Genomic DNA, 437512 nt, shown 5'->3' on the forward strand with positions numbered 1-437512 from the left:
CTCGGGCGGCGCCTCCGATTTCGACACGAAGACCACGAAGGACACGAAGTTCACGAAGAAGATCAACAAGCGGTCCCGGCTACTCGGCCCCTTTGCGCCCTTCGTGCCCTTCGTGTTCTTCGTGTTGAAAACCTTGCATCCGTTGCCCCTCCGGACGGGGGACCGCAGAGCCCAACCACCGCGGGATGGCCTTAGGCTTCGACCTTGGCCCGCTTTGCGGGGGCCTTCCTGGCCGGCGACTTCTTGGCTGCGGCCTTCTTCGGCTTGGCTTCGGCGGCGGCGGCCTTCGGAGCCGCCTTGGCTTTGCGGGCGGGCTTCTTCTTGCCGCCGCCCTTGGCTTCGCGTTCGGCGAGAAGCTTGACCGCCTCGTCCAGCGTCAGGGCCGTGGGATCGGCGCCCTTTGGCACGTTGGCGTTGGTGGAGCCGTGCTTCACGTAGGGGCCGAAGCGGCCGGAGAGGACGCGGACCGGCTCGCCGTCCACCGGGTGGGCGCCGAGCTCGGCCAGGGCCGCGGCCTGGGTCCGGCCGCCCTTGCCGCCGGCCCGCTTCTCGGCCAGCAGCGCGACGGCGCGGTTCAGCCCCACGTCGAACACCTCCTCGACCTCGGGCAGGTTGGCGTAGGTGCCGGCGTGCTCGACGAAGGGGCCGTAGCGGCCGATTCCGGCGGTGATCGGCTTGCCGTCGTCCGGGTGCTTGCCCACCTCGCGGGGCAGGCGCAGCAGCCGCAGCGCCTTGTCCAGGTCCATGGCGGCCGCCGACCAGCCCTTGGGCAGGCTGGAGCGCTTGGGCTTGTCGCCCTCGCCGAGCTGCACGTAGGGGCCGAAGCGGCCCGCCTTCAGGTAGACCGTCTCGCCGGTCACCGGGTCGATCCCCAGTTCCCGGTCGCCCGAGGCGCCCTCGTCCTCGCCGTCCGCCTGGGCGATCGGGCGGGTGAAGCGGCATTCGGGATAGTTGGAGCAGCCCACGAAGGCGCCGAACTTGCCGGTCTTCAGGGACAGCTGGCCGGAGGCGCAGGCCGGGCAGGCGCGGGGGTCCGAGCCGTCCGGCTTGGGCGGGAAGATCAGCGGGCCCAGGGCCTCGTTGAGCTTGTCCAGCACCTCCGTGACGCGCAGTTCGCCGATCTCGGCGACGGCGCCCTGGAAGTCTTTCCAGAAGTCGCGCAGCAGCACCTTCCAGTCGAGCTCGCCCGCCGAGACGAGGTCGAGCTTCTCCTCGAGGGCGGCGGTGAAGTCGTACTCGACGTAGCGGTTGAAGAACTGTTCCAGGAAGGCGGTGACCAGCCGGCCCTTGTCCTCGGGAACGAAGCGGTTCTTGTCCATCCGCACATAGGCGCGGTCGCGCAGCACCGACAGGATCGAGGCGTAGGTCGAGGGCCGGCCGATGCCGAGCTCCTCCATCTTCTTCACAAGGCTGGCTTCGGAGTAGCGCGGCGGCGGCTCGGTGAAGTGCTGGTCGGCGCGGGCGGCCTGGACGCGCGCCTCGGCGCCTTCGCGCACCTGGGGCAGGCGACCGCTCTCCTCGTCCTCCGGATCGTCGCGGCCCTCCTCGTAGACGGCGAGATAGCCGTCGAACAGCACCACCTGGCCGGTGGCGCGCAGGCCGGTCTTCCCGTCGGCGCTCTCCAGCTCGATGGTGGTCCGCTCGATGCGGGCGTTCTCCATCTGCGAGGCGATCATCCGCTTCCAGATCAGCTCGTAGAGGCGTGCGAGGTCGCCCTCCAGGCGCAGGGAGCCCGGGTTGCGGGCCAGCGAGGTCGGGCGGATCGCCTCGTGGGCCTCCTGGGCGTTCTTGGCCTTGGTGCGGTACTGGCGCGGCGCCTCGGGGACGTACTCCTTGCCGTAGAGGCCGCCGATCACCTGCCGCGCCTCGGTCAGCGCCTCCGGCGCGGCCTGCACGCCGTCGGTCCGCATGTAGGTGATGAGGCCGACCGTCTCGCCCCCGATGTCGACGCCCTCATAGAGCCGCTGGGCGGCCTGCATGGTGCGCTGGGCCGAGAAGCCGAGCTTGCGCGAGGCCTCCTGCTGCAGGGTGGAGGTGGTGAAGGGCGGCGGCGGGCTGCGCCGGGCCGGCTTCTTCTCCACCGAGGCGACCTTGAACTGGCCGGCCTGGACCGCGGCCTTGGCGGCCATCGCCGCGGCCTCGTTGGGCAGGTCGAACTTGGAAAGCCGCTTGCCCTCGTGCTTGACGAGGCGGGCGACGAAGGGATCGGCGCCGGCGGACACGTCCGCATCGACGGTCCAGTACTCCTGGGTCTTGAACTGCTCGATCTCGACCTCGCGGTCGACGATCAGGCGCAGGGCGACGGACTGCACCCGCCCGGCCGAGCGCGAGCCCGGCAGCTTGCGCCACAGCACCGGCGAGAGGGTGAAGCCGACCAGGTAGTCCAGCGCGCGGCGGGCCAGGTAGGCGTCGACCAGCTCCATGTCGAGGTCGCGTGGGTTGGCCATCGCCTCGGTCACCGCGCTCTTGGTGATGGCGTTGAACACCACCCGCTGGACCTTGGCGTCCTTCAGGGCCCGCTTCTTCTGCAGCACCTCCAGCACGTGCCAGGAGATGGCCTCGCCCTCGCGGTCGGGGTCGGTGGCCAGGATGATCTTGTCGGCGCCCTTGGCCGCCTCGGCGATCTCCGAGAGCCGCTTGGCCGCCTTGGCGTCCACGTCCCAGCTCATGGCGAAGTCCTCGTCGGGACGGACCGACCCGTCCTTGGCCGGCAGGTCGCGGACATGGCCGTACGAGGCCAGGACCTTGTAGTCCGAGCCCAGGTACTTGTTGATGGTCTTGGCCTTGGCCGGACTCTCGACGACGACGACGTTCATACTTTGGCTTTGTTCCGGGCCCTCGGGCCGAGCGCCCGTCAGAAGGGCGCGAAAGGTGGGGCTGCGTTTCGCGGCGTGTCAACCTGACAAGCCCGCACGGGACTGTGATGGGGTAAGTTGGGCGTGGCTTGGCGAGGAGCAAGAGGCGGTCAGAGGCGTCTGATCTCGCGCGGCGCTAGTTCAAGCTTCCCGCGCCCCTGCAGACGGCCGCTCTCTACCAGGGCCATGATCCGCGTCATACACCAGGAGTGGTCCACGCTGAGCACGCCTCGCTTCTCCATCTCCCACCAGAACTCCGTGACCACGAGCAGTGTGCGCTTGAAGGTCCTCCCAACAAACTGGAGCAACAAATCGTCATAGTGATCGAGGCCGACCGAAACGACCTCGCCCGCCTCAATCGTTCTGACCAGTGTGTTCTCGGCCTGGAGCCGCGCCCAAGTCGCCGCGCCATGTTCCCGTGTCTCCTGGTCGATCGGCCGTGCGAGCTCCAACAGGTGGTGGTTCACGATGGCGGCCGGTCCCATGTGGGAGATGGTGTTGGGCTTGATGGCAAGGGTTCCGTCCCGCAGCCTCAACGGGAGAAGCGTGTCCGTCATGTCGACGACCTCGGCGTCTCCTTCCATGCGACTGAGCCAGACCACGAAGCCGACGTACTCGTCCGGGCAACGGCGCGAGACCCAGGCGACCCGGCGAGGCGCGGGCGCAAGCGACCTTCGCCAGAAGGACCTCATCCGCGACGGGGTGTCGTCCTCGGCGAACGCCTCGGGTCTCGGCAGCTTGGGAGTGTCGAGCCAGTTGTAGAGGTTCTCGTGCATCCACCTGGAGCGCACGTCCGGATCGTCGGGCGCGATCGGGCCCAAGCTGTAGTCGTCGTACATCGCCACCACCCGGGCGTCGCGGCCGAGGATCTGCAGCGCCTCGATCAGCTGGCCCTGGGCCTGCACAGTGAAGACGATGTGGGTTTCCGGGCCGCTCACGCCGCGACCACCATCCCGCCCGGCAGGAGCTCGGCGCGGCCGGCGAGGCTGAGTTCGACGAGGGCGGCGAAGACGGCCGGGGCGGGGGCCGCCGCCGCGCGGACCAGCTCGTCGCGGGAGACCGGGGTGGGGGAGAGCAGGGCGGCGAGGCGGTCGCGAAGGGCCGCGCCTTCGGCCTCGGAAAGGCAGGGCGGCGGGGCGCGGTAGTGCGGCGCCTCGCGGGCGCGGAAGCCGCCGAAGGTCTCCAGCGCGCGCAGCACGTCGCCGGCGCCTTCGCACAGCGCCGCGCCCTGGCGGATCAGGTCGTTGGTCCCCTTGGCGCGCGGGTCGAGCGGGGAGCCGGGGACGGCGAGCACCTCCCGGCCCTGTTCGGCGGCGAGGCGGGCGGTGATCAACGAGCCGGAGCGCAGCTCGGCCTCGACGACCACGACGGCGCGGGAGAGGCCCGAGATGATCCGGTTGCGGCGGGGGAAGTCGCGGGCCTGGGCGGTGTAGCCGGGCGGACTTTCGGAGACGACGCAGCCGGCCTGCGCGATCGCCTCGTAGAGCTTGCGGTGCTCGGGCGGGTAGACGTCGTCGATCCCGCCGCCGAGCACGGCGACCGTGCCGGTTTCCAGAGCGCCCTCGTGCGCGGCGCCGTCGATGCCGCGGGCCAGGCCCGAGACGACGATCTGGCCGGCGTTCCCGAGCTCGGCGGCGAGGCCCCGGGCGAAGCGCTGGCCGGCGGCGGAGGCGACGCGCGCGCCGACGATGGCGACGGTCGGGCGGTCGAGCAGCTCGGGCTGGCCCAGCGTCCAGATCAGCGGCGGAGGCGGGTCGAGGGCGGCGAGCGCCTGCGGGAAGTCGGGCTCGCAGGCGCAGATCAGCCGCGCGCCGAGCCGCTCGCCGGCGGCGAGCTCGCCCTCCGCCTCGGCGGGGGAGGGAATCCGCATCGGGCCGGCCCGGCCGGCGCGGCGGGCGAGGTCGGGAAGGGCTTCGACGGCGGCGCGGGCGCTTCCGAAGCGGTTCAGCAGCTCGGCGAAGGTGACGGGTCCGACGCCGTCGGTGCGGGCCAGGCGTAGCCAGGCGAGCCGTTCGGCGTCGGAGGGGCCCTGCATCAGGCCTTCTTCGCCCCGATCCTGGGCTCCTGGCCCTTGGCGAGGCGGCGGATGTTGTCGAGGTGGCGGAAGTAGATCAGCACCGTCATGAAGCCGGCCAGCACCACCAGCGCCATCGGCCGGCCGGTGAACCAGACGTAGGCCGGGGCCAGCAGGGCTGCGACCAGCGCGGCCAGCGAGGAGATCCGGAACAGGAAGGCCATCAGCAGCCAGGTGGCGGCCGCGAGCAGGCCTGCGGGCCAGGCCGCCGCCAGCAGGGTCCCGAAGAAGGTCGCCACGCCCCGGCCGCCCTTGAAGCCCAGCCAGACTGGGAAGATGTGGCCCAGGAAGGCGGCGCCCCCGGCCAGGGCCGTGGCTTCGGCCTGGGTCAGCGGATCGGCCATGCGGGTGAGCCACCAGGCGATCCCCACCGCCAGCGCGCCCTTGCCGCCGTCGCCCAGCAGGGTGATCAGCGCCAGGTCCCGGCGGCCGGTGCGCAGGACGTTGGTCGCCCCGATGTTGCCCGAGCCGATCTGGCGCACGTCGCCGACGCCGGCCATTCGGGTGGCGATCACCCCGAAAGGAATGGAGCCCAGCAGGTAGCCGCCGACCAGGGCCACCGCGATCTGCACCGCGCTCAACATCCCGAACATGTCGCCTCCCCAGGCTCTTGCCGCCCGCCAGTGATGGCCGCCCGGCGCCGCCTTGTCGAGCCGCTAGAGGCTGGCCCCGTCGAACGGCTTCACCGCGAGCGAGCCCGGGTCCACGCCCTCAAGGCAGCGTGCGTTCACCGCCACCGTGCCCGGCCCCTCGACGAAGGGCGAGACCCCGCAGGTGGTGCAGAAGCGGTGGCGCAGGGCGTGCTTGTTGAAGGTGAACTCGCCGAGCTCGGCCGGCCGGCGGACCATCCGCACCTGCGCCTCTGGCACGAACCAGTGCAGATAGCCCTTCGGCTTGCAGACCGAGCAGTTGCAGTCGATCACCTCGCCGATCTCGCCCTCCACCTCGAAGGCGACCGCCCCGCACTTGCATCCGCCCTTGTAGAGCACTGTGAAATTCTCCCGTTTCGTCCGGGGCGAGACTAGCCCACGCAATCGGGAAGCACAAACCAAGAACATCTTCCTCCCCCGCGAAGCGGCGGGAGGGGGACCAGTCGCCGAGCGCAGCGAAGAGCGACTGGTGGAGGGGGCAGGCCGCAGACGCGGCGCTTTGGACTGCGGCGGGAGTCGCGGTGGAGAGGCGGCGCATGTGGCTCGCCCCCTCCACCCCCCGCTCTCCAGCCGGCGGGCGCCGGCTTCGGCGGGCGGTCCCCCTCCCACCGCTTCGCGGGGGAGGTAGGAGGATCAGCCCCGCCGGTACACGGCCCGCCCGTCGACCCAGGTGGTGATCACCTGGCCTTGCAGGCGGCGGCCGTCGAAGGGGGTGTTCTTGGACTTGGAGACGAGCTTGTCGGAGTCGATGACGACCGGGGCGTTCAGGTCGACGAGCACCAGGTCGGCCGGGGCGCCCTTGGCGATGCGGCCGGCCGGCAGGCCGAGGAGGTCGGCCGGGCGGGCGGTGACGGTGCGCAGCAGGTCGAGCAGCGGCAGGCCGCCGTCATGGTGCAGGTGGAGCAGGGCGGGGAGCAACACCTCCAGGCCCACGGCGCCGGGGGCGGCCTCGTCGTAGGGCAGGCGCTTGTCCTCGGCCGGAGCCGGCGCGTGGGCTGAGACGACGATGTCGATGAGGCCCGAGGCCAGGGCCTCGATCACCGCCTGGCGGTCGTCCTCGGAGCGCAGCGGCGGGTCCAGCTTGCAGAAGGTGCGGTAGTCGCCGATGTCGATCTCGTTGAACGACAGGTGGTTGATCGAGGTGGTGGCGGTGACCGGCAGGCCGCGCGCCTTGCCGCGTTCGAGCGCCTCGAGGCCCGCTGCGGTGGTGACTTGGTCGACCAGCAGCCGCGCTTCGGTCAGCTCGACGAGCGCCAGGTCCCGCTCCAGCATGATCTTCTCGGCGGCCGGCGGGACCGACGGCAGGCCCATGCGGCCGGCGAACTCGCCCTCGGTGGCCGCGGCGCCGGCGGAGAGCCAGGGGTCCTTCGGCCGGTGGGCGACCAGGACGTCGAAGCTCTTGGCGTAGGCCAGCACGCGGCGGAACACCTTGGAGTCGACGATCGGCCGGTCGGCGTCGGTCACGTAGACGCAGCCGGCCTCGCGCATCAGGCCGATCTCGGCCATCCGCTCGCCGCGCCCGCCCTTGGTGGCCGCGCCGGCCGGGTAGACGTGGACCAGCTCGATGTCGCGGGCCCGGCGGAGGATGAAATCGACCACCGAGGCCTCGTCGATCACGGGGTCGGTGTCGGGCTGGACGACGACGGTGGTCACGCCCCCGGCCGCGGCTGCGCGGGCGGCGGACTTCAGCGTCTCCTTGGTCTCGGCGCCCGGCTCGCCGGTCTTGACCCGCAGGTCCACGAGGCCGGGGATCAGCAGCTGGCCGCCGGCGTCGATCACCTCTACGTCCGGCGACAGCGAACCGAGGTCCTGGCCCTGGGCCACGTCGGCGATCACGCCTTCGGTGACGATCACCGCGCCGGGGCCGTCCCAGCCGCTGGCCGGGTCGATCAGGCGCAGGTTGGTGAGGGCGAAGGGCCGCTCGCTCATCGGTCGTTGTCCAGGCGGGCGGAGAGGGCGGTCAGCACGGCCATGCGGGCGGCGACGCCCATCTCGACCTGGTCCTGGATCAGGCTGACGGAGAGATCGTCGGCCACCTCGGAGTCGATCTCGACGCCGCGGTTCATCGGCCCCGGGTGCATCACCCGCACGCTTGGGGCCGCGTGGGCCAGCTTCTCGCGGTCCAGGCCGAAGAAGCGGAAGTATTCGCGCTGGGACGGCGCCAGCACCCCGTCCATCCGCTCCAGCTGCAGGCGCAGCATCATGACCACGTCGCAGCCGGCGATGCCGGCCTTCAGGTCGTGGAAGACATCGACCCCCCAGCGGTCGGCGGACGCCGGCATCAGGGTGGGCGGGCCCACCAGCCGCACGTTGGCGCCCAGCATCTGCAGCAGGGCGACGTTGGAGCGGGCGACTCGGCTGTGCAGCACGTCGCCGCAGATGGCGACCTTCAGGCCCGCGATGCGGCCGAAGGCGCGACGCATGGACAGGGCGTCGAGCAGGGCCTGGGTGGGGTGTTCGTGCTGGCCGTCGCCGGCGTTGATCACCGAGCAGGTGACCTTCTGGGACAGCAGCGAGGCCGCGCCCGACAAGGAATGGCGCACCACCAGCAGGTCCGGCTGCATCGCATTCAGCGTCACCGCCGTGTCGATCAGCGTCTCGCCCTTGGAGATCGACGAGGCCCGCGGGCTCATGTTGACCACATCGGCGCCGAGGCGCTTGCCGGCCAGTTCGAACGAGCTCTGGGTGCGGGTGGAGTTCTCGAAGAACAGGTTCATCAGCGTCCGACCCTTGAGCAGGTCGAGCTTCTTCGAGGTCTGGCGGTTGAGGGCGACGAATCCGTCGGCGAGGTCGAGGAGGGACGTCACCTCCACCTCGTTCAGGTCCAGAACGGAAAGGAAATGGCGCTTGGGGAAGGGGAAGGTCCGCCCCAGGACCGCATTCAGGCCGGCGTCCAGCGCTGTCATCGAGGCCGGGTCATAGGGGAGGCCGGGCCTCGCCACAAGCCACCCCGAACTAGGCGCTGCGCAATCGCTCCAGCGCGCCCTGGAGGATGTAGGCCGCGGCCATCTTGTCGACGAGGTCGGCCCGGCGGGCGCGGGTGGCGTCGGCCTCGGAGATCAGCATGCGGTTGATGGCCATGGTGCTCATCCGCTCGTCCCAGAAGGCGATGGGGACGTCCTTCAGGCGCAGGAGGTTGCGGGCGAAGGCTCTGGCGCTCTGCACGCGCGGGCCTTCCGAGCCGTCCATGTTGAGCGGCAGGCCGATGACGATCCCCTCGGCGCCGCGGCTCTCCATCAGCTGGAACAGGCGGGCGACGTCGTCGCTGAACTTGGTCTTGCGGATCAGCTCCAGCGGGCTGGCGACGGTGCGCGAGACGTCGGAGACCGCGACCCCGATGGTCTTCTCGCCCAGGTCCAGGCCGGCCAGCGGCGCGCGGGGGCCGATGGACTGCGGCAGTTCGGTGAGCTCGAGGACGGGCATGGCTTCCCCATACCCGTCATCCCGGCCGCAGCGAAGCGGAGAGCCGGGCCCCAGAGGCGCTGCCCGTGACGCGGGGTCCCGGATCGGCCTGCGGCCGTCCGGGATCATGTGGGGGGAGCTTGTCAAAGGGCGGGGCGCGCCCTAACCCGTCGCGCGACGTATTCAAGGAGGCCCCGATGGCCATCGATGCGGCGACCGTGAAGAAGGTCGCCAGGCTGGCGCGGATCGCCGAGCCCGACGACAAGCTGGAGCCGCTCGCCAGGGAGCTGACCGGCATCCTGAACTGGATCGAGCAGCTGAACGAAGTGGACACGACCGGCGTGGAGCCGATGACCTCGGCCGAGGCCGCCGTGCTGCCGATGCGCGAGGACGTGGTCACCGACGGCGGCGATCCGGCCAAGGTGCTGGCCAACGCGCCCAAGGCGGTGCGCGGGTTCTTCGTGGTGCCGAAGGTGGTGGAATGAGCGACCTCACCGGGCTCACCCTGAAGGACGCCCTCGACGGGCTCGCCTCCAAGCGCTTCTCGTCCGAGGAGCTGACCGTCGCGCACGTGCAGGCCGTCGAGGCCGCCCGGGCGCTCAACGCCTACGTGCTGGAGACGCCCGAGCGGGCCATCGAGATGGCCAAGGCGTCGGACGCCCGCCGGGCGAGCGGCCAGGCCGGGGCGCTGGAAGGCGCGCCGCTGGGTATCAAGGACCTGTTCTGCACCGAAGGGGTCCGCTCCACCGCCTGCTCGAAGATCCTCGGCGACTTCACCCCCACCTACGAGAGCACCGTCACCGCCAACCTGTGGCGCGACGGGGCGGTGATGCTGGGCAAGCTCAACATGGACGAGTTCGCCATGGGCTCGTCCAACGAGACCAGCGCCTTCGGGCCGGTGGTGAACCCCTGGCGCACCCAGGGCGGCAACGCCCAGCTGACCCCGGGCGGCTCGTCCGGGGGCTCGGCTTCAGCGGTGGCTGCTGAGCTGTGCCTGGGCGCGACGGCCACCGACACCGGCGGGTCGATCCGCCAGCCGGCGGCCTTCACCGGCACGGTCGGCATCAAGCCGACCTACGGGCGCTGCTCGCGCTGGGGCGTCGTCGCCTTCGCCTCCTCGCTGGACCAGGCCGGGCCGATCGCCCGCACGGTCGAAGACGCGGCCATCCTCCTGAAGTCGATGGCCGGGCACGACCCGAAGGACTCCACCAGCCTGCCGGTGGAGACGCCGGACTTCCCGGCCTTCTGCGGCAAGTCGGTGAAGGGGCTGCGGGTCGGGATCCCCAAGGAGTACCGGGTCGAGGGCATGCCGGCCGAGATCGAGGCGCTCTGGCAGCAGGGCATCGCCTGGCTGAAGGACGCCGGCTGCGAGATCGTCGAGGTCTCCCTGCCGCACACCAAGTACGCCCTGCCGGCCTACTATATCGTGGCCCCGGCCGAGGCCTCGTCGAACCTGGCCCGCTACGACGGCATGCGCTACGGCCTGCGGGTCGAGGGCGGCAACCTCACCGAGACCTACGAGAAGACCCGGGCCGAAGGCTTCGGGGCGGAAGTGAAGCGCCGGATCCTGATCGGCACCTATGTGCTCAGCGCCGGCTATTACGACGCCTACTATCTGAAGGCCCAGAAGGTGCGCCGGCGGATCGCCGACGACTTCGACCAGGCGTTCGAGAAGGTGGACGCGCTGCTGACGCCCACGGCCCCCAGCGCCGCCTTCGCCCTCGGCGAGAAGAGCGACGATCCGGTGGCGATGTACCTGAACGACATCTTCACCGTGACCGTGAACCTGGCCGGCCTGCCGGGGATGAGCATCCCCGCCGGCCTGGACGCAAACGGCCTGCCGCTGGGGCTTCAGCTGATCGGCAAGGCGCTGGACGAGGGGACGCTGTTCTCCCTCGGCTCCGCCATCGAGAAGGCCGCAGACTTCAAGGCCAAGCCGCAGAAGTGGTGGTGATCTGATCCTTCCTCCCCTGCGAAGCGGGGGAGGGGGACCACTCGCCGAAGCCGGCCAAGGCCGGCTGAAGAGCGAGGGGGGGAGGGGGCGAGCCGCCCGCACAATGGACGGAAAAGTGCAGATCGGCGCGATCCACAGCGCCGCGCCTGGGGCTTGCCCTTTCCACCATGCGCTCTTCGCTCCGCTCGGCGCATGGTCCCCCTTTCCCATGAATGGGAAAGGAACGAAAAAGGGCCGAAGCTTGGCTCCGGCCCCTCGATTCAACAGCTTACGCTGAAATCCTACTGGATCGCGTCGAAGTCGGCCTGGATCGCCTTCAGCTTGGCGTCGTCGATGGCGCCCTGGCTCATCGGGGCGACCTGGGCGAGCGTCATGCCGCTGATCTGGTCGTAGTAGGCGGTGATCTCGGGCAGCTGCTTTTCGAGCGCGGCCTTGGCCTTCTCGTTCTTCAGGATCTCGCCGATCGTGGTGGTTTCCACGGACAGCTTGGCGGACGCCTCGGCGGCGGGCGCGGAAGCCGGCGTCGCCTCCTGGGCGAGGGCGGGCGCAGCGAGGCCCAGCAGGGCGAGACCCGCGAGGGCGGCGGTGAGTTTCATAGGCAAGTTCCCCAACGACTTGTGGTGAGTGAACACTGTCCACTGAACCTTGCGTCAGGCAAGGCCATTTCCGCTTCCCCGCCGAGTGCGGCTGGCGTTAGAAGGCGCCCATGAGCGAGACCGCCAAACTCATTCAGGGCCGCACCGGCCCGTGGGAAATCGTCCTGGGCCTGGAAGTGCACGCCCAGGTCGCCTCCAACGCCAAGCTGTTCTCGGGCGCCGCCGTCGGCTTCGGGGCCGGGCCGAACGAGCAGGTCAGCCTGGTGGACGCGGCCATGCCCGGCATGCTGCCGGTGATCAACCGCCGCTGCGTCGAGCAGGCGGTCCGCACGGGCCTGGGGCTGAAGGCGCAGATCAACCTGAAGAGCCGCTTCGACCGGAAGAACTACTTCTATCCGGACCTGCCGCAGGGCTACCAGATCAGCCAGTTCGAGCAGCCGATCGTCGGCGAGGGCGAGGTTATCGTCGAGCGCGACGACGGCTCGACCTTCACCGTGCGCATCGAGCGGCTGCACCTGGAGCAGGACGCCGGCAAGAGCCTGCACGACCAGGACCCCAACTTCACCTACGTGGACCTCAACCGGTCCGGCACCGCGCTGATGGAGATCGTCTCCAAGCCGGACATGAGAAGTTCGGAAGAAGCCGCAGCTTACGTGAAGAAGCTGCGGACCATCCTGGTCTACCTCGGCACCTGCGACGGCGACATGGAGAAGGGCAACCTTCGGGCCGACGTGAACGTCTCGGTCTGCCGCCCGGGCGCCTACGAGAAGTATCGTGAGACCGGGGACTTCAGCCACCTGGGCACGCGCTGCGAGATCAAGAACGTCAACTCCTACCGCTTCATCCAGCAGGCGATCGAGTACGAGGCGCGCCGGCAGATCGAGATCCTCGAGGACGGCGGCAAAATCGACCAGGAGACCCGGCTGTTCGACCCCAACAAGGGGGAGACCCGGTCCATGCGCTCGAAGGAAGAGGCGCACGACTACCGCTACTTCCCCGACCCCGACCTCTTGCCGCTGGAACTCGACCCGGCGTGGGTGAAGGAGATCGAGGCCAGCCTGCCCGAGCTGCCGGACGCCAAGAAGGCGCGGCTGCAGAGCCAGTACGGCCTTTCGGCCTACGACGCCGGCGTGCTGGTGTCGGACGCGGCCAGGGCCGACTTCTTCGAGACCGCCGCCAAGGGCCGCGACGCCAAGCTGGTCGCCAACTGGGTGACCAATGAGCTCGCCGCCAAGCTCTCCGCCGGCGGCCTGGAGGTCGCCGAGAGCCCGCACGGGCCGGAGGCGGTCGCCGAACTCGTCGGCCTGATCGAAGAGGGCGTCATCTCCTCCAAGATCGCCAAGGACGTCTGGGAGCGGATGTGGGCCGGGGAGGGCACGCCGCGGCAGATCGTCGAGGCGCAGGGCCTGCAGCAGGTCTCCGACACCGGCGCCCTGGAGAAGATCATCGACGACCTGATCGCCGCCAACCCCGGCCAGGCCGAGTCGGTGAAGGCCAAGCCCCAGGCCATCGGCTGGTTCGTCGGCCAGGTGATGAAGGCGACCCAGGGCAAGGCGAACCCGGGCGCGGTCAATCAGCTGCTCAAGAGCAAGCTGGGCGTGGAGTGATAGATGCTCCCCCACAGGGGGAGCTGTCGCGAAGCGACTGAGGGGGTTCAAGCCCGCTGAGTTCGGAGCGGCGACAAGCGCACGCCGCGCGCGCGAACCCGCTCCACCGCCTTCGGCGGCCCCCTCCCCCTGCGGGGGAGGATCTCGAGGCCTAGTCCCGCACCACCTCGACCACCAGCCCGGAGACCATCTGGGTCAGCAGGAAGTCGTCGCCGACGCGGTACCAGGCGTAGCCGGACGGCGGCGGGCGCAGGCGGTGCCGGTCGAAGGCGTAGATGCGTTCGCCGCGATAGGCGGGGGGCAGGTAGGCGCCCCGGCGCCAGCCGGGCGGCGCCTCGTAGCGGCGGGGCGGCTCGCCGCGCAGGTTCCGGGGCGGGGGCAGACGGCGTTCGGTCCGGGGCTCCTGGCGCTGGTAGCGGCGTTCATCGCGCTCATAGCGGCGCTCGTACTGACGCGACTCGCGCTCGATGCGGCCGCGGCCATTGCCTCGGTCGGGCTTGGGGTCGGCCAGGGCTTCGCCCGCGGCGACCATCAGCGGTCCGGCCGCCACGAGGGCGGCGAGGGTCAACAGCAAGGATCTCAACGCAAACTCTTCCCTGAGGCGCGCCCGCACCAGTGGCGTAGCGCCCGTCCACGCTCGGAGGTTGCCGCTGCGAGCCTGAACTTGCGCTGAACGCCGTCTTGCGACGGAGCCCGGAAGCCCCAATTAAGCCAGACTGCGCCGAAACGTCGCCACCCGTAAGGAGCCGCATGCCCGCCCCCATCGAGATTCACTTCTGGCCGACTCCGAACGGCTACAAGATCGTCATCGCCTGCGAGGAGATGGGGCTGCCCTACGAGATCAAGCCGGTGAACATCGGGCGGGGCGACCAGTTCGAGCCGGGCTTCCAGGCGATCAGCCCGAACGGGCGGATGCCCGCCATCGTCGATCCCGAGGGGCCCGGCGGGGCGCCGATCTCGATCTTCGAGTCCGGGGCCATCCTGCAGTACCTGGGCCGCAAGACCAGCCAGTTCTACGGGGCCGACGAGCGCCAGCGGGTGCAGGTCGAGGAGTGGCTGTTCTGGCAGATGGCCGGCTTGGGCCCCATGGCTGGCCAGGCCCATCACTTCCGCGGCTATGCGCCCGCCATGCATGCGGACAGGCGGCTGACCGCCTACGGCGCGATCCGCTACACCAACGAGGTGCACCGGCTCTACGGGGTGCTGAACAAGCGGCTGGAAGGGCGCGAGTTCCTGGCCGGCGACTACTCCATCGCCGACATGGCCGCCTGGCCCTGGGTGCGGCCCTGGAAGATGCAGGGGATCATCCTCGACGAGTTCCCCAACGTGAAGGCCTGGTCGCAGCGGATCGGGGAGCGGGCGGCGGTGAAGCGGTCGATCGAGGTGGGCGAGGACCTGCGGCGCAGCATGGACCTGGCCGGCGCCGGCCGCGACGCCGAAGCCGCGCGGCGGATACTGTTCGGACAACGGGCCCGGTGAGGCCGGGAAAACACACGAAAACTACGCCGTCCCGGATCAAGACAGCAGCCGGCCGCGCTTAACCATATCTTCAGCTTGCGCCCACTTTCCTACTCGCCAGGGTAGACCGGTCCGTCCTCAGAACGACAGACGGCCGGTCAGGGATGAGGGGACGTTAGGATGTTGATGAGCGTGGAACAGGCTGAAGGCCTGCCGCTGCCAGGGCCGGAAGCCACCGGCGACGAGCTGTTCCGGCTGGGGCTGCTCTATTCCACCGGCCAGGGCGGGGCGCCGCTGGACTACGTGTCGGCCCACATGCTGTTCAACCTGGCGGCCATGCGCGGCTCGATCGAAGCGAAGGTCTACCGCAAGGAGCTGTCCCAGGAGATGGGCGCGGACGAGATCGCCGACGCCCAGCGCGCCGCCCGCGAGTGGCTGGCCCAGGGCTGATCTAGCCGGCGGCGACGCCGGCGAAGCCGCGGATGAACACGGCCTCCCAGCCGTTCTCGTAGCGCTCGCGCACGCGCGCCGCCTCGTCGCCCAGCGATTCCCACCCGGTGTGGGTGAGCACCACTTCGGTCCGGCCCGCGCCGGCCGGCGTGAAGGTCACCTCGATGTGCTGGCCCTCGGGCACGTTCCCGACCCGCCAGGTGAAGCCGACCCGCGCCGGCGGCTCCCAGACCTCCACATTTCCCCACACGAGCTCCTCGCCGTCCTCGGTGCGCTCGAAGAGCCGCCCGCCGAGCCGCGGCTCGAAGGCGCACGAGGTCGCCTTGCCCGAGCGGGAATGGGAGTGCAGCGGCCACCAGGATCCCAGCCCGTCGGTGAACCGGGCGAAGGCGCGGTCCTGGTCCAGCCCGACCGTCACCCGCTTGACGACCGGCGGGATGGGGAAGGGGGCGACCTCGGCCATCAGTCGTCTTCCTTGGCGGACTGCTCGTACTGGGCCAGCACGTCCTGCCACATCCGGTCGACGTAGCTGCGCAGCTCGCCCAGCTGCTCCGGGCGGGCGGAGTAGACGTGGCGGGCGCCCTCCTGGCGCAGGTCCACCAGGTCGGCCTCCTTGAGCACCTTCAGATGCTGCGAAACGGCCGGCCGCGAGACCGGCAGCTCGGCCGCGATCTCGCCCACCGTCCGGGGCCTCTGGGTCAGCAGCTCGAGCACCTTGCGCCGCGTCGGATCGGCGAGGACGGCGAGGGCGTTCGCGTAAGCCATGACTAACGCTGCGCTTCCGGCGTGGCGCGTGTCAAGGGCTGCTCATTCGATACGGCGCGCCTCCAGCGGCGGACGGCCGGCGCTGCGCAGGACGAATCCGGCCGGCCGGCCGTCAGGGCCGATCCGGAAGTCCACCTCGACCCCGACCTGCGGCTGGACGAAGGCGTCCGCGCCGGTGGGCGCGATCGGCATCAAGGGCGCGCCTGGGATCTGGAGCAGCAATCCCACGTCGGACGTGGAAACAACGAACACGGCGCCGGTGGGCGCCTGGTAGCGGCCGACGTATCGGCCGAGCGCTTCGGCGGGCAGGGTGGTGATCCGGTACGCTTTGGCGAGGGGATAATCCGGCCGCAGCAGGTGACGGGCGATGTCGGAGACGCCGATCGCCGTATTGGAGAGGACGACCACGCCTCGCCCCGCCGGCGGATCGCAGACGATGGCGGCGGTGAAGCCGTCGTCGGCGAGGCCGTCCTTGCTCAGGTAACCCGCCTCGCCCTGACCATGGACCTCCCAGCCGAGGGCCTGCTGCGCGCGCAGGCCAGGCGCCGGACGCGTGGCGGCCAACATCAGCGCCGCGGCCCGCGACAGGGGCGAGGCGGGATCGGTGAAGGCGCTCAGGAACCGAACCAGGTCCGCCGCGCAGGACCACAACCCGCCGCTGGGCGCCATGACCTCGAAGCGAGACGGTGGGAGCGGACGCAGGTCCTCGTCGTGTCCGGTGGCCAGCCGCGAGCGCATGGTCCGAGCCGGGACGACCGCCGTGGCCTGCAGACCCAGCGGGAACGCGATGCGCTCTCGGAGCAGGACGGTGTACCTCGCGCCGGCCCGCTGCGACAGCGCCTGGCCCAGCAATGCGTAGCCCACGTTCGAGTAGAGCCACTTCTGGCCGGGCGGCTCTTCGAGCGTCAGGCCGGCCAGGAAACGCTGCAGCTGCTCCAGCCGGTACGGCGGCGCGCCGGGGCCGACCGCCTGATCCGGGGCGCGAAACGGCAGGCCCGCAGTGTGGGTGGCCAGGTCGGCGAAGGTGATGGGGCGGCCCGGCGATGTCGGGAGCCGAAGCTCCGGCGGAAGGTGGTCGGACACCGGCTCGTCGAGACCGACCTCGCCGCGAGTCGCCATGTCCGCCAGGAGCAGGGCGGTGAAGAGCTTGGTCAGCGAGGCGATGCGAAAGACGGTCCGCCCGTTCGAGTGTCGCCCCCGCGCGCCGTAGGCGTCGAAGCTGACGCCCGCCGGCGTGAGCCGCCCGACGACGAGGCCGACGGCCTTCTTCTGCTCATCCACCCGCTCGCGCAGGATTGCGCCGATCCGCGCCTCGTCGGGCGCCGACCCGGGCTGCGCGGCCGCGGCCCCGCCGAGCCAGGCCGACAGTCCGGCCAGCTGGAACGCGCGTCTCGAGATGTCCATGGTCCCCCCTGCAGCTTGAGCGAATGGCGTTCGCTGAGAGGGAGGCGTGGGAACGCTCCGACGGATGCAGGCCCGATCGTGAACTCTTGGTAAGGCGCCGCTTCAGTTCACGCCCTGCTCGCCGAGGGCGTAGCTGAAGCCGAACTGGATGGGGGAGAGGTCGCGGAAGTACTGCTGGACGAACAGGCCCGCCTGGGCGACGCCGCTCCGGGGCACATAGACGATGTCGAAGCGGCGGAGGGGGACGAGGTCGGCGCCGTTGGTCTCGAGGCCCCGGCCCAGGTCGACGGTGCGGACCATCCCGCGGCCGTCCGGGCCCCGGCGGATGATGAACACCTTCCGGCGGTTCGCGCTGGGCTTGAAGTCGCCGGCCTGGATCACCGCGCGCAGGGCGTCGGAATCGCCGGCCATGTCGAGGATGCCGGGATTGCCGACCTCGCCGCCGACGAAGACCTTCAGCGGCGCGGCCTTGGCGGCGACGTTCACCTCCGGTCGGCGCAGCTGGCTCGAATAGGCGGCGGAAAGGTCGGCCTCCAGGTCGCCGATGGTGCGGTCGGCGGCCATCACCGGGCCGATCAGAGGCAGGGCGATTCGCCCATCCGGCTGGACGGTGACGGTCTTGGAGAGCTCCGGCGCGGTCGGCACCGTCACCTCGATCTCATCGCCCGGATAGAAGCGGTAAGGCGGCTCGTACTCGGTCCAGTCGGAATAGGTGATGTCGGGGAAGCGGTCGGAGGCGGCCGCCGCCTCGCCGACCGGCGCTGACGGCGTCGCGCAACCGGCCAGCAGGGCGGCCGAAACACCCGTGACGAGAAGGAATCTGCGACTGTGCCCCATGGCCCGGAAGGTTAAGGGAAATGGGTAACGAAGCCTTAAGCGCGGATCGCCAGGGTCCATGGGTGGGGCTACTCTCGTACCGATTCCATGGCTGACGCAGCGACCGCTTCGACGATGAGGCCGCGAGGGGCGTCTGCGCCCTCGTGGACCGCGCGGCCGCGCTATGCGCCGAGCGACATTCCGGTGCTGCTGTGGCGCGAGCGGTGGCTGATGGCGGGCGTGTTCGCGGCCATCTTCGTGCCGCTGCTGCTCATCGCGGCCCTGGCCCTGAAGCCCACCTATCCGGCCTACGCCAGCGTGCTGGTGCGCCTCGGCCAGGAATACGTCTACGAACCCCGCGCCGGCGACGCCGGCCGCGGCGCGGTGCCCGAGCCCGACCAGCTGATCCAGGCCGAGACCGAGATCCTCGGCAGCGAGGCGCTGAAGCGGCGGGTGATCGACAAGATCGGTGTGGCCAAGATCGACCCCAAGGCGGCCGCCAAGTACGAGAAGGCCGACGCCGCCGAGCGCCGGAAGATCATCGGCTCCGTCGTCCGCGGGTTCGAGCAGGACCTGTCCATCGAAACGGCCCCCGACACGCCGGTCATCCGCGTCGGCTTCGAGCACAAGAACCCCGAGCTGGCGGCCCTGATGCTGAACACCCTGCTCGAGGAATACCTGGTCTACCGCCGCAACGTGCTGATCGACCCGACCTCGCCGGTGATCGAGCAGCAGCGGATCATCTTCCAGCAGCGGCTGGCCGACGCCGACCAGGCCTACCAGGACTTCCTGGTCAACAACCGCATCGGCGACTTCGTGGCCGAGAAGGCGTCCCTGTCGCAGCTCCAGGCGCAGATCGAGCAGCAGAAGCTGCAGACCGAGGCGCAGCTGCAGGAGCGCACGGCCCGGCTGGCGGCGCTGCAGGCCCAACTGGGGCAGGTGGCGGCCGAGGTCGGCCTCTACCGCGACCTAAACACCGCCGCCTCGGACAAACTCGCCCAGCTGAAGGTCCAGCGCGAGGACCTGCTGTCCCGCTACAAGCCCGATGCGCGGCCCGTACAGGACCTGGACCTGCAGATCGCCCAGCTGGAGCAGGCGATGGCCCAGGGCCGCACCACCGCCGACGGCGCCCGCCGCTTCGGCGTCAACCCGGTTCGCCAGACGGTGGAGACCGACCGCATCCAGGCCGCCGCCGAGGTGGCCGCCCTGCAGCGGTCGCTGCAGACCCTGAACGAGCAGCTGCAGCAGGTGATGGACCGCCGGCTGCGGCTGGCGGCGCTGGAGCCGCGCTTCCAGGCCCTGTCGCTGGACCGCGACGTGCTGATGGCCAACGTCCGCGACTTCTCCGTCAAGGAGGAGCAGAGCCGGGCCGCCCAGGACATCGCCTCCCGCACCAACGACAACATACGGATCGTCCAACGGGCGGCGGTGCCGACCAAGGGCACGAGCCTGAAGCGGCCGCTGGCCGTGCTCGCCCTGCTGTTCGCCGGCTTCACCGCGCTTTGCGCCGGCCTGCTGCGGGGCTTCCTGCGGCCCGGCCTGCCGACCCCGCAGTCGGCCTCGCGCACCCTCGGCCTGCCGGTGCTGGGGGCTGCGTCGCTGAAGCCGGTTCGCTGAGCGGCGAGTCGGGCTAGCCTCCGCGTCGTCTGTAGGGTGGCGGATCGAGCATGGTGGACCTGAGCGCCGAGATGGCCGAGCTGTGGGCGTCGCTCGGCGCGCCGGCCGCCGGCGCCGGGCGCATCGTCCAGTTCATCGCCGCGCGGCGCGGGGAGGGGACCTCCACGGTCGCGCGCGAGCTCGCCCACTTCGCCGCCCGGCGGGCCGGCCGCAGCGTCTGGCTCGTCGACCTCGACCTGCTCCGCTCGCCCCAGCACGCGGCCATCGCCGCCGAGCCGGAGCGTTACGGGCCGCTGTCGAAGCCGGCGGGCGCGAGCCCCGACGGCTCGGCCTTCTTCACCATCCGCCCGCCCGGGGCCGACGCCGAGGGGCGGCCGATCCCCGACGCGGCCTGGCTCGCCGCCCACCAGGTGGGCGCGGGCCGCCTGTGGGTGACCCGTTTCCGCCGCGAGGCCCTGCAGGGCGGGCGCAGCGTGCACGTCCTGCCGACGCCGGGCTACTGGCGGGCGTTGCGGGCCCATGTGGACCTGATCATCGTCGATGCGCCCGCCGCCGACCGTTCGCGCGCCGGGCTGACGGTCGCGCCCCAGATGGACCAGACGGTGCTGGTGGTCGCCGCCGACCAGTCGGACGTCTCCGCGCCCGCCAAGCTCAAGGATGCGGTCCACGGCGCCGGCGGCCAGGTCTCGGGCCTGTTCTTCAACCGCGGCCAGGTGGAGGCGCCGGCCTTCCTGAAGGCCCTGCTGCCGTGACCGCCGTCCCGGCGCGGCCGGACGCGTTCGCCCCGCCGGCCGCCCTGGGCCTCGCCGCGCCGCTGGCCGTGGGCATGCTGCTGATCTACAGCGCCGCCTGGGTGCTGCCGCTGGCCGGCGACACGCCCGCCGCGGCGCAGGGCGGGCTGATCCGGGCGCTCTACATGCCGGCCTATGTGCTGGGTTTCGGGGTCTTCGCCCTGGCGCCGCTGCGCACCGTCCAGGCCGCCGTCCGCCAGCCGTTCCTGATCGCCTTGATGGGCGTGGCGGTGCTCTCGGTGTTCTGGTCGATCGCGCCGGACCAGAGCGCGCGGCGGGTGTTCGCCGTCGTCTGCACGACCGCGGGCGGACTGGTGATCGCCGCCCGGTTCGGCTGGGCGGCCCTCGCCGAGGTGGCGGCGGCGACCTTCGCCATCCTGGCCGCGGCGGCGCTGGTCGCTGCGGTGGCCGTGCCCTCGATCGGGGTGATGTCGGAGATCTTTCCCGGCGCCTGGCGCGGCCTGTGGCCGGAGAAGAACGCGCTTGGCGGCAACATGGCCCTGGGCTTCGTCTGCCTCTCGGCGGCGGCGGTGCTGAACCCAAGGCGCGCCTGGCTGTGGTGGGGCTTTGCGGCCCTGGCGCTGTTCCTGGTGCTGATGTCCACCTCTAAGACCTCGCTGGTCTCGCTGCTGCTGGGCGCGGCGATGCTGATGTTCGTCGGCCTGCTGCGGCGGGGGCCGGCGACCAAGGTGGCGATGGTCTGGCTGGCGGTGGTCGGGCTGATGATCGGGGCCGGGGCCCTGCTGTTCGCCGCCGACGCCATCTTCGAACTCCTGGGCAAGGACGCCACCCTGACCGGCCGGACGGAGATCTGGGACGCGGCCATGCGGCAGATCGAGAAGCGGCCCTGGACCGGTTACGGGTACGGGGTGGTCTGGGACGTGAAGGGCCCGTGGACGCCGTTCGCCTGGATCGAGCGCGAGGCCGGGTTCACGCCCCAGCACGCCCACAACGCCTGGATCGAGCAGTGGATCGGCCTCGGCATGCTGGGCCTGGGCGCGTTCGGCCTGTTCTACATCCAGACCATCGCTTTGACGCTGGTCGCGATGTTCCGCAGCGCCGGCGCCTACCTCGCCGCGCCGTTCGTCATCGTCTACAGCCTGATGAGCGTCACCGAGAGCGTGGCCTTCACCTACAACGACCTGCGCTGGGTGCTGTTCGTGGCCATCGCCGCGCGCTTGGCGCTGCCGGACCCGGCCGCCGACCATTGATTTCCGGGACGCCGAAGCCTAGCCTTCGGCCCAACATCAACCCGCGACGAGAGGAGAGGTCCAGATGACGCCCATTGCCAGCGGCCTTCGCCGCGTCGCCGGTTCGCGCCTCTAAGCTCCCCAGGAGAGAGGCCCCGTCCTTCGGCGGCGCGCGCTGAGAAGCGCCATTCCCCACACCGAAGGATATTCCATTGCTCATCACCTATGGCTGGAGCGATCAGCTCCAGCATGACTTCGCGCCGTTCGCGGCGCAGGGCCTCTCGCCTGCGCGGGTGGTCCTCCAGCAGCGGGGCCGCTACGGCCTCGTCACCGACGCCGGCGAGATCCTCGGCGCCCCGTCCGGCCGGCTGCAGCACGAGGCCGGGCCGGGCGCGCTGCCCGTGGCCGGCGACTGGGTGGCTGTCCAGCCGGCCCAGGGCGACGGCCTGGCGGTCGTCCGCCACGTCCTGCCCCGCCGCACGGAGTTCGTCCGCAAGGCGGCCGGCACCGGCGAGGCGCCCCAGGTCGTCGCCGCCAACATCGACCTGGCCTTCCTGGTCCTCGGCCTCGACGACGACTTCAACCTGCGCCGGTTGGAGCGCTACCTGGCCGCGGCCTGGGAGAGCGGCGCCCGGCCGGTGGTCGTGCTGACCAAGGCCGACGCCTGCGAGGACCTCGACGGCTTCGTCGAGGAGACCGAGCGCGTCGCCCTCGGCGTCGACGTGCTGCCGGTCTCCGCCGTCGCCGGCGAGGGGCTGGACGAGGTCCGGGCGCGTCTGGCGCCGGGCCTGACCGCCGTGCTGATCGGTATGTCCGGGGTGGGCAAGTCCACCCTGGTCAACGCCCTGCTGGGCGAGGACCGCCTGGCCACCGGGGCGGTGCGCGAGACCGACGGCCGCGGCAAGCACACCACCACCCACCGCGAGCTGGTGCTGCTGCCCGGCGGCGGCCTGATCCTCGACACGCCCGGGATGCGCGAGCTGGCCTTCTGGGACCCCGGCGGCGGGGTCTCCACGGCCTTCGCCGAGATCGAGGCGCTGGCCGAGCAGTGCCGGTTCCGAGACTGCCGCCACGAGACCGAGCCCGGCTGCGCGGTCCGCGCGGCGCGCGAGGCCGGCGAACTCGCCGAGGACCGCTGGCGCGGCTACGTGAAGCTCCAGCGCGAGCTCGACCACCTCGACCGCAAGGAGGACCCGGTGGCCCGGGAGGCCTGGCGCAGGCGATGGATCCACGTCGCCAAAGCGAATCGCAAGCGCTCGCGCGGGCGGGGCGTGGAGGCGGAGGAGTAGGGGGCGCCGAGTTCGGTGACTAGTTATCGTGTCCCTGCGCCGAGCTGCCGTCCGCGCCGTGGGACACGATTACCTGCCACCCTTCACAGGCGGCTGCGAGGGTGACAGGTAGCGTCGTCCCAATGAGTGGTCCAGATGATCGCGCCGGGACGCCGCAACCGGTCACCGGGGGCCATGACGGAAGAGAGGGGGGCGAGGGCGCCGCCGCGCTACCCCGCCAGCCGCCGCACGCCCTCGGCGACGGTGACCACCTCGAACCCGCCGTCCACGGCCGCGTCGATCAGGCCGGCGAGGGCCTTCGGCGTGCAGCCCCACTTCGACGGGCTGTCCTGGACGTCGTGGGTGTAGAGGATCAGCCAGGCCTTGCGGGCCCGGGCCTTGTCCAGCCAGCGGCGGGCGCTCGCCTCGCCGTCGGGGCCTTCGATGCCGACGGCCGGCGCCTGGTTGAGGTCGCAGCCCTTCTCAACCAGCCCCGGGTGCAGGGCGCGCAGCAGGCGGAAGCGGGCCGCCAGGATGGCCTTGGGGCCGGCGGCAACGTCGCCGTAGGGGTAGGCGAAGGTGGCGGGGAAGGGGATGTCCCAGGCTTCCAGCTGCTCGGCGTTGCGAACGGCCTCCGACAGGGCCGCGTGGCCCGCGGCCCTGCCGCAATCGAGGTGGGAGTAGGTGTGGCAGCCGATCTCGTGGCCGGCGCCGGCCAGGCGGCGGTAGTCGTCGGGCTCGGCATATCGGCCCATCGGCCCCTCGCTCCCGGCCAAGCCTGCGCTCACGTAGTAGGCGCCCTTGAGGCCGCGCGCCTCCAGCAGCTCGGCGCCCGTGCGGGCGGCGCTGGCGGGCGCATCGTCGAAGGTGAAGGAGACCATCGGACGCTCGGGGGCCGCGCCCAGCGGCCGGCGGTGGGCGCCGCGCACCAGCCGGCGGCGCAGCTTGCCCCCCAGGCTGGCGTCGGCCCGGTAGGCTTCCATCAGACGGCCTCCGCATAGAGGGCGGCGCGGTAGAGGCGCATGGCGAAGGCTCTCGCCTTCACCGGCGCGGCCGGCGCCAGGGCGTAGCGTTTCAGGAGCGGGCGCCAGACGGCTCTCAGCGGCGCGCGCTTGAGGATCTTGGCGGCGCGATAGCTGGGGTAGCCCGAGACCACCTCGCGGTGGGCCGCGACGACCCGGGCGAAGTTGGCGGCCGATTCCTCGTACTTGCGGGCGATGGTCGCGTCCGGCTCCAGGCCCAGGTGGGTGGCGGTGTTGTCGATGTGGACGATCGGCCAGCGGCGGGCGACGCGCATGGCCCACTCCACGTCCTCCCAGCCCCAGCCGGAGAAGGCCTCGTCGAAGGCCTCGGTCTCGAAGACGTCGCGGCGGACCAGCAGGTTGGAGGTGAACACCGACTTCTCGGGCGCGAGGCGCCGGCGGCTGGCGGGCAGACAGTCGCTGTGCAGGGCCATGGTCCGGTGCAGGGCGTGCTCGGGCGCGGCCTGCACCTGCTTCAGGGAGAAGCCGCCGAAGGCCACCGGCGGGTCGCCCGCGGCGATCAGCTCCAGCCAGGCGGCCAGGAAGTCCGGCTCGTCCGGCAGCATGTCGCTGTCCAGGAACAAGAGGTGGCTGGCCCGGGCGTGGCGCACCAGGCGGTTGCGGCCCTTGGAGCGGCCTTCGTTGCGCGTGAGGCGGATCAGGCGGGCGGGGAGGGGCAGGGCCTCCAGGGCGGCCTGTACCCTGGCCGTCAGCGCCTTGTCGCCCGTGCCGTCGTCCAGCAGCACCACCTCGGCCTCGACGCTCTCGCGGCCCAGGGCGGCGAGCAGCGGGGTGGGGTCGTCGCCCTTGAACGGGATCAGCACGGACAGCTGCGGCGCGGCGGCCGTCCAGCGCAGGTTGTCGAACAGGCTCTCGCGGGCGCGGGTCATGCGGCGGCTCCGGAGCTGAACCGGCGCAGCAGGGGCAGGGCGCGGCTGCGCAGGTTCCCCGCGTCCATGGCGAGCGCCAGGCCGAGGTAGACGGCCGCCCCCACCGAGGCCTTCAGGGCGAGCTCGGCCAGGCCCCCGGGCGCCGGGGTGAAGAACACGGCCACCGCCATCACTGCGCAGGCGAAGCCGGCCTGGGCCAGGCTCGTCCAGGGGATCGGCAGCGGCAGCACCCGCCGGCCGAGCGCGGCGGCGGCGGCGATGCCGATGGCGTAGCTGGCCAGCGTCGCCCACAGGGCGCCGTCCAGACCGTAGGCCGGGATCAGCAGCAGGTTGAGGACGAGGTTGGCCAGCGCCGGCGCGGCCATGGCGACGATCAGCAGGCCGGTGCGGCGGCCGAGCGTGAAGGCCTGGTTGAAGTAGTAGGTGGTCAGGCCCGAGAAGAGCGCGCTGGCGGCGATCCAGGGCGTCACGTGGGCCGCGCCGTCGCGCAGGTCTTCGCCGACCATCAGCTCGCAGAGGGGGCCGGCCACCAGCGCCAGGCCGACCACCGAAGGGGCGCCCAGCAGCAGCATCAGCGAGCCCTGTTGGCGGGCCTCGGACTCCAGGCCGGCGCGTCCGCCGCGCTCCAGGGCGGCGACCAGGGCCGGGCCGCCGGCCGCGCCCAGCCAGATGAACAGCACGTCGATCGTGCGCGAGGCCAGGCTGTAGCCGGCGTGGTAGAGGCCGACCGCCGCCTCGTCGAGGAAGGCGGCGAGCAGGAAGCGGTCGGTGGTGGTCAGCACCAGCGACAGGATCAGCGAGGCCGCCACCGGCGCGCCGTAGGCGGCGTAGCGGCGGGCCCGGGCGAGCTCAAAGCGGCCGCCGCGCCATGCCGCGCGCTCCTGAGGGATGGCCCAGACGATGGACAGGGCCGCCGCCGCGCCGAAGCCGATCAGCGGCGAGGCGCCGCCGAGGCCGGCGAAGGCGCAGACGGCGCCGATGGCGAAGCCGCCGAGGATCTGGACGAGGTCGATGGCCGCGGCCCCGCGCACGTCGCCGATGGCGCGCCGCCGCTCCTGGGCCAGCTTGGCGAAGGTGCGCGGCAGGATGGCGAGGAGGCCGCTCAGCACCGCCAGCTTCATCGGCCCGGACATCGGCCAGGCGAGGGCGGCGAGGCCGGCGATGGGCAGCACAAGCAGCAGGGCGAGCCAGGTGCGCTGGACCGTGGCGGCGTGGTCGGCGCCGGAGCCCCGGTCCTGCTCGGCCACCTGGAAGCGGGCGAGCGCCGCCTCGTTCCAGGTGAAGATCCCCGTGTGCAGCAGGGTCATCACCGAGAAGCCGAGCGCATAGTGGCCGAACTCGGCCGGCGAGAGCAGGCGGGTGAAGACGACGAGCGTCAGCAGGCCCACCACGCCCTGGGCGATGTTCACGGGCAGGTAGCCGAGGACGCCGCGCCAGAACATCGGGCTACCTGACCGCGGCCCTATCCCCGAGCAGGCAGGGGATGGTCATGGCCATGATGTAGAGGTCGAGCCAGAAGGACTGACGCTCGATGTAGGCGACGTCGAGCGCCACCCGACGACGGACCGCCTCGGGCGTGTCGACCGGCCCGCGCGAGCCGTGGATGGCGGCCCAGCCGGTCATGCCAGGCTTCATCCGGTGGCGGTGGGCGTACTCGGCGACCAGGCGGGCGGACTCCACGTCGCCGGTCTTCATGCCCACCGCGTGGGGACGGGGACCGACCAGCGACATCTCGCCGGCCAGCACGTTGAACAGCTGCGGCAGCTCGTCGAGGCTGGTGCGACGGATGAAGCGGCCGACGCGGGTGACCCGCTCGTCGCCGGCCATCACCTGCTGGGCGGCCTTGGGATCGGCCTTGTCGTGGCGCATGGAGCGGAACTTCCAGACCACGATCTCCTCGTTGTTGAAGCCGTGGCGCCGCTGGCGGAACATCACCGGCCCGGGGCTGTCGAGGCGGATGGCCAGGGCGATCAGCAGCATGAGGGGCGCGGCGAGGATCAGGGCGATCGCGCCGATCACCAGGTCCTGCGCCCGCTTGTTGAAGGCCCGCCAGGCGTCGCGGGGGATCCCCGAGATGGTGGCCAGCGGCACGTCGGCGATGCGGGCGAAATCGGCGGCCTCGCCGGCCGCGTCGCCGCCTTCTACGAGCAGGGCGATCTCGTTGGGCAGCACCCGCAGGCGGCCCATCAGCTGCCGCACCCGGTCGCGCGCGCCGGGCGGCACGGTGATCACGATGCGGTCCACATAGGGCATGATCCGGTGGCCGAGCATGGCCCGGGTGTCGCCCAGCACGCGCACGCCGCGGACGTCGCCGGGCGCGCGGGCCAGCCGGTCGTCGAAGACGCCCAGGACGTTCGCCTCGCGGCTCTTGAGCACCGCGGCGATGAGCCGGTCGGCGGCCTCGGTGGCGCCGACCACGACGATGTTGGGAGTCAGCCGGCCGTTGCGCCGCCAGCGGCGGATCGCGGCCCACCACAACCCGTGCAGGGCGAGCAGGGTCAGCGCCGTCCAGCCGGTCCAGGCCAGCACGAAACCGCCGGCCGCCGGGACGGGCATGAAGGGCACCAGGGCCAGCATGGTCGCGCAGCCGGCGAGCAGGATGCCGGTCGCGACGCGGGCCAGATGCAGCCGAAGCCCCTCGCGCCAGCCGAACTGGTAGGCCTTGAAGACGCCCAGTCCGACGACGCCGGCCAGGGCCGCCGTGGCGAAGGCCGGCGCCGACGCCTCCGCGCGCCAGCTCAGCGCAACGCCGAGGGTGACCAGCACCACGGCCATCGCGTCCAGACCCTGGAACACGGCGGCCACGGCGCGGCCCTGAAGGCGCAGGCGGCTTGGGGCCAGGCGGGTGGGACGGGAGGGGCCGCGCCGCTCTGGGACCGCAGGCTCGTTCAGGCCTTTGACGGCCTCGCGGGACGCAACGGCGGTAAGGGACATGGGGCCAGGATCACGCGACTTCTTCGACGGACTGGCGCCATCCTGCCGCAGCGGCGTGAGGTTCCCGTTAACGGCTCAGCCTGTTTCGGCCGGCCGACACTCGCCGGGCGCTTAGAACACCTCGTGGAGCTGTTCGCCGGCCAGCGCGGCGTAGATCACCGCCGGCGGGCAGAGCACGATGGCCGAGCCGAGGCCGCCGATCACCGCCATGACGATGGTGTTGGCGATCATCGCCGGGGTGAAGTAGGCGCCGATGGAGCTCATGTCGGGCCGCATCATCGCCTCCAGCGGCCCGTCGCCGCCGCTGATCGCCGCGCCGACCCCGAGGGAGATGGCCAGGCCCAGCATCGCCACCAGCAGGTAGAGGGCGAAGGCTGCGAGGTAGGTCAGGAAGACCTTGCCCGACCGCCCCTTGGTAAGCGCCCAGGAGCCGAACACGTCGACCCGTCCCCGCGCCAGGGTCATCGGGACCGCCAGCGAGAAGCGGGTCCAGAGCCACAGGATGCCCAGCATGACCAGCGGGATCATCACCAACATCAGGCCCGTGGCGCCCGCAGCGCCGCCGGCGCCGCCGGTCACGCCCATGACGATGGCGAGCACCAGGCCGCTGGCCACGCTGGCGCCCATGTAGGCGAAGAACAGGATGACCCCGACGACCACCAGGACCGCGAGGACCCGCAGCTCGTCGGCCCCGAAGCGGACATAGCCGAGGGTCTCGTCCTGCGGGTGCAGGACGGCCCGGCTCGCCGCCGCCGCCATCACGGCGCTGAACGCGAGCCAGATCAGCACGAAGAGCCCGTAGGCGGGCAGCAGCTGGTTGAACAGCGCCATGGTGGCGGCCGGGTCCTGCGCGGCGGTGCTCTCGGTGGTCGCCTGCAGAGTGTTCAGCGCCGGCCCGCCGATCCCCACCAGCACCAGCAGCGAGACGAAGCTGAACACCAGGTTCAGCCCGCACCACACGGCGATCGCCCGCGGCCGCTCCCGCGTCAGCCGAAAGCCCACCAGCCCGGCCTCACCGATCGAGAAGTCCCGCATGCGTACGCCCTTCATCGCCAAGGCCGCGTTCCGGCCAAGGAGTTTCCCCGCGGCGAGTTCCTGCCTGCCGCAGCGGCGGAGTCAAGGGAAGCGGGGGCGCGCCGCAGCCCCGGGCTCGAGGTCGAGACCATCGATGCCGCGAACGCTCCTCCGGCTCACCGTTGACGGCGGCCGATCCGACCCGCCAGAGACTCCTTCAACGAGGGCCTGGAAGCAGGTCAAGCTCCTCGACCCGAGGATCGCCGCCGGAGCTGCGCCATGACCCATGAACGCCGAGTCGTCCTGTCGCTGGCGATCGCACAGGCGCTGTTCCAGACTTCGTCGGTGCTGCTGGTCACCGTGGGCGGGCTGGCGGGCCAGATGCTGGCGCCCGACACCGCTCTGGCGACGCTGCCGATCGCCTGCGTGGCGCTGGGGACCGCGGTCGCGACGATCCCCGCCTCGCTGCTGATGGGGCGGGTGGGGCGGCGGCCCGGCTTCGTGCTGGGCGCGCTGCTCGGCGCCGGCGGCGGCGCTCTGGCGGCCTTCGCCATGCTGGCGGGAAGCTTTCCGCTGCTCTGCATCGCGACCGCCCTGGTCGGCGGCTATCAGGGGTTCGCCCAGTTCTATCGTTTCGCCGCCGCCGAGGCGGCAAGCGAGGCCTTCCGCAGCCGGGCGATCTCGCTGGTGCTGGCCGGCGGGGTGGTCGCCGCCCTGGCGGGGCCGCACCTCGGCGCAGCGACCAAGGACCTGATCGGCCCCGCCGCCTATGCCGGCTCGTTCCTCGCCGTGCTCGCCCTCGGCCTCGTCTCCGCCGTCGTCATCGCTGCGACGCCGCTGCCGACGACGCCGGCGAGCGGCGATGCGGCCGAGCCTTCGCGGCCGCTTCCCGTGATCATGCGCCAGCCCAAGTTCGTCGCCGCGGTGGTCGGCGCGGCGGTGGGCTACGCCGTCATGGTCCTGGTGATGACCGCGACGCCGCTCTCCATGGTGGGCCACCATCATGCGGTCTCGGACGCGGCCTTCGTCATCCAGTGGCACGTGCTCGGGATGTTCGTGCCCTCGTTCTTCACCGGCTGGCTGGTGAAGCGCTTCGGGCTGACGGCGATGATGCTGACGGGCGTCGGGCTGCTGCTGACCCATGTGGCCGTGGCGATGAGCGGGGTCGCGCTCGCCAACTTCCTCTCCGGCCTGGTGCTGCTGGGGGTCGGATGGAACTTCCTCTACGTCGGCGGGAGCACCCTGCTGACCGAGACCTACCGGCCGAGCGAGCGGGCGCGGGTGCAGGGCCTCAACGACTTCCTGATCGTCGGCGTGGCGGCGGCGGCCTCGTTTTCGGCCGGCGCCCTGGTGGACGCGTTCGGCTGGCGCGGGCTGAACCTGGCGGCGACGCCGTTCCTGGCGATCGCCGCCCTGGCGGTCGTGTTCGGCTCCGCCGGCGGCGCCCGCCGGGCCGTGGAGGCGGCGCCCCGATAGCCGGGCGAGAGAACGCGTTCACGCCGCGCCGCCGGTCGGCGGGGCGCCCGGCTAGGCCGTGGACGCCTCCTCCGCCGCGGCCATGTCGGCGGCGGCCTTGGCCATCATCTTCTGGAAGGCGCCGCTGCGGATCAACTCGCGCCGCTCCTCCAGGCCCCTGTGCAGCTCGACGAGCACCTTGGCGGCGGGATCCTGGTGCTGGATGGCCGCCCAGTAGGCCGCGACCTTCGGGTTCGCCGGGATCGGATCATCCAGCCCCACGGAGGGCAGCACGTTCTCCACCAGGAAGAGGGCGGGGACGAGGGCGCAGTCGGCCATCGTCAGGCGGCCGCAGCAGGCGAACCCATCGTCTCCGATCATCCTGTCGAGCGCCTTCAGGTTGCGCAGAACCTGGCCGCCGAGCAGGTCGACGACGCCCTGGTTGCGCGTGGCGGCGCGGGACTGGGGCGAGAGCATGAACATGTTGTTCATGATGTAGATGTCGCCGATGCGCGCGATCGTCCGGATATGCGCCGTCTCACGCGGCGTGGCGCCGAGCATCGAAGGCTCGGGATAGATCTCCTCCAGGTATTCGGCGATCACCTCCGACTCCGGAATGGCGTCGCCGTCGATCTCGAGCACCGGGATACGGCCGATCGGATGGTCCTGCCGGAACTGCGGGGTTCCGAACGTCGCCGGCCGCACGATCTCGATGTCCGTGAGGCCCTTGGCGTAGATCTGCATCCTGACGCGGGCGGAGTAGGGGCTCAGGTCCCCGGAATAGAGCTTCATCGCCATCTCGAGCCCTCCTGCGGCCGGCGCAATGGATCACGCTGCGCGCGGGCCGTCACCTGCCATGGCCTATCGGATGGCCTGGGCGGGCCGGGCGGCGGAAGCGACGAGCGCGCGCAGCTCCCAGCGCGGCAGGAGGCTTCCCCGCAACGTACTCCAAGCTTGACAATAACTTGTAGATAGAACCTACGTGGCCTGGGGGGACTAAAGTTGCGTAGATTCTTTATCGGCGCCGCCGCGGCCATGCTCGCGACCTCGAGCCATGCTCAGGCGCCCAGGCCGCCGGAAGAAATTGCGGCGCCGGCGGCGCAAGCCGCTCCGGTCGCGAGCCGGCCGACGCTGAAACGCAAGGTCGCAGTCGGCCGGTTCTCCAACAGTACGCGCTACGGCAAGGCGCTGCTCCTCGACACCGAGGCCGACCCGCTGGCCAACCAGGCGGCGGACATGCTCACGGCGCGGCTGGTCGACACCGGCCACTTCATGGTCTTCGAGCGCACCGACATGGACGCCGTGCTGCGCGAGCAGGGCTCGGGCGCGCCCGGCAAGCTGGTGGGCGTCGACACCCTGATCGTCGGCTCGGTCACCGAATTCGGCCGCAAGCTCGAGGGCAAGGCCGGCTTCCTGAATTCCAAGACGCGCCAGGTCGCCACGGCGACGGTTGAAGTCCGGCTCGTCGATGTCGCGACCGGGCAGGCCTTCTTCAGCACATCCGGGCGGGGCGAGGCCGCGGTCGAGGTGGGCGAGGTGGCGGGCTTCGGATCCCGCGCCGGCTACGACGCGACGCTGAACGACCGGGCGATCTCGGCGGCCGTCTCCGACCTGATGACGAACGTCGTGCAGAAGCTGCAGGAGCGGCGCTGGTTCACCGACATCCTGCAGGTCCGGGGCGACCAGGTGTACCTGACCGGCGGACCGTCTCAGGGGCTGAGCGCTGGCGACACGCTGGCGGTGGAACTGCTGGGCGAGACCCTGGTCAGCGGTCAGACCGGCCTGCCGATACGGCTCCCGGGCCGGGAAGTGGCCCGCGTGCAGATCGTCTCGTTCTTCGGGGAAGGGCCCGAGAGCGAGGGCGCCATCGCCCGCCTCGTGCAAGGCCAGATCCCGCCCGACAACCTGAAGGCCCTGCGCGTGATCGAGGTGCGTTGATGTTCCGCGTTCTGAAATGGGCCGCGCTCGCGGGCGCGCTGACGCTCGCCGCCTGCGGCAAATATCCGGTGAGCTCGTCGCTGCAGGGAGCGCCGGCGAGCGGCCTGTTCTTCCGTGCGCCGGCCGACGCCCAGGTTTGGGTCGACGGCGCGCCCGCGGGCCTGGCCGCCAGCTTCGACGGGAAGAAGACGATCCTGACTGTCGCTCCGGGCTCTCACAAGGTGACCGTGCGCTCCGGCGAGCGCACCCTGTACGACAAGACGGTCTACGTGGGCGCCGGCTCTCGCGTGGCGATCGAGGCGCAATAGCATGACCCGTCATTCCCGTGCGGCCGCAGGCCTGGCGGCCGTCGCCCTGATGCTCGGGGCCTGCGCCACGACCACCAGCCGCTTCGAGTGGGGCGGCTACGAGGCCGCCCTCTACGGCTACGCCAAGAAGCCCGAGTTGCGCCCGCAGTACCGCGAGGCGCTGGAGAAGGCGATCGACCGGGGGCGCCGGACGAACCGGATCGCGCCGGGGCTGTTGGCCGAGCTGGGCTTCATCTGCCTCGAAGACGGAGACGCAACGACCGCGCTGGCGCTGTTCGAGGAGGAGATGAGGCTCTTCCCGGAATCCCGCTCGTTCCTCCAGGGCGTGGCCGCGCGGGCCAAGGGTGGTTCCCAGAAGACTGAGGTGGCGTCTTGAAGCGTTTCGGCCGAGCCCTGGGAGCCGCGGCGGCTCTCGCCTTGAGCGCCGCCCTTGCGGGTTGCGCGACCGCGCCGGCGACCAAGGACTACTCGGCGTTCCGCGCCGAGAGCCCCCGCAGCATCCTCGTGGTGCCGGCGCTGAACAACACCCTCAACGTGCCGGCTCCCGACTTCTTCCTTTCGACGATCAGCCGGCCGTTCGCGGAGCGGGGCTACTACGTCTTCCCGGCGCACATGGTGAAGCGGCTGATGGAGGAGGACGGCCTGGCCGACGCGGGCCTCGTCCATAGCGCCGACGCCGCGCGGCTCGGGCGGCTGTTCGGCTGCGACTCGGTGCTCTACGTCACCATCCAGCAGTGGGACTCGAAGTACGTCGTGCTGGCCACCCAAACGACGGTGAAGTTCGACTACGCGCTGAAGAGCTGCAAGACCGGCGCGGTCCTCTGGGAAGACAGCCAGTCGATGGTCTACAGTCCGCAGGCCAGCAGCAGCGGCAATCCGCTCGCCGACCTGATCGCCCAGGCCGTGGTGGCCGCGCTGGAGAAGGGCGCGCCGAACTACATGCCGCTGACCATCCAGGCGAACACCCTGGCCGCCGGCACGCCCGGCCGGGGGATTCCCGCTGGCCCCTACCTGCCGGCCCACTACGGCAAAGACATCGCGGTCTACCCGTCCGCGGCGAACTAGGGCCGAGGGCGCCGCGGGATGGCCCGATGGCGCCCGCCGGGCTAATTCCACGACATGGCCCGCAGCAAGCAGAGCGCCGAGTACGAGATCGAGGTCGGCGGGGAGCCCTATGTGTGGCGGCTTCAACGAAAGCCCCACTGGTCCAGCGACCCCGCCGAGCGGCGGGGGATGGGGATCGCCGTGCGCCACAAGGAAGGACAGCGTGAGGCCGTGCTGGAGTTCCCGCCCGGCCCGCAGCCCAGGTTCGGCGCCCCTCAACTGCAGGCCTCTCAGATCGCTCCGGCGCTCGTCGCGAAAGCCATCGGCTCCGCCATCGCCGCGGGATGGGAGCCGCTGTCGCGCGGCAAGACGGTCACCTTCCTCGTGGACGAGACCGGCGGCTGACGACTGGAGCTGGAGGGCGCGGGCATCGGGCCGCGCCCGGTGCAAGGGGGCGAGAGATGATCGCCTTTGGCGGTGACGGAGGGATTCGAACCCTCGGTACGGCTTTACACCGTACAACGGTTTAGCAAACCGCCGCCTTCAGCCACTCGGCCACGTCACCCGGTCCAAAGGACGCCCTCCATAGCCCAAGCCGGGCCGCCGGAGCAACGCCTTGCGCGACAGGTCGCAGGCGAAGGCCCCACTAGGAGGCCGGGGCCGGCTCGCGCGCCGGGGCGGGCGTCTCCATCACGAAGGCCTGCGGGTCCGCCACGGTGCGCTGGAAGAAGCCGCTGATCATGGTCATCAGCATGGGGCGAAGCTTGGGATTGTTGCCGAACCCGTGGGGGAGCCCGGCGAAGATGTGCAGGTCGACCCGGCCGCCGGCGGCGCGCAGCGCCTCCTCGAAACGGCGCGAGGCGCTGACCGGCACGACCTTGTCGACGTCGCCGTGCAGCAGCATGGCGGGCGGGTAGGCGGCGCTCACATGGCGGATGGGGCTGGCCAGGTCGCAGGCCTCGTCGGAGACGTCGCAGCCGGGCAGGGCGCGGGCCGCGGTGCCGCCGGAGGGCCGGGTCTCGCCGCGGTACATCAGCACCGGCGGGTAGATGGCCGCGACCGCGGCGCAGGCGGCGGAGATGCTGGTGTCGGCGTCCGGCGGGTCGAGCCGGGGCTCGTTCGGCGTGCCGGCGGCGAGCAGGACGAGGTGGGCGCCGGCCGAGTGGCCCTGCAGGCAGAGCCGGTCGGGCTCGAAGCCGAGCGAGGGGGCCTGGCCGCGGGTCCAGCGGATCGCCCGTTTCACGTCGTGGATCTGGGCCGGCCAGGGGGCCTCCGGCGTCAGCCGGTACTCCGGGGCCAGGGCGACGAAGCCGTCGCGGGCGAGGTGTTTGGCGTGCTCGGCCAGCATGCCGCGGTCGCCCTTCGACCAGCCGCCGCCGTGCACCAAGATGACCGCCGAGCCGTTCGGCTGGGCCGGCCGGTAGAGGTCGAGGCGCAGGGGCCGGCCTTCCGCGGCCTCGCCATAGACCACGTCCTTGGTGACGCTCACCTCGCTCATGGCATCCTCCCGTCTCTGTCGTTGGGAAAGCCTACGCCCGGGAGAGCGGCTGGGCTAGCGTGACGCCTGAAGAGGGAGGGACGTGGATGAAGGCCTATGTGCTGACCCCGGACGGGCCGAAGCTGACGCAGACCGACCCGCCGAAGCCGCGGCCAGCCGAGGTGCTGGTCCGGGTGCGCGCGGCGGCGCTGAACCGGGTCGACCTGGCGATGACCCGCGGCCATGTGCACGGCGGGGCCGGCGGCGAAGGCGCGGTGCTGGGGCTTGAGTGGGCCGGCGAGGTGGTCGAGACCGGGCCCGAGGTGCAGGGCCTGGCGGTGGGGCAGCGGGTGATGGGCTCGGGGGCCGGCGCCTTCGGGGAGTTCACGACCGCGGACTACGGCGGCGTCTGGCCGATCCCGGACGCCGACATGAGCTTCGAGACGGCCGCGACCCTGCCGGTGGCGCTGCGGACCATGCACGATGCTGTGGTGACCAACGGGGCGCTGCAGCCCGGCCAGGCGGTGATGATCAACGGCGCCAGCTCCGGCGTCGGGCTGATGGGGCTGCAGATCGCCAGGGCGATGGGCGCGGGGCTGGTCGTGGGCTCCTCGACGAACCCGGAGCGGCGGGCGCGGCTGGCCGAGTTCGGCGCGGACCTGGCGGTCGATCCCAACGACGAGCGCTGGGTCGGCGAGGTGCTCGAGGCGACGGAGAAGCGCGGCGTCGACCTGGTCGTCGACCAGGTGTCCGGGCCGGGCCTGCGGCGGCTGATGCAGGCGACGCGGGTCACCGGCCGGATCGTCAACGTGGGACGGCTGGGTGGCGAGCGGGCGGAGTTCGACTTCGACCTGCACGCGATGCGGCGGATCGCCTATGTCGGCGTAACCTTCCGCACGCGCTCCCGCAGCGAGGTGCGCGAGATCGTCCGCAAGGCGCGGGAGGACCTCTGGGCCCACCTGGAGGCCGGCCGCCTGTCGCTGCCGATCGACCGGGTGTTCCCGCTGGACGAGGTCGAGCAGGCGCTGGCCCGCATGAAGGCCAACGCCCACTTCGGCAAGATCGTGCTGAGCATCCCCTAGGGCGGGAGGGGCGGGGCCTAGCTGCGGTCCTTCCCGTCCTTCCGCTCACGGTCGTTGTCGTTGTCGCGGGTGTCGCCGCGGGCTTCGCCGTCGGTCGCCTTCTGGACGGCCGGGGAGGCCTGGGCGAAGCCGACGTCGCCGCCGGACTGGCCGGCCTGGCCCTCCGAGCCGCCCTCGGACCTGCCGGCGGGCTCGGCCTCGTGGGCCCCCGAGGGCGCCGTCGCCTGACTGCCGCCGAAGCTGGTCTGCTTGGCCCCGAAGCTGGCCCCGCCGGTGACGCCGGGCGCGACGCCGGTGTCGGGCGTGCCCCGCGTCAGGTTGCTCCGCTGGCTGCGCCACTGGCTGAAGGTCTCGCCGAAGGCCTGGCGGCGTTCGCCGCGCCAGGCGCGGTAGTCCTCGTCGTATTGGCGGAGCTGCTGGGTGCGCCAGTTGCGGTACTCCTCGTCGTGGCGGCGCATCTGTTCGTCGCGCCAGTGGGTGTAGTGCGGCTCGAACTCCTCGTCGTGCGGGTGGAAGCCATAGTCGTGCGGCACGCCGAACTCGCGCATGCCGCGGTCCTGCCGGTCGAGGTGGCTGTCGCCGTAAGGAGCGCCGTCGTCGCGCCAAGTGACGTGGCCCGCCCCGCCGCGCGGCTCGCCGCGGAACGGAGGATCGCCGCGGTCGTCCTGTCCGAACCGCTCCTCGAGACGGCGGCCGCTGCCGCCCTCGCTGCTGCGCTGGACGATGGACGAGCCGCGGTCACGGTCGTCGTGGTGGGCCTCGATGCCGTATTCCTGGCCGCCGTAGCCGACTTCGTCCGGACGACGGTTGCGCCAGGGCTCACGCTCCTCGCGCATCGGGCGGGTGTCCTGCCGCCAGCGGTCCTCGCCGCGCCAGCCGTAGCGCGCCCGGTCCTGGTCGTAGCGGCTGCCGGCCCGCTCGGCGCGCCAGGCCTCGGCCTGGCCCATCTCGCCTGGGTAGTCGCCGAGCCGTCCCGGCTGGTTCTCGGCGCCGTAGCGCGCCTCGTCGCTGCTGAATCGGCCGCGGTCTTCGAACGAGCGGCGCTCGGCGCCGCCCATGCGGCGCTGCGGGTCGCGATCGAGTTCGCGGCGGCGGCGCTGATACTCCTCGTATTCGCGGTTGCTGCGGAAGTCGTCGCGGCCAGGCATCTCGCGGTCCCTTGTCTTTGGCGTTGGTCCTCGAGGGCTCAACCGCCGAAGCTGGGGCTTGTTCCGATCCAGGCGCGCTCGCCTGACAGGCGAATCTGCGCCGTATTGTCACCTGTTTGATTAACCCGGATCGCGTACAATTCTCGCGTAGGCTGTAGGATCCGCCATGACGCGTAATAAGATCGATCAGGCCAAGCTCGACGCGGTGTCGCAACACCTGCGCGAGATGTTCCAAGCCGTTGAATCCATGCCGATCCCTGACCGTCTGATGTCGGTGATCGACCAGCTGGACGACGGCGATGACGAGGCGGCTCCCGCCCCCCTGCGGATGGCGAATCGCCGAGCTACATCCGGTTAGCGACGGCGAAATCGGTCGCCATCACGTCGGTGGCGTCCTCGGCGTCCATGATCTTCAGAAGACGCGCCCGGGCCCGGTTCACCCGGCTCTTGATGGTGCCCAGCGCGCAGCCGCAGATCTCCGCGGCTTCCTCGTAGGACAAGCCTGCCGCGCCCACCAGGATCAGCGCCTCGCGATGCTCGTCCGGCAACTGGGCGAGAGCCGTCTGGAGGGTGCGCATGGCCACGCTCCAGTCCTGGGTGGCCGGGGCCTTCAGGCCGCTGGCGTATTCCCCGGTCTCGTCCCGAACCTCGCGCCGGCGTCGGATCACGTTGGTGTAGTAGGTGTTCCGCAGGATCGTGAAGAGCCAGGCCCGCAGGTTGGTGCCGGGCTCGAACTTGTCGCGGTTGGTCCAGGCCTTGATCAGGGTGTCCTGCACCAGGTCGTCGGCGTCGGATCCGTTGTGGCTGAGCGACCAGGCGAACGCGCGCAGGGCCGGGATCAGCGAAACCACCTCGTCGCGCCAGTTGGTTGGCGAGGTCATGGCGGCCCTCCGATTACTTCGCCCCGCTCCAAAGCGGCCCGCTCCGGCGGTCGTTGAACGTGCCGCCCTTCCTTACGTTCCGGCCGTTTCGCGGTGGAAAACCCACCTATTTCGGGAACTTCCCGGAAACCGTGGGCGTTGGGCGCCGACCGGCGTTAAGCTTCTCCTTGGATCGGCGACCGGCGTTCCCCAAGTAAGGGCCTCTGCGGCGAGGAGACGGCATGCCCCCATCCGACGACGCCGGCCTGACTCGCCCGGAGGGGCAGGCCGGAAACCAGGCCCTGGACCGCTTCCGCCAGGTACGGGCGCGGACCCTCGATCTGGCGCGGCCGCTCAGCGCCGAGGACCAGGCCGTCCAGTCGATGCCGGACGCCAGCCCCACCAAATGGCACCTGGCGCACACCACCTGGTTCTTCGAGACCTTCATCCTTAGGCCGCTTGCCCCCGGCTATCGGGTGTTCGACGAGCGCTACGGATACCTGTTCAACTCCTACTATGAGGCCGTCGGCGCGCGGCAGCCGAGGCCGTTGCGCGGGCTCATCACGCGGCCTGGCCTTGACGAGGTGCTGGCCTACCGGGCCCGCATCGACCAGCACATGGAGCTGCTGCTGGAGAGCGGCGAGACGCCGGAGCTGCTCGAGCTGGGCCTGGCCCACGAGGAGCAGCATCAGGAGCTCATCCTGATGGACATCCTGCACCTGTTCGCCCAGTCGGCGCTGAGCCCCGCCTACCGGCCCGCGCCGGCCGCGGCGGTCGGCGCGCCGCCGGGCGAGGCCGGCTGGGTCGAGTTCGCAGGCGGGCTGGTGGAGATCGGCCATGCCGGCTCAGGCTTCTGCTTCGACAACGAAGGGCCGCGGCACAAGGTCTGGCTGGAGCCCTACAGGCTCGCGGACCGGCTGGTCACCAACGGCGACTGGCTGGCCTTCATCGAAGACGGCGGCTACCGGCGCCCCGAGTTCTGGCTGTCCGAGGGCTGGGCCCAGGTCCAGGCGGAGGGCTGGGGCGCGCCGCTTTACTGGCGCGAGACCGAAGGCGGCTGGCGCGAGATGACGCTGCACGGGTTGCGGCCGGTCGACCCGGCGGCGCCGGTCGCTCACGTCAGCTACTTCGAGGCCGAGGCGTTCGCCGCCTGGGCGGGGCGACGTCTGCCGACCGAGGCGGAGTGGGAGCATGCGGCGCAAGGACCGGTTCAGGGCCGGTTCCTGGACGCCTCGCCGGCCGGCCGGCTGACCCCGGCGCCGGTGAGCGGCCGGGGGGCGGGGCTGCGGCAGATGTACGGCGAGCTCTGGCAGTGGACCCGCAGCGCCTATTCGCCGTATCCGGGCTTCCGGCCCGCGGCCGGCGCGGTCGGCGAGTACAACGGCAAGTTCATGGTCGGCCAGATGGTCCTGCGGGGCGGAGCGTGCGTGACGCCGCCCGGCCACCTGCGGGCCAGCTACCGCAACTTCTTCTACCCCCACCAGCGCTGGATGTTCTCCGGACTGCGACTGGCCGACGACGGCGCATCCAAGGCCGTCAGCGTCCGGCCGCGGCGCTCGAGCTTCGCCTCGGACGTCCTGCAGGGCCTGTCCAAGTCCGACAAGAGCATTCCGCCGAAGCACTTCTACGACGCCGAGGGCTCGCGACTGTTCGAGGCGATCTGCGAGCTGGCGGAATACTACCCGACCCGGACCGAGATCGCCCTGTTGACGCGGCACGCCGCGGAGATCGCCGCCGAGGCGCCGGATGGGGCGGTGCTGGTCGAGTTCGGCAGCGGGGCCAGCGTGAAGACCCGCATCCTGCTGGACGCCGCGCCGCGGTTGGCCGCGTACGCCCCGATCGACATCAGCCGCGAGGCGCTGGAGGCCGCGGCGGCGGCGATCCGGCGGGACTACCCGGCGCTCCGGGTCGAGCCGCTGGTCGACGATTTCACGGCGGCGCTGGAGCTGCCGGCGGCGGTGCAGGGCATGCCCCACTTCGGCTTCTTCCCGGGCTCGACCATCGGCAACTTCACGCCGGGCGAGGCGGGCGCCTTCCTGGCCAACGCCCGGCGGCTGCTGGGCGAGGGCGCGCGGCTGCTGGTGGGGATCGACCTGGTCAAGGACGAGGCGACGCTGGTCGCCGCCTACGACGATCCGCAGGGGGTGACCGCGGCGTTCAACAAGAACCTGCTGGCGCGCATCAACCGCGAGCTGGGCGGGGACTTCGACCTCGAGGCCTTCGATCACCGGGCGGTGTGGAACGCCGAGGAGAGCCGGATCGAGATGCACCTGGTCTCCCGCGCGGACCAGCAGGTCCGCGTGCTCGGGCGAAGGTTCGAATTCCGGGAGGGGGAGAGCCTGCACACCGAGAACTCCTACAAGTTCACGGTCGAGGGCTTCTCAAGACTGGCGGCCGAGGCGGGATGGCGCGTGGGGCGGAGCTTTGCGAACCCCGCCCCCGCGTTTGCGGCCGTATTGCTGCAAGCCTAGCGCTCGGCTTCGGCGCCGCGGCCGCCGCGGCCGCCGCCGCGCGAGGCTTCGCCGCCCTTGCGGCCGGCCGAGGCGGCGAGGTCGCGGTCCTTGGCGAAGCTGCGCTTTTCGCCGGGCACGCTGGCGCCGCCCTTGCGGGCGATCTCGCGGCGGCGTTCGGGGTTCATCGCGGCGAAACCCCGGCGGGCGCGCGGCTTGTTCTGATCCAGGTTGGCCATGAGCTACTCCTGATTTGGCGACGGGTGGGGGAGGGGCCGCGAGCGCCATTTCGGCGCCTCTCCGGGGCTCCGTCCGGCCGCACGCGCGTCGCGGGGGGTGGGGCGCGCGCCGACGGCCGGGGGGTGATGGACGGGGCCGAGGAGGGACATGGCGTCTCGCGTATGGTTGCGCTCAAGCAAACCAACGAAAGCGCGATGAGGTTGCGAGAAAAAACCCGTGAACTTCCCCGGGTTATTCCCGACGCAGCGCCTCGATTGGATCCAGCCTCGCCGCGCGCCAGGACGGGTAGGCGCCGAAAGCCAGGCCGACCAGCATGGAGAAGCCCAGCGCCAGCGGTCCGGCCCATGTCGGAACCGCCGCCGGCCAGTCGCCGACCCGCGCCATCGCCAGGGCGCCGAGCACCCCGATCGTCAGGCCGATGATCCCGCCGGCGAGCGACAGGGCGACCGATTCCAGGGCGAACTGGATCAGCACGTCCGAGCGCCGGGCGCCCACCGCCATGCGCAGGCCGATCTCCCGCGTCCGCTCGGTCACCGCCACCAGCATGATGTTCATGATGCCGACCCCGCCGACCACCAGCGAGACCGCCGCCACCGCCGCCAGCAGGATGGTGAAGGTCGCCACCGCCGCCTGGCTGGCCTGGAGGATCGAGGCCATGTTCTGGGTCGAGAAGTCGTCGTCTTCGCCGGGCCGGATCCGGTGCTGCTGGCGCAGGACGTTGGTGACGTCCTCCTGCACGCGGGTGAGCTCGTCCTCGCTCTCCGCCTTCACATAGATGGTCTGGACGACCTCGCCGCGCAGCCGCCGGCCGACCACGCGGGAGCGGACCGCCTGAAGCGGCCCCAGCACGACGTCGTCCTGGTCCTGGCCGAAGCTGGACTGGCCCTTGGACTCCAGCACGCCGACGACTTCGAACGGCACCGACCGGACCCGCACCCGCCGGCCGATGGGGTCCTGCTCGCCCCACAGCTCGCGGGCGACGGTCTGGCCGATGACCAGCACCTTCTTGCCCTGGCGGGCCTCGCGGTCGTCGAACATGCGGCCGGAGGCCAGGGTCAGGTCGCGGGCGATCAGGTAGTCGGGCGTGACGCCCTCGATGCGGGTGTTCCAGTTGGCGCCGTCGGCGGCGAGCTGGGCCTGGCCGCGGACCACCGGCGCGACTGCGATGGCGCCCTCGACGTCGCGGGCGATCACCTCGGCGTCGTCCTCGGTGAGCGACAGGCCGGTGCCGGCGCCGCCCATCACGAAGCCGCCGCCGCCGCCCCCGCCGCCGCCCCGGGCCGCGCCCGGCGAGACGATGATCAGGTTGGAGCCGAGGCTGGCGATGGTCGAGGTGACCCGCTGCTGCGCGCCCAGACCGATGGACGTCATCATCACCACGGCGGCGACGCCGATGACCACGCCGAGCGAGGTCAGGCCGCTGCGCAGCGGGTGGGCGATGATGGCGCCGGTGGCGAAGCGGAGGAGCTCGATGAACTTCATGCGGGCGCCAGGGACCGGTCGTCGGCCACCACCTGGCCGTCGCGGAAGGCGATGCGGCGCTTGGCGTGGTCGGCCACCTCGCTCTCGTGGGTGACGATCACCAGGGTCAGCCCGTCGCGGTTCAGCTCCTCGAACAGCGCCAGCACCTCCTGGGTGGTGTGGGTGTCGAGCGCGCCGGTGGGCTCGTCGGCGAGCAGCAGGTCGGGGCTGTTGGCCAGCGCCCGGGCGATGGCCACGCGCTGCTGCTGGCCGCCGGACATCTGGGTCGGCCGGTGGCCCATGCGCGAGGCAAGGCCCACCCGCTCCAGCATCTCGGCGGCGCGGGCGCGCCGCTGGGCCGGGGGCCAGCCGCCGTAGATCATCGGCAGCTCGACGTTCTGCAGGGCCGTCAGGCGCGGCAGCAGCTGGAAGGACTGGAAGCAGAAGCCGATGCGCTGGTTGCGGAAGTGGGCCAGCTCGTCGTCGTCGAAGCCGCTGACGTCCTCGCCGTCGAACAGGTAGGCGCCGCCGTCCGGACGGTCGAGGCCGCCCAGGATGTTCATCAGCGTCGACTTGCCCGAGCCCGAGGGGCCGATCACCGCGATGTGCTCGCCGCGGGCGATGCTCAGCGAGACGCCGTCCAGCGCGGCCACCCGCTCGTCGCCCATCTGGTAGACCTTGGTGAGGTTGCGGACTTCGATCATCCGCTCAGAGCCTCACGCGGGTCGCGCCACCCTGACCGCCGCCGCCGAGCGGCGAGCGGGCCTGCACCTTGGGCTTGGGCCCGCCGCCGGTGATCACCTGGTCGCCGGCCTTCAGCGGGCCGCGGACCTCGGTGAAGGCGCCGTCGGTCGCGCCGATCTGCACCGGCACGGCGGTCGGCTTGCCGTCGCGCAGCACGTAGACGACGCCCGAGGTGAAGCCGCCGGCCCCGCCGCGGCGGCCGCCGAAGGACGCCATCCGGGCGCGCAGCTCGGCGAGCTTGGTCTTCTGCTCGGGCTTCAGGATGGCCTCCAGCTTGGTGAAGGCCTCCTCGCGCGCCTTACGGGCGGCTTCCCGGTCTCCGGACCCCATCGCGGCGCGGGTCTTCTCGCGCATCTCGGCGAAGATCGGCTCGGCCTTCTTCTGCTGGCCGGCGTCGAGACCCAGCTGCTGGGCCATCGCCTGACCGCCCATCAGGCCGGCGCGCTGGCCCTGGCCGCCGCCGCCCTGGCGCATCCCGCCGGGCGGGCCGCCGAAGCCGCCGCCCATGCCGGGCGGGCCGATGCGCACCTGCTGCTGCTGCTGCGCGCCGTCCGGCGTCCAGCGCAGGGCCGCGGCGGGCACCTTCATGACCCCGCGGCGCTCCTCGAGGATGATGTCGGCGTTGGCGGTCATGCCGGGCAGCAGCCGGCCTTGCGGATTCTCGGCCACGGCCATGACGACGTAGGCGGTGACGTTGCTCTCGGTGACCGGCTGCTTGCGCACCTGGGTGACCACGCCGGTGAAGTTGTCGTCCGGGAAGGCGTCGACGGTGAAGCGGACCTGCTGGCCCTCGCGCACCTGGCCGATGTCGGCCTCGTCGACGCTGATCTTCACCTCCACCTTCGACAGGTCCTGGGCGATCTTGAACAGGATCGGGGCCTGCAGGCTGGCGGCCACTGTCTGGCCCGGCTCCACCTGGCGGTCGACCACGACGCCGTCGATCGGCGAGGTGATGGTGGTGCGGCCGAGGTCGACCTGCTGGGCGCGCAGGGCCGCCTGCGACTGGCCGATGCGGGCGCGCTGCTGGGCCACCTGGGCCTGGGCCGAGGCGACCCCGGCCTGGGCCTGCTTGTAGGCCGCTTCGGCCTGCTCGAGCACCGAGGGGGCGTAGATGTTCTGTTCGACCAGAGTGCGCTTGCGGTCGTAGTCGGCGCGCGCGACCTCCAGGCGGGCCTGGGCTTCACGCACCGCGGCCTGAGTGGTGGCCAGCGCCGCGGTCCCGGCGGCGATCTCGGCCTGGCCCTGGGCGACGCGGGACTCGTAGGTCTGCGGATCGATCTCGGCCAGCACCTGGCCGCGCCGGACCTGATCGTTGAAATCCACATGCACCTCGCGGATCAGGCCGGAGATCTGCGAACCGACGTCGACGGTGACCAGCGGCTCCAGCACGCCCGACGCCGAGACCGTGCGGGTGATCGCGCCGTGTTCCACCGCGGCGGTGCGATACGGGGTCTCGTCCCCCTTCGGCCGGAACTGCCAGCCCACGACGGCGAGCAGCGCCAGCACGACCACGGCGACGCCGATCAGCGCCGGCCGCGGCAGCTTCGGCCGGCGGAGGGCGCGGGCGCCGGTGGGTTTCATTCCGGGAGGCGTGTCTTGGGGGAGGGTACGGCCGTGCATGTCTCTCTTGGCCTTAGGGGAGGCTCGCTGAACCCGGCATGACCGCCGATTCTCCCGCCCCGTTCAGGCAGCGAGAGACCATGCCGAGGTTGCGTGGGCGTTTCATGGCCGCGCCGCTCTCTTACCGCACGGCAACAAAGGGTTTAGAGCGGCAGCTCCACTCGCGCCGTGAGCCCGCCGCCCGGCCGGTTGATCAGCGACACATCGCCGCCGTGCCCGCGCGCCACCGAGCGGACCACGGCCAGGCCCAGCCCCGCGCCGCCGGTCTTGCGGCTGCGCGAGGGCTCGCGCCGGTAGAAGGGCTCGAACACCCGCTCCGTCTCGGAGGCCGGGATGCCTGGCCCGTCGTCGTCGATCTCGACGATGGCCGCGGTGTCGGTCTTGAACACCCGGGCGCGGGCCCGGCCGCCGAACTTCACGGCGTTCTCGAACAGGTTGGTGACCAGCCGGCGCAGGGCGATCGGGTCGCCGTCCAGCACCACCTTCTCGGCCTGCTCGACCTCGGTCTTGGCGCCCGTCTCGGCCATCTCGTCGGCGACGCTTTCGACCAGCGACGAGAGCTCCAGCGCCGTCCGCTCGCCGTGACTGGAGGCGTCGCGCACGAAGGTCAGGGCGGCCGAGATCATCTCCTCCATCTGGTCAATGTCGGCGGCCATCTTGGCGCGGACGTCGTCGGGCGCGCTCTCGATGCGGAAACGCAGCCGGGTGAGGGGAGTGCGCAGGTCGTGGGCGATGGCCCCGACCATGGCGGTGCGGTCCTCGACGTAGCGGCGCAGCCGCTCCTGCATCTCGTTGAAGGCCCGCACGGCGACGGCGATCTCGGCCGAGCCCTTCAGAGACAGGGGCGGGGCCCGCGGGTCGCGGCCGAGCCGCTCGGCGGCGTCGGCGAACAGCCGGATCGGCGCCGACAGGCGACGGGCGAACAGATAGGCGATGGGCACCATCACCAGGGCGCTCAGCACGAACCACAGCACGACCCGCTGCTGCCACGGCGTCAGGCCCAGGCCCTTGCGCGGCCGTGCGACCTCCCACAGGCCGTCCGGCCGCTGCACGGCGACCTCGAACGGGGCGATCAGGAAGTGCTCCGCGCGCCAGACGCCCTGCCGCTCGATGCGGTCGCGGACGATGCGCAGCACGCGGCGGTCCTGGAAGGGCGTGCGCGAGCTGGAGGAGATGGCGATCCGGCTCTCCTCGATGCCGAAGGTCTGGGCGAGCTCGCGGCGGATGATCGGCACGTTGCGGCCCATCATCCGCGGACCGGGCCGCTTGTGCTCGACGGTGACCTCCAGCGGCCGGCGCTCGCCGAAGTCGAGCTCGGCGCCCTGGAAGGTGCGCACCACCTCGCTGACCCGGTAGATGTCGGGCACCGGCGGCGGCAGGCTGAAGATCAGCCAGACGTTGATCAGGTTGGCGGCGATCAGGCTGAGGGCGATCAGGGCCAGCAGCTGTCCGAACAGCGTGGCCGTGGGGCGCGCGGCCCCGGGCAGCTTCATGTCCGCTTCACCTTCGGGGTGAACATGTAGCCTTCGTTGCGGATCGTGCGGATCAGGTCCTGGCCGCCCTGGCCGTCGTCGAGCTTGCGCCGCAGGCGGCTGATCTGCACGTCGATAGCGCGGTCGAACGCGTCGGAGTCCGGCCCGCGGGCGAAGTCCAGCAGCTGATCGCGGGTCAGCACCCGCTGCGGCCGCTCGACGAAGGCGCGCAGCAGGGAGAACTCGCCGGACGAGAGGTTGACCACGACGTCCTGCGGCGAGCGCAGCTCGCGGCGCACCAGGTCCAGCCGCCAGCCGGCGAACTCGCAGCCGGCGCCCAGCTCGCCGGAGGTGTTGCGCTGCTCGGCCCGGCGCAGCACGGCGCGGACGCGGGCCAGCAGTTCGCGCGGATTGCACGGCTTGGCCAGGTAGTCGTCGGCGCCCAGCTCCAGGCCGACGATGCGGTCGGTGTCCTCGCCCATGGCCGAGAGCATGATGATCGGCGGCCCGTCGCCCACGGCGAGGCGCCGGCAGATGGCCAGTCCGTCCTCGCCCGGCAGCATGACGTCCAGCACGATCAGGTCGACCGGACCCTTCTCCAGGGCCTGCTCCATCTCGCGCGCGTCGGCGGCGCAGTCGACCGAATAGCCGTGCTTGCCCAGGAAATCGGAAACGACGTCGCAGATGCCGGGGTCGTCGTCGACCATCAGGATGCGCGCGCCGCCCTGGGTCTGCTCACTACGGGTGTCCATGCGCGCCATGATCGAGTCCCGGGGTAACCTGCGGATTACAAAACTGTAAGGGTTGGAAACGCGCCTACCGCGCCAGCACGGCGTCGGCGACGAAGGGGTTGGTCTTCCGCTCCTGGCCGAAGGTCGACATCGGCCCGTGGCCGGGCACGAAGGCGACGTCGTCGCCCAGCGGCCAGAGCTTCTGGGTGATGGAATCGATCAGGTCCTGGTGGTTGCCGCGCGGGAAGTCGGTGCGGCCGATGGAGCCCTGGAACAGCACGTCGCCGACCTGGGCGAAGCGGGCCTCGCGGTTGAAGAACACGACGTGGCCGGGCGTGTGGCCGGGGCAGTGGAACACCTCCCACTCGGTCTCGCCGAGGGTGACCTTGTCGCCGTCCTGCAGCCAGCGGTCGGGGGTGAAGCCGCGGGCCTCGGGCATGCCCCAGCGCGCGCCCGACTCCTCCATCCGGTCGATCCAGAAGGCGTCGTCCGGGTGCGGGCCCTCGATCGGCGCGCCGGTGGCCTCCTTCAGTGCCGCCGTGCCGCCGGCGTGGTCCATGTGGCCGTGGGTGATCCAGATCTTCTCGAGGGTCAGGCCGTACTGGGTCAGCGCATCGAGCAGGCGCGGGACCTCGCCGCCGGGGTCGATGATCGCGGCCCGGTTGGTCTTCGTGCACCAGACGATGGTGCAGTTCTGCGCCAGCGGAGTCACCGGCGCGATCGCGGCTTTGATGGGGAGCGACAAGCGGTTCCTCGTGGAGCGTTTTGCAGGTCTTCGGCAGTAGATCGGCGCCCAAAGACATGGATTGAAGGCGCCGTGACGAAAAGTCATGTCTTCGCCGGGCTGGTCAATCCTCGCGTCGTCCAGATAGGCTCAGCTTGAAGCGTGGGGGATTCGATGCCTGACCAACCGAGCGGCCTCGAAGGCTTCTACCAATGGGTCGCCAACGTCAGCGACTTCATCTGGGGCGGGAGCTGGGCGGGCCAGACGGTGCTGCCGCTGCCGCCGATGGTCGTGGTCCTGCTGGGCGTCGGCCTGTGGCTGATGATCGGCCTGCGGTTCTACCCGCTGCGCAAGCTGGGCGCGGCCTTCGCCGGCCTCTTCCAGAAGGACAAGGAGGCGCAGGGCGGCGAGATCTCTCCCTTCGCGGCGCTGTCGACGGCGCTCTCGGGCCAGGTGGGCACCGGCAACCTGGCCGGCGTCGCCACGGCCATCACCCTGGGCGGGCCCGGGGCGCTGTTCTGGATGTGGATCACGGCCCTGTTCGGCATGGCGCTGGCCTTCGCCGAGGGCGCGCTGGCGGTCCGCTATCGGGAGCAGCGGCCGGACGGCCGCTACCAGGGCGGGCCGATGTACTACATCCGCCACGGCCTCGGTAAGAAGTGGCGCTGGCTGAGCGTGCTGTTCTGCATCGGGGCGCTGCTGTCCTCGATCGCCACCGGCAACATGATCCAGGCCAACTCCTTCGCCGACTCGGTGAACGGACTGACCGGCTGGCCGGAGTGGGTGGCGGGCCTCATCGCGGCGGTGGGCGTGTTCGCGGTGATCATCGGCGGGATCAAGTCGATCGGCCGGGTGGCCGAGACCATCGTGCCGTTCATGGCCATCGCCTATGTGGTGATGGCGCTCCTGGCGCTGGCGCTGAACTTCTCCGAGGTGCCGGGCGCCTTCGCCGTGATCTTCGAGAGCGCCTTCAGCGGCCAGGCGGCGACGGGCGGTTTCCTGGGCGCCGGCATGATCATGGCCGTCCGGGCCGGGGTCGCCCGGGGCCTGTTCTCCAACGAGGCGGGCCAGGGCTCCACGCCCATCGCCCACGCCGTGGCCCGCACCGACGATCCCGCCCGCCAGGGGCGCTTTGCGATGATGGGCACCTTCATCGACACTCTGGTGATCTGCACCGCGACGGGCCTTGTGATGCTCACCGTGCAGGGCGCCTTCCCGCACACCGGCCCCGACGGCGTCCAGGTGATGCAGGAACACGTCTGGACCTCCGACCTGCGCGGCTTCGCCATGACGCAGGCGGCCTATTCGGCGGCCTTCCCGATGCAGGTGATGGGCGATGTGAGCATCGGCGCGCTGATCGCCTCCGTCGCCCTGCTGCTGTTCGTTTTCACCACCCTCATCACGTGGGGCTACTACGGCGAGCGGGCGACGACCTACCTGTTCGGCCAGAAGCTCGCGATCCCGTTCCGCCTGCTCTGGGTCGTGATGATCTTCGTCGGCTCGTTCCAGGAGATCGAGTTCGTCTGGCGGCTGGGCGACATCTTCAACGCGGCCATGGCGCTGCCCAACCTCGTGGCGCTGGCGGCGCTGTCGGGCGTCGTGTTCGCCCTGGCGAGGGGCGACAAGAAGGCCGGGCCGGACCACGAGTAGCCGACGGGCGCCGCTCGCCGGGCGTCCATTGCAGGCGCTGATTTCGCGTGCCTATTCTGCACCGTAGGGCCCTGAGTCTCGGGCGCCAGGGGGAAGGCCACCCGATGCACCTATTCGCCAAGAAGCCCATCGACGTCCTGCTGGCCCAGGCCAGCGAGGAGGGCGAGCACACCCTGAAGCGCGGCCTGGGGCCCATAGCGGTCGTCGCGCTCGGCGTGGGGGCGGTGATCGGTGCGGGGATCTTCGTCCTGACCGGCCAGCAGGCGGCGGTGAACGCCGGCCCGGCGATCGTCCTGTCCTTCGTGCTGGCGGGCCTGACCTGCGCGGCGGCGGCGCTCTGCTACGCCGAACTCGCCTCGATGATCCCGGTCTCCGGCTCGGCCTACACCTACAGCTACGCGACCATGGGCCAGTTCGTGGCCTGGATCATCGCCTGGGACCTGATCGTCGAATACCTGTTCGCAGCCGGCACGGTCGCCGCCGGATGGTCCGGCTACCTCAGGAACTTCGTCGAGGGCTTCGGCTACTCTCTGCCCACCGAGTGGGTGACCGCCCCCTACACCTTCACCGGCCACGAGCTAGTGGCCACCGGCGCGATCCTCAACCTGCCGGCCATGTTCATCGTCGGACTGACGGCCGTGATCCTCATCTCCGGCATCACCCAGAGCGCCCTGTTCAACAACCTGATCGTGGCGCTGAAGGTGCTGGTGGTGCTGGCGGTGATCGGCTTCGGCTTCGCCTATGTGACGCCGGAGTACTGGACCCCGTTCATTCCGGAGCGGACGGCGCCGATCGGCGACGAGCCGGGCCGCTACGGGGTCCAGGGCATAGTGACCGCGGCCGGGGTCATCTTCTTCGCCTACATCGGCTTCGAGGCGGTCTCGACCGCGGCGCAGGAGGCGCGCAATCCGCAGAAGACCATGCCGATCGGCATCCTCGGCTCGCTGGCGATCTGCACCGTGCTCTACATCCTGATGGCCCTAGTGATCACCGGGCTGGCCCACTACTCGACCCTCAACAGCCCGGCGCCCGTGGCGGTGGCCCTGCAGAACGTTCCGGCGCTGCACTGGCTGCGGCAGGTGGTGAACGCTGGCGTGGTGATCGGCCTGGGCTCGACCATCCTGACGCTGCTCTACGGCCAGTCGCGGATCTTCTACGCCATGGCCCGCGACGGGCTGCTGCCGGCGGCGTTCGGCAGGATCAATCCGAAGACCCGTACGCCGGCGGTGGGGACGGCGATCACCGCCGTGGCGGCCGGCCTGATGGGCGGCCTGTTCCCGATCGGCATCCTGGGCGAGCTGGTCTCGGTCGGGACGCTGCTGGCCTTCGCCGTCATCTGCGGCGGCGTCCTTTGGCTGCGCGTGCGGCATCCGGAGATGAAGCGCAGCTTCCGCACGCCGTTCGTCTGGTTCACCGCCCCCCTGGGCATCGCCGCCTGCCTCTACCTGGTCGCCAACCTCGGCTGGCCGACCCTGATGCGGCTGTTCATCTGGATGGCCATCGGCCTGGCGGTCTACTTCGGCTGGGCGTACTGGCACGCGCGCCGCTTCGAGGCGGCCCGGGCCGCGCCGGCGGAGTGACGGAGCGCCCGGGCCCCGCTAGATCGGCGCCATGCTGCCGATCCACGAGGTCATCGGTGATCTGAAGGCGGCGCTGGCGGACCACGCCAGCGCCGTTCTCGTTGCGCCGCCCGGGGCCGGCAAGACCACCGTCGTGCCGCTGGAGCTGCTGGCGGAGCCGTGGCTGGGCGGCGGGAAGATCATCCTCCTCGAGCCGCGGCGCCTGGCCGCCCGCGCCGCCGCCGAGCGGATGGCCCGCACGCTCGGCGAGCCGGTGGGCGAGACCGTCGGTTACCGGGTGCGGATGCAGTCCAAGGTCTCGGCCCGCACCCGCATCGAGGTGGTCACCGAGGGCGTCTTCACCCGCATGATCCTGGCCGACCCGGAGCTGCCCGGCGTCGGCTGCGTGGTCTTCGACGAGTTCCACGAGCGCAGCCTGGACGCCGACCTCGGCCTTGCCCTGGCCCGCGACGCCCAAGGCGTCCTGCGCGAGGACCTGAAGCTGCTGGTCATGTCCGCGACCCTCGACGGGGCGGCGGTGGCGGGCCTGCTGGGCGATGCGCCGGTGGTGGAGAGCCAGGGCCGGGCCTTCCCCGTCGAGACCCGCTACCTCGGCCGGGACGATCGCCTGCGCCTGGAGGACCAGCTCGCCCGCGCCGTCGAGCGCGCCCTGGCGGCCGAGACCGGCAGCCTGCTGGTCTTCCTGCCGGGGCAGGGGGAGATCCGCCGCACAGCGGAGCTGCTGGAAGAGCGGGTGCGTCGGCCGGGCCTCGCCATCGCGCCGCTCTACGGCGCCCTCGGTCCACGCGAGCAGGACGCAGCCATCTCGCCGGCCCCGGCGGGGGTGCGCAAGGTGGTGCTGGCCACCTCCATCGCCGAGACCAGCCTGACCATCGAGGGCGTGCGGGTGGTCATCGACTGCGGCCTGGCGCGCGTGCCGCGCTATGACCCCGCGAGCGGCCTGACCCGGCTGGCCACCGTCCGGGTCAGCCGGGCCGCCGCCGACCAGCGCCGAGGCCGGGCGGGGCGCACCGAGCCCGGCGTCTGCTACCGGCTCTGGGACGAGGCCGAGACCCGCGCCCTGCCGGCCTACGGCGAGCCGGAGATCCGGGCGGCCGATCTTTCGGGCCTGGCCCTGGACCTGGCCCGCTGGGGCGCGCGCGACCCCGCCGAGCTCGCCTTCCTCGATCCTCCGCCGGCCGCCGCCTACGGCGAGGCGGTCGCGCTGCTGAAGCGGCTGGAGGCGCTGAACGGGGAGGGGGTGCTGACCGACCACGGCAAGGCGCTCGGCGAGCTGCCGCTGCCGCCGAGGCTCGGCCACATGCTGCTCAAGGCCGCCGACAGCGGACAGGCCGACCGCGCCGCGCGCATCGCCGCCCTGCTGACCGAGCGCGGCCTCGGCGGGCGCGACCCGGACCTGACCCATCGGCTCGAGGGGCTGGAGCGCGACCGCTCGGCCCGGGGGCGCGACGCGCGCGCCCTGGCCGACCGATGGGCCCGGCTGGCCGGTCCGTCAGGGCGGGCCGACCGCGTGCCCGACGGGATACTGCTGGCCTACGCCTATCCGGAGCGGATCGCCCGCGCCCGCGGGCCCCTGGGCGAGTTCCAGCTGGTCAGCGGCCGCGGCGCGTTCCTGGAGCCGACCGAGGCGCTGGCGCGCGCCGAGTGGCTGGCGGTCGGAGAACTGGGCGGCGGCGAGCGGCGCGACCGCATCCTGCTGGCCGCCGCGGCCGAGGCCGGCGACATCCTCGCCGCCTTCCGGGACCAGCTGGCCGAGGAGGCGCGGCTGGAGGAGGGCCCCGGCGGCCTGCGCGTGAAACGGCTGACCCGCCTTGGCCGCATCGTCGTGCGCGAGGCGCTGGAGGCGTCTCCAGACCCGGCCCTGCTGACCGCGGCCCTGCTGGACCAGGTGCGCCGCGAGGGCCTGGGCGCGCTGCCGCTCGGCCGGGGCGTGGAGGCCCTGCGGGCCCGCGTGGCCTTCCTGCGCGCGGCGGGGGAGGCGGACCTGCCGGACCTCTCGGACGCCGCCCTGATCGAGCGGCTGGACGAATGGCTGGCGCCCTTGCTGGCGGGCCAGCGCAGCCTGAAGTCGGTCCCGCCAGACGCGCTGGACGGGGCGCTGCGCAGCCTCATCCCGTGGGACCTCCAACGGCGGATCGACGCCGCCGCGCCGACCCACTTCACGGCGCCGACCGGCTCGCGGATTCCCATCGACTACGCGGCCGAGGGCGGGCCGATGGTCGAGGTGCGGGTGCAGGAGGTGTTCGGCCTGGCCGAGCATCCGGCCATCGCCGGCGGGCGGGTCCCGCTGACCTTCGCGCTGCTCTCGCCCGCCCGCCGGCCCATTCAGCTGACCCGTGACCTGCCAGGGTTCTGGCGCGGCTCCTGGCGTGACGTGCGGGCCGAGATGCGCGGCCGCTATCCCAGGCATGTCTGGCCGGAGGACCCTGCCCAGGCCGAGGCGACGACGCGGGCCAAGCCGCGCGCCTGAGGCGGGCGTTAACTTTTTTCGCGCCCGGCCCGAACTTATTTAAACGAACGGGGTTCTCCGGCTCGACTCGCCACAGCTCCGCTTGGCGACACGACGGGGGACATCCTGATGCCGACTGAAAATCCTGCAGTTCTCGAGGCCTTGGCCCTGCTGGCGGCGCTTGGCTACACCGAAGAAGCCGCGCAGATGCTGGCGCTGCTCGTCTACGCCCAGGCCGCCCAGGGGCAGCTGACGCCCACGGACGGCGACGACAACCTGTCCGACTTCATCGGACTCGGCTTCCTCTACGGCGCGGGCGGCAACGACACGCTCACCGGCGGCGGCATTCCGCTGCTGGAAGACGGCGGCGACATCCTCCTCGGCGGAGACGGCGACGACCTCATGAACGGCGGCGGGTTCCTGGTCTTCGTGAGCGGGGACGACACCCTCATCGGCGGGGCCGGCAACGACACCGCCAACGGCGCCGACGGCAACGACTCGCTGCTTGGCGACCTGGGCGCCGACCTGCTCAACGGCGAGGCCGGCGACGACACCATCATGGGCGTGCTCGGCGACCACCGGATGAACGGCGGCTCCGGCGCCGACCTGGTGCTGGGCGGGCTGGGCAACGAGCAGGTGAACGGCGGCACGGGCGACGATTCGCTCAGCGGCGGCCTCGGCGACGACACGCTGAATGGCGGCAACACCGAGCTGATCTTCATCTCCGGCGGCGCCGACACCATCGACGGCGGCCTCGGGAACGACAGCATCGACGGCAACGTCGCCAACGATTCGCTGATCGGCGGCTGGGGCGACGACACCATCCTCGGCGGCGCCGGCAACGACACCGCCGAGGGCGGGATCGGCGACGACCGGCTCGACGGCGGCAACGACCACGACAGCCTCCGCGGCGAATCCGGGCTCGACACCCTGATCGGCGGGAACGGCAACGACAGCGTCGACGGCGGATCCGGCGCCGACTCCCTGGCCGGCGGCAACGGCAACGACAGCATGGTCGGCGGGAGCGGCGCCGACACCCTCACGGGCGGTCAGGGCAGCGACACCCTGGAGGGCGGCGACGGGGCGGACCTGTTCTCCCTGGCCGGCTTCAGCAACAACAGCACGGACCGCATCCTCGATTTCGATTTCGCTGAGGGCGACCGCATTTCGCTGGGTGGAACCGGGCCGTGGACGGAATCGGCGCACGCGGACGGAACCCAGTTCACCAGCAGTTCGGGCCGCGTTCTGATCCTCGTCGGGGTCAATCCCGACGACGTCGACGCCTCGATCTTCGTCCCCTGAGCGGGCGGGCCGGGCGGGGGGCTGGCCGCCTCCCGCCGCGGTCCGACAGGCGTTCCCCTCGATTTTTCACGAGAATCGTGAACAAGAGTCAGGAACCCGACATCCGAGCCGGGGGTTTGGCTGGCGATGAGTTCAGACCGCGTACCCCGCTACTCGCTCGAGGACGACCTCGAGGAAGCCGCCGAGCGTGTCAGCCGGGAACTTCCCCAGCAGATCGCCCGCGTGCGGGCGCACGTGCGCGAAGCCCGACGCCGGCTCCTCGTCGAGGAGGACGACAACTCGTCCAGCACCACCGGGACCGACGGCTGAGGTTCAGCCGACCGCGTAGATCATGATGCCGGTGGCGACCGACAGGTTCAGGCTGTCGGCCCGGCCGCGCATGGGGATCTTCACGTTCACGTCCGTCAGGGCCGCCATCTCCGGCGGCAGCCCCTGCTGCTCGTTGCCCATCAGGATCAGCGCCGGCCGCGCGTAATCGGCTTGGCGGTGGTCGACCTCGGCGGTCAGCAGCGTCCCGACGACGGAGCCCGGCCAGCCGCCGCGCCAGGCGGCGAACTCGGTCTCGCTCGCCCGCACGATGGGCACGGCGAAGATCGAGCCCATGGTCGCCCGCACCGCCTCCACCGAATAGGGATCGCAGCACTCGCCGACCAGGATCACCGCGCCGCAGCCGGCCGCGTCGGCGGTGCGCACGATGGTCCCCAGGTTGCCCGGATCGCGCACCCGGTGCAGGGCCACCCAGACGTCGGCGCTCGGCGGCTGCAGGGCGTCCAGGGCCGTGAAGCGCTGTTTGAAGACGCCGACGACCGCCTGCGGATTGTCGCGCCGGGAGACCTTGGCGAGGATGTCGTGGGTGACCTCGATGGCCTCGCCGCCGGCGGCCAGGGTCGCGGCGACGGCCCGGCGGGTGAGGGGATGCTCCGCCGCGTCCTTGCCGAACATCAGCACCTGCGGGGCATGCCCCAGTTCGACGCCCTCGGTGACGTTCTTCAGCCCCTCGGCGACGAACAGTCCGGTCTCGTCGCGTTCCTTGCGCAGGTGCAGGGCCCGGACGGCCTTGACCGTCGGATTCGTCAGCGAGGTGACGGCCTTGACGCTCACGCCGACCACCGGGCGAAGAAGGAGAGGCCCACCTGCCGTTCGCCGGAGGCTTCCACCAGCGCCAGTTCGCCCCAGTCGATCCGTCCGCCGCGGCCGGTCAGCCGCTCGGCCAGCAGGCTGGCGAGCGCGGCCCCGCTGATCCGCTCGGCGTAGGCGTTGAGCAGCAGGAACCTGGCGTTTTCCGAAAGAAGCTCAGCACACAGAGCCGAAAGCTCGGGCAGGTCCTCGAGCAGCCGCCAGACCTCGCCGCCCGGTCCGCGGCCGTACTTCGGCGGGTCCAGGATGATCCCGTCGTAGCGCGAGCCGCGGCGCACTTCACGCTGCACGTAGCGCTTGGCGTCCTCGGTGATCCAGCGGACCGGCGCCTGCTCGAGGCCCGAGAGGGCGGCGTTCTCCCGCGCCCAGCCGACGGCCTTCTTGGAGGCGTCGACGTGGGTGACCGCGGCGCCGGCCGCGGCGCAGACGAGGCTGGCGACGCCGGTGTAGCCGAACAGGTTCAGGACCTTCGGCTGGCCGCCCATGCCGCGCACGGTCTCGTCCAGCCAGGTCCAGTTGGCGGCCTGCTCGGGGAAGAAGGCCAGGTGGCGGAAGGCGGTGAAGCGGCCGTGGAACTTCACCTGGCCCCAGCCCAGCGGCCAGCTGTCCTTCGGCCGGCCCTTGAAGCGCCAGCGCCCGGCGTCCTCCTCGCCCTCGGGATCGAACACGGCGTCGGCGCGGGCCCAGTCGGCGTCCTGGCGCGGGCTCCACAGGCACTGCGGCTCGGGTCGGACGACAGTGTAGGGGCCGTAACGCTCCAGCTTCCTGCCGTCGCCGCTGTCCAGCAGGGCGTAGTCCGCCCAGCCGGTGGTGCGCATCACGCAGGGCGCGTCGGCGACGGCGGGGCGGGTCATCGCCTGCGCTTACCCATTTCGCAGCCCTCTCGTCCAGGGCCGGCGCGCGCCTTCCGGCGGCCGCAAGGGGCGTGTAGCGTTCGGATCATGCGCATGCCCTCGCAGTTTTCCAGCGCGCTGCAGGCCAGGTCCGGCGTCAGCGTCCTCGAGGCCGAGCTGCTCGCCGAGACGGCGGCTTCGCTCGGCCGAGCCGGCCGCGAGGTCGAACACAGCCTGGAGCGCCTGCGGGCGTTCGACTCCGGAGAGACGGCCGGCGCCGACCGGGCGCAGCTGGTGCGCGATGCGGCCAGGGCGGTCTGGGGCTACTGGGTCCAGCGCGAGGCTTGCGGCCTAGTCGACCACCGGCAGGTGATCCGTGAACAGCGGATCCCGCGCGAGGTGCTGAACCGGGTGGGCATGATCTAGTCAGGCCTGATCGGGTTTTGCGCTCGGACCATAAGTTGCCTACGGTAACCCACGGTGAGGTCGCCGCGGCGGGCCGTCCTGGGGGGTGGCGCCTGTCCGCGGTGCAGAGTGGGGAGCATGAGCTGGTGAGCGAAGTTGCGGTGATCACGCGCCGGTCGGCCCGCAAGGCCAAGGGGGACGGCCACCTGCGCCGGGCCGAGATCCTGGACGCCGCCGAGCGGATCTTCGTGGCCGAAGGTTACGAGGGCGCGACGATCCGCAAGATCGCCGACGAGGTGGGGGTTTCGTCCACGGCGCTCTACATGCACTTCAAGGACAAGAGCTGCATCCTGCACGAGATCTGCGAGCGGACGATGCAGCAGCTGCTCGACCGCAACACCGAGATCGCCGGCCGGAGCGCCGACGCGCGGGTGCGGCTGAGGGCCATGCTGGAGGCCTACATGCTGTGGGGCTTCGAGCATCCGAACGCTTATCTGCTTGTGTTCGGCGGCGGCCGTCCCGTATCGGCGGTGCAGCACATCGGGACCACCGGCCTGGGCGCGCAATGCTACGAGATATTCTGCCGCGTCGTGGGCGAGCTGGGCGAAGCCGGGCGCCTGAAGAAGGGCGACACCGAGGCGGTGGCCCAGGCCCTGTGGGCGGCCTGCCATGGGATGGTCGCCCTTGTCGTCTCGCGCCCGGAAGTGAAGTGGGCGCCCCGGGACGAGCTGCTCGCCCTGACCCTGGACGGCCTGCTGGACGGGCTCGCGCCGGCCTGATCGCCCTGGCGGCGGGGCTGGCGCTGGCCCGGCCGGCCGCCGCCGCGCCGCGCGTCTTCTCCCTAGACCAGTGCGCCGACCAGTATGTGCTGGCGCTCAGCCCCCGCGAGGCGATCGTGGGGCTGTCGACCCGCGCCGACGACGCCGATTCGCGCCTGCGCGAGCGCGCCCGCGGCCTGCCGCTGCGGCGCTCGACCTTGGAGTCGGTGCTCGCCGCCCGCCCGGACATCGTGGTGCGTCACTGGGGCGGCGACGCCAAGCTGCTGGCGGCCCTGCGTCGCCACGGCGTCACGGTCGTCGACGTGCCCGAGGCGCAGGACTTCGCAGAGGTGCGCGACGGACTCCGCAAGGTCGGCGTCGCGCTCGGCCGCCCCGGGCCGGCCGAGGCGCTGATCGGCGAGATGGACGCCCGCCTCGCCCGCGCCGCCGGCGCCTGGGAAGGCAAGCGGGCCCTCTACGTCACGCCGGGCGGCGCGACCGCGGGGGAGGGAACCCTGATCGGCGCGATGCTCAAGGCGGCCGGCCTGACCAGCGCCGCCGAGCGGCCGGGCTACTCCACCGTCTCCCTCGAGGCGCTGGCGATGCGGCCGCCGACGGCCGTCGTGCTGGGCTTCTTCGACTCCTTCATGCTTGCCAACACCTACTGGGGGCCGGGGCGGCACCAGGCGCTGCGCAGGGCGGCGCAGGGCCGGACCATCGCCTCGCTGCCCGGGGCGGTGCTGGGATGTCCCGGCTGGTTCGTGGCCGAGGCGGCCGAGACCCTGGCGCTGCGGGCGCCGAAGTGAGCGCGCTGCGGCTGAATGGGCCGTTGCTGGCCGGGCTCGTGCTGCTCGCCGTCCTGGGGCTGGCGCTCGGCGAGACGGCGCTCGACGCCGGCGGCTACCTGCGCGCCCTGCAGCCCGGCACGCCCGAGGCGCAGATCCTGTGGGACATCCGGGCGCCGCGCATCGCCGCCGCCGCCGCCGTCGGGGCGGCCCTGGGCCTGGCCGGGGCGGTGATGCAGGGACTGCTGCGCAACCCATTGGCCGATCCCGGCGTGCTCGGCGTCTCGGCCGGCGCAGGCCTGGGCGCCGCCCTGGCGATCTCGGCAGGACTGGCGGCGCTGCCGGGCGGCGTCGAGGCCGCGGCCCTGGCGGCGGCGCTGGCGACCGGGGCGTTGCTGACGGGGCTCGCCGCCCGGTTCCGCGAGCCCGAGACCCTGATCCTGTTCGGCGTGGCCCTGTCGGCCTTCGCCGGCGCGCTCACCAGCCTCATCTTCAACCTCTCGCCGTCTCCGATCGCGACCAGCGAGATCCTCGCCTGGCTGCTGGGCTCGGTGGCGAACCGCGACTGGGGCGACCTGGCGCGCGCGGCGCCGCCGATGCTGGCGGGGGCGGGGCTCTGCCTCTACGCGGCCCGCGGCCTGCTGATGCTGACGCTGGGCGAGGAGGCGGCGGCGCTGTCCGGCCTGCCGATGGCGCGGCTGCGGGCCGCGGCCGTGGCCGGAGCGGCGCTGCTGACCGGCGCGGCGGTGGCCATGGCCGGGATCATCGGCTTCGTGGGCCTGGCCGCCCCCCACCTGGTGCGCGCCGCGGCGGGGGCGGACCCGGCCCGGACGCTGACGCCCTCGGCCCTGGCCGGCGCGGCCCTGCTGGTCGGCGCGGACCTGGCCGGCCGGCTGATCCCCACCGACCAGGAGCTGAAACTGGGCGTCGTCACGGCCCTGTTCGGCGCGCCGCTGTTCGCCCTGATCGCCTGGCGCGCGGCCCGGAGCTGGCGCGGATGAGCCTGGCGCTCGAGGTGACCGGTGCGCGGGCGCGCCTCGGCCGGGTGGAGGCCCTCTCCGGCGCCTCGCTCGCCGTGCGACCCGGCGAGCTGGTCGGGCTGGTGGGCCCCAACGGCGCGGGCAAGACGACCCTGCTGCGCGCCGCCCTTGGCCTGGTTCGCCTGCAGGCGGGGGCGGCCCGACTCGGGGGGCGGGAGGTCTCGGCCCTCTCCGACCTCCAGCGCGCGTCGCTCGCCGGCTACCTGCCCCAGGAGCGGCGGGTGGGCTGGAACCTGCCGGCCTGGCGCATCGCCAGTCTCGGCGCGGCGGACCGTGCGCCGGCGCAGGCGCGGGAGGCGGCGATGCAGGCCCTCGCTCGGGTCGGCATGGCGGACCAGGCCGCTCGCGGCGTGCTCGACCTCTCGGGCGGGGAGCGCGCGAGGGTGCTGTTCGCCCGGCTGCTGGCCACGGCCGCCCCGCTGCTCGCCGCCGACGAGCCCGCCGCCGGCCTCGATCCGGACGCCCAGCTGCTGGCCCTCGAGCTGCTGCGGGAGGAGGCCGGCGCGGGCCGCGCAGTCGTCGCCACCCTGCACGACCTCGGCCTCGCCGCCCGCAGCTGCGACCGGATCGTGGTGATCGCCCGCGGCAGGACCGTCGCCGACGGACCTCCGCAGGAGGCGCTTTCGCCGGCCGTGCTCTCGCAGGTGTTCGGTCTGGACGGCGAGCTCGTCTCGACCGAGCGGGGTCCCGTGCTGGCCGCGAGACGGAGCCGGCGCTGAGACGCCTCAGGGCTGAGCCTGGAGCGCGCCGACCAGCTTCACGAGGGCGTCCTCGAAGACGGGCTGGGTCAGGTAGGGAGAGCCCTCCAGGACCGCGGCGCGGACGGCGCCGATCACGGCCCGCGACATCACGAAGGCGTCGACGGCCTCGGGGCCGCTCGGCCACAGCACGTCCGCGGATTCGCTCTCCAGCATCGCCTTCAGCACGGCGCGGCGGGTGGCCGGCCGGTCGGAAAGCGCGCGGACGTAGGCGCGAATCCGCGCCCGCCGCTCGCTGACGCCGGCCGCCATCAGCTCGGCGGCGATGCCGTCCATGCGGGCGTTCTCTCGCCGCCCGATGGCGACCAGGATCGCCTGCTTGTTCGGGTAGTACTGATAGAGCGTGCCGATGGAGACGCCGGCCCGTTCGGCGATGCGGTTGGTGGTCAGGGCCGGCTCGCCCAGCTCCTCCAGGATGCGAGTTGTCGCCTCGAGGATGGCCGCGCAGGTGGCCTGCGCCCGCGCCTGGCTCGGCGCACGTCTTTGATTCCGTTGCGCGGCGGCCAAGGCCGGGTTCCTCCGCCGAAAGCGAGTAGCGAAGCTGAGCAATGCTCAGAAAGCTTGCACGGTCAACGGACGGAGGCGCGGATGAGTTGGGCGAAGGATCGGCTGCAGGCCCTTGTGGAGCGGCGGGCGGAGCCGCCGGCGGTGGTGGCGCAGCTCCGGCTGGGGACGCTCGACGCCTGGGGCGAGGGCTGGGTGAGGAAGCGCTGGGAGCCGGCCGCGGACGTGCTGGGCGCCGACGGCTCGTTGTTCGGGGGCCACCTGGCGGCGCTGGCCGATCAGGTGCTGACCTTCGCGGCCATGACCTGCGTGCCCGAGGACTGCGTCTTCCGCACCGGCAGCCTGCAGGTGCAGTTCCTGCGGGTCGGCGCCGCGCGGACGGTGGACATCGAGGCTCGCGTGCTGGCGCACGGCCGCCGCGTCATCGCCGCCGAGGCCGAGTTCCGGCAGGAAGATCGACTGATCGCCAAGGCCTACGCCCAGCAGATCGTGCTGCCGGGGGCGTCGGCCTGAGCGCGCAATAAGCGGGGCCCGCTCATGCGGACGAAAGCGAGAGGTCAGGCGCGCGGGGGCGGCCCGGCTGTTCGGCGAGGCGGCGACACTCCTCGTGCAGCCATTCGCGGAACAGCATCAGGCCCGGTGTCGGCGCCTTGGACTTCAGCCAGGTGAGCCAGTAGCCCCCGAGCGGGGCCTCGACGCCGAAGGGCTGCACAAGGGCGCCGCGCGCGATGCGAGCGGAGAACATCGATGCGGGCGCCAGGGCGACGCCAAGCCCCATCTCGGCCGCCTCGACCATCGCCAGCGAGCTGTCGAAGACCGGCCCGCGGAGGGGTGGGATCGCGAGGCCCGCGCGGTCGAACCACCGCGCCCACTCGTCGGCCCGATAGGAGCGGAGCAGGGTCTCCGACAGCAGGTCATGCGGCTGCGACAGGCGGCGAGCGACGCCCGGGGCGCACAGGGGGCTCAGCGCCGCGTCCATGAGCCACTCGGCGTGGGTGGCGTGCCAGGAGCCGTCGCCGAAGCGGATGGCGCAGTCCAGTCCCTCGGCCGCGAGGTCGACGCGGTTGTTGTTGGTGAAGAGCCGCACCTCCAGATGCGGCGCGACGGCCGCCAGCGTGGAGATGCGCGGCAGCAGGCAGCCGGTCGCAAACGTGCCGACGACGCCCACATTGACGACTTCGCGCGGACGTCCCGCGCCCACGCGCTCGAGCGCATCGCCCAGGCGGTCCAGGCTCTCGGCGACGGCGGGGAGGAGGGCGAGCCCTTCGTCCGTAAGGGCCAGTCCGCGCGGCAACCTGCGGAACAGGCGCCGTCCCAGCCGCTCCTCGAGCCCTTTCACCTGCTGACTGATCGCCGCCTGCGTCACGCACAGCTCGATGGCCGCCCGGGTGAAGGACAGGTGCCGCGCCGCCGCCTCGAAGGCGCGCAGACCATTCAACGGAAGGTAGGGTCGCACCATGCGAGCCATCACTTTAGCTTATGGCTCGCACCAGGAAAGGTCCTTTGCGCCGCATCGCGCGGTCGCGTCATCAATGGAGGGCGAGGGGGGCGCCGGGCCTCCCCGACGAAGCGTGAGGAACCCGATGCGCACTCTCTTCCTGGCCCTCGCCCTGGCCGCCGCCGTGCCTTCTGTGTCGGCGGCGCAGGACGCTCATCAACGGGTGGAATGGAACCGTCCGGCCGCGCCCTTCAGGATCACCGGCGAGGTCTACTATGTCGGCACTGCGGGCCTAGCCGCCTACCTGATCGCAGATCCCAAGGGGCACGTGCTGATCGACGGCGGCCTGCCTGAGAGCGCGCCGCTGATCGCGAACAACATCGAACAGCTCGGCTTCAGGCTCAGCGACATCCGCTACCTGCTGATCAACCACTCCCATTTCGACCACTCGGGGGGCTTGGCCGAACTGAAGCAGCGCAGCGGCGCCAAGCTCGTGGCGAGCGCAGGGGACCGGGCCGACCTGGAGGCCGGCCGCTCGATCGGGCGTCCGGAGCTGGACGGCTTCCCTGCGGTGAAGGTGGATCGGGTGGTGAAGGATGGCGAGACGCTTCGCCTTGGCCGGACCGTCCTCACGGCTCACCTGACGCCTGGCCACACGCGCGGCTGTACGAGCTGGTCGCTGGCCGCGCCGACCGGCACGGTGCTGTTCGCCTGCAGCCTCACCGTCGCCGGCCAGAAGCTGACGGGCGATCCGGCCTACCCCGAGGCGGCCGCCGATTTCCGCCGCAGTTTCGCGAAGCTGCGCTCGTTGAGGGCGGACTACTTCCTCAACTTCCACCCGGAGTTCTTCGATTTGGAGGGCAAGCGGGCCCGGCTGTCCCAGGGCGCGGCCGACCCGTTCCGCGATCCGGCGGAGCTCCACCGGCAGGTCGAACGGGCCGAGCGGCTGTTCGAGAAGGAGCTGGCCGCGCAGACCGGCGGCTGACAGGCGTGGCCGACTGTAGCTGCGCTAGTCCGCCATCGCGGCCACGCGCGGACCGCCATAGCGGCCGCGGGCCAGATCCTGCGACAGGGTGATCCTGGTCGAACCGCCGGCGAGCTTGGCCTTGTAGACCTGCATGCCCTCCATCACCCGCATGACGTAGGTGCGGGTCTCGGTGAAGGGGATGCACTCGATGAAGTCGATCGGATCGGTCCCGGAGGTCCGCGGGTCGCCGCAGAAGGCGATCCACTGGGGCGGACGTCCCGGGCCGGCGTTGTAGGCGGCCGCGCCCAGCACGTAGGAGCCGCTGAACTGGTCCACCACCTGGCCCAGGTAGGACGAGCCCAGACGCATGTTGTAGTCCGGGTCGTGCAGGCGGCTGACCGAATAGTCGACGCCCATCTTGCGGGCGACGATCTGGGCGGTGGAGGGCAGCAGCTGCATCATCCCCCGCGCGTCGGCGGAGGAGCGGACCATCGGGTCGAAGCCGCTTTCCTGGCGGGTGATGCCCAGCACCAGGGCCGGCTCCGGCGCGCCGTGGACCTGCGGCGGCGTGCGCATCGGATAGCCCCGATCGGTCAGCACAAAGCCGCGTTGCGCGGCCCCGCGGGCGGCCTTCATCGAGGTGTCCTGGTCGCCGTAGCCGCGGATCAGGTCGATCAGCTGGGCCTGGTCGACGTCGCTTTCCAGGATGTCGTCCAGGTGCAGGGCGAAGACCTTGAAGGTGTCCTTCTGGCCGGACTGGAACAGCAGCCGCGTCGCCCTGACCACCTCGCGGCCCTCGAAGCGAGCCTTGTCCGAGGCGCCGATCTGCGGGTCCTTGGCCAGGGTGATGCGGCCGCCATCCACCTTCTCGCCGGCCAGCTGGCCGTAGAAGGCGGTGTTGTACTTGGCCGAGGCCGCGTAGTGCCGCTGGGCTTCGCCTCTGTTGCCCTGCGCCTCGGCCGCCCGGCCGAGCCAGTAGAGGGCCTTGGAGCGGGTGATCGGCGAGGAGCCGATCTTCTCCAGGTTGGCGAAGTGGACCTGCGCCTGGCGCGCGTTCTTCAGCTTCGTCAGGGCGATCCAGCCGGCGTAGAACTCCAGCTCCGCGGCCGGCACGCCGCTCGTCAGGCCGCTGTTCGCGGCCGCCGTGTAGGCGCCCCGGTAGTCGCGGGTCTTCAGGGCGTCGAGGATCAGCGGATAGCGCACCTCCCAGATGCGGTCGGCCGCATCCTCGTGCAGCGCCTCCTTGGGCCCGTTGGCGAGCTGGTTGCGCGCCATCACGGTCAGGCCCTTGCGGCGGTAGTAGCCGGCGCGTTCGAAGGCGAGGCCCGGGTGCGAGGCCAGGTTGGCGGGCACGGCGGAGGCCAGCTGCAGGGCGTCGGATCCGCCGTTGCGCAGGGCCATCCGCGCCTGCGCCAGCGCGCGGTGATCGGGCGGCAGCAGGGAGACCATGTCGCGCGTCGCCGGCCCGTGCGTGCCGTAGAGCAGGGTGTCGGCCCGGCGGACGTGGTCGTCCTGGCTCAGCACGTCGCCGAAGCGGGCCAGCATGGTGCGCTGGGCCGAGGCCTCGAAGACCTTGTTGCGCCAGAAGTTGCGGATGAGGTTGGTCGCCAGCTGCGGCTGGCCGCCGGCGCGGAAGGCCGAGGCCAGGGCCATGGCGCCCTCGGGCGTCACCGGGTCCTTGCCGCCGAACCAGGCGATGATCTGCTGCGGGCTCTGGCCGGAGGTCTCCAGCAGCTTCTCGGCCAGCTCCTGCCGCCGCGCGCCGCGCGGGAAGTCGGCCAGCTCGCGACGGGCGCGGTCGACCTCGGCGAAGCTCATCGTCTCGCCGTTGACGTCCACCAGCGCCCAGAGGGCGACCTTGCGGGCGACCGGGTCCTTGATGGCCGACATGGCGCTGCGGGCGCCGGCCACGTCGCGGCGGCGCGCGGCCTCCATCGCCTGGACCATCAGCTGGGAGTCGCCCATCGCCACCGGCGCGGCCGCGCGGTACGGCTGCGGCGCGGCGGGCAGGGCGGGCGCCGGCTCAGGGCTGGAGGCCTGCGGGCCCAGCGCCTGGGCGGCGGCGACGCCGGCCAGCAGCGCCACAGCGCTGAATCCATAGAGGGCTTTGCGGGCCGAGGAGGTCAATGACGGTCTCCAGGTCGCGCCGAAGGCGATGAATCGTTGCGGGTGGGGGATAGGGGGCCATATTGTCCCGCCAAATCCCAGTCGCAACTTTGTGCGACGCATTCACGGCAATTTGCACTCCCAATGGTTGAACCCTTGTTCCGCGGCGTTTTTCCGGCCCTCGTGACCCCGTTTCGCGACGGCGCCGTGGACGAGGACGCTTTTGTCGCACTGGTCGAGCGGCAGATCGCCGGGGGCGTGCACGGCCTTGTGCCGGTCGGCACGACCGGCGAGAGCACCACCCTGAGCCACGGGGAGCATCGCCGCGTCGTCGAGCTGTGCGTCCAGACCGCGCGCGGGCGCGTGCCGGTGATCGCCGGGGCCGGCTCAAACTCCACCGCCGAGGCGATCGAGCTCGTCCAGCACGCCAAGCAGGTGGGCGCCGATGCCGCGCTGGTCGTCGCGCCCTACTACAACCGGCCGAGCCAGGAGGGCATCTACGCCCACTACAAGGCGATCAACGACGCCGTGCAGCTGCCGATCCTGCTCTACAACGTGCCCGGGCGCACGGTCGTGGACATCAGCAACGAGACGGTCGCGCGGCTGGCCAAGCTGCCCAACATCGTCGGCATCAAGGACGCCACCGGCGACCTGGCGCGCGCCAGCATCCAGCGGCTGGAGTGCGGGGAGGGCTGGTGCCTCCTGTCGGGCAACGACGACACCGGCCTGGGCTATATCGCGCACGGCGGACACGGCTGCATTTCGGTGACCGCCAACGTCGCGCCGGAGGCCTGCGCCCAGATGTACAACGACGCCCTGGCCGGCCAGTGGAAGGGCGCCCTCTACGGCCAGGACCGGCTGATCCGCCTGCACAAGGCGCTGTTCGCCGACGCATCGCCCGCGCCGACCAAGTTCGCCCTGGCCCAGCTCGGGCTCTGCAGCGAGGAGCTCCGGCTGCCGATCACGCCCGCGTCCGAGGCCGCCCGCGCCCAGGTCCTGGCGGCGATGAAGGAAGCCGGCGTCCACTGATGGCCGGCAAGGTGATCGCCGAGAACCGGCGGGCGAGGTTCGACTACTTCCTCGAGGACTTCACCGAGGCGGGCATCGCGCTGACCGGGTCGGAGGTGAAGTCGCTGCGCGGCGGCAAGGCCAACATCGCCGAGAGCTATGCGGCGGTGGAGGGCGACGAGATCGTGCTCGTCAACGCCGACATCCCGCCCTACGCCGGCGCCAACCGCTTCAACCACGAGCCGCGGCGGCCCAGGAAGCTGCTGCTGCACCGCCGCCAGATCGACAAGCTGATCGGCGCCGTGCAGCGGGAAGGGCGCACCATCATCCCGGTGAAGCTCTACTGGAACGAGAAGGGCCTGGCGAAACTCGAGATCGCGCTCGCCAAGGGCAAGAAGATCCACGACAAGCGCCAGACCGAGGCCGACCGCGACTGGCAGCGCGACAAGGCCCGGCTGCTTCGGGACCGCGGGTGATCGACGCCGCCGACGTCGAGGCCATCGAGCGAGCGACCATCGCCGCCCTGCCGCCCGAGGCGGTGATCGAGATCGGCGGCTGGCTCGTCGCCCTGGGCGCCGGCGCGGCGCGCCGCTCGAAGAGCGCCGTGCCGCTCAGCCACGAACTGGCGGCCGACGCTGCGGCCCTCGACGCGATCGAGGCCGCCTACGCCGAGCGGGGCCTCACGCCCGGCTTCCGCATCTGCGACGGGCCGGGCCTGGACGGGGTCCGGGCGGCCCTCGCCGACCGCGGCTATCGCCCCGAGCAGCCGACGCTCGTCAAGGTCGGAGACGTCGCCGGCATGCGCCAAGTCTGCGGCGGCGAACCGGCGGAGGTGATCGCGAGCCCGGACGAGAGCTGGAAGGCGGTCTTCCTGGGGCCGGGGTTCGACCCGGCCGACGGCGCCAGCCGGATCGACCTCCTCACCCGTTCCGGAGAGAACCGTTTCGGCGCGGTGCGTGACGCCGCCGGCGCGGCCCTGGCCGTCGGCGTCGCCTCCTTCGGCGACGGCTGGGCCAGCGTGCACGGCATGCGCACCGCCGCCGCGCACCGGGGGCAGGGGCTGGCCGGCCGCGTCCTGGCGGGCCTGGCCCAGTCCGCCGAAGACCGCGGCCTCACCCGCGTCTTCCTGCAGGTGGAGGAGCCGAACGCGCCGGCCCGCAGCCTCTACCGCCGGGCAGGCTTTCGGCCGGCGTGGCGGTACTTCTACTGGTCGAAACCGCCGGGCCAGGGCGCCTAGAGCACCAGCCCAGCGCCCATCGGTTGGTGACCGCTCAGGATGACCACCATCTCCTGCCCGACGCCGTCGCCGTTGATGTCGAACTCCAGCCGGGTCTGGTTCATGCCGTAGTCGATCACCGGCCTGACCTGGCCGGCGGTCCCGGTGAAGGCGCCTACGAACTCAAACGCTTGATCGCCGGCTACGCCCGGATTGGCGTCCACGCCCGAGACGTCGACGAGGTCCCCCAGGCTCCAGTCGAAGTCCAGCACCCGGTCGGGCGCGGCGGCGGTCGAATGTGCAGCGTTTGCGATCACAAACCGATCGGCGCCGGCGCCGCCTAGCAGATCGTCGGCGCCGGCTCCGCCGTGCAGGTGGTCGGCCCCGCCGCCGCCGTCGAGGGTGTCGTTCCCGCCCAGGCCGTAGAGGTAGTTGTCGGCGCCGTTCCCGGCCCCGGAGTCGTCCCCCGAGCCCAGCACCAGCCCCTCGATCTCGGCGAACACGTCGCCGGCTGCGGCCCCGGTGTTGGCGCCGGGGTTGGCCAGAGAGGCGGTGAAGCCGCCGTAGGCCTGGTCGTCGTAGCGGGCGTAGTCGAAGCCGGCCCCGCCATGCAGGTAGTCGGCCCCGGCGCCGCCGAACAGGTTGTCGGCTCCGCCCATGCCGTAGAGGTAGTTGGCGCCGGCGTCGCCGTAGGCGACATCGTTGCCGCTTCCCAGCACCAGGCCTTCGATCTCCACCAGCACGTCGCCGGCCGCCGCTCCCGAATTGCGCGCCGGGGCGGCGAGCGAGACGGTGAAGCCGCTCGTCTCCGCATCGTAGCGGACGTAGTCGAAGCCCGCGCCCCCGTGCAGGTAGTCGGCCCCCGCGCCGCCGATCAGGTTGTCGTGGCCGGCCATGCCGTAGAGGTAGTTGGCGCCCGCGTCGCCGTAGGCCCAGTCGTTTCCGCTCCCGAGGATCAGGCCCTCGATCTCGACGAACACGTCGCCGGCGGCCGCGCCGGTGTTGTGCGCCGGGTCGGCCAGCGAGGCGGTGAAGCCGCTCGTCTCCGCATCGTAGCGGGCGTAGTCGAAGCCGGAGCCGCCGTGCAGGTAGTCCGCCCCGGCCCCGCCGTAGAGATTGTCGTGGCCGGCCATGCCGTAGAGGTAGTTGTCGCCGCCGTCGCCGTAGCCGACGTCGTTGCCGGTCCCCAGCACCAGGCCCTCGATGCCGATCAGCACGTCGCCCGCCGCTGCGCCGGTGTTCAGCGCCGGGTTGGAAAGCGAGACGATGAAGCCGGCGTAGGCCTGGTCGTCGTAGCGGACGTAGTCGAAGCCCGCCCCGCCATCCAGGGTGTCGGCCCCGCCGCCGCCGTAGAGAATGTCGTGCCCGGCCAGGCCGTCGAGCCGGTTCGCGCCGCCGTCGCCGACCAGCCGATCGTTCCGGTTCGTGCCCGACAGGTTCTCGATACCCAGCAGCACGTCCCGTCCGAGCCCCTCGCCGACGTCCTGGGGCCCGGCGACCAGCAGGCTGACCTGCACGCCGGTCGCGCCGGCGCTGTTCGCATAGGTCACTCGGTCGATCCCCGCCCCGCCGGAGAGCGTGTCGTCGCCCCGCCCACCCTCGAGCAGGTCATCGTCGTCGCCGCCCGCGAGGCTGTCGTCGCCGGAGCCGCCGAACAGGATGTCGCCGCCCGCCAGCCCGTCGATCGTGTCGTTGGCGAGCCCGCCCCGGACGTGGTCGGGACCGGACGTGATCGCGCCTTCGATGAAGCTGACGATCGTGGCGCCGTTGTTGAAACCGAAGCCCTCGATCCCGCTGATCGCATCCGTGCCGTCCGGGCTGCCTGTGCGCAGATCGCGGATCTGCCAGACGGTCGTGACGCCGCTGACGATCATGTAGTCGGACTGCGACCCGGACAGGATCAGCAGGTCGTCGCCGTCGCCGCCTTCGACGTGGTCGTTGCCGGCCCCGCCGGAGAGGGTGTCGTGGCCCGCGCCGGCATTCAGGCTGTCCGCGCCCGCGGCGCCGACGAGACTGTCGTCGCCCGCCGCGGACGAGATCGTGTCGGAGCCGTCGTTGCCCGTCAGCGTGTCTGCGCCGGATCCGCCGTTGATCAGCTGGTCCGCGGGCGAAGGCTCCAGGGCGTCCTCGATGGTCATCATCTGGGCGCCGCTGGAGAAGCCGATCCGCTCGACCTCCGACACTAGGTCGACGCCGTCGCTCCCTCCATTGAGATGCTCGATCCGGACGCCGCCGGCGGTCGCGGTGATCGAGTAGGCCGTGCGCGCGCCGGTCAGGATCACCACGTCGTCGCCGTCCCCGCCGGTGAGGGAGTCCTCGCCTCCGCGGCCGTGCAAGGTGTCGTCGCCCGCCCCGCCGACGAGCGCGTTGGCGGCGGCGTTCCCGGCGAGGCGGTCGGCGAACGCCCCGCCGACGACGCGCTCGATGCGGACCAGGACGTCGTTGTCTTGCCAGACCCAGCTGCGGGTCAGGTCGATGTCGAGCGCGCTGGCCGCCAGGCCGTAGTCGGCCACGTCGTAGCCGTCGCCGCCGTCCAGGAAGTCCCCGTCCTTCACCCCCACCAGCTTGTCGTCGCCGGCGCCGGCGACGATGCTGATGGACGGCACGCCGCCAGTGAGGGTGTCGGCGTAACCGCTGCCGAGCAGCCGCTCGATATTCGAGATCTTGTCCTGGCCCTGACCGCCCCCGACGGTCTGCGGTCCGGAGATCCTCATGTCGACGACGACGCCCGCGCCCGCCGCGGCGTAGGAGAGGGTGTCGTGGTTGGCTCCGCCGTCGATGGTGTCGTCGCCGGCCCCGCCGTGCAGCGTGTCGTCGCCGGCCGCACCGTCCAGGCTGTCGCCCCCCTCGCTGCCGAGGAGGCTGTCCGCGCCGTCGCCGCCGGACAGGGTGTCGTGGCCGGGACCGCCCCAAACGATGTCGGCGCCGCCGGCCCCGCCGAGGCTGTCGTCTCCGCCGGCGCCGAACAGGACGTCCCAGAGCGATGCGCCGAGGTGCGAGTCACCGCCGGGTGAGCCGGCGAAGCCCGGCACGACCGCCGTCGGGGCCGTGAGGAAGGGCTCGAAGTCGATCCTGTGGACCAGCCACTGCGGGTCGTCATTCGCGTCTCGGATCATCGCTCCGATCACCTGCGGATCGGTCGTGCCCCAGTAGTTGCCGACGGCGTTCATATCGCCCTGGCCCTCGTCCGTGGTGGAGAGGGTGGGGCGTCCCACGTTCAGGAAGCTGTTGCCCGTGACCTGGGGCATCTCCGTGAGCGACGCACCCGAGGACATGATCGTCAGCCCGGCGGAGGCCGGGTCGCTGGCGATGAAGACGTTGCCGCTGATGGTGATCGGCCCGTCGACGTAGGTCGTGATCCGGCCGCAGTCGATCAGCAGGTTTCCGTCGATCAGCACGCTGTCGGCGTAGGTGAGGTTCCAGCCGCCGACGCCGATCAGCGCGCTGTTGGTGATCGAGACATTCCAGGAGGAGCCGACGGCGGAACTGGCGAGGAACGATCCGCCGCGCCAAAGCGCGTGCGCGATGTCCACCGTTCCATCGTTCAGATACGGCCCCTCGGTGATGGTGATCGCCACGTCGTCCAGCGAGACGGCGTTGGCCGCCGTCCCCTGCACATGCAGGGCCCCGCGGACATCCAGCTTGAAGCCCCCGCCGACAACCTTCGCGCCGGCCTCGATTGTCAGCGACACGCCCTCGCCGACGACGGTGTCTTCGGACAGGACGTAGGTCTGACCCGCCTGCCAGACGGTGTCACTGGAAATGATCACGTTGCGCCCCGCCCTGAACTCAACCCATGGTCAAGCTTCAACAGCCGTTCCGTCGGGGCGAGTCAAGCCGGGTCGCGCGGCGAGCGAACGGTCCTAGAGCGCCAGCCCCGACGCGCTCGGGAACTGGCCGGTGAGGAGGATGAGCATCTCCTGGCCGACGCCGTCGCCGTTCAGGTCGAACTCCAGCCGGGTTTCGTTCCGGGCCGCGTCGACCACCGCCCGCACCTGGCCCACGGTGTTCGTGAACGAGGCGACGAAGGCGAAGGCCTGGTCGCCGGACTGTCCGGGGTCGGCGTCGAGGGCCGAGACGTCGATGACGTCGCCCTGGCCGGGATCGAAGTCGAGCACCCGGTCGGGTCCGCTGGCCCTCGAGTGGCTGGCGCTGGAGATGACGAACCGGTCGGCGCCGGCCCCGCCGTGCAGGTGGTCGGCCCCGCCGCCGCCATCGAGGGTGTCGTCGCCGGCCATGCCGTAGAGGTAGTTGTCGGCGGCGTCGCCGACGCCGGAGTCGTTCCCGCTTCCCAGCACCAGGCCCTCGATCTCGGCGTAGCGGTCGCCGGCCGCGGCCCCGGTGTTGGCACCGGGGCTGCCCAGCGAGGCGGTGAAGCCGGCGTAGGCCTGATCGTCGTAGCGGGCGTAGTCGAAGCCGGCGCCGCCATGCAGGTAGTCGGCGCCCGCGCCGCCGATCAGGTTGTCATGGCCGCCCATGCCGTAGAGGTAGTTGGCGCCCGCGTCGCCATATCCGAAGTCATTGCCGGAGCCGAGGATGAGCCCCTCGATCTCGGCGTAGCGGTCGCCGGCCGCCGCGCCGGTGTTGCGCGTTGGGTCGGCCAGCGAGGCGGTGAACCCGGGATAGGCGGCATCGTCGTAGCGGACGTAATCGAAGCCGGCCCCGCCGTGCAGGTGGTCCGCGCCGGCCCCGCCGATAAGGTTGTCGTGGCCGCCCATGCCGTAGAGGTAGTTGTCGGCGCCGTCGCCATAGCCCCAATCGTTGCCGCTGCCCAGCACCAGCCCCTCGATGGCGACGAACACGTCGCCGGCCGCCGCGCCGGTGTTGCGCGTCGGATCCGCCAGCGAGGCGGTGAAGCCGGCGTAGGCGGCATCGTCGTAGCGGGCGTAGTCGAAGCCCCAACCGCCATCGAGCGTGTCGGCCCCGCCGCCGCCGTAGAGGTGGTCGTGGCCGCCGCGGCCGAGGATGCGGTTCGCCCCGGCGTCGCCATAGCCGCGATCGGACCCCGGGCTCAGGACCAGGCCCTCGATCGAATCGTAGGTGTCGCCGGCCGCCGCCCCGGTGTTGCGGGCAGGGTCGGCGAGCGAGGCGGTCAGGCCCCCGAACCCGGCGTCGTCGTATCGCGCCTCGTCGAAGCCGAGGCCGCCGGCGTGGTGGTCGGCGCCGGCGCCGCCGAACAGCGCGTCGTCGCCGTCGCCGCCGTCGAGGGCGTCGTTCCCGGCGCCGCCGAACAGCCAGTCGTCGTCCCCCGCGCCGGCCAGGACGTCGTCGCCCGCGTCGCCGACCAGCACATTGGCCCCGCCGTCGCCGATCAGGGTGTCCGAAAGGGTGCTTCCCCACACGCCCTCGATCTCGAAGAGCCCGTCCGACCCCGACGTCGCGCCGACCGCCTGCGCGGCGCCCAGGTCCACCGACACGCCCCCGGCGTCGGTGAACACCGCCCAGTCGAAGCCGATTCCGCCGACCAGCCGGTCGTCGCCGGCGTCGCCGAACAGGGCGTCGTCGCCCGCATCGCCGGCCAGCGTGTCGGCGCCGTCGCCGCCGAACAGCGCATCGGACTCGTCGCCGCCCGCCAGCTGGTCGTCGCCCAGCCCGCCGGACAGGGCGTTCCGGCCCGCGTCGCCGCTGAGCGTGTCGCCGAAGTCCGATCCCCACAGCCCCTCGATGCTGACGAGGGTGTCCAGGCCCATGCCGCCGCCAACGTCCTGGGCGGTGGCCAGGGCCAGGCTGACGACCACGCCCGCGCTCGCCGCACGGTAGGTGACCGCGTCGTAGCCCGCGCCGCCGTCCAGCCGGTCGGCGCCTGCGCCCCCGTCCAGCCAGTCCCAGCCGCCGCCGCCGCTCAGCGAGTCGTCGCCGTCGTCGCCCGCCAGGTGGTCATGCCCCGCCCCGCCGTCCAGCACGTCGGCGTCGGCGCCGCCGGACAGCTGGTCATCGCCGTCGGCGCCGGCGAGGCTGTCGGACCCCGCCAGGCCCGATACGGTCTCGCCCGTGGAATCGCCCGCAAACGTGTCGTCGCCGACGGTCTCCGCCGGCCCCGGACTCCAAACTCCCAAATCGCCCTCCTATCGCCGGCGTCTATCCTGCGGCGACAGCGTGTCGGGCGGGTTAACCGCTTGGTTTTTCGTCGAAAACCGGGTGCGCGACAGTGTCGCAGGAGCGCCGCGGGCGCGCGGCGGGGGCCTAGAGCACCAGCCCCAGAGCGGTCGCGAACTGGCCGGTGAGCAGGATCACCATCTCCTGGCCGGCGCCGTCGCCATTGAGATCGAACTCCAGCCGGGTCTGGTTCAGGCCGGCGTCGACCACGGCGCGGACCTGGCCGGCGGTTCCGCTGAACGCGGCGACGAAGGCGAAGGCCTGGTCGCCGCCCTGGCCGGGGTCGGCGTCCACGGCCGAGACGTCGATCAGGTCGCCCTCGCCGGGGTTGAAGTCCAGCACCCGGTCGGGCGCGGCGGCGCTGGAGTGCGCGGCGCTGGAGACCACGAACCGGTCGCCGCCGGCTCCTCCGTGCAGGTGGTCGGCGCCGGCGCCCCCGTCGAGGGTGTCGTTCCCGCCCAGGCCGTAGAGGTAGTTGTCGGCGCCGTTCCCGGCCCCGGAGTCGTCCCCGCTCCCCAGCACCAGCCCCTCGATCTCGGCGAACACGTCGCCGGCTGCGGCCCCGGTGTTGGCGCCGGGGTTGGCCAGAGAGGCGGTGAACCCGCCGTAGGCCTGGTCGTCGTAGCGGGCGTAGTCGAAGCCGGCCCCGCCATGCAGGTAGTCGGCTCCGGCGCCGCCGAACAGGTTGTCGGCTCCGCCCATGCCGTAGAGGTAGTTGGCGCCGGCGTCGCCGTAGGCGACATCGTTGCCCCCGCCCAGCACCAGGCCTTCGATCTCCACCAGCACGTCGCCGGCCGCCGCTCCCGAATTGCGCGCCGGGGCGGCGAGCGAGACGGTGAAGCCGCTCGTCTCCGCATCGTAGCGGACGTAGTCGAAGCCCGCGCCGCCGTGCAGGTAGTCGGCGCCCGCGCCGCCGATCAGGTTGTCGTGGCCGGCCATGCCGTAGAGGTAGTTGGCGCCCGCGTCGCCGTAGGCCCAGTCGTTTCCGCTCCCGAGGATCAGGCCTTCGATCTCGACGAACACGTCGCCGGCGGCCGCGCCGGTGTTGTGCGCCGGAACCGCCAGCGAGGCGGTGAAGCCGCTCGTCTCCGCATCGTAGCGGGCGTAGTCGAAGCCCGAGCCGCCGTGCAGGTAGTCCGCCCCGGCCCCGCCGTAGAGATTGTCGTGGCCGGCCATGCCGTAGAGGTAGTTGTCGCCGCCGTCGCCGTAGCCGACGTCGTTGCCGGTCCCCAGCACCAGGCCCTCGATGCCGATCAGCACGTCGCCCGCCGCTGCGCCGGTGTTCAGCGCCGGGTTGGAAAGCGAGACGATGAAGCCGGCGTAGGCCTGGTCGTCGTAGCGGACGTAGTCGAAGCCCGCCCCGCCATCCAGGGTGTCGGCCCCGTGGCCGCCGAACAGGTGGTCGTGGCCTGAGCCGCCGGTCAGGCGGTCGTCGCCCGCCTCTCCGAACAGGAGGTCATCGCCGCCCGCGCCGTTCAGGAGGTCGCCGCCGTCCCAGCCGAACAGCGTCTCCGCCGCGGCGGAGCCGGCGATCGTGTCGGCGAACACGCCCCCTAAGACCCATTCGAAGCCGGAGAGCGTGTCCTCGCCGGACGAGAAGCCCCGGCCCGCGGCCAGGTCGACCTGAACCGCCATCGTCGCCGACTCGTACGAGAGGAGGTCGAAGCCTGCACCTCCGGCCAGCCAGTCTCCATCCCGGCCGCCCTCGATCCAATCGTCGCCGGCCCCACCGTCGATGCTGTCTGCGCCGAAGTCGCCGAATAGACCGTCCGAGAAGGCGCCGCCCAGGAGCGTGTCGGTCCCGTCCTCTCCGTAGACGTCGCCGCTGATCGCGCCAAGACGCCCGTCGTAGACATCGTTGCCCACCCCGAGGAAGACGAAGCCGTCGACAAGCCCTTCGTTCCGGAGCTCCCCGTGCCCGTGGCCAAGGTCGACGATTCCGCGCATCGTGCCGCTGTTGCGGAACAGAAGAAGGTTCTCGTCCGACACGTACGGCCACACGATCAGGGCGTACTCGCCTTCGATCGTGCCCGAGTTGTGGAAGATCTGCCCGGCTCCGAAGGTCGCATTCCAACGCACCGCGACGGAGAGGTAGTCCGGGTCGTTGTCGGTCGCCCGGATCAGGCCGGAGTTCTGCAGCTCGCCCCCGAACCCATTGATGATGACGGCCTGCGTTCCAGTTCCGCCGGAGACGACGATGTTCCCGGAGTTCAGGACGGCGCCGGCGTTCGATAACCGCACGCCGTGCGCGAATCCGCCTGAGGTGACGGTGAACTCGCCGCTGTTCCGGAAGGTCCACGGGCCGGCGTCCCAGGTGACGAGCCCTGTGGCCCAGGACGCCGCCTCAATGTCGAAGACCCCTTCGTTGATGAACTGGGGTGACCAGCTGCTCGCAGCGTAGCCCGTCAGTTCCCCGTACGGGTCGGTCAAGGTCGCGCGAACGGCGCCGCCCGCGCTGATGTGGACGACGCCGTCCTGCCAACCGTATCCGATGCCGATGACGAAGTGGTCTCCGCTGTTCGCCTGCATGAGGACTTCGCCGTCTATGTACAGCGAAGGTGACGGAGCGCCGTGGTCTTCGATCCAGAAGGCGGCTTCATTGGTGAAGCTCAGCGTCTCGCCCGGGTAGACCCTGAAGTCGGAATAAACGTGGATCGTCGCCACAGCCCCCTCCACCCCGCCTGACTTCGGGTTTCGGCTTACACCGATAGAATTGGTCCCGCGCAGCGACCTCTAGTCAAGCTTGTAGGCCGCGAGTTGAACGCCTCGCGCGTGTGATGGGGCAGCGCGCCGGTCATCGGGAGGCGACGCCTGATCAGTGGATGGCTGGTTGTAGTCGGGAGGGGGACCCGCGCGCGCCCTAGCTCTTCCCGCGGTCCACCGTCTCGACGCTGGGGTTCGCCCGCAGGGCGGCGGCGATGTGGGTGAGGTGACGGGCGTCCTTGACCTCGACTTCGAACTCGACGTCGAAGAAGTCCTGCTGGCGGTGTCGCATGCGCAGGTTGACGATGTTGCCGCCGGCTTCGCCGATCACCGTGCAGGTCTGGCCGAGCACGCCGGGCGCGTTGCGGATGGTGGCCATCAGCCGGGCCCGCGAGATGGTGTTGCGCTCGGCCTCGGGCGTCCACTGCAGGTCGCGCCACAGCTCCTCGCGGTCCTCGTAGGCCTCGAGCTGTTCGCAGTCGATGGTGTGGATGGTCAGGCCTTCACCCTCGGGCTCCACGATGCCGACGATGCGGTCGCCGGGCACCGGGCTGCAGCAGCGGGCGAAGTGCAGCGACACGCCCGGGGTCAGGCCGCCGCCGCGCACGTAGAGCCGGGCGCCCTTGCCGCCCTCGATCCGCCGCTGGGCGGTGGCCGCGTCGCGCTCGGAGATGTTGAGGCCGGGGAAGACGATGTCCAGCACCTGGGTCGGCGTGATCCGCCCGCGGCCGAGGGATTCGAAGAGGTCGTCCTCGGCGGTGAGGGCGAAGCGGTCCAGCGCCGGGCGAAGCGAGACGTCGCTGCGCGCCTTGCCGGCCCGCTCGAAGGTCTGGTCCAGGCTCGCCCGGCCGAGGCGGACGAACTCCTCCTTCTCGGTCTGGCGGATGTGGCGGCGGATGGCCGAGCGGGCCCGGCCGGTGACGGTCAGGCTGCGCCAGTCGGGCGGCACGACGGGCTTGCCGCCGCGGATCACCTCCACCACGTCGCCGTTCTGCAGCGGCGTGCGCAGGGGGCGCAGCTCGCCGTTGATCTTCACTCCGATGCAGGTGTCGCCGACGTCGGTGTGGACGGCGTAGGCGAAGTCCAGCGGCATCGCGCCCCTGGGCAGGCTGACCAGCTGGCCCTTGGGGGTGAAGACGAACACCTGGTCGAGGAACATCTCGAGCTTGGCGTGCTCGACCAGCTCCTCGGCGTCGCCGCCGTGCTCCAGCACCTGGACCAGGTGGCGCAGGTTGACCAGCGGGTCGCGGCCGCCGGCGGCGGCCTGGGCCTCGGCGTCGAAGCCGTAGGACTGGTCCTTGTAGCGCCAGTGGGCGGCCACGCCCTCTTCGGCCACGCGGTCCATCGCCTCGGTGCGGATCTGCATCTCGATGCGCATGCCGCGGGGACCGACGACGGTGGTGTGCAGCGAGCGGTAGTTGTTCCGCTTGGGCGTGGAGATGAAGTCCTTGAACCGCTCGGGCACGCTGGGCCAGGCGCGGTGGATGACGCCGAGCGCGCGGTAGCAGTCGTCCTCGGTGTCGACGATCACCCGGAAGGCGTAGATGTCGGAGAGCTGGGAGAAGCCGATCGACTTGCGCTGCAGCTTGCGCCAGATCGAGTAGGGGTGCTTCTCGCGGCCGAACACCCGGGCCGGGATGCCGGCCGTCTCAAGCTTGGCGGCGATCTCGCCCGAGACCAGGGCCACCGCGCCGCCCTGTTCGGTGCGCAGGGCCTCGAGCCGGCGGCGGATGGCGTCGCGGGCCACCGGATTGAGATGGGTGAAGGCCAGCTCCTCCAGCTCCGAACAGATCCGGTGGACGCCGATGGAGCGGGCGAGGGGGGCGTAGATGTCGAGCGTCTCGCGGGCGATCCGCTCGCGCTTGGCCGGACTCTTGATGTGCTCCAGCGTGCGCATGTTGTGCAGCCGGTCGGCCAGCTTGACCATCAGGACGCGCACGTCCTTGGAGATGGCCAGGATGAACTTGCGCAGGTTCTCCGCCTGGCGGGTGTGCTCGGCGGCGAGCTCCAGCTGCGAGAGCTTGGTCACCCCCTCGACCAGTTCGGCGATCTCCAGGCCGAACTTCTCCTCGATGTCCTGGCGCGAGGCGACCGTGTCCTCGATGACGTCGTGGAGCAGGGCGGTGACGATGGTCGCCGTGTCCAGCCGGTAGTCCGTCAGGATCCCGGCGACCTCGATGGGGTGGGCGAAGTAGGGGTCGCCCGAGGCCCGCTTCTGCGAGCCGTGCATGCGGATCGCGTAGACGTAGGCGCGGTTGAGCAGCGCCTCGTCGGCGGTCGGGTCGTACGACTTGACCTTCTCGATCAGCTCGTACTGACGCAGGTAGCGCGGCCGCTGGGCGGGCGCGACTTTGGGAAGGGCGGCGGCTCGCGCCGCCTTGAGAGGGAGCGGATCTGCGCCGGGCAGGCTCAGTACCGCTCCTCCTGACCGCCGTCGCGGTCGCTTTGCAGGGCGCGCACGAGCTCGAGCTCGCTCATCTGCATGTGGGTCGGATCGGCCAGCAGGGCCAGGGTTTCGGCCTCTTCCTCGGCCTCGGAGCGCTCGTCGACGCGCTGCAGGGTGCCGATCAGGCTCTCGCGCAGCTCTTCGGAATCCACCACGTCGTCGGCGATCTCGCGCAGGGCCACGACCGGGTTCTTGTCGTTGTCGCGATCGACCGCCAGCGGCGCGCCGGACGAGATGGCGCGGGCGCGATGGGCCGCGAGCAGCACGAGGCTGAAGCGGTTGGGGACCTTCTCGATGCAGTCTTCGACCGTGACGCGGGCCATGGAGTCTCTCTAGCGGGGAGGAAGAACCTGGAAAGATAGCGAGCGCTGACTGATTGTGCAATGCCGCATGACCCGGGAGGGGCCAATGAACAGCGTCGTCCTCGAGCCGGCCGGGGCCGACCGGATCGCGACCCTCGCCAACCTCTTCCAGCTCTACACCCACGACTTTTCGGAGCACTGGGCGGGAACGGACGAGGGCGAGCTGGAGGAGGACGGCCGATTCGCCCCGTACCCGTACCTCGAATCCTACTGGAGCGACGCTGATCGCGTACCGCTGCTTCTAAGGGCCGCAGGCCGGCTTGCGGGCTTCTGTCTGATCAACCGTCACCACCATGGCGCGAGGCCGGTGGACTGGAACGTGGCGGAGTTCTTCGTGGTCCGGAAACATCGCCGGGCCGGCGTCGGGGCGGCCGCCGCGACCGCCGTCTTCCAGGCCCGGCCGGGCGTCTGGGAGGTGGCGGTGGCGCGGCGGAACACGGGCGCGCTCGTCTTCTGGCGCGGCGTCATCGAGAGCCAGCCGGGACTTTCCGCCCTGCACGAACTCGACGACGCAAGCGACTGGGACGGCACGGTTTTCCGGTTCAGGATCGGGTGAGGGGGGCGGCGTCCCGGCCCACCGTCGCGGCCGCCGCCAGCTCGGCCGCCGTCTTGTCCAGCACGGGGTGGCGCCAGGTCGGCGCGACCTCGGCGAGGGGGCCCATCACGAACCGCCGCTCGTGCGCCCGGGGGTGGGGCAGGGTGAGGGCCGGATCGTCCCTGACCAGCCGCCCGTAGGCGATCAGATCGAGGTCCAGCGTGCGGGGCGCGTTCTTGCCCTCGCGCACCCGACGGAAGGCCGCTTCCACCTGAAATAGTGTGTTCATAAGGGCTTCCGGCCCCCGGTTCGCCTCGACAAGGACGACGCCATTGCGATACTCAGGGCCTGACGGGTCGGGCCAGGCGGCCGAACGCCACCAGCCGGACCGCGCCAGAACCGGCAATCCCGCCTCCACCAGCTTGGCCACGGCGGCCTCGAGAAGGGCTTCGGACGAGACGAAATTCCCGGCAAGGTTGCCGCCCAAGGCGACGACGACGATTTCGTCCAGATCCAAGACCCTAGAGCTCCCTCTGAAGCAGGACCCCCTCCAAGGATGACCTTCTATCCCACGGACAGGCTGGCCTTGTTCATTGACGGCGCGAACCTCTACTCGGCCGCCAAGGGGCTCGGGTTCGACATAGACTACCGCAAGCTCCTCGAGGAGTTCCGCAAGCGCGGCAAGCTGATCCGCGCCTACTATTACACCGCCCTGGTGGAGGATCAGGAGTATTCGCCGATCCGGCCGCTGGTGGACTGGCTCGACTACAACGGCTTCCGCCTGGTGACCAAGCCGGCGCGGGAATACACCGACGCCCAGGGGCGCAAGCGCTGGCGCGGCGACATGGACGTCGAGATCGCCGTCGACATGATGGAGATGGCCGGCCACGTCGACCATCTGGTGCTGTTCTCCGGCGACGGCGACTTCCGGGTGCTGGTGGAAGCCATCCAGCGCAAGGGCTGCCGGGTGACGGTGGTCTCCACGGTCAAATCCCAGCCGCCGATGGCCTCCGACGACCTGCGCCGCCAGGCGGACAACTTCGTCGACCTGGCGGACCTGGCCGAGATCATCGGCCGGCCGTCGCGCCTGCCGCGGATGATCCAGGAAGCCCGGGCCGAGCGCGAGGCGGAGGCGGATGCCGACGTCGACTAGCGCTTCGGCGCTGCCGCCGCCCAGTTCCGAACCGCTCCGCGACTGCCCCCTCTGCCCCCGGCTGGTGGCCTACCGGCGCGCGAACCAGGCCGAGCATCCCGACTGGTTCAACGGCCCGGCGCCGTCGTTCGGCGATCCCGAGGCGCGGCTGCTGGTCGTGGGCCTGGCGCCCGGCCGCATGGGCGCGAACCGGACCGGCCGGCCGTTCACCGGCGACTACGCCGGGGTGCTGCTCTACGAGACGCTCCTGAAGCTGGGCTTCGCCCGGGGCCGCTACGAGGCCCGGCCGGACGACGGCCTGCAGCTGGTCGACTGCATGATCACCAATGCGGTGCGCTGCGCGCCTCCGGGGAACAAGCCGGAGACCAGCGAAGAGACCAACTGCCGCCAGTTCCTGACCGGCACGATCGAGGCGCTGCCGAGGCTCAAGGTGATCGTCACCCTGGGCGACGTCTCGCGCCGCAACGTCCTGCGGGCCCTGGGCCTGAAGGCCTCGGCCGGCATCGCCGGCCACGGCTCGGAGTTCGCCGCCGGTCCCTACACGGTGCTCAACAGCTACCACTGCTCGCGGCTGAACACGAACACCGGCCGGCTGACCGCGCCGATGTTCGAGGCCGTGTTCGAGCGGGCGAAGGCGCTGCTGGACGGCTAGTTGCGCGGCTCGGGGTAGTCGTAGTCGGGCTCGGGATACTCGGGCTCGCGGTACTCCGGCTCGTAATCGTCGTAGGGCTCGGCGTAGCCCCGGCGATAGTAGCTCTCGCTGTGCCGGTAGTAGGCGCGCGGCCGCTCGTAGCAGCAGGGGTCGTATCCTCCGCGGCCGTAGTAGCGCGGCGGCGGCGGCGGCGGGGGCGGGCCATAGACGGCGGCGTAGTCGTACATCGGGCGCGGCGGCCCGTAGATGGCCACGCCCCGCGACGTCGATCCGTAGACCGGCAGGCCCGAGTAGCGCGCGGTGCCGCAGGCCGCGGACGCCGATCCGGCGGCCGCGCCGGTGACCGCGCCGACAAAGCCGCCCAGGGCCGCCCCCTCCGCGACGACGCCGGCCGCCGCGGCCGCGCCGCCGGCCAGACCGCCCAGAAGCAGTCCCGTCAGACCCCAACCCAGGGCCCGGTTGCCGGCCTCACGCCGGCAGGGATCGGCGGGGCCGTACCGATAGCCGTAGGCCGGTGGCGGGGGGGGATACCCGTAGCCGTAGCCGTATCCCACGGCCGGATAGGGATCGTAGTAGCCTTGCGCTTGTGCTGGGCCCGAAGCCGCCGCCAGGGCCGCCGCCGCCAGGGCCGCCGCCGGAAGGGTCCGCTTCATCGTCGCCTCCAAGTAACCGGTGGTGTGGGTACGCGTACCATCGACCGCGGAATACGGCAGACGAGCCCGCGGCGCGTCCCGAGTTGCGGCAGTCGCCCATCTTGGGCGCGGCGGCGGGGCTTGTGAAGCGCGCTCAGCCGGCGCGCGAGTAAGGCCTATCCAGCCGGTAGAAACAGTATTCCACCTGAGCCCCGCGCGACCGGGACCAGCGCACGCCATCGTAGGTGCGCCGGAACCCGAGCTTCTCGAGCACCCGGCCCGAGGCGGGGTTCTCGGCCAGACGGCCGGCTTCGAGCCGGCGCACATCGGTCCGGCTGAAGACGAAGTCCACCACCGCGGCGCCGGCCTCGGCGGCGTAGCCGCGGCCCCAGGCGGCCTCGTCGAACCAGTAGCCGATCTCACCCTTCTCGCCGTCGAAGTCGTCGGCGTCGGCGCAGCCGATCACCGCCCCGTCGGCAAGCACGGCGAAGCGGAAGGCCGAGCCGGCCGCCCATTCTTCGGCATGCGAGGCGACCCAGGCCGCCATGACCTCCGGATCGGGCGGCCAAGGGGCCAGGCGCAGCATCCGGGTGACGTTCCAGTTCGACTGGATCTCGAAGAAGCGCCGGGCGTCTTCCGGCGAGGTGGGACGGAGCGTCAGGCGCGGCGTGGTCAGCACGATGTCGCGGGGGATCGGCACCGCGGGATCTAAAGCGCCCGCGCGCCCCCGCGACAAGGCCGCCCGCTGCGGTGTATGGAGCGGGACATGAACACCGACGACGTCCTCGCCGAATTCCGCGCCGCGGGCGCGCTCCGGGAGGGGCACTTCGTGCTCTCCTCGGGCCTGCACTCCGGCGTCTTCCTGCAGAAGAACCTGGTCTTCCAGTATCCCGAGCGCACCGAGCGCCTGTGCAAGGCGCTGGCGGGCAAGATCCGCGAGGCGGCAGGCGAGGTGGACCTGTGCATCTCGCCCGCCGTCGGCGGCATCATCCCGGGCTACGAGACGGCCCGTCAGCTGGGCGTCCCCTCCATGTACGTCGAGCGGGAAGGGGGCGAGTTCAAGCTGAGGCGCGCCTTCACCATCCCGCCGGGCGCCCGCATCGCCATGGTCGAGGACATCGTCACCACCGGCCTGTCGTCGCGCGAATGCGTCGAGGCGATCCGCAAGGCCGGCGGGAATGTCGTCGTGGCCGCCTGCATCGTCGACCGCTCGGGCGGCCGGGCCGACCCCGGGGCGCCGTTCGTGGCGCTCGCCCGCCTGGACGTGCCGGCCTACCCGGCCGACCAGCTGCCGCCGGAGCTGGCCGCCATCCCCATCGAGGACCCCGGCAGCCGGAGGCTTTCCGCATGACGAGCCGGCTGCGCCTGGGCGTCAACATCGACCACGTGGCGACCATCCGGAACGCCCGCGGCGAGACCTATCCCGACCCCGTCCGGGCCGCCGAGATGGCGCTGCTGGCCGGCGCGGACGGCATCACCGCCCACCTGCGCGAGGACCGGCGGCACATCTCGGACGGCGACATCGACGCCCTGGCGGCGATCCTGAAGAAGCGCGGCCGGCCGCTGAACCTGGAGATGGCGGTCACCGAGGAGATGGAGCGGATCGCGCTCGCCCACCGCCCGCACGCGGCCTGCCTGGTGCCCGAGCGGCGCGAGGAGGTCACCACCGAAGGCGGGCTGGACGTGATCGGCGGCCACAACCGCATCGCCCCGGTGATCGGCCGGCTGCGGGAGGCGGGCATCCGCGTCTCCTGCTTCATCGACCCGGACCCGGCCCAAGCCGCCGCCGCCAAGGCCGCGGGCGCGCACGTCGTCGAGCTGCACACCGGCGCCTACTGCGAGGCGGTGCGCCACCGCTCCCCCGAGGCTCCCGCTCTGCTCGAGAAGATCCGCACGGCCGCCCGCGAGGCCGCGGCCCTGGGCCTCGAGGTCCACGCCGGCCACGGGATCGACTACGAGACGGTGGGCGCGATCTCGGCCGTGCCGGAGGTCGTCGAGCTCAACATCGGCCATTTCCTGATCGGCGAGGCCATCTTCATCGGCCTGACCGCGGCCATCCAGAGGATGCGGGCGCTGATGGACGAAGCGCGCGCAAGGGCGGCGGCTTGATCGTCGGCATCGGCTCGGACCTGAGCGACATCCGCAGAGTCGCCCAGACGCTCGAACGGTTCGGCGAGCGGTTCACGATGCGCATCTTCACCGAGGTCGAGCGCACCCGCTCCGAGCGCAAGCCGGACCGGGCGGCCAGCTACGCCAAGCGGTTCGCGGCCAAGGAGGCCTGCGCCAAGGCGCTCGGCACCGGCATGCGCCGCGGCGTCTTCTGGCGCGACATGGGCGTCGTCAACTTGCGCACCGGCCAGCCGACCATGGCCCTGACCGGCGGCGCCGCCGAGCGGCTGAAGGCGCTGATCCCCGACGGCCACCGGCCGGTGATCCACCTGTCGCTCACCGACGATCACCCCTACGCCCAGGCGTTCGTGATCATCGAAGCTGTGCCGAATGTAGAAGAGTTCATGGGCGCCCGGGGCGATCCTGGTCTATCCAGGGCCTGACGCCGCGGGTTCGGAGGGCATATGGCGGAACGGGCCGAGGCCGCGCCGAAGGCGGCCAAGAACGAGACGGTCGAGACCTTGAAGGCCATCGGGGTCGCAGTCGCCATCTTCCTGGCCTTCCGCATCCTGGCCTTCCAGCCCTTCACCATCCCCTCGTCGTCCATGGAGCCGCAGCTCCAGATCGGCGACTACGTGATCGTCTCGAAGTACCCCTACGGCTGGTCGCGCCATTCGATCCCGTTCAGCCCGCCGCTGTTCTCCGGCCGCATCTTCGAACGGACCCCGGAGCGCGGGGACATCATCGTCTTCAAGCATCCCACCGACGGCATCGACATGATCAAGCGGCTGGTGGGCCTGCCGGGCGACCGGGTCCAGTTCCGCCAGGGCGTGCTCTACATCAACGGCCAGGCCGTCCCGCGCGAGCCGCTGCCGCCGGAGGCGGTGCGCACCGAGTTCGGGACGCTGGAGTTCGCCCGCTTCCGCGAGACGATGGACACCGGCAAGAGCTACATCACCTACGATCGGCCGGACCGGGACCCGGAGGTCAACGACACCGGCGTCTACATCGTGCCGGAGGGCCACTTCTTCTTCGTCGGCGACAACCGCGAGGACTCCCGCGATTCGCGGTTCCCCAGGGGCTACGGCGTCGGCTACGTGCCGGCGGAGAACCTGGTGGGCCGCGCTGAACTCGCGCTGTTGTCCTGGAACGAGGAAGCCTCCATCTGGAAGCCTTGGACGTGGTTCACGGAATTCCGCGCGGACCGCTCGTTCCGCCGGCTGTGAGCCGTTGATCTAGATTGCCGCAGGCCAGGCGCTTGCTCCGGCCCTCTCCTTGCCGTGGGGCGGGCGAGCGTCTAGCTAACCCCGGTCCGGGCGGCCGGACACCGCCCAGGGACCCCTGAATGAGCCAGCACGTGCAGACCGCCGAGGCCCCCGCCAAGCCCGGCGCGGTCAAAGAGACTGTCGAGATCGTCAAGACCATCGTCTACGCGCTGGCGATCGCGCTGGTCATCCGCGTGCTGCTGTTCCAGCCCTTCACCATCCCCTCGGCCTCGATGGAGCCGAACCTGCTGGTGGGCGACTACATCATCGTCTCCAAGTACAGCTACGGCTACTCCAAGCACTCGATCCCGTTCAGCCCGCCGCTGTTCGAGGGGCGGATCTTCGAGCGCACGCCCGAGCGGGGCGACGTCATCGTCTTCAAGCTGCCGAGCGACGGCAAGAAGGACTACATCAAGCGGCTGATCGGCCTGCCCGGCGACCGCATCCAGGTCCGCGACGGCGCCCTCTACATCAACGGCGCGCCGGCGAAGCGCGAGGTGGCGGCCGCCGTCCTGGAGGAGAGCCCCTTCGGCGAGGCCCGGATGGTCAAGCGGGTGCGCGAGACCTTCCCCGGCGGCAAGAGCTTCGTCACCAACGACTCGACCGAAAGCGACATGGACAACACGCCCGAGTTCGTGGTCCCGGCCGGCCACTACTTCTTCATGGGCGACAACCGCGACAACTCCCTCGACAGCCGTGTCGGCGAGGACGCCGGCGGCGTCGGCTTCGTCCCGGCCGAGAACCTCCAGGGCAAGGCCCAGGTCGTCCTGCTGTCCTGGGACAAGGCGAGCCTGTTCCAGCCCTGGACCTGGTTCACCCGCGCCCGGCCCGAACGGTTCCTGCAGCTGGTGAAATGAACCGGCGGCAGGCCGCCATCGCCGAGCTCGAGCGCCGCATCGGCCACCAGTTCCACGACCGCGAGCTCCTGGAACGGGCCCTGACCCACGCCTCGGTGGGGGAGGGCGCCGTGAAGGTGCGCCACTACGAGCGGCTGGAGTTCCTGGGCGACCGCGTGCTCAACCTGCTGGCCGCCGAGCGGCTGATGGCCATCTACACCGAGGCCCGGGAAGGGGAGATGAGCCGGCTCATGGCGGCGCTGGTCAACTACCACGCCTGCGCCCGGGTCGCCCGCGCCATCGGCCTGCCGGACGCTCTGCGCCTGTCGCCCAGCGCCAGCAAGGTGGGCGCCCGCGACAGCGAGACGGTCCTGGGCGACGCCTGCGAGGCGCTGATCGGAGCGCTCTACATCGACGGCGGCCTCGACACCGCCCGGGCCTTCTTCCTGGCCCACTGGAAGGACAACTTCGAGCGGCTCGACGCGCCCCAGGCGCGCGATCCCAAGACCCAGCTGCAGGAGTGGGCCCAGGGCCGCGGCCTGCCGCTGCCCAGCTACCGGGTCATCTCCCGCGTCGGGCCGGACCATGCGCCGAGCTTCACGGTGGAGGTGTTCGTCGAAGGCTACGAACCCGAGCGCGCCGAAGGCCGTTCGAAACAGGAGGCGGAGAAGGCGGCCGCCCAGGTTATGCTTCTGAAACGAGAGGGGCCGCTATGACCAGGGCCGGGTTCGCAGCCATCATCGGCGCGCCCAACGCCGGCAAGTCCACCCTGACCAACCGGCTGGTCGGAACCAAGGTCTCCATCGTCACCCAGAAGGTGCAGACGACGCGCTTCCCCGTGCGCGGCGTCATGATGGAGGACGAGGCGCAGGTCGTGCTGGTGGACACGCCGGGCATCTTCACGCCCAAGCGCCGGCTGGACCGGGCGATGGTGCGCTCCGCCTGGGGCGGGGCCGAGGAGGCCGACGCCGTCGTGCACCTGGTCGACGTGCAGGCCGAGCTGGCGGTGGCCGACAAGTCCGGCCGCCCGGCCGACCGCAAGGCGGTGCAGGACGTCCAGTCGATCGTCGAGGGGCTGAAGGCCTCGGGGCGGCAGGCCATCCTGGCGCTGAACAAGATCGACGGCGTCAAGCGCGAGCGGCTGCTGGAAGTCGCCCAGCGGCTCTTCGAGACCGGCGCCTATTCCGAGGTCTTCATGATCTCGGCGGCGGACGGCTCGGGCGTCGACGACCTGAAGCGCCGCCTGGCCGAGCTGATGCCCGAGGGTCCGTGGCTCTATCCGGAGGACCAGGCCGCCGACCTGCCGGTGCGGCTGATGGCGGCGGAGGTCACCCGGGAGAAGCTCTACCTGCGCGTCCACGAGGAACTGCCCTACGCCGCCGCCGTGGAGACCACCGCTTTCGAGGAGCGTAAGGACGGCTCGGCGCGCATCGAGCAGACCATCTACGTGGAACGCGAGAGCCAGCGGCCGATCGTGCTGGGCAGGGGCGGCCAGACGCTGAAGTGGATCGGCCAGAAGGCGCGCGAGGAGCTGACCGAGCTGCTCGACCGGCCCGTGCACCTGTTCCTGCATGTGAAGGTCGACGAGCGCTGGCAGGACAAGCGCGAGCACTACCAGGACGTGGGCCTCGACTTCGATGCTTGAGGACCTGGGCCCGAGGGCCTGATGGAATTCGAGGACGACGCCTTCGTGCTCTCGGCTCGCGCGCACGGGGAGGCCGGCGCGATCGTCGAGCTGCTGACCGCCCGTCACGGCAAGTACGCCGCCCACGTGGCCGGCGGCGCCTCGCGCAAGATGCGGCCGTTCCTGCAGGCGGGCGCCAGGACCATCGCCAGGTACCGGGCCCGCGTCGCCGACCAGCTCGGCTCGGCGCAGCTGGAGCCGGTGGGGGAGGGCCCCGCCGCCCTGTTCGACGACGCCCTGGCCCTGGCCGGCCTCTCGGCCGCCGCGGCCGTGGCGGCGGGCGCGCTGCCCGAGCGCGAGCCGCATCCGGGCGCCTTCCTGGCCTTCGAGGCGCTGACGTCTGCCCTCACGCACCCGGACATCTGGCCGGCGGTGTTCGTCCGCTTTGAGGCCGGCCTGCTGCAGGACCTCGGCTTCGGGCTGGACCTCTCCAAGTGCGCCGCCACCGGTTCGGTGGACGACCTCGTCTGGGTCAGCCCCCGCACCGGCCGGGCGGTGAGCCGCGCCGCCGGCGAGCCCTACAAGGACCGCCTGCTGCCGCTTCCGGGCTTCCTGCTCTCGTCCCAGTCGCCGCTGGAGCCCGGCGACGTGGGGCGGGGCCTCGATATCACCGCCCACTTCCTCGAGGCCTTCATCTTCAACCCGATGAACAAGCCGTTGCCGCCCGCCAGGGTCTGGCTCGTGGAGCGGCTGGCGGACGCGGGGCGGCTGTAGTGTTCACCTCTCCCCCCGCCCGGCGGGGGGAGAGGGTTGGGTGAGGGGGGACTCTGCGCCGCACAGATGTCCACCGCTTCGCGGCGGGGGGGGNNCGGCCGCGCGCCCTCACCCAACCCTCTCCCGCGAGCGGGAGAGGTCTGTGATAGCGAGGCGCGGGAAGATGCGTCACAGCGACCCCACCGCGCTTCCCCGCTAATCTCCCGCGTCCGAGGGATACGATTCGACCATGACCGTTCACACCCCGCCGCCGGGCGAGCCCGACCGCATTATCGACGAGCCGCTGAGCGAGGCGCTGTCGCGGCGCTATCTCGCCTATGCGCTCTCGACCATCACCAATCGCGCGCTTCCCGACGTGCGCGACGGGCTGAAGCCCGTGCACCGGCGGGTGCTGTACGCGATGAACCAGATGCGGCTGAACCCCGACGCGGCCGCGCGCAAGTGCGCCAAGGTCGTCGGCGAGGTGATGGGCCAGTATCACCCGCACGGGGACCAGGCGATCTACGACGCCTTGGTGCGCCTGGCGCAGGACTTCGCCCAGCGCTATCCGCTGGTGAACGGCCAGGGCAACTTCGGCAACATCGACGGCGATAACGCCGCGGCCATGCGCTACACCGAGTGCAAGCTGGCCCCCGCCGCCCAGCTGCTGCTCGAAGGCATCGACGAAGACGCCGTCGACTTCCGGCCGACCTACGACGGCGAGGACGAGGAGCCGGTGGTGCTGCCGGCCGGCTTTCCGAACCTGCTGGCCAACGGCTCCAGCGGCATCGCCGTGGGCATGGCCACCTCCATCCCGCCGCACAATGCGGCCGAGCTGATCGACGCCTGCCTGCTGCTGCTGGACAATCCCGACGCCACCACCGCCGACCTGATGGCCCACGTCCAGGGCCCGGACTTCCCGACCGGCGGGGTGATCGTCGAGCCGCGCGCCTCCCTGCTCGAGACCTATGAGACCGGCCGCGGCGGGGTGCGGGTGCGCGCCGCCTGGAGCCGCGAGGACACCGGCCGCGGCACCTACCAGATCGTCGTCACCGAGATCCCCTACCAGGTGAAGAAGGCCGACCTCGTCGAGCAGCTGGCGGGCCTCATCGAGACCAAGAAGGCGGCGCTGCTGGGCGACGTGCGCGACGAGAGCGCCGAGGACGTGCGGCTGGTGCTGGAGCCGAAGAGCCGCAACGTCGAGCCCGAGGTGCTGATGGAGAGCCTGTTCCGGCTCTCGGCCCTGGAGAGCCGCTTCCCGGTCAACATCAACGTGTTGGACGCCCGCGGCACGCCCGGCGTGATGGGCCTGAAGCAGGCCCTGGTCGCCTTCCTCGAGCACCGGCGCGAGGTGCTGGTGCGCCGCGGGCGGCATCGCCTGGCGAAGATCGAGGCCCGGCTGCACATCCTCGACGGCCTGCTGATCGCCTTCCTCAATCTCGACGAGGTGATCCGCATCGTCCGTTACGAGGACGAGCCCAAGGCCAAGCTGATCGCCGCCTTCGAACTCACCGAGATCCAGGCCGAGGCCATCCTCAACACCCGCCTGCGCCAACTCGCCAGGCTGGAGGAGATGGAGATCCGCCGCGAGCACGCCGAGCTCTCGCAGGAGCGCGACGAGCTCCTGAAGATGCTCGGCTCGGACAAGCTGCAGTGGCGGCTGGTCGGCGTCGGCCTGAAGGACGTCCGCGGCGTGCTGGGCCCCGAGACGACGCTCGGCAAGCGCCGCTCGATCTTCGCCGAGGCGCCGACCGTCGATCCGGACGCGGCCATCGAGGCGATGGTGGTGCGCGAGCCGATCACCGTCATCCTCTCCGAGCGTGGCTGGATCCGCGCCGCCAAGGGCAAGGTGGAGGATCCCTCCGAGCTGAAGTTCAAGGAAGGCGACAAGCTCGCCTTCCTGGTCCCCGCCGAGACCACCGACAAGCTGCTGATCTTCGCCACCGACGGGCGCTTCTTCACCCTTGGCTGCGACAAGCTCCCCTCCGCCCGCGGGCACGGGGAGCCCCTGCGGCTGATGCTCGACCTGGACGACAAGGTGGGGATCCTGGCGGTCTTCCCGCACAAGCCCGGCTCCAAGCGCCTGCTCGCCTCGCGCGCCGGCTACGGCTTCATCCTGCCCGAGGAGGAGGCCATCGCCTTCCGCCGGGCCGGCAAACAGGTGCTGAACGTCGACGCCAAGGGCGCGGCCCTGTGCCTGCCGGTCACCGGCGACCAAGTTGCGGTGATCGGCGACAACGGCAAGATCCTGATCTTCCCGCTGTCCGAACTGCCGGAGATGCCGCGCGGCAAGGGGGTGAAGCTGCAGTCCTACCGCGAGGGCGGCCTGCGCGACGCGCTGGTGTTCGACAGCGCCGAGGGGGCGAGCTGGATCGACCCGGCCGGCCGCACCCGCGCCTGGCCGGAGTGGGGCCAGTGGGCGGGCCGGCGCGCCAGCGCGGGCAAGGTCGCGCCCAAGGGCTTCCCGGCCGGCAAGCGCTTCAAGCCCAAGCAGGCCTAGGCTGAGCGCGCCCGAGCAGCCCCAGCCGTCCGGAACGCCCCGCCCCCGCGGGATCAGCGGCGCCGCGATCGCCCTGCTGGCGCTGTGGCTGGCGCTGGGCGGCGCGCTCGCCTTCGCGCCCGCTGCGCCGGACGTCCTGACCTTCCTGTTCGTGGTCGCCGGCTGGATCCTCGCGCTGATCGCCCACGAATTCGGCCACGCCTTCGTCGCCTGGAAGGCCGGCGACCACACCGTCGAGACCAAGGGCTACCTGACCCTAGACCCGTTCAAGTACGCCGACCTGGGGACCAGCCTCGTCATCCCGCTGATCGCCCTGGCGCTCGGCGGCATCGGCTTCCCGGGCGGGGCGGTCTACCTGCGCGAGGATCTGATGCGCAGCCGACTGTGGCGCTCGGCCGCCTCGCTGGCGGGCCCGGTGGGCACGCTCGCCGCTTTCGTGCTGCTCGCCGCGCTCGCCCAGTTCTGGCTCGGGGCCTTCGAGATGCAGGGGATCGCCCTGGTGTCGGGCCTGGCCTTCCTGGCGTTCCTGCAGGCGACGGCGCTGATCCTCAACCTGCTGCCGGTCCCGGGCCTGGACGGCTACGGCGTCTTCCGGCCCTTCCTGCCCCAGGCCGTCCGTCAGCGACTGCGCAAGTTCGAACCGCTCGCCATGCTGGGCCTGCTGCTGGCCCTGTTCCTCGTCCCCGGCGTCGCCCAGGCCCTCATCGGAACCGCCGTCGACCTGACGCAGGCCGCGGGCGTGCCCGGCATCGCCATCGCCACCGGGTTCGACGCCTTCCGCTTCTGGGATTGAGCTGGCTGAGCCTCGACTGCTTTAGTGGCCGCATGGCGCACCCAGAGCTCGCATTTGCCGACCCATTCTACTGGTTGTCGCTTGTGTTCGCGGCCGCAACCATTCCGCTCCTCTTCTGCGCGAACCGCTCGTGGTTCCCGCCGCGGGCGCGGATCCCGACGATCCTCGCGACTTTGGCCCTGGGTCCCGCCAGCGCGCTCTACGCGCTCCTCGGCTCCGCCTGTTACGTCTCCGGCTCCTGTCCCTAGAGCGATCCGGGGGCGTGGCGCCTTTCAGGCCTGAAATCGCGACGGCCGATTCCGCCCGCTAAGCTTGGGCCAACGACAAGAAAGTTCAGGGGGAGGGGCTGATGACCCATCGTGGAACACGACTGCTGGCGGCTGTCCTGGCGGCGAGCCTGGCCGCGGCCTCGGCCGCGCCGGCCTACGCCCAGCGCCGCCCGGCGGCGGAGCTCGCGCCGGCCGCCTCGCCCGAGGCGGTGGGCTTCTCGTCCGAGCGGCTGAAGAGGCTGGACGCGGCGATGGCCAAGGTCGTGGCCGACGGCGAGGTGGCGGGGATGACCACCTACCTGGCCCGCCACGGCAAGGTCGTGGCCTTCAACACCTATGGCGAGGCCGCGCCCGGCCGGCCGATGAGCAAGGACGCCATCGTCCGCATCTACTCCATGTCCAAGCCGATCACCGGCGTGGCCATGATGATCCTGTTCGAGGAGGGCAAGTGGCGGCTGGACGATCCGGTCACCCGCTACATCCCCGAGTTCAAGGGCCTGAAGGTGATGACCGGGACGGACGCCCACGGGCGGCCGATCCTGGAGGACCCGAAGAGCCCCATCACCATGCGCCAGCTGATGAGCCACACGGCGGGCTTCGGTTACGGCCTGTCGGACCAGCACTATGTGGACCAGCAGTTCCGGGCCAGCGGCGTGCTGCGCGCCAACGGCCTGCAGGAGATGGTCGGCAAGATCTCGACCATCCCGTTGATGTATCATCCGGGGGAGCGCTGGTATTACAGCGCCGCTGTCGACATCCAGGGATACCTCGTCGAGAAGCTCTCCGGAAAGCCGTTCGGCCAGTTCCTGCAGGAGCGGTTGTTCGGGCCCCTGAAGATGGTCGACACCGCCTTCTACGTCCCCGCCGACAAGGCCGGGCGGCTGGCGGAGGTCTATGGCTTCGATCCGCGGAATGGCAAGCTGATCGCAGCCTCGCAGAGCCCGGCCGGCGGGCGCGCCCAGGACTTCACCCGTCCCCCGGCCCTTGAGTCCGGCGGCGGGGGCCTCGTTTCCACCACCAGCGACTACGCCCGCTTCTGCCAGATGATCCTCAACGGCGGCGAGCTGGAGGGGGCGCGCATCCTCTCGCCGGCCTCCATCGAGCTGATGCGCACCAACGCCATTCCCGAGAAGGTGCTGGTCACCTCCGACGGCGGCGGCGGCGCCGGCTCGCGCTTCAACGAGCACGTCGGCTTCGGCCTCGACTTCATGGTCGTGCTGGACCCGCGCAAGGCCGGCACGCTGGAAGGCGAGGGGACGATGAGCTGGGGCGGGGCGGCCGGCACCTGGTTCTGGATCGACCCGACCAACGACCTGTTCTTCGTCGGCATGATCCAGCGCATGGGCGGGTCCCGCAGCGGGACGACGCCGCTTGGCGCCCTGTCGCGCACTTTGGTCTACCAGGCGCTCGTCGAGCCGGAGAAATAGGCGCGAGGCGCACCCGTCAGCCGAAATGGGACGCGGCGACGTGGCACGGGGCTTGCCTTGACAAAGGGGGGCGCGTCATGCGCCCTTCCGCGCCTTCCAACCCAGCCGGTCCGAACACGAAGATGCACCAATTCCGCACGCACACCTGCGGCGCCCTGCGCGCCGCCGATGAGGGCAAGACCGTCCGGCTGTCGGGCTGGATCCACCGCAAGCGCGACCACGGCGGGCTGATGTTCATCGACCTGCGCGACCACTATGGGCTGACGCAGCTGGTGCTGGCGCCCGGCACGCCGGGATTCGACGTCGCCGAGCGGCTGCGCGCCGAGAGCGTGATCAAGATCGACGGCGAGGTCGTGAAGCGCACGCCCGAAACGGTGAACGCCAACCTGCCGACCGGCGAGGTCGAGGTGCGCGTGCGCGGGCTGGACGTGCTGTCCGAGGCCGCCGAGCTGCCGCTGCCGGTCTTCGGTGAGCCGGAATATCCCGAAGAGATCCGGCTGAAGAACCGCCACCTGGACCTGCGCCGCGAGACCTTGCACCGCAACGTCGTGCTGCGTTCCAAGGTCATCCAGTCGATCCGCAACCGCATGACGGCCCAGGGCTTCCTGGAGTTCCAGACGCCGATCCTGACGGCGTCCAGCCCTGAGGGCGCGCGCGACTTCCTGGTCCCCTCGCGGCTGCACCCGGGCAGGTTCTACGCGCTGCCGCAGGCCCCGCAGCAGTTCAAGCAGCTGCTGATGGTCGCCGGCTTCGACCGCTATTTCCAGATCGCCCCCTGCTTCCGGGACGAGGACCTGCGCGCCGACCGCTCGCTCGAGTTCTACCAGCTCGACGTCGAGATGAGCTTCGTCACCCAAGAGGACGTATTCGCCGCCATCGAGCCGGTGCTGCACGGCGTCTTCGAGGAGTTCGCGGACGGCAAGGCGGTGACGCCCTATCCGTTCCCGCGCATCCCTTACCGGGAGGCGATCTCCAAGTACGGGACCGACAAGCCGGACCTGCGCAACCCGCTGGTGATGCAGGACGTCTCCGAGCACTTCCGCGGCGGCGGCTTCGGCGTCTTCGCGCGCATGCTGGAGAACCCGAAGAACGCCATCTGGGCCATTCCGGCGCCCGGCGGCGGCTCGCGCGCCTTCTGCGACAAGATGAACGCCTGGGCAGAGGGTGAGGGCCAGCCCGGCCTCGGCTACGTCTTCTGGCGCGAGGGCGAGGAGGGGGGCGCAGGCCCGATCGCCAAGAACCTGGGCGATGAGCGCACCCGCGCCATCCGCGATCAACTGGGGCTGAAGGAAGGCGATGCGGCCTTCTTCGTCGGCGGCGACCCGAAGGTCTTCTACAAGTTCGCGGGCCTGGCCCGGACCAAGGTCGGCACCGACCTGGAGCTGGTGGCCCAGGACCGGTTCGACTTCGTCTGGATCGTCGACTTCCCGATGTACGAGATGAACGAGGAGACGAACCACGTCGACTTCTCGCACAACCCGTTCTCGATGCCGCAGGGCGAGATGGAGGCCCTGGAGACCAAGGATCCGCTGGATATCCTGGCCTACCAGTACGACATCGTCTGCAACGGGTACGAGCTGTGCTCCGGCGCGGTGCGGAACCACCGGCCGGACATCATGCTGAAGGCGTTCGAGATCGCCGGCTACAACGCCGAGACGGTGGAGCGCGAGTTCGGCGGCATGCTGAACGCCTTCCGCCACGGCGCTCCGCCGCACGGGGGCCTCGCGCCCGGCATCGACCGGATCGTCATGCTGCTGGCCGGCGAGACCGCGATCCGCGAAGTCATCGCCTTCCCGCTGAACCAGCAGGGCCAGGACCTGATGATGAACGCCCCGTCTGAGGTGCTGGAGAAGCAGCTCAAGGAGCTGCACATCCGCCTGGCGCCGCCGGTGAAGGTCTAGAAGCTCTCGGCGATGATCAGGTAACGGGGCCCCGGCTGGGCCGGCTTCAGGGCCGGAACCGGTGGGATCGGCGGGACCTTCACAACGATTCCCGAACCGCGGCAGGCCCGGACCGTCAGGCCGCGCGGCAGCTTGGTCTGGGCGTCGCCGCAGGCCTCGTTCAGCTGCGATTGCTCAAGCCCGCGAGCGCCGGTGAGATCGGCGCCGGCGAGGCTGACGTGGGACAGGTCGGCGTCGTGGAAGTCGGCGCCCCGAAACGAGCCGCCCCGCAGCGCCGCCCCGCTCAGGTTGGCCGAGCGGAAGGACGCGCGGTCCAGCCGGCCGCCGCTGAAGTTCGTGGCGTGCAGCCTGGCGTCGCGGAAGTTCGCGCCACGGGCGTCGACGTTGCGGAACACCGCGCCCTGGAGGTTGGCGTCGGTGAACGCCGCCCCCGTCAGGGTGGCGCCGTTGAAGTTGGCCCCGAGAGCGCGGCTGTCGGTCAGGTCCACCCCGGAGAGATTGGCCGAGGAGAAGACCGTGCCGCTCGCCTCCACGTCGCGCATCCGCGCGCCGGTCAGGTTGGCGTGGGAGAAGTTGGCCCCGGTCATGTGGGCGTCGGTGAGGTCGGCGCGCGACAGGTCGGCCTTGGCGAGCACGGAGCCGACGAACCTGGCGCCGCGCAGGTCGGCCCCGACCAGCGAGGCGCCGGAGAAGTTCGCGCCGATGAAATGGGCCCCGGCCAGCCGCCGGCCCGCCAGCTCGCAGTTGGCGCAGGCGCCGCCGAACGAGGTGAAGCGCTGGACTTCCTTTTCGCCCGTCAAGGCGCTGGCGGCCGCCGGCAGGGCCAGGGCGGCGGCGAGAGCCAGGAAGAACGGAGTAATTCGGGTCATCAGACCTTGGCGGCTACTGGGGTGAGGCCACCATCTGCCGCCAAAGTTGACGCCGCCGCCACTTAAATCGCGGTAATTCTTCGAGGATCAACAGGGCGGGATGGAGAGGCCCGGCGGCAGCCGGGTGGCCGCGTCGCCGCAGGCGCGATTCAGCTGGCCCTGGGTCAGGCCGACCGCGCGGTCCATCTCGGCGCCCGAGAAATTGGCCCCGTCCAGCACCGCGCCGCGGAAGTTGGCGCCCTGCAGGTAGGTCCCGACGAAGCTCGCGCCGGTCAGGTTGGCGCCGGCGAAGCTGGAGCCGGTGAACACGCCGCCGTACGCCTCCACGTCGCGCAGGTCGGCGCGAGCGAAGCTGGTGCGGTTCATCACCGAAGCCGACAGGTCCGCCTGGCGCAGCCGCGCCCCGGCGAAGCTCTTGCCGCGCAGCTCGGTCCGCGAGAAATCGGCCTGGAAGAGGTTGCAGCCGGCGCAGCTGGCGCCCCGCTGGGCGCTGGCGATCTGGCCGGCGTTCTGGGCCAGCGCCGGCGTGGCGGCCAGCGCCAGGGCGGCGGCGAGGAGGGCGATCGGTCTCATTCTGGAACGCGCCTTTCGAGCGTGGGTCCGTTTGAGACGCTGACAGCAAGCGGCGGGCCAGCAGCGACGATCGGCGCCGGATAGGGAACTCCTGGCGCTGCTGGCGCAGGTGGAGGCCGCTCGCGGCTAGCGTCCGCCGCCTATGTCGAGCACGGCGCCCGTCGCGTAGGACGAGGCCTCGCTGAGCAGCCACAGGATGGCTTCGGCCACCTCTTCCGGCTGTCCCGGCCGGCCCATCGGCGTCGCCGATCCGAGGCGTTGCGCCCGGTCGGGCTGGCCGCCGCTGGCGTGGATTTCGGTGTCGATCAGGCCAGGACGGACGGCGTTCACGCGCACACCCTCGCCCCCGAGTTCCTTGGCGAGCCCCACCGTCAGGGTGTCCAGCGCCGCCTTCGATCCGGCGTAGTCCACGTACTCGAACGGCGAGCCGAGCCTGGCGGCGATCGACGAGACCAGGACGATGGCGCCGCCCTGGCCACCGCGGCTCCTGGACAGTCGTCGGGCGGCTTCCCGCGCGCACAGGTAGGCCCCGAGGACGTTGACGTCGAACATCCGCTTCAGGCGTTCGGCGCTCATCTCGGCGAGGGTTTGAGGCGGGCCCACGACCCCGGCGTTGACCACCACCCCTGTCAGAGGTCCCAGCGCCGCCTGAGCCGCCTCGAACATCCGCACGACGTCGCCTTCGCTCGAGACCTCCCCTTGGAGCGCCAGCGCGCGCCCGCCTCGGGACTCGATCGCCGCGATCGTGCTTTGGGCGGCGGCGGCGTCGGCGCGGTAGTTCACCGCCACAGACCAGCCACGTTGGGCGGCCAGGAGCGCGGTGGCGCGCCCGATGCCGCGGCTGCCGCCAGTGATGAGAAGGGCCGGCATCGCGCCGCGATCAGGCGCTCTTGTCAGGTTGGTATTCCCCGGCCCGGGTTCCACAGGTGTCGCAGATGAGGGCGGCACCCTTGCGGACCACGGCCATGTCGCCGCAGGCGGCGCAGACGTCGGCGGCTTCAAGGCTGGTGGGGCCGGGCGCCTTGCGCTCGCCGATGGGCAGGAAGACCAGGTTGTCCGGGGCCGCGCCGCGGGAGAAGCCCTTGGAGATGAAGCGGGAGGCGGGCTGGAGCTGGCCCTCGGCCAGGGCGGCGGCGGCGTCCTCGCCCTCGCCGCGGCCGAGGCCGTCGGCGTTGAGCTCGCCGGGGTCGGCGTTGGCCAGGTCCGAGCGGCCCAGGTAGGAGACGCCCAGCTCGCGGAAGATGTAGTCGAGGATCGAGGTGGCCGACTTGACCGAGTCGTTGCCGGTCACCGGCCCGGCCGGCTCGAACCGGGTGAACACGAAGGCGTCGACGAATTCGTCCAGCGGGACGCCGTACTGCAGCCCGATCGAGATCGCGATGGCGAAGTTGTTCATCAGGCTGCGGAAGGCGGCGCCTTCCTTGTGCATGTCGATGAAGATCTCGCCGAGCTCGCCGTCGTCGTACTCGCCGGTGTGGAGATAGACCTTGTGGCCGCCGACGGCGGCTTTCTGGATGTAGCCCTTGCGCCGGTCGGGCAGCTTGCGGCGGGTGCGTTCGCGCTCGACGATCCGCTCCACGACCCGCTCTTCCACGACGGGAGCGGGCGCGGCCTCGCGCATGGGCCTCGCCTGGGGCTCGGGCGCCTTGGGGAGGTCGAGGACGACGCTGGCGGGCGGGCCGGCGCGCTGGATCCAGACGGCCGAGGCGCCCAGCTGGGCGGCCTCGCGGACGAGCTCGGCCGCCTCGTCGGGAGCCGCGTCCCACGGCAGGGTGAACTCGGCCATGGCCGGGACGGCGAGGACCGGCCGCAGGGCGGCCAGCAGGGCGAGGTAGGGCGCGGGCCCGAGCTCGTCGGCGGAGGCGAACACCTGACGCTGGGCCGGCGTCAGGAAGCCGGCCTCGGCGAGCGAGCCGGAGCCCAGGGCGTAAGCCTCGGCGGCGGCGATCGCCTCGCGCGTGAAGCCGGCCCGCGCCAGGAGGTCGAAAGCGGGGTCGGAGAGTTCCGCGTCGCCGACGCCCAGCACGTCGCGCACGAAACCCTCGCCGACGGTTTCGACGGTGAAGGCGTCGGCCAAGCGGCTCGCGCCGGCCAGCGCGGCCTCGACGGCGACGATCTCGTGGTCGGTGAACCCGGCGGCGCGCAGGCCCTTGTGGTCGACGCCCGGCGACTGGGCGAGGTCGCCGTGACCCAGCGCCTCGGCGCGGGCGGCGGCGGCGTCCGCGCCGAGCCTGGCGAGGCCGGCAAGAGCGGCCTCGGAGAGGGTGCGGACGACGACGCCGTCGGCCGTCTCGGCGAAGCTCGTGGGGCCGGTCCACGGCTCGGCCGAGAGGCGCGCGCCGCCGAGCAGCAGGGCGAGTTCGGCGTCGTCGAACACCGACAGCCCGCCGTCCAGCGGCGCGCCGACGGCCCGCACCGCATCGGCCGCGCGGGCGTATAGGTCGCGCACGGCGTCGCGGCCCTCGGCCGAGTCGTAGGCCAGGCCCTGGGCCGCCAGCCATTCGGCCACGCCCGCCAGGCCCAGCAGCGCCGGCTGCGGGCGCAGGGCGGAGAGGGCCTGGGCCGCGAGGCGGACCACGGCCTCGAAGGAGGCGGCGTCGAAGGTCTCGTCCATCCCGAAGGCAAGGACGTTGACGGCGGCGCGGGCCGAACCGCGCACGCTCGCCAGGGCGCGGGCGTCCGTCTCGTCGAAGGCGACCCCGACGATGCCGCACTCCCAGGCGGTGCGGGCCAGCGCCTCGCCGGCGGGGCCGGCCAGGGCGGCCGCGTCGGCGACCGCCAGCAGGGCAGGGCCGCTCAGCGGGAAGCGGGGCGGTTCGGCGCGCCAGAGGCTTTCCCCGGCGCGGGCGAGGGCGATGGCGTCGAGAATCAGGGCGTCGGCGGCGCCGGCCGCGCGGGCGGCTTCGGCGGCCCGGGCGAGGGTGACGTTGGCGGCCGGGTCGGCGCACGCCGCAGGATCGCCCTCGCAGCGGAGCACGGCGTCCATCACCGCCTGCAGCCGGGCCGACAGCGTCTGGGCCGCGGCTTCCGCGGCCAGCTGGCCGCGCCGCTTGGCGCGGGCGGCCTCGATGCGGCGGGCGAAGTCGGGCTGGCTGGAGAGCACGACAGGCGGGACGGCCGCCGGGCCGCGGGCCGGGGCCACGGCCAGGGCCCCCGACAGCATCGCCGCGCCCAGGTCCCGGCGGAAGGCGGCGCGGTCCCGGGCGCTGGCGAACAGGCCCAGCGCCTCGCCCTTCTGCACCAGGTCCTCGGCGAAGCGGAAGATGGCGGCGGGCAGGTCGGCCGGCTCGCCGCCGGCCCAGTCGAGCCAGGCCTCCAGGCGGGCGTTGGTCCACGACGAGGGAGCCAGCACCTCGACGAACTCGCCGGTCCGCTCCAGCGTCCGCCGTTCGATCCTCGCCGTGCCCGCTTCGATACGCATGCGCCCGCTCCCTGCGAATCGAGGTTAGGAGAGCCGGCCGGTCCTCTCAATAGATGTTGCGGCCGCAGGGGCGGTCATCCCCAACATCTTGAATGCCGCCGCGCTGGACCCTCCCGAGTCGGCGGGGTATTGTCCGCGCGATTTTTCGGGCGCAGCCAAGGGTTCCAAGCGACGTGTTGAAGGCGATTTTCACCTGGTGGCACGGCGGGACCCTGGGCGCGAAGTTCCACATCAAGCGCCGCGGCGTGTTCGTCGGCCAGGACGAGCTTGGCAACAAGTACTACGAGGCCAAGGACACCTCCGACAGCTACGACGGGCGCAAGCGCCGCTGGGTGATCTTCAACGGCTACGCCGAGGCCTCCAAGGTCTCGCCCGACTGGCACGGCTGGCTGCACCACACCTTCACCGAGCCGCCGACCACCGCGCCCCTGCCGCGCAAGGCCTGGGAGCAGGACCACCTGCCGAACCTGTCGGGCACCCGCTTCGCCTGGCGGCCCAAGGGCTCGCTGACGCGCGGCGGCGAACGGCCGCGGGCGACCGGCGATTACGAGGCCTGGAAGCCGGACTAGAGTGCGGCCGATGACTCAGAGCGGCATCCATGGACGCAAGAGCCGACGGCTGCTGATCGGCGCGGCGACGCTGGCCGGCGCCGGTGCGATCGCCCTGGTGGTCTCGGCCCAGCCGGCGCCGCCGACCCAGCCGCCGCCGCCGGCGGTCCAGACCGCGCCGCCGGGCGACCTGATCGTCCCGCCGGTCGACGCCGCCCCGCCGCAGGAGGAGGCCCCGCCGGAGGTCGTCGAGGCGCTGCCGCCGGCGCCCGCGCCGCCGCTCGAAGCCGAGAAGGCCGAGCCCGAGCCGGAGCCTGAGGAAGACGCCAAGGCGCCCGAGGCGAAGGCCGCGCCCGAGCCGCCGCCGGCCAAGCGGATCCGGCACAACGTCGCGATCCTGCAGGCGATCGACAAGATCACCGCCGAGACGCTCCGCTTCGAGGCCCAGGTCGGCAAGCCGGTGCGCTACAAGAACCTGGTCTTCACCGTGCGGGCCTGCGAGCGGGCCACCGCCGAGGAGGCGATGGAGGACGCCATCGCCTATGTGGAGATCGACAGCCAGCCGCGGGCCCAGCCGGGCCGCTCGACGCCGCCGGCCCGCCGGGCCTTCCGGGGGTGGATGTACGCCTCCTCGCCGGGCCTGAACCCGCTGGAGCACCCGGTCTACGACGCCTGGGTGATCACCTGCAGGGCGCCCGTGCCGGCGCAGGTCGCCGCCGCGCCGAAGTCGGCCTCCACCGCCAGCGCGGCCGCCAGCCGGCCCTGATACTCGGCCCGGGGAATCTCCTCGGCCCCGAACTGCGCCAGGTGGTCGGTCATGAACTGGGCGTCCAGCAGCGTGAAGCCGGCCATCTTCAGACGCGCCACCAGGTGCACCAGGGCGACCTTGGAGGCGTCCCGCGCCCGGCTGAACATGCTCTCGCCGAAGAAGGCGCCCTTCAGCGAGACGCCGTAGAGGCCGCCGACCAGTTCGCCGTCTTTCCAGCATTCGACGCTGTGGGCGAATCCCAGGGCCGCGAGCTCGGAGTACATCCGCTCGATCGGCAGGTTGATCCAGGTCTCGTCGCGCTCGGCGGCGGTGGCGCAGGCCTCGACCACCTGCTCGAAGGCGGTGTCGAAGCGGATCTCGAAGGGTTCGCTGCGGACCGTGCGCGCCAGCCGCCGGGAGACGTGGAAGCGGTCGAGCGGGATCACGCCCCGTCGCTCCGGATCGATCAGGAAGATCCGCTCGTCGTCCCGCGCATCCGCCATCGGGAAGACGCCCCGGGCGTAACAGGCGAGAAGCTCACGGGGTCCGAAACGGGCGGACATGGGGGCATTCTACCTTTCCCTCTCCTTCAGGGGAGGGCCGACGATGCGAAGCATCGCGGGGTGGGGGAGTGACGAGCGTGTGAGGCGCTCGTCGTTCAGCGCTCTGCAAGGCCGGGACTTCCCGACCCGTCCGCTCGCTGCGCCCGCGGCCGCCCTCCCCTGAAGGGGAGGGAAGGCGCTGTTACGCCGCTTCGAGCTGCGTCTTCATCCAGCGTTCGAGCCAGTGGATGTCGTAGACGCCGGCCCGGATGTCGGGCTGGTTCAGCAGCTCCTGGAACAGCGGGATGGTGGTCTCGATCCCGCCGACGACCATCTCGGCCAGGCAGCGGCAGAGGCGAGCGATGCACTCCTCGCGGTCGCGGCCGTGGACGATCAGCTTGCCTGCCAGGCTGTCGTAGTAGGGCGGGATGGAATAGCCGGCGTAGAGGGCCGAATCGAGCCGCACGCCCAGGCCGCCGGGGGCGTGGAAGTCGGTGACCAGGCCCGGCGAGGGGGTGAAGGTCTTCGGGTTCTCGGCGTTGATCCGGCACTCGATGGCGTGGCCTTCGAAGACCACGTCCGACTGCTTGAAAGACAGCGGCTCGCCGGCGGCGATGCGGATCTGCTCGCGGACCAGGTCGATGCCGGTGATGGCTTCGGTGACCGGGTGCTCCACCTGCAGGCGGGTGTTCATCTCGATGAAGAAGAACTCCCCATTCTCGTAGAGGAATTCCACAGTCCCCACGCCGAGATAGCCGAACTTCTTCACGGCCTCGACGACGATCTGACCGATCCTTTCGCGAGCCTTCGCGTCGATAGCCGGGGAGGGCGCTTCCTCCAGAACCTTCTGGTGGCGGCGCTGCAGGGAGCAGTCGCGTTCGCCCAGGTGGCAGACGTTGCCGAAGCTGTCGGCGATGACCTGGATCTCGATGTGCCGCGGGGTCTGGAGGTAGCGCTCCATGTAGACGGCGTCGTCGCCGAACGCGGCGCGGGCCTCGGCCTGGGCGGTGGAGACCGCCTCGGCCAGGCTCTCCGGCGTCGCGGCGACCTTCATGCCACGCCCGCCGCCGCCGGCGGCGGCCTTGATCAGCACCGGGAAGCCGATCTGCTTGGCGGCGGCCTCGGCCTCTTCCTCGGTCTTCACGGCGCCGTCGGAGCCGGGGACCACCGGGATGCCGGCGTCCCTGGCCGCCTGCTTCGCGGTGATCTTGTCGCCCATCATCCGGATGTGCTCCGGCTTGGGTCCGATGAAGGTGAAGCCGTGCGCCTGGACGATCTCGGCGAAGCGGGCGTTCTCGGACAGGAAGCCGTAGCCCGGGTGGATGGCGTTGGCCCCGGTGATCTCCGCCGCGGCGATGATCGAAGGGATGTTCAGGTAGCTCTTGGCGGCGGGCGCCGGGCCGATGCAGACGCTCTCGTCGGCCAGCCGCACCCACATGGCGCCGGCGTCGGCCTCGGAGTGCACGGCCACGGTGGAGATGCCCATTTCCTTGCAGGCGCGGTGCACCCGCAGGGCGATCTCGCCGCGGTTGGCGATGAGGATTTTCTCGAACATGGCCCTACTCGAGGACGATCAGGGGCTCGCCGAACTCGACCGGCTGGCCGTCCTCGACGAGGATCTCCACGACCTTGCCGCCCTTCGGGGCGGGGATCGGGTTCATCGTCTTCATCGCCTCGACGATCATCAGCGTCTGGCCGGCCTGGACGGTGTCGCCGACCTTGACGAAGGGATCGGCGCCCGGCTGGGGCTGCAGGTAGACCGTGCCGACCATCGGCGAGTTGACCGTGTCCCCGCGCGGCGCGGCCGGGGCGGCGGGCGCGGCTTCGGCGGCGGGCGCGGCCGGGGCGTGGGCCGCAGGGGCGTAGGCGCTGGGCGCGACCTGGGCCTGGATGGTCAGGCTGCGGGCGACGCGGATCTTCAGGCCGTTGTGCTCGACCTCGATCTCGGTGAGGCCGGTATCTGTGAGGATGTCGGCCAGCTTGCGCACCATACGCGCATCGATCGGATCGGCCGAAGCCTTCGGACTGCTCGCCATGACAAAGACCCTTGTTGGAGGCTTACGCGGTGAGGCCCGCGGCGGCCTCGACGGCCAGTTCGTAGCTTCTCGCGCCGAAGCCTGAGACCAGGCCCGTGGCGGCGAGGGAGACGTAGGTGTGCCTGCGGAACTCCTCCCGCGCGGCCGGGTTCGACAGATGACACTCGACGATGGGAATGGCGAGCATCTTCAGCGCGTCCAGCAGCGCGACGGAGGTGTGGCCGTAGCCGGCCGGATTGATGACCAGGGCGCTGGCGGCCTCCCTTGCCTCCTGCACCCAATCGATGAGCTCGCCCTCATGGTTCGATTGACGGAACACAAGCGTGCGGCCGAGTGCAGCGGCGCGGGCCTCACAGGCCGCTCGCACGTCGTCCAAGGTCTGTTTTCCGTAAATCTCCGGCTCACGGACGCCCAAGAGGTTGAGATTGGGGCCGCTCAGCACATAGATCGGTTTCGACATTCGGCCCCGCGGTCGATTCCGGCGTCTTGTACCGGGGCGGGGCTGGGGTAACAAGCACTTGGCGACAGACCCATGACGACCTTGACCATCAACGGCGAGACCCGGGCGTTCCAGGAGGTCCGCGATATCGCGGGCCTGGTCGCCGCGCTGGGCCTCGATCCGCGCAAGGTCGCCGTGGAGCGCAACCTCGAGATCGTACCCCGCTCCGTCTATGCCAGGACCCCGATCGCCGACGGCGACCGGATCGAGATCGTGCAGTTCGTGGGAGGGGGATGATGGACGGCGCCGTGCAAGCCGAAGACACCTGGACCGTTGCGGGGCGCACCTTCCGCTCCCGCCTGATCGTCGGTACGGGCAAGTACAAGGACTACGCCCAGAACGCCGCCGCGGCGGAGGCCGCGGGCGCCGAGATCGTCACCGTGGCGCTGCGGCGGGTGAACCTGTCGGACCCCAGCCAGCCGATGCTGGTCGACCACGTGAAGCCCGACCGCTTCACCTTCCTGCCGAACACCGCCGGCTGCTACACCGGCGAGGAGGCGGTGCGCACCCTGCGGCTGGCCCGCGAGGCCGGCGGCTGGGACCTGGTGAAGCTGGAGGTGCTCTCCAACACCAAGCACCTGTTGCCGGACATGGAGGAGACGCTGCGGGCGCTGAAGCTGCTCGTCGCCGACGGCTTTCAGGTGATGGTCTACACCAACGACGACCCGGTCTACGCCAGGAAGCTGGAGGAGGCCGGCGCCGCGGCGATCATGCCGGCGGGCGCGCCGATCGGCTCCGGGCGCGGCATCCAGAACTTCCTCAACCTCGGCCTGATCCTCGAACAGTCGAAGGTGCCGGTGCTGGTGGACGCCGGGGTCGGCACGGCCTCCGACGCGGTGCTGGCGATGGAGCTCGGCTGCGACGCCGTGCTGATGAACACCGCCATCGCCGAGGCCAAGGACCCCATCCGCATGGCCCGGGCGATGAAGCACGCGGTGATCGCCGGCCGGGAGGCCTACCTCGCCGGCCGCATGCCCAAGCGGATGTACGCCGATCCCTCGAGCCCGCTGTCGGGGATGATCTAGTTCTGCGGCGAGACAGGTAGGGCTGCGCCCAACCAGTCACCAAGATCCGCCGGTGACGGGTTGGCCGCGTGCGGCCTACCTGTCACCCCAACCCCTAAGCCTGTCCGCTGCCCAGTCCCGTGGACTGCTCGCTGTCCTGGGCGATCTGGCCGCCCTTGTTGGTGACGTCGTCGCGGTTCTCGATCGGCTGGTCCGGGTTGGTCTTGCGTCCGTCGGCGCCCTGGACGCCGGGCTGCTTGTCGCCCTGAGGCGCGGAGCGGTCGGTGTTCGGTTCGGCCATGGCGGGACTCCTCGGGTGGCTGGTCGAGGGCTCAACCCGTCGCGGCGAAGCCCTGTTCCCCGAAATGCAACGCCATGCAACCGGGCCTGCACCGGTTGCAGACAGACGCTGCAACGGTGGCGCATCTCGCCGTGCGACGCTGCATCTGCTCGCCTTCCGCGAGCGCTCCTAAACACCCGGCCAACACGAGCGGCGGGCCGCATCGAGAAAACGCAGGGACGAAACCAGGATGATGAAGCCGCTGGAGCTGGCCGTCGGGGCCGTGGTCGCCATCGCCGTCGCCGCCACCATCGCCGACACGGCCTCGGGCCAGACGCCGCCCGTCGATCGCGGCGTGACCATTCAGCTGGCGCAGGCCGACGCGGCGCCGCCGAAGGCGGCCGCCCCGGTGCGCTATGCCCGCGCCTCGATCGAGAAGACCTGCGGCGGCGTCACCTACCGCCTGTCGACCGGCACGGGGAAGGGGACCTGCGCGTCGGGCGTCTCGGTCGCCGAGTGCACGGACGGGGCCGGGAACACGGCGCGGATGTACTGCGAGCGGGGCTGCACCCTGACCACCGGGAGCGGCGCCTGTGAGGAGAAGCGAGCCTGATGTGGGGCGTCAACACGCGGCCGGCGAACCTCTGATCCCCCCGGTTCCATCGGCCCAAACTCGCCGCCCGCTCCCTCCCCGGGGCGGGCGGCCTTTCTTTGCGCGCTAGCTGGCGGCGGCCTGCTGCGCGCCGCCGGCGCGGGCCTTGGCGATCGCCAGCCGCAGGGCGTCCATGTCGGCGCCGGAGACGGAGGTCCCGCCCACGATGAAGTGGGGCGTGCCCTGGATGCCCAGGGCCTCGGCCAGCCGATGGTTGTCGGTCAGGTGCTGGCGCACCGCCTCGGATTCGGCGGAGGCCTGAACGGCCTTCGGATCGAGGCCGACGGCCACCAGGTTGCGCTGGATCGCCGCGGCGTCGAGCGCCTTCTCGGACATCAGCCGCTGGTGCAGTTCGAGCGCCTTGGGCCGCACGGCGGGCGAGGCCATGACCTGCGCGGCGACCAGCGAGTCGCCGCCGAAGATCGGGTACTCCTTGAAGACGAAGCGCACGTCCGGGTTCTCGCGGATCAGCGTCGCGATCTCCGAGGCCACCAGCTTACAGTAGCCGCACTTGTAGTCGTAGAACTCGACGACGGTGATGGCCCCGTTCGGGTTGGCGACCACGTCGCGCGGATCGCGCTCCAGGGCCGCCTGATGCTTTTCGTAGCCGGCGCGAGCCAGGTTGGCGGCCTCGGCGGTGCGCTTCTCCTCCAGCTTCTGGCTGACCTCGACGAGCACCTCGGGGTTTTCGAGCAGGTAGGCGCGGACCTTCTGGCCGAACGCCGCGTCAGAGGAGCGTTGGCAGCCGGCGAGGGCGAGGGCGGCGGCGCCGAGCGCCAAGGCGAATCGGAAACTCATGGACGTAAGATGGCCCGGACTGGGGTTAAACCAAGCTCAGCGGATCGAGCCGCGTGCGATCGAGCCCTCTTTCGCCAGGTCCCGCAGGTCCTCCTTCGAGGGCTGGGAAGCCAGCACGATGTCGGTGGCCCGCCGCCACTGCGGGGTGTCCTTGGAGAGCTTCTCCCGGGCGCGCATCGCGAAGACCCGCGCTTCCTGCGCCTGGCCGATGGCGAAGTTGTATTCGGCGGTGGCGAGCCGGGCCAGGCCCTCCTCGCCCTTGCGGTCGTAGGCGGTCGCCAGCAACCGCCAGGCGACGGCGTTGTCGTCCTCCTGGGTGACGGCCCTGCGCAGCTCGGCGATCCCCTCGTCCAGCTTCGCCGGATCGTCGAGGGCGATCAGCGTCTGGCCGAGGTTGATGCGCAGCAGCGGCGCCTCCGGCATCAGTTCGACCGACCGCCGCTGAGGCGCCTCGGCCTCCTTGGCTCGTCCGAATTCGAACAGGATCTGACCCTTCAGCTCCCACAGGTAGGCGTTCTCGGGCTGCTCCACGAGCAGTTCGTCGATGATCTTCAGCGCCTTGTCGGGCTGCTTGAGCTGGTAGTAGGCGATCGAGCGAGCGTAGCGGGCCGGATAGCTCGTGTCCTTCTCGCCGTACTTGGTGATCGCCACGCTGGGGTTCAGGAAGCCGTCGAGCTTGGCCTTCATCACATCGTACTCGGCCACCATCTCCGGCGGGCTCTCCTTTCCGTAGGACGGCAGGGTCTTGACCTTGGCCTGCAGGGCCGAGATCCGGTCCGAGGAGATCGGGTGGCTGCGGAAGTAGGCGTAGCGCCGGGCTTCGCTGAACACCTCCTGGTAGCGGAAATTGTTGAAGAACTCGACGAGGCCTTTGCCGGACACGCCGGCCCGCTCGAGGATCTGGGCGCCGGCCTGGTCGGCGCGGTGCTCCTGCTCGCGCGAGTGACCGAGGGCGCCCAGGGTGCCGAAGTAGGGGGCGCTGGTGACCAGGCCCGCGGCCGCTTCGCCGGAGCCGGCGAGGGCGGCGAGCACGCCCAAGCCCATGGTCAGCAGGAAGGGGCGCAGGCCGGCCCGGTTCATCTCGCCCGAGCGGGCGGAGTGGCCGCCCGACAGGTGTCCGACCTCGTGCGCCAGCACGCCCTGGATCTGGTTCGGGGTCTCCGATTCCAGGATCAGTCCGGTGTGCAGGCCGATGACGCCGGGCCCGGCGAAGGCGTTCAGGTCCTTGTCGCCGATCAGCAGGAACTCGACGTTCTTCGGCTCCATGCCGGCCGCCACGATCAGCGGATCGAGGTAGCCGCGCAGGGTCGCCTCGATCTCGGTGTCGCGGATCAGCGACATCCCCTGCGCATGGGCCTGCGCAGGCGGAATGAGAAGCGAGGCGGCGACAGCAAGGGCGGACGCCAGGCGGGACCAGAACTTAGGGGCGGCCATGCCGAACAATCTCCGAACACTCCCCCCAAATATGGCTCCGCCTGGAGCCTAACGCCTTAGCCGCGGCGCCACCAGCCTCGCCGCGGCGCGGGCGGCGGCGCCGAGATCTCGGCCGGATCCTCCTGCGGCGGCGGCCGGACGGCGCGTGGCGCCGGTGCGGCGGCCTCGGCCATCTCCGGCTCCGGCTGGCGGACCGGCTCGGCGGCCGCGGCCGGCTCGGGTTCCGGCGCAGGCGGGGCCGGCTCCGGCGCAGCCTCGGCGGCCGGAGGCGGCGCTGCGGCCTCCTCGGCGACCGGTGCGGCCGCCTCGGCGGCGGGCGCGGCCTTCTTGCTGCGCGAGCGGCGAGCCCGCTTGGGCTTTTCTTCCGCAGCCGGCAGCTCGACCCAGATCTCCTCGTCCGCGGCGGCGGCGGCCGGCGGGGCCGGCGGGGCAGCTTCGGTCACGGGCTCGGGGGCAGGGGCCTCGACAGGCGCCGTCGCGGCGACGGGCGCCGGGGCGGCTTCAGCCGCCGGACGCAGGTCCTCGGCCGGGTCGTGCCAGACGAACGGGTCCTCGCCCCAGGGCGCCCAGGGGCGGATCCAGGCGTAGACGTCGGACGGACGGCCTTCCTCGCGCATCCGGCGACCGCCGCGGCGGCCGCGGCGGCGACGGCGGGCCTGGCCCTCGTCCTCCTCGCGCGGCTCGCGGCCTTCGCGGACCTCGATCACCGGGCGCTCGCCGCCTTCGCGGGCTTCCTCGCCGCGGCGGCCGCGGCGGCGGCGGCGGCGGCGGCCGCCCCGGCCGCCCTCGGCCTCGCCGGCGTCGGCCTCGCGGCGGGGCGCGCGGGCATCGGCTTCGGCCTCGATCTCTTCCTCGTCCTCCTCGTCGAAGGCCGCCTCGAGCTCCTCGTCCTCGAACTCCTCGTCCACCGCCGGGGCGTAGGCCGCGGCCGGCGCCGAGGCGACCGGCACGTGGTCCGGCCGCGGCTCGGAGGAGGTCCGCTCGATCTCGTGCTCGGCGTGCGGCAGGGCGTCGTCGATCACCACCGTGACGAACAGGCCCAGCGTCTCGTTGAGGCGCGCCAGGTGGCTGCGCTTCTCATTGAGGATGTAGAGGCCGACGGCGCGAGGAACCTTCAGGGTCACTTCGCCGCCCCCCTTCAGGGCCTCGACCTCGACCGCGCGCAACGCCGCCAGGGCGCTCGATTCGACTGAGCGCACCCGGCCGGTGCCGCCGCAGTGCTCGCACACGTGGGTCGTGCCCTCCAGCACGCCGGTGCGGCGGCGCTGGCGGGAGATCTCCATCAGCCCGAAGGGACTGATCTTGCCCATCTGCACGCGGGCGCGGTCGTCCTTCAGCGAGTCCTTCAGCTTCTTCTCGACGGCCCGGTTGTTCTTCGCCTCATCCATGTCGATGAAGTCGATGACGATCAGGCCGGCCAGGTCGCGCAGCCGCAGCTGGCGGGCGGCTTCCTCGGCCGCTTCCATGTTGGTCTTGAGCGCCGTGGCCTCGATGTTCCGCTCGCGCGTCGCGCGGCCGGAGTTCACGTCAATGGCGACCAGGGCCTCGGTCTGGTTGATCACCAGGTAGCCGCCGCTCCGCAGCGGCACCACCGGCGAATAGATCTGGGACAGGTGGTCCTCGACCTTGTGCTTGACGAACAGCGGCGTCGGCTCGCGGTAGAGCTGCACCTTCTTCGCCTGCGACGGCATCAGCATGCGCATGAAGTCGCGCGCTTCCTTGAAGCCGGCCTCGCCCTCGACCCAGACCCCCTCGATGTCCTTGTCGTAGAGGTCGCGGATCGCCCGCTTCACCAGGTCCTCCTCCTCGTAGATCAGCGCCGGCGCGATCGAGTGGAGGGTGGTCTCGCGGATGTTCTCCCAAAGCCTGAGGAGATACTCGTAATCCCTTTTGATCTCGGCCTTTGTCCGCTTGGCGCCCGCGGTGCGGACGATCAGGCCCATGCCTTGCGGCACGTCCAGGCTCTGGACGACGGTCTTCAGCCGCTTGCGGTCGGTGGCCGTGGTGATCTTGCGGCTGATGCCCCCGCCGCGGGCGGTGTTGGGCATCAGGACGCCGTAGCGGCCGGCCAGGGAGAGGTAGGTGGTCAGGGCCGCGCCCTTGTTGCCGCGCTCTTCCTTGACGACCTGCACCAGCATGATCTGCCGGCGGCGGATCACTTCCTGGATCTTGTACTTGCGCATCAGCCGCCGGCGGCGCCGGGCGACCTCTTCCTCCATGACGTCGTCGTCGTCGTCGGCCGCGGCGACCGCGTCCTCGTCGTCGGCGTCGAGTTCACGGGCGACGACGGGCGCGTCGTCCTCCTCGGCTTCCTCGCGCAGCAGCGCCTCCCGGTCGGCGACCGGGATCTGGTAGTAGTCGGGGTGGATTTCGTTGAAGGCCAGGAAACCGTGGCGGTTGCCGCCGTACTCGACGAAGGCCGCCTGGAGCGAGGGCTCTACGCGGGTGACTTTGGCGAGATAGATGTTTCCCCGAAGCTGTTTCCTGCTCTGGCTCTCGAAATCGAAATCTTCAACGCGGTTCCCATCGACGAGCACCACACGCGTCTCTTCGGCGTGGGCGGCGTCGATCAGCATCTTCTTTGTCATTAAGCGGATCTCCGCGGCGCGCCGGGGCCGTAAGGCCTGGGCGCAGCCAGCTTGTATGAGGGGCGCGCGCGGGTCCGCGGATCGCGTCGCCAGTGGCGGCGCGGGCGGTGAGAGGCCGAGATGGGGCTCGTGCGACGCTGCCCATAATGTGTTCCCAAGACGCGCCGGGCGGCGCGCGATCGGATGAGTGCGTCGGGGCCGGTGACAGCCGTTGGCGACGCGGGGGGTCGGCGAACGCGGCGCCTGCGAAGATGGCCGGGCGCGTTCACGCGGCGCGACATTGCAACACCGGGGACCAAAAGGAAAGCGGCTGTCGGTCGCAACGTCTGCTTAACCATTTATGCACCCGCGCCTTGCGTAGTATTCAGACCCTTCTGTTGAGTGGCTGGGGCGAGGCATGCTCGCGCGCGTACGAGGTCTGTTGCAGCGGTCGGCGGTGCGTATCGGGGTCGTCGGCCTCGCGGCGGTCGCCGCGCTGACCGCCTTCGCCGCGTCCCACGCCGCGGCCGATCCGGGCGGCGTGAAGAAGGTGCGGGTGGGCGGCAGCGCCGCGGAGACCCGAATCGTCATCGATCTCGACAGCTCGGCCTCGGGCCGGGTCAGTTCCGACGGCTCGGGCGACCGCCGCGTCGTGGTGGCCCTGCCGGGCGTGAGCGTGGACCAGCCGCTGCAGGGCGGCCGCTACGGCCTGGTGAAGAGCTGGGTGCTGGACGAGAGCGGCGGGGCCGCCCGCCTGCGCCTCGACCTCGCGGCCGATGCGACCATCAAGCGCCGCTTCCTGCTGCCGCCCGCCGACGGGATCGCCCACTACAGGTACGTCATCGACCTGGCCGCCGCCAATCCGGCCGCCGCCAAGTCCGCCCAGCTGACCAGCCGTCCCACCCAGGTCCGCGCCGCGCCGCTGCGCCTGAAGAAGGTGGTGGTGATCGACGCCGGGCACGGCGGCAAGGACCCGGGCGCCCAGGGCCAGAAGTCGGTGGAGAAGGACCTCACGCTGGCGGCGGCCCAGGCCCTGAAGGCCCGCCTCGAGCGCGACGGCCGCTACAAGGTGGTGATGACCCGCGCCTCGGACCAGTACGTCCCGCTGGAGAGCCGGGTGCAGATCGCCCGCCGGGCCGACGCGGACCTGTTCATCTCGCTGCACGCCGACGCCGGCGCCGAGGACGGCCTGCGCGGCGCCTCGGTCTACACCCTGTCGGACAAGGCCGCCCACCGGTCGGCCAAGTTCGTCAACAAGGAGGACTGGTTCATGAGCGCCAGCGCCTCCGACACCGGCGTGCGCGACATCCTCCTGGACCTGACCCAGCGGGCCACCAAGAACCGCTCGGCGGCCTTCGCCGAGGTGCTGCTGGACGGCATCGACGACCACACCCCGCTGCTGCGCCGCAGCCACCGGGAGGCGGGCCTGGCGGTGCTGCTGGCCCCCGACGTGCCGGCCGTGCTGCTCGAAATGGGCTTCCTGACCAACGCCCGCGACGAGGCGAACCTGCGCTCCAAGGCCCACCGCACGCGGCTGATGAACGCCGTCGGCGACGCCATCGACGCCTACTTCGCCGAGCACACCAAGCTCGCGGCGCGCTGACGCGGCCGGCCAACTGGCCGTTGGCGCCCTTCGCGAACGGGTCTAGACGAACCCCTCTGGGCGGGAGGAGATCCCCGCGGAGGCGAAACGGTCTTGAAACCCCCTGAAAGATGGCTCGCGGTCGCCGGCGTCACGGCGCTCTCCGCCATCGCGGTGGCCGGCTTGTGCCTGGCGATCTACGCCGCCTGGCTGTTCCACGACATGCCCGACGCCGCGGACCTGGCCGACTACCGGCCGCCGACGGCCACCCGCGCCTACGCCTGGGACGGCACCCTGATCGGGGAATTCTCCCGCGAGCGGCGGATCTACGTGCCCTACGACGCCATGCCCGCCAATCTGGTGCAGGCGTTCATGGCCGCCGAGGACCGCAGCTTCTTCCAGCACGGCGGCGTCGATCCGGCGGGCCTGACGCGGGCGATGATCAAGAACGTCTTCAACCTGGTGCAGGGCAGGCGTCTCGAGGGCGGCTCGACCATCACCCAGCAGGTGGCCAAGAACGTCCTTCTGACCAGCGACGTCACGCTGGGCCGCAAGATGAGGGAGGCGATCCTCGCCGGCAGTCTGGAGCGGGTGCTCACCAAGGAGCAGATCCTCGAGCTCTATCTGAACGAGATCTGGCTGGGCTACCGCTCCTACGGGGTGGGCGCGGCGGCCTACAACTACTTCGGCAAGTCGATCAACGACCTGACCCTGGCCGAGGCCGCCTATCTGGCCGCCCTGCCGAAGGGGCCGCAGAACTACCACCCGATCCGCCGCAAGCAGCAGGCGCTGGAGCGGCGCAACTGGATCCTGCGCGAGATGGCCTCGCTGGGCTGGGTGAGCCACGAAGAGGCCCGCAAGGCCATGGCCGAGGACCTCAAGGTCCAGCAGGCGCCGGCGCGGGCGAGGTACCGCGACGCCGACTACTTCGTGGAGGAGGTCCGCCGCCGCGGCCTGGCCACCATGGGCGATGAGCTGCTGGAAGGCGGCTACTACATGCGCACCACCCTCGATCCGCGGCTGCAGACCGCCGCCCGGGTGGCGCTGATGAAGGGGCTGGAGGCCTACGACCGCCGCCACGGCTGGCGCGGGGCCCGGTTCCGCATCGACATCGCCCCGGGTTGGGAGAAGTCCGCCCTCAAGGTCGCCCGTCCCGCCGAGCGCGCCGAGTGGCGCCATGCGGTGGTCACCGACACGGCCGGCGGGGTCAAGGTGCTGACCGTGGAGAACGTCGCCGGCGAGCTGGTCAGCGAAGACGTCGCGTGGGCCAACCGCGGCAAGGGCCTCAACATCGGCGACATCGTCTTCGTCGAGCCGGGCGAGCAGGGCGGTTTCCGTCTGCGTCAGATTCCGGCGGTGAACGGCGCCCTGGTGGCGATCGAGCCTTACTCGGGCCGGGTGCTGGCCATGGTCGGCGGCTATTCCTTCTCGCTGCAGAACTTCAACCGGGCCACGCAGGCCTACCGGCAGCCCGGCTCGGCGTTCAAGCCGATCGTCTACGCCGCGGCGCTGGAGAACGGCTACACGCCCTCCAGCGTGGTGATGGACTCGGCGATCAGCCTGCCGGGCGCGACGCCGGGCTCGGTCTGGCGGCCGGAGAACTACAACCGCCAGTACTACGGCGCGCTGACCCTGCGCCGGGGCCTGGAGTTGTCGCGCAACACCATGACGGTGCGCCTGGCCCAGGGCGTCGGGATGCGCAAGGTCGTGGACCTGGCCAAGCGTATGGACGTGGTCGAGGACATGGCGCCTGTGCTGTCGATGTCGCTGGGGGCAGGGGAGACGACGCCCTTCCGGCTGACCGCCGCCTACGCCTCGTTCGTCAACGGCGGGCGCAAGATCAACCCGCACCTGATCGAGCTGGTCCAGAACCGCGAAGGGGAGGTCATCCTCAAGGCGGACGACCGCAAATGCCCGCGCTGCGACGCCGGCTTCGCCGGCGACGAGAGCCCGCGCATCCCGCCGGGCGGCGAGCAGGTGCTGGATCCGGTCACCGCCTACCAGATCACCTCCATGCTGGAGGGCGTGGTGCTGCGCGGCACCGCCGCCTCGGCGCGGGTGCTGGATCGGCCGGTGGGCGGCAAGACCGGCACCACCAACGAGTACCGCAGCGCCTGGTTCGTCGGCTTCTCGCCGCAGGTCGTGGTGGGCGTGTTCGTCGGCTTCGACGACAACCGCAGCCTCGGCAACGGCGAAACGGGCACGACCGCAGCGGTGCCGATCTTCATCGACTTCATGACCGAGGCCGCGAAGGACTGGCCGAAGACCGAGTTCAAGCCGCCGAAGACCGCCAAGTTCGGCATGGTGCGCGGCATCCGCGAGGCGTTCCGGCCCGGCACCGAGCCGCAGGCGCGTCAGCCGGTGTCCAGCGCGGCCGGCGCGGCGCGGACCCCGCGCGGCCCGCAGCCCTACACCAAGGCCTGGCCGGGCGGTCGGATCTCCGGGGCCGACAACGCCGCCGACGCCGTGCGCCCGCCGCCGCCCCCGCCGCCCAAGCGGCCCGCCGACGACATGAGCGGATTGTATTGAGCCGGGCCGCGGCCTATATCGCGCGGCCCATTCACCCCCCCACGGAGCCCTTCTCCATGAGAGCGGATGTCCAGGCCTCCTCGGCCGACATCGAGCAGTCGATCGAACTGCTCAGGAGGCGTCTTTGACTGGGAACCTGCCCTTCGCAAGCTCGACGAGCTGAACGCCCGGGTCGAGGATCCCACCCTCTGGGACGACGCTGAGGCCGCCCAGGCCATCATGCGCGAGCGCACCCGCCTCGCCAGCCAGGTCGAGGCCGTGCAGGGCCTCGAGCGCGACCTCGCCGAGGCCGTCGAGTACGCCGAACTGGCCGACGCCGAAGGCGACGAGTCGGCCCTCGAGGAGGCCCGCGCCCAGCTGGCCTCGCTGAAGGAGCGCGCCGCGCGGGCCGAGCTTGAGGCCCTGCTGAGCGGCGAGGCCGACGGCAACGACGCCTATGTCGAGATCAATTCCGGCGCCGGCGGCACCGAGTCCAACGACTGGGCCCTGATGCTGATGCGGATGTACAGCCGCTGGGCCCAGGCGCACGGCATGACCGTCGACGTGATCGAAGAGACCGCCGGCGAACAGGCCGGCATCAAGTCGGTGACCCTGCAGGTTAAGGGGCCCAACGCCTACGGCTGGCTGAAAACCGAGGCCGGCGTCCACCGGCTGGTGCGCATCAGCCCCTACGATTCCAGCGCCCGGCGGCACACCAGCTTCGCCTCGGTGTGGGTCTATCCGGTGGTCGACGACGCCATCGAGATCGAGATCAACCCGGCCGACGTGCGCACCGACACCTACCGGGCCTCGGGCGCGGGCGGCCAGCACGTCAACAAGACCGACTCGGCCGTGCGCCTGACGCACATCCCGACCGGCATCGCCGTGGCCTGTCAGACCGAACGGTCCCAGCACCAGAACCGCGATCGGGCCTGGAAGATGCTGAAGGCGCGACTGTACGAGTTGGAGCTGCAGAAGCGGGAAGCCGCCCAGCAGGCGCTGGAGGACTCCAAGACCGACATCGGCTGGGGCCACCAGATCCGCAGCTACGTCCTGCAGCCGTACCAGATGGTCAAGGACCTGCGCACCGACGTCGAGACGTCCGACACCCAGGGCGTCCTGGACGGCGACCTCGACCCGTTCATGGCCGCCTCGCTGGCGCAGCGGGTAGGGGCGACCCGGGCGGCCTAGCCGCGGACACGTGGACGAATCGCGACCGCAAGCCCTAGCTTCCGCTGTCGGATGCGGGGGCATGCCAGTGAAGCGTTGGATGTGGGGAGCGGCGCTGGCGCTGCCCCTGATGGCGGGCGAGGCTCTGGCTCAGGCTCCGGCCGACGCCGAGCCCGGCTTCTCCTACTGCGCCACCTACGAGGGGGTGAACGCCGCCAGCCGCGCGTTCATCACCCAGGTGATGCCCGGGCGCGTGACGCGGACGGAAAGCAATTTCCATGGTGATCCCAACGGCCCCTACACCGAATCCCGCATGGAGGCCCGTCTGAAGGCGTCCTTCGACGCCGCCGGCATTGAGACCCATGTGACGAACCCGCGGTGCGAAGGCTGGCCGACCCGTGAGCTGGCCGAGAAGTACCGGGCCGAGATGGCCGAGCGCTGGCAGGAGGACGGGGCTCCGCTGTTCGAGTTCGAGTACGCCCTGACCGGCGGCTCGGTCGGCAACTTCACCCCCTATTCGGGGAAACGGCGGCAGGTGACCGCGGCCCCTCCGCCGTCGGGACCCTCGAACGGTCCCGCAATCATCGTGAGCGGCCCCACTCAGGCGGAGCGTGCGGAGCGGCGACAGGAGATCCTGCGCCAGGAAGCCGAGCAGAAGGCGGAGCGTAAGCGCTCCGAGCAGCGCAAGGCCGAAGAGGTGCGGCGCCAGGCCGAGGCTCGGGCCGCCTTCGAGGCCTGGAAGAATGCGCCCTCCAAGTCGACGCCTTGCGGCGGCCCCGGCCAACGGGGCTGCGGCGCTTCCCGTCAGTAGAGGATCGCCGATGAAGCTGTCGCTCATCCTGCTGGGCGCGGGCCTGGTGCTCGCCCCGTCCGCTGCGCTGGCCCAGGCCGCGCCGGCCTGGTTCATCTGCGGCGCCAAGAACGACACCGCCAACGCGGTGGCCGTGACCCGGCCGTTCCAGGGCGATCTCGACTTCCTGGACTCCTACCGGGGCCAGTACGCCGAACACCTCGCCTCGGTGGGGCTGCTGGCCCCGGGCGCGCACCGCGACGCCGTCGCCTGCACCTGGGCCGACAGCGAGGCCGCCGCAACGGCCGAGCTCAAGCGCGTGACCACCCTTGGACCGGAGAACGACCCGCAGGTGAAATTCGTGACCCTCGACTGGCGGGGGAGGGACATCGGCGATCGGACGGTCTGGGAGGTCGATACGGGCGTCCAGGCCCTGAACCGTCAGATCAGCGAGCGCAATGCGGCCGCGCAGGCGCGGGAAAAGGCCGCCGAGGCCAGGCACCAGGCCGCCATGGCGGCCTTCGAGGCCCAGCAGAAGGCCTATCGCGAGGCGGTCGCCGCGACGGAGGCCGAAGCCGCCCGCCGCAAGGCCCAGTACGAAGCCGACCGCGCCGCCTGGCAGGCTCAGGTCGCCGCCTGCAAGTCGGGCGACCGGAGCGCCTGCGCCAAGGACTAGGCCTTTCCCTCCCCTTCAGGGGAGGAGGGGAGGGAAGGAGGTGGCTAGCTCGCCACAGCCACAGGCTTGTCGGCCGGCTTTTCGACCGGCTTGGGCGCCAGGATGGCGGCGGCCGCAGGCGCGGCCTGGCGCTGGAACTTCAGCGAGCGGCCCTGGAAGAAGGCGCCGGCCTCGATGGCCAGCTGCTCGTGGGTGATGTCGCCGTCCACATGGGCGCTGGCGGCCAGGCGGATCTGCTTGGCGGTGACCGCGCCGATGATCTTGCCGCGCACCTCGACGGTCTCGGCGGTGATCGTCCCCTCGATACGGCCGGTGTCGCCGATGGTCAGGCGGGTGACGCGGACCTCGCCCTTGATGGCGCCGTCGACGTGCAGCTCGCCCTCGGCGGTGATCGAGCCTTCCAGCGTCATGTTCTCGCCGATCAGCGAGGCGGCGACGGGCGATTTGCGCAGGTTGTTCGAGAGGGAGTCGTTGAGGGCCACGGGAGCGCTTTCCGGTTTGGGGGCGGGATCGGCCGCGGGGGCCGGGGCGGGGGTGAGGGTGGGGGCGGCCTGCGGCGCGATTGCGGCGGTCGGCTGCGGCGGGGCGGCGGGTGGTTTAGCTGGCTTGCCGAACATGATCCCCTGCTTTCAGGAAACGGTCTGGGTTCTGGGCGCGTCCATTGACCCACACCTCGTAGTGCAGATGGACGCCGGTGGAGCGGCCGGTGGAGCCCATGGCCCCCAGCCGCTGTCCGAGCACGACCCGCTGGCCCGGCTTCACCGAGATGGCGGCGAGGTGGGCGTAGCGGGTCTTGAAGCCACGGCCGTGGTCGACCTCGACGGTCTTGCCGTAGCCGGAGCGTTCGCCGGTGAAGGAGACCACCCCGGGCGCGGTGGCGGCGACCGGGGTCGCCAGTGCGCCGCCGAAGTCCAGGCCCGAATGGAAGGCCGGCCGGCGGGTGAACGGGTCGAGACGGAAGCCGAAGCCGCTGGAGCGGGCGGTGGCCGTCGGCCGGGCCAGCGGCAGCGTCTCGGCGGCCTCGGCGAGGGCCGTGGCCTCGGTGAGGCTGGCGGCCGCGCGCTGGATCCGCCCGGCGAAGGCCTCGTCGACGCCTAGCAGGGTGGCCAGGGCGCGCGAGTCCTTGGCCTCGATCAGCGGCCCGCCCAGCGAGCCGGGCGGCGGCGCGTAGCGGTCGGGGCTGAGGCCGGCCATCCGGAAGGCGAGCTTGAGCCGCTCGGCCCGGGTCTCGGCGTAGTCCTCGGCGGAGGCGACCAGCTGGTCCTGCGAGAGGCGGACCAGCTCGACCCGGCTCACCGGATCGGACTGGCTGGCCATCGCCACCTTGTTCAGAGCCGGCGCGAGCGCCTGGGCCGCCCCCGGCGCGCCCTTGGCGTCGGCCAGCAGCAGGGCGAGCGCGGCGTGGCGGTTCTCGACGGACGCGGCGAGCTCGGCCACCGAGCCGCTCTCGGTGTTCATCTGCGCGTAGAGGGAATCGAGACGGGCCTGGCGGTCGGCGATCAGCCGCTCGTAGCGAGCCTGGGTGCGGGCGATCTCCGCCTCGGCTTCCGAGGGCGTGACCCAGCTCAGCAGCAGGGCGGCGGTGGCGATCCCCATCCACAGGGCGGCGCCGGCGACGGCGCCGGCGAGGCCGAGCTGCTGGCGGGTGGTGAGCACGAACGCCTGCATCTGCCCGCCGGTGCGCACGTAGAGGTGGCGCTCCGGGAACATCGCCTCGATCGAGTGGTAGAGGCGCGCCAGGCGGGTGAAACTCATCGCGTCCGCGGACCTTCGCTGTGGAGGCCGCCAAGGTATGCATTGCTTGCGCGACTCCCGGCAAGCGCCAGGGCGCCGCGGGTCAGGCCGGTCAAGCGCGGCCACAGTCTCGCCGCAGCCGTTAATCGCCGCCGCACGGGCGGGCTCTCCTCGGGGAGCCGGGCGCGTTTCGGCCTGGCTCCGCGCGCGCTAGACGAGGCGTGTGCGGAACATGCGGCGTCAGGCCGCGACTTTGCGGCGGCTTTGCGGCGAGGCGTCAGGCGGCGGCGGTGAGCGCCTGGACGGCCTTGAGCACGTCCTGGGCGTGGCCGGGTACCTTCACCTTGCGCCAGATGCGGCGGATCACGCCGTCGCCGTCGATCAGGAAGGTCGAGCGGTCGATGCCCATGTACTTGCGCCCGTACATGCTCTTCTCGACCCAGGAGCCGTAGCGCTCGACCACGGCGCCTTCGGGGTCGGAGCCGAGGGGGATGGAAAGGCCGTACTTCTCCACGAACTTGCCGTGGCTCTTGACGCTGTCCTTGGAGACCCCGAGCACGGCCGCGCCGGCCTTCTTGAACTCGCCGGACAGGGCGGAGAAATCCTGCGCCTCCTTGGTGCAGCCGGTCGTGTCGTCCTTCGGGTAGAAGTAGAGGACCAGGGGCTTGCCGGCGAAGTCCGCCGGCCGGATCGGGCCGGCGTCGCCCTGCAGTTCGAAGTCGGGCGCCTTGGCGCCCTCGGTCAGCTCGGCCATCGCGTTCCTCCGCTTCCCGTCACCTAGCGCGGCGGCCTGAGCCGGTTCAAGTGCAGCTCGCGCTGATAGAGGCCGGCCGCGTCCATCCGGGCCTGCATGGTCCGGGCGTGCGCCAGGTCCGGGTGGATGCGCATCAGCATCTCCGGGCTCTCCAGGCCCGCCTTGAAGTCGGCCATCGTCTGGCGCTGGGCGTCGGAGATGCGGATCAGGCTGGCGCCCATCACCGCCTGCTGGGCCAGCATCAGGCCGGCGGCGGCCACGACGCCCACCTCCACCAGCTGGGGCCGGGCCCGCCAGGCCCGCGCCGCGTACAGCGAGGCGAAGATCACGAAACCGGCGTGCAGCGGCACGAGCTGGGCCTGATAGCGGACGGAGACGTTGGAGGGCTCGTCGATCCCGGTGCGGCCCAGGGCGGCCATCAGCGCCGCGCCCAGCGAATAGAGCACCAGCCGGCTCGCCAGCCGCTCGCCGCGCGAGGCCTCGGGGCCGCCCCGCAACAGGACGATCGCCGAGCCGATCGCCGCAACGCCGAGGCCCAGCACCCATCCGTACGCCGGAGCGACGCGGGTCCAGGGCAGGCCGAGGAAGCTCAGCGCCAGCTGCACGGCCGAGACGAAGTCCGAGAACGACCAGTCCAGCGGGCTCTTGGCCCCCGTGCCGCTCTGACCGCGGACGTAGAGGCCGATGTAGACGACGGCCGCAGCCGCCAGGATGGCGAGCCAGCGCCGGTCCTGGCCGCTGCGCAGGGCGCCGTAGATCAGAACCGGCCAGACCGCCAGGCCCACGCCGTTGCCGAAGGGGGCGGCGGCGGCGAACAGCAGCGCTGCGAAGTGGCGCGGGCGCAGGCCGGCCTTCACGTTCTCCGGCTCGGCCAAGGCGATAGCGACGACGACGAAGAACAGGGTGTGCACGTACTGGGCGTTGATGTGGATGGTCGCGTCCGGGATCACCGCCCCGAGCAGGGCGAACATCGCCGCCAGCACGCCGGCCGCCAGGCCCAGCGGCGGCGGGGCCGCCCGGGCCGCCTCGCGTCCGAGGACGGCGGCCGCCCCGGCGATGGCGAGCACGGTCACCGCCACGATCAGCAGGTTGCTCGCCCCGAAGAACCGGACATCCAGGTCCATCAGGCCGAAGGTGGTGACCAGCCGGTGGAAGTTGTGCGGGATCAGCAGGTACTGGTCGAGCGGCACGCCCTCCCGATAGTTCAGGTACCGGAACACCCAGTCGTACATGTCCGAATAGGGCTGCAGCACGGTCGTGCGCCAGGCGATGTAGCCGGTCAGCCCGACGTAGGCCGCCAGCAGGACCCAAAGTCCCAGCCGCACGCTCCGGCTCGCCTCGCCGGCGGGCTCGGGCGGCGCCTCCGCGGCCGGGTAGGTGGTTGGCCACATCTCCACTTGCTGCTCCCGAACTTGCTGCTTGTGCGAACCGCCCGATGATGGGAGGGCGGCGTCGGCGGGCCCGTCGGCGCGCGAGGCAAGGGTTGTGGCATGGATTCTGCGGAAGGGGGAGCAGCCGACCGGACCGCGAACAGCGCCTCGGCGCGCGCGCGCCGCGGAGCGCTTCTGTCCGTCATCATCCCCATGCACAACGAAGAGGCCGCGCTCGGCCCGCTGTTTGCCCGGCTCGACGAGGTGCTGCCCAAGGACGTGGCGGTGGAGATCGTCTGCGTCGACGACGGCAGCCGGGACGGCACCGCCGCGGCGCTGGCCGCCCGGGCTGCGACCGATCCGCGCCTGCGCGTCCTGCTGCTGGCCCGCAACTTCGGCCAGGAGGCGGCGCTGACCGCCGGGCTGGAGGCCGCCCGAGGCGACATGCTGGTGCTGCTCGACGCCGACCTGCAGGACCCGCCCGAGCTGATCGGCGAGTTCATCGCCCTGTGGGAGCAGGGCTACGACGTGGTCTACGGCATCCGGGCGGACCGCAGCCGCGACGGTTTCTTCAAACGCTCCACGGCCGGGCTGTTCTACCGGGTGTTCAACGCCCTGTCGGACGTGCCTATCCCGCCGGACACCGGCTCGTTCCGGCTGGTGGACCGCAGGGTGGTCGAGGCCCTGAACGGCCTGCCCGAGCGCACCCGGTTCCTGCGCGGCCTGTTCACCTGGGTAGGCTTTCGCCAGGTGGGCGTGCCCTACGTCCGGCCGGAGCGGGTGGCGGGAGCCACTTCGTATGGCCTGGGCCGCATGTGGCGGCTGGCGGTGGACGGGCTGACCTCGTTCACCACCGCGCCGCTGCGCATCTGGACGGCGGTGGGCTTGGCGCTGGCCGGCCTGGCGCTGCTCTACGCCGGCTACACGGTCCTGAGGGTGCTGATCCACGGGCGCGAGGCGCCCGGCTGGGCCTCGCTGATGGTGGTCATGCTGTTCGGCTTCGCCGTGCAGATGATCGCCTTCGGGGTGCTCGGCGAGTACGTCGGGCGCCTCTATCAGGAGGTGAAGGGCCGGCCGATCTACCTGGTGCGCGAGAAGATCGGGTTCGACCGGTGAGCCGGCCCCTCGAGCCCCTCGTGCGACTGATCCGCCAGGGCGCGGTGTTCGGCGTGGTCGGCGTGGCCGCCACCCTGACCCACGTGCTGATCGCCCTGGCGCTGGAGGGTCTGGCCGGGCTCGAGCCGCTGATCGCCAACCTGATCGGCTATACCTGCGGGATCGGCGTCTCCTACCTAGGCCACGCGCGGCTGACCTTCGCCTCGCCGGCGCGGGACGGGGCCCAGTTCGCAAGGTTCCTGGCCGTGACCCTGTTCGCCCTCGGCCTCAACCAGCTGATCGTCTGGATCTGCGTGCACCGGATCGGCTGGCCGTTCTGGGCGGCCCTGATCGCGGTGGTGCTGCTGGTGCCCGGCCCGACTTTCGTGCTCGCCAAGCTGTGGGCGTTCCGGCGGCCGTCGGTGTGACGAAGCCCGTCTTACCTCCCCCGCGAAGCGGCGGGAGGGGGACCGCGGGCCGAAGCCGGCGAAGGCCGGCTGAAGAGCGCGTGGTGGAGGGGGCAGGCCACACGCGCAGGCGAGACTACATCCTCCACGCCACCGAAGCGGCACGAGCGGCGGAGCAGGCGGCCCGCCCCCTCCACCGCCCGCTCTGCGGCGGGCGGTCCGCCTCCCGCCGCTTCGCGGGGGAGGTAGAGACCGCGTCATTCAGACCGGCTTCACCAGCACGATCTTCTTCTTGCCGGCGGCGAGCTTGATGACGCCGTCGACGACGTCGGCGGTGGTCACCAGGCGGCTCGCGTCGGTCTCGGCCTTGTCATTGACCCGCAGGCCGCCCCCCTGGGCCAGGCGGCGGGCCTCCGAGCGCGAGGCGGCGAGCCCCGCGTCGGCCGCCAGCGCCGCCAGCGGCACGCCTTCCTCGAGCGCGGCGCGGGGCGTCTCGATGCTCGGCAGGTCGGCGGAGAGGGCGCCTTGTTCGAACGCCTTCTCGGCCGCCTCGCGGGCCGTGCGGGCCGCCTCTGCGCCGTGCAGCAGTGTGGTGGCCTCGTCGGCGAGCCGCTTCTTGGCCTCGTTGATCTGCGCGCCCTGCAGCTGTTCGAGCCGGGCGATCTCTTCCGGCTCCAGGTCGGTGAACAGCCTGAGGAACCGGCCGACGTCCGCATCCTCCGTGTTCCGCCAGAACTGCCAGTAGTCGTAGGGGCTGCGCATCTCGGCGTTCAGCCACACGGCCCCGCCCACCGTCTTGCCCATCTTCTGGCCCGAAGCGGTGGAGAGCAGGGGGGTGGTCAGCCCGAAGGCGGGCTTCTGGTCGACGCGGCGGATCAGCTCCACCCCGTTGACGATGTTCCCCCACTGGTCCGAGCCGCCCATCTGCAGCAGGCAGCCGAACCGGCGCTCGAGCTCCAGGAAGTCCACCGACTGCATCAGCATGTAGTTGAACTCGAGGAAGGTCATCGGCTGCTCGCGCTCGAGCCGCAGCTTTACGCTCTCGAAGCTCAGCATCCGGTTGATGGTGAAGTGGACGCCGTACTCGCGCAGGAACTCCACGTAGCCGAGCTTCTCCAGCCAGTCGGCGTTGTTGACCATCACCGCGTCGGTGGGCCCGTCGCCGAAGGTGAGGAACTTGCCGAAGGTCGACTTGATGCCGGCGATGTTGGCGGCGATCTGCTCGTCCGAGAGCAGGGGACGCGACTGGTCCTTGTCGGTGGGATCGCCGACCTTGGTGGTCCCGCCGCCCATCACCACGATGGGCTTGTGGCCCGACTGCTGCAGCCGGCGCAGCATCATGATCTGGATCAGGTGGCCCACATGCAGGGAAGGCGCGGTGGCGTCGAAGCCGATGTAGGCGGTGATCGGGCCCGCCGCGCAGGCCTCGTCCAACTCCACCGGGTGGGTGATCTGGTGGATGTAGCCGCGCGCCTCCATGGTTCGCAGGAATGCGGACTTGAAGGGCTGATCGGCCATGGGACTGCTCTCGCGCGTGGAAAGCGCGGGCTCTAGCACGAGCGCTGTGGGACTATCGAGAGGCATCTCTAAGGGCTCCTGGTGTGGGGCCGAAGACGCATCCGCTCGAGGGGTTCAGGTCGCGCCGCCGGCCAGGGGTGGCGGCGCGTAGGATCGATCGCCCGCCTGCTCAGAGCAGGCGGTAATAGCGGCCGGCGAGGGTGGCGCGGTCGATCATGGGCGGGCAGGTACGCCCATCGTCACGCAAGGTCAAGTTGCGGGCGGGAGGCGATGCGCCTGGGCAGGCCCATGGCCCCGCGTCCTGTGAGGCTACGGCTCGCGCGAGGAGCTCTCGGCGGATCGGCGGTGCGCGGCGCCAGGCGAGCTCGGGGCGGCCTTGACGGCCCTCCTGGCCTGAGCTGCGCCTAGCGCGCGGCGCTGAACCCTGGCAGTCAAGGCGCATGCGCGTTCTCGGCTTCATGACCGGCACCTCGCTCGACGCCGTCGACATGGCGATCCTCGAAACCGACGGGGTGGCGATCGCCGCGTTCGGACCGGCGGGAGAGCGCAAGCTGACCGACGGCGCCCGGGACCTGCTGCTCGATGCGACCCAGGCCGCCCTGCACTGGGAGCGCGGCGCGCCGCGCCCACTGATCTTCCAGGACGCCGAGCGGGCGGTGGCGGAGGAGCATTTCGCCGCCGCCGACGCCTTCCTTTCCGAGCACGATCTTGCCTGGGACGACATCGAGCTGATCGGCATGCACGGTCAGACGGTGCTGCACGAGCGCCCGGCGGAGGGGCGGCTCGGGCGCACCGTGCAACTCGGCGACGGGGCGCTGTTGGCCCAGCTGACCGGCCGCCCGGTCGCCTTCGACTTCCGCAGCGACGATGTGGCCGCGGGCGGGGAGGGGGCGCCGATCGCCCCGGCCTACCACCTGGCCCGGCTGAGGGCCTCCGAGGTGGCGGCTCCGGCGGCCGTGCTGAACCTCGGCGGGGTGGCCAACATCACCCACTGGCGGGGCGGCGAGGACGTGGTCGCCTTCGACACCGGCCCGGCCAACGGCATGCTGGACCTCCTGATGCAGAGCCGCGGGGCCGGCCGCTACGACCCGGACGGCAAGTACGCCAGCGTGGGCCAGGTGGACGAGACGGTCCTGCTGAGCCTGCTCGCCCATACGTATTTCGAGAGCCCGCCGCCCAAGTCGCTCGACCGCTACGACTTCTCGCTCGAGCCGCTGGAGCCGCTGAAGCTGGAGGACGCGGCCGCGACGCTGGTGGCGTTCACCGCCGAGTCGTTGAGGCTGGGCCTGGAGCGCGCCGGGCCGGAGCCGACGGTGGTGATCGCCTGCGGCGGCGGACGCCACAACCCGGTGCTGATGCAAGCCATCCGTGAGCGGGTCTCGGCCCCCTTGGAGCCGGCCGAGGCCCTGGGCTGGCGCGGCGATTCCATCGAGGCCGAAGCCATCGCCTACCTCGCGGCACGCTGCGCCAAGGGCCTGCCGATCACCTTCCCGAGCACGACGGGGGTGTCCCAGCCGATGACCGGCGGACGCATCGTGGAGCCGTAATCACACCGTCAGCCCGGCCGCAGCGAAGCGTGGAGCCGGGACCCAGTGGGTCTGCGGGGCGCCGGTTCTGGGCCCAGGATCGGCCTTCGGCCGTCCGGGATGACGTAGATTTACGCCGGCTCGGCCGCCAGCCGCTTGTCCAGATAGGCCCCGACGCGGCTCTCGACCTCCTGCAGGTTCTCGGCCCAGAAGTGGGTGGCGCCGTCGACGACGTCGTAGTCGATGACGATGCCCTTCTGGGTGCGCAGCTTGGAGACCACGCGCTCCACCTCGTTGGGCGGCACCACGGTGTCGGCGCCGCCATGCAGGATCAGCCCCGAGGCCGGGCAGGGGGCCAGGAAGGAGAAGTCGTACATGTTGGTCGGCGGGGAGACGGAGATGAAGCCGTCGGTCTCCGGCCGGCGCATGAGCAGCTGCATGCCGATCCAGGCGCCGAAGGAGTAGCCGGCGACCCAGCACTGCGAGGCGGCCGGGTTGGTCGACTGCAGCCAGTCCAGCGCCGTGGCCGCGTCGGCCAGCTCGCCGATGCCGGAATCGAACTCGCCCTGGCTGCGCCCCACGCCGCGGAAATTGAACCGCAGCACCGAGAAGCCGCGCTTCATGAACAGGTGGAAGAGCTGCACCGCCACCGGGTTGTTCATCTGGCCGCCGGCCTTGGGGTGCGGGTGCAGGATGAGGGCGATGGGGGCGGTCTCGCTCTTGCCGGCGGAGTAGCGTCCTTCGATCCGCCCGGCCGCGCCGGTCAGCACCACCTCTGGCATTCGATCCCCTCTCGTGACGAATACTTGACTACTGCGCTTGGTCTTCCTAGATGCCGGCCATCCTGGCCGCGCGCCCGGTCGCCCTCGCGAGGCGGCGGGCTTGTAGCATAGGCGGGCGCGGATGCGCGCGAAAACTAACACTTAGCGGGTTCACCAGATGCGCCTCTCCACCAAGGGCCGCTACGCCGTGATGGCCATGACCGACCTGGCGCGCCGCGAGGGCGAGCGGGCCGTGGCGCTGGCGGACATCGCCGCCCGTCAGGAGATCTCCCTGGCCTACCTCGAGCAGCTGTTCTCCCGCCTACGCCGCAAGGGGCTGGTGATCAGCGCCCGTGGCCCCGGCGGCGGCTATCGGCTGGCCCGCAGCGCCGCCGAGACGACCATCGCCGACATCGTCACCGCCGTGGACGAGCCGCTGCGCACGACCCGCTGCTCGGGCGAGGAGCGCAAGGGCTGCATGCTCAAGGGCGAGCGCTGCCTGACCCACGACCTGTGGGAGGAGATGGGCCGCCAGATTCACGACTATCTCGCCTCCGTCTCCCTGGACGACGTGGCCAACGGGCGGCTGAAGACCGCCCAGCCGGAGGCGGCATGACCAGCGTCTACCTCGACTGCAACGCCACCGCCCCGGTGCGCGCCGAGGCCATCGAGGCGATGGCCCGGGCCATCCAGCTCGGCGGCAATCCATCGTCGGTGCACGCGGCCGGGCGGGCCGCGCGGGCCCTGGTGGAGGACGCCCGCGGCGCGGTGGCGGCCCTGGTCGGCGCGCCGGCCTCGACCGTGGTGTTCGTCAGCGGCGGCACCGAAGCCAACGCCCTGGCCATCGAGAGCGCCCGTGCGGCGGGCTCGCGGCGGATGATCGTCAGCGCCGTGGAGCACGACAGCGTGCTGGAGACCGCCCGCCAGAGCGGGGCCGAGGTCGACGTCCTGCCGGTGGACCGCGAGGGCCTGGCCGACCTCGCCTGGCTGGAGGACCGGCTGTCCCGCTGGGACGGCGCCTGGGGCCGGCCGTTCGTCGCCCTGATGCTGGCCAACAACGAGACCGGCGTGATCCAGCCGGTGGCCCGGGCGGCCGAGATCGTCCGCGCCGCCGACGGCTGGCTGCACGTGGACGCCATCCAGGCGGCCGGCAAGATCGCCGTCGACAGCCGCGCGCTGGGCGCCGACACCCTGTCGGTGTCCGGCCACAAGCTGGGCGGGCCGCAGGGCGTGGGCGCCCTGACCTTCGGTCCGCGCGCCAGCCTGGTGCGCCGCCAGCACGGCGGCAGCCAGGAGCGGGGCCGGCGCGCCGGCACCGAGAACGTCCCGGGGATCGCCGGCATGGGCGCGGCCGCGCGGGCCTCGATGAACGGTCTTGCGGCGCTGCAGGCGCAGGCCGCCTGGCGGGACGCGGCCGCCGAACGGCTGAAGGACGCCGGCGCCGTCATCATGGGGGCCGGCGCGGAGCGGTTGGCCAACACCCTGTGCTTCGCCATGCCGGGTTTTTCGGCGGAGCTGCAGGTCATGGGCCTCGACTTGACCGGCGTCATGGTCAGCTCGGGCGCGGCCTGCTCTTCCGGCAAGGTGAAACCCTCGCACGTCCTCTCGGCCATGGGCCTGGCCGACCTCGCCGGCTGCGCGGTGCGCGCCAGCGGCGGCTGGGCCACGCGCCAGGAGGACTGGAACAGGCTCGTCGAGGCCTGGATTGAACTCAACGGCCGCCACGCCGCGCGTCGCCGCGCGCCGGCCGCGTAAAGGTAAAGCTTATGCCCGTCGCCAAGCAGACCGTCGAACACGTCGAATCGCTCGAAAAGTACAAGCACGGCTTCGTCACCGACATCGACCAGGAGTTCGCGCCCAAGGGGCTGAGCGCCGACACCATCCGCTTCATCTCGGCCAAGAAGGAAGAGCCGGAGTGGATGCTGGAATGGCGGCTGGGCGCCTATGAGCGCTGGCTGGCGCTCGAGGAGCCGGCCTGGGCCAAGGTCCACTTCCCGCGCATCGACTACCAGGACAGCTACTACTACGCCGCGCCGAAGACCAAGGAAGGGCCCAAGAGCCTGGACGAGGTCGATCCGGAGATCCTGGCGACCTACGACAAGCTCGGCATCCCCATCAAGGAACAGATGGTGCTGGCGGGCGTCGAGGGCGCGCCCAAGTACGCGGTCGATGCAGTGTTCGACAGCGTCTCGGTGGTCACCACCTTCAAGAAGGAGCTGGCCGAGGCCGGCGTGATCTTCTGCTCGATGAGCGAGGCCATCCGCGATCACGGCGATCTGGTCAGAAAGTACCTGGGGTCGGTGGTGCCGGTCTCGGACAACTACTACGCCTGCCTCAACAGCGCGGTCTTCTCCGACGGCTCGTTCGTCTATGTGCCGCCGGGCGTGCGCTGCCCGATGGAGCTGTCCACCTACTTCCGCATCAATGCGGCCGAGAGCGGCCAGTTCGAACGCACCCTGATCATCGCCGATGCGGGCTCCTACGTGTCCTACCTGGAGGGCTGCACGGCCCCGATGCGGGACGAGAACCAGCTGCACGCCGCAGTGGTGGAGCTGGTCGCCCTGGACGATGCCGAGATCAAATACTCCACCGTCCAGAACTGGTACCCGGGCGATCCGCAGACCGGCAAGGGCGGCATCTACAACTTCGTCACCAAGCGGGCCGACTGCCGCGGGGCGCGCTCGAAGGTCTCCTGGACCCAGGTCGAGACCGGCTCGGCGATCACCTGGAAGTACCCGTCCTGCATCCTGCGCGGCGACGACAGCGTCGGCGAGTTCTACTCGATCGCCATCACCAACGGCCGCCAGCAGGCCGACACCGGCACCAAGATGATCCACCTGGGCGCCGGCACGCGCTCGCGGATCATCTCCAAGGGCATCTCGGCCGGCCGCTCGTCCAACACCTACCGCGGTCTGGTCTCGGCCCACCCGAAGGCCAAGGGCGCGCGCAACTTCACCCAATGCGACTCCCTGCTGATCGGCAAGCAGTGCGCGGCCCACACCGTGCCGTACATCGAGGCCCGCAACGGCCAGGCGGTGTTCGAGCACGAGGCGACGACCACGCGCCTGTCGGAAGACCAGCTGTTCTACGTGATGCAGCGCGGCCTCAGCCAGGAGGAGGCGGTGCAGCTGCTGGTCAACGGCTTCGTCAAGGACGTGCTGCAGGAGCTGCCGATGGAGTTCGCCGTCGAGGCGCAGAAGCTGGTGGCCATCTCTCTGGAAGGGAGCGTCGGATGACCGATACGAGACCGGACCTGAGGGTCAGCCTGAAGACGGCGTTCGAAGCCGAACAGGCGCGGCGGGACGCCGAGCGCCGCGAGCGCGAGGACGCCGAGCGCCGCCAGCAGGAGGAGGATCTCGCCCGCGCCGAGGCGCTGGAGCGCCTGCTGGGCGAGGATCCGGGCTTCCTGCAGAGCAAGGGCCTGGTGCTCGATCGTCGCCGCTACACGGTCACGCTGGACCACGCCGACTTCCGGCTGGCCGCCTATTTCGAGGGCGGCCGGGCCTCGGTCCGCGCGGCCGACAAGCGCACCGCCATCTCGGGCGCTGCGCCGCGCAAGGAGACCATGGTCGACAGCGTCGAGGACGCCGTCCTGGTCATGGCCCAGTACCTCGCCGACGAGGGGGTCTGATGCGCCGGCCCCGCCAATTCGCCACCTTCCGCGCCCCGGTCTGGGCGCGCCGCCTGAAAGTTCGCTGATGCTGTCGATCAACAACCTGCACGTCTCCGTCGAGGACAAGCCGATCCTGAAAGGGCTCAGCCTCGACCTGCCGGCCGGCGAGGTGCACGCCATCATGGGGCCGAACGGGGCGGGCAAGTCGACGCTCTCCTACGTCCTGACCGGCCGCGAGGGCTACGAGGTCACGAACGGCGCCGTCAGCCTCGACGGCGAGGACCTGCTGGAGCTGGAGCCCAACGAGCGGGCGGCCAAGGGCCTGTTCCTGTCGTTCCAGTACCCGCTGGAGATCCCGGGCGTGCCGGCCATGCACTTCCTGCGCACGGCGATGAACGCCCAGCGCAAGGCGAGGGGCGAGCCGGAGGTCGGGGCCGGGGAGTTCATCAAGCTCGCCCGCGAGACCGCCGCCAAGCTGAAGATCGACTTCGAGATGCTCAAGCGCGCGCTCAACGTCGGCTTCTCCGGCGGCGAGAAGAAGCGGATGGAGATCTTCCAGATGGCGATGCTCCAGCCGCGCCTGCTGATCCTCGACGAGACGGACTCGGGCCTTGACATCGACGCCCTGCGGATCGTCGCCGACGGGGTGAACGCCATGCGCAGCCCCGAGCGGTCGATGCTGGTGATCACCCATTACCAGCGCCTGCTGGACTACATCCGGCCGGACAAGGTGCACGTGCTGGCCGCCGGCCGCATCGTCGCCTCGGGCGGGCCGGAGTTGGCCCACGAGCTCGAGCGCGAGGGCTACGAGAAGTACGAGAGGGCCGCGGCTTGACGCTTTCCGCCGCAATACGCACGGGCGACGTCGCCCAGCTTCCCGGCAAGCGCGACGAGGACTGGCGCTGGACCGACCTGCGCGGCCTGATCCGCGTCCTGCCGCCGGCCTCTCCGGCGTTCGCCGGCGAGGTGGGCGAAGGGCCGTTCGGCCCGGCCGAGCTGACGATCGTGAACGGCCAACTCCGGGGCGAGGCCTCGGCGCTGATCGTGCCGGCCGGCGAGAGCCGCACCGTGCGCCTGCGCTTCGTCTCCGCCAGCGCCGGAACCTCGCACGGCGTCCATCTCGGCGTCGAGGTGGCGGACGGGGCGAGCCTGATCTTGCTGGAAAGCTACGAGGGCCGCGCCGCCGACTACGTGGCCGACGCGGTGCTGACCGTCGGCCTCGGCGAAGGCGCCAGCCTGGAGCGGATCGTGCTGACGGACGACGACGCCGGCGCGGTGAGCGTCTCCACGGCCATCGTCACGCTCGGGTTTGGCGCGCGCCTGCACCAGACGGTGCTGGCCGGCGGGGCCAAGCGCCAGAGGATCGAGACGCGGGTCAATCACCCAGGCCATGGCGCGGAGGTGCGGCTGGACGGCGTCTACCTGCTGGCCGGGCAGCGCCACGCCGACCAGACCACCGTCGTCACCCACGAGGGCCTGGGCGGGGTCACCGACCAGCTGACCAAGGGGGTGGTGCGCGACCAGGCCCGCGGCGTCTTCCAGGGCCGGATCGTCGTCGCCGAGGGCGCGGATAAGACCGACGCCCGGATGGGCCACCATGCGCTGATCCTCTCCGAGCGCGCCGAGGTGGACGCCAAGCCGGAGCTGGAGATCTACGCCGACGACGTCGCCTGCGCCCACGGCAACACGGTCGGCGCCCTGGACGAGGACGCGCTGTTCTACATCCGCCAGCGGGGCGTCCCCGAGGCGGAAGCCCGCGCCCTGCTGACCGAGGCTTTCGTCGGCGAGGTGGTCGAGCGGATCGAGCACGAGGCCGCGCGCGCGGCCGCCGCGGCCTGGGTCGCCCAGCGGCTGGGAGGCTGAGCATGGCCTTCGACGTCCACGCCGCCCGGGCCGAGTTCCCGATCCTCGCCCGCCAGGTGCACGGCAAGCCGCTGGTCTATCTGGACAGCGCCGCCTCGGCCCAGAAGCCGCGGGCGGTGATCGAGGCGATGAGCCATGCGATGGAGCACGCCTACTCCAACGTCCACCGCGGCCTCCACACCCTGGGCAACGAGGTGACCGAGGCCTACGAGGCCGCCCGCCGCAAGGTGGCCGCCTTCATCGGCTGCGACGTCGGCGAGGTGGTGTTCACCAAGGGCGGCACCGAGGCGATCAACCTCGTCGCCGCGGGGCTGGCGCGCACGCTGAAGCCGGGCGATGAGATCCTGCTCACGCAGATGGAGCACCACGCCAACATCGTCCCCTGGCACTTCCTGCGCGAGCACTGGGGCGCGGTGCTGAAGTTCGCGCCGGTGAACGACGATGGCTCGCTGGACGTCGAAGGCTTCCAGGCGCTGCTCAGCGAGCGGACCAAGGTGGTCGCCTTCACCCACATGTCCAACGTTCTGGGGACCAAGAACCCCGTCCGCGAGCTCACCAGGATGGCGCAGGACGCCGGCGCCCAGGTGCTGATCGACGGCTGCCAGGGCATCGTCCACGGCCCGGTCGACGTGCGCGAGATCGGCTGCGACTACTACGTATTCTCCGGCCACAAGCTCTACGGTCCCACGGGAATCGGCATCCTTTACGGCAAGGCCGAACGGCTGGCCGCGCTGCCGCCCTATCAGGGCGGGGGAGAGATGATCGGCACCGTGACGTTCGACGAGATCACCTACGCGGACGCCCCGCACCGCTTTGAAGCGGGCACCCCGCCGATCCTGGAGGCCATCGGCCTGGGCGCGGCGATCGACTGGCTGGGCGGCTACGACCGCGCCGAGATCGCCGAGCACGAGGCCAAGCTCTACCGCCGGGTCCGCGAGGCGCTGAACGGGGCCAACTGGCTGCGCGTGCTGGGCGAGGCGGAAGGGAAGGGAGCGATCCTCTCCTTCACCGTCGACGGCGCCCACGCCCACGACGTGGCCCAGATCCTCGACCGCTACGGCGTCGCCGTGCGCGCCGGCACCCACTGCGCCGAGCCCCTTATGCGGCGTTTCGGCGTCACGTCGAGCGCTCGGGCCTCCTTCGCCCTATATAACACCGAGGAGGAGGCCGACGCCTTTGTCGACGCGCTTACCCGAACTCAGGCTTTCTTCGCTTAAGTGAGCTCCATGGACGACGCGACCGCCATCGATGGGACGACCAAGACGCCGCTCAGCCAGGCTGAGCTGGACGCGCTGACCGACGAGCTGATCGAGAAGCTCAAGACGGTCTACGACCCCGAAATCCCTGTCGACATCTACGAGCTCGGCCTGATCTATAAGGTCGACGTCTCGGACGACAAGGACATCGCCATCGACATGACCCTGACCGCCCCCGGCTGCCCGGTGGCCGGCGAGATGCCGGGCTGGGTGCAGGATGCGGTGCAGTCGATCCCGGGCGTGCGCAACGTCAAGGTCGAGCTGGTCTTCGATCCGCCGTGGGACCCGTCGCGGATGAGCGACGAGGCCAAGCTCCAGCTGAACATGTTCTGACCATGACCGAGCTGCAGACCACCTTCACCCCCAGAGCCCGCCGCCCAAGGCCCAAGGTCGTCACCCTGACCGACGCCGCCGCCGAGCGCGTGCGCGAGATCATGGCCGGCGCCGACCGGCCCTACATCGGCCTGCGCGTTGGCGTGAAGAATGGCGGTTGCGCGGGACAGGAGTACGTCCTCGAGTACGCCGAGAAGGCCGACCCGCTGGACGAAGTGGTGGAGGACAAGGGCGTCACCATCCTGATCGAGCCCAAGGCGGTGCTGTTCCTGCTCGGCACGGTGATCGACTACGAGGTCACCCGCCTGTCCTCCAAGTTCGTCTTCCAGAACCCCAACGAAACCGACGCCTGCGGCTGCGGCGAGAGCGTGACGATCGAGCCGGCGAAACCGGAATAGCTCTTCCCTCCCCTTCATGGGGAGGGTGGACGCCCGCGAAGCGGGCGGACGGGTGGGGAACGGTCGTGTAAGCTCTACCTATGGGGTCGCCCACGAATATGGCTCGGCGGCTGCGGTCGAGCATGAGTTCGCACGAGGTCCGGCTCTGGAGCCGCCTCAAGCGACTGCGCGAACGTGGATTTCACATCCGCCGACAGGCCCCGTTTCGAGGTTACTTCCTGGACTTCGTTTGCTTCAGCCGCAGGCTGGTCATCGAAGTCGACGGCAGCCAGCACCAGGATGAGGTTCAGGCGGACCATGATCTGGTCAGGGATAGGATCCTGGCGCGTGAGGGCTTCAGAACGCTGCGACTTACGACGGGCCAGATCAACGAAGACATCGGCGCCGTCATGGACACGATCGTCTTCGAGCTCGAGGCGAGACCCGACTTCCCCACCCGTCCCCGCGCTGCGCGCGGGTCCACCCTCCCCATGAAGGGGAGGGAAGGGCGCGCCACCCTCCCCTGAAGGGGAGGGAAGGGGGACCGTCTCCCCTAACGTCCCGAGAACTGGGCCGGGCGCTTCTGGATGAAGGCGGCGACGCCTTCGCGGAAGTCCTCGGTGCGGCCGGCGTCGCGCTGGACGACGCGTTCGGCGTGGAGCTGATCGGCGAAGTCGTTGTCGAGGGAGTCCCAGATCAGCCGGCGGATCATGCCGATGGACTTGGGCCCGCTGGCGAGCGCCCGGGCGAGCTCTAGGGCGGTGGGCATCAGCTGCTCGTCCGGGACGCAGCGGTTGATCAGCCCCCATTCCAACGCCTGGCGGGCCGGCAGCCGCTCGCCGAGGAGGGCCATCTCCATCGCCCGGGCCCGACCGATGTGGCGGGGCAGGATGTAGGTGGAGCCGCCGTCCGGCACGAGGCCGATGCGGCGGAAGGCCTGCAGGAAGTAGGCGCTCTCGCCGGCCACGATCAGGTCGCCCATCAGCGCCAGCGAGCAGCCGACGCCCGCGGCCGCCCCGTTCACCGCCGTGACGATGGCGTGCGGGTAGTTGCGCAGGCCGGTGATGAACGGGTTGTAGACGCTCTCCAGCGCGGCCCCGGCGTCGTTCTCGCCGCGCGGCTGGCTGAGGCCGCCGGCCGCGCCGCCGCCCGCCGTGAGGTTGGCCCCCGAGCAGAAGCCGCGGCCCTCGCCGGTGAGCACCACCGCCCGTACCCCGGAGTCTTCCCGGGCGAACCCGTCGAAGGCGGCCCGCAGCCCCTCCATCACGTCCATGCCGGCCGCGTTCAGCGTCGCCGGGTCGTTGATGGTGATGACGCCGACCTGGCCGTCGGTATGGGTCCTGACCTTATCCACGCGCGCCTCCTGATTTTGGAGGCATCATGAACCGCTGTCGCCGCGTCAGGCTAGGCCGCGTTGGCGATCGACTCGGCGCTGGTGACGCGGTTGCGGCCGTTGCGCTTGGAGGCGTAGAGCGCCGCGTCCGCCCGCTCGACCAGCGAGTGCGGCGTCTCGCCGGGGCGCAGCATGGCCATGCCGGCGGAGAGGGTGATCTGGCCCAGATCTTCGCCGGTGGACCGGCGCTTGAGGATCCGCGAGTTCACCTCGGCGCGCATGGCCTGCAGGCCGGCGTAGACGTCCGCCGCGCTCTCGCCCGTGAAGATGACCGCGAACTCCTCGCCGCCGTAGCGGGCGCAGAACCTCGGCGCAGGCGCGTTGCGGCCGATGACGCTGGCCACGTAGCGCAGCACCTGGTCGCCGGTCTGATGGCCCCAGGTGTCGTTGAAGAGTTTGAAGTGGTCGATGTCGAGCACGGCCAGCGCCAGCGGCCGGCCGGTCTGGCGCGCGTCCTCGCAGGCCTGCTCGAGCTTCTCGTCGAAGGACTTGCGGTTGGCGATGTTGGTCAGGCCGTCGGTGGTGGCGTCCTTGCGCACCTGCTCCAGGTGGTCGCGCAGCCGGCTGACCTCGGCGCTGGACTCGGCCAGGCGGGCCTCCAGGGCGCGGTTCTCGTCCTGCACCCGCTGGGTCGCCGTGGACAGGGTGTCGACGGTGGCCTTCAGCCGCTCCACGTCCTGGACGCCGCCGCCGAGGTTGCGGCTGGCGACCGCCAGGGTCTCGCCATAGACGTGGCTGGTCTTCTGGGCGTCGGCGATGGCCAGCGACACGGCCGCCAGTTCGCGACCCAGCTGGTCGCCGGCGTCGCGGATGTGGTCGGTCAGCCGGGACTTCGGCAGGAAGTGCGCGGCCAGCTGCTCGGTCACGCTTTCGGTGAACGCCTCGCCGGAGGAGATCAGGCGGTCGATCTCCTGGGCCAGCGGGCTTTGCGGATCGGCGACGTAGTTGACCCAGAGTTCGAAGTTAACGGCCGTCGGCCAGACGCCGGCCTTCTCCATCGCGTCGACCGCGTTGCGGGCCAGGGCGTAACCGCCGTGGGCGCGCAGCCTGCTGTCGACTCCCTCTGACATCACAATCGGTTCCCCTGACGCGGGCGCCGCTGCGCGGCTCCCTGGGCGCCATAGGACGCTAGCCGGGATAGTCGAATGGACGGTTAAGCCGCTAGGTTTACAACCGTTTAGGACGGACGGGTCGGACGCAGCAGGAAGGCCGGGGCCTCCTCGCCGAAACCCACCACCGCGCCGTCGTCGTCGCCTTCGCGGCGCGGCCGTTCGCGGCCGCGACGGGCGGCCTCGCGGGGCGGGCGCTCGCGCTCGGCACGTTCAGGACGTTCGGTCCGTTCGGGCCGCTCGGCGCGGGCCGGGCGCTCGGCCCGCGGAGCCGGCGCTTCGGCGGCCTCGGGCGCTTCGGCCTCGGCCGCCTCGGGCTCGCGCTCGCGGCGGCTGCGGCTCGGACGCTCGCGGCGCTCGGCGCCCTCGCTGCGCGGCGCGCGCTCGCCACGGGCGCCGCGTTCGCGACGGGCGCCGCGCTCGCGCCCGCCGCCGCGGCTCTCGTCCTTCAGGCTGTCCCAGTCGAGGTCGAGCTCGATCCGGTCGACGTTCTTGACGATCAGCTTCTGGACCTTGTCCAGGTTCTTGGAGTCGGCCGGCGTGACGATCATGAACGCCTGCCCCGACTTGCCGGCCCGGCCGGTGCGGCCGATCCGGTGGACGTAGTCGTCGGCGTGGTGCGGCACGTCGTAGTTGAAGACGTGGGAGACGTCCGGGATGTCCAGGCCCCGGGCGGCGACGTCCGAGGCGCAGAGCAGCTTCAGCTCGCCCTTGCGGAACGAATCCAGCGTGCGCATGCGGGTCGCCTGGTCCAGGTCGCCGTGGATCGGCGCGGCGTCGAAGCCGTGCTTCTTCAGCGACTTGGCGACGATGTCGACTTCGCTCTTGCGGTTGCAGAAGACGATGCCGTTCTTCACGTCGGCCCGCTCCACGAGGGCGCGCAGCGCGGCGCGCTTGGCCTTCGGGTCGGCGGTGGGGATCGGCACCAGGTGCTGGGCGATGGTCTCGGCGGTGGTCGCCGGGCGGGCCACCTCGATCCGCAGCGGATCGTTCAGGAACTGCTTGGTGAGCCGGGTGATCTCCGGCGGCATGGTGGCCGAGAAGAACAGCGTCTGCTTCTTCGGCGGCGTCAGCTTGAAGATGCGCTCGAGGTCCGGGATGAAGCCCATGTCGAGCATCCGGTCGGCCTCGTCCACGACCATGACCTGCACGCCGGTCATAAGCAGCTTGCCGCGCTCGAAGTGGTCGAGCAGCCGGCCCGGGGTGGCGATCAGCACGTCCACGCCCCGGTCGAGCTTGGCCTCCTGGTCGCCGAACGAGACGCCGCCGATCAGCAGCGCCCAGGACAGCTTCTGGCCCTTGGAATAGCGTTCGAACGAGGCGGCCACCTGGTCGGCCAGCTCCCGCGTCGGGGCCAACACCAGGCACCGGGGCATGCGCGCCTTCGAGCGGCCTGCCGCCAGCCTGTCGATCGTCGGCAGGGTGAAGGCCGCCGTCTTGCCGGTGCCGGTCTGGGCGATCCCGAGGATATCGCGGCCCTGCAGCGCCACGGGGATGGCCTGGGCCTGGATCGGTGTTGCGGTGGTGTAGCCGGTCTCGGCGACGGCGGCGAGCGTCGCAGGCGAGAGGCCCAGTTCAGAAAATTCGGTCATGGTCGACTAATCGGGCGTTCGGTTGGGCGCGAGGGCGCGCCGTCCCGACTCGCGGCGGCGCGGACGAGGCTCGGCCGCGCGCCGCGGAACATAGGGAGATAGGCCCTGCTGTCAACGCGAGGCGGCCGTCTCATCTCGCCCTCGGGTAGACGTTGATCTGGATGAAGGCGCGGAAGACCTGGTCGGTGCGCCCCCGCCGCTCGGCGCGCCGAGCCTCCCGGCGATGGCGCCAGGCGGCGAAATCGATCGTGCGGCGCAGGCCGAAACCGGCGATGCGGGCCCGGAGCGAGGGCCTGGGCCGCTCGGCGACGCTGTACTCCGGCACGTGGGTGACGGCGCCCGCGGGCGCCGTCAGTGGGCGGGCGAAGTCTCCGGGGCGGTCCCCGGCTTTTTTTTTGGCGCCGCGGGCTCCTCGTCCTTCTGTTCGGGCCAAGCGGCCCGGGCGTCGGCCATCGCCTTGCCCCGATGCAGGGCGTCGACGAACGAGCGGCTCGCCTCGCCGAGCGCGAAGGCCAGCGCCGAGCTGCCGCTCGCCACCGCGCCGGCGGCGTCCTGGGCCGCGTGCGGGGCTTCGGCGGGCGGGTGATCGCGCAGGAACCGCCGGGTCTTGGAGTTCTTCTTCGCCTGGGTCCCGACAACCGCCGCACCGGCGGCCACCAGGGCGTCGGCGAGGATGTTGCGGCCCATCGGCGAGCTCAGCACGCCGTCCAGGTCACGCCGCAGCCGCTTGGGGACCTTGGCGCCGGCGATACGCTTGGGCACGACGCCCTTCTTCTTCTTCGACTTCTTCTTGGCCATGAGCCGTCTCCGTCAGTCGCCGAGACAACGTGACCGGAGCGGCGACGTTCCGAGGCGGCCTCAGACGTCCAGGTCGGCGGCGGCGAACTCGGCGTTTTCCTGGATGAAGCGGAAGCGCAGCTCGGGCTTGCGGCCCATCAGGGTCTCCACCAGGTCCTCGACCGCCTCCTCGGCGCGGGGAAGGGTGACGCGGGCCAGGGTCCGGGTCTTCGGATCCATGGTCGTCTCCTTCAGCTGGGCCGGCATCATCTCGCCCAGGCCCTTGAAGCGGCTGATGTCCGGCTTCTTGCCCTTGAACTCGGTGGCCAGCAGCTGCTCGCGGTGCTCGTCGTCCTTGGCGTAGACGACCTTGGAGCCGTGGCTGATCCGGTAGAGCGGGGGCAGGGCCAGATAGAGCCGGCCCGAACGGATCAGCTCCGGCATGGTCCGGTAGAAGAAGGTGATCAGCAGGCTGGCGATGTGGGCCCCGTCCACGTCGGCGTCGGTCATGATGACCACCCGCTCGTAGCGCAGGTCCTCTTCCTTGAACTTGCTGCCCGCCTGGACGCCGAGGGCCAGCAGCAGGTCGGCCAGCTCCTTGTTGGCCACCAGCTTGTCGGCGCCGGCGGAGGCGACGTTCAGGATCTTGCCGCGCAGGGGCAGGATGGCCTGGGTGCGCCGGTCGCGCGCCTGCTTGGCCGAGCCGCCGGCGCTATCGCCCTCGACCAGGAAGATCTCGGTCCCGTCGGTCGCCTGGCCCGAGCAGTCGGCCAGCTTGCCAGGCAGCCGCAGCTTGCGCGTGGCCGAGGCCCGGGCGACCTCCTTCTCCTTGCGCCGCTTCAGCCGCTCCTCGGCCCGTTCGATGACGAACTGGAGGAGGGCGCCAGCCGCCTTCGGCTGGCCGGTCAGCCAGTGGTCGAAGGGATCGCGAAGGGCGTTCTCGACGAGGCGCTGGGCTTCCGAGGAGGACAGCCGCTCCTTGGTCTGGCCCTGGAACTCGGGGTTGCGGATGAACACCGAGACCATGCAGCCGGCCTGGGCGACCACGTCCTCGGCGGTGATCAGCCCGGCCCGCTTCTCGCCGACCAGTTCGCCATAGGCCTTGAGGCCGCGGGTGAGGGCGGCGCGCAAGCCCGCCTCGTGGGTGCCGCCCTCGGGGGTCGGCACGGTGTTGCAGTAGGACTGCATGAAGCCGTCGGCCTCGCCGAAGCCGGCGGGCGTCCAGGCGACGGCCCATTCCACCTTGTGCGGATCGCCCGGGCGCTCGTAGCGGCCGGCGAAGGGCTCGGGGGTGACCGTCTCGATGTCCTTGACCCGTTCGGCCAGGAAGTCGGCCAGGCCGTTGGGGAAGCGGAAGACCGCCTCGGCCGGAGTCTGGTCGTGGATCCGCGAGGGGTCGCACTTCCAGCGGATCTCGACGCCGCCGAACAGGTAGGCCTTCGAGCGGGCCATCCGGTAGAGCCGGGCCGGCTTGAAGGCGCAGCCCTCTCCGAAGATCTGCTCGTCGGGCCGGAAGGCGACGGCCGTGCCCTTGCGCTTGGTGGGCTCAAGCTTCTCGATCTGGCCCAGCGGCTTGCCGCGCGCGAAGGCCTGGCGCCAGACGAAGCCGTCCTTCCAGGAGGTGACCTCGACGTGCTCGGAAAGGGCGTTGACGACCGACACGCCCACGCCGTGCAGGCCGCCGGAGGTCTCGTAGGCCTTGCCGGAGAATTTCCCGCCCGAGTGCAGGACGGTCATGATCACTTCCAGCGCCGACTTGCCCGGGTGCTTCGGGTGCGGGTCGACCGGGATGCCGCGGCCGTCGTCGCGCACAGTCAGCGTGCCGTCGGCTGCGAGGGTGACCTCGATCACCTTGGCGAAGCCGCCCACGGCCTCGTCCATGGCGTTGTCGAGCACTTCGGCGAACAGGTGGTGCAGGGCCCGCTCGTCGGTCCCGCCGATGTACATGCCCGGCCGCTTGCGGACCGGCTCCAGCCCCTCCAGGACCTCGATGTCCTTGGCCGAATAGCCGCTTGCGGGCGCCTTGACGCCCACGACGGCGGGATCGGGGCGCGGCTCGTGAGCCTCGGCCAGCGGCGCGGCCGGGGCCGGGTTCAGCGCATCGTCGAAGAGTGAGGCTTGGGCGGTCTTTGGCACGGGAGCAAGGTGGCGCGATTCGGGGAGGGGTTCGTATGCGGCAGGGCGGCCGCCGGGGGCAAGCTCCACCGCAATGTGGCGTCTCGCCGCTTGCCAAGCGCGTGGGCCTCTGGCTCCATTCGCCCGGACGCGGACAAGCGCCAGCATAGGCGCGGCCGCGGGCTTGGGAGGATCAACCTATGTCGCTCGAGAGCGCGCGCCCGCGTGGGCGCCCCGTACCCAAAGAAATCCTGAACATCGTCGGCACGGCGCTCGCCGTGTTCCTGGCCGTGTTCCTGGGCAGCCTGCTGGTCTCGGTGATCCCGCCGGAGAGCAAGTCGGTCTGGTTCACCGCCGGGGCCTTCCTGACGCCCGCGGCGGCGATGTTCGCGCTCTACTGGCTGATCGCGCAGAAGTTCTGAGGCGAACCTTCCTTCCGCACGAGGCTCGCCGGTGACGGGTTGGGACGCAATGCGGCCCTACCTGTCACCCTGCGCGCGGTGGGTGACAGGCAGCGCCTGCGGCGCAGCCCGTCACCGGACGGTCAGTCCTTCGCCCGTTCCACGTAGGAGCCGTCCTCGGTGAGGACGACGATCTTCGTGCCCGCGGTGATGTAGGGCGGGATCATCGCCCGTTGGCCGTTCGACAGGATGGCCGGCTTGTAGGACGACGAGGCCGTCTGGCCCTTCACCGCCGGCTCGGTCTCGACGATCTCGAGCGTCACGCGCTGGGGCAGGGTGATGGCGATCGGCACACCGTCGTGGGTGGAGAGGGAGACGGTCATCCCTTCCTGCAGGTAGACGGCCGCATCGCCGATCACTTCCGGGCTGGCGACCAGCTGGTCGTAGTTCTCCGGGTTCATGAAGTGGAAGCCTTCGCCGTCCTGGTAGAGGAAGGTGTGGTCCCGCTCGTCCACGAAGGCGCGCTCCACCTGCTCGGTGGTGCGGTAGCGCTCGGAGATCTTCACCCCGTCGGAGATGCGGCGCATGTTCAGCTGGGTCACCGGGGTGCCCTTGCCGGGGTGGATGTTCTCGGCGTTCAGGACGACGTAGAGCTTGCCGTCGATGTCGACGACGGACCCTTTCCTGAGCGAGCTGGCGGCGACCTTCACGTCTTTCGTATCCTTCGTTCTCGTCCGCGGCCGTTTGAGCCGCGCCCGGTGTAATTTTCGCTAAACAGCGGCGTGGGCGTGCACCTATAGCGATTGGCGCAAATTCGCCAGCCGCCGTCGCGTCGCGCCCGACCCCAGGTTCCCATTGTCCCAGCCGTCCCCATCCCCCTGGTGGAGCCCAGAGCGCCACGCCGACCGCCGCCCGTTCCTTGCAGCGCGCGCGCGCATCAAGGCGGGCCTGCGCGGCTGGTTCGAGGGCCAGGGGTTCACCGAGGTGGAGGCCGGGATCCTGCAGGTCTCGCCCGGCAACGAGGCCCATCTGCACGCCTTCGCCACCGAGGCGCTTGGGCCGGCCGGCGAGCGGCGGGGGCTCTACCTCCACACCTCGCCGGAGTTCGCGGCCAAGAAGCTGCTGGCGGCCGGGGAGGGGGCGATCTTCGACTTCGCCCGGGTGTTCCGCAACCGCGAGCGCGGGCCGCTGCACCATCCCGAGTTCACCATGCTGGAATGGTACCGGGCCGGCGCGCCGTACCAGGTTCTGATGGACGATTGCGCCTCGCTCCTGGGGCTAGCCGCCGAGATGGCCGGGGCCGCGACGCTCGCCTTCCGCGGCCGGACGGCCGATCCGTTCGCCGAGCCGGAGCGGGTCACCCTGGCCGAGGCGTTCGACCGGTTCGCCGGGATCGACCTGCTCGCCACCGTTGAGGCCGAAGAGGTGGACCGCGACGGCCTGGCCGCCGCGGCGTCCGCCGCGGGCGTCCGCGTTGCGGCGGACGACGGCTGGTCCGACATCTTCTCCAAGGTGCTGGTTGAGCGGATCGAGCCGCACCTGGGCGACGGCCGGCCGACGATCCTGTGCGAATATCCGGCGCAGGAGGCCGCGCTCGCCCGGCCCAAGCCGTCGGACCCGAGGGTGGCCGAGCGGTTCGAGCTCTACGCCTGCGGCGTTGAGCTGGCCAACGCCTTCGGCGAGCTCACCGACCCGGCCGAGCAGCGCCGCCGCTTCGAGGCGGAGATGGCCGAGAAGGCGCGCGTCTATGGCGAGCGCTATCCCATCGACGAGGACTTCCTGGCGGCGCTCGCCCGGATGCCGCCGGCCAGCGGCTCGGCGCTGGGCTTCGACCGGCTGGTGATGCTGGTTACGGGCGCCCAGAGGATCGAGCAGGTGCTATGGACGCCCGTCCCCGAGTTCGATCCGCCCCGATGACCTTCCACAAGACGCTGCGCACCGCCGAGGCCCTGGCCGACGCCGGGCTGATCGATCCCGCGCGGCTCCCGGAGCTGCAGGCGGTGGCCGCCCGCTACGCGGTGGCGGTGACGCCGGCGGTGGCCGAGCGGGTCGCGGCCGAGAACGGGGAGGGGCCCGTCTCCCGCCAGTTCCTGCCCGACCCCGCCGAGCTGGAGACACGCCCAGAGGAGAGCGCCGATCCGATCGGCGACTTCGCCCATGCGCCGGTGGAGGGCATCGTCCACCGCTACCCCGACCGGGTGCTGCTGAAGGTCACCCACACCTGCGCCGTCTACTGCCGCTTCTGCTTCCGGCGGGAGATGGTGGGGCCGGACGGGCACGGCGCGCTGGCCGGCGAGGCGCTGGACGAGGCCCTGGCCTACATCGCCGCCCGTCCCGAGATCTGGGAGGTGATCCTGACCGGCGGCGATCCGCTGGTGCTGTCCCCCCGCCGGATCGCCGAACTGATGGCCAGGCTGGGCGCGATCGAGCATGTGAAGGTCGTGCGCATCCACACCCGTGTGCCGGCGGTCGATCCCGAGGCGGTGACGCCGGAACTCGTCGCGGCCCTGCAGCCGCCGGCGGGCAAGGCCGTGTGGGTCGCCCTGCACGCCAACCACGCCGACGAACTGACGCCGGCGGCCCGCGCCGCCTGCGCCCGGCTGATCGACGCCGGCCTGCCGATGGTCTCCCAGACGGTGCTGCTGAAGGGCGTCAACGACACGCCGCAGGCGCTGGCCGCCCTGATGCGCGCCTTCGTCGAGACCCGCATCCGGCCCTACTACCTGCACCATCCGGACCTGGCCCCGGGCACCAGCCATCTGCGCCCGACGCTGGAAGAGGGCCGGGCGGTGGTCTCGGCGCTGCGCGGGGCGGTGTCGGGCCTGGCCCAGCCCACCTACGTCGTCGACCTGCCAGGCGGCCGGGGCAAGGTTCCTGCGAGCGAGGCCTGGCTGGAGGCCGACGCCCAGGGTGAGCCCGATTACGCCTCGGCCAGGCGCCCCACGACGCAGGGGAACGGCGGCTAGCGGACCGCCTCGCGCGCCATGCGCCCCACCTCCCGCCACAGCCGCAGCTCCTGCTCGGCGTCGGCCAGGGCGCGGTGGCGGACCGGTTCGGTGGCGACCGCTAGGCGGGCGAGCGTGACGAGCCCCTCCACCTCCTCCGGCGTGGGATCACGGCCCCAGGCCTCGGCGATGGCCGCCGCGTGCGCCTCGGCGGTCGGCTTGAAGCGCATCGCGTGGCGCGGGAGCCCGGCGGCGCGGAGCAGCACGCTCAGCCACTTCCCGTCCCACGACGGGGCGCTGACGTAGACCTCGTTGTCGCCAAGAACCTCGAGGATCCGGCGGGCGACGGCCTCGTGCGGCTCGCCCTCGCTCAGCAGGCGCTCGCGGGTCAGTCGGTGCACGGCCGCCGCGTCGGCGGCCCAGTCGGTCCAGCCGGGCGCTGGCCGGATCAGGTGCTCCTCGCGCCGGCCGTCCTCGAACACCCATCCGACCTCGATGGGATAGCTGTCGTCGGCCAGCGAGGAGGCTTCGAAGTCGAGGAAGGCGCGCATCGCGGAAGGGAACGTATCACCCCCGTGAACGGATAAGCCTTGCGGAACAGTGTTCGGATCGCCCCACTGTGGGCCGACAAGACGTTGGGGAGATGAAGACCATGGCCGACGGCGCCGTAGATGTACTGGCGGACGCCCGGGCGCTGGCCCGCAGGCGCGCCTACGAGACCCCGCTGGAGACGCTGAACCCGGCCTGGGCCTCGGCCTTCCGCGACGATTCGCACTGGGTCTATTTCGACCGGCTGCGCAAGGAAGACCCGGTCCACTACACCCCGGACAGCAACTACGGGGCCTTCTGGTCGATCACCAAGTACAACGACATCATGGCGATCGACACCAATCACCAGGTGTTCTCGTCGGCCAAGGGCATCGCCCTGTCGCCCAAGTCCAGCGTCCTGCCGCCTGAGGCGCAGCTGGCCCGCGACCGCGCCGCCGCTCCGAGCTTCATCGGCATGGATCCACCCGGCCACGACGTCCAGCGCAAGACCGTGAGCCCGGCCGTCGCCCCGGCCCGGCTGCACGAGATGGCGCCGCAGATCCGCGAGCGCGCCGGCCAGATCCTCGATTCGCTGCCGATCGGCGAGCCGTTCGACTGGGTCGACCTGGTCTCGAAAGAGCTCACCACCATGACGCTGGCGACGCTGTTCGACTTCCCGTTCGAGGAGCGCCGCAAGCTGACCTTCTGGTCCGACACCATGACCACGGCGCCCGGCCACGGCCCGGTGGCCAGCTACCAGGAGATGCGCGAGGCGCTGAACGACTGCCGGAACTACTTCATCGACCTGTGGAACCAGCGGGTGAACGCCCCGCCGGCCGGCGACCTGATCTCGATGCTTGCGCACGGGCCGGAGACCCGCGACTGCACGATGGACGAGTTCTTCTCCAACGTGACGCTGCTGATCATCGGCGGCAACGACACCACCCGGAACACCATCTCCGGCTCGGTGTTCGCCCTGAACCGCAACCCGGACCAGTACGAGAAGCTGCGGGCGAACCCGGCCCTGATCCCCTCGATGGTGTCGGAGACCATCCGCTGGCAGACGCCGCTGGCGCACATGTCGCGCACGGCCAACCAGGACTTCGAGTTCCAGGGCAAGACCATCCGCGAGGGCGACAAGGTGGTCATGTGGTACGTCTCGGGGAACCGGGACGACGAGGTCATCGAGGACCCGTACGCCTACATCATCGACCGGCCGCGGCCGCGCCAGCACCTGTCGTTCGGCTTCGGCATCCACCGCTGCGTCGGCAACCGGCTGGCCGAGCTGCAACTGACCATCATCTGGGAAGAGATCCTCAAGCGCTTCCCGGAGGTCCGTGTGCTCGAGGAGCCCAAGCGCACCTATTCGATCTTCGTCAAAGGCTACGAGGAGATGAAGGTCCTGATCCCCTCCCGGCGTTAGACGCCGAGAGCTGCGGCGTTTCCGCAGACCTTTTCAGGGCCTGGCGATCGCTCGCCAGGCCCTGTTTTCGCGCTAGTGCTGGCTCTCGGGCGTCTGCACGAGCAGGCCGTCGAGTTCGGGCTTCACCTTGATCTGGCAGGCGAGGCGGGAGTTCTCCTGGGTGTTCTCGGCGAAATCGAGCATGCTCCGCTCCATGTCCGAGGCCGGCTCCAGCCGGTCCAGCCAGCTCTCGTCCACATAGACGTGGCAGGTGGCGCAGGCGCAGGCGCCGCCGCAGTCGGCGTCGATCCCGCCGATGGCGTTCTTCACGGCGCCCTCCATGACGGAGAGGCCTTCCGGCAGCTCCAGGGTCCGCTCTTCCCCGCTATAGGTCCTGTAGGTGATCTTCGGCATGGTCCTCCCCTCGGCGATGCTGTCCGCCGCCTTGTGGGATCGAATACAACGACCTGAACGCTGTTCGAAAAGCCGACAAAACAGCATCTTGCAGCGGGCCCTGAGGGAGGCGGCGAGGGCGGCGCGGCGCCCGCCGACGACACACGGCCCGCGAAAAGCGCGCCGCCGTCGCAGCGGCGCTTGCAGAGCGGGGGCATCGTGGCTTCACTGGCCTCCCGCGTCCCGCCTGACCCGAGCCCCGCATGAGCATCCCGACCGCCGCCCAGCCGGCGCGTCCGCCGCGCCACTACCCGACGCCCGCCGCCAAGTGCGCGGACCTGGTGGTGCACGTGGTCGGCCTGACGCTGGCGCTGGTGGGCGGGGCCGTGCTGCTGATCCTCGCCGTGCAGGAGCGCTCGATCAGCCTCGTCGTGGGCGTGTCGATCTACGCCGCGGGCCTGCTGGCGATGCTGGGCTTCTCCACCGCCTACAACTTCGCCAAGGCCGCCTGGCGGCCGCGGCTGCGGCGCCTCGACCACGCCGGCATCTTCCTGATGATCGCCGGCTCCTACACCCCCTTCACGACCCAGCTGCTCGACGGCGCCTGGGCCATCGGCATGACTGCGGCGGTGTGGTCGATCGCCGGCCTCGGCGCCCTCGGCAAGCTCTTCCTGAAGGAGCTCGACCGCAAGTTCTGGGTGGTGCTCTACCTGGCGCTGGGCTGGATCGTCGTCATCGCCCTGCGCCCGCTCGCCTCCAGCATCACCTGGGGCGCGCTGGTGCTGCTGGCCGTCGGCGGCGTCCTCTACTCCACCGGCGTCGCCTTCTACGTGAACAAGCGACTGAAATTCGCCAGAGCCATCTGGCACGGCCACGTCGTCGCCGCCGCCTCGGCCCACTGGGCCGCCGTGCTGATCGGCGTGGTGCTCGCCTCGCGCTGAGGCGTCGAAGCCGTCAGGAGGACCCTGCCCATGACCATCGCGCGATCCCTTATCGCCCTGGCGGCCGCGGGGCTGCTGGCGGCCTGCCAGGCGGCGGCGGGGGCGGGGCCGCCGTCGTCGGGCGGACGGCCGGGCCCGGGCGGGATGTGCGGCGGCATCGCCGGCTTCTCCTGCCCGAGCGGCCAGAGCTGCATGATGGAGCCCGGCCAGTGCCGCATGCCGGACGCGGCGGGCGTCTGCCGGCCGACGCCGCAGGCCTGCACCCGCATCTACCAGCCGGTCTGCGGCTGCGACGGCAAGACCTACGGCAACGCCTGCGAGGCGCAGTCGGCGGGCACGAACGTGCTCTCGCAGGGCGAGTGCCCGGCGAACTGACCGGCGCCTCGGCCGGCGTGCGCCACAATCGGCTTTACGGCGGCGCAGAGAGCCCCTAGCGAGCGATCCGCCCCGCCTGTCGATGGCGGGCGACCTTTGGGGGACTTCGCATGGCCTCGGGCCTCGCCGCACTGCTCGACGACGTCGCCGGCATCGCCAAGATCGCCGCCGCCTCGGTGGACGACGTCGCCGGGGCGGCCGGGCGGGCGGGCTCCAAGGCGGTCGGGGTGGTGGTCGACGATGCGGCGGTGACGCCCGGCTACGCCATGGGCTTCACGCCCGACCGCGAGCTGCCGATCATCTGGAAGATCGCCCTCGGCTCGCTGAAGAACAAGTTCGTCTTCCTGCTGCCCGGCGCCCTGCTGCTCAGCGCCTTCGCCCCCTGGGCGGTGACCCCGCTGCTGATGCTCGGCGGCGCCTATCTCTGCTTCGAGGCCACAGAGAAGCTCATGGAGGCCGTCGGCGGCCACCACCCCGGCGAGGACCTGAGCGAGCTGGCCCTCAGCTCCGAAGAGCTGGAGAAGCAGAAGGTCGCGGGCGCGATCCGCACCGACCTGATCCTCTCGGCCGAGATCATGGCCATCGCACTGGCCGATCTCTCCGACCGGTCGCTGGCCGTGCAGGCGGCCGCCCTGGCGCTGGTCGGGCTGGTCATCACCGTCGGCGTCTACGGCGTCGTGGCGCTGATCGTGAAGATGGACGACGTCGGCGTGCACCTGTCGCAGCGGCCGGACGCCTTCCGCCGCGGCCTGGGGCGCGGGCTGGTCCGCGCCATGCCGCACGTGCTCTCGCTGCTGTCGGTGGTCGGCACCGCAGCGATGCTGTGGGTCGGCGGCGGCATCATCGTGCACGGGCTTCACGAGTTCCACGTCGACTTCGTGCCGAACCTGGTGGAGGGCGCCCGGCACGCCGCCGCCGCGGCCCTGCCGGCCGTCGGCGGCGTCGCCGGCTGGATCGCCTACGCCGCCGCCTCGGCGGTCGTGGGGCTGACGGTCGGCGCGGCCGTCGTCGCCGCCTTGCTGCCCTTCCACCGCAAGCACTAGCCGCGGAACCCTCATCCAGCGACGCAGTTAGCGTTGCAATGGTCCTGAGTAAGTTCGCGTTTTCGCCCCGCCCGCAGACCCTGCGCGTCGTCTCCGCCGCAGACCTCCCCCATCGCCGTCCGCCGCTCGGCTGGCCCGTCCGGGCGGTGCGCCAGGCGAGCCTGATGCTTTGCGCCTCGGCGGTCCTGGCCACCGGCGCCGCGTGCCAGGAGGGGCCGCCGGGGGACGTCGCAGGCGCGGAGCTGCGCCGCCTCGCCGGCGATCCTCTGGTGGAGCGGTTCTACTCGGCCCGCGGCTGGAGCGCCGCCTGGGGCGAGCGCGAGGCGAGGGCGTTGACCGAGGCGCTGGAGGCCGCGCCGCGCCACGGCCTGAACGCCCAACCCTTCCTCGAGATGATCGTCGCCTCGGAGGATCCGGCCCGGCGCGATGCGGGCCTGACCCAGGCCGCCCTGGCCTACGCCAAGGCGCTGGCCCATGGCGTGGTCGACCCGAACAGCCTGCACGACATTTTCGAGCTGGAGCGGAACAACGTCGACGTGGTCGCCGGCCTCGCCCAGGCCTTGGAGCGCGGCGAGGTTGCGGATTGGCTGGCCTCGCTGCCGCCGCAGGACGCCGAGTACCAGGCGCTGTCCCGCGCCTATCTTGCGGCGCGCGCCGATCCTGCCCCCGGCGGCGGCCTGGAGGACGGGCCGCTGATCCGCCCCGGAGGTTCCGATGCGCGCCTGCCGGCGATCGCGCGACACCTGCAGGCGCGCGGTTATCTGGACGAGGCCGCGGATCCGGAGACCTACGGCCCCGACCTGGTCGCCGCGGTCCGCAAGCTGCAGACGGAGGCGGGCCTGAAGCCCGACGGGATCATCGGGCCGGCGACCCTGAAAGCCCTGGGCGCCGGCTCGGCCGAGCGGGCCCGGCAGCTGGCGGTGAACCTGGAGCGCCGCCGCTGGCTCGCGCGCCGTCCGCCGGCGACCCGCATCGACGTGAACACCGCCTGGGCGACGCTGGCCTACGTGGACAACGGGGCGGTGGCCTGGTCGGGCCGCACGGTGGTCGGCGAGAAGAAGCGGGCGACGCCGATGCTGCAGGACTCGTTCCGGCAGCTGGTCGTGAACCCGCCCTGGAACGTGCCCCAGCGGATCGCCGCCGAGGAGATCCTGCCCAAGGGCGCCGGCTACCTGCGCCGCAACAACATGGTCGTGCAGGACGGACGGGTGATCCAGCGCCCGGGCCCCGACGCCGCCCTGGGGCTGGTCAAGTTCGACATGCAGAACGAGTACGCCATCTATCTGCACGACACCCCGGCCAAGGCCCTGTTCGCCACCGACCGGCGGCACCGGAGCCATGGCTGCGTCAGGGTGGAGAAGGCGGTCGAGTTCGCCCGCTTCCTGGCCGAGCGGTACGGCGCCGCCAACTTCGAGGACGCTCTCGCCTCGGGGGAGACGACGGTGGTGGAGCTCACCGCCGAGCTTCCGGTGCGACTGCTCTACCACTCGGCCGTCCTGGGCCCCGACGGCCGCATCCTGCTGGGGCCGGACCCCTACGGCTGGGACGCGCGGCTGGCGCAGGCGATGGGGCTGGGCGGCGGCGAGGGGGCCGCGTCCGAGGCCGAGAGCGCCGGAGCGGTGGAACTCGGGCCCTAGGCGTTCAGGGTCGGGGTCGTCAGGCCGGTTTCGCGCTGCACCTCGCCGGCGGCGAGCCCCGGCGCCGCGACCCAGTTGGCGAACAGCTTGCAGTTGGCCTGCAGCACGGCCTCGGGCGTGAAGGCAGAGGTCAGGTCCGCGACGTACTCGGCCCAGATGCGCCAGCCGCTCTCCCACAGACCGATGGCCTCGACGGCGCCCTTGCCGAGCGTCTCGGCGGCCAGGTGGGGCAGGAAGGGGTGCGGTGCTGGGGTCATGACGGCCTCCTCGCCCCCCGGCGCGATGTCTAGACCGGCCTTGCCTTCCGGCGCGAATCACAAGGCGGCCCTTAACGAGCTTTTCGGCATTCGCTGCGAATATCGTCGTTCGGGAACGGCTCTGTCGCCGACTTGGGCGATCCGGAGCCGAGGGGAGGCCCGCGGTGGACACACTCGGCGGCGCGCGCATGGCCGATGGCGAGTTCGGCATCCAGACGACCCGCCGGCTCGGCCGATCGAGCCAGCGCGGCCGGTTGGCCGCGGCCGCCGCGTTCGCGCTGATCGCCCTGATCTTCCTGCCCTGGCCCTTCGTGATGGGCTGGCTGGCGGCGGTGCTCATCTGGGAGGCGGTCAGCACCCAGCTTCTCGACCGCTACGTCGTCGGCCTGCCGCAGGAGAGGGGCCTGGCGGTCTACGCGGTGCTCAACGTCGCGGGCGCGGCCATCTTCCACCTGCTCGCCGTGGCCTCGCTCGCCCAGGGTTCTGCCGTCGGGGTGGCGCTCGGGATCGCCTGGCTGTCGGGCTCCTTCACCAACATCTTCGTCTATTTCGCCGGGTCGCGCCGCCTGCTGTGGATCTCGCTGGCGCCGGGGATCCTGGCGGCCCTGGCCGGCCCGATCCTCGCCTACGGCCCCGGCCTGACGGCGCTGGCGATCTCAGGCCTGATCCTGATGGGCCTGGTCGCGGCCCGCGGCTACGCCCTGGACCACCAGGCGGTGCTGAGCCAGCTCGCCGACCGGCAGTTCGACCTCCTGGACCTGGAGCGCAAGGTCTCCGTCGCGCTAGAGGCGGCCGGCGACGGCCTGATCGAGTACGACCTGCGCAACGGGGCCTACTACGGCGACCGCAACTGGCTGGCGATGTTCGGCTATGCGCCGGGCGAGCTTGCCATGCCGATCCTGCACCTCAGCGACTTCCTCCATCCCGAGGACGAGGGCCGTCTGCGCAGGAGCTACGCCGAGCACCTGGAGGGCCGCACGCCGCACACCACCTGCGAGGTGCGGATGCGCTGCAAGGACGGGAGCTACAAATGGGTCCTGACCCGCGGCCGCGTCGTCGAGCGCGACGCCGCGGGCGAGGCCGTGCGCATCCTGGGCACGGTCATCGACATCTCCGCCCGCAAGGCGCTCGAGCATGAGCTGGAGGCCGCCCGCGACGCGGCCGAGGCCGCCAACCTCGCCAAGAGCCAGTTCGTCGCCAACATGAGCCACGAGATCCGCACGCCGCTGAACGGCGTGGTCGGCGTGGCCGGCGCGCTGGCGCGGACCGGCCTGACCCCGCAGCAGCAGGAGATGGTGGGTCTCATCCAGTCCTCGGGCCAGGTGCTTGAGCGGCTGCTGAGCGACATCCTCGACCAGGCCAAGATCGAGTCCGGCGCCTTCGCGCTGGAGACCGCCCCGTTCGACCTGCGGGCCGAGATCGACAGCGCGGTCGAGCTGATGCGCGCCCGGGCCGAGGAGAAGGGGCTGGCGTTCCGGCTGGTCTACGGCCTGGCGGCCCAGGGCGTGTTCGTCGGCGACGCCGTTCGGATCCGCCAGATCGTCTCCAACCTCGCCTCCAACGCCATCAAGTTCACTGACGCCGGCGAGGTGCGCATCACCGTCGACGCGGTGGCCGGGGAGGGCGGGAGCGAGCGGCTGAGGATCGCGGTCGCGGACACCGGCATCGGCATCGCGCCGGACGCGGCCGTGCGGCTCTTCCAGCGGTTCAGCCAGGCGGACGGCTCCATCTCGCGCCGGTTCGGCGGCACCGGGCTGGGCCTGTCGATCAGCCGCGCGCTCGCCGAACTGATGGGCGGCGACATAGCCGTCGCGTCCGAGCCGGGGCGGGGCAGCGTCTTCACCGTGACCGTCCCGCTGGCCCGGGCCGAGAGTTCGGCGCCGGTCCCGGAGGGCGCCCGCGCCCAGGACGAGCCGCTCGCCCGGCTGAAGGGCATGCGCGTGCTGCTAGCCGAGGACCACCCGACCAACCAGAAGGTCGTGCAGCTGATCCTGGAGCCGCTCGGCGTGGCGCTGCACGTGGTCGACAACGGCGCCCTGGCGGTGGACGCCTTCCGGCCCGGCGCCTTCGACCTGGTGCTGATGGACATGCAGATGCCGGTGATGGACGGGCTGGCGGCGGTGGGCGAGATCCGCCGCCGCGAGGCCCGGGCCGGCGCGGCCCCCACGCCGATCGCCATGCTGACCGCCAACGCCTCGCCCGAACATCGCCAGGCCGCCGAGGCGGCCGGCGCCGACGCCCACGTGGCCAAGCCGATCACCCCGGAGAGCCTGATCGCCGGCATCGCCGCCGCGCTGGCGCCGGAAGGGCGCGGCGCGGCCCGGACCGGCTGACGCGCCTGACCTAACGGAAACCGAATTGCGCCCTCCCTGGCGCCCGCTAAAGTGGTGGGAACGATAAAGGGAGGAACGCCGATGCCCTACGCTGCGGGCCGGGTCATCAACGACGCCGACAGCCACATCATGGAGAGCCTGGACTGGCTATCCAGCTACGCCGATCCCGCCGTGAAGGACCGGCTGGGCAGCATGCGGCTGGAGGCCGGCGGATCGGGCGCCGCCAAGGCGATCGCCAGGGCCGTGGAGCGGATCAAGGATCCGGCGGCCACCGCCGAGATCGCCAGCAACGTCGTCGCCGGGCCCAAGGGCTGGGCCGCCTTCGGCGCCATCGACCCGGACGAGCGGCGCAAGGCGCTCGACGACCTGGGCTTCGCCCGCCAGCTGGTGTTCACCACCTTCGCCGGCTCGCAGTTCCTGCCGGCCAAGGATCCGGAGGTGAAGTACGGCGGCGCGCGGGCGCTAAACCGGGCGATGGCCGACTTCTGCAAGGGCGATCCGCGGCTGATCGGGGTCGGCGTCGTGCCGCTGGACGAGCCGGCCCTGGCGCTGGCGGAGATCGATGCGGCCATCCGCGCCGGCTGCGGCGCCATCTGGCTGCCCGCCGCGCCCGCCGGCGAGCGCTCGCCCGGCCATCCGGACCTCGATCCGGTCTGGCGGCGGATGAGCGAGGCGGGCGTGCCGTTCATGCTGCACGTGGGCGCGCTGTCGCCGACCCTGCCGAGCGCCTACCACAACAACGGCCACCCGCGGCCCAAGGACTGGCTGGGCGGGGGCGAGAACCTGCGCGCCAAGGACTTCTTCTCGCTGTCCTTCGCGCCGCAGAATTTCCTGGCGGCCATGGCCCTCGACGGCGTCTTCGAGCGCTTCCCGAAGCTGCGCGGCGGGGTCATCGAGCTGGGCGCCGGCTGGGTTCCGGACTTCCTGCGCCGCCTCGACCAGGCCTGGAAGGGCTGGCGCAAGACCGACCCGGTGGTGGGCTCGCTCACCGTCCCGCCGTCGGAGTACATCCGCCGGGCCGTGCGCTTCACGCCCTTCGCCACCGAGGACGCGGGCCTGATCATCCGCGAGGGCGGGGAAGAGCTCTTCCTGTTCTCCTCCGACTACCCGCACCCGGAGGGCACCAAGAACCCCATCGAGCGGTTCGAGGCCAGCTTCGAGGGGCTGAGCGAAGAGGCGAAGGACCGCTTCTATCGCCGCAACTTCGAGGACATGTTCGCGGGCTGAGCGACCACCGCTCTACCTCCCCCGCGCAGCGGCGTGAGGGGGACCAGTCGCCGAGCGCCAGCGAAGAGCGACTGGTGGAGGGGGCGGGCCACGGGCCGGGCGCTTTGGACTGCCGCAGGATCGCGGTGGAGAGGCGGAGCATGCGGCTCGCCCCCTCCACTCCCCGCTCTTCAGCCGGCCTTCGCCGGCTTCGGCGGGCGGTCCCCCTCCCGCCGCTTCGCGGGGGAGGTAGGAGCTAGCTGTCCGCGAAGCCGAACGGCGCCGTCGTTCGGCGGATGTCGTCGGGGAGGATCTGGCGGCCGATGGGCGGGGCGCTGCGGGCGGTGCATTCGGTGCGGTGGCACAGGCGGCAGGTGACGCCGATCGGGGTCGCCGCCTCCGGACGCTGGCCGCCGGGCCCCTGGGTATAGATCAGCTTGTGGGCGTGCTCCTCGGCGCAGAGCAGGCCGATGGCCCGGTCGACCCGGGGGCGGCCATAGCCGCCGCCGCCCGCGGTCACCGTGCGGGCGATGGAGAAGAACTTCTGCCCGTCCGGCAGCTCCAGCCATTGGGTGAGGATCTGCCTGGGCCGCTGGAAGGTCTCGTGGACGTTCCACAGCGGGCAGCCGCCGCCGTGGCGGGCGAACGGGAAGCCCGCCCCGTCCAGCCGCTTGGAGACGTTGCCGGCCGGGTCGACCCGGATGAAGAAGAACGGCACCCGCTCCTGGCCGGGCTTCTGCAGGGTGGTGAGCCGGTGGGCGGTCTGCTCGAAGCTGGCCCCGAACTGGCGGGCCAGGGCCTCCACGTCGTAGCGGCGCGCCTCCACCGCCCGGGCGAACGGGCCGTAGGGCATCATGATGGCCGCCGCCGCATAGCCGGCCAGGGCGCGGCGGGTCAGCCGCTCGCCGCTCTCTGTGGCGAAGCTGCCCTCGGCCAGCGCGGTGTCGATCTCCTTGCCCATCTCGAGATAGGCGAGCTGCAGGGCCAACTGGAACCGCTGGCTGGCGGCGTCCAGTTCGTCGTCGAGCAGGATCTCGCGCCGGTGATGGTCCAGCCTTCGCATCGAGCCGACCATCACGCTGGAGGGGATGCGCCGGACCCGCAGGTTGTGGCGGTCCTTGAAGTAGGCCGGCAGGCTGCCCTCGTGCTCGGCGATCAAGGCGGCGAACTTCTCGGCCGCATCGTCCAGCAAGGGGAAGCAGTTGCGGCGCGCCGCCAGGAACCGGCGCGACTCGTCCACCGGATCGGGGGCCTCCGAGCCCTCGCGCCCCTCCGCGCCGCGGTCGGCCAGCGCCAGGTGCTCCTCCTGGTAGGCGGTGTAGAGGCGCAGGAAGGCCTCGGCGACGCCCGGGAAGTTGCCGGCCACGTCGCCGACCTCCAGCGAGGGCAGCTCGATGTCGGCGAAGATCGGGTCCTTCAGCACCTGCTGCAGCTTGGCCGAGACGTCCGCCCCGCCGCCGCCGGTCAGGCTGGCGATGTCGAGGTTGTAGGTCTGGGCCAGGCGCAGCAGCATCTCGGCGCTGAGCGGCCGGTGGTTGCGCTCCAAGAGGGCCACATAGGAGGGGGAGACCTCCAGGTCCTGGGCCATGTCGAACTGGGTCAGGCCCCGCTCGCGGCGGATCCGCCGAAGAGCCGGGCCGAGGTAGAGGCGGCGGTCTGCACGCATGCCGTATCGGTCCTTGGCGTCGAGCCGCACGTCGCCGGACGGGCTCGGTGTAAGAACCTTACAACATAACACAGAAGAGCTGTAAAGTTATACCACTGCACTGCACAACGGCTCGCCACGCCGGCGCGGGTGTTGCTAAGGCCTCGGTCAACTTCAGTTTTTCCGCCGAGGTCGCGTTATGCCCTACCAAGACCACATCATCGAGATGAGCCAGCTCATCAAGAACAAGAACGGCGCCTGGGACGGGATCGATCCCGAAGCCGTCGCCCGCATGCGCCTGCAGAACCGGTTCAAGACCGGCCTCGAGATCGCCCGCTACACCGCGGACATCATGCGCAAGGACATGGCGGCCTACGACGCCGACCCGGCCAACTACACCCAGTCGCTCGGCTGCTGGCACGGCTTCATCGCCCAGCAGAAGATGATCGCCATTAAGAAGCACTTCGGCACCACCAAGGGCCGCTACATCTACCTCTCGGGCTGGATGGTCGCCGCGCTGCGCTCGGAGTTCGGCCCGCTGCCCGACCAGTCGATGCACGAGAAGACCTCGGTCCCCGAGCTGATCGAAGAGATCTACACCTTCCTGCGCCAGGCCGACGCCCGTGAGCTGGGCCTGCTGTTCCGCGACCTGGACGCCGCCCGCAAGGCCGGCGACTCCAAGAAGGAGCAGGAGCTGCAGGACAAGATCGACAACTACGAAACCCACGTCGTGCCGATGATCTGCGACATCGACGCGGGCTTCGGCAACGCCGAGGCGACCTACCTGCTGGCCAAGAAGATGATCGAGGCCGGCGCCTGCTGCATCCAGATCGAGAACCAGGTCTCCGACGAGAAGCAGTGCGGCCACCAGGACGGCAAGGTCACCGTCCCGCATGAGGACTTCATCCAGAAGCTGCGCGCGGTCCGCTACGCCTTCCTCGAGCTGGGCGTCGACAACGGCGTCATCGTCGCCCGCACCGACAGCCTGGGTGCGGGCCTGACCAAGCAGATCGCCTACTCCAAGGAGCCGGGCGACCTGGGCGACAAGTACAACAGCTTCCTCGACGTCGAGGAGATCGACCCGGCGACCGCCAAGAACGGCGACGTGGTGATCAACCGCAACGGCAAGCTGTTCCGTCCGAAGCGCCTGCCCTCGAACCTGTTCCAGTTCCGCGCCGGCACCGGCGAGGACCGCTGCGTCCTCGACTGCATCACCGCGCTGCAGAACGGCGCCGACCTGCTGTGGATCGAGACCGAGAAGCCCCACATCGGCCAGATCGCCGGCATGGTGGACCGCATCCGCGAGGTCTTCCCGAACGCCAAGCTCGCCTACAACAACAGCCCGTCGTTCAACTGGACGCTGAACTTCCGTCAGCAGGTGTTCGACGACTACGTGAAGGCCGGCAAGGACGTCTCCGCCTACGACCGCGACAAGCTGATGAGCGTCGACTACGACGCCACCGAGCTGGCGATCGAGGCCGACAACCGCATCCGCACCTTCCAGAAGGACGCGGCCGCGCGGGCGGGCATCTTCCACCACCTGATCACCCTGCCGACCTACCACACCGCGGCCCTGTCGACCGACAACCTGGCCAAGGAGTACTTCGGCGCCGCCGGCATGCTCGGCTACGTGGCCGGCGTGCAGCGCAAGGAGATCCGCGAAGGCATCGCCTGTGTGAAGCACCAGAACATGTCCGGCTCGGACATCGGCGACGACCACAAGGAGTACTTCGCCGGTGAAGCCGCCCTGAAGGCGGGCGGCGTCCACAACACCATGAACCAGTTCGCGTAAGCGGCCGGTTCGGCGCCTCTTCTCCTCCCCCGCGCAGCGGGGGAGGGGGACCGCGAAGCGGTGGAGGGGGCGCAGGAGTTTCGAGCGCCCCCTCCGTCTCGGCGCTCGCGCGCCGATCCACCTCCCCCGCAGTCTTCGCTGCAGGTGAGGAGCTGGAAGGCGCCGTTTGGTTCCGGCTCTTGCGTGAGGGGACGTCAAGGGCCGAAAGAGCAGGGCGCTTCGGAGACTCCGGGGCGCCCTGTTCCGTGACAGCTTGCAGGCAGAGTGAGACCGCCCATGGACGTCAGCTCCAATCTCTTCGTCGACGACCTTCTCCACGCCTTCGTCGAAAAGGAGCTGCTGCCGGGGACCAAGGTAGAGCCGGCCGCCTTCTGGGCCGCCCTCGAGGCCCTGCTGGCCGACTTCACCCCGAAGAACGATGCGCTGCTGGCCCGCCGGGACGAGCTGCAGGCCAAGATCGACGCTTGGTGGCGCGAGCGCCGCGGCAAGGACGTGTCCGTCGCCGAGCAGGAGGCCTTCCTGCGCGAGATCGGCTACCTGCTGCCCGAGCCCGCGCCGTTCTCCATCGAGACCCAGAACGTCGACCCCGAGTTCGGGCAGATCGCCGGCCCGCAGCTGGTGGTGCCGGTCTCCAACGGCCGCTACGCCCTGAACGCGGCGAACGCCCGCTGGGGCAGCCTCTACGACGCCCTCTACGGCACAGACGCCCTGGAGCCCCCGACCGGCGGCAAGGGTTATGACCCGGTGCGCGGCGGCAAGGTGATCGCCTACGCCCGCGCGCTGCTGGACCGCGTCGCCCCGCTGACCGGCGGCAGCCACACCGACGCGGCCGGCTACGCCGTCGAGGGCGGCAAGCTGGTGGTCGCCCAGCAGGGCGGCGGCCAGGCCCGGCTTTCCGACGAGGCCCAGCTGAAGGGCTGGCGCGGGAATGCGGAGGCCCCTTCGGCCGTGCTGCTCGGCCACAACGGCCTGCACCTGGAGATCCAGATCGACCGGGTCCACAACATCGGCAAGGACGACCCCGCCGGCGTCGCCGACGTGCTGGTGGAGAGCGCGCTCACCACCATCCAGGACTGCGAGGACTCCGTCGCCGCCGTCGACGCCGAGGACAAGACGGGCGTCTACCGCAACTGGCTCGGCCTGATGAAAGGCGACCTGGTCGCCCGCTTCGACAAGGGCGGCCGCACCGAGACCCGGGCCCTCAACGAGGACCGGAGCTACACCGCCCCGGACGGCTCGACCCTCACCCTGCGCGGCCGCTCCCTGATGCTGGTGCGCAACGTCGGCCACCACATGACCACCGACGCGGTCCGCTTTAGGGGCAAGGACGCCTACGAGACCGTGGTCGACGCCCTGATCACCGTCACCGCCGCCCTGCACGACCTGAACGGCGCGCGCCGCAACAGCCGCCACGGCTCGGTCTATGTCGTGAAGCCCAAGATGCACGGGCCGGACGAGGTGGCCCTCGCCGTCGAGCTGTTCGACCGGGTGGAGGACGCCCTGGGCCTGGCCCGCAACACGGTCAAGCTGGGCATCATGGACGAGGAGCGCCGCACCAGCGCCAACCTCGCCGCCTGCATCGCGGCCGCCAAGAGCCGGGTCGTGTTCATCAACACCGGCTTCCTCGACCGCACCGGCGATGAGATCCACACGGCCATGGAAGCCGGCCCGGTAGTCCGCAAGGACGCCATGAAGGCCGAGCCGTGGCTGGCGTCCTACGAGAAGCGCAACGTGGAGATCGGCCTTTCCGCCGGCTTCCGCGGCAAGGCCCAGATCGGCAAGGGCATGTGGGCCGCGCCCGACATGATGGCCGACATGCTGAAGACCAAGGTCGGCCACCCCAAAGCCGGCGCCAACACCGCCTGGGTGCCCAGCCCGACGGCCGCCACCCTGCACGCCCTGCACTACCACGAGGTGGACGTCCCCAGCCTGCAAGAGGAGATGGCCGCGGCCGCCCAGCGCACGGGCCTGGAGGATCTGCTCAAGGCTCCGCTGGCGAAGTCGAACTGGAGCCCCGCCGATGTCCAGCAGGAGCTGGACAACAACGCCCAGGGCATCCTCGGCTATGTGGTCCGCTGGATCGACCAGGGCGTCGGCTGCTCGAAGGTGCCCGACATCCACGACGTCGGCCTCATGGAAGACCGAGCCACCCTGCGCATCTCCTCCCAGCACATCGCCAACTGGCTCCACCACGGCGTCTGCACCGAAGCCCAGGTCCGCGAGACCTTCGCGCGGATGGCCAAGGTCGTGGACAAGCAGAATGCGGGCGATCCGCTGTACCGGCCGATGGCGGAGGACCTCGAGGGCAGTGTCGCCTACCAGGCGGCGCTCGAGCTTGTGTTCGAGGGGCGGGCGCAACCGAACGGCTACACCGAGCACGTGCTGACCCGCCGGCGGCGGGAGCGGAAGGCGAGGGGGTAGGAGGCGGGGGCCCGCTCTTGGCGGACCCCGAGGCTTCGGCGATCGCCTACGGCGCGCGCGCGCCAAGGTCGTCAGGATATCCCGCCTTCAGCCGGGGCCACTGGGAGGTGGGGCGGCCGTCGGTGGTCATCCCTTCCGGGTCCTGCGGCCATCCGGGAGGCGAGTCTTCCCAGTCCTGCTGCCGGCCGTAGAGGGTGAGGTCGAGGAGGCGGTAGTTGTTGTCCATGGCCTCGACGCCGCGGCGGGTGGTCCAGTAGGTCTCGAAGACGTCGGACCCCTGCCGCAGGTAGCAGATGAGATACATCCGGCCGGCGGGGCGTCCGTCCAGCAGGGTGGCGAGCGAAGCCTCCGGGACCGCGTACCAGGGCAGGTCCCAGCCCATGAAGTCGCGGTAGCGCGCGCTCTCCGCATAGGGACCTTGGCAGAAGGTGGCGTAGGTGACGCCCTTGGCGTGCAGGGTCGAGACCTCGCGGACCTGCGAGGTGAAGAAGGTGCAGCCCTCGCATTGCCGCGCCGCAGGACGGCCGGGATACCACATGAAATAGTAGGCGATGAGCTGGCGGCGGCCCTCGAACGCATCCAGCAGCCTCACTGTCCCGCAGCCGCCGACGAGCGGCGTGGATGCGTCGACCTGCACGATCGGAAGCCGCCGGCGGGCGGCGGCGATCGCGTCGCCCTCCCTTGTGTGCGCCTTTTCCCGAACGCGCAGGCCCTCAACTGCGCTCTGGAAGGTCGATCGATCGACGACGTTGGGGATCGCGGAACTCTCGTTGCGCATCGCTGGACTCCATGGGCCCCGCCGCGGGGGAGAATGGGGCGCAGCGGCGTCGGCCGCCATGTCGAAAATCGGCGATTTCCTGCCAACGCGGGCCATTGTGAGAGTGGGGGTGGTGGCGTTCTCGGCGACGGCGGCTGCCGAGCTCGGCGACTATGGCGAGAACCCGGTGATCCTGTTCAGCTACGGTGACCTGCCGCATCCGTTCAGCGCGGCCTGAGCCCCGCGCCGCCGCACGACGGGCTTTCATTCAGCGTCCGAGCAGCGCCCTAGGTCCGCACACCCGTCGCGGTCATCCAACCCCAATCGCCGCGTGGCTTGCGCACCTCGACGGCGTCGAACCCGGCGTCGGCCAACGCGGCGGCCACGTCGTCGGGCTTGCGCGGGGTGAATATGTCCGCGGGCATGTTCATCCGGTCCATGCGCGCCTTGGGTACGAACCCTAGGACGACCCGACCGCCGGGCTTGAGCACGCGGCCAATCTCCCGGGCGCCGCTTTCGAGGCTTTTCCAGAAGTAGACCGTGTTGACGCTCAGCGCCTTGTCGAACGCGGCGTCGGGAGAGGGCAGGCTCTCGACCATGCCGACGCGGAACTCCGCGCGTCCGGCGCTGACGTCGTTCGCAAACCGAGTAGTCGCAGCCTTGACCACATCTGGCGAGGCGTCGACGCCGCAGACGTAGGCGGCCTCGCGGATCGGGCGCGGCAGCGCGACGCCGCCGCCGAACCCGATCTCCAGCACCCGATCGTCGGCGGAAAGGCGCAACTGCTCCACGGCATAGCTGTTCAGGCTCGCGTTGCCGCGGTTCATCAAGCTGCGGATGATGCGGCCGCCAAGGCCGGTCGGCCGGGAGAGCTGCCTTGCGACGAACCTGGGCGCCATGGTCGCCTCCGCGCGTACGCCTGAGCTTGCCGCCACAGGCGCCTCTCGGCAACGACCTGGCCGCGCGGGTCCGCGGGTTCGGCGACCTCGCGCTTCTCATCGGGGCGCGGCGCCCTGCCGCCGCTCGCCACTCCGCCGCGGCGCGCCCTCGATGAACCCCACCGCCGTCGCCAGCTCGTCCTCCTGCGCGATCCGCCCCGCCAGCCGGCCCGCGGCCCGCGCCATCCCCGGCTGCGCGGCCGCATCGAACGCGCGGGCGAGGGCGTCGGCGGTGAGGCGGCGGCGGTCGAGGGGGGCGGGGCCGGCGCCGAGGTCGTGGACGCGGCGGGCCCAGAACGGCTGATCGCCCATGAAGGGGCAGACGATGGTCGGCAGGCCGGCCGAGAGGGAGGCCCCGGTGGTCCCGGCGCCGCCGTGGTGGAGGGCGGCGGACATGAGCGGCAGCAGCGCGGTGTGCGGGGCGGCGTCGATGAAGTGGACGTGCGGGCCGGCGGCGATGGGCGTCAGGGCGCCGCCGCCGGTAGCCAGCACGCCGCGCCGGCCCGCCCTGGCCAGCGCCGCGGCCACCGTCTCGGTGAGTTCGCGGGGGTCGATCCCCGGCATGCTGCCGAACCCGACGTACACCGGCCTGTCGCCGGCGCTCAGGAAGGCGGCGAGGTCGGCCGGCGGCGCCCAGGGCGCGTCCAGCACCCAGTAGCCGCTGACGCAGACGTCGTCGGACCAGTCGGCGGGCCGAGGGAGCACGGCGGGGCTGTAGGCGTAGAGGGTCCGCACCGGCGCCCGGCCGGCGCCCGCCCCGTCCAGCCCGAGGACGGAGGCGCGCCACTGCGCGATGGCGCGGCGAAACAGGGTCTGCCCACCCTGGATCGCGAGGCGATGGCTCGCCCGGTTGAGCGGTCCGAGGGTGCGGAACGGCAGCAGGGGGCTGGGGAAGGCGGCGGTGGGCGTGAACCCCGGCAGCGGCGAGGCGAGGAGGGCCTCCACCCCAAGCTTCTCGGCCATGTGGGGCGAGGCGAGGGACTTGGGGTGGTGGACGATCAGGTCGGGCGAAAAGCCGGCCGCGGCCCGCCATTCGGCGTCGAACAGCTCGCGCATCAGGGGGCGGACGTGCTTGAGCAGTTTCAGCCCGCCGGAGAAGCCGCGGCCCCGGGCGATCGCGGCCTTGCCCTGGGGCGTGTCGAGCAGGTCCAGGAAGCCGGCCGGCAGCGGCGCGAACGGCACGCCCTGGCCCTCGATGAGCCCGGCGAACTGCTGCGGCGCGGCCAGTAGCACTTGGTGGCCTGCGCGTATGAGCGCCAGCGCCAGGGCGAGGTAGGGCTGGACGTCCCCGCGGGTGCCCAGCGTGTGGATCGAGATCTTCATGCGGACCGGCGTCGCAACCAGCGCAGGCGGGGTCAAGGCCGGCCGGCCGAGGTCCGGGGCCGCCGCAACTTGTCTGCGGTTCTAGGCGCTGGTCCCGCCTGGCTGGCGCGCCAGCATGGCGAGGATGACCGCCCTGAGTTCCGCCTTGGCTTCCTCCGCAGAGAGTTCGTTCGCGATCACGGCGTTGGAGAGCGCCTCGGCGGCGCCCAGCATCGCGCGCAGCCCGGCCAGGCCCACGCTGCCCGAGGGGGACGCCGGTGCAAGCGCGTCCCGGCACTTCGCCAGGAAGGCGCTCTCGCATTCCCGCCTGACGCGCTCGAGCTCGGGCGAGCCGGACAGGGCCGCCACGACGCCCGGGATCTCCCGCCCCTGCGCCAGCACGCAGTTCACATAGGACTCGGCCAGCATGTCCGCCCGGGCGTCGGCCGTCGGGGCGCTGGCGGCGATAGCGGCGTCGATCTGTTCGTTCTGGCGCGCGTCGAACTCGAGATAGAGCGCGGTGAGGAGGCCGTTCCGATCGCCGAAGTGGTCGTACACGACCGGCTTCGTGACCCCCGCCTTCTCCGCAAGGTGGCCCAGCGTGAGCGCCTCCGTGCCGGCGTCCTGGACTATGGCCCAGGCGACGGAGATCAGCTGGCGCCGCCGCTCGTCACGGGCCAGCCGAGACCGGTGCGATGGAGGCGGAGCGGGCGCCCGTCCCGAACCTGCGTTCGTCGTTGACACTGCTATATACCAAACGTAACTTACTAATAGTATATAGCGCGCTCGCACCGCGGGCAATCGGTCGACAGGATGTTGAACATGCATGCGCTCATTGTCGTCGCTCATCCCCAGAGCGCTTCGCTGACCCGCGCGGTGGCGGAGCAGCTGGCCGCGGGTGTGGAGTCCGACGGACGGCACACCGCCGAGATCGCCGACCTCGCCGCCGAAGGGTTCGACCCCCGCTTCTCGGCCGCAGACGTCGGCGCCTACAAGGGCCAGGCAGGGATCCCGCCGGACGTGGCGGCGGAGCAGGCGCGGATTGACCGCGCGGACGCCCTGGTCCTCGTCTACCCCGTCTATTGGTGGTCCTTCCCGGCCCTCCTGAAGGGCTGGATCGACCGCGTCTTCAGCAATGGCTGGGCCTATTTGGAGACGCCGGACGGAGGCCTGGTGAAGAAGCTCCAGCGGCTCGACGTTCACCTCGTGGGCATCGGCGGGGCGGACATGCGGACCTTCGCGCGGCGCGGATACCTCTGGGCGATGAGGACCCAGATCGAACACGGCATCTTCGACTATTGCGGGGCCCGGGTGGTCACGTCGGAGCTGCTGTTGCCGCCGGCCGAAGGCGACCGGACCCTTGATCTGGCCGCAGCGCGCGGCCTCGGCGAAGCCGTCTTCAGGACGATGTCCAGCACGGTGGCTGCGGCCTAGACGGAATCTCAGCGCCAAGAGAGGCCAGAACGGCTGGTCGCCCACGACGCCGGGCCCTCCAGCGCGGCCGCCTCAGGCCAGAAGGCCTGACCTCCCGGCGGCCCGGAGCCGGGCCGCCAGCGGCAACATGAGCAGGCCGTGAAGCACGGCCCAGATGCCGATGGCCCAGAGGAGACTCAGGGCGCCGACCTTCGGCGCCGCGATCAGCGCGACGCCGAACAGCGCCGACATCGCCCCATTGAGGAGGACGCCCAGGTCCCGCCGGCCGTGAGGCTTCGATGCGGCGTCGGCGCCCCGCAGGGCCGGCTCGCAGATGATCTCCGCGGCGCCGTGCAGGATCAGCCAGCCGCCGAGAACCCGCACGAGCAGCAGGGCGAGGAGTTCCGGCTGGGTCAGCGCCACCACCCCAACGACGACATTGATCGTCGCCCGCAGCGTCAGCCAGGGGCGGCGACGGTCGAGGTTCGCCGTCATCAGGAACAGGACCAGCCCGTCGAACACCGCGTAGGCGCCGAACAACCCGAGGAGCGCCTGCGCGGAGTGTCTGGGCCAGGCGAGGGTGAGCGCGCCGAAGGCGATCGCCGCAAGGGCGCGAAGCAGGATCACCCACCAGATCCGGGACGTCGGGTCGTGGATTATCGGCTGGCCAAGCCGAACCTCGGCGCCTTCGGTCAGCGCACGCGCGCTCCGTCTCAGCGCGCCTGCCTTGCGGGCGAGTTGAAGCCGCTTGGCGCCGGGGTTCCGCGCAATCTCGTTCATGTCCCGGGCGCGAGGTTCATCGTGACAGGCGTTGGGATGGGTGCAGCCTGGAGCCTGCCTCGGGGCGGCCTGCCGAGCCATCAGGTTCAACCCTGACGCCGGGGCGGCCAAGAATGCGCCCGCCGCAAAGGAAAAGGGCCGCGGAGCGCATGCCCCGCGGCCCTCAGATCCAGCGCTAAGAGCTGCGCCCTAGCACTTGTAGTACATGTCGAATTCGACCGGGTGCGGGTGCAGCTGCAGGCGCATCACCTCTTCCATCTTCAGCTCGATGTAGCTGTCGATGAAGTCGTCGTCCATGACGCCGCCCTTCTTGAGGAAGGCGCGGTCCTTGTCGAGGTTCTCGAGGGCTTCGCGCAGGCTGCCGCAGACCTCGGGGACCTTCTTCTGCTCGCGCGGGGGCAGGTCGTAGAGGTTCTTGTCCATGGCCGGGCCCGGATCGATCTTGTTCTCGATGCCGTCGAGGCCGGCCATCAGCAGGGCCACGAAGGTCAGGTACGGGTTGCCCATGGGGTCGGGGAAGCGGGCCTCGATGCGCTTGGCCTTGGGGCTCTCCACGTGCGGGATGCGGATGGAGGCCGAGCGGTTGCGCGAGGAGTAGGCGAGCTTGACCGGAGCCTCGTAGCCCGGGACCAGGCGCTTGTAGCTGTTGGTCGTCGAGTTGGAGAAGGCGTTGATCGCCTTGGCGTGCTTGATGATGCCGCCGATGTACCACAGGCACATGTCCGACAGGCCGGCGTACTTGTCGCCGGCGAACAGCGGCTTGCCGTCCTTCCAGATCGACTGGTGCACGTGCATGCCCGAGCCGTTGTCGCCGAACATCGGCTTGGCCATGAAGGTGGCCGTCTTGCCGTAGGCCGCGGCGACGTTGTGGATGACGTACTTATAGAGCTGCATCCGGTCGGCCATGGTGATCAGCTCGGCGAACTTCAGGCCGAGCTCGTGCTGGGCCGGCGCCACCTCGTGGTGGTGCTTCTCGGGCTGCATGCCGAGGTCGCGCATCACCGACAGCATCTCGCCGCGGAGGTCCTGGGCGCTGTCCACCGGGTTGACCGGGAAGTAGCCGCCCTTCGGGCCCGGGCGGTGGCCCATGTTGCCTTCGGGATATTCGCGCGCCGAGTTGGACGGCAGCTCGCGGTCGTCGAACGAGTAGCCGGTGTTCTGCGCGGCGGTCGACCAGCGCACGTCGTCGAACAGGAAGAACTCGGCTTCCGGACCGAAGAACACGGTGTCGCCGATGCCGGCGCTCTTGATGTAGTTCAGCGCGTTCTTGGCGATCGAGCGCGGATCGCGGTTGTACGGCGTGTTGGTGTCGGGGTTCAGCACGTCGCAGAACAGCGCCAGCGTGGTCTGCTGGTAGAAGGGGTCGATGTAGGCGCTGTCCAGGTCCGGACGCAGCTTCATGTCGGACTCGTTGATCGCCTTCCAGCCGGCGATCGAGGAGCCGTCGAACATGGTGCCGTCGGTCAGGAAGTCCTCGTCCACCAGGTCGATGTCGAAGGTGACGTGCTGCATCTTCCCGCGGATGTCGGTGAAGCGGACGTCGACGTAGGCGACCTCCTTCTCCTTGATCAGGTTCAGGATGTCTTGGGCGGAAGCCATGGGTTCTGTTCCCCTGTTTGAAGCTCGATGATGGTCAGATGGCCGACGTGCCGGTCTCGCCGGTGCGGATGCGCAGCACCTCGGCGACGTCGGAGACGAAGATCTTGCCGTCGCCGATGCGGCCCGTGCGGGCGGCGGTGACGATGGCTTCGAGGGCGGCTTGCAGCTGGTCGTCGCCGACCACCACCTCGATCTTGATCTTGGGCAGGAAGTCCACGACGTACTCGGCGCCGCGGTAGAGCTCGGTCTGGCCCTTCTGGCGCCCGTAGCCCTTGGCCTCCAGCACGGTCATGCCCTGGACGCCCAGCTCCTGCAGGGCCTCCTTCACCTCGTCGAGCTTGAACGGCTTGATGATGGCTTCGATCTTTTTCATGCGCCTTGGGCTCTGTTCCGTTCGACGAGAGGGCCGCCCCCGAGCGGTCGGCGCGAACCAGCATGCTCCGGGCGGGGCGAACAAGGGGCTGTCGGCGGTTGGCGCGGCCCGCTGAGCGGGTTTCGTGCGTTTGCCCACGAAATAGGCGCCGGGCGCCTCGTTTGCGCGCAGTGCGGTTTTGGGCGCGGTTGGCGGGAAATTGGGGGCCGCGGGAAGGGCGGCCTGTCACCCGGGCTGCAGGGGACGCCGTTTCGAGCGCGGGATTGCGGGCGAACAGGGTGAATCCGCGCTGCGGCCGCTTCCGCCGCTGCGCTGCGAAACGGCCGGGTTTGCTGAGAATTGCGGCGGCGGAGGCGCCTCCCAACCGCTCACCCCGGCCTCCGCCGGGATCAGCGGGGAGAGGGCGCCCCCGTCACAGAACCGTTGCCTCGCGCCGCCAGACAGGGAACAACGCCGCCAAACGAGGAGACCGCCCATGCCCCACCTCTATCTGATCCGCCACGGCAAGCCGGCGCAGGTGTGGGGGCAGGGGAGCGACGAGGATCCGGGCCTGGACGAGCAGGGCCGGGCCCAGGCCGAGGCCGCGCGCGACGCCCTCCTCGCCCGGCCCGAGCACGAGAGGCCCAAGCGCGTGGTCTCCAGCCCCCTGCGCCGCTGCCGCGAGACCGCCCAGCCGCTGGCCGACGCCCTGGGCGTCGAGGTGGAGATCGACCCGGTGGTCGGCGAGATCCCGACGCCCTCGACGATCGCGGCCGAGAACCGCAGCGCCTGGCTGCGGCAGGTCTTCCAGAGCCAGTGGGGCGAGATCGAGGGCGACATCGACTACGACGAATGGCGCCACGCCATCGCCCGCTCGCTGCGGGCCCGCGGCGACACCGCCGTCTTCTCCCACTACGTCGCGATCAACGCGGTGCTCTCGCACCTGGAGGGCCACGATCGGGTGCTGAGCTTCCGGCCGGACCACTGCTCCATCACCGTGCTGGAGACCGACGGCGAGGAGCTGCGGCTGGTCGAGAAGGGGCGGGAGGCGACGACCGGGGTGCTCTGAACTCATTTCCCGCTCATGCCCGCGAAGGCGGGGCGCCCATTCGGCCTCTCCGCCGCGATGGATTCAGCATGGGTCCCCGCCTTCGCGGGGATGAGCGGGTTGGTGAGTTGACCTGGCCGGACGCCGAGGCTGCAATCTCGCCATGGGGCTTAAGCATATCCAGCCTTCGATGAAGGCCGGCGGAACCGGGGGCCTGATGACGAGCGTGAACGCGTGACCCCCCGGCAGATCCTCTCCGTCGCCGAGATCGCCGCCGCCGACAAGGCCGCCATCGCCGCCGGCACGCCCGGCGTGGTGCTGATGGAGCGCGCCGGGCAGGCCGTGGTGGAGGAGGTCGTCCGCCGCTTCACGCCCCGGCGCACGGTCGTGCTCTGCGGCCCCGGCAACAACGGCGGCGACGGCTATGTCATCGCCCGGCTGCTGAAGGCCCGCGGCTGGCCCGTGCGCGTGCTGGCGCTGGGCAAGCCCGAGACCGGCGACGCCAAGGCCGCCGCGGCCCAGTGGGACGGGGAGACCGCGCCGCTGCGCGCGCCTGTCGGCGGCGAGCTGGTGGTCGACGCCCTGTTCGGCGTGGGCCTGAGCCGGCCGCTGAGCGGCGAGGCGGCGGCGGTGGCGCTGGAGCTGGCCGAGCGGCCGGCCCAGGTGGTCGCCGTCGACGTCCCCAGCGGCCTGCCGGGCGATGCGGCCCAGCCGTCGGGGCCCTGCGCCTGCGCCGGCCTCACCGTCACCTTCCACGCCCGCAAGATCGCCCACGCCCTGGAGCCCGGCCGCAGCCGCTGCGGCGAGGTGGTGGTGGCCGACATCGGACTCTCGGACACCGCCTCTCGCCTCTACGAGAACACGCCGGCCCTGTGGCTGCCGCGCTTCCCCTGGCCCTCGGCCGCCTCGCACAAGCACGCCCGCGGGCGGATGATCGTCATCTCGGGCCCGGTCGCCAGCACCGGCGCGGCGCGGCTGTCCGCGCGGGCCGGCCTGCGCATCGGCGCGGGCCTGGTGACCGTGCTCTCGCCGCCCGATGCGCTGGAGGTCAACGCCGCCCACCTGGAGGCGGTGATGCTGCGCGGCTTCGAGACCGACCTGGAGCTGGAGACGATCGCCCAGCAGGTCGACGCCGCGGTGATCGGCCCGGCCGCCGGCGTCACCGAGGCGACGCTGATGAACCTGCTGGCGCTGGCGCGCACCGGCGCGGCGCTGGTGATCGACGCCGACGCCATCACCGCCTTCCGGGGCGATCCGGACGAGCTGTTCTCGGTGCTGGACCGCGACGATGTGCTCACCCCCCATCCGGGGGAGTTCGAGCGGATCTTCCCGCGCCTGCTCGGCGCCTCTCCCGAGCGCATCGCCGCCGCCCGCGCCGCCGCGGAGCGGGCCGGCGCCGTGGTGCTGCTCAAGGGGCCCGACACGGTGATCGCCGCCCCGGACGGGCGCGCGGCGGTGAACCTCAACGGCAGCCCCTGGCTCGCCACCGCCGGCTCGGGCGACGTGCTGGCCGGCTTCATCGCCGGGCTGGTGGCCCAGGGGATGGAGAGCTTCGAGGCGGCCTGCGCCGGCGCCTGGATCCATGCGGAGGCGGCCGCCGGCTTCGGCCCCGGCCTGATCGCCGAGGACCTGCCCGGCCTCGCCCCGGCGGTGCTCAAGCGGCTGTACGAGGGCGGGCGCTAGTCGCGCAGAGCGCGATCTCGGCGCCCTGTCGGAAGTGTCCGGCCCGGCGCCAGGATGTTTCCGGACCGGACGTTTCCGAGATTTCGGGTCCTCTGCGAGGGCCCGCCGGCACTACGGAGGCCACGCGCGAATGTTGCAAGTGGGCTCGCCTCTCGCGTGCGTAGGTTATCGGTGATCCGGCCAATATGTCGCAGGGCTGGCCGCTTCGGAGGGCGCAGAGTGCGCAAAGCGCCGGCTGGCGGAGAGAAGCGAGGCCGGCCGGCGCCCTGGGCTGTTCAGGGCCGCGCAGCAAAGCTTGGCCCTGAACAGCCCAACGCGGGGCGGGCGTCGCCGTTCCACGGCGAGGCTTAATGGGCGACGCGGCCCAGCGTCTCGGTGAGTTGCGTCATCACGAACGGCTTGGCCAGGAAGCTGGACGGCTTCACCGCCTCGGTGCGGTAGCGGATCCCCGGGGCGCCGGAGATGAACACCACCGGGATCTCGGGATAGACGGCGCGAAAGCAGCGCGCGACGCCGAACCCGTCGGTGGGGCCGCCCAGGTCGATGTCGGTGACCAGCGCCTCGAACGAGCGCGGCTCCTCGATGGCCCGCAGGGCCTCCCGCGCGGTGCCGGCGCAGGTGACGTCATAGCCGCAGGCCTCCAGCTCCTCACGGATCAGCAGCGACACCAGAGGGTCGTCTTCGACAAGCAGCACGTTCCGCACCAGAGGACCTCGTGGGGATTGGAACCGCCCCCCCAACGTTCGCGGAACAACGAACTTTATCAAATGATTGTTCCCGCCGCTGCACATGAAGGCGCCGCGGCGCTGGCCAGGGCGGGGCGGTTTGGCCTAAACCCAGGCGGCCCCTGGGCGGATGTGGCGGAACTGGTAGACGCACTGGATTTAGGTTCCAGCGCCGCAAGGCGTGGAGGTTCGAGTCCTCTCATCCGCACCAGGGGCGGGGCCGGCGAAGCGTCAACCATGGTTTGCGCTTTTCCGCTTGGCCGGCTCATGACATAAACCGCCCGCCGCCGCCCGGCCCTTCGGGCGGCGTAATCAATTCCAGCCGTATGCGGCGATACACCAAGGCCGCCGGAAGCCCTGAAGATGTCCATGCAGATCGTTGATAAGTCTGGTGAAGGCCTGAGCCGCGTGTTCGGCGTGACGGTGCCCGCCCAGGACCTGGCCGAGCGCCTCGAAGCCCGCATCGCCGAGATCACGCCCCGGCTCAACATCAAGGGCTTCCGCCCGGGCAAGGTGCCGGCCGCGCACGTGAAGCGCATCTACGGCAAGGCGCTGATGAGCGAAGTGCTCGAGCAGACCTTCAATGAGACCACCCAGAAGGTGCTCGAAGACAACAAGCTGCGTCCGGCCGGCGAGCCGGACCTGAAGCCGGAAGGCGACCTGGAGCAGGTCATCGAAGGCAAGGCCGACCTCTCCTACGAGATCGCCGTCGACGTGATGCCGGAGTTCGAGCCGGTGGATCCTTCGACCCTGTCGCTGGTCCGCCCGGTCCACGAGCCGACCGACGAGGAGGTCGACGAGGCGGTGAAGGAGCTGGCGGCCCAGAACCGCACCTTTGAGCCGCGCACCGGCAAGACCGTGAAGGCCAAGGACGGCGACCAGGTGGTCATCGACTTCGTCGGCCGCATCGACGGCGAGGCCTTCGAAGGCGGCTCGGCCGAGGACGTGCCGCTGGTGCTGGGCTCGAACCAGTTCATTCCCGGCTTCGAGGAGCAGCTGGTCGGCGCCAAGCCCGACAGCGAGGTGACCGTCAAGGTGACCTTCCCCGCCGAGTACCAGGCCGCTCACCTGGCCGGCAAGGAAGCCGAGTTCGAGGTCAAGGTGAAGGAGGTCAAGGCGCCGGTGGAAGCCGCCGTCGACGACGAGCTCGCCAAGCGCCTGGGCGTCGATGACCTGGAAGCGCTCAAGAAGCTGATCCGCGAGAACCTGCAGCAGCAGTTCCAGCCGTTCTCGCGCTTCAAGCTGAAGCGGGCCCTGCTGGACGAGCTGGACTCCAAGCACGACTTCCCGCTGCCGCCGAAGATGGTCGAGGCCGAGTTCAACGCCATCTGGAGCCAGGTGCTCGCCGACAAGGAGAACGGCCAGCTTCCGGAGGAGGACGCCGCCAAGTCCGAAGAGCAGCTTCAGACCGAATACCGCAAGATCGCCGAGCGCCGCGTGCGCCTGGGTCTGGTGCTGGCCGAGATCGGCCGGGCCAACAACGTCCAGGTGACCGAGCAGGAGCTGGCCCAGGCGATGCGCCAGGAGGCCATGCGCTACGGCGCCCAGGCCCAGCAGATCTTCGACCTGCTGCGCAAGAACCCCAACGCCCAGGCGCAGATGCGCGCCCCGATCTTCGAGGACAAGGTCGTCGACCTGATCGTTGAGAAGGCCAAGGTCGAGGACAAGCCCGTCTCCAAGGAAGAGCTCCTGAAGGAAGACGACCTGCCGGCGGGCTACGGCGAGATCTGACGCCCGGGATGAGGCGTCCGGCCGGATCGCGTCGCCTCGTCCGCACCGTCACGGTGATTGCGGCCAGCGTCCTCCTCGCGGGGGCGCTGGCCGTTTCGATTCTGCAGGTCAGTCGCGCGCGGTGCTTCGCGCTCACCGGCCCCGTCGTCTGCCGCGTGGAGACGGAGCGGCCCTTGGTCGCGCTGACCTTCGACGACGGCCCCACGGAGGCGGGCGTCGGCGCCGTGCTGCCGGTGCTCCAGGCCCACGGGGCGAAGGCCACCTTCTTCCTGATCGGGCGCGAGACGGCCGAGCGGCCGCAGCTCGCCGCCCGGCTTGTCGCCGCCGGCCACGAGATCGCCAACCACAGCTACAGCCACCAGCGGATGGTCGGTCGCTCGCGCGGCTTCTACGAGCGTGAGCTCGCCGCGACCCAGGCCGCGCTCGAAGGCGCCGGCGGCGAGAGCCGGCTTTTTCGGCCGCCCTATGGAAAGAAGCTGGCTGGCCTGCCGAATGAAGTCCGCCGTCAGGGGCTGACCCTCGTCATGTGGGACGTCGAGGACCCGCAGACGCAGGACCCTGCGGCCTTCGCCGACAAGGTGGTGACGAAGGCCCGGCCCGGCTCGATCATCCTGCTGCACGCCATGTATCCGGCCAATGCGACGGCCCGCGAGGCCTTGCCGCGCATCCTAGAAGGGCTGCGCGGCAAGGGGCTTCAGGCGGTCAGCGTCACAACCCTGCTGGAGCAGGCTAGGCGGCCGGAACCTTCATCGTGAGGTAGGGCGTCTTGGCCTGCTCCGGCGTGGTGGGGCCGGGGACTTTGTGCTCGACCGGGGGCAGGGACTTCAGGTAGGCCGCCAGGGCCCTGGCGTCGTCGGGCGTGAGGTTGGCGTAGGCGTGCGAGGGCATGATCGGCGCCAGGATCCGGCCGTCCGGCCGCTCGCCCTTGGTGACGGCGGTAATGATCTGCTCTTCGGTCCAGGCCCCCAGGCCGGTCTCGTGCGGCGTCAGGTTCGGCGGGTAGACGACGCCGAAGCCCGGGATCTCGAAACCTTCCTGCGAGCCGGAGAGGGGCGTGTCGGGCCTGGCCTGGCCGGTCAGGGCCCCAGGCCGATGGCATCCGGCGCAGTCCATGATGTTGGCCAGGTACTTGCCCCGCGCCACGACGTCGGTTGCGGAGGCCGCGGGCGGCGCGGCGGCGCTTGCCGGAGCGGGCGCCTCCGGGGCGCAGGCGCCGAGCGCCAGAAGGCTCGCGGCCGCGGCGGCCGCCAGGGTCCATGACTGTCTCATTGATGGTGGTCCTCAGGGGTTGGCGCGCCGATCGGGGCCGGGACATCCGTGCCGAAAGCGCCGCACAGGTCTTGCCGAACCAAGTTCGTTGACGGGCGAGGCCGGTGAAATAACCGCGCCGCGAGGCCGGCTCAATCCGCAGGAACGCTGTACGGCTCTGCAGTTCCGCAGAGCGGCCGTCGCACGACCGGCGCCATCGGCCGCCTTGCAACCGCGCTGGCGGCGGGCGATATCCGGTACAAGGCGGGCGCTTCTCCCACGCCCGTAGATTCTCGAGAAAAGGCCGGCCACATGCGTGACCCCATGTCCATGCTCAACCTCGTGCCGATGGTCGTCGAGCAGACGAGCCGCGGCGAGCGCGCCTACGACATCTTCTCCCGCCTGCTGAAGGAGCGGGTGATCATGCTCTCCGGGCCCGTCGAGGACGGCATGGCCGCGCTGATCACCTCGCAGCTCCTCTACCTGGAGAGCGAGAACCCGAAGCGCGAAATCCAGATGTACATCAACTCGCCGGGCGGGGTCGTGACCTCGGGCCTGGCGATCTACGACACCATGCAATACATCCGCAGCCCCGTGGCGACCTTCTGCGTCGGCATGGCGGCCTCGATGGGCTCCTTCCTGCTGATGGCCGGCGAGCCCGGCATGCGGGTGTCGCTGCCGAATTCGCGGATCATGGTGCACCAGCCGTCGGGCGGCTATTCCGGCAAGGCCTCCGACATCCAGCGCCATGCCGAGGACATCGTGAAGACCAAGCGCCGGCTGAACGAGATTTACGCCAAGCACACCGGCCGCACCTACCAGGAGGTCGAGGAGACCCTCGACCGCGACTTCTTCATGACCGCCGAGGAAGCCAAGGCCTGGGGTCTGGTCGACCACGTCATCGAAAAGCGCGACGACCAGCCGGGGTCGTAACGCCGCGATGCCGGCGGCGCGCGGCCACGCCCTGATGGTCGGCGGCACGGGCATGCTGTCCGCCGCCGCCGACGCCCTGGCCGCCGACGGCTGGCGGGTCAGCCACATCGCCCGCCGTGCGGCCGCCTTCGCCGAGGGGCGGGAAGGGCAGGCGGGGTTCGACGCCGACTACCACGACGAGGCCGCCTTCCGCCGCGCGCTGGACGCGGCCCTGGCCTGGGGCGGGGCGGCGGAGCTGGGGATCGCCTGGTTCCGCACGTTGAAGCTGGAGACGCCGCGGCTGATGGCCCAGGCCCTGGGCGCGCCCGGCCGGCCCGCGCGCCTGTTCCAGGTGGTCGGCAGCCGCACCGCCCATCCCGATCACCCCGACCGCCTGCCAAGGGCCGCCGCTGTGGCCGAGGGCCTTCCGGATTGCCGCTTGCGCCAGGTCGTACTGGGCTTTCGCGTCGAACCTGCCGGAGCGCGGGCCAACACCAACGAGGAGATCAGCGCCGGCGTGCTGGAAGCCATCGCCGCCGACCGGCCGCTGACCATCGTCGGACAGGTCGATCCCTGGCCGTTGGATCGGTGAGCGGTTGGGGGCGCGCAGCGGCCCGGCCCGTCACCGGGTGAGCCGAGTGGCGGCGGCGAGCACAGCCGTGCGGGCTTCGGCGTCGGTCACCTCGATGCGCTCCCATTCGCCGTCGGGACCGCGGACGTCCGCGAACAGGCCCTTGGGATCCTCGTGGAAGTGCAGGAAGGCCTTGGACCTTCGGTAGAAGACGCCGCGCGACTTCTCTTGCACGCCGGGCAGGGCGCGCAGCTCCTCGAGCAGGTCCGACAGCTCGTCCAGGGCGGCGGGGCCGGCATGCCTCATGCCGGCGAGCTTATCCGCAGATCAGTGTTTCTCGAAGCGGCTGTCGAGGGCGGAGAGGAGCTGGCGGCGGCCGACGTCGGAGCCGACCTCGAAGCGGTCGAACTCATGGCCGTGCGGCCAGCGCAGGTCGGCGTAACAGGCCTCGCCGTCCTCCATGAAGCGCAGGAACAGGCGGCTCTCGGCGTAGAACTCGCCCGGCGCCTTCTCCTCGAGCTGCGGCCTGCGGCGCACCTCGTCGATCAGCGGCTCGAGCTTCCTCAGGGTTTCGGGTCCGGCCTCGTGCATGGCCCAACAACGCTAGAGGCGGGGATATTGTTCTGGACGGGCGAGGTAGTAGGCGGCGCCCTCCGATCCGGCTTCGGCCTCGACGCAGGCGTTGTAGACCCGACCCTCGAAGCCGCCCCGTTCGGCGCGCTTGGCCAGCCGCCTGGCCTCGACCTCGGCCAGGCCCGTCCCGCTCGCCTGCGCCAGCGCGATGACCACCTCCAGCACGTCGGCCAGCTCCTCGATCAGCGAATCGGCGTCGGCGCCGACCGCCTCCGCAGCTTCCTCGAGCAGCTTCTTCTTCAGCTCGGAGAGGTACTCGGCCTCGTCCAGCGCGCGCGCAAACACCCGGAGGCCCTGGCCGCGCATGATCTCCGGAAGGCCGTCGCGGATCAGCTTCTCCACCCTGAACCGCATCACCTCGCTCATGGCCGCCCCCTGAACACCCGATAGCCTTTGATGTCGGCGATGTGCAGCATCTCCGTATCGCCGCTCGAGTCGCCGTAGGCGGCCGCCAGCCGAAGATTCGGCCCGAAAGCCTGGCGCAGGCGGCGCACCTTCTCCATGCCGCGGTTGTTCTCGCCGATCAGCGCGCCGGCGACCCGGTCCTGGGTGTCGAACTCCAGCTCGGTGCCGAGCAGCAGGTCCGCGCCCAGCATGTCGGCGAAGGGGGCGATCAGGATGGTCGGCGAGGCGGTCACGATCACCACCTTCGCGCCCTTGCGCTTCCAGTCCTCCCAGGCGGCCAGGGCGTCGGGGCGGAACAGGCGCGGGGCCGCGGCCTGCGCGAACGCCCGCGCGTCCGCCGCCAGCTGCTCGCGCCCGACGCCGAACAGGAACTGCCGCACCGCGTGCGCCTTGATGCGGCCCCGGTCGCGGTGGAACAGATAGCTCACCATATTGGGCGCCAGCATGGCCAGCGCGACCGCATAGCCGCCGTGCCCGGCCCGCCAGCGCAGGAAGGCCGTGAAGCTGTCCCTGACGGTCAGCGTCCCGTCGAAGTCGAAGGCCGCCACCTGCGCCTCGCCCGCGGGCTGTTCCAGAACTCTCTGTTCGCCGACCGTCAACGTCTCACCCTGTGTCCCTTCGCCGCCGCGGGATGTCCGGCAATTGGACTTGTTCCAAAACGGCGCGCGTCCCATCTATCATTGTGCAACGATGCGTCGCCGAGGCCCTTCCGACACGATTTGTCGCTGCGGTGCAGGAAGGGTTGTGATCCGAGGGCGGATCGGGGAATGTCAAGGATTAGACAACCGGCGGCGCGTATCCTGCATTGATGCCGTGGGCGCCCCCGTGTGGGACGCTGTCGGACCGGTGTCCGACGGGGTCTAGGAAGTGAGAAGCGAACGATGACCAAGGCCGCGAGCGGGGACTCCAAGAGCACGCTGTACTGCTCGTTCTGCGGAAAGAGCCAGCACGAGGTGAGGAAGCTCATCGCGGGCCCGACGGTGTTCATCTGCGACGAGTGCGTCGAGCTGTGCATGGACATCATCCGCGAGGAGCACAAAATCTCCTTCGTGAAGTCCAAGGACGGCGTCCCCACGCCCCGCGAGATCCGCGAGGTGCTGGACGACTACGTCATTGGCCAGGACCATGCGAAGAAGGTCCTCTCGGTCGCCGTCCACAACCACTACAAGCGGCTGAACCACGCCCAGAAGAACAACGACGTCGAGCTCGGCAAGGCCAACATCCTGCTGATCGGCCCGACCGGCACCGGCAAGACGCTGCTGGCCCAGACGCTGGCGCGGATCATCGACGTGCCGTTCACCGTGGCCGACGCCACGACCCTGACCGAAGCCGGCTACGTCGGCGAGGACGTCGAGAACATCATCCTGAAGCTGCTGCAGGCGGCCGACTACAACGTCGAGCGGGCCCAGCGCGGCATTGTCTACATCGACGAGGTCGACAAGATCAGCCGCAAGTCGGACAACCCCTCGATCACCCGCGACGTGTCGGGCGAGGGCGTCCAGCAGGCGCTGCTCAAGATCATGGAAGGCACCGTCGCCTCCGTGCCGCCGCAGGGCGGGCGCAAGCATCCGCAGCAGGAGTTCCTGCAGGTCGACACGACCAACATCCTGTTCATCTGCGGCGGCGCCTTCGCCGGCCTCGAGAAGATCATCTCGGCGCGCGGGCAGGGGACCTCGATCGGCTTCGGCGCCAAGGTCGCCGACCCGGACGAGCGCCGCACGGGCGAGATCTTCCGCAAGGTCGAGCCGGACGATCTGCTGCGCTTCGGCCTGATCCCGGAATTCATCGGCCGTCTGCCGGTGATCGCCACCCTGGACGACCTCGACGAGGCGGCCCTGGTGAAGATCCTGACCGAGCCGAAGAACGCCTTCGTCAAGCAGTACCAGCGCCTGTTCGACATGGAGAACGTCGGCCTGACGTTCACCGACGACGCGCTCAACGCCGTCGCCCGCAAGGCGATCGCGCGCAAGACCGGCGCCCGGGGCCTGCGCTCGATCCTGGAAGGCATCCTGCTCGACACCATGTACGAGCTGCCCAGCTACGACGGCGTCGAGGAAGTGGTCGTCAACGCCGAGGTGGTGGAAGGCCGGGCCAAGCCCCTGGTCATCTACGCCGAGCGGCGGGACAAGGGCGGCGCGGCCTAAGCGCCGAGGCCTGATCGGAACCGAGAAGCCCGGCCTCACGGCCGGGCTTTTTCGTTGCTAGGCTCCGGCCATGCATCCCGAGCACGCCCGCCTCTTAGAGGAGATCCGCAAGGCCGGACGCCCGCCGGCCATGCCGCCGCCGGGCAACGACTCCTTCGGCAGCAGCGGACGGGTCAGCTATTTCGTCTCCGTCCCGGGCCGGCGGGCGATCGCCAGGGGCTGGGCGCAGGCCCGCCGTCAATCCGAGCCCCAGGCGGTGCTGGCGGTCGTCGAGAGCCTGCTGGACGGCGAGTCGTTCGAGGAGCGGACGCTGGCGACCTTCCTGCTGGCCTATCACGGGCCGGCGCGAGGCGCGGTGCGGCCGGAGCAGGTGGAGAGCTGGCTGGGTCGCCTGAACGGCTGGGCCGAGGTGGACGGGCTCTGCCAGAGCCTGTTTCCCGCCGACCAGTTGCTGGCCGACTGGCCGGCCTGGCGGGCGACGCTGGAGCGGCTGGCCGGAGAGCCCGACCCCAACAAGCGCCGGGCCTCGCTGGTGCTGCTCACCGGGCCGGTGAAGGCCAGCGACGATCCGCGGCTGAAGACCGCCGCGTTCGGGGCCATCGACCGCCTGGGGAGCGAGCGGGACCCGCTGATCGCCAAGGCCGTCTCCTGGCTGCTCCGGGCGCTCTGCCAGCGCCATCGGGCCGAGGTCGAGGCCTACCTCGAGCGCCACGCTTCAAGGCTGACGGCGCTCGCCGTCCGGGAGACGCGGACCAAGCTTGCGACCGGGGTGAAGACCCCCAGACGCCCACGCTGGGGCCTCTGAGGCGCGGTTCAGTGAATGTCGTTGTCGGCGACGAACGGCTGCAGGTCGTCCGGGGTCACCCCCTCGGCGGCGGCCACGAGGTTCAGCGCCCGGACCAGCTCCACGTTGGCCTGGATGTCCTTGAGCGCCGCCTGCAGGCGCGCTCGCGCGCGGAGCGTCTCGGTGAGCAGGCGGTCCAGGTCAGCGGACCGGCGCGCTCCATCCTCGCTCATCCCCAGACCTCGCAGGGTCTCGAAAAGCTTGTTGGCATCGGCGAGCTTCGCGCGCGAACGGCGATAAGCCGCGTGCGCTGCGCCGTACGCGCCAATCAGTTCACCCCAGCCCAAACCATCCCCCAGTCCTCACGCCTAGGGCATGAGCGGCCTGCGAACCTCGTTTAGGCCCCCGGAGTTCCACGCGAGCCCGTTCAGAGGCCGAAAAAACTTCACAATTGCTGCTGGTTCGCTCCCTGGCGGTTGCATGCGGACCGGCCTCGCGCGTGAGGGGAGGCCGTTCAGGTGCGAGTCATCTTCAGGCGGCGATGCTTGCCTGAGTCGGGGATCAGACAGTTTGGGAGAGGTCCCCCTTGGCTCACCGACGCAGTCCCGGCGCTTCGAAAATCGCCTATGCGCCCGCAAGCCCGAGATCCCACCGGGCCGGTGGGACCGACGAGGCGCTGCGGCCGCCGGCCGAGGCGGTCGTGCACGATCTCTTCAAGCGGCAGCTTCTCGAGCACATTCCCCGGCTGCGCGCGTTCGCGCTCAGCCTGACCCACAACGCCGAAGAGGCGGACGACCTGGTGCAGGACGTCCTGCTGCGGGCCTGGCGGGCGCGGAAAAGCTTCGAGCTGGGCACCAACCTGCACGCTTGGCTGTTCCGCATCCTGCGCAACACCTTCTACAACGACGCGGTCGTGAAGCGCCGTGCGGTCCAGGATGTCGACGGCGTCATGGCGGCCAACGTTCCGGCGGCCCCCAACCAGGAATGGCGGGTCCGCTGGGGCGAGATGCTGGAGGGGCTGCAGGAGCTGAAGCCGCACGCCCGCGAGGCCCTGCTGATGATCGCCGCCGCCGGGATGAGCTACGAGGAAGCCGCGCAGATCTGCGGCTGCCCGGTCGGGACCATCAAGAGCCGCGTGAAGCGGGCCCGGACGGAGCTGGCCCAGCGCATCGACTTCGAACTGCCGCCGCTGTCGGAGGTGGGCGCCGACCGCCGCTGCGCGTGAGGCGCCCGCGGGCCGCTCTTGAACAACGTCAAGATCATCCTAGATCTTGGGGCGTGAACCGGCCGCCGGCTTCGGGCGACGATTTCATGCCCCCGACGCTCGAAGATTCGCTTTCTAAGAGCAAGTTATCCACATGGGGCGCATCGTCGCGCAATGTTCTTGCCCAGCTTGAAGAAGCCTGCAAACGGTCCACATAAATGCCAAATCGTACGCCCTCCGACGGGCGGACGGATCGCCCGACTCAAGCGCATCGTTTGAGTTACCGCGGTCCGTCGGTCGGCGCCGATCAAAGCCGCGTCGGCCAGGAGTAATGCATCATGTCCGAGATCAAGACCCTGCCCATCCTGCCCCTGCGGGATATCGTCGTCTTCCCGCACCAGCCGGTCCCGCTCTTCGTGGGGCGCGAGAAGAGCGTGCGCGCGCTTGAAGAAGCGATGCGCATCGAGGGCAAGCAGATCCTCCTGGCCACCCAGAAGGACAAGGACGACGACGATCCCAAGCCCGAGGCCATCTATGACGTGGGCGTGGTCGCCACCGTCCTGCAGCTGCTGAAGCTGCCCGACGGCACCGTGAAGGTCCTGGTGGAAGGCCAGGCCCGCGCCGGCATCAGCCACTTCACGCGCCAGGCCGACTATTACGAAGCCGAGATCGCCCTCGTCACCGAGGACGGCGCCGGCACGCCCGAGGCCGAGGCCCTGAGCCGCGCGGTCATCGAGCAGTTCGAGAACTACGTGAAGCTCAACAAGAAGGTGCCGCCCGAGGCGCTGGCCGCCATGCCGCAGGTCGAAAGCCCCGGCGAGCTGGCCGACCGCGTCGCTTCGCACCTGTCGGTGAAGATCGCCGACAAGCAGCAGCTCCTGGAGATCTTCAACGTCGTCAAGCGCCTGGAGAAGGTCTACGCCCTCATGGAGGGCGAGATCTCGGTCATGCAGACCGAGAAGAAGATCCGCAACCGCGTGAAGCGGCAGATGGAGAAGACCCAGCGCGAGTACTATCTGAACGAGCAGATGAAGGCCATCCAGCGCGAGCTGGGCGAGCATGACGACGCGCGCGACGAGCTGATCGAGCTCGAGAAGCGGATCAAGAAGACCAAGCTGTCCAAGGAGGCCCGCGCCAAGGCCGAGGCGGAGCTCAAGAAGCTGCGCAACATGAGCCCGATGAGCGCGGAATCGACGGTGGTCCGGAACTACCTGGACTGGCTGCTGTCGATCCCCTGGGGCAAGGCCAAGCAGAAGCCCATCGACCTGCAGAAGGCCGAGGAGATCCTCGACGAGGACCACTACGGCCTGGAGAAGGTCAAGGAACGGATCCTGGAGTACCTGGCCGTGCAGTCGCGGGTGGGCACCCTGAAGGGCCCGATCCTGTGCCTCGTGGGCCCTCCGGGCGTCGGCAAGACCTCGCTCGGCCGCTCGATCGCCAAGGCGACGGGGCGTGAGTTCGTCCGGGTCTCCCTGGGCGGCGTGCGCGACGAGGCCGAGATCCGCGGCCACCGGCGGACCTACATCGGCTCCATGCCCGGCAAGATCATCCAGTCGATGAAGAAGGCCAAGACGACCAACGCCTTCTTCCTGCTGGACGAGATCGACAAGATGGGCTCGGACTGGCGGGGCGATCCCTCGTCGGCCCTGCTCGAGGTGCTGGACCCGGCGCAGAACTCGACCTTCGCCGACCACTACCTGGAGGTCGACTACGACCTGTCGCCGGTGATGTTCGTCACCACCGCCAACAGCCTGAACATGCCCCAGCCGCTGCTGGACCGCATGGAGATCATCCGCATCCCCGGTTACACCGAGGATGAGAAGGTGCAGATCGCCAAGCGGCACATCCTGGCCAAGCTGACCAAGGACCACGGGCTGAAGCCGGAGGAGTTCATCGTTCCGGACGCCGCCATCCGCGACCTGATCCGCTACTACACCCGCGAAGCCGGGGTGCGGAATCTGGAGCGGGAGCTGGGCAACCTGGCCCGTAAGACGGTCCGTGACCTGGCCCGCGAGAACGTCGCCTCGATCACCATCGACGACGAGCGGCTGGCCAAGTACGCCGGGGTCAAGAAGTACCGCTACGGCGAGACCGACGCGGAGGATCAGGTCGGCATCATCACCGGCCTGGCCTACACCGACTTCGGCGGCGACATCCTGACCATCGAGGCGGTCAAGATGCCGGGCAAGGGCCGGATGACGGTCACGGGCAACCTGAAGGACGTGATGAAGGAGTCGATCTCGGCTGCGGCGTCCTACGTCCGCTCGCGGGCCACGCGGTTCGGCATCGAGCCGCCGGTCTTCGAGAGGACCGACATCCACGTGCACGTTCCCGAAGGGGCGACCCCGAAGGACGGCCCGTCGGCCGGCGTCGCCATGACCACGGCGATCATCTCGGTGCTGACCGGCAACCCCATCCGCAAGGACATCGCCATGACCGGCGAGGTCACCCTGCGGGGCCGGGTGCTGGCCATCGGCGGCCTGAAGGAGAAGCTGCTCGCGGCGCTCCGCTCGGGCGTGAAGACGGTGCTGATCCCCTCGGAGAACGAGAAGGACCTGGCCGACATCCCGGCGAACGTGAGGGACGCCCTGGAGATCATCCCGGTCTCCACCGTCGACGAGGTGCTGGTCCGGGCGCTGACCCGGCCGCTGACCCCGATCGAGTGGAACGAGGCGGACCATCCGGCGCCGGTCGCCGCTGAAGGCGAGGGCGACGACGTCGAGACGGTGATCACCCACTGATCGGCCGACAGGCTCGAAAAGTTGAGCGGCGCGGGAGCTTCCCGCGCCGCTTTCTTTTTGACCCCCACCGTCCGGCGCCGCTTAATTCGCGTTTCCCGGACCGCCGCGCCAAGACGACGGCCAGGGGGCTCACAACGAGGTGGGAGGCGAAACGTGACCAAGGGCGAACTCGTGGCCGCGATGGCGGAGAAGGCCGGGATCAGCAGGACGGAAGCCAGGCAGGCCCTGGAAGCCTTCATCTCGTCGGTCGTCGGGGCCCTGAAACAGGGCGACGAGGTGCGCCTGGTGGGCTTCGGCAGCTTCACGCCCGTGCGCCGCCCGGCCGGCGCCGCCCGCAATCCGCGCACCGGCGAGACCGTCCGCCGGGCCGCCTCCGCCACCGCCCGTTTCCGGGCCGGCGACAGCCTGAAGAGCGCGCTCAACGGCCACGGCTGAGGCGCCGCAAACGGACTCTCCAAACCGCCGCCCGCGCGCTAAGAAGCCGGCGACGGGCGGCTAGCTCAGCTGGTCAGAGCACCTGGTTTACACCCAGGGGGTCGGGGGTTCGAACCCCTCGCCGCCCACCACTTCCCCCGTGCGGAAGTTTCGCCGGTTCGTTGAACCCGCGGCCAGCTTGAGCGTTAGCAGCGGCGGGTGGCCTCAACACGAGGGTGGTCATGCGCGGGTCGGTTGCAGCGGCGCTGGGCGTCGGAGTTGTCGCGTTCTTCCTTTCGGGCTGCGGCGAGGGCGGCGCCACCGAGGCGGCGGTGGCCGCCGAATCGGGCGTCGCCGGCGTGCCGGCCCCTCCCGACCTCGACCTCGACGTTCCCTACGTGCCCACCCGCGAGCCGGTGGTCGAGAAGATGCTGGAGATGGCCAACGTCCAGAAGGACGACTTCGTCATCGACCTGGGGTCCGGGGACGGGCGCATTCCGATCGCCGCCGCCAAGAAGCACGGCGCCCGCGGCTTCGGGGTGGACATCAACCCGCAGCGGATCTCGGAGGCCAACGCCAACGCCAAGGCCGCCGGGGTGACCGACAAGGTCGAGTTCCGCCGGCAGGACCTGTTCAAGACCAAGATCTCCGACGCGACGGTGCTGACCATGTACCTGCTGCCGTCGGTGAACATGCAGCTGCGCCCGCGCATCCTTTCCGAGCTGAAGCCGGGGACGCGGGTGGTCTCGCACGCCTTCGACATGGAGGACTGGAAGCCGGACGAGGAGGCGGTGGTCGACGGCTCCAACGTCTATCTCTGGATCGTGCCGGCCCAGGCGCAGGGCCGCTGGCGGGTGAGCGGCGGCCAGGCCGGCGACATGACGCTGGACCTCACGCAGACGTTCCAGGAGCTGTCAGGGACGGTGACCGTGGGCGGCCAGTCCCGGCCGATCCGCGACGGCCGCGTCCGGGGCGACACCCTGGCGTTCGCCTACGACAGCCCCTCGGGGCCCCGGCTGTTCTCGGCGCGGGTGGCCGGGAACACGCTGACGCCCGCGCCGGCGCCGGCCGGCGCGAGCGGCCAGGTCGTCAGCGGCTGGAAGGCCGTCAAGGCGTCGTGACGCGGGCCCTCGGTGGCGGTTGAGCGGCCTTCGCCCCGCCCGGGGCTCTCCGCGTTCGACGGGGCGGCGATCGTCGTCGGCATCGTCGTCGGCGTCGGGCTGTTCCGCTCCCCGCCGGTGGTCGCGGCCAATGTGCCGAACGAGTTGGCCTACATGGCCGTCTGGGTGGCCGGCGGGCTGATCGCGGTCATCGGGGGCCTCTGCTACGCCGAGCTGGGGTCCGCCTTCCCCAGCGCCGGGGGCGAGTACCGCTACCTGCAGCGCGCGTTCGGCCGTCCGCTGGCGGTGCTGTTCGCCTGGGCGCGGGGGGCGGTGATCCAGACGGGGGCGATCGCCGTGGTCGCCTTCGCCTACGCCGACTACGCCCAGCAGCTGGCGCCGCTGGGCGAGCGCGGGCCGGCCATCCACGCCGCCGTGGCGGTGGCGGCGCTCACCGGGCTCAATCTCATCGGACGCGGCGGGGCCGTCGGGGTCCAGCGGCTGCTGTCCATGGCCCTGGTGTTCGCGCTGGTGGTGCTGGTTCCGATCGTCGCAGCCGGGGTGGCGCTGGGCGTCCTGCCGGCCCCGCCCGCGCCCCCGCCGCCGTCGGAGGCGACGACGGGCGCTCTCGGGCTGGCCATGGTCTTCGTGCTCCTGACCTATGGCGGCTGGAACGAGGCGGCCTATCTCGGCGAGGACCTGCGCGACCCGGGCCGCGACACCGTGCGGGTGCTGGTGCTGGGCCTCGGGGCCGTGGCGGCCATCTACCTGATCGTCAACCTGGCCTTCCTGGCGGTGCTGGGCCTCGACGGCCTGCGGGCGGCCGACGCCGTCGGCGCGGACCTGATGCGCGCGACGGTGGGGGAGGGCGGCGCCTGGGGCGTCAGCCTGGCGGTCTGCATCGCCGCCCTCAGCACCCTGAACGCGACGATCTTCACCGGCGCGCGCACCTCCTACGCCCTGGGGCGGGACGTGAGGGTGCTCGGCTGGCTCGGCGGCTGGCGGCCGGGCGGGGAGAACCCGGCGCCGGCGCTGGTGCTGCAGGCGGCGGTGAGCCTCGCCCTGATCGCCTTCGGTGCGGCGGCCCGGGACGGCTTCCAGGCGATGGTGGACTACACCGCGCCGACCTTCTGGTTCTTCATGCTGCTGGTGGGGCTGGCGGTGATCCGCCTGCGCATGACCCAACCCGACGCGCCCCGGCCGTTCCGCACGCCGCTCTATCCGGCCACGCCGATCCTGTTCTGTCTCACCTGCGCCTACCTGCTCTATTCCAGTATCGCCTACACCGGGCTCGGCGCCCTGCTGGGCGTCGGAGTTCTGCTGGCCGGCGCGCCGCTGGTCTGGGCCATCCTGCGCGACGAGGCGGACCACAATCGCAAGGCGCCGGCGCAGGGCGAGTAGGGCCCCTCATACGAGCAGGGTGAGCGCGGCCCAGGCGATCAGCACGAGGCCGGCGGCGCGCCCGATCCACGGTCCGCCCGGCGCGACCTTCTCGGCAAGCACCAGCAGCGACAGCACCGCGATCCACGCCAGGTTCATCACCCCGCCGACGAACAGCAGCGCCATCAGCGCCCAGCAGCAGCCGACGCAGTAGGCCCCGTGCAGGAGGCCCAGCCGCACGGCGCCCGACGCGCCCGGGCGCCAGTGGCGGGTGAGGAACTGCGCCGGCGAGCGGCAGTGGCTCAGGCAGGCCGCCTGCAGGGGCGAGAGCTGGTAGACACCGGCCGCGAGCAGGAGCGCGGCCGAAAACCAGCGGTCGCGCGAGCCGGCCATCGCCGAGGCGACGAGCCCGCTCTGCTCCAGCCCCCACTGGGCCGCGGTGGCGGCGAGCGCGAACGCCAGCCAGGCGAGGAAATAGCCGGCCGCGAAGGCGCCCGTCGGGGCGAGGCCGCGCCCGTCCGGCCGACCGCCGGCGTGGCGCACGACCCGGGCGTAGAGCAGCACGGCCGGCGCGGCGCTGGGCGACATCATCGCCACCATCATCGTCCACCACATGGCCGCGACCAGCAGCCAGAGACCGGCGCTCCAGGCGGGAGGCGAGGCCTCGGCCACGCCCTCCATCGGCATGTCCATGCCAGGCATCGCATCCGGCGCCGGCGCGGCCGTGTGCGGGAACAGCGACAGCCGGGTCGTCTCCACAGGGCCGTGGCCCATGCCGGCCCCGGCCAGCAGGTAGAGCCAGGCGAGCAGGCCCAGCAGCGCCAGCGCGCCCCCCACGACGGCCCGCTGTCGCCGGGCCAGGCGCTCGGCGAGCGCCGGATGGTCCGTCAAGCCAGGGCCTCGGCCGCCGCCCGGCCGCGCACCACGCCCTGGTTGTTCAGGTGCAGGTGGGCGAACTGGGCGTACTTGCTGTCGATCTCGACCCGCATCGGACCGCTCGTGCGGCTGGTCCCGCTGCCGATCTCGGCGATCTCGTATTCGAAGCCCTCGGGCAGGTGGATCCGGGCCCGGTGCTCGGCGCCGCTCACCGGATTGCGGATCGGCTCGCCGGTCAGCTCGACATAGCCCGGGATCGCCACGCGGCCGCGGCGGGCCTCCACATCGATGTCGATGTCGATGCGGGTGAACACTGGCGGGTGCATGGTCGTCACGGTGCTCGCGAAGACCGCGAACATGGTGGCGAACGGCGCGGTGTCCTGGCCGGTCATGATCTTCAGCAGGGCCTCGCGCTGTTCGGGCGCGGCCCGCTCGTCCACGAAGGCGATCGCCTCGCCGTCGCCCTCGTGGATCGCCCCCGGCCATTTGAAGATCGCTCCGATCCTCAGGCCGTCCAGCGGGATGTCCCCATAGCGGCCCCTGTCGATGTCGATGCCCGCCACCGCATGGCAGTGGCCCTTGTCCGGCAAGGCGTTGAACTGGCAGTTGCAGCCGTATTCGCAGGTGCAGTTGATCAGTTCCCGTCCCTTCAGCTCCCACGGCGTCATTGCCCGGCTCCTTCAGTAACGGCGTTATGCGACGATACGCCCATCGCCGGGTGGGGCCAATGGAGCGGGATGCGGCTCCCCAAAGCGTGACCGGCGCACGGCCTGCGGCTAGATGTCGGACCATGCTCTACCGCCCCCTCGGCCGCACCGGCCTGACGGTCTCCGAGATCGGCCTCGGCTGCGCCAGCTGGTGGGGGATGAAGGCCTTCCCGGAGGGCGAAGCCCACGCGCTGGTCCACGCCGCCATCGACCGCGGCGTCACCTTCTTCGACACCGGCGCCAGCTACTCGCACGGCGAGGCCGAGCCGCGGCTCGGGCGGGCCCTGGCCGGCCGCGCGACGGACCGGCTGGTGATCGCCACCAAGGCCGGCACCTACCACGCCGGCGGCGGGCGGATCGCTCGCGACTTCTCGCCGGGCGCGGTGCAGGCGAGCCTGGAGCGCAGCCTGCGCAACCTGGGCGTCGAGGCCGTGGGCCTGCTGCAGCTGCATGGGCCGTCCCGCGACGAGCTGAGCGACGACCTGCTGGCGACGCTGCAGGCGTTGAAGGACCGCGGCCACGCCCGCGCCGTGGGGCTGAACAGCTTCGATCCCGCAGTGATCGAGCACGCCCTGGCGCTGCCGGTCATCGACGTGGTGATGGTCGACTACAACGTCCTGCGGCCGGAGCGTGAGCCGCTGATCGCGCGCGCCGCGGCGGCGGGGAAGGGGGTGCTGGCGGGCATGGCGCTGGCCATGGGCCACACCGGCAAGCAGGTGCTGAAGCTCCGCTCCCCGCGCGACGTCTGGTACGCGCTTCGGGCGCTGAAGAACCACCGCGCCGACATCGCCCGCGGCGCACGCTTCGGCTTCCTGGGCCGGCTGGAGGATATGAGCGGCCCGCAGGCGGCGCTCGCCTATGTGCTGGCCAACCCGAACGTCGCCTGCGCGGTGGTGGGCACGACGCGGCTGGCCCACCTTCTGGAGAACCTGGAGGCTTCCGGACGCACGCTGACGCCGGAACTGCTCGGCCGGATCCGAGCCGCGCAGGGTTGACTTCCGGTAAGGCAGGTCGCCGCAATCGGCGGAAAACAACGACAACGGGGAGACGCCCATGAGCACGCTCGACGAGGCTCTCGAGGCCGCCCACCTGCCTTCGCTCATCGTCTGCCTCGTGCACCTGACGGGCGATGCGTCCTGGCTGAGGCCGGAGTGGAAGCCCACCTACACGCCGCTGTCGCGCGGCGACACCGGTCTCTCCCAGGACGAGGAGGCGAAGATCCGCGCGGCGGCCAAGCCGGTGCTGGAGGCCTGGCTGGCCGGCGACCGGACCCTGCCGCCGCCGCCGCCGCCCGAGACGGTCCGCCGGATGATGGATTTCGTGGCCGGCGCGGAGATCCCCGAAGGCTACGCCGACTTCCTGATGGACGAGCTGGCCCTGGGCGGGGAGAGCACGAAGGATCCCAAGTGGGAGGCCCCGCCGCTGAAGCAGGCGGCGCGGCGGCTGAAGGTGGTGGTGGTCGGGGCCGGCATGTCGGGCCTGCTGGCCGGCATCCGCCTCTCCCAGGCCGGCGTCGACTTCACCATCCTGGAGAAGAACCCAGACGTCGGCGGCACCTGGTTCGAGAACACCTACCCGGGCTGCCGGGTGGACTCCTCCAACCACATGTACAGCTACAGCTTCGAGCCGAACCACGCCTGGCCGCAGCACTTCTCCACCCAGCCGGTGCTGCTGGACTACTTCCGCAGCGTCGCCGACCGCTACGGGCTGCGCGAGAAGATCCGCTTCCGCACGACCGTCGAGGAGATGGCCTGGGACGAGGGGCGGGGGCTCTGGCGCGTGAAGGCCGTGGACGCCGAGGGCCGGGACGTGAGCTTGGAGGCGAGCGCGGTGATCTGCGCCGTCGGCCAGCTCAACCGGCCGCGCTATCCGGACATCCCCGGCCGCGACAGCTTCGGCGGGATCGCCTTCCACTCGGCCGAGTGGCGGCACGACGTGGACCTGGCCGGCAAGCGGGTGGCGGTGATCGGCACCGGGGCCAGCGCCTTCCAGTTCGTGCCGGAGATCGCGCCGTGCGTGGCCAGCCTGAAGGTCTTCCAGCGCACGCCGCCCTGGTGCTTCCCCACGCCCCACTACCACGAGGACGTGCCGGAGGGATTCAAGTGGCTGCTCGAGCACGTGCCCTATTACGACAAGTGGTACCGCTTCTTCCTGTTCTGGATGGTCACCGACGGGCTGCTGCCGGCGGTGAAGGCCGACCCGGCCTGGGACGGGCCGCCCAGCGCCGTCAGCGCCGCCAATGCGATGTTCCGCGAGATGATCGCCCAGGCCCTGGCGGCCCAGGTCGCCGACCGGCCCGACCTCGTCGACAAGGTGATCCCCAGCTATCCGGTGGGCGGCAAGCGGGCGCTGTTGGACAACGGCGTGTGGCTCGCGGCGCTGAAGCGCGAGAACGTCTCGCTGGTCACCGAGCCGATCGCCGAGATCACGCCCAAGGGCCTGAAGACCCAGGACGGGACCGAGCACGAGGTCGACGTGATCATCTACGGCACCGGATTCCACGCCAGCCGCTTCCTGTGGCCTATGAAGATCAAGGGGCGCGGCGGCCGCGACCTGCACGAGACCTGGGGCGGCGATCCGCGCGCCTACCTCGGCATGACCACGCCGGGCTTTCCCAACCTGTTCATGATCTACGGGCCCAACACCAACATCGTGGTCAACGGCTCGATCATCTTCTTCTCGGAGTGTTCGGTCCGCTACATCGTCGGCTGCTTGAAGCTGCTGGCCGAGACCGGGGCCAAGGCCCTGGAGCCGAAGCGGGAGGTGTTCGAGGCCTTCAACGCCCGCGTGGACGAAGCCAACCGGCTGATGGCCTGGGGCTCGCCCAACGTCACGAGCTGGTACAAGAACGAGGCCGGCCGGGTGACCCAGAACTGGCCCTTCGGCCTCGTCGACTACTGGCGCGCGACGCTCGAGCCGAACCCCGACGACTTCGTGCTGGAGAGGGACCGGGAAGCGGCGGTCGGCTGACCGCGTCCGCCTTCCGATATCCCGGCCCGGCGCATGTGCTCGGCGATGGAGCGGCCTTCGATCGTGCAGGTCGCCACGACCCGGTCCCAGGAGCGCTTCTGGGCCTTGCAGGTCGCCTGCTTGCCCTCGGCGATGCGGGCGAGGGCGGCCTTGGCGGCGGCGCCCTCCCGCGAGGCCAACTCGGGGGCGTAGAAGTCGGCCACCCGCACCTCGACCCATTGGTCCCGGCGGGGGCCTGTGGCCACGCAGAGCGAGTCGCCGTCGCCCACATAGGTGACCTTGCCGGAGAAGGTCGCCCCGCGCTTCAGGCCGGCCGGCATCGGCCCCTTGTCAGGGATGGCGGTGCAGGGATCGGCATGGGCGGCGGCGGCGCTTAGCAGGAGGCCGGCGAGGCCGGCGAGGACGGGACGCAACATTGCGCCAAGCTCGGCCGGCAGGGTTAACGAGACCTTGTCGCCGGCGACGGAGGGTCCATTGGGTTCGACACGCACCAGCGCCGGCCTGCTGGTCTGGCGCCGCGGTCAGGACGGGATCGAGTTCCTGCTGGCCCATCCCGGCGGCCCGCTCTGGGCGAAGCGCGACGACGGCGCCTGGATGATCCCCAAGGGCGAGATCGACGAGGATGAGGACCCACTGGCCTGCGCCGTTCGCGAATTCGAGGAGGAGGTGGGACAGGCGGTCCCCGGGCCGTTCGAGCCGCTGACGCCGATCCGCCAGAAGGGCGGCAAACGCGTGCTCTGCTGGCTCGTCGAGGCCGACCTCGACCTCACGGGCTTCCGCAGCAACACCTTCCACATGGAGTGGCCGCGAGGCTCCGGACGCCTGCTCGAAGTCCCCGAGATTGAGAAGGCCGCCTACTGGCCGGCGAAGGACGCGATGACCAAGATCCTGCCGAGCCAGGCGCCGCTGCTGGCGGAGGCGCTTGCGCGGCTGGCGCCCTAGGGGCGACGAAACGGTTCGCAGCCGATCCCGTCGTTGTCCCTGTCCAGGTGGGCGCCATATCCGGGGTCGCCCCGACGGACGGGGGCAGCTCCGGCCGCGCGAGCTGCATCGCAGTTCCGGAAGGCGGTGGCCGGAGCCGAGAGGTTTCTTGTGGCCGCGGTCGGCCGGTCGCCATCGGCTGCGCTCCGGCCGTGGCAGTGGCGATCGCCGGTCTTGCGATTCGTGTGACAGCCCTGGGCGTCCAGACCGCCCGGATGGGCCGACGCCGTAAGCGGAAGACCAACAGCGGCGCAGGCGAGGAGAATCGCGGCGCGCTTCATGAGGTCAGCTCCACAGTCGCGACGGCGCAGAGCCTACGGCTGTAGGGCTAATGAAGGATGGAGGGGCGGCCGGCCCTTAGGCCTAATGGCGCGAGTGACGGGGCTCGAACCCGCGACCTCCGGCGTGACAGGCCGGCGCTCTAACCAACTGAGCTACACCCGCGTAGGCGCTCGCTAGAAGCGAGGGCGGTCTGATAGGCGCCGACTTGCCTTTAGTCAACGGGAGAGTGGTCGCAGATGGTTAAGGAGCGACGGTTCCTGTGGGCGGCGTGTAGTGAACGCCCGCCGCCGGGCCCAGCGGCAGCTCGAAGGCGGCCCACAGGCCGGTCATCAGCACGCCGGCGGCCATCATCGCGGCCGAGTAGGGGAGCATGGCGCTGATCAGGCCGCCGACCCCGAAGTCCGGCTTCCAGCGCTGGCAGAAGGCCAGGCCGAGGCCGAAGTAGGGCATCAGGGGGCTGGCCATGTTCACCGTCGAATCGCCCATCCGGTAGGCGGCGGTGGTCATCTCCGGGCTGACGCCCACCAGCATCAGCATCGGCACCAGCACCGGGGCGAGCGCCGCCCACTTGGCCGAGGCCGAACCGATCAGCATGTCGAGGGCGGCGGTGAGCAGCACGAGGCCCATCAGCAGGACGGGAATCGGCAGCCCGGAGGCGCGCAGGGCCTCGGCGCCATGGATGGCGGTGATGGCCCCCAGGTTCGACCAGCTGAACATGGCGATGAAGTGGGCCGCCGCGAAGGCCAGCACGATGTAGGGCGCCATGGCGGCCATGGAGTCGGCGCACAGCCGCACCACGTCCTTGTCCGAGCGGATCGCCCCGACCGCCAGGCCGTAGGCGAGGCCGGTGGAAAGGAACAGCACGAAGAAGCCGGCGACCAGCGAGCGGAAGAAGGGCGTCCAGCGGGCGGGGCCCGCGGCTTCCGGATCCACGAGCGGCGCGCCGGGCGCGAGCGCCAGCGCCGCCCAGGTGGCCAGCACCGCCAGGGCGACGAGGCCGGCGATTCGCAGCCCGCGGCGTTCGGCGGGATCGAGGGGTGCGGCCATCGCCGCCCGGCCATCGGCCGGCCGCCAGGGTCCCAGGCGCGGCTCCACGATCCTGTCGGTGACGAACCAGGCGACGGGGATGAAGACCAGCGCGCCGGCGGCGGTGAAGAACCAGTTGCCCACCAGGTTGGCGGTCCAGCCCTTGTCGATCAGCCTTGCGGCGGGCTCGGTGAGGCCGAGGATCAGGGCGTCGAACTGGCCGGGCAGGGGATTGCCGGCGAAGCTGCCCACCACGCCGGCGAACGCCGCCGCGATGCCGGCGATCGGGTGACGTCCCGCCGCGGCGAAGGCCACGCCGGCCAGCGGCAGCAGGATCACGAACCCCGAGTCGGCGGCCTGGTTGGCCAGGAGGCCGATCAGGATGACCATCGGAGTGATCAGCCGCTTCGGCGCGGCGCCCATCAGCACCCGCAGCGCCGCCGGCAGTAGGCCGACCCGTTCGGCCAGCCCCGCGCCCAGCATGATCAGCAGCACGTAGCCGAGCGGGGCGAAGCCGGTGAGGGTGCGCGGCATCTCCACCAGCAGCTGGCGCACGTTCTCGGGCGCGAGCAGGCTCTGGGCGCGCAGCACCTCGCCGTCCACGGGATTGACGGCGCTGACCCCCAGCGCGGCGCAGACCACGCTGGCCAGCACCAGCGCGCCGATGAACCAGGCGAAGATGAACACCGGGTCCGGCAGCTTGTCCCCCAGCCGCTCGATGGCGTCGAGGATGCGGTAGATCAGCGGCTTGGAAGGCGAGGCGGGCGCGGTCACAAGCGCCACCCTAGTGGGCGCACCGCCGCCGTAAAGCCGCCCTTGTCCACAGGCGGGACGCCCCGCCGGGTTGCGCACCGGACCCTACCGTAGGGTATGGAGCGCCCGAAGCGGAGGCGGGGCGATGGCGCAGCGGTGGCGCGCGGAGGATTGGCTGGCGTTCGGGGCCGAGCGGCTTCGCGAGGGCGGGCCCGAAGCCCTGGCGCTCGACCGGCTGTGCGCGGCGGCGGGACGGACCAAGGGCTCCTTCTATCACCACTTCCCGACCATGGCCGAGTTCACCCGTCGGGTGCTGACGCGGTGGCGGGACGGCGCGCTGGCCGCGCTGGAGACCTGGCGCGAGGCCGATCCGGGGGCCCCGCGGCGGGCCAGGCTCGCGGCGCTGTCGCAGGCGGTGGACGACCGGCTGGAAGCCGCCATCCGCGCCCTGGCCGCCCGGGACGCCGCCGCCAAGGCGCTGGTGGCGGAGGTGGACGCCGCCCGCGAGTCGGCGATCACCCGCTTCCTCGCCGAGAACTGGGCGCTGCCGGCGCTGCGCGCCCAGCGGGCTGCGCAGATTCTCTACGCCCTGTTCGTGGCGGCCCAGGCGCGCGCGCCGGGCGATGTGGCCCGGTTCACCGCGCCGCTGGAAGCCCAGGTGGTCAGGTGGCTCGGCCAGCCCAGGCCGGACACGGCCGAGGAGCCCGGCGACCAGCTAACATTGTTCTGATTTCATTTGATAAGAGCGCTTGGTTGCGCGCCCGGGCGTGGATATATCCGCGGCCCACGAGGCGAGGGCGCCAGTCATCGCATCACCCCGGACAACGCACCGCAAACCTCGCGTTTGAACGGCGCGCGCACGTGGTCTAGAAGGGCGCCCGACTCCTCCCCGAGGACCTAATGGAAGCCTTTCTTCTGCAGTACCTGCCGATCGTGATCTTCTTCGGGATCGCGGCGGCCCTGGGTGTCGCCTTCGTGCTGGCGGCCGCGATCCTGGCGCCGAAGTCGCCGGACCCCGAGAAGCTGTCCACCTACGAGTGCGGCTTCAACGCCTTCGACGATGCGCGGATGAAGTTCGACGTCCGGTTCTACCTGGTCTCGATCCTGTTCATCATCTTCGATCTCGAGGTCGCCTTCCTGTTTCCGTGGGCGGTGACCCTCATGAAGCTGCCGCCGGAGACGGCGCAGTTCGCCTTCTGGTCGATGATGACCTTCCTCGGCGTCCTCACCGTCGGCTTCATCTACGAATGGAAAAAGGGAGCGCTGGAATGGGAATAATCCAGCCGCCCAAGGCGCCGGCGCTGTCCGCCGGGCGCACGACGGTCGAGGGGTATGACCCCAAGGTCCACGACCCGTTCTTCGACCACGTCAACGACCAGCTCGCCGACCGCGGCTTCATCACCGCGGCGGCCGACGACATCATCACCTGGGCCCGCACCGGCTCCTTGATGTGGATGACCTTCGGCCTGGCCTGCTGCGCCGTGGAGATGATGCAGGCCTCGATGCCCAGGTACGACCTGGAGCGCTACGGCTTCGCGCCCCGCGCCAGCCCGCGACAGTCGGACGTGATGATCGTCGCCGGCACCCTGTGCAACAAGATGGCCCCGGCCCTGCGCAAGGTCTACGACCAGATGCCGGAGCCGCGCTACGTCATCTCCATGGGCAGCTGCGCCAACGGCGGCGGCTACTACTACTTCAGCTATTCGGTGGTGCGCGGCTGCGACCGCATCGTGCCGGTGGACATCTACGTCCCCGGCTGCCCGCCGACCGCCGAGGCCCTGGTCTACGGCGTGCTGCAGCTGCAGAAGAAGATCCGCCGCGAGGGGACCATCGAGCGATGAGCTGGGCGGTCACCCACGAGGACCTGGACGCGCTGGGCCAGCGCATCGTCGCCGACGCCGCGGGCGCCTTCGGCGGCTACAAGGTCGAGTTCAACGAGCTGACGCTGACCGCGGCCCTGCCGCGCATCGTCGAGGCGCTGACCTTGCTGCGCGATCATCCCGACCTGCGCTTCAACCAGCTGATCGACATCGCCGGGGTCGACTGGCCCCAGCGCGAGCGCCGGTTCGACGTCGTCTACCACCTGCTGAGCTACCCCAAGAACCGCCGCATCCGGATCAAGCTGGAGACGGACGAGGACACGGCGGTGCCGTCGGTGGTCGGGGTCTATCCCAGCGCCGACTGGTACGAGCGCGAGGCGTTCGACATGTACGGGATCTTCTTCGAGGGCCATCCGGACCTTCGGCGGATCCTCACCGACTACGGCTTCCACGGCCATCCGCTGCGCAAGGACTTCCCGATGAGCGGCTATGTGGAGGTCCGCTACGACGACGAGCTCAAGCGCGTCGTCTACGAGCCGATCAAGATGACCGAGTGGCGGAACTGGGACTTCCTGTCGCCCTGGGAAGGCGACGAGCGCGGCTATGCGCCCAAGGTCCTGCCGGGCGACGAGAAGGCGGAGGCCAAGTGATGGGCGCTTCGCACCTCAAGCAGCTGCCGGGCCTCCTGGCCTTCAACTCGGGCGTGATGTTCTTCATCGGCCTGGCCGCCTCGCTGGCCTCGCTGCCGACCGGCGCGGCGTTCGCCGCCGACCAGCTGCAGGCGATCGGCCTGGGCGTGCTGCTGGCGCTGGTGGCGATCGCCGCCGGCTTCGCCTCGGCCGCGCGGGTGGAGTTCGCCCGCCGGGCCGGCGACAAGCTGCCCTTCGCCTGGTTCGCCCCGGCCGCCCTGGTGGGCGCGCCGATCGGCGCGCAGCTGGGTTCGGGGGAACTCTTCACGTCCGTGCCGGCGCTGCCGGCGGCGGGCGTGGGCCTGGCCCTGCTGGGCCTGGCCTGGACGGCGCTGCAAGCGCGCAAGGTGAAGGCATGACCGGCCAGAACACCCCGGCTGTCGGGCAGGAGACGACCCTCTTCCCCGAGACCCCGGTCCGCAAGTTCAACATCAACTTCGGCCCGCAGCACCCGGCCGCGCACGGGGTGCTGCGCCTGGTGCTGGAGCTGGACGGCGAAGTGGTCGACCGCGTCGACCCGCACATCGGCCTGCTGCACCGCGGCACCGAGAAGCTGATGGAGATGCGGCCCTACGCCCAGACGATCCCCTACTTCGATCGCCTGGACTACGTGGCCCCGATGAACCAGGAGCACGCCTATGTGCTCGCCCTCGAAAAGCTCATGGGCGTCGAGGTCCCGATCCGCGGCCAGATCATCCGGGTGCTCTATTCCGAGATCGGCCGGATCCTGAACCACCTGCTGAACGTGACGACCCAGGCCATGGACGTCGGCGCCCTGACGCCGCCGCTCTGGGGCTTCGAGGAGCGCGAGAAGCTGATGGTGTTCTACGAGCGCGCCTCGGGCGCTCGCCTGCACGCCAACTACTTCCGGGTCGGCGGCGTGCGCCAGGACCTGCCGCCCGAGCTGGTGCAGGACATCAGCGACTGGTGCGACCACTTCCCGCGCGTGCTGGACGACATCGAAGGGCTGATCACCGACAACCGCATCTTCAAGCAGCGGAACGTCGACATCGGCAAGGTGAGCAAGGACGAGGCCTACGCCTGGGGCTTCTCCGGCGTGATGCTGCGCGGCTCGGGCATCGCCTGGGACCTGCGCCGCAACCAGCCGTACGAGAACTACTCCGACTTCGAGTTCGACATCCCGCTGGGCGTCAACGGCGACTGCTACGACCGCTACCTGTGCCGCATGCAGGAGATGCGGGAGTCGACCAAGATCATGAAGCAGGCCTGCCTGATGCTTCAGAAGACGCCGGGCCTGGTGCTGTCGGACGATCACAAGGTCTCCCCGCCGCGGCGGGGCGAGATGAAGCGCTCGATGGAGGCGCTCATCCACCACTTCAAGCTCTACACCGAGGGCTACCGGCCCCCGCCGGGCGAGGTCTACGCCTGCGTCGAGGCGCCGAAGGGCGAGTTCGGCGTCTATCTGGTCAGCGACGGCACCAACAAGCCCTACCGCTGCAAGATCCGCGCGCCGGGCTTCCCGCACCTGCAGGCCATGGACTGGATGAACCGCGGCCACATGCTGGCGGACGTCTCGGCCATCCTCGGCTCGCTCGACATCGTGTTCGGGGAGATCGACCGGTGAACGCGCCTTCCAACCCGACGCCCGTCGACCTCGCCCAGGGCCAGCTCGACGCCTACAACGCCCAGGACCTGGACGCCTACTGCAGCTTCTTCGCCGACGACCTGGTGGTCTCGGACCTGAACGGGCAGGTGACCATCCAGGGCCTCCAGGCCTTCCGGGACAAGTACGCCCAGGTGTTCGCCGACTTCCCGGAGAACCGGGTCGAGCTGCTGAACCGGATCGCTCTTTCGAACACCGTCATCGACCACGAGAAGGTCATCCGCCGTGCGGGCGGGGAGACCTTCGAGGTGGCGGCCATCTACACCATCGCCGGCGGCAAGATCGCCCGCGTCGATTTCGTGAAGTGAGGGCCCGTTGAGCGTCCGCCGCCTCTCGACCGTCCAGCCGGAAAGCTTCGAGTTCTCCAAGGAGACGATGAAGCAGGCCCAGTGGTGGATGGCCAAGTATCCGCCCGGCCGCCAGCAGTCGGCGGTCATCCCGCTGCTGTGGCTCGTCCAGAAGCAGGAGGGCTGGGTCTCCGAGCCGGCCATCCGCGCCGTCGCCGAGCTGCTCGGCATGGCCAAGATCCGGGTGCTGGAGGTCGCGACCTTCTACACCATGTTCCACCTCGAGCCGGTCGGCCAAACGGTCGTGCAGGTCTGCGGGACGACGCCGTGCCAGCTGCGCGGCTCCGAGGCCCTGATGGCCGTCTGCAAGAAGAAGATCGGGCCGAAGGACCATCGCTCGGCCGACGGCAAGCTCTACTGGCAGGAAGTCGAGTGCATGGGCGCCTGCGCCAACGCGCCGATGGCCGCCATCAACGACTACTACTACGAGGACCTGACGCCCGAGGCGCTGGAGAAGCTGATCGACCAGTTCGCGGCGGGCGAGAGCCCCAAGCCCGGCTCGGCGATCGGACGCCAGGGCTCGGCGCCGGAGGGCGGGCCGCTGGTGCTGACCGATCCGTCGCTCTACGACGGCTCGCGCGCCAAGCCCTTCGCGCTGCCGAACGCGGCGAAGGAGCCGGCCGAGTGATCCAGCAGGTCAGGGGCGTGGGCGAGCCTCGCGCGAATAGGGGAGTGCGCTGACCGTGGTCGGCATTCTGGAAGACAAGGACCGCATCTTCACCAACCTCTACGGCCTGCATGATTTCGGGCTGGAGGGGGCGAAGCAGCGCGGCGCCTACAACCTCGTGCGCGAGATCCTGCAGCAGACCCCGGAGTGGATCTGCGACCAGATCAAGGCCTCGGGCCTGCGCGGCCGCGGGGGCGGGGGCTTCGGCACCGGCCTGAAGTGGACCTTCATGCCCAAGCAGGAGAGCGAACGGCCGCACTTCCTGGTGGTCAACGCCGACGAGTCCGAGCCGGGCGCCTGCAAGGACCGCGAGATCCTGCGCAACGATCCGCACCTGCTGATCGAGGGCTGCCTGATCGCCAGCTACGCGATCCGGGCGCACACGGCCTACATCTACATCCGCGGCGAGTACGTCTACGAGCGCGAGCGGCTGGAGGCGGCCATCGCCCAGGCCTACAAGGCCAAGCTGATCGGCAAGGACAACATCTTCGGCTGGCCGTTCGACCTCTACGTGACGCACGGCGGCGGGGCCTACATCTGCGGCGACGAGACCGCCCTGATGGAGAGCCTTGAGGGCAAGAAGGGCCAGCCTCGCCTGAAGCCGCCGTTCCCGGCCGGCGCCGGCATCTACGGCTGCCCGACCACCATCAACAACGTCGAGTCCATCGCCGTCGTCGGCACCATCCTGCGCCGCGGCGCGGACTGGTTCGCGGGCTTCGGCTCGGAGCGCTCCACCGGCACCAAGCTGATGGCCGCGGCCGGCCACGTGAACAAGCCGTGCGTGGTCGAGGAGACCATGTCGATCCCGATGAAGCAGCTCATCGAGGAGCACTTCGGCGGGGTGCGCGGCGGCTGGGGCAACCTGAAGGCCGTCATCCCGGGCGGCCTCTCCATGAAGATGATCCCGGCCGAAGAGGCCGAGGTGGCGCTGATGGAGTTCGAGGACCTGCAGAAGCGCGGCTCGGGCCTGGGCACGGCGACCATGATCGTCATGGACAAGGACACCGACCTCATCAAGGCGATCGCCCGCGGCGCCTACTTCTACAAGCACGAGAGCTGCGGCCAGTGCACGCCGTGCCGCGAAGGCACCGGCTGGATGTGGCGGGTGATGGAGCGGATGGCCACTGGCGAGGCCGAGATGCGGGAGATCGACCTCCTGCTCGACGTCGCCAGCCAGGTCGAAGGCCACACCATCTGCGGCCTGGGCGATGCGGCCGCCTGGCCGATCCAGGGCCTTTTCAAGCACTTCCGCCATGAAGTGGAAGAGCGGATCAACAACTACCGGGCCGGCAAACCGCACGTGCAGGGCGCACGGGTGGCGGCGGAGTAAGCGAGCATGCCCAAGGCCAAGGTCAACGGGGTCGAGATCGAGTTCGAGCCGGGGATGAACGTCCTGCAGGTGGCCGAGCTCGCCGGCGAGGAGATCCCGCGCTTCTGCTACCACGAGCGGCTGTCGATCGCCGGCAACTGCCGCATGTGCCTGGTCGAGGTGAAGCCCGGCCCGCCGAAGCCGCAGGCCAGCTGCGCCCTGCCGGCCGCAGAGGGGATGGAGATCCTCACCGACACGCCGATGGTCAAGAAGGCGCGCCACGGGGTGATGGAGTTCCTGCTCATCAACCACCCTCTGGACTGCCCGATCTGCGACCAGGGCGGCGAGTGCGACCTGCAGGACCAGGCGATGGCCTATGGCCGCGACGATTCCCGCTACGCCGAGAACAAGCGGGCCGTCGAAGAAAAGTACATGGGTCCTCTGATCAAGACGGTGATGACCCGCTGCATCCAGTGCACCCGCTGCGTGCGCTTCATCACCGAGGTCGCGGGCGTGCCCGACATCGGCCTGATCAGCCGCGGCGAGGACGTGGAGATCGTCACCTACCTGGACAAGGCGGTGGCCAGCGAGCTCTCGGCCAATGTCATCGACCTGTGCCCGGTGGGCGCCCTGACCCATAAGCCGTGGGCCTTCAACTACCGCCCTTGGGAGCTGAAGAAGACCGAGACGGTGGACGTCATGGACGCCCTCGGCTCGGCGATCCGCGTCGACGCCCGTGGGCCGGCCGTTCTGCGCGTGCTGCCGCGCGTGAACGACGAGATCAACGAGGAGTGGATCAGCGACAAGACCCGCTACGTGGTCGACGGGCTGTCGCGCCAACGCCTCGACCGCCCCTATATCCGTGAAGCCGGCAAGCTGCGCCCCGCCACCTGGGCCGAGGCGCTGGACGCCGTCGCCCAGAAGGTGAAGGCCGCCGCGCCGGAACGCGTGGGCGCGATCGCCGGGGACCTGCAGGACGCCGAGTCCATGAAGGCGGCGATGGACCTCTTCCGCTCGCTGGGCGTGAAGAACCTGGACTGCCGGCAGGACGGCATGGCGCTGGGCGAGGGCCCGCGCGAGTCCTGGCTGCTCAACTCGACCATCGCCGGCATCGAAGAGGCCGACGCGGTCCTGCTGATCGGGACCAATCCGCGGCTCGAGGCGCCGGTGTTCAACGCCCGCCTGCGCAAGCGCTGGCTGGCCGGCGCGCTGCGCATCGGCGTGGTCGGCGAGGCGGCGGACCTGACCTACGGCTACGAGCACCTGGGCACGGGGCCGGCCGATCTGTCCAAGCTCACTCGCTCGCGGAGCGAGTTCGTCAAGTTCCTGAAGGAAGCCAAGAACCCGGCGGTCATCGTGGGCGCCGGCGCGCTCGCCCGGCCGGACGGGGCGGCGGTGCTGAAGGCCGCCGCAGGCGTCGCCAAGGCGTTCGGCGCGACCTGGAACGTGCTGCATACCGCGGCCTCGCGCGTGGCCGGCCTCGATATGGGCTTCGTGCCGGTCGGCGGGCTTTCCGCCCCGGCCATGGTGCAGCCCGGGGCGCTGGACGTGCTCTTCCTGCTGGGCGCGGACGAGATCGACGCCCGGGGCTCCGACGCCTTCGTCGTCTATGTGGGCACCCACGGGGACGCCGGCGCGCACCGCGCCGACGTCATCCTGCCGGGCGCGGCCTACACCGAGAAGAACGGCCTTTACGTCAACACCGAGGGCCGGGTGCAGATGGGCATGCGGGCCGTCTTCCCGAAGGGCGAGGCGCGCGAGGACTGGGCGATCTTCCGCGCCCTGTCGGAGCGGCTGGGCGCGACCCTGCCGTACGACGACCTGGACCAGCTGCGGGCCAAACTGTTCGCCGACCATCCGACCTTCGGCCAGATCGACTACGTGGCCAGCGGCCAGGGCCGCGACCTCGACTTCGACGCCCTGGGCGTGAAGGGCGATGTCTCGGATGCGCCGTTCGCCTCGCCGATCACCGCCTTCCACCTGACCAATCCCATCGCCCGCGCCAGCGTGACGATGGCCGAATGCGCCGCCCTGGCCACGTCCAGCGCCGCCAAGATCGCTGCGGAGTAGGGGATGGAGCAGACCCAGTCCTTTTGGGCCACGCCGGGCGGCTGGACGCTGATCACCGTCGGTCAGGTGCTGATCGTGATGGTCGGCGTGCTGCTCTCGCTCGCCTTCCTGCTGCTCGCCGACCGGAAGATCTGGGCCGGCGTGCAGATGCGCAAGGGGCCCAACGTCGTGGGCCCGTTCGGCCTGCTCCAGTCCTTCGCCGACTTCTTCAAGTTCGTGCTGAAGGAGATCGTCGTCCCGTCAGGGGCCGACAAGGTGGTCTTCATCCTGGCCCCGCTGCTGAGCTTCGTGCTCGCCTTCGTGGCCTGGGCGGTGATCCCGTTCGCGCCCGGCTGGGTGGTCTCCGACATCAACGTGGGCATCCTGTTCCTGTTCGCGGTGTCCTCGCTCGGCGTCTACGGCATCATCATGGGCGGCTGGGCGTCGAACTCGAAGTACCCCTTCCTGGGCTCGCTCCGCTCGGCCGCGCAGATGGTCTCCTACGAGGTCAGCCTCGGCTTCGTGATCATCACCGTCATCCTGCTCGCCGGCTCGATGAACCTGACGACCATCGTCAACAACCAGGCCGGCTGGATCTGGAACTGGCACTTCCTCGGCGGCGGGCTCACCCAGCTGCCGCTGGTGCTGATCATGCTGCCGATGAGCGTGATCTTCTTCATCAGCTTCCTGGCCGAGACGAACCGCCCGCCGTTCGATCTGCCGGAGGCCGAGTCCGAGCTCGTCGCCGGCTACCAGGTCGAATACTCCTCGACCCCGTACCTGCTGTTCATGATCGGCGAGTACTCGAACATCGTGCTGATGTGCGCGCTGATCAGCATCCTGTTCTTCGGCGGCTGGCACCCGGGCTTCCCGACCACCTTCCTGGAGAGCTGGCCGGCCTTCATGGCCAACATCTTCTACCTGCTCGTCTTCGTGATGAAGGTGGTCTTCTGGTTCTTCATGGTCGCCGTCGTGAAGGCGATCGTGCCCCGCTACCGCTACGACCAGCTGATGCGGCTGGGCTGGAAGGTCTTCCTGCCGTTCTCGCTGGTCGCCGTGGCCGTCATCGCCGCCTGGCGGGTGTTCGGCCCCGCCTCTGGAGCCGCTTAAGACCATGGGTTTCGCAACACGCATCGCTCAGGCCGCCAAGGGCGCGGCGCTGCTCGACTTCGCCGGCGCCTTCGGGCTGGCGATGAAGTACATGGTCCGCCCCAAGGCGACCGTGATCTATCCGAACGAGCGCAACCCGCAGAGCCCCAGGTTCCGCGGCGAGCACGCCCTGCGCCGCTATCCCAACGGGGAAGAGCGCTGCATCGCCTGCAAGCTCTGCGAGGCGGTCTGCCCGGCCCAGGCGATCACCATCGAGGCCGAGCCCCGGGAGGACGGCAGCCGCCGGACGACCCGCTACGACATCGACATGGTCAAGTGCATCTACTGCGGCCTGTGCCAGGAGGCCTGCCCGGTGGACGCCATCGTGGAGGGCCCGAACCTGGAGTTCGCCACCGAGACGCGCGAGGAGCTCTACTACGACAAGGAGCGCCTGCTCGCGAACGGCGACCGCTGGGAGCGGGAGATCGCAAAGAACCTGGAACTCGACGCGCCCTATCGCTAAGACGGCCGCGCGAATCCGAGCATGAGGCCGGGGCGGCGCTGTCCGCCCCTTTGGTTTGGTAGTTTTCGAGGGAGCTGGTCCCGCCGATGGCCTTGCAGGCGATCGCATTCTATCTGCTGGCGACAGTCACCATCGCCGCGGGATTCGCCGTCGTCTCGGCCCGCAATCCCGTGCACTCGGTGCTGTTCCTGATCCTGGCCTTCTTCTCGGCCGCCGGACTGTTCGTGCTCCTCGGGGCCGAGTTCCTGGCGATGCTGCTGGTGGTGGTCTACGTCGGCGCCGTGGCGGTGCTGTTCCTGTTCGTCGTCATGATGCTGGACGTCGACTTCGCGGCCCTGCGCCAGGGCTTCGCCAGATACCTGCCGCTGGGCGGGCTGGTGGCGGCCATCCTGTCGATCGAGATGATCGCGGTGGCCAGCGCGGTCGCCACGCAAGGCGCGGCCCGCGGCAACGCCGAGCCGGCCGCGGCCGGTCCTGACGTGACCAACGCCGAGGTGATCGGGCGGGTGCTCTACACCGACTACGTCTACTTCTTCCAGGCGGCCGGGCTGGTGCTGCTGGTGGCGATGATCGGGGCGATCGTGCTGACCCTGCGCCACAAGCCGAACGTCCGCCGCCAGCTGGTCGCCGACCAGGTCCTCCGCAATCCGAAGACGGGCATGCGTATCGTGCAGATCAAGCCGGGCGAGGGGATCGGCGAATGACCATCGGTCTCGTCCACTACCTGGCGGTCGCCGCCATCCTGTTCACCATCGGCGTCTTCGGCATCTTCGTGAACCGCAAGAACGTCATCGTCATCCTGATGAGCATCGAGCTCATCCTGCTGGCGGTGAACATCAACCTGGTGGCCTTCTCGGTCTACCTGCACAACGTGGTGGGGCAGATCTTCGCCATGTTCGTGCTGACGGTGGCCGCGGCCGAGGCCGCCGTGGGCCTGGCCATCCTCGTCACCTTCTTCCGGAACAGGGGCGACATCTCCGTCGATGACGCCTCCATGATGCGGGGCTAAGGGGCGCATGGAGACCCTCGTCACCGTCCTCCTTTTCGCGCCGATCGTCGGCGCGATCATCGCGGGGCTGTTCGGCCGCAAGATCGGCGACGTGCCCTCGATGGCCGTCACCACGGGCCTGCTGCTGCTCTCCTGCGCCCTGTCCTGGACGGTCTTCGTCCAGTGGACCTGGGGCGGGCTGGAGCCCTTCACCCACACCCTGCTGCGGTTCATCCACGTCGGCGACTTCCAGTCGAACTGGGCGATCCGCATCGACGGTCTGTCGGCCGTGATGCTGATCGTGGTGACCACGGTCTCGGCCCTCGTCCACGTCTATTCGTGGGGCTACATGGCCGACGATCCGCACAAGCCGCGGTTCTTCGCCTATCTGTCGCTGTTCACCTTCGCCATGCTGGCGCTGGTCACCGCCGCCGACTTCATGCAGCTGTTCCTCGGCTGGGAAGGGGTGGGCCTGGCCAGCTACCTGCTGATCGGCTTCTGGTTCCAGAAGGACACGGCCAACGCCGCGGCCATCAAGGCCTTCGTGGTCAACCGGGTCGGCGACTTCGGCTTCGCCCTCGGCATCATGACGGTGTTCTGGGCGTTCGGGACGATCGAGTTCGCCGAGATCTTCCCGCAGGTCGCCGCCAACGCCGACCGCACCTGGGAGTTCGCCGGCCAGAACTGGCGGCTGATGGACCTGGCCTGCGCGCTGCTGTTCGTCGGCGCGATGGGCAAGTCCGCCCAGTTCTTCCTGCACACCTGGCTGCCCGACGCCATGGAGGGCCCGACCCCGGTCTCGGCCCTGATCCACGCCGCCACCATGGTGACCGCCGGCGTCTACATGGTCTGCCTGCTGTCGCCGATGTTCGAGTACGCGCCGGTCGCGAAGAACATCGTCACGGTCGTCGGCGCGGTGACGGCGCTGTTCGCCGCCACGGTCGGCATGACCCAGAACGACATCAAGCGGGTCATCGCCTATTCGACCTGCTCGCAGCTGGGCTACATGTTCTTCGCCGCGGGCGTGGGCGCCTACCAGGCGGCCATGTTCCACCTGTTCACCCACGCCTTCTTCAAGGCGCTGCTGTTCCTGGGCGCCGGCTCGGTGATCCACGGCATGCACCACGAGCAGGACATGCGCCGCTACGGCGCGCTGGCCAAGGCGCTGCCGATCACCTACGCGGTGATGACCATCGGGACCATCGCCATCACCGGGATCGGAATCCCGCCGGTGTTCGGCCTCGAGCCGCTCGGCTTCGCCGGCTTCTACTCCAAGGAGTCCATCCTGCACGCCGCGTTCGCCGCGGGACATGACAACGGGCTGGCCTACTTCGCCTTCGTGATCGGCGTCCTGGTGGCAGGCCTGACCTCCTTCTACTCCTGGCGGGTCGCCTTCTTCACCTTCAACGGCCACGCCCGCTGGGGCCACGACGATCACGGCCACGTCGAAGCTCATCACGCCGACGACCACGCCTCGGCGGCCCAGATCGAGACCCACGACGAGCCGCTGGCCCACGCCGCCCACGCCCACGACGACCACGGGCATGGCCACGACCACAAGCCGCACGAGAGCCCGTGGATCATGCTGGTCCCCCTGCTGGTGCTGAGCGTCGGGGCGATCTTCGCCGGCGGCTTCTTCGAAGGCTGGTTCATCGGCCATCACCAGGCCGAGTTCTGGCGCGGCGCCATCTTCACCGGCCCCGACAACCACGTGATGGAGCACCACGAGGCCCCGGCCTGGTCGGTCCTGGCCCCGATCATCGCGGCGCTGCTCGGCCTGGGCGTGGCGGCCTACATGTACCTGTTCCGCGAAGGCCTGGGCGCGCGCCTGGCCGCCCACGGCGGGCCCGCCTACACCTTCTTCTACAACAAGTGGTTCTTCGACGAGCTCTACCAGGCGACCTTCGTGCGTGGGGCCAAACTGCTCGGCGACCTGTTCTGGAAGGGCGGGGACCAGAAGATCATCGATGGCCTGGGCCCCGACGGGGTCTCTGCGGTCAGCTATGAGGTCGGCCGCCGGGCCGGCAAGCTGCAGAGCGGCTACGTCTACCACTATGCGTTCGTGATGCTGCTCGGGGTGGCGGGGATCCTGTCCTACGCGCTCTGGGCCTGGGGCCGATAAGCGTCATGCCTGGGATTCTCTCGCTCATCACCTTCTCGCCCCTGATCGGGGTGGCCGGGATCCTGGCGCTGCTGCTGCTCGGCCAGTCCGAGGACCCGCGCACCGTCAGCCGCGCCAAGTGGATCGCGCTGCTGACCACGCTGGCGACGCTGGCGCTGTCGGTGCTGCTCGTCCTGCAGTTCGATCCCACGACGGCGGACTTCCAGTTCGTCGAGGACGTCCCCTGGTTCGCGGGGCTGCACTACCGCATGGGCGTCGACGGCATCTCGGTGCTGTTCGTCCTGCTGACCGCCTTCCTGATGCCGATCTGCATCGCCGCGTCCTGGAACTCCATCGAGCACCGGGTGCTGGAGTACCTGGCGGCGTTCCTGGTGCTCGAGACGCTGGTGATCGGCGTCTTCTGCGCCCTCGACATTATCCTGTTCTATCTGTTCTTCGAGTTCGGCCTGGCGCCGATGTTCCTGATCATCGGGGTCTGGGGCGGCCAGCGGCGGGTCTACGCGGCCTTCAAGTTCTTCCTCTACACCCTGCTGGGCTCGGTGCTGATGCTGGCGGCCATCCTGGCGATGATCAGCGTGGCCGGCACCGCTTCGATCCCGGAGCTGATGGCCTACCAGTTCCCCGCGGGCATGCAGACCTGGCTGTGGCTGGCCTTCTTCGCCTCCTTCGCGGTGAAGATGCCGATGTGGCCGGTGCACACCTGGCTGCCCGACGCCCACGTGGAGGCGCCGACCGCCGGTTCGGTGATCCTGGCCGGCATCCTGCTGAAGATGGGCGGCTACGGCTTCATGCGCTTCAGCCTGCCGATGTTCCCGAACGCCTCGGAGATGTTCACGCCGCTGGTGTTCGCCCTGTCGGTGATCGCCGTGGTCTACACCTCGCTGGTCGCCTTCCGGCAGGTCGATATCAAGAAGCTGATCGCCTACTCCTCGGTGGCCCACATGGGCCTGGTGACCATGGGCATCTTCTCCGGCAACGCCGCCGGCGAGCAGGGCGCCCTCTACCAGATGATCAGCCACGGGGTGATCTCGGGCGCGCTCTTCCTCTGCGTCGGCGTCATCTACGACCGGATGCACACCCGCGAGATCGCCTTCTACGGCGGGCTGGTGAACCGCATGCCCTGGTACGCGGCGACCTTCATGGTCTTCACCATGGGCAACGTCGGCCTGCCGGGCACCTCGGGCTTCCCGGGCGAGATCCTGACCATGACCGGCGCCTACCAGGTCTCCACCTGGACGGCGATCATCGCGGCCACCGGCGTCATCCTCTCGGCAGTGTACATGCTGACCGTGTACCGCAAGGTGGTGTTCGGCCAGCTCACCAACCCCAAGCTCCAGACGATCAACGACCTGGAGTTCCGCGAGGTGATGATCTTCGCCCCGCTGATCGTCTCCACCCTGGTGCTGGGCTTCTACCCGGCCGCCATCTTCGACATCACCCAGACCTCCGTCGACCACCTCGTCGCGACCTATCGCGCGGCGACGGGCGGGTAGGGGGCTAGACGAGCGCCATGACCTTCTCCGCCGACCTCGGCCTCACCTATCCGGAGCTCATCCTCGCCGGCGGCGCCATGCTGCTGCTGGTCTGGGGCGCCTTCCAGCCGCGCGCCAACACGGCGGTGGGCTATGCGGCCATGGCCGTGCTGGCCGCGGCCGCCGTGGCCGCCGCCTTCACCCCGTTCGGCCGCGGGTTCGCCGGCGGCTTCATCTCGGACGCGGCGGCGACGTTCGCCAAGGTGGCGATCTACGTCGCCAGCGCCGTGGCCATCCCGCTCGGCCAGAACTGGTTCGCGCGCCGCGGCGTGCGCAACTTCGAGTTCCCGGTGCTGATCCTCATCGCCGCCCTGGGCATGGGGATGATGGCCTCGGCCGGCGACCTGATCTCGCTCTACATCGGCGTCGAGCTCCACTCGCTGGCGCTTTACGTCCTGGCGGCCATGAAGCGCGACGACGCCAAGGCCTCGGAAGCGGGCCTGAAGTATTTCGTGCTGGGCTCGCTCTCCTCCGGCCTGCTGCTCTACGGCGCCAGCCTGATCTACGGCTTCGCGGGCTCGACCATCTTCAGCGACATCGCCGTGGCGGTGCAGGAAGGCGCCGGGACGGGCGTGCTGTTCGGCATGGTGTTCCTGATCTGCGGCCTGGCCTTCAAGGTCTCGGCCGCGCCGTTCCACATGTGGACGCCGGACGTCTACGAGGGCGCGCCGACCCCGATCGTCGCCTTCTTCGCCGCCGCGCCCAAGCTGGCCGCGATGGTGGTGTTCGCCCGGGCGCTGTCGGAAGGCTTCACCGGCGCGGTGGAGCAGTGGCAGCAGGTGCTGATCGCCATCGCCCTGATCTCGGTCGCCGTCGGCGCCTTCGCCGGCCTGGCCCAGAAGAACCTCAAGCGCCTGTGGGCCTACTCCTCGATCGCCAACATCGGCTACGCGGTGCTGGGCCTGGCGGCCGGCGATGCGCAGGGCGTGCAGGCCATGCTGGTCTTCATGGTCCTCTACATGATCGACGTGACCGGCTTCTTCGCCTGCCTGGCGGCGCTGTCGCGCGAGGGCCGTCCGATGGAGACCTTCGACGACGTCGCGGGCCTGTTCCGCGAACGTCCGGGCATCGCCATGGCGATGACCGTCTTCTCGCTCTCGGCGCTCGGCCTGCCGCCGTTCTCGGGCTTCTGGGCCAAGTACTACGTCTTCAAGGCCGCCATCGACTCCGGCTTCGTGCTGGCCGCCGTGGCCGCCTTTGTGGGCAGCGTCGTGGCCGCCTACTACTACCTGCGCCTCTTCAAGGTGATGTGGTTCGACCCGGCGCCGGGCCGCACCGACGCGCCGGCCGGGGAGGCGAGGGTGGTGGCCCTGTCGCTGGCCCTGTTCTCCTTCCCCGTGGTGCTGGTCGCGATGACCTACCTCGACCCGCTGGCCGCCGCCGCGGCGGCCGCCCTGCGCCTGCCCTAAGCGTTGGAAGCTCGCCCGCCGATCGAGGTCTACGACGAGCTCGACTCGACCAACCTGGAGGCCCGCCGCCGCGCCGAGGCGGGGGCCGAAGGGCCGGTCTGGATCTGCGCCCTGCGCCAGAGCGCCGGCAAGGGCCGCCGCGGGCGGCCCTGGTCCAGCGAGGTGGGCAACCTCGCCGCGACCCTGCTCTTCGTCACCGACAAGCGGCCGATCGAGGCGGCGCAGGCCTCGTTCGTCGCCGCCCTCGCCGCGCATGAGCTGGCCGAGACCTGCCTGGGCCCGGGCGCCGCGCGGCTGAAGTGGCCCAACGACCTGCTGGTCCATGGGCGCAAGGCCGTCGGCATCCTGGTGGAGTCCGGCGCCCGTCCCGACGGGCGGCTGTGGATGGCGGTGGGGATCGGCGTCAACCTCAAGCACGCGCCGGAGAACGTCGAGCGTCCCGCGACCGCCTTCGCCGACCACATGGCCGGTCCGCCGCCGGCGCCCGCCGACGCGCTCGAAGTGTTGGCCCGCGCCTTCGAACGCTGGCGCCAGCTGTGGGACCGCGAGGGCTTCCCGCCCATCGGCCGGGCCTGGACCGAGCGCGCGCTGGGCATGGGCGCCCGCTGCGAGGCGCGACTGACCCACGAGACGCTGAGCGGCGTCGCAGAGGGCCTGGAGCCGGACGGGGCCTTGCGGCTGCGCCTGGACGACGGCCAGGTTCGCCGGATAACGGCCGGCGACGTGTTCTTCTAAAGGGGGCTTTCCGATGCTTCTGGCGATCGAGCAGGGCAACACCAACACCCTCTTCGCGGTGCACGACGGCGAACGCTGGATCGCCCAGTGGCGCGCGGCCACCGACTCGACCCGCACGGCCGACGAGTACGCCGTCTGGCTCTCGCAGCTGCTGCACATGGCCGGGCTGCAGATGGGGGTGCTGGACGAGTGCATCATCTCGTCCGTGGTGCCGCAGTCGATTTTCAACCTGCGCAACCTGGCCCGCCGCTACCTCCACACCGAGCCGCTGGTGATCGGCGAGAACGCCGAGCTCGGCATCGAAGTGCGGATCGACAAGCCCTCCGAGGCCGGCGCGGACCGCCTGGTCAACGCCATCGGCGCCCATGTCGCCTACAAGGGGCCGCTGATCGTCATCGACTCCGGCACCGCCACCACCTTCGACGTCGTGGCCGCCGACGGCGCCTTCGAGGGCGGGGTGATCGCGCCCGGGATCAATCTGTCGATGGAGGCGTTGCACACGGCGGCCGCCAAGCTTCCACGCGTGGCGATCCAGAAGCCCCAGCGGGTGGTGGGCAAGGACACGGTGACCGCCATGCAGTCCGGCGTCTTCTGGGGCTACATCGCCCTGATCGAAGGCCTGATCGCTCGCATCAAATCCGAGTGGGACTCGCCGATGACGGTCGTCGCGACCGGCGGCGTGGCCTCTCTGTTCCACGGGGCCACGATGGCCATCGACCATTTCGATCCGGACCTGACGATCCGCGGCATGCTCGAGATCCAACACCGCAACAGGAAGAAGAGCTGATGGCGCGTAACGGCCGGGACGAACTCGTCTTCCTGCCCCTGGGCGGGTCGAACGAGATCGGCATGAACTTCAATCTCTACGGCTTCGGCCCGCCGGACGACCGCAAGTGGATCGTGGTCGACCTCGGCGTGACCTTCGGCGACCAGACGACGCCGGGGGTTGAGATCATCCTGCCCGACCCGGCCTTCATCGAGGCGCACAAGGACGACATCCTGGGGATCGTCCTGACCCACGCGCACGAGGACCACATCGGCGCCGTCGCCTGGCTGTGGCCGCGGATCAAGGCGCCCCTCTACGCCACGCCCTTCACCGCCTTCCTGCTGCGCGAGAAGCTGCGCGAGACGGACCTGCAGGGCGAGGCCGAGATCACCGAGGTGCCGCTCGGCGGCTCGATCAAGCTCGGGCCGTTCGAGATCGACCTAATCACCCTGACCCACTCCATTCCCGAGCCCAACGGGCTGGCGATCCGGACCCCGCTGGGGACCGTGCTGCACACCGGCGACTGGAAGATCGACCCCGATCCGCTGCTCGGCGGGCCGACCGACGAGGAAGCCATCCGCCGCCTCGGCGACGAGGGGGTGCTGGCGATGGTCTGCGACTCCACCAACGTCTTCGTCGACGGGGTGGCCGGCTCCGAGGCCGGGGTGCGCGAGGCGCTGAGCAAGCTGATCGCCGGCCTGAAGGGCAAGATCGCCGTCGCCTGCTTCGCCTCCAACGTGGCCCGGATGGACTCCGTGATCCGCGCCGCCGAGGCCTGCGGGCGCCGGGTCTGCCTCGTCGGCCGCTCGATGCACCGCATGGCCGCGGCGGCCAAGTCGGTCGGGCTGATGGCCGACGTGAAGGACTTCGTCAGCGAGAACGAGGCCGGCTACTTCCCGGGCGACTCCATCCTCTACCTGTGCACCGGCAGCCAGGGCGAGCCGCGCGCGGCGCTGTCCCGGATCGCGGAAGGGAACCACCCGCACGTGACGCTGGGGGAGGGGGACCACTGCATCTTCTCCTCGCGGGTCATCCCCGGGAACGAGATCCCGATCCGCAACCTGCAGAACAAGCTCGCCGACCGCGGCGTGCGCCTCTACACCGAGCGCGACCATCCGGGCATCCACGTCTCCGGCCACCCCTGCCGCGACGAGCTGGCCGAGATGTACCGCTGGGCCCGGCCGCAGGTCGCGGTGCCGACCCACGGCGAGCGCCGCCACCTGCTGGAGCACGTCGCCTTCGCCCGCGATCTGCAGGTGCCTCAGCAGGTCGCGCCCCGGAACGGGGACATGGTCCGCCTGGCCCCCGGCCGGGCCGAGATCATCGACGAGGTGCCGGCCGGCCGGCTGTTCGTCGACGCCGGCGTGATCACCGCCGAAAACGGCCCGGCGCTGCGCGAGCGGCGGCACGCGGCCTACAACGGCGTGCTCTCGGTGGCCGTCGTGCTGGACGGCAAGGGCCGTATCGCCTCGGGTCCGCAGGTGAGGGCGCTGGGCCTGCCGACGGACGAGGACTATCCGCTGGACGACGTGCTGGACGACCTGGCCGACGAGGCCGAGGACGCCCTCGGGCGGCTGGCCCGCGAGGCGCTGGGCCAGGACGAGGCGGTGGAGACCGCGCTCTCCCGGGCGGTGAAGAAGGCCAGCCAGCGGATCTGGGGCCGGCGCCCCGTGGTCGAGACGACGGTCCTGAGAATCTAACCAACAGACGCCGAATCTGACGTAACGGCACTTGCCGACCGTGTTCCGTGAAGCTTTCATGGCCTGAAAGGCCGGGCACACGGCCGCGGGAGGAGAGCGTTGATGTCGGCCTTTGCGGGCGTGCGGATCGTCGACTTCACTCAGGGGCTGGCCGGGCCCATGGCGGCGATGCTGCTCGGCGACTACGAGGCCGACGTCATCAAGATCGAGCCGCCCGGCGGCGACCGGCTGAAGGACCATCCCGGCTACATCACCTGGAACCGCAACAAGCGCATCCTGACGCTTGATCTGGCGAACGAAACGGACCGGCAGAAGGCGCGCGATCTGATCGCCCTGGCGGATGTCGCGATGTTCGATCACGCGCCCGGCGGCCTCGAGGCGCTGGGCTTCGACGCCGAGACCCTGACCCAGGCGCACCCGGCGCTGATCCACGTCTGGATGCCGCCCTACGGGACGACCCGGGCCTGGGCGCATCTGCCCTCGCACCACAGCCTGCTGACGGCGCTGACCGGCGTCGCCTTCCGGCAGGGCGCCTATGCCGACCAGCCGATCCACCTGATCCTGCCGCTCTGCCACTACGGCCAGGCGGTGATGGGCGCGGCGTCCATCGGGGCGGCGCTCTACGAGCGCACCCGCTCAGGCCAGGGCCAGGCGGTCACCGTCAGCGGCCTGCACGGCATGAGCGAGGTGACCGGGCCGGTGAAGATGCTGGCCGGGCCGCCGCTGCCGCGCGGCCAGCCGCTGGGCGCCTCGCCCAGCTATCGGCTGTACGAGTGCGCGGACGGCCAGTGGCTGTTCCTGGGCACCCTGTTCGCCAACTTCTACCACAAGGCCGTGGAGGTGCTGGGCCTCGGGGACCGCTGGCTCGATTTCGTCGCCGATCCGGCCCTGGCCCGGGAGACCCTGAAGGCGGTCTTCCTCACCCGCCCGCGGGCCGAGTGGCTGGAGCTGTTCCTGGAGCACGCCGTGCCCGCCGCGCCGGTCGGCAGCCGCGAGGACTGGTTCGCCAGCGACTGCGTCGCCGAGGCGGGCCTGAGGCTCACCTTCGACCATCCCGAACGCGGCAAGGTGCACATGCCGGCGCCGCCCGCGCGCCTCAGCGTCACGCCGGCGTCGGTGCGGGGACTCGCCCGGCCGCTGGAGGGCGATCCCGGCTGGGCGCCGCGCCCGGCGCCCGAGCGCCGGATCGGCGAGCACGGCGACCAGCCGCTCAGCGGCGTTCGCGTGCTGGACCTGGGCACCGTCATCGCCGGCGCCTACGCCGGGGCGGTGCTGGCCAACCTGGGCGCCGACGTCATCAAGATCGAGCCGCACGAGGCCGACCCGTTCCGCTCCGACGGCGGCGGCTTCATGGCCTACAACAGGGGAAAGCGGGGCCTGGGCATCGACCTGAAACTGCCGGCCGCCCGCGAGCTGTTTTACGAGATGGTCCGCCAGGCCGACGTGGTGGTGGACAACTACCGCCTGGGCGTGCGCGAGCGGCTGGGCATCGACTACGAGACGCTCAAGGCCATCAATCCGCGGCTGATCTCCTGCTCGATCACCGCCTACGGCCGCGGCGGGTCGCGCTCGCCACGGCCCGGGTTCGACCCGCTGCTGCAGGCCGAGGGCGGGATGATGGCCGGGCAGGGCGGCGACGGCGAGCCGATCCTCCACACCATCCCGGTGAACGACGTCGCCACCGCCGGCGTCGTCGCCTTCAGCGTGATCGCCGCCCTGAACGCCCGCGACCGCACCGGGGAAGGCCAGGAGATCATCACCAGCCTGATGGCCCAGAGCCTGACCTTCCAGTACGGCGAGGTGACCACCTACGAAGGCCGGCCGCCCAACGATCCGGGCGACCGGGACTGCATCGGCGTGCGGGCGCTGCACCGCTACTACGAGTGCGCCAACGGCTGGATCGCCATCGTCTGCGAGACGGAAGTCGAGGCCCGCGGGCTGGCGGGCGCCTTGGATCTGGAGCTCGGCGACGCCCGCGCCGCCCTGACGGCCCAGCGGGACGGGCCGCTGGCGCAGGCCCTCGCCCGGGCGCTGGCCCGCATGCCGCGCGAGGAGGCGCTGCACAGGCTGCGCCAGGCGAGGGTCCCCGCCGCCCCCGCCATCCGCGGCGTCGAGGCCTACGAGAGTGAGTGGCTCTGGGACGAGCGGCTGTTCGACATCTGGGATCATCCGCGGCTCGGCGAGTTCATCAGCGTCCGCAGCTTCTCGGATTTCTCGCGGACGCCGGCCGGCTACATCCGCCCGACGCCGGACCTGGGCGAACATTCGGCCGAGGTGCTGGAAAGCTTCGGCATTCCCCCTGGGGAGATCGAGTCCCTGTTCGCCACCGGCGCCGTGTTCGGGCCCGACGCGGTCGTCGCCCGGATGAGCAAGTCCGCCCGCCCGGGCGACGGCGGCGCGGCGTTGGCGACGATCTAGGGCGCGGGGTCGCAAGGGGGTTGCGCGGCGCGCCAACCTTCGTCATCTGCACGCCATGATCGGCCGACTGAACCACGTGGGGGTCGCCACGCCCTCCATCGAGGCGTCCGCCCGCATGTACCGCGAGATGCTGGGCGCGACCTCCATCACCGAGAAGCGGGCCTTGCCCGAGCAGGGGGTCTGGGTCGCCTTCGTCGACCTGCCCAACAGCCAGATCGAGCTGATCGAGCCGCTGGGCGAGGACTCGCCGCTGAAGGGCTTCCTGGAGAAGAACCCGAAGGGCGGCCAGCACCACGTCTGCTTCGAGGTCCCCGACATCATCGCCGCCCGCGACGAGATGCGCGCCAAGGGCGCGACTGTGCTAGGGAACGGCGAGCCACGCATCGGCGCCCATGGCGTGCCGGTGATCTTCCTCCATCCCAAGGACATGGGCGGCGTCCTTGTGGAGCTGATGCAGACGCCTGCGGAGCCTCACTGATGGGCCTGACGACCGGTGTGGCCATCTACTTCACCATCTGGTGGGTGGTGCTGTTCGCCGTCCTGCCGCTTGGCGTCGTCAGCCATGCGGAGGCCGGCATCGACAAGGGCGACGGGGGCGACCCCGGCGCGCCGGTGGACCCGAAGCTGAAGCGCAAGTTCTTCACCACGACCTGGATCTCGGCCGTGCTGTTCGCCATCCTCTGGGCGGTGCTCCACTTCGGCCTGATCCAGCTCCCGCCGATCCGCGACGCCTACGGGGCCGGATGAGCGCACCCGACGCCCGCGCGCCCGCCGCCAACGGCCTGGGCGCTGCGCCCTTCAGCTTCTGGGAGCGCCTGCTCGCCTTCCGCTATCTGCGCGCCAAGCGCAGCCAGGGCGGGGCGACGCTGATCTCCATCATCTCCTTCACCGGCATCGCGCTTTCGGTGGCCGTGCTGATCATCGTCATGTCGGTGATGAACGGCTTCCGCGCCGAGCTGCTGAGCCGCGTGCTGGGCGTGGGCGCCCACGTCTACGTGGCCGGCGGGGTGCTGACCAATCCCGGGCACGAGGCGACGGCGGCCAAGATCCGCACCATCCCGGGCGTCACCCAGGCGACCCCCATCGTCGAGGCCCAGGCGCTGGCGATGGGCGCGGGCCAGATCTCCGGAGCCATCGTACGCGGCATCTCGCCGGCCGAGCTCCGGGCCACCAAGCTGGTCTCCTCCAACATCGTCTCGGGTTCGCTGGAAGGGTTCGGCGACGGCGAGTTCGGGGGCGATCTGATCCTGGTCGGCGATCGGCTGGCGAGCCAGCTCGGCGTACGGGCCGGCGATCCGCTGACGCTGGTCTCGCCCACCGGCGGCGCCACCGCCTTCGGTTCGATGGGCCAGCGCAAGACCTACGTCGTGGGCGGCACGTTCACGGTCGGCGTCAGCGAGTTCGACCAAGCCTTCATCTACATGCCGCTGGAGCAGGCGCAGATCCTGTTCGGGCGCGATCCCCTGGTGGACGTGATCGAGGTGAAGCTCTCAAATCCGGACCGGGCGCCGGCCATGAAGGCCGATATCGCCCAGGCCGTGGGGCCGGCGGCGATGATCACCGACTGGACCCAGCGCAACGCCTCCTTCTGGGACGCCCTGAAGATCGAGCGCAGCGTGATGCGGCTGATCCTGATGCTGATCGTCGCCATCGCGACGCTGAACATCATCTCCGGCCTGGTCATGCTGGTGAAGAACAAGAGCCGCGACATCGCCATCCTGCGCACCATGGGCGCGGGGCAGGGGGCCGTGATGCGGATCTTCATGATGGCCGGCGCCTCGGTGGGCGTGCTGGGGACGGCTGCGGGCCTGCTGCTGGGGATCGTCTTCTGCGCCTTCATCGCCCAGATCCAGGGCGCGCTGGAGGCCATCACCGGGATGAGCCTCTTCTCATCGGACGTCTATTACCTCTCCCACCTGCCGGCGAAGATCGACTGGCGGGAGGTCTCGGTGATCACCCTGTTCGCCTTCGGCATGAGCGTTCTGGTCACCCTCTACCCCTCCTGGCGGGCCTCGCGCCTCGATCCGGTGGAGGCGCTCCGCTATGAGTGAGCCGGTCCTTTCGGTCCGCGGCCTGGAGCGGGTCTACGAGACGGGCGCCGGGCCGCTGCCGGTGCTCAAGGGTGTCGACCTCGACGTCTATCCCGGCGAGATCGTCGGGCTGGTGGGCCCGTCCGGCTCGGGCAAGTCCTCGCTCCTGCACGCCGCCGGCCTGCTGGAGCACCCGAACGCCGGTCGCATCGTGATCGAGGGGCGGGACTGTTCGACCCTGACGGACAAGCAGCGGACCAAGGTGCGGCTGGGCGCCATCGGCTTCGTCTACCAGTTCCACCACCTGCTGGCCGAGTTCACCGCCCTCGACAACGTGGCCCTGCCGCAGATGATCGCCGGCCGTTCGCGCGCGGCGGCCCAGGCGCGGGCGAAGGACCTGCTGTCGGAGCTCGGCCTCGCCGAGCGGCTCACCCACCAGCCGCCGCAGCTGTCGGGCGGCGAGCAGCAGCGGGTCGCCGTCGCCCGGGCGCTCGCCAACGCGCCGCGCCTGCTGCTGGCCGACGAGCCCACCGGCAACCTCGACCCGTCGACCTCGACCTCGGTGTTCGACAACATCTACGACCTGGCCCGCCGCCAGGGCATCGCCGCCCTGGTCGCCACCCACAACCTCGAGCTCGCCCGCCACATGGACCGTGTGCTGACGCTCAAGGACGGCCACCTGGAGCCGCATACGTTCAGCTGACCTTCTACCTCCCCTGCGAAGCGGGGGAGGGGGACCGGTCGCCGAGCGCAGCGAAGAGCGACTGGTGGAGGGGGCGGGCCGCCTGCGCCGCGCCTTGAACAGAGTGCAGATTGGAGCAAGCCGCAGCGCCGCGTCTGTGGCTCGCCCCCTCCACCCCCCGCTCTTCAGCCGGCTTGCGCCGGCTTCGGCGGGCGGTCCCCCTCCCGCCGCTGCGCGGGGGAGGTAGGGCGCAGGAGGCTAGGGCGCCTTCGACAGCGACCGCGCCAGGATCTCCAGCGTCAGCCGCGCCGCCGTGCGCACCTCGTCCGGCTCGCCGCGCTCGAAGGTCATCAGGCCGGCCTCGAACAGCTGGTCGAGGTCCTGCTGGCTCAACACCTCCTTGCGCCGAAGCGTGGAGAGCAGGCCCACCAGCAGCGCCTGGGTCGCGGCGAGGAGGCCGGCGCGCTCGGCTTCGGGGGAGATCGGGTCCATGGCGGAGGGGTCCTTCGTGCGCGCCAAACTAGCGGGCGCGAACGAGCTTGACGATGAGAACAAAACCGGAATAGAACATACCAGGAACACACACAGCCGGAAGGTCGCACATGGTTCGCCTCGCCCGAGAATCACTCGCCTTTGTCTCCGTGGCGGGCTTTGTCTGGATGGTCTGCGTGGCGGCCCATCTGGTGACCTGAGGGGCCCGCCGCCATGCGAATGGGGGAGGCGGCATTGGGCGAGACCGGCGGCGGCTTTGTTCACCTGAGGGTGCGCTCGGCCTATTCGCTGCTGGAAGGCGCCATCAAGGCCGACAAGATCGGGACCATGGCCGCCGAGGCCGAGATGCCGGCGGTGGCGCTCACCGACCGGGCCAACCTGTTCGGCGCGCTGGAGTTCTCGGTCGTCACCAAGGGCGCGGGCGTGCAGCCGATCGTCGGCTGCGCCCTGCCGGTCACCGGCATCGGCGCCGGTCCCCCTGAGCGCTGGGCCAAATGCCCGACCATCGTGCTGCTGGCGCAGAACGAGCGGGGCTACCTCAATCTCTGCGAGCTCTCTTCGTCCGCCTACGTCGACGCCGACCCCACGGCCGAGCCGTCGGTGACCTGGGAGAAGGTGGAGGCCTATTCCGAGGGGCTGATCCTGCTCTCCGGCGGGTGGGACGGGCCGGTGGACCCGCTGTTCGTCGCCGGCAAGACCGCCGAGGGGCGGGCGGCGCTGGCCGAGATGGCCAGGGTGTTCGGCGACCGCTTCTACATCGAGCTGCAGCGGCACGGGATGCAGGTCCAGGCCATCGCCGAGCCCGAGTTGGTGGACTTCGCCTACGAACACGACGTGCCGCTGGCGGCCACCAACGACGTCTATTTCAAGCAGGCGTCGATGTACGCCGCCCACGACGCGCTGCTGTGCATCGCGGACGGCAGCTTCATCGGCCAGGACGAGCGGCGCCGGATCACCGCCGAGCACTGGTTCAAGCCGGCCCACGAGATGCGGGCCCTGTTCCACGACCTGCCCGAGGCCTGCGACAACACCCTCGACATCGCCCGGCGCTGCGCCTTCGCGGTGGCCAAGCGCGATCCGATCCTGCCGAGCTTCCCCACCGAGGGCGGCCGTTCGGAAGCCGAGGAGCTGGCCCACCAGGCGCGGGAGGGCCTGAAGGCGCGGATGGCCGCGGGCCGCGCCAACACCGCCCCGGAGGCCGAGTACTGGGCGCGGCTGGAGCGCGAGATCGGCGTCATCCAGCAGATGGGCTTCCCGGGCTACTTCCTGATCGTTTCCGACTTCATCAAGTACGCCAAGGCCAAGGGGATCCCCGTCGGCCCGGGGCGGGGGTCCGGGGCCGGTTCGCTGGTGGCCTATTCGCTGACCATCACCGACCTCGATCCGCTGCAGTACGGCCTGCTGTTCGAGCGCTTCCTGAACCCTGAACGGGTCTCGATGCCCGACTTCGACATCGACTTCTGCCAGGAGCGGCGGGAGGAGGTGATCGCCTACGTCCAGCAGCGGTACGGCCGCGACAAGGTCGCCCAGATCATCACCTTCGGCACCCTGCAGGCCCGCGCCGTGCTGCGCGACGTCGGACGGGTGCTGCAGCTGTCCCTCGGCCAGGTGGACCGGCTGGCCAAGATGGTGCCGGCCAACCCCGCCAACCCGGTGACCCTGGCCCAGGCCATCCAGATCGAGCCGCGCCTCAAGCATGAGCGCGACAACGACGAGGCGGTCGCCCAGCTGCTGGACGTCTCGCTGCAGCTCGAGGGCCTCTACCGGAACGCCTCGACCCACGCCGCCGGCGTGGTCATCGGCGACCGGCCGCTGACCCAGCTGACGCCGCTCTACAAGGACCCGCGCTCGGAGCTGCCGGCCACCCAGTTCAACATGAAGTGGGTCGAGAGCGCCGGCCTGGTGAAGTTCGACTTCCTGGGCCTGAAGACGCTGACCGTCATCGACCGGGCGCTGAAGCACCTGGAGAAGCGCGGCGAGGTCGTGGACATCGGCAAGCTGCCGCTGGACGACCAGAAGACCTACGACCTGATGAGCGCGGGCCTGACCGTCGGGGTGTTCCAGCTGGAAGGGCAGGGGATGCGCGACACCCTGCGCCAGCTGCGCCCGGGTTCGATCGAGGACGTCACCGCCGTCGGCGCCCTCTACCGGCCGGGCCCGATGGACAACATCCCGGCCTTCATCGACTGCAAGTTCGGCCGCAAGCCCATCGACACCCTGCATCCCTCCCTCGAGCCGGTGCTGAAGGAGACCTACGGCATCATCGTCTACCAGGAGCAGGTGATGCAGATCGCCCAGATCCTGGCGGGCTACAGCCTGGGCGAAGCCGACCTTCTGCGCCGCGCGATGGGCAAGAAGAAGAAGGAGGAGATGGAGCAGCAGCGCGCCCGCTTCGTCTCCGGGGCGGCCGAGAAGGGCGTCTCGGCCGAGCAGGCCGGCGCCATCTTCGACCTCGTCGACAAGTTCGCCGGCTACGGCTTCAACAAGTCCCACGCCGCGGCCTACGCCGTGGTCAGCTACCAGACCGCCTGGCTGAAGGCGAACGCGCCGGTCGAGTTCTTCGCCGCCTCGATGAGCCTCGACATCGCCAACACCGACAAGCTGGCGGTCTTCTACCAGGACGCCAAGCGGTTCGGGGTGAAGATCCGACCGCCCTGCGTGAACCGCTCCTTCGCCGACTTCGAGGTGGAGAACGGCGAGGTGCTCTACGCCCTGGGCGGCATCCGCAACGTGGGCCTGGCGGCCATGGAGCACCTGGTCGAGGTGCGCCGCGAAGGCGGGCCGTTCCGCGACATCTTCGACTTCGTCGAGCGCGTCGATCCCAAGCAGGTCAACAAGCGCACCTTCGAGACCCTGGCCCGGGCCGGCGCGTTCGATTCCATCCACCCCAACCGCGCCCAGCTGATGGCCGCGGCCGACGCCCTGGTCGCCTACGGACAGTCGGTGGCCGCCGAGCGGATCAGCGCCCAGGCCAGCCTGTTCGGCGCCGACCAGGCCGAGGCGGCCCGCCCGCGGATCCCCAAGGCCGATCCCTGGACGCCCACCCAGCGGCTGGACGAGGAGCTGGCGGCGGTCGGCTTCTACCTCTCCGGGCACCCGCTGGAGGACATGGTCGAGGCCCTGCGCCGCCGGCGCACCGACCTTCTCACCGACGTCATCGCCAAGGCCGAGGCCGGCGCCGAGGTGTTCCGCATGGCCGGCGTCGTGCGCCGCAAGCAGGAGCGGGCGAGCGCCTCCAGCGGCGAGAAGTTCGCCTTCGTGACCCTCTCCGACCCGACCGGCGAGTACGAAGTGCTGTTCCCGCCGGAATCCCTGCGCCGCTGCCGCGACCTGCTGGAGCCCGGCAAGGCGGTGGCGATCAAGGTCCGCGCAAAGGCCCGCGACGGCGAGGTCCGCTTCTTCGGCGACGACGCCGAGCCGGTGGACAAGGCCATCGAGAACGCCGTCGCCGGCGTGCGCGTCCACATCGCCCCGCGCAGCGCCGAGATCGACGCGCTGAAGCGCCGGCTCGAGGGCCTGAACAACCCCCGCGGCGGCGAGATCGTGCTGGTCGCGGCCCTGCAGCCCGGCCGCGAGGTCGAGGTCAAGCTCCCGGGCCGCTTCACCCTGGACGGTCCGGTCCGCGGCGCCCTGAAGACCGCGCCCGGGGTGATGTACCTCGAGGAGCTGTAAGGCCGGCGGCCAGACGCTAGCGGCCGAGGCTTTGGCCGATGCGCGGTTCGGTCCCGGCGATCAGGCGCCGGATGTTCTCGCGGTGGCGGACGATGACGTAGGCGGCGCCCGCGACGACCAGCAGCCGGTAGGGCGTCGGGTGTTCGAGGCCGAGGATGAGCAGGGTCGCCGCCAACGCCGCCGATATCGAGCCGAGCGAGACCCGGCGAGAAACGGCCGTGACGGCGCCGAACAGCGCCAGGGCGCCCAAGGCGACCGGCCAGGACAGGGCGAGCACCACGCCCAGGCCCGTCGCGACGGACTTGCCGCCGGAGAACTTCAGCCAGACCGAACGGCTGTGGCCCAGCAACGCCGCCAGTCCGGCCACGCCGACGGCCCAGGGCGTCCAGACCTGCTCGTCCAGCGTCGGCGGCGCGCCGAAGAGCGGGTGGGCGAAGAGCTGCGAACAGAGCCAGCGGACGAGGACGATCGCCGCCGCGCCCTTGAGCACATCGACCAGCAGGACCACCAGCGCCGGCGCCTTGCCCAGGACCCGCAGCGCGTTCGTCGCCCCGACGGACTTCGAGCCGCGCTCTCGGATGTCGAGGCCGTACATCCGGCCCGCCAGATAGGCGGTGGGGATCGAGCCGAGAAGGTAGGCTCCGCACCATCCGGCCAAGGTCGCAATCCAGAAGGCCATGCCGCCTCACCTCTATCGACGCTCAAGCTACCATCTGGCCCCTCGCCCACAAGCGGGCCGACCGTAGCCAAAGCTGCGCCCACCGCCGGCGGCGGGCGCAGCTTTGGCCAAAGACACCAGGTTGACGTTCGCCTCGGCGGGGAAGGGCGCCATGGTGCGCGCGCCGCATTTCCATAGCGGGGCCGCCCATGCGGAAGCTGACGTTGGTGCTGTCGGCGATCTACCTCGCCGCGATCGGGCTCGCACTGGTGCTGGTCCCGCTGCAGTTCGGCGTCGGCGCCGTGCCGCAGGACGCGTCCCCGGAGCTGGTGGCCTTGCTGCGTCTTCTCGGCGGCCCGTTCCTGGGCATCGCGGTGCTGAACTGGCTCACCCGGAACGCCGAACCCTCCTCGACGCTCAGGGCCGTCCTGATCGCCAACCTGGTCGGGTTCGGCGCCGTGGCGGCCAACGACGTCTGGGGCGTGGCGAGCGGCGAGGCGCGGGAGATCGCCAAGGTGTTCCTCGTCGTCCATCTGCTGTTCGCGATCGCGTTCGCGGCGGCGGTGCGCGCCGCCCTCGGCGGCGGTCGGGCGCGGGCAGGGTAGGGCCCGACGCTCCGGCGGCTCCGGCGAGGGAACGCCCAAGCTTGGCGCACGCTTTAGCTACGCACCGCGGCCGAGCCGCTGAAGGGGACCGCCCATGTCCATCCTCGTCTTCGCCATCATCGTCCTGGTCGTGGCCGCGCTCATCGCCTGGGCCGTCCAGAAGCTCCCGCTGCCGTCGCCCTTCGGCCAGATCATCCAGGCGCTGATCCTGATCATCGCCGCCGTCGTAATCGCCCAGCGCGCCGGCCTGTTCTAGGACAGGCCCCTCCCGACCTGGGCTACAGCCGCTCGATCGGGTGGGCCCGGATCAGCACCTCCTCCTGGTCGAGATCGCGCTCGAGGCGGGCGCGAAGCCGGCGCCACCAGGCCCGGTCGAGCGCCTCGACCAGCACCTCCAGGATCACCACCTCGTCGGTCTGGACCTCCTCGCCGTCGGACCAGCGGCCGCGGGCCGGGACGCGGGTGAAGGCGGTGACGCCGCCGAATCCCTTGGTCAGCTCGCGCTCCAGTTCCGCCAGATAGCGCCCCTCGACCGGCCCGCCGTCCGAGCGGAACAGGGGCACGAAGATCTCCACGCAGTGGCCGTGAACGGGGTCCATGCGGCTCCAATGCCGCGCCGCCGCGAGCGTTCCGGCGCAGGTCCGGCTCGCGACCCTTGCTTTTCCGCCGCTTTGCGCCTATCTGCCCGCCCCATCACACACGCAGGCGTTTGGCGAGGGGCGGGGAGACATCCCGCTCGTTTCCATTCCGGGCCCCGAAAGGGGTTTTGGCCTGCGGAGGCGCACCGGAAAAAGGAGCATACCTATGGCGCTTCCCGAATTCTCCATGCGGCAGCTGCTGGAAGCTGGCGCCCACTTCGGCCACCAGACGCACCGGTGGAACCCGAAGATGGACCGCTACATCTTCGGCGCCCGGTCGAACATCCACATCATCGACCTGTCGCAGACCATCCCGCTGCTGCACCAGGCGCTGGTCAAGGCCCGCGACGTCGCCGCCGGCGGCGGTCGGGTGCTGTTCGTCGGCACCAAGCGCCAGGCCTCCGAGCCGGTCGCCGGCGCCGCCAAGCGCTGCGCCCAGTACTACGTGAACCACCGCTGGCTGGGCGGCACGATGACCAACTGGCGCACCGTGTCCCAGTCGATCCAGCGCCTGCGCGAGCTCGAAGGCCTGCTGGAAGGCGAAGGCCAGGGCCGCTCCAAGAAGGAGCTGCTGCAGCTCACCCGCGAGCGCGACAAGCTCGAACTGTCGCTCGGCGGGATCAAGGACATGGGCGGCATCCCCGACCTGATGTTCGTGATCGACACCAACAAGGAAGCGATCGCGATCCAGGAAGCGCGCAAGCTGAACATCCCGGTGATCGCCATCCTGGACACCAACTGCGATCCGGACGGCATCACCCTGCCGATCCCCGGCAACGACGACGCGGCCCGCGCCATCCAGCTCTACTGCGACCTGATGGCCGACGCGATCCTCGACGGCCTGGCCGCCGGCCAGGCGGCCTCGGGCGTCGACATCGGCGCCGCCGAGGCCCCGATCGAGCCGGCCCTGGCCCGCGAACTGGGCGCCGACCAGGCGACCCCGGGCGCGGACGAGGGTGTCGAGCAGGCGAGCGAACAGCCGGCTGAAGCCCAGGCGGCCGAAGCGCCGTCGGCGAGCTGACATCAATCCAACGTAAGGGCGGGACCATCCGGGTCCCGCCGGACCGCTAACCTTTAAGGAGCCGACCATGGCGGAGATCACCGCTCAGCTGGTCAAAGACCTGCGCGAGAAGTCCGGCGCGGGCATGATGGACTGCAAGAAGGCCTTGCAGGAGAACAACGGCGACGTCGAAGCGGCGATGGACTGGCTGCGCACCAAGGGCCTGTCCAAGGCGGCCAAGAAGTCCGACCGCGCCGCCGCCGAAGGCGTCGTGGCCGGCCTGATCTCGGCCGACGGCAAGACCGGCGTGCTGATCGAGCTGAACTCCGAAACCGACTTCGTGGCCAAGAACGACAAGTTCCAGCAGGCCGCCCGCGACATCGCCCAGGTGGCGCTGACCGTCGAGGGCGTGGAGGCCATCTCGGCCGCCAAGACCGCCAGCGGCGAAGTGGTGTCGGACCTGGTCACCAACCTGATCGCCACCATCGGCGAGAACATGCGCCTGCGCCGTTCGGCCCGCCTGACGGTGGACCAGGGCGCCGTGGCCCTCTACCTGCACAACGTGGCGGGCGAGGGCGTGGCGCGCCTCGGCGTGCTGGTGGCGCTGGAAGGCGCCGGCGACCAGCAGGTGCTGAAGGACGTCGGCCGCCGCATCGCCATGCACGTGGCCGGCACGCCGACCCCGCCGCTGGCGCTCAACTCCGACGAGCTCGACCCCGAGGTCGTGGCCAAGGAGCGGGAAATCCAGACCCAGACCGCGATGGAGTCGGGCAAGCCCCGCGAGATCGCCGAGAAGATGGTCGAGGGCCGCATCCGCAAGTGGCAGGAAGAGGTCGTGCTGATGAAGCAGCCCTTCGTCATGAACCCGGACCAGACCATCGAGCAGCTGATCGCCGAGACGTCCAAGCAGGCCGGCTCGCCGGTGACCGTGAAGGCCTTCGTCCGCTTCGCGCTGGGCGAGGGCGTCGACCGCGGCCCCGGCGGCGATTTCGCCGCGGAAGTCGCGCAGATGACCGGCCAGGCCTAGCCTCCGGTTCAGGCCGTTCTATAAGGGCGCGGCGCGCATCGACGCGCCGCGCCCTTTCGCTATTCTGAAGCCGCCGACTCGGAGCCGCGATGCCCGCCGAACCGCCCCGCTATAAACGCATCCTGCTGAAGGTTTCCGGGGAGGCCGGGGCCGGCGGCGAAGGCTTCGGGATCGATCCCAAGACCCTCGACCGGGTCGCCGCCGACATCGCCGAGGTGGTGCGCGAGGGGATCGAGGTCTGCCTGGTGATCGGCGGCGGCAACATCTTCCGGGGCGCCCTGCTGGCCGAGAGCGGCATGGAGCGGGCCAGCGCCGACTACATGGGCATGCTGGCGACGGTGATGAACGCCCTGGCGCTGCAGGCCAGCCTGGAGAAGATCGGCGTCTACACCCGCGTCCAGTCGGCGATCCCGATGGCCGCGATCTGCGAGCCCTACATCCGCCGCCGGGCGCTGCGGCACCTGGAGAAGGGCCGAGTGGTGATCTTCGCCGCCGGGCTGGGCGCGCCGTTCTTCACCACCGACACCCCGGCCGCGCTGCGCGCCGCCGAGATGGGCTGCGACGCGCTGTTCAAGGGCACCAGCGTCGACGGCGTCTACACCGCCGACCCGAAGAAGGACCCCAGCGCCACCCGCTACGAGCGGCTGACCTACCACGACGTGCTGGCCAAGGACCTGAAGGTGATGGACGCCTCGGCCATCTCGCTGATGCGGGACAACCACATCCCGATCGTGGTCTTCTCGATCCGCGAACGGGGAAATCTGCTCAAGGTGCTGAAAGGCGAGGGAGTCCACACGACCATCGCCTGAGGCGCGCGCGTTTCGGCATCGCCCGCCGCGCGTTTTATCCATAGGTTCTAGGAAGTCGCCCCGTTCCTGCACCGAAGCTGCACAACTTCGGAGCCGGACCGGTCTATAGCTCGCAAGACGTGAGGAGCGCCAATGGCCACCGTCGAGAAACCGGTGCTTTCGAAGTACAAGGATCGCATGGACAAGGCGATCTCGGTCCTGAAGGAGGAATTCGCCAGCCTTCGGACCGGGCGCGCCTCGGCCAGCCTCCTCGACCAGGTGCACGTGGAAGCCTACGGCTCGACCATGCCGCTGAACCAGGTGGCCGCCGTCTCCGTGCCCGAGCCGCGGATGATCTCGGTCAACGTGTGGGACCGCGGCATGGTGGTGTCGGTGGAGAAGGCCATCCGCGCCTCCGGCCTGGGACTGAATCCCGTGGTCGACGGTCAGAACCTGCGCATCCCGATCCCGCCGCTCACCGAGGAGCGGCGCAAGGATCTCGCCAAGCTGGCCGGCAAGTACGCCGAGCAACAAAGGGTGGCGGTGCGCAACATCCGTAGAGACGCCAACGACGACCTGAAGAAGGCCGAGAAGGCCGGGGTCATCAATCAGGACGAGCTCAAGCGTATGGAGGCCGAGGTCCAGAAGATCACCGACCAGGAGATCAAGCGGATCGACGAAGCCTTGAAAACCAAAGAACAAGAGATCATGCAGGTCTGAAGCCTCCCAAGGGCTTCCCCTTCAAAAGGACGAGTTCGCCCATGGCCGGCGGCAAACGTGGAGAGCCGAAAGGCGCCGCCCCTTCCGGCGAAGCCGGCGCGGGTCAGTCTTTGCACGTCGCGATCGTGATGGACGGCAACGGCCGCTGGGCCAAGCGCCGCGGCCTGCCGCGCACGCTCGGCCACCGGGCGGGCGTGGAGTCCCTCAAGCGCACCGTCTCGGCCGCCTCCGAGCTGGGCGTGCGCTGGCTGACGGTGTTCGGCTTCTCCACCGAGAACTGGAGCCGTCCGGCCGCCGAGGTGGCCGAGCTGATGGCCCTGCCCAAGCGCTATTTCGAGACCGACCTGGCCCGCCTCGAGCGGGAAGGGGTGCGGGTGCGGGTGCTGGGCCGCCGCGAGGGCCTGTCGGCCGACCTCGTGCAGATCATCGAGGAGGCGGAGCGCCGGACGGCGCACAACGACCGCTTCTTCCTGCAGGTGGCGTTCAACTACGGCGGACAGGCCGACATCGTCGACGCCGCGCGGCGGTTCGCCGAGGCCGTGGCCGAAGGCCGGGCGCGCCCCGAGGAGCTGACGGAAGGCGCGTTCGCCGGGCTGTTGTCGACGGGCGGCGCGCCGGCCCCGGACCTGGTGATCCGGCCCTCCGGAGAGCGGCGGCTGTCCAACTTCCTGTTGTGGGAGTCGGCCTACGCCGAGTTCGTCTTCCAGGACGTGCTGTGGCCCGACTACGGGGCCGAGCACCTGAAGGCGGCGATCGAGGAGTTCCAGACCCGCGAGCGGCGGTACGGCGGCGCCGTAGCCGATGACGTGCTTGCCGCAGGCTAGGCGTTTCGACTGGTCGAACCTGGGCGTGCGGGCGGTTTCCACGCTCGTGCTCGTGCCCCTGGTGCTGGTGGCGGTCTGGCTGGACGGCCTGTGGTTCCTGCTGCTGATGAGCGTCGGCGTGGCGCTGCTGGCCATCGAGTGGGGCCAGATGACGGCTCCGCAGGCGCCGGTGCGGATCTCCGCGGCGGTGACCGCCGCCGTGCTGGCCAGCCTCTTCCTCGTCTACCAGGACCACACCGCGCTCGCCTGGATCGCCATGGTCATCGGCGCGGCGGCCGCGGCGCTGATCGCCCGCGGGGTGGCCGAACGGCCGGCCGATGCGGCCTTCGGCGTGGTCTACATCGCCATCCCGTCCGTCTGCCTGGTCTGGCTGCGGGACAAGCCGGAAGGCCAGTGGTGGACCTACCTGCTGTTCGCGGTGACCTGGGCCGCGGACATCTTCGCCTTCCTGGTCGGCAGCGCCCTGAAGGGGCCCAAGCTGTGGCCCAGGTTCTCGCCCAACAAGACCTGGTCCGGCTTCGGCGGCGGCCTGGGCGGCTCGATGGCCGTCGGGGCCGTGGTGGCGGCGCTGACGCCGCTGCACCTGGCGCTGCCCGCGGCCGCCTTCATCGGCCTCATGGGGGGCGCGGCGACCATGGCGGGCGATCTGTGGGAGTCGATGCTCAAGCGCCGCTTCGGCGTGAAGGACTCCGGCGACCTGATCCCCGGCCATGGGGGCTTGCTGGACCGGGTGGACGGGCTGATGTTCGCGGCCGTGGTGCTGGCCGCCGCACGATTGGTGGATTTCGGATGGCATTGAACCTGCCGCGGCGCGTCAGCGTCCTGGGCTCGACGGGCTCGGTGGGGGTCTCGACCCTCGACCTGTTCGACAAGGCCGGAGTCGAGGTCGAGATGGTCGCCCTGACGGGCGGCCGCAACGTCGAGCGGCTGGCCGAGCAGGCCCTGCGCTGGCGGCCGCAGATCGCGGTGATCGAGAGCGAGGCCGCGCTGCCCGAGCTGCGCGAGCGGTTGAAGGGCTCGGGCGTCGAGGCCGCGGCCGGCGCCGCGGCCGTCGCCGAGGCCGCCTCCGCCGAGGTCCAGTGGGTGATGAGCGCCATCGTCGGCTTCGCGGGCCTTGCGCCGACGCTCTCGGCCGCCCGGGCCGGGGCGGTCGTCGCCCTGGCCAACAAGGAGAGCCTGGTCTGCGCCGGCCCGGCGCTGCTCCGCACGGCCAAGCTGGCGGGCGGGGCGGTCGTGCCGGTGGATTCGGAGCACTCGGCCATCTTCCAGGTGCTGGACCCGACGTTGGCCCAGCACGTCGAGCGGCTGATCCTCACCGCCTCGGGCGGGCCTTTCCGCTGCGCCAGCCTGGAGGCGATGCGCGCCGCCACGCCCGAGCAGGCCCTGGCCCATCCCAACTGGAGCATGGGCGCGAAGATCTCCATCGACTCCGCGACGATGATGAACAAGGGGCTGGAGGTGATCGAGGCCGCCTACCTGTTCGCCATGCCGCCGGAACGGGTCTCGGTGCTGATCCACCCGCAGTCGATCGTGCACAGCATGGTGGAGTACCGCGACGGCTCGACCCTGGCGCAGCTGGGCCCGGCCGACATGCGCGCCCCGATCGCCTGCGCCTTCGCCTGGCCCGACCGGCTGCCCTGGCCCGCGCCCAAGCTCGACCTGGTGCGCGACGGGCCGTTGTCGTTCGAGGAGCCGGACCTGGACCGCTTCCCGGCGCTGGCCCTCGCCAAGCAGGCGCTGGTGATGGGCGGCGGGGCGCCGGCCGCGCTGAACGCCGCCAACGAGGCCGCCGTCGGGGCCTTCCTTGACCGGAAGATCGGCTTTCTCGATATTGCCGCCACCGTAGCCGAAACGTTGGAGCGCATGGAGCGGACGGGCGCACTGACACCAAGCGGCGAGGACGCGCTGGAGAGCGCCAGATTGACCGATGCGACGGCGCGCCACGTGGCCGCCGAGGTCATCGCGGGTCTAGGGCGGCTCTAGGCCCGATGGAGTTGTCCGCCTGATGCTCGATTTCCTGCAAGGTGCAGCCTTCTACGTGATCCCCTTCCTGCTGGTGCTGGGGGTGGTGGTCACGGTTCACGAGCTCGGCCACTTCTGGGCCGCGCGCGCGCTCGGCATCAGCGTCGACCGCTTCTCGCTGGGCTTCGGCAAGGCCATCGCCCAGTGGAAGGACAAGGCCGGCGTCGAATGGCGCATCGGCTGGCTGCCGCTGGGCGGCTATGTGAAGTTCTCCGGAGACGAGAACGAAGCCAGCGTCCCCGACCAGGACCACCTCGACGCGCTCCGGCGCGAACTGGTCGCCCGCGGCGACGAGACGGCCCTGAACAGCTACTTCCAGTTCCGCCCGGTCTGGCAGCGCGCCGTCGTCACCGCCGCCGGCCCGCTGGCCAATTTCGCCCTGGCCATCGCCATCTTCGCCGCCATCGCCGGCTTTGTCGGCGAGCCCTACACCCCGGCGCGGGTCGGCCAGGTGGTGCCGAACTCGGCCGCCGCCGAGGCCGGCTTCCGGCCCGGCGACCTGGTCCTGGAGGTCGACGGCAGCCCCATCGACCGCTTCCAGGAGCTGGAGGTGGCGATCAAGCTGCGCTCCGACACCCGCACCAGCTTCCTGGTCGAGCGGGGAGGGGAGCGCCTGCTGATCCAGGCCACGCCCAGGCGGCAGGAGATCGTCAACCCGCTCGGCCGCACCGACCGGCTCGGCGTGCTGGGGATCCGCAGCGACACGGCCCTCGAGCTCAAGCGCTACGGCCCGATCGAGGCGGTGGGCCGCGGCGTCGCCCAGACCTCGGCGACCATCGAGACGACCCTGTTCTACCTCGGCCGCCTGTTCACCGGACGCGAAGGCCCCGAGCAGCTGAGCGGCCCGCTGGGCATGGCCCACCTCTCCGGCGACCTGGCCAAGCTGACCCGCGAGCAGGCGCCCGACAACGAGACCTTCCTGCTGAACCTCGGCCTTCGGATGATCAACCTGGCCGCTGTCATCTCGGTGGGAATCGGGTTCATCAATCTGCTGCCGATCCCGGTGCTGGATGGGGGGCACCTGCTCTTCTACGCCTACGAAGCGCTGGCCCGTCGCCCTCTTGCCGCCAAGGTTCAGGCTGTAGGCTACCGTGCAGGTCTTGCGCTGGTGCTCGGATTGATGTTGTTCGCCACCTGGAACGATCTGCAGCGCCTGCGAGTGTTCTCAATCCTCGGCGGCCTGGGCACGTAACGCGGCCCGGCCCCTTTTCCAGTGACGGCTGACCTGATGCAACGATCCCGCGCCCGTAGCGCCGCGCTCGCCTCCGGACTGGCGGTGCTCTGCGCCTCGACCGCCCTGACGGCGCCGAGCTTGGCCTTCGCCCAAGAGCCCGCGGCCCCGCCGGCGACGCCTGAAGCCGCGCCGCCCGAGGCGGCCGCCGCGCCGGAGGGGGCCGTCCCCGTCGCGCCGGCCGCGCCCAACACCGGCGTGGTCACGCGGATCATCGTGCAGGGCAACGAGCGGATCGAGCAGAGCACCGTGCTCTCCTACCTGCCGATCCAGCCGGGTGAGCCAGTCGACCCGGCCAAGATCGACACCGCCCTGAAGGCGCTGTTCCGCACCGACCTGTTCGCCGACGTGCGCATCGACTTCGCGAACGGCGACCTCACCGTGCAGGTGGTCGAGAACCCGATCATCAACCGGGTGATCTTCGAAGGGAACCGGGGCCTTAAGGAAGACAAGCTGCGCGAGGAGGTGAGCGTCCGGCCGCGCGGGATCTTCACCCGCGCCCGCGTCCAGCAGGACGTGCAGCGGATCATCGAACTCTATCGCCGCTCGGGCCGCATCTCGGCCCAGGTGACGCCCAAGGTCGTCGAGCTGCCGCAGAAGCGGGTGGACCTGATCTTCGAGATCGACGAGGGGCCGAAGAGCGGCATCCTGCGGGTCAACTTCCTGGGCAACCAGGAGTTCTCCGACAACGACCTGCGCGACGTCGTCGTGACCGAGCAGAGCGCCTGGTACAAGTTCTTCTCGAACAACGCCAACTACGACCCGGACCGCCTGGAGTACGACAAGGAGCAGCTGCGCAAGCACTACCGCAACCGCGGCTTCTATGACTTCCGGGTGGTCTCGGCGGTGGCCGAGCTGGCCCCCGACAAGAACGGCTTCGTGGTCACCTACACGCTGGACGAGGGCCCCGAGTACAGGTTCGGCAAGGTCGAGGTCGAGACCGAGCTGCAGCGGCTGAACAAGGACGCCCTGACCGCGCTGCTGCCGATCCGCACCGGCCAGACCTATCAGGACGAGGCCATCGAGCAGGCCACAGACTCGCTCACCTTCGCCGCCGGCGCGGCCGGGTTCGCGTTCGTGGACGTGCGGCCCCGCTACACGGCCAATCCCGAGACCCAGACCGTCGACGTCAGCTTCCAGGTCCGCGAGGGCCCGCGCGTCTACGTCGACCGCATCGACATCGTCGGCAACACCCAGACGCTGGACCACGTGATCCGGCGCGAGATGAACGTGGCCGAAGGCGACGCCTACAACCGCGTGCTGGTCGACCGCTCGCGCAATCAGATCCGCGCCCTCGGCTTCTTCAAGGAAGTCGGCATCGAGGAGCTGCCCGGCTCCGCGCCGGACCGCACCACCCTGCAGGTGCGCGTCGAGGAGCAGCCCACCGGCGAACTCTCGTTCAGCGCCGGCTACAGCTCGGTGGACCAGCTGGTGCTGGACCTGGGCGTCACCCAGCGCAACTTCCGCGGCCGCGGCCAGGACCTGCGGGCCCGCGTCTCGGCGGGCTCCTACCGGCAGATCGTGGACTTCTCGTTCACCGAGCCGCGCTTCATGGGCCGCGACCTGCGCGCGACCTTCGACCTCTACCACTTCCGGCAGGACTACTCGGAGTTCCAGTCCTACACGACGGCCGCCACCGGCGGCGGCGTGCGGTTCGGCTTCCCGATGACGCTGAATTCGTTCGGCTCGGTGCGCTACACCCTGCGGCACGACTCCGTGGAGATCCCCAGCGGCCTCTGCGACAACATCTTCGTCTCGCGGGTGTTCTGCGAGCAGGAAGGCGACTACCTGACCTCGCTGGTCGGCTACACCTGGCGCTGGGACAAGCGGAACGACCCCGTGGTCCCGACGCGCGGCTTCTACACCAGCGTGAGCCAGGACTTCGCGGGCCTCGGCGGCGACGTGAACTACCTGAAAACCGAGGTGGACGGCGCCTGGTACCACGGCTTCAACAAGGACTTTAAGCTGAGCGTCTCCGGCTCGGCCGGCTACATCACCGGCTTCGGCTCCGAGCCGATCCGCATCAACGACCGCTTCTACAAGGGCGGCAACAACTTCCGCGGCTTCGAGACGGCGGGCGTCGGTCCGCGGGACCTGACCGGGGGCCTCAACGAGCCGCTGGGCGGCAAGGCCTTCGCGATCGGCTCGGTGGAGCTGGAGATCCCGACCTTCATCCCCGAGCAGTACGGGATCAAGGCGGCGCTGTTCAGCGACTTCGGCACCGTCGGGCAGCTGGACGACGACTATCTCTACTATCGCCCCGGCGACGTGGACTGCCTGGTCCCGACCATCGAAGACCCGACGACTCCGGGCAACTTCATCCCCAATCCGGCGACCCCGGGGGCGCGCAACGTCTGCATCCGCGACGACCTGTCCCTGCGCGCTTCGGCCGGCATTAGCATATTCTGGCGCTCTCCGATGGGGCCCATCAGGTTCGACTTCAGCCAGATTTTGGCCAAAGAAGACTACGACAAGACCGAAACCTTCCGGTTCTCCACCTCAACCAGGTTCTGATCCCTATGAAAATCCAGTCCATCGTGGCGAGCGCCTGCGTCGCAGCGCTTAGCTTCACCGCCACATCGGCGCTGGCCCAGGCCCGGCCGGCCCAACCTGCTCAGCAACAGCAACAGCAACAGCAGCAACAGGCGCCGCAGATCACCCACGGCGCCGCGGTCAGCGGCATCTGCACGATCGACCCGCAGGCCAGCGTCCTGGCGACTAACGCGGTCCAGGCCGTCGAGCGCAAGATCAACTCCGAGTTCGCCGCCGAGGGCCAGAAGCTCCAGCAGGAACTGGCCCCCTACCAGGCCAACCCGCAGAGCACGCCCGAGGCCCTGCGCAAGCGCGTGCAGGACCTGCAGAACAAGATCGCCGCGCGTCGCAACAACCTGCAACCGGCCGAGCGTCAGGCGCAGGAGCAGATCGCCAACCAGATCTCGCCGACCATCGCCGAGGTCTACCAACAGCGCCGCTGCAGCGTGCTGATCGACCGCAACGTGCTGGTCATCGGCAACCCGTCGATGGACATCACCCAGGCCGTCGTCGACCGTCTCAACCAGAAGGTTCCGGCTCCGGCTCTGGCCGCCGCCGCTCCGGCCGCGCCCGCCGCCACCGCCCAGCGCCGCTGACGCGGGCCGCATCGCGGGTAGGATAGCGCATGCCTGACCCGCGATTCTTCGAGACCGGCCCCCCCATCTCCCTCGGCGAACTGGCCGAGCTGACGGGGGCCGAGCTCTCCCGACCCGAGGCCGCCAGCCTGGCCATCACCGCCGTCGCGGTGCTGGGCCGGGCGGGTCCGGGCAGCGTCACCTTCCTTTCGGACCGGCGCTACGTCGCCCAGCTGGCGGCCACGGAGGCCAGCGCCGCCTTCGTGACCGCCCGCGAGGCCGGCTCCGCGCCCGCGGGCTGCGTGGCCCTGGTCACGCCCCATCCCCAAGCCGCCTACGCCGCCGCCGCCGAGCGGCTGCACCGTCCCCGCCGGATCGAAGGGGGGGAGGCGATCTCCCCGTCGGCGCGGCTGGAGGAGGGGGTGCGGCTCGCCCCCGGCGTCGTCATCGGTCCGGGCGCGGAGATTGGACGCGGGACCGTCCTGGGCCCCGGCGTCGTGGTCGGCCCGGGCGTGGCCATCGGCCGCGACTGCCAGGTCGGCGCCAACGCCGTCATCGGCTTCGCCCTGGTCGGCGACCGGGTGCGGATCCTGGCCGGCGCGGTGATCGGCGAGCCCGGCTTCGGCGCGGCCCCCGGCCCGAAGGGCGTCGTCGACATCCCCCAACTCGGGCGCGTGATCCTCCAGGATGGGGTGACGGTCGGCGCGAACACCTGCATAGACCGCGGCGCCTTTGACGACACCGTCATCGGCGAGAACACGAAGATCGACAACCAGGTGCAGATCGCCCACAACGTGCGCGTCGGGCGCAACTGCGCCATGGCGGCCCACACCGGCATTTCCGGCAGCGTGGTCATCGGCGACGGCGCCCAGTTCGGCGGCCGGGCCGGCGTCGCCGACCATGTGTCCATCGGTCCGGGCGCGCGCATCGCGGCGGCGTCCGGGGTCATGAAGGACGTCCCCGCCGGCGAGACCTGGGGCGGATCGCCGGCCCGGCCGCTGAAGCGGTGGATGCGAGAGACGGCCTGGATCGCGAAATCGGCGGCCCGCCGCAGGGAGGGAGCGGAAGAATGAGCCGTAAGGCCCCGGTCAACGACGCGCCGGGCGACATCGACATCAGCGAGATCGTCAAGCGGATCCCTCACCGCTACCCGTTCCTGCTGGTCGATCGCGCGGAAGACTACAAGCCCCACCAGTCGATCGTGGGGATCAAGTGCGTGACCATCAACGAGCCCTTCTTCGTGGGCCACTTCCCGGAATACCCGGTCATGCCGGGCGTGCTGATCGTCGAGGCGCTGGCCCAGACGGGCGCCGTGCTGATGTCCAAGTCGCTGAACGTCGACGTGGCCGGCAAGACGATCTTCTTCACCTCGCTCGACAACTGCCGATTCCGCGCGCCGGTGCGGCCGGGGGACGTGCTGCGCATGCCTGTCGAAGTGGTGCGGGCGAGGGGGGACATGTTCAAGTTCCGCGGACGCGGCCTGGTGGGCGACCGGGTGGCCGCCGAGGCCGAGTTCGCCGCCATGGTGGTGGAGACCCAGTGAGCGTCACCATTCATCCCACCGCGATCGTCGAGGAGGGCGCCGAGCTGGCCGATGGCGTCAGCATCGGACCCTATTCGCTGGTCGGACCCAACGTGCGCATCGGACCCAGGACCAAGCTCCTGGCCCATGTGGTCATCGAAGGGCACACCCAGATCGGCGCGGACTGCACGATCCGCAACTTCTCCAACCTGGGCGGGCCGCCGCACCACACCGGCTATCGCGGCGAGCCGACCCAGCTGATCATCGGCGACCGCAACCTGATCTGGGAGCACGTCACCATGCACATCGGCACGCCCGATGGCGGCGGGGTGACGACGGTGGGCGACGACGGCATGTTCATGGCCACCTGCCACGTCGGCCACGACTGCGCGGTCGGCGACAACGTGATCCTGGCCCACTCTGCGACGCTCGGCGGCCACGTCACGGTCGGCGACTTCGTGATGGTCTCGGGTCTGGCGGCCGTGCACCAGTATTGCCGGGTCGGCCGCTACTCGTTCATCGGCGGCCTGGCGGCGGTGACCAAGGACGTCATCCCCTACGGCCTGGTGTGGGGCAACCACGCCCACCTAGAGGGCCTGAACCTGGTGGGCCTGAAGCGCCGCAACTTCTCGCGCGAGACGGTGAGCGAGCTGCGCTCGGCGTACAGGCTGCTGTTCGCCGAGGAAGGCACCTTCCAGGAGCGGGTGGACGACACCGCCGCCACCTTCGGCCACAGCGCGCCGGTGATGGAGATCATCGACTTCATCCGCGCCGACGCCGAGCGGCCGCTGTGCCTGCCCGAGCGGGAGGTCTGACGGGGGACACATGGTGAAGCTGGGCCTGATCGCCGGCGGCGGGGCGCTGCCGGTGGAGATCGCGACCCACTGCGAGCGGGCGGGGCGTCCGTTCTTCGTGGTTCGGCTGAAGGGTTCGGCCGGGCCCGAGCTCGCCCGCTTCGCCGGCGCCGAGGTGGGCATCGCCGAGCTGGGCAAGTGCTTCAAGGCGCTCAAGCGCGCCGGTTGCAAGGCCGTCTGCTTCGCCGGCCAGGTGATGCGGCCCGACTTTCGCTCTCTGGCGCCGGACCTGCGGGGCCTGGTGGCGCTGCCCGGGGTGCTCGCCGCCGCCCGCAAGGGCGACGATGCGCTCTTGCGCGCGCTGCTCGCGGAGTTCGAGAAGGAAGGCTTCGCCATCGAAGGCGCGCACGAGGTGATGGGCGACCTGACCCTTCCCGCCGGACCGCTGGGCCGCGTCAAGCCGGGCCCCGAGCACGAGGCCGACATCGCCCGCGCGCTTGAGGTCGCCCGCGCCATCGGCCGTCTCGACATCGGCCAGGGCGCCGTCGTCTGCGAGGGGCTGGTGCTGGCGGTGGAGGCCCAGGAAGGCACCGACGCCATGCTGCGCCGGGTGGTCGAGCTGCCGGCGGCGATCCGCGGCGCGCCCGAGGCGCCCCGGGGCGTTCTGGCCAAGGCCCCCAAGCCGATCCAGGAGACCCGGGTCGATCTGCCGACCATCGGCCTTGGCACCATCCAGCGCGCGGCGCGGGCGGGCCTGGCGGGCGTGGCGGGGGAAGCGCACGGGCTGATCGTCCTGGACCGGGAGGCGGTCATCGCCCTGGCCGACGAGCTCGGGCTGTTCATCGTCGGCGTCGAGGCGCCGTGACGGCGCTGACCGTGATGCTGGTGGCCGCCGAGGCCTCCGGCGACGACCGTGGCGCCGGCCTGATGCAGGCCCTGAGGCGCCGGCTCGGCCAGGATGTCCGCTTCTTCGGCGTGGGCGGCGCGCGGATGGCCGCCGAGGGGCTGGAGAGCCCGTTCGACATCGCGGAGCTGTCGGTGCTCGGCCTGCTCGAGGGGCTGATGGCCTATCGAAGGGTCGTGCGGCGGGCCGACGAGACGGCGGCGCTGGCGGCCCGCGAGCGTCCGGACGTGGCGGTGCTGATCGACTCCTGGGGCTTCACCCTGCGGGTCGCCCAGCGGTTGCGTCGCCAGGATCCCAGGCTGCCGCTGGTGAAGTACGTCGGCCCGCAGGTCTGGGCCAGCCGGCCGGGCCGGGCCAAGGTGCTGGCCCAGGCGGTCGACCACCTCCTGACCATCCACAAGTTCGACGCGCCGATCTTCGAGGCCGCCGGCCTTCCGACCACCTTCGTCGGCAACTCGGCCCTGTCGCTGGATTTCTCCAGGGCCGATCCGTCCGTGGGGCAGGGCCCGGACGGGCCGGTGCTGCTGGTCCTGCCCGGCAGCCGGCCTTCCGAGATCAAGCACGTCCTGCCGTCGTTCGAGGACGCGGTCCGAATCCTGAAGCAAAAGCGGCCCGACCTGCGGATCCTCATTCCGGCCGCCCCCACGGTCGCCGAGCAGGTGAAGGCGCGCGTCGCCGGCTGGCCGTTTTCCGCCGAGGTGCTGGAAGGCGAGCCGGCCAAGCTGGGCGCCATGAAGGCCGCCACCGTCGCGCTCGCCTGCAGCGGGACGGTGACCACCGAACTGGCGCTGGCCGGCTGCCCGATGGTGGTCGGCTATCGGCTGGGCCGGGTGACGCATACCATCCTGAAGCGGCTGATCCGCACGCCCTACATCACCCTGTTCAACATCGCCGCGCAGGACTTCGTCGCGCCGGAGTTCGTCCAGGACGACTGCAATGGCCCGGCCCTGGCGGCGGCGATCGAGGCCCGGCTGGCCGATCCCGCGTTGCGCGGCCGCCAGGTGGAGCGGCAGTTCGAGGCGCTGGACCGTATGGGCCGAGGCGGCCCCGATCCGTCCGAGGCCGCGGCCGAGGCGGTGCTCAAGGTCGTGGAGAGCCGGCGCCGCGTCTGACATATTTCCGAAACTGCGGTATGCGACCCCACGGCCAAGCAAGAATGGGGGGAGGGGAGAGATGCGCGCCAAGACGGTATGGGCGGCTGGAGCCGTGGCGGCGCTTTCGGCGCTCGCGGGGCTCGCCGCCACGGCCTTCGCCCAGGCGCCTGCGGGGCGGGCCGAGCAGGCCCATCCCGGCCGCGCCGTCTACGAGCGCGCCTGCGCCGCCTGCCACGACAACCCCGACACGAAGTCGCCGCCTCTGGCCGCCCTGCAGACGCTCGGCGCCGACGCCGTGCTGGCCTCGCTGACGGTCGGCAAGATGAAGGAGCAAGGCTCGCTCCTGAAGGCGCCGGAGCTCCAGGCCGTCGTCGACTACCTGTCGGCCGGCGCCAGGCGGGACGAGGCGTGGATCGCCAAGGCGGCCTGCCCCGCGGACAAGCGAGTCGTCGACCTCTCGGGGCCGGAGACCTGGACCCGCTTCGGCGTCGACTATGCCGGTTCCCGCCGGCTGGACGCCAAGCGCGCCGGACTGACCACCGCGGACCTCGGGCGGCTGGAGGTCGCCTGGGCGCTGGGCCTGCCGCAGACCAACTCCCTGCGCTCGGCCCCGGTGATCGTCGGCTCGACGCTGTTCTACTCCGCCAGTCAGGCCGGCTACCTGCTGGCGCTGGACACCCAGACCGGCTGCATCAAGTGGTCCCTGAAGACTCCGCGGCCCATGCGCACCTCGATGACCTATGGCCAGCTCGGCCGCGGCGGGCCCAAGGCGCTGATCGTCGGCGACGTGGCCGGCCAGGTGCTGGCGGTGGACGCCCGGAGCGGCCAACTGCTGTGGTCGGCGGAAGGCCGCCACGACCCCGAGGCCGTGCTGACCGGCGCCCCGGTGCTGTGGCGCGACCGGATCATCGTGCCGGTGTCGGCGATGGACGTGGCCCGCGCCGGCAATCCGAAGTTCCCCTGCTGCAAGGTGCACGGCGCCGTCGTGGCGCTGAACGCCAAGGACGGCGCACGCCTGTGGGTCGCCCACACCATGCCCGACGCCAAGCCGACCGGCGGCCGCAACGCCGCGGGCGCCGACCTCTGGGGGCCCTCGGGCGCGCCGGTCTGGTCGAGCCCGACGATCAACGAGCGTCGACGGGTGATCTACGTCGGGACGGGGCAGAACACCTCCCACCCGGCCACCGCCACCAGCGACGCCATCTGGTCGCTCGACGCCATGAAGGGGGCGACGCGCTGGTTCTTCCAGGCGCTGTCGAACGACGTCTGGAACATGGCCTGTTCGCGCGGCGCCAACTGCCCGGCCGCGGTCGGCAGCGTGCGCAAGGACTTCGACTTCGGATCCCAGGCGATCGTCGCCCGCGACGCGCGCGGCAAGGAGATCGTGGTGGCGGGCCAGAAGAGCGGCGACGTCTGGGGGATAGACGCGAGCGGCCGCGAAGTCTGGCGCCGGAACCTGTCCCCCGGCTCGCCCCTGGGCGGGGTCCACTGGGGCTTGGCCAGCGACGGGACGCGGGTGTTCGCCCCGATCGCCGATCCCACGGGCGCAGGCATGCACGCTCTCGACGTCTCCACGGGTCAGGTGATCTGGCAGCGGCTGCTCGGCGATCCGTCCTGCCGCACGCTGCGCGCCGGCGACGGGCCGCCGCCGGATCGCGCCGCCTTCGCCAAGTGCCGCAACATCGGCATGTCGGCGACGCCGCTGGTGATAGATGGGGCGGTCGTGGCGGGCACGCTCGACGGAAAGCTGATGATCTTCGCTGCCGAGGACGGGCGGGAGATCGCCACGGTCGACACCGCGCGCACCTTCGAGACGCTGAACGGCGTCCCCGGCAAGGGCGGCTCCATCGACAGCCACTCGATCTTCGCCGGCGACGGGCTGCTGTTCGTCGGCTCCGGCTACGCCCAGTTCGGCGCGCCGGCCGGCAACGTACTCGTCGCCTACCGGCCCAAGTCCGCGGATTAGCAAGGCTTTAGGAGGTCGTCCCTACACTGACGGTTCTCAGCGGGCGACAGACCCGCGCCTTCCGGTGGGAGGGACGAAAGAGTGACCCGGCTGCAGGCCGACGACACCTGGTGGCTCGGCGTCGCGGTGGCGGCGTTCGCGGTCATCTCCGGCCAGACGGTGATGGTGCTGGGCGGGGCGCCGGCGCATGCAGCCTGGGTCCAGTTCGTGGCCATCACCCTCGCCGCGGCCACCTTCCCGCTGATGAGCCAGGGCGCCGAGCAGGCGATGCGCTGGCCGCTCGCCACCCTCTGGCTGGGCGTCCTCGCCATCCTGCTCACCCTGATGTTCGGGCCCGACATACAGGGGGTCCGCCGCTGGGCCGGCCTGCCCGGGGCGGCGATCCACATCGGCCATCTGGTGACGCCGCTGGCGATCGGCGTGGCGGCCAAGCGGCCCGGGCCCTGGCCGGCCGCGGGGCTCGCTGCGCTGAGCCTCGGGTTCGCCCTGCAGCCGGACGCGGCCGCCGCCATCGCGCTCGCCGCAGGCCTGGGGGTGCTGCTGGCGCTCGAACCCAACCGCTGGAGCGCCGCAGGCCTGGCCGCCGCCGCAGCCGCGGCCGCCTGGACGCTCGCCCACCCCGATCCGCTCGCGCCCGTCCGCTGGGTCGAGGGGATGCCCCAGACCGCCCTCGACATCGAGCCCTGGCTGGGCTTCCTGGTGTGCCTCGGCCTCTGCCTGATGCCGATGCCGTTTGTCTTCATCGCCGCCCAGGGCCGGAGGCGGCGGCCGCTGGCGGGCGCGCTGGCCGCCTACTGGGTCGGGCTGATCGGCGCCTCGCTGATCGGCGCCTTCCCGACGCCTCTGGTCGGCTACGGCGTCGGCCCGATCCTCGGCTACGTCCTGTCCTGGGCGCTGCTCCGCGCGGGGGGGCCGTCGGCCCGCCAGCGGTAGTCCGGCTGGTCGATCGCCAGCCGCTCCAGCGTGTTGGCCCTCAAGGCCTCGAGCAGCCCGGGCGAGGCGGCGTCCAACTCGCCCTCCCGCAAGGCCCGGCACAGCTCCGAGGTGAGGCTCTCCAGAGAACCCTCGCGGCCGAGCAGCCGCGAAAGCCGCGCCGCCGCCGCAGCCTCCGCGGCCGGCCCCTGCGCCAGCTCGCGGCCGACGATGCCCAGCGCGTTCTGGGCCACCCGGGCCATGAAGGCCTCGCGCGGGGGCAGGGCGGGGGTCAGCCGTTCGAGGAAGGCGGAGACGGCGGCCGTCAGTTCTCCGGCGGTGGGATGGGTGGTCACAGGCCGGCCTCCAGCAGCGTCAGGATGTCGATCTCGGTCTCGCTGACCCGGCGCCCGATGACGTGGCGCTCCAGCGCCGCCTCGCCGGCCGGGCCGCCCGAGCCGGTGAACATCATCAGGCACATCACGCCCCACTTCAGCGAGCCCAGCATCTGCCAGTAGCGGATCCGCTCCAGGGTCATGGCCGGGTCGCCGTAGCCGTCCAGCAGGTCCTGATAGTCGCCGAAGCCGCCGACCGGCCGGTCCGCCGCCCCGAAGCGCCAGGAATTGACGCACAGCCAACCGAGGTCCTCGGCGGGATCGCCGATGTGCGACAGCTCCCAGTCGAGCGCTGCGACGATCCCGCGCTCGGGATCGACCATCAGGTTGCCGGTCCGGAAATCGCCGTGCAGCAGTCTCGGCTGGAGCGGCGGCGGCGCATGGCGGCGCAGGTGACGCAGGGCCAGCTCCAGCACCGGGCGCTCGGCCCCGCTCGCCCGGTAGGCCGCCTCGTAGCGGTCGAGCTCGCCCACCGCGTCGGAGGTCGCAAGCCGCGCGCCCGGGGGCGGGGGCGTGGCGTGGATGGCCCTCAGGATCTCGCCGCACTGACGGGCGAGGCGCGGCCGCACCGCGGCGAACCGCTCGCCGCGGACGATGCGCCGGCCCAGGGTCTCACCCTCAACGCGCCGCACGATCAGGGCCTCGCCGAGACCATCCTCCGGTTCGGCCAGGCGGACCAGTTCGGCCACCGGCGCGCCGTTTGCGCCGGCCGCCGCGATCAGAGCGGCTTCGGCGGACAGCGGCACGGCGGTCGCCCCCTCGGCGACGGGGTTGGGACGGCGGCGCAGGATCAGCGGGACGGGCCCGCCGGGCGTCGTCACCTGGAAGGCGAAGGTCTGCAGCGAGGCGCCGCCGGAGAGCTGCGTCAGCCCCTCGATCCCGCGTCCCCCCGGCGCGAGCTTCGGCGCAAGCCGGCCCAGGGCCTCGGCCACGTCCTCCATCCGGTCTCCTCCCTTGTCCGCCCTTGCCTGACCGGACGGAACGGCAGTCAAACTGCTCTTCACGCAAGCATAGCCCGCCGCAGAGCGGGAATGGGAGGATGGCCGTGGACTTCACTCTGCCGGCCGAGCTGACTGCCTATCTGGCCGAGCTCGACGCTTTCATCGAAGCCGAGATCAAGCCGCTGGAGCGGGAAGGGGACAACATCCGCTTCTTCGACCATCGGCGCGAATACGCGCGGACCGACTGGGACGCCGGCGGCCTGCCGCGCAAGGAGTGGGAGCAACTGCTCGCCGAGGCCAGACGCCGGGCCGACGCGGCCGGCCACCTGCGCTTCGCCTGGCCCAAGGAGATGGGCGGCAAGGGCGGCTCGAACCTGGCCATGGCGGTGATCCGCGAGCACCTGGCGGCCAAGGGCCTGGGCCTGCACAACGACCTGCAGAACGAGCACTCGATCGTCGGCAACAACCCTTTCATCCTGATGGTCAAGGAGTTCGCGACCAACGCCCAGTACGAGCGCTACGCGGACGACCTGCTGAACGGGCGCATCCGCACCGGCTTTGGCCTGACGGAGCCGAACCACGGCTCCGACGCCACCTTCATGGAGACCCGGGCGGTCCCCCACACCCGCGACGGCCGGCCCGGCTGGCTGATCAACGGCGAGAAGATGTGGACCACCGGCATGCACGTGGCGACCCACGTGATGGTTTTCGCCCGCACCAGCGGCGAGGACGGCGATGCGGCCGGCATCACCTGCTTCCTCGTGCCCGCCGATGCGCCCGGCGTGAAGATCGAGGAGTGGCTGTGGACCTTCAACATGCCCACCGACCACCCACGCGTGTCGTTCACCGACGTCTGGATCCCGGAGGACAGCTACTGGGGCGAGATCGGCCGGGGTCTGGGGCTCGGCCAGAGCTTTGTCCACCAGAACCGCATCCGCCAGGCGGCCTCCTCGCTGGGCGCGGCCGTCTACTGCATCGAGGAGAGCGTGAAGTACGCTCGGGCCCGCAAGCCGTTCGGCAAGCCGCTGGCCGAGAACCAGGCCATCCAGTGGCCGCTGGTCGAGCTCGCCACCCAGGCCGAGATGCTGCGCCTGCTGATCCGCAAGACTGCCTGGGAGATGGACCGCACGCCCCACAAGCAGATCGAGCGGGAGATCTCCGACAAGGTCTCGATGTGCAACTACTGGGCGAACCGGCTGGTCTGCGAGGCGGCCGACCGGGCCATGCAGGTGCACGGCGGCATCGGCTACTCCCGCCACAAGCCTTTCGAGCACATCTACCGCCACCACCGCCGCTATCGCATCACCGAGGGCTCCGAGGAGATCCAGATGCGCAAGGTCGCCGCCTTCCTGTTCGGCTTCATGGGTCCGCGGCGTGGGGCGCTGGCGGAAGCGGCGGAGTGATCGTCACTTGAACTCCGGTTCGGCCCAGTCCGGCCAGATGTCGGGCAGGTCGGTGGAGACCTTGTTGGGGAAGGCGGCGGGGCGCTTCTCCAGGAAGGAGGTCACGCCCTCGCGGGCGTCGGCGGAGGCGCCGCGGGCCTGGATGCCGCGGCTGTCGGCGCGGTGGGCCTCCATCGGGTGGGCCGCGCCGGCCATGCGCCAGAGCAGCTGGCGGGTGAGGGCGATCGAAACCGGCGCGGTGTTGTCGGCGATCTCGCGGGCGAGGGCCCTGGCGGCGGGCAGCAGCTCGTCGGGGGCGTGGAGCGAGCGCACGAGGCCCCGGTCCAGCGCCTCCTGGGCCGGGAAGACGCGGCCGGTGTAGCACCACTCCAGCGCCGTCTGGACGCCCACCAGCCTGGGCAGGAACCAGGATGAGGCCGCCTCCGGGTTCATGCCCCGCCTGGCGAACACGAAGCCGAACCGCGCCTCGGTGGAGGCCAGGCGAATGTCCATCGGCAGCTGCATGGTGACGCCCACCCCCACTGCGGCCCCGTTCACCGCGGCGATGACCGGCTTGAGGCTGCGGAAGATGCGCAAGGAGACGAGGCCGCCGCCGTCGCGCTGAACGCCGCCCTGGGTGCGCGCCGCCTGGTCCTCGCCGCCGCGCGCGGCATAGTCGAACGTCGTGGCGCCGGCCGATAGGTCCGCCCCGGCGCAGAAGGCGCGGCCCGCGCCGGTGACGATCACCGCCCGGACGGCGTCGTCCGCGTCGGTGGCGTCGAAGGCGGCGATCAGGTCCTTCAGCATCTGGGTGTTGAAGGCGTTCAGCTTGTCGGGCCGGGAGAGGGTGAGGAGGGCGACGCCGTCCTCGATCTCAAGCCTCAGGGTCTCGAACTTAGCCATCGCCACACCTCCGCTGCCTCTTGGCCGAGACTGCGCGGGTTGCGCGGCGTCAGGTCAAGCGGAGACGGGCGCCTCGAGGGTCCGGCGTATGGCCTGGGCCCCGAGCTCCATCTGCGCCTCGATGTGGCCGGCGAGCTCGTTGGGCAGAAGATCCACCGTCCAGGCGAAGCGGCAGCGGCCTTCGCCCTGGGGCGTCACCTCCACCGTGCCCTGGTAGGTCAGGAAGGGCGGCTCGGCGATGGCGTAGACCAGACGGCGTTCGGCCGGATCGGCGCTCACCAGGTGCTCGCGAAAGACCTGGCCGCTGGCGAAGGTGACCACGCGGCTCTCGCCGTCCAGACGGCAGTCCGTGAGGAAGCCGGGTGCGATCCGCCGGTGCACGGCGCCGAAGTCGGCGAGGGCGTCCCACACCCGGTCGGCGGGCGCGGCGAGGTCGAGGCTCTTGCGGATGGTGGCCATGGGGCGGTCTCCTGTTTCGCTCGCAGCATGGGCCGGCGCGGCGAGGTCGTCTGGCCGTTTCCGGACGTCGTCACCTCCGAACAAGATGCGGGGTTTGCGAGGCGCCCGCCCTGGTCGCCACGAGCCGTTGCGAGCCGCCTGCGCTGTACAAATATGGGGAACTATCCGGCGCCGCCGCGGCTTGCTGGACGGCGAGGTCGGGTTTCCCTTTGTCCGGAAGAGGAGGCCAAGCGATGAAGATCGCCCAAGTGTCCCCGCTCTGCGAAGCCGTGCCGCCGAAGCTCTATGGCGGGACCGAGCGCGTGGTCGCGCACCTCACCGACGCCCTGGTGAGGCTGGGACACGACGTCACCCTGTTCGCCGCCGCCGACGCGAGGACCTCGGCCAATCTGGTCGCCTGCCGTGATCAGGCCATCCGGCTGGATCCGGCGCCGCTCTGCTCGGACGTCGCCGCGCACCTGAACATGCTGGCCGAAGTGCGTGAGCGGGCGAGCGAATTCGACGTCATCCATTTCCACACCGATCTGTTGCACTTCCCCTTCTTCGCCGACCGGCCCCGGCAGACCCTGACGACGCTGCACGGACGGCTCGACCTGAAGGACCTGCCGGAGGCCTACGCCCGCTGGTCTGCGTTCCCGCTGGTGTCGATCAGCAACGCCCAGCGCCGTCACCTGCCGGGAGGCGCATGGGCCGGCACGGTCTATCACGGGCTGGAGGCCTCGATGTTCCACCCGAGCCTTCGCAGCGAAGGCTATCTCGCCTTCCTGGGCCGCATCTCGCCCGAGAAGCGGCCGGACCGGGCCATCGAGATCGCCCAGCGCCTCGGCCGCAAGCTGAAGATCGCCGCCAAGGTGGACGCCGTCGACAAGGCCTACTTCGAGGAGAAGATCGAGCCCCTGATCCTGGGCCAGCCGATGATCGAATTCATCGGCGAGATCTCCGATGCGGAGAAGTCGGACTTCCTGGGCGGGGCCGACGCCCTGCTGTTCCCGATCGACTGGCCCGAGCCCTTCGGCCTGGTGATGATCGAGGCGATGGCCTGCGGTACGCCGGTGATCGCGTTCGACGCCGGCTCGACGCGCGAGGTGATCGAACCTGGCGTCACCGGCTTCGTGGTCCGAAGCATCGATGAGGCGATCCAGGCCGTGCGCCGGGTCGAGGCGCTGGATCGCCACCTCGTCAGGCGCCGGTTCGAGGCGCGGTTCACCTCCGACGTGATGGCCAGGGCCTACGTCGATCTTTACACTCAGCGCCTGCCAGCGGCGCATCCGAAGACCTTCGCTCTCGCCGCCGGCGCCTGAGGTCGCTCGATGGACGATCTGGCTCCTGCAACCGAGGCCCACGTCGAGCAGGGCGAAACCCGGGAACCGCGCGTGCCCGTGCGGATGTTCGCGCTGAAGGATGCGGACACCTTCGTGGTCGCCGACGCCTCGGGCGACATCCTGGGGGCCGGCGACGGCTTCTTCCACAACGACACCCGCATGCTCTCGCGCTGGCGGCTGCTGCTCGGCCCGGCGCCGCCCAAGCTGCTCAGCGCGGCGGTGGCCGCCGACGACGTCTTCTTCACCGCCCACCTGTCGAACCAGGCCCTGCCGTTCCCGGGCGGCGGCGTGGGGCCGCCGGGCGTGCTGCACGTCGAGCGCAAGCGCTTCCTATGGGACGAGCGGCTGTATGAGCGGGTGGCGATCGTCAACTACAGCCGCGACCCGGTGATGGTGCCGCTGGCCTTCGAGTTCGGGGCCGACTTCCACGACATGTTCGAGGTCCGCGGCGCCCGCCGGCGAGGGCGGGGCGTGCGCCGGGCCACGGTGTTGGAGGGGCGCGGCGTCCGCTTCGGCTACGACGGGCTGGACGGCCTGGCGCGGACGACCGTGGTGGCCTTTTCCGACACCCCGGCGCGCCTGTCGCAGGGCCGGGCCGAGTTCATGTACAGCCTGGGCCCGGAGGGGCGGCTGGAGCTGTATGCGGAGGTCGGCGCCCCGACGGACGACACCCCGAGCTGCGAACGCTACCGTGCGGCCGCGGCGCGGGCGCTGCTGGAGCGCCGGCGGACGAACCGCCGCGGCGCCAAGCTGTCGAGCTCCAGCCGGCTGTTCAACGCCTGGCTGGAGAAGTCCCGCGCCGATGTTTCGCTGCTGGTGACCGCCACCGACTGGGGGCCCTATCCTTACGCAGGCATCCCGTGGTTCTCGACGGCCTTCGGCCGCGATGCGGTGATCACCGCCTGGCAGGTCCTGTGGCTCGATCCGGGCCTGGCCCGTGGGGTCCTGCGCTATCTCGCGGCGCACCAGGCCCAGGAGACCTCGGCGTTCCGGGATTCGGCGCCGGGGAAGATCATGCACGAGACCCGCAAGTGCGAGATGGCCAACCTCGGGGAGGTCCCGTTCGCGCGCTACTACGGCGGGGTCGACACCACGCCGCTGTTCGTCGCCCTGGCCGGCGCCTACGCGGACCGGACAGGCGACTACGCCTTGATCGACGAGTTGTGGCCGGCGCTGACCCGCGCCATCGGCTGGGTGGAGCAGTTCGAGGACGGGTTCATCGCCTATGCACGCGGAGCCGCGTCCGGCCTCGCGAACCAGGGCTGGAAGGACAGCGAGGACTCCGTCTTCCACAAGAACGGGCGCTTCCCGCCGGGGCCGATCGCTCTGGTCGAGGTGCAGGGCTACGCCTACGCCGCCTTCCTGGCGATGGGCGGCTTCGCTCGTCGGCGCGGCGACGATGAGGCGGCCGAGCGCTGGTGCGCCCAGGCCGAGCGGGTGCGCGACATGGTCGAGGCCCGGTTCTGGATGGAGGCGGAGGGCTTCTACGGCATCGCCATCGACGGGGAGGGGCGGCTCTGCGAGACGCTGACGTCCAACCCTGGCCATCTGCTCTTCACCGGATTGCCGAGCCAGGCGCGGGCCAAGCGCGTCGCCGAGCGGCTGCTGTCGAAGCGGTTCAACAGCGGCTGGGGCCTGCGCACGCTCGCCGAGGGCCAGGCGCGCTACAACCCGATGTCGTACCACAACGGATCGGTGTGGCCGCACGACACCGCCATCTGCGCCGCGGGTCTGGCGCGCTACGGCGAACGGGCCCGGGTGGTCCAGCTGATGGACGAGCTGTTCGAGACCGCCGCCAACTTCGACATGCGCCTGCCGGAGCTGTTTTGCGGCTTTCCCAGGACCAGCGGCGAGCCGCCGGTGGCCTATCCCGTCGCCTGCCTGCCGCAGGCCTGGGCCGCGGGCTCATGCTTCATGATGCTGCAGGCCTGCCTCGGCCTCAGGATCGACGGCGAGCACGGGCGCATCGAGCTGCTCAGTCCGCATCTGCCGGCCGGGCTCGACCGGCTGGCGATCCGCCACCTGGAGGTCGGCGGCCGGCGCGTGGACCTGGTGCTGGAAGCCGCAGGGCGCACCTGCGAGGTGCACACCCGCGGCGAAGTCGACGTGTCGGTGATCTAGAGAGGCGCGGAGCCGCCCGCCCGATGGCGGCGCGGGACGGCTCCGGCCGGCGCGGGCTCAGCCGCGCTTGTCGATCGTGCTGTAGTCGCGTTGCGCGGCGCCCGTGTAGATCTGGCGCGGACGGCCGATCTTCTGGGACGGGTCTTCGATCATTTCCTTCCACTGGGCGATCCAGCCGACGGTGCGGGCGACCGCGAACAGCACCGTGAACATCTCGGGCGGGAAGCCCAGGGCGCGCAGGGTGATGCCGGAGTAGAAGTCGACGTTCGGGTAGAGCTTGCGCTCGATGAAGTACTCGTCCGAGAGGGCGACCTTCTCGAGCTCCATGGCCACGTTCAGCAGCGGGTCGTTGGTGATCCCGACTTCCTTCAGCACCTCGTGGCAGGTCTGCTGCATGACCTTCGCGCGCGGGTCGTAGTTCTTGTAGACCCGGTGGCCGAAGCCCATCAGGCGGTAGCGGCGGTCCTTCACCCCCTGGACGTACTCGGGGATGCGGTCGACCGTGCCGATCTCCGCCAGCATGTTCAGCGCCTCTTCGTTGGCGCCGCCGTGCGCGGGACCCCAGAGGCAGGCGATGCCGGCCGCGATGCAGGCGAACGGATTGGCGCCCGACGAGCCCGCCAGCCGCACGGTCGAGGTGGAGGCGTTCTGCTCGTGGTCCGCGTGCAGGATGAAAATCCGGTCCATGGCCCGGGTCAGCACCGGGTTCGGCTTCCAGTCCTCGGCCGGCACCGAGAAGCACATCCGCAGGAAGTTCTCGGCGTAGGAGAGGTCGTTGCGCGGGTGCACGAACGGCTGGCCGCGGAAGTATTTGAACGCCCGCGCCGCGATCGTCGGCATCTTGGCGATCATCCGATGCGCCGAGATCATCCGCTGCTGCGGATCGTCGATGTTGGTGCTGTCGTGGTAGAAGGCCGACAGGGCCCCGACCGCGCCGACCATGATCGCCATCGGGTGAGCATCCCGACGGAAGCCTTGGAAGAACCTATCGAACTGCTCGTGGAGCATGGTGTGATAGGTGATGTTGTGGTCGAACTCCTCGAACTGCGCCGCGGTCGGCAGCTCGCCGTGCAGCAGCAGGTAGCAGACCTCGAGGAAGCTGGACTTCTCGGCCAGCTGGTCGATCGGGTAGCCGCGGTGCAGCAGCACGCCGGCGTCGCCGTCGATGTAGGTGATCTTGCTCTCGCAGGAGGCGGTCGAGGTGAAGCCGGGATCGTAGGTGAACACGTCGGCTTCGGCGTAGAGCTTACGCACGTCGATCACGTCCGGACCGGCCGTGCCCTTGAGCAGCGGCAGTTCGACGGTTTTCGCGCCGACGTTCACCTTCGCCGTGTCACCCATGCCGTCGTCCCCTTTCTCACTCTAGTCAGGCTAAACGCTTGTTCGCCGGGCCTTATAGCGGTTTACGCCCCGGAAGAAAGCGCATCCTCGACCCTGGCCAAGCTTTCTTCGCGACCGATCGCCACCAGGGCGCCGGCCAGGTCCGGCGCAGGCGAGCCGCCCGACAGGACGGCGCGCAGGGCCGGGCCGAACTTGCCGATACCGACGCCCTCGGCTTCGGCGAAAGCGCGGATCAGCGACTCCAGATCGCCGACCTGCCAGGCCTGGGCGGCCTTCAGCTGCTCGGCGAGTCGCGAGAGCCGGCCGCGAGTCTCCTCGGTCAGCAGGCCCTTGGCCTTCTCCGGCAGCTCGAGGGGGCGCTTGCGGATGGCGAAGACGCAGGCGTCGGCCAGCTCCAGCAGCGTCTTGGCCCCGTCGCGGACCAGCGGGATGGTGCGCGCCAGCACCTCGCGATCGTCGCCCGAGATGGCCCAATCCCGGCTCTTCAGGATGGTCTCGACCAGGCCGGTCAGCCGCGGGACGTCCGCCTGGCGGATGTAGTGGTTGTTGACGTGGTTGAGCTTGTCCCAGTCCAGCCGGGCCGGGGCCGAGACCACGTCCGTGATGTCGAACCAGGCCTTGGCCTGCTCGTCGGAGAAGATCTCGTCGTCGCCGTGGCCCCAGCCGAGCTTGGCCAGGTAGTTGCGCATGGCCTCGGGCAGGTAGCCCATGGAGTCGAACTCCGAGACCGCCTGGGCGCCGTGGCGCTTGGAGAGCTTCTTGCCGTCCGGGCCATGGATCATCGGCAGGTGGGCCCAGGCGGGGACCTCCCAGCCCATGCCCTGGTAGATGTGCGTCTGGCGGGCGGCGTTGTTCAGGTGGTCGTCGCCGCGGATCACATGGGTGATGCCCATGTCGTGGTCGTCGACGACAACGGCCAGGTTGTAGGTCGGCGTCCCGTCCGTGCGCAGCAGGATGAGGTCGTCCAGGTTCTCGTTCTGGAAGACGATGCGGCCCTTCACCTGGTCGTCGATCACCGTCTCGCCGGTCTGCGGCGTCTTCAGGCGCACCACGAACGGCCGGTCGGGGGCGTCGTTGGGCGAGCGGTCGCGCCAGGGGGAGCGGACGACCCGGCCCTCGGCTCTCGCGAGCTCGCGCTCGGCCTCCAGCTCCTCGGGCGTCATGAAGTCCTTGTAGGCTGCGCCCTTCTCGAGCAGCGCCTGGGCCACCTCGCGGTGGCGGTCGGCGCGAGCGAACTGGAACACCGGCTCTTCGTCGGGGTCGAGGCCCAGCCACTTCAGCCCGTCGAAGATCACCTGCACGGCGTTGGGCGTCGATCGTTCGCGGTCGGTGTCCTCGATGCGCAGCAGGAACTGGCCGCCGGTGTGGCGCGCGTAAAGCCAGTTGAAAAGCGCGGTGCGAGCCGTGCCAATGTGCATGTCGCCGGTGGGCGAGGGGGCGATACGGGTGCGGACGGGGCGGTCTGACATCGAATTTCCAGGAGCGGCCGGCGAAGCGGCGGCGCCTCTTAGCACGCGCCTTCCCGGCCGGCCTAGGGTGCAGGCGGCGATCGCCTCGGTGGCGGCGGAGGCGGCCGCGCAGCTCGAGCGTTGGGTGCTGTGGGCGCCGGTGGCCTTGGGCGCCGGGGCGGGGACCTATTTCGCCCTGCCGCGTGAGCCGAGCCTGGTCCTGGCGCTCGGGCTGCTGGCGCTCGCAGGCCTTGCGGGGCTGGCCGCCGTGCGCTGGGCCGGCGGGCGAGCCGTCGGCGTGCTGGTGCTGCTGGCGGCGTTCGGCCTGGCCGGCTTCTCGGCCGCCAAGCTGCGGGCCTGGCGGGTGGCCGCGCCCGTGGTCCTTGAAGCGACCGGACCGCGCACGGTCTCAGGCTGGGTGGTGGACGTGGCGAGCCCGGGGCAGGGCGGGCAGCGGCTGTTGCTGGCGCCGGTGCGGATCAGCGGGATGGCGCCCGAGGCGACGCCGGTCCGGGTGCGGGTGACCCTCAGAGACGGCCAGGCGCCGCCGGATCCCGGCTCGGCCGTCGCCCTGCGCGCCATCCTCAATCCGCCGCCGCCGCCCGCCAGCCCCGGCGCCTACGACTTCGCGCGCGACGCCTGGTTCGAGAGCATCGGGGCGGTGGGCTTTTCCCTGACGCCGGTCCGCGAGACGGCTCTCGATTCGCCGCCGTCCCGGCTGCGGCTGACCATGCAGGTGAACGCCATCCGCTGGGCCCTGGCCGAGAAGATCGTGGCCACCATGGGCGTGGAGACTGGCGGCCTGGCGGCGGCGATGGTCACCGGCCACGAGGCCTTCATCCCGCGCGAGCAGGTGGAGGCCATGCGGGCCGCGGGGCTGGCCCACATCATCTCCATCTCCGGCCTGCACATGGCCATCGTCGGCGGCTTCGTCTTCTTCGCCCTGCGCCTGGGGATCGCCGCCTGGCCCTGGCTGGCGCTGCGGATCAACGCGAAGAAGGCCGCCGCAGTCGCCGGGTTGGCGGCCGTGGCCGGCTATCTGGTCATCTCCGGCTCGCCGCCGCCGGCCGAGCGGGCGGCCATCACCGCCGGCGTCGCGTTCGCGGCGATCCTGTTCGACCGGCGGGCGATCACCCTGCGCGGCCTGGCGATCGCCGCCCTGATCATCCTGGCGGCCCAGCCGGAGGCGGTGACCACGCCGGGCTTCCAGATGTCGTTCGCCGCCACCGCGGCCCTGGTGGCGCTCGCCGAGGCCTGGAACCGGCCGATCCGCGAGATCGAGACGCCCTGGTGGATCCGCGCGCCCCAGGCGGCCGGCGTCTGGATCGCCGCCAGCGTGGGGGCGAGCTTCGTGGCGGGCCTGGCCACCGGCCCCTTCGCCATGCAGCACTTCAACCGCGTCGCGACCTGGGGCCTGATCGCCAATCTGCTGACCGCGCCGATCTCCTCGTTCGTGATGATGCCGGCCCTGGCCATCGGCGCGGCCCTGACGCCGGTGGGCCTCGGCGAGCTGCCGCTGAAGGCCGCCGGCTGGGCCATCGGGCTGATGACCGGGATCGCCGAACGGGCCGCCGCCGCGCCCAGCGCCACCCTGATCGTGCCCAGCGCGCCGGCCTGGACCCTGCCGGCCGCCTTCGTCGGCATCCTGTGGGTCTGCATCTGGCGCGGCCGGCTGCGTTGGGCCGGGGTCCCCTTCGCGCTGGCGGTGGCGCTGACGCCGAAACCGGCGGTCCCGGACGTCTGGATCGCTTCCGACGGGGCGGCGGTGGCGGTGCGCAACGGCCGCGAGGCGGTGCTGCTGAGGCCGGGCGCCAAGCGCTTCGCCGCCGACCTGTGGGCGCGTCGCCGCGGGCTGACGGTCGACGAGACGCCGGAGACGCTGTTCGACTGCGACCGCTGGACCTGCCGGCCCATCGCCGCCGACCCGGCGCTGAAGGTGGCCGCCAGCTTCAGCCGCCGGCCGATCAAGCCGGCCGAACGGGAGCGTCTGTGCGCCGAGGCCGAGGTGATCGTCGTCCGCAGCCTGCCTCAGGGACCGGTCTGCCCCGGGAAGGTGGTGTTGACCGGCCGCGACTTCGCCCGCGGCGGGTCGGTCGAGCTATGGCGACGGCCCGACGGCTGGCGCATCCGCTGGGCTCAGGAGATGCGCGGCTGGCGGCCCTGGAGCTGGTCGGCGGACGGGGCCGAACCGAACGGGTGAGCGGCTAGTGGTAGCGGCGGATCAGGCCCACCAGGCGGCCCTGCACGGCCACCTGGTCGGGGCCGTAGATGCGGGTCTCGTAGGCGGGGTTGGCGGCCTCCAGGGCGATCGAGGCGCCCTTGCGGCGCAGCCGCTTGAGGGTGGCTTCCTCGCCCTTGACCAGCGCCACGACGATGTCGCCGGAGTTGGCGGTGTCGGTCTTGCGGATGACCACGAAGTCGCCGTCCAGGATGCCGGCGTTGATCATCGAATCGCCGCTGATCTCCAGCACGTAGTGTTCGCCGGCGCCGAGGATGGTCTCGGGCACCTGCAGCCGGTCGCGCTCGTGCTGGATAGCCTCGATGGGCGTGCCGGCGGCGATGCGGCCCAGGATCGGCAGCTCGCGCACGTCGTTGGCCGCCACCGGGGCCGAGGCGGGCGCCTCGACCAGCTGGGGCTTGAAGGCGCCGCGGCCCTTGGGCGGCGCGGTCGCCGTCGCCTGCTGCGGCAGCTTCACCACCTCCAGCGCCCGGGCCCGGTGGGGCAGGCGGCGCAGGAAGCCGCGCTCCTCCAGGGCGGTGATCAGGCGGTGGATGCCCGACTTGGACGCCAGGTCCAGGGCGTCCTTCATCTCGTCGAACGAGGGGGAGACGCCGGTCTCCTTGATCCGCTCATGGATGAACATGAGCAGTTCGTGCTGTTTGCGGGTCAACATGGCCGAGGAGCCCTTCGGGAACAAAGCGCCAACTTCAGGAATGTTCTCTAGGTGTTCCTGGTTAATGTCAAGTTACGGCGCCGGCGCAGGTTCGCGCGTGTCATTTCAGCAGTTTAGCTTCGCCGCGGGGGCGGCTCATCCAGCCCTTTGGCGCGACTCAGCTTGCGCTCTTCTGCGTCAGGCCTTGGCCGCGGGCCGGCGGGCCAGCAAGGCGCCGAGCGCGCCGCCGGCGGCGCCGGTCACCGCCGAGCTCGCGGTCCCGAGAAGCAGGAGCATGGGCTCGACGTCGCCCAGCGCCAGGCTGACGGCGATGCCGATCAGGCCGCAGAGGCCGCCGGCGATCGCGCCGCCGAGGGCGCCGGCCCGCAGGCCGGCCCTGGCCAGCAGGGCGTAGACGAGGCCCGCGATCAGCGAGATTCCCATACCGCCGACCGCGAACATGGCGGCGACGGCGGGCTCGGAATGGCCCCACAGCACCATGATCAGCTGCAGGACGGTTCCGACGGCGGTTGCGAGGAATAGCGGGCGCAGCATTTCGCGCCTCCCTGGATTGATCCCCGCTCAAGCTGCGCCGGCGCCCGGTCTGCGTCAATCCGCAGACCGCCGTTCGGTGACTAGCCGCCGAGGAGCGCGCGGGTGGCCGCCTCGACGTCCGGCTGGCGCATCAGGCTCTCGCCGACCAGCATGGCCCGCGCGCCGCAGCGCTCCAGCCGGGCCACGTCCAGGGTCGTGAAGATGCCGCTCTCGGTGACCAGCAGCGCATCGCCAGGCGCCAGCGGCGCCAGACGCTCGGTGACGCCCAGGTCGGTCTCGAAGGTGCGCAGGTTGCGGTTGTTGACGCCGATCAGCTTGGCGCCGAGCTTCCTGGCCCGGGCCATCTCGGCCTCGTCGTGCACCTCGACCAGCACGTCCATCCCCCAGCGCTGCGCTTCGGACATCAGCGCCTTGGCGACCTCGTCGTCGACCATGGCCAGGATCACCAGCACCGCATCCGCGCCGATGGCCCGGCTCTCGACCACCTGCCAGGGATCGACCAGGAAGTCCTTGCGCAGCACCGGCAGTTCGACGGCGTTGCGGGCGGCGACGAGGAACCGCTCGTGCCCCTGGAAGCTCGGCTCGTCGGTCAGCACCGAGAGGCAGGCCGCCCCGCCCAGCTCGTAGGCGCTGGCCAGGATCGGCGGGTCGAAGTCCTCCCGGATCAGCCCCTTGGAGGGCGAGGCCTTCTTGATCTCGGCGATCAGGGCCAGGCGGCCCGGGGCGTGGGCGGCCTCCAGCGCGGCGCGGAAGCCGCGGGGCGCGGAGGCGTGGCGGGCGTCCCACTCCAGGTCCGAGAAGCCGATCTTGGCCTTCCGCTCGGCCACTTCCTGGGCCTTGTAGGCGGCGATGCGGTCGAGGATGTCGCTCATGCGTGGGTCGCGGCCGTCAGCTTGTCGAGGGCGCCCTGGGCGCGGCCGTCGTCGATGACGGCGGCGGCGAGTTCCACGCCTTCGCGCAGGGTCTCGACGCGGTCGGAGATCAGCAGCGCCGCAGCGGTGTTCAGCAGCACGACGTCCCGGTAGGGGCCCTTGGAGCCGGCCAGGAGTTCGCGCAGGGCGCGGGCGTTGTGGGCCGGATCGCCGCCCACCAGGTCGGCCAGCGCCGCCCGCGGCAGGCCGACCGCCTCCGGCGTGATGGTGAACAGCCGCACCTGGCCCTCGCGCAACTCGGCCACATGGGTCTCGCCCGTGGTGGTGATCTCGTCCATGCCCTGGCCGTGGGCCACCCAGGCGCGCGTCGTCCCGAGCGCGCCGAGCACCTTGGCCAGCGGCTCGACCCAGCGGTCGGAGAAGACCCCGAGCAGCTGGCGCTGGGCGCTGGCCGGGTTGGACAGCGGGCCCAGGAGGTTGAAGACGGTGCGGAAGCCCAGCTCGGCGCGCACCGGCGAGACGTGCCGCATGGCGCTGTTGTGGGCCTGGGCGAACATGAAGCAGATGCCGGCCTCGTCCAGCGCCCGGCGGTGCTGTTCGAGCGTCGCGCTGATGTTGACGCCGAGCTCGGCCAGCACGTCGGCCGTGCCGGAGCGGGAGGAGAGGGCCCGGTTGCCGTGCTTGGCGACCTTCAGCCCCGCGCCGGCCGCAACGAAGCCCACGGCGGTGGAGATGTTGAGCGTGTGCAGCCCGTCGCCGCCGGTGCCGCAGACGTCGATCACCTCGTACGGCAGGTCGAGCTTCAGCGCCGCGGCGCGCATGGCGCGGGCGCAGGCGGTGATCTCGCCCACCGTCTCACCGCGCATGCGCATGGCGGTCAGGGCCGCGGCGACCTGGGCCGGCGTCGGCTCGCCCTGCAGGCAGGCGGCGAAGAAGGTCTGGGCGTCGTCCTCGCTCAGGGTCGCGCCGTCCGCGAGCCGGGAGAGCAGGGGCTTGAAGGCGTCGGACACGGGCGTCAGGCGTGCGCCAGGCGCGAGGCTTTCGCCAGGCGGAGGAAGTTGGCCAGGAGGTCGTGGCCGCCCTCGGTGGCGATGGATTCGGGGTGGAACTGGACGCCGAAGATCGGCCGCGTCCTGTGCTGCACGCCCATGATCTCGCCGTCGTCCGTCCAGGCGGTCACCTCCAGCTCGGCGGGGAGGGTGTCCTCCTTGATCGCCAGGCTGTGGTAGCGGGTGGCGGTGAAGGGGTTGGGCATGCCTTCGAACACGCCCTTGCCGGTGTGATGGATGGCGCTGGTCTTGCCGTGCATGATCGACTTGGCCCGCACCACCTCGCCGCCCAGCGCCTGGCCGATGGACTGGTGGCCGAGGCAGACGCCGAGGATCGGCAGGTCCTCCGGCGCGCCGTTCAGCAGCGGCAGGCAGATCCCGGCCTCGTTCGGCGTGCACGGTCCCGGCGACAGCAGCACGCCGTCGGGCTTCAGGCCCAGCGCGTCCTGCACGCTGATGGCGTCGTTGCGATAGACGGCCGTCTCCGCCCCAAGCTCGTTCAGGTAGTGGACGAGGTTGTAGGTGAAGCTGTCGTAGTTATCGATGACCAGGATCATGACGCCTCTCTAGGCTGTGATCATTACGACGCCAAGACCGCGTTGCGCCGCGCGCCGCAGGCGCCGATAACGGCGTCTTCCATGCCGCCCGCCGATTCCATCCTCGATCCGCTCGCCATAGCCAGAGCCCGCCGCCTGCTCGCCACCCCCGTGCGCCGCGAGCGCGTGTGGCCGACCCTGGCGGCCGCGGGGTTCGCAGCGGTGGGGGCGATGGTGCTGGCCAGCGCGATGATCTTCATGGCGCCGGTCGGGCCGGCCACGGAGCAGCTCGAGCGATAGCGGGCGCCCACGCGCGACCTCCTCGCCAGCTTCGCAGGAACGGAAGGGTCGCTCCGGGTTGCGGCGGTGAACGGCGGGGCCTGGTCACCTCCGGCGGAGAAGCCGTTCTCCGACCTCCTGTTGGGCGAGGAAGTCCTGCATCATCCTGGCGACGTCGTCGCCGGCTCCCAACGGCACGAAGGATTTCCCTCCGTACCAGCTCACACAGGCCTGGCCGTCCTTCAGGCTGAAGACGACGCCGTTCGGGGCGCGGTGGGGGCCGTTCAGCCATAGAGGGTCCGCACCGACCTTCCGGATGGCCCAGGCCGTTGCGATGATCAGGACCGCGGTGACGCCGAACACAAGGAGGCCGAACAGGTCGCTGGGCGTTTCGAAGAGTTCGAAGCGTGGCCCCACGAACAGGAAGTCGCCGAGGGCCGCGGAGGCGAGGGCGACGGCGCCGGCCGCTCGCCAGTCGAGCAGGAGGGCTGTGAGCGTCACGAAGGGCAGGTAGGTGATAAACGCTGTGCCCTGAACGACCTCGTCCACAGACGCGTAGACGAGCGTCGGCGCCGTGATCGCCGCCAGCGCGCAAAGCAGCATCGGCATTCCCGTGAGAGGCGGGGCGGAAAGCCACTTCCTCAACAGGACCGTCAGGTTCATCAGCTCACCCCGTCGATTGGGTCGACTATCCGACCAGCACTCATCGCAGCGCCCAGTCTGTCAGGGAAGTCGGCGTTCGGCGACGTGGCGGGATAGCGCTTTCTCGCGGCGACGACGGGCGCCGGACGCCCGTCGCCGTCGGCGCCGCCGCTCGCTAGCTCAGGCTCGCCAGCGCCGTCCGCTCGAAGGCCATCAGTTCCTCGGTGCGCCCCTCCTTCACCTTCAGCGCCCACTTGGGGTCCTGAAGCAGGGCGCGGCCGACGCCGACGAGGTCGAAGTCGCCGCGTTCCAGGCGGCGCTCCAGCTCGTCGAGGGAGGCGGGCTTGGAGCCTTCGCCGGCGAAGGCGGCGATGAATTCGCCGGTCAGGCCCACCGAGCCGACGGTGATGGTGGGGGCGCCGGTCAGCTTCTTGGCCCAGCCGGCGAAGTTCAGGTCCGAGCCCTCGAACTCGGGCTCCCAGAAGCGCCGCTGCGAACAGTGGAGGATGTCGGCGCCGGCGTCGGTGAGGGTGGTCAGCCAGGCCTCCATCTCGTCCGGCGTGTGGGCGAGCTTCACCGCATAGTCCTGCTGCTTCCACTGCGAGATGCGCAGGATCACCGGGTACTCGGGCCCGACGGCTCGGCGCACCTCGCGCAGGATCTCGGCGGCGAACCGGGAGCGGTCCACGATGGTGGCGCCGCCATACGGGTCGTTCCGCAGGTTGGTGCCTTCCCAGAAGAACTGGTCGATCAGGTAGCCGTGGGCGCCGTGCAGCTCGACGGCGTCGAAGCCCAGCCGCTTGGCGTTGGCGGCGGCCTCGGCGAAGGCGCGCACCGCGTCGGCCACCTCGGCGTCGGTCATCGGCTGGCCGAAGGGCTTCTCGGGCCGGGAGAGGCCCGAGGGGCTGTCGTAGGGGCCGGGCGGCGTCCATTCCGGATGGCGGGTGCGCACGTTCCCCACGTGCCAGAGCTGAGGCGCCATGACCCCGCCGGCCGCATGCACCTCGTCGATCACCGTCTTCCACGCGGCCAGCTCCCTCTCGCCGTGGAAACGGGGGACGTTGGGATCGTTCAGCGAGGCCGGACGGTCCACGCCCGTCCCTTCGGAGACGATCAGCCCGACCTCGGCCTCGGCGCGGCGGCGGTAGTAGCCGGCCACGTCCTGCGTCGCGATCCCGCCCGGCGAGAAGGAACGGGTCATGGGCGCCATGACGATGCGGTTGCGCAGGGCCAGGCCCTTGAAGGCGTAGGGCTGGAAGAGGGCGTCGGCGGGCATATGGCGCTCCGTTCAAACAGGTGTTTTAGTAGATAGAGGAGGCTGCGCATCTCGGCGAGCCGTCTCCAGGGGAGAGCGCTGCCAGTTTTTCTTCCGCGCGGATGAGCGGTCCTGCTCGCTGCGCCGGTTCGCCACCGACCCAAGCTTCGCATCCACCCAGGGATCATCCATGAAGTTCGACGACGTCGTCCTCGGCCGCCGCAGCATCCGCGGATACAAGCCAGATCCCGTTCCTCGTGAATTGATCGAGGAGATCATCGCTCTGGCGATGCGCGCGCCGTCGTCGATGAACACCCAGCCGTGGAACTTCTACATCGTCACCGGCGAGCCGCTGGACCGCATCCGCGCCGGCAACACCGAGCGGATGGTGGCGGGCGTTCCGCAGTCGCGCGAGTTCCGCACCGGGCAGGCCTTCGCCGGCCAGCATCGCGAGCGGCAGATCGGCGTCGCCAAGCAGCTGTTCGCGGCGATGGGCATCGCCCGCGACGACAAGGAGATGCGCCAGGACTGGGTGCTGCGCGGCTTCCGCCAGTTCGACGCCCCGGTCTGCGTGATCGTCACCTACGACCGCGTGCTGGACGGCAGCGACGACACCCCGTTCGACTGCGGCGCAGTGACCAACGCCCTGGTCAACGCCGCCTGGTCCCGCGGTCTGGGCGCGGTGATCAACAGCCAGGGCATCATGCAGTCGCCGGTCGTGCGCGAGCATGCCGGCATCGCCGACGACCAGGTGATCATGAAAAGCATCGCCCTGGGCTGGCCCGACTGGAGCTTCCCGGCCAACGCCGTGGTGTCCGAGCGCAAGTCCGTGGCCGAGGCCACGGTGTTCGTCGGTTTCGACGAGTGAAGCGGGAGAGGGGTGACAGGTAGCGCCGTGCCGGCGCAACCAGTCACCGGAGAGAGTCGGTGACTGGTTGGGCGCAAGCCCTACCCGTCACCCATCCCAGGTCAGACGAACCGCCAGGCCTCTTCGGCCGCATCGCGCAGGGCGCGGGCCTTGTGGAGGGTCTCGTCGTATTCGGCGTCGGGATCGGAGTCGGCCACCACCCCGCCGCCGGCCTGGACGTACATGGTCCCGTCCTTGAAGCAGGCGGTGCGCAGGACGATGCAGGTGTCCACCGCTCCGTCGGCGCCGAAGTAGCCGACCGCGCCGGCGTAGGCGATGCCGCGCTTTTCGATCTCCAGCTCGTCGATGATCTGCATGGCCCGCACCTTGGGCGCGCCCGACAGGGTGCCGGCGGGCAGGGCGGCCATCAGCACGTCCACCGGATCGACGTTCTCGGGCGCATCGCCCTCGACGTTTGAGACCAGGTGCATGACGCGGGCGTAGCGCTCGACGAAGAACGAGGCGGTCACACGCACGTGCGGCGCGCGGGCCTGCCCGGGCGCGGGCGGCGGGGCGTTGCGGCCCTCCTGGCCCAGCATGGCCACGCGGCCGACGTCGTTGCGGCCGAGGTCGAGCAGCATCAGGTGCTCGGCCCGCTCCTTGGGGTCAGCGATGAGCTCGGCTTCGAGCGCACGGTCCTCCTCGGGGGTGGCGCCCCTCGGCCTCGTGCCGGCGATCGGGCGGATGGTGATCTTGCCGTCGCGCAGCCGCACCAGGATCTCCGGCGAGGAGCCGGCCAGCTGGAAGCCGCCGAAGTTCAGGTAGAACAGGAATGGCGAAGGGTTGCTCCGCCGCAGCGACCGGTAGAGGGCGAACGGATCGTGCGGGAAGGGCGCGCGGAACCGGTGGCTCGGCACCACCTGGAAGATATCGCCGGCGCGGATGTACTCCTTGGCCCGCTCCACGATCTCCCGGTAGCGCTCGCGGCTGACCGGCGTCTCGAAGCGGTCGGGCAGGGGCTGGCCGTCGCCGGCCACGGGAGGGGTCGGCTTCTTCAGGTCGGCGACCACCTTGGCCAGGCGGCCGATGGCGGCCTCGTAGGCCTCGCGCGCCGGAGCGGTTCCCGCGCGCACCGTGGTGGTCAGGATGATCTCCTGGGCCACGCCGTCGAAGATGGCCACGATCGAGGGGCGCACCATGACCCCGTCGGGCAGGTCGAGCGGGTCGGCGGGGACGTCCTTCACCGGCTCGACGAGCCGGACCATGTCGTAGCCGAGGGCCCCGAACACGCCGGCGGCCATCGGCGGCAGGCCGGCCGGGATGTCGAGCCGCGAGGCGGCGACGAGGTCTCGCAGGGACTCCAGCGTCTCGCCCGCGGGCCGGAAGCGCTCGGCGGCGATATCGGCGCCCTCGGCGATCTCGGCGGCCTCGCCGCGGCAGCGCCAGACGATGTCGGGCCCGAGGGTGATGACCGAATAGCGGCCCCTCCAGGCGCCGCCCTCCACGGACTCGAACAGGAAGGCGTACGGCTGGCCCTGGCCGATCTTCAGATAGGCCGAGACGGGGGTCTCCAGGTCGTCGACCAGCCGGGTCCAGACCACCTGGGCGGCGCCGGTCCGGTAGCGGGACTCGAAGGCGTCGAAGGCCGGCTCGACGTTCACTTGCCCGCCCCCGCCTTGCCCGCGGCGCCCTTGGCCGCATCGCCCTCGGCGATCGGGTCGAGGCCCAGCGCCTGCCGGGCGCGAGCGTGGTCGACCTTCGGCTCCAGCTTGCGGCGGGCGGCGTCTTCGAGGCTGGCGGCCAGGTCCTGGAAGATGGCGGGGGCCAGCTGCGGCCGCACCGCCTGGGTGAACTGGGCCGCCTCGCTGACCTGCGGGGCGCGCACGGCCTCGAGCTTGCCGACGGCGATGACCAGACCCTGGCCCATGGCGGTGAAGGTCTCGCCGGGACGCGCGCCGAAGATCTGCTGCAGGATGGCCGGCGGGACCTGGGTGTTCTGGCCGGCGGTGCGCCGGGTCAGGCCCACCGCCCGCTGCAGCGGGCTGCCGCCCGCCGAGGCGGCGACCGCCTCCAGGCTCTCCCCGCGCTTCAGGCGCGCCGAGAGCTCCTGGGCCTTGGCCTGCAGGCTGGCCTGCACCTGACGCTGCATCCAGGCCTGGGTGAGAGGGCCCCGGATCTCGGCCAGCGGCGGCATCGACGACTTGATGACCTTTTCCACGCGGACGGCGTAATACTCGCCCTGTCCGGTGTCCTGCAGGTCGCTCTCGCCGCCTTCCGGCAGGTCGAAGGCGACGTCCAGCATCTGCGGGCTGACGCCCTCGACCGGCTGGTTCTGCTGGTCGAGGCCCTGTTGCGAGACCGGCGGCAGGGTCTGGGCGGGGACGCCCGCCTTCTTGGCGGCCTCGGCGAGGGTGGCCCCGCTGGTGTGGGCCTCCTCGTAGATCTCGCTCTTCTCGTAGACCGCCTTGGCGGCCGCTTCCTGGCGAAGCTCGGCCTCGATCACCGGGCGCGCCTCCTCGAGCGTCGGCGTCCGGCCGGGCGTGACCTCGGTCACCTTGACGACGGACAGGCCCAGGTCGCCCTGGATCGGCCCCGAGACCTGGCCCTGCGCCAGCTTGAAGGCGGCTTCGGCGACCTTGCGGTCGGCGATCGCGGTCTGCGGCCGGTCCTCGTAGACCACCGGCTCGACGCCGATGGACTTGGCGATGGCTTCGGGGTCTTCGCCCTTGGTCAGGCGTTGGGCGATCGTCTGGGCGGTCGCCGCGTCCTTGGCCGGGATCTGCACCAGCGAGCGGGTTTCCGCCTGGGACATGGTGTCCTTGCGGTAGTCGAAGCGGGCCTGGATCTCGGCTTCGCTGATCGGGCCAGCGCCCGCCGCGGCGTTCGGCGAGAAGCGGACGACGGTCAGCACCCGGTACTCCGGCCGGGTCAGCTGGGCCGCGTTCTCCTTCATGAACTGGGTGAGCTGGGCCTCGGTCGGCGGCGCCGGCCGCGGCACGCTGTCGCCGGTGATGACGAAGAAGGCCGCGTCGCGCTCCTCGAGGCCCTGGAGCACCGTCAGGGCGGCGTAGGACCTGGGCGCGGTGAAGCCGGCCGCCATGGCGGCGCCCATGTGTTCCAGGGCGATCTGGTCGGAGCGCTCGGCCTCGAACTGCGCGGGCGTCTGGCCGACGCCCTGCAGCGCCTGCTCATAGGCCTGCCGATCGAACGCGCCGGTGATCGGGTCGAAGAAGGCCGGGATCTTCTGGATCTCCCGGGTGACCAGCTTGCCCGACGGGCGGATGCCCAGGCGGTGCATGATCTCGCCGAGCACCGTCTGCTGAACCAGTCCTTCCAGCACCTGCCGGTCCAGGCCGTTCTGGGCGGCGAACTCGGTGCTGACCGGCTGGCCGAACTGCTCCTCGGCGCGGCGGCGGGCGTTCTCGAACGCCTGGCGGAACTGCGTAGCCGTGACGGTGCGGTCGCCGACGCTGATGACCGCATCGCCGGGCGTGCTGCGGAAGACGTCGTTGATCCCGAAGATGGCGAAGCTGACGATCAGCAGCCCGATCAGGATGAGCGCGACCCAGGATTTGGCGAAGCGGCGAGTGGCGGCGAGCATGAAGCGGCGTCCTGGGGCGCGGAGTGGTTGGGCGGGTATAGTGGAGGCCTGTCGCAAGGGGCAAGCGCGTGACAGACGCGCCGGCTTGGCTTAACCGCCGCACCCGTCGCTTTTTTTCGAGGGTTTGTGGATGAGCGCGCCGGTCCCCCTGATCGCCGGAAACTGGAAGATGCACGGGCTTGCGGCCTCGCTGGACGAGGCGCGGGCCATCGCAGCGGGCTGCACGGCCGCCTCCCCGAGGGTGGCGATCTGCCCGCCGTCGGTGCTGATCCACCGGATGGCGCAGGCGCTGGCGGACACCAAGGTGCAGGTCGGCGGTCAGGACGCCCACTTCGACGATTTCGGCGCCTTCACCGGCGACGTCTCGGCCGAGATGCTGGCCGACGCCGGCGCCAGGCTGGTCATCCTCGGCCACTCCGAGCGGCGCACCGGCTATCGCGAGACCGACGCCCTGGTGGCCAAGAAGGTGCTGGCGGCCCTGCGCGCCGGCCTCGAGCCCATCGTCTGCGTCGGCGAGACGCTGGACGAGCGAAAGGCGGGCCGGGCGCTGGAAGTGGTCACCGGCCAGGTGAGGGGCTCGCTCCCCGCCGAGCTGGCCGGCAAGGCCTTCGCGGTCGCCTACGAGCCGGTCTGGGCCATCGGCACCGGCCTGACCCCCACCACGCCCGAGATCGAGGAGATGCACCGGGCCATCCGCGCCACCCTGAACGAGATGTTCGGGGCCCATGGCGCGGGCGTGCCGATCCTCTACGGCGGCTCGGTCAAGCCGAACAACGCGGCCGAGATCCTCAAGGCCGACGAAGTGGGCGGCGCCCTGGTCGGCGGCGCCTCGCTGAAGGCCAGCGACTTCCTGGCGATCGTGCAGGCCGCGTGAGGCTTCGTTCCTCCCCTGGGAAGCGGGGGAGGGGGGCCGCTCTACAGCGCCAGAGCGAACAGGCGCCGGTCCCGGCGCTGGTCGTCGATCAGCGGGCCGCGCTCGAGGCCGGCCTGACGGAAGCCCAGCCGCTGGAGCAGGGCCTCGGCCCGGCGGTCGCCGAGGCAGGTGCGGCCGTTGAGGCGGCGCAGGTTGAGGCCGGTGGCGCAGCGGACCAGCGCCTCCAGCGCCTCCTGGGCCAGGTCGCTCGACCAGGCCTCGGGGGCGAACACGAAGCCGATCTCGGCGCTGCGGGCGGCGCGGTTGAGTTCGGCCAGCTCGCAGACGCCCAGGAAGCGGCCCTCGAGCGTCCGGACGGCCCAGTAGAAGCCGCGGCCGCAGGCCATCTCCAGCACCTGGCCGTCGACCATCTCGGCCACCTTCTCCGGCTCGTCGAGCGTCTCGCAGTCCCAGTGGGCGATCACCTGCGGATCGCTCATGATCGGGAACAGCAGATCGGCGTCGGCGGACTCCAGCGGGACCAGCCGCAGGCGCTCGGTCTCCAGCGTCTGGATCCGCTTCAGGGCCAGCTCCCACGACCGGCGCACGGCGGGCAGAGCGGGGAGGACGGGGCGGGCGGCGCGTTTCAATGCGAGAATCATGGTTGCCATCAGGCTGCGACCCCCTAGCTATGGCCTTGCGGCGAGCGCAGTGGTAGAGCGCCCGCTTCATTTCAGCGCGGTGTTGCCGCGCGGCTTCACTATGGGCTCCTTATGCTCCTCGGCATCCTGCTCACCGTCCACATCCTGGTCTGCATCGCGCTGATCGGCGTCGTGCTGCTGCAGCGGTCGGAAGGCGGCGGCCTGGTGTCGAGCGGCGGCGGGTCGGGGTTCCTGACGGCCCGCGGCGGCAGCGATCTGCTGACCCGCACCAGCTGGATCCTCGGGACCATCTTCTTCGTGCTCAGCCTGGCGCTGACCATGCTGTCGGGCGGCGTCCGGCAAGGCGGCTCGGTGACCGACCGGTTCGAGGTCGAATCGATCGACCCCGACACGCTGAACCAGCCGCAGGCTCCGGAAGCGCCCACGCCCACCGCCCCGCTGCTGCCGGGCGCGCCCGCCGCGGCGCCGGCGCCGGGCGAGGCGCCCACGCCGACCCTGCGCAACCCGCTCGAGCTTCCGCCGGCGCAGCCCGCCGCGCCGGCTCCCGCCGCGCCCGCGCAATAAGCCGCACAATGGCCGCAATCAGGGCAGGGGCGACCCGCCCGAATCGGGTCTAATCTGGAGTCCCATGGCCCGGTACATCTTCATCACCGGCGGCGTGGTTTCCTCTCTCGGAAAAGGCCTCACGTCCGCCGCCCTCGGCGCGCTCCTGCAGGCGCGCGGATTCAAGGTCCGTCTGCGCAAGCTGGACCCCTACCTCAACGTCGATCCGGGGACGATGAGCCCCTATCAGCATGGCGAGGTGTTCGTGACCGACGACGGGGCCGAGACCGACCTCGACCTCGGCCATTACGAGCGGTTCACGGGGGTCAACGCCACCAAGGCCGACAACATCACCACCGGCCAGATCTACAAGACGATCATCGAGAAGGAGCGCCGGGGCGACTACCTGGGCGCGACCGTGCAGGTGATCCCGCACGTGACCGACGAGATCAAGAAGTTCGTCCTGTCCGATCCCGGCGAGGGGGTGGATTTCGTGCTGGTGGAGATCGGCGGGACGGTCGGCGACATCGAGGGCCTGCCGTTCTTCGAGGCCATCCGCCAGCTCGGCCAGCAACTGCCCAGAGGCCACGCCTGCTTCATCCACCTGACCCTGCTGCCGTACATCAAGACGGCCGGGGAGATGAAGACCAAGCCGACCCAGCACTCGGTGAAGGAGCTGCGCAGCATCGGCATCCAGCCGGACGTGCTGCTCTGCCGCACCGAGCTGCCGCTGCCGGCCAGCGAACGGCGCAAGATCGCGCTGTTCTGCAACGTGCGGGAAAGCGCCGTCATCCAGGCGATGGACTCGGCCAACATCTACGCCGTGCCGCTGGACTACCACGCCCAGGGCCTCGACACCGAGGTGCTGGACGTCTTCGGCATGCACGACGCCCCGCCGCCGAACCTGGCGCGCTGGCAGGACATCGCCCACCGGCTGAGCCACCCGGACGGCGAGGTGAACATCGCCATCGTCGGCAAGTACACCGGCCTGACCGACGCCTATAAGTCGCTGGTCGAGGCGCTGGTCCACGGCGGCGTGGCCAACAACGTCCGGGTCAAGTTCGACTGGGTCGAGGGTCAGGCCTTCGAAGAGGTCGACGAGGCGCTGGTCGCCGAGCGGCTGACCGGCGTCCACGGCGTGCTGGTGCCCGGCGCCTTCGGCGAGCGCGGCTCGGAGGGGATGATCCGCGCCGTCCGCTTCGCGCGCGAGCACGACATCCCCTATTTCGGCATCTGCTTCGGCATGCAGATGGCGATGATCGAGGCTGCCCGGAACCTGGCCGGCATCAAGCAGGCCTCCTCCACCGAGTTCGGTCCGACTTCGGAGCCGATCGTCGGCCTGATGACCGAGTGGACCCGCGGCAACGAGAAGGAAGTCCGCAAAGAGGGCGACGCCCTCGGCGGCACCATGCGCCTGGGGTCCTACGAGGCCGTGCTGGCCCCGGGCTCGCGGGTGGCCGACATCTATGGCGGGACGGCCATCAGCGAGCGGCACCGCCACCGCTACGAGGTCAACATCCGCTACCGCGAGGCCATCGAGCAGACGGGGCTGAGGTTCACCGGCCTGTCGCCCGACGGCGTCCTGCCGGAGATCTGCGAGCGCGAGGACCATCCCTGGTTCGTCGGCGTCCAGTTCCACCCCGAACTGAAGAGCCGCCCCTTCGACCCGCACCCTCTCTTCGCCAGCTTCATCGGGGCGGCGAAGGAACGGAGCCGGCTGGTCTGATGCCTGCCCAGACCTCTCCCCGCAGAGCGGGGAGAGGGTAGGGTGAGGGGCGAGCCGGCGCAGCCGGCGAGACTGGCCAACCGCCGCGCTTGCGGAGAGTCCCCCCTCACCCAACCCTCTCCCCCCGCCGGGCGGGGGGAGAGGTCTATGTGCTATCGTCCCCCATGCCCACCCGCGACGACATCCGCCGGATCGCGCTCGCCCAGCCGCAGGCCTACGAGGCGGACCACCACGGGATCCCGTCGTTCCGGGTGGGGAAGAAGATCTTCTGCACGGTCCACCTCGACCGTCCGCGCATCGTGCTGAAGCTCGACCGCGAGGCGCAGTTGGACATGATCGCGGCCCATCCGGGCGTGGTCGAGGAATGCGACTACCAGCCCCAGCACGGCTGGACCTTCGTCTGGTTCGAGACGGCCGACCTGCCGACGCTGGAGACCCTGCTCCGGCTGGCCTGGAGCGCCGTGGCGCCGAAGAAGCTCCTGAAGGCGCAGGCCACCGCTTGAAACGCGGGAGGCTTTCGGGCATACACCCGCGCTCACGTCGGCGGCCCCTTCCGGCCGCCGTTTGAATTTGCACGCCTAAGAGATTCTCAAATGGCCGTCCCTAAGCGAAAGACCTCGCCGTCCCGGCGCAACATGCGCCGCTCGCACCATGCGCTCGGCCCGAACGCCTACGCCGAGGACAAGGAAACCGGCGAGCTGAAGCGGCCGCACCACGTCGACCTGAAGACCGGCATGTACAAGGGCCGCCAGGTCCTGACGCCGAAGGAAGACTGATCCCTTCGCGAATCGCCGCCGAGGCCTGAGGCCCCGGCGGCGCTCGCATGTCACCTGCGGGCGGACAGGTCTGACGGGCTCGAGAAGGCCAGGTCGTAGCCGTCCGGATCCCTTAGGACGATCTCGTCCAGGCCGTACTCCTGGGCCTCCGGGTCTTCCACCTGAAGCCCTTTGGCGCGCAGGTCGCGGACCAGGGCGTGGACGTCGTCCACCGCAATGCACAGCACAGCGTCGGTGTAGCGCTCGCGCGCCAGCCGGTGGCCGGGATCGCCGCCCCGGCCGTTCAGCATGACCTGGACCTGGCCCTTCTGCAGCCTGGCCCAGGCGAGCCTTCCTTCCCAGTCGTAGGATCCGACCACCGTGAACCCCAGCAGGTCGCGCCAGAAGGCGAGACTTCGGGTGACGTCCTGCACGTTGAGCAGGGGGGTGAGGCTGTTCATGGCGCTCAGGCTCCCTTCGCGGGGGTGAGCACGGGGCGCTGGCCGGGCTCGTCCCAGCGCCAGCAAGGCCCGCCTGGAGCGATCTCGACGCCGCCGACCCATCGTTGCGGCGCGCCCATCGCCTGCCAGTCGGCGCGGCCGGTCCGCACGGCCTCTCCAGCCTCCGTGAGGCCGATGGTGCGCTCGGCCCAGGAGGTGTCGTGGTGTCCCGCCGGCGGCGCCTCGACGAGCGGGGTCTGGCCGGAGGCCAGCGCGCGCAGCACGACCCAGAACATGGCGTCGCCCATGAAGGGCAGGGGCTCGCGTTCGCGGGTCAGTTGCTGGAACAGCGCCCTGGCGGGCTGCGGCCCGCATTCGGCGAGCAGCTCGAGCGTCAGCTGCTCGGTCAGCGAGAGGCCGTTCGTGATGCTCGGCAGTTCGCGCAGGTGCCGCGCCAAGGCCGCGCTCATCGGCGGGACGGCCGGCGTGCCTTCGCGGCTGATCCGGTGCAGGCCCTCCGGACTGGTGTCCGTCAGCGCCGTCCAGACGGCGCGGCCCAGCTGGCGTTGCGCCGGCTCCACGGGCACGCGGCCGTCGTAGAACAGCCGCAGGACCTCCGGCGCGAGCTGCCCGAGCCCGAGGAACCGCGCCACGCCGGGGGTGCGGTCGACGCAGACCAGGAAGGCGCGAACACCCTGCGGCAGGGTGGCCAGCAACCTGGCGAGGATCAGCTGGTCGTAGCTGTCGTGCTCGAACCAGAGCACCACTTCCTCCCAGGCCGACAGGTCAGCCCAGGCCGCGTATTCCCGCTGCAGCCGCTTCAGCGCCACCTCGGGCAGGAGGCGGTAGGCCTCGGCGATGAAGTCCGCCCGCGCCGCGATCAGCGCCGGCTCGGGCAGGTTCTGCACCGGGCCCTGGCAGTAGGGATCGGCGAACTCCAGGAAGCCGCCCAGGAAGCCGGCCCGCTCCAACGCCGCCTTCAGGTCGGAGCCGCAGCGGACGTGCAGAGTGCGGGCGGTGTCGGGCGCCGCCTCCGGCCGGGCCATGTCGCTGCGCGCCTGGACGAGCCGTTCGGTGTGGGCCTTCAGCCGCGCCCAGCTGGCGAATCCCGCCTCGCGGGCGATCGCCGACTGGGCGTCGGCGAGCTGGGCGGCCGCCGGATCCAGCCGGTCGCCTTTGGGGTGGTGTCGCCGGAGACGCGCCAGCGCCTCGGGCGCGCCCTCGCGGACGGCCTTCATCAGTTCCTTGGCGCGCTTCTTCTGCTGTTCGAGGTTGAGGCGGCCGTCGCTCAGCGGACGGCCCGTATCGTCGGGCATAGCCAATCCCTCTCGTATCGCGCCCGCGTCCGCCTGACGGGCAAGAAGGATCGTCTGGGATAAGCGACGAGGGTACTTGGGTCGGGCGCAGCCCTTTCCGCGGACCAGGAGGGCGTGAGCCCTTCGGCGGATGATAGGCGCCTCTGGGCCGACCTGTCAGCTACTTCTGCGCCCGCGACCTGGCCTGCACCGCCGCCCGGCGCTCTTCGACCATCTCCGGGGTGACCCCCGCGTTATGGCGGCTGGAGCGTTCGTGTTCGAGCGCGAGGCCGTCCTGCAGCGACAGGGCGTAGCCGTCGTCGATCAGCGCCTTCTGGACGATCAGCATGTCGGCGTCGATCTGGGCCATGTCGGCCGCGATCTTCAGGGCCGCGGGCATCAGCTCGGCAGGCTCCACCACTCGGTTCACCAGCCCCCACTCGTAGGCGGTGCGGGCGTCCAGGAAGTTGCCGGTGAGCGACAGCTCTTTCGCCCGATAGGGGCCGATCAGCCGCGGCAGCTTCTGCGAGAGGCCCCAGCCGGGCGTGATGCCGACCCGGGCGTGGGTGTCGGCGAAGCGGGCGCTCGCCGAGGCGACGATCACGTCGCAGGCCAGCGCCAGCTCGAAGCCGCCGGTGATGGCCACGCCGTTGACCGCCGCGATCACCGGCTTGCGGCAGGCGAGGACCGCGCGGGCGGGGTTCTCGGCGGGATCGGTGGCGTTGGCGGCCTGCATCCCGTCGGGATCGGAGCCGAGCTCCTTCAGGTCCAGGCCCGCGGTGAAGGCCCGATCGCCGGCCCCTGTCAGCACGATGGCCCGCACGGCGGGATCGCCGTCGAGCCGCCGCAGCGTCTCATGAAGCTCCGCGCGCAGGGCCTTGGAGAGGGCGTTCATCGCCTCGGGCCGGTTCAGCGTGACGAGGGCGACCCCGTCCGAGGGCGCATCGACGAGCAGCATTCGGTTCTCCTCCCGGTCGCCGGCATCAGCGCGGGTTGCGACATCGAGTCAAGGCGAGCGTTGCCGGGGCCGCAATCCTTGCGCTAAGGCAGGCGCCTCCCCGAACCCAGACTGAGGCCGCCATGACCGAGATCGTCGACATCACCGCCCGCGAAATCCTCGATTCCCGGGGCAATCCGACGGTGGAGGTGGACGTCGTCCTCGAGGACGGCTCGATGGGCCGGGCCGCCGTGCCCTCCGGCGCCTCGACCGGCGCCCACGAAGCGGTGGAGAAGCGCGACGGCGACAAGTCCCGCTACCTCGGCAAGGGCGTCTCGCAGGCCGTCGACGCGGTGAACGGCGAGATCTTCGACGCGCTTTCCGGCCAGGACGCCGAGGACCAGCGCCGCATCGACCGGATGCTGATCGAACTGGACGGCACGCCGAACAAGAGCCGGCTGGGCGCCAACGCCATCCTGGGCGTGAGCCTGGCGGCCGCCAAGGCCGCGGCGGGCAGCGCCAACCTGCCGCTCTACAAGTACGTCGGCGGCGTCTCGGCCCGCATCCTGCCGGTGCCGCTGATGAACATCATCAACGGCGGCGCCCACGCCGACAATCCGATCGACGTGCAGGAGTTCATGATCCTGCCGAGCGGGGCAGACACCTTCGCCGAGGCGCTGCGGATGGGCGCGGAGATCTTCCACGCCCTGAAGAAGGCCCTGCACGACGCCGGCCACTCCACCAACGTCGGCGATGAGGGCGGCTTTGCGCCCAACCTGGCGAGCTCCCAGGAGGCGCTGAGCTTCATCATGAAGGCCGGCGAGGCGGCGGGCTACCGCCCCGGCGAGGACTTCGTGCTGGGCCTGGACGTGGCCTCCACCGAGTTCTTCAAGTCCGGCAAGTATGTGATGGAAGGCGAGGGCAAGACCCTCGATCCGGCCGGCATGGTCGACTACCTGGAGGCCCTGGTCGGCCAGTTCCCCATCGTCTCCATCGAGGACGGCTGCGCCGAGGACGACTTCGACGGCTGGAAGCTGCTGACCGACCGGCTGGGCGGGCGCGTGCAGCTGGTGGGCGACGACCTGTTCGTCACCAACCCGGCCCGCCTGTCCGACGGCATCAGCCGCGGCCTGGCGAACTCGATCCTGGTGAAGGTCAACCAGATCGGGACCTTGTCGGAAACTCTTGACGCGGTGAACATGGCCCACCGGGCCGCCTACACCGCCGTCATGAGCCACCGCTCGGGCGAGACCGAGGACTCCACCATCGCCGACCTGGCGGTCGCCACCAACTGCGGCCAGATCAAGACCGGCTCGCTCTCGCGCTCCGACCGCATGGCCAAGTACAACCAGCTACTGCGCATCGAAGAGGAACTCGCCGACCAGGCCCTCTACGCTGGCCGCGGCGCGATCCGGGCGAGCTAGGCTTCACCACAAGGGCGCCGCAATCTAGGCTTGCAGGGGCGGTTGAAGGGCCGCCCCCCTTTGCCGAGCACGCCCATGCTGATCGCCGTTCTCTTCGCCGCCGCCTTGATGCTGGCGCCGGCGCCCGCCTCGACCGAGGGACGGGCGCTCGTCGCGCGTATGGAGCAGGAGCTGGCCGCCGTTCGGGCCCGCCACGCGCAGGCGCCGCCGAAGGACGACGTGGAACGCCTCCAACGGCTTGGCGAACTAGACCAGGTCCTCCGCCAGATCGTCGTCCACGCCGAGTTCTCGGCCATCCCAGAAGCCGACCGAGTCGCGGCGCGAGAGGCCGCCGGAGCCCTCATCGATAGCGTCGACCGCGAGAACCAGGCGGCGCTGGTCGCCATGCTGCCGCCGGAGGGGTGGTTCTACGAGAGCCGCTACGGACGTCCGGCCGCGCAGGCCGCCTTCCACGTCGTGCAGCATGCCGATACCGAGTTGCAGCGGCGGTTCCTACCGATCCTCGCCGAGCTGGTCCCGAAGGGCGAAGTCGAGGGGCAGAGCTACGCCCTGATGTACGACCGGGTGGCGATGGCCGAGGGAAGGCCGCAGCGCTACGGCTCCCAGTTCCGCTGCGAAGACGGTCGCTGGACAGTCTATCGGATCGAGGATCCCGCTCAGCTCGACGCTCTTCGGCAGACGATGGGGCTCGGACCGTTCGCGGAGATGAAGGCGCAGGTGGACAAGCTGCCGCCCTGCCTGGAGCCTGCTAGGCGCTGAGCTCCAGCCCGAGTTCGCGCCGCAGATGCGCGCGACAGGCGCTCTCGAGGCGTTGGGGCCACGTGACCCCGGCGCTTTCGGCCAGCCTCCGCGCCCTCGGAAGGAACGCCGCGGCGAGGCCGACGCTGGCCGCCAGGGCCGATTCGCGTGTTGCGGCAGGGCTCGGCAGGCTCGCAAGCACGGCGATGTCCTCCGGCGGCAGCACCCGCGACAGGCTCTTGGCGCCGGGCGGGGCCGCGGGGTTCTGCTCGGCGACCATCAGCTCGATCAGCAAACCGCGCAGCAGCCCGTTCCCGGTGACGGCTCCGACATAGTCGCGCCGGCCGAGCGCGACAGGCGCCAGGGCCAGCACGCGCAGGAACTCCTCGACGATCCGCTCGACGGCCTCGGGCCTGAGGGTACGGGCCGGCGGGTGCGGGGGCAGCGCCTCGTAGACGCCAGCGCGGTCCAGCAGCGGCCGGGCGCGGTCGCGGCTGAGGCCCAGTCGGTCCGGCGCGGCGATGGTCAGGTCGAAGCGCAGCCACTCAGGCGTGATGGCGTGGAACAGCGGGTAGGGCGGGTGGACCTGTCTCCATAGCACTACCTCGGTCAGCGCCTCCAACCACGACCGTGCCTCCGCGACCATGTCCGGCAGGTCGCTCGGAGCGACCACCATGACGGTGTCGATGTCGCTGTATGCGTCAGCCTCTGCCGTCGCGAGGCTGCCGGTCAGGAGGAATGCAAGGACGCGCGGGTCCGCACGGGCGGCTTCCGTCGCAGCCCCAAGGAGGTCGTCTCGGGTCATGGCGGAAGGCTCGTCGCCGGCCGAGCCCGGCGCAATCGAGTTCTAGGCCCGCGCCTTGTGAGCGGAGATCACGACCTCCTTGCTGTCGTGCGGTTCGTGGCCGTCTGCAGGCTCAGCAGAGCCTGCGCCATCGCGGCGCCTTCGTGGTCTTCGTGTTTCAATGGCGGCCGCCGGATCGAACCGCGCTTGGTGGTTCTGGTCGGCTCGATTCTTCCCCAACCTGGGCAGGGAAGTTGTACGGCTAAGCTTCGCGGTTAGCGTGGAATTAAGCATCACGGCGCAGGTTGGGCAGGCTGCTCCTCCCGCCGGATTCGACCCGTGATCGTCAGACTGCGTCCCTATCTGCCGACCGCCGCCCTGGCGTTCCTGATCTTCTACTTCGGCTTCCACGCCCTGACGGGCGAGCGGGGCTTGTTGTCGTCGCCGGTGCGGGACGCCGAGCTCTCCGCCAAGCGCCACGAGCTGGCCCTGCTGCAGGCCGAGCGGGCGGACCTGGAAGTGCGGGCCAAGCTGCTGCGCGATAGCAGCCTGTCACGCGATCTTCTCGAAGAGCGGGCCCGCTCCCTGCTAGGCTACAGCGATCCAAGAGACTATGTGATCCGCATCGAGCACTAGCCCGGAACCCGCCAGGGGCGGTCCCGAGTTAGGGCTCGCACATGGGTTCTGGGAGACGCCGATGGCGCGTGCGCGGCAGGCCGCGAAAGCCGAAGGATCGAAGGAGGCCCCCGAACGGGCCGCCGACAAGGACGAGCTTCTCAAATACTACCGGGACATGCTGCTGATCCGCCGCTTCGAGGAGCGGGCGGGGCAGCTCTACGGCATGGGCCTGATCGGCGGCTTCTGCCACCTCTACATCGGCCAGGAGGCGATCGCGGTCGGCGTCCAGGCGGTGCAGGAGGAGGGCGATCAGGTCATCACCGGCTACCGCGACCACGGCCACATGCTGGCCTGCGGGATGGACCCGCGCGAGGTGATGGCCGAGCTCACCGGCCGCGAGGGCGGCTCGTCCAAGGGCAAGGGCGGGTCGATGCACATGTTCTCGACCCAGGCCGGCTTCTACGGCGGCCACGGCATCGTCGGGGCGCAGGTGAGCCTGGGCACCGGTCTGGCCTTCGCCAACCGCTACAAGCAGAACGGCAAGGTCGCGTTCGTCTATTTCGGGGACGGGGCGGCCAACCAGGGCCAGGTCTACGAGAGCTTCAATATGGCCGAGCTGTGGAGCCTGCCGGCCGTCTACATCATCGAGAACAACCAGTACGCCATGGGCACGTCCATCGAGCGCTCCAGCTCGGAGACCCTGCTCTACAAGCGCGGCGCCTCGTTCCGCATTCCGGGCGAGGAGGTGGACGGGATGGACGTGCTGGCGGTGCGTGACGCCGCCCGTAAGGCCGCCGAGCACGCCCGCAGCGGCGAGGGGCCCTACATCCTGGAGATGAAGACCTACCGCTACCGCGGCCACTCGATGAGCGATCCGGCCAAGTACCGCACCCGCGAGGAAGTGGACGAGGTCCGCAAGACGCGCGACCCGATCGACCATCTGCGTGAGATGCTGGAGAAGCGCGGCTTCGCCGACGAGGCCGCGCTGCGCGAGATCGATTCCGAGGTGAAGGCCATCGTCGCCGACGCCGCCGAGTTCGCCCGCACCTCGCCCGAGCCCGACCCCTCGGAGCTCTACACCGACGTCTACGTGGAGGCGGCCCAGTGACCGACGTCCTGATGCCCGCCCTCTCGCCGACCATGGAGGAGGGCACCCTCGCCAAGTGGCACGTGAAGGTCGGCGACAAGGTCGCCGCCGGCGACGTGATCGCCGAGATCGAGACCGACAAGGCGACCATGGAGGTCGAGGCGGTCGACGACGGCGTTGTCGAGGAACTCCTCGTGGCCGAAGGGACCGAGGAGGTGAAGGTCAACACCCCCATCGCCCGCCTGGCCGGTGAGGGCGGGGCGGCCGCTCCGAAAAGCAACGGCGGCGCCGCGCCGGCCGCTGCCGAGGCGAAGCAGGAAGACACCGTCTCCGATCGCGCCTTCGCCAAGGAGCCGTCGGGCGACGAGGAGAAGAAGGGGCCCTCCGAGGCCAAGGGCGACCGGCCGGAGGGCGAGGGGCCGGCGGCCGTGCGCCCGCAAGCCGAGCCGCTGAAGGATCCGGAACTGCCGGAGGGCGCCAAGATGGTCCGCCAGACCGTCCGCGACGCCCTGCGCGACGCCATGGCCGAGGAGATGCGCCGCGACGAGGCGGTGTTCCTGATGGGCGAAGAGGTCGCCCAGTACCAGGGCGCCTACAAGGTCTCCCGCGACCTGCTGCAGGAGTTCGGCGACCGCCGCGTCGTGGACACGCCCATCACCGAACACGGCTTCGCCGGGCTGGGCGTCGGCGCGTCGATGGCGGGCCTGAAGCCGATCGTCGAGTTCATGACCTGGAACTTCGCCATGCAGGCGATCGACCAGATCATCAACTCGGCGGCCAAGACCAACTACATGTCCGGCGGCCAGATCCGCTGCCCCGTGGTGTTCCGCGGCCCGAACGGCGCCGCCGCCCGGGTGGCGGCCCAGCACAGCCAGGACTACGCCGCCTGGTACGGCCACGTGCCGGGGCTGAAGGTGATCGCGCCGTATGACGCCGCCGACGCGAAGGGGCTTCTGAAGGCGGCCATCCGCGACCCGAACCCCGTGGTCTTCCTGGAGCACGAGATGCTCTACGGCCAGGAGTTCGACGTGCCGGAAGTGGAGGACTGGGTCCTGCCGATCGGCAAGGCCAAGGTCCGCCGCGAGGGGAACGGGGTCACCCTCGTGGCCTACTCCCGGATGGTGGGCCTGGCGCTGAAGGCGGCCGAGGAGCTGGCCGCCGAGGGGCTTGAGGCGGAGGTGGTCGACCTTCGCAGCATCCGGCCGCTTGACCACGAAACCGTCGTCGAGAGCGTCAAGAAGACCAACCGCATCGTCACCGTCGAGGAAGGCTGGGGCCCGATGGGCGTCGGCGCCGAGGTGATCGCCCGGGTGATCGAGCACGCCTTCGACTATCTGGACGCCCCGCCGGCGCGGGTCTGCCAGGAGGACGTGCCGCTGCCCTACGCAGCCAACCTCGAGGCCCTGTCGCTGCCGTCGGTCGAGAAGATCGTGAAGGCCGCCAAGGCGGTGAGCTATCGTGGCTAGCGGCCAGGACGCCTTCACCTGGCGCGCCGGCGGCTGCCACTGCGGCGGGGTGCGGTTCGAGGTCTGCCTGCCGGCCGAGGTCGAGGCCCAGACCTGCAACTGCTCCATGTGCGCCAAGTCGGGCTTCGTGCACGTGATCGTGCCGGAGAGCCGGTTCCGCCTGACCAGGGGCGCCGAGCGGCTGGCCGAGTACACGTTCAACACGCGGGTGGCGCGGCACCTGTTCTGCTCCGAGTGCGGCATCAAGAGCTTCTACCGCCCGCGCTCGAACCCCGACGGCTGGAGCGTCAACGCCCGCTGCCTGGACGACACCGAGGGGCTGACGCTGAACATCGCCGCCTTCGACGGCCAGAACTGGGAAGCCAACGCCGCCGAACTCGCCCATCTGTCCAAGGAGTTCTCATGAGCGAGCTCGCGGGCCGGTGCCATTGCGGGGCGATCAAGGTGCTGCTGCATCCGGCCAGAACGCCCGAAGAGTTGCCGCTAAGGGCCTGTCAGTGCGGGTTTTGCCGCCGGCACGGTGCGGCGACGACCTCGGATCCCGAGAGCCGCCTGTTCATCGAGGCCGCGCCCGGCGCGCTGACCCGCTACCGGTTCGGACGAAAGCAGGTGGATGCGCTGATCTGCGCCGAGTGCGGGGTCTATGTGGCCTCCTACCTGCCGCTGAACGGCCGCGGCCTGGCCACGCTGAACGCCTGGGGCGCGGGCCTGGAGGCCTTCCAGGGCCGTACGCCCGAGCCTGTCACCTACGATGACGAGACCGACGAGGAGAAGCTGGCCCGCCGCAGGGCCCGCTGGACCCCGACCGAGCTCGTCGAAGCCATGCCGAGCGCCTGAGCCATGCCGATCGATGTCCTGATGCCCGCTCTGTCGCCCACCATGGAGGAGGGCGCGCTCGCCAAGTGGCACGTCAAGGTGGGCGACAAGGTCTCCGCCGGCGACGTGATCGCCGAGATCGAGACCGACAAGGCGACCATGGAGGTCGAGGCGGTCGACGAGGGCGTGGTCGAGGAGATCCTCGTTCCCGAAGGGACCGAGGAGGTGAAGGTCAACACCCCCATCGCCCGGCTGAGCGGCGAGGGGCGCGCGGCTGCGCCTGCAAAGGCCGAGTCTGCGCCAAGCGCCCCCTCCACCGCTTCGCGGTCCCCCTCCCCCGCGAGCGGGGGAGGAGAGAAAGAACAGGCTCCTGCGCCCAGATCCTCACCCGTCGCGAAGACGACGGGGGAGGGGGACCAGCCGAAGGCTGGTGGAGGGGGCGCGCGCATCTTCGCCTCGCCGCTGGCCCGGCGGATCGCCGAGCAGAAGGGGATCGACCTCTCCGCGATCCAGGGTTCGGGCCCGCACGGCCGGATCATCAAGGCCGACGTGGAGAAGGCCCAGCCGGGTGCGGCGAAACCAGCCCAGAAGCCTGCCGGAGCTCCGGCGGCGCGCGGCGAGCCGCGGCCGGTCCAGTCGCTGCAGCAGATGGGCATCCCGGAAGGCAGCTACGACCTGATCCCGCTGGACGGCATGAGGAAGACGGTCGCCCGGCGGATGACCGACAGCTTCCGGGACGTGCCGCACTTCCCGCTGAACATCGACCTGGAGATCGACCGGCTGCTGGAGGCGAGGAGCCGGATCAACGCCATGCTCGAGAAGGAGGGCGTGAAGGTCAGCGTCAACGACATGGTGATCAAGGCCGCGGCCATCGCCCTGAAGCGGGTGCCGGAGGCCAACGCCTCCTATTCGCCCGAAGGCATCGCCATGCACCACCACGCCGACATCGCCATGGCCGTGGCGGTGGAAGGCGGGCTGATCACGCCGATCATCCGCCGGGCCGAAGAGAAGGGGCTGGCCCAGATCGCCCGGGAGGCCAAGGACCTGGCCGAGCGCGCGCGGTCCCGCAAACTGAAGCCCGAGGAGTTCCAGGGCGGCACCTTCTCGATCTCCAACCTCGGCATGTTCGGGATCAAGAGCTTCGCCTCGATCATCAACGAGCCGCAGGGGGCGATCCTGTCGGTAGGCGCCGGCGAGAAGCGGCCCGTGGTGCGCGGCGACCAGTTGGCCATCGCTACGGTGATGAGCGTCACGCTCACCTGCGATCACCGCGTGGTGGACGGGGCGACCGGCGCGCGCTGGCTGGCGGCCTTCAAGCCGCTGATCGAAGACCCCCTGACGATGATCGTCTAAGCCGGAGCGCACATGGCAACAGAGTTCGATGTCATCGTCATCGGCGCCGGTCCGGGCGGCTACGTCACCGCCATCCGCTCGGCTCAGCTGGGCCTGAAGACCGCCATCGTGGAGCGCGAGGCGCTGGGCGGGGTCTGCCTCAACTGGGGCTGCATCCCGACCAAGGCCCTGCTCAAGAGCGGTGAGGTCTACGAGCAGCTGGGCCACCTGAAGGACTACGGCCTGGCCGCCGAGAACCGCAGCTTCGACTTCTCCGGCATCGTCGAGCGCTCGCGCAAGGTCGCCGCCCAGCTCAACGCCGGCGTCGGCTTCCTGATGAAGAAGCACAAGATCGAGGTGATCGACGGCTCGGCCAAGCTCGAGAAGGGCGATCCCGCGCCCAAGGTGGTGGTCGCCCTGAAGAAGGGCGGCGCGCGCACCGTCCAGGCAAAGCACGTGATCCTGGCCACCGGCGCGCGGGCGCGGACCATTCCCGCCGCCGGCCTGGAGCCGGACGGCGAGCTGATCTGGACCTATCGCGAGGCGATGGTCCCGAAGGCCTGCCCCAAGTCGCTGATCGTCGTGGGATCCGGCGCGATCGGGATCGAATTCGCCAGCTTCTACAGAGCGTTGGGCGCGGAAGTTACGGTCATTGAGGCGCTGCCGCGAGTGCTGCCCGTGGAGGACGAGGAGGTCTCCAAGGCCGCCCAGAAGGCGTTCGAGAAGCGGGGGATCAAGTTCCGTATCGGCGCCTCCGTGAAGAAGCTGTCCAAGGGCAAGGACGGCGTCACGGTCGAGCTCGAGGCGGGCGGGAAGGCGGAAACCCTGAAGGCCGAGCGGGCCATCGTCGCCGTCGGGATCACCGGCAATGTCGAGGACCTGGGCCTGGAGGCGGTCGGCGCCAAGGTCGAGAAGGGCCACATCGTCACCGACGCCCACGGCGGGACCGGCGTTCCCGGCCTCTACGCCATCGGCGACGTCGCCGGCCCGCCCTGGCTGGCCCACAAGGCGAGCCACGAGGGCGTCCACTGCGTCGAGCACATCGCCGGCTTCCCCGCGGCCAACCTGACGGCGCCGATCCCCGGCTGCACCTACTCCCAGCCGCAGGTCGCCTCGGTGGGGCTGACGGAGGCGCAGGCGAAGGAGAAGGGGATCAAGACCAAGATCGGGCGCTTCCCCTTCAAGGTGAACGGCAAGGCCATCGCCTCAGGCGAGACCGAGGGGTTCGTGAAGACCATCTTCGACGAGGCCACCGGCGCCCTGATCGGCGCGCACATGATCGGGGCCGAGGTCACCGAGATGATCCAGGGCTACGCCCTGGCCATCACCATGGAGGCCACCGAAGCCGAGCTGCACGCCACCGTCTATCCGCACCCGACGATGAGCGAAGCCATGCACGAGGCCGCCCTCGACGCCTTCGGACGGGTCCTGCACATCTGACGTCAGCGCCGCCGCCGGCCCATCATGTCGTCCAGCGCCGGCCGGCCGGGGCCGGCGAACACCAGGTAGAGGAAGACGAAGCAGTAGAGGATGGCCGCATCGCCGCCGTTGGAGAGCGGGTAGGGGCCCTGCGGCGCGTGGAACATCCAGTAGGCCACGGCCATCTCGCCGGCCAGGATGAAGGCCACGGGACGGGTGAACAGGCCGAGCACGATCAGCGCTCCGCCGACCAGTTCCAGGAGCCCGCCGATGCCCATCAGCGACATCAGCGGCGGGTTGACCGGCTGGCCCTCGCCGGGCGGCGGGAAGCCGAGCAGCTTGGAGCTGCCATGTTCGAGGAAGATCAGGCCCGTGACGATGCGAAGGACGCCGAGCATCCACGGTGCGTACGCGGAAAGGCCGCCCATGCGGGTCTCCTTTCGGCTGGAGGGATCCCAAACTCAGGCGGAGCCATAAGGCGCCGCTTTCCTAAGACGCACAAGGCCGTGCTTCGATCCCTCGGCTAGGCCGCCCGGCTGTTGCCCTCGGCCTTGGCCATGCGCTCGACGGCCACGTAGTCGGTCTTGCCGGTGCCGAGGACGGGGACCTCCGGCACGCGGATGATCTTGCGCGGCACCGCGATCTCCGGCGCGCCGATCGCCTGGGCGTGGGCGAGCAGGGGGGCCGGGTCGGCGTCGCGCCGGTCGGTGACCAGCACCAGCCGCTCGCCCTTCTTCGGGTCCGGCATGGCGATGACCGCGTGGCGGCAGTCCGGCCAGACGGAGACCGCCAGGTCCTCGGCGGCGGTCAGCGAGATCATCTCGCCGCCCACCTTGGCGAAGCGCTTCACCCGCCCGAGGATGGTGATCCACTGGTCCTCGGTCATCGAGACCACGTCGCCGGTGTCGTGCCAGCCCCCCGCCGGGGGCTCGATGGTCCCGCCCGGCGCCAGGTAGCCGGCCATCACGTTCGGGCCGCGCACCAGCAGCTTGCCGCCGCCGGGGATGCCCTCGACCGGCTCGAGCCGCGTCTCCATGCCGGGCAGCAGGCCGCCGACGGTGCCGCGGCGGTTGTCGGTGGGCTTGTTCACCGCGATCACCGGCGAGGCCTCGGTCGCGCCGTAGCCCTCCAGCAGGGGGATCGGCCCGAACCGCTCGGTGATCAGGTTATGGGTCTCCTCGCGCACCTTCTCGGCGCCGCAGACGACGAACTGCAGGCCCGAGAGCTCGTCCCGCTCGGCGGCGCGGGCGTACTGGTTCACGAAGGTGTCGGTGGCCAGCAGGATCGAGGCCTTGGAGTCCTTCACCAGCGGCGGGATCTGCTTCACATGCAGGGGCGAGGGGTACTGGAACGCCTTCATGCCCGTCAGGATCGGCAGCAGTACGCCGCCGGTGAGGCCGAAGCAGTGGAACACCGGCAGCGGATTGAACATCACCCAGGCCGGATCGAGTTCGATGTGGGCCTCGATCTGGCGCACGTTGGCGATCAGGTTGGACTGGCTGAGCACCACCCCTTTGGGGGCGCCGAAGCTGCCGGAGGTGAACAGGATGACGCCGGGGTCGGATGGCCTGGTCGCAACCCGGAACTGCTTGGGGAAGGCGCCGGCCGCGGCGGCGAACAGCTTGTCGGCCATTCCCACCGTGTTGCGCACGTCCTCCAGGTAGGTGATGGCCGCAATGGGCTCGAGGGCGTCGATCAGGTCGTGAAGCTTGCCCTGCTCGACGAAGCGGTGGGAGGTCAGCACCCGCTTCACCCCCGCCAGCTCGCAGGCCGACTTCAGGCTGCGGATCCCGGCCGTGAAGTTCAGCATGGTGGGGATGCGGCCGAACGCGTGCAGGGCGAAGAAGGTCACGACGCCGCCGGCGCTCGACGGCAGCATGACCCCGACCCGCTCGCCCTTCTCGGTCATCGCGGCGAGCTTGCGGCCCAGCGCGAAGCTCGCGCGGATCAGGTCGAGGTAGGAGAGGGGATTCCGCTCCTGGTCCTCCAGGATCGGCTTCTTGGCGCCGAATCGCGCGCTCGCTTCCAGGAGCGCGTCGAACACCGAGCGTTCGCTGTCCTTCGGATTGAAGGCGTGGGGCAAGAGGACTTTCCTCCCGGCGCTTCGGCCGTGTTTTCGCGTTGGCGAGAACCTATCGCTCGCGTGATAGGATGAAAAGAAGCGTTACAGACCGTGAGGTCGGAGGCGGGATGGAAAAGGTGGTCGGCGTCGGCGGCGTGTTCTTCCGGGCCAGGGATCCCCAGGGTCTGGCGCGCTGGTATGAAGAGCACCTCGGGATTACTGGCGGCGAGGCGATCTGGTCGCAGGCGGCTGGGCCCACCGTCTTCGCGCCGTTCAAGGCCGACAGCGACTACTTCCCCGCGGACAAGCAGTGGATGATGAACTTCCGCGTCGGCGATCTGGACGCGCTGCTGGCGCAGCTCCGCGCGGCCGGAATCGACGCCGAGACCCGCGCCGAGTGGGACGATCCGCAGGTCGGCCGCTTTGCGAGGATCCACGACCCCGAGGGCAACCCCATCGAGCTGTGGGAGCCGGCGGCGGGGCCGTGACGACGTAGGGGATTGATCGGCCCGCCTTGAGCGACGATTTAAGCCCTCATGGCCGTCGTCATCGACACCGTGGGCCAACCGCGGCCCCGACACCCCGAAAAGCAGAACCGGCCCGACAGCCCGCTGCTTCGAAAGCCCGAGTGGCTGCGCGTGCGCGCGCCCGGCTCGCCCGGCTATTCCGCCACGCGCGACATCGTCCGGGCCAACCGCCTGACCACGGTCTGCGAGGAGGCGGCCTGTCCGAACATCGGCGAGTGCTGGAGCCAGAGCCACGCCACCTTCATGATCATGGGGGAGATCTGCACGCGGGCCTGCGCCTTCTGCAACGTGGCGACCGGCAAGCCGGGGCCGCTGGATCCCTCCGAACCCGAGCGGGTCGCCGAGGCGGTCCGCAAGATGGGCCTGAAGCACGTGGTGGTGACCTCGGTCGACCGGGACGACCTGGCCGACGGCGGCGCCGCCCACTTCGCCGCTGTGGTGCGGGCGATCCGCGCCGCGTCGCCGGCCACGACCATCGAGATCCTGACGCCGGACTTCCACCGCAAGGGCGCGGCCCCCGAGGTGGTGATCGAATCGCGGCCCGATGTGTTCAACCACAACCTGGAGACCGTGCCGCGGCTCTACCTCTCGATCCGTCCCGGCGCGCGCTACTACCACTCGCTGCGGCTGCTGGAGCGGGTGAAGGAGCAGGACCCGGTCCAGTTCACCAAGTCCGGCCTGATGGTCGGCCTCGGCGAGACCAAGGAAGAGGTGATGCAGGTGATGGACGACATGCGTTCGGCCGGCGTCGACTTCATCACCATCGGCCAATACCTGCAGCCGACGCGCAAGCACGCGCCCATCGACCGGTTCTGGCATCCGGACGAGTTCAAGGCCCTGGAGGAGATCGCCAAGGCCAAGGGCTTTCTGATGGTCTCGGCCAGCCCGCTGACCCGCTCCTCCCACCACGCCGGCGAGGACTTCGCCCGCCTGCAGGCCGCGCGCCGGGCCAGGGAAGCGGCCGCTTGAAGCCGCTGCGCCACGACCTGGTGAAGGTGCTGCCCTACACGCCCGAGCAGCTGTTCAAGCTGGTCGGCGACGTGGCCGCCTATCCGGAATTCGTGCCCTGGATCAAGGCCATGCGGACCTGGAACGCCCGCGAGGCGGCGCCGGGGATCGACACCCTCGACGCCGAGGCCACCGTCGGCTTCAAGCTGCTGAACGAGCGGTTCTCCACCCGTGTGCGGCGCGATTCGATGCTGAAGCGCATCGACGTGAACCTGATCTCCGGGCCGTTCCACACGCTGGTGAACAACTGGGCCTTCTATCCCGACCCGGGCGGGACGCGGGTCGAGTTCCACATCGAGTTCGCCTTCAAGTCCCGCATCCTCGAGACCCTGCTGGCCGCCAACTTCCACCATGCGGTGGACCGGCTGATGCATTGCTTCGAGGCCCGGGCGAAGAAGCTCTATGGCGCCAGCGCGCAAGCGGCGCAGTAGCCGAAGTGCGGGGTGACAGGTAGCGCCGTGCCGGCGCACCAGTCACCGGAGAGCGTCGGTGACTGGTTGGGCGCATGCCCTACCTGTCACCCATCGCCGCCACGATCCCTCAGCTGATCCGGTCGCGCAGGGCCTGCAGGGCCGATTGGACTGCGGCCAACTGGATCTCCTCGCGGGTCTCGCCGTCGAACAGCTCGGCCTTGTGCATCAGCGCCTGATTGGAGCGGGCGGTGGCGATGTGGACGGTGCCCACCGGCTTCATCGGGGTGCCGCCGCCGGGGCCGGCGATGCCGGTCACCGAGACCGCCAGGTGGGCGTTGGAGTTCTCCAGGGCGCCTTCGGCCATCATCCGGGCCACCGGTTCGGAGACGGCGCCGAGGTCGGCGATCAGGTCGCCGGGCACGCCCAGCAGCTCCTGTTTGGCGCGGTTGGTGTAGGCGACGAAGCCCCGCTCGAAGACGTCGGACGCTCCGGCGACGGAGCAGATGGCGCCGGCGACGAGGCCGCCGGTGCAGCTTTCGGCGGTGACGATGCGCAAGGACCGCTCCCGCGCCTCGTCGATCAGCAGCCGCGCCAGGGTCACGATCTCCAGGGAAAACATTTCCGACGGCTCCCACAGGCGCTAGGCAAGCGCAAAGCCAGACCACAACATCGGCTCCGCCGCAGATTCAAGCCCCCGGACGCCCATGACAGTCATTGAAGCCGGCGCGAAGCCGGCCGCATCGATCTCGCCCGCGCTGTTCGCGGTGACGGTGTTCGCGAGCGCGGGGCTGGTGTTCATGGTCCAGCCGATGGTGGCCAAGCTGGTGCTGCCGCTGCTCGGCGGTTCGCCGTCGGTGTGGAACACCTCCATCGCCTTCTTCCAGGCGGCGCTGCTGGCCGGCTACGGCTACGCCCACCTGCTGCAGCGGGTGAGTTCGGTGCGGCGACAGGCGATGATCCATGCCGCGGCGCTGCTCGTCGCGGCCCTGGCGCTGCCGCTCCGCGTCAGCGAGCTGGCGGGGCCGCCGAGCTCGGAGCATCCGAGCCTCTGGCTGCTGGCCGTGCTGGCGCTCTCCATCGGCGCGCCGTTCGCGGTGCTGTCGGCGACGGCGCCGCTGGTGCAGGCCTGGCATGCGCGCGTGTTCCGCGCCCAGGGCGGGCCCGAGCCCTATGTCCTCTACGCCGCCAGCAACCTGGGCAGCCTGATCGCCCTGCTGGCCTACCCGCTGATCATCGAGCCCACCACGACCGTGCAGGGCCAGAGGTACGGCTGGAGCCTGGGGTACGTCGCCTTCGCCCTGCTGATGAGCGCTCTGGCCTTCCGCGCTGGCCGCAGCGCCGCGGAGGCGCCGACGGCCAGCGCCGAGCTCCCGGCCGCGCCGCCGGCGAGCTGGCCCAGGCGCCTGGCCTGGATGGCGCTCGCCGGCGTGCCGTCCAGCCTCATGCTGGGGGTCACGACCCACCTGACCACCGACGTCGCCTCGGCGCCCTTCCTGTGGGTGCTGCCGCTGGCGCTCTACCTGGCCACCTTCATCATCGCCTTCTCGGAGAAGCCGGCGATCTCGCCCGGCGTGGCGCTCGTCCTCCACGCCATCGCCGTCGCGGCCTGCGCGGCCATGCTGCCGTTCAAGACCTCCAACTTCCTGCTCCAGATGGCCGTCCATCTGGCGGCCTTCTTCTTCACCGCCCTGATCTGCCACCAGCGGCTGGTCTCGCTGCGGCCGGCGCCGGAGCGGCTGACCGAGTTCTACTTCTACATGTCGCTGGGCGGCGTGCTGGGCGGGGCGTTCAACGCCTTCGCCGCCCCGGTGATCTTCCCGAGCGTCTATGAGTACCCGCTGATGCTGGTGCTGGGATGCCTGGCCCGGCCGTGGGGCGGCCGCATCGCCCTCTGGCGCTGGTTCGTCTTCCTGGTGGGGATCGCGGCGGCCTATGCGGCGGGGATCATCGTCCAGTCCGAGGGGTTCGACGAGAACGTCAAGCTGCTGCTGGGGATCGTGGCGCTCTGCGCGCTGATCAACAGCGGCCGGGCCCTGCTGTTCTTCGCGCTGATCGGAGCCATCTCGGTGGCCGCCGAGCTGGTCGGCGACCGGGTCGACACCCGGCAGAGCTGGCGCAGCTTCTTCGGCGTCCTGCGCCAGTCGCAGATGCCGGTGCCTGGGGTCGGCGTGGTCAAGATGCTGTCCCACGGCACCACCATGCACGGGGCCCAGGCGACCCATCCCGACTACGACTGCCGGCCGTTCACCTACTACGCCCTGGAGACGCCCATCGGGCAGGTGTTCCTGGCCGGGCGCGAGAAGCCGCATCCGCTGACCATCGGCGCGGTCGGCCTGGGGACCGGCGCGGTCTCGGCCTACACCCGGCCGGGCGATGTTCTGACGTTCTACGAGATCGACCCGCTGGTGAAACGGATCGCCACCGACCCGAAGAACTTCACCTACATCTCCACCTGCGCCGAAGGGCGGATCGACTATGTCATCGGCGACGCGCGCCTGACGCTCCAGAAGGAGCCGAAGGACAAGTTCGACATCCTGCTGATCGACGCCTTCTCGTCCGACGCCGTGCCGGCCCACCTGCTCACCGTCGAGGCGGTGAGGAGCTATCTCGATCGACTGAAGCCGGACGGCGTGCTGATCCTGCACCTGTCGAACCGCAACCTGGCGCTCGCCGAGCCGGCCGCCGCCGTCGTCAAGGCCGCGGGCGGGCAGGGGTTGATGCAGGTCTACTATCACGACCAGAGCAACCCATTGATGTGGGCCTCCAGCGTTGAGGCGATGATCGCCGGCAAGACGCCCGAGGCGCTCGCCCCCTACCGCAACGATCCGAGATGGTCGGCGATCGACGATGCGGGCGTGCGCCCCTGGACCGACGACTACACCAACCTGCCGGGCGCGCTTTACGCCCAGATGAAGTCGCGGATGGACTGGCTGCCCTAGGCCGGCGTCTCCACCGTCGCCACGGCCTGGGCCAGCAGGCCTTCGCCACGGCCGGTGAAGCCCATGCCTTCGGTCGTTGTGGCCTTCACGCTGATGCGGTCCAGCGGCAGGTCGAGGATCTCGGCGATGCGGGCGCGCATCGCGTCCCGGTGGGGGCCGATGCGGGGGCGTTCGCAGACGAGGGTGACGTCCACCGCCAGGATGCGCCCGCCGCGGCCGGCGATGCGTTCGGCGGCGTGGCGCAGGAAGCGGTCGGACGAAGCGCCGCGCCATTGCGGGTCCGACGGCGGGAAGTGCTGGCCGATGTCGCCGTCGCCGACCGCGCCCAGCAGGGCGTCGGTGAGGGCGTGCAGGCCCGCGTCGGCGTCGGAGTGGCCGACCAGCCCCTGGTCGTGGGCGATCTCGACGCCGCACAGCCAGAGGCGGTCGCCGGGACCGAAGCGGTGGGCGTCGATCCCCTGGCCGACCCGGACGATGCGGGCCGCGCCCGCCAGCAGCTCGGCCATGGCGAAGTCCTCCGGATAGGTGAGTTTCATCAGCCGCGGATCGCCCGCCGTCAGGGCGATGCGCCCGCCGGCGCGCTCGACGACGGCGGCGTCGTCAGTGGGCTCGTCCGGGCCCGCCCAGGCGGCGTAGGCGCTGCGGATTTGCGCCACGCGGAACGCCTGCGGCGTCTGGGCCCGGAACAGCCCGTCCCGCGGGACGGTGGCTTCGACCCGCTCGTCCCGGGCGCGCTTCAGGGTGTCGGCGACGGGCAGGGCCGGGACGGCCCCGTCGGCGCTCTCGAGCGCAGACAAGAGCTCCGCGACATGGCGCGCCTCTAAGAACGGGCGGGCGGCGTCGTGGATCAGCACCGGCTCGTCGTCAGGGGCGTCGATGGCGGCCAGGCCGGCCTGAACGGAGAGCGCGCGGGTCGCCCCCCCGAGCACGGTGCGCCAGGCGCCGAGGCCGGCCAGGGCCGCCTCGGCCGCGTCGCGCGTTTCGTCCGAGACGGCGACGACCAGCTCGCGGGCGCCGGCGGCGAGCAGCGCCTCGGCCGACCAGCGCAGCACCGGCCGGCCGGCCACGGCGCGCAGGGTCTTGGGGCCGCCGGGGCCGGCGCGCAGGCCCGATCCGGCGGCGACGATGAGGCCGGTGAAACTCATGGCGCGGGTGTGTAGCACGGCGGCCCGGAAAGTGGGGCTTTACTGCGCCGCACAATCTGCCTAAAAACGATGCTGTGGGATTGACTAGAAAATGAGCAACATACTCGACGTCGGGGGCGTACAGATCGCCGGGCGGGTGTGGATCGCCCCGATGACCGGGGTCTCCGACCTGCCGTTCCGCAAGGCGGCGAGCCGCCTCGGGGCGGCCTATGTGGCCACCGAGATGGTCGCCTCGGTCGAGTTCGCGAAGGGCCGGCCGGACGTGGTCCGCCGGGCTGCGGTCGGCGAGGGCCTGCCGTTGATGGTCGTGCAGCTGGTGGGGCGCGACCCCGCGGCCATGGCCAAGGGCGCCGAACTGGCGGCCCAGGCCGGCGCGCAGATCATCGACCTCAACTTCGGATGCCCGGCCAAGGAAGTGACCGGCGTCCAGTGCGGCTCGGCCCTGATGCGCGAGCCCGAGCTGGCGGCCGAGCTGATCGATGCGGCGGTGCGCGCCGTCGACGTGCCGGTGACCGTGAAGATGCGCCTGGGCTGGGACGACGACTCCCGCAACGCGCCCGAGCTCGCCGCCCGGGCCGAGGCCCTGGGCGCCAAGGCGGTCACCGTCCATGGCCGGACCCGCTGCCAGTTCTACAAGGGCCACGCCGACTGGGCCGCGGTCGCGCCGGTGAAGGCGGCGGTCTCGGTGCCGGTGATCGTCAACGGCGACATCGTCGACGGCGACACCGCCCGCCGCGCGCTGGAGCTCTCGGGGGCCGACGGCGTCATGGTCGGCCGCGGCGTCTACGGCCGCCCGTGGATCGCCGCCCAGATCGAAGCCGAGCTCGACGGCCGGCCTTTCGAGCAGCCGACGGGCGCACAGCGATACGACATCGCGATCGCCCACTTCCGCGAGAGCCTGGCCTTCTACGGGCCGCGCCTGGGCCTGAAGATCTTCCGCAAGCACCTGGCCGCCTATGTGGAACAGGCGCCGCAGCCGACCTCGCCCGAGGCCCGCCGCGCCGCCCGCGCCGCCCTGTGCCGTCTCGAAGACCCTGCCGAAGTGGAGGCCGGCCTGGCCGCCCTCTGGCTGGGCGAGCCTGAAAGGCTGGCCGCATGACCATGTCCCGACCCTCGCGCCCCGGCGCGGACCTCGACCGGCTCAAGCTGGCGGCTTTCGAGCTGAGCCCGGAGCCGGCGCTGGTGATCGGGCCGGACGGAGAGCTGTCGGCGGTCAACGAGGCGGCCCAGACGCTGTTCGGCCAGGGGCTGGGGCTACTCGCCCGCGGCCGCTTCGCCGCCGCCCTGCCGCCCGGTTCGGCGCTGGTCTCGCTGCTGGAGCGGGCGATCGCCGAGGACGGGCCGGTGCGCGAGTGGGGGCTGGCCATCTCGCTGTTCGGCCTGCCGCCGTTCGAGGCGGACGGGGCCGCAGCCCCGCTGGGCGACGGCTCGGTGCTGCTGATCCTGCACGTCCGCGGTCCGCTCGCCGCCGACCGGGGACAGGACGCGGCCGGCTTGCGCTCGATCATCGGCCTCGGCCGTATGCTCGCGCACGAGATCAAGAACCCGCTGGCCGGCATCCGCGGCGCGGCCCAGCTGCTCAAGACCGGCGCCAAGGCGGAGGACGCCCCGCTCGCCCAGCTGATCGTCGACGAGACCGACCGGGTCCGCCGGCTGGTGGACCGGATGGAGGCCTTCTCCGACGACGCCCCGCCGGACCTGCAGCCGCTGAACATCCACCAGATCCTGGACCGGGTGCGGGCCCTGGCCGCCAACGGCGTCGCCGACGGCCTGGCCCTGAAGGAGAGCTACGACCCCTCGCTGCCGCCGACCTGGGGGGACGAGGACCAGCTGATTCAGGTCTTCCTCAACCTCGTGAAGAACGCCGCCGAAGCCGCCCATGCGCGGGGCGACGGCCGCGGCGAGATCTCCATCACCACCGCCTACCGCCACGGCGTGCGGGTGCGCGCGGCCAAGGGCCAGAACCTGCGGGGCGCGCCGCTGGAGGTGAAGGTGCAGGACAACGGCCCCGGCGTGCCCGACCACCTGCGCGAGAGCCTGTTCCAGCCCTTCGTCAGCTCCAAGTCGCACGGCGCGGGCCTGGGCCTGGCGCTGGTCGCCAAGCTGGTCGCCGGCCACGGCGGCCTGATCGACTTCGAATCCGAGCCCGGACGCACCGTCTTCCGTGTGCTCCTGCCCATCGCCCCGGGGGACGCCGCATGAACGCCGCCGCCAAGAAGATCCTCATCGCCGACGACGACTCGTCGATCCGGCTGGTGCTCAGCCAGGCCTTCAGCCGCCTGGGCTACCAGGTGCGGGCCACCGGCAACGCCTCGACGCTGCTGAAGTGGGTCTCGGAAGGCGAGGGGGACCTGGTGGTCACCGACGTCGTCATGCCGGACGAGAACGTGTTCGACGTGCTGCCCCGCATCCGCAAGGAGCGCCCCAAGCTGCCGGTCATCGTGATGAGCGCGCAGAACACCCTGCACACGGCGGTGAACGCGGCCGAGATCGGCGCCTTCGACTACATCCCCAAGCCGTTCGACCTGGACGACATGACCGCAACGGCCCGCCGGGCGCTGGCCAGGCCGGCCGACTCCGAGGCGGCCAAGGCCCAGGCGCGGGCGGTGCGCGACGAGCGGCTGCCGCTGATCGGCCGCTCCGGCCCGATGCAGGACGTCTACCGCACCATCGCCCGGCTGGTCGGCGCGGACCTGACGGTGCTGATCCTTGGCGAGAGCGGCTCGGGCAAGGAGCTGGTCGCCCGGGCCCTGCACGACATGGGCCGGCGCAAGGACGGCAAGTTCGTGGTCATCAACCTGGCCGCGGTGCCGCGCGAGCGGGTCGAGGCCGAGCTGTTCGGCCGCGACGAGGGCGACTACGGCAAGCTGCTCGAGGCCGATGGCGGCACCCTGTTCCTGGACGAGATCGGCGACATGCCGCTGGACGCCCAGACGCGCCTGTTGCGGGTGATCGACGGCACCGAGCCGGCGCTGAACCCGAAGACCGGACGGCGGCCGAATGTGCGGATCATCGCCGCCACCAACCGCGACCTGCGGGCCCACATCCAGCAGGGGCTGTTCCGCGAGGATCTGTTCTTCCGGCTGAACGTCGCGCCCATCCGCATGCCGCCGCTGCGCGACCGGGTGGAGGACATCCCGGACCTGGCGCGCGCCTTCCTGCTGCGCGCCGCCCGCGAGGGGCTGCCGGCCAAGACCATCGACCAGAGCGCCCTGGAGCGGCTGAAGCTGCATGCCTGGCCGGGCAACGTGCGCGAGCTGGAGAACCTCATCCGCCGCATCTGCGCCCTCTACGCCGAGGAGTGCATCAGCGCGCGGATGATCGAGCGCGAGCTCGCCGACCACACCCCGCAGGTGGCCGGCCAGGAGGGACCGCCGACCCTGGCCCAGCTCGTGGAACGACACCTGTCCGGCTACTTCGCCACCCAGCCCGACGGCGTCCCGCCGGCCGGCCTCTACGACCGGGTGCTGGAAGAGGTGGAGCGGCCGCTGATCCAGCTCACGCTCAGCGCCACCCGCGGCAACCAGGTGCGGGCCGCCGAGATCCTCGGGCTCAACCGCAACACCCTGCGCAAGAAGATCCAGGATCTGGGCGTCGAGATGACGCGGGGCCGGCGCTGACGCATCAGGGCCACACGCTGTTGAGTTTGGGGCACAGTTCGGCCTAGGGTCCGTCAATGGCGTCCATGGCCCTCAGCGGTGGACCTGAGGATTCGCGTCGGGGCAAACTCTGGCGCCTCCTGCAGTCCGGCTACCTGTTCGGCGGCGGCTTCGCGCTCGCCGCGGGGCTCACCGCCGTGGCGGTGTTCCTGGCCGCCTCGCCCCCCGCCACCGGCCCCGTCGACGACCTGATCGGCGGCCTCTTCTCGCTGCTCGGCCTCAACCTGATCCTGATCCTGGCGCTGGCCGGGGTCATCGGCCTGCAACTCGCCCGCCTGCTCGTGGCCCGCTCGCGCGACGCCAGCGCCAGGCTGCACCTTCGGTTCGTCACCCTGTTCGCCCTGGCCGCCGTGGTGCCGGCGGTGATCGTGGCCATCTTCTTCGGCGTGCTGGTCTCTCGCGGCCTGGAGAACTGGTTCAGCCCGCGGGTGCAGACGGTCGTCGAGAACTCGGCCAACGTGGCGCGCACCTACATCGAGAGCCAGACCACCTACGTCCAGGAGAACATGTCGCAGATGGCCGGGGACCTGCGGGGCGCCGAGCCGGCGCTCGCGGCCGACCCGGCCAGCTTCAACGACTTCCTGGCCACCCAGGCCGGCTACCGCGGCTTCCTGGCCGTCTATCTCATCGACCGGCAGGGACGCGTGCTGGCCCGCGCCGAGGCGGAGAGCGCGCCCGAGTTCGTCACGCCCAGCGCCCAGGCCTTCGCCTCCGCCGACCAGGGCGAGATCTTCATCGCCGACTTCGCCAACGCCGACTCCATGCGGGCCCTGTTCCAGCTGCAGGGCTTCGGCGGGGCCTACCTCTACGTTGTCCGGCCGGTGGACGAGGAGATGTTCCAGTACCTGCGCGAGGCGCAGGACTCGCTGGTGGCCTACCGCGAGGCCGAGGAGAGCCGCGGCGAAATCCAGGCGGTGTTCGCGCTCAGCTATTTCGAGACGGCGTTGCTGGTGCTGATCGGCGCCGTCTGGCTGGGCGTCTCGGCGGCCAACGCCTTCTCGGGGCCGGTGGGCCGGCTGGTGCAGGCGGCCGGCCGGGTCGCGGCCGGCGACCTGACCGCCCGGGTCGACGCCGAGAAGGACCCGGAAGAGATCGCCGTCCTCTCGCGCGCCTTCAACTCCATGACTCACGACCTGCAGGCCCAGCAGGGCGCGCTGAGCCGCGCCCGGGAAGAGGCCGAGGAGCGCCGGCAGTTCATCGAGACGGTGCTGTCTGAGGTCAGCGCCGGGGTCATCGGCCTGGACGGGGAGGGGCGGATCTCGGCCGCCAACCGGCAGGCCGCCGCGTTGCTGGGCCTTGCCCCGGACGAGGCGCGCGGCTCGCCGCTGGCCCAGGTCGCGCCCGAGTTCGCCGAGATCGCCCAGCAGGCGGCCAGCGCCGGCGAGGGCGAGGCCGAGGTCGACCTGCTGCGCGGCCGCGACAGCCGTCGCCTGCGCGTCCGGGCCCGGCGCAGCGAGGGCGGCCTGGTGCTGACCTTCGACGACATCACCCGGCTGGTGGTGGCCCAGCGCAACGCCGCCTGGAGCGACGTCGCCCGCCGCATCGCTCACGAGATCAAGAACCCGCTGACCCCCATCCAGCTGTCGGCCGAGCGGCTTCGGCGCAAATACCGCAAGACCGCCCCGCCGGACGACCTGGAGATCTTCGACCGCTGCATCGACACCATCGTGCGCCAGGTCGGCGACATCGGGCGGATGGTGGACGAGTTCTCCGGGTTCGCCCGGATGCCGGCGCCGAAGTTCGCCAAGCAGGATGCCGCCGAGCTGATCCGCGCGGCCGTCTTCGCCCAGCGGGTGGCTTCGCCCGACCTGAAAGTCGAGCTGAAGGAGCCGGCGCCCGAGGTTTCCATCCTGGCCGACGGCCGGATGCTGGCCCAGGCGCTGACCAACGTGCTGAAGAACGCCGCCGAGGCGATCGCCGGCGCGGGCAAGACCAAGGGGCAGATCACCGCCGAGCTGGTCTCCGACGACGATGGCGTGGCCTTCGTCGTCGAGGACGACGGCGTGGGCCTGCCGGCCAAGGACCGTCACCGGCTGACCGAGCCCTACGTGACCACACGGGAAAAGGGCACCGGCCTTGGTCTGGCCATCGTCAAGCGAATCCTGGAGGACCATGGGGGTGAGCTGATTCTCTCCGATGCGGCGTCCGGGCAGGGGGCGCGGGTGACTTTGAGACTTCCGGCCAGCGTGCGGACGGCGGCGGGGCCTGCGTCCGAGCGGGCCGCCGGCGAAGAGGCGGTAGGGTGAGACATGGCGGCTGACGTTCTGGTGGTCGACGACGAGGCGGACATCCGCGAGCTCGTGGCCGGCATCCTGTCCGACGAGGGCTACAAGGTCCGGACGGCGGCCAATTCCGAAGAGGCGCTGGCGGCCATCAAGGCCCGCAACCCGGCCCTGCTGATCCTCGACATTTGGATGCAGGGCGGCGGCCTGGACGGGCTGGAGCTGCTGGATCTGGTGAAGAGCCTCGATGCGGACCTGCCGGTCATCATGATCTCGGGCCACGGCAACATCGAGACGGCCGTCTCGGCCATCAAGCGCGGCGCCTACGAGTTCCTGGAAAAGCCGTTCAAGTCCGACCGTCTGCTGCTGGTCGTCGAGCGGGCGCTCGAGGCGGCCAACCTGCGGCGCGAGAACCGCCGGCTGCGGGCCCAGGCGATCACGCCGGAAGGCTTCATCGGCCGCTCCATGGCCGCCCAGCAGCTGCGCCAGATGATCGCCAAGCTGGCCGCCGCCAACAGCCGGGTGCTGATCTCGGGCCCGCCGGGCTCGGGCAAGGAGACGGTCGCCAGGCTGATCCATGCGGCTAGCCCGCGCGGGCGCAACGAGTTCGTGGTCATCAGCGCCGCCGGCATGACCCCTGAGCGGGTGGATTCCGAGCTGTTCGGCGAGGAAGGCGACGGCGGCCGGCCGCACAAGATCGGCGTGTTCGAGCGGGCCCACGGCGGCACCCTCTACCTCGACGAAGTGGCCGACATGCCGAAGGAGACGCAGAGCCGGATCCTGCGGGTGCTGGTCGAGCAGCGCTTCCGCCGTGTGGGCGGCGACGCGGACGTGCAGGTGGACGTGCGGGTGGTCTCCTCCACCTCCCGCGACCTGCGGGCCGAGATCGCCGCCGGGCGGTTCCGGGAGGACCTGTTCCACCGCCTGAACGTGGTGCCGGTGAACGTGCCGGGCCTGGCCGAGCGGCGCGAGGACATCCCCGAGCTGCTCTCCGACTTCATCACCCGCATCTGCGAGGCGACCGGCCTGCCCAAGCGGACCCTGGCCGACGACGCCCTGGCGACGCTGCAGGTGCGCGACTGGCCGGGCAACCTGCGCCAGCTGCGCAACAACGTGGAGCGGATGCTGATCCTGGCCTCGGGCGATCCGAGCACGCCGATCAGCGCCGACATGCTGCCGGCCGAGGCGTCGGTCTCCGAGAGCCAGTCGCTGATCGGCACCGAGAAGATCATCGCCCTGCCGCTGCGCGAGGCCCGCGAGGTGTTCGAGCGCGAGTACCTGAACGCCCAGATGCTGCGCTTCTCGGGCAACATCTCGCGCACCGCCGCCTTCATCGGCATGGAGCGCTCGGCCCTGCACCGCAAGCTGAAGTCGCTGGGCCTGTCCGGCGCGCGGGCCCTGGAAACGGAGGACGTCGACTGATGGGGCGTATCGCCTATGTGAATGGCCGGTTCGTTCCCCATCGAGACGCGGCGGTCCACATCGAGGACCGGGGCTACCAGCTGGCCGACGCGGTCTACGAGGTCTGGGCGGTGATGGACGGCCGGCTGGCCGACGCCGAAGGGCATTTCGCCCGCCTCGAACGCAGCCTCGGCGAACTGAAGATCCGCCAGCCGATGAGCCGGCGGGCGCTGGAGATGGTCATGCGCGAGGCGCTGCGGCGCAACCGCGTGCGCGAGGGCCTGATCTACCTGCAGGTCAGCCGCGGCGTGGCTCCGCGCGACCACGCCTTTCCTGGCGACGACGTCGCGCCGGCCGTGGTGATCACCGCCAAGAGCCTCGACCGGGCCGCCGTGGAGGCCAAGGCCGCCAAGGGCGTCGGCGTCGTCACCGTGGCCGAGAACCGGTGGGGCCGTTGCGACATCAAGACCGTGGGCCTGCTGCCCAATGCGCTGGCCCGCCAGCAGGCCAAGGAGGCCGGCGCCTATGAGGCCCTGTTCGTCGACGAGCTGGGGATGATCACCGAGGGCGCGGCCTCCAACGCCTGGATCCTCGACCAGGACGGCGTCCTCCGCACCCGCGACACCAACGCCAACATCCTGCGCGGCATCACCCGCCGGACCCTGATGGACGTGATCGCCGAGACCGGGCTGCCGTTCCAGGAACGGCCATTCACGGTCGAGGAGGCGAAGTCCGCCAAGGAGGTCTTCGTTACGGGGGCCGGCTCGCTTGTGCTGCCCGTGGTCTCTATCGACGGCCAGAAAGTCGGCGACGGAGCGCCGGGGCCTGTGGCGACACGGCTGCGCCGCCTCTATATCGAGCGCGCGCGAGCCACCGCGCTCTGATAACCATCCTCCGCGATTGCGGCCGTCATCAAAGCCGGACTAGCGTCAACTTGCGTGTGTGGGGCGCCGCTTTGCGCCCCGATTGAATGAGAAAAGGGCGACAAGCCGATGAGCGACAAGAAACAGAACCTGCAGGACACCTTCCTCAACAGCGTCCGCAAGGCCAAGACGCCCCTGACCATCTTCCTGGTCAACGGGGTCAAGCTGCAGGGCGTGGTGAGCTGGTTCGATAATTTTTGCGTCCTGCTGCGGCGCGATGGGCAGTCCCAGCTCGTTTATAAGCACGCCATCTCCACCATCATGCCGGCCCAGCCCGTGCAGCTGTACGAGCCGGCGGAAGACGAGGCCGATTGAGTCAACTGATCGAGCACGAAGCGCCGGTCCAAGGCGCCCTCGTGATCCACCCGATGCGGGAGGGCGCCTCGTCCTCCCGCACCGCTGACGCGCGCCTGGACGAAGCCGAGGGCCTGGCCGCGGCCCTCGACCTGGAGGTCCGCCAGGGGATCGTCGCGCCGCTCCGGCGGCCGACCCCGGCGACGCTGTTCGGCTCCGGAAAGGTCGAGGAGATCGGCCGGCTGGTGGAGACGCTGGAAGCCGACGTGGTGGTGGTCGACGACCACCTCTCGCCCGTCCAGCAGCGGAACCTGGAGAAGGCCTGGAAGGCCAAGGTCATCGACCGCACCGGCCTGATCCTGGAGATCTTCGCCCGACGGGCCCGCACCCGCGAAGGCCGCCTGCAGGTGGAGCTCGCCCGGCTCTCCTACGAACGCTCGCGCCTTGTCCGCACCTGGACCCACCTGGAGCGGCAGCGCGGCGGCTTCGGGTTCATGGGCGGCCCCGGCGAAACCCAGATCGAGAGCGACCGGCGGATACTGGCCGAGAAGATCGGCCGGCTGAAGCGCGAGCTCGCCGAGGTGCGCCGCACCCGCGACCTTCAGCGCGCCGCCCGCAAGCGGGTCCCGCACCCGACCGTGGCGCTGGTGGGCTACACCAACGCCGGCAAGTCGACCCTGTTCAACCGGCTGACCGCCTCTGAGGTGCTGGCCGAGGACCTGCTGTTCGCCACTCTCGACCCGACCTTGCGGATGCTGAAGCTGCCGGACGGGCGCCCGGCCATCCTGTCGGACACCGTGGGCTTCATCTCCGACCTGCCGCACGAGCTGGTCGAAGCCTTCCGCGCCACCCTCGAGGAGGTCCGCGAGGCCGACGTCATCCTGCACGTCCGCGACATCGCCAGCGAGGAGAGCGAGGCCCAGGCCGAGGACGTGCGCACGGTGCTCGACCGCCTCGACGTGGACCTGGAGGACCGTCAGATCCTCGAGGTCTGGAACAAGCTGGACCTCGTTCCCGAGGACGCCCGCGAGCGCCTGGCCGGCGACGCCCGCCGTCACCATCCGCCCGCCATCGTGGTCTCCGCCGCGACGGGGGAGGGGGTGCCCGAGCTGCTCGAGCAGATCGCCCGGCTGGTGGACGACGAGGAGCCGGTGGAGGCCCGCCTGCCGCCCAGCGACGGCGCGGCCATCGCCTGGCTCTACCGCCACGGCCGGGTGCTGGAGCGCGAGGTCGAGCCGGACGGGGCGACCCGCGTCGCCGTCCGGCTCTCCTCGGCCGCGCTGGGGCAGTTCGAGCGACTGTTCCCGAACGCGCAGCTGCGGCACTGACGCCGCGCGGCCAGGGCGCGCCGAGTCGATACGGCCGCTGGCTGGGCAAGGTGACAGGTAGGGCTTGCGCCCAACCAGTCACCGACGGTCAGGTGACTGGTTGCGCCGGGACGGCGCTACCTGTCACCCCGCCCGCCTCTTCTCAGCCCTCCCGCTTCATCTTCTCACGGCGGGCCAGCTCGGCGTCGGTCGGAGTCTCGAACTCGAACGAGCCGGTCTGCACCTCGCCCGCGCGCAGGTAGCTGCTGATCACCACGCCCGTGGTCGTGACCTTGGTTCCGGTGTGCTTCATCGCGCCCGGCCTGGTCCGGTCGCTGAACACGCTCTTGCCCTTGCCGAGCAGGACCGGGATCTGGATGAGGTGCAGCTCGTCGATCAGGTCGGCCTCGAGCAGGGTCTGGACGAGCTCGCTGCTACCCTGGATCAGCAGGGTCGGGCCGTCCTCCTGCTTCAGCCGCGCGACATCGGCGGCGGCATCGTGCAGCGCCACGGCCGGGCCCCAGCCCAGCGGCTCGCGGGAGCGCGTGGCGACGTACTTGGTCAGCGTCTTGAACTTCTCGCCGATGGTGTCGCCCGGCTCGGCGTAGGGCCAGTGGGCGGCGAAGATCTCGTAGGTCTTGCGGCCGAGCAGCAGGTCGAAGGGATCGCTCATCACCTGGTCGATGTGCTCGCCGAGCTTGTCGTCGAACCAGGGCGCCACCCATCCGCCGTGGGTGAAGCCGCCGGTGGGATCCTCCTCCGGCCCGCCCGGGGCCTGGATGACCCCGTCCAGACTGATGAACACGGCGTCGACGATGCGTCTCATGACTTCCTCTCCTTGCGCCGGCTGGCGGCGTCTCCAGCCCTAGGACGAACGGACCTGGCCGACCCCGACACCGTCCCCGAACTTTTCGATGTCCCGCCACGGGCCGAGCGGGCGGAGCCGATCGCCCCCGAACAGCCGGTACGACCCGCCGCCAGGATGGGTCGGCCTGTCCTCCTCGCCGATCGCACAACCCTCGGCATGAGCGCTCAGCAGGCGCGCGACGCCGCCGTGAGAGACGACCACGACGCGGCCCGCCGGCTCGGCCGCCAGGACGCGCTCTGCGGCCGCCACGATCCGCGCCTGGGCGGCGCGGGCCGTCTCCCAGCCGCGGATGCTCTCGTCGGGCCGGGCGAAGAACTCGCGCACCACCTCCCAGAACTCCGGCGGCGCGATGTAGCCGGTCGCCGAGCGGTCGTTCTCGCCGAGGCCGGCGTCGGCCTTCGGAGAAATGCGCAGGCGCTCGCCCAGGATCTGCGCCCCGTCCATCGCCTTGCGCTCGGCGCTCGACCAGACGGCGGTGACGCCGGCGCCGGCGAGCGCCTCGGCGAAGCGGCTCATGCGCTCGCGTCCGACCTTTGAGAGCGGCCAGCTCTCGATGGGCGCATGCGGGTCGATCACCACTTCGGTGTGGGTGACGAACAGGAGCCGCCAGTCCGCCTGTCCCATTTGCAGCTCCAAAGCTTGGCCGGTCAGAAGCGGTGTGACACGCTTTCCGACGCTTAGGGAGGCTGCACATGAAGACCATCGCGCTGGGTATGGGACTGGTCGCGCTGCTGGCCTGCACGGCCGCAGGGGCGCAGGAGGCCTGGCATCCGTCCAAGTACGGGCCGAACGACACGCTGGGAGCGCTGAACAACCTGTCGCCGGAAGGCGTGCGGCGGGCCGTGGGTCTCGTGAAGGAGGGGAAGGTCTATTCTCTCGCCATCCCCACCGCTCCGGATAGCCCGGCCTATGGAGAGCGCAAGTACACGGCGGAGATCTCGCCGGCGCCCGGCCAGGAGCCGGCGCCCATCGGCCCGAACCGGATCACCGCCTACGACGAGAAGGTGACCACCAGCATGGGGATCGGCACCCAGATGGACGGCTTCGGCCACCTGGGGATCGACCACCGCTACTACAACGGCCTGCACGCCAAGGCGCTGAACACGCCGGAGGGGTTCAAGACGCTCGATTTCGCCGACCGGCCGCCGATCGTCACCCGCGGCGTGGTGATCGACATGGTTCGCCATTTCGGCAAGCCCCTGGAGGCCGGACAGGCCTTCAACCGCGCCGAGATTGAGGCGGCGATGAAGGCGCAAGGGGTGACCATCGGCAAGGGCGACGTGGTGCTGTTCCACACCGGCTGGATGCGGATGATCCCCATCGACAAGGCCAAGTACGCGAGCAGCGAGCCCGGGCTCGGCGTCGAGGGCGCTCAGTGGCTGGCCGACAAGGGCGTTGTGGCGATCGGCGCCGACACCCTGGCGCTGGAGCCGCTGCCCGCGCCGGCGCCCGACCAGCTGTTCGCCGTCCACCAGACGCTGCTCGCCAAGAACGGCGTCCACATCCTGGAGAACATCAACACCGAGCCGCTGGTGAAGGACGGGGTGAAGGAGTTCCTGTTTGTCCTGGGGCAGCCACGGTTCGCGGGCACAGTGCAGGTGGTGGTGAACCCGGTGGCGATCAGATAGCGCGAGGTGACAGGTAGCGCCTGCGGCGCAACCAGTCACCGAGGGCCGCCGGTGACTGGTTGGGCGAAGCCCTACCTGTCACCCTTGTCGGCCGCTCGGATCTCGTCCCAGAGGGCGTCCATCTCGGCGAGGTCGGACTGCGCCGGCGTCTTCCCCCGTTCCTTCAGCCGCTGCTCGATGTAGCGGAATCGGCGGGCGAACTTGGCGTTGGAGCTGCGAAGCGCGTCTTCGGGCTCCAGGTCCAGCTTGCGGGCGAGGTTGGCGACCACGAACAGGATGTCGCCGAGCTCGTCGCGCATCTTGGCCTTATCGCCGGCGGTGATCTCGGCCTGCAGTTCGGCGAGCTCCTCGTGCAGCTTGCCGATGACGTGCTCGGCGTCCGGCCAGTCGAAGCCGACCCGGGCGGCCCGCCCGGTGAGCTTCACGGCCCGGGTGAGGGCGGGCAGGCCGGTGGGCACCTCGTCCAGCAGGCTCTCGGCGCGGCCCTTCTTCTCCCGCTCGGCGGCCTTGACCTCTTCCCAGGCGGCGGTCTGCTCGGCGCTGGTGCGGAACTCGGCCTCGCCGAACACATGCGGGTGCCGGCGGATCATCTTCTCGGAGATGGCGTTCGCCACGTCGTCGAAGGCGAAGGCGCCCTGTTCCTCGGCCATGCGGGCATGGAAGACCACCTGCAGGAGAAGGTCGCCCAACTCCTCCTTCAGGTCCTTCAAGTCGCCGCGTTCGATGGCGTCGGCCACCTCGTAGGCTTCCTCGACCGTGTAGGGGGCGATGGTGGCGAAGGTCTGCTCCAGGTCCCAGGCGCAGCCGTCCTTCGGGTCGCGCAGCCGGGCCATGATGGCCAGCAGCCGGTCGATGGGCCGCTCACTCGGCAGGTCGGACGGTGGCATGGATCTCTTCGGCGAACTTGGGCTCGGCGCCCATCTCGGGAGCCGCTTCGGCGAGGTCGCGCTCGGCCAGAGCCGCACGGATCTCGGCGTGCTTCTCGGCGGTCAGCGGGAAGGACAGGATGATCCAGCTGGCCAGCAGGGCCAGGAGGATCGGCAGGACGAGGAACATCACCTGCAGCCCGGCCAGGCCCTGGTCGCCGCCGCCGGTGCGGGCGTCGAAGCCGATCAGCTCCAGGCCCACGAAGGTGATGCCGATGGCCGCGGCGGAGCCGATCTTCACGGTCCCCGAGAGGATCGCGAAGAGGAGGCCCGTGCGGTCGACGCCGCTCGCCAGCTGCTCCTCGTCGGCGATGTCGGCCATCATGGCCCTGAGCAGGAAGGCGCCGGCCGAATAGGGCAGGCCGATCAGGAACATCATGATCGCCGCGCCCAGGTAGTTGCCGGCCGGCAGGAAGTACACCGCCCCGGTGACGATGGCGTAGAAGACCCCGGAGATGGCCAGCGCCCTGTGCTTGCCGGTCTTGAAGGCCATCCGCGTCCAGATCGGCGCGCCGATGAGTCCGCCGATGAAGTAGACCAAGAGCAGGGTGCCGGCGGCGGCGTGGTCGAAGCCCTTCACCCGCTCGAAGTAGAAGAAGAACAGACCGCCGGTGATCGCCGGGCCGGTGCCGACGAAGAGGTCGGCCAGCAGCAGCTTGAAAACGCTGGGGCGGCGGATCAGCGCCAGGTACTCGCCAAGCCCCGCCTTGTGCGGCGCGTGCGTCACCACCTGCTCTGGCACGGCGGCGATGGCCAGGCCGACGGTGAGCGGCATCAGCGCCAGGATGAACCAGCCCATGGCCGCGACGCCCGCCGCATCGCCGCTGACCCCGACCGCGCTGAGCAGCGGCGCCAGGGTGAGCACCAGGATGATCCCGACCACGTTGCCGCCCTGCCACCAGGCGTAGATGCGGCTTCGCTGGTCGTAATTCGGCGACAGGCCCGCCGCCCAGGCGAGCTGGGCCAGGGTGGTTATCGAGAAACCGGCGTAGATCACCAGCAGCCAGAGCCAGAGGTAGCCGACCCCCACGCGCGGCCGGGCCATGAACAGCATGTAGGTGGCCAGCATGACGATCGGCGTGCCGATCGCGAACCACAGCTTGAAGCGGCCGAACCGGCTGCGGGTCCGGTCCATCACCCCGCCGATGAAGGGGTCGAACAGGATGTCGAGCAGCCGCACGCCCATGAAGGCCAGGCCGACCGCCGCGAGCGGCAGGCCGAGCTCGTTGGCGTAGTGTTCGGGCAGGTAGACGACCAGGGGCAGGCCCAGGCCGGCCATCGGCAGGCAGGGCCCGGCTATGGCCGCCAAGGTCCAGCTGGACCGCCGTTCGGACTGCATTGCGACCCCTGAAAATGGCTGCGGCGCGAGGCCGATCTGACCGCGCGCCGCAGGGAAGTAAAGCGCTATCGCCGCATGGCGGCTGTGCGTCTATCGCTGAGCCAGAACCTCGCCGCGGCCGAGGCGGCTGGCGAAGCGGTCGATGGTCCACTCCGCGTCGGACCAGGTCGACCCATAGGCCGCCTGGCGGATGTCGGTCTCGTACCAGCGGTAGCCGACGGGGGTGACCGTGCCGTCGGCGGCGATGGCCCGACCTTCGATGGTCGCACCGCCCACGCCGAAGCTCTGGAAGGACAGGCCGGGCGTGTCGCCGAGTTGCTTGAAGGTCGGCCGGTTCGGCTTGGCGTCAACAAGGACGAGCTCGAGGCGGCCGCCGTCGCCGAGGCCGCCACGGCGGGCGAGCTCGCGCTCGACGTCCCGCTGCAGCTCGTCCGCGAGCCGCTGCACGTCGCGGACGCCGTAGGTCTTCTCGGCCTTCTCCTGCAGCTCGGGGCCGATGGTCACGGAAACGCTGGAGACATGGGGCAGGGGGGCGGCGAAGGCGGCCGGCGCCAGGGTCAGGGCCGCAGCCGCCGCGAGGACGAGAGTGCGCATCGAGGGCTCCGAAGACACGGGAACTGATCCCCGTTCAGATGGGATGCGCCCGAGCTTTCCGCCAGTCCGGCGCAGGAGCCGCGGGCGCAGTCCGGACACCCTCGTCGTGGGTAGCTGAACCGTGGCTGAACGGGAACGGGAGTTCGGCCTCGGAGTTCGAGGGCCGGAGGCCCCTCATGAACGACCCCAATTCGCCGGCGCCCACGCACCTGGATGCGCGGGACCCCGGCAAGCCTCGCAGCCTCGACATTCGCGAAGAAGTCGAGCGCGAGCTCGACGCCTATCCCAGCACCGAGAACCTCGTGCTGCTGGTCCCCGAGGACTGCTGGGGTGACCTGACCCGCCAGTTGGGCGCGAGTCCGCAGGCCGAGGAGACGACCTACAAGGGCGTGCGCCTGAGGAAGGCCGCGGTCAGCGCCGTCGTCGCCCAGGACGGCTTCTAGCGGCGGAGCAGCAGGCCCAGCAGCAGCCCGACGCCGGCCGCGATGGCCACCGACTCGTAGGGCCGGGTCCGGATGAACTCGTCCGCCTGGGAGCGGGTGACCTCGGCCTGCTCGCTGACCTTGCCATAGGCCTGCTGGGCGGCGCCGCGGACCTGGCGGATCTTGCCCTCGGCCTGCATCTTCAGGTCGCCCTTCAGCGCGCCGATGGCGTCCTGGACCTTGCCGGTAGTGGTGTTGACCGCGCCCTCGGCGCGGGTTTCGTCGATGGTCATTCGCCCTCTCCGTGATGGCGCCCGCAGCTGCACAACTCGCAAGCCTTCCGGTTGTTCCGCTCAAGCTTGCCCTGCGGCGTGGCGTCGCAGGCCGGCTCAGGTTTAACCGGTATTAGGCATGTCCGCCCCCTCATGCGGATCAAAGCGGAGGGGTGGATGGCGTCGCACGTAAGGCTCGAGGGGAGTCTGCCGGCCAGCGTGGCCAGCGCGTTCGATGCTCTGGCCTGGGAGATGGAACTCGCCGGCGCGCGCTGCACCCTGCTGGACAACGCCATCGGAGAGCTGGTCTCGACCCTGCCGCCCGAGCATCAGGCCAGGGCCATCGGCGAGATGCACGCGGTCGACCTGCTGAGCCAGCAGCTTTCGGCGCTCTCGTCCTTCGCCCGGAAGGTGGGCGGTCAGGTCTCTGAGGACGTGGCCGTGGACGTCCATTTCGCGCTCAGCGACATCACGCTCAGCGCCGTCGCCGATCGCATGCTGGCCGCCCTCGGCGGCAAGCCCCAGGAGGTCTTCGAGGCCGACGGGGCCGGGGAGCTGGATCTCTTCTAGGCGGCGAGCCGCTCGTCACGAACTTCGGCCGGCGTCTGGGCGCCCGGAACCGCCTCGTCTTCCATGGCGTCGCGGCGCGTCAGCTCGTCGTGCAGCCGGTAGAGCCGGCGCCGCTCGCCGCGGTCGGCCTGCAGGATCCGCTCGCACACCGAGTCGATGGCCCCCGAGCGGCCGAACTGCAGTTCGAGCTCGTCAGCTTCGAGGGAAATCTCCAGCGAACGCCGCAGGGAGGAGAGCATCGAGATCATGGTCGCACCGTTCAAACCTTAACGGAATGTGGCCACTTTGTGACTCGCAGGAGTTAACAACTCCTTCCAGCCTGCTTCCAAGCGTCGCAGTCCTCGCGTCCGACGCGACCAATGTTCGCTGAGGCCGACCTGCAGGCTGGCGCCCTCGAATGGCTAAGCTAAAAGCTCCGCTCGTAGGCGTAGGGGGAATCATGCGGCTTGGACTTTGGGCGCTGACCGCCGTGGCGGCGGCGATGGCGGTGGGCGCGGCGTTCGCGGACGGCCGCACGGCGGGCGTGGACGCCAGGCGCCTGATCGCGGCCGAGCGGAACAGCGAATGGCTCAATTACGGCCGCAGCTATTCCGAGCAGCGCTTCAGCCCCCTCAAGCAGATCGACACCACCAACGTCGGCCAGCTCGGTCTGGCCTGGTGGCACGAATTCGACACCGACCGCGGTCAGGAAGCCACGCCGCTGATGGTGGACGGGGTGATCTACACCACCACCGCCTGGTCCAAGGTCTACGCCTTCGACGCGCGGACGGGCGCCCTGAAGTGGGCCTATGATCCCAAGGTGGACGGGGCCAAGGCCTTCGACGCCTGCTGCGACGTGGTCAACCGCGGCGTCGCCGTCTGGAAGGGCAGGGTCTACGTCGGCGCGCTCGACGGGCGGCTGATCGCCCTCGACGCGGCCACCGGGGACGTCGTCTGGGACGTCCAGACCACCGACACCGGACGCCCCTACACCATCACCGGCGCGCCGCGCGTGGTGAAGGACAAGGTGCTGATCGGCAACGGCGGCGCAGAGTACGGCGTGCGCGGCTACGTCTCGGCCTACGATGCGGCCAGCGGCAAGCTCGCCTGGCGCTTCTACACGACGCCCAACCCCGAGGGGAAACCGGACGGGGCGGCCTCCGACAAGGTGATGGCGCAGAAGGCGGCGGGCACCTGGTTCGGCGAGGGCTGGAAGGAGAGCGGCGGCGGCGGCACCGTCTGGGACGCCATGGCCTACGACCCGAAGCTCGACCTCCTCTACATCGGCGTGGGCAACGGCAGTCCCTGGAACCACCAGAAGCGCAGCGACGGCAAGGGCGACAACCTGTTCCTGTCGTCCATCGTCGCCCTGAAGCCGGATACCGGCGAGTACGTCTGGCACTACCAGACGACGCCCGGCGACTCCTGGGACTACACCGCCACCCAGCACATCATGCTGGCCGACGTGGCGGTCGGCGGCGCCAAGCGGCGCGTCGTCATGCAGGCGCCGAAGAACGGCTTCTTCTATGTTCTCGACGCCAAGAGCGGACAGCTCCTGTCCGCCGAGAAGTACATCCCCGTCACCTGGGCCGAGAAGGTGGACCTGGCCACCGGCCGGCCGCTGGAGTCGCCGACCGCCCGTTACGTGGAGGGCCCCGCCCGTCACGTGACCGGTCCGCTGGGCGGCCACAACTGGCAGCCGATGGCCTACCACCCGGACGAGGGGCTGGTGTTCATCCCGGCCATGGTGCTGCCCGGCGGCTACCAGGACGATCCCAACTATGTCTTCACCCAGGGGGCCTGGAACACCGCCCTGGGCGGGGGCGGCTCTGGTCCGGCCAACAATCCGAACAATGCCGGCCCGCCCGGCACGCCGCAGGCCCAGCCGCGGCTGGGCTCGACGCCGCCGCAGGCGATCGCCGCGACCGGTCCGGCGACGCCGCCTTCGGCGCAACCGGCCTGGGCCGCGATGCCGCCGTTCACCGAGTTCGGCGGCCGCCTGCTGGCCTGGGACGTGGCGGCCGGCAAGCCGCGCTGGAGCGTGCGCCTGCCCCAGCCCTGGAACGGCGGCGTGCTGGCCACCGCCGGCGACCTGGTCTTCCAGGGCGCGGGCAAGGACCTGATCGCCTACTCGGCCAAGGACGGGACCAAGCTGTGGTCCTATGCGGCCGGCAACGGGATCATCGCCGCGCCGGCGACGTACGAGCTGGACGGCGTTCAGTACGTGGCCGTGATGGTCGGCTGGGGCGGGGCGGGGGGCATCAACAGCGTCGAGCCCCGCCGCCCCGGGCGGCTGCTGGTCTTCAAGCTGGGCGGAACCGCCAAGGCGGCGGACTATCCGCCGGTCGAGCGGCGGCCCCCGCTGGACAAGACCCTGGCGGTCGCCTCAACGGCCGACCCGGACAGGGGTCGGGTGCTCTACGCCCGCTACTGCGGCCACTGCCACTCCGGCGGCTTCCTGCCGAACCTGAGGCAGTCACCGATGACGCTCGAGCCCACCGCGTGGAAGGCGGTCGTGCATGACGGCGCGCTCAGCCAGAACGGCATGGCCGGCTTCAGCCGGTTCATGACCGCGGAGGACTCCGAGGCGATCCGCGCCTTTATGTTGACGCAGCTGCGATAACGCCCGGCCGACTGAGGGGGCCCGTGATCCGTTCCGGCCCGCGCGGCCGATGGGCCTCCACCTCGGCGATGTGCCGCGTCAGGGTGTCGATCCGGGCGTCCGCATAGGCCCGCGCGAGGTCGGCGGCGGCGCGCTGGTGATCGGCCATGCACCGAAGCAGGCAGGCGGCGCGCAGGTCCTCCTCCAGGTGCGCCAGGGCGCGGGTGTGGGTGTCGGTCGGTGGCCAGTCCATGGGCGGCCTCTTCCTCATTTCCGTCAGGCCCATTGTACGCCCGAGGGCCACAATCGGAGATCACGGGTTTGCGAAATGGTGGAGCTTGCCCCGACGGGACCGCCGCATCCGGCCTCGAGTCTAAAAGAGCCTGGCGCGCACCTTGGCCGGGTCGCCTTGCGCCGCCGCAAGAGTGACGCCGGTGAGGGTCTCCACATCCCGCGCGAAGCTTTCGCGGTCGGTGAAGCGGCGGCCGATGAAGCCGACGTCAATCGCCGCCTGCACGTTCTCGGGCTTGTCGTCGAAGAAGGCGACCTCCTGAGGCGGTACGGGAAGGGCGGCCGCCACCGCCTCGAAGAACCGCCGCTCGGGCTTGGCGGCGCCCAGGCGGCAGGAGACGAACAGACGATCGAAGGCCTCGTCGTAGCCCAGCTCGCGCTCGAGGAACTCGGCTTTGACGTCTTCCTGGTTGGTCGCCAGGTGGCAGGCGAGGCCGGCGGCCCGGAGGTCCTGAACCCAGCCGAGCATGATGGCGTCGGGCTCGAGCCCGCGGCGCATCCAGCGGTCCAGGTATTGATCCGCCTCACAGGCGCTCCAACCGCTCTCTGCGAGAACCGCTTTGCAGACGCCGGTAAAGTCGCCTCGCCCCTCCAGGCACCCTTCGTACTTCGGGTGCGCCCAGATCCGCCGGAAGAGCTCGCGATGCTGCTCGGCCGGCCAGATCCAGTCCTCGTCGAAGAACGGGCCGTGGTGCTGCAGCACGCCGTCGGCGTCGAAGAGGAGGGTCCGGATCACCTCAGGGCGGCGTTGATCCGCTCCAGCGCCGCAGGGCCCGGGACGAGTTCGGCGTCGGAAAGGGCGTTGAGCGGCGCCTCGACGGTGCCCAGGCCGTCGTGCAGGTCCTCGGCCTCGGGGTCGAGGTAGAGCAGGCCGGTGACGATCTCGCCCCGGGCCTGGGCCGCCTGCAGGTAGGCGATGGCCGAGACCCGGTCGGTGGGATCGTAGCTATCGGCCAGCTTGTGCAGCCGCAGGACCGAGGCGTCGTGCTGGGTGACCTCGATGGTCTCGCCGGGGGCGTAGTCGACGTGGATCGGGTCGCGGCCGACGATGACGTCCAGCCGGTTCACCGCCTCGTTGTGCTCGCGCACATAGTCGAAGCTCTTGGTGGAGCCGGCGTGGTTGTTGAACTGCACGCACGGGCTGAGGGTGTCGATGAAGGCCGCGCCCTTGTGGGCCAGGGCCGCCTTGATCAGCGGCACCAGCTGAGCCTTGTCTCCGGAGAAGGAGCGGGCGACGAAGGTCGCGCCGAGCTGCAGGGCGGTGGAGACCAGGTCGATGGCGCTGTCGTGGTTGACGACCCCGCGCTTGGACTTCGATCCCTTGTCCGAGGTGGCCGAGAACTGGCCTTTGGTGAGGCCGTACACGCCGTTGTTCTCGACGATGTAGGTCATGTTGACGCCGCGCCGGATGGCGTGGGCGAACTGGCCGAAGCCGATGGAGGCGCTATCGCCGTCGCCGGAGACGCCCAGGTAGATCAGCTCGCGGTTGGCGAGGTTCGCCCCCGTCAGCACCGAGGGCATGCGGCCGTGGACGGTGTTGAAGCCGTGGCTGGCCCCCAGGAAGTAGTCGGGGGTCTTCGAGGAGCAGCCGATGCCGGAAAGCTTGGCGATCCGGTGCGGCGGGATCTCCAGCTCGAACACCGCCTGGATGATCGCCGCCGAGATGGAGTCGTGGCCGCAGCCGGCGCACAGCGTCGAGACCGAGCCCTCATAGTCGCGGCGCGTATAGCCCAGGCTGTTGGTCGGCAGCTTGGGGTGATGCAGCTGGGGCTTGAGGATGTAGGTCATTCGGCGGCCTCCACCTGGCCCGTGGCCGTCAGCATGGCGATCTCGCCGGCGATGAAGCGGGCGGTGATCGGCGTGCCGTCGTAATGCAGCACGGATGTCAGCTTGGCCGGATCGACGCCGCCCTCGGTGACGATCAGCGTCTTCAGCTGCGCGTCGCGGTTCTGCTCGACGATGAACACCCGCTCGTGGGCGGCGATGAAGTCGTAGACCTGATCGGCGAAGGGGAAGCCGCGGACCCTCAGCGCATCCAGCCGGATGCCCTGGCCGGCGAGGGCGGCCAGCGCCTCATCCATCGCCGCCGAGGTCGAGCCGAAATAGATCACCCCGTCCTTGGCCTTGCCCTTCGCCGGCTTCAGCACCGGCGCCGGGATCAGCGACTTGGCGGTCTCGAACTTGCGCAGCAGCCGCTGCATGTTGTCGACGTAGACGGCGCCTTCCTCGGAGTAGCGGGCGTAGGGGTTGCGGCTCGTGCCCCGGGTGAAATAGGCGCCGCGCGTCGGGTGGACGCCCGGATAGGTGCGGTAGGGGATGCCGTCGCCGTCCACGTCGAGGTAGCGGCCGAAGTCGCGGCCGGCCTCCAGCTCCTCGTGGGTCATCACCTTGCCGCGGTCGAGCTTGCGGCTCTCGTCCCACTGGAAGGGCTCGACCAGCCATTCGTTCATGCCGATGTCGAGGTCGAGCATGACGAAGATGGTCGTCTGCAGCCGGTCGGCCAGATCGAAGGCCAGCGCCCCCATGGTGAAGCACTCGCCCGGGTCGGCCGGGAAGAGCAGGGGATGCTTGGTGTCGCCGTGGCCGGTGTAGGCGGCGGCCAGGATGTCGGCCTGCTGGGTCCTCGTCGGCATGCCGGTGGAGGGCCCGCCGCGCTGGACGTCGAAGATCACCGCCGGGATTTCGGCGAAGTAGGACAGGCCCACGAACTCGGTCATCAGCGAGACGCCCGGCCCGGAGGTGCAGGTGAAGGCCCGGGCCCCGTTCCAGCCGGCCCCGACCACGATGCCGATGGAGGCGATCTCGTCCTCGGCCTGGACGATGGCGTAGCGGGCCTTGCCGGTCGCCGGGTCGATCCGCAGCTCCTGGCAGTATTCGGTGAAGGCCTCGGCCAGGCTGGTGGAGGGCGTGATCGGATACCAGGCGCAGACCGTCGCCCCGCCGTAGACGGCTCCGAGCGCGGAGGCCTGGTTGCCCTCCACATAGATCCGGTTTCCGACCCGGTCGGCGCGGCGCACCCGCAGGGGCAGCGGCTGAAGGTTCTCGCGGACGTAGTCGCGGCCCATGCGCAGGGCCTCGACGTTGGCGTCGATCAGCCGCTGGCGGCCCTTGAACTGCTGGGCGAACAGGTCCTCGAAGACCTCGGCCTCCATGCCAAGAAGCTCGCACAAGGCCCCGACATAGATGATGTTCTTGAACAGCTGCCGCTCGCGCGGGACCTGGTAGGCGGCGTTGCACATGGCCGTCAGCGGCACGCCGATCACGCCGATGTCGTCCCGGAAGGCCGAGGCCGGCATCGGCTTGGTGGAGTCGTAGAACAGGAACCCGCCGCTCTCGATCTCGGCGACGTCCTTCTCCCAGGTCTGCGGGTTCATCGCGACCATCAGGTCGACGCCGCCCCGGCGGCCCAGGTGGCCTTCCTCGGTGATCCGCACCTCGTACCAGGTGGGCAGGCCCTGGATGTTGGAGGGGAAGATGTTGCGCGCCGCCACCGGCACGCCCATCCGCATCACGCCCTTGGCGAACAGGCCGTTGGCGCTGGCCGAGCCCGAGCCGTTCACGTTGGCGAACTTGACGACGAAGTCGTTGTACCGCGTCACCGGCATCCCGCCCCCGCTTGCGCCGTCTCCAGCATGAACTTCTGCATGTCCCAGGCGCCGGTGGGACACCGTTCGGCGCAGAGCCCGCAGTGCAGGCAGACGTCCTCGTCCTTGACCATGACCCGGCCGGTCGCGAGCGCGCCCGAGACCAGCAGGTCCTGGGTCAGGTTCAGGGCCGGCGCCTTCAGCTTGGTCCGCAGCTCAGGCTCCGGCTCCTCGGCGATGAAGGTGATGCAGTCGGTGGGGCAGATGTCGGCGCAGGCGTCGCACTCGATGCACAGGTTGTCGGTGAAGACGGTCTGCACGTCGCAGTTCAGGCAGCGCTGGGCCTCCTTGAACCCCAGCTCGCGGTCGAAGCCCAACTCCACCTCGACGCGCACGTCCTTCAGCGCCACCTCCGGCTCGCGCAGCGGCACCCGGTAGCGGCGGTCGTTGGAGACGGCGTTGTCGTAGCTCCACTCGTGGATGCCCATCTTCTGGCTGATCAGGCTGGCCATCGGCGGCGGCCGGTCGGAGACCCGCGCGCCGCGGCAGTGGGCGTCGATACTGATCGCCGCCTCGTGGCCGTGGGCCACGGCCCAGATGATGTTCTTGGGCCCGAAGGCGGCGTCGCCGCCGAAAAAGACCTTGGGATTGGTCGACTGGAAGGTGACCGGGTCGACCCTGGGCATGTCCCACTCGTCGAACTCGATCCCGACGTCGCGCTCGATCCAGGGATAGGCGTTCTCCTGGCCGACGGCGATCAGGACGTCGTCGCACTCGAAGTGCTGGTCCGGCTCGCCGGAGGGCACGAGGCGGCGGCGGCCCTTGTCGTCGTACTCGGCGACCACCTTCTCGAACCACATGCCGGTCAGTTTGCCGCCCTCGTGAGTGAAGGCCTTGGGGACCAGGTAGTTGAGGATCGGGATGCCCTCGTGCATCGCGTCCTCCTTCTCCCAGGGCGAGGCCTTCATCTCCTCGAAGCCGGAGCGGACGATCACCTTGACGTCCTCGCCGCCCAGCCGGCGCGAGGTGCGGCAGCAGTCCATGGCGGTGTTGCCGCCGCCCAGCACGATCACCCGCCGGCCGATCCGCTCCACGTGGCCGAAGGACACCGAGGAGAGCCAGTCGATGCCGATGTGGATGTTCGCCGCCGCCTCCTGGCGGCCGGGAATGTCGAGGTCACGGCCGCGCGGCGCGCCGGCGCCGACGAAGACCGCGTCGTAGCCCTCGTCCAGCAGGGCCTTCAGGCTGTCGATCCGCTGGCCGAGCCTGAGCTCGAGGCCGAGCTGGGCGACGTAGCCCACCTCCTCGTCGATCACCTCCTCCGGCAGGCGGAATCGGGGGATCTGCGAGCGGATCATGCCGCCGCTCTTGGTCTCCTGGTCGTAGCAGACGAGCTCGTAGCCGAGCGGCGCGAGGTCCCTGGCCACGGTCAGAGAAGCGGGCCCAGCGCCCACCAGGGCGATCCGGTAGCCGTTCTTCTGTTCCGCCGGCCTTGGCAGCAGGTCGACGATCGCGCCCTTGTTGTCGGCGGCGACGCGCTTGAGCCGGCAGATGGCCACCGGCTCTTCCTCCACGCGGCCGCGCCGGCAGGCGGGCTCGCAGGGGCGGTCGCAGGTCCGGCCGAGGATCCCCGGGAAGACGTTGCTCTTCCAGTTGATCATGTAGGCGTCGGTGTATCGGCCTTCGGCGATCAGCCTGATGTACTCAGGGACCGGCGTGTGGGCAGGGCAGGCCCACTGGCAATCGACCACCTTGTGAAAGTACTCGGGCCCCTCTGCGCGGGTGCGCTGCACGTATCCGTTTCCTTCCCGCGACACTCTACTCCCGCGGAGGCGGAGACGCGATCCTGAAGGACCCCGGCCTAAGCCTGCCGCGACGCGGCGTCATTTCTTGGAAGGATATGGTAGGCCCCGACCGTCGGGCCCGCCAACCAGAATGTTATCGGTGATAACAGATTTCGGCCGGCTCAAAGGTTCGTGAGGCCAACAGCCAAGCTCTTCCGTTTCACTCTGTTTCAGAGTTGATAATCCGTTAACGGGCCGCCCCGGACGGGAGACATCGATGACGCTCAACGTCGAGCTTGGCGAGATCGCCGCATCGAGTGACGAAATGGCTTACCGCGCTGCGCTGCAATGGCTGGAGCCGGAGGAGGAGACCACCAGCGTCTCGCTGTTCCAGCAGATCAACGAGCGCCGCGCCGCCTGCGAAAACCCCGAGGCGCTCCGGATCCTGCGCTCGCTCTGAGCCGCCGCCCATTGCGGCGACGCTCGCCCGCCGCCTACCATCGCGCCCGCGCCGCCAGAGCGCCAACGCGTAGGAGGGTAGGGGATGGAGTACCGCAGGCTGGGGAACAGCGGGCTGAAGGTCAGCGCCGTGGGGATCGGCTGCAACAACTTCGGCATGCGCATCGACCAGGAGGCGACCAACGCCGTGGTCGCCGCCGCCCTCGACGCCGGGATCAACTTCTTCGACACCGCCGACGTCTACGGCGGCAGCCAGTCCGAGGTGATGCTGGGGAAGGCCCTGGCCGGCCGCCGCGACGAGGTGGTGATCGCCACCAAGTTCGCCAGCCCCATGGGCCAGCGGCACGACCAGAAGGGCGGCTCGCGCCGCTATATCATGCAGGCGGTGGAGGCGAGCCTGAAGCGGCTCGGGACCGACTACATCGACCTCTACCAGATGCACCGCCCCGACCCCGACACGCCGATCGAGGAGACCTTGTCGGCGCTGGACGACCTGGTGAAGGCCGGCAAGGTCCGCTACCTCGGCAATTCCAACTTCACCGGCTGGCAGATCGCCGACGCCGACTGGATCAGCCGCTCGACGAACCGGGAGCGGTTCGTCTCCGCCCAGAACCTCTACAGCCTGCTCGAGCGCGGCTCGGCCCGCGAGGTGCTGCCGGCCTGCGAGCGGTTCGGCCTCGGCTTCCTGCCCTTCTTCCCGCTGGCTTCGGGCCTGCTCACCGGCAAGTACAAGCGCGGCGAGCCGCCGCCGGAAGGCACCCGCCTGGCCGCGTGGGGCAAGCGCGGGCAGGACGCCCTGTCCGACCGCAACTTCGAGAAGCTGGAGAAGCTGTCCGGGTTCGCCGAGCAGCGCGGCAAGGGCCTGCTGGACCTCGCCTTCGCCTGGCTGCTGGGCCAGCCGGTCGTCTCCTCGGTGATCGCCGGCGCGACCAGGCCCGAGCAGGTGCAGGCCAACGCCGCGGCGGCCGGCTGGGTGCTGACGCCGGGCGAGGTGGAGGAGGTGACGGCGCTCGTCGCCTAGCTTCTGCGTTACCGCCCCATGGCCGAAGAAAAGACGATCCCGCCGCCGCAGCCGCACGTCGAAGACATCAGCGGCAACGAGGCCCAGATGGCCTCGCCGAGCTACCGGCTCCCCACGCTCGACACCGAGTTCCTGCTCTCGGAGGAGATGCGCGGGGTCCGGTTCATGCTGGAGTTCGCCAAGGCCGACCAGGTCCTGCGGGCCTGGGGGATCGTCTCGACCATCGTGGTGTTCGGCAGCGCCCGCAGCCACGAGGCCGGCGATGGGCGGGCCGCCTTCTGGTACCAGCAGGCGCGCGCGTTCGGGCGGATCGCCTCCGAGCGGGGCGGGGCGCTGCTGCACGGCGAGCCGATCCGCCGCAACGTGATCGCCACCGGCGGCGGGCCCGGCATCATGGAGGCGGCCAACCGCGGCGCTTGCGACGCCGGCGCGCCGTCCATCGGCTTCAACATCACCCTGCCGCACGAGCAGGAGCCGAACGCCTATTCGACGCCGGAGCTGACCTTCCGATTCCACTACTTCGCGATGCGCAAGATGCACCTGGCGCTCAGGGCCCATGCGCTGGTGATCTTCCCGGGCGGCTTCGGCACCCTCGACGAGCTGTTCGAGATCCTGACGCTGCGGCAGACCGGGAAGGCGCCGGTCATCCCCATCGTGCTGTTCGACAAGGGCTACTGGACCAAGCTGATCAACTTCGAGCACCTGCTGGAGCACGGCATGATCAACCCGGTCGACCTGGAGCTGTTCAAATATGCCGAGAGCGCCGAGGAGATCTGGGAGATCCTGGTCGCCAACGGCCTGGAGACCTTCCAGGCGACGTCGACGCGGGCGAGGTTCGGGATGATGAAGCGCGATGGCTGACCCCGGACGGCTGGCCGAGTTGATCGAGCGGGCGGCGAACGTGGTGGTGTTCACCGGCGCCGGCATCTCCACCGAATCCGGCATTCCCGATTTCCGCAGCCCCGGCGGGGTCTGGAGCCGGATGAGCCCGATCTATTTCCAGGAGTTCGTCGCCAGTGAGGAGAAGCGGCGGGAGGCCTGGACCCGCGCCTTCACCGGCCGCGCCGGCTGGACGGGCAGGGCGCCCAACGCCGGCCACTACGCGGTCGCCCGGCTGGTGGAGCAGGGCAAGGTCTCGGCGGTGATCACACAGAACGTCGACGATCTGCATCGGGCGAGCGGCGTGCCGCCCGAGAAGATCATCGAGCTGCACGGCAACGCCACCTACGCATCCTGCCTCGAGTGCGGGATGCGGCACGAGCTGGAGGACCTCAGAGGGCCCTTCCTGGAGCGGGGAGAGCTCCCCGCGTGCCGCGACTGCGGCGGGATCGTGAAGACCGCCACCATCTCGTTCGGCCAGGCGATGCCGGAAGAGCCGATGCAGCGGGCGCAGGAGGCGACGCTGTCCTGCGACCTCTTCCTGGTGCTGGGATCGTCCCTGGTCGTCTATCCGGCCGCGGGCTTTCCGATCATGGCCAAGCGCAACGGCGCGCGGCTGGCCATCGTCAATCGCGAGCCGACCGAGCAGGACATGCTCGCCGATCTCGTCCTGCACGACGAGATCGGCCCGGTGATGAGCGAGGTGGTGAAGGTAAGCTAGCCGCGCAGGTCGGCGCGCACGGTCCGTTCGGCGATCACCCGGGTGGCGTCGATGCGGCCCTGGCCGGGCGCGGCGATCTCCAGGTGGACGTGGTCGGTGATGCCGGCGTAGCGGTCCTGCAGCGTGCGCACCTTGCCGATCGGCTTGCCGACGCGCACCGCGTCGCCGACCTTCACGTCCGGGTCGATGTAGAAGACGCGGGCCTCGTAGCCGAGCGCCGGGTTGGTGATCTCGACATAGCGGTAGCGGACGCTGTCGCCGTAGCAGTAGCCGATGTGGCTGACATAGCCGGAGATCGGGGCGACCACGGTCTGGCCGGCCTCGGCGACGTAGTCGACGCCCGCATGCCGGCGGCGGCCGCCGTCGCGGGAGGCGCCGAAGGCGCCGGAGCCGAAGTGGTCATGCTCGCGCGGGGCCAGGCCGGTGGGGTTGGCGAAGTCGGCCGCGCCGTCGCCGTCCACGTCCTTGCCCACCCAGACGGTCTCGTAGACCGGCTCCTCGACGCGCGGGAACAGCTGCCCCAGCCTCTCGGCGGTGAGCGCCTCGGCGCTGGTCTGGCGGGAGGTCAGGTTCGCCCCCACATAGCCGCTCGCCTGGGCCGCGACCGCGAAGAACGCCACGCACCAGATCGCGAGCAGCGCAAAGACCGCCAACCGCTTCCAATGATTGTGGGTGGGCGCGTGCGCGCGCGTTTGATCCACCAGGTCCACCTCTCTAGATGATGCAATTGCTCCGCTTAGCGGGCTGGATTTTCTAAGGTTTGGCGGAGCACCGCCGGCCGGCCTCTGCGGGCCTTGGCACTGTCCTAATATGGGACTCTGGCGCGCGGTCGCGATGCGGCATGCTGACGCCCGCCGGGCGAGGGCTGGGCGGAGCCCGTTGAATCATGCCGAAATACAGCCGTCGGGCCCTGGCGCCCGCTCGGCAGTTCTGCTTTTGTTCCATTCCTGGAGGCGAGATGGCTCACGACGGCTCGGATTGGGGAATGATGGAACAGGCGGCGAGGGCGGCTGGGCCGCCGGCGGGCATGCTCGTGGCGCGGTGCCTGTCGGCCAACTGCGGCGCGGAGAGCGCGCTGGATCTGGGGGACTGGATGGAGGCCGGGCACGGCCTGCCGCTGAGGGCCTTCGAGGCGCGGCTGCGGTGCGCCTGCGGCGGCCGGCGCGTGCGGCTGGAGCCCGTCACAGGCGAGCTGCCGCCGATGAACCCGGCGATCTACCGTTTCCGCTGAAAAGGGATGGCCCCGCCGCGAACGGCGGGGCCTGGGGGGCTGGTTGTGCTGCGCGGCTCTGTCGGGGGGTGGGCGCCGCGCACTTCCTCAACACAGCGCGGGCAGGCCAGTTCCCGTATCGCGCGAGAAAATCCCAAGGCAGCGCTTTGCGTGTGCTCGTTGTGGGTAAGGGCCGACGGGACGTCAGGACCGCCAGGCCGCCGGGACGCTCGGCCAGGTGTGACGCGGCGAACGTTCCAGGGCCGCCAGCTCGACCTCGGACAGATGCAGCAGCTGCGGCGGGCGCGGCAGGCCGCACTCGGCGGCCGTCGGCTTCAGCGCCGCCCCCGATCCGACGCCGACTGCCGCAGCGGCCAGCGCCCCGGACATCGCGGGGGCGAGCATCTTCCGCTGTGAGGGCCTGAAGGACATCCCGAGCGCTCTGACCGATCCCGTTGCGGATCGGACCCCAAACGAGGGGCGGGGGCGCGAGTTCCTGCGTATCGCCGCCGCCGGAGCATGCGAACGCTCGCGCGATCTCGATCTGCGTCCCCGCGGCGCCGGCGCCCGTGGCGCAGCTACGGCCGCAGCTGCAGCACGCAGAGGCCCACCGTCGCGTCTTTTTCGGGGTCGCCCTGGGCGCCGACCAAATCGCGCTCGACCAGCGCTTGATGCATGGGTTGATCGATCCACCGGTCGACGCAGGTGAAGCCGCGGCTTGCGTAAGTCGCTTCGGTCTGGCCGCCCATGAACTGCAGGATCTCACGGGCCGGCGGCATGGACTTGGCGACGATCGCCGCAAATCCCTCGCTGCGCGCCCAGTGGATGAGATGATCCAGGAGCGCGACGCCGAGGCCCCGGCCCTGGTAGCGCGCATCCCTGTCCTTGCCCGCGGTCAGCTGACCGACGTGGTAGCAATAGATGCAAAGCGTGGCGGCGGGCAGGGGAGGGTCGCGCCCTGCGAAGTCGCCCCAGTAGTCCGGACTGAAGAGCCCGGCGGCCGACCGGAGTCCTGGCCGATGTCGCCGGAACTGCAGCTGTCCGACGTGCTGGTCGCCGTCGAAAGCGAGGATCGCGGCCGCGCCCAGGTCGCGGATCCGATCAGCCGCCTCGGCGGCGCCTCCGTGACAGTCGAGCGGCGCTTGGCCGAGGTCTTCGAGGCCCATGGGCCGCAGGCGGATCGCGCTCAGTTCAAGGTCGCCCATTCTCTCGCCGTCCGATCCTGCCCCGACGACCACGTCGGGTCGGCGAATAACATCACGGGTGTGATGCAAAATAAAGCGCGGCGCTGACGACCGAAAGCGGGATCAGGCGGAGCGTTTTCCGGGCGAGGGCGCGGGCGGCGAGATGATGGCCATGGTGGCGTCCAGGAGCGCCTTCACTCGTTTCGGCCCGAAGCGGGCAGGCTCGATCGGGTAGAGCATCATCCACCCGTCCCCCATCGCGCTGAGCTGGTCGGCCAGCAGGTCGGCGGCGATGTCGGTGCGGACCCAGCCCTGCTGCTGCCCCTTGGCCAGAATCGAGGCGAAGACGCCGCGGTAATGGGCGTAGCGCCGTTGATATGCGGCGGCGAGGGCCGGTTCGTTGCGCGCGTAGGCGAGCAGCTGGAAGCCGGCCGCCCAGACGGCGTCTTCCGTGGTGGTGATCTCGAGCCAGCGTTCGAACCCACGCCTGACGCTGGCCGCGTCGTCGCCAATCTCCAAGAGCTTGTCGAACTGGTCGAAGCGGCTCTCGATGACGGCGGCCATCATCGCTTCCTTGTTGGCGAAATAATATGAGACGGCGCCCGTCGTGCATCCGGCGCGTTTGGCGACCCGGCGCAGGGATGCGGCGGCGATGCCCTCCTCGGCGATCACCTTCATCGCCGCTTCGAGCAGTTCCGCGCGCCGGCCCTCGCGGTCGCCGACCGGCCGGCCGCGCCCCCGGCGGGGCGGAGTCTCCGCCGCCGGTCTCGGAGCGGACTTGGTGAGGGCTTGGTCGTCGGCCATGCGGCCAAGGATAGCCGGTTCGCCCTGGCTTCCAATTATCATAACATTCGTTGCGCAAAATAGGGGCCGCTGATACGGTGCTTCCACAAGAACAATGTGCGGAGGACGCATCGATGGAAGACGCTCTGCGAAAGGCCTACCGGGAGGACGGCGCGGTCCTGATGAAGGGGGTGCTGAGCTCCGAGCAGCTCGCGCAATGCCGCGAGGCGTTCGACTGGGCCATCGAGAACCCTGGTCCGCATGCCAGCAAGATGATCGGCAGCAGCGGCCAGCGGGCGCACGTCGACAACTGCAACCCTCTGGCCAAGCCCAAGCTCGACGAGCTGGTGGCGTCCCTGCCGCTTGGCCGGATGTTCGCCGACCTCTGGGGGTCGCAGAACGCCTGGTACTTCGCCGAAGAGGTGTTCCTGAAAGAGGGGGGCGTGGGCGGGCGCACCCTTTGGCACCAGGACACGTCGTATCTGCCCTGGGCCGGCCTGCACTGGGGCAACGCCTGGATCAGTTTCGAGGCCGTGCCCAAGGCCAATGCGCTGGAGATCGTCCGCGGCTCGCACCTGGGCCCGCGCTACGACGGCACCACCTTCAGGAACCCGGAAGACCCGACCGATCCGCTGCACGGCGGGGACGTCTGGCCGCGGCTGCCGGACGTGGAGGCCGAGCGGAGGGCCGATCCTGGGGCGTTCGAGATCCTGTCATGGGCGACAGAGCCGGGGGACGTGCTGGTGCTGCATCCCGGCACGCTGCACGGCGGCGCGGCGGTGGACGCCGAGTTCCCGAACCGCCACACGCTGGTGCTGCGCTTCTTCGGCGACGACGCCACCTTCAGTCCGCTGCCCGACGAGAGCCGGTCCGGGTACGCCCGCCAGGGGGTGCTGTTCAAGAAGGAGCTGGCCGGCCTCGAGGCCGGCGCGCCCTTCCGCTCGCCCGTCTTCCGCCAAGTCGTCTGAGGACCGGATCATGAGCGAGCAGGACCGCCGGCGCCGGCAGATCATCCCGGCGCCGATGCAGGCGATGTACGACGCCTATCACTTCGCCCCGGCGACCCGGGTCGGGGACATGATCTGGGTCTCCGGCCAGGTCGGCATCGACGCGGCGATGAAGCCGGGGGTCGGCATGGAGGCGCAGGCCCGCCTGGCGTTCGAAGGGCTGAAGACCATCCTCGAGAGCGCCGGCGCGACCCTGGCGGACGTGGTCGAGCTGATGACCTTCCACACCGACCTTCGCGGCGACATGGCGGAGTTCCGCAAGGTGAAGGACGCCTATTTCCCTGACCGGTACCCGTCCTGGACCGCCGTCGGGGTCACCCAGCTGGCGATGCCCGAGTTCCTGGTGGAGGTCCGCGCGGTGGCCGTCGCCGGCTCCGGCCTGGCCTGACGGGCCCAGCCATGAAGGTCGCAAAGGCCGCCGTCCTGGCGCTGTCGATGCTGGCGGCCGCGTGCTCGCGCGGCGCCGGCGATCCGGCGAACACCGACTGGGCGCTGCTCGGCAACGGCTCCCAGATGCAGCACCACGCCGCGCTCCGCCAGATCGACAAGGAGAGCCTCGACGAGCTCGGCCTGGCCTGGGCCGTCGACATGCCCACCACCTACGGGCTGGTGGGCAATCCGCTGATCGAGGGCGGCGTGGTCTTCCAGGGCGGGCCGGGCGGCCAGATCTTCGCCAACGACCTGAAGACCGGGAAGCTCCTGTGGCATTTCACGGCGGAGTATCCGGACGGCTCCACCGAGGACCAATCGGTGGGCGGCTATTGGGCCCGCCAGTTCAACCGCGGCGTGGCGCTCTACAAGGGCAAGGTGATCATCGCCACGGGCGATTGCCGGCTGGTGGCGGTCGACCAGAAGACGGGCAAGCAGCGCTGGGAAGCACAGAGCTGCGACTCCAAGCTCGACTACGGGATCACCGGCGCCCCGCGGGTCGGCGGGGGCCTGGTGTTCATCGGCAATTCGAACCAGGAGCTGGGCACGCAGCGCGGCTTCGTCGATGCTTTCGACGTCGAGACGGGCAAGCGCAGGTGGCGCTTCTACACCGTGCCCGGCGACCCGGCCGCCGAGACCGATCCGTTCTACCAGAAGATCGCCAAGACCTGGGGGACCGGCTGGTACGCCAAGACGCGCGGCTCGGGCTCGCCCTGGGACGCGATGGTCTACGACGAGAAGCTGCAGCAGCTGATCATCGGCACGGGCGCCCTTGGGCCGGGCGAGCCGAACCTGCGGGCCGCAGACGCCGGCGACGAGCTCTTCACCAACTCGGTGGTCGCGGTGGACGCACGCACCGGCAAGTACCGCTGGCACGCCAAGCAGGTGCCGCACGACGGCTGGAACTATGAGGCGGCGGTGGGCCTGATGCTCGCCGACCTGCCGGTGGACGGGCAGGTCCGCCGCGCGGTGATCTCCGTCCCGAAGCAGGGCTTCGCCTACGCTTACGACGCGGCCACCGGCAAGTTCCTGGGCGGGACGCAGTACGCGCAGATGACCTGGGCGAGCGGCCTCGACGCGCAGGGGCGGCCGATCCAGAACCCCGAGGCCATGTACTGGAACAGGCCCGGCCAGGAGACGCTGGTGCTTCCCGGCGGGATGGGCGCGCACGGCTGGGAGGCGCTGGCCTTCAACCCCAAGACCAACATCCTCTACGTGCCGGCGATGGTGATGCCGGTCAGCCGCACGGCCGAGGGTCACTACGACTGGTATTACGGGGATCGCCCCGACGCCAAAGTGAAGCCACGCGGCGAGGTGGTGGCGATCGACATGGCCAGCCATTCGGTGAAGTGGCGCACGACGACGTCCAGGCTGCCGGTCAACGGCGGGCTGCTGCACACCGCCGGCGGCCTCGTCTTCCAGGGCCTGGCGGACGGGCGGCTGGTCGCCTTCGACGAGGCGACCGGCGAGATCCTGTGGAGCCGGCAGACGGGCGGGGCGATCCGCGCCGCGCCGTCGACCGTCACGCTGGACGGAGAGCAGTACCTTGTCGTCGCCACCGGGAACGGCGGGGCCTCGGCCTCGGCATCGCTGGTCGGCCGCTACAGCTCCACGCCGGAGGCGCGCACGCCGCCGCGGCTGCTCGCCTTCAAGATCGGCGGGACGGCCGCCTATCCGCCGCTCGCGAAGGCGGAGCCCGCGCCGGCGCCGCCTGTCCCGCGCCAGGACGCCGCGCTGGCCAGGCGCGGCGAGGCGCTCTTCGCCGCCTATTCGTGCGAGTACTGCCACGGGACCGACGGCGGCGCTTCGGTGGGCGGCGGGATCCCCAACCTGAACCGGACCCAGCTCGACCTGACGCACTTCAAAGGGGTGGTGCAGGGCGGCGATCGCAGGTCGGGCGGCATGCCCCAGTTCAAGGCCCTGACCGACGCCGACGTGGCGGCGCTCTACGCCTACGTCATCAACGCCGCCTGGGACGCCCGGGAAGGCAAGAGGTCGGACTCGGGCCAGCACAAGGCGTTCTGACGCGGGCGACGGGCCCTGAGACGCGAAGTCCCACGTCGCTCGTGACTTGCGCCGCGGGGCGGCGGGCGGGGAGGGGACTTCGAAAGCATCCAGTTCCCCGCTTTCAGGCCGCGATCCCCCCTTGCATTCTCTAATTAACATGACAACTGTGATGCTAATTAGAACGACGCGTTCAAAAGGCGTCGGACCGGGGAGAGGCCAGGATGCCGAAGAAGCTGTCGTGGACGCGTCGTTGGATGCTGATGTGCGCCACAGGCGCGTCCTGTCTGGCGGGCTGGAGCGCTGACGCGCAGCCGGAGGCCGACCGGGCGACCCAGATCGACGAGATCATCGTCACGGCCCAGCGCCGCGCCGAGAGTCTTCAGGACGTACCGATCTCCGTGACGGCTCTGGGGGGCGATGACATCGCCGACGCGGGGCTGACGAGCGCGACCGATATCGTCACCCAGGTCCCAAATCTTCAGGCCGTGAACACGTTCGGCAATTCGACACCGCAGTTCACGCTGCGCGGGGTGTCGAACACGGAGTTCAACCCGAGCTCAAACACGCCGATACCCGTCTACAGTGACGACCTGTTGCTCAACAATCTCGCCGCGCAGGGGTTTGCGCTGTTCGACCTCGACCGCGTCGAGGTTCTGAAGGGGCCTCAAGGCACGCTGTTTGGCTACAACGCGTCGGCCGGCGTCATTCACTTCGTCTCGGCGCAGCCGACGGGCGCGCCCGAGGGACGTCTGCATGCGAGCTACGGCAGCTTCAACGACAGGTCCGTCGACGGGTCGATGAGCGGGCCCATCGTCGGTGACTGGGTGCGCGGGCGGCTGGCTTTCACGGCGCGCGACACCGACGGTCACTTCAAGAACCTGATCGACGGCGAGCCCTTGGGCGAGGACGAGCGCTGGGCCGTGCGCGCGCTGGTGGACGTGGACCTGGGCGAGAACACGCTGGCGCAGATCAAGCTCCAGACGGGACGTTTCCTCGGTCAGCCGACCATGCGGCCGGCGGAGCAGGAGCTCCAGCCCCTTACCGGCCAGGTGCTGGGCGGCACGTACGACCTGTATTCCACGACCCGGCAGTTCGAGCGCGTCAGGGCGACGGAGCTGTCCCTGCGCCTCACGCATCGCTTCGATGGATTCGATCTCAATGCGGTGACGGGCGGGGTGTCCACCAAGACGCACCTGGCCTTCAACTACGTGGATGGGGTGGTGCAGGGCGTCTTCGACCTCGGCTACGGCAATGGACCGGTGCAGACACCCTACTATGGGGTCCAGAGCGGAAGGGCCGAGTCCGATCAGTTCAGCCAGGAGGTGCGCCTCTCGTCGACGACTGAGAGCCCGCTGCAGTGGATCGTCGGCGCATTCTACATGCAGGAAGACCTGCGCAGCACCGGCTCGTTCCTGTTCGGGGACGACTCGGGCGCGTTCGGCTATCTGGACGGCGGCGCCCCGGCGGTGTTCCTCGTGCTCGACGACTACGAGCAGGACATCAAGTCGGTGGCCGTGTTCGCGCACACGACCTATCAGGCGACGGAACGGCTGAAGTTCACGCTCGCCGGTCGGCTTTCACGCGACAAGCGGCGGCTCGACCAGGACTTCTACAACTACGACGGCTTCGGCACCTACATCGACCCGCGGACGGCGAACCCCTACGACGTCAGGCCGGACGACGTCGTGGACCTCACCGGCGTGCAGAACGTGAAGCACGACCGCACCTGGGAGTTCTGGAGCGGCCGGGTAGGGGTCGACTACCAGGTCGACCCCGACAAGCTGCTCTATGCGAGCGTGTCGAAGGGGGTGAAGAGCGGCGCCTTCAACACCGCCGCGTTCATCGACGTCGCCGAGATCAACGCCGTGGATCCTGAGGAGCTCGTCGCCTACGAGGCGGGCGCCAAGACGGAATGGCTCGACCGCCGCCTCCGGCTGAACGGGTCCGTCTTCTTCTACAAGGTCGACGGGTACCACCAGAAGGTCGTGAACGAGTTCGGGCAGGAGCTGCTTCAACCCGCCAAGGACGTCGAGTTCCGCGGCTTCGAAATCGAGGCGCGCGCAATCCCTGTCGAGAACCTGGTGCTCTCCTTGGGCGCTGGCTGGTCCGAGGGGGAGTACAAGGACTTCCTCAGCCCGAACGACGCCGGGGGCTTTGACCAGCTCGCCGGGAACACCGTGCCTTACACAGGCCGGTGGGATGTGAGCGCCGACATCTCCTATTCGTGGCTCATGCCCAACGGCGGGCTGCTGGAGCCGATGGTCGAGTACTCCTACCTGCAGGGCGCGTTCAGCGAAGAAACCAACGAGCCCAAGGACATCAGCCTCTCTCCGGAGGCCAAGACCGACGACATTCACCTGGTCAATGCGCGGCTGTTCTACACGCTGCCAGGCGATCGGATCCGCATTGGCGTGTTCGCGAACAACCTGTTCGAAGAAGACGGCGTCCTACGGCGCACGCCGCTCGACATCTTCGGCAACACCCTCAGCATCTATGCGCCGCCGAGGACCGCAGGCGTGTCGATTGCGGCCAGGTTCTGATCGGACGAATGCGCCCCTGAGGAAGAAGTGGGCGGTTCGCTGGCCGTTCCGCAAGTCGGGCGGCGGGCCGCCGCCCGGCCGTATTGCGCATCGCGACAGGGGGCGGGTTCGAGGGGGCGCAGGCGTTCTTCGCCTAAGGAAGATTATCGGAAATACGAGGAGGCCGCTCTCAAGGCAGCCGGCACGTCCCCTCGGCGATCCGCTGCAGCGTGTCGACGAAGAACGGCGGCTCCAGCGCCAGGATGCGGGCTTCCAGGGTCTCGGCGGTGTCGCCGGGCTCCACTGGGACGGCGCGCCGGGCGACGATCGGGCCGCGGTCGTATTCCTCGTCCACCAGATGGATGCAGATTTCGCTCTGCGCGACGCCGGCGGCGATGACCGCCTCGTGCACGCGCCGGCCGTACATGCCTTCGCCGCCGAACGCCGGCAGCGGGCCCGGATGGATGTTCAGGATGCGGTCGTGGAATCTGGCCAGCGTCGTCGGCCCGAGGCGCCGCAGGTATCCGGACAGCACCACCAACTCGACGCCCGCGGCCTCGAGCGCGGCGCAGAGCCGCGCATCGGCGGCGTCCGGATCGCTCTGCGTCGGTATGCACAGGCTAGGCACGCCGTGCTCGGCGGCGAAGCCCAGCGCCGGCGCGCTCCTGTTGTTGCTCACCAGCAGGCGCGCCTCGGCGTCCAGCGCCCTGCCCTCGATCGCGTTAACGATCTCGCGCATCGCGCTGCCGTTGCGGGACGCGAGGAAACCGAGCTTAAGCGGCGGGAAAATCAAGGAAACTCCGTCCCTAGCGCATGCTCGATCACGAGGCCGTCGTAGGCCGGTTCGACCCCCTCTGGAAGCCTGGCCGCCAGGTCGCGGTAGTCGAGGTCGATGTGCAGGTTGGTGAGGATGGCGCGCTTCGGCTTCACCCGCGCGATCCACTCCAGCGACCGCTCGACGTGGGCGTGGGTCGGGTGCGGCCGCCAGCGCAGGGCGTCGACGATCCAGACCTCGACGCCTTCGAGCGCCGCGAACGCCGCCTCGTCGAGGCCGACCACGTCGCTGGAGTAGGCCACGCCGCCGAACCGGAAGCCCACCGAGCGGACGCCGCCGTGGTCCTGGTCGAAGGTGGAGACCGGAATGGCGCCGGACGGGCCGTCCAGCATCCAGGTCGCCCCATGCGCCGGCAGCTCGCGCGCCTCGCAGATGGCCGGATAGCCGCCCTCGGCTTCGAAGATGTAGCCGAACCGGCGCATCATCGAGGCGTGGGTCGCCGCATCCATCAGGCACGGGATCTTCGCCCGCTGGCGGATGAAGAAGGCCCGCACGTCGTCGATCCCGTGGGTCTGGTCGGCGTGGTCGTGGCTGAGCAGCAGCGCGTCGAGCCGCTTGACCCCCGCCGCGGCCGTCTGCAGGCGAAGGTCCGGCGAGGCGTCCACCAGCACCGTCGTCTCCTCCCCCTCCCCGGCCTTGCGCCGGACGAGCAGTGAGCAGCGGGTGCGGGCGTTCTTCGGCTCGGCGGGATCGCACACGCCCCAGTCGCCGTCGGCCCGCGGAACCCCGCCGGATGAGCCGCAGCCCAGGATGGTGACCTCCAGCACGCCGCTCATGGCCGCGGAATCCGGTCGAACAGCGCGAAGAAGGCGTCCTCGGTCCGCTTCTCCGCGTCCTGGACGCTCCAGCCGCGGATTTCGGCCAGCTTCTCCAGCACCTGGGGCAGATAGGCCGGCTCGTTGCGCCGTCCCCGGTGGGGCACGGGCGCCAGGTAGGGGCAGTCGGTCTCGACGATGATCCGGTCGGCCGGCATCTCGCGGACCACGGCGCGGACGTCCTCGGCCGTCTTGAAGGTCGCGATCCCCGAGACCGAGAACCAGGCGCCGAGGGCCGCCGCGCGCCGGGCGAGCTCGGCGCCCGAGGTGTAGCAGTGCATCAGGAGGCGGAACGGCCCGCGGGCGTACTCCTCCTCGAGGATCTGGCCCATGACGTCGTCGGCCTCGCGGGTGTGCACGACCAGCGGCAGGCCGGTGCGCCGGGCGGCTTCGACATGGACCCGGAAGACGCTGGCCTGGATGTCCCGCGGCGACAGGTCGTAGTGGAAGTCGAGCCCCGTCTCGCCGATGCCGACGACCTTCGGATCGGCCGCGATTTCGCACAAGGTGTCGGCCGCAAGCTGCGGATTCTCCTTGGCTTCGTGCGGATGGGTGCCGACGGTGCACCAGATGTCCGGCGCCTCCGCCACCGCACGCACGGCGGCGAAGTTGGACACCCGGTCGCAGATGTTGACCATCAGGGCGATGCCCGCCTCGCGCGCCCGGTCGATGACCGCCTCTCGGTCGGGGTCGAACTGGGGCGCGTGCAGGTTGACGTGGCTGTCGATCAGCATCCGGTTCAGGCGCGGGCGGCGGCCTTCAGCTCCTTGAGGGCCGCAAAGAAAGCGTCCGCGCGGTCGAGATTCAGCGCCTCGGCCTCGCGCGGCAGGCGCTGCAGCGTCTCCCACGCCGCGGCCCAGCGATCAAGCGCCGCCGGCTCGCCGCGGGCTTCGGCGACGAAGGCGTGGATGCGGGCGGCCAGCCGCTCGAAGGTCAGCGCGAAGAGCGCCGGCCCCTCCCCGCCCCGGAACTTGTCCGCCAGCGCCAGAGCCGCGGCTTCGTTCAGTTCAGGCAGGCCGGAGATGATCGCCCGCGCCGCCTCGTCCACTTCGATGGCCGAGCTCGCCGCCAGGGTCAGCGCCCGGCCGGGCGCGCCGCCGCTCATCCGCGCCAGGTGCAGGGCGTCCTCGGGCGTGGCGTCCGCGTAGCGGCGGGCGAAGGCGGCCACCTCCTCTTCCGGCAGCGGGCTGAAGGCCAGCCGGCGGCAGCGCGAGCGGATGGTGGCCAGCAGCTTGCCGGGCGCGTGGCTGACCATGAACAGCACGCCCCGCGGCGGCGGCTCCTCCAGCGTCTTCAGCACGGCGTTGGCGGCGTTGACGTTGAGGTCGTCCGCGGCGTCGACGATCGCCACCCGATAGGGCGCGGTCGCCGGCGACTTGGAGAAGAACTCGGCCAGGGTGCGGGCCTCGTCCACCGGGATGACCTTGCGCGGCTTGCCGTCCTCGGTCAGCCGCTCGAGCACCAGCAGGTCCGGGTGGGACCGGGCGATCACCTGACGGCTGACGGGATCGGACGGGTCCGATCCCAGCGGGCCCAGCCGCGGCTCGGGTGCGGCGCCCAGCAGCCGGCGCGCGGCGCGGTAGGCGAAGGTCGCCTTGCCCACGCCCTCCGGGCCGGTCAGCAGCCAGGCGTGATGCAGCCGCCCGCGGGCCCGGGCGTCCTCGAACGCGGCCTCGCTGGCCGTATGGCCGACCAGGTCGAACACCTCGCGCGGATGCGGCGGCGCCTCAGGCATGGAGCGGCAGGCGGGCGCTCACCGCCCCCCAGATCGCCTCGCCGACGTCGTCGACCGGCTGGGCGGCGTCGATCACCACACAGCGGCCGGGCTCGGCCCGGGCGATGGCCAGGAAGCCCTGGCGCAGCTTCTCGTGGAAGGCGGCGCCCTTGGATTCGAACCGGGTCTCGTCGCCGGCCCGCTTGTGGGCCCGCCGCAGCCCCTCCTCCACCGGCAGGTCGAGGATCAGGGTGAGGTCGGGCCGCACGTCGCCCAGAACGTGGGTCTCCAACGCGGCGATCAGCGCCGGGTCGGTCCCGCCGCCGGCCCCCTGGTAGGCGCGGGTCGAGTCGGCGAACCGGTCGCAGACGACCCAGGCGCCGCGGGCCAGGGCGGGCGTGATCACCCGCTCGATGTGGTCGCGGCGGGCGGCGTACATCAGCAGCGTCTCGGTGATCGGGCTCCAGCGGTCGGCGGCGCCGGTCACCAGCAGGTCGCGGATGCTCTCCGCGCCGAAGGAGCCGCCCGGCTCGCGGGTCGCCACGACGTCGATCCCCGCCTCTTCCAGGCGCGCGACCAGCGCCCGGACTTGGGTCGACTTGCCCCCGCCCTCGCCGCCTTCGAAAGTGATGAACCGCCCGCGCGCCACGGCGCCAAAATGGCGCGTTCGGCGAGGAAGTCTAGCGGCGCACCACGCGTGCGTCGGTAAAGCCCGTCGCCACCACCCGCTCGCGCAGCATCGCAGCTTCCGTCTCGTCGGCCGGGCCGTCGATCAGCACGCGGTAGACGTTCACCCCGCCCTCGTAGACCGTCTCGATCTTGGCCCGGGCGATGCCGGAGGCGTCGATGGCGTCGGCCCGCTTGCGGGCGTTGTCCCAGTTGGTGAAGGCGCCGGCCTGGATCCGGTAGGCGGCGGTCTGGCCGATGGCCGTGGTGGCCGGCGCCGTCGTCGAGACCGGCGTCAGCGCCGGGGCGGCGGGGGCCGGCGCGGCCGGCGGCAGGTCGAGCGGGGTCAGCTCGGCGGCGGCGACTGTGCTCGGCGAAGAGACCGTCTTCGGGGGCGCCCACAGGTCCTCGGCCGGCGCGGCGGGCGGCGGATTGGCGATCGGGGTCATCGCCGTCACGTTCGGGCTGCGGGTGTTGGAGGCGTACTGCACGCCGGACGCCGGCAGCTGGGCCGGGCCGAGGTAGCGCACCCGCACCCGCGCGGTGCCCTTCTGCTCGAAGCCCAGCCGGCGGGCGGCCTCCTGCGACAGGTCGATGATCCGGCCGGCCACGAACGGGCCGCGGTCGTTGACCCGGACCTCCATCTTGCGGCCGTTCTCTAGGTTGGTGACCTCCACCCAGCTGGGCAGCGGCAGGGTGGTGTGGGCCGCCGAGACCAGCGCCTGGTCGAAGGTCTCGCCGTTGGCCGTCGCCTTCATGTGGAACCCCGGGCCGTACCAGGAGGCGATGCCGGTCTCGTCGTAGTCCGGCTGCTCGCGCGGCACATACCAGATGCCGCCCACCTGGTAGGGCTTTCCGACCTTGTAGTGCGGCCCGGAGATCCCCGCGCCCGGCGCGTCCGGCGAGGCGGGCAGCCGCGCGGCGAACTTGGGGCTGGCGCAGGCGGCCAGGCTCGCCCCCGCCAGGAGGACGAGCGCGAGCGAGCGGGCGGGACGGGCGAGAGCGCGGACGGCGGCCATGGCGGGGACCTCGGCGGATGGGGTGATCGGCCCCATCCTGACGGCCGAGCCTTGCAGCAGGGTTAACGAAACCCTTCCGAACAGGCTGTGGAGCCCCCTCCCCGCCCCTGCTAGAAGCGCCCTGCCGGACGGGTGGCCGAGTGGTTTAAGGCAGCGGTCTTGAAAACCGCCGTGGGTTCACGCCCACCGTGGGTTCGAATCCCACCCCGTCCGCCACGTCGTCGCCGGTTTCAGGTCTCAACGGCGATAGGTCGGCGGAGGCGGAAGGCCGAAGGCTTCGGCGAGGGCGCGGACGTCCTGGTGGTCCTTGGGCCGGGTGGGATATCCCGTGTGACTGGCCAGCTGGTGCTCGGCCGTCAGGCAGTTGACCGGGACGCCGCCGATGCGGCCCTGCCCCTGCAGCGCCGCCGCGGGATAGGCCTGCCCGTTCTCCGGCGGGCCGTAGATCCCGTTCCCGGCGGCATCGATGACGACGACATGGACGTCGATGCGGCGCCTGGCCGTATCCTGGAGAACGAAATTCCAGGGACGCTCGTCCGGCGTGCGAATGGAGGCAAAACCCCGGCCGGCCAGTACATCGAGCATCCTCGCCAGCTGGCGCTCCTCGACCACCACGTCCAGGTCGTCGTGCGGCCGGGTCTGACGCCCGAGCAACGCGTCCACGCCCCAACCGCCGTCGAGCCAGACCCGCACGCCGGCCTCCGCCAGGGTTAGGTAGACCGCAAGCGCATCCTCGGCGGTCACTGGTACCGCCGCGTCTTGCCGAACTGCTGAACGTGCCAGGCCAGGTCCGCAGGGTCGAGCGCGCCGCGCGCCTGCGCCTTCGCGAGCATCCGCCACAGGCCGTGGAACAGTCCAGCGGTCCACAGCGCGTCCAGCTGGGCGAGATGGCGCTCATCAATCGGCCGCTGCGACAGGTAACCCGCCACGACGGCGTCGTGATAGCCGCGCCGAGCGAAAGCGAGGTCTGCGGCGGCGACATCCAGGTGGCTGAGTTCGAAGTCGAGAAGGCCGACGCAGCGGCCGCCCACGGATTTCAGGTTCCAGGGCGCCGGATCCCCGTGCACGAGCTGCCGAGGGGCGGCGGCGAAGACTTCGGGGAGCGCCCGCGCCTCCAGAGCCTCAAGCTGGCGGCGGACCAGGCGGGCCACTTCGGAGTCGGCGCGCTCCAGGAGCGCCAGCAGCTCGTCGCGCCGGGCCGTCCCACCGCCGATCGGCAGCGCGCCGTCCACGACGCTCACCCACCCCGGCCTCTGCCCCGGCGGCGGCAGGCCGGCCAGCGCGTCGTGGAACTCGGCGAGCAGGCGGCCGAGGCGGCGATAGCCCCTCGGACCGGCCGGGCCGCGCGACAGGACGCGCCCGGGCAGGTAGACGTGAAGGCTCCAGGCAACCTCGCCCAGCCGAAGCGGCCCCGCCAGCAATTGCGGCGTCGGCCAGCCGGCCGCGGCCAGGCGTGCGACGACCTCGTCCTCCCAGGCGATCTCCCCGTCCGTTTCATCGCCGTAGCGGCGCAGCACCACGAGCCCCGACTCCGTTCGCGCCAGCCAGTGGGCGCGGAGGCGGCGGGAGAGCAGGCGCACGGCGCGAGGTGTCACGCCAAGCGCGCGGAGGGCTTTGACTGGACCCGGACTCAACCAGGCGTCTCAGTCGGAGCCGGCGCCGCAGCCCATGTCAGCCAGGACGAGACGCGGCGCCCCTCGTCCAGCGTGAAGTCCTGATCAGGCCGGCGCGACAGTCCGAGACGTCCCATCACCGCTCTTGAGCGGGCGTTGTCGGGGCCGGTGTAGGCGAGCACCTCGTCCAAGCCGACACGTGAGAAGGCGTCATCAAGCACCGCGCGGGCGGCCTCGACCGCGAATCCCTTTCCCCAAGCTGCGCGATGGAGCCGCCAGCCCGCGGAGTAGTGACTTCCAAGAGGGTGACCATCTCCGCTAGCGCTGACGCCCACATACCCACGAACGCACCGTCCTGGACGAGCGACCAGTGGCCGAAGCCCCAGCGCACAAAATGGTCAAGGTAGCGTGCGAGCTTGATGTCGGACTTTTTGCGGCCGAGCGGCCGGCCAGCGTCGGCCATGACCTCCGGGTCTGCGTGCAGTGCGGCCAGCGCATCAGCGTCGCCCGGCCCAAGCGGCCTGAGCACGAGTCTCGGCGTCTTCAGGATCACCCGCAGTTCCTAGGCGGACGCGGTGACAGTTTCGAGAAGCGGGCAGGCGCCGCGGGCGGATGACCGCCCGGCGGCGCCCAACCAGGTCGGCTTAGCGCAGGCTCGCCGACTGGAGCTTCTTGAGCCGCATCATCTCCGGCCTGCTGATGCAGCGCGGGGCCGACCAGGACTCGCCCTTGGCCGTGGCGCGGTCGGCGGTGACGAACTCGGCCGAGCCGAACTCGCGGGCGAAGCCGCGGCGGGTCAGGTCGGAGCGGTCGCAGACATAGAGCACCCGGGCGCCGTCGCCGGCGACCTGGGCGGAAGCGTCCTTGCCCGCTGCGGTCGCGGAGGCCGCGTCCTTGGCGAGGGCGGGAACGGTGGCGAGGGCGGCGATCGCCAGCCCCAGAGCAATGGAACGCATGACATTTTCCTCCCGTCCGCCCGGTCTTGCGGCCGAGTCGGACCTGTCGTTGAGGAAAACCTTATAGCATGGCCATGGTCTGCAAAGCATTTATGACGGTTGACCCGAACGGCAATTTTTCGTGCTGGACGGCCCCACATTGACACCGGGCCGTCGCAGGCTTCTTGCTTCCGTCACCGAGACTTCACCGGACTGTCGCACTCCCCCGAAATAGTCCCGCCGCCAAGCTGAAGGGGTGAGCCCGTCTCCCCCGCGTGGGGGGCGTCGTTGCGCTACGGTATCGTTCGAGGAGTCGCGTCGCTGCCGCCGGCGGCGGCGCAACGTGAGCGCCTGCAGGCCGAAGCGTGCGATGTCATCGTCGAGGAGGGCGAGCCCACGCCGGAGAGCGAGCGCCGGCTGAACAAGCTGCTGTTCGGGATCAAGCGTGGCGACGAGGTGCTGGTCTGCAGCCTGGAGAGCTTCATGCGCTCGACGGGCGAGCTGGTGCAGCTGTTGCGCGACCTGCTGGAGATCGGCGCGGCCGTGCGGATCCTGAACGGCGAGGCCTCGAACCACACTTTGCAGCCGTCCGAGGCGGCGACCGAGCTGCTGTCGCTGCTGGCCGAGCACGAAACCCGCCGGCCCTCGCGCCCGAACCTGCGCGCGCCGGGCCGCATCGGCGGCGGCAGCCGCAACAAGCTCTCCAAGTACCAGATCGACTACGCCCGCAAGCTGCACGCCGAGGGCCAGTCGCTGCGATCCATCGGCCTCCTCTTCCAGATCTCGCCGGACGAGGTCTGGGAACTGATCGGCAGCTGACATGGCCCAGGGCGTCCACCTGGCCGCGAGCGTCGGGCTCGGCTTTCCCATGGGCTATGTGCTGGCCGTGCTGTCGCTGAGGCTGGCGGACGCGGTCCGCGCGCCCTCCCCCGCCCGCGCCCTGGCCTTCATCTTCGGCGGCGCGGGCTGCGCGGCCTGGGCGGCATGCGTCGGCGGCGGGGCCAACGCGCTGCTGGGCGCGCTGCTCGGCTGGCAGTTGCTGCTGCTCGCCTGCCTGGACGCCGAGCACTTCTGGCTGCCGCGCATGCTCACCGTTCCGCTGATCGGCTCGGGGCTGGCGGCGGCCGCCGTCGCCGGGCCGGAGCGGCTGGCCGAGTGCGCCCTGGGCGCGGCGGCCGGCTTCCTCGCCCTGCGGCTGCTGGGCCTGGCCTACCGCCGCCTGCGCGGACACGAAGGGCTCGGCGGCGGCGACGCCTATCTCTTGGCCGGCGGGGGCGCCTGGGTCGGCTGGATCGCCCTGCCCTCCGCGCTCGTCTGGGCGGCCGCGAGCGGCCTCGCCTACGTAGGCCTGCGGGCGCTGGCCGGCCGCCCGGTCGCCGCCAATCAGCACATCCCCTTCGGCGTTTTCCTCAGCCTCGGCGTCTGGCTCGCCTGGCTCTACGGCCCGATCGGGCGGGGGTAACCCTCTCCCGCGGGGGGAGAAGGGGCTGGGTTTCAAGGCCGCGCCAGCGTCGCGTCCAGCCGCAGGCCGCCACCTTCGCCTTTCACGACGGTGAGGTGGCGCGCCGCCAGGCCGTGCTCGCGCTGAAGGCGGCCGAGCCAGGGAAACAGGGCGGTCGCCGAAACCGCGTCCGCAGCGACCCGCAGGCCGCCCTCCGGGTCCGGCTCGGTGCGCGACAGCGGCACGCCGGCCGCCGCGGCGGTGGCGGCGATCGCCTCCTCCGGTGCGACCGACGGCGCGGGCGCGGTCACCCGCCCCTGCAGCGCCTTGATCCGCGCCACCGCACGTCCGACCTCGGCCTGCGTCTGCAGCGCCGCCTCGTGGCGCTCCAGCGCCCGCTCCCGCGCGGCGAGCAGCGGGGCGTAGAGCCCGTACCACAGACCGAAGGCGGCGAGGGCCGCGGCCATCACCCCGAGCAGCGCCTTCTCGCGGCCGCTCCGTTCGTTCCACCAGCGCATTACGGTCGGCTCCCCACGATTACGTCGCTCATCACCCGGCCGCCCTCTTCGCGGCTGGACTCCTCGCGGAAGGCCAGGCCCGCCTTGCGCATGGCCTCGCGCAGCAGCTCCACGTCCGAGTAGTTGGTGTGGCTGATCCCGGCCCTGACCTCGCCCTCCGGCGAGACGATCAGGGTCTCGACCTGGGCGTCCTGGATGGTCTCCACGGCGGCGAACAGCTGGGCCGACGCGGCGATCGGCCCGCCGCCGGCGGCGAGCTCCAGCCCGGTCAGGCGCGCCCGGGCCTGGGCTAGCGGATCGGTGACCGGCTGGTCCTTCGGCAGCACGGCCGCGACCTGCGCCGCGGTCGCCCGCTCGGCCGCATCGGCGGCCCGGTCGTGGCGCCAGGCCTGGGCGCCCAGCACCAGCGCCGGCGCGACGAGGGCCAGCGCCGCCAGCGCCGCCGCCCGCCGCAGGTCGCGGGGCGACAGCCGCTCGGCGCGGGCGGGATCGAACTCGCCCTGCAGCAGGTTGACGGCCGGGGCGGCGAGCGCCTTCGCCCAGAGCTGGCCGAGCGCCGCCGCGTCGTCGATGCGGCGCACCGGCCGGCCCGGCAGCAACACCTCCAGCATGTCCGGCTCGCAGGAAAAGGCGAGGCGCCGTCCCCGAACGGCCAGCCAGCCGCCCACGTCGGCGGCGATGATCTCGTCGTCCTCCGGCTCCGGCAGCAGCAGGTGGTCGGGGATGACGAGGTCGGGCCGCAGGCCGTGCAGCGAGGCCAGGCTCGCCCAGGCCTGCATCCGGCCAGGCTCCACGGCGGCGGCGAGGCGATGGTCGTCGGCCTCGCGGGCGCCGAGCGCCAGGTGGGCGTCGCCGGCCGGCCGGGCGAGGCGATCCTCCAGCAACAGGGCCGCGGCCGCCCGGGCCTGCACGTCGTTGCGGGTCGGCAGGTGCAGCCAGTGGACGGCCACGTCCATGCCCGGCGCGACCAGCACCGTCCGGGCGCCGGCGGGCGCCAGGTTCGGGCCGATCTGCAGCGTCCCGCGCTCCAGGATCCGTCCCTCGGCGTCGATCACCCGGACCGCCGGCGCCGCCTGGTGGTCGGGCGGAATGAATATCAGTCTCCAGGCGCTCATTCTTCCGGTCCCCAGCGGCGCGAGACGAGCCGGACCCGGCCGCCCTGGTCCTCCAGCAGCGCGCTGGCGGTCACCTCGGCGTCCAGGTAGGCGACCTCGGTTTCGAGTTCGAAGAAGCGGGTGCGCACCTCGACCTGGCCTACGGCCTCGTCGCTTGGCGCGGCGTCCTGCAGGGCAGGCTCGTTCCAGAATTCGGACGGCGAGGCCCAGCCGAAGGGCGGTCGCCCCTCGATGATCCGCCGGGCGCCCGCCAGGGGCAGCCGGCCTTCGGTCAGCATGGTGAGCAGCACGGCCTTCTCCGGCGGCAAGGTGTTGACGTTGATGGGCGAGAGCTCCGCCGTCGGCAGGGCGCAGACGTAGGGCCGAAGCCTCTCGTAGATCGCCGGCTCGAAGCCGCGGACGGCGCGCAGTTCGCTCGGCTCGGCGAGCAGGGTGGCGGCGGTGAGCCAGCCGCCGTCCACGTAGGCCTCGTCCTCGGCCCCGCCGCTCTCGCGCAGGACGTCGGTGTCGATCCAGTCGACCAGGGCCGCGGCCAGCCGCTCGCCGTCGGGCGCGCCGAGCGCCTGGGTCAGGGCGATGAACTGGCGCACGCCGGCGTCGCGGCGCTCCAGCACCTCGCCGGCCCCCTGGACGACGCTGTTGAGGTTGAAGCAGGCGGCGCCGTCGGTGACGCGCGCCTGGATGGTCCCGCCCTCGATGGGGAAGCGTAGGACGCGGCCGTGCCAGCCGCCCTGGAGCGTCGTGCGCCCGCCGCCGGCCGCGCTCAGCCGGGCGATCTGGGCCTTGGCCAGGGTCTCGGCTCCGATGGCGTACCAGCGCGCCTGGCCCACCGCCTCGGCGTTGGCGGTGCGGCGCAGGGAGAAGCGGATGTCGTCCAGCAGCGCCACCGCCAGCGTCGCCATCACCGCCACCAGCAGCAGCACGGTGAGCAGCGCCACGCCCTCTTCGCCCGCGCGCCTCACCAGCCCTCTCCGGTGACGAGGAAGAGCTGGTCGATCTGGCCCATGTCCTTGAGCCGCAGCTGCAGCCGAAGGGCCTGGGGCGGCGGCCGGTGGGCGCCGCCGGGTATCGCCTCGACCCACTCGCCGCCCGCCGCGAAGCTGACCTGCGCGGTCTCGACGCCGGTCAGCAGCACCTGGGCCGGGCCCGGCTCGGCGCCGTCCAGCGCGGGGCGGGCGCGCCGCTCCAGCCGGTCCTCGACCAGGCGGTATTCGACGTACTGCAGCGAGGCGCGCCGGTCGGCGTCGGGGTTGTCCCAGCCGGCCCGCACCAGGCCGAGCAGCAGGCCCGGCGGCGCGCTCGCCCCGCCGGCGAAGGTCCAGGTCGCGGCCTGGCCGTCCGGCCCGCGGGTGCGCCGGGCGGCGGCCTGGGAGAGGTCGGCCTTCAGCAGCGCCCGGGCGCGCTGGAACTCGGCGAGCCGTTCGGTGTGCGCGCGCACGACCTCCTGGTTGTCCACCGAGACGCTCATCACGGCGACGCCGGCCGCGGCGACGAGGCCGAAGATCAGCAGCGCCACCATCATCTCGACGAGGGTGAAGCCCTTCATTGCGGGCCCCGGAATACGGTGACCTCGGCGGCCGTGCGCCGGGCGTCCGGCGCCTGCACCAGCACGTCGATGCGCAGGATCTGCGGGTCGGCGGTGCGGCTGACCAGGCGCAGCCAGCGCCACTCGCGGTCCGCCAGCCGGTCGGCGCCGCCGGCGCGGCCGACCGCCGGCGACGCCGGCGCGATGAGCGCCTCGACCGCCCTGTTCTCCGCGACGACGGCGGCCAGGGTGCGGGTCTCCATGGCTGCGGCCGTGCGGGTGTTCTCGCCCGCGAGATTCAGCAGCGCGACCGCCGAGATGCTGAGCACTGCGAGCGCCACCAGGATCTCGATGAGAGTGAAGCCCTGCTCAGCCGGCCGCATCGATCCGCACCTGGCCCTGGCCGCCGACGGTGACGCGCACGGACCGCTCGCGCCACTGCAGCCGGATCTCCGCGGGCTCGGCCGCGCCGGTGGTGTCGAAGCGGACGGCGCTGCGGCCGTCGGCGGTGCGGACCTGCACGCTCACGCCTTCCCCCCAGGCGCGCGGGGCGAAGGTGCGGTCTTCCAGGACGGTCCATGCCCCGCGCCGCTGCACGCGGAACCGGTAGCCGGCCTCGTCCATGGCCACCTCGACGGGCCGGTTGGTGAGGATCGCCTCCTCCTGGGCGCGGCGCAGGCGTGCGGCCAGGGCGTCCGCCTCGTCGCCGAGGCGGGCCCCGCTGTCGGGCAGGTTCATCACGACGACGCCGGCGAGCAGGCCGAGGATGGCCACGGCGGCGAGCATCTCGACGAGGGTGAAGCCGGCCTCGTCAGCTCCAGTTGCCGATGTCCGCATCGTCCCCCTCGCCGCCCTTCTTGCCGTCGGCGCCGAACGAGTAGACGTCGAAGCGCCCGTACTCGCCCGGGTAGGCGTACTGGTAGGGATTGCCCCACGGATCCTTCGGCAGCCGGCGCACGTACCCGCCCTCGCGGTAGCGGTCGGGACGGGCGAGCCCGGCCGGCGGCGCGGTGAGCGCGGCCAGCCCCTGGGCGCTGGTCGGGAAGGTCAGGTTCTCCAGCCGGTAGGTCTCGATCGCCTGCTCCAGGACGGCGACGTCGGCGCGGGCCTTCTCGCGCATCGCCCGGTCCTGGCTCGGCAGGACGTTGATCATCACCACGGTGGCCAGCAGGCCGATGATGACGACCACCACCATGACCTCGACGAGGGTGAAGCCGGCTTCGGCGTGCGGGCGCCGCTCAGGGCGCAGGGCAAGGTCGGTCATCGGAACGCCAGTGTGTTGATCTGCAGGATGGGAAGGAGGATCGAGAGGACGATCAGGGTCACCACCGCGCCCATCACGATGATGATCGCCGGCTCCAGCAGGCTGAGGGCCGTGGCCGTGAAGGCGTTCACCTCCCGCTCCAGGTAGTCGGCGGCCCGGGCCAGCATGGGCTCGACCCGGCCGCTGCTCTCGCCGCTGGCGGCCATGTAGACCAAGAGCGGCGGGAAGACCTCGACGCGCCGCATCGCGGCCGACAGGCTGCCGCCCTCGCGGATGGTGGTGGCCATCTCCTCGGTGGCGCGGCGCAGCACGCTGTTTGTGATGGTCGGGCCGGTGAGCATCAGGCCCTCGAGCACCGGCAGGCCGCCGGCGATCATGGTGGCGAGCGTTCGGGCCAGCCGCGCCGCGTGCAGGTCGCGGATCAGCCGACCGACCAGCGGCGCCTTGAGGATCGCGCCGTCCACCTTGAGCCGGAATCCCGGCCGGCGGAGCGCCCAGGCGAACCCGGCCCCGGCCGCGATCAGCACCAGCCCGATGAGCCAGCCCCAGTCTCTAAGGCCGGTGGAGATGAAGATGATCGCCCGGGTGAGCCAGGGCAGCTGCTGGCCCATGGAGTCGAACTGGTCGACCACCTTGGGCACCACGAAGGTCAGCAGGGCGGCGATCACCGCCAGGGCCGTCACCGTCAGGGCGGCCGGGTAGATCAGCGCGGTCGCCAGCCGGCTGCGCGCCTGCTCGTCGGTCTCCAAGAGGTCGGCCAGCCGCTCGAGGATGGCCGGCAGCGTGCCGGAGCTCTCGCCCGCGGCCACCATGGCCCGGTAGAGCGGCGGGAAGGCCGCGCCCTGCCGGCGCATGGCCTCTGAGAGGCGGTAGCCCTCCAGAACGCCCGCGTGGACGCCGGTCAGCGCGCGGCGCAGCACCGGCCGCTCGGCCTGCAGCGAGAGCGTCCGAAGGGCCTCCTCGAGGGGCGCGACGGATACCAGAGTGGCGAGCTGGCGGGTGAACAGGGCCAGCTGCTTGACGCTCAGGTGCTCGGGGAACAGCCGCCGGGCCGGCGCACTCGCCTGCGCCCCCTCGGCGGCCGGCGACAGGCGCACGGGCACCAGCCGCCTGGCGTGCAGCTTCTGGCGCGCCGCCCGCTCGGTGGCCGCAGCGACGACGCCGCTGCGGGTCCGCCCGCCGCCGTCGAGGGCGACATATTCAAACGCCGACATGGTCCGGCGCTTCCTGGCGGGTGACGCGGATCGCCTCCTCGACCGTGGTGATCCCCTCGGCCACGTAGCGGCGGGCCGCTTCCGACAGCCGCCCGCCCTGCTCGAAGGCGGCGGCGGCGATGGCATCCTCGTCGGCGTTCTCGCCGATCAGGCGGCGGATACGGTCGTCGATGCGCACGGCCTCGTAGACCCCGATGCGGCCGACGTAGCCGGTGTGGCTGCAGCTCGCGCAGCCGCCGGCGCGGTGGAGGACGTGGCCGCACGGCACGCCCACCAGCCGGGCGGTGCTCGCATCGGCGGGCTGCGGCCGCCGGCAACTGGGGCAGAGCCGCCGGACCAGCCGCTGGGCGAGGATCACCCGGACCGTCGAGGCCAGCAGGAAGGGCTCGACGCCCATGTCGCGCAGGCGGGTGATCGCCCCGGCCGCATCGTTGGTGTGCACGGTGGAGAGGACGAGGTGGCCCGTGAGGCTGGCCTGGACGGCGATCTGGGCCGTCTCCACATCGCGGATCTCGCCGACCATCACCACGTCCGGGTCCTGGCGCAGGATGGCGCGCAGGCCGGCGGCGAAGGTCATGCCGACCTTGGGGTTCACCTGGGTCTGGCCGATGCCGGCGATGGCGTATTCGACCGGATCCTCGATGGTCAGGATGTTGCGGCTGGTGTCGTTCAGCAGCGACAGGCCGGCGTAGAGGGTGGTGGTCTTGCCCGAGCCGGTGGGGCCGGTGACCAGTACGATGCCGTTGGGCTCCGAGAGCGCGCCGCGGAACAGCTGCAGCACGTCGGGCGCCATCCCGAGCTGCTCAAGCCTGAGGCCCGCCTGGGCCTGGTCGAGGATCCGCATCACCACCCGCTCGCCGGCCCGCGCCGGCAGCGTGGAGACCCGCACGTCCAGGGCCCGGCCACCGAGCGAGAGCGATATCCGCCCGTCCTGCGGCAGCCGCTTCTCGGCGATGTCGAGCCGGGCCATCACCTTCACGCGCGAGACCAACAGGGGCGCCAGCCGCTGCGACAGGCTCAGCACCTCGCGCATGACGCCGTCGACGCGCAGCCGCACGACGAGGGCCTGCTCGAAGGGCTCGATGTGCACGTCCGAGGCGCCGACGCGCACCGCCTCGGCGATCAGGCCGTTGATCAGCCGGATGATGGGCGCGTCGTCCTGCGTCTCCAGCAGGTCGGCGGCCACGGGGATGTCCTCGACGAGGCCTTCGAGGCCGCCGGACATGTCGAAGTCGTCGCCGGGGCCGGACAGGCCCTCGCCGGCGTAGGCCTCCGACAGCCGGCGCTCGAACTCGGCGCGGCTGAGATGCTGCACCTGGATCGGCGCGCCCAGCGCCCGGCGGGCCTCGATCAGCGCCGCGGGATCGGCCCCTTCGCGCAGGCCGACGCGAGCGACGCCGTCGAAGTCCAGCAGGACGACTCCGCAGGTCTTGGCGAAGGGGTAGGCGAGGACGGCCGGCGTGCTCATTGCGGCGCCTGGGCTGGCGGCGGCGGGGCCGGCGCGGGCGGCAGGGCGTTCGGCGGCGTCGCGCCCATGTAGTGGCGGACCAGGGCCTCCAGGTCGCTCTGGGCCCGCGGGTCGCGGCGCGGCTGACGGTCGCTGATGTAGCCGAACCTGGGGCCCGTCAGGGCGCGGGCCTCGGCGGCGTCGCGCACGATGGTCGGCCGGATGAAGACCATCAGGTTGGTCTTGGTCTTCTGCTTGTTGGTGCCGCGGAACAGGTGGCCCAGCACCGGCACGTCCCCGAGCAGCGGCGTGCGCTCCACCGAGACGCGCTCGTTCTGGTCCAAGAGGCCGCCGAGCACGACGATCTCGCCGTCGTCGACGTTCACCGTGGTGGTGATCTCGCGCTTGTTGAGGATCAGCTCCTCGAAGTTGGCGCTGACCGGGCCGGCCACCGAGGAGACCTCCTGGCGCAGGAACAGGGTGACCGTGCCGCCGGCGTTGATCTGCGGCTTCACCTCGAGGGCCACGCCCACGTTCTGGCGCTGGATGGTGCGGAACGGATTGCTGTTGTCGTCGCCCAGCACCTCGCCGGTGGTGATGGGCACCTCCTGGCCGGCCAGCAGCGTGGCCTCCTGGTTGTCCAGGGTCATGATCGAGGGGGTGGAGAGCAGGTTCGAGGCCGTGTCGCTCTTCACCGCATTGATGATCAGGCCGAAGAGGGCGTCGTCGTTGATGTTGCCGGCGCCGCCGGTGACGATCCCGTTGGCGGCCAGGATGGAGGAGACGGCCGCGTTGCGCAGCACCTCCAGCGTCGGCGAATTCTCCGGCAGGTTCTTCTCCGCCGCCGCCGCGCCGAGGATGGCGGGAAGGTTGGGCGCGGTATTGGAGTAGTTGGTCGCGGCGAAGGGGATGTTGGAGCCGTTGATGCCGGCGATGGCGAACTGGACGCCCAGCCGCTTGGCCGCCTCGTCGGACACCTCCACGACGATGGCCTCCACCAGCACCTGCTGGCGGCGCACGTCGAGCTGGCGGACCACCTCGGCCAGCATCCGCTGGGTCTCGGGGTCGGCGGCGATGATGATGGCGTTGGCGCCGGGATAGCGGGCGATGTTGGCGCGGCCGCCGCCGGAGCTGGCGATCGCCGGGACCGCGGCGGCGGGGGCGGTCGGCGCGGCCCCCTCCCCTTCGCGGCCGCCGGTGGCGACCGCGGGCGTCGGCGTGGTCACCGCCTGGCCGACCAGCTGCTGAAGCACCGGCACGAGCTGCTCGGCGTTGGCGTGCTGGAGCTGGACGACCCGCACGTCGCCGGCGCTCTCGGCCCGGCGGTCGAGGTCGGCGATGACGCCGAGCAGCGGGCGCACCACCTCCGGCTCGCCCTTGAGGATGATGGAGTTGCTGCTGTCGACCACGACGATGGAGACCAGGCCGTTGGGCGCGCGCGGGTCCGCGCCGGGGCCAGCCAGCAGCTCGTTCAGAACGCTGGCGATCTCGCGGGCCGAACTGGAGCGCAGGGTGACGGTCTCGGTGGTCCCGCGGTCCTGGTCCACCTGGGCCAGCAGGCTGCGGACCCGGCGCAGGTTGTCGGCGTAGTCGGCGACGACCAGCAGGTTGCCGCGCTGGCTGGGCATCACTGCGCCCTGCGGGCTGACCAGCGGGCGCAGGGTCTCGGCGGCGGACTTGGCGTCGAGGGCGCGCAGGCGGAACACCTGGGTGGAGAAGCCGGCCGCCGAGCCCGCCGCCTGGGCCGCCCCCGCCTGGCCGGCGCCGGCCGCGGGCTCGATGCGGTAGGTGCGGTTGCCGGACGGCACGGCCACCAGGCCGTTGGCCCGCAGCGTCGAGAGCATCACCTCGAACAGCTCGGTCTGCGACAGCGGCTCCTGGCTGGAGACGGTGACGCGGCCCTGCACGCGGGGGTCGACGACGAAGGTCAGGCCCGTGGCGCGCGCCACGTCCTGGATGAACACCCGGATGTCGGCGTCCTGCAGATTGAGGACCTGGCCCTGCTGCGCCAGGGCGGCGGGCCCCGGGCTCGCCAGGCACAGGGCGCTGGCGAACAGGGCGATTTTGGCGAGGCGCTTCAACGGGGCTCCATGCGAACGCGTTTGGTCATCACCTGGCCGGCGCGCTCGAAGCGCAGCTCGACCTCGGGGTTGCTGGCGAGGGTCTGCGGCAGCTCGGCGACCCGCTCGGGGGTCAGACCGACGCCGTCGACCGCCAGCAGAACATCGCCCCGCTGCAGGCCGGCGGCCTGGAGGGCCGGGCTCGCCGCGGGGGCCATCACCTGGTAGCCGTTGGGCTGGCCGTCCTGCAGGCGCGGCAGCAGCGAGGTCTCGGCGAGCAAGCGCTTGGGATCGACCGCGCCCTCAGGGGCGACGGCCGGGGCGAGGGCAGGAACGTATGGCGGGGGCGCTGCGCCGCCGGCCAGGACGGGGAAGCCGAGCTTCTGCTTCGCCCCGCCCCGGCTGAGGATCACGTGGTCGGCGCCGACGCCGGCCAGCACCAGGCCCGGCGCGACCTCGTCGCCGACCTCGTAGATCTGTTGGGCGCCGCCGCCGATGGCGAGGATGGCCGATCCGCGGCCGCCCGAGCGCACGCCGTAGAGCACCGGGCCGGAGGGCGCCTCGCCGCCGGCGGAGGCCTGCACCGCGCTCTCGTCGCCGCGGCGGAAGAAGGGATCGAAGCGCTCGAGGATCGTGAGGTCCACCGGCGCGGGCGGCCGCACCGCGACGGGCGCGGTCGCAGCCGGCGACAGCGGCGTGACAGCGGCCCAGGTCAGGTGCGCCGCCTCCGCCGCGATCGCCGCGACCAGCACCACCTCCAACCCGCGCAGCAGCCGCTTCGGCGGCACGCCCCGGAAACCGTCAAGCCTGAGGTTCAACCTCGATCCCCCTCACCGCCGTCTCGGCGGGCGCGGGACTTTTGGCGGACCCGGCTGACGCTCCCGTGACGCTTGGATGAAACAAACGTGACAGTGGGTGGGGTTGTCGCCCTCGTAGCGAGCTCCTCCCCCGTAGCGGAGCGTGCGGGGGAGGTGGATCGACGCGCAGCGTCGAGACGGAGGGGGCGCGGGCGCGCTGAGCGCCCCCTCCACCGCCTTCGGCGGTCCCCCTCCCCCGCAGTCTGCGCTGCGGGGGAGGATTCAATCAGAACCGCGTCGAGAGGCTGACGCTGAGGCTGGTGCCGAGTTCGTAGCCGTTGAGGATGATCTCGTCGCCGCCCAGTTCCTGGGACTCGATGAACTCCTCGCCGAGCAGGTTGCGGGCCTCGACGCCGAAGGTGAACTCCCGGCCCCAGTTCTCGAACCGGTGGCGGAAGGTGAAGTCGAGCATCACGCCCGGATCCTGCACGAAGTCCGGCGCGCCGGCCTGGCCGCGGGCGGTGATCCGCTCCGAGGCGTAGTTCAGCAGGAAGGTGGCCTGGGTCATCTCGTCCAGGCTCTCGAAGCCGAACTGCAGGTTGGCCAGGTGTTCGGACTGCCCCTGCAGGCGGCTGCCGTCGGTCACGAAGGTGGTCGCCGGCGCGGGCCGGCCGGCCTCGGTGCGCGGGAAGACCACGTCGCCCTCGTCGGCCCGCACCTCGCTCTTGGTGTAGGTGTAGTTGGCGGCGATCAGCCAGCGCTTGTCGTCGATCCAGCTGACCCCGAACGAGGGCTCGAAGTACTTCTTGAACTCGCCCTCGACGCCGTAGAGCACGGCCCGCGGAGCGTTCAGGAAGCTCTGCTGCAGGCCCGAGCCGGACTCGTTGACCACGGATTCAATGGGCCGGTCGATGTCCTTGTAGAAGGCGCCGAGCGTCGCAAACTGCCCACGGTCGAAGTAGCGCTCGTAACGCAGGTCGAGGTTCAGCAGCTCGGAATCCAGCAGGAACGGGTTGCCGATGAAGGTCCGGTCCGACTCCGGGTCCAGGTAGAGCTGCGGCGCCTGCTCGCGGAACTGCGGGCGGGCGATGGTCTTGGAGGCGCCGAAGCGCAGCTGCTGGTCCTCGGCGAAGTTCCAGGTGATGGTGCCGGCCGGCAGGACGTAGTCGTTCTCCAGCTTGCGGCCTTCGAGCGGCACGCCGGTGTCGAACAGGTCGACGGCCTGGACGGTCTGCTCGCCCTCCTCGTAGCGGACGCCGAGCGTCAGCCGCACGGCGGGCAGCACCTCGCCCTCGAACTGGGCGTAGGCGGCGCGGGTGGTGAGCCCCGCCTCGTAGGCGGCGGCGCCCTCCGAGCCCGTCACCTCGCGCAGGATCAGGCCGTTCGGGCCGATGTTGTAGTCCGAGTAGAGGTAGTCGACGCGCTGCATCTGGAACGACAGCGGCGGCGTCGTCGTGGTGGTGAAGCGGAACACGCGCTGGTCCGAGAACCGGTCGGTGTCCATCCAGGCCAGGCCCGCCGACAGCGTGGTGTCGGTGAACCAGGGGTTCTCCCAGCGGTAGCGGAAGTCGACCGCGGCGCTGGCGGCTGTGTCCTCCAGCTCGCCGAAGCGGATGAAGTTGGCGTCGGACTGCGGGTTGTGCAGGTAGTTGCCGTCCACCAGCCGGTAGCGCACCTGCCGCTCGTACGGCGCGTCGCGCTCGGTGCGGGCGTAGGAGCCGCGCCAGTCGATCTCCAGGTCGCCGAACTCGTGCTCGCCGGTCAGCTGGGTGTCGAACAGCTCGCGCTGGTACCAGGCGGTGTGGTCGTCGCGGATGAAGTTGGACGCCCGGGCGCTCTCGCCCTCGACCGAGCGGGTCTCCTTGGTGACGTTGCGGACGTAGAAGTTGGTCCACTGGATGGCGTGGTTGTCCATCTCCAGCGCCCCGCTCACCAGGGCGTTGATGACGATGTCGTTCTGGGTCGAGAAGGACGTGAGGTCCTCCTGCACCGACAGCCCGTCGAGGCTGACGACGCCTTCCTGCTGGGTCGCCCGGCGGGTCGACCAGCTGGAGTCGAAGCCGCCGACGGCGACGAAGCCCAGCGTGCCCCAATCCAGCGCCCAGGACCGGCCGCCGGAGATGTCGAAGCTGCCGTTGAACGGCACGTCGCCCAGGTTCTGCAGGACGTTGATGTTGGCGTTCTGGAAGCTCTGGCCGATGACCTGCAGCTCGGCGTCGCTGAAGTTGGTGGAGTCGATCCGCCGGCCGGTCTCGATCGCCGCGCGGACGGCCGACGGCAGCTTGCGCGTGCCGTCGTCGACGCCCAGCCAGTCCAGGTCGCCGCCGTAGTAGGTCAGGCCCCGCTTCAGGGTGGTCTCGAAGTTGGCGCCGATGCTGGCGCCCACCGTCAGGAACGGCTCGTCGGGGACGGCCAGGGTGCGCAGGTCGATCAGGCCGCCGCCGAACTCGCCCGGGTAGTTGACCGAGTAGGTCTTCTGGACATTGACGCTGGCCAGCACGTTGCTGGGGAACAGGTCGAGCGGCACGACGCGCTGCAGCGGCTCGGGGCTGGGCAGCGGCGAGCCGTTGAGCATCGCCGAGGAGTAGCGCTCGCCCAGGCCCCGGACATAGACGAACTTGCCGCTGACGACGCTGAGGCCGGCCAGGCGCGTCAGGGCCAGGGCGGCCGTGTCGTCGCCCTGGCGCTGCAGGTCCTCGGCCGTGGCGACGCTGGTCACCTCGGAGGTCTCCCGCATCACCTCGGGGATGTAGCGGCCGCGGACGACGAGCTCTTCGACCTCGCCCTCCGCCGGAGGCGCGGCCTGGCCGCTGGCCTGGGCGTGCACGAGGCCGGGCGCCAGGAGCGCGCTCGTGCAGAGCAGCAGCCCCAGGAGGGGGCGGGTGGAGTGGGTCATGTGAGGAGGCCCCTGAGAGTCGTCGAGATCGAGTAGGAGGCGGGGCCCGCGAGGGGCCCCGCCCGCGGGATCAGCAGCTGGCGCCGCCGGGCAGGCCGCAGGTCCAGCCCTGCCACCAGGTGTCGTTCGCGTCCCGGACGGCGCCGATGTAGCTCACGTTCTGGAAGAAGGGATCGACGCTGGAGGCGTTGAACACCGGCCGCCCGTTCTCATTGGCGCCGTTCACGAACCCGCTGAGCGAGGAGGTGAAGGTCGCCGCGTTGTTGGTGCCGGCGTTGAACAGGGCGGCCTCATCGTCGGCGTCGGTGTTGAAGGACACCGGGCAGGAGAAGACCACCGAGTCCCAGCGCGGGGCGTTGGCGAAGGTGGAGGTGTCGTCCACATCCAGGCAGGCCGCGCCGGCCCGGGTCGAAACGTGGATGCCGTTCATGAACCGGCCGCCGTGGCCGGTGTTCAGCACCTGCACGTCGCCGCCGCCCACGCGCGGCGTGCCGATGGCGGTGTAGTTGGCGATCTTCGGCGCGGTGTGGAGCGCCGCGCTGCCGGCCGAGCTCATCTCGAACGCCCGGTCGCCGCCGTTCGCCCGCTGCTGGATGATCAGGAACTGGATGGCGCCGCGGTAGCCGTTGTCGGTGTCCAGGCTGTCGTCGTCGTTGCCGGTCAGGACGATGTGGCGCAGGTTCACCGTGCCGCCGAACATCTCCATGCCGTCGTCCGAGCTGTTGTGGACCTGGACGTGGTCGACGACGGTGCCCGAGCCGACGCCGTTGAAGCTGATGCCGTTCAGCTCGCGGTTCGGCTGCACCTCGAAGCCCGGATACTTGACCTGCACGTAGCGGAGCCGGCCCGAAGAGTCGTTCGGGGTGTTGCCGCCGTAGAGCGAGACGCCGCCCTCGAAGGTCGCCACGCAGTTGATGCTGGGCGGGGTCGCGCCGGCCGGGCAGGCGTTGATCGGGGCGCGGCCGTTCAGGACGATGCCGCCCCACTGGCCGATGGTGTCGACGCCGTCCGTGCCTTCGATGTCGGTGCGGCTGGTGAAGACGATCGGGTTGGTCGGCGTGCCTTCGGCGATCAGCTGCGAGCCGCGCTGGACGTTGATGTAGTCGAGGCCGGCGCTGCCGAAGATCCGCACGCCGGGCTCGATGGTGAGCGTGCCCGACTGAGTGTTCGGCAGCGGGTTGGCCGGGTCGGCGCCGCGGTCCTGGCCGACGTCGGTGCGGCCGCTGATGGCGTAGACAGTGCCCTGGCGGGCCGGGACCAGCAGGTTGCCGAGGATGGTCTGCGGCAGCTGGCAGGCGCGCAGCGTGCCGCCCGCGACCGTGCCGAGGTTGGTGAAGCCGGCCGGGCAGTCCGCCGCGGCCCCGCCGCCGGTCCCGCCGCCGCCGCCGCCCGTGCCGCCGCCCCCGCCGCCGCCGGAGAAGCCGCCTTCGCCCGGCGAGGCGATGCTGTCGCCGCCGCCGCCGCCGCAGCCGGCCAGCGCCAGGGCGCTAAGGCCCGAAATCAGTAGGGTCTTCAGCTTCGGAACCCCGGTCATCGTGCTTCTCCACCGTGTCATCTGACGGTGCACGCGATGGCGATTTCGAAGCCCTCTCGGCCCCAGCCCGCCCGCCTGCCCGGCGCCCTTCTAGGCAGGCGTCGTGACAGCGACGCGAAGGGTTCGTGACAGGTTTGTTGCTAAGCTTGCCACCTCGGCGGGGCTGCAGCCGGACGACCTGAGGGGTTGTCGAGGCCAGTTCGCTCCCAATCGCGCCACTACCTCCCCCGCGCAGCGGCGGAGGGGGACCAGTCGCCGAGCGCAGCGAAGAGCGACTGGTGGAGGGGGCGGGCCGCCTGTGGGGCGGCGCGAACTGCACGAACGATCTCTCAGGACGAGGCGGCGGGCAGGCGGAGCGCATAGCTCGCCCCCTCCCCCCCCCCCGCTCTTCAGCCGGCGTGCGCCGGCTTCGGCGGGCGGTCCCCCTCCCGCCGCTGCGCGGGGGAGGTAGGGCCGCCGGCGGCGCCTATCGAACGTCCAGGAAGATGGGGTTGGCGTAGAACCAGAGGTCGGACCAGGGGTCTTCGCCGGGCGGGTCGGGCGTAGGCTCGAGTTCGGCGCCGTTCGTGCCGCGGATGCGCAGATAGCTGTCCTCGGCCACGCCCTTCAGGACGAAGCTCATGGCGAGCATCTCGCCGTCCCGGCGCCAGTCCGCCGGGCCGAAGCGGCGGACCACCTGGGCGGTCGGGTTGGAATCGGCGGCGCGGTCGGCGACGGGGCCCTGCACCTTGCCGACGATGAGGTCCACGCGGGCGACCTCCGGCGTGCGGCCCGCGGGGTTGGCGCCGGCCGGGTCCTTCAGGCGAATGGTCACCCGCACGTCGCGGCCGCGGCTGATCGCCAGCGTCTCGCCGATCTGCGCCCGCGACCCGCCGGCCTCGGCGGTTACGTCGAGTTCGGAGATCAGGTCGCCGGTGGTGACGAACACCCGGCCGCTGCGCAGGCCGTCGAGGATGTCGTCGTGGCTGCGGGCCGCCCAGACGTAGGTTTTGGCGTACTCGCCGGGCCAGAAGTCGGAGCCGCCCTCGGTGTAATGGCGGTGGGAGTCCGAGGTGGCGGTGATCCACCAGCGGCGCCCCTCCCCCAGCATGGAATCCCAGAAGCCGCCGACCCGGGCGGTCATCTGGTCGAAGCCGCCCATGGTCGGCGCGTTGCGGTAGCTGCCGCGGGCGCCCTCCGGATCGGGAGTCCCGTCGGGCTTGAGGCCGCCGGCCTGGTGCCCGGGCGCGCCTTCCATCCCGATGGCCACCTGCGGCGCCGTGTCGTTCCAGTCGCGCAGCTCCCGCGGCGTGGTGAGGCCATAGACCCCGACGCCCTTGGCCGAGCGGGAGGGATGGTTGGCGATCACCACCGGCGGGGCGGGCATGTCCTTCATGTGCCGCAGGGCCTCGAGCATCCTGGGCTCGGTGTCCCAGGCGGGATCGGCCGGATGGGGCTCGCGCTTGGCGAAGCGCGACTCCACCTCGCGCAGCCGCTCGCGCTCGTCGTGGGTGTGCGGGACGATGAGGCTGCTGTGGTCGGCGCCCGGGGTGTCGAACTCCATGCCATAGAACTGGATCACCTCGGGCACCGCCCGGCGCGCTTCCAACAGCTCCGGATAGGCCTGTTCGTAGGCCAGCTTGGAGTGGTTGGGGCCGCCGTGGTCGGTGGACACCATCCAGGCCAGGCCGTGCTTGCGGGCCATCTCGGCGTTGCGCTGGATCCCGTATGGCGAGTCCCCGCCGAGGATCGGCCTGGGCGGCCCGCCGGCCGGGTCCGGCTCCCAGTCGGCGCTGAAGCGGCTGTGGATGTGGTGGTCGCCGGCCAGCCAGCTGCGCGGGCCGGCCGGCTCCGCCGCTCCCGGGGCCTCCGGCGCGTGCAGATGCAACGCGCCGGGCCCGTGCGCCTGGGCCGCCGAGGCGAACGCCAGGGCGCAGGCGCCGATCAGTACGCTGCTGCGCCCCCTCCACCGGCTTCGCCGGTCCCCCTCCCCCGCAAGCGGAGGAGGAGAATGACGCTCCAGCTCCTCCCCCGCCGCGGAGACGGCGGGGGAGGTGGATCGACGCGAAGCGGCGAGACGGAGGGGGCGCGTGATCGGCACTAGAAGGCCGCCCGCAGAGTCACTTGATAGAGCACGCCCGACCGCTCGGCCTCGCGCTCGCTCTCGTCGACATCGCGGGACAGCCGGGCGGCGATGATCTCGTCCACGGAGTCGCCGTCGAAGGTGCGGAAGGTCTCGCGCTTTTCCTTGTCCAGCAGGTTGATGGCCGCCAGGCGCAGCACGTACCGCTCGCCGAACCGCTTCTCGACGAAGGCCTCGAGGTCGGGGTCGTAGTCCACCGTCGACTCCTCATCGAGGGCGTAGGCGTAACCCGTGTCCCGGTCGTAGAGGCTGGCGCCGAAGCTGGCGTTCCAGGTCGGCACGGTGTGGACGAAGCCCACATTGTAGACGTGGCTCGGCTGGTTGGTGAACGGCCGGTCCTGGCCGGTGAAGGGGTCCTTCACCTCGCTCTCCAGCCAGGTGTAGTTGAAGAAGACCCCGGTGTTCGGCAGGCCCACGAAATCCAGCGGCGTCGAGAAGTCCACCTCCACGCCCCACACCTCGCCGGAGCCGATGTTGCGCGGCTCGTAGACCCGGCCGAGGCCGCTGGAGGAGACCTCGGAGGTCCCGACCAGGTCGATCAGGTCCGAGACGTCGCGGAAGAAGAGGTTGACGCCGATCACGCCCCGGGCGCCGAGCCGCCGCTCGTAGCCGGCGTCGAGCCCCCAGGCGGTTTCGTTCTCCAGGCGCGGATTGCCCCGCAGGTCGTCCTCGTCCGCCGGCTCCTCTTCGGCCACATAGGGCGCGATCAGGCTGTAGTCCGGCCGGCGCACGGTCCGCGCGGCCGAGAGCCGGAACTGGTCGTTGGCGGTCGGCCGCCAGGTCAGGTGCAGCGACGGGTTCAGTTCCTCGGAGTCCTGCGAGACGGCGCCCAGGTCGCTGCTGACCTCGCGCTCGGTGGTCTCCAGGCGCAGGCCGGCGTCGATGGTCAGGGTCTCGGCCGGCTCGAAGGTCAGCCGCACGAACGGGTCGATCCGGCGTTCCTCGATCCGGAACACCGCGCCGGGTTCCGGGTCCGGATCGCCGATCGCCCCGTCGTCGATGTCGAACTCGACCTCGGCCCCGTCGCGGGTCTTCTTCAGGTAGTCGACGCCGACCTTCAGCTGCGCCCAGCCGAGCGGGGCGGTGTAGGCCGCGCCGGCGCCCCACTCGTCGTCCTCGATGTCCAGCTTCACGAACTCGTCGAGCTCCCGGTCGGAGAAGTCGGCCGCCTCGCCCACATGGGTCGTGCTGCTGCTGTCCTCACGGTAGCCCGACCAGCCGAGGTCGATCTCCAGCTCGCCGGGCCCGACCTCGAACTTGCCGTCGCCCTCGATGGAGAAGGTCTGTTGCGAGATGCGCTCGGCCTGGACCTCGAAGTCCTGGAAGCCGACGCGGCCCGGGCCGTCGTAGGTCAGCGAGGTCTCGTCCTCGTCGCGGTCGGTGTCCACGTAGAGGCCCGAAAGGCGCACGCGGCCGCCGTCCCAGCGGTGGGTGACCTCGCCATTGGCGGCGATGTCGACGCCGTCGCGGGTGTCGTCCTGGAACTCCATGTTGTCGAGGGCGCCGAAGTCGTCCTCGTAGCGCCAGGAGACCTTCTTCTTCGGGTTGCGGCGGCCCTGGTAGTTGAGCGCGGCCCAGTAGCTGGTGTCGCCCGCGGTCCCGGCGTAGGCGACGGCGCCCGAGGGCCGGACCTCGCCGTCCTCGTTGATCAGGGCGCCGGCCTTGACGAAACCGCCGGTCAGGGTCGCCCCCTCCTTCAGCACGACGTTCAGCGCTCCGGCCATGCCGTCGCTCGGCTGGTCGGCGCGCGGCGAGCGGATGATCTCGATCCGCTCGACCAGCTCGGCCGGGATGCGGTCGACGAAGAAGCTGCGGTCGGCCTCCCCGCCCGGCGCGCGGCGGCCGTTGATCAGCACCTGGGTGTAGCCCGGCGGCAGGCCGCGCATGGAGACGCCGTCGAACTCCAGGACGTCCGAGGTGAAGGTCACGCCCGGAACCCGCTTCAGCATCTCGCCCACCGAGACCGGCTCGAAGCGCTGGAAGTAGTCGAGATCGTAGGACAGCACCGGATTGACGTCCGCCGTCCTGTCACGGAAGGCGATCTCGCCGGTGACGATCAGTTCGGAGACTTCGGTCGGCGCGACCGTGTCCACCGGCTCCTGGGCCGCCGCGGCGGAGGCGAGCGCCAGCGGCGCGACGGCGGCGCCGAGCGCCAGCCTCGACAACTTCGTCATTGCAGTGATCCCCTCGACAAGCGGGGCGCTTGACCAGTCCCCGCACCCCATGTTCTTCGGGGCGGGCCAATAATCTTGCGAAGGACTCGAAGCCAGTGACGTTTTCTATTCGGAATTGTTTCAGTTTTGCGTCAGTCCTGGCTAGCTCAGTACTGTTGAGTTCCTGCGCAAGCTTCGAGTCCGACGCGCCGAAGATGACGGTGGGCGCGGGAACGCCCGTGCCGGTGAGCGGCGAGACCGAGCCGGTCGGCACCCTGGGCGACGACGCCGCCGACGATCCGGAGATCTGGGCCGATCCGGCCGATCCTTCCCGCGCGGTGATCCTGGGCACCGACAAGAAGGCCGGCCTCTACGTCTACGGCCTGGACGGCAAGGTCCGGCAGTTCCTGCCCGAGGGCCAGCTCAACAACGTCGACCTGCGCGACGGCTTCGAGGTGGACGGGCGGCGGATGGTGCTGGCGGGGGCGAGCGACCGCGGGCGGATGGGCATGACCCTCTTCCTGCTCGATCCGGCCACCCTGGAGGTCCGCACCTGGGGCCACGCGCCGACCGCGGTCAGCGAGCCTTACGGCTTCTGCCTCGGCCGCCGGGGGGACGCCTTCATCGCCGTGATGGTCGGCAAGGACGGGGACGTGAAGCAGTACCGCATCGCCTCGGCGGCGGGCCAGCCGCAGGTGACCGAGGAGCGCAGCTTCCGCCTGTCCTCGCAGCCCGAGGGCTGCGTCGTCGACGATGCGACGGGCGCCCTCTACGTCGGCGAGGAGGCCAAGGGGATCTGGCTCTACGCCCTGGATCCGGCCGCGCCCGCGGAGCCGCGCCTCATCGCCGCCGCGCCCAGCGAGCAGCTGAAGCCGGACGTGGAGGGCCTGGCGCTGATGAAGGACGCCGCCGGGACCTGGCTGATCGCCTCCAGCCAGGGCGACAGCGCCTTCGCCGTCTGGAAGGTGGACGGTCCCGAGCCGGTCTACCGCGGGCGCTTCTCGGCGGTCGCCGCGAACGGGGTGGACAACGTCACCGGCACCGACGGCCTGGCGGCCCACGCGGGGCCCATCGGCGCCTACCCCGAGGGCCTGCTGGTCATCCAGGACGACCTCGACACCGACGGCGAGGCGCTCACCGCACCCCAACGGCGGCAGAACTTCAAGCTGGTGGACTGGCGCGAGGTGCGCCGGGCGCTGGGGCTCTAGGCCGAACGAGCCTCGGCCGCGGGCGCCTCCTGCGGGTGCGCCAGGGGGAGCGCGGCGGGGTAGCCAAGCAGGAAGCCCTGCACCTCGTCGCAGCCCTCGCGCTTCAGCACCTGCAGCTGGTGCTCGGTCTCGATCCCCTCCGCCAGGACGGGGATGGCCAGGCTCTTGCCCAGCGCCAGCACGGCCCGGACGATGGCGACCGCCTGCGGGCTGTGCTCCAGCTCGGAGACGAACAGGCGGTCGAGCTTGATCTTGTCGAACGGGAAGGCGCGCAGCGTCTCCAGCGACGAGTAGCCGGTGCCGAAGTCGTCGAGGGCGACGCCGACCCCCAGAGCCTTGATCTGCCGCAGCACGTGCAGCGACTGCTCGCGGTTGGCGATGATGGCCGTCTCGGTGAGCTCGATCTCGAGCCGCCGCGGCGGAAGGCCGGTGTCGAGCATGATCTGATGGAACAGGCGCGGCAGCTCGGGGTGCGACAGCTGCACCGGCGAGACGTTCACCGCCACCTTCGACTGGTGGTCCCACTCCACCGCATCGGCGCAGGCGCGGCGCAGAACCCATTCGCCGAGCGCCAGGATCAGGCCGTTCTCTTCCGCCAGCGGGATGAAGGCGGCGGGCGAGATCGGTCCCCGCTTCGGATGCGTCCAGCGGACCAGGGCCTCGTAGCCGGTCACCTCGCCGGTCGTGACGGAAGTCTGCACCTGATAGTGCAGCCCGAGCGCGCCGGTCTCGATGGCGACCCGCAGGTCGTTGGCCATTTCGCGCCGCTCGCGGATCGCCTCGTCCAGCGGCGCATCGTAGAAGCAGGGCGCCAGCGAGCCCGCGCTCTTGGCGCGGTACATGGCCAGATCCGCGTTGTTGGTCAGCGACTCCGCATCGGCCGCATCGTCGGGATAGATGGCGACGCCGATGCTGGCGCCCACGCGCGCTTCGAACGAGTTCAGCGACAGCGGCGCCTCGAGCACGGCCTGAAGCCGCTGGACGAGATCGGTCAGCTGGGCCCGCTCCTGGAATCGGAGGGTGGCGACGAACTCGTCCCCGCCCAGCCGGGCGACCGTCCCGTCCCGGGCCATCTCGCCGCGCATGCGCTGGGCGAGCGCGACCAGCACGTCATCGCCGGCCTTGTGCCCATGGACGTCGTTGATCTCCTTGAACCGGTTCAGGTCGATGGCGATGAGTGCGAGCTGGGCCCGGCCGGCGCCGGCGAGGGCGAGCTGGCGGGCCAGCTCCTCCTGGAACCCGACCCGGTTCGGCAGACCGGTCAGGGCGTCGTTCATGGCCATGTGATGCAGCCGCTGCATCGCGTCCGAGCGGGTGGAGCGGTCGATGAAGGCCGCCGCCGCTCCGGCGGCGATGACCACTAGGCCGACCAGCGCCGTGGCCAGCGCCAGCGCCTGCCCCTGCCCGGCCTCCAGCGCGGTGTCGCTCAGCCGCAGCGGGGTGATGCGCAGCGCCGTCATGGCGATGAAGTGCAACGTCGCGATCGAGGTCACCAGCAGCCCGGTGCCGGCGGCCACGCGATAGCGGCCGAACCTCTCGTGCCCCAGGGCCGCCAGAGCGGCGCCGGCGAAGACGACGGCGCAAAGCACCGCGGCGACCACGTAGCCCGCCCGCCACTCGACCAGCCCGTCGACCCGATAGGCGGCCATGCCGGTGAAGTGCATCCCCGAGATCGCCAGGCCGACGAGGGCGCCGCCCATGGCGCGGCTGGTCAGGCTCCGCCACCTGGCCGCCACCGCGAAGCCGACGCCCGTCCCGGCGATGGCCACGATGAGGGAGATGATGGTCAGCACCGGGTCGAGCTTCACGGGCGCGCCGGCCCGATAGGCGAGCATCGCGACGAAGTGGGTGCACCAGATGGTCGCGCCCGCGCCGACCGCCGTCAGGAACAGCCAGCCCGCGCGTTGCGCGCCGTGCGTGGCCTGGGCCCGGCCGAACATCTGGACGATGGCGAAAGCGCCGGCGCAGCAGACGAACACCGCCAGGGCCACGAGCCATGGATCGTGTTCGCGCCCAATACAAATCGCGACGTCGATCATGATCGTAAGCCCGCTGGTTACCCGAATCCCCAGCGGAACTGCGCACCATCACCTTAAATTGCGGTGAAGCTTCTGCCCGAAGGCGCAGTCAAACCCGACCAAAATACGCGCCGGACGCGAAAATCTCCGCCGCTATACTATCGCGGGGCGAGAAAACCGCGCCGCACCGCAGGGCGGCTGCGGCTGGAGCGGCTGGCGTCAGTCCTCCTGCGCCTCGTCGTCGTCCACGTCGGCCAGCATCTCCTTGGCCCGCCGCTCAACCTCCTCGCGCAGGGCGCGCCAGTACTCGTCGCCGGCGTCGTCCGGCAGGGCGAGCGCGATCACGTCCAGCGCATCGTCCACCATCTCCTCGAGTTGCTCGGTGGTCAGCTCGATGGTCTCTTGGCTGAAGTCGGTCATCGGCGGGGCTCTCCTGGTCCTGAACTCAAACGGATGTAGCCGTCGCCGGCTCCGCCTGGGGCGTGGCGCAATCGCCACTTCGCCCGCGGATGTGCACACGATTCCTCGTCCCCACGTGAAGCGGCAGGTTCAGCTCCCGCCCCCGGGTCACACCGTGGGCACGGTTCCGCCGTCGATGACGTACTCGGCGCCGGTGATCGAAGCGGCGCGGTCGGAGGCGAGGAAGGCGATCAGACCGGCGACTTCGTCCGGTGTCGACGGCCGTCCGATCGGGATCCCGCCCAGAGAGTCCATGATCATCCGCCGTCCCTCTTCGACGCCGGCGCCGGCCTCGGCCCCGAGGCGCGCGGCGAGCCCTACCGAGGCTTCCGTGTCGATCCAGCCCGGAGAGACCCGCACCACGCGGACGCCCTTGGGCGAAACCTCCTTCGAGAGGCTCTTGCTGTAGGTGGAGAGGGCCGCCTTCGCGGCCGCGTAGGCGGTCGTGGCTTGCGGCAACGGGAGCTCGCGCTGGATGGAGGTCACGTGGATCACCGCGCCGCCGCCCTGGCGCGCCATCGCGGGTACGAGCTCGCGGTCGAGCCGCACGGCGGGCATGAGGTTGAGGTCCAACTCTCTCGACCAGTCGAGGTCGCTCAAGGCGGCGAAACCGCCGGCGGGCGCGGACGAGCCGCCGAGCATGTGAACGACCACGTCGACCCCGCCCAGCCGCTCTCGCACGGCGGCGGCGAGAGCGGCGCAGCCGTCGGGGGTCGTCAGGTCGGCCGCCACGAACATCGCCTCGGGGAGCGTGTCCGGCCGGGTGCGCGCCGTCGTGAGGACCTGCGCGCCCAGGTCCCGAAACAGGGCGACGGTGGCCGCGCCGGCGCCGCGCGTGCCCGAAGTGACCAGCGCCCGCTTCCCCTGCAGCGTAAGGAAGGCGGTCACGCGCCGATCTCCAGGCCGGCGATCTGGCCGCCCTCGAGCCGAAAGGCGAACGTCATGATGGTCGGGCTGCCTGGGAACTGTCCGGTCACCCTGGCGCGGACCTCCGCAAGGTCGCCCTCCCCGCCCGCCCGGACCGGCTCGATGACGTGCTGGTACTTCGCTTTCGCCTCGCGCCACCAGGCGCCGATCGCCTGGCGGCCGACGTAGGACCGGCCCTCGTCGCTGACGGCCGCGTGCGGCGCGAACGTCTGGATCAACGCTTCGACGTCGCCTCTGCGGTCGGCTTCGAAATAGGCCTGGATCGATGGATTGAGGTGCATCGCTCTGCTCCGCTGGGGTGGTCTCGTCCGCTCCATCTGGGCGTGGACACCCGTCCCGATAAGCAGGACAAAACGGGATGAGGAATTGTGGAGCGCAGGACAATTGCGAGGCCCCGGACTGAACGACCTCGATGCTGTCGTCGCGATCGCGCGACGCGGCTCGTTCCGCGCCGCGGCGCTCGACCTGGGCATGTCGACGACCGCGCTCAGCAACGCGGTCGCCAAGCTCGAGGCGGGCCTCGGCGTCCGGCTGTTCAACCGGACGACGCGCAGCGTCTCGCTGACCGACGCCGGGCAGCTGTTCATCGGGCAGGTCGGCCCGGCGCTGGAGGATATCCGCGGCGCGATGGCGGCCGTGCGCTCTCGGCAGGCCACGCCCTCGGGCGCCTTACGCATCAACGCCTTCGCCACCGCGGCCCGCGAGATCCTGTCGCCTCTGGTGCTCGAGTTCGTCCGGCGCCATCCGCAGGTGCATGTGGATCTCGTCACCGAAGGACGGCTGGTCGACATCGTGGCCGAAGGGTTCGATCTCGGCGTGCGGGTGGCTGACCTCGTGCCCAGCGACATGATCGCCGTTTCCCTCGGCCGGCCCCAGCGGTACGCCGTCGTGGGCGCCCCGGCCTACTTCGGAACGCGTGCCCGACCGCAGGTCCCGCCCGACCTCCTCCACCATCCGTGCATCCGCGTCCGCCTGCCGAGCGGCGCGCTCTACCGGTGGCGCTTCGAGAAGGGCGGCCAGACGGCGCAGATCGACGTGAACGGCCCCATCACGCTCGACGAGGCCGGCCTTGCGCGGACCGCCGTGCTGGAAGGGATCGGCCTCGGCTTCTTCATGGAAGCGGACGTGCGCGCCGACATCGAAGCGCGCCGGCTGGTTCGCGTGCTCGAGGACTGGACGCCGCCGCTCCCCGGGCTCTGCCTCTACTATCCCGGACGTCGCAACCCTTCGGCTGCTCTCAAGGCGTTCGTCGCCCTGGCCCGCGAGGTCGGCGCAAACCCGACCCAGGCCGTGCGGCAAGCTGCGCCTTGAACCGCGGGCCGGGCTGGGGCGTATCTCCGGCTGGGTTGGCGCCCTGGACGTAAGAGTAGTTTCATGGCCCGTCAGGCCTATCCCGGCGTCGCAAACCCCGTCTCCGAGTTCGAGAAGCTCAGGCCGCTGGTCGCCGAGCTGCGGCGGATGCAGACCCGCTGCCCGCCATTCGGTCGCGACTACCACGCCATCGCCGTCGCCCTGGACGGGCTGGAGACCGCCGCCTTCCATTTCACGCGGCAGCCACGGTTCTTCGGCGACGGCGGCGCGCACAGCTAGCCCCGAGACCCCGCCGCGGTCCGGCGGCCGGCAGCTGTCAAATCTTAACGCGACATGCTCGTCCGGAAAGGCGAAGGTCAGGACGATGAGTTCGGGGGATATCCGCATGCTTGACCGCGCCCCGCGCAGGAACTGGCTGATGGAGCAGGTGGAGCCGCAGGTTCGCCGCAGGTTCTCGGAGGCCACCCGGACGGTCACGCTGACCAAGGGCCAGGTGCTGCTGCACCCGGGCGACGAGGTCGCGAGCGTCTACTTCCCCGAAGGGGCGCTGATCGGGCTGGCCAGCAGCACCCCGGCCGGCGATGCGGTCCAGACGGCGCTGATCGGTTGGGACGGCGCGCTGGGCGTGTTCGAGGCCTGCGGCACGCGCCGCAGCCTCTGCCTGGCCGAGGTCCTGGTCCAGGGCGTCGCGCTGGCGATGGCCGCCGACGACTATCGCGCGATGTTCGAAGCCTCCGAAGCGTTGCGGGTGGCGGTCCACAAGCACGTCGAGTTGCTGCTCGCGGAGTCGCGCCAGGACGTGGCCTGCAACGCCTTGCACACGGTCGAGGCGCGGCTGAGCCGCTGGGTGCTCGAGGCGCTGGAGCGAAGCCAGGACGGCCGCGTCCTGCCCGTCACCCAGGAGGCCCTGGCCCAGATGCTCGGCGTGCAGCGCACGACGATCACCGCCGCCATGGCCGGGCTGCAGGCCCGCGGCGTGCTGCGCACCACCCGGGGCGCCGTGCAGGTGCTGGACGCCAAGGCGCTGGAACGCGACGCCTGCTGCTGCCGCGAAACCATCCAGGCGGCGAAGCGGGAGATCTACACCGCCGACGACCAGGTCTGCGACAGCTAGTCCGGCGGATCCGGCGCCTCTCCCTCCTCCGGCCCGCGGCCCTCGGCGTCATCGGCCACCTCTTTGAGGCGGGCGGCGCTGTCCTTGGCGGCCTTCGGAGTCATTGAACCGTGGATGTGACCGGGCCCGGTGATCGCCACCTCGCCGTCGATCGACTTGGCGGTCATCGGCTCGTCGAAGGGGGGCTGCGGCTTGCCGCTGCTCATCTGCGTCCTCGGGGTTGTGACCAGGCAGCCAACCCTCGAGAGTGCGGACGCGTTCCGGGTGCGGCGTCGCAACCTGTCGCCCTGAAGGCCTGTTTCGCTTAGGGAAAAGCGGCTGGGGGCGACCGCCTACAGTCGCCCCCGCGGCCCGCTCGCCGCGTCCGCACCGCGCGATCCGGCCGCGCGAACATCGAACGAGCGCGTTCTAGCCCTCCCCAAAACAAGCTTCACCGTGGCATTCGGCCGCGCGGCGCACCGGCCGCAGCCGGACCGGGTCTGGGCGCCTGCAGCCCGCAAGGCCGCTGCGTACGGGGCGGTTTCCAGGCTATGGAGTCGGCTGAACGAAACGGGCCGCCGAACGTCTTTGGGATGCCCAAGGCCCGCCCGGCCCCGACAGGCGATCGTCATCCATGACCACGCGCAACCTCGACGCCCTGTTCGAGCCCAAGGCCATCGCCCTGATCGGCGCCAGCAACCAGCGGGGCAGCGTCGGCCAGGTGATCGCCAGGAACCTGCAGGAGAGCGGCTTCTCCGGCCCGGTGCTGCCGGTCAACCCGACGGCCGGCGCGATCCGCTCGACGCTGGCCTATGGCTCGATCGCCGACCTGCCGGTGAAGCCCGACCTGGCGGTGATCGCCACCCCCGCGCCCACCGTGCCCGGACTGATCTCCGAACTGGGCGAGCGCGGCTGCCGCGCCGCGGTGGTGATCACCGCGGGTTTCAGCGACCCGGCGGCGCGTCAGGCGCTGCTGGACGCCTCGCGCCCGCACCTGCTCAGGATCATCGGGCCCAACTGCCTGGGGGTCCTGTCGCCGCCGATGGGCATCAACGCCAGCTTCGCCCAGCTGACCCCGGCCGCCGGCGGCCTGGCCCTGGTGGCCCAGTCGGGCGCGGTGACCACGGCGGCCCTCGACTGGGCCTGCGGCCGCGGCTTCGGCTTCTCGCACGTGGTCACCCTGGGCGACATGGCCGACGTCGATTTCGGGGACATGCTGGACTACCTGGCGCTGGACGATGCGACCAAGGCGATCCTGCTCTACGTCGAGAGCGTCACCGACGCGCGCAAATTCATGACCGCCGGGCGGATCGCGGCCCGGGCCAAGCCGGTGGTGGTGATCAAGACCGGCCGCTCCGCCGCCGGGGCCAAGGCGGCCTTCTCGCACACCGGCGCCCTGGCTGGGGCCGATGCGGTCTACGACGCCGCCTTCCGCCGGGCCGGCATGCTGCGGGTCGGCCAGTTGCGCGAGCTGTTCGACGCGGTGACGACGCTGAGCTCGGGGCTGAAGGTGCGCGGCGACCGGCTGGCGGTGCTGACCAACGGCGGCGGGGCCGGCGTGCTGGCCATCGACGCGCTGGAGGCGCTCGGCGGGCGGCCCGCCGAGCTCGCGCCCGAAACCGTCGAGGCGCTGGACCGCGCCCTGCCCGCCACCTGGTCGCGCGGCAATCCTGTGGACATCATCGGCGACGCCCCGCCCGAGCGTTACGGCGCGGCGCTGGAGGCGCTGCTGACCGATCCCGGCGCGGACGCGGTCCTGGTGCTGAACTGCCCGACGGCCATCGCCGACGGCGCCGAGGCGGCCCGGCAGGTCGTCGAGACCGTGCGGCGCAGCGGCGTGCGGCGGCCGGTGCTGACCTCCTGGCTCGGCGAGGTCTCCCAGGCCGAGGCCCGGCGGCTGTTCGCCCAGGCCCACATCCCCAGCCACGAGACGCCGGACGAGGCGACGCGCGCCTTCATGCACCTGGTCGAATACGAGAAGAACCAGGCCCAGCTGATGGAGACCCCGCCGGCCTGGCCCCAGCCGGAGGACCGCGAGGCCGCCCGCCGGATCGTCGAGGAGGCGATGGCCGACGGCCGCACGCGCCTGACCGAACCGGAGGCCAAGGCGGTGCTGAGGGCCTACGGCATCCCCATCGCCGAAAGCCTCGTCGCCGCCACGCCCGAGGAGGCGGCCGAGCGCGCCGCCGAGCTGCCGCCGCCCTACGCCGTGAAGATCCACTCGCCGGACATCAGCCACAAGACCGACGTGGGCGGCGTCGCCCTGGGCCTCTCCACGCCCGAGGCGGTCGCGGCGGCGGCCCGGCAAATGAACGCCCGCGTCGCGGCGGCCGCGCCGAACGCGCGCCTGGAAGGCTTCGTCGTCCAGCCGATGATCGTGCGGCCAAGGGCGCGTGAGCTGATCGCCGGCGTGGCGGTCGACCCGACCTTCGGCCCGGTGGTGCTGTTCGGCCAGGGCGGGGTGGCCGTGGAGGTGCTGGCCGACCGGGTCGTGGGCCTGCCGCCGCTGAACCGGGTGCTGGCGCGGGAGATGATCTCCCGGACCCGCGTCTCGGCCCTGCTGGGCGCCTACCGCGACCGCCCGGCCGCCGACGCCGAGGGGGTCGCCGAGGTGCTCGAGCGCCTCTCGCTGATGGTGGTCGAGCTGCCGCAACTGGCCGAGCTCGACATCAACCCGCTGCTGGCGGACGAGGACGGCGTCCTGGCTCTCGACGCCCGCATCGGCCTGACGGCCGAGCGCAAGCGGATGGCGATCCGCCCCTATCCCGGCGAGCTCGCCGGGTCCCTCCCCCTGCCCGGCGGCGACGAGGTGTGGATGCGCCCCATCCGCCCGGACGACGAGCCGGCGCTGGTCGAAATGGTGGAGCGCACTTCCAAGGAGGACATGCGGCTTCGCGTGCACGGGCCGTTGAAGCGCCTGCCGCACGTCTGGGCCGCGCGGCTGTCACAGATCGACTACGACCGTGAGATGGCCCTGGTCGCCGAGGACCCGCCCGGCGAGCTGCTCGGCGTCGCCCGGCTGATCGCCGACCCCGAGGGCCGCAGCGGCGAGTTCGCCCTGCTGGTCCGCACCGACCGCCAGCACCGGGGCATCGGCCGCGCGCTGCTCGAGCGGCTGCTCCACCATGCCGCCGCGCGCGGGCTCAAGGAGGTCTGGGGCAACGTGCTGAACGAGAACCAGCGGATGCTGGCCCTCAGCCGCGAGCTCGGCTTCCGCCGCGCCCCGAGCGGCGACCTGAGCGTGGTGAAGGTGGTGAAGACCCTGACCTAGGCGCCCGACCAGCGGCGCACGCGGCCCACGTCCACGTGCACGAAGTTGGACTTGGGGTAGTAGCCGACGCCGCCGGCCTTCAGGGCGAGGGCCGTGTCCCGCAATCGGGTCAGCGCAACGCCCGGCAGGCGCACGTCGATGGCCTTGCCCTGCATGTGCAGGCTGCGGGTCGCCACGCCCGAGCTCTTTGCGCTCAGCTTGGCGTTGGTCTTCGGCGAGCGGTAGCCGGAGATCACCTCGAACGGCTGGGACGCGCCCAGGCGCACGGAGAGCTGGGTCAGCAGGTCGAGCAGCCTGGGATCGATCGGGTGGACCTCGCCGGTGCGATGGTCGCGCAGCACCCTGGCCACGTCGGCCAGCGCGTCGGGAAGGTAGGCGCCCGAGCGCCAGTAGCAGCAGCTCAGCTTCTCGCCGGTGTGCAGGTTGACCAGGGCCAGGTTGCGCGGCGGGGCGATGGCGGCCAGCGCCGGGCCGGCCAGGGTGGACGCGCCGGCGCCGACGACGGCGGCCAGCCCGCCGCGCAGGAGCGCTCGGCGGTCGGTAAGCTTCACAGGGGCGGACATGGCCCGACCCTAGGGACGCTTCGGCTGCGCCGGAAGGCGACCCTTCGCCCCGCCCGCCGCGCTGCGGCGAGACGCCGCTGGCGCTCTTCTTCCTCGTCATCGGCGACCGAGCCGTTGCGGCCGCCCAGCCTCATCAGGGCATGAAGCCGGCCATGACGAGGCGGGGAGACCTAGCGCGCTCGGGCCGGCGCCTGGGCGGCGAACCAGGGCTTCAGGCGGCCGAGCGCCTCCTCCACCTCGGCGGTGGAGACGGCGAAGCTGAAGCGGATGAAGCGGCGGCCCTCCACCGGATCGAAGTCGACGCCCGGGGCGGTGGCGACGCCGGTATCGCGCAGCAGCCGCTCGCAGAAGGCCAGGCTGTCGTTCGTCAGGTGGCCGATGTCGGCGTAGATGTAGAAGGCGCCGTCCGGCGGGGCGATGGCGGTCAGGCCAAGGCCCGGCAGCGCGTCCAGCAGCAGCTGGCGGTTCCTCCGGTAGACCTCGACGTGCCCGTCCAGCTCTTCGCGGCAGTCCATCGCCGCCAGGGCCGCGTGCTGGGCGAGCGAGGGGGCGGTCAGGAACAGGGCGCCCATGAAGGCCCGCGCCCGCGCGACGTGGTCGGGCGGCGAGACCAGCCAGCCCAGCCGCCAGCCGGCCATGCTGAAGTATTTCGAGAAGCTGTTGATCACCAGCGCCTGCGGCTCGAACTCCAGCATCGAGCGGGCCGGCTCGCCGTAGGAGAGGCCGTGGTAGATCTCGTCGGAGACGATGCGGATCTCCCGCTCCCGGCAGACCGCGGCGATGGCCGCCAGCTCATCGCCCGGGATGATCGCGCCGGTCGGGTTGGCCGGACTGGCCACGATGAGCCCGGCCGGCGCAGGATCGATGGCGGCGATCTGGGCGGCGCTCAGGCGGAACCTCTCGGCATGGCCGCAGGGCAGCTCCAGCGGGACCATGTTCAGCGCCTTGAGCGTATTGCGGTAGGCGACGTAGCCCGGCCGGGCGGTGGCGATCACGTCGCCGGGCTTGAAGCTGGAGGCCAGCGCCATGACCAGGGCCGGCGAGGCCCCGCAGGTCAGCACGATCTGCTCGGGCTCGACCGTGACGCCGTAGCTGTCGGCGTAGTGGCGGGCGATGCGCGCGGTGAGCGCCGTGCTCTCCCAGTAGCCCATGGGCTCGGTGTCGAGCACGCCGTGGGCGACCTCGATGGCGGCCTGCGGCGCGCCGGTGGACGGCTGGCCGAACTCCATGTGCAGCACCGAGCGCCCCTGCCCCTTCAGCTCGTGGGCGATGCGGCTGATGGCGATGGCGTGGAACGGCTCGATGTCGTCGGACATGGCCCCCGCTTAGCCGGCGCCGCTACGCTGCGCCACCCCCGCAGGCCGCGGGCCGCGCAGCAGCGGCCACAGGAGGTTCAGGGCGAGCCCGCCGAGCACCAGGGCCGCGGCCGCCAGCTTCCAGGCCGGCATGGCCTCGCTCAGCAGCAGGGCCGAGGCGCCCATGCCGAACACCGGCACCAGCAGCGCCATCGGCGAGACCGCCGCCGCCGAGTTGCGGGCCAAGAGGAAGCCCCAGGCCGAATAGCCGAACAGGGTGTTGCCCACCGTCTGCCAGGCCACGGCCGCCCAGGTCCCGGCGTCGGCCGCCTGGACGCCTGCGGCGATCATGGCGGGTCCTTCCACGAACACGGCGAGCAGGATGAGCGGCGGCGCCGAGAACAGGCTCGACCAGATCACGAAGGCGAGCATGGAGGCCTGCGGACTGCGCCGGGCCACCAGGTTTCCGCCCGCCCAGCAGAGGGCGGCGAGCAGCACGAGGCCCAGGCCCAGCGGCGTCGCATCCCCCTGCGTCTGCAGTCCGATCACCGCCAGGCCGGCCGCGCCCAGCGCCAGCGCCGCCCACTGGTAGCCGCGCAGGCTCTCGCGGCTGAGGACCATGGCCATGCCGACGGTGAAGAACACCTGGGCCTGGACGACCAGAGAGGCCAGCCCCGGCGAGATGTGGCCGTCCATCGCCAGGAACAGCAACCCGAACTGGCCGGCGCCGATCAGCAGGCCGTAGGCGGCCAGGTCCTTCCACGGCACGGCCGGCCGGGGCACGAAGGCGATCGCCGGCAGCGCGGCGAAGGTGAAGCGCAAGGCGGCGAGGGTGAACGGCGGCAGGTCGTCGAGCGCCCAGCGGATGACGACGAAGTTGGTCCCCCACACGGCCGTCACCGCCACGGCGAGCAGCGCGTGCGGCCAGGAGAGGCGGGCGGCGGGCATGGCGCCGCTGTAGCACCGCCCGGAAGCTCAGCGCCAGCCGCCGGCCGCCTTCAGGACTTCCGGCTGCTGAAGCAGGGCCGCGAGCGGCCGCTCTTCGATCGAGCAGGTGGCCACGGCGCGGCCGGCGGCGACCGACTCCACCTTGCAGACCGCGTCCTTGCCGAACGCGACCGCCATCAGCGCCGCCTTCGGGACCCCAGAGCCGTCGGCCACCTGGAGGGCGACCCATTTGGACGGCTCGAAGCCCTCGGCCACGCAGAGGGTCTCGCCGTCCTGGACGTGGAGCACCGGTCCTTTGACCACCTCGCCAGGCTTGGGAAGCGGCGCTGCGCAGACGCCGGCCTGGGCGGCGTCCGCGAACGCGAGCCCGCCGGCCAGGGCCAGGCAGGACAGCACGCGGTACAGGCGGAACATGGAAGAAACCCCGCGGCGGCGGCCCGGGTGGAGACCCCCGCCTCGAATAAACTAAGCAGCGAAACCGGCGCGGGTTCCCACGGCCAAGCTGGCGCGTTGTGTTCGGCCGCGAACCCCTCTTAGCTGGCCGCATGCGCCGTGTTCTTCCGCTCCTCGTCGCCGCCGTTCTCGCCCTCGCCCACAGCCCCGCCGGCGCCGAGCCGGCCAGGGAGAGCCGCAGCCTCGAGGGCCTCTCCGCCCCAGCCGAGATCCGGGTGGACCGGTGGGGGATCTCCCACATCTACGCCGGCTCGGTGCGCGACGCCTTCTTCCTGCAGGGCTACAACGTCGCCCGCGACCGGCTCTGGCAGATCGACACCTGGCGCAAGCGCGGGCTCGGCCTGCTGGCCAAGGACTACGGCCCCGCCTTCGCCGAGAAGGACCGCGCCGCCCGCCTCTTCCTCTACCGCGGGGACATGGACGCCGAATGGGCCGCCTACGGCCCGGACGCCAAGGGCTACGCGGAGGCCTTCGTCGCCGGCGTCAACGCCTATGTGGCCGAGGTCGAGGCCGGCCGCCGGCCGCTGCCCGAGGCCTTTCGGCTGGCCGGGACCCGCCCGGACCGCTGGCGGGCCGAGGACGTCGTGCGCATCCGCAGCCACGCCCTGTCGCGCAACGCCGCCAGCGAGGTCGGCCGGGCGCGCATCGCCTGCCGGGCCGGCGGGGTCGGCGCGGCGCGGCTCTACCGCCTGCTCGAGCCGGAGTGGCGGACGAGGATCCCGGAAGGGCTCGATCCCTGCGACATCCCCGAGAAGGTGCTGGAGGACTACCAGCTGGCCACCGGGGGCTTCCGGCTGCCGGCCGGGTTCGCGCCGCAGCCGGAGGATGCGCCCTCCCCCGACGCGGTCGGCTCGAACAACTGGACGGTCTCCGGCGCCCGCACCGAAACTGGCCGGCCGATCCTGGCCAACGACCCCCACCGCGAGCACGGCGTCCCCTCGCTCCGCTACATCGTCCACCTGGAGGCCCCGGGCTTTTCGGTGATCGGCGCGGGCGAGCCGGCGCTGCCCGGGATCTCCATCGGCCACAACGGGACCATCGCCTTCGGCCTGACCATCTTCAACGCCGACCAGGAAGACCTCTACGTCTACGAGACCGACCCGGCCGACCCCGACCGCTACCGCTACGGGCAGGGCTGGGAGCCGATGCGGATCGTGCGCGAGACCATCGAGGTGAAGGGCGAGCCGCCGCGGATCGTGGAGCTGCGCTTCACCCGGCACGGCCCGGTGGTGTTCCGCGATCCCAAGACCCGCCGCGCCTTCGCCGTGCGCAGCGTCTGGAGCGAGCCCGGGACCAGCGCCTACTTCGGCTCGGTGGACTACATGACCGCCAAGGACTGGGCGGGCTTCTCCTCCGCCCTGCGCCGCTGGGGCGCGCCGTCCGAGAACCAGATGTACGCCGACACGTCGGGCCACATCGGCTGGGTCGCCGCCGGCAAGGTCCCGCGCCGGCCGGCCTGGGACGGCCTGATGCCGGTCCCCGGCGACGGCCGCTACGAATGGGCGGGCTTCCTGGCGCCGGAGGAGCTGCCGTCGAGCTACGACCCGCCGCAGGGCTGGCTCGGCTCCGCCAACCAGATGAACCTGCCGCCGGGCTATCCGGTCGCCGACCGCAAGGTCGGGTTCGAATGGTCGAACCGGGCGCGGATGGACCGGATCGCCAAGGTGCTGGGCCAGGACGACAACGTCAGCCTCGCCGACTCCATGGCCCTGCAGACCGACGCCTACAACACCATCGCCGACCGGCTGATCCCGCTGCTGCCGGCCAGGGCCGGCCGCCGCGACCGCGAGGCCAACGCCGCCCTCGCCCTGCTGCGTTCGTGGGACCGGCGCGCGGCCGCCGATAGCGCCGGGGCGGCGCTGTTCGAGACCTGGATCATGAAGCATCTTGGCCCGGCCGCCGTGAACCGCGCCGCCCCGCGCCCGGTGCGCGAGATGCTGGGCGGGGGCGACCTGGCCGCCGCCGTCGACCTGCTGGAGCGCTCGCCCTCCCTGCGCACGCCGGTCATCCTGCCGAGCCTGGCGGCGGCCTGGCGCGAGGTGGAGGAGCGGCTGGGGCCGAACCCGGCCAAGTGGCGCTGGGGCGATCTCCACCAGGCCAGGTTCGAGCACCCCCTCTCGGCCCTGCTCCCGGATGGCGAGCGCGAGAAGCTGGCGGTCGGCCCGGCGCCGATGTCCGGCACGGCGCACACGCCGCTCGCAGCCACCTGGCGGCCCTCGGACTTCCGGGTCGTCTCGGGCGCCTCGTTCCGGATGGTCCTGGACGTGGGCGAGTGGGACAACAGCCGGGTGATCAACACGCCCGGCCAGTCGGAGGACCCGGCCAGCCCCCACCTCCGCGACCTCTTCCCGCTGTGGGCCAAGGGCGAGTACGTCCCCCTCGCCTACTCCCGCCCGGCGGTGGAGGCCGTGACCGAACGCGTCATCGCGCTCACGCCCGCCCGGTAGACTCGGGGCGCGTCTGGCGCGCCGAGAAGCTGCGGGAGTCGCCGTCGTAGGCGGCCTCCCGCGGCCGGACCTCGATGCGCTCCAAAGGAAGGGCCTCGGGGTGCTCGTCCTTCAGGAAGGCGACCAGCTTCTCGCGCACCTCGCAGCGCAGGTCGAAGGCCTCGCCGGCGTTGCGGGCGCTGACCAGGCAACGCAGCTCCATGGTCCGTTCGCGCAGCTCGGTCACCTGCAGCACCGCCGCCCGCCCGTCCCACAGGGGCGAAGCGCGGGCGATCTCCTCCAGCTTGGCGCGGATGGCCGGCACCGGCGCGGCGTAGTCGACGTGGAGGAACACCACGCCGATCAGCTCGGCGGTCTCCCGCGTCCAGTTCTGGAACGGCTTCTGCAGGAAGTAGCTCAGCGGCAGCACCAGCCGGCGCTGGTCCCAGATGCGGATGACCACATAGGTCGCGGTGATCTCCTCGATGTTGCCCCACTCGCCTTCGACGACCACAGCGTCGTCGATGCGGATCGGCTGGGTCATGGCGATCTGGATGCCAGCGATCAGGTTCGACAGCAGCGGCTGCAGCGCCAGGCCGACGATGATCGAGGCCGCCCCGCCGGCCGCCAGCAGGCTCACCCCCCATTGCCGGACGCCGCTGACGGTCATCAGCGCCAGGCCCGCGGTGACGATGAAGATGAGGATGATCAGCGCCCGACGCAGGATCCGGACCTGGGTCAGGTGCTTGCGGGCCAGCAGGTTGTCGGCGACGTCGGTCCGGAAGCGGCGCATGTAGAGCGCCGTGGCGATGTCCAAGGCGATGTAGGCGGTCCATCCGAGCAGCACGATGAAGGCGATCAGCAGCAGGTGCCGCAGGCCTGCCGCCTGCGCCTCGGGCAGCGGGGCGATGGTCGACGAGGCGGCCAGCGCGGCGATCACCAGGGCCCACCGCCCCGGCCGTCGGGTGCGCACCACCAGCGGGCGCCAGAACTCGTCGGCCCGGCGCATCGCCCGGCGGACCAGCCGGACCAGGATCTCGTGCAGGACCAGGGCCGCCACCAGGGCGAGCGCCATCAGCGACAGGCTGAAGGCCCAAGGGGGCCAGCCGAGCTGGCGGCCGACCTGATCGATCAGGCGGTCGACGATCTCGTAGGGACTCACGGGCTTTCGGAACTCCTGCGCCGGAAAGGGCCGGCGCGCGGGACGGGTTCCGCCTAGCGGGCCCCGTCCTGGGCGGCGCTGGCGCCGGCGATCTTCCCGAACACCGCCCCGGCGGTCAGCCCGGTCCCGCCCGGGTAGTTGTGCCAGAAGAGCCCCCCGACCATCTCGCCGGCCGCGTAGAGGCCGCGGATCGGCGCCAGGTCGACGTCCAGCACCCGGCCGGCGCGGTCGATCCGCACGCCGCCGAAGGTGAAGGTGATCCCGCAGGTGACCGCGTAGGCCTCGAACGGCGGGGTGTCGATCGCCTGGGCCCAGTTCGACTTGCGCGGGACCACGCCCCGCGCCGCCTTGCCGTCCTTCACGTTCGGATCGAACGGGACGTCCGCCGCGACCGCCGCGTTGAAGGCGCGCAGGGTCTGGAGCGCCCGTTCGGGATCGACATCCTCAAGCTTGCCGACCAGCGCCTCGAGGCTGTCGGCCGTCACCTTGGTCACCTGGCGGATGCGGTACTCGTCGCGCAGCAGGTGGCGGGTCTTGGCGTCGAACACCTGCCAGGCGAACTGCCGCGGCTGGGCCAGGATCTCGCGGCCGTACCTGGCGTAGGTGTAGTTGCGGAAGTCGGCGCCCTCGTCGACGAACCGCTCGCCGCGGGCGTTGAGCATGACGCCGAACGGATAGGAGTGCTTCTGGAAGCCGTCGCCGACGGCCAGGTCGCCGAACTCCGGCGCGTTCCGCTCCCAGCCCACCGCATGGCAGCCGGACCAGTGGCCATAGGGCATGGCCCCGATCTCCAGCGCCATCTTCAGTCCGTCGCCGGTGTTGAACCGGCTGCCGCGCACCTTGGCGAGGTCCCAGCCCGGCCCCAGGTAGCGGGTGCGCCACTCCACATTGGCCTGGAAGCCGCCGGCGGCCAGCACGACCGCGTCGGCGGCCATCTCGCGGGCGCCGCCGTCGATGCGGACGCGCACCCCTCGCACGCCCTCGTCCCCGGCGATCAGCGACAAGGCCCGGGCGCCGTACAGTACCTCGATCCCTTCGCGCGCGGCGATCGTGGTCCAGGCCTCCACCAGCCCTGGCCCGCCGCCCCACGCCTCGACCGTCAGCCCGCCCCAGAACTTGAACCGGCCGTCCACCTGGAAGGCCTGGCGGCCCCAGATGGGCGCGAAGCGGACGCCTTTGTCGCGCATCCAGAACAGGGTGGCGCGGCTGGCCCGCACCAGCGTCTCGCACAGCTCGGGATCGGTGCGGTATTCGGTGACCCGGCCCATGTCCTCGAAGAACTGGTCCTCGGTGTAGGCGCCGAAGTCGGTGCGGGCGACCTCCTCATCCGTGAGGTCCGGCATCAGCCGGCGCAGGTCCTCGACGCCGTCGTAGGCGAAGCGCATCGCCCCGGCCGTGAAGCGGGAGTTGCCGCCGGCCTCGGCCTTGGGCGCGCGCTCCAGGACGGTGACGTCCGCGCCCGCCTCCCGCGCGGAGACCGCCGCGGCGAAGGCGGCGTTGCCGCCGCCGACGACGATGACCCGCACCCGCTAGTCGCCCTGCGCGGCCTGACGCACGACGGGCGGCACCCAGCCCGGCTCCAGCGCCTTGGCGGGCGTCGAGGCCGTCACCATGCCCATGAAGCTGTTCAGCCGGGTGTCGTAGCCGAGGAGCTCGCGGACCCTCGGCGAGTACTCGCGGACCATCTCCTTCGGGATGGCCAGGAAGAAGTTCTCCTGCGTCCGGACCCACGGCTCGCAGTACTGATTGGTGAAGGCGAGCCTCGGCGCATCGCTGCGGTTGGCGCCGCCGCCGTGCAGCAGCGTGCCCAGCATCACCAGCGCGGCCCCGGCGGCCATCACCGCCGGCCGCGCGCCCTCGTCCACCTCGGGGACCGGCCGACCGGCCAGGCGGGCCTCCTGCATCGCGGTGAGCTGTTCGTTGCTCCAGCGGTGGCTGCCCGGCACGATGACCGTCGCCCCATTCTGCTCGGTGAAAGGATCGACCGCGACGATGACGGTGATGCTGATCGCCGGCCGCGGGCGGGGGATCGGATAGAAGCTGTCGTCGGTGTGCAGCCGCTGGGCCGTCTCGCCGGGATAGATGCAGATCGCCTGACTGGCGGTCAGCAGGAACCGGGGCTGCAGGAACTGGCCGAGGATGGCCATCAGCCGGGGCTCCTCGGCCACGTCCTGGAACACCTTGGCGCGGGCCACGAGGGTGTAGACCCGCTCGGTCTTGTGGCCTTCGAAGTCGTTGCGCCCGCGGTAGTGGCCGAGGAAGGGGTGGAGGCCGGTCCGCACCGCCTCGATCTGCGCGGGGCTCAGGAAGTCCTCGATGATCGTATAGCCGTCGCGGCGCATCGCCTCGACGTGGGGGCCTACGTCCAGGCCCGCTGGGGCAGCCGCCATGTCGTCCATGGTCGTCCTCGCCGGTGTCGTTGTCTGCACGAAGTGGGCGCCAGTTCCGCCCGCTTGGCAACCGTCGTCAGGCGGCGCGGGCCGCGGACGCGGACTCCAGGACCTGCCTGAGGGCCGCGAACAGCCTCTCCACCTGGATCGGCTTGGCGACGACCGCGTCCATGCCGCAGGCGAGGTACTCCGCCTCCTGGTGCGACATGGCGTTGGCGGTGAGCGCCAGGATCGGCGTACGGGCCCGGCCGGTCTCGGCTTCGCGCCGGCGGATCACCCCGGTCGCTGTGGGCCCGTCCATTTCCGGCATCTGGACGTCCATCAGAATGGCGTCCCAGTCCCCGACCTCCCAGGCCTCGACGGCCTGGCGGCCCGTGCCGACGATGTGCGGCTGCACGCCGGCTTGGCCGAGCAGCGTGGTCAGCACCAGCTGGTTCACCGGGTTGTCCTCAGCCGCGAGGATGCGCAGCGGCGGGGACTCTTCGGCCGGCGCGGCTTCAGTGGGCGCCGGCTCGGCCGGCCCGGAATCCCGCACCCGCGCCAATGGCAGCGTCACGCTGAACGCCGCCCCCTGCCCGGGCCGGCTCTTCACCGAAATCGACCCGCCCATCAGTTCGGCCAGCTCGCGGCAGATGGACAGGCCCAGGCCGGTGCCGCCGAACCGCCGGGTGGTGGAGGCGTCGGCCTGCTCGAACTTCTGGAACAGCTTGGAGAGCCGGTCCGGATCGATGCCGATGCCGCTGTCCCTCACCGTCAGCTTCAGGCCGCGGCGGGTCCTGCCGACGCGAACGGCCACCTCGCCTTTCTCTGTGAACTTCAACGCGTTGGAGACGAGATTGAACAGGATCTGGCGGACGCGGACCGGGTCGCCCCGATAGACGCCGCGCGCGCGCTCGTCGATCTCGAGGGCGAAGGCCAGTCCCTTGCTGCGCGCGACCGCATCGAACGCGGCGTGCGCGCCCTGCGCCACCTCGCCGATGTCGAATTCGGCCTGCTCGAGGTCCAGCTTGCCGGCCTCGATCTTCGACAGGTCCAGCACGTCGTTGAGGATCGCCAGCAGCGCCTCCCCCGACTGGCGGATGACGTCCAGCCTGGCCCGCTGGGCCGGCGCGAGGTCGTCGGCGGCCATCGCCTGGGCCATGCCGAGCACGCCGTTCAGGGGCGTGCGGATCTCGTGGCTCATGGTCGCCAGGAAGGTGGACTTGGCCCGGTTCGCCGCCTCGGCCTCCTCCTTCGCCTTCATCAGCTGCTGCTCGGAGCGCTTGCGGGCGGTGATGTTCTGCATCGCCCCGATCAGCCGAAGCGGCCGGCCCTTCGGGTCGTTGATCAGCTTGAGGGTGCAGGTGGTCCAGACGTCCTGCCCGTCCGACCGCTTGACCCGGTACTCGGGATTGTAAGGCGCGCCTTCGCGGAAGTGACGCCGCCAGGCTTCCCGCACGTCGGGCAGGTCGCGTTCGTCGACGTTGCCGTAGATGTCGGCCGCCAGCATCTCGAAGGTCACAGGTTCGTCGAAGAAGGTGTCCTCGGCGCCGACCTTGATCAGTTCCTGGCGCTGGTAGTCCATCTCCCAGACGTGCATGTCGGAGATCTCCATCGCCAGCTTCAGCCGCTCCTCCGAGCGGGCGGTGCGGTCGAGGGCCTCCATCATGTCGGTGATGTCGTGCCAGGCGATGATCAGGCCGCCGCTGCTCCCGTCGGCCCGCTTCCAGGCCCGGGCGTGGCCCTCGTACCAGGCGGGGCGGCCGTGCTTGTCGCGCATCGGGAATCGCCGCGGCTGCCGCTCGTCGCCCTCGAGGACGGCGGTGTAGCTCTCGCGCCAATGCTCGAAGATCTGAGGCCCGAGCTCATAGAGGGTATGGCCGACCACGTCCCGGCCTTCCCAGCCGAGGCTCTGGATGAGCAGCGGACTGACGGCCAGCAGCCTCTGGTCCGCGTCGGTGAGCGCCATCGACATCGGCGCGGCCTCGATCACCGCCGCCAGCGTCGCCCAGGCCGTGTCGGCCGCCTGGTCGGAGACTTGCCGGCGCCGCTCGGCCTCGGCTCGACCCAGTTCGCCGGCGAGGAAGTCGGCGATGTCCTGCAGCCGTTCGGCCAGGTCCGGGCTGGGGGGCGTGGCGAGGCCGCTCAGCCGCAGCTCCGCCGGGATCGAGCCGTCCGGCAGGCGCACCGGCGCGGCGATCGCATCGCCCGCCAAGGCTGCGTGCCCCACCGCCGCCACGACCTCGGCCCGCGCGCCGGGCGCCAAGGCCTCGGCGAGGCGGACGGCCCGCTCGCAGGCGCGCGGCCTCAGCTCCACCACCCCTGCGCCGTCGCGTTCGATCCAGCCGGCACGCATGCGATGCGAACCCCCATACCCTGGGTTCGAAGGTGCGCCCCAAGTGGTTAACATTGATCATATAAACAGGTGCGCCGGGACGACGCGGCGCCCCTGAGTGGCGCCCCGGCGGAAGGCCGCGGGCGCACGATCAGTTGTTGCACGCGGCAGGCAACAGACACGCTCCGGCCGCGTTCCCCGGCCATGGACGACCGGATCGGATTGAGCGCCGAGGAGCGGGCGCTTCTTGAGGAGGCCCTGGCGGGGCCGGTGAACTGCGTGCGGGAGGAGGACGATCCTCTCGGCGCGGCGGCGCGGGCCAGGCTGCAGATCTGCGTGAATCTGGCCGGGCGCGGCCTGCTCCAGCGGGCGGCGCCCAGGCCGGGCCTCCGCGGTTGGCGCCCGCCGCCGTTCGCCTACCTGCTCACCTGCGAGGGCTGGAGCGTGGTGAAGTCCGAACGGATGCGGCGGGGCCGCCGGGGCCCGCCGCTGCGGCGCACCAGCTGAGCCCTACTTCCGGACCCAGTTCCCGCTGGCGTCACGATAGTATTCGCCCGGGGCGATCCGATTGCGGATCACTTCCTGGAAGGCGGCCACGCCGGCGGCCTCCGGGCTGACGCCGTTGCGCTGGGCGGCCTGACGGTAGACGTCGGCCCGGCCGGCGTTGATCGCCGCGACGGCGGCGCGCAGCGTGGCGTCCCCGCCGCCCTTCACGAAGCCCAGGAAGCCGTCCGTCTGCTCCCCCACGATCCCCTGCGCCTTGGCGGCGTCGACGGCGGCCTTGTCGGCGGCCGTCTGGCCCGAAGCGGACGTCGCGAGCATCAGGGCCGCGGCGGCTCCGGCGAGGGTGGCGAAGGCCTTTTGCCTTGTCATTTGCAAAGGTTCCTAGAACAGGTTCGGGTTCTGCTGGATCAGCGCCTTGACGTCTTCGCCAAGTCGCACGCGCACGTCGTGCTCCAGCTTCGCATAGATGGTGATCGGCGCGACCTCCACCCGCACCGTCGGGGTGCAGGCGCTGGCGACGACGGCGAGGCCGCCGAGCGCGAGGATGGAGCGGCGCGAGGCCGGGCGATGGGGCGTCAAGGTGGTCCTCCGGGCGAGCTGTCCGATGCGGTATTGGGCGAGTCGGGCTGAACCGTGGCTGAACCGCCTTGGCCGTTGATGAGGGCCTGGTACTCGCCCCAGTCGGCGAGGAGCTGATCCAGGTTGAGCGACATGTCGAGAGCCAGGTTCACTTTCACGCCCGACGGCAGCGGCAGAGTGCGATTGAGGAAGCGCTGGCCGAGCAGGTCCCAGTAGCTGAGCCGCAGCTCCTGCCGCTTGGGCGGGTCATGCTCGCCGACGATGTAGAACATCACCCCCAGGCGTCCTTCCGGCCGGCTGTCGATCTCGGCCGCCAGGCGCGAGAAGGCCAGGTTCTCCATGGCCTGGTAGGCGAAGTCGACCGTCAGGTTGGGCTCGGCCTCCGGGGCCCCGCCTTCGGCCGAGACGCTGGTCAGCGCCTCGCGCTTGATGGATAGGCGGCCGGGTTCGATTGCGTGGATCTCGCCGCCGGAGACGCGGACGCCCTTCGGGCCGACCTCAAACGGCACGCGGCCGTCGACCTTGGCGCTGAGGTCCATCTGCTCGGCGAGCGGCGAGGCCTCGACCAGATCGCCCAGTTGCACGTCGTCCAGCCGCATCGCCCCGCGCCAGCTCCCGGCCGGGTCGAACGGGATGGTCATGGGCTCAATGTCCACGCGCCCCCGGCCAGCGGTCGCGCTGGCCGAAGCCAGGTGCAGCGCCTCGCCTTCCACGCGGCCGGTGGCGACCACGTCGGTGAGCGGCGCGAACGCCTCGATGAGCTCGGCGCGGACGACCTGGTCCGGCGCGGTGGCGAGCGGCGCCAGGCTGGTGACCTCGATCTCGGTCGACAGGCCGCGGACCATCCCGATCGGGCCGCGGAAGTCGAGCCGGGGCACGGTGAGGGTTCCGCCGCTCGCCTCGCCGGCCGGGCTCCAGTTAAAGCCGCCGACGAAGCGGGCCTCGCCCTCGGCCGGCGAGGCGATCAGCACCGCCGCCGGCGACAGCTGGGCCGGCTGCAGCCCCTCGGGCGTGAAGACCAGCCGGCCGGTATCGAGCGTGAAGGCGCCGCTCTGGCTCGCGTCGTCGTGGCGCAGCACCGCCTGGCCGAGCGAATGGCCCGCGGGCGTCGCAAGGTCGAAGCGGCCGCTCCAGACGCCCCGCGCCGCATTGGCCTCGCCGCTCATCCGGACCGGGTAGAACCTCACAGGATCGAGCGTGTCGATGACCCGGACGGTCTGGACGCCGGCGCGAAGCGTCAGCGCCTCGCCGCGACCGCTCACGTCCAGCGCGCCCTCGGCGTCCGCGAACTGCGTCTCCAGGAACGGCGCGGCCGCCGTCCCGTCGCGGATCGTCCCGCGCACCCGCCAGGCGCCGTCGTCGAGGGTGAGCAACGGCGCGGACGTGGCGCAGAACTGGGCGGAGACGTCGTGCACGTCGTTCTCGCCAAGCTCCAGCCGCTCGGCTCGCACCGGCGTGCAGCCGCGGGAGGTGACGCTGATCGCCCCGTCCCTCGCCCGCAGCGCGCCGGAGAGCTGCAGCTCGGCCCCGCGGAACAGCAGGAAGTCGCCGTCGATCCGGCCCCGACCCTGCGCCAGGAAGCCGTCGGCGCCGGTGGTGTAGCGGTCCACGGCGAACTCGGCCTCAGGCAGGCCCCCGCCGCTGGCCCGGAGCATGAAGGCGCCGCCGCCATTCTCGTAGACAGGGCCGCCGGCCCGCGGCGACAGCGCCAGCTGCCCGCCGCCTGCGCCGACCAGGCGGGCCGGCGCGCCCAGGGCCACCACGAGGCCGCGGCTGGTCTGATCCAGGCTGACCGCCGGCGCCCGCAGCTCGAACGCGCCCAGCGTCCGCTTCAGCGCCGCGATGCCGGGATCGTCCTGCGGCTCGATCCGCCCGAGGCCGGTCCAGGCGCCACGGGCCGAAGCGCCGCCGGTCAGGCGGACCCGCGCCGGCTGCTCCACGCCCCCCTCCGCCGCGCCGCGGAAGTCGCCCGCCACGTCTCGCAGTCGCAGGTCGCCCTGGGTCAGCGCGCCGACCCGCGCGGCGAGCCGGCCCTGGGCGTTCAGCCGGTCGGGACCGGTGCGGGTCCAGGTCAGCGTCGGCACCTCGCCCTCGACGGCGATCCGCTGCAGGCTCGCGCCGGCCGCCGCGCCGGTCTCCGCCCGGGCCTCGAACGTCCCCCGCCCGCCGACCGCCAGATCGTCGAGCCAGCCGGCCGAGCGGCCGTTGAACCGGGCCGTGAACTCGCTCCCGCCGAGCTTCGTCCCAGCCCAGTCGAAGCGCCGGGCCCCGCCCGTAAGAGTCAGAGCCAAGGCCCCGTCGCCACGACGTTTTTCGAAGTCGGGGTAAGGTCCCTCGCCGTTCAGCCGCAGGAAGCTCTCCTGGACCGCCAGCCCCTCTCCCTTGGCCTCGCCGAGGATGGCGCCGACCGAGAAGGCGACGCGATCGCCCGTGGTCTTGACGCTGATCTCCCCGCCCCGAACCGCCAGATCGAGCCCCGCGGCCTTGGCCGCCACGGGCGCCAGCCGGGCTTCGAGGCTCATCAGCTTGTTGTCCTCGACGCGGGCGTCGCCGCGCAGCCGCGCCAGGCCGTATTCGGTGTCGAGCCCGACCAGCCCGTCCTCGACGAGGATCAGCGGACGGCGCGCGTCCGGCCGCGGCGGCCGCTTTCGGAATTCCTCGATCAGCGGATCGAGCGCGCCGAAGCTCAGCTTTCCGTTCCGCCAGGTCCCGCGAACGATCGGCCGGACCAGCCGCACGCGCCGCACTTCGACGAAGGGATCGCCCGACCAGAGGCCGAGCAGGCCGTAGTCGATCTCCGCCCGCTCGACGGTGAACTCCGGATCGCCCGGCGTGCCGGCCCGGATGCGGGCGACGGCCCCGGTCGGGCCGAACTTCTCGATCTCGATCTCGGAGGCGACGCCCCGCTCCTCCAGCCAGCCGGACAGGGCGTTACGGGCCAGGTCCCGCCGGGCCAGGTAGGCGATCGCCAGGGCCAGTACGAGGATCGCCAGCGCCGCCGCAACAACCAGCCACAAGGCCCCGATCCGGCGCGGCTTTCGCGGCGCCGGGCGGGGCTCGGGCGTATCGGCTTCAGCAGGACTCAAGGCTCAGCTTCAAACTTGTGGTCAGGTGATAGCGCAATTTGGGCCATGGCAGGGCCGTATCGCACCAAAATGGGCAGACGACCCGTTGCGGCCCGCCCCGGGCGCTTGCCGGCGCCCCCTCTCCTTTCCGTCTGGCCGGGAGCGTCAGGTCGCGCGCATAGTGGCCGGAAAAGACGAAAAGACGAGGGTGGAGACGTGACCGACATCGCCGAGATCGCACTGCGCCAGCTGCTCGACCTCGCCGCCAAAGAGCGGCCGCGCTGGCTCACCCTCGAAGGCGGGCCCGTGGCGATGAAGACCCGCTTCCACGCCGAGGAGGCGGCCGCGGCGGCGCTGGCCGCCACCGGCCTGATGGCCGCCGAGCTCTGGCGCCTGCGCGGCGGCCAGGCCCAGGAGGTGGCGGTCGCCACCCGAGAGGCCGCCGCGGCCCTCACCAGCTATCATCACCTGGTGTTCGCCGACCCCGACAAGGCGCCGCCGATGCCGGCCGGCCCTGGCGGCGGCGGGCGCACGCCGGCCATCGGCTTCTTTCCGACCAGGGACGGGCGCTGGATCTTCCTGCATCCCAGCTTCCCCGACAGCGCCGCCAAGCTGCACCGGCTGGTCGGAGAGCCCGTCGACCGCGCCGACGCCGCCCGCAAGGTGATGGGCTGGGACGCGCTGGACCTGGAGAACGCCATCGCCGAGGCCGGCGTCTGCGGGGCCATGGTGCGCACCGCCGAGGAATGGGATCACTCCGAGCAGGGCCGCGTGCTGGCCGCCCGTCCGGTGGTCGAGGTCGTCAAGATCGCCGACAGCCCGCCCGAACCGCTCCCCGGGCGAGGCGATGGGCCCCTGTCGGGCGTCCGCACGCTGGACCTGACGCGCGTTCTGGCGGGCCCGACCTGCGCCCGCACGCTCGCCCAGTACGGCTCCGACGTCCTCTACATCACCGGCCCGGACCTGCCCTCGACGCCGCGGTTCGTGACCGACACAAACCACGGCAAGCTGTCCGCCTTCCTCGACCTGAAATCCGAAGACGGCCGCAAACATCTGACGGAGCTGCTGAAAGACGCCGACGTGTTCAGCCAGGGCTATCGCGCCGGCGCCCTCGACCGCCTGGGCTTCAGCCCGCTGGAGCTGGCCCGCATCCGGCCCGGGATCATCACCATCGCGATCAACGCCTACGGCCACGAGGGCCCCTGGCGCCATCGTCCCGGCTGGGAGCAGCTGGCCCAGACCGTCACCGGCATGGCCGAGGCGCACGGCCGGCACATCGTCCGGGACGAGGAGGGCCCGATGCTGCAGCCGGGCGCCGTCACCGACTACACGACCGGCTTCCTGGCCGCGCTCGGCGGGATGATCGCCCTGGAGCGGCGCGCCCGCTACGGCGGCAGCTACCTGGTGCGCGTGTCCCTCTCCCAGACCGGCGTGTGGATCCGCAAGCTGGGCGTCGCCGGCCCCGAGCGCATCGCGGCGGTGCAACCGCTGAGCCCCGAGGAGATCGAGGGCTTCCGGGTCGAGAGCCAGACCGGCTTCGGCGGCCTGAAGCACCTGCGCCCGGCCGTGCGGATGTCGGCCACGCCGCCACGCTGGACTAGGCCCGTGGTTCCGCTGGGAACGCACGCGCCGGCGTGGCCGGCGCCGGCTTCCGCCGACCTTACGCCCGCCTAGGGGACGTCCTCGAGCACCTGCGACAGCGGGCTGGACACGTCCTCCAGCGAGCGGCCCTCGGCGGCGACGCCGAGCCAGAGCTCCACCACGGCCGCCAGCAGCATCAGCCCGCCGCCGATCAGGTAGCCGATCAGGATCTGCGAGCGCTCGCCGGTGTCGATCAGGAAGCCGAACAGCCAGGGCCCGGCGACGCCGCCCAGCAGGGTGCCGAAGGCGTAGAACAGCGAGATGGTGATGGCCCGGATCTCGAGCGGGAACAGCTCGCCGACGGTCAGGTAGGCGGCGCTGGCCGCCGCCGAGGCGAAGAAGAAGATCACGGTCCAGGCGGTGGTCTGGGCTACCGCGGAGAGCACCCCTTCACTGAACAGCCAGCCGGTCAGGCACAGGAGGAGGCCGGCCAGGGCGTAGGTCGCGCTGATCATCTTGCGCCGGCCAATGGTGTCGAACAGCCGCCCCAGCAGCAGCGGACCCAGGAAGTTGCCTGCCGCGAACGGCAGCATGAACCAGCCGATGCTGGAGGCCGGGATGTCGTAAAAGTCCGTCAGGATAAGGGCGTAGGTGAAGAATATCGCGTTGTAGCAAAACGCCTGGGTGGCCATCAGCACGACGCCCAGGAAGGTGCGCTCCGGGTGCCGGCGGAACAGGGTGTGGAGGATCTGGCCCCAGGGGGTGTGGCTGCGGCGGTGCAGGCGGATCGCCGGCAGCTCCTCGATGGGCTTCAGCGGCCCGTGACGGCGCGCCACCGACTCCTCGATGCCGGTGACGATCTGCTCGGCGACCTCGTGGCGGCCGTGGGTCATCAGCCAGCGTGGGCTCTCCGGGATGAACCGGCGCACCCAGATGATGATCAGCGCCAAGAGGCCGCCGACGACGAACGCCAGGCGCCAGCCCAGGGCCGGGTCGATCACGTTCGGGTCCAGCACCACGACCGAGCTCAGCGCGCCGAGCGCGGCCCCGACCCAGAAGCTGCCGTTGATCGCCAGCGCCACCTGCCCCCGCCGCCGCGCCGGGATCAGCTCGTCGATGGCCGAATTGACCGCCCCGTACTCGCCGCCAATCCCGGCCCCGGTGATGAAGCGGAACACCAGGAAGGAATAGAAGTCCCAGGAGAAGCCGGTGAGGATGGTGGCGACCAGGTAGACGCCCACCGTGATGGTGAAGAGCTTGCGCCGGCCGAAGCGGTCGGTCAGCCGCCCGAACACCACGGCCCCCAGCACCGCGCCGGCGATGTAGGCGCTGCCGGCCATGCCGATCTGCTGGGCGGTGAGGGCAAGGCCGCTCTCGCCGCGGATGGCGGGCGACAGCGAGCCCACCAGGGTCACCTCGAGACCGTCCAGGATCCAGGTCACGCCCAGCGCGAAGACCACCAGCCAGTGGAAGCGGCTCCAGGGCAGGCGGTCCAGGCGCGCGGGCACGCGCGTCTCGAAGATGGTCTCGGACATGGAGTCTCCCCGGCTGTTGTCGTTTCCCCTGCTTGGGTCTGTGAACGCGCCAGCATCAAGCTTGGCTGCAAGCGGCCCTTGGGCCTGGGCGCTGGGCGCCTTAAGGAGCCCGGCATGCCCGATCAGGAGATCCTTGTCGACGCCCGGGGGCACCGCTGCCCGGTTCCGACGCTTCGACTGCGCCGCAGCCTGGAGGCCGCCCCGGCCGGCGCGCGCGTGCGCCTGCTGGCCGACGATCCCCTGGCGCGGATCGACGTGCCCCACTTCGCGGCCGGCGCCGGGTTCGAGCTGCTGGCCCAGGAGGAGGTCGAAGGGGCTCTCAGCTTCCTGCTGCGAAAGCCGTGACCAGAAATGGAAACGGCGCGCGGTCCTTTTCAGGACTGCGCGCCGCCGATGGGCGTGTCGTTCCATCGAGCAGGCCGCCGCTTCGAGGGACGGGAGAGCGCGACGGCCTACCTGTGATCAACCTAGAACCCCGGCGCTGAACCCTACCTGAACCGGTCATTCAGGTGCGGTGGCGTTCCGTTCAGGAACCACGGTTTGCGAGGGGTGACAGGTAGGGCTTGCGCCCAACCAGTCACCGAAGCCTTCCGGTGACTGGTTGCGCCGGCACGGCGCTACCTGTCACCTGCTCCTGAGCGGAGCTCAAGCCAGCGCGCCGGCGCCTTTCAACTCATCCAGCTCGGATTCGCTGAAGCCCCAGTCGGTCAGGGCCTCCCGATCGTGCGCCCCGTTGGCCGGCGGCGGGCCCTGGATGGCGCCGGGCGTGGCCGAGAAGCGCGGCGCCGGGGCCGGCTGCACCACGCCTTCGACTTCCACGAAGGTCTGGCGCGCCACGTTGTGCGGATGCTTCGGGGCCTCGTCGAGGTCAAGCACCGGGGCGAAGCAGACGTCGGTGCCCTCCATCAGCTCGCACCACTCGTCGCGGGTCTTCTGGGCGATGACGTGGGCCAGCTTCTCGCGCAGCGACGGCCAGGCCGACCGGTCCATCTGCTTGGAGAACTCGGGATCGTTGACGCCGGTCTTCTCCAGCAGCAGCGCGTAGAACTGCGGCTCGATGGAGCCGATCGAGACCCATTTGCCGTCCCGGCACCGGTAGGTGTCGTAGTAGTGGGCCCCGCCGTCCAGCATGTTGGCCCGCCGCTCGCCGCTCCAGATCCCCTGGGCCTTGAAGCCGTAGAACATGGCCATCAGCGAGGCCGCCCCATCGGTCATCGCGCAGTCGACCACCTGGCCCTGGCCGGTCTCGCGGGCGTGGATCACCCCCGCCAGCAGTCCGAACGCCAGGTAGAGCGCCCCACCGCCGAAGTCGCCCACCAGGTTCAGCGGCGGGACCGGCTTGTCCTCCGTCCCGATGGCGTGCAGCGCGCCGGTCAGCGCGATGTAGTTCATGTCGTGGCCGGCGGCCGGCGCCAGCGGACCGAACTGGCCCCAGCCGGTCATCCGCCCGTAAACCAGCCTGGGATTGCGCTTGAGCGCGACGTCGGGCCCCAGGCCCAGCCGCTCCATGACGCCGGGACGGAAGCCCTCGAAGGCCGCATCGGCGCGCTCCATCAGCTTCAGGCAGGTCTCGATGGCGGCCGGCGACTTGAGGTCCAGAGCCACCGAGCGGCGGCCGCGGGCGGTGACGTTGGCCGGCGAGGCCCGGCCGGGGCCCTTGCGGTCGATCCGCACCACGTCGGCCCCGAGATCGGACAGCAGCATGCCGCAGAACGGCCCCGGGCCGATGCCGGCGAACTCGACGATCTTCAGCCCGCTCAAGGGTCCCTGGCGCATCCGCGAAACTCTCCCTGGTGTTTGAGGCCAGCTAACCGCCCTGCCCCGCCGTCAGGCAAGTGCGCGGCGACATGGCGCTGTCGCGGGCGGGGTCGCCTGTATAGTCTGCCCCGGTTCGATTCAGCGTCCGTTCGGGCGGACGTGGGGGGAAGGCCAGGCATGAGCTCTAGCGTCCAGGCGCGCGTCCTGATCGTCGCACGCGACGACGCCCTGGCGGGGCCGCTGGCCGACGGGCTCGACCGGCTCGGCTGGCGAACCGTGACCGCCCGCGGCCCGTACGCCGCGCTCGCGGCGCTCGGCGACCTGCAGATCGAGGCGGCCATCGTCGACCTGGCCAGCGGCGGGGCCGAGGTTCGCGACCTGCCGCGGCGACTGAAGGAAGCCTGCCATCCCCGCCGCCTGCCGGTGCTGGCCATCGGCGAGCCGGACCCGTCGCTGGAGGCGGACGGCTTCGACCTGACCATCGCCGCGCCGTTGCACCCGGCGCAGGCCGTCCTGCGGCTGGAAAGCCTGGTCCGCAACGCCGTGGCCGAGGAGGAGTTCGAGCTTCGCGCCGACACCTTCGCCGAGCGCGGGCGGGCGCTGGAGCCGGCCGATCCCGAGCCCAGCCCGTTCCGCATCCTGGCCATCGGCGAGCCCGCCCCGCAGTTCCTCGCGCTCTCCAACGCGCTGACCCACAAGGGCGCGGAGGTGGTCGGCGCCTTCACGGCCTACACCGCCTTCGACTACCTGCACGAGCGGCCGTTCGACGCCGTGGTGCTCTGGGCCGGCGACAACTCCAGCGAGGCGCTGTCGATCGCCGCGGGCATGCGGCGCAACACCCGCCTCTTCCACACCCCGGCGCTGCTCTACATGCGCCACGAGAGCTACATCACCGCCTCGGAGGCCTATCACCGGGGCATCTCGGACGTCGCCTCGCCCGAGACGCCGGAGACCGAGACCGCCGGGCGGGTCATCGAGCTGGCCCGCAACTACCGCCGCCAGACGGCGCTGCGGAAGGCTCTGGAGCGGGCGCGCACCTCGGGGCTGATGGATGCGCCCACCGGCCTCTTCACCCGCGACCTGTTCGCCGCCCACCTCGTGCGGCTGGCCCACGCCTCTCGGGTGCGCAACCGGCCGCTGACGGTGTGCGTGTTGCGCGTCGCCGACCGGCCGGAGATCACCGAGGCCCGCGCCAACGGGTGGCTCGACAAGGCCATCCCGCAGATCGGCTCGATGATCGGCCGCCTCGTGCGCGTCGAAGACACCGCTGCCCGGCTCGGGCACGAGGTGTTCGCGCTGGCTCTGCCCGCCACCCGCCAGTCGTCCGGACGGGCCGCCGGCGAACGCATCGCCGCCGTCATCGGCTGCACGGCCTTCGAGGCCGGCGAAGGCCGCTCGCCGTTCGTCGTGGAGTTCGACATCGGCGTCGCCGAAGTGTCTGCGCCGGAAACGGCCGGCAAGGCGCTGGAAGAGGCCGCAGCGAGGGCCCAGCGGGTCGGCTGACAAATGCGTGTGGGCTAGTATTCGCCCGCGTGGCTCTTGATCCTCGAGCCGATCAAGCTCAATGCCTCACCTTGTTTGACCATTTCTTGGCCGCATCGCACGGACTCGGTCCGTAGCTCATCCGGCCCCATCCGGGGAATTTGCCGCAGCAGCTCCTCCTCCAATTGGAGCTGGCCGCCGTAACCAATGACTTTGCCGTAAAAATAAACGGCTCCAAGCATTCCGACGGCTTCGTGTTCTTTCTGCTGCCCCACCACAGTGTACACGACCATGCAGCGTGCATCGGCCACTAGACGAGCATCCTGCGCCAGGACTGGAAATGGGACAGCTACTAGGATCGAGGCCAGCACCAGGCCCACACGCCGCCGCATCCTAAGCATCCTCCGCAGTTGTGCGGGGACTTTGCCGCTAAGCAGCCAGCTTGGCCAGTTCCCGCAGCACCTTCTCGGCCGCATCGAGGCGCTGGGCGGGGGTGTCCCATTCGCCCTTCACCACGACCTTGTGGTCAGGGCGCAGCCGCCAGGCGTGGGCGTTCTTCTGAACGAATCCAACCAGTCCCGCCGGGTTCCTGAACTCGTCGCCGCGGAAGGTGACGACCGCGCCTTTGGGGCCGACGTCGATCTTGGCGACATTGGCTTCCCGGCACAGGCCCTTGATCGCCACGACCTTCAGAAGCTGTCCGGCTTCGGGCGGCAGCGGGCCGAAGCGGTCGATCAGCTCGGCGGCCAGGGCCTCGCGGTCGTCCGCCTTCTCGGCGTCGGAGAGGCGCCGGTAGAGCGCCAGGCGCACGTTCAGGTCCGGGACGTAGTCCTCGGGGATCAGCACGGCGGCGCCGGTGTTGATCTGGGGCGACCAGCCGCGGTCGGCCAGCGCCTCGGCGCCCTCGGTCCCGGCCCTCAGCTTCAGCTCGGCGACCGCGTCCTCCAGCATCTGCTGATAGAGCTCGACGCCGATCTCGCGGATGTGCCCCGACTGCTCCTCGCCCAGCAGGTTGCCGCCGCCGCGGATGTCGAGGTCGTGGCTGGCCAACTGGAAGCCGGCGCCCAGGCTGTCGAGCGACTGCAGCACCTTAAGCCGCTTCTCGGCCGACAGGGTGATCTGCTTCTCGGCCGGCGTCGTCAGGTAGGCGTAGGCGCGGGTCTTGGCCCGGCCGACCCGGCCGCGGATCTGATAGAGCTGGGCCAGGCCGAACATGTCCGCCCGGTGCACGATGAGGGTGTTGGCCGTCGGGATGTCGAGCCCCGACTCCACGATGGTCGTCGACAAGAGCACGTCGTACTGGCCGTCGTAGAAGGCGCTCATCACCTCCTCGAGCTGGGTTGGGGCCATCTGGCCATGGCCGACCACGAATCGGACCTCCGGCACCTGCTCGCGCAGGAACCGCTCCAGCTCCGGAAGGTCGGCGATGCGCGGGGCGACGTAGTAGGCTTGGCCGCCGCGGTACTTCTCGCGCAGCAGGGCCTCGCGGACCACGACCGGGTCCCAGGGCGTGATGTAGGTCCGCACCGCCAGCCGGTCGACCGGCGGGGTGGCGATGATCGACATCTCGCGGATGCCCGAGAGCGACATCTGCAGGGTGCGCGGGATCGGCGTCGCGGTCAGGGTCAGCATGTGCACGTCGGCGCGAAGCTCCTTGAGCTTCTCCTTGTGCTTGACCCCGAAGTGCTGCTCCTCGTCGACGATGACGAGGCCCAGGTTCTTGAAGCCGACCTGCTTCGAGAGCACCGCGTGGGTGCCGACGATGATCTCCACCTCGCCCTTCTTCAGGGCTTCGCGGGTCTCGGCCGCCTCCTTGGCCGGCACCAGGCGCGAGAGGCGGCGCACGCGCACCGGCCAGCCCTCGAACCGCTCGGCGAAGGTCTTGTAGTGCTGGCGGGCCAGCAGGGTCGTCGGGCAGACCACGGCCACCTGCTGGCCGCTCATCGCCACCACGAAGGCGGCGCGGAGGGCGACCTCGGTCTTGCCGAAGCCCACGTCGCCGCAGATCAGCCGGTCCATCGGCTTGCCGGAGCCCAGGTCGCCCAGCACGTCGCCGATGGCCGCCAGCTGGTCGTCCGTCTCCTCGTAGGGGAAGCGGGCGCAGAATTCGTCGAAGACGCCCTGCGGCGGCTCAACTTCCTCGGTCGACTTGAGGGCGCGCTGGGCGGCCAGGCGGATCAGGCCCTCGGCCATCTCGCGCAGCCGCTCCTTGGCCCTGGCCTTGCGGGCCTGCCAGGCGGCCCCGCCCAGCTTGTCGAGCTGGACGCCTTCGGAATCGGCGCCGTAGCGGGTCAGCAGGTCGATGTTCTCGACCGGCAGGTAGAGCTTGGCTTCCCCGCCGTACTGCAGCTCCAGGCAGTCGTGCGGCGCGCCCTGGACCTCGAGCGTCTTCAGGCCGTCGTAGCGGCCGATGCCGTGGTCGATGTGGACCACCAGGTCCCCGGCGGTGAGCGCCGAGGCCTCGGCCAGAAAGTTGGAGGCCCGCCGGCGCTTGCGCGGCCGGGCCAGCCGGTCGCCCAGGATGTCGGTCTCGGAGATGACCGCCAGGTCGTCGGTCTCGAAGCCAGCCTCCAGCGGCAGCACCACCCGCTGCGGAACCTTGGGATCGGCCGCCTTGGCCTGGTCCCAGTAGGCGGCGAAGGGCACGCGGCCCAGGCCGTGGTCGGTGAGCATGCCCGCCAGCCGCTCGGACGAGCCCTCCGACCAGGAGGCGAACAGCACCCGCTTGCCGGCGCCGGCCAGGTTGCGGGCATGGTCGGCGGTGGCCTCGAACAGGTTGACGCTGTCCTGCTTGCGCTCGGCCGCGAAAGTGCGGCCCTGCCGCGCGCCGAGATCGACGACCACCTCCCCCTCAGCCTCGTGGAAGGCGGAGAAGCGGCGGGTCGGATGGCCGGCCAGGGCCTGATTCCACTCCTCTTCTGTGAGGTAGAGCCGCTCGGGCGGCAGCGGATGGTAGTGGGCCTTGCGGTCGGCCTGGGCGCGGGCGTCGTAGGCGTCGCGGATCATCGCCAGCCGCTCGTCCCGCGCCTCGCGGGAGAGGTGGTCGAGGCCGATCAGCGACTCCTTCGGCAGGTAGTCGAGCAGCGTCTCCATCCGCTCGTAGAACAGCGGCAGCCAGTGCTCCATGCCGGCCCGCCGGCCGCCCTCGCTGACGGTGGCGTAGAGCGGATCGTCGCCCGCCGCGCCGAACGCCTCCAGGTAGCCCGACCGGAACCTCGAGATGGCCTTGGCGTCGACCAGCGCCTCGGACACCGGCAGCAAGTCCACCGACTTCAGCTGCTTGGTGGAGCGCTGGGTCTCGGGATCGAAGGCGCGGATGGATTCCAGGGTGTCGCCGAACAGGTCGAGCCGCACCGGCTCCTCCGCGTTCGGCGGAAAGACGTCGATCACGCCCCCGCGGATGGCGAACTCGCCACGCTCGGAGACGGTCGAGGCCCGCACGTAGCCGTTGACGGCGAAGTAGCGTTCGAGGTCCGCCACCTCGACCACGCGGCCCACGACCGTGGAGAAGGTGGCCTGCTTCACCGCCTCCCTGGGCGGCACGCGCTGCAGCAGCGCCGGGACCGCCACGACCAGCAGCGCGGGCTTCTTGGCATCGATCCCGTCGGCCAGCCGCGCCAGCGTGGTCATCCGCTGGGCGGCGATGCCCGGCGAGGGGCCGATGCGGTCGTAGGGCAGGCAGTCCCAGGAGGGGAAGCGCAGCACCTCCAGACCCGGCGCGAAGAAGGCCAGGGCGTCGGCGAAGGCGCTCATCCGCGCCGTATCGCGGGCGACGAACACCGACAGGCCGCCGCGGGCGCGGACGATGTCGGCCATGACCAGGGCGTCGAAGCCCTCGGGCGCGCCGACCAGGTCCAGGCGGCCCGGATCGTCGGCGATCCGCCGGACCGCCGCGCGCGTCAGGGTGCGGGCGTCGTCAGCCGCCATCGCCGCCTCCCCGCGCCTCGAAAGCCTCGAAGCGGAACTGCTTGAGCATGCGCATCACGTCGTTGTCGAACTCCGCCGGCGTGGGGCGGCGCTCGATGATCCACTCGTAGAGGTCCTGGTCCGGCTGTTCGAGCAGCGTCTCGAAGGCGTCGAGCTGCTCGGGGGTGAGATCCTGGCCGTGCTTGTCCGCGAACGGCCCCAGAATGAGGTCCGCTTCCTTGAAGCCGCGTCGCCACGCCCGGAAACGCAGCCGTTTGAGCCTGATCTCGTCCATATGAGCCTTGAAGAGCGGCCCATATAGGGTGCGCACGGGTCGAGCGCCAGCCGCTATCATCCACCCATGCGGCCGGAGATTCTGTTCCCCCTGTTCGCGCCCGCGACCTCGCTGAAGGGGGTCGGGCCGCGCGTCGCGCCGCTCGTGGAGAAGCTGGCCGGCCCGATCGTGCGCGACGTGGCCTTCCTGAAGCCCCACTCCCTGATCCGCCGCACGCCGACGACGGTCGCCGACGCCGTCGAAGGCGAGGTGCAGACCTTCGAGCTGACCATCGAGTCCTACGCCAAGCCGCGGGGGCCCAACCAGCCGTGGCGGGTCCGCTGCTTCGACACCACGGGGTTCATTTCCCTGGTGTTCTTCGGCAGCTTCGGGGCGAGTCTCGAGCTGCGGCATCCGAAGGGCGCGCGCCGCATCGTCAGCGGCAAGGTCGAACGCTTCCGCGACGAGCTGCAGATCAGCCATCCGGACTACATCGTCGAGCCGGACAAGGCCGACACCATCCCCGAGCTGGAGCCGGTCTACCCCGCCACCGCCGGCCTGCCGCCCCGCACCGTGCGCCGCCTGGCGCTCGAGGCGGCGAGCCGGGCCCCTGCCCTGCCCGAGTGGCAGGACCCCGCCTGGCTACGGCAAGAGAACTTCCCGAGCTGGCAGGCGGCGCTGGCCCGCCTGCACACGCCGCAGAGCGAGGCCGACCTCCTGCCGCAGGCCCGCCATCAGCGCCGGCTCGCCTACGACGAGCTGCTGGCCCACCAGCTGGCCATGGCCCAGCGCAAGGCGGCCCGCAGGTCGCACCCGGCGTCGAAGATCGCGGCCGGCGACATCGCCCCGCGCATCGAGGCCGACCTGCCCTTCGCCCTGACCGGCGCGCAGCAGCGCTCCCTCGTCGAGATCCGCGCCGACCTCGCCGCCGGAGAGCGGATGAGCCGGCTGCTGCAGGGCGATGTGGGCTCGGGCAAGACGGTGGTCGCCATGCTGGCGATGGCGGACATCGCCGCGGCCGGCGGCCAGACCGCGCTGATGGCGCCCACCGAAATCCTCGCTCGCCAGCACTTCGAGACCCTCGCCGAACCGCTCAGGGCCCACGGCGTCGAGGTCGTGCTGCTCACCGGCCGCGACCGCGGCGCGCCGCGCGCCGAGAAGCTGGCGGCCCTGGCGAGCGGTGGGGCGAAGGTGGCGGTCGGCACCCACGCCCTCTTTCAGGACGAGGTCGTCTTCCAGCGGCTGATGATGGCGGTGATCGACGAGCAGCACCGGTTCGGCGTCGCCGAGCGCCAGCGGCTGCAGGCCAAGGGCGAGGCGGTCCACCTGCTGGCGATGTCCGCAACCCCCATCCCGCGCACCCTGGAGCTCACCGTCTACGGCGACCTGGACGTCTCCCGCATCGACGAGAAACCCCCGGGCCGAACCCCGGTCGCCACCCGCGCCTCGCCGATGACCCGGGTGCACGAGATCGAGGCGCGGCTGGAGGCGGCGGTGAAGGGCGGCGCCCAGGCCTTCTGGATCTGCCCGCTGGTCTCGGAATCGGAGCTGGTGGACCTGAAGGCCGCCGAAGTCCGCGCCACGGAGCTCCGCGCCCGCATCGGCCCCTCCGTCGGGCTGGTGCACGGCAAGATGCCGCCGGCCGAGAAGGACGCGGTGATGGCCGACTTCGCCGACGGCAAGCTTTCGGTGCTGGTCGCCACCACGGTGGTCGAGGTCGGGGTCAACGTTCCCAACGCCACCATCATGGTGATCGAGCAGGCCGAACGCTTCGGCCTGGCCCAGCTCCACCAGCTGCGCGGCCGCGTCGGCCGGGGCCGGCGGGAGAGCGCCTGCGTCCTGCTGTACGATCCGCCGCTCTCCGAGACGGCCCAGAAGCGGCTCGACATACTGCGCCGCACCGACGACGGCTTCCTGATCGCCGAGACGGACCTGGAGCTGCGCGGCGGCGGTGACGCCCTTGGCCTGCGCCAGAGCGGCTTTCCCGACTATCGGTTCGCCGACCCGTTCGCCCACCGGGACCTGATCGCCGCGGCCGGCGACGACGCCCGGCTGATCGTCGCGCGGGATCCGCAGCTGACCAGCGAACGCGGAAAGGCGCTGCGCGTCCTGCAGGAGCTGTTCGACTGGCGCCCGGCCTCGCCGCTCAAAGACGCGGGCTGACGCCGCCGGAGAGCTGGGCCGCCAGCGCCTCGACCCGCGCCTTCGCGTCGGCCTCAAGATTGGCGTAGAACAGGTTGTATCCCGGCGCTTTTCGGCGATCGGCCCAGGACCCGGTGGGCTTCAGGGACGGCGACTTCGGCCGGGTGATGCGCAGCACCCCCTTCTCGCACCGCGCGCCCACCTGGCGGGTCAGGAAGGCCGGACGGGCGCCCCACTCCAGGTCTGTGGCGTTGGCCGCGCCGAGGTTGAGGCGGGGCGCGGCCTCGGCGTTCGTCACCGCGCCCAGCAGCGGATTGAAGCAGAGCGGCGCTGCGCCGTGGAGGTTGTCGAGGTGGCCGCCCCGCCAGACGAGAGAGCGGTCGAGGATCGCCTGCGCCCGCTCCGGCTCGTCCGCGAAGGCCGACGCCCAGGCCGCCACGCAGCCGGTTTGCCGCGGCTTCAGGCACGGCGGGGCCGGCGGCGCCGCGGCCGGCACGACCGTCTCAATCAGGTAGGCCGCGGCCATGCGCTGGCGCAGCATGGGGTTCGGCATGATCTCTTCGGCCAGGAGACGCGCGGCCAGCGTGCCGCCCTGCTCCACCCCGACGATGACGAACGGCCGGCCGCCGTTCTCGTTGGCCACGTAGTGGCGGAAGGCGCGGGCGACGTCCTCGTAGGCGAAGCGCCTCGCCTCGCGGGCGTCCTCGCGCAGGGTCAGCAGGGAGTAGAGGCTCGCCTGGCGGTACCTCGGCGCGAACACCCGGCCCACCCGCACGAACGGCCCCACATAATTGGGCGCCATCACCCGCCGGAACAGCCGCTCGGATTTCGGCTCGCCGATGGGGGCGTTCCAGTGCTCGCCGCCGTCGTAGGTGGTCGGCGCGAGGAAGAAGATGTCGGCCGGCGGATCGTCGGGCCGGGCGGCGCGCCCGGGCGCCAGCGCCCAGGCCCGCGGCTCTGCGTAGTCCGGGGCCGGCGGCGGCGTGTAGGTCTGGAACGGCACCCGGGGGTCCAGGCCGGTGCGCAGGATGTCCTCCCGGTAGACGATCCCCGCCGCGCCGATCAGCAGGGCCAGCCCGGCCAGGGTGGCGATCGCCCAGCGTGGAAGGCGGGCGCCGCGTTGGGCCACTAGCGGTGAGGGTCGGGCTGGCTCAGGAAGGTTTCGACATAGTCGCCGATGCCTTCCTCGAGCGGCGTGAACGGCGCGGCGTAGCCGGCCTCGCGCAGCCGGTCCATCCGCGCCTCGGTGAAGTACTGGTACTTGTCGCGGATCGCCGGCGGCATGGGGGTGTATTCGATCTGGGCGTTCTTGCCGGCGGCCGCGAACACCGCCCGGGCCATATCCTCGAAGGTGCGCGCCTGGCCGCTGCCCAGGTTGTAGATGCCGTTCACCTGCGGGTTCTGGACCAGCCACTCGACCACGTCGGCGACGTCGCGCACATAGATGAAGTCGCGCTTCTGGGCTCCGTCCGGCACGTCCGGCCGGTAGGACTTGAAGAGCTGCACCGCATGGCCCTCGCGCACCTTCGGCCAGATCTGCGAGGCGACCGACTTCATCGAGTGCTTGTGCTCTTCGTTGGGCCCGTAGACGTTGAAGAACTTCAGCCCCACCCACTGCGGCGGGGCGTAGTCGCGCAGCGCCTGGCGCACGGCGAACAGGTCGAACAGGGCCTTGGACCAGCCGTAGGTGTTCAGCGGCCGCAGGGCCGCCAGGGCCTCGAAGTCATTGTCGTCGGAAAAGCCGCCTTCGCCCGCCCCGTAGGTGGCCGCGGACGAGGCGTAGATCAGCCGCCGCTGGTGATCGGCGCACCAGCGGAACAGATCGCGCGAGAGGGTGAAGTTGGAGTGGACGATCTTGTCCGCGTCCGGCTCGGTCGTGGACGAGATGGCGGCCATGTGGATCACCACCTCCACGTCGCGCCAGCGCTTCTCCAGCCATTCGAACATGGCCTCCGGGGCCACGAAGTCGCCGATAGGATGCTTGGCGATGTTGCGCCACTTGCCGAGCTCGGCTTCGTGCAGGCGGTCGCAGACGACCACGTCGAGGCTGCGGTCCTCGGCCAGCCTGGCCACGATGTTGGAGCCGATGAAGCCGGCTCCGCCGGTCACGAAGGCGATGCGGCGGGTCATCGGTTGGTCCCGGTCATGCGCGCGATGGCGGCGGTGGTGGAGAAGCCCTCGACGATGGCGGCGAGGCGCACGTCGCCGCCCCAGGAGCGGACCTCCCTGGCCCCCACCACTTCGCTCTCGGTGTAGTCGGAGCCTTTCACCAGCACGTCGGGGCGCGCAGCCTCGATCAGCTTGATGGGCGTGTCCTCGTTGAACGGCACGACCAGGTCCACCGAGCCCAGGCCGGCCAGGACCAGGGCGCGGGACTCCAGATCGTTGACCGGCCGCCCCTCCCCCTTCAGCGCCCGCACCGAGCGATCGGAGTTGAGGCCGACGATCAGCCGATCGCACCAGCCGCGGGCCTGGTTCAGGTAGGCCACGTGACCCCTGTGGAGCACGTCGAAGCAGCCGTTGGTGAAGCCGACCCTCAGCCCCTTGGCGCGCCAGCGGGCGACCTCGTCCACCATCCGCTGGGGCGTGGCGATCTTGGCCTCGGCGGGCGCCAGGTGGGCCGAGAGCGCGGCTTCCATCAGCTCGTCCGGTGTGACGGTCGCGGTGCCGACCTTGCCGACCGCGACGCCGGACGCCAGCAGGCCGATCTCGATGGCCGCTTCGATCGAGGCGCCGGCGGCCAGCGCCAGGCCGAGCGCCGCGATGGTGGTGTCGCCGGCCCCCGAGGCGTCGAACACCGCCTTCGGCGTGCCGTGGAAGTGGCGAACCGGCTCGCCCCGGACGGCCAGCGACATGCCCTTCGCGGCCCGGGTGACCAACACCGACCGCGCCTCGCACAGCTCCAGCGCGCGGGCCAGCGCCGCCTCGACCTCCTCGTCGGTCGAGGTCGGCATGTCGGTGGCGTAGGCGAGCTCGGCGGCGTTGGGCTTGATGATGTCCACCGCCCCGTAACGGGCGAAGCTGCGGGCCTTGGAGTCGACGATCACGCGGGCGCCGGCGCTGGCCGCCTCGCGGCAGGCGGCGATCACCGCCGGAGTCACGACGCCCTTGCCGTAGTCGGAGACGAGGATCACGCCCACGCCGTCGGCCACGTCGCGGATGGTGCGCACCAGGCGCTGCTCGCACTCGCCGTCGGCGACGCGGCTCTCCTCCAGGTCCACGCGCAGCAGCTGCTGGTTGCCGGACACGAAGCGGGTCTTCAGCGTCGTCGGGCGCGAGGCGTCGGTGACCAGGAAGCCCTCGATCCCCCGCTCCTGCCCCACCAGCCGCAGCGCCTCGTGGCCCTCGGAATCGCCGCCGATCAGGCCGATCAGCATCACCGAGCCGCCGAGGGCCGAGACGTTGCGGGCCACGTTGCCGGCCGCGCCGAGCATCACCAGCTCGCGCGTGCGCGCCAGCACCGGGATGGGCGCCTCGGGCGAGACCCGGCTGACTTCGCCGTAGACGAACCGGTCGACCATCAGGTCGCCGACGCAGGCGACCCGGCCCGACGGCAGGGCCGCGAGCAGCTGCTGGAGGGCCGTAAGATCCATGGCTAGCCTCTGCGTCCTGGGGCGTGGCGGGTCAAGCCGCCGCCCTGCGCTTGGCGAGCGCGTCGTAATCCAGGAGCTCGCGGACCAGCGGCTCGAAGTCCTTCAGCGGCACCATGTTCGGTCCGTCGGACGGCGCTGCGTCCGGATCGGGGTGGGTTTCCATGAACACCGCCGCGACGCCCACGGCCACGGCGGCCCGCGCCAGCACAGGCACGAACTCGCGCTGGCCGCCGCTGCTGGTCCCCTGTCCGCCCGGCTGCTGCACCGAGTGGGTGGCGTCGAACACGACCGGGCAGCCGATCTGGCTCATGATCGGCAAGGAGCGCATGTCGGAGATCAGGGTGTTGTAGCCGAAACTGACGCCCCGCTCGGTCGCCATGGCGTTCGGATTGCCGGCGCTGGTGATCTTGGCGATCACGTTCTTCATGTCCCAGGGCGCAAGAAACTGGCCCTTCTTCACGTTGATCGTCCGGCCGGTGCGCGCGGCGGCGATCAGCAGGTCCGTCTGGCGGCAGAGGAAGGCCGGGATCTGCAGCACATCCACCGCCTGGGCCACCTCGGCGCACTGGGCCGCCTCGTGGACGTCGGTGAGGGTCGGCAGCCCCACGGATTCGCGAATTTCCGCGAACACCGGCAGCGCCGCTTCCAGGCCCATGCCTCGGGCCGCATTGGCCGAGGTGCGGTTCGCCTTGTCGAAGGAGGTCTTGTAGATCAGCCCGATCCCCAGGCGGTCGGCGGTTTCCTTGAGGGCCTGGGCGGTCTCCAGGGCGTGGGCGCGGCTCTCCATCTGGCAGGGGCCAGCGATCAGCGACAACCGCTCGGTGTTGCCGACGCGCACGGCGGAGCCGCTGGGCGCTTTGATCTCGATGACGGCGTTCGGCTGGGTCACGGCGATAGTCCCTCGTTGGCGGGCCGCCGCTTAAGTGGCGCAGGCGAGCCCTGTCCACAAGCGGATGGGACGCCGCGGCGCGCCTTCCCCCTCCTTCGTGCACCGCCCGTGATTCGCCGCTCCCGGCAACCGGTGTTATGGTGAAGATGGACCGAAGGATGCGACCATGACTCTTGTCCATGATGGCGCCCCGATCTCGCTCACCGCACGAAGCGGCGCCCTCAACAGATTGCCGGAGTTGAGAGAAGCCCCGGCGGCGTTCCGCACGGCCGTGCGCCTGTTGGCCACCAACTGGATCGCCGGAACCCTGACGTTCGAGCTGCCGTCCGGCCGCGAACTGAGGATGGAGGGCGCCAAGCCCGGACCCGACGCGCGGCTGGTGGTGCGCGATTTCCGGTTCATGAGCCGGGTGCTGACGGCCGGGGACATCGGCTTCGCCGAGGGCTACATGGCCGGGGAGTGGGACACGCCCGACATCGCCGCCCTGCTGGAGATCTTCAGCCGCAACGCCGAGGGGATCCTGCGGCTGGTGCAGGGCAATCCGGTGTTCCGGGCCTTGGGCATGGTCAACCACGCGCTTCGGACCAACACCCGCAAGGGCGCGCAGAAGAACATCCACGCCCACTACGACCTGGGCAACGCCTTCTATTCCCGCTGGCTGGACGAGACGATGACCTACTCGTCGGCCCGCTACGCCGAGCCCGGCCAGCCGCTCACCGAGGCCCAGCGCAACAAGTACCGCACCCTCGCCGAGAGCATCGGCCTGCAGCGCGGCCAGCACGTGCTGGAGATCGGATGCGGCTGGGGCGGCTTCGCCGAGTTCGCCGCCGGCGAGGTCGGCGCGAAGGTCACCGGCATCACCATCTCCAGGGAGCAGTACGACTTCGCCCGCGAGCGGATGTTCCGCCAGGGGCTGAACGAGCGGGCCGAGATCCGCTTCGTCGACTACCGCGACGTTGACGGCCAGTTCGACCGGGTGGCCTCCATCGAGATGTTCGAGGCGGTCGGCGAGAAGTACTGGCCGGCCTACTTCGGCAAGATCGCCCAGGTGCTCTCGCCCGGCGGCCGCGCCGGCCTGCAGATCATCACCATCCGCGACGAGTTGTTCGACCGCTACCGGCGGCGGATGGACTTCATCCAGAAGTACATCTTCCCGGGCGGCATGCTGCCCTCCGAGGCGCGGCTGGAGCGCGAGACGCGGGCGGCGGGCCTGGCCTGGGACGGCGTCGCCCGCTTCGGCCAGCACTACGCCGACACGCTCGCCGAGTGGCGGCGCCGGTTCGACGGGGCCTGGGACGAGATCCGGCCGCTGGGCTTCGACGAGCGGTTCCGCCGGCTGTGGCGCTTCTATCTGAGCTATTGCGAGGCGGGATTCCGCACCGGGCGGACCAACGTCGTGCAACTGGCGCTCGCGAAGGCCTGATCGCCCCCTACCCGGAAACGGCGGCGCTGATTAAGTAGCGGCCATGACCATCGCCGCCAGCGTGCTCGACGCCATCGGGAACACCCCGCTCATCCGCCTGCGCCATGCCAGCGCCGCCACCGGATGCGAGATCCTCGGCAAGGCCGAGTTCATGAACCCCGGCCAGTCCGTGAAGGACCGCGCCGCCCTCTACATCGTGCGCGACGCCGAGCAGAAGGGTCTGCTCAAGCCCGGCGGCCGCATCGTCGAGGGCACGGCGGGCAACACCGGCATCGGCCTGGCCATGGTCGCCAAGGCCCTGGGCTACAAATGCACCATCGTCATGCCCAACACCCAGAGCCAGGAGAAGAAGGACGCGGTCCGGCTCTACGGCGCCGAGCTGATCGAGGTGGACGCCGTCCCCTATTCCAACCCTAACAACTACGTCCGCTACTCCGGCCGGCTCGCCGAAGAGCTGGCGGCTAAGGAGCCGAACGGCGCCGTCTGGGCCAACCAGTTCGACAACGTCGCCAACCGGGAGGCGCACGTCGCCACCACGGGCCCGGAGATCTGGGAACAGACCGAGGGCAAGGTCGACGGCTTCATCTGCGCCGTCGGATCGGGCGGCACGCTGGCCGGCGTCGCCGAAGCGCTGCGCGCCCGCAAGCCGGACGTGGCCATCGGCCTGGCCGACCCCTACGGCGCGGCGCTCTACAGCTACTACACCGGCGGGGAGCTGAAGGCCGAGGGCAGCTCGATCAGCGAGGGCATCGGCCAGGGCCGCATCACCGCCAACCTCGAGGGCCTGAAGATCGACAAGGCCTACCGGATCAACGACGAGGAGATGATGCTGGCCATCTACGACATGGTCGAGAACGAGGGCCTCGTCATGGGCGGCTCGACGGGCATCAACGTCGCCGGCGCGATCCGCATGGCCAAGGACATGGGCCCCGGCCACACCATCGTGACCGTGCTCTGCGACCACGGCGCCCGCTACCAGAGCAAGATCTACAACCCGCAGTTCCTTCGCGAGAAGTCCCTGCCCCTGCCCCGCTGGCTCTGATGACCGGCCCGCTGGTCAGCACCGAGGCGCTCGCCGCCCGGCTGGGCGATGCCGACCTGCGCATCGTCGACGCCAGCTGGTTCCTCCCGACGGAGGCGCGCACCGGGCGCGAGGCCTATCTGGCGGCCCACATCCCAGGCGCGGTGTTCTTCGATATCGACGAGATCGCCGACAGGTCGAGCGGCCTGCCCCACATGCTGCCGAGCGCCGAAGCCTTCGCCGAAGCGGCCGCCCGGCTGGGCCTTTCCCGCGAGGCCGACATCGTCGTCTACGACGCCCAGGGCGTCTTCTCGGCCCCGCGGGTGTGGTGGACGCTGAAGGTGATGGGCTATCCGCGCCCCGCCGTGCTCGACGGCGGGCTCAAGAAGTGGCTCGCGGAAGGCCGGCCGGTGGAGTCGGGGGAGGTCGCGCCCGCGCCCGTATCCGTCACGCCCCGCTTCGATCCCGGGGCGGTCCGCGACTTCGCGGCCGTGCGCCAGGCGCTGGAGGACGGCGCGACCCAGGTGGTCGACGCCCGCCCCGCCGCCCGGTTCCGCGGCGAGGCGCCGGAGCCCCGCCCGGGCCTGCGCGCCGGCCACATGCCGGGCGCCCGGAACCTGCCCTGGTCAGATGTGGTGCGCGAGGACGGGACGATGAAGTCGCCCGCCGAGCTGCGAGCCGCCTTCGAGGCCGCCGCCCTGGACCCCGCTCGTCCGGTCATCGCCAGCTGCGGCTCCGGCGTCACCGCCGCGGTCCTCGCCCTGGCCCTGGCGCAGCTCGGCGCCGAGGCGGCGATCTACGACGGCTCGTGGGCCGAGTGGGGCGCGCGCGAGGACGCCCCGGTGGCGACCGGTCGATGACGGCGCCCTTCATCCGCGCGGCCCGCGCCGACGAGCTTCCCAAGCTGCCGGAGATCGAGCGCTCGGCCGCAGCCCTGTTCGAGGGCGCGGGCCAGCCGATGGACGTGCTGACCAACGTCACCCCGGGCGAGGTCTGGGCGCCGCGTCAGGCGGCCGGCACCGTCTGGGTGGCCGACGACGGCTCGGGCGAGCCGGTCGGCTTCCTCGCCGCCGAGGTGTTCAAGGACGAGCTGCACGTCTGGGAGCTGGACGTGCGCCACGACTTCCAGGGCCGCGGGCTCGGACGCCGGCTGATGGCCCACGCCATGGAGTGGGCGCAAGCCCGGGGCCTGGCCCGGCTCACCCTGACGACGTTCCGCGACATTCCCTGGAACGCGCCGTTCTACGCCTCCCTCGGCTTCGTCGAGACCGCCGGAGAGGAGCTCAGCGTGCGGCTGGCCGAGGTGCTCAGCCTGGAGGCCTCCAAGGGGCTGAACCCGGCCGAACGCTGCGCCATGGTGCTGGAGCTGAGCGGCGCGCCCTGGGCTCACCGCATCGGCGGGGCGTAGAGCAGGCCCGGCGGATCGGCGTTCCAGCGGGCGTTCAGGCCGCGCGCCAGCCGCAGCGCCGAGCCCTCCCCCAGGTTGCGGCGGAACAGCTCGTCGTAGGCGCCGACCTGACGGATGGCCTGGAAGGCCCAGTCCTGCCTCAGGCCCAGCAGCGGCCCGAGCTCGCGCTCGACGCCCAGCAGCCTTCGCGCCTCCGGGACCGTCGCCAGTCCCTTGGCCTCGGCCACGTCGGTCGAACGCAGCTCCAGCTCCTCGGCCAGGATCAGCGCGAACACCGTCCAGCGGACGATGTCGGCCCACGCCGGATCGTCCTGCCGCACCACGGGCCCGAGCGGCTCCTTGGAGATGACGTCCGGCAGGATGACGTGGGCCGTGGGGCTGTTCATCACCGTCCGCGCGGCCGCCAGGGCCGAGAGGTCGGCGCTCATCGCATCGCACGCCTCGCTCTGGTACGAGGTCCGGGCCTCCGCCTCGCTCTCCACGACCACGGCGCGGTAGTCGATCGCCCGGGCGCGCATGTAGTCGGCCAGGTTCTGCTCGGCGTCGGTGCCGGCCTGCACGCAGATCCGCGCGCCCGACAGCTCGTGCACGCTGGTCAGGTTCAGCGCCCGCCGGACCATGAATCCCTGCCCGTCAAAGTAGGTGACGACCGGAAAGTCGATCCCCAGGCCCACGTCCCGAGAGAAGGTCCAGGAGGTGTTGCGGGAGAGGATGTCGATGTCGCCGTTTTTCAGCACGGCGAATCGCTCCGCTGCGGATAGCGGGCGGAAGCGCACCGCATTGGCGTCGCCCAGGGTCGCCGCGGCCACCGCCCGGCAGACGTCCACGTCGAAGCCCCGCCAGACGCCTTTGACGTCCCGCACCGAGAAGCCGGCCAGCTCCGGATGGACGCCGCAGCTCAGCCAGCCGCGCCGGCGGATCGCGGCCAGCGTCGGGCTCTCCGCCGGCTGATAGGTCGACGGCGGGGCGGGCGCCACGGGCGGCGGCGGCGGGGACGGCTCGGCCGGCTCGTCCCGCCCGCCGCAAGCGACGAGCGACACGGCGAGGGCCGCCATCGCGCAAAGCCGTCGGATCACGCCGCGCTCCTTGATCGGAAAAGCCGGGGAGGCTCTAACTTGCTGGAGCTTCAGTTTCACCCGCATAAGGCGCCGGCCTCAACCCGCATGGACGAAGAAACCCGCCTCATTCGCGCCGGCCAGCAGGCGGGGCCGCTGGCCAAAACGGTCGGCCCGCCCATCCAGAAGGGCTCGACGGTCCTCCTGCCCAACGCCGCGGCCCTCTACGACGACGACGCCTTCGTCACCTACGGCCGCAAGGGCCTGGCGGCCCAGGAGGGTCTGATCGACGCCCTGAGCCAGCTCGAGGGCGCGGCCGGGACCTGCCTCTACCCCTCCGGCCTCGCCGCCCTGACCGGGGCCATGCTGGCGGTGCTGAAGGCCGGCGACGAGGTGCTGGTCGCCGACTGCGTCTACAATCCGACCCGCCGGTTCTGCGACCAGGTGCTGACCCGCTTCGGCGTCGCGGTCCGCTACTTCGATCCCCTCCAGCCGCCCGAGGCGCTGGTGGGCGAGGCCTCCGAGAAGGTCCGGCTGATCGTGCTGGAGTCGCCGGGGTCCCTGACCTTCGAGATGCAGGACCTGGCGCGCATCGCCGAGCTCGCCCGGGCGCGGGACATCCTGACCCTGGCCGACAACACCTGGGGCGCCGGCTACCTCTTCAAGCCGATCGCCCAGGGGATCGACCTCAGCGTCCAGGCGCTGACCAAGTACGTCGGCGGCCACTCGGACGTGTTCATGGGTTCGGTCTCGGCGCGGACCGAGGCGCTGGCCCGCAAGCTGGACGACGGCGTCGTCCACCTGGGCTGGGCGGTCGCGCCGGAGGACGCCTACCAGATGCTGCGGGGGCTCCGGACCCTGCCCACCCGGCTCGAGCGGCAGGGCGCCAGCGCCCTGAAGGTGGCCGCCTGGCTGAAGGCCCAGGACGAGGTGGCGCAGGTGCTGTTCCCGGCCCTGCCCGGCGCGCCGCACCACCACCTGTGGAAGCGCGACTATCGCGGCGCCTGCGGCCTGTTCAGCTTCGTCCTGAAGCCTGGGCCGGCCCGCGCCGTCGACGCCCTGCTGGACGTGCTCACCCTGTTCGGGCTCGGCTTCTCCTGGGGCGGGTTCGAGAGCCTGGCCATCGCCTGCGATCACCAGCTGCGCAAGCGAAAGCACCGCAGGGACTACGGCGGCCCGGTGGTGCGCCTGCACATCGGCCTCGAGCACCCCGACGACCTGATCGCCGACCTGCGCATCGGGCTCGACGCCTACCGCCGGGCCTGCGGCTGACGGCGCATTAACCACGCCGGTTAAGCATCCTTTGGCCCGCGGCCGTTAAGCCTCCCTCAGGTTGAAGGGGGCTTCACCGACATGAGCGACGCACCGACCGGCATGGGCGCGCGCACGGGCGCGCTGGAAGCGCTGCTCGGCGGCGGCCGGGCTCGCACCTTCGGCCAGGCCGTCTGGCGCGAACTCGCCGCGGACCGCATCCTCTACCTGCTGATCGGCCTCTATGGCCTGGTGGCGCTGGCCCTGGCCGCTACGGCTGGCGTGCTGGGACAGGTGAACCTGCTGACCTACATGCCCGTCTGGACGCAGGCGATCGCCAGCGCGCTGCTCCTCTACATCGTGGTCGTCGAAGCGCCCCGGTCCATCCGCGCCGCCCCGGCCGCCCCGATGACCCATCTCATCGGGCGCACCGCAGAGCTGGTCACGCCGCGGCTGGTCAGCGGCGTGCTGCTGATGTTCGCCGTAGGCCTGTTCATGGGCGTCTTCACCACGGTGAAGACCATGCTGCCGCAGTTCGCCACCTTCTCCTGGGATCGCCCGTTCGCCGAGCTCGACGCACTGATCTTCGGCGGCGTCGACCCATGGCGTCTGCTGCACCCGGTGATGGGGCATGTGGCGGTAAGCAAGGTGGTGGAGTTCTGCTACGCCGGCGTGTGGATGCTGACCGTCTGCGCCGCGCCCGCCTGGGCCGCGATGTCGCCGCGCATGGCCCACCAGCGCCACCGGTTCCTGATCACCTACTTCCTTTGCTGGATCCTGCTCGGAAACGTGATGGCGGGGATCTTCTTCTCCGCCGGCCCCTGCTTCTACGAGCAGGTCACCGGAGACGGGGCCCGCTATGCGGAGCTGATCGCCTACCACGCCTCCACGCCCCAGGACGTCCGCTCGGCCTACGCCCTGCAGCAGTGGCTGTGGGAGGTGCAGAGCGAAGGCCGCATGCACGTCGGCAGCGGAATCTCGGCCTTCCCGAGCCTGCATGTGGCGATGGCCACCCTGGCCGCCATCGCGGGCTTCACGGTGAACCGCTGGATGGGCGCGCTGGGCATCGCCTGGATCGCGCTGATCTTCGCCGGATCCATCCATCTCGGCTGGCACTACGCCGTCGACGGGCTGGCCTCGATTGTCGGTGTGGTGCTGATCTGGCTCGCCCTGAGACCCCTTCAGCGCACCGCGCCGGCCCAGCCCTGAGGGCGGGACGCTCGACCCGCGCCCGGAACAGGGTGATGTCCCCGGTTGTTGGACGGCGAGCCCAGGGGGCTGATCTTCGCTCGCCCGCAGGTCCGACATGCCTGACAGTCCGGCCCTTCAGAACTTGCGCCTCTCCGGCGGAACGGAACTCGCCTACCGGACGGCTGGGGACAGCCGCCGCGGCGCGCTCATCCTGCTGCACGGCCTTCCCAACTCGTCCCGCAATTTCCGTCACGTGATTGAACCGCTGTGGCGCTCGGCGTTCGTCGTCGCGCCCGACTTCCCAGGATTCGGCGATTCCGAGCCCCTGCCCAACGCCACATTCGCCGGGTTCGCCGACGCCATCGAGGAACTGCTCTCGCACCTGGGCGTCGAGCAGCGCGTCATCTACCTGCACGACTTCGGCGCGCCCGTCGGACTGCAGCTTGCCATGCGTGCGCCCCACCGGGTCCGCGGGCTGATCGTCCAGAACGCCAATGCGCACCAGTCCGGCATGGACGCGCAGTGGGCGGCCACGAAGGAATTCTGGGCTGCCCCGACCCCCGAGAACGAGGCGGCCGCCACCGCCCATCTCAGCTTCGAGGGCACGCGCGACACCTACATTCGCGGGGCGCCGCCCGACGTCGTGGCGCGGATGGATCCCCGGCAGTGGGAGGAGGACTGGCGCGTCATGCGCCTGCCCGGCCGGATGGAGACGCAGCGCAGCCTGCTTGTCGACTATGGACGGTACGTCGCCCAGTTCGACGAGATCGCGGCCTATCTGAAGGCCCATCGGCCGCCGGCGCTGATGGTCTGGGGCCGGCACGACGCCTTCTTCCACATCGCCGAAGTCCAGTCCTGGCTGGCGGACCTGCCGCGAATGGAGGCGCACATCCTGGACGGCGCGCACCTCCTGCTGGAGACCCACGGGGCCAAGGCGGCGGCCCTGATCGGGGACTTCCTGGAGAGCTTGCCCGCGTAAAGGCGGCGGCGCCTGCCGACGGAACCCGCCTGGCGCGCCCGGCAGGACTCGAACCTGCAACCGTCCGCTTAGAAGGCGGATGCTCTATCCGGTTGAGCTACGGGCGCGGAGGCGTCAGTGCGTCCAGGGGATCTTGCGCCCGAAGGCGAAGTTGTCGGCATAGGCCTTGATGATCTTCTTGGCCGGCTTGGGGTCGATCAGTTGGAAGGAGATGCCGTGCGCCTGGGCGTAGGCGACCGCCTCCTCCTTGGTGTCGAAGGTCAGCCGCAGCTGTCCCTGGGTGTCGGTCGTTTGGGTCCAGCCCATCAGCTTGTCGGGACGGCGCGCGGTCTGCGGCTCGAACTCCAGCACCCATTCCTGGGTGCGCGCCTTGCCGGACTGCATGGCGGTTTTCGACGGACGATAGATGCGCGCGAGCATGAAACCTAAAACCCTTCCCTCGCCGGCGCTGGTCGGGGCGGCGTGATTCGAACACGCGACCCTCTGCTCCCAAAGCAGATGCGCTACCAGGCTGCGCTACGCCCCGAAGAGGAGCGCCGACGAGGCGCTCTCTTGCCATGCGCCGGGCCGGCTCGCAACGCGGCCTAACGCAGCCGCGGTTTCATCAGCTTGAAGACGCCCGTGGCGCGGACCACGTCGCGCGTCCCGACGAAGGCCCGCCCCTCGGCGAAGGCCACCTCGGCCGTAGCGCGGGTCAACCTGGCCTCGCCGATCACCCACTCGCCGGTGCGGGCCATGTGCAGGAAGTCCACCGACAGGTGGATGGTCACCGCCGGCCGCTCGGCCCCGCGGAACACCGCCGCCGCCAGCAGGCCGTCCAGGAAGGCGGTCAGCATGCCGCCGTGCACCAGGCCCATGCCGTTGGTGTGCCGGTGCTCGGCGAAGAAGGCGTGCTGGACGTGCTGGTCTGTCAGCCGATGGAAGATCGGCCCGTTGACGGTGCTGAACGGCCCTCGCCCGTTTGAGGCCTTGAACCCTTCCGGCGGCGCCGGGACCTCGCCCTCAGCCACGCGGGAAGGTCCGGTGGACGATGCGGTCGCCGGGCAGGACGCCCAATTGCCTCGCCCGCCCGCCGGCGATCTCCAGCACCGCCAGCACCGGCCCGCCGGAGGGCACCGGCGTCTCATCCAGCGGCGTCGTCTCGTGGGCGATGGAGCGGATCGTGCCGTCCCTGCGGACGAAGATCATGTCCAGCGGGATCAGGGTGTTGCGCATCCAGAACGCGACCGGCCGCTCGCTGGGAAAGATGAACAGCATGCCGCGGTCGGGCGCCAGCGAGCGGCGGTGCATCAGTCCGCGGTTCCGCTCGGCGTCGTCGTCGGCGATCTCGACCTTGAACCGGTGGCGGCCGGCCTGGGTGACGATCTCCAGGCTCTCGAGCTCGGTGCGGGTCTGGCCCGTCGCCTGCCAGGCGCAGCCGGAAAGCAGGACCGCGCCGCCGAGCGCCAGCGCGCGCCTGCGGCCGATGTCCAGGTCAGACAAGGTGAGACTCCGAGCTAGGTTGGCGCTTTAGGCCAGACCTACCGGTTCGATCTCGGCGACCACAAGCCCTTTCGGGCCGTCGGCGAAGCGCACCATCACGTCGTCGCCGGGCTGCAGGTCGTCGATGCCCGAGCGGCGCAGGGTCTCGATATGGACGAAGATGTCGCCCGGCTCGTGATCGCGCACCACGAAGCCGTAGCCCTTGGCCCGGTTGAACCACTTCACCTTGGCCCGTTCGAGAGGGCCGGTGGCCTGCAGCGGCCGACGCGGCGGGCGGGCGGAGACGAAGCCCTCGCGACGGAGGCTCTCGGCGTCCGGCCGGCGGCGCTCGGCGGGCGGCGGCGCCGCGCTCTCGTCGATCTCGACGACCTCGCACACCTGCCAGCCCTTGGGACGGCGAACGACGTCGCAGACGATGACGGCGCCTTCCAGGGCGCTCTCGCGGCCCGAGTTGCGCAGGCTCGTCACGTGCAGCAGGACGTCCTTGAGCTCGGTCTTCGCCGGGTCGTCGGGGACGATGAAACCGTACCCCTTGCCGGCGTCGAACCACTTCACGCGCCCGCTGATCCGCACGGCTTCAGCCTGCGCGCTTCCCCCTTCGATTTCCAAACTCGCCATATGCCCCTCTGGCCAGTCCCCCCTGTCCCCAACCAGGACGGGCCAACTATAACACTGTTATGGTATATGGTTAGCCGTCAATGGGAGTTTTCGCGGCGGATGCTGTGATCCCGCGAGGTCCGGCCAAATCGAGAGGCGCCGCGTGGCAGTCCCTAGGGGAGTCGAACCCCTCTCTCCAGGTTGAAAACCTGGCGTCCTAACCGATAGACGAAGGGACCGTCCGACGCGGAGGCCGGCTGTATATAAGCCTTGTTTGGGCTGCGCAAGACGCCTGTGACACCCTATGCGCGGCGAGGATCGGCGGCGTCCTCGATCTCCAATTCGACGCCTTCGCGACCCTGCCAGTCGTCGGGCTTCAACTTGCCCACCACGTGGACGGAGCCGCCCTCCGCCAGCAGCCTGCGGCCGAGCTCGGTGTCCTCGGCCCGCCAGCAGACCGCCTTCAGCTTGCCGCCGGAGGAATCGGTCAGCGTCACCCGCACATGCCCGCCGCGCAGGGCCATCGGCCGCTCGATTCGGACATCGGCGGCGGCGAACACCGGCTCGGGGTTGCCGGGCCCGAACGGGGCCAGCTGCTGGAACTCGGCCAGCAGGCTGCGCTGGGCGCCCCGGGTGGTGATCAGCGCGTCCACCTCCAGCCCGTCCTCGGCCGCGGCGCTCTCCTCGGCCAGCTTCTCGTTCAGGAACTCGCGCAGTTCGGGCAGCGCCTCCGGCCGCACCGACAGGCCGGCCGCCATGGCGTGGCCGCCGCCGGCCAGCAGCAGCCCCGCCTCGTAGGCCGCCTGCACCGCGACGCCGAGGTTGATGCCCGGCTGCGAGCGGCCCGAGCCCTTGCCGACGTTGGCGGCCCGGTCGACGCCGACCACGATCGCCGGCTTGCGGTAGCGCTCCCGCAGCCGCCCGGCGACGATGCCGATGACGCCCGGATGCCAGTCGTCGGCCGCGACCAACAGCAGCGGCGAATCGGCCTGGTTGCTCTCCTGCTCGACGATGCGGATCGCCGCCTCCAGCACCTCGCGCTCCACCTCCTTGCGCGAGGCGTTGAGGGCGTCGAGCTCCGCCGCCAGCGCCTGGGCCTCGGCGGGATCGTCGGTGGAGAGCAGGCGCGCGCCGAGGTCCGAGCGGCCGATTCGCCCGCCGGCGTTGATCCGCGGCCCCAGGATGAAGCCGGCGTGGAAGGTCGAAGCCGGGCCCTGGCTCTTGGCGACGTCCAGCAGCGCCTTGAGGCCCGGGTTGCGCCACGCCGACATCACCTTCAGTCCCTGGGCGGCCAGCGCCCGGTTGAAGCCGACCAGCTGGGTGACGTCGCAGATCGCCCCCAGCGCGGCTAGGTCGAGCCACTGGCGCAGGTCGGGCTCGGGACGGCCCTCGAAGAGGCCGCGCCGCCGCGCCTCGCGGTTCAGGGCGGCCAGCAGCACGAAGGTCACCCCCGCCGCGGCCAGACACCCCTGCCCCGAAGCGCAGTCGGGCCGGTTGGGATTCACCAGGGCCGCGACCTTTGGGATGTCGCCGCGCATCAGGTGGTGGTCGATCACCACCACCTCGAGGCCGATCTCGGCGGCGCAGGCGATGGCGTCGTGGGCCGCCGCGCCGCAGTCCATGGTCACCACCAGCTCGGCGCCCTCGGCGCGCAGGCGGCGGAAGGCGGCCGGGGACGGGCCATAGCCTTCGGTCATCCGGTCGGGGATGTAGATGGGCAGTTCCTTGCCCATGGCGCGGAACCAGCGGACCAGCTGGGCGGCGCTGGAGGCGCCGTCCACGTCGTAGTCGGCGAACACCGTCACCGGCCGGTCGCGGACCAGCGCGTCCACCAGGATCTCGGCGGCCAGGTCCATGTCATGGAAGCTGGAGGGGTTCGGGAAGAGCGCTTTGAGCGTCGGGTTCAGATAGGTCTCGCCCGCGTCGGCCCCGATCCCGCGCGAGGCCAGCGCCCGGGCCAGCGGCTCGGACAGCCCCAGGCTCAGCTGATGGCGGCGCACCAGCTCCGGGTCGGCCGGCCGCTCGCGCCAGACCCGCCCCGACAGCGAGCGGGTGACGCCGAGATAGCCAGAAACGCCGCTTCCGTCCGCCATCAGCCCCTCCCCTTCGAAGGGCGCACTATCGGCCTCTTCCGCGCCGAGTCGCCAGGGCCGAGGGTCGCATGGTGGGGATTCGGTACGTCGGAAACGGACATGCCCCTACCTCCCGCCGCTTCGCGGGGGAGGTAAGGAACTAGACCGGCCGCTTCATGCGCACTTCGCGGACCGTGCGGGTCGCCGAATTCATCACCAGCGTATGGGTATGGACGAAACCGCCGGAGAGGCGCACGCCATCCAGCAGGGCGCCCTTGGTGACGCCGGTGGCGGCGAAGATGGCGTCGGCGCGGACCATCTCGTGCAGGTCGTACTTCTTGTCGAGCTCGGTGATCCCGCAGCGCTCGGCCCGGGCCCGCTCGTCGGCGTTGCGGAACACCAGCCGGCCCTGGAACTGGCCGCCGACGCACTTCAGCGCCGCGCAGGCCAGCACGCCCTCGGGCGCCCCGCCGGAGCCCACGTACATGTCGATGCCGGTCTCGGGATCGGCGGTGTTGATCACGCCGGCCACGTCGCCGTCGGTGATCAGGTGCACCCGCGCGCCCACCGAGCGCAGCGAGGCCATGATCTCGGCGTGCCGCGGCCGGTCGAGCACGCAGACGGTGATCTCGGAGGGATCGCAGCCCTTGGCCTTGGCCAGCGCCTTGACGTTGTCGGCCGGCGAGGCGTCGAGGTCGATCACCCCGGCCGGGTAGCCCGGGCCGCAGGCGATCTTGTCCATGTAGGTGTCGGGGGCGTTCAGCAGCGTGCCCTTGGGCGCCCAGGCCATCACGGCAAGCGCGTTGGCCATCGCCTTTGCGGTGAGCGTGGTGCCTTCCAGCGGATCGAGGGCGATGTCGATCGCCGGGCCTTTGCCGCGGCCGACCTTCTCGCCGATGTAGAGCATCGGCGCCTCGTCCCGCTCGCCCTCGCCGATGACGATCTCGCCTTCGATGTCGAGGTCGTTCAGCGCCGTGCGCATGGCGTCCACGGCGGCCTGGTCGGCGGCCTTCTCGTCGCCCCGGCCCACCAGCTTCCAGGCGGCGATGGCGGCGATCTCGGTCACGCGGACGGCGTCGAGCACCAGGCCGCGGTCGAGGGTCTCAGAACTCATCAAAGGGTCTCCCACCCAACTCCTGCGCGGCCCCGCAGGGCCCGGCGCGTACCCAAACCTCAGATGCGCGCGATGCGCAACAGCCGCGGCCGGTCGATCACCGCCGGCAGGCCGGCGATCTTGTCGATGGCCGAGATCAGCACCGACTCGGCGACCGCGTGGGTGGTCAGCACGATCGGCACCCCGCCGGCGTCCTCCACCGGCTTCTGCAGGAAGCTCTCGATGGAGACCCCCGCCTCGGCCAGCGTCTCCGACACCGCCGCGATCACGCCCGGCTCGTCGCGGACGAGGAACCGCATGTAGGCCCGGCTGACGCTCTTGCGCGGATCCACGGGCGTGAAGGGGGCGAGCGACTTGGCCGGCCCCTGGAACACCGGCCGCGTGGCGGCGGTCATCACGTCGGCGATGTCGGCCGCGACGGCCGCCGCCGTCGGGCCCGAGCCGGCGCCCGGCCCTTGGATGAAGATCCGGCCGATCCGCGTGCCCTCGATGAATAAGGCGTTGAGCGCCCCGCCGGCCTGCGCCAGCGGATGATTCAGCGGCGCCAGCGAGGGGTGCACCCGCACCAGCACGCCGTCCGGCGAGCGGTCGGCCGAGGCCACCAGCTTGATCCGGTAGCCGAGGTCCTTGGCCATGCGGATGTCGAGGATGTCGATCTGGTCGATGCCCTCGATCTCGGCGGCGGCGTAGTTGGGCGCGCAGCCGAAGGCGAGCGCGGCGAGGATGGAGATCTTGTGGGCCGCGTCGAAGCCGCCGACGTCCATGGTCGGGTCGGCCTCGGCGTAGCCCAGCCGCTGGGCGTCGGCCAGGACGTCCGCGAACGGGCGGCCGGAGGCCTCCATCTCGGTCAGGATGTAGTTGCAGGTGCCGTTGAGGATGCCGGCCAGGCTCTTCACGTCGTCGCCGACCATCGCCTCGCGCAGCATCTTCACGGCCGGGGTGCCGCCCATAACCGCCGCCTCGAACAGCAGCGGAACGCCCTGCGCTTCGGCCAGGGCCGCGAGCTCGGCGCCGTGTTCGGCGATCAGCGCCTTGTTGGCGGTGACCACGGGCTTGCCCGCCTTCAGGGCCGTCTCCACCGCGACCTTGGCCGGCCCGTCCGAACCGCCGATCAGCTCGACGAAAATGTCGTTGTCCGGCGAGGCGGCGAGCTGGGCCGCATCGTCGAACCAGGGCAGGTTGGAGATGTCCACCGGCCGCTGGCGCGACTTCGAGCGCGCCGAGACGCCGGTGACGACCGCCCGCCCGCCGGCCGGGGCGAAGTCCGGCTGCTCCGACAGGAAGTTCAGCAGGCCCGCCCCGACGGTGCCGAGGCCTGCGACGCCGACCCGCCAGGTCCGCTTGTCCCCCTGCCCGCTCATTTGGCCGGCACGCTGTTGTGGGCCCGCTCGAGGATCTCGTCGGCGTTGGCCAGGAAGCGGCGCACGTTGCGCGCCGCCTGCCGGATCCGGTGCTCGTTCTCCACAAGTCCGATGCGCACGTAGCCCTCCCCGTATTCTCCGAAGGCGACGCCGGGCGAGACCGCCACCCCCGCCTCCTCGATCAGCAGCTTGGAAAACAGCATGGAGCCGGCCTCGCGGAACTTCTCCGGCACCGGCGCCCAGGCGAACATCGAGGCGGGCGGCGCCGGGATGTCCCAGCCGGCCCGCTGCATGGCGCTGACCAGGCAGTCGCGGCGGCCCTTGTAGATCGCCCGGATGTCGGCGACGCAGTCCTGCGGCCCGTTCAGCGCCGCGGCGGCGGCGACCTGGATCGGCGTGTAGGCGCCGTAGTCGAGGTAGGACTTCACCCGCGCCAGGGCCGAGCACATCCGCTCGTTGCCGACCACCATCCCGACCCGCCAGCCGGCCATGGCGTAGGTCTTCGACAGCGAATTGACCTCGACGGCGATCTCCTTGGCGCCCTCCACCTGCAGGATGGACGGCGGCGGGTTGTCGTCGAAGTAGATCTCCGAATAGGCGATGTCCGACAGCACCAGCATGTCGTGTTTGCGGGCGAGCTTGATGACCTCCTTGTAGAACTCGAGGTCCACCCACTGCGCTGTCGGGTTGGAGGGATAGCTGACGATCAGCACGTTCGGCGGCGGCGCCGAATAGGTCACCGCCCGGCTGATGCCCGACAGGTACTCCTCAGGCGACAGGGCCGGCACGTGGCGGATCACCCCGCCGGCCATGATGAAGCCGTAGGCGTGGATGGGATAGGCCGGGTTCGGGCAGATGATCACGTCGCCCGGGGCGGTCAGGGCCTGGGCGAGGTTGGCGAAGCCCTCCTTCGAGCCCAGGGTGGCGATCACCTCGGTGTCGGGATTGAGCTTCACGCCGAAACGACGGTCGTAGTAGCCGGCCATCGCCTTGCGCAGGCCGGTGATGCCCTTGGAGGCCGAATAGCGGCCGGCCTTCGGATCGCGGGCGGTCTCGACCAGCTTGTCGACGATGTGCTTGGGCGTCGGCATGTCGGGATTGCCCATGCCGAAGTCGATGATGTCGACGCCCTGGCCGCGAAGCTTCGCCTTGAGGCGGTTCACCTCCTCGAAGACGTACGGCGGAAGGCGTCGGATACGGTGGAATTCCGGGGTCATTTTTCAGGAGCTCGGGCCGCGAGTCGCTCTGCGGCGGTTGGGAGCTTGAGGTCGCGCATGGATAGACTCCGGTCGGGAGTCCGCCAAGCAGGTTGAGCGTTTCAGCCTCCGCGGGGCGCCTAGCGGGCCGGCGGAGGCGGGGTAGCTCGCTCCCGCTGCTCCCGGGCGAAGGTTTCGGTGTCGCCCCCGGCGCGCTCGGAGACCGGCTCATCGCCCACCGCCGCCTGCGCCTGGGCGGCGAAGCTCTCGGTGTTCTGCAGGGTCCAGGTCTCGGGCGCAGTCTGGCGAGCCAGCTCCTGCCCGACGCCCTGGACCTCGGCCGTCGCGCTCGCCCAGGCCCTCACGGGCCGCTCGTCGGTCGGCTTCTTCGGAATCTCAGAGAACCGCGGATAGGGGCGCTTGGTGTTGGCGATCGCCGTCACCTCCTTCGCCACGGGGGAAGCCGGGTCCACCGGCGCGTTGGCCATCGGATTGGACACGCACGCGCCGAGCGTCGCCGCCGCGCCCATGCACAGCAACAGTCGAAGGCTCTTCGCTTTTTCGCCGGCTTTCACCAAATCACCTGCGTACGCGTTCATCTGGTCGCAGGTCTTATGCCATGATGAGGGAAGGCGGAAGAGCGCGCACGGCCTGGCGCGCCAAGGAGCGGACATGAGCGATCAGCTGTCGCCGGCGACCAAGACCAAGGGCAAGTCCGCGGCCGGGGCCAGGAAGGGCTCCGACAAGGCGGTGAAGAAGGCCGAGAAGAAGGCCAGGACCGTCACCGCCGCGCCTCCGCCGGAGGACCTGGTGATGGCCAGCGCCGCCCAGGCGCCCGAGGTGGCCGTCGCCCCCGGGACCGCCGCCGCCGAGGCGGTGGCCGCCCACGCCCCGTTCGCCGCCGCCGCCGGGACGGCGTCCGCCGCGCCGAGCGACGGGCCCGCCGCCCTCGCCGGCCAGCTGCTGTCGCCGGAACAGCGCGAGACGCTGGAGAAGCTGTCGCTGAACCTCGCCCGCGCGGCGATGACCGCCCAGGGCGCCATCGCCGAGGCGGCGCTCCGGCAGGCCGACCGCCCGGCGGCCCTGTCGCCCGACCCGTTCCACGTCGCCCCGGCCCTGACCCAGGTGCTGGGCAGCCTCGCCGCGCAACCCGACCGGCTGATCCGCGCCCAGGCCGACCTCTACACCCGCTACATGGACCTGTGGGCCTCGGTCTCCCGGCGGGCCATGGGCGTGGAGGCCGAGCCGGTCGCCAGCCCGCCCAAGGGCGACAAGCGGTTCGCCGATCCGGAGTGGACCGAGAACCCGGTGTTCGACGCCATCAAGCAGTCCTACCTGGTCACCTCCGACTGGCTGAACAGCCTTATCGCCGAGACCGAAGGCGTCGATCCTATCGAGAAGCGCCGCGTCGAGTTCTTCATGAAGATGCTCACCGACGCCTTCTCGCCGTCGAACTTCCTGCTCTCCAACCCGGTGGCCCTGCGCGAGGCGATGAGCTCGGGCGGCGAGAGCCTGGTCAAGGGGATGGAGAACTTCGCCGCCGACCTGGCCCGCGGCGGCGGCCAGCTGGCCATCGCCCAGACCGACTACGAGATGTTCCGCATCGGCGAGAACGTCGCCACCGCGCCGGGCAAGGTGGTCTTCCAGACCGAGCTCTTCCAGCTGCTGCAGTACACCCCGACCACGAAGACGCAGCACGAGATCCCGCTGCTGATCTTCCCGCCCTGGATCAACAAGTTCTACATCCTGGACCTTAGGCCCGAGAACTCGATGATCCGCTGGCTGACCGACCAGGGCTTCAGCGTGTTCGTGGTCTCCTGGGTCAACCCTGACCAGCGGATGGCCGAGAAGACCTTCGAGAACTACATGTTCGAGGGGATCTACACCGCGGTCGAGGCGGTCTGCCGCCAGTGCGACGTGGAGAAGGTCAACACCGTCGGCTACTGCATCGGCGGCACCCTGCTCTCCTGCGCCCTCGCCCACATGGCGGCCGTCGGCTACGAGAAGGTGAACTCGGCCACCTTCTTCGCCGCCCAGCAGGACTTCTCCGAGGCCGGCGACCTCTTGATCTTCACCAACGAGGACTGGCTGAAGGACCTCGAGCGCAAGATGGACGCCGAGGGCGGCGTGCTTTCCGGCCAGACCATGGCCGACACCTTCAACGCCCTGCGCGCCAACGACCTGATCTGGTCGTTCTTCGTGAACAACTACCTGATGGGCAAGGAGCCCAGGCCCTTCGACCTCCTGTTCTGGAATTCCGACCAGACCCGGATGCCGAAGGCGCTGCACCTCTTCTACCTGCGCAAATTCTACGGCGAGAACGCCCTGGCCAAGGGCGAGCTGGAGCTGGCCGGCGTGAAGCTCGACCTCTCCAAGGTGAAGACTCCGATCTATGTGCAGTCCTCGAAGGAGGACCACATCGCCCCCGCCCGCAGCGTCTTCAAGGGCGCCAAGCTGTTCGGCGGGCCGGTGACCTTCACCCTCGCCGGCTCGGGCCACATCGCCGGCGTGGTCAACGCCCCCGTCGCCAAGAAGTACCAGCACTGGACGCTCGACCACCTGCCCGACCGGCTGGAGGACTGGCAGGGCGCCGCGGCCGAGGCGCCCGGCTCCTGGTGGCCGCATTGGGCGCAGTGGCTGAAGGCCCGCTCCGGCGAACAGGTCCCCGCCCGCGACCCCGCCAACGGCCGCTTCACGCCGATCGAAGATGCGCCGGGCAGCTATGTGAAGGTGAAGTCGTAGGTCCCCACAACCCGTTGAGCGGTGGGGCGTGCGGGGCCTTATGCCGTCACGAACCTCAGCGCCACGCCGTTGTTGCAGTAGCGTAGGCCGGTGGGCCGCGGCCCGTCGGGGAAGACGTGGCCCTGGTGTCCCAGGCAGCGGGCGCAGTGGTACTCCTTGCGCGGGACGCCGATCTTGTAGTCCATCTTCACCCCGACCGCGTCCTTGATCACGGTGTAGAAGCTCGGCCAGCCGGTGCCGGACTCGAACTTCCACTCGGACTTGAACAGCGGCAGGGCGCAGCCGGCGCAGACGTAGGTCCCCCGGCGCTTCTCCCGGTTCAGCGGACTGGTCCCGGCCCGTTCGGTGTCCTCGTGGCGCAGCACGCGATAGGCCGTCGGCGAGAGACGCTTCTTCCACTCGGCGTCGGAGATCTTGCGGAACGGCGAGTTCGCGTGCGGATCGGCGGCCGCCAGCGCCGGACCGCAGCCGGCGAGCGCGGCGGTCGACACCAGAAAGGCGCGCCGATCGAGGAGCATAGAGCGCAGTTTACTCCTCCCTCCCCGCCAAGGGGAGGGAAAGCGCTAGAGCCCTTCGCCCTCGTCCAGACCGAGCATCAGGTTGAGGTTCTGCACCGCCGCGCCGGACGCGCCCTTGCCGAGGTTGTCGAGCAGGGCCACGAGCCGGGCCTGGCCGACGTCCTCGTTGGCGAAGACGAACAGGCGCATGCGGTTGGTGCCGTTCAGCGCCTCCGGGTCGAGCCGGGCGACGTAGCCGGCGGCCCCCGCCCTCTCCTTCTGCAGCTCGGCGCATTCGGAAGGGCTGGCGACCTCCACGAACCGCTCCCCCTCGTAGGCCGCGGCCAGCGCGGCCAGCAGGTCCGCTGCAGTGGGACGGCCCGGCAGCAGCGACAGGTGCAGCGGCACCTCGACGATCATCCCCTGGGCGTAGCGGCCGACGGCCGGCGCGAACACCGGCGGGGCGGCGATCCCGGTGTTGGCCACCATCTCGGGCAGATGCTTGTGGGCCAGGGTCAGGCCGTAGATCCGGTGGGCGTCGCGCGTGCCGGACGCCGGCTCGGCCTCCATCTCGGCGATCAGGCCCTTGCCGCCGCCGGTGTAGCCGGAGACGCCGTGGGCCGTGAGCGGATAGTCCTTCGGCAGAAGGCCGGCCTCGACCAGCGGCCGCACCAGGGCGATGAAGCCGGTGGGCCAGCAGCCCGGGTTGGCCACCCGCGTCGCATTGCGGATCTCGTCCCGCTGCGTGCGGCTCTTTTCCGGGAAGCCGTAGGTCCAGCCCGGCGCGGTCCGGAACGCGGTCGAGGCGTCGATGACCCGCACGGAGTTGGAGGTGATCATCGAGACCGCCTCGCGGGAGGCGTCGTCCGGCAGGCAGAGCACGACGGCGTCGGCCGCGTTCAGCAGCTCGGCGCGGGCCTCGGCATCCTTCCGCCGTTCCGGGTCGATGGAGAGGATCTCGAGATCGCGCCGGCCGGCGAGCCGGTCGCGGATCTGCAGGCCCGTGGTGCCCGCCTCGCCGTCGATGAAAACCGTGTGGGTCATGTCGCGATCCTCCCGCCCGGATGTAGGGCGGCGTCCAGCCAGCCGAAATAGAGAAAGGGCGCTCCGGTCTCCCGAAGCGCCCTTTCCGACACGCGAAATCTCGCGCGCGTCAGCGCTTCGAGAACTGGAAGCTGCGTCGGGCCTTGGCCTTGCCGTACTTCTTCCGCTCGACGACCCGCGGGTCGCGCGTCAGGAAGCCGTGCGGCTTCAGCACCGCCCGGAGTTCCGGCTCGTAGTAGGTCAGCGCCTTGGCGAGGCCGTGGCGCACGGCGCCGGCCTGGCCGGAAAGGCCCGAGCCGGTGACGGTCACTTCGACGTCGAACTGGCCGAGGCGGTCGGCGACCTGCAGCGGCTGGGCGATCATCATGCGCAGCACGGGCCGCGCGAAGTAGATCTCCTGGTCCCGGCCGTTGATGGTGATCTGGCCCTTGCCCGGCTTGATCCACACGCGGGCGATGGCGTTCTTCCGCTTGCCGGTGGCGTAGCTGCGGCCGAACTGGTCGCGGACCGGCTCGCGCGGGGCGGCTTCCGGTTGGGAGGAGAGGCTCTGGAGGGCCTCGAAACCTTGGGTCTCGCTCATGGGGCCTTACGCGCTCCGCACGTTCTTGGCGTTCAGGTCGGCGAACGCGATGGTCTCGGGGTTCTGGGCGGCGTGCGGATGCTCAGCGCCCGTGTAGATGCGAAGGTGGGTCAGCTGCTTGCGCGCCAGGGGGCTTTCCTTGGGCAGCATGCGCTCGACGGCCTTCTCCAGGATCCGCTCGGGGTACTTGCCGCCGAGGATCTTGTCCGCGGAGCGTTCCTTGATCCCGCCGGGATAGCCGGTGTGCCAGTAGTAGACCTTGTCGGTCAGCTTCTTGCCGGTGAACTTCACCTTGTCGGCGTTGACGACGACGACCATGTCGCCGCAGTCGACGTGCGGGGTGTAGTCCGGGCGGTGCTTGCCGCGAAGGCGGTTGGCGATGAACGCCGCGAGACGGCCGACAACGGCGTTCTCGGCGTCGATCACGATCCACTTCTTCTCGACGTCGGCGGGCTTCAGGGAAGCCGTCGTCTTCATCATGGGTCTTAAGGTCCGAATGCTGGGACGGCGGAGGCCCGCCGTGACATGAGCGCGCGGCATTACGCACCCGGCCGCGCCCTGTCAACACTATGCGCGCAACTTCCCTCCCGCGCATTGAAAATACAAGAGAAAAACATTGCGGTAAAATGATACCGCGTCATCCGCCCGTCATGCAGCCATGCTTTGCGTCGAGGTGACACGCCCAAGCCCGCCGACTACTGAGAGCCCATGCCAACGACCCGTCGAGGATTCATCGCCGGCGCCGCCGTCAGCGCCGCCTTTGCCGGCTATGCGCTGCGCGCCGGGGCCCAGGCCGCCGCGCCGGACACCTACCGCAACGAGGTGTTCGGCTACGGGCCGCTGAGGAAGGACCCCAACGGCATCTTCGACCTGCCCGAGGGCTTCGCCTACCGGGTGGTCTCCCAGGCCGGGGAGACCATGGACGACGGCCTCTACGTCCCCCACAAGGCCGACGGCATGGCCTGCGTCCCGCTCGGCGGCTCCCGCGTGGCGCTGCTGCGCAACCACGAACTGAAGGCCACCGACATCAACTTCGGTCCGGCTGGCGTCGGGCGGCGGCTGATCGACAGGATCGACAAGTCCAAGGCCTTCGACCTCGACGCGGACGGCCATCCCCTCCCCGGCGGCGTCACCACCATCGTCTACGACGTGGCCCGGCGCCGGCGCGTCAGCCAGCACCTCAGCCTGACCGGCACCGCGGTGAACTGCGCGGGCGGCGCCACCCCGTGGGGCTCGTGGCTGTCATGCGAGGAGAACATCCAGCAGGCCGGGACCGGCGTCGGCAAGAACCACGGCTGGGTGTTCGAAGTGCCCGCCCGGGCCCGCGGCCTGGTGGAGGCGCGCCCGCTCACCGGCCTCGGCCGCTTCCAGCACGAGGCGGCGGCCATCGATCCGCGGACCGGCGTCGTCTACCTCACCGAGGACAGCTTCGATCACCTGGGCCTCTTCTACCGGTTCCTGCCCAACGACCGCCGGCGGCTGGAAGCGGGCGGGCGGCTGCAGGCGCTCGGTCTTCGCGAAGCGCCCGAAGGCTGCGACGTGCGCAATTTCAAGGGCCAGCCGGTCACCTGGCGGCCGGGCGAGGTCAAGGAGGCGGTCTGGATCGACGTCGAGGGGCCGGACAACCCGGACGGGGACCTGCGGCTGCGCGGCCACAAGGCCGGGGCCGCCTTCGTCGGCCGGGGCGAAGGCGTCTTCTTCGGCCACGACGCGGTCTACTTCACCTGCACCTCGTCGGGGCCCAGTCAGAACGGGCAGATCCTGCGCTACGTCCCGAGCCCGCACGAGGGCCAACCGGGCGAGAAGGATGAGCCCGGGCGGCTGCACCTGTTCGTCGAACCGGCCGACGACAAGGTGCTCGACTTCGCCGACAACCTGGCCATCGCCCCTTGGGGGCACATCTACGCCTGCGAGGACCGCTACTCCGAAACCGACCGCAACCACCTGAAGGCGCTGACGCCGGAGGGCAAGGTCTATACGGTCGGGCGCAACGTCTTCGAGGGCAACGCCGAGCTCGCCGGCGTCTGCTTCTCGCCGGACGGCTCCACCTGCTTCGTGAACATCTACTGGCCCGGCATCACCCTGGCGATCACCGGGCCGTGGGCGAGCTTCCGGGCCTGAGCCAAGCGCCGCCCTACCTGCCCGGCGCAGCGGCGGGAGGCAGGCGCTAGACCCGCCTCACGCGCCAGGCGAACCCGACTGCCAGGCCCAGCACCAGCGCCGCCATGAGCTGGTGCGCCAGGGCCAGACCCAGCGGCGCCACGGCCATCAGGGTGACCACGCCCAGCACCGCCTGCGCCACGACCGCTGCGGCGACCCACAGCGCCAGCTGCTTGGCCTCTGGCGAAAGGTAGTGCGTCCGCACCGCCCGCCAGGCCATCACCAGCGCGACGACGAACAGAACATAGCCGCCGATCCTGTGGTGCAGCTGAACGGCGCCCTGGTTGTGGGCGATGGTCCGCCAGAGGTCGCCGGTGAAGTAGTCGTCCGGGACCAGCCGCCCGTTCATCAGCGGCCAGTCGTTGTAGACAAATCCGGCCTGGTTGCCGGCCACCAGGGCGCCCAGCAGTATCTGCACGGAGATCAGCCCCAGCAGCACCGCCGCCGCCCGCCCCCAGGGGCTGGGCAGGGTCTGGCGGGCCGCGCCGGTCCAGGCGTCGAGCGCGGTCCAGATCAGCGCCGCGAACAATGCGAACGCCAGCCCCAGGTGCACCGCCAGCCGCTCCGGCGCGACCGAGACGCGGTCGGCCAGGCCGCTGGCCACCATCCACCAGCCGATCGCCCCCTGCAGGCCGCCCAACGCGAACAGCACGATGCAGCGCGGGATCAGCCGTTTCGGGATCTGCCGGCGGGCCAGGAAGTAGACGAAGGGGATCAGGAAGACCGCGCCCACCAGCCGGCCGAGGAACCGGTGGATCCACTCCCACCAGTAGATCGACTTGAACTCGGCCAGGCTCATGCCCTGGTTCAGCAGCTTGTACTGCGGGATCTGGCGGTACTTGGCGAACTCGGAGGCCCAGTCGGCCTCGTTCAGCGGCGGGATGGCGCCGGTGACCGGCCGCCACTCGGTGATCGACAGGCCAGAGCCGGTCAGCCGGGTCGCCCCGCCCACGGCCACCATCGCCACCACCAGGGCGGCGACGATGAACAGCCAGACAGCCACGGGCCGGGACCGGTCGGAACGCAGGAACGAGGTCATGGCCGGGCGGTGGAGCCCCTTCTCGGCGGAAATTGGGCGGCTACGACGCGCCGCCTCAGGCGTTGCGCCTCCCTGCCCCGCCCACGCCCCGCTTGGCAAGGGGCAGCGGGGCGCCTATCGCTCGGCGGGCAAGAGAGAGGACCCGGATATGGGCGCGCGCACCCGCAAATTCATCGGCCTGTTCGGCATCCTGGCCTTCCTCGGCGCCTACGTCGTCGCCGCGACCGTGATCGCCGACTTCCTGCCCGACAACCGCCTGGTCGAGCTGGCCTACTTCGTGATCGCCGGGACCTTCTGGTTCATCCCCATCCTGCCGCTGATCACCTGGATGAACCGCGGGCGCTGAGGCGCCGCGTCAGGATCAAGGTTGGGGAGCTCTCCGCGGATGGTCGGAGCGGCGGGATTCGAACCCACGACCCCTTGACCCCCAGTCATAGACCGACCCCTAACACCTGCTCACAAGCACTCCGCTCCCCTTGTGAGGACGAGGGTTCGATGTAACCTCCACGACCAGAGACTAACGCCAGCACCCAAATCGCGCGTTACCTCGTCGATGGTCAGGTAACATCATGCCCAAGGTCAGACTCAACGATAAGAGCGTGCGGCGACCACTGCCGCAAACAGGACAGATCGAACTCTGGGACGATCTATTGCCGGGCTTTGGCTTGCGACTCGCGGCAGGCGGAGCGCGAACCTACTTCGTGATGAAGCGCCTGGACGGGAAGCTCGTGAGGCGCACCGTTGGCAAGGCTCCACCCTTCGAGCTGACGCGGGACTCTCCGCTTAGGCCTAACGAGTTCTGGCCGCACGAGGCCCGCGAACGCGCCCGCCACATGCTTTCGGACCTGTCCCGCGGGATCGATCCGGTGGAGACCAAGGCGGCGGCTCCTGAGCTGTCTGGAGCCGTTCCGGATACCTTCGGGGCGGTCGCTAAGGCTTACCTGAACGACCCCGCGAAGCGAGGTGGCGCGAAGCTCAAATCGCGGGCGGAGCTGGAGCGCAAGGTTACGAAGGACTTGGCCGCTTGGAAGGATCGGCCCATCTCGGAGATCACGAAGACCGAGATCAAGGCGCTGATCTCGGCCAAGCGAGCCTCCTCCCCTGTTTCGGCGAACCGTCTGCTTGCACTCGTGAAGCGCATCTTCGGATGGGCCGCGCGCGAGGACATCATCGCTGCGAACCCGGCGGCAAACATTGAGCCGACCGATGAGACGCCGCGGGATCGGGTGCTGTCGCGTGACGAGCTGGCTCGCGTCTGGGCTGGAGCGGAGGCGATGGGCTATCCGTTCGGCCCCCTGATCAAGCTGCTGATTCTAACGGGGCAGCGGCGATCTGAAGTCGCTGGGCTGCGCTGGTCGGAGATCGATGGGAAGGAGTGGCGGCTTCCAGACGCTCGCACGAAGCGGGGCCTAGGTCACCTCGTCCCCCTAAGCCCTCTCGCATTGTCTGTTCTGAAGGACTGCCCGCGCATTGGGAGCAGCCCGCTCGTTTTCACCACGGGAAAGCGGAAGGTCACGGCTGAGGAGAGGGCTGCTGGCGTCAAGGCCGAAGCGGCGCCGGTGAGTGGGTGGTCTCGCATGAAGGACCGCTTGGACCTGATCATCGCAAGGGCCGCCGCAGCAGAGGCAGATGAGCCGCTGGATATGGCTCGGCACGCCCTGCCTGAGTGGACACTTCATGATCTCCGCCGAACGGTGGCGACGCAGCTCCGGACGCTTGGTGTTGACCGGCTGACCGTCTCCAAAATCCTCAACCATGCTGAGGGCGGGATGACGCGCATCTATGACCGCTACAGCTCCGACCCGGAGAAGCGAGCGGCGCTGGATCGGTGGAGCGACACGCTTGAACAGCTCTGCGGCCTCAACGTGATCCCGATGGCGGGGCGGGCGTGACTGACAGGCTCGCTGACCTCGCCGCTCACTCAATCGCGAAGCAGGTTCGATCCACGAGGGATACCGCCCTGCTGGTGAACTACCTGCGCTCCGGCGGTCGAGTGACAGAAGACATCAGAGCCCTGCTCGTTGATCTGCTGGACGGCTCTCTGCGTCCGAGCAGGAGCAAGCGCCGCGGGATGGTGGTCAAAACGCCTGAAGAGTGGGGTCGCCTGATCAAGGCGCATCGCGAGGACCTGCTAGGGAAAGCTGAAGGCTTCGAAGGCGAACCCGAAGAGTGGTGGCAAGCAGCCGTGGCCGCGGCGAATGAGGCAGGTTACCAAGGCACGCCGCGAACTAAGGGTGAAGCAACCAAGGCCGCGAAAGCCATTCTGTGCCGCCTGTACGGCATCTCCGACAACACCCTCCGCGGGCAGCTCTACCCAGCGCCGCGGAAAAAGTTGTGAAATCGAGCCCGGCATTTACGCAAAAACCAGCCAGACGCGGCTCCTAGTCCAACGCACCCTTGCAGCTAACGAGCTGCAACGGAGGCTTACATGGACGCTCCTCAAATTCGTCTTCTGCGCTTCGCCGATCTGAAGGCTGCCCAGGTGGTGACGAGCTGGCCGCAACTGAAGCGACTAGTCGAGAAGCACGGTTTCCCCGCGGGCTACATGCTGAGCCCCGCCGTCAGGGTCTGGGACGCGAACGCCGTCGAGGATTGGCTGGAGAGCCGCCGCCGCGCGGCTGCCCAGGCGCACTCGGAAGCAGTGGGTGCTTAGGGCGGAGCGAGCCGATGGCTGAAGCCGAGATGCTGTGCTTCCCCCTCGCCCAGCGGCGCGGGTTCGTGCGGCGGCAGGCGAGTTGGTTCTGCGAGCAGAGCGCGAAGGCCGCCGAACACAATCTCTTCCGCCAACTCCAGCTCCAGCGCGACACGCTGCTACGGAAGGGTGTTGATGCGGCCAAGGTTGAGCGGGAGGTCGCGGCGCTGGAGCGCGCGATCCGTCGCGAGGTCGTTCGCCTGACCTGCCGTCCGGAGATCGGCGCGTGAGTCGGCGAGTACGGAAGAACCTGGGGGAAAATGGATCGTGGGTGATGATCCGCAAGGAGATGCGGGAGTCGCCTGCTTGGCGCGCAGCGCCGGATAACCTCCGTCGCCTCCTCGACCGGCTGGAGGTCGAGCACATGCGCCATGCGGGAACTCAGAACGGCAAGCTCGCGGTGACCTACGACGACTTCGCGGAATGGGGTGTCCGTCGAGCATCCGTGGCCCTGACGATCCGGCAAGGACTCGCCCTCGGATTCCTTGAGGTCACGCGCAAGGGTTACAAGTCTGCGGCCGAGTTCCGGGTGCCGTCGCTCTACCGCCTGACCTACGTTTGGGGGCGAAAGCCCGGAAGTCGTGAGGCGGAGGAACCGACCGACGAATGGCGGCGACTTGATGAGGACGGTGCGGCGAACGCTCTCCGCGAAGCCGCTACTAGCCGAGATATAGATAGGAGGCGCGCTGGCGCGTCCGGAGAACCGGCGACTTCAGGCGCGCTACCGCGCCTAGGGTACTCGCGTACATGAGGCGCGGAAACGCGCCTGTAGGTAGGAGCGCTAGCGCGTCCGGTGATGCGCTGTTCGGCGAAGTGGGTCTGACACCTCGGGTTGTCTTTCCTCCCGAGTGGCTGCTTTTATCCGGGTTGGGTAATTCACCAGGGGGCGCGAATGATGCGGGCGGCATGTCTCTTGGCGGCTGTATTGCTGACAAGCTGTAGCGGAGACGTTCGATCAACCGCGGTCACGCCGGAACTCTTGGAAGACCCAGCGCAGCTCCAGAAGGTGTCAAACCGCCTCGCCCCACAAGAACGCGAGTTGTTCGGCATGTACGTGGCTAACCGGGCGTTCGCCGGTCAGGGCCTTGGCACCTCGCTTCTCACCCCGGAAGGCAAGGACCCGAAGACGGTTGCCGAGGCCATCGAGGTCGCAGGGGCGCACAAGGCGAAGCTGCAACGGATCGAAGCCATCGAAGCCGAGAAGCAGGCGAAGGATCAGGTGTTTTTGAAGCGCCTTGAGGAGCTCAAAGGCCCAATGGAGGCGGCGCACTACGCACCTGCTCCTACCCAAGCCTACAACGCAGTCATCGAGGAGCGTGACGCCATGCTCGCTGACTACGACAAGCGGATCGCGGCCCTTCGATAGAATGGCCTCCCTTCACGTGATCTGCCGCGACCGGCTTCACCTCCACGTGACACAATTCCCCGAGTTCGAGTCCGGCTACTGGGACCTGTCAGAAGGTGACGCTCAGCGCCTGGTCGGCGGGATGCTCTACCTTCACCAGAAGAAGGGCGAGCCCTCCTACTTCGGCGGAACAGTGCAGAGCTACCGCGTCAGCGGGCCGGAGGACGTGATCGCTGACCGCATTGTCTTCACGATCACCGCGACCGCTGAAGGTAAGGGCGCTTCCTGGCGAGGCGCTTCGCACGGCATGGCCTGGAGCAGCGGGATCATCGAGTAGCGGCCCCGGAAAACGCGCTTCCGCGAAAAACTTCTGAAGCGCTTTTTCACCCGCGCCGCACCTGATCCGCGCTCAACTGCTCGCGAGCCGTAGCGCGTGTGAGCGCCTGTTAGAAAGGCATTTTGATTCAGTGACTTGATGGCTCATCCGCCTTCCCTATCATCCCCTCCTCACTCGCGCAGGTAACGCACTAGGAAACGGCGATGGCTCGGAATGGCGGCGGCAACACTGCTCCAGCGCTGACGAACCGCAGCAAGGTGTCCAATGGATCGCGCCTCTTCGCCTCCGCCGATGGGCGCACCCGCGAGGCGCGCTTGCTGAGGGATCGAGAGCGCGAGTTGGCTGCGCCGCTTGGCGGCATCGGCAACCTATCTCCCGCTGCCCAGGTGCGCGTAGAGACCGCCGCCGTTCTGTGGTGCACGTTGGAGCAGGCACGCTCCGCCGTCGCGCGTGGAGAGCGCGACTTCGAGGCTGACGTGGTGCGCCTCTCCAATGCCCTAGGGCGCGAGCTGAAGGCGCTGGAGCGGCTTGCAGCGAAGCAGCAGGCGCAAACCAAGGCGGCCCCCTCCCTCGCCTCCTATGTCGGCGGCTCGCGATGAGCGCGCCGATCTGCACCTTCGAGCGCGCCTGGACTGATCCCGGCTTGCTGGGCGCGGGGCTGGGCGGCGACGCAGACACCTGGGCGGCCTGGAGAGCTATTCTGAAGGCCGCGTTCGCCGAGCCGCTGACGAGAGCCGAGCGGCGCACGTTCGCAGTCCTTGCAGGGGGCAGGAAGCCGCCTAAGAGCCGTGTTCAGGAGCTATGGGCGGTCGTTGGCCGCAGAGGCGGGAAGTCCCGCGCAGCGGCGGCTCTCGCGGTCTTTCTCGCCCTCTTCACCGACCACAGCGCCCGCCTCTCGCCTGGGGAGGTCGGGCGCGTGGTGATCCTCGCCGCGAGCCGCGCCCAGGCGAAGACCATCCTCGGCTACGTCGAGGGCTTCCTGACGGCCTCTCCGCTGCTCGCTCAGCACGTTGAAGGCATCACAGCCGAAGAGATCAGGCTGGCGGGGAACATCGTGATCGAGGTTCACGCTGCCGCCTTCCGCACCGTGCGCGGGCGGACTCTGATCGCGGCCATCTTCGATGAGGTCGCCTTCTGGCGGGACGCTGACACCGGCGCGAACCCCGATCTCGAAGTCTATCGAGCCGTCCTGCCAGCGCTCGCCACCACTGGCGGGCTTCTGGTGGGGATCAGCTCCGCATATCGCCGCGCGGGCCTGCTTTACGCCAAGCACCGCGACCACTTCGGAGTCGATGATCCGTCCGTGCTGGTGATCCAAGGAGAGAGCCGCCAGCTCAATCCGACCATCGATGCGCGGATCATCGAGCGCGCCATGGCCGCGGACGCTGAGAGCGCCCGATCCGAGTGGATGAGCCAGTGGCGCTCCGACCTGTCGGCGCTGCTCGATGACGCGGTGATCGACCGGGCCGTGAACCACGAGCGCCCGCTGGAGCTGCCGCCCTCCCGCCGCTGGCGCTACTCCGCGTTTGTGGACGCCTCCGCAGGGCGCGCGGACGCCTTCACGTGCGCCATCGGTCACGCTGAGGGCGAGCGACTGATCATCGATTGCGTCAGGGGCGTGCTGCCGCCCTTCGATCCCGCGTCAGCGGCGCTGGAGCTCGCCCAGCTTGCTCTGTCCTACGGCTGCTCTGAGGTCACGGGCGATGCATATGCCGCAGGCTGGGTGGAGCAGGCCTTTCGCGCCTCAGGCCTCCACTACGAGCAGGCAGATAGGCCCAAGAGCGCCCTCTACCTGGGCGCTGTGCCCGTCTTCATGCGCGGGCTCGTGGAGCTGCCGAACCACCCTGCGCTGCTGAGGGAGCTGCGGCTGCTGGAGCGCCGCGTAGCGCCCTCAGGCCGCGACCGAGTCGACCACCCGCAGGGCGGCCACGATGACCACGCCAACTCCGTCGCTGGCGTCCTGACCCTGCTGAGCGAGCCCATCGAGTTCGCCCAGATCACCCGCGTCTCATTTGCCGCTACCTGAGCCTCTTCATGCCCCAACTCGCAGTACCCCTCACCATCGATCCGGATCAGGTCGCGCCGCTCTACGCCCGCGATTCCGAAACAGGCCAGACCATCCCCGATCCCGCTATTGAAGCCGCCGCCTCAGCGCTGACTGTCGCGCGATCTCAGGCCATGGCCATCGCTGACCTGGCCAGCCGCCTCGATGCCGATCCCAGCCGCACCAGCGCCGCCCGCGCCTTGGAGCTTCGGCGGGCCGCCCTCCGGGCGGGAGAGCGCGCCGCGGAAGCGCTGGATCGTGCGCGATCGGTCGCCCAGACCGAGCGGGCGGAACTGGACGCGGCCACCTCAGCGCCGCCGATCCCGCCCGGCGCAGGCGCGCTTGAGTCAGAGGTCCGCGCCGCCCTTCGGGCCATGCCTGCGGGTGAGCGCGCCAAGGCGCTCGCGGCGGCGATCTCCGCGGGAGAGAGCCTGATCGCTGGAGCCGTTCTCCGGGCGCCGGGCCTTCTCTCCGGCCTCAGCGCCGATGAGCTGGAGCTGCACAGGGCCAACTATCGCCGCCTGCATCATCCCGGCGCGGCTGACCGCCTGGACCGAGTGGGTCGCGCGCTCGCCGCCCTGGATCGCGCCGGAGAGGCCCTGGTGTCCTTCACCGCCAAGGCCACAGAGCGCGGTGAGGAGGCGGCGGAACGCTCCGCGGCAGCCGACGCCGCGTTGAACGCCCTGACCGCGGAAGGAGCCTGAGATGGACCGCATCCCCCGCCACGTCGAGAGCCTGGATCAGGCCCCGGCGGAATACCGTCTCGGCTACGTCGAGAACCCCGCAGGCGGCTTCGATCTGCACCCTGACGTGATCGCTGCCGAAGAGCGGGCGAGCGCCCGCCTGGAGGCGGAGAGAGCGCGCACGGATCGCCGGTTGCGGCAGCTCCGGCGCGTGCTCATCGACTCAGCCCTGACGGATGGACTCAGGGCGGGCGGCATCGCGCCGAACCTGATCCGGGCCGCCGCCGCACTGCTCGCGGAGCGCTACCCGATCACCGTGGAAGACCCGCTCGCAGAAGAACCTCAGGCGACTGCCGCGACGCCTTACGGCCACATGCCAGCGCGCGCTCTGGCCCTTCAGTGGGCAGCCAGCGAGGAGGCGCGAGCCTTCCGTGTTCGCAGCTCCTCCGAGCCTCTAGGGCCGATCTCAGCGGCCCTGGCGGCCCTCAAGAACGGGACGCGGCACTAGCCGCAGCCCAGGCGCCGCCTTTCCCCTCAAATATGCGGGGCGGCGCAGCGCCCCGACCGGACATTGACGGTCGGGGCGCCCCTGCGACGCCCGTTCGCCTGAGATCATCTGTCGCGGCCCCTACGTCCGGATTGGTCGCACGCGCCCTGCGCAATTGCGCGTTGCTGAGTATCCCGCGTGGCCATTTGGAGGTTGTAGCTATGCCCGACGATCAGTTCACCGCCCACGGCGGCATCGCGGCGGCGATGTCGTTCGCTGCTGAGCTAGCGCTGACTTTGGTGGAAAAGGGACTGCTCACTGACGCCGAGCTTCGGCAGGTGATTCAGAAAGCAAACAGCGGAGGTGATCCCCAGAAGACTGCGGCGCTCCGCGTACTCTTCCCGAACGCCGGGCTATAAGCCTCGGCGCAAAAGGCGATCCGCGTTTCGCCCACTGGTGAGGCGCGGAGCGCTTGATCATCCGCTCCAGTTCTCCCCAACCGTGGCGAACCATGGCACAGCCGCATTATGCGGCTACACAGATGTGACGGCGCTATCCTTGACGCTCTGACGGGGCGTGCCGAGCCTCATGAGCAGCGCCGGGGGCGCTGAAGACGATGGCACGACAGAAGCATCCACACTGCATTGAGCCTCCGCCGAACACCAAACTCTGGCGGTACATGGATTTGGCCAAGTTCCTCGCCCTATTGCAGACGAACGAGCTGTGGTTCGCTCGAGCGGATACGCTCGGCGACCCCTTCGAGGGCTCCCTTACTCGCCCCGACGCGGTGACGCTCGCCGCAGCAGTCGGCGACAACGGGCCAGCAAATCACATGCGCCGTCGCGCCGTCAGCAACACCTACGTTAGCTGCTGGCACATGAACGAGGGGGAGTCGGCTGCAATGTGGTCGCTCTACTCCGCCTCTCATGAGTCCGTTTGCGTCCGGACTACCTTTCAAGCGCTCGCTTCAGAACTTCCTGATTGGGTTCATTTGAGTGAAGTTCGGTACGTCGATTACGGCACCACGTCGCTTGAAACCGGCGGCTTGGTCTTCCAGCTCTTCCTGCACAAGCGAGCATCCTTCGCGCACGAGCGGGAGCTGCGGGCGTTTTTCGTCGATTTCTTTGGGACTAGTGAGGTCGATCCATCCTCAGATCCACACGGCCTCAGGTTAGCTGCGGTCAAGCGTCCCGGCGGGGCCGCCTTTAAGGTTGACCTCAATCGCCTGATTGATGGCGTCTCGATCAACCCACAGGCTCCGACGTGGTTCGCTGACACAGTGAGACGCGTGGCTGAGGTGTACGGCCTAGCCTCTCCAGTAGTTCAGTCAGAGCTTCTTGGCGAAGCGTTGTACTAGGTGCCTCCTGTCGCCTTGGATCAGCGGAAGGCGATATCCTTCGCATCTGACGCCCGGGCGTTGGAGCCGTTGCCGATTACCGCCGCCTCCGCTCCGAGCTGAATCACACTCGCCAGTGGCGAGCCTGCGGCGTCATCACCCGCACGCCTAGCTGAGTACTGGCGGCAGCCGCCCGAAGGCACTCCTGATCGCCGCTTACCGTAACGGCGACGCTGGGCAGCTCAGTCGTGAAACTTCCGTTGCTGCACTAGCTCGTTAACCCAAGCGAGAAGAACAGAGAGACCATTGTTCTCCACGCCCCACTTGCGCCGCTCGTCGCCCGCATACCCACCGTGCAGCGACTGAAGTTCGGAAATGATTTCCGAAGCGTCGTCAGCCCAAGGCGCGCCACTACCATACGGACTGAGATCGATTTCTGGGAACGCCGTCTTCAGCCACGGCAGGAGGTCGCCTTGGACGATGTGCGCGTGTGCCTCTCCCACGGTCGCCTTCGCCCCAGCGTCGATGAGAGCATTGAGCTGGAGGATTAGAAACGTGAGAGACACCAATCGCACAGCGGTTCTCCTGTAAGTGAGCGCACAAAGCCGGGGCGCTTATTTCGGAAGTTTCCGTCCCTTGAGGCGACCTGATCGGCTTCCTATCCCCACGCCCCACTTTTTATACACCTCATCGCACACAGCCTGGTTGAACTCCGCGGCTGCGGCCTCAATCCCAGCACACCTGAGCTCGCGCTGCTCACCATCCAGAATGTCTGCGTTGGTTTCGTCGGCGACCATCTCCCGATATCGCAGCCGAGCCGCGACGGTGGCAGCAGACACTTCCGGGGTCATTGCAGTCAGATGGAAAAGGGATGCGAACTCCTGGCCCGCCTCGGTGGAAAGTCGAATAGCCGTCCGAACAGCTTCCTGGACGTGCGCCTCGTTCGGCGACCCTCGGACCGCGACCTGCGCCTCGACGCTCGATTGATTGATCTTGTTGAGGATGGATTGCGTCTGGGCTTGTAGGGCTGCCAGCTCGGCGTCAGCGAGCTTGTGGCCGCGCATGAATAGGTTCGCTACGGGCGAGAAAATGCGCCCAAGCAGGCCTAAGCCCGCGCCCAGCCCTGGGTCAGCCACGACTTAATGCGATGCGTGATTCAGCGCCGCGCGACTTACGAATGTCCTGACCTCAGAAAGGACACCGGGATCACGCGTCGCAATCAACTCGATGCGATCCCAGAAGCCTGTCTCAGACAGCGTGCCGTCTCTAACAAGCCCAGCGAAAGCCTCGTCTAGAAAGCCTGTCGAAAGCCCAGTCGCACCATCCAAGTCGATGGTGATACGCCGATAACGATTGAGGGCAGGCTTGAGGTGATCTTCACGGAACGCTTCTCCAGAGAAGCGTCCTTGCCGCTTGTAGCGGCCAAGAGGCGTGGGCGAAAAGTCCGCTGCAAGGTCGATACGAAAGGAGGCGATATCCTCAATGGGCCTCATTCCGTTGTTCCCTGCTGCAAGTGCCATAGGATGTATGTCCCCGGGAAGCACAACGGTAGCCTTTCAGTCTGAACCTTCGGTGAAGCCTTTGACATAGTCGCGGCTGCCTCGCCACTCCAGACAGTCAGAGATGCCTTCTCAAAGCCGCCCATGAGTTGGGCCATCTTCCCAAGGCCGCGTCCACCCTTCCCATCGGGTCGACGCGTCACGCCTTCCTCGAAAGCCGCAGCCAAGAGCTTCTCCTCTTGTGTGCCACCGCCATCCTTTAGGAAATTCGCGAGGGCCGCCACATTCAATGGTCCGCGCCGCTTGGCGGTTTCCGGAATGGTCGCGGGAATGGTCATCCCTAGATCGCACGCCAGCACGTAAGCGGACTTGGTGTCCGCGAGCGTCACGCCGCAAATCCACCAGCGATTAGCCTCGGCGGGAAAGTAGAGACGGTCGGTGTCGAAGTAGGCGTGCTCTGAGATGTTCTCTAGCGCCTCATTCAGAGCCTTCTGAACTGGCTCCATCGCTTCCTCGGGGAGGCCCATGGCCTCGCCCATGGCATCCGTAAGCTCCTTGGTTATCGCACCGTCCAGCGCCGTCCCGGAAACGATCCGGTAGATCACCTCTGTGTCATCGCCCTCCTCAAGGCTCCGAGGGTCTAGAAGGCCCAGGACCTCAAAGAAGCCCATCGCGTGCAACGTCCAGCGGGCGTGTTCATCCTCGGGACTGAGTCCGGTGATCGCCTCTGCGCCCTTGAGGTAGCGCAGCCGAGCAAACTCCGCCGCGAGAAACGGAGCCATCTCAGGAGAAATTCTCTGACACTGACGAAGGTCGAGGCATACGCGTCGGTCCTGATCGAGCACGCACGCCCTCACCTTAGCAAGGAAGCCCATCGTCGCCTTGTAGTCAGGCGTGTCGAGCGATAGCCGTCGAGGTGCGGCGATCCTTATGCGCTCAATTCGACGGGCAACTGGCCGACGCGGCGGCGCGTCTGCATAGGAAAGGCCGAGCCGCCGCCGCTCACGAGCCCTCGCGCGCTCCATTCGCTTCCGGGCTGCTCGCCGGGCCGCCACGCGCCGCGAACGCAGACGCTCTTTTTCAGTAAGACGCCTCACAGTGGCCCCCGCCAGCGAAAGCAGCTCGCGAGTCGCCGCCTCGGTAAGCGTCTTTCTCGTCGTTTGCGCTCTGAAAAACAATCAGGCGTTGCCACGCAACGCGACGGCGCGGGTCGTGTGCAAGTCAGCAGATCAAGTTCATGTTACCTGGGTCGTAACCTAGCCTTGGTGCGCTGGAGATATTTGACTCCCAGCCTGCGGGCTTAAGTCCTTGTTTTCGCGGATGGTCGGAGCGGCGGGATTCGAACCCACGACCCCTTGACCCCCAGTCAAGTGCGCTACCAGGCTGCGCTACGCTCCGACATCCGCGAGGGGCGGGTTATAGGCGCCCTCCCGCGGGCGGGCAATCGGTATGTGGCGGGATGCCGCTGTCAGCGGCGCAGCAGCGCATCCAGGCGCGCCTTGGCCGCTTCCAGCTCCGACATCGCCCCCTGCAGCCGCTCGCGGGCGGCCTCATCCAGGTCGGCGGGGATGGCGAGCGATTCGGCCGGCGCCGGCGCGGACGGCCCGCTCAGCCCCTGCCCGGCCGCGATCAGCCGGCGCAGGCCCTCCTCGCGGTGCAGCCGCTGGACGCCCTTGATGGTGTAGCCTTCGTCGTGCAGCAGCCGGCGCACGCCGCGCAGCACCTGGATGTCCTGCGGCCGGTAGAAGCGGCGCCCGCCGGCCCGCTTCATGGGCCGGATGAAGGAGAACTTGGTTTCCCAGAACCGCAGCACGTGCTGCGGCACATTCAGCTCTTCGGCTGCTTCGGAGATGGTGCGAAAGGCTTCGGGGCCCTTGGCCACCGTCAGCCGCCTCCGGACAAGGCCGTATCTACGCGGGCCTTCATCACCTGCGACGCACGGAAGCCGATGACCCGACGCGGCTCGATGGCCGCCGGTTCGCCGGTCTTGGGATTGCGTCCCATCCGGGCCCGCTTGGCGCGGACCTGGAAGACGCCGAACCCGGACAGCTTGACCTGTTCGCCCCGCTCCAGGGCCTGGGCCATCAGCTCGAGGGTTCGCTCGACCAGGGCGGCGCAATCCTGCCGCGTCAGGCCGACTTCTTCGTGGACCGCCTCACACAGATCGGCCCGGGTAACGGTAGCGCCTTTCATCGACCCCCCGTCGCTGAGCCTGCCCCGACCGGGCGGAACCGCCCGATGCGAGCAATGAGGCTCGTTCTAAACGTCACTGCACGTCACGGCGCCGAGCCGGCTTCGCCGGCGACGCCCTTGTGTCGGTTATCCGTCATGACCTGATAGTCGCATCAAGTCAAAGGCTTCAAGCGGCTAAATTTATCTCTGCTCAAAGCCGGAGCACGCAGGCGCCCCAGGTCAGGCCGCCGCCCATGGCCTCGAGCAGCAGGAGCTGGCCGGGCCGGATGCGGCCATCCTCGATCGCCTTGGCCATCGCCAGCGGGATCGACGCGGCCGAGGTGTTGGCGTGCTCGGCGACGGTGCTGATGACCTTGCTCTCCTCGATCCCCAGCCGCCGGGCCACGCCCTCCAGGATCCGCTGGTTGGCCTGGTGGGGGATGAACCAGTCGACGGAGGAGACCTCGACGCCGGCGTCGGCCGCGGCGGCGATCACCGCCTCGGAGATGTTCACCACGGCGTGGCGGAACACCTGGTTGCCCTGCATCCGCAGCTTGCCGACCTGGCCGTTGGTGGAGACGCCGCCGTCCACGTAGAGCAGGTCCTGCTTGGTCCCGTCGGCCCGCAGCGCAAAGCCCAGCAGGCCGCGATCGGCGATCGTGCCCTCCTCCATGCGCGGCTCCAGCACCACGGCGCCGGCCCCGTCGCCGAACAGCACGCAGGTGCCGCGGTCGGTCCAGTCGAGCAGCCGGGTCATGGTCTCGGCGCCGATCACCAGGCAGCACTGCGAACGGCCGCGGGCGACGAAGCCGTCGGCCACCGACATGGCGTAGACGAAGCCCGAGCAGACGGCCTGGACGTCGAAGGCGATCCCCACCGGCGCGCCGAGCTTGCGCTGCACGATGGTGGCGGTGGCCGGGAAGGTCAGGTCAGGGGTGGTGGTCGCCACCACGATCAGGTCGACGTCGGCGGCGGTCTTGCCGGCTGCGGCCAGCGCGCGCCGGGCGGCCTCCACCGCCAGGTCCGAGACGGCCTGGTCCGGGCCGGCGCGCCGGCGGCTGCGGATCCCGGTCCGCTCGATGATCCACTCGTCCGAGGTCTCGACCACCTTCGCAAGGTCGGTGTTCGCCACCACCTCGTCCGGAAGATAGCCGCCGACACCCGTGACGACGCTACGCAAGACCCTGGTCACTCATGCGGCTCCATCGGCGGCGGGCGGCGGCGGGGCCTGAACCGCGTCGCTCAACCTGCTCATATTCCGTTCGATCTGCGCCGCGAAGTCGCTTCTCGCCAGATCCGCGGCCATGTGCACGGCGTCGGCGATCTCCTGCTCGCTCGCCCCGCCGTGAGTCTTCACCACCACGCCATTGAGGCCGAGAAGCGGCGCGGCGACGCGCGGCGTCAAGCGGTCGCGGAACGCTTTCAGAGCCGGCCGGGCCAGGAGGGCCCCGGCCTTGGCCATGGCGGTAGAGGTCAGCGCCCCGCGCAATTCGCTGGTCATGAAGCGGAACACGCCTTCGGCGGTCTTCAGCGCCACGTTGCCGGTGAAGCCGTCGGTCACCACCACGTCGACGGCGCCCTTGGTCAGGTCGTCGCCTTCCACGAAGCCGCGGTAGTCGAGGTCGAACACGCCTTCCCGCAGGATGCGGTTGGCCTGGCGGACCTCCTCGTGGCCCTTCATCTCTTCGGAGCCGACGTTGAGCAGCCCCACGGTCGGGCGCGCCACGCCGTGCGCCGCCCGGTGGAAGGCCTCGCCCAGGATCGCGAACTCCACCAGCCGCTCGGCGTCGCAGTCGACGTTGGCGCCCACGTCGAGCACCGAGGTGACGCCGCGCGCCCCCGGCCAGCTGGCCACCAGGGCGGGACGATCGAGCCCGGCGCCCATCCGCAATATCAGCTTGGAGACGGCCATCAGCGCGCCGGTGTTGCCGGCCGAGACCGCCGCCCCCGCCTCGCCCGCCCGGATCGCCTCGACGGCGTTCCACATGGACGAGCCCTTGCCGCGGCGAAGGGCCTGGGCCGGCTTTTCGTCCATGGCGATGACGCCGGTCGCGGGCCGGACCTCGGCGCGGCCCTTCAGGCCGGGGCACGCGGCCACCGCCTGGTTCAGGGCCGCCTCGTCACCGTGCAACAGGA

General features: G+C 70.7%; 435 protein-coding genes, 9 tRNA genes and 1 pseudogene (1 of these 445 cut by a window edge). 232 read left to right on the forward strand and 213 right to left on the reverse strand.

Annotated elements, in window-relative coordinates; genetic code table 11:
* Positions 1-191: 191 nt before the first annotated feature.
* The 8 genes from topA to ruvX form a co-directional block, all read right to left on the reverse strand.
* Positions 192-2816 carry a type I DNA topoisomerase gene (gene topA / locus ACFSC0_RS14875; RefSeq protein ID WP_377280823.1) on the reverse strand — a complete coding sequence of 875 codons (2625 nt, stop codon included), beginning with the start codon at positions 2814-2816 and terminating at the stop codon, positions 192-194.
* Positions 2817-2965: 149 nt separating this feature from the next.
* Positions 2966-3793 (reverse strand): DUF3658 domain-containing protein, encoded by an 828-nt coding sequence (locus tag ACFSC0_RS14880; protein ID WP_377280824.1) that lies wholly within the window; start codon positions 3791-3793, stop codon positions 2966-2968.
* Positions 3790-4890 (reverse strand): DNA-processing protein DprA, encoded by a 1101-nt coding sequence (gene dprA / locus ACFSC0_RS14885; protein WP_377280825.1) that lies wholly within the window; start codon positions 4888-4890, stop codon positions 3790-3792. Before dprA ends, ACFSC0_RS14880 begins: the two co-directional genes overlap by 4 nt.
* Positions 4890-5522, reverse strand: coding sequence for a glycerol-3-phosphate 1-O-acyltransferase PlsY (gene plsY / locus ACFSC0_RS14890; RefSeq protein ID WP_377280826.1), 633 nt, complete (start codon positions 5520-5522; stop codon positions 4890-4892). Before plsY (ACFSC0_RS14890) ends, dprA begins: the two co-directional genes overlap by 1 nt.
* A gap of 63 nt (positions 5523-5585) precedes the next feature.
* Positions 5586-5918 carry a GFA family protein gene (locus ACFSC0_RS14895; protein WP_377280827.1) on the reverse strand — a complete coding sequence of 111 codons (333 nt, stop codon included), beginning with the start codon at positions 5916-5918 and terminating at the stop codon, positions 5586-5588.
* A 294-nt stretch (positions 5919-6212) separates the two neighbouring features.
* Positions 6213-7508: a dihydroorotase gene (gene pyrC, locus ACFSC0_RS14900; RefSeq protein ID WP_377280828.1), complete on the reverse strand. Its 1296-nt coding sequence runs from the start codon at positions 7506-7508 to the stop codon at positions 6213-6215.
* Positions 7505-8485, reverse strand: coding sequence for an aspartate carbamoyltransferase catalytic subunit (locus ACFSC0_RS14905; protein ID WP_377280829.1), 981 nt, complete (start codon positions 8483-8485; stop codon positions 7505-7507). The genes pyrC and ACFSC0_RS14905 overlap by 4 nt, the downstream gene beginning before the upstream one ends.
* Positions 8486-8534: 49 nt before the next feature.
* Complete coding sequence (ruvX, locus tag ACFSC0_RS14910) at positions 8535-9002, reverse strand: Holliday junction resolvase RuvX (protein WP_377280830.1); 468 nt, start codon at positions 9000-9002, stop codon at positions 8535-8537.
* Between the two features lie 176 nt (positions 9003-9178).
* Here ruvX and gatC point away from each other — a divergent pair, with 176 nt between their 5' ends.
* Together gatC and gatA are read left to right on the forward strand one after the other, a co-directional pair.
* The gene (gatC, locus tag ACFSC0_RS14915) at positions 9179-9466 is read left to right on the forward strand and encodes an Asp-tRNA(Asn)/Glu-tRNA(Gln) amidotransferase subunit GatC (protein WP_377280831.1); all 288 of its coding nucleotides are present in this window, start codon (positions 9179-9181) and stop codon (positions 9464-9466) included.
* Positions 9463-10935: an Asp-tRNA(Asn)/Glu-tRNA(Gln) amidotransferase subunit GatA gene (gatA, locus tag ACFSC0_RS14920; RefSeq protein ID WP_377280832.1), complete on the forward strand. Its 1473-nt coding sequence runs from the start codon at positions 9463-9465 to the stop codon at positions 10933-10935. Before gatC ends, gatA begins: the two co-directional genes overlap by 4 nt.
* A gap of 281 nt (positions 10936-11216) precedes the next feature.
* On the opposite strand, the gene ACFSC0_RS14925 is transcribed toward gatA, so the two are convergent.
* A complete protein-coding gene (locus ACFSC0_RS14925; protein ID WP_377280833.1) occupies positions 11217-11531 on the reverse strand; it encodes a hypothetical protein in 315 nt (104 codons plus the stop codon).
* A gap of 110 nt (positions 11532-11641) precedes the next feature.
* Here ACFSC0_RS14925 and gatB point away from each other — a divergent pair, with 110 nt between their 5' ends.
* Complete coding sequence (gene gatB, locus ACFSC0_RS14930) at positions 11642-13138, forward strand: Asp-tRNA(Asn)/Glu-tRNA(Gln) amidotransferase subunit GatB (RefSeq protein WP_377280834.1); 1497 nt, start codon at positions 11642-11644, stop codon at positions 13136-13138.
* 151 nt (positions 13139-13289) lie between these two features.
* Here gatB and ACFSC0_RS14935 read toward each other — a convergent pair whose 3' ends face one another.
* Positions 13290-13706 carry an RcnB family protein gene (locus tag ACFSC0_RS14935; protein ID WP_377280835.1) on the reverse strand — a complete coding sequence of 139 codons (417 nt, stop codon included), beginning with the start codon at positions 13704-13706 and terminating at the stop codon, positions 13290-13292.
* A gap of 182 nt (positions 13707-13888) precedes the next feature.
* Between ACFSC0_RS14935 and ACFSC0_RS14940 the strand changes: the two genes are divergently transcribed.
* Together ACFSC0_RS14940 and ACFSC0_RS14945 are read left to right on the forward strand one after the other, a co-directional pair.
* Positions 13889-14617 carry a glutathione S-transferase N-terminal domain-containing protein gene (locus ACFSC0_RS14940; protein WP_377280836.1) on the forward strand — a complete coding sequence of 243 codons (729 nt, stop codon included), beginning with the start codon at positions 13889-13891 and terminating at the stop codon, positions 14615-14617.
* A gap of 159 nt (positions 14618-14776) precedes the next feature.
* Complete coding sequence (locus ACFSC0_RS14945) at positions 14777-15046, forward strand: sel1 repeat family protein (RefSeq protein ID WP_377280837.1); 270 nt, start codon at positions 14777-14779, stop codon at positions 15044-15046.
* 1 nt (position 15047) lies between these two features.
* Here ACFSC0_RS14945 and ACFSC0_RS14950 read toward each other — a convergent pair whose 3' ends face one another.
* The 4 genes from ACFSC0_RS14950 to ACFSC0_RS14965 form a co-directional block, all read right to left on the reverse strand.
* Positions 15048-15509, reverse strand: a complete 462-nt coding sequence (locus tag ACFSC0_RS14950; protein ID WP_377280838.1) for an SRPBCC domain-containing protein — start codon at positions 15507-15509, stop codon at positions 15048-15050.
* Positions 15509-15811: an ArsR/SmtB family transcription factor gene (locus ACFSC0_RS14955; protein ID WP_377280839.1), complete on the reverse strand. Its 303-nt coding sequence runs from the start codon at positions 15809-15811 to the stop codon at positions 15509-15511. Before ACFSC0_RS14955 ends, ACFSC0_RS14950 begins: the two co-directional genes overlap by 1 nt.
* 42 nt (positions 15812-15853) lie before the next feature.
* Positions 15854-17215, reverse strand: coding sequence for a serine hydrolase (locus tag ACFSC0_RS14960; RefSeq protein ID WP_377280840.1), 1362 nt, complete (start codon positions 17213-17215; stop codon positions 15854-15856).
* Positions 17216-17317: 102 nt separating this feature from the next.
* Positions 17318-18052 carry a polysaccharide biosynthesis/export family protein gene (locus tag ACFSC0_RS14965; protein WP_377280841.1) on the reverse strand — a complete coding sequence of 245 codons (735 nt, stop codon included), beginning with the start codon at positions 18050-18052 and terminating at the stop codon, positions 17318-17320.
* A 114-nt stretch (positions 18053-18166) separates the two neighbouring features.
* Between ACFSC0_RS14965 and ACFSC0_RS14970 the strand changes: the two genes are divergently transcribed.
* The 4 genes from ACFSC0_RS14970 to rsgA all read left to right on the forward strand — a co-directional run bounded on the left by ACFSC0_RS14970 (position 18167) and on the right by rsgA (position 22918).
* Positions 18167-19648: a GumC family protein gene (locus ACFSC0_RS14970; protein WP_377355197.1), complete on the forward strand. Its 1482-nt coding sequence runs from the start codon at positions 18167-18169 to the stop codon at positions 19646-19648.
* Positions 19649-19698: 50 nt separating this feature from the next.
* Positions 19699-20400 carry a P-loop NTPase family protein gene (locus ACFSC0_RS14975; protein ID WP_377280843.1) on the forward strand — a complete coding sequence of 234 codons (702 nt, stop codon included), beginning with the start codon at positions 19699-19701 and terminating at the stop codon, positions 20398-20400.
* Positions 20397-21650: an O-antigen ligase family protein gene (locus ACFSC0_RS14980; RefSeq protein ID WP_377280844.1), complete on the forward strand. Its 1254-nt coding sequence runs from the start codon at positions 20397-20399 to the stop codon at positions 21648-21650. Before ACFSC0_RS14975 ends, ACFSC0_RS14980 begins: the two co-directional genes overlap by 4 nt.
* A gap of 191 nt (positions 21651-21841) precedes the next feature.
* Positions 21842-22918 (forward strand): ribosome small subunit-dependent GTPase A, encoded by a 1077-nt coding sequence (gene rsgA, locus ACFSC0_RS14985; protein WP_377280845.1) that lies wholly within the window; start codon positions 21842-21844, stop codon positions 22916-22918.
* A 209-nt stretch (positions 22919-23127) separates the two neighbouring features.
* On the opposite strand, the gene hfsH is transcribed toward rsgA, so the two are convergent.
* The 5 genes from hfsH to ACFSC0_RS15010 form a co-directional block, all read right to left on the reverse strand.
* The gene (gene hfsH, locus ACFSC0_RS14990) at positions 23128-23880 is read right to left on the reverse strand and encodes an oligosaccharide deacetylase HfsH (protein ID WP_377280846.1); all 753 of its coding nucleotides are present in this window, start codon (positions 23878-23880) and stop codon (positions 23128-23130) included.
* Entirely contained in the window at positions 23880-24809 is a 930-nt protein-coding gene (gene hfsG / locus ACFSC0_RS14995; RefSeq protein ID WP_377280847.1) for a polysaccharide biosynthesis protein HfsG, read from the reverse strand. The genes hfsH and hfsG overlap by 1 nt, the downstream gene beginning before the upstream one ends.
* A complete protein-coding gene (hfsF, locus tag ACFSC0_RS15000; RefSeq protein ID WP_377280848.1) occupies positions 24806-26251 on the reverse strand; it encodes a polysaccharide biosynthesis protein HfsF in 1446 nt (481 codons plus the stop codon). Before hfsF ends, hfsG begins: the two co-directional genes overlap by 4 nt.
* A gap of 4 nt (positions 26252-26255) precedes the next feature.
* Positions 26256-27614 carry an exopolysaccharide biosynthesis polyprenyl glycosylphosphotransferase gene (locus tag ACFSC0_RS15005; RefSeq protein WP_377280849.1) on the reverse strand — a complete coding sequence of 453 codons (1359 nt, stop codon included), beginning with the start codon at positions 27612-27614 and terminating at the stop codon, positions 26256-26258.
* A gap of 240 nt (positions 27615-27854) precedes the next feature.
* A complete protein-coding gene (locus ACFSC0_RS15010) occupies positions 27855-28793 on the reverse strand; it encodes a hypothetical protein (RefSeq protein WP_377355198.1) in 939 nt (312 codons plus the stop codon).
* A 243-nt stretch (positions 28794-29036) separates the two neighbouring features.
* Between ACFSC0_RS15010 and ACFSC0_RS15015 the strand changes: the two genes are divergently transcribed.
* Positions 29037-30233, forward strand: a complete 1197-nt coding sequence (locus ACFSC0_RS15015; protein WP_377280851.1) for an MFS transporter — start codon at positions 29037-29039, stop codon at positions 30231-30233.
* 51 nt (positions 30234-30284) lie between these two features.
* Here ACFSC0_RS15015 and ACFSC0_RS15020 read toward each other — a convergent pair whose 3' ends face one another.
* The gene (locus tag ACFSC0_RS15020) at positions 30285-31010 is read right to left on the reverse strand and encodes a glutathione S-transferase family protein (RefSeq protein ID WP_377280852.1); all 726 of its coding nucleotides are present in this window, start codon (positions 31008-31010) and stop codon (positions 30285-30287) included.
* A 204-nt stretch (positions 31011-31214) separates the two neighbouring features.
* Here ACFSC0_RS15020 and ACFSC0_RS15025 point away from each other — a divergent pair, with 204 nt between their 5' ends.
* Genes ACFSC0_RS15025 through ACFSC0_RS15045 form a run of 5 tightly spaced genes read left to right on the forward strand, consistent with a single transcriptional unit; the run spans position 31215 to position 33907 of the window.
* On the forward strand, positions 31215-32150 hold the full coding sequence (locus ACFSC0_RS15025; protein ID WP_377280853.1) for a CsgG/HfaB family protein: 936 nt from the start codon (positions 31215-31217) through the stop codon (positions 32148-32150).
* Positions 32150-32458: a hypothetical protein gene (locus ACFSC0_RS15030; protein WP_377280854.1), complete on the forward strand. Its 309-nt coding sequence runs from the start codon at positions 32150-32152 to the stop codon at positions 32456-32458. Before ACFSC0_RS15025 ends, ACFSC0_RS15030 begins: the two co-directional genes overlap by 1 nt.
* A gap of 1 nt (position 32459) precedes the next feature.
* Positions 32460-32834, forward strand: coding sequence for a DUF4810 domain-containing protein (locus tag ACFSC0_RS15035; RefSeq protein WP_377280855.1), 375 nt, complete (start codon positions 32460-32462; stop codon positions 32832-32834).
* Between the two features lie 41 nt (positions 32835-32875).
* Positions 32876-33523: a DUF799 domain-containing protein gene (locus ACFSC0_RS15040; RefSeq protein WP_377280856.1), complete on the forward strand. Its 648-nt coding sequence runs from the start codon at positions 32876-32878 to the stop codon at positions 33521-33523.
* 54 nt (positions 33524-33577) lie between these two features.
* Positions 33578-33907, forward strand: a complete 330-nt coding sequence (locus ACFSC0_RS15045; protein ID WP_377280857.1) for a hypothetical protein — start codon at positions 33578-33580, stop codon at positions 33905-33907.
* 67 nt (positions 33908-33974) lie between these two features.
* Here the strand turns inward: ACFSC0_RS15045 and ACFSC0_RS15050 are convergent.
* Both ACFSC0_RS15050 and ACFSC0_RS15055 read right to left on the reverse strand, forming a co-directional pair.
* Positions 33975-34067 (reverse strand) — tRNA-Ser (locus ACFSC0_RS15050).
* A gap of 81 nt (positions 34068-34148) precedes the next feature.
* The gene (locus ACFSC0_RS15055; RefSeq protein WP_377280858.1) at positions 34149-35000 is read right to left on the reverse strand and encodes an alpha/beta hydrolase; all 852 of its coding nucleotides are present in this window, start codon (positions 34998-35000) and stop codon (positions 34149-34151) included.
* Between the two features lie 86 nt (positions 35001-35086).
* Here ACFSC0_RS15055 and ACFSC0_RS15060 point away from each other — a divergent pair, with 86 nt between their 5' ends.
* Complete coding sequence (locus ACFSC0_RS15060; protein ID WP_377280859.1) at positions 35087-36061, forward strand: zinc-binding dehydrogenase; 975 nt, start codon at positions 35087-35089, stop codon at positions 36059-36061.
* A 17-nt stretch (positions 36062-36078) separates the two neighbouring features.
* Here the strand turns inward: ACFSC0_RS15060 and ACFSC0_RS15065 are convergent, their stop codons facing one another.
* Complete coding sequence (locus ACFSC0_RS15065) at positions 36079-37209, reverse strand: hypothetical protein (RefSeq protein ID WP_377280860.1); 1131 nt, start codon at positions 37207-37209, stop codon at positions 36079-36081.
* Positions 37210-37375: 166 nt separating this feature from the next.
* On the opposite strand from ACFSC0_RS15065, the gene ACFSC0_RS15070 reads away from it, so the two are divergent.
* Positions 37376-37567, forward strand: a complete 192-nt coding sequence (locus tag ACFSC0_RS15070) for a NepR family anti-sigma factor (protein WP_377280861.1) — start codon at positions 37376-37378, stop codon at positions 37565-37567.
* On the opposite strand, the gene ACFSC0_RS15075 is transcribed toward ACFSC0_RS15070, so the two are convergent.
* The gene (locus ACFSC0_RS15075; RefSeq protein WP_377280862.1) at positions 37554-38090 is read right to left on the reverse strand and encodes a sigma-70 family RNA polymerase sigma factor; all 537 of its coding nucleotides are present in this window, start codon (positions 38088-38090) and stop codon (positions 37554-37556) included. The two genes, ACFSC0_RS15070 and ACFSC0_RS15075, sit on opposite strands and share 14 nt — an antisense overlap.
* 221 nt (positions 38091-38311) lie before the next feature.
* Here ACFSC0_RS15075 and egtB point away from each other — a divergent pair, with 221 nt between their 5' ends.
* Complete coding sequence (gene egtB, locus ACFSC0_RS15080; RefSeq protein ID WP_377280863.1) at positions 38312-40540, forward strand: ergothioneine biosynthesis protein EgtB; 2229 nt, start codon at positions 38312-38314, stop codon at positions 40538-40540.
* Here egtB and ACFSC0_RS15085 read toward each other — a convergent pair.
* The 7 genes from ACFSC0_RS15085 to ACFSC0_RS15115 all read right to left on the reverse strand — a co-directional run bounded on the left by ACFSC0_RS15085 (position 40537) and on the right by ACFSC0_RS15115 (position 47532).
* Complete coding sequence (locus tag ACFSC0_RS15085) at positions 40537-40758, reverse strand: con-10 family general stress protein (RefSeq protein ID WP_377280864.1); 222 nt, start codon at positions 40756-40758, stop codon at positions 40537-40539. The genes egtB and ACFSC0_RS15085 overlap by 4 nt on opposite strands.
* 232 nt (positions 40759-40990) lie before the next feature.
* Positions 40991-42241, reverse strand: a complete 1251-nt coding sequence (locus ACFSC0_RS15090) for an ABC transporter permease (RefSeq protein WP_377280865.1) — start codon at positions 42239-42241, stop codon at positions 40991-40993.
* Positions 42238-42924, reverse strand: coding sequence for an ABC transporter ATP-binding protein (locus ACFSC0_RS15095; protein ID WP_377280866.1), 687 nt, complete (start codon positions 42922-42924; stop codon positions 42238-42240). The genes ACFSC0_RS15090 and ACFSC0_RS15095 overlap by 4 nt, the downstream gene beginning before the upstream one ends.
* A gap of 4 nt (positions 42925-42928) precedes the next feature.
* Positions 42929-44545 carry an efflux RND transporter periplasmic adaptor subunit gene (locus ACFSC0_RS15100; protein ID WP_377280867.1) on the reverse strand — a complete coding sequence of 539 codons (1617 nt, stop codon included), beginning with the start codon at positions 44543-44545 and terminating at the stop codon, positions 42929-42931.
* Positions 44546-44727: 182 nt separating this feature from the next.
* The gene (locus ACFSC0_RS15105; protein ID WP_377280868.1) at positions 44728-46077 is read right to left on the reverse strand and encodes an ATP-binding protein; all 1350 of its coding nucleotides are present in this window, start codon (positions 46075-46077) and stop codon (positions 44728-44730) included.
* Positions 46074-46817: a response regulator gene (locus tag ACFSC0_RS15110; protein ID WP_377280869.1), complete on the reverse strand. Its 744-nt coding sequence runs from the start codon at positions 46815-46817 to the stop codon at positions 46074-46076. The genes ACFSC0_RS15105 and ACFSC0_RS15110 overlap by 4 nt, the downstream gene beginning before the upstream one ends.
* A 55-nt stretch (positions 46818-46872) precedes the next feature.
* Positions 46873-47532 (reverse strand): MBL fold metallo-hydrolase, encoded by a 660-nt coding sequence (locus tag ACFSC0_RS15115; protein WP_377280870.1) that lies wholly within the window; start codon positions 47530-47532, stop codon positions 46873-46875.
* 153 nt (positions 47533-47685) lie between these two features.
* On the opposite strand from ACFSC0_RS15115, the gene ACFSC0_RS15120 reads away from it, so the two are divergent.
* From ACFSC0_RS15120 to ACFSC0_RS15140, 5 genes are all read left to right on the forward strand, one after another.
* Positions 47686-49161, forward strand: coding sequence for an alanine/glycine:cation symporter family protein (locus ACFSC0_RS15120; RefSeq protein WP_377280871.1), 1476 nt, complete (start codon positions 47686-47688; stop codon positions 49159-49161).
* A gap of 104 nt (positions 49162-49265) precedes the next feature.
* A complete protein-coding gene (locus ACFSC0_RS15125; RefSeq protein ID WP_377280872.1) occupies positions 49266-50741 on the forward strand; it encodes an amino acid permease in 1476 nt (491 codons plus the stop codon).
* 31 nt (positions 50742-50772) lie between these two features.
* Positions 50773-53211, forward strand: coding sequence for an ATP-dependent helicase HrpB (hrpB, locus tag ACFSC0_RS15130; protein ID WP_377280873.1), 2439 nt, complete (start codon positions 50773-50775; stop codon positions 53209-53211).
* Positions 53212-53319: 108 nt separating this feature from the next.
* Complete coding sequence (locus ACFSC0_RS15135) at positions 53320-54492, forward strand: calcium-binding protein (protein ID WP_377280874.1); 1173 nt, start codon at positions 53320-53322, stop codon at positions 54490-54492.
* 126 nt (positions 54493-54618) lie between these two features.
* Positions 54619-54801 carry a hypothetical protein gene (locus tag ACFSC0_RS15140; RefSeq protein ID WP_377280875.1) on the forward strand — a complete coding sequence of 61 codons (183 nt, stop codon included), beginning with the start codon at positions 54619-54621 and terminating at the stop codon, positions 54799-54801.
* Positions 54802-54804: 3 nt separating this feature from the next.
* Here ACFSC0_RS15140 and ACFSC0_RS15145 read toward each other — a convergent pair whose 3' ends face one another.
* Both ACFSC0_RS15145 and ACFSC0_RS15150 read right to left on the reverse strand, forming a co-directional pair.
* Entirely contained in the window at positions 54805-55593 is a 789-nt protein-coding gene (locus ACFSC0_RS15145) for a TrmH family RNA methyltransferase (protein WP_377280876.1), read from the reverse strand.
* A complete protein-coding gene (locus tag ACFSC0_RS15150) occupies positions 55590-56483 on the reverse strand; it encodes a class I SAM-dependent methyltransferase (protein WP_377280877.1) in 894 nt (297 codons plus the stop codon). Before ACFSC0_RS15150 ends, ACFSC0_RS15145 begins: the two co-directional genes overlap by 4 nt.
* A gap of 93 nt (positions 56484-56576) precedes the next feature.
* On the opposite strand from ACFSC0_RS15150, the gene ACFSC0_RS15155 reads away from it, so the two are divergent.
* From ACFSC0_RS15155 to ACFSC0_RS15175, 5 genes are all read left to right on the forward strand, one after another.
* Positions 56577-56888, forward strand: coding sequence for a DUF6665 family protein (locus tag ACFSC0_RS15155; protein WP_377280878.1), 312 nt, complete (start codon positions 56577-56579; stop codon positions 56886-56888).
* A 125-nt stretch (positions 56889-57013) separates the two neighbouring features.
* The gene (locus ACFSC0_RS15160) at positions 57014-57646 is read left to right on the forward strand and encodes a TetR/AcrR family transcriptional regulator (RefSeq protein ID WP_377280879.1); all 633 of its coding nucleotides are present in this window, start codon (positions 57014-57016) and stop codon (positions 57644-57646) included.
* A gap of 86 nt (positions 57647-57732) precedes the next feature.
* Positions 57733-58431 carry an ABC transporter substrate-binding protein gene (locus ACFSC0_RS15165; RefSeq protein ID WP_377355199.1) on the forward strand — a complete coding sequence of 233 codons (699 nt, stop codon included), beginning with the start codon at positions 57733-57735 and terminating at the stop codon, positions 58429-58431.
* The gene (locus ACFSC0_RS15170; protein WP_377280881.1) at positions 58428-59411 is read left to right on the forward strand and encodes a FecCD family ABC transporter permease; all 984 of its coding nucleotides are present in this window, start codon (positions 58428-58430) and stop codon (positions 59409-59411) included. The genes ACFSC0_RS15165 and ACFSC0_RS15170 overlap by 4 nt, the downstream gene beginning before the upstream one ends.
* Positions 59408-60169 carry an ABC transporter ATP-binding protein gene (locus ACFSC0_RS15175; protein WP_377280882.1) on the forward strand — a complete coding sequence of 254 codons (762 nt, stop codon included), beginning with the start codon at positions 59408-59410 and terminating at the stop codon, positions 60167-60169. Before ACFSC0_RS15170 ends, ACFSC0_RS15175 begins: the two co-directional genes overlap by 4 nt.
* Positions 60170-60175: 6 nt before the next feature.
* On the opposite strand, the gene ACFSC0_RS15180 is transcribed toward ACFSC0_RS15175, so the two are convergent.
* Positions 60176-60715 carry a TetR/AcrR family transcriptional regulator gene (locus ACFSC0_RS15180; RefSeq protein ID WP_377280883.1) on the reverse strand — a complete coding sequence of 180 codons (540 nt, stop codon included), beginning with the start codon at positions 60713-60715 and terminating at the stop codon, positions 60176-60178.
* 81 nt (positions 60716-60796) lie between these two features.
* On the opposite strand from ACFSC0_RS15180, the gene ACFSC0_RS15185 reads away from it, so the two are divergent.
* Complete coding sequence (locus ACFSC0_RS15185; protein WP_377280884.1) at positions 60797-61225, forward strand: PaaI family thioesterase; 429 nt, start codon at positions 60797-60799, stop codon at positions 61223-61225.
* 22 nt (positions 61226-61247) lie between these two features.
* On the opposite strand, the gene ACFSC0_RS15190 is transcribed toward ACFSC0_RS15185, so the two are convergent.
* Positions 61248-62171 carry a LysR substrate-binding domain-containing protein gene (locus tag ACFSC0_RS15190; RefSeq protein WP_377280885.1) on the reverse strand — a complete coding sequence of 308 codons (924 nt, stop codon included), beginning with the start codon at positions 62169-62171 and terminating at the stop codon, positions 61248-61250.
* Between the two features lie 124 nt (positions 62172-62295).
* On the opposite strand from ACFSC0_RS15190, the gene bla reads away from it, so the two are divergent.
* Positions 62296-63135 (forward strand): subclass B3 metallo-beta-lactamase, encoded by an 840-nt coding sequence (bla, locus tag ACFSC0_RS15195; protein ID WP_377280886.1) that lies wholly within the window; start codon positions 62296-62298, stop codon positions 63133-63135.
* Between the two features lie 24 nt (positions 63136-63159).
* Here bla and ACFSC0_RS15200 read toward each other — a convergent pair whose 3' ends face one another.
* On the reverse strand, positions 63160-65202 hold the full coding sequence (locus tag ACFSC0_RS15200; protein WP_377355200.1) for a lytic transglycosylase domain-containing protein: 2043 nt from the start codon (positions 65200-65202) through the stop codon (positions 63160-63162).
* Positions 65203-65367: 165 nt separating this feature from the next.
* Between ACFSC0_RS15200 and dapA the strand changes: the two genes are divergently transcribed.
* Genes dapA through ACFSC0_RS15215 form a run of 3 tightly spaced genes read left to right on the forward strand, consistent with a single transcriptional unit; the run spans position 65368 to position 67468 of the window.
* The gene (dapA, locus tag ACFSC0_RS15205) at positions 65368-66252 is read left to right on the forward strand and encodes a 4-hydroxy-tetrahydrodipicolinate synthase (protein ID WP_377280888.1); all 885 of its coding nucleotides are present in this window, start codon (positions 65368-65370) and stop codon (positions 66250-66252) included.
* On the forward strand, positions 66252-66707 hold the full coding sequence (smpB, locus tag ACFSC0_RS15210) for an SsrA-binding protein SmpB (protein WP_377280889.1): 456 nt from the start codon (positions 66252-66254) through the stop codon (positions 66705-66707). Before dapA ends, smpB begins: the two co-directional genes overlap by 1 nt.
* Positions 66704-67468: a GNAT family N-acetyltransferase gene (locus ACFSC0_RS15215; protein WP_377280890.1), complete on the forward strand. Its 765-nt coding sequence runs from the start codon at positions 66704-66706 to the stop codon at positions 67466-67468. Before smpB ends, ACFSC0_RS15215 begins: the two co-directional genes overlap by 4 nt.
* On the opposite strand, the gene ACFSC0_RS15220 is transcribed toward ACFSC0_RS15215, so the two are convergent.
* The 5 genes from ACFSC0_RS15220 to rpoZ form a co-directional block, all read right to left on the reverse strand.
* Positions 67465-71217, reverse strand: a complete 3753-nt coding sequence (locus ACFSC0_RS15220; RefSeq protein WP_377280891.1) for a hypothetical protein — start codon at positions 71215-71217, stop codon at positions 67465-67467. The two genes, ACFSC0_RS15215 and ACFSC0_RS15220, sit on opposite strands and share 4 nt — an antisense overlap.
* A gap of 93 nt (positions 71218-71310) precedes the next feature.
* Positions 71311-73503 (reverse strand): calcium-binding protein, encoded by a 2193-nt coding sequence (locus ACFSC0_RS15225; RefSeq protein ID WP_377280892.1) that lies wholly within the window; start codon positions 73501-73503, stop codon positions 71311-71313.
* A 127-nt stretch (positions 73504-73630) separates the two neighbouring features.
* Positions 73631-76207: a calcium-binding protein gene (locus tag ACFSC0_RS15230; RefSeq protein ID WP_377280893.1), complete on the reverse strand. Its 2577-nt coding sequence runs from the start codon at positions 76205-76207 to the stop codon at positions 73631-73633.
* 196 nt (positions 76208-76403) lie between these two features.
* On the reverse strand, positions 76404-78653 hold the full coding sequence (locus ACFSC0_RS15235; RefSeq protein ID WP_377280932.1) for a RelA/SpoT family protein: 2250 nt from the start codon (positions 78651-78653) through the stop codon (positions 76404-76406).
* Positions 78654-78655: 2 nt separating this feature from the next.
* Positions 78656-79015 (reverse strand): DNA-directed RNA polymerase subunit omega, encoded by a 360-nt coding sequence (gene rpoZ / locus ACFSC0_RS15240; RefSeq protein ID WP_377280933.1) that lies wholly within the window; start codon positions 79013-79015, stop codon positions 78656-78658.
* 85 nt (positions 79016-79100) lie between these two features.
* On the opposite strand from rpoZ, the gene ACFSC0_RS15245 reads away from it, so the two are divergent.
* On the forward strand, positions 79101-79610 hold the full coding sequence (locus tag ACFSC0_RS15245; RefSeq protein WP_377280894.1) for a GNAT family N-acetyltransferase: 510 nt from the start codon (positions 79101-79103) through the stop codon (positions 79608-79610).
* Here the strand turns inward: ACFSC0_RS15245 and folK are convergent.
* The gene (folK, locus tag ACFSC0_RS15250; RefSeq protein WP_377280895.1) at positions 79597-80106 is read right to left on the reverse strand and encodes a 2-amino-4-hydroxy-6-hydroxymethyldihydropteridine diphosphokinase; all 510 of its coding nucleotides are present in this window, start codon (positions 80104-80106) and stop codon (positions 79597-79599) included. The two genes, ACFSC0_RS15245 and folK, sit on opposite strands and share 14 nt — an antisense overlap.
* 39 nt (positions 80107-80145) lie before the next feature.
* Here folK and ACFSC0_RS15255 point away from each other — a divergent pair, with 39 nt between their 5' ends.
* Complete coding sequence (locus ACFSC0_RS15255) at positions 80146-80742, forward strand: LabA-like NYN domain-containing protein (protein WP_377280896.1); 597 nt, start codon at positions 80146-80148, stop codon at positions 80740-80742.
* Positions 80726-81394, forward strand: coding sequence for a uracil-DNA glycosylase (locus ACFSC0_RS15260; protein WP_377280897.1), 669 nt, complete (start codon positions 80726-80728; stop codon positions 81392-81394). The genes ACFSC0_RS15255 and ACFSC0_RS15260 overlap by 17 nt, the downstream gene beginning before the upstream one ends.
* On the opposite strand, the gene ACFSC0_RS15265 is transcribed toward ACFSC0_RS15260, so the two are convergent.
* Both ACFSC0_RS15265 and ACFSC0_RS15270 read right to left on the reverse strand, forming a co-directional pair.
* Positions 81391-82047 (reverse strand): hypothetical protein, encoded by a 657-nt coding sequence (locus ACFSC0_RS15265; RefSeq protein ID WP_377280898.1) that lies wholly within the window; start codon positions 82045-82047, stop codon positions 81391-81393. The genes ACFSC0_RS15260 and ACFSC0_RS15265 overlap by 4 nt on opposite strands.
* 133 nt (positions 82048-82180) lie before the next feature.
* A complete protein-coding gene (locus tag ACFSC0_RS15270; protein WP_377280899.1) occupies positions 82181-82726 on the reverse strand; it encodes a GNAT family N-acetyltransferase in 546 nt (181 codons plus the stop codon).
* Between the two features lie 66 nt (positions 82727-82792).
* On the opposite strand from ACFSC0_RS15270, the gene pyrE reads away from it, so the two are divergent.
* From pyrE to aspS, 12 genes are all read left to right on the forward strand, one after another.
* Positions 82793-83377 carry an orotate phosphoribosyltransferase gene (pyrE, locus tag ACFSC0_RS15275; protein ID WP_377280900.1) on the forward strand — a complete coding sequence of 195 codons (585 nt, stop codon included), beginning with the start codon at positions 82793-82795 and terminating at the stop codon, positions 83375-83377.
* Complete coding sequence (locus tag ACFSC0_RS15280) at positions 83374-84135, forward strand: pyridoxine 5'-phosphate synthase (RefSeq protein ID WP_377280901.1); 762 nt, start codon at positions 83374-83376, stop codon at positions 84133-84135. The genes pyrE and ACFSC0_RS15280 overlap by 4 nt, the downstream gene beginning before the upstream one ends.
* On the forward strand, positions 84132-84578 hold the full coding sequence (gene acpS, locus ACFSC0_RS15285) for a holo-ACP synthase (protein ID WP_377280902.1): 447 nt from the start codon (positions 84132-84134) through the stop codon (positions 84576-84578). The genes ACFSC0_RS15280 and acpS overlap by 4 nt, the downstream gene beginning before the upstream one ends.
* A gap of 21 nt (positions 84579-84599) precedes the next feature.
* Positions 84600-85361 carry a signal peptidase I gene (gene lepB, locus ACFSC0_RS15290; RefSeq protein WP_377280903.1) on the forward strand — a complete coding sequence of 254 codons (762 nt, stop codon included), beginning with the start codon at positions 84600-84602 and terminating at the stop codon, positions 85359-85361.
* 119 nt (positions 85362-85480) lie between these two features.
* A complete protein-coding gene (gene lepB, locus ACFSC0_RS15295; RefSeq protein ID WP_377280904.1) occupies positions 85481-86257 on the forward strand; it encodes a signal peptidase I in 777 nt (258 codons plus the stop codon).
* On the forward strand, positions 86254-86952 hold the full coding sequence (rnc, locus tag ACFSC0_RS15300; RefSeq protein ID WP_377280905.1) for a ribonuclease III: 699 nt from the start codon (positions 86254-86256) through the stop codon (positions 86950-86952). The genes lepB (ACFSC0_RS15295) and rnc overlap by 4 nt, the downstream gene beginning before the upstream one ends.
* Positions 86949-87881, forward strand: a complete 933-nt coding sequence (era, locus tag ACFSC0_RS15305; RefSeq protein ID WP_377280906.1) for a GTPase Era — start codon at positions 86949-86951, stop codon at positions 87879-87881. Before rnc ends, era begins: the two co-directional genes overlap by 4 nt.
* Positions 87882-87902: 21 nt before the next feature.
* Positions 87903-88634, forward strand: a complete 732-nt coding sequence (gene recO, locus ACFSC0_RS15310; RefSeq protein WP_377280907.1) for a DNA repair protein RecO — start codon at positions 87903-87905, stop codon at positions 88632-88634.
* A gap of 229 nt (positions 88635-88863) precedes the next feature.
* Entirely contained in the window at positions 88864-91113 is a 2250-nt protein-coding gene (parC, locus tag ACFSC0_RS15315; RefSeq protein WP_377280908.1) for a DNA topoisomerase IV subunit A, read from the forward strand.
* A gap of 151 nt (positions 91114-91264) precedes the next feature.
* Positions 91265-91906, forward strand: coding sequence for a site-2 protease family protein (locus ACFSC0_RS15320; protein WP_377280909.1), 642 nt, complete (start codon positions 91265-91267; stop codon positions 91904-91906).
* A 349-nt stretch (positions 91907-92255) separates the two neighbouring features.
* Positions 92256-93602 (forward strand): serine hydrolase domain-containing protein, encoded by a 1347-nt coding sequence (locus tag ACFSC0_RS15325; RefSeq protein WP_377280910.1) that lies wholly within the window; start codon positions 92256-92258, stop codon positions 93600-93602.
* A 122-nt stretch (positions 93603-93724) separates the two neighbouring features.
* A complete protein-coding gene (gene aspS, locus ACFSC0_RS15330) occupies positions 93725-95503 on the forward strand; it encodes an aspartate--tRNA ligase (RefSeq protein ID WP_377280911.1) in 1779 nt (592 codons plus the stop codon).
* Here aspS and ACFSC0_RS15335 read toward each other — a convergent pair.
* From ACFSC0_RS15335 to ACFSC0_RS15350, 4 genes are all read right to left on the reverse strand, one after another.
* Positions 95500-96372, reverse strand: a complete 873-nt coding sequence (locus tag ACFSC0_RS15335) for a pentapeptide repeat-containing protein (protein ID WP_377280912.1) — start codon at positions 96370-96372, stop codon at positions 95500-95502. The genes aspS and ACFSC0_RS15335 overlap by 4 nt on opposite strands.
* 87 nt (positions 96373-96459) lie before the next feature.
* Positions 96460-96945 carry a pentapeptide repeat-containing protein gene (locus ACFSC0_RS15340; RefSeq protein WP_377280913.1) on the reverse strand — a complete coding sequence of 162 codons (486 nt, stop codon included), beginning with the start codon at positions 96943-96945 and terminating at the stop codon, positions 96460-96462.
* 126 nt (positions 96946-97071) lie between these two features.
* On the reverse strand, positions 97072-97815 hold the full coding sequence (locus ACFSC0_RS15345) for an SDR family oxidoreductase (RefSeq protein WP_377280914.1): 744 nt from the start codon (positions 97813-97815) through the stop codon (positions 97072-97074).
* 10 nt (positions 97816-97825) lie between these two features.
* Positions 97826-100366, reverse strand: coding sequence for a TSCPD domain-containing protein (locus tag ACFSC0_RS15350; protein WP_377280915.1), 2541 nt, complete (start codon positions 100364-100366; stop codon positions 97826-97828).
* Between the two features lie 173 nt (positions 100367-100539).
* Here ACFSC0_RS15350 and ACFSC0_RS15355 point away from each other — a divergent pair, with 173 nt between their 5' ends.
* Positions 100540-100935: an NADH:ubiquinone oxidoreductase subunit NDUFA12 gene (locus tag ACFSC0_RS15355; protein ID WP_377280916.1), complete on the forward strand. Its 396-nt coding sequence runs from the start codon at positions 100540-100542 to the stop codon at positions 100933-100935.
* Positions 100936-100945: 10 nt separating this feature from the next.
* Entirely contained in the window at positions 100946-101680 is a 735-nt protein-coding gene (locus ACFSC0_RS15360; RefSeq protein WP_377280917.1) for a DUF2155 domain-containing protein, read from the forward strand.
* Here ACFSC0_RS15360 and aat read toward each other — a convergent pair.
* The 4 genes from aat to aroQ all read right to left on the reverse strand — a co-directional run bounded on the left by aat (position 101578) and on the right by aroQ (position 104700).
* On the reverse strand, positions 101578-102225 hold the full coding sequence (gene aat, locus ACFSC0_RS15365; protein WP_377280918.1) for a leucyl/phenylalanyl-tRNA--protein transferase: 648 nt from the start codon (positions 102223-102225) through the stop codon (positions 101578-101580). The two genes, ACFSC0_RS15360 and aat, sit on opposite strands and share 103 nt — an antisense overlap.
* Positions 102226-102406: 181 nt before the next feature.
* Positions 102407-103759 (reverse strand): acetyl-CoA carboxylase biotin carboxylase subunit, encoded by a 1353-nt coding sequence (gene accC, locus ACFSC0_RS15370; protein ID WP_377280919.1) that lies wholly within the window; start codon positions 103757-103759, stop codon positions 102407-102409.
* A gap of 4 nt (positions 103760-103763) precedes the next feature.
* On the reverse strand, positions 103764-104240 hold the full coding sequence (gene accB / locus ACFSC0_RS15375) for an acetyl-CoA carboxylase biotin carboxyl carrier protein (protein ID WP_377280920.1): 477 nt from the start codon (positions 104238-104240) through the stop codon (positions 103764-103766).
* 22 nt (positions 104241-104262) lie between these two features.
* Positions 104263-104700 (reverse strand): type II 3-dehydroquinate dehydratase, encoded by a 438-nt coding sequence (gene aroQ, locus ACFSC0_RS15380; protein WP_377280921.1) that lies wholly within the window; start codon positions 104698-104700, stop codon positions 104263-104265.
* 72 nt (positions 104701-104772) lie between these two features.
* Between aroQ and thiS the strand changes: the two genes are divergently transcribed.
* Together thiS and ACFSC0_RS15390 are read left to right on the forward strand one after the other, a co-directional pair.
* A complete protein-coding gene (gene thiS / locus ACFSC0_RS15385) occupies positions 104773-104976 on the forward strand; it encodes a sulfur carrier protein ThiS (RefSeq protein WP_377280922.1) in 204 nt (67 codons plus the stop codon).
* Positions 104973-105764 carry a thiazole synthase gene (locus ACFSC0_RS15390; RefSeq protein WP_377280923.1) on the forward strand — a complete coding sequence of 264 codons (792 nt, stop codon included), beginning with the start codon at positions 104973-104975 and terminating at the stop codon, positions 105762-105764. Before thiS ends, ACFSC0_RS15390 begins: the two co-directional genes overlap by 4 nt.
* 94 nt (positions 105765-105858) lie before the next feature.
* Here ACFSC0_RS15390 and ACFSC0_RS15395 read toward each other — a convergent pair whose 3' ends face one another.
* The gene (locus tag ACFSC0_RS15395) at positions 105859-106044 is read right to left on the reverse strand and encodes a hypothetical protein (protein WP_377280924.1); all 186 of its coding nucleotides are present in this window, start codon (positions 106042-106044) and stop codon (positions 105859-105861) included.
* A 229-nt stretch (positions 106045-106273) separates the two neighbouring features.
* On the opposite strand from ACFSC0_RS15395, the gene ACFSC0_RS15400 reads away from it, so the two are divergent.
* A complete protein-coding gene (locus tag ACFSC0_RS15400; RefSeq protein ID WP_377280925.1) occupies positions 106274-106636 on the forward strand; it encodes a hypothetical protein in 363 nt (120 codons plus the stop codon).
* Between the two features lie 105 nt (positions 106637-106741).
* On the opposite strand, the gene ACFSC0_RS15405 is transcribed toward ACFSC0_RS15400, so the two are convergent.
* The 3 genes from ACFSC0_RS15405 to ACFSC0_RS15415 are packed head-to-tail and all read right to left on the reverse strand — an operon-like array spanning position 106742 to position 111495.
* Positions 106742-107473: a DsbA family protein gene (locus ACFSC0_RS15405; protein WP_377280926.1), complete on the reverse strand. Its 732-nt coding sequence runs from the start codon at positions 107471-107473 to the stop codon at positions 106742-106744.
* 36 nt (positions 107474-107509) lie between these two features.
* Positions 107510-108907, reverse strand: coding sequence for a M48 family metalloprotease (locus ACFSC0_RS15410; protein WP_377280927.1), 1398 nt, complete (start codon positions 108905-108907; stop codon positions 107510-107512).
* A 56-nt stretch (positions 108908-108963) separates the two neighbouring features.
* Positions 108964-111495, reverse strand: coding sequence for an Rne/Rng family ribonuclease (locus tag ACFSC0_RS15415; RefSeq protein ID WP_377355201.1), 2532 nt, complete (start codon positions 111493-111495; stop codon positions 108964-108966).
* A 397-nt stretch (positions 111496-111892) separates the two neighbouring features.
* Here ACFSC0_RS15415 and ACFSC0_RS15420 point away from each other — a divergent pair, with 397 nt between their 5' ends.
* The 5 genes from ACFSC0_RS15420 to ACFSC0_RS15440 all read left to right on the forward strand — a co-directional run bounded on the left by ACFSC0_RS15420 (position 111893) and on the right by ACFSC0_RS15440 (position 118200).
* The gene (locus tag ACFSC0_RS15420) at positions 111893-113077 is read left to right on the forward strand and encodes an N-acetylmuramoyl-L-alanine amidase family protein (protein ID WP_377284124.1); all 1185 of its coding nucleotides are present in this window, start codon (positions 111893-111895) and stop codon (positions 113075-113077) included.
* Positions 113078-113170: 93 nt separating this feature from the next.
* Entirely contained in the window at positions 113171-115585 is a 2415-nt protein-coding gene (locus ACFSC0_RS15425; RefSeq protein ID WP_377284123.1) for a penicillin-binding protein 1A, read from the forward strand.
* A 56-nt stretch (positions 115586-115641) separates the two neighbouring features.
* Positions 115642-116755 (forward strand): peptide chain release factor 2 gene (prfB, locus tag ACFSC0_RS15430; RefSeq protein ID WP_377284122.1). Its coding sequence is split into 2 segments (ribosomal slippage): positions 115642-115710 and positions 115712-116755, totalling 1113 coding nucleotides; the frame shifts between segments, so codons are not numbered across the junction.
* 61 nt (positions 116756-116816) lie between these two features.
* Positions 116817-117545, forward strand: coding sequence for a hypothetical protein (locus ACFSC0_RS15435; protein WP_377284121.1), 729 nt, complete (start codon positions 116817-116819; stop codon positions 117543-117545).
* Positions 117546-117555: 10 nt separating this feature from the next.
* Complete coding sequence (locus ACFSC0_RS15440) at positions 117556-118200, forward strand: hypothetical protein (RefSeq protein ID WP_377284120.1); 645 nt, start codon at positions 117556-117558, stop codon at positions 118198-118200.
* 44 nt (positions 118201-118244) lie between these two features.
* Here the strand turns inward: ACFSC0_RS15440 and ACFSC0_RS15445 are convergent, their stop codons facing one another.
* The 4 genes from ACFSC0_RS15445 to ACFSC0_RS15460 all read right to left on the reverse strand — a co-directional run bounded on the left by ACFSC0_RS15445 (position 118245) and on the right by ACFSC0_RS15460 (position 122085).
* Positions 118245-118817: a bactofilin family protein gene (locus ACFSC0_RS15445; protein WP_377284119.1), complete on the reverse strand. Its 573-nt coding sequence runs from the start codon at positions 118815-118817 to the stop codon at positions 118245-118247.
* The gene (locus ACFSC0_RS15450; RefSeq protein WP_377284118.1) at positions 118798-119955 is read right to left on the reverse strand and encodes a M23 family metallopeptidase; all 1158 of its coding nucleotides are present in this window, start codon (positions 119953-119955) and stop codon (positions 118798-118800) included. The genes ACFSC0_RS15445 and ACFSC0_RS15450 overlap by 20 nt, the downstream gene beginning before the upstream one ends.
* Before the next feature lie 256 nt (positions 119956-120211).
* On the reverse strand, positions 120212-120688 hold the full coding sequence (locus ACFSC0_RS15455; RefSeq protein ID WP_377284117.1) for a peroxiredoxin: 477 nt from the start codon (positions 120686-120688) through the stop codon (positions 120212-120214).
* Positions 120689-120711: 23 nt separating this feature from the next.
* Positions 120712-122085: a hypothetical protein gene (locus ACFSC0_RS15460; RefSeq protein WP_377284116.1), complete on the reverse strand. Its 1374-nt coding sequence runs from the start codon at positions 122083-122085 to the stop codon at positions 120712-120714.
* A 93-nt stretch (positions 122086-122178) separates the two neighbouring features.
* Between ACFSC0_RS15460 and ACFSC0_RS15465 the strand changes: the two genes are divergently transcribed.
* Both ACFSC0_RS15465 and ACFSC0_RS15470 read left to right on the forward strand, forming a co-directional pair.
* Positions 122179-123174, forward strand: coding sequence for a glycosyltransferase family 2 protein (locus ACFSC0_RS15465; RefSeq protein ID WP_377284115.1), 996 nt, complete (start codon positions 122179-122181; stop codon positions 123172-123174).
* Positions 123171-123581 (forward strand): GtrA family protein, encoded by a 411-nt coding sequence (locus ACFSC0_RS15470; RefSeq protein ID WP_377284114.1) that lies wholly within the window; start codon positions 123171-123173, stop codon positions 123579-123581. The genes ACFSC0_RS15465 and ACFSC0_RS15470 overlap by 4 nt, the downstream gene beginning before the upstream one ends.
* Positions 123582-123821: 240 nt before the next feature.
* On the opposite strand, the gene tyrS is transcribed toward ACFSC0_RS15470, so the two are convergent.
* Positions 123822-125078, reverse strand: a complete 1257-nt coding sequence (gene tyrS / locus ACFSC0_RS15475; RefSeq protein ID WP_377284113.1) for a tyrosine--tRNA ligase — start codon at positions 125076-125078, stop codon at positions 123822-123824.
* 440 nt (positions 125079-125518) lie between these two features.
* On the opposite strand from tyrS, the gene ACFSC0_RS15480 reads away from it, so the two are divergent.
* The gene (locus tag ACFSC0_RS15480) at positions 125519-126625 is read left to right on the forward strand and encodes an anhydro-N-acetylmuramic acid kinase (protein ID WP_377284112.1); all 1107 of its coding nucleotides are present in this window, start codon (positions 125519-125521) and stop codon (positions 126623-126625) included.
* A gap of 110 nt (positions 126626-126735) precedes the next feature.
* Here ACFSC0_RS15480 and ACFSC0_RS15485 read toward each other — a convergent pair whose 3' ends face one another.
* Entirely contained in the window at positions 126736-127386 is a 651-nt protein-coding gene (locus ACFSC0_RS15485) for an alpha/beta hydrolase (protein WP_377284111.1), read from the reverse strand.
* A 157-nt stretch (positions 127387-127543) separates the two neighbouring features.
* Between ACFSC0_RS15485 and ACFSC0_RS15490 the strand changes: the two genes are divergently transcribed.
* From ACFSC0_RS15490 to ACFSC0_RS15535, 10 genes are all read left to right on the forward strand, one after another.
* Positions 127544-127981, forward strand: coding sequence for an Rrf2 family transcriptional regulator (locus ACFSC0_RS15490; protein ID WP_377284110.1), 438 nt, complete (start codon positions 127544-127546; stop codon positions 127979-127981).
* On the forward strand, positions 127978-129120 hold the full coding sequence (locus tag ACFSC0_RS15495) for a cysteine desulfurase family protein (RefSeq protein ID WP_377284109.1): 1143 nt from the start codon (positions 127978-127980) through the stop codon (positions 129118-129120). Before ACFSC0_RS15490 ends, ACFSC0_RS15495 begins: the two co-directional genes overlap by 4 nt.
* An 11-nt stretch (positions 129121-129131) precedes the next feature.
* The gene (gene sufB, locus ACFSC0_RS15500) at positions 129132-130601 is read left to right on the forward strand and encodes a Fe-S cluster assembly protein SufB (RefSeq protein WP_377284108.1); all 1470 of its coding nucleotides are present in this window, start codon (positions 129132-129134) and stop codon (positions 130599-130601) included.
* Entirely contained in the window at positions 130598-130996 is a 399-nt protein-coding gene (locus ACFSC0_RS15505) for a hypothetical protein (RefSeq protein ID WP_377284107.1), read from the forward strand. Before sufB ends, ACFSC0_RS15505 begins: the two co-directional genes overlap by 4 nt.
* Before the next feature lie 67 nt (positions 130997-131063).
* On the forward strand, positions 131064-131813 hold the full coding sequence (sufC, locus tag ACFSC0_RS15510) for a Fe-S cluster assembly ATPase SufC (RefSeq protein WP_377284106.1): 750 nt from the start codon (positions 131064-131066) through the stop codon (positions 131811-131813).
* Positions 131810-132841 carry a Fe-S cluster assembly protein SufD gene (gene sufD, locus ACFSC0_RS15515; protein WP_377284105.1) on the forward strand — a complete coding sequence of 344 codons (1032 nt, stop codon included), beginning with the start codon at positions 131810-131812 and terminating at the stop codon, positions 132839-132841. The genes sufC and sufD overlap by 4 nt, the downstream gene beginning before the upstream one ends.
* Positions 132842-132843: 2 nt before the next feature.
* Entirely contained in the window at positions 132844-134058 is a 1215-nt protein-coding gene (locus ACFSC0_RS15520; RefSeq protein WP_377284104.1) for an aminotransferase class V-fold PLP-dependent enzyme, read from the forward strand.
* 9 nt (positions 134059-134067) lie between these two features.
* Positions 134068-134430: an SUF system Fe-S cluster assembly protein gene (locus tag ACFSC0_RS15525; RefSeq protein ID WP_377284103.1), complete on the forward strand. Its 363-nt coding sequence runs from the start codon at positions 134068-134070 to the stop codon at positions 134428-134430.
* Positions 134431-134432: 2 nt separating this feature from the next.
* Positions 134433-134828 carry a HesB/IscA family protein gene (locus ACFSC0_RS15530; RefSeq protein ID WP_377284102.1) on the forward strand — a complete coding sequence of 132 codons (396 nt, stop codon included), beginning with the start codon at positions 134433-134435 and terminating at the stop codon, positions 134826-134828.
* A gap of 122 nt (positions 134829-134950) precedes the next feature.
* Positions 134951-135334, forward strand: coding sequence for an endonuclease domain-containing protein (locus tag ACFSC0_RS15535; RefSeq protein ID WP_377284101.1), 384 nt, complete (start codon positions 134951-134953; stop codon positions 135332-135334).
* 26 nt (positions 135335-135360) lie between these two features.
* On the opposite strand, the gene ACFSC0_RS15540 is transcribed toward ACFSC0_RS15535, so the two are convergent.
* The 6 genes from ACFSC0_RS15540 to parE all read right to left on the reverse strand — a co-directional run bounded on the left by ACFSC0_RS15540 (position 135361) and on the right by parE (position 141814).
* Positions 135361-136161 (reverse strand): enoyl-CoA hydratase/isomerase, encoded by an 801-nt coding sequence (locus ACFSC0_RS15540; protein WP_377284100.1) that lies wholly within the window; start codon positions 136159-136161, stop codon positions 135361-135363.
* 50 nt (positions 136162-136211) lie between these two features.
* On the reverse strand, positions 136212-137270 hold the full coding sequence (locus ACFSC0_RS15545) for a GGDEF domain-containing protein (RefSeq protein ID WP_377284099.1): 1059 nt from the start codon (positions 137268-137270) through the stop codon (positions 136212-136214).
* A gap of 107 nt (positions 137271-137377) precedes the next feature.
* A complete protein-coding gene (locus ACFSC0_RS15550; protein WP_377355203.1) occupies positions 137378-138901 on the reverse strand; it encodes a DEAD/DEAH box helicase in 1524 nt (507 codons plus the stop codon).
* A 130-nt stretch (positions 138902-139031) separates the two neighbouring features.
* Positions 139032-139226, reverse strand: coding sequence for a hypothetical protein (locus tag ACFSC0_RS15555; RefSeq protein ID WP_377281784.1), 195 nt, complete (start codon positions 139224-139226; stop codon positions 139032-139034).
* 26 nt (positions 139227-139252) lie between these two features.
* Positions 139253-139699: a hypothetical protein gene (locus tag ACFSC0_RS15560; protein ID WP_377281785.1), complete on the reverse strand. Its 447-nt coding sequence runs from the start codon at positions 139697-139699 to the stop codon at positions 139253-139255.
* Positions 139700-139759: 60 nt separating this feature from the next.
* Positions 139760-141814, reverse strand: a complete 2055-nt coding sequence (gene parE / locus ACFSC0_RS15565; RefSeq protein WP_377281786.1) for a DNA topoisomerase IV subunit B — start codon at positions 141812-141814, stop codon at positions 139760-139762.
* A gap of 179 nt (positions 141815-141993) precedes the next feature.
* On the opposite strand from parE, the gene ACFSC0_RS15570 reads away from it, so the two are divergent.
* Positions 141994-142215 carry a hypothetical protein gene (locus ACFSC0_RS15570; protein ID WP_377281787.1) on the forward strand — a complete coding sequence of 74 codons (222 nt, stop codon included), beginning with the start codon at positions 141994-141996 and terminating at the stop codon, positions 142213-142215.
* A 122-nt stretch (positions 142216-142337) separates the two neighbouring features.
* Here the strand turns inward: ACFSC0_RS15570 and efp are convergent, their stop codons facing one another.
* Entirely contained in the window at positions 142338-142904 is a 567-nt protein-coding gene (efp, locus tag ACFSC0_RS15575) for an elongation factor P (protein ID WP_377281788.1), read from the reverse strand.
* 145 nt (positions 142905-143049) lie between these two features.
* On the opposite strand from efp, the gene epmA reads away from it, so the two are divergent.
* The gene (gene epmA / locus ACFSC0_RS15580) at positions 143050-144111 is read left to right on the forward strand and encodes an EF-P lysine aminoacylase EpmA (protein WP_377281789.1); all 1062 of its coding nucleotides are present in this window, start codon (positions 143050-143052) and stop codon (positions 144109-144111) included.
* On the forward strand, positions 144108-145160 hold the full coding sequence (locus tag ACFSC0_RS15585; protein WP_377281790.1) for a lysine-2,3-aminomutase-like protein: 1053 nt from the start codon (positions 144108-144110) through the stop codon (positions 145158-145160). The genes epmA and ACFSC0_RS15585 overlap by 4 nt, the downstream gene beginning before the upstream one ends.
* On the opposite strand, the gene ACFSC0_RS15590 is transcribed toward ACFSC0_RS15585, so the two are convergent.
* Positions 145157-145690 (reverse strand): hypothetical protein, encoded by a 534-nt coding sequence (locus ACFSC0_RS15590; protein WP_377281791.1) that lies wholly within the window; start codon positions 145688-145690, stop codon positions 145157-145159. The two genes, ACFSC0_RS15585 and ACFSC0_RS15590, sit on opposite strands and share 4 nt — an antisense overlap.
* A gap of 101 nt (positions 145691-145791) precedes the next feature.
* Between ACFSC0_RS15590 and ACFSC0_RS15595 the strand changes: the two genes are divergently transcribed.
* Positions 145792-147090, forward strand: a complete 1299-nt coding sequence (locus tag ACFSC0_RS15595) for a cytochrome P450 (RefSeq protein WP_377281792.1) — start codon at positions 145792-145794, stop codon at positions 147088-147090.
* A gap of 72 nt (positions 147091-147162) precedes the next feature.
* Here the strand turns inward: ACFSC0_RS15595 and ACFSC0_RS15600 are convergent, their stop codons facing one another.
* Positions 147163-147483 (reverse strand): 2Fe-2S iron-sulfur cluster-binding protein, encoded by a 321-nt coding sequence (locus ACFSC0_RS15600; protein ID WP_377281793.1) that lies wholly within the window; start codon positions 147481-147483, stop codon positions 147163-147165.
* Positions 147484-147725: 242 nt separating this feature from the next.
* Between ACFSC0_RS15600 and trhA the strand changes: the two genes are divergently transcribed.
* From trhA to ACFSC0_RS15620, 4 genes are all read left to right on the forward strand, one after another.
* Positions 147726-148403, forward strand: a complete 678-nt coding sequence (trhA, locus tag ACFSC0_RS15605) for a PAQR family membrane homeostasis protein TrhA (protein ID WP_377281794.1) — start codon at positions 147726-147728, stop codon at positions 148401-148403.
* 30 nt (positions 148404-148433) lie between these two features.
* The gene (locus ACFSC0_RS15610) at positions 148434-148778 is read left to right on the forward strand and encodes a Kazal-type serine protease inhibitor family protein (protein WP_377281795.1); all 345 of its coding nucleotides are present in this window, start codon (positions 148434-148436) and stop codon (positions 148776-148778) included.
* Between the two features lie 110 nt (positions 148779-148888).
* Positions 148889-149821 carry a DUF808 domain-containing protein gene (locus ACFSC0_RS15615; RefSeq protein ID WP_377281796.1) on the forward strand — a complete coding sequence of 311 codons (933 nt, stop codon included), beginning with the start codon at positions 148889-148891 and terminating at the stop codon, positions 149819-149821.
* Between the two features lie 38 nt (positions 149822-149859).
* Positions 149860-151458, forward strand: coding sequence for a L,D-transpeptidase family protein (locus tag ACFSC0_RS15620; protein ID WP_377281797.1), 1599 nt, complete (start codon positions 149860-149862; stop codon positions 151456-151458).
* On the opposite strand, the gene ACFSC0_RS15625 is transcribed toward ACFSC0_RS15620, so the two are convergent.
* The gene (locus tag ACFSC0_RS15625; protein ID WP_377281798.1) at positions 151455-151715 is read right to left on the reverse strand and encodes a hypothetical protein; all 261 of its coding nucleotides are present in this window, start codon (positions 151713-151715) and stop codon (positions 151455-151457) included. The genes ACFSC0_RS15620 and ACFSC0_RS15625 overlap by 4 nt on opposite strands.
* 164 nt (positions 151716-151879) lie before the next feature.
* On the opposite strand from ACFSC0_RS15625, the gene ACFSC0_RS15630 reads away from it, so the two are divergent.
* Both ACFSC0_RS15630 and ACFSC0_RS15635 read left to right on the forward strand, forming a co-directional pair.
* Positions 151880-154048 (forward strand): hybrid sensor histidine kinase/response regulator, encoded by a 2169-nt coding sequence (locus ACFSC0_RS15630; protein ID WP_377281799.1) that lies wholly within the window; start codon positions 151880-151882, stop codon positions 154046-154048.
* Positions 154049-154129: 81 nt separating this feature from the next.
* Positions 154130-155275: an amidohydrolase family protein gene (locus tag ACFSC0_RS15635; RefSeq protein ID WP_377281800.1), complete on the forward strand. Its 1146-nt coding sequence runs from the start codon at positions 154130-154132 to the stop codon at positions 155273-155275.
* A 235-nt stretch (positions 155276-155510) separates the two neighbouring features.
* Here ACFSC0_RS15635 and ACFSC0_RS15640 read toward each other — a convergent pair whose 3' ends face one another.
* Positions 155511-156920: a helix-turn-helix domain-containing protein gene (locus ACFSC0_RS15640; protein WP_377281801.1), complete on the reverse strand. Its 1410-nt coding sequence runs from the start codon at positions 156918-156920 to the stop codon at positions 155511-155513.
* 178 nt (positions 156921-157098) lie between these two features.
* On the opposite strand from ACFSC0_RS15640, the gene ACFSC0_RS15645 reads away from it, so the two are divergent.
* From ACFSC0_RS15645 to ACFSC0_RS15655, 3 genes and pseudogenes are all read left to right on the forward strand, one after another.
* Positions 157099-158691 carry an isocitrate lyase gene (locus ACFSC0_RS15645; RefSeq protein ID WP_377281802.1) on the forward strand — a complete coding sequence of 531 codons (1593 nt, stop codon included), beginning with the start codon at positions 157099-157101 and terminating at the stop codon, positions 158689-158691.
* A 21-nt stretch (positions 158692-158712) separates the two neighbouring features.
* Positions 158713-158796 (forward strand): annotated as a pseudogene (locus ACFSC0_RS15650) (hypothetical protein); the annotation flags it as partial.
* 171 nt (positions 158797-158967) lie between these two features.
* Positions 158968-161112: a malate synthase G gene (locus ACFSC0_RS15655; protein WP_377281803.1), complete on the forward strand. Its 2145-nt coding sequence runs from the start codon at positions 158968-158970 to the stop codon at positions 161110-161112.
* Positions 161113-161158: 46 nt separating this feature from the next.
* On the opposite strand, the gene ACFSC0_RS15660 is transcribed toward ACFSC0_RS15655, so the two are convergent.
* Complete coding sequence (locus ACFSC0_RS15660; protein ID WP_377281804.1) at positions 161159-161890, reverse strand: DUF899 family protein; 732 nt, start codon at positions 161888-161890, stop codon at positions 161159-161161.
* Between the two features lie 58 nt (positions 161891-161948).
* Here ACFSC0_RS15660 and ACFSC0_RS15665 point away from each other — a divergent pair, with 58 nt between their 5' ends.
* Entirely contained in the window at positions 161949-162107 is a 159-nt protein-coding gene (locus ACFSC0_RS15665) for a hypothetical protein (RefSeq protein ID WP_377281805.1), read from the forward strand.
* A 49-nt stretch (positions 162108-162156) separates the two neighbouring features.
* On the opposite strand, the gene ACFSC0_RS15670 is transcribed toward ACFSC0_RS15665, so the two are convergent.
* The 3 genes from ACFSC0_RS15670 to ACFSC0_RS15680 form a co-directional block, all read right to left on the reverse strand.
* Positions 162157-162768, reverse strand: coding sequence for a class I SAM-dependent methyltransferase (locus tag ACFSC0_RS15670; RefSeq protein WP_377281806.1), 612 nt, complete (start codon positions 162766-162768; stop codon positions 162157-162159).
* A 96-nt stretch (positions 162769-162864) separates the two neighbouring features.
* Positions 162865-164130, reverse strand: coding sequence for a glycosyltransferase (locus tag ACFSC0_RS15675; RefSeq protein WP_377281807.1), 1266 nt, complete (start codon positions 164128-164130; stop codon positions 162865-162867).
* 81 nt (positions 164131-164211) lie between these two features.
* A complete protein-coding gene (locus tag ACFSC0_RS15680; RefSeq protein WP_377281808.1) occupies positions 164212-164958 on the reverse strand; it encodes a TetR/AcrR family transcriptional regulator in 747 nt (248 codons plus the stop codon).
* Between ACFSC0_RS15680 and ACFSC0_RS15685 the strand changes: the two genes are divergently transcribed.
* Positions 164932-165543 carry an NAD(P)H-dependent oxidoreductase gene (locus ACFSC0_RS15685; RefSeq protein ID WP_377281809.1) on the forward strand — a complete coding sequence of 204 codons (612 nt, stop codon included), beginning with the start codon at positions 164932-164934 and terminating at the stop codon, positions 165541-165543. The genes ACFSC0_RS15680 and ACFSC0_RS15685 overlap by 27 nt on opposite strands.
* Before the next feature lie 72 nt (positions 165544-165615).
* On the opposite strand, the gene ACFSC0_RS15690 is transcribed toward ACFSC0_RS15685, so the two are convergent.
* The 3 genes from ACFSC0_RS15690 to ACFSC0_RS15700 form a co-directional block, all read right to left on the reverse strand.
* Complete coding sequence (locus ACFSC0_RS15690; protein ID WP_377281810.1) at positions 165616-166413, reverse strand: HdeD family acid-resistance protein; 798 nt, start codon at positions 166411-166413, stop codon at positions 165616-165618.
* 78 nt (positions 166414-166491) lie between these two features.
* Entirely contained in the window at positions 166492-167901 is a 1410-nt protein-coding gene (gene glnA, locus ACFSC0_RS15695) for a type I glutamate--ammonia ligase (protein ID WP_377281811.1), read from the reverse strand.
* Between the two features lie 34 nt (positions 167902-167935).
* Positions 167936-168274, reverse strand: coding sequence for a P-II family nitrogen regulator (locus ACFSC0_RS15700; protein ID WP_377281812.1), 339 nt, complete (start codon positions 168272-168274; stop codon positions 167936-167938).
* A gap of 475 nt (positions 168275-168749) precedes the next feature.
* Here ACFSC0_RS15700 and ACFSC0_RS15705 point away from each other — a divergent pair, with 475 nt between their 5' ends.
* Both ACFSC0_RS15705 and ACFSC0_RS15710 read left to right on the forward strand, forming a co-directional pair.
* Positions 168750-169322 carry a histidine phosphatase family protein gene (locus ACFSC0_RS15705; RefSeq protein WP_377281813.1) on the forward strand — a complete coding sequence of 191 codons (573 nt, stop codon included), beginning with the start codon at positions 168750-168752 and terminating at the stop codon, positions 169320-169322.
* Positions 169323-169535: 213 nt separating this feature from the next.
* Entirely contained in the window at positions 169536-170984 is a 1449-nt protein-coding gene (locus ACFSC0_RS15710) for an NAD(P)H-hydrate dehydratase (RefSeq protein WP_377281814.1), read from the forward strand.
* Between the two features lie 347 nt (positions 170985-171331).
* Here the strand turns inward: ACFSC0_RS15710 and ACFSC0_RS15715 are convergent, their stop codons facing one another.
* Complete coding sequence (locus ACFSC0_RS15715) at positions 171332-171679, reverse strand: response regulator (protein WP_377281815.1); 348 nt, start codon at positions 171677-171679, stop codon at positions 171332-171334.
* A gap of 156 nt (positions 171680-171835) precedes the next feature.
* Here ACFSC0_RS15715 and ACFSC0_RS15720 point away from each other — a divergent pair.
* The 3 genes from ACFSC0_RS15720 (at position 171836) to ACFSC0_RS15730 (ending at position 174195) form a co-directional block, all read left to right on the forward strand.
* Positions 171836-171920: transfer RNA gene (locus tag ACFSC0_RS15720), tRNA-Leu, on the forward strand.
* Between the two features lie 158 nt (positions 171921-172078).
* Entirely contained in the window at positions 172079-173440 is a 1362-nt protein-coding gene (gene tig, locus ACFSC0_RS15725) for a trigger factor (RefSeq protein WP_377281816.1), read from the forward strand.
* An 8-nt stretch (positions 173441-173448) separates the two neighbouring features.
* A complete protein-coding gene (locus ACFSC0_RS15730; RefSeq protein ID WP_377281817.1) occupies positions 173449-174195 on the forward strand; it encodes a polysaccharide deacetylase family protein in 747 nt (248 codons plus the stop codon).
* Here ACFSC0_RS15730 and ACFSC0_RS15735 read toward each other — a convergent pair.
* Positions 174170-174709 carry a c-type cytochrome gene (locus ACFSC0_RS15735; protein ID WP_377281818.1) on the reverse strand — a complete coding sequence of 180 codons (540 nt, stop codon included), beginning with the start codon at positions 174707-174709 and terminating at the stop codon, positions 174170-174172. The genes ACFSC0_RS15730 and ACFSC0_RS15735 overlap by 26 nt on opposite strands.
* Before the next feature lie 291 nt (positions 174710-175000).
* Between ACFSC0_RS15735 and ACFSC0_RS15740 the strand changes: the two genes are divergently transcribed.
* Together ACFSC0_RS15740 and ACFSC0_RS15745 are read left to right on the forward strand one after the other, a co-directional pair.
* Entirely contained in the window at positions 175001-175621 is a 621-nt protein-coding gene (locus ACFSC0_RS15740; protein ID WP_377281819.1) for an ATP-dependent Clp protease proteolytic subunit, read from the forward strand.
* A gap of 7 nt (positions 175622-175628) precedes the next feature.
* Positions 175629-176192 carry a Rossmann-fold NAD(P)-binding domain-containing protein gene (locus tag ACFSC0_RS15745; RefSeq protein WP_377281820.1) on the forward strand — a complete coding sequence of 188 codons (564 nt, stop codon included), beginning with the start codon at positions 175629-175631 and terminating at the stop codon, positions 176190-176192.
* Between the two features lie 30 nt (positions 176193-176222).
* Here the strand turns inward: ACFSC0_RS15745 and ACFSC0_RS15750 are convergent, their stop codons facing one another.
* From ACFSC0_RS15750 to ACFSC0_RS15765, 4 genes are read right to left on the reverse strand one after another with little or no spacing between them, the layout of a single operon-like run.
* Positions 176223-176477: a hypothetical protein gene (locus tag ACFSC0_RS15750; RefSeq protein WP_377281821.1), complete on the reverse strand. Its 255-nt coding sequence runs from the start codon at positions 176475-176477 to the stop codon at positions 176223-176225.
* Positions 176478-176498: 21 nt separating this feature from the next.
* Positions 176499-176762, reverse strand: a complete 264-nt coding sequence (locus ACFSC0_RS15755; RefSeq protein WP_377281822.1) for a hypothetical protein — start codon at positions 176760-176762, stop codon at positions 176499-176501.
* Between the two features lie 12 nt (positions 176763-176774).
* Positions 176775-177170, reverse strand: a complete 396-nt coding sequence (locus ACFSC0_RS15760) for a MazG nucleotide pyrophosphohydrolase domain-containing protein (protein ID WP_377281823.1) — start codon at positions 177168-177170, stop codon at positions 176775-176777.
* Positions 177167-177808, reverse strand: a complete 642-nt coding sequence (locus ACFSC0_RS15765; protein ID WP_377281824.1) for an HAD-IB family hydrolase — start codon at positions 177806-177808, stop codon at positions 177167-177169. Before ACFSC0_RS15765 ends, ACFSC0_RS15760 begins: the two co-directional genes overlap by 4 nt.
* Positions 177809-178090: 282 nt before the next feature.
* Here ACFSC0_RS15765 and clpX point away from each other — a divergent pair, with 282 nt between their 5' ends.
* Both clpX and ACFSC0_RS15775 read left to right on the forward strand, forming a co-directional pair.
* Positions 178091-179353 carry an ATP-dependent Clp protease ATP-binding subunit ClpX gene (gene clpX / locus ACFSC0_RS15770; RefSeq protein WP_377281825.1) on the forward strand — a complete coding sequence of 421 codons (1263 nt, stop codon included), beginning with the start codon at positions 178091-178093 and terminating at the stop codon, positions 179351-179353.
* A 70-nt stretch (positions 179354-179423) separates the two neighbouring features.
* The gene (locus ACFSC0_RS15775) at positions 179424-180158 is read left to right on the forward strand and encodes a DNA alkylation repair protein (RefSeq protein ID WP_377281826.1); all 735 of its coding nucleotides are present in this window, start codon (positions 179424-179426) and stop codon (positions 180156-180158) included.
* Between the two features lie 8 nt (positions 180159-180166).
* Here ACFSC0_RS15775 and ACFSC0_RS15780 read toward each other — a convergent pair whose 3' ends face one another.
* Positions 180167-180370, reverse strand: coding sequence for a hypothetical protein (locus ACFSC0_RS15780; RefSeq protein WP_377281827.1), 204 nt, complete (start codon positions 180368-180370; stop codon positions 180167-180169).
* 353 nt (positions 180371-180723) lie between these two features.
* Here ACFSC0_RS15780 and ACFSC0_RS15785 point away from each other — a divergent pair, with 353 nt between their 5' ends.
* From ACFSC0_RS15785 to ACFSC0_RS15810, 6 genes are all read left to right on the forward strand, one after another.
* Complete coding sequence (locus tag ACFSC0_RS15785) at positions 180724-181362, forward strand: sigma-70 family RNA polymerase sigma factor (protein ID WP_377355204.1); 639 nt, start codon at positions 180724-180726, stop codon at positions 181360-181362.
* A 317-nt stretch (positions 181363-181679) separates the two neighbouring features.
* A complete protein-coding gene (gene lon / locus ACFSC0_RS15790) occupies positions 181680-184082 on the forward strand; it encodes an endopeptidase La (RefSeq protein WP_377281829.1) in 2403 nt (800 codons plus the stop codon).
* 153 nt (positions 184083-184235) lie between these two features.
* Positions 184236-184517 (forward strand): HU family DNA-binding protein, encoded by a 282-nt coding sequence (locus tag ACFSC0_RS15795; protein WP_377281830.1) that lies wholly within the window; start codon positions 184236-184238, stop codon positions 184515-184517.
* 54 nt (positions 184518-184571) lie between these two features.
* A tRNA-Val gene (locus ACFSC0_RS15800) sits at positions 184572-184648 on the forward strand.
* A 90-nt stretch (positions 184649-184738) separates the two neighbouring features.
* A complete protein-coding gene (locus tag ACFSC0_RS15805; RefSeq protein ID WP_377281831.1) occupies positions 184739-185617 on the forward strand; it encodes an SAM-dependent methyltransferase in 879 nt (292 codons plus the stop codon).
* 12 nt (positions 185618-185629) lie between these two features.
* On the forward strand, positions 185630-186997 hold the full coding sequence (locus ACFSC0_RS15810) for an APC family permease (RefSeq protein ID WP_377281832.1): 1368 nt from the start codon (positions 185630-185632) through the stop codon (positions 186995-186997).
* Positions 186998-187003: 6 nt separating this feature from the next.
* Here the strand turns inward: ACFSC0_RS15810 and ACFSC0_RS15815 are convergent, their stop codons facing one another.
* Positions 187004-187867, reverse strand: a complete 864-nt coding sequence (locus ACFSC0_RS15815; RefSeq protein WP_377281833.1) for a DUF2182 domain-containing protein — start codon at positions 187865-187867, stop codon at positions 187004-187006.
* Positions 187864-188520 (reverse strand): DUF1326 domain-containing protein, encoded by a 657-nt coding sequence (locus ACFSC0_RS15820; RefSeq protein WP_377281834.1) that lies wholly within the window; start codon positions 188518-188520, stop codon positions 187864-187866. Before ACFSC0_RS15820 ends, ACFSC0_RS15815 begins: the two co-directional genes overlap by 4 nt.
* Before the next feature lie 122 nt (positions 188521-188642).
* Between ACFSC0_RS15820 and ACFSC0_RS15825 the strand changes: the two genes are divergently transcribed.
* Both ACFSC0_RS15825 and ACFSC0_RS15830 read left to right on the forward strand, forming a co-directional pair.
* Positions 188643-189554 carry an aldo/keto reductase gene (locus ACFSC0_RS15825; protein ID WP_377281835.1) on the forward strand — a complete coding sequence of 304 codons (912 nt, stop codon included), beginning with the start codon at positions 188643-188645 and terminating at the stop codon, positions 189552-189554.
* 58 nt (positions 189555-189612) lie between these two features.
* Complete coding sequence (locus ACFSC0_RS15830) at positions 189613-191529, forward strand: flavin-containing monooxygenase (protein ID WP_377281836.1); 1917 nt, start codon at positions 189613-189615, stop codon at positions 191527-191529.
* Here ACFSC0_RS15830 and ACFSC0_RS15835 read toward each other — a convergent pair.
* Positions 191454-191945 carry a nuclease gene (locus tag ACFSC0_RS15835; protein ID WP_377281837.1) on the reverse strand — a complete coding sequence of 164 codons (492 nt, stop codon included), beginning with the start codon at positions 191943-191945 and terminating at the stop codon, positions 191454-191456. The two genes, ACFSC0_RS15830 and ACFSC0_RS15835, sit on opposite strands and share 76 nt — an antisense overlap.
* 58 nt (positions 191946-192003) lie before the next feature.
* Here ACFSC0_RS15835 and ACFSC0_RS15840 point away from each other — a divergent pair, with 58 nt between their 5' ends.
* A complete protein-coding gene (locus ACFSC0_RS15840; RefSeq protein ID WP_377281838.1) occupies positions 192004-192471 on the forward strand; it encodes an NUDIX hydrolase in 468 nt (155 codons plus the stop codon).
* Here the strand turns inward: ACFSC0_RS15840 and ACFSC0_RS15845 are convergent.
* The 3 genes from ACFSC0_RS15845 to ACFSC0_RS15855 all read right to left on the reverse strand — a co-directional run bounded on the left by ACFSC0_RS15845 (position 192468) and on the right by ACFSC0_RS15855 (position 194592).
* Positions 192468-192791: an excalibur calcium-binding domain-containing protein gene (locus ACFSC0_RS15845; protein ID WP_377281839.1), complete on the reverse strand. Its 324-nt coding sequence runs from the start codon at positions 192789-192791 to the stop codon at positions 192468-192470. The genes ACFSC0_RS15840 and ACFSC0_RS15845 overlap by 4 nt on opposite strands.
* An 86-nt stretch (positions 192792-192877) precedes the next feature.
* Positions 192878-192954, reverse strand: a tRNA-Asp gene (locus ACFSC0_RS15850).
* Between the two features lie 78 nt (positions 192955-193032).
* Positions 193033-194592 (reverse strand): AbgT family transporter, encoded by a 1560-nt coding sequence (locus tag ACFSC0_RS15855; protein WP_377281840.1) that lies wholly within the window; start codon positions 194590-194592, stop codon positions 193033-193035.
* A gap of 124 nt (positions 194593-194716) precedes the next feature.
* On the opposite strand from ACFSC0_RS15855, the gene ACFSC0_RS15860 reads away from it, so the two are divergent.
* From ACFSC0_RS15860 to ACFSC0_RS15980, 25 genes are all read left to right on the forward strand, one after another.
* On the forward strand, positions 194717-195301 hold the full coding sequence (locus tag ACFSC0_RS15860; protein WP_377281841.1) for a TetR/AcrR family transcriptional regulator: 585 nt from the start codon (positions 194717-194719) through the stop codon (positions 195299-195301).
* A gap of 170 nt (positions 195302-195471) precedes the next feature.
* Positions 195472-195849, forward strand: coding sequence for an NADH-quinone oxidoreductase subunit A (locus tag ACFSC0_RS15865; protein WP_377281842.1), 378 nt, complete (start codon positions 195472-195474; stop codon positions 195847-195849).
* Positions 195819-196412, forward strand: coding sequence for a NuoB/complex I 20 kDa subunit family protein (locus tag ACFSC0_RS15870; RefSeq protein ID WP_377281843.1), 594 nt, complete (start codon positions 195819-195821; stop codon positions 196410-196412). The genes ACFSC0_RS15865 and ACFSC0_RS15870 overlap by 31 nt, the downstream gene beginning before the upstream one ends.
* Positions 196409-197041 (forward strand): NADH-quinone oxidoreductase subunit C, encoded by a 633-nt coding sequence (locus tag ACFSC0_RS15875; RefSeq protein WP_377281844.1) that lies wholly within the window; start codon positions 196409-196411, stop codon positions 197039-197041. Before ACFSC0_RS15870 ends, ACFSC0_RS15875 begins: the two co-directional genes overlap by 4 nt.
* Entirely contained in the window at positions 197041-197439 is a 399-nt protein-coding gene (locus ACFSC0_RS15880) for a hypothetical protein (RefSeq protein WP_377281845.1), read from the forward strand. The genes ACFSC0_RS15875 and ACFSC0_RS15880 overlap by 1 nt, the downstream gene beginning before the upstream one ends.
* On the forward strand, positions 197436-198665 hold the full coding sequence (locus tag ACFSC0_RS15885) for an NADH-quinone oxidoreductase subunit D (RefSeq protein ID WP_377281846.1): 1230 nt from the start codon (positions 197436-197438) through the stop codon (positions 198663-198665). Before ACFSC0_RS15880 ends, ACFSC0_RS15885 begins: the two co-directional genes overlap by 4 nt.
* Positions 198662-199012, forward strand: coding sequence for a nuclear transport factor 2 family protein (locus ACFSC0_RS15890; protein ID WP_377281847.1), 351 nt, complete (start codon positions 198662-198664; stop codon positions 199010-199012). Before ACFSC0_RS15885 ends, ACFSC0_RS15890 begins: the two co-directional genes overlap by 4 nt.
* 7 nt (positions 199013-199019) lie before the next feature.
* The gene (nuoE, locus tag ACFSC0_RS15895) at positions 199020-199679 is read left to right on the forward strand and encodes an NADH-quinone oxidoreductase subunit NuoE (protein WP_377281848.1); all 660 of its coding nucleotides are present in this window, start codon (positions 199020-199022) and stop codon (positions 199677-199679) included.
* Positions 199680-199734: 55 nt separating this feature from the next.
* Positions 199735-201048 (forward strand): NADH-quinone oxidoreductase subunit NuoF, encoded by a 1314-nt coding sequence (gene nuoF / locus ACFSC0_RS15900; protein ID WP_377281849.1) that lies wholly within the window; start codon positions 199735-199737, stop codon positions 201046-201048.
* Between the two features lie 6 nt (positions 201049-201054).
* On the forward strand, positions 201055-203097 hold the full coding sequence (nuoG, locus tag ACFSC0_RS15905; protein WP_377281850.1) for an NADH-quinone oxidoreductase subunit NuoG: 2043 nt from the start codon (positions 201055-201057) through the stop codon (positions 203095-203097).
* 3 nt (positions 203098-203100) lie between these two features.
* Complete coding sequence (gene nuoH, locus ACFSC0_RS15910) at positions 203101-204186, forward strand: NADH-quinone oxidoreductase subunit NuoH (protein WP_377281851.1); 1086 nt, start codon at positions 203101-203103, stop codon at positions 204184-204186.
* Positions 204187-204190: 4 nt separating this feature from the next.
* Positions 204191-204688: an NADH-quinone oxidoreductase subunit NuoI gene (gene nuoI, locus ACFSC0_RS15915; RefSeq protein WP_377281852.1), complete on the forward strand. Its 498-nt coding sequence runs from the start codon at positions 204191-204193 to the stop codon at positions 204686-204688.
* 86 nt (positions 204689-204774) lie between these two features.
* Complete coding sequence (locus tag ACFSC0_RS15920; protein ID WP_377281853.1) at positions 204775-205392, forward strand: NADH-quinone oxidoreductase subunit J; 618 nt, start codon at positions 204775-204777, stop codon at positions 205390-205392.
* Positions 205389-205697: an NADH-quinone oxidoreductase subunit NuoK gene (gene nuoK / locus ACFSC0_RS15925; RefSeq protein WP_377281854.1), complete on the forward strand. Its 309-nt coding sequence runs from the start codon at positions 205389-205391 to the stop codon at positions 205695-205697. The genes ACFSC0_RS15920 and nuoK overlap by 4 nt, the downstream gene beginning before the upstream one ends.
* Before the next feature lie 7 nt (positions 205698-205704).
* Positions 205705-207798: an NADH-quinone oxidoreductase subunit L gene (gene nuoL / locus ACFSC0_RS15930; protein ID WP_377281855.1), complete on the forward strand. Its 2094-nt coding sequence runs from the start codon at positions 205705-205707 to the stop codon at positions 207796-207798.
* 5 nt (positions 207799-207803) lie between these two features.
* Positions 207804-209291, forward strand: coding sequence for an NADH-quinone oxidoreductase subunit M (locus ACFSC0_RS15935; RefSeq protein ID WP_377281856.1), 1488 nt, complete (start codon positions 207804-207806; stop codon positions 209289-209291).
* A gap of 17 nt (positions 209292-209308) precedes the next feature.
* Complete coding sequence (gene nuoN / locus ACFSC0_RS15940) at positions 209309-210739, forward strand: NADH-quinone oxidoreductase subunit NuoN (RefSeq protein WP_377281857.1); 1431 nt, start codon at positions 209309-209311, stop codon at positions 210737-210739.
* 3 nt (positions 210740-210742) lie between these two features.
* Entirely contained in the window at positions 210743-211474 is a 732-nt protein-coding gene (locus ACFSC0_RS15945) for a biotin--[acetyl-CoA-carboxylase] ligase (protein ID WP_377281858.1), read from the forward strand.
* Between the two features lie 13 nt (positions 211475-211487).
* The gene (locus tag ACFSC0_RS15950; RefSeq protein WP_377281859.1) at positions 211488-212261 is read left to right on the forward strand and encodes a type III pantothenate kinase; all 774 of its coding nucleotides are present in this window, start codon (positions 211488-211490) and stop codon (positions 212259-212261) included.
* Complete coding sequence (locus ACFSC0_RS15955) at positions 212261-213940, forward strand: ribonuclease J (RefSeq protein ID WP_377281860.1); 1680 nt, start codon at positions 212261-212263, stop codon at positions 213938-213940. Before ACFSC0_RS15950 ends, ACFSC0_RS15955 begins: the two co-directional genes overlap by 1 nt.
* A 102-nt stretch (positions 213941-214042) precedes the next feature.
* Complete coding sequence (locus ACFSC0_RS15960) at positions 214043-216358, forward strand: CaiB/BaiF CoA transferase family protein (RefSeq protein WP_377281861.1); 2316 nt, start codon at positions 214043-214045, stop codon at positions 216356-216358.
* 55 nt (positions 216359-216413) lie between these two features.
* The gene (gene mce, locus ACFSC0_RS15965) at positions 216414-216836 is read left to right on the forward strand and encodes a methylmalonyl-CoA epimerase (protein WP_377281862.1); all 423 of its coding nucleotides are present in this window, start codon (positions 216414-216416) and stop codon (positions 216834-216836) included.
* Entirely contained in the window at positions 216836-217105 is a 270-nt protein-coding gene (locus tag ACFSC0_RS15970; RefSeq protein ID WP_377281863.1) for a DUF1467 family protein, read from the forward strand. The genes mce and ACFSC0_RS15970 overlap by 1 nt, the downstream gene beginning before the upstream one ends.
* Positions 217102-218409 (forward strand): lipoprotein-releasing ABC transporter permease subunit, encoded by a 1308-nt coding sequence (locus ACFSC0_RS15975; RefSeq protein WP_377281864.1) that lies wholly within the window; start codon positions 217102-217104, stop codon positions 218407-218409. The genes ACFSC0_RS15970 and ACFSC0_RS15975 overlap by 4 nt, the downstream gene beginning before the upstream one ends.
* Positions 218402-219091, forward strand: coding sequence for an ABC transporter ATP-binding protein (locus tag ACFSC0_RS15980; RefSeq protein ID WP_377281865.1), 690 nt, complete (start codon positions 218402-218404; stop codon positions 219089-219091). Before ACFSC0_RS15975 ends, ACFSC0_RS15980 begins: the two co-directional genes overlap by 8 nt.
* A gap of 237 nt (positions 219092-219328) precedes the next feature.
* Here ACFSC0_RS15980 and ACFSC0_RS15985 read toward each other — a convergent pair whose 3' ends face one another.
* On the reverse strand, positions 219329-219562 hold the full coding sequence (locus ACFSC0_RS15985) for a hypothetical protein (protein ID WP_377281866.1): 234 nt from the start codon (positions 219560-219562) through the stop codon (positions 219329-219331).
* Between the two features lie 110 nt (positions 219563-219672).
* On the opposite strand from ACFSC0_RS15985, the gene sidA reads away from it, so the two are divergent.
* Positions 219673-219762 carry a cell division inhibitor SidA gene (gene sidA / locus ACFSC0_RS15990; protein ID WP_377281867.1) on the forward strand — a complete coding sequence of 30 codons (90 nt, stop codon included), beginning with the start codon at positions 219673-219675 and terminating at the stop codon, positions 219760-219762.
* 19 nt (positions 219763-219781) lie between these two features.
* On the forward strand, positions 219782-223234 hold the full coding sequence (dnaE, locus tag ACFSC0_RS15995; RefSeq protein ID WP_377282273.1) for a DNA polymerase III subunit alpha: 3453 nt from the start codon (positions 219782-219784) through the stop codon (positions 223232-223234).
* Positions 223235-223250: 16 nt separating this feature from the next.
* On the opposite strand, the gene plsY (ACFSC0_RS16000) is transcribed toward dnaE, so the two are convergent.
* A complete protein-coding gene (gene plsY / locus ACFSC0_RS16000) occupies positions 223251-223913 on the reverse strand; it encodes a glycerol-3-phosphate 1-O-acyltransferase PlsY (protein WP_377281868.1) in 663 nt (220 codons plus the stop codon).
* 188 nt (positions 223914-224101) lie between these two features.
* Here plsY (ACFSC0_RS16000) and ACFSC0_RS16005 point away from each other — a divergent pair, with 188 nt between their 5' ends.
* Positions 224102-224497, forward strand: a complete 396-nt coding sequence (locus ACFSC0_RS16005) for a hypothetical protein (RefSeq protein WP_377281869.1) — start codon at positions 224102-224104, stop codon at positions 224495-224497.
* Between the two features lie 94 nt (positions 224498-224591).
* Positions 224592-224753: a hypothetical protein gene (locus ACFSC0_RS16010; RefSeq protein ID WP_377281870.1), complete on the forward strand. Its 162-nt coding sequence runs from the start codon at positions 224592-224594 to the stop codon at positions 224751-224753.
* 22 nt (positions 224754-224775) lie between these two features.
* Here the strand turns inward: ACFSC0_RS16010 and ACFSC0_RS16015 are convergent, their stop codons facing one another.
* Entirely contained in the window at positions 224776-225096 is a 321-nt protein-coding gene (locus ACFSC0_RS16015) for a hypothetical protein (RefSeq protein WP_377281871.1), read from the reverse strand.
* 205 nt (positions 225097-225301) lie between these two features.
* Here ACFSC0_RS16015 and rpsB point away from each other — a divergent pair, with 205 nt between their 5' ends.
* The 17 genes from rpsB to ACFSC0_RS16100 all read left to right on the forward strand — a co-directional run bounded on the left by rpsB (position 225302) and on the right by ACFSC0_RS16100 (position 243067).
* The gene (gene rpsB, locus ACFSC0_RS16020) at positions 225302-226156 is read left to right on the forward strand and encodes a 30S ribosomal protein S2 (RefSeq protein WP_377281872.1); all 855 of its coding nucleotides are present in this window, start codon (positions 225302-225304) and stop codon (positions 226154-226156) included.
* 67 nt (positions 226157-226223) lie between these two features.
* Positions 226224-227162 carry a translation elongation factor Ts gene (tsf, locus tag ACFSC0_RS16025; protein WP_377281873.1) on the forward strand — a complete coding sequence of 313 codons (939 nt, stop codon included), beginning with the start codon at positions 226224-226226 and terminating at the stop codon, positions 227160-227162.
* Positions 227163-227251: 89 nt separating this feature from the next.
* Positions 227252-227971, forward strand: a complete 720-nt coding sequence (gene pyrH, locus ACFSC0_RS16030; protein WP_377281874.1) for a UMP kinase — start codon at positions 227252-227254, stop codon at positions 227969-227971.
* A 132-nt stretch (positions 227972-228103) separates the two neighbouring features.
* A complete protein-coding gene (gene frr, locus ACFSC0_RS16035) occupies positions 228104-228670 on the forward strand; it encodes a ribosome recycling factor (protein ID WP_377281875.1) in 567 nt (188 codons plus the stop codon).
* A gap of 41 nt (positions 228671-228711) precedes the next feature.
* The gene (uppS, locus tag ACFSC0_RS16040) at positions 228712-229494 is read left to right on the forward strand and encodes a polyprenyl diphosphate synthase (protein ID WP_377281876.1); all 783 of its coding nucleotides are present in this window, start codon (positions 228712-228714) and stop codon (positions 229492-229494) included.
* Entirely contained in the window at positions 229472-230293 is an 822-nt protein-coding gene (locus ACFSC0_RS16045) for a phosphatidate cytidylyltransferase (protein WP_377281877.1), read from the forward strand. The genes uppS and ACFSC0_RS16045 overlap by 23 nt, the downstream gene beginning before the upstream one ends.
* The gene (gene dxr, locus ACFSC0_RS16050; RefSeq protein ID WP_377281878.1) at positions 230284-231477 is read left to right on the forward strand and encodes a 1-deoxy-D-xylulose-5-phosphate reductoisomerase; all 1194 of its coding nucleotides are present in this window, start codon (positions 230284-230286) and stop codon (positions 231475-231477) included. The genes ACFSC0_RS16045 and dxr overlap by 10 nt, the downstream gene beginning before the upstream one ends.
* A gap of 22 nt (positions 231478-231499) precedes the next feature.
* A complete protein-coding gene (locus tag ACFSC0_RS16055; protein ID WP_377281879.1) occupies positions 231500-232708 on the forward strand; it encodes a M50 family metallopeptidase in 1209 nt (402 codons plus the stop codon).
* A gap of 36 nt (positions 232709-232744) precedes the next feature.
* Positions 232745-235261: an outer membrane protein assembly factor BamA gene (gene bamA / locus ACFSC0_RS16060; protein WP_377281880.1), complete on the forward strand. Its 2517-nt coding sequence runs from the start codon at positions 232745-232747 to the stop codon at positions 235259-235261.
* A gap of 5 nt (positions 235262-235266) precedes the next feature.
* Positions 235267-235875, forward strand: coding sequence for an OmpH/Skp family outer membrane protein (locus ACFSC0_RS16065; RefSeq protein ID WP_377281881.1), 609 nt, complete (start codon positions 235267-235269; stop codon positions 235873-235875).
* 29 nt (positions 235876-235904) lie between these two features.
* Complete coding sequence (gene lpxD / locus ACFSC0_RS16070; RefSeq protein ID WP_377281882.1) at positions 235905-236927, forward strand: UDP-3-O-(3-hydroxymyristoyl)glucosamine N-acyltransferase; 1023 nt, start codon at positions 235905-235907, stop codon at positions 236925-236927.
* On the forward strand, positions 236924-237397 hold the full coding sequence (gene fabZ / locus ACFSC0_RS16075) for a 3-hydroxyacyl-ACP dehydratase FabZ (RefSeq protein ID WP_377281883.1): 474 nt from the start codon (positions 236924-236926) through the stop codon (positions 237395-237397). The genes lpxD and fabZ overlap by 4 nt, the downstream gene beginning before the upstream one ends.
* Positions 237394-238191: an acyl-ACP--UDP-N-acetylglucosamine O-acyltransferase gene (lpxA, locus tag ACFSC0_RS16080; protein ID WP_377281884.1), complete on the forward strand. Its 798-nt coding sequence runs from the start codon at positions 237394-237396 to the stop codon at positions 238189-238191. Before fabZ ends, lpxA begins: the two co-directional genes overlap by 4 nt.
* A gap of 10 nt (positions 238192-238201) precedes the next feature.
* Complete coding sequence (gene lpxI / locus ACFSC0_RS16085; protein ID WP_377281885.1) at positions 238202-239035, forward strand: UDP-2,3-diacylglucosamine diphosphatase; 834 nt, start codon at positions 238202-238204, stop codon at positions 239033-239035.
* Between the two features lie 14 nt (positions 239036-239049).
* Positions 239050-240186: a lipid-A-disaccharide synthase gene (gene lpxB, locus ACFSC0_RS16090; RefSeq protein WP_377282274.1), complete on the forward strand. Its 1137-nt coding sequence runs from the start codon at positions 239050-239052 to the stop codon at positions 240184-240186.
* A 61-nt stretch (positions 240187-240247) separates the two neighbouring features.
* The gene (locus ACFSC0_RS16095) at positions 240248-242134 is read left to right on the forward strand and encodes an outer membrane protein assembly factor BamB family protein (protein WP_377281886.1); all 1887 of its coding nucleotides are present in this window, start codon (positions 240248-240250) and stop codon (positions 242132-242134) included.
* An 81-nt stretch (positions 242135-242215) separates the two neighbouring features.
* The gene (locus ACFSC0_RS16100; protein ID WP_377281887.1) at positions 242216-243067 is read left to right on the forward strand and encodes a hypothetical protein; all 852 of its coding nucleotides are present in this window, start codon (positions 242216-242218) and stop codon (positions 243065-243067) included.
* Here the strand turns inward: ACFSC0_RS16100 and ACFSC0_RS16105 are convergent.
* Positions 243010-243402 (reverse strand): DUF6285 domain-containing protein, encoded by a 393-nt coding sequence (locus ACFSC0_RS16105; RefSeq protein WP_377281888.1) that lies wholly within the window; start codon positions 243400-243402, stop codon positions 243010-243012. The genes ACFSC0_RS16100 and ACFSC0_RS16105 overlap by 58 nt on opposite strands.
* Positions 243399-244382: a phosphotransferase family protein gene (locus ACFSC0_RS16110; protein WP_377281889.1), complete on the reverse strand. Its 984-nt coding sequence runs from the start codon at positions 244380-244382 to the stop codon at positions 243399-243401. Before ACFSC0_RS16110 ends, ACFSC0_RS16105 begins: the two co-directional genes overlap by 4 nt.
* Before the next feature lie 98 nt (positions 244383-244480).
* Here ACFSC0_RS16110 and ACFSC0_RS16115 point away from each other — a divergent pair, with 98 nt between their 5' ends.
* Positions 244481-245785, forward strand: coding sequence for an acyl-CoA dehydrogenase family protein (locus ACFSC0_RS16115; protein ID WP_377281890.1), 1305 nt, complete (start codon positions 244481-244483; stop codon positions 245783-245785).
* Between the two features lie 3 nt (positions 245786-245788).
* Here the strand turns inward: ACFSC0_RS16115 and ACFSC0_RS16120 are convergent, their stop codons facing one another.
* Positions 245789-246667, reverse strand: a complete 879-nt coding sequence (locus tag ACFSC0_RS16120; RefSeq protein ID WP_377281891.1) for a crotonase/enoyl-CoA hydratase family protein — start codon at positions 246665-246667, stop codon at positions 245789-245791.
* A gap of 54 nt (positions 246668-246721) precedes the next feature.
* Positions 246722-247126, reverse strand: coding sequence for an SRPBCC family protein (locus ACFSC0_RS16125; RefSeq protein ID WP_377281892.1), 405 nt, complete (start codon positions 247124-247126; stop codon positions 246722-246724).
* Between the two features lie 233 nt (positions 247127-247359).
* Between ACFSC0_RS16125 and ACFSC0_RS16130 the strand changes: the two genes are divergently transcribed.
* Together ACFSC0_RS16130 and ACFSC0_RS16135 are read left to right on the forward strand one after the other, a co-directional pair.
* The gene (locus ACFSC0_RS16130) at positions 247360-248427 is read left to right on the forward strand and encodes a glycosyltransferase family 4 protein (protein ID WP_377281893.1); all 1068 of its coding nucleotides are present in this window, start codon (positions 247360-247362) and stop codon (positions 248425-248427) included.
* Between the two features lie 9 nt (positions 248428-248436).
* Positions 248437-250569 carry an amylo-alpha-1,6-glucosidase gene (locus ACFSC0_RS16135; protein WP_377281894.1) on the forward strand — a complete coding sequence of 711 codons (2133 nt, stop codon included), beginning with the start codon at positions 248437-248439 and terminating at the stop codon, positions 250567-250569.
* A gap of 57 nt (positions 250570-250626) precedes the next feature.
* On the opposite strand, the gene gltA is transcribed toward ACFSC0_RS16135, so the two are convergent.
* Positions 250627-251910 (reverse strand): citrate synthase, encoded by a 1284-nt coding sequence (gene gltA, locus ACFSC0_RS16140; protein WP_377281895.1) that lies wholly within the window; start codon positions 251908-251910, stop codon positions 250627-250629.
* A gap of 62 nt (positions 251911-251972) precedes the next feature.
* The gene (gene gltX / locus ACFSC0_RS16145; protein ID WP_377281896.1) at positions 251973-253379 is read right to left on the reverse strand and encodes a glutamate--tRNA ligase; all 1407 of its coding nucleotides are present in this window, start codon (positions 253377-253379) and stop codon (positions 251973-251975) included.
* Positions 253380-253446: 67 nt separating this feature from the next.
* Here gltX and ACFSC0_RS16150 point away from each other — a divergent pair, with 67 nt between their 5' ends.
* The gene (locus ACFSC0_RS16150) at positions 253447-255558 is read left to right on the forward strand and encodes a ComEC/Rec2 family competence protein (protein WP_377281897.1); all 2112 of its coding nucleotides are present in this window, start codon (positions 253447-253449) and stop codon (positions 255556-255558) included.
* A 4-nt stretch (positions 255559-255562) separates the two neighbouring features.
* Here the strand turns inward: ACFSC0_RS16150 and lexA are convergent, their stop codons facing one another.
* The 5 genes from lexA to ACFSC0_RS16175 form a co-directional block, all read right to left on the reverse strand.
* A complete protein-coding gene (gene lexA / locus ACFSC0_RS16155) occupies positions 255563-256252 on the reverse strand; it encodes a transcriptional repressor LexA (protein ID WP_377281898.1) in 690 nt (229 codons plus the stop codon).
* A 177-nt stretch (positions 256253-256429) separates the two neighbouring features.
* The gene (locus ACFSC0_RS16160; protein WP_377281899.1) at positions 256430-256786 is read right to left on the reverse strand and encodes a hypothetical protein; all 357 of its coding nucleotides are present in this window, start codon (positions 256784-256786) and stop codon (positions 256430-256432) included.
* Positions 256787-256866: 80 nt separating this feature from the next.
* A complete protein-coding gene (gene trpC / locus ACFSC0_RS16165) occupies positions 256867-257658 on the reverse strand; it encodes an indole-3-glycerol phosphate synthase TrpC (protein WP_377281900.1) in 792 nt (263 codons plus the stop codon).
* On the reverse strand, positions 257655-258668 hold the full coding sequence (trpD, locus tag ACFSC0_RS16170; protein ID WP_377281901.1) for an anthranilate phosphoribosyltransferase: 1014 nt from the start codon (positions 258666-258668) through the stop codon (positions 257655-257657). Before trpD ends, trpC begins: the two co-directional genes overlap by 4 nt.
* Before the next feature lie 5 nt (positions 258669-258673).
* Positions 258674-259264, reverse strand: coding sequence for an anthranilate synthase component II (locus ACFSC0_RS16175; protein ID WP_377281902.1), 591 nt, complete (start codon positions 259262-259264; stop codon positions 258674-258676).
* Positions 259265-259345: 81 nt separating this feature from the next.
* Between ACFSC0_RS16175 and ACFSC0_RS16180 the strand changes: the two genes are divergently transcribed.
* Entirely contained in the window at positions 259346-259543 is a 198-nt protein-coding gene (locus ACFSC0_RS16180) for a hypothetical protein (RefSeq protein ID WP_377281903.1), read from the forward strand.
* 84 nt (positions 259544-259627) lie between these two features.
* On the opposite strand, the gene ACFSC0_RS16185 is transcribed toward ACFSC0_RS16180, so the two are convergent.
* On the reverse strand, positions 259628-260185 hold the full coding sequence (locus tag ACFSC0_RS16185) for a DUF4118 domain-containing protein (protein ID WP_377281904.1): 558 nt from the start codon (positions 260183-260185) through the stop codon (positions 259628-259630).
* A 154-nt stretch (positions 260186-260339) separates the two neighbouring features.
* Entirely contained in the window at positions 260340-261440 is a 1101-nt protein-coding gene (locus ACFSC0_RS16190) for an NADH:flavin oxidoreductase (protein WP_377281905.1), read from the reverse strand.
* A 169-nt stretch (positions 261441-261609) separates the two neighbouring features.
* Here ACFSC0_RS16190 and ACFSC0_RS16195 point away from each other — a divergent pair, with 169 nt between their 5' ends.
* Positions 261610-262287, forward strand: a complete 678-nt coding sequence (locus tag ACFSC0_RS16195) for a nitroreductase (RefSeq protein WP_377281906.1) — start codon at positions 261610-261612, stop codon at positions 262285-262287.
* A gap of 101 nt (positions 262288-262388) precedes the next feature.
* On the opposite strand, the gene trpE is transcribed toward ACFSC0_RS16195, so the two are convergent.
* Both trpE and ACFSC0_RS16205 read right to left on the reverse strand, forming a co-directional pair.
* A complete protein-coding gene (gene trpE, locus ACFSC0_RS16200) occupies positions 262389-263927 on the reverse strand; it encodes an anthranilate synthase component I (protein ID WP_377281907.1) in 1539 nt (512 codons plus the stop codon).
* Positions 263924-265867, reverse strand: coding sequence for a peptidylprolyl isomerase (locus ACFSC0_RS16205; protein WP_377281908.1), 1944 nt, complete (start codon positions 265865-265867; stop codon positions 263924-263926). The genes trpE and ACFSC0_RS16205 overlap by 4 nt, the downstream gene beginning before the upstream one ends.
* A 130-nt stretch (positions 265868-265997) precedes the next feature.
* On the opposite strand from ACFSC0_RS16205, the gene tpiA reads away from it, so the two are divergent.
* Complete coding sequence (gene tpiA, locus ACFSC0_RS16210; RefSeq protein WP_377281909.1) at positions 265998-266741, forward strand: triose-phosphate isomerase; 744 nt, start codon at positions 265998-266000, stop codon at positions 266739-266741.
* A 41-nt stretch (positions 266742-266782) separates the two neighbouring features.
* Here the strand turns inward: tpiA and ACFSC0_RS16215 are convergent, their stop codons facing one another.
* A complete protein-coding gene (locus ACFSC0_RS16215; protein ID WP_377281910.1) occupies positions 266783-267391 on the reverse strand; it encodes a GNAT family N-acetyltransferase in 609 nt (202 codons plus the stop codon).
* 102 nt (positions 267392-267493) lie between these two features.
* Here ACFSC0_RS16215 and secG point away from each other — a divergent pair, with 102 nt between their 5' ends.
* The 4 genes from secG (at position 267494) to rpmF (ending at position 270427) form a co-directional block, all read left to right on the forward strand.
* Positions 267494-267946, forward strand: a complete 453-nt coding sequence (secG, locus tag ACFSC0_RS16220; protein WP_377281911.1) for a preprotein translocase subunit SecG — start codon at positions 267494-267496, stop codon at positions 267944-267946.
* Between the two features lie 64 nt (positions 267947-268010).
* Positions 268011-269651, forward strand: coding sequence for a CTP synthase (locus ACFSC0_RS16225; RefSeq protein ID WP_377281912.1), 1641 nt, complete (start codon positions 268011-268013; stop codon positions 269649-269651).
* Positions 269652-269815: 164 nt separating this feature from the next.
* Positions 269816-270154 (forward strand): MmcQ/YjbR family DNA-binding protein, encoded by a 339-nt coding sequence (locus ACFSC0_RS16230; RefSeq protein ID WP_377355206.1) that lies wholly within the window; start codon positions 269816-269818, stop codon positions 270152-270154.
* A 90-nt stretch (positions 270155-270244) separates the two neighbouring features.
* Complete coding sequence (gene rpmF, locus ACFSC0_RS16235; protein WP_320356209.1) at positions 270245-270427, forward strand: 50S ribosomal protein L32; 183 nt, start codon at positions 270245-270247, stop codon at positions 270425-270427.
* Between the two features lie 50 nt (positions 270428-270477).
* Here the strand turns inward: rpmF and ACFSC0_RS16240 are convergent, their stop codons facing one another.
* The 3 genes from ACFSC0_RS16240 to ACFSC0_RS16250 form a co-directional block, all read right to left on the reverse strand.
* The gene (locus tag ACFSC0_RS16240; protein WP_377281914.1) at positions 270478-270867 is read right to left on the reverse strand and encodes a VOC family protein; all 390 of its coding nucleotides are present in this window, start codon (positions 270865-270867) and stop codon (positions 270478-270480) included.
* A 5-nt stretch (positions 270868-270872) separates the two neighbouring features.
* Positions 270873-272162 carry a DUF1835 domain-containing protein gene (locus ACFSC0_RS16245; protein ID WP_377281915.1) on the reverse strand — a complete coding sequence of 430 codons (1290 nt, stop codon included), beginning with the start codon at positions 272160-272162 and terminating at the stop codon, positions 270873-270875.
* Positions 272163-272322: 160 nt separating this feature from the next.
* On the reverse strand, positions 272323-273099 hold the full coding sequence (locus ACFSC0_RS16250) for an enoyl-CoA hydratase (protein WP_377281916.1): 777 nt from the start codon (positions 273097-273099) through the stop codon (positions 272323-272325).
* Between the two features lie 122 nt (positions 273100-273221).
* On the opposite strand from ACFSC0_RS16250, the gene eno reads away from it, so the two are divergent.
* Both eno and ACFSC0_RS16260 read left to right on the forward strand, forming a co-directional pair.
* The gene (gene eno / locus ACFSC0_RS16255) at positions 273222-274502 is read left to right on the forward strand and encodes a phosphopyruvate hydratase (RefSeq protein ID WP_377281917.1); all 1281 of its coding nucleotides are present in this window, start codon (positions 273222-273224) and stop codon (positions 274500-274502) included.
* A gap of 75 nt (positions 274503-274577) precedes the next feature.
* Positions 274578-275261: a DUF6624 domain-containing protein gene (locus ACFSC0_RS16260; protein WP_377281918.1), complete on the forward strand. Its 684-nt coding sequence runs from the start codon at positions 274578-274580 to the stop codon at positions 275259-275261.
* Here the strand turns inward: ACFSC0_RS16260 and ACFSC0_RS16265 are convergent.
* Positions 275251-276045 carry an aminoglycoside 6-adenylyltransferase gene (locus tag ACFSC0_RS16265; RefSeq protein ID WP_377281919.1) on the reverse strand — a complete coding sequence of 265 codons (795 nt, stop codon included), beginning with the start codon at positions 276043-276045 and terminating at the stop codon, positions 275251-275253. The two genes, ACFSC0_RS16260 and ACFSC0_RS16265, sit on opposite strands and share 11 nt — an antisense overlap.
* A gap of 318 nt (positions 276046-276363) precedes the next feature.
* Between ACFSC0_RS16265 and ACFSC0_RS16270 the strand changes: the two genes are divergently transcribed.
* From ACFSC0_RS16270 to lpdA, 7 genes are all read left to right on the forward strand, one after another.
* The gene (locus ACFSC0_RS16270; protein ID WP_377281920.1) at positions 276364-276660 is read left to right on the forward strand and encodes an FtsB family cell division protein; all 297 of its coding nucleotides are present in this window, start codon (positions 276364-276366) and stop codon (positions 276658-276660) included.
* A gap of 61 nt (positions 276661-276721) precedes the next feature.
* On the forward strand, positions 276722-277750 hold the full coding sequence (pdhA, locus tag ACFSC0_RS16275; protein ID WP_377281921.1) for a pyruvate dehydrogenase (acetyl-transferring) E1 component subunit alpha: 1029 nt from the start codon (positions 276722-276724) through the stop codon (positions 277748-277750).
* A complete protein-coding gene (locus ACFSC0_RS16280) occupies positions 277747-279195 on the forward strand; it encodes a pyruvate dehydrogenase complex E1 component subunit beta (RefSeq protein WP_377281922.1) in 1449 nt (482 codons plus the stop codon). Before pdhA ends, ACFSC0_RS16280 begins: the two co-directional genes overlap by 4 nt.
* Positions 279188-279601: a GFA family protein gene (locus ACFSC0_RS16285; RefSeq protein ID WP_377281923.1), complete on the forward strand. Its 414-nt coding sequence runs from the start codon at positions 279188-279190 to the stop codon at positions 279599-279601. The genes ACFSC0_RS16280 and ACFSC0_RS16285 overlap by 8 nt, the downstream gene beginning before the upstream one ends.
* Complete coding sequence (locus ACFSC0_RS16290; protein ID WP_377281924.1) at positions 279598-280032, forward strand: GFA family protein; 435 nt, start codon at positions 279598-279600, stop codon at positions 280030-280032. Before ACFSC0_RS16285 ends, ACFSC0_RS16290 begins: the two co-directional genes overlap by 4 nt.
* 3 nt (positions 280033-280035) lie before the next feature.
* A complete protein-coding gene (locus ACFSC0_RS16295; protein WP_377281925.1) occupies positions 280036-281364 on the forward strand; it encodes a pyruvate dehydrogenase complex dihydrolipoamide acetyltransferase in 1329 nt (442 codons plus the stop codon).
* A 12-nt stretch (positions 281365-281376) separates the two neighbouring features.
* Complete coding sequence (gene lpdA / locus ACFSC0_RS16300; RefSeq protein WP_377281926.1) at positions 281377-282783, forward strand: dihydrolipoyl dehydrogenase; 1407 nt, start codon at positions 281377-281379, stop codon at positions 282781-282783.
* Positions 282784-282785: 2 nt separating this feature from the next.
* Here the strand turns inward: lpdA and ACFSC0_RS16305 are convergent, their stop codons facing one another.
* Complete coding sequence (locus ACFSC0_RS16305; protein WP_377281927.1) at positions 282786-283190, reverse strand: DoxX family protein; 405 nt, start codon at positions 283188-283190, stop codon at positions 282786-282788.
* Between the two features lie 95 nt (positions 283191-283285).
* Positions 283286-284845 (reverse strand): AMP-binding protein, encoded by a 1560-nt coding sequence (locus ACFSC0_RS16310; protein ID WP_377281928.1) that lies wholly within the window; start codon positions 284843-284845, stop codon positions 283286-283288.
* A gap of 107 nt (positions 284846-284952) precedes the next feature.
* Here ACFSC0_RS16310 and ACFSC0_RS16315 point away from each other — a divergent pair, with 107 nt between their 5' ends.
* Genes ACFSC0_RS16315 through ACFSC0_RS16325 form a run of 3 tightly spaced genes read left to right on the forward strand, consistent with a single transcriptional unit; the run spans position 284953 to position 286790 of the window.
* The gene (locus ACFSC0_RS16315) at positions 284953-285312 is read left to right on the forward strand and encodes a VOC family protein (protein ID WP_377281929.1); all 360 of its coding nucleotides are present in this window, start codon (positions 284953-284955) and stop codon (positions 285310-285312) included.
* Between the two features lie 48 nt (positions 285313-285360).
* A complete protein-coding gene (lipA, locus tag ACFSC0_RS16320; protein ID WP_377281930.1) occupies positions 285361-286320 on the forward strand; it encodes a lipoyl synthase in 960 nt (319 codons plus the stop codon).
* A gap of 5 nt (positions 286321-286325) precedes the next feature.
* Entirely contained in the window at positions 286326-286790 is a 465-nt protein-coding gene (locus ACFSC0_RS16325; protein ID WP_377282275.1) for a type II toxin-antitoxin system RatA family toxin, read from the forward strand.
* 109 nt (positions 286791-286899) lie between these two features.
* Here the strand turns inward: ACFSC0_RS16325 and ACFSC0_RS16330 are convergent, their stop codons facing one another.
* Positions 286900-287391, reverse strand: a complete 492-nt coding sequence (locus ACFSC0_RS16330) for a CinA family protein (protein ID WP_377281931.1) — start codon at positions 287389-287391, stop codon at positions 286900-286902.
* A gap of 85 nt (positions 287392-287476) precedes the next feature.
* Here ACFSC0_RS16330 and ACFSC0_RS16335 point away from each other — a divergent pair, with 85 nt between their 5' ends.
* On the forward strand, positions 287477-289711 hold the full coding sequence (locus tag ACFSC0_RS16335) for a spermidine synthase (protein WP_377281932.1): 2235 nt from the start codon (positions 287477-287479) through the stop codon (positions 289709-289711).
* On the opposite strand, the gene ACFSC0_RS16340 is transcribed toward ACFSC0_RS16335, so the two are convergent.
* The gene (locus tag ACFSC0_RS16340; RefSeq protein ID WP_377281933.1) at positions 289708-290856 is read right to left on the reverse strand and encodes a bifunctional 2-C-methyl-D-erythritol 4-phosphate cytidylyltransferase/2-C-methyl-D-erythritol 2,4-cyclodiphosphate synthase; all 1149 of its coding nucleotides are present in this window, start codon (positions 290854-290856) and stop codon (positions 289708-289710) included. The genes ACFSC0_RS16335 and ACFSC0_RS16340 overlap by 4 nt on opposite strands.
* Before the next feature lie 91 nt (positions 290857-290947).
* Between ACFSC0_RS16340 and dusB the strand changes: the two genes are divergently transcribed.
* The 8 genes from dusB to hflX all read left to right on the forward strand — a co-directional run bounded on the left by dusB (position 290948) and on the right by hflX (position 300683).
* The gene (gene dusB / locus ACFSC0_RS16345) at positions 290948-291955 is read left to right on the forward strand and encodes a tRNA dihydrouridine synthase DusB (RefSeq protein WP_377281934.1); all 1008 of its coding nucleotides are present in this window, start codon (positions 290948-290950) and stop codon (positions 291953-291955) included.
* Positions 291952-293058 (forward strand): two-component system sensor histidine kinase NtrB, encoded by a 1107-nt coding sequence (locus tag ACFSC0_RS16350; protein WP_377281935.1) that lies wholly within the window; start codon positions 291952-291954, stop codon positions 293056-293058. The genes dusB and ACFSC0_RS16350 overlap by 4 nt, the downstream gene beginning before the upstream one ends.
* Positions 293055-294476, forward strand: a complete 1422-nt coding sequence (ntrC, locus tag ACFSC0_RS16355; protein ID WP_377281936.1) for a nitrogen regulation protein NR(I) — start codon at positions 293055-293057, stop codon at positions 294474-294476. The genes ACFSC0_RS16350 and ntrC overlap by 4 nt, the downstream gene beginning before the upstream one ends.
* A gap of 56 nt (positions 294477-294532) precedes the next feature.
* A complete protein-coding gene (locus tag ACFSC0_RS16360; RefSeq protein WP_377281937.1) occupies positions 294533-296761 on the forward strand; it encodes a sensor histidine kinase NtrY-like in 2229 nt (742 codons plus the stop codon).
* 3 nt (positions 296762-296764) lie between these two features.
* Positions 296765-298159, forward strand: a complete 1395-nt coding sequence (gene ntrX, locus ACFSC0_RS16365; protein WP_377281938.1) for a nitrogen assimilation response regulator NtrX — start codon at positions 296765-296767, stop codon at positions 298157-298159.
* Positions 298159-299022, forward strand: a complete 864-nt coding sequence (locus ACFSC0_RS16370; RefSeq protein ID WP_377281939.1) for a D-amino-acid transaminase — start codon at positions 298159-298161, stop codon at positions 299020-299022. The genes ntrX and ACFSC0_RS16370 overlap by 1 nt, the downstream gene beginning before the upstream one ends.
* A 108-nt stretch (positions 299023-299130) precedes the next feature.
* Positions 299131-299376 (forward strand): RNA chaperone Hfq, encoded by a 246-nt coding sequence (hfq, locus tag ACFSC0_RS16375; RefSeq protein WP_320356252.1) that lies wholly within the window; start codon positions 299131-299133, stop codon positions 299374-299376.
* Positions 299377-299429: 53 nt separating this feature from the next.
* Positions 299430-300683, forward strand: coding sequence for a GTPase HflX (gene hflX, locus ACFSC0_RS16380; RefSeq protein ID WP_377282276.1), 1254 nt, complete (start codon positions 299430-299432; stop codon positions 300681-300683).
* Between the two features lie 142 nt (positions 300684-300825).
* Here the strand turns inward: hflX and ACFSC0_RS16385 are convergent, their stop codons facing one another.
* Positions 300826-301488 (reverse strand): dihydrofolate reductase family protein, encoded by a 663-nt coding sequence (locus tag ACFSC0_RS16385; protein WP_377281940.1) that lies wholly within the window; start codon positions 301486-301488, stop codon positions 300826-300828.
* 39 nt (positions 301489-301527) lie between these two features.
* Positions 301528-302154 (reverse strand): histidine phosphatase family protein, encoded by a 627-nt coding sequence (locus ACFSC0_RS16390; RefSeq protein WP_377281941.1) that lies wholly within the window; start codon positions 302152-302154, stop codon positions 301528-301530.
* Positions 302155-302222: 68 nt separating this feature from the next.
* Here ACFSC0_RS16390 and ACFSC0_RS16395 point away from each other — a divergent pair, with 68 nt between their 5' ends.
* Positions 302223-303158: a cyclase family protein gene (locus ACFSC0_RS16395; protein WP_377281942.1), complete on the forward strand. Its 936-nt coding sequence runs from the start codon at positions 302223-302225 to the stop codon at positions 303156-303158.
* Positions 303159-303229: 71 nt separating this feature from the next.
* Here ACFSC0_RS16395 and mazG read toward each other — a convergent pair whose 3' ends face one another.
* The 3 genes from mazG to ACFSC0_RS16410 all read right to left on the reverse strand — a co-directional run bounded on the left by mazG (position 303230) and on the right by ACFSC0_RS16410 (position 306017).
* The gene (mazG, locus tag ACFSC0_RS16400; protein WP_377281943.1) at positions 303230-304045 is read right to left on the reverse strand and encodes a nucleoside triphosphate pyrophosphohydrolase; all 816 of its coding nucleotides are present in this window, start codon (positions 304043-304045) and stop codon (positions 303230-303232) included.
* Positions 304020-305423 carry an MFS transporter gene (locus ACFSC0_RS16405; protein WP_377281944.1) on the reverse strand — a complete coding sequence of 468 codons (1404 nt, stop codon included), beginning with the start codon at positions 305421-305423 and terminating at the stop codon, positions 304020-304022. Before ACFSC0_RS16405 ends, mazG begins: the two co-directional genes overlap by 26 nt.
* A gap of 90 nt (positions 305424-305513) precedes the next feature.
* On the reverse strand, positions 305514-306017 hold the full coding sequence (locus ACFSC0_RS16410) for a hypothetical protein (protein WP_377281945.1): 504 nt from the start codon (positions 306015-306017) through the stop codon (positions 305514-305516).
* Between the two features lie 176 nt (positions 306018-306193).
* Between ACFSC0_RS16410 and ACFSC0_RS16415 the strand changes: the two genes are divergently transcribed.
* The gene (locus ACFSC0_RS16415) at positions 306194-306460 is read left to right on the forward strand and encodes a hypothetical protein (protein ID WP_377281946.1); all 267 of its coding nucleotides are present in this window, start codon (positions 306194-306196) and stop codon (positions 306458-306460) included.
* Here the strand turns inward: ACFSC0_RS16415 and ACFSC0_RS16420 are convergent.
* Positions 306457-306732 carry a CsbD family protein gene (locus ACFSC0_RS16420; RefSeq protein WP_377281947.1) on the reverse strand — a complete coding sequence of 92 codons (276 nt, stop codon included), beginning with the start codon at positions 306730-306732 and terminating at the stop codon, positions 306457-306459. The genes ACFSC0_RS16415 and ACFSC0_RS16420 overlap by 4 nt on opposite strands.
* Before the next feature lie 156 nt (positions 306733-306888).
* On the opposite strand from ACFSC0_RS16420, the gene ACFSC0_RS16425 reads away from it, so the two are divergent.
* Positions 306889-307281 carry a hypothetical protein gene (locus ACFSC0_RS16425; protein ID WP_377281948.1) on the forward strand — a complete coding sequence of 131 codons (393 nt, stop codon included), beginning with the start codon at positions 306889-306891 and terminating at the stop codon, positions 307279-307281.
* On the opposite strand, the gene ACFSC0_RS16430 is transcribed toward ACFSC0_RS16425, so the two are convergent.
* Complete coding sequence (locus tag ACFSC0_RS16430; protein ID WP_377281949.1) at positions 307278-307529, reverse strand: hypothetical protein; 252 nt, start codon at positions 307527-307529, stop codon at positions 307278-307280. The two genes, ACFSC0_RS16425 and ACFSC0_RS16430, sit on opposite strands and share 4 nt — an antisense overlap.
* Before the next feature lie 191 nt (positions 307530-307720).
* Between ACFSC0_RS16430 and ACFSC0_RS16435 the strand changes: the two genes are divergently transcribed.
* Positions 307721-309883 (forward strand): PQQ-dependent dehydrogenase, methanol/ethanol family, encoded by a 2163-nt coding sequence (locus ACFSC0_RS16435; RefSeq protein ID WP_377281950.1) that lies wholly within the window; start codon positions 307721-307723, stop codon positions 309881-309883.
* Here ACFSC0_RS16435 and ACFSC0_RS16440 read toward each other — a convergent pair.
* The 5 genes from ACFSC0_RS16440 to ACFSC0_RS16460 form a co-directional block, all read right to left on the reverse strand.
* Positions 309861-310115, reverse strand: a complete 255-nt coding sequence (locus ACFSC0_RS16440; protein WP_377281951.1) for a hypothetical protein — start codon at positions 310113-310115, stop codon at positions 309861-309863. The two genes, ACFSC0_RS16435 and ACFSC0_RS16440, sit on opposite strands and share 23 nt — an antisense overlap.
* Positions 310116-310235: 120 nt before the next feature.
* Complete coding sequence (locus ACFSC0_RS16445; RefSeq protein WP_377281952.1) at positions 310236-310889, reverse strand: HAD family hydrolase; 654 nt, start codon at positions 310887-310889, stop codon at positions 310236-310238.
* Positions 310886-311941 carry a 2-oxoacid:ferredoxin oxidoreductase subunit beta gene (locus ACFSC0_RS16450; RefSeq protein WP_377281953.1) on the reverse strand — a complete coding sequence of 352 codons (1056 nt, stop codon included), beginning with the start codon at positions 311939-311941 and terminating at the stop codon, positions 310886-310888. Before ACFSC0_RS16450 ends, ACFSC0_RS16445 begins: the two co-directional genes overlap by 4 nt.
* A complete protein-coding gene (locus ACFSC0_RS16455) occupies positions 311938-313758 on the reverse strand; it encodes a 2-oxoacid:acceptor oxidoreductase subunit alpha (RefSeq protein WP_377281954.1) in 1821 nt (606 codons plus the stop codon). Before ACFSC0_RS16455 ends, ACFSC0_RS16450 begins: the two co-directional genes overlap by 4 nt.
* A complete protein-coding gene (locus ACFSC0_RS16460; protein ID WP_377281955.1) occupies positions 313749-315530 on the reverse strand; it encodes an FAD-dependent oxidoreductase in 1782 nt (593 codons plus the stop codon). The genes ACFSC0_RS16455 and ACFSC0_RS16460 overlap by 10 nt, the downstream gene beginning before the upstream one ends.
* Positions 315531-315798: 268 nt before the next feature.
* Between ACFSC0_RS16460 and ACFSC0_RS16465 the strand changes: the two genes are divergently transcribed.
* The 4 genes from ACFSC0_RS16465 to ACFSC0_RS16480 all read left to right on the forward strand — a co-directional run bounded on the left by ACFSC0_RS16465 (position 315799) and on the right by ACFSC0_RS16480 (position 318601).
* Positions 315799-315981, forward strand: a complete 183-nt coding sequence (locus ACFSC0_RS16465; RefSeq protein WP_377281956.1) for a hypothetical protein — start codon at positions 315799-315801, stop codon at positions 315979-315981.
* 84 nt (positions 315982-316065) lie between these two features.
* A complete protein-coding gene (locus ACFSC0_RS16470; protein WP_377281957.1) occupies positions 316066-317001 on the forward strand; it encodes an aldo/keto reductase in 936 nt (311 codons plus the stop codon).
* An 18-nt stretch (positions 317002-317019) separates the two neighbouring features.
* The gene (locus tag ACFSC0_RS16475) at positions 317020-317862 is read left to right on the forward strand and encodes an LOG family protein (RefSeq protein ID WP_377281958.1); all 843 of its coding nucleotides are present in this window, start codon (positions 317020-317022) and stop codon (positions 317860-317862) included.
* Positions 317855-318601, forward strand: coding sequence for an SIR2 family NAD-dependent protein deacylase (locus ACFSC0_RS16480; RefSeq protein ID WP_377281959.1), 747 nt, complete (start codon positions 317855-317857; stop codon positions 318599-318601). The genes ACFSC0_RS16475 and ACFSC0_RS16480 overlap by 8 nt, the downstream gene beginning before the upstream one ends.
* Here ACFSC0_RS16480 and ACFSC0_RS16485 read toward each other — a convergent pair.
* Positions 318598-319221 (reverse strand): M23 family metallopeptidase, encoded by a 624-nt coding sequence (locus ACFSC0_RS16485; protein WP_377355207.1) that lies wholly within the window; start codon positions 319219-319221, stop codon positions 318598-318600. The genes ACFSC0_RS16480 and ACFSC0_RS16485 overlap by 4 nt on opposite strands.
* Before the next feature lie 338 nt (positions 319222-319559).
* Here ACFSC0_RS16485 and ACFSC0_RS16490 point away from each other — a divergent pair, with 338 nt between their 5' ends.
* Positions 319560-319832: a hypothetical protein gene (locus ACFSC0_RS16490; protein WP_377281961.1), complete on the forward strand. Its 273-nt coding sequence runs from the start codon at positions 319560-319562 to the stop codon at positions 319830-319832.
* 183 nt (positions 319833-320015) lie between these two features.
* On the opposite strand, the gene ACFSC0_RS16495 is transcribed toward ACFSC0_RS16490, so the two are convergent.
* The 3 genes from ACFSC0_RS16495 to ACFSC0_RS16505 all read right to left on the reverse strand — a co-directional run bounded on the left by ACFSC0_RS16495 (position 320016) and on the right by ACFSC0_RS16505 (position 321799).
* Positions 320016-320216 carry a hypothetical protein gene (locus ACFSC0_RS16495; RefSeq protein WP_377281962.1) on the reverse strand — a complete coding sequence of 67 codons (201 nt, stop codon included), beginning with the start codon at positions 320214-320216 and terminating at the stop codon, positions 320016-320018.
* A 173-nt stretch (positions 320217-320389) separates the two neighbouring features.
* Complete coding sequence (locus ACFSC0_RS16500) at positions 320390-321016, reverse strand: GNAT family N-acetyltransferase (protein ID WP_377281963.1); 627 nt, start codon at positions 321014-321016, stop codon at positions 320390-320392.
* Positions 321017-321118: 102 nt separating this feature from the next.
* Positions 321119-321799: a TetR/AcrR family transcriptional regulator gene (locus ACFSC0_RS16505; protein WP_377281964.1), complete on the reverse strand. Its 681-nt coding sequence runs from the start codon at positions 321797-321799 to the stop codon at positions 321119-321121.
* Between the two features lie 113 nt (positions 321800-321912).
* Between ACFSC0_RS16505 and ACFSC0_RS16510 the strand changes: the two genes are divergently transcribed.
* The 4 genes from ACFSC0_RS16510 (at position 321913) to ACFSC0_RS16525 (ending at position 327761) form a co-directional block, all read left to right on the forward strand.
* Positions 321913-322746 (forward strand): phytanoyl-CoA dioxygenase family protein, encoded by an 834-nt coding sequence (locus tag ACFSC0_RS16510; RefSeq protein WP_377281965.1) that lies wholly within the window; start codon positions 321913-321915, stop codon positions 322744-322746.
* Between the two features lie 10 nt (positions 322747-322756).
* Positions 322757-323173 (forward strand): RidA family protein, encoded by a 417-nt coding sequence (locus ACFSC0_RS16515; RefSeq protein ID WP_377281966.1) that lies wholly within the window; start codon positions 322757-322759, stop codon positions 323171-323173.
* Between the two features lie 11 nt (positions 323174-323184).
* Positions 323185-325239, forward strand: coding sequence for an outer membrane protein assembly factor BamB family protein (locus ACFSC0_RS16520; protein WP_377281967.1), 2055 nt, complete (start codon positions 323185-323187; stop codon positions 325237-325239).
* A 203-nt stretch (positions 325240-325442) separates the two neighbouring features.
* On the forward strand, positions 325443-327761 hold the full coding sequence (locus ACFSC0_RS16525) for a TonB-dependent receptor (RefSeq protein WP_377281968.1): 2319 nt from the start codon (positions 325443-325445) through the stop codon (positions 327759-327761).
* Positions 327762-327930: 169 nt separating this feature from the next.
* Here the strand turns inward: ACFSC0_RS16525 and purN are convergent, their stop codons facing one another.
* The 6 genes from purN to ACFSC0_RS16555 are packed head-to-tail and all read right to left on the reverse strand — an operon-like array spanning position 327931 to position 332789.
* The gene (gene purN / locus ACFSC0_RS16530) at positions 327931-328533 is read right to left on the reverse strand and encodes a phosphoribosylglycinamide formyltransferase (RefSeq protein WP_377281969.1); all 603 of its coding nucleotides are present in this window, start codon (positions 328531-328533) and stop codon (positions 327931-327933) included.
* Positions 328530-329351, reverse strand: coding sequence for an MBL fold metallo-hydrolase (locus ACFSC0_RS16535; protein ID WP_377281970.1), 822 nt, complete (start codon positions 329349-329351; stop codon positions 328530-328532). Before ACFSC0_RS16535 ends, purN begins: the two co-directional genes overlap by 4 nt.
* Positions 329348-330133, reverse strand: coding sequence for a TatD family hydrolase (locus tag ACFSC0_RS16540; protein ID WP_377282277.1), 786 nt, complete (start codon positions 330131-330133; stop codon positions 329348-329350). The genes ACFSC0_RS16535 and ACFSC0_RS16540 overlap by 4 nt, the downstream gene beginning before the upstream one ends.
* Positions 330130-331125 carry a DNA polymerase III subunit delta' gene (locus ACFSC0_RS16545; RefSeq protein WP_377281971.1) on the reverse strand — a complete coding sequence of 332 codons (996 nt, stop codon included), beginning with the start codon at positions 331123-331125 and terminating at the stop codon, positions 330130-330132. Before ACFSC0_RS16545 ends, ACFSC0_RS16540 begins: the two co-directional genes overlap by 4 nt.
* Complete coding sequence (gene tmk, locus ACFSC0_RS16550) at positions 331118-331753, reverse strand: dTMP kinase (protein ID WP_377281972.1); 636 nt, start codon at positions 331751-331753, stop codon at positions 331118-331120. Before tmk ends, ACFSC0_RS16545 begins: the two co-directional genes overlap by 8 nt.
* 31 nt (positions 331754-331784) lie before the next feature.
* The gene (locus ACFSC0_RS16555; RefSeq protein ID WP_377281973.1) at positions 331785-332789 is read right to left on the reverse strand and encodes a septal ring lytic transglycosylase RlpA family protein; all 1005 of its coding nucleotides are present in this window, start codon (positions 332787-332789) and stop codon (positions 331785-331787) included.
* A 126-nt stretch (positions 332790-332915) separates the two neighbouring features.
* On the opposite strand from ACFSC0_RS16555, the gene ACFSC0_RS16560 reads away from it, so the two are divergent.
* Positions 332916-333005, forward strand: a tRNA-Ser gene (locus ACFSC0_RS16560).
* A 21-nt stretch (positions 333006-333026) separates the two neighbouring features.
* Here the strand turns inward: ACFSC0_RS16560 and ACFSC0_RS16565 are convergent.
* From ACFSC0_RS16565 to ACFSC0_RS16580, 4 genes are all read right to left on the reverse strand, one after another.
* On the reverse strand, positions 333027-333533 hold the full coding sequence (locus ACFSC0_RS16565; protein WP_377281974.1) for a nucleotidyltransferase domain-containing protein: 507 nt from the start codon (positions 333531-333533) through the stop codon (positions 333027-333029).
* Positions 333530-334369, reverse strand: coding sequence for a phosphotransferase enzyme family protein (locus ACFSC0_RS16570; protein WP_377355208.1), 840 nt, complete (start codon positions 334367-334369; stop codon positions 333530-333532). The genes ACFSC0_RS16565 and ACFSC0_RS16570 overlap by 4 nt, the downstream gene beginning before the upstream one ends.
* A gap of 50 nt (positions 334370-334419) precedes the next feature.
* Entirely contained in the window at positions 334420-334788 is a 369-nt protein-coding gene (locus tag ACFSC0_RS16575; protein WP_377282278.1) for a GNAT family N-acetyltransferase, read from the reverse strand.
* A 258-nt stretch (positions 334789-335046) separates the two neighbouring features.
* Entirely contained in the window at positions 335047-335358 is a 312-nt protein-coding gene (locus ACFSC0_RS16580; protein WP_377281976.1) for a hypothetical protein, read from the reverse strand.
* Positions 335359-335625: 267 nt separating this feature from the next.
* Here ACFSC0_RS16580 and ACFSC0_RS16585 point away from each other — a divergent pair, with 267 nt between their 5' ends.
* Together ACFSC0_RS16585 and ACFSC0_RS16590 are read left to right on the forward strand one after the other, a co-directional pair.
* The gene (locus tag ACFSC0_RS16585) at positions 335626-336156 is read left to right on the forward strand and encodes a recombinase family protein (RefSeq protein ID WP_377281977.1); all 531 of its coding nucleotides are present in this window, start codon (positions 335626-335628) and stop codon (positions 336154-336156) included.
* Position 336157: 1 nt separating this feature from the next.
* Positions 336158-336799 (forward strand): prepilin peptidase, encoded by a 642-nt coding sequence (locus tag ACFSC0_RS16590; RefSeq protein ID WP_377281978.1) that lies wholly within the window; start codon positions 336158-336160, stop codon positions 336797-336799.
* 32 nt (positions 336800-336831) lie between these two features.
* Here the strand turns inward: ACFSC0_RS16590 and gspM are convergent, their stop codons facing one another.
* From gspM to ACFSC0_RS16665, 15 genes are all read right to left on the reverse strand, one after another.
* Positions 336832-337296 carry a type II secretion system protein GspM gene (gspM, locus tag ACFSC0_RS16595; protein WP_377281979.1) on the reverse strand — a complete coding sequence of 155 codons (465 nt, stop codon included), beginning with the start codon at positions 337294-337296 and terminating at the stop codon, positions 336832-336834.
* Positions 337296-338411, reverse strand: a complete 1116-nt coding sequence (gene gspL, locus ACFSC0_RS16600; RefSeq protein WP_377281980.1) for a type II secretion system protein GspL — start codon at positions 338409-338411, stop codon at positions 337296-337298. The genes gspM and gspL overlap by 1 nt, the downstream gene beginning before the upstream one ends.
* Positions 338408-339373: a type II secretion system minor pseudopilin GspK gene (gene gspK, locus ACFSC0_RS16605; RefSeq protein ID WP_377281981.1), complete on the reverse strand. Its 966-nt coding sequence runs from the start codon at positions 339371-339373 to the stop codon at positions 338408-338410. Before gspK ends, gspL begins: the two co-directional genes overlap by 4 nt.
* On the reverse strand, positions 339370-339957 hold the full coding sequence (gene gspJ, locus ACFSC0_RS16610; protein WP_377281982.1) for a type II secretion system minor pseudopilin GspJ: 588 nt from the start codon (positions 339955-339957) through the stop codon (positions 339370-339372). Before gspJ ends, gspK begins: the two co-directional genes overlap by 4 nt.
* On the reverse strand, positions 339954-340319 hold the full coding sequence (gene gspI / locus ACFSC0_RS16615) for a type II secretion system minor pseudopilin GspI (protein WP_377281983.1): 366 nt from the start codon (positions 340317-340319) through the stop codon (positions 339954-339956). The genes gspJ and gspI overlap by 4 nt, the downstream gene beginning before the upstream one ends.
* Positions 340306-340773: a GspH/FimT family pseudopilin gene (locus ACFSC0_RS16620; protein ID WP_377281984.1), complete on the reverse strand. Its 468-nt coding sequence runs from the start codon at positions 340771-340773 to the stop codon at positions 340306-340308. Before ACFSC0_RS16620 ends, gspI begins: the two co-directional genes overlap by 14 nt.
* Positions 340748-341200 (reverse strand): type II secretion system major pseudopilin GspG, encoded by a 453-nt coding sequence (gene gspG / locus ACFSC0_RS16625; protein WP_377281985.1) that lies wholly within the window; start codon positions 341198-341200, stop codon positions 340748-340750. Before gspG ends, ACFSC0_RS16620 begins: the two co-directional genes overlap by 26 nt.
* A complete protein-coding gene (gene gspF, locus ACFSC0_RS16630; protein WP_377281986.1) occupies positions 341197-342414 on the reverse strand; it encodes a type II secretion system inner membrane protein GspF in 1218 nt (405 codons plus the stop codon). Before gspF ends, gspG begins: the two co-directional genes overlap by 4 nt.
* Positions 342401-343882 (reverse strand): type II secretion system ATPase GspE, encoded by a 1482-nt coding sequence (gspE, locus tag ACFSC0_RS16635; RefSeq protein WP_377281987.1) that lies wholly within the window; start codon positions 343880-343882, stop codon positions 342401-342403. Before gspE ends, gspF begins: the two co-directional genes overlap by 14 nt.
* A complete protein-coding gene (gene gspD / locus ACFSC0_RS16640; RefSeq protein ID WP_377281988.1) occupies positions 343879-345942 on the reverse strand; it encodes a type II secretion system secretin GspD in 2064 nt (687 codons plus the stop codon). Before gspD ends, gspE begins: the two co-directional genes overlap by 4 nt.
* Positions 345939-346739 (reverse strand): type II secretion system protein N, encoded by an 801-nt coding sequence (locus tag ACFSC0_RS16645; protein WP_377281989.1) that lies wholly within the window; start codon positions 346737-346739, stop codon positions 345939-345941. Before ACFSC0_RS16645 ends, gspD begins: the two co-directional genes overlap by 4 nt.
* 265 nt (positions 346740-347004) lie before the next feature.
* Positions 347005-349614 carry a TonB-dependent receptor domain-containing protein gene (locus tag ACFSC0_RS16650; protein ID WP_377281990.1) on the reverse strand — a complete coding sequence of 870 codons (2610 nt, stop codon included), beginning with the start codon at positions 349612-349614 and terminating at the stop codon, positions 347005-347007.
* Positions 349615-349684: 70 nt separating this feature from the next.
* Positions 349685-351148 (reverse strand): hypothetical protein, encoded by a 1464-nt coding sequence (locus ACFSC0_RS16655; RefSeq protein ID WP_377281991.1) that lies wholly within the window; start codon positions 351146-351148, stop codon positions 349685-349687.
* A gap of 466 nt (positions 351149-351614) precedes the next feature.
* Positions 351615-353015: a phosphoesterase gene (locus tag ACFSC0_RS16660; protein ID WP_377281992.1), complete on the reverse strand. Its 1401-nt coding sequence runs from the start codon at positions 353013-353015 to the stop codon at positions 351615-351617.
* Positions 353016-353227: 212 nt separating this feature from the next.
* A complete protein-coding gene (locus ACFSC0_RS16665; protein WP_377281993.1) occupies positions 353228-355444 on the reverse strand; it encodes a TonB-dependent receptor plug domain-containing protein in 2217 nt (738 codons plus the stop codon).
* A gap of 95 nt (positions 355445-355539) precedes the next feature.
* On the opposite strand from ACFSC0_RS16665, the gene ACFSC0_RS16670 reads away from it, so the two are divergent.
* Entirely contained in the window at positions 355540-356631 is a 1092-nt protein-coding gene (locus ACFSC0_RS16670; protein WP_377281994.1) for a phytase, read from the forward strand.
* Here ACFSC0_RS16670 and ACFSC0_RS16675 read toward each other — a convergent pair.
* The 4 genes from ACFSC0_RS16675 to ACFSC0_RS16690 all read right to left on the reverse strand — a co-directional run bounded on the left by ACFSC0_RS16675 (position 356628) and on the right by ACFSC0_RS16690 (position 360316).
* Entirely contained in the window at positions 356628-358670 is a 2043-nt protein-coding gene (locus tag ACFSC0_RS16675; RefSeq protein ID WP_377281995.1) for a putative bifunctional diguanylate cyclase/phosphodiesterase, read from the reverse strand. The genes ACFSC0_RS16670 and ACFSC0_RS16675 overlap by 4 nt on opposite strands.
* Positions 358671-358868: 198 nt before the next feature.
* Positions 358869-359069, reverse strand: coding sequence for a hypothetical protein (locus tag ACFSC0_RS16680; protein WP_377281996.1), 201 nt, complete (start codon positions 359067-359069; stop codon positions 358869-358871).
* A gap of 147 nt (positions 359070-359216) precedes the next feature.
* Entirely contained in the window at positions 359217-359996 is a 780-nt protein-coding gene (locus tag ACFSC0_RS16685; RefSeq protein WP_377281997.1) for an SDR family oxidoreductase, read from the reverse strand.
* The gene (locus ACFSC0_RS16690; protein ID WP_377281998.1) at positions 359993-360316 is read right to left on the reverse strand and encodes a nuclear transport factor 2 family protein; all 324 of its coding nucleotides are present in this window, start codon (positions 360314-360316) and stop codon (positions 359993-359995) included. The genes ACFSC0_RS16685 and ACFSC0_RS16690 overlap by 4 nt, the downstream gene beginning before the upstream one ends.
* A 103-nt stretch (positions 360317-360419) precedes the next feature.
* On the opposite strand from ACFSC0_RS16690, the gene ACFSC0_RS16695 reads away from it, so the two are divergent.
* The 3 genes from ACFSC0_RS16695 (at position 360420) to ACFSC0_RS16705 (ending at position 362460) form a co-directional block, all read left to right on the forward strand.
* Entirely contained in the window at positions 360420-361346 is a 927-nt protein-coding gene (locus tag ACFSC0_RS16695) for a LysR family transcriptional regulator (RefSeq protein ID WP_377281999.1), read from the forward strand.
* A 63-nt stretch (positions 361347-361409) separates the two neighbouring features.
* Positions 361410-361625, forward strand: a complete 216-nt coding sequence (locus ACFSC0_RS16700; RefSeq protein ID WP_377282000.1) for a hypothetical protein — start codon at positions 361410-361412, stop codon at positions 361623-361625.
* Positions 361626-361731: 106 nt separating this feature from the next.
* The gene (locus ACFSC0_RS16705; RefSeq protein ID WP_377282001.1) at positions 361732-362460 is read left to right on the forward strand and encodes a Crp/Fnr family transcriptional regulator; all 729 of its coding nucleotides are present in this window, start codon (positions 361732-361734) and stop codon (positions 362458-362460) included.
* On the opposite strand, the gene ACFSC0_RS16710 is transcribed toward ACFSC0_RS16705, so the two are convergent.
* The gene (locus tag ACFSC0_RS16710) at positions 362457-362666 is read right to left on the reverse strand and encodes a hypothetical protein (RefSeq protein ID WP_377282002.1); all 210 of its coding nucleotides are present in this window, start codon (positions 362664-362666) and stop codon (positions 362457-362459) included. The two genes, ACFSC0_RS16705 and ACFSC0_RS16710, sit on opposite strands and share 4 nt — an antisense overlap.
* 407 nt (positions 362667-363073) lie before the next feature.
* Between ACFSC0_RS16710 and ACFSC0_RS16715 the strand changes: the two genes are divergently transcribed.
* The gene (locus ACFSC0_RS16715) at positions 363074-365710 is read left to right on the forward strand and encodes a bifunctional acetate--CoA ligase family protein/GNAT family N-acetyltransferase (protein WP_377282003.1); all 2637 of its coding nucleotides are present in this window, start codon (positions 363074-363076) and stop codon (positions 365708-365710) included.
* On the opposite strand, the gene mepK is transcribed toward ACFSC0_RS16715, so the two are convergent.
* The 4 genes from mepK to ACFSC0_RS16735 all read right to left on the reverse strand — a co-directional run bounded on the left by mepK (position 365707) and on the right by ACFSC0_RS16735 (position 368930).
* Positions 365707-366273: a peptidoglycan L,D-endopeptidase MepK gene (mepK, locus tag ACFSC0_RS16720; RefSeq protein ID WP_377282004.1), complete on the reverse strand. Its 567-nt coding sequence runs from the start codon at positions 366271-366273 to the stop codon at positions 365707-365709. The two genes, ACFSC0_RS16715 and mepK, sit on opposite strands and share 4 nt — an antisense overlap.
* Before the next feature lie 170 nt (positions 366274-366443).
* Entirely contained in the window at positions 366444-367589 is a 1146-nt protein-coding gene (locus ACFSC0_RS16725; RefSeq protein ID WP_377282005.1) for a pyridoxal phosphate-dependent aminotransferase, read from the reverse strand.
* 9 nt (positions 367590-367598) lie between these two features.
* Positions 367599-368516, reverse strand: coding sequence for an EamA family transporter (locus tag ACFSC0_RS16730; RefSeq protein WP_377282006.1), 918 nt, complete (start codon positions 368514-368516; stop codon positions 367599-367601).
* A 27-nt stretch (positions 368517-368543) separates the two neighbouring features.
* Positions 368544-368930 (reverse strand): hypothetical protein, encoded by a 387-nt coding sequence (locus ACFSC0_RS16735; protein ID WP_377282007.1) that lies wholly within the window; start codon positions 368928-368930, stop codon positions 368544-368546.
* 131 nt (positions 368931-369061) lie between these two features.
* Here ACFSC0_RS16735 and ACFSC0_RS16740 point away from each other — a divergent pair, with 131 nt between their 5' ends.
* The gene (locus ACFSC0_RS16740) at positions 369062-371416 is read left to right on the forward strand and encodes a penicillin acylase family protein (RefSeq protein WP_377282008.1); all 2355 of its coding nucleotides are present in this window, start codon (positions 369062-369064) and stop codon (positions 371414-371416) included.
* Here ACFSC0_RS16740 and ACFSC0_RS16745 read toward each other — a convergent pair.
* From ACFSC0_RS16745 to ACFSC0_RS16760, 4 genes are all read right to left on the reverse strand, one after another.
* The gene (locus ACFSC0_RS16745; RefSeq protein WP_377282009.1) at positions 371400-372557 is read right to left on the reverse strand and encodes a mechanosensitive ion channel family protein; all 1158 of its coding nucleotides are present in this window, start codon (positions 372555-372557) and stop codon (positions 371400-371402) included. The two genes, ACFSC0_RS16740 and ACFSC0_RS16745, sit on opposite strands and share 17 nt — an antisense overlap.
* A gap of 53 nt (positions 372558-372610) precedes the next feature.
* The gene (gene tcuA, locus ACFSC0_RS16750) at positions 372611-374083 is read right to left on the reverse strand and encodes an FAD-dependent tricarballylate dehydrogenase TcuA (RefSeq protein ID WP_377282010.1); all 1473 of its coding nucleotides are present in this window, start codon (positions 374081-374083) and stop codon (positions 372611-372613) included.
* A 3-nt stretch (positions 374084-374086) separates the two neighbouring features.
* Positions 374087-374947, reverse strand: coding sequence for a phytanoyl-CoA dioxygenase family protein (locus ACFSC0_RS16755; RefSeq protein WP_377355209.1), 861 nt, complete (start codon positions 374945-374947; stop codon positions 374087-374089).
* A 76-nt stretch (positions 374948-375023) separates the two neighbouring features.
* Positions 375024-377282, reverse strand: coding sequence for an ATP-binding protein (locus tag ACFSC0_RS16760; RefSeq protein ID WP_377282012.1), 2259 nt, complete (start codon positions 377280-377282; stop codon positions 375024-375026).
* Positions 377283-377465: 183 nt separating this feature from the next.
* Between ACFSC0_RS16760 and ACFSC0_RS16765 the strand changes: the two genes are divergently transcribed.
* On the forward strand, positions 377466-377768 hold the full coding sequence (locus ACFSC0_RS16765; RefSeq protein WP_377282013.1) for a hypothetical protein: 303 nt from the start codon (positions 377466-377468) through the stop codon (positions 377766-377768).
* A gap of 3 nt (positions 377769-377771) precedes the next feature.
* Here the strand turns inward: ACFSC0_RS16765 and ACFSC0_RS16770 are convergent, their stop codons facing one another.
* From ACFSC0_RS16770 to ACFSC0_RS16780, 3 genes are read right to left on the reverse strand one after another with little or no spacing between them, the layout of a single operon-like run.
* On the reverse strand, positions 377772-378134 hold the full coding sequence (locus ACFSC0_RS16770; protein ID WP_377282014.1) for a YdbL family probable chaperone protein: 363 nt from the start codon (positions 378132-378134) through the stop codon (positions 377772-377774).
* 12 nt (positions 378135-378146) lie between these two features.
* On the reverse strand, positions 378147-378311 hold the full coding sequence (locus ACFSC0_RS16775; protein ID WP_377282279.1) for a YnbE family lipoprotein: 165 nt from the start codon (positions 378309-378311) through the stop codon (positions 378147-378149).
* A gap of 29 nt (positions 378312-378340) precedes the next feature.
* Complete coding sequence (locus ACFSC0_RS16780; protein ID WP_377282015.1) at positions 378341-381361, reverse strand: intermembrane phospholipid transport protein YdbH family protein; 3021 nt, start codon at positions 381359-381361, stop codon at positions 378341-378343.
* A 264-nt stretch (positions 381362-381625) separates the two neighbouring features.
* Between ACFSC0_RS16780 and ACFSC0_RS16785 the strand changes: the two genes are divergently transcribed.
* The gene (locus tag ACFSC0_RS16785) at positions 381626-383083 is read left to right on the forward strand and encodes a CoA transferase (protein WP_377282016.1); all 1458 of its coding nucleotides are present in this window, start codon (positions 381626-381628) and stop codon (positions 383081-383083) included.
* Here ACFSC0_RS16785 and ACFSC0_RS16790 read toward each other — a convergent pair.
* Entirely contained in the window at positions 383080-384525 is a 1446-nt protein-coding gene (locus ACFSC0_RS16790) for an MFS transporter (RefSeq protein ID WP_377282017.1), read from the reverse strand. The two genes, ACFSC0_RS16785 and ACFSC0_RS16790, sit on opposite strands and share 4 nt — an antisense overlap.
* A 114-nt stretch (positions 384526-384639) precedes the next feature.
* Here ACFSC0_RS16790 and ACFSC0_RS16795 point away from each other — a divergent pair, with 114 nt between their 5' ends.
* Positions 384640-384870, forward strand: coding sequence for a sulfurtransferase TusA family protein (locus tag ACFSC0_RS16795; protein WP_377282018.1), 231 nt, complete (start codon positions 384640-384642; stop codon positions 384868-384870).
* Between the two features lie 300 nt (positions 384871-385170).
* Here ACFSC0_RS16795 and ACFSC0_RS16800 read toward each other — a convergent pair whose 3' ends face one another.
* A complete protein-coding gene (locus tag ACFSC0_RS16800) occupies positions 385171-386301 on the reverse strand; it encodes a CaiB/BaiF CoA transferase family protein (protein WP_377282019.1) in 1131 nt (376 codons plus the stop codon).
* A 159-nt stretch (positions 386302-386460) separates the two neighbouring features.
* Here ACFSC0_RS16800 and ACFSC0_RS16805 point away from each other — a divergent pair, with 159 nt between their 5' ends.
* Positions 386461-387786: a diguanylate cyclase domain-containing protein gene (locus ACFSC0_RS16805; RefSeq protein ID WP_377282020.1), complete on the forward strand. Its 1326-nt coding sequence runs from the start codon at positions 386461-386463 to the stop codon at positions 387784-387786.
* Between the two features lie 14 nt (positions 387787-387800).
* Here ACFSC0_RS16805 and ACFSC0_RS16810 read toward each other — a convergent pair whose 3' ends face one another.
* Genes ACFSC0_RS16810 through ACFSC0_RS16820 form a run of 3 tightly spaced genes read right to left on the reverse strand, consistent with a single transcriptional unit; the run spans position 387801 to position 391966 of the window.
* Entirely contained in the window at positions 387801-388145 is a 345-nt protein-coding gene (locus ACFSC0_RS16810) for a hypothetical protein (protein WP_377282021.1), read from the reverse strand.
* Positions 388146-388194: 49 nt separating this feature from the next.
* Positions 388195-391692: a transcription-repair coupling factor gene (mfd, locus tag ACFSC0_RS16815; RefSeq protein WP_377282022.1), complete on the reverse strand. Its 3498-nt coding sequence runs from the start codon at positions 391690-391692 to the stop codon at positions 388195-388197.
* Positions 391682-391966, reverse strand: coding sequence for an FAD assembly factor SdhE (locus ACFSC0_RS16820; RefSeq protein WP_377282023.1), 285 nt, complete (start codon positions 391964-391966; stop codon positions 391682-391684). The genes mfd and ACFSC0_RS16820 overlap by 11 nt, the downstream gene beginning before the upstream one ends.
* Positions 391967-392032: 66 nt before the next feature.
* On the opposite strand from ACFSC0_RS16820, the gene recG reads away from it, so the two are divergent.
* Positions 392033-394108 (forward strand): ATP-dependent DNA helicase RecG, encoded by a 2076-nt coding sequence (gene recG / locus ACFSC0_RS16825; RefSeq protein WP_377282024.1) that lies wholly within the window; start codon positions 392033-392035, stop codon positions 394106-394108.
* On the opposite strand, the gene ACFSC0_RS16830 is transcribed toward recG, so the two are convergent.
* Genes ACFSC0_RS16830 through kdsA form a run of 4 tightly spaced genes read right to left on the reverse strand, consistent with a single transcriptional unit; the run spans position 394092 to position 398575 of the window.
* Entirely contained in the window at positions 394092-395216 is a 1125-nt protein-coding gene (locus ACFSC0_RS16830) for a DUF3089 domain-containing protein (RefSeq protein ID WP_377282025.1), read from the reverse strand. The two genes, recG and ACFSC0_RS16830, sit on opposite strands and share 17 nt — an antisense overlap.
* Positions 395216-396217 carry an ADP-glyceromanno-heptose 6-epimerase gene (gene rfaD / locus ACFSC0_RS16835; protein ID WP_377282026.1) on the reverse strand — a complete coding sequence of 334 codons (1002 nt, stop codon included), beginning with the start codon at positions 396215-396217 and terminating at the stop codon, positions 395216-395218. Before rfaD ends, ACFSC0_RS16830 begins: the two co-directional genes overlap by 1 nt.
* Positions 396214-397680 (reverse strand): D-glycero-beta-D-manno-heptose 1-phosphate adenylyltransferase, encoded by a 1467-nt coding sequence (rfaE2, locus tag ACFSC0_RS16840; RefSeq protein ID WP_377282027.1) that lies wholly within the window; start codon positions 397678-397680, stop codon positions 396214-396216. The genes rfaD and rfaE2 overlap by 4 nt, the downstream gene beginning before the upstream one ends.
* Positions 397681-397711: 31 nt before the next feature.
* On the reverse strand, positions 397712-398575 hold the full coding sequence (kdsA, locus tag ACFSC0_RS16845; RefSeq protein WP_377282280.1) for a 3-deoxy-8-phosphooctulonate synthase: 864 nt from the start codon (positions 398573-398575) through the stop codon (positions 397712-397714).
* 232 nt (positions 398576-398807) lie between these two features.
* Here kdsA and ACFSC0_RS16850 point away from each other — a divergent pair, with 232 nt between their 5' ends.
* Genes ACFSC0_RS16850 through ACFSC0_RS16865 form a run of 4 tightly spaced genes read left to right on the forward strand, consistent with a single transcriptional unit; the run spans position 398808 to position 402421 of the window.
* Entirely contained in the window at positions 398808-399992 is a 1185-nt protein-coding gene (locus ACFSC0_RS16850) for a class I SAM-dependent methyltransferase (protein WP_377282028.1), read from the forward strand.
* Positions 399993-400035: 43 nt separating this feature from the next.
* Positions 400036-401034 (forward strand): cysteine synthase A, encoded by a 999-nt coding sequence (locus tag ACFSC0_RS16855; RefSeq protein ID WP_377282029.1) that lies wholly within the window; start codon positions 400036-400038, stop codon positions 401032-401034.
* Positions 401034-401873 carry a 3-mercaptopyruvate sulfurtransferase gene (gene sseA, locus ACFSC0_RS16860; RefSeq protein ID WP_377282030.1) on the forward strand — a complete coding sequence of 280 codons (840 nt, stop codon included), beginning with the start codon at positions 401034-401036 and terminating at the stop codon, positions 401871-401873. The genes ACFSC0_RS16855 and sseA overlap by 1 nt, the downstream gene beginning before the upstream one ends.
* Positions 401870-402421: a GNAT family N-acetyltransferase gene (locus ACFSC0_RS16865; protein ID WP_377282031.1), complete on the forward strand. Its 552-nt coding sequence runs from the start codon at positions 401870-401872 to the stop codon at positions 402419-402421. Before sseA ends, ACFSC0_RS16865 begins: the two co-directional genes overlap by 4 nt.
* On the opposite strand, the gene ACFSC0_RS16870 is transcribed toward ACFSC0_RS16865, so the two are convergent.
* Positions 402400-403497, reverse strand: a complete 1098-nt coding sequence (locus ACFSC0_RS16870) for an amino acid ABC transporter substrate-binding protein (protein ID WP_377282032.1) — start codon at positions 403495-403497, stop codon at positions 402400-402402. The two genes, ACFSC0_RS16865 and ACFSC0_RS16870, sit on opposite strands and share 22 nt — an antisense overlap.
* 87 nt (positions 403498-403584) lie before the next feature.
* Between ACFSC0_RS16870 and metC the strand changes: the two genes are divergently transcribed.
* The 3 genes from metC to ACFSC0_RS16885 all read left to right on the forward strand — a co-directional run bounded on the left by metC (position 403585) and on the right by ACFSC0_RS16885 (position 406897).
* Positions 403585-404748, forward strand: coding sequence for a cystathionine beta-lyase (gene metC, locus ACFSC0_RS16875; protein ID WP_377282033.1), 1164 nt, complete (start codon positions 403585-403587; stop codon positions 404746-404748).
* An 81-nt stretch (positions 404749-404829) separates the two neighbouring features.
* On the forward strand, positions 404830-405936 hold the full coding sequence (locus ACFSC0_RS16880; protein WP_377282034.1) for a phosphatase PAP2 family protein: 1107 nt from the start codon (positions 404830-404832) through the stop codon (positions 405934-405936).
* A 97-nt stretch (positions 405937-406033) separates the two neighbouring features.
* The gene (locus tag ACFSC0_RS16885) at positions 406034-406897 is read left to right on the forward strand and encodes an alpha/beta fold hydrolase (RefSeq protein WP_377282035.1); all 864 of its coding nucleotides are present in this window, start codon (positions 406034-406036) and stop codon (positions 406895-406897) included.
* A gap of 30 nt (positions 406898-406927) precedes the next feature.
* Here ACFSC0_RS16885 and ACFSC0_RS16890 read toward each other — a convergent pair.
* The 12 genes from ACFSC0_RS16890 to ACFSC0_RS16945 form a co-directional block, all read right to left on the reverse strand.
* Positions 406928-407004: transfer RNA gene (locus ACFSC0_RS16890), tRNA-Arg, on the reverse strand.
* Positions 407005-407011: 7 nt separating this feature from the next.
* A complete protein-coding gene (locus ACFSC0_RS16895) occupies positions 407012-407317 on the reverse strand; it encodes an ETC complex I subunit (RefSeq protein ID WP_377282036.1) in 306 nt (101 codons plus the stop codon).
* 29 nt (positions 407318-407346) lie between these two features.
* A tRNA-Pro gene (locus tag ACFSC0_RS16900) sits at positions 407347-407423 on the reverse strand.
* Positions 407424-407481: 58 nt separating this feature from the next.
* A complete protein-coding gene (locus ACFSC0_RS16905; RefSeq protein WP_377282037.1) occupies positions 407482-407907 on the reverse strand; it encodes a PaaI family thioesterase in 426 nt (141 codons plus the stop codon).
* The gene (locus tag ACFSC0_RS16910) at positions 407900-408379 is read right to left on the reverse strand and encodes a DUF192 domain-containing protein (RefSeq protein ID WP_377282038.1); all 480 of its coding nucleotides are present in this window, start codon (positions 408377-408379) and stop codon (positions 407900-407902) included. The genes ACFSC0_RS16905 and ACFSC0_RS16910 overlap by 8 nt, the downstream gene beginning before the upstream one ends.
* A 27-nt stretch (positions 408380-408406) precedes the next feature.
* The gene (locus ACFSC0_RS16915) at positions 408407-408997 is read right to left on the reverse strand and encodes a cold-shock protein (protein ID WP_377282039.1); all 591 of its coding nucleotides are present in this window, start codon (positions 408995-408997) and stop codon (positions 408407-408409) included.
* A gap of 143 nt (positions 408998-409140) precedes the next feature.
* Positions 409141-409215 (reverse strand) — tRNA-Glu (locus ACFSC0_RS16920).
* Positions 409216-409278: 63 nt separating this feature from the next.
* On the reverse strand, positions 409279-411069 hold the full coding sequence (gene recJ, locus ACFSC0_RS16925; RefSeq protein ID WP_377282040.1) for a single-stranded-DNA-specific exonuclease RecJ: 1791 nt from the start codon (positions 411067-411069) through the stop codon (positions 409279-409281).
* Positions 411070-411208: 139 nt separating this feature from the next.
* Positions 411209-412162 carry a class II fructose-bisphosphatase gene (gene glpX, locus ACFSC0_RS16930; RefSeq protein ID WP_377282041.1) on the reverse strand — a complete coding sequence of 318 codons (954 nt, stop codon included), beginning with the start codon at positions 412160-412162 and terminating at the stop codon, positions 411209-411211.
* A 59-nt stretch (positions 412163-412221) separates the two neighbouring features.
* On the reverse strand, positions 412222-413523 hold the full coding sequence (locus ACFSC0_RS16935; RefSeq protein WP_377282042.1) for a homoserine dehydrogenase: 1302 nt from the start codon (positions 413521-413523) through the stop codon (positions 412222-412224).
* Complete coding sequence (locus ACFSC0_RS16940) at positions 413520-414740, reverse strand: LL-diaminopimelate aminotransferase (protein ID WP_377282043.1); 1221 nt, start codon at positions 414738-414740, stop codon at positions 413520-413522. The genes ACFSC0_RS16935 and ACFSC0_RS16940 overlap by 4 nt, the downstream gene beginning before the upstream one ends.
* A gap of 119 nt (positions 414741-414859) precedes the next feature.
* The gene (locus ACFSC0_RS16945) at positions 414860-415294 is read right to left on the reverse strand and encodes a hypothetical protein (RefSeq protein WP_377282044.1); all 435 of its coding nucleotides are present in this window, start codon (positions 415292-415294) and stop codon (positions 414860-414862) included.
* Positions 415295-415742: 448 nt separating this feature from the next.
* On the opposite strand from ACFSC0_RS16945, the gene phaC reads away from it, so the two are divergent.
* Positions 415743-417461 (forward strand): class I poly(R)-hydroxyalkanoic acid synthase, encoded by a 1719-nt coding sequence (gene phaC, locus ACFSC0_RS16950; RefSeq protein ID WP_377282281.1) that lies wholly within the window; start codon positions 415743-415745, stop codon positions 417459-417461.
* Positions 417462-417499: 38 nt separating this feature from the next.
* Here phaC and msrB read toward each other — a convergent pair whose 3' ends face one another.
* The 4 genes from msrB to rplM all read right to left on the reverse strand — a co-directional run bounded on the left by msrB (position 417500) and on the right by rplM (position 420062).
* The gene (msrB, locus tag ACFSC0_RS16955) at positions 417500-417979 is read right to left on the reverse strand and encodes a peptide-methionine (R)-S-oxide reductase MsrB (RefSeq protein ID WP_377282045.1); all 480 of its coding nucleotides are present in this window, start codon (positions 417977-417979) and stop codon (positions 417500-417502) included.
* A 45-nt stretch (positions 417980-418024) separates the two neighbouring features.
* The gene (gene argC / locus ACFSC0_RS16960; RefSeq protein WP_377282046.1) at positions 418025-419002 is read right to left on the reverse strand and encodes an N-acetyl-gamma-glutamyl-phosphate reductase; all 978 of its coding nucleotides are present in this window, start codon (positions 419000-419002) and stop codon (positions 418025-418027) included.
* Positions 419003-419111: 109 nt separating this feature from the next.
* Complete coding sequence (gene rpsI, locus ACFSC0_RS16965; protein WP_377282047.1) at positions 419112-419582, reverse strand: 30S ribosomal protein S9; 471 nt, start codon at positions 419580-419582, stop codon at positions 419112-419114.
* A gap of 6 nt (positions 419583-419588) precedes the next feature.
* Entirely contained in the window at positions 419589-420062 is a 474-nt protein-coding gene (gene rplM / locus ACFSC0_RS16970) for a 50S ribosomal protein L13 (RefSeq protein ID WP_377282048.1), read from the reverse strand.
* A 228-nt stretch (positions 420063-420290) separates the two neighbouring features.
* On the opposite strand from rplM, the gene ACFSC0_RS16975 reads away from it, so the two are divergent.
* Positions 420291-421703, forward strand: coding sequence for an alkaline phosphatase PhoX (locus ACFSC0_RS16975; protein WP_377282049.1), 1413 nt, complete (start codon positions 420291-420293; stop codon positions 421701-421703).
* A 46-nt stretch (positions 421704-421749) separates the two neighbouring features.
* Here the strand turns inward: ACFSC0_RS16975 and ACFSC0_RS16980 are convergent, their stop codons facing one another.
* Positions 421750-422781: a COX15/CtaA family protein gene (locus ACFSC0_RS16980; RefSeq protein WP_377282050.1), complete on the reverse strand. Its 1032-nt coding sequence runs from the start codon at positions 422779-422781 to the stop codon at positions 421750-421752.
* Positions 422782-422929: 148 nt separating this feature from the next.
* Here ACFSC0_RS16980 and ACFSC0_RS16985 point away from each other — a divergent pair, with 148 nt between their 5' ends.
* The 14 genes from ACFSC0_RS16985 to ACFSC0_RS17050 all read left to right on the forward strand — a co-directional run bounded on the left by ACFSC0_RS16985 (position 422930) and on the right by ACFSC0_RS17050 (position 431726).
* A complete protein-coding gene (locus ACFSC0_RS16985) occupies positions 422930-423127 on the forward strand; it encodes a DUF2842 domain-containing protein (protein WP_377282051.1) in 198 nt (65 codons plus the stop codon).
* A gap of 223 nt (positions 423128-423350) precedes the next feature.
* Positions 423351-424673 (forward strand): tyrosine-type recombinase/integrase, encoded by a 1323-nt coding sequence (locus tag ACFSC0_RS16990; protein ID WP_377282052.1) that lies wholly within the window; start codon positions 423351-423353, stop codon positions 424671-424673.
* Positions 424674-424747: 74 nt separating this feature from the next.
* Positions 424748-425119, forward strand: a complete 372-nt coding sequence (locus ACFSC0_RS16995; protein WP_377282053.1) for a hypothetical protein — start codon at positions 424748-424750, stop codon at positions 425117-425119.
* A gap of 90 nt (positions 425120-425209) precedes the next feature.
* Positions 425210-425434: a helix-turn-helix transcriptional regulator gene (locus ACFSC0_RS17000; RefSeq protein ID WP_377282054.1), complete on the forward strand. Its 225-nt coding sequence runs from the start codon at positions 425210-425212 to the stop codon at positions 425432-425434.
* A gap of 14 nt (positions 425435-425448) precedes the next feature.
* Complete coding sequence (locus tag ACFSC0_RS17005; protein ID WP_377282055.1) at positions 425449-425703, forward strand: DUF6074 family protein; 255 nt, start codon at positions 425449-425451, stop codon at positions 425701-425703.
* 44 nt (positions 425704-425747) lie between these two features.
* Positions 425748-426224, forward strand: coding sequence for a hypothetical protein (locus tag ACFSC0_RS17010; RefSeq protein WP_377282056.1), 477 nt, complete (start codon positions 425748-425750; stop codon positions 426222-426224).
* 288 nt (positions 426225-426512) lie between these two features.
* A complete protein-coding gene (locus ACFSC0_RS17015) occupies positions 426513-426839 on the forward strand; it encodes a hypothetical protein (protein WP_377282057.1) in 327 nt (108 codons plus the stop codon).
* A 1-nt stretch (position 426840) separates the two neighbouring features.
* Positions 426841-427155 (forward strand): hypothetical protein, encoded by a 315-nt coding sequence (locus ACFSC0_RS17020; RefSeq protein ID WP_377282058.1) that lies wholly within the window; start codon positions 426841-426843, stop codon positions 427153-427155.
* A gap of 203 nt (positions 427156-427358) precedes the next feature.
* Entirely contained in the window at positions 427359-427754 is a 396-nt protein-coding gene (locus tag ACFSC0_RS17025; RefSeq protein WP_377282059.1) for a hypothetical protein, read from the forward strand.
* Positions 427751-429181, forward strand: coding sequence for a hypothetical protein (locus ACFSC0_RS17030; protein WP_377282060.1), 1431 nt, complete (start codon positions 427751-427753; stop codon positions 429179-429181). The genes ACFSC0_RS17025 and ACFSC0_RS17030 overlap by 4 nt, the downstream gene beginning before the upstream one ends.
* 8 nt (positions 429182-429189) lie before the next feature.
* On the forward strand, positions 429190-429903 hold the full coding sequence (locus ACFSC0_RS17035; protein ID WP_377282061.1) for a hypothetical protein: 714 nt from the start codon (positions 429190-429192) through the stop codon (positions 429901-429903).
* 1 nt (position 429904) lies between these two features.
* Positions 429905-430390: a hypothetical protein gene (locus ACFSC0_RS17040; protein WP_377282062.1), complete on the forward strand. Its 486-nt coding sequence runs from the start codon at positions 429905-429907 to the stop codon at positions 430388-430390.
* A 200-nt stretch (positions 430391-430590) separates the two neighbouring features.
* Complete coding sequence (locus ACFSC0_RS17045; protein ID WP_377282063.1) at positions 430591-430788, forward strand: hypothetical protein; 198 nt, start codon at positions 430591-430593, stop codon at positions 430786-430788.
* Between the two features lie 260 nt (positions 430789-431048).
* The gene (locus ACFSC0_RS17050) at positions 431049-431726 is read left to right on the forward strand and encodes a DUF2971 domain-containing protein (protein ID WP_377282064.1); all 678 of its coding nucleotides are present in this window, start codon (positions 431049-431051) and stop codon (positions 431724-431726) included.
* Positions 431727-431947: 221 nt separating this feature from the next.
* Here the strand turns inward: ACFSC0_RS17050 and ACFSC0_RS17055 are convergent, their stop codons facing one another.
* From ACFSC0_RS17055 to plsX, 9 genes are all read right to left on the reverse strand, one after another.
* Complete coding sequence (locus tag ACFSC0_RS17055) at positions 431948-432274, reverse strand: hypothetical protein (RefSeq protein ID WP_377282065.1); 327 nt, start codon at positions 432272-432274, stop codon at positions 431948-431950.
* Positions 432275-432319: 45 nt separating this feature from the next.
* The gene (locus ACFSC0_RS17060) at positions 432320-432769 is read right to left on the reverse strand and encodes a hypothetical protein (RefSeq protein ID WP_377282066.1); all 450 of its coding nucleotides are present in this window, start codon (positions 432767-432769) and stop codon (positions 432320-432322) included.
* Positions 432770-432844: 75 nt separating this feature from the next.
* Entirely contained in the window at positions 432845-433198 is a 354-nt protein-coding gene (locus ACFSC0_RS17065; protein ID WP_377282067.1) for an STAS-like domain-containing protein, read from the reverse strand.
* Complete coding sequence (locus tag ACFSC0_RS17070; RefSeq protein WP_377282068.1) at positions 433195-434229, reverse strand: hypothetical protein; 1035 nt, start codon at positions 434227-434229, stop codon at positions 433195-433197. The genes ACFSC0_RS17065 and ACFSC0_RS17070 overlap by 4 nt, the downstream gene beginning before the upstream one ends.
* Positions 434230-434525: 296 nt before the next feature.
* Positions 434526-434602 (reverse strand) — tRNA-Pro (locus tag ACFSC0_RS17075).
* Positions 434603-434672: 70 nt separating this feature from the next.
* Positions 434673-435086 (reverse strand): MerR family transcriptional regulator, encoded by a 414-nt coding sequence (locus ACFSC0_RS17080; protein ID WP_377282069.1) that lies wholly within the window; start codon positions 435084-435086, stop codon positions 434673-434675.
* A 2-nt stretch (positions 435087-435088) separates the two neighbouring features.
* Positions 435089-435397, reverse strand: coding sequence for an integration host factor subunit alpha (locus ACFSC0_RS17085; RefSeq protein WP_377282070.1), 309 nt, complete (start codon positions 435395-435397; stop codon positions 435089-435091).
* 190 nt (positions 435398-435587) lie between these two features.
* Positions 435588-436568 carry a beta-ketoacyl-ACP synthase III gene (locus ACFSC0_RS17090; protein ID WP_377282071.1) on the reverse strand — a complete coding sequence of 327 codons (981 nt, stop codon included), beginning with the start codon at positions 436566-436568 and terminating at the stop codon, positions 435588-435590.
* A protein-coding gene (gene plsX, locus ACFSC0_RS17095; protein ID WP_377282072.1) for a phosphate acyltransferase PlsX crosses the window boundary here: on the reverse strand, positions 436569-437512 show its 3' portion. It continues 112 nt past the right edge of the window; the window shows 944 of its 1056 coding nt (coding positions 113-1056); its start codon lies beyond the right edge, outside the window — the gene reads right to left on this strand; the stop codon is at positions 436569-436571. It abuts the gene before it with no gap.

Origin of the sequence: Phenylobacterium terrae (assembly GCF_042681205.1) — a bacterium.
GTDB lineage: Bacteria > Pseudomonadota > Alphaproteobacteria > Caulobacterales > Caulobacteraceae > Phenylobacterium > Phenylobacterium terrae.

Coding starts and splice junctions, on each gene's coding strand:
- ACFSC0_RS15350 (WP_377280915.1), bottom strand. CDS start 100,366: ATGCGTATCGAAGCGGGCACGGCGAGGATCGAACGGCGGACGCTGGAG.
- hrpB (WP_377280873.1), top strand. CDS start 50,773: ATGCTGCCGATCCACGAGGTCATCGGTGATCTGAAGGCGGCGCTGGCG.
- ACFSC0_RS17045 (WP_377282063.1), top strand. CDS start 430,591: ATGCCCGACGATCAGTTCACCGCCCACGGCGGCATCGCGGCGGCGATG.
- ACFSC0_RS15595 (WP_377281792.1), top strand. CDS start 145,792: ATGGCCGACGGCGCCGTAGATGTACTGGCGGACGCCCGGGCGCTGGCC.
- ACFSC0_RS16180 (WP_377281903.1), top strand. CDS start 259,346: ATGCCGCCCGCCGATTCCATCCTCGATCCGCTCGCCATAGCCAGAGCC.
- ACFSC0_RS15335 (WP_377280912.1), bottom strand. CDS start 96,372: ATGACCCGAATTACTCCGTTCTTCCTGGCTCTCGCCGCCGCCCTGGCC.
- ACFSC0_RS15775 (WP_377281826.1), top strand. CDS start 179,424: ATGCATCCCGAGCACGCCCGCCTCTTAGAGGAGATCCGCAAGGCCGGA.
- nuoL (WP_377281855.1), top strand. CDS start 205,705: ATGGAGACCCTCGTCACCGTCCTCCTTTTCGCGCCGATCGTCGGCGCG.
- ACFSC0_RS16420 (WP_377281947.1), bottom strand. CDS start 306,732: ATGACCATCGACGAAACCCGCGCCGAGGGCGCGGTCAACACCACTACC.
- sufB (WP_377284108.1), top strand. CDS start 129,132: ATGCCCGTCGCCAAGCAGACCGTCGAACACGTCGAATCGCTCGAAAAG.
- ACFSC0_RS17060 (WP_377282066.1), bottom strand. CDS start 432,769: ATGCGCGGCCACAAGCTCGCTGACGCCGAGCTGGCAGCCCTACAAGCC.
- ACFSC0_RS15700 (WP_377281812.1), bottom strand. CDS start 168,274: ATGAAAAAGATCGAAGCCATCATCAAGCCGTTCAAGCTCGACGAGGTG.
- dnaE (WP_377282273.1), top strand. CDS start 219,782: ATGGGGGAGGCGGCATTGGGCGAGACCGGCGGCGGCTTTGTTCACCTG.
- ACFSC0_RS15975 (WP_377281864.1), top strand. CDS start 217,102: ATGAGCGCACCCGACGCCCGCGCGCCCGCCGCCAACGGCCTGGGCGCT.
- ACFSC0_RS15920 (WP_377281853.1), top strand. CDS start 204,775: ATGGCCTTGCAGGCGATCGCATTCTATCTGCTGGCGACAGTCACCATC.
- ACFSC0_RS16490 (WP_377281961.1), top strand. CDS start 319,560: ATGGCTCACGACGGCTCGGATTGGGGAATGATGGAACAGGCGGCGAGG.
- ACFSC0_RS16515 (WP_377281966.1), top strand. CDS start 322,757: ATGAGCGAGCAGGACCGCCGGCGCCGGCAGATCATCCCGGCGCCGATG.
- pdhA (WP_377281921.1), top strand. CDS start 276,722: ATGGCGCGTGCGCGGCAGGCCGCGAAAGCCGAAGGATCGAAGGAGGCC.
- ACFSC0_RS15440 (WP_377284120.1), top strand. CDS start 117,556: ATGAAGCTGTCGCTCATCCTGCTGGGCGCGGGCCTGGTGCTCGCCCCG.
- ACFSC0_RS16395 (WP_377281942.1), top strand. CDS start 302,223: ATGAAGACCATCGCGCTGGGTATGGGACTGGTCGCGCTGCTGGCCTGC.
- ACFSC0_RS15885 (WP_377281846.1), top strand. CDS start 197,436: ATGACCGGCCAGAACACCCCGGCTGTCGGGCAGGAGACGACCCTCTTC.
- ACFSC0_RS16990 (WP_377282052.1), top strand. CDS start 423,351: ATGCCCAAGGTCAGACTCAACGATAAGAGCGTGCGGCGACCACTGCCG.
- ACFSC0_RS15980 (WP_377281865.1), top strand. CDS start 218,402: ATGAGTGAGCCGGTCCTTTCGGTCCGCGGCCTGGAGCGGGTCTACGAG.
- era (WP_377280906.1), top strand. CDS start 86,949: ATGACCAGGGCCGGGTTCGCAGCCATCATCGGCGCGCCCAACGCCGGC.
- nuoI (WP_377281852.1), top strand. CDS start 204,191: ATGGGTTTCGCAACACGCATCGCTCAGGCCGCCAAGGGCGCGGCGCTG.
- ACFSC0_RS16455 (WP_377281954.1), bottom strand. CDS start 313,758: ATGCCGGTGACGCGGTACAACGACTTCGTCGTCAAGTTCGCCAACGTG.
- bla (WP_377280886.1), top strand. CDS start 62,296: ATGCGCACTCTCTTCCTGGCCCTCGCCCTGGCCGCCGCCGTGCCTTCT.
- ACFSC0_RS14965 (WP_377280841.1), bottom strand. CDS start 18,052: ATGGGGCACAGTCGCAGATTCCTTCTCGTCACGGGTGTTTCGGCCGCC.
- ACFSC0_RS15530 (WP_377284102.1), top strand. CDS start 134,433: ATGACCGAGCTGCAGACCACCTTCACCCCCAGAGCCCGCCGCCCAAGG.
- tig (WP_377281816.1), top strand. CDS start 172,079: ATGCAGATCGTTGATAAGTCTGGTGAAGGCCTGAGCCGCGTGTTCGGC.
- ACFSC0_RS15020 (WP_377280852.1), bottom strand. CDS start 31,010: ATGGCGATGAAGCTCTATTCCGGGGACCTGAGCCCCTACTCCGCCCGC.
- gltX (WP_377281896.1), bottom strand. CDS start 253,379: ATGTCAGACCGCCCCGTCCGCACCCGTATCGCCCCCTCGCCCACCGGC.
- ACFSC0_RS16055 (WP_377281879.1), top strand. CDS start 231,500: ATGCTCGATTTCCTGCAAGGTGCAGCCTTCTACGTGATCCCCTTCCTG.
- ACFSC0_RS15070 (WP_377280861.1), top strand. CDS start 37,376: ATGACGCGTAATAAGATCGATCAGGCCAAGCTCGACGCGGTGTCGCAA.
- pyrH (WP_377281874.1), top strand. CDS start 227,252: ATGCCCGCCGAACCGCCCCGCTATAAACGCATCCTGCTGAAGGTTTCC.
- ACFSC0_RS15615 (WP_377281796.1), top strand. CDS start 148,889: ATGGCCTCGGGCCTCGCCGCACTGCTCGACGACGTCGCCGGCATCGCC.
- lipA (WP_377281930.1), top strand. CDS start 285,361: ATGGCCGTCGTCATCGACACCGTGGGCCAACCGCGGCCCCGACACCCC.
- ACFSC0_RS15010 (WP_377355198.1), bottom strand. CDS start 28,793: ATGAAGGGCGTACGCATGCGGGACTTCTCGATCGGTGAGGCCGGGCTG.
- ACFSC0_RS15110 (WP_377280869.1), bottom strand. CDS start 46,817: ATGGCGCGCATGGACACCCGTAGTGAGCAGACCCAGGGCGGCGCGCGC.
- ACFSC0_RS17035 (WP_377282061.1), top strand. CDS start 429,190: ATGCCCCAACTCGCAGTACCCCTCACCATCGATCCGGATCAGGTCGCG.
- ACFSC0_RS15135 (WP_377280874.1), top strand. CDS start 53,320: ATGCCGACTGAAAATCCTGCAGTTCTCGAGGCCTTGGCCCTGCTGGCG.
- ACFSC0_RS15600 (WP_377281793.1), bottom strand. CDS start 147,483: ATGCCGAAGATCACCTACAGGACCTATAGCGGGGAAGAGCGGACCCTG.
- ACFSC0_RS15625 (WP_377281798.1), bottom strand. CDS start 151,715: ATGACCCCAGCACCGCACCCCTTCCTGCCCCACCTGGCCGCCGAGACG.
- argC (WP_377282046.1), bottom strand. CDS start 419,002: ATGACCCACACGGTTTTCATCGACGGCGAGGCGGGCACCACGGGCCTG.
- ACFSC0_RS16525 (WP_377281968.1), top strand. CDS start 325,443: ATGCCGAAGAAGCTGTCGTGGACGCGTCGTTGGATGCTGATGTGCGCC.
- mfd (WP_377282022.1), bottom strand. CDS start 391,692: ATGGCGGCTGACGACGCCCGCACCCTGACGCGCGCGGCGGTCCGGCGG.
- ACFSC0_RS16045 (WP_377281877.1), top strand. CDS start 229,472: ATGACGTGCTTGCCGCAGGCTAGGCGTTTCGACTGGTCGAACCTGGGC.
- ACFSC0_RS15950 (WP_377281859.1), top strand. CDS start 211,488: ATGCTTCTGGCGATCGAGCAGGGCAACACCAACACCCTCTTCGCGGTG.
- gltA (WP_377281895.1), bottom strand. CDS start 251,910: ATGGGTGACACGGCGAAGGTGAACGTCGGCGCGAAAACCGTCGAACTG.
- ACFSC0_RS17010 (WP_377282056.1), top strand. CDS start 425,748: ATGATCCGCAAGGAGATGCGGGAGTCGCCTGCTTGGCGCGCAGCGCCG.
- ACFSC0_RS16740 (WP_377282008.1), top strand. CDS start 369,062: ATGCGCCGTGTTCTTCCGCTCCTCGTCGCCGCCGTTCTCGCCCTCGCC.
- lpxI (WP_377281885.1), top strand. CDS start 238,202: ATGGTGAAGCTGGGCCTGATCGCCGGCGGCGGGGCGCTGCCGGTGGAG.
- ACFSC0_RS15550 (WP_377355203.1), bottom strand. CDS start 138,901: ATGACCGAATTTTCTGAACTGGGCCTCTCGCCTGCGACGCTCGCCGCC.
- ACFSC0_RS16215 (WP_377281910.1), bottom strand. CDS start 267,391: ATGGCAACCATGATTCTCGCATTGAAACGCGCCGCCCGCCCCGTCCTC.
- ACFSC0_RS15525 (WP_377284103.1), top strand. CDS start 134,068: ATGGACGACGCGACCGCCATCGATGGGACGACCAAGACGCCGCTCAGC.
- ACFSC0_RS16805 (WP_377282020.1), top strand. CDS start 386,461: ATGAGCTCTAGCGTCCAGGCGCGCGTCCTGATCGTCGCACGCGACGAC.
- ACFSC0_RS16195 (WP_377281906.1), top strand. CDS start 261,610: ATGAAGTTCGACGACGTCGTCCTCGGCCGCCGCAGCATCCGCGGATAC.
- ACFSC0_RS17040 (WP_377282062.1), top strand. CDS start 429,905: ATGGACCGCATCCCCCGCCACGTCGAGAGCCTGGATCAGGCCCCGGCG.
- ACFSC0_RS16980 (WP_377282050.1), bottom strand. CDS start 422,781: ATGACCTCGTTCCTGCGTTCCGACCGGTCCCGGCCCGTGGCTGTCTGG.
- ACFSC0_RS16405 (WP_377281944.1), bottom strand. CDS start 305,423: ATGCAGTCCGAACGGCGGTCCAGCTGGACCTTGGCGGCCATAGCCGGG.
- ACFSC0_RS15780 (WP_377281827.1), bottom strand. CDS start 180,370: ATGAGCGAGGATGGAGCGCGCCGGTCCGCTGACCTGGACCGCCTGCTC.
- ACFSC0_RS15640 (WP_377281801.1), bottom strand. CDS start 156,920: ATGCGTGCAGACCGCCGCCTCTACCTCGGCCCGGCTCTTCGGCGGATC.
- hfsG (WP_377280847.1), bottom strand. CDS start 24,809: ATGACCCGCGCCCGCGAGAGCCTGTTCGACAACCTGCGCTGGACGGCC.
- aspS (WP_377280911.1), top strand. CDS start 93,725: ATGCACCAATTCCGCACGCACACCTGCGGCGCCCTGCGCGCCGCCGAT.
- ACFSC0_RS16795 (WP_377282018.1), top strand. CDS start 384,640: ATGCCCGATCAGGAGATCCTTGTCGACGCCCGGGGGCACCGCTGCCCG.
- ACFSC0_RS16175 (WP_377281902.1), bottom strand. CDS start 259,264: ATGATCCTGGTCATCGATAACTACGACAGCTTCACCTACAACCTCGTC.
- ACFSC0_RS15085 (WP_377280864.1), bottom strand. CDS start 40,758: ATGGCCAACCTGGATCAGAACAAGCCGCGCGCCCGCCGGGGTTTCGCC.
- plsY (WP_377281868.1), bottom strand. CDS start 223,913: ATGGCCTTCTGGATTGCGACCTTGGCCGGATGGTGCGGAGCCTACCTT.
- fabZ (WP_377281883.1), top strand. CDS start 236,924: ATGAGCCGTAAGGCCCCGGTCAACGACGCGCCGGGCGACATCGACATC.
- ACFSC0_RS16360 (WP_377281937.1), top strand. CDS start 294,533: ATGGCGTCCATGGCCCTCAGCGGTGGACCTGAGGATTCGCGTCGGGGC.
- gspE (WP_377281987.1), bottom strand. CDS start 343,882: ATGAGCACGCCGGCCGTCCTCGCCTACCCCTTCGCCAAGACCTGCGGA.
- tyrS (WP_377284113.1), bottom strand. CDS start 125,078: ATGGCCGATCAGCCCTTCAAGTCCGCATTCCTGCGAACCATGGAGGCG.
- lon (WP_377281829.1), top strand. CDS start 181,680: ATGTCCGAGATCAAGACCCTGCCCATCCTGCCCCTGCGGGATATCGTC.
- gspG (WP_377281985.1), bottom strand. CDS start 341,200: ATGACCGACCTTGCCCTGCGCCCTGAGCGGCGCCCGCACGCCGAAGCC.
- ACFSC0_RS16735 (WP_377282007.1), bottom strand. CDS start 368,930: ATGTTCCGCCTGTACCGCGTGCTGTCCTGCCTGGCCCTGGCCGGCGGG.
- sidA (WP_377281867.1), top strand. CDS start 219,673: ATGGTTCGCCTCGCCCGAGAATCACTCGCCTTTGTCTCCGTGGCGGGC.
- ACFSC0_RS17085 (WP_377282070.1), bottom strand. CDS start 435,397: ATGAAAGGCGCTACCGTTACCCGGGCCGATCTGTGTGAGGCGGTCCAC.
- ACFSC0_RS16120 (WP_377281891.1), bottom strand. CDS start 246,667: ATGGCTAAGTTCGAGACCCTGAGGCTTGAGATCGAGGACGGCGTCGCC.
- ACFSC0_RS15960 (WP_377281861.1), top strand. CDS start 214,043: ATGTCGGCCTTTGCGGGCGTGCGGATCGTCGACTTCACTCAGGGGCTG.
- ACFSC0_RS16410 (WP_377281945.1), bottom strand. CDS start 306,017: ATGCGCACTCTCGTCCTCGCGGCGGCTGCGGCCCTGACCCTGGCGCCG.
- nuoH (WP_377281851.1), top strand. CDS start 203,101: ATGGAGCAGACCCAGTCCTTTTGGGCCACGCCGGGCGGCTGGACGCTG.
- ACFSC0_RS16985 (WP_377282051.1), top strand. CDS start 422,930: ATGGGCGCGCGCACCCGCAAATTCATCGGCCTGTTCGGCATCCTGGCC.
- ACFSC0_RS15030 (WP_377280854.1), top strand. CDS start 32,150: ATGTTCCGCGTTCTGAAATGGGCCGCGCTCGCGGGCGCGCTGACGCTC.
- ACFSC0_RS16350 (WP_377281935.1), top strand. CDS start 291,952: ATGACCATGTCCCGACCCTCGCGCCCCGGCGCGGACCTCGACCGGCTC.
- ACFSC0_RS15590 (WP_377281791.1), bottom strand. CDS start 145,690: ATGCGCGCCTTCCTCGACTTCGAAGCCTCCTCGCTGGCCGACGACAGC.
- ACFSC0_RS16135 (WP_377281894.1), top strand. CDS start 248,437: ATGGACGATCTGGCTCCTGCAACCGAGGCCCACGTCGAGCAGGGCGAA.
- ACFSC0_RS15090 (WP_377280865.1), bottom strand. CDS start 42,241: ATGAAGTTCATCGAGCTCCTCCGCTTCGCCACCGGCGCCATCATCGCC.
- ACFSC0_RS16705 (WP_377282001.1), top strand. CDS start 361,732: ATGCTTGACCGCGCCCCGCGCAGGAACTGGCTGATGGAGCAGGTGGAG.
- ACFSC0_RS16225 (WP_377281912.1), top strand. CDS start 268,011: ATGGCCCGGTACATCTTCATCACCGGCGGCGTGGTTTCCTCTCTCGGA.
- gatA (WP_377280832.1), top strand. CDS start 9,463: ATGAGCGACCTCACCGGGCTCACCCTGAAGGACGCCCTCGACGGGCTC.
- ACFSC0_RS15360 (WP_377280917.1), top strand. CDS start 100,946: ATGACTCAGAGCGGCATCCATGGACGCAAGAGCCGACGGCTGCTGATC.
- ACFSC0_RS16755 (WP_377355209.1), bottom strand. CDS start 374,947: ATGGCGGCTGCCCCAGCGGGCCTGGACGTAGGCCCCCACGTCGAGGCG.
- ACFSC0_RS15450 (WP_377284118.1), bottom strand. CDS start 119,955: ATGAGTTTCACCCGCCTGGCGCGCCTCTACCACTCGATCGAGGCGATG.
- ACFSC0_RS16245 (WP_377281915.1), bottom strand. CDS start 272,162: ATGCCCGACGATACGGGCCGTCCGCTGAGCGACGGCCGCCTCAACCTC.
- rplM (WP_377282048.1), bottom strand. CDS start 420,062: ATGATGAAGACGACGGCTTCCCTGAAGCCCGCCGACGTCGAGAAGAAG.
- ACFSC0_RS15465 (WP_377284115.1), top strand. CDS start 122,179: ATGGATTCTGCGGAAGGGGGAGCAGCCGACCGGACCGCGAACAGCGCC.
- ACFSC0_RS16185 (WP_377281904.1), bottom strand. CDS start 260,185: ATGAACCTGACGGTCCTGTTGAGGAAGTGGCTTTCCGCCCCGCCTCTC.
- nuoN (WP_377281857.1), top strand. CDS start 209,309: ATGACCTTCTCCGCCGACCTCGGCCTCACCTATCCGGAGCTCATCCTC.
- sufC (WP_377284106.1), top strand. CDS start 131,064: ATGCTGTCGATCAACAACCTGCACGTCTCCGTCGAGGACAAGCCGATC.
- ACFSC0_RS16115 (WP_377281890.1), top strand. CDS start 244,481: ATGGCCGTGGACTTCACTCTGCCGGCCGAGCTGACTGCCTATCTGGCC.
- ACFSC0_RS16240 (WP_377281914.1), bottom strand. CDS start 270,867: ATGAACAGCCTCACCCCCCTGCTCAACGTGCAGGACGTCACCCGAAGT.
- ACFSC0_RS16940 (WP_377282043.1), bottom strand. CDS start 414,740: ATGACCCCGGAATTCCACCGTATCCGACGCCTTCCGCCGTACGTCTTC.
- eno (WP_377281917.1), top strand. CDS start 273,222: ATGACCGAGATCGTCGACATCACCGCCCGCGAAATCCTCGATTCCCGG.
- dxr (WP_377281878.1), top strand. CDS start 230,284: ATGGCATTGAACCTGCCGCGGCGCGTCAGCGTCCTGGGCTCGACGGGC.
- pyrC (WP_377280828.1), bottom strand. CDS start 7,508: ATGAGCGAGCGGCCCTTCGCCCTCACCAACCTGCGCCTGATCGACCCG.
- ACFSC0_RS15560 (WP_377281785.1), bottom strand. CDS start 139,699: ATGGCCAAGAAGAAGTCGAAGAAGAAGAAGGGCGTCGTGCCCAAGCGT.
- ACFSC0_RS15820 (WP_377281834.1), bottom strand. CDS start 188,520: ATGACGCCGTGGGAGCTGAAGGGACGGGAACTGATCAACTGCACCTGC.
- ACFSC0_RS15680 (WP_377281808.1), bottom strand. CDS start 164,958: ATGAGCGACGACAATGAGCGCATGCATGTTCAACATCCTGTCGACCGA.
- ACFSC0_RS14925 (WP_377280833.1), bottom strand. CDS start 11,531: ATGAAACTCACCGCCGCCCTCGCGGGTCTCGCCCTGCTGGGCCTCGCT.
- parC (WP_377280908.1), top strand. CDS start 88,864: ATGACCGTTCACACCCCGCCGCCGGGCGAGCCCGACCGCATTATCGAC.
- secG (WP_377281911.1), top strand. CDS start 267,494: ATGCTCCTCGGCATCCTGCTCACCGTCCACATCCTGGTCTGCATCGCG.
- ACFSC0_RS16725 (WP_377282005.1), bottom strand. CDS start 367,589: ATGTCCGACGACATCGAGCCGTTCCACGCCATCGCCATCAGCCGCATC.
- ACFSC0_RS14945 (WP_377280837.1), top strand. CDS start 14,777: ATGTTGATGAGCGTGGAACAGGCTGAAGGCCTGCCGCTGCCAGGGCCG.
- lpxB (WP_377282274.1), top strand. CDS start 239,050: ATGCTGGTGGCCGCCGAGGCCTCCGGCGACGACCGTGGCGCCGGCCTG.
- ACFSC0_RS16820 (WP_377282023.1), bottom strand. CDS start 391,966: ATGGACGAGATCAGGCTCAAACGGCTGCGTTTCCGGGCGTGGCGACGC.
- ACFSC0_RS16690 (WP_377281998.1), bottom strand. CDS start 360,316: ATGCACCTCAATCCATCGATCCAGGCCTATTTCGAAGCCGACCGCAGA.
- hfq (WP_320356252.1), top strand. CDS start 299,131: ATGAGCGACAAGAAACAGAACCTGCAGGACACCTTCCTCAACAGCGTC.
- ACFSC0_RS15280 (WP_377280901.1), top strand. CDS start 83,374: ATGACGAGCCGGCTGCGCCTGGGCGTCAACATCGACCACGTGGCGACC.
- nuoK (WP_377281854.1), top strand. CDS start 205,389: ATGACCATCGGTCTCGTCCACTACCTGGCGGTCGCCGCCATCCTGTTC.
- ACFSC0_RS16465 (WP_377281956.1), top strand. CDS start 315,799: ATGACGCTCAACGTCGAGCTTGGCGAGATCGCCGCATCGAGTGACGAA.
- ACFSC0_RS16305 (WP_377281927.1), bottom strand. CDS start 283,190: ATGGGCGGCCTTTCCGCGTACGCACCGTGGATGCTCGGCGTCCTTCGC.
- ACFSC0_RS15175 (WP_377280882.1), top strand. CDS start 59,408: ATGAGCCTGGCGCTCGAGGTGACCGGTGCGCGGGCGCGCCTCGGCCGG.
- rpmF (WP_320356209.1), top strand. CDS start 270,245: ATGGCCGTCCCTAAGCGAAAGACCTCGCCGTCCCGGCGCAACATGCGC.
- ACFSC0_RS16915 (WP_377282039.1), bottom strand. CDS start 408,997: ATGGCGAGTTTGGAAATCGAAGGGGGAAGCGCGCAGGCTGAAGCCGTG.
- mepK (WP_377282004.1), bottom strand. CDS start 366,273: ATGTCCGCCCCTGTGAAGCTTACCGACCGCCGAGCGCTCCTGCGCGGC.
- ACFSC0_RS16665 (WP_377281993.1), bottom strand. CDS start 355,444: ATGACGAAGTTGTCGAGGCTGGCGCTCGGCGCCGCCGTCGCGCCGCTG.
- ACFSC0_RS16495 (WP_377281962.1), bottom strand. CDS start 320,216: ATGCTCGCCCCCGCGATGTCCGGGGCGCTGGCCGCTGCGGCAGTCGGC.
- tsf (WP_377281873.1), top strand. CDS start 226,224: ATGGCGGAGATCACCGCTCAGCTGGTCAAAGACCTGCGCGAGAAGTCC.
- ACFSC0_RS15970 (WP_377281863.1), top strand. CDS start 216,836: ATGGGCCTGACGACCGGTGTGGCCATCTACTTCACCATCTGGTGGGTG.
- gatC (WP_377280831.1), top strand. CDS start 9,179: ATGGCCATCGATGCGGCGACCGTGAAGAAGGTCGCCAGGCTGGCGCGG.
- ACFSC0_RS15880 (WP_377281845.1), top strand. CDS start 197,041: ATGGGCGCTTCGCACCTCAAGCAGCTGCCGGGCCTCCTGGCCTTCAAC.
- ACFSC0_RS16130 (WP_377281893.1), top strand. CDS start 247,360: ATGAAGATCGCCCAAGTGTCCCCGCTCTGCGAAGCCGTGCCGCCGAAG.
- ACFSC0_RS17030 (WP_377282060.1), top strand. CDS start 427,751: ATGAGCGCGCCGATCTGCACCTTCGAGCGCGCCTGGACTGATCCCGGC.
- ACFSC0_RS16650 (WP_377281990.1), bottom strand. CDS start 349,614: ATGACCCACTCCACCCGCCCCCTCCTGGGGCTGCTGCTCTGCACGAGC.
- ACFSC0_RS15655 (WP_377281803.1), top strand. CDS start 158,968: ATGGACGTCAGCTCCAATCTCTTCGTCGACGACCTTCTCCACGCCTTC.
- ACFSC0_RS15405 (WP_377280926.1), bottom strand. CDS start 107,473: ATGAGTTTCCGATTCGCCTTGGCGCTCGGCGCCGCCGCCCTCGCCCTC.
- recO (WP_377280907.1), top strand. CDS start 87,903: ATGGAATTCGAGGACGACGCCTTCGTGCTCTCGGCTCGCGCGCACGGG.
- thiS (WP_377280922.1), top strand. CDS start 104,773: ATGACGACCTTGACCATCAACGGCGAGACCCGGGCGTTCCAGGAGGTC.
- ACFSC0_RS16790 (WP_377282017.1), bottom strand. CDS start 384,525: ATGTCCGAGACCATCTTCGAGACGCGCGTGCCCGCGCGCCTGGACCGC.
- dapA (WP_377280888.1), top strand. CDS start 65,368: ATGGTTGAACCCTTGTTCCGCGGCGTTTTTCCGGCCCTCGTGACCCCG.
- recG (WP_377282024.1), top strand. CDS start 392,033: ATGCGGCCGGAGATTCTGTTCCCCCTGTTCGCGCCCGCGACCTCGCTG.
- ACFSC0_RS15845 (WP_377281839.1), bottom strand. CDS start 192,791: ATGAAGCGCGCCGCGATTCTCCTCGCCTGCGCCGCTGTTGGTCTTCCG.
- ACFSC0_RS17050 (WP_377282064.1), top strand. CDS start 431,049: ATGGATTTGGCCAAGTTCCTCGCCCTATTGCAGACGAACGAGCTGTGG.
- ACFSC0_RS15825 (WP_377281835.1), top strand. CDS start 188,643: ATGCTCTACCGCCCCCTCGGCCGCACCGGCCTGACGGTCTCCGAGATC.
- ACFSC0_RS15245 (WP_377280894.1), top strand. CDS start 79,101: ATGAACAGCGTCGTCCTCGAGCCGGCCGGGGCCGACCGGATCGCGACC.
- mce (WP_377281862.1), top strand. CDS start 216,414: ATGATCGGCCGACTGAACCACGTGGGGGTCGCCACGCCCTCCATCGAG.
- ACFSC0_RS15150 (WP_377280877.1), bottom strand. CDS start 56,483: ATGACCCGCCCCGCCGTCGCCGACGCGCCCTGCGTGATGCGCACCACC.
- ACFSC0_RS16065 (WP_377281881.1), top strand. CDS start 235,267: ATGAAAATCCAGTCCATCGTGGCGAGCGCCTGCGTCGCAGCGCTTAGC.
- ACFSC0_RS14960 (WP_377280840.1), bottom strand. CDS start 17,215: ATGGACATCTCGAGACGCGCGTTCCAGCTGGCCGGACTGTCGGCCTGG.
- ACFSC0_RS16680 (WP_377281996.1), bottom strand. CDS start 359,069: ATGACCGACTTCAGCCAAGAGACCATCGAGCTGACCACCGAGCAACTC.
- ACFSC0_RS16700 (WP_377282000.1), top strand. CDS start 361,410: ATGGCCCGTCAGGCCTATCCCGGCGTCGCAAACCCCGTCTCCGAGTTC.
- ACFSC0_RS15805 (WP_377281831.1), top strand. CDS start 184,739: ATGCGCGGGTCGGTTGCAGCGGCGCTGGGCGTCGGAGTTGTCGCGTTC.
- ACFSC0_RS15390 (WP_377280923.1), top strand. CDS start 104,973: ATGATGGACGGCGCCGTGCAAGCCGAAGACACCTGGACCGTTGCGGGG.
- ACFSC0_RS15415 (WP_377355201.1), bottom strand. CDS start 111,495: ATGACAAAGAAGATGCTGATCGACGCCGCCCACGCCGAAGAGACGCGT.
- topA (WP_377280823.1), bottom strand. CDS start 2,816: ATGAACGTCGTCGTCGTCGAGAGTCCGGCCAAGGCCAAGACCATCAAC.
- ACFSC0_RS15395 (WP_377280924.1), bottom strand. CDS start 106,044: ATGGCCGAACCGAACACCGACCGCTCCGCGCCTCAGGGCGACAAGCAG.
- accC (WP_377280919.1), bottom strand. CDS start 103,759: ATGTTCGAGAAAATCCTCATCGCCAACCGCGGCGAGATCGCCCTGCGG.
- bamA (WP_377281880.1), top strand. CDS start 232,745: ATGCAACGATCCCGCGCCCGTAGCGCCGCGCTCGCCTCCGGACTGGCG.
- hflX (WP_377282276.1), top strand. CDS start 299,430: ATGCGGGAGGGCGCCTCGTCCTCCCGCACCGCTGACGCGCGCCTGGAC.
- ACFSC0_RS16885 (WP_377282035.1), top strand. CDS start 406,034: ATGCCTGACAGTCCGGCCCTTCAGAACTTGCGCCTCTCCGGCGGAACG.
- ACFSC0_RS16450 (WP_377281953.1), bottom strand. CDS start 311,941: ATGACCTACATCCTCAAGCCCCAGCTGCATCACCCCAAGCTGCCGACC.
- ACFSC0_RS16520 (WP_377281967.1), top strand. CDS start 323,185: ATGAAGGTCGCAAAGGCCGCCGTCCTGGCGCTGTCGATGCTGGCGGCC.
- ACFSC0_RS15675 (WP_377281807.1), bottom strand. CDS start 164,130: ATGAAGATCTCGATCCACACGCTGGGCACCCGCGGGGACGTCCAGCCC.
- ACFSC0_RS15705 (WP_377281813.1), top strand. CDS start 168,750: ATGCCCCACCTCTATCTGATCCGCCACGGCAAGCCGGCGCAGGTGTGG.
- ACFSC0_RS16430 (WP_377281949.1), bottom strand. CDS start 307,529: ATGATCTCGATGCTCTCCTCCCTGCGGCGTTCGCTGGAGATTTCCCTC.
- ACFSC0_RS15325 (WP_377280910.1), top strand. CDS start 92,256: ATGACCCATCGTGGAACACGACTGCTGGCGGCTGTCCTGGCGGCGAGC.
- ACFSC0_RS17000 (WP_377282054.1), top strand. CDS start 425,210: ATGGACGCTCCTCAAATTCGTCTTCTGCGCTTCGCCGATCTGAAGGCT.
- ntrC (WP_377281936.1), top strand. CDS start 293,055: ATGAACGCCGCCGCCAAGAAGATCCTCATCGCCGACGACGACTCGTCG.
- ACFSC0_RS16480 (WP_377281959.1), top strand. CDS start 317,855: ATGGCTGACCCCGGACGGCTGGCCGAGTTGATCGAGCGGGCGGCGAAC.
- ACFSC0_RS16770 (WP_377282014.1), bottom strand. CDS start 378,134: ATGACAAGGCAAAAGGCCTTCGCCACCCTCGCCGGAGCCGCCGCGGCC.
- ACFSC0_RS15075 (WP_377280862.1), bottom strand. CDS start 38,090: ATGACCTCGCCAACCAACTGGCGCGACGAGGTGGTTTCGCTGATCCCG.
- ACFSC0_RS15635 (WP_377281800.1), top strand. CDS start 154,130: ATGCCCTACGCTGCGGGCCGGGTCATCAACGACGCCGACAGCCACATC.
- ACFSC0_RS15255 (WP_377280896.1), top strand. CDS start 80,146: ATGACCTTCTATCCCACGGACAGGCTGGCCTTGTTCATTGACGGCGCG.
- egtB (WP_377280863.1), top strand. CDS start 38,312: ATGCCCCCATCCGACGACGCCGGCCTGACTCGCCCGGAGGGGCAGGCC.
- mazG (WP_377281943.1), bottom strand. CDS start 304,045: ATGCCACCGTCCGACCTGCCGAGTGAGCGGCCCATCGACCGGCTGCTG.
- ACFSC0_RS16715 (WP_377282003.1), top strand. CDS start 363,074: ATGACCACGCGCAACCTCGACGCCCTGTTCGAGCCCAAGGCCATCGCC.
- ACFSC0_RS16385 (WP_377281940.1), bottom strand. CDS start 301,488: ATGAGACGCATCGTCGACGCCGTGTTCATCAGTCTGGACGGGGTCATC.
- gspM (WP_377281979.1), bottom strand. CDS start 337,296: ATGCGCTGGTGGAACGAACGGAGCGGCCGCGAGAAGGCGCTGCTCGGG.
- ACFSC0_RS16160 (WP_377281899.1), bottom strand. CDS start 256,786: ATGCTGCGCCCGCTATTCCTCGCAACCGCCGTCGGAACCGTCCTGCAG.
- ACFSC0_RS15870 (WP_377281843.1), top strand. CDS start 195,819: ATGGAAAAAGGGAGCGCTGGAATGGGAATAATCCAGCCGCCCAAGGCG.
- ACFSC0_RS16435 (WP_377281950.1), top strand. CDS start 307,721: ATGCGGCTTGGACTTTGGGCGCTGACCGCCGTGGCGGCGGCGATGGCG.
- ACFSC0_RS15035 (WP_377280855.1), top strand. CDS start 32,460: ATGACCCGTCATTCCCGTGCGGCCGCAGGCCTGGCGGCCGTCGCCCTG.
- plsY (WP_377280826.1), bottom strand. CDS start 5,522: ATGTTCGGGATGTTGAGCGCGGTGCAGATCGCGGTGGCCCTGGTCGGC.
- ACFSC0_RS15265 (WP_377280898.1), bottom strand. CDS start 82,047: ATGAAGCGGACCCTTCCGGCGGCGGCCCTGGCGGCGGCGGCCCTGGCG.
- ACFSC0_RS17065 (WP_377282067.1), bottom strand. CDS start 433,198: ATGAGGCCCATTGAGGATATCGCCTCCTTTCGTATCGACCTTGCAGCG.
- ACFSC0_RS16190 (WP_377281905.1), bottom strand. CDS start 261,440: ATGCCCGCCGACGCCCTCTTCCAGCCCTACGCCTTCAAGGGCCTGGCC.
- ACFSC0_RS16545 (WP_377281971.1), bottom strand. CDS start 331,125: ATGCCTGAGGCGCCGCCGCATCCGCGCGAGGTGTTCGACCTGGTCGGC.
- ACFSC0_RS15340 (WP_377280913.1), bottom strand. CDS start 96,945: ATGAGACCGATCGCCCTCCTCGCCGCCGCCCTGGCGCTGGCCGCCACG.
- ACFSC0_RS14950 (WP_377280838.1), bottom strand. CDS start 15,509: ATGGCCGAGGTCGCCCCCTTCCCCATCCCGCCGGTCGTCAAGCGGGTG.
- ACFSC0_RS15505 (WP_377284107.1), top strand. CDS start 130,598: ATGACCGATACGAGACCGGACCTGAGGGTCAGCCTGAAGACGGCGTTC.
- accB (WP_377280920.1), bottom strand. CDS start 104,240: ATGGCGAGCAGTCCGAAGGCTTCGGCCGATCCGATCGATGCGCGTATG.
- glnA (WP_377281811.1), bottom strand. CDS start 167,901: ATGGCTTCCGCCCAAGACATCCTGAACCTGATCAAGGAGAAGGAGGTC.
- metC (WP_377282033.1), top strand. CDS start 403,585: ATGGACGAAGAAACCCGCCTCATTCGCGCCGGCCAGCAGGCGGGGCCG.
- ACFSC0_RS15750 (WP_377281821.1), bottom strand. CDS start 176,477: ATGAGGCATGCCGGCCCCGCCGCCCTGGACGAGCTGTCGGACCTGCTC.
- ACFSC0_RS16475 (WP_377281958.1), top strand. CDS start 317,020: ATGGCCGAAGAAAAGACGATCCCGCCGCCGCAGCCGCACGTCGAAGAC.
- ACFSC0_RS15095 (WP_377280866.1), bottom strand. CDS start 42,924: ATGATCGAAGTCCGCAACCTCACCAAGGTCTACCAGATGGGCGACGAG.
- ACFSC0_RS16535 (WP_377281970.1), bottom strand. CDS start 329,351: ATGAGCGGCGTGCTGGAGGTCACCATCCTGGGCTGCGGCTCATCCGGC.
- ACFSC0_RS16620 (WP_377281984.1), bottom strand. CDS start 340,773: ATGCGGACATCGGCAACTGGAGCTGACGAGGCCGGCTTCACCCTCGTC.
- ACFSC0_RS16015 (WP_377281871.1), bottom strand. CDS start 225,096: ATGGACCCCGTTCACGGCCACTGCGTGGAGATCTTCGTGCCCCTGTTC.
- ACFSC0_RS15520 (WP_377284104.1), top strand. CDS start 132,844: ATGGCCTTCGACGTCCACGCCGCCCGGGCCGAGTTCCCGATCCTCGCC.
- ACFSC0_RS16855 (WP_377282029.1), top strand. CDS start 400,036: ATGACCATCGCCGCCAGCGTGCTCGACGCCATCGGGAACACCCCGCTC.
- ACFSC0_RS16760 (WP_377282012.1), bottom strand. CDS start 377,282: ATGCGTGCCGGCTGGATCGAACGCGACGGCGCAGGGGTGGTGGAGCTG.
- ACFSC0_RS16260 (WP_377281918.1), top strand. CDS start 274,578: ATGCTGATCGCCGTTCTCTTCGCCGCCGCCTTGATGCTGGCGCCGGCG.
- ACFSC0_RS16865 (WP_377282031.1), top strand. CDS start 401,870: ATGACGGCGCCCTTCATCCGCGCGGCCCGCGCCGACGAGCTTCCCAAG.
- ACFSC0_RS15610 (WP_377281795.1), top strand. CDS start 148,434: ATGACCATCGCGCGATCCCTTATCGCCCTGGCGGCCGCGGGGCTGCTG.
- ACFSC0_RS15400 (WP_377280925.1), top strand. CDS start 106,274: ATGATGAAGCCGCTGGAGCTGGCCGTCGGGGCCGTGGTCGCCATCGCC.
- ACFSC0_RS16205 (WP_377281908.1), bottom strand. CDS start 265,867: ATGCTCGCCGCCACTCGCCGCTTCGCCAAATCCTGGGTCGCGCTCATC.
- rnc (WP_377280905.1), top strand. CDS start 86,254: ATGAACCGGCGGCAGGCCGCCATCGCCGAGCTCGAGCGCCGCATCGGC.
- ACFSC0_RS17025 (WP_377282059.1), top strand. CDS start 427,359: ATGGCTCGGAATGGCGGCGGCAACACTGCTCCAGCGCTGACGAACCGC.
- ACFSC0_RS15125 (WP_377280872.1), top strand. CDS start 49,266: ATGCACCTATTCGCCAAGAAGCCCATCGACGTCCTGCTGGCCCAGGCC.
- ACFSC0_RS14905 (WP_377280829.1), bottom strand. CDS start 8,485: ATGACAGCGCTGGACGCCGGCCTGAATGCGGTCCTGGGGCGGACCTTC.
- ACFSC0_RS15535 (WP_377284101.1), top strand. CDS start 134,951: ATGAGTTCGCACGAGGTCCGGCTCTGGAGCCGCCTCAAGCGACTGCGC.
- ACFSC0_RS16895 (WP_377282036.1), bottom strand. CDS start 407,317: ATGCTCGCGCGCATCTATCGTCCGTCGAAAACCGCCATGCAGTCCGGC.
- ACFSC0_RS15490 (WP_377284110.1), top strand. CDS start 127,544: ATGCGCCTCTCCACCAAGGGCCGCTACGCCGTGATGGCCATGACCGAC.
- ACFSC0_RS15545 (WP_377284099.1), bottom strand. CDS start 137,270: ATGTCAGAGGGAGTCGACAGCAGGCTGCGCGCCCACGGCGGTTACGCC.
- ACFSC0_RS17070 (WP_377282068.1), bottom strand. CDS start 434,229: ATGGAGCGCGCGAGGGCTCGTGAGCGGCGGCGGCTCGGCCTTTCCTAT.
- ACFSC0_RS16315 (WP_377281929.1), top strand. CDS start 284,953: ATGGAAAAGGTGGTCGGCGTCGGCGGCGTGTTCTTCCGGGCCAGGGAT.
- rpsB (WP_377281872.1), top strand. CDS start 225,302: ATGGCGCTTCCCGAATTCTCCATGCGGCAGCTGCTGGAAGCTGGCGCC.
- ACFSC0_RS15345 (WP_377280914.1), bottom strand. CDS start 97,815: ATGCCGGCCCTTCTCATCACTGGCGGCAGCCGCGGCATCGGGCGCGCC.
- smpB (WP_377280889.1), top strand. CDS start 66,252: ATGGCCGGCAAGGTGATCGCCGAGAACCGGCGGGCGAGGTTCGACTAC.
- trpC (WP_377281900.1), bottom strand. CDS start 257,658: ATGAGCGACATCCTCGACCGCATCGCCGCCTACAAGGCCCAGGAAGTG.
- ACFSC0_RS14970 (WP_377355197.1), top strand. CDS start 18,167: ATGAGGCCGCGAGGGGCGTCTGCGCCCTCGTGGACCGCGCGGCCGCGC.
- ACFSC0_RS16580 (WP_377281976.1), bottom strand. CDS start 335,358: ATGCGTTCCATTGCTCTGGGGCTGGCGATCGCCGCCCTCGCCACCGTT.
- ACFSC0_RS16555 (WP_377281973.1), bottom strand. CDS start 332,789: ATGGCCGCCGTCCGCGCTCTCGCCCGTCCCGCCCGCTCGCTCGCGCTC.
- ACFSC0_RS15190 (WP_377280885.1), bottom strand. CDS start 62,171: ATGGTGCGACCCTACCTTCCGTTGAATGGTCTGCGCGCCTTCGAGGCG.
- clpX (WP_377281825.1), top strand. CDS start 178,091: ATGACCAAGGCCGCGAGCGGGGACTCCAAGAGCACGCTGTACTGCTCG.
- ACFSC0_RS15045 (WP_377280857.1), top strand. CDS start 33,578: ATGGCCCGCAGCAAGCAGAGCGCCGAGTACGAGATCGAGGTCGGCGGG.
- ACFSC0_RS15670 (WP_377281806.1), bottom strand. CDS start 162,768: ATGGCGCCCAGGTTCGTCGCAAGGCAGCTCTCCCGGCCGACCGGCCTT.
- ACFSC0_RS16415 (WP_377281946.1), top strand. CDS start 306,194: ATGAACGACCCCAATTCGCCGGCGCCCACGCACCTGGATGCGCGGGAC.
- ACFSC0_RS16390 (WP_377281941.1), bottom strand. CDS start 302,154: ATGGGACAGGCGGACTGGCGGCTCCTGTTCGTCACCCACACCGAAGTG.
- ACFSC0_RS16330 (WP_377281931.1), bottom strand. CDS start 287,391: ATGTTTTCCCTGGAGATCGTGACCCTGGCGCGGCTGCTGATCGACGAG.
- ACFSC0_RS16340 (WP_377281933.1), bottom strand. CDS start 290,856: ATGAGTTTCACCGGCCTCATCGTCGCCGCCGGATCGGGCCTGCGCGCC.
- nuoG (WP_377281850.1), top strand. CDS start 201,055: ATGCCCAAGGCCAAGGTCAACGGGGTCGAGATCGAGTTCGAGCCGGGG.
- ACFSC0_RS16975 (WP_377282049.1), top strand. CDS start 420,291: ATGCCAACGACCCGTCGAGGATTCATCGCCGGCGCCGCCGTCAGCGCC.
- aat (WP_377280918.1), bottom strand. CDS start 102,225: ATGTCCGCCCGTTTCGGACCCCGTGAGCTTCTCGCCTGTTACGCCCGG.
- ACFSC0_RS14955 (WP_377280839.1), bottom strand. CDS start 15,811: ATGGCTTACGCGAACGCCCTCGCCGTCCTCGCCGATCCGACGCGGCGC.
- ACFSC0_RS15435 (WP_377284121.1), top strand. CDS start 116,817: ATGCCAGTGAAGCGTTGGATGTGGGGAGCGGCGCTGGCGCTGCCCCTG.
- ACFSC0_RS15620 (WP_377281797.1), top strand. CDS start 149,860: ATGGTCCTGAGTAAGTTCGCGTTTTCGCCCCGCCCGCAGACCCTGCGC.
- ACFSC0_RS16095 (WP_377281886.1), top strand. CDS start 240,248: ATGCGCGCCAAGACGGTATGGGCGGCTGGAGCCGTGGCGGCGCTTTCG.
- ACFSC0_RS16655 (WP_377281991.1), bottom strand. CDS start 351,148: ATGACCGGGGTTCCGAAGCTGAAGACCCTACTGATTTCGGGCCTTAGC.
- ACFSC0_RS15570 (WP_377281787.1), top strand. CDS start 141,994: ATGTCGCTCGAGAGCGCGCGCCCGCGTGGGCGCCCCGTACCCAAAGAA.
- ACFSC0_RS17020 (WP_377282058.1), top strand. CDS start 426,841: ATGGCCTCCCTTCACGTGATCTGCCGCGACCGGCTTCACCTCCACGTG.
- recJ (WP_377282040.1), bottom strand. CDS start 411,069: ATGGCGGACGGAAGCGGCGTTTCTGGCTATCTCGGCGTCACCCGCTCG.
- ACFSC0_RS15740 (WP_377281819.1), top strand. CDS start 175,001: ATGCGTGACCCCATGTCCATGCTCAACCTCGTGCCGATGGTCGTCGAG.
- aroQ (WP_377280921.1), bottom strand. CDS start 104,700: ATGTCGAAACCGATCTATGTGCTGAGCGGCCCCAATCTCAACCTCTTG.
- ACFSC0_RS15935 (WP_377281856.1), top strand. CDS start 207,804: ATGCCTGGGATTCTCTCGCTCATCACCTTCTCGCCCCTGATCGGGGTG.
- rfaE2 (WP_377282027.1), bottom strand. CDS start 397,680: ATGGATCTTACGGCCCTCCAGCAGCTGCTCGCGGCCCTGCCGTCGGGC.
- ACFSC0_RS15420 (WP_377284124.1), top strand. CDS start 111,893: ATGCTCGCGCGCGTACGAGGTCTGTTGCAGCGGTCGGCGGTGCGTATC.
- ACFSC0_RS15105 (WP_377280868.1), bottom strand. CDS start 46,077: ATGAAGCTGCCCGGGGCCGCGCGCCCCACGGCCACGCTGTTCGGACAG.
- ACFSC0_RS16880 (WP_377282034.1), top strand. CDS start 404,830: ATGAGCGACGCACCGACCGGCATGGGCGCGCGCACGGGCGCGCTGGAA.
- ACFSC0_RS15875 (WP_377281844.1), top strand. CDS start 196,409: ATGAGCTGGGCGGTCACCCACGAGGACCTGGACGCGCTGGGCCAGCGC.
- dusB (WP_377281934.1), top strand. CDS start 290,948: ATGAGCAACATACTCGACGTCGGGGGCGTACAGATCGCCGGGCGGGTG.
- ACFSC0_RS16590 (WP_377281978.1), top strand. CDS start 336,158: ATGGCCCAGGGCGTCCACCTGGCCGCGAGCGTCGGGCTCGGCTTTCCC.
- lexA (WP_377281898.1), bottom strand. CDS start 256,252: ATGTTGACCCGCAAACAGCACGAACTGCTCATGTTCATCCATGAGCGG.
- ACFSC0_RS16265 (WP_377281919.1), bottom strand. CDS start 276,045: ATGACCCGAGACGACCTCCTTGGGGCTGCGACGGAAGCCGCCCGTGCG.
- ACFSC0_RS15495 (WP_377284109.1), top strand. CDS start 127,978: ATGACCAGCGTCTACCTCGACTGCAACGCCACCGCCCCGGTGCGCGCC.
- ACFSC0_RS15155 (WP_377280878.1), top strand. CDS start 56,577: ATGCCCTCGCAGTTTTCCAGCGCGCTGCAGGCCAGGTCCGGCGTCAGC.
- ACFSC0_RS15585 (WP_377281790.1), top strand. CDS start 144,108: ATGACCTTCCACAAGACGCTGCGCACCGCCGAGGCCCTGGCCGACGCC.
- ACFSC0_RS16335 (WP_377281932.1), top strand. CDS start 287,477: ATGACAGTCATTGAAGCCGGCGCGAAGCCGGCCGCATCGATCTCGCCC.
- hfsF (WP_377280848.1), bottom strand. CDS start 26,251: ATGTTCTGGCGCGGCGTCCTCGGCTACCTGCCCGTGAACATCGCCCAG.
- ACFSC0_RS16250 (WP_377281916.1), bottom strand. CDS start 273,099: ATGCTGCTCGTCGATGCGCCCTCGGACGGGGTCGCCCTCGTCACGCTG.
- ACFSC0_RS15865 (WP_377281842.1), top strand. CDS start 195,472: ATGGAAGCCTTTCTTCTGCAGTACCTGCCGATCGTGATCTTCTTCGGG.
- ACFSC0_RS15645 (WP_377281802.1), top strand. CDS start 157,099: ATGCCCTACCAAGACCACATCATCGAGATGAGCCAGCTCATCAAGAAC.
- ACFSC0_RS15060 (WP_377280859.1), top strand. CDS start 35,087: ATGAAGGCCTATGTGCTGACCCCGGACGGGCCGAAGCTGACGCAGACC.
- ACFSC0_RS15445 (WP_377284119.1), bottom strand. CDS start 118,817: ATGTTCGGCAAGCCAGCTAAACCACCCGCCGCCCCGCCGCAGCCGACC.
- ACFSC0_RS17005 (WP_377282055.1), top strand. CDS start 425,449: ATGGCTGAAGCCGAGATGCTGTGCTTCCCCCTCGCCCAGCGGCGCGGG.
- ACFSC0_RS15730 (WP_377281817.1), top strand. CDS start 173,449: ATGAGGCGTCCGGCCGGATCGCGTCGCCTCGTCCGCACCGTCACGGTG.
- ACFSC0_RS15830 (WP_377281836.1), top strand. CDS start 189,613: ATGAGCACGCTCGACGAGGCTCTCGAGGCCGCCCACCTGCCTTCGCTC.
- ACFSC0_RS15260 (WP_377280897.1), top strand. CDS start 80,726: ATGCCGACGTCGACTAGCGCTTCGGCGCTGCCGCCGCCCAGTTCCGAA.
- ACFSC0_RS15985 (WP_377281866.1), bottom strand. CDS start 219,562: ATGGACCCGATCTCCCCCGAAGCCGAGCGCGCCGGCCTCCTCGCCGCG.
- ACFSC0_RS15140 (WP_377280875.1), top strand. CDS start 54,619: ATGAGTTCAGACCGCGTACCCCGCTACTCGCTCGAGGACGACCTCGAG.
- gspJ (WP_377281982.1), bottom strand. CDS start 339,957: ATGAAGGGCTTCACCCTCGTCGAGATGATGGTGGCGCTGCTGATCTTC.
- ACFSC0_RS15955 (WP_377281860.1), top strand. CDS start 212,261: ATGGCGCGTAACGGCCGGGACGAACTCGTCTTCCTGCCCCTGGGCGGG.
- ACFSC0_RS16800 (WP_377282019.1), bottom strand. CDS start 386,301: ATGCGCCAGGGACCCTTGAGCGGGCTGAAGATCGTCGAGTTCGCCGGC.
- ACFSC0_RS15755 (WP_377281822.1), bottom strand. CDS start 176,762: ATGCACGAGGCCGGACCCGAAACCCTGAGGAAGCTCGAGCCGCTGATC.
- sseA (WP_377282030.1), top strand. CDS start 401,034: ATGACCGGCCCGCTGGTCAGCACCGAGGCGCTCGCCGCCCGGCTGGGC.
- ACFSC0_RS16425 (WP_377281948.1), top strand. CDS start 306,889: ATGGCGTCGCACGTAAGGCTCGAGGGGAGTCTGCCGGCCAGCGTGGCC.
- ACFSC0_RS16765 (WP_377282013.1), top strand. CDS start 377,466: ATGGACGACCGGATCGGATTGAGCGCCGAGGAGCGGGCGCTTCTTGAG.
- ACFSC0_RS16230 (WP_377355206.1), top strand. CDS start 269,816: ATGCCCACCCGCGACGACATCCGCCGGATCGCGCTCGCCCAGCCGCAG.
- glpX (WP_377282041.1), bottom strand. CDS start 412,162: ATGAGTTCTGAGACCCTCGACCGCGGCCTGGTGCTCGACGCCGTCCGC.
- lepB (WP_377280904.1), top strand. CDS start 85,481: ATGAGCCAGCACGTGCAGACCGCCGAGGCCCCCGCCAAGCCCGGCGCG.
- rpoZ (WP_377280933.1), bottom strand. CDS start 79,015: ATGGCCCGCGTCACGGTCGAAGACTGCATCGAGAAGGTCCCCAACCGC.
- uppS (WP_377281876.1), top strand. CDS start 228,712: ATGGCCGGCGGCAAACGTGGAGAGCCGAAAGGCGCCGCCCCTTCCGGC.
- ACFSC0_RS16290 (WP_377281924.1), top strand. CDS start 279,598: ATGAGCGAGCTCGCGGGCCGGTGCCATTGCGGGGCGATCAAGGTGCTG.
- gatB (WP_377280834.1), top strand. CDS start 11,642: ATGAGCGAGACCGCCAAACTCATTCAGGGCCGCACCGGCCCGTGGGAA.
- ntrX (WP_377281938.1), top strand. CDS start 296,765: ATGGCGGCTGACGTTCTGGTGGTCGACGACGAGGCGGACATCCGCGAG.
- rpsI (WP_377282047.1), bottom strand. CDS start 419,582: ATGAGCGAGACCCAAGGTTTCGAGGCCCTCCAGAGCCTCTCCTCCCAA.
- ACFSC0_RS15760 (WP_377281823.1), bottom strand. CDS start 177,170: ATGAGCGAGGTGATGCGGTTCAGGGTGGAGAAGCTGATCCGCGACGGC.
- hfsH (WP_377280846.1), bottom strand. CDS start 23,880: ATGGAAGCCTACCGGGCCGACGCCAGCCTGGGGGGCAAGCTGCGCCGC.
- tpiA (WP_377281909.1), top strand. CDS start 265,998: ATGAGCGCGCCGGTCCCCCTGATCGCCGGAAACTGGAAGATGCACGGG.
- frr (WP_377281875.1), top strand. CDS start 228,104: ATGGCCACCGTCGAGAAACCGGTGCTTTCGAAGTACAAGGATCGCATG.
- ACFSC0_RS15685 (WP_377281809.1), top strand. CDS start 164,932: ATGCATGCGCTCATTGTCGTCGCTCATCCCCAGAGCGCTTCGCTGACC.
- ACFSC0_RS15485 (WP_377284111.1), bottom strand. CDS start 127,386: ATGCCAGAGGTGGTGCTGACCGGCGCGGCCGGGCGGATCGAAGGACGC.
- ACFSC0_RS15835 (WP_377281837.1), bottom strand. CDS start 191,945: ATGTTGCGTCCCGTCCTCGCCGGCCTCGCCGGCCTCCTGCTAAGCGCC.
- ACFSC0_RS16730 (WP_377282006.1), bottom strand. CDS start 368,516: ATGCCCGCCGCCCGCCTCTCCTGGCCGCACGCGCTGCTCGCCGTGGCG.
- ACFSC0_RS15410 (WP_377280927.1), bottom strand. CDS start 108,907: ATGGCCGCCCCTAAGTTCTGGTCCCGCCTGGCGTCCGCCCTTGCTGTC.
- ACFSC0_RS15065 (WP_377280860.1), bottom strand. CDS start 37,209: ATGCCTGGCCGCGACGACTTCCGCAGCAACCGCGAATACGAGGAGTAT.
- pyrE (WP_377280900.1), top strand. CDS start 82,793: ATGAACACCGACGACGTCCTCGCCGAATTCCGCGCCGCGGGCGCGCTC.
- dprA (WP_377280825.1), bottom strand. CDS start 4,890: ATGCAGGGCCCCTCCGACGCCGAACGGCTCGCCTGGCTACGCCTGGCC.
- ACFSC0_RS16510 (WP_377281965.1), top strand. CDS start 321,913: ATGGAAGACGCTCTGCGAAAGGCCTACCGGGAGGACGGCGCGGTCCTG.
- ACFSC0_RS16295 (WP_377281925.1), top strand. CDS start 280,036: ATGCCGATCGATGTCCTGATGCCCGCTCTGTCGCCCACCATGGAGGAG.
- lepB (WP_377280903.1), top strand. CDS start 84,600: ATGGCGGAACGGGCCGAGGCCGCGCCGAAGGCGGCCAAGAACGAGACG.
- phaC (WP_377282281.1), top strand. CDS start 415,743: ATGACCGCCCAGGGCGCCATCGCCGAGGCGGCGCTCCGGCAGGCCGAC.
- lpdA (WP_377281926.1), top strand. CDS start 281,377: ATGGCAACAGAGTTCGATGTCATCGTCATCGGCGCCGGTCCGGGCGGC.
- ACFSC0_RS16470 (WP_377281957.1), top strand. CDS start 316,066: ATGGAGTACCGCAGGCTGGGGAACAGCGGGCTGAAGGTCAGCGCCGTG.
- rfaD (WP_377282026.1), bottom strand. CDS start 396,217: ATGACCCGCCGCATCGCCTTCGTGACCGGCGGAGCCGGCTTCATCGGC.
- ACFSC0_RS16110 (WP_377281889.1), bottom strand. CDS start 244,382: ATGGAGGACGTGGCCGAGGCCCTGGGCCGGCTTGCGCCGAAGCTCGCG.
- gspF (WP_377281986.1), bottom strand. CDS start 342,414: ATGTCGGCGTTTGAATATGTCGCCCTCGACGGCGGCGGGCGGACCCGC.
- ACFSC0_RS15480 (WP_377284112.1), top strand. CDS start 125,519: ATGCGCGTTCTCGGCTTCATGACCGGCACCTCGCTCGACGCCGTCGAC.
- ACFSC0_RS15185 (WP_377280884.1), top strand. CDS start 60,797: ATGAGTTGGGCGAAGGATCGGCTGCAGGCCCTTGTGGAGCGGCGGGCG.
- ACFSC0_RS16440 (WP_377281951.1), bottom strand. CDS start 310,115: ATGGACTGGCCACCGACCGACACCCACACCCGCGCCCTGGCGCACCTG.
- ACFSC0_RS15735 (WP_377281818.1), bottom strand. CDS start 174,709: ATGAGACAGTCATGGACCCTGGCGGCCGCCGCGGCCGCGAGCCTTCTG.
- ACFSC0_RS16370 (WP_377281939.1), top strand. CDS start 298,159: ATGGGGCGTATCGCCTATGTGAATGGCCGGTTCGTTCCCCATCGAGAC.
- ACFSC0_RS16125 (WP_377281892.1), bottom strand. CDS start 247,126: ATGGCCACCATCCGCAAGAGCCTCGACCTCGCCGCGCCCGCCGACCGG.
- ruvX (WP_377280830.1), bottom strand. CDS start 9,002: ATGCCCGTCCTCGAGCTCACCGAACTGCCGCAGTCCATCGGCCCCCGC.
- gspL (WP_377281980.1), bottom strand. CDS start 338,411: ATGAGCGCCTGGAGACTGATATTCATTCCGCCCGACCACCAGGCGGCG.
- ACFSC0_RS14975 (WP_377280843.1), top strand. CDS start 19,699: ATGGTGGACCTGAGCGCCGAGATGGCCGAGCTGTGGGCGTCGCTCGGC.
- ACFSC0_RS16010 (WP_377281870.1), top strand. CDS start 224,592: ATGTCCATCCTCGTCTTCGCCATCATCGTCCTGGTCGTGGCCGCGCTC.
- ACFSC0_RS15660 (WP_377281804.1), bottom strand. CDS start 161,890: ATGCGCAACGAGAGTTCCGCGATCCCCAACGTCGTCGATCGATCGACC.
- ACFSC0_RS16005 (WP_377281869.1), top strand. CDS start 224,102: ATGCGGAAGCTGACGTTGGTGCTGTCGGCGATCTACCTCGCCGCGATC.
- ACFSC0_RS16500 (WP_377281963.1), bottom strand. CDS start 321,016: ATGGGCGACCTTGAACTGAGCGCGATCCGCCTGCGGCCCATGGGCCTC.
- ACFSC0_RS16675 (WP_377281995.1), bottom strand. CDS start 358,670: ATGATCGACGTCGCGATTTGTATTGGGCGCGAACACGATCCATGGCTC.
- ACFSC0_RS16935 (WP_377282042.1), bottom strand. CDS start 413,523: ATGAGCGGGCAGGGGGACAAGCGGACCTGGCGGGTCGGCGTCGCAGGC.
- trhA (WP_377281794.1), top strand. CDS start 147,726: ATGAGCATCCCGACCGCCGCCCAGCCGGCGCGTCCGCCGCGCCACTAC.
- ACFSC0_RS15100 (WP_377280867.1), bottom strand. CDS start 44,545: ATGAAACCCACCGGCGCCCGCGCCCTCCGCCGGCCGAAGCTGCCGCGG.
- ACFSC0_RS15665 (WP_377281805.1), top strand. CDS start 161,949: ATGTCGAAAATCGGCGATTTCCTGCCAACGCGGGCCATTGTGAGAGTG.
- ACFSC0_RS14940 (WP_377280836.1), top strand. CDS start 13,889: ATGCCCGCCCCCATCGAGATTCACTTCTGGCCGACTCCGAACGGCTAC.
- ACFSC0_RS16505 (WP_377281964.1), bottom strand. CDS start 321,799: ATGGCCGACGACCAAGCCCTCACCAAGTCCGCTCCGAGACCGGCGGCG.
- ACFSC0_RS16710 (WP_377282002.1), bottom strand. CDS start 362,666: ATGAGCAGCGGCAAGCCGCAGCCCCCCTTCGACGAGCCGATGACCGCC.
- gspI (WP_377281983.1), bottom strand. CDS start 340,319: ATGCGGCCGGCTGAGCAGGGCTTCACTCTCATCGAGATCCTGGTGGCG.
- ACFSC0_RS15015 (WP_377280851.1), top strand. CDS start 29,037: ATGACCCATGAACGCCGAGTCGTCCTGTCGCTGGCGATCGCACAGGCG.
- lpxD (WP_377281882.1), top strand. CDS start 235,905: ATGCCTGACCCGCGATTCTTCGAGACCGGCCCCCCCATCTCCCTCGGC.
- ACFSC0_RS15120 (WP_377280871.1), top strand. CDS start 47,686: ATGCCTGACCAACCGAGCGGCCTCGAAGGCTTCTACCAATGGGTCGCC.
- ACFSC0_RS15860 (WP_377281841.1), top strand. CDS start 194,717: ATGGCGCAGCGGTGGCGCGCGGAGGATTGGCTGGCGTTCGGGGCCGAG.
- ACFSC0_RS15055 (WP_377280858.1), bottom strand. CDS start 35,000: ATGAGCGAGGTGAGCGTCACCAAGGACGTGGTCTATGGCGAGGCCGCG.
- ACFSC0_RS15455 (WP_377284117.1), bottom strand. CDS start 120,688: ATGGCCGAGCTGACCGAGGGCGCCAAGGCGCCCGACTTCGAACTGCAG.
- msrB (WP_377282045.1), bottom strand. CDS start 417,979: ATGCTCCTCGATCGGCGCGCCTTTCTGGTGTCGACCGCCGCGCTCGCC.
- ACFSC0_RS15745 (WP_377281820.1), top strand. CDS start 175,629: ATGCCGGCGGCGCGCGGCCACGCCCTGATGGTCGGCGGCACGGGCATG.